The sequence below is a fragment of the Pseudomonas sp. 478 genome (assembly GCF_003254125.1).
In the GTDB taxonomy this organism is placed as follows: Bacteria; Pseudomonadota; Gammaproteobacteria; order Pseudomonadales; family Pseudomonadaceae; genus Aquipseudomonas.
This window is the reverse complement of sequence record NZ_QKZG01000009.1, coordinates 1-333222: the sequence shown is the minus strand read 5'-3', so window position 1 is coordinate 333222 and position 333222 is coordinate 1. Positions and strand designations below refer to the sequence as shown.

Genomic DNA, 333222 nt, shown 5'->3' with positions numbered 1-333222 from the left:
ATGGTAGTGTGGGGTTTCCCCATGTGAGAGTAGGTCATCGTCAAGATTAAATTCCGAAACCCCTATCTGCGTATGCAGGTAGGGGTTTTGTTTTGCCCGCAGGAAAACTGACCTGTAGGGTTTCTATGCAATGGCGCGGGGCATGGCTATCATGCGGGCCTCATTGTGAGGCGAGACTTGCATGCTGACATTGTTAAAGCTTCTTAAAGATGGCCGATTCCATTCGGGTCAGGCCTTGGGTGTCGCCTTGGGTGTCAGTCGTAGTGCCGTTTGGAAACAGCTTCAGCATTTAGAAGCTGAGCTGGGATTATCCATTCATAAGGTGCGGGGTCGTGGCTATCAACTGGCTGCGCCATTGACGCTGCTCGATCCTGTAGAGATAAGAAAGCAGTCGCCCTCTTGTGATTGGCCTATCCTGGTTTTCGATTCAATTGACTCCACTAATGCCGAGGCTTTGCGCGCCATAGAGCGGGGTCAAGCGGCGCCCTTTCTGGTGCTCGCGGAACGGCAAACCGCAGGTCGCGGGCGGCGTGGACGAAAGTGGGCGAGCCCATTCGCGGAAAACATCTATTACAGCCTCGTGCTGCGTATTGACGGTGGAATGCGTCAGCTGGAAGGCTTGAGTCTAGTTGTTGGGCTCGCCGTCATGCAGGCCTTGCGAGAGCTTGGTATTTCGGGGGTTGGATTGAAGTGGCCCAACGATGTTCTGGTGGGTCAGAAGAAGATTGCCGGGATATTGCTCGAGTTGGTGGGGGATCCTGCCGATGTGTGTCACGTTGTGCTGGGTGTGGGAATTAATGTGAACATGCAGATTACCGATGAGGTAGATCAGCAATGGACGTCCATGCGGCTAGAGTCTGGCAAGGTGTTTGATCGAAATCACTTGGTCGGGGAGTTGGGTGCGATGCTCCAGGCATATCTGTGTCGTCATCAAGTCGACGGATTTTCAGCTATCCAGGCAGAGTGGGAGCGAAATCATCTCTGGCAGGGGCGAGCCGTGTCGTTGATCGCAGGCGTTAACCACATAGAAGGCGAAGTGTTGGGTATTGATAGTCAAGGTGCTCTACGCTTGAAGGTGGGTGGTGTGGAAAAAGTCTTTAGTGGTGGTGAGCTCAGTCTGAGGTTGCGTGATGATTCTTGAGCTCGACTGCGGAAACAGTTTTATCAAGTGGCGTGTGCTTGACGCGGATGTTCGGCGGGTGGTCGGCGAGGGGGTCGTTGATTCGGACCTCGCGTTGTTGGAGAGTTTGAAAGCGCTCAAGGGGCTCGCTCTCAAGTTTTGTCGGTTGGTCAGTGTCAGGACAGCCGAAGAAACCAGTGCCCTGATTTCTCTGCTGACAGAAGCTTTTGGTGTGTCGGTGGTATGCGCGGCGCCGTCCCGGGAAATGTCCGGAGTTCGTAATGGCTATGAGGAGTTCGAGCGGTTAGGGCTCGACCGTTGGCTGGCGATGCTTGGGGGATTCCATCTGGCCTCAGGCGCTTGTCTTGTGCTTGATTTTGGTACGGCGGTTACTGCGGACTTCATCTCCAGGAATGGAGAGCATCTCGGAGGGTTTATATGTCCGGGTATGCCGCTGATGCGAAACCAATTGCGTACCCATACTCGTAGAATTCGTTATGGTGATCTAGCCGCCGAGCGCGCTCTGGAAAGTCTCGTTCCTGGTCGGACAACTGTCGAAGCGGTCGAGCGGGGGTGCTCGTTGATGCTGAGAGGCTTTGTCCTGACGCAGCTAGAGTTGGCGCGTAGCTATTGGGGGGAAGATTTTGTTGTGTTTCTCACTGGAGGAGATGCAGACCTGGTTTCCGGGATCGTGCCTGAGGCCAGGGTGGTTCCTGATCTGGTGTTTGTAGGTTTGGCGATGGCGTGCCCCTTGTCCTGAGGTTTTTATGCGTTGGTTGTTTCTGCTGCTGCTTGTTCTCAATGTGTTCTATTACATCTGGCACCAACAAGAGGCTCCTCTGCGTGCGAAGGATGTAACCCCTTTGAGTTTGTATCGGGGGGCGCAGCAGGATATTCGCTTGTTGAGTGAGACGACTGACGCGGCTCGTGATAAAGGAAAGCCTGTCCAGGCAGACGATGGATGCCTCTATCTTGGCGGCTTTACTCGTCAGGAGGCAGCTCAGGCGGTTGAGCGGCGATTGAGTGGCATGGAAATCAAGTTCGAGTCCTTGCTGAGGGCTCCTCCAGGGGCTGATGGTTACTGGGTGCGTGTGGCACCAGAAAGCCGGCGTTGGCTAGATGACTCGCAGCTGAAAAACCTTTCTAGAGAATTCAATGAGTTAAAACATAAAATAATGCCGTGCGGAGGGGTTGCACCCGCCGATTAGTTTGCATAGAATGGCGCCCGCTTCGCAGTGAAGACCTTTAATGGTTAACGCCGCAAAGTGATGTCAACGCAGCTAACCTCAGGTTTTTAATGAGAAAATGCTTGACAGAAGGCTGGCATGATATAGAATGCCGGCTCGCTTAGGAGGGGTTCCCGAGCGGCCAAAGGGATCAGACTGTAAATCTGACGTCTACGACTTCGAAGGTTCGAATCCTTCCCCCTCCACCATTTTTAGCGAGAGCTGCAAGCTCCGCGGGTATAGTTTAGTGGTAGAACCTCAGCCTTCCAAGCTGATGATGCGGGTTCGATTCCCGCTACCCGCTCCAAGTTTGCAGATCCTGCATGGCGTTACGCTCTTGTAGCTCAGTTGGTAGAGCACACCCTTGGTAAGGGTGAGGTCAGCGGTTCAAATCCGCTCAAGAGCTCCATATAACAAGGCAGATATGAAAATATCTGCCTTTGTTTTAATGGCTTGTTTGACCTGCTCAATTCTTCTCCTAGGGGTGATTTTGATGGCTAAGGAAAAGTTCGAACGTAATAAGCCGCACGTCAACGTTGGTACCATTGGTCACGTCGATCACGGTAAAACTACTCTGACTGCTGCTTTGACCCGCGTCTGCTCCGAGGTTTTCGGTTCGGCAAAGGTTGACTTCGACAAGATCGATAGCGCCCCTGAAGAAAAAGCTCGTGGTATCACCATCAACACCGCCCACGTTGAGTACGATTCGGCTGTGCGTCACTACGCACACGTTGACTGTCCAGGTCACGCTGATTACGTAAAAAACATGATTACCGGTGCTGCTCAGATGGATGGCGCGATTCTGGTTTGCTCGGCCGCTGATGGTCCGATGCCGCAAACTCGTGAGCACATCCTTCTGTCCCGCCAGGTTGGCGTTCCGTACATTGTTGTCTTCCTGAACAAGGCTGACATGGTTGATGACGCGGAGCTGCTGGAGCTGGTTGAGATGGAGGTGCGCGACCTGCTGAGTACTTACGATTTCCCAGGTGATGACACTCCGATCATCATTGGTTCGGCGCTGATGGCGCTGAATGGTCAAGACGACAACGAGATGGGTACTACTGCCGTCAAGAAGTTGGTCGAGACTCTGGATAGCTACATTCCGCAGCCTGAGCGTGCTATTGATAAGCCGTTCCTGATGCCGATCGAGGATGTTTTCTCGATCTCCGGTCGCGGTACTGTTGTGACTGGTCGTGTTGAGCGTGGCATTGTCCGCATTCAGGAAGAAGTTGAGATTGTTGGTCTTCGTGACACTGTCAAAACTACTTGCACTGGTGTTGAGATGTTTCGCAAGCTGCTCGACGAAGGTCGTGCTGGCGAGAACTGCGGCGTATTGCTGCGTGGTACCAAGCGTGATGATGTTGAGCGTGGCCAGGTTCTGGTCAAGCCGGGCACTGTCAAGCCGCATACCAAGTTCACTGCAGAGGTTTACGTTCTGAGCAAGGAAGAAGGCGGTCGTCATACTCCGTTCTTCAAGGGTTACCGTCCACAGTTCTACTTCCGTACCACGGACGTGACTGGTAACTGCGAATTGCCAGAAGGCGTTGAAATGGTGATGCCGGGTGACAACGTTCAGATGACTGTCACTCTGATCAAAACCATCGCAATGGAAGATGGTCTGCGTTTCGCCATTCGTGAGGGCGGTCGTACCGTCGGCGCTGGTGTCGTTGCTAAGGTTATCGAGTAAATTGTTGTAATGTCTTTTTCGGGCCGGCATAATGGTCGGCCTGATTTTGTTTTAGGTCAGTAGCTCAATTGGCAGAGCGACGGTCTCCAAAACCGTAGGTTGGGGGTTCGATTCCCTCCTGACCTGCCAGATTCACTTGGTGTATCTGGCTTTCTTTTCACAGGATCTTCATAGATGACTCCTAAAGCTGAAGCTCAAGGCTCTCGCTTCGATCTGCTCAAGTGGCTAGTAGTAGTTGCTTTGGTGGTTGTTGGCGTTGTTGGCAATCAGTATTACTCTGCTTCGCCGATCCTGTACCGCGTACTTGCTTTGCTCGCCATTGCTGCTGTAGCTGCCTTTGTAGGCCTGCAGACAGTCAAGGGCAAGTCTTTCTTTGTACTGGTTAAGGAAGCTCGCACCGAGATTCGTAAAGTCGTATGGCCAACTCGCCAAGAAACCACGCAGACCACGTTGATCGTTGTGGCTGTTGTTCTGGTTATGGCGTTGCTGTTGTGGGGGCTTGATTCCCTGCTCGGCTGGCTTGTTTCCTTGATTGTCGGCTAAGGGTGTCCCGTGGCTAAGCGTTGGTACGTTGTGCATGCTTACTCCGGTTACGAGAAGCATGTCATGCGCTCGTTGGTAGAGCGCGTAAAGCTGGCTGGCATGGAAGATGGCTTTGGCGAAATTCTGGTTCCCACTGAAGAAGTGGTTGAAATGCGTAATGGCCAGAAACGCAAAAGCGAGCGCAAGTTCTTCCCAGGTTATGTGCTGGTTCAGATGGACATGAATGAGGGTACTTGGCACTTGGTCAAGGATACTCCTCGGGTGATGGGTTTTATTGGCGGTACTGCTGATAAGCCTGCACCTATCACAGATAAAGAGGCAGAAGCGATTCTGCGTCGTGTTGCTGATGGTAGCGACAAGCCGAAGCCGAAGACGTTGTTCGAGCCAGGTGAATCGGTACGTGTCAATGACGGTCCGTTTGCCGACTTTACTGGCACGGTCGAAGAAGTTAACTACGAGAAGAGCCGGATCCAAGTGGCAGTGCTCATTTTCGGTCGCTCTACTCCGGTAGAGCTAGAGTTCAGCCAGGTCGAAAAAGTCTAGCTGAGCAAGCATCCCAACCCCGCAGCCCTAGGCTGTGGGGTTTTGTCGTCACTGGGATAAACGCGCAAGTAACCGGGGAGCCTTTCGAGGCGTTCGAACCCGTAATTGGAGTGCCTCATGGCCAAGAAGATTACCGCTTACATCAAGCTGCAAGTGAAGGCCGCTCAGGCTAACCCAAGCCCACCTGTTGGTCCTGCTCTGGGTCAGCATGGCGTGAACATCATGGAATTCTGCAAGGCTTTCAACGCCCGTACTCAGGGTATTGAACCAGGTCTGCCGACTCCAGTGATCATCACTGTCTACAGCGACCGTAGCTTCACTTTCGAAACCAAATCCACACCTGCTTCGGTTCTGCTGAAGAAAGCTGCTGGTCTGACTAGCGGTTCCGCTCGTCCGAACACCGTTAAGGTTGGCACCGTTACCCGTGCTCAGCTGGAAGAAATCGCGAAAACCAAAAACGCGGATCTGACTGCAGCTGATATGGACGCGGCCGTGCGTACTATCGCCGGTTCTGCTCGTAGCATGGGCCTTAACGTGGAGGGTGTGTAATGGCTAAGTTGACCAAACGTCAAAAGGCTATCGCCAGCAAAATCGAAGCAGGCAAGTCCTACAACTTTGTAGACGCTGCTGCTCTGCTGGCTGAGCTGTCGACTGTCAAGTTCAGCGAGTCGTTTGACGTTGCTGTAAACTTGGGTGTTGATCCGCGTAAATCCGACCAGGTCGTTCGTAGCGCTACTGTGCTGCCACACGGCACTGGCAAGACCGTTCGCGTTGCTGTGTTCACCCAGGGTCCAGCTGCTGAGGCCGCTTTGGCTGCCGGCGCTGACCGTGTAGGTATGGACGATCTGGCTGCCGAAATGAAAGGCGGCGACCTGAACTATGACGTAGTTATCGCATCCCCGGATGCAATGCGCGTTGTTGGTCAGTTGGGTCAGATCCTGGGCCCGCGTGGCCTGATGCCTAACCCTAAAGTCGGCACCGTAACGCCAGACGTAGCTACCGCGGTTAAAAACGCCAAGGCTGGTCAGGTTCGTTATCGCACCGACAAAAACGGCATCATCCACACCTCCGTTGGCAAAGTCGGTTTCGACGCCGTCAAGCTGAAGGAAAACGTTGAAGCCCTGATCGCTGATCTGAAGCGTATCAAGCCAGCTTCCTCGAAAGGTATTTACGTCAAGCGCGTTACCCTGAGCACCACCATGGGTCCAGGCCTGGTCATCGACCAAGGTTCGCTCGACGCGTAAGACACAGGTTGGCGCAAGCGATTGCGCCAATTGAAAGATTGGGGTCCCTGCCTGGCGGGGGCTATCCAAGACCGTAGGCGACGCAAGTCTTAAACCTCAAGCCTACGCAGATGGTGCTCCCGGTTCCTTACCGAATCAGACACCAAAACGACATCTGGCCTCGGTTGGATGAAACGGTAACAAGCAGGAGTTTTTCCCGTGGCAATTAAACTTGAAGACAAGAAGGCCATCGTCGCTGAAGTCAACAAGGCTGCCCAAGTTGCTCTGTCCGCTGTCGTGGCTGATGCCCGTGGCGTAACAGTAGGCGCTATGACCGGACTCCGTAAAGAGGCTCGTGAAGCTGGCGTTTACGTACGTGTTGTACGTAACACTCTGCTCAAGCGCGCCGTTGCTGGCACTCAATATGACGTGCTCAACGACGTGTTCACTGGCCCGACCTTGATTGCATTCTCCAAAGATCATCCGGGCGCTGCTGCTCGTATCTTCAAAGAGTTCGCAAAAGGTCAGGATAAGTTCGAGATCAAGGCAGCTGCGTTCGAGGGCAAGTTCCTCGCAGCTAATCAGATCGACGTACTGGCAAGCCTGCCGACCCGTGACGAAGCAATTTCTCAGCTGATGAGCGTGATTCAAGGCGCAACCAGCAAATTGGCTCGTACTCTGGCGGCTCTTCGCGACCAGAAAGAAGCTGCCGCAGCCTAAGGCTGAGCGACTCCTTTCAGCGTTTATTGTTTATTTCGATGGCCGCGTAGGCTGTCACCCCAATACAGGAATTTATAGTCATGTCTCTGACTAACGACCAAATCATCGAAGCAATCGGCGAAAAATCCGTTCTGGAAATCGTTGAGCTGATCAAGGCCATGGAAGAGAAGTTCGGCGTTTCCGCTGCCGCTGCTTCCGCTGGTCCAGCTGCTGTCGCTGCCGTTGTTGAAGAACAAACTGAATTCAACGTCATGCTGCTGGAAGCTGGCGAGAAGAAAGTTAACGTGATCAAGGCAGTACGTGAACTGACCGGTCTGGGCCTGAAAGAAGCCAAGGCTGTAGTTGACGGCGCTCCTGGCGTTGTTCTGGAAGCTGTTTCGAAAGACGCTGCTGACAAAGCAAAAGCCACTCTGGAAGAAGCAGGCGCTAAAGTCGAGCTGAAGTAAGCATCGACTTTGCGTCTCCAGCCCGAGCGTTAAGCGAAAGGCTGATGGCTGGTGGCTCTTGCCACCGGCCTTTTTCCGTTATTGGCAGCCGACTGGGTCGGTGCTGATAACGAGCTGTAACCACCCGATGCGGTGGCGCAAACCATGGGGTTTGCACGATTTTCTGGCTGCTCCCGTCGGGAGGGGCCAAACAAGCAGGTGACCAAGCTGGGGAACGCTGATGGCTTACTCATATACTGAGAAAAAACGTATCCGCAAGGACTTTAGCAAGTTGCCGGACGTCATGGATGTGCCGTACCTCCTGGCCATCCAGCTGGATTCGTATCGTGAATTCTTGCAAGCGGGAGCGACTAAAGATCAGTTCCGCGACGTGGGCCTGCATGCGGCCTTCAAATCCGTTTTCCCGATCATCAGCTACTCCGGCAATGCTGCGCTGGAGTACGTCGGTTATCGCCTGGGCGAACCGGCATTTGATGTCAAAGAATGCGTATTGCGCGGTGTAACTTACGCCGTACCTTTGCGGGTAAAAGTGCGCCTGATCATTTTCGACAAAGAATCGTCGAACAAAGCGATCAAGGACATCAAAGAGCAAGAAGTCTACATGGGTGAAATCCCCCTGATGACTGAGAACGGTACCTTTGTAATCAACGGTACCGAGCGTGTAATCGTTTCCCAGCTGCACCGTTCCCCGGGCGTGTTCTTCGACCACGACCGTGGCAAGACGCACAGCTCCGGCAAACTGTTGTACTCGGCGCGTATCATTCCTTACCGCGGTTCGTGGTTGGACTTCGAGTTCGACCCGAAAGACTGCGTATTCGTGCGTATCGACCGTCGTCGCAAGCTGCCTGCATCGGTACTGCTGCGCGCGCTCGGCTATACCACTGAAGAAGTGCTCGACGCGTTCTACACCACCAACGTCTTCCACGTGCAAGGTGAAAACCTCAGCCTGGAATTGGTGCCGCACCGCCTGCGTGGTGAAATTGCTGTCCTGGATATCCTGGATGACAAAGGCAAGGTTATTGTCGAGCAAGGTCGTCGTATCACTGCTCGCCACATCAACCAGCTGGAAAAAGCCGGGATCAAAGAGCTGCAAGTGCCTCTGGACTACGTCCTGGGTCGCACTACCGCCAAGGTCATCGTGCATCCGGCAACCGGCGAAATCCTGGCAGAGTGCAACACTGAGCTGAACACCGAGATCCTGGCAAAAATCGCCAAGTCCCAGGTTGTTCGCATCGAAACTCTGTACACCAACGATATCGACTGCGGTCCGTTCGTTTCCGACACGCTGAAGATCGACTCCACCAGCAACCAATTGGAAGCGCTGGTCGAGATCTATCGCATGATGCGTCCAGGCGAGCCGCCAACCAAAGACGCTGCCGAAACTCTGTTCAACAACCTGTTCTTCAGTCCTGAGCGCTATGACCTGTCTGCGGTCGGCCGGATGAAGTTCAACCGTCGTATCGGTCGTACCGAGATCGAAGGTTCGGGCGTGTTGTGCAAAGAAGACATCGTTGCTGTGCTGAAGACTCTGGTCGACATCCGTAACGGTAAAGGCATCGTCGATGACATCGACCACCTGGGTAACCGTCGTGTTCGCTGCGTAGGCGAAATGGCCGAGAACCAGTTCCGCGTTGGCCTGGTACGTGTTGAGCGTGCGGTCAAAGAGCGTCTGTCGATGGCTGAAAGCGAAGGCCTGATGCCGCAAGACCTGATCAACGCCAAGCCAGTGGCTGCGGCGGTGAAAGAGTTCTTCGGTTCCAGCCAGCTTTCCCAGTTCATGGACCAGAACAACCCGCTGTCCGAGATCACCCACAAGCGTCGTGTTTCTGCACTCGGCCCTGGCGGTTTGACTCGTGAACGTGCTGGCTTTGAAGTTCGTGACGTACACCCGACTCACTACGGTCGTGTATGCCCGATTGAAACGCCGGAAGGTCCGAACATCGGTCTGATCAACTCCCTGGCCGCTTATGCGCGCACCAACCAGTACGGCTTCCTCGAAAGCCCATACCGTGTGGTGAAAGACGCTCTGGTCACCGACGAGATCGTGTTCCTGTCCGCCATCGAAGAAGCTGATCACGTGATCGCTCAGGCTTCGGCCACGATGAACGACAAGAAGATGCTGATCGACGAGCTGGTAGCTGTTCGTCACTTGAACGAGTTCACCGTCAAGGCGCCGGAAGACGTCACCTTGATGGACGTTTCTCCGAAGCAGGTAGTTTCGGTTGCAGCGTCGCTGATCCCGTTCCTCGAGCACGATGACGCCAACCGTGCGTTGATGGGTTCGAACATGCAGCGTCAAGCTGTACCAACTCTGCGCGCTGACAAGCCGCTGGTCGGTACTGGCATGGAACGTAACGTAGCTCGTGACTCCGGCGTTTGCGTCGTGGCTCGTCGTGGTGGCGTTATCGATTCCGTCGACGCCAGCCGTATCGTGGTTCGTGTTGCTGATGATGAAGTTGAAACCGGTGAAGCTGGTGTCGACATCTACAACCTGACCAAATACACCCGCTCCAACCAGAACACCTGCATCAACCAGCGTCCGCTGGTGCGTAAAGGTGATCGGGTTCAGCGTAGCGACATCATGGCTGACGGCCCGTCCACCGACATGGGTGAACTGGCGCTGGGTCAGAACATGCGCATCGCGTTCATGGCCTGGAACGGTTACAACTTCGAAGACTCCATCTGCCTGTCGGAACGAGTTGTTCAAGAAGACCGCTTTACCACGATCCACATTCAGGAACTGACCTGTGTGGCACGTGACACCAAGCTTGGGCCAGAGGAAATCACTGCAGACATCCCGAACGTGGGTGAAGCTGCACTGAACAAGCTGGACGAAGCCGGTATCGTTTACGTAGGTGCTGAAGTTGGCGCAGGCGACATCCTGGTTGGTAAGGTCACTCCGAAAGGCGAGACCCAACTGACTCCGGAAGAAAAACTGCTGCGTGCCATCTTCGGTGAAAAAGCCAGCGACGTTAAAGACACCTCCCTGCGTGTGCCTACCGGCACCAAGGGTACCGTCATCGACGTACAGGTCTTCACCCGCGACGGCGTTGAGCGTGATGCTCGCGCACTGTCGATCGAGAAGACTCAGCTCGACGAGATCCGCAAGGACCTGAACGAAGAGTTCCGTATCGTCGAAGGCGCAACTTTCGAACGTCTGCGTTCCGCTCTGGTCGGCCACAAAGCCGAAGGCGGCGCCGGTCTGAAGAAAGGTCAGGAAATCACCGACGAAGTTCTCGACGGTCTTGAGCATGGTCAGTGGTTCAAACTGCGCATGGCTGAAGATGCTCTGAACGAGCAGCTCGAGAAGGCTCAGGCCTACATCGTTGATCGCCGCCGTCTGCTGGACGACAAGTTCGAAGACAAGAAGCGCAAACTGCAGCAGGGCGATGACCTGGCTCCAGGCGTGCTGAAAATCGTCAAGGTTTACCTGGCAATCCGTCGCCGCATCCAGCCGGGCGACAAGATGGCCGGTCGTCACGGTAACAAAGGTGTGGTCTCCGTGATCATGCCGGTTGAAGACATGCCGCACGATGCCAATGGCACCCCGGTCGACGTCGTCCTCAACCCGTTGGGCGTACCTTCGCGTATGAACGTTGGTCAGATCCTTGAAACCCACCTGGGCCTCGCGGCTAAAGGTCTGGGCGAGAAGATCAACCGGATGATCGAAGAACAGCGCAAAGTCGCTGAGCTTCGTAAATTCCTCGACGAGATCTACAACCAGATCGGCGGTCGTAACGAAGATCTGGATAGCTTCTCCGACCAGGAAATCCTGGATCTGGCGAAGAACCTGCGTGGCGGCGTTCCAATGGCCACTCCAGTGTTCGACGGCGCCAAGGAAAGCGAAATCAAGGCCATGCTGAAACTGGCAGACCTGCCAGAAAGCGGCCAGATGCAGCTGACCGACGGCCGTACCGGCAACAAGTTCGAGCGCCCGGTTACTGTTGGCTACATGTACATGCTGAAGCTGAACCACTTGGTAGACGACAAGATGCACGCTCGTTCTACCGGTTCGTACAGCCTGGTTACCCAGCAGCCGCTGGGTGGTAAGGCGCAGTTCGGTGGTCAGCGTTTCGGGGAGATGGAGGTCTGGGCACTGGAAGCATACGGTGCTGCTTACACTCTGCAAGAAATGCTCACAGTGAAGTCGGACGATGTGAACGGCCGTACCAAGATGTACAAAAACATCGTGGATGGCGATCACCGTATGGAGCCGGGCATGCCCGAGTCCTTCAACGTGTTGATCAAGGAAATTCGTTCCCTCGGCATCGATATCGATCTGGAAACCGAATAACACGTGACGCGAATCGAGAGCGGGGCAGGATTGCCCGCTCTCTGCTCCGCCAGGAGGAAAGGCCTTGAAAGACCTACTGAATTTGCTGAAAAACCAGGGTCAAGTCGAAGAGTTCGACGCCATCCGTATTGGATTGGCATCGCCTGAGATGATCCGTTCGTGGTCGTTCGGTGAAGTTAAAAAGCCGGAAACCATCAACTACCGTACGTTCAAACCTGAGCGTGACGGCCTGTTCTGCGCCAAGATCTTTGGCCCGGTAAAGGATTACGAGTGCCTGTGCGGTAAGTACAAGCGCTTGAAGCACCGCGGTGTGATCTGCGAGAAGTGCGGCGTTGAAGTCGCGCTGGCCAAAGTTCGTCGTGAGCGCATGGCGCACATTGAACTGGCTTCCCCGGTTGCCCACATCTGGTTCCTGAAGTCGCTGCCGTCGCGTATTGGCTTGCTGATGGACATGACCCTGCGTGATATCGAACGCGTTCTCTACTTCGAGAGCTATGTCGTTATCGATCCAGGCATGACCACCCTTGAAAAAGGTCAGCTGCTCAACGATGAGCAGTACTTCGAAGCGCTGGAAGAGTTCGGCGACGATTTCGATGCCCGCATGGGTGCCGAAGCTGTCCGTGAACTGCTGCACGCTATCGATCTGGAACACGAGATTGGCCGTCTGCGTGAAGAAATTCCGCAAACCAACTCCGAAACCAAAATCAAGAAGCTGTCCAAGCGTCTGAAGTTGATGGAAGCCTTCCAGGGTTCCGGCAACCTTCCAGAATGGATGGTGCTGACCGTTCTGCCGGTTCTGCCGCCAGATCTGCGTCCACTGGTCCCGCTGGATGGCGGTCGCTTCGCGACTTCCGACCTCAACGATCTGTATCGTCGAGTGATCAACCGTAACAACCGCTTGAAGCGCCTGCTTGATCTGTCCGCTCCGGACATCATCGTGCGCAACGAAAAGCGTATGTTGCAGGAAGCTGTCGATGCACTGCTCGATAACGGTCGTCGTGGCCGCGCTATTACTGGTTCCAACAAGCGTCCTCTGAAATCCCTGGCTGACATGATCAAGGGTAAACAGGGTCGTTTCCGTCAGAACTTGCTCGGTAAGCGTGTTGACTACTCCGGTCGTTCGGTAATTACCGTAGGTCCGACCCTGCGTCTGCACCAGTGCGGTCTGCCGAAGAAAATGGCTCTCGAGCTGTTCAAGCCGTTCATTTTCGGCAAGCTCGAAATGCGTGGTCTCGCTACCACCATCAAAGCTGCCAAGAAGATGGTTGAGCGCGAGCTGCCAGAGGTTTGGGACGTTCTCGCTGAAGTGATCCGTGAACACCCGGTTCTCCTCAACCGTGCACCGACCCTTCACCGTCTGGGTATCCAGGCGTTTGAACCGGTACTGATCGAAGGTAAGGCTATCCAGCTGCACCCTCTGGTCTGTGCTGCGTACAACGCCGACTTCGACGGCGACCAAATGGCCGTGCACGTACCGCTGACACTGGAAGCCCAGTTGGAAGCGCGTGCGTTGATGATGTCGACCAACAACATTCTGTCGCCAGCCAACGGTGAGCCAATCATCGTTCCGTCGCAGGACGTTGTATTGGGTCTGTACTACATGACTCGTGAAGCGATCAACGCCAAGGGCGAAGGTCGTGTGTTTGCGGATCTGCAAGAAGTTGACCGTGTGTTCCGTGCCGGCGAAGCCGCACTGCACGCTAAAGTCAAAGTGCGGATCAACGAAACCGTCAACGATCGTGATGGTGGCAGCGTCAAGAACACCCGTATCGTCGACACCACTGTCGGCCGTGCGCTGTTGTTCCAGGTTGTTCCACCTGGCCTGTCGTACGACGTCGTCAACCAGCCGATGAAGAAAAAGGCGATCTCCAAGCTGATCAACCAGTGCTACCGCGTGGTTGGTTTGAAAGAGACCGTGATCTTCGCTGACCAGTTGATGTACACCGGTTTTGCCTATTCGACCATTTCTGGCGTTTCCATCGGTGTTAACGACTTCGTTATCCCGGATGAAAAAGCCCGCATCATCAATGCTGCTACTGATGAAGTGAAAGAGATCGAAAGTCAGTACGCCTCCGGCCTGGTAACCCAGGGCGAGAAGTACAACAAAGTGATCGACCTTTGGTCCAAGGCGAACGACGAAGTTTCCAAGGCAATGATGGCCAACCTCTCGAAAGAGAAAGTCATCGACCGCCACGGTGTCGAAGTCGACCAAGAGTCTTTCAACTCGATGTACATGATGGCCGACTCGGGCGCACGGGGTTCTGCTGCGCAGATCCGTCAGCTCGCCGGTATGCGTGGCCTGATGGCCAAGCCGGACGGTTCCATCATCGAAACGCCGATTACTGCGAACTTCCGTGAAGGTTTGAGCGTACTTCAGTACTTCATCTCCACTCACGGTGCTCGTAAAGGTTTGGCGGATACCGCGTTGAAAACTGCGAACTCCGGTTACCTGACTCGTCGTCTGGTAGACGTGGCGCAGGATCTGGTAGTAACCGAGATCGATTGCGGCACCGAGCATGGCCTGGTAATGACTCCGCACATTGAAGGCGGTGACGTTGTTGAGCCGCTGGGTGAGCGCGTATTGGGTCGTGTTATTGCCCGTGACGTGTTCAAGCCAGGTACCGAAGAAATCATCGTTCCTGCCGGCACGCTGGTAGACGAGAAGTGGGTCGAGTTCATCGAGCTGAACAGCATCGACGAAGTGATCGTGCGTTCGCCGATCAGCTGCGAAACCCGCTACGGCATTTGCGCCAAGTGCTACGGCCGTGACTTGGCTCGTGGTCACCAGGTGAACATCGGTGAAGCGGTCGGCGTTATCGCTGCCCAGTCCATCGGTGAGCCGGGTACCCAGCTGACTATGCGTACGTTCCACATCGGTGGTGCGGCAAGCCGGACCTCCGCAGCCGACAGCGTTCAGGTGAAGAATGGCGGTACCGTCCGTCTGCATAACCTGAAGCACGTTGAGCGAGTGGATGGTTGCCTGGTTGCTGTGTCCCGTTCCGGTGAACTGGCAATCGCTGATGACTTCGGGCGTGAGCGCGAGCGTTACAAGCTGCCGTACGGTGCTGTGATTTCGGTTAAAGAAGGTGACAAGGTCGACGCTGGCGCAATCGTGGCCAAGTGGGATCCGCACACTCACCCAATCGTTACCGAAATGAAAGGTACCGTGACCTACGTGGGCATGGAAGAAGGCATCACGATCAAGCGTCAGACTGACGAATTGACCGGTATGACCAACATTGAAGTACTCGACGCCAAAGACCGCCCAGCTGCCGGTAAAGATATCCGTCCTGCTGTGAAGATGGTTGATGACAACGGCAAGGATCTCTTGCTGCCGGGTACCGACGTAATTGCTCAGTACTTCCTGCCTGCTAACGCCCTGGTTGGTGTAGCGGATGGTGCGAAGATTGCGATCGGTGATGTTATCGCTCGTATCCCGCAAGAGACTTCGAAGACCCGTGACATCACCGGTGGTCTGCCGCGTGTCGCCGACTTGTTCGAAGCACGTCGTCCGAAAGAAGCCTCGATTCTGGCTGAAGTCAGCGGCACCATCGCGTTCGGTAAAGAGACCAAGGGCAAGCGCCGTCTGGTTATTACTCCGAACGATGGCTCCGATCCGTACGAAGAGCTGATTCCGAAGTGGCGTCACCTGAACGTCTTCGAAGGCGAACAGGTAAACCGCGGCGAAGTTATCTCCGACGGCCCGAGCGATCCACACGACATCCTGCGTCTGCTGGGTGTGAGTGCGCTGGCCAAGTACATCGTAAACGAGATCCAGGACGTTTATCGTCTGCAAGGCGTGAAGATCAACGACAAGCACATCGAGACCATCCTGCGTCAGATGTTGCGTAAGGTTGAAATCGCTGAATCTGGCGACTCGACCTTCATCAAGGGCGACCAGATGGAGTTGACTCACGTTCTGGTAGAGAACGAGCGTTTGGCTGGCGACGAGAAATTCGTTTCCAAGTTCACTCGCGTGCTGTTGGGTATTACCAAGGCGTCGTTGTCCACCGAATCGTTCATCTCGGCGGCTTCCTTCCAGGAAACCACTCGCGTACTGACCGAAGCGGCGGTAACCGGCAAGCGCGATTACCTGCGCGGCTTGAAAGAAAACGTGGTCGTGGGTCGTCTGATCCCGGCTGGTACCGGTCTGGCTTATCACAGCGAGCGCAAGCGCCGCCGTGATGCTGACAAACCGTTGCGTGTAAGCGCCAGTGAAGTGGAAGCTGCACTGACCGAAGCGCTGAACTCGAGCGGTAACTGAGTTCTGCGGTAAATGAGCGTAAGGCCCTGGCCATTCCGTTCATCGAATCGAGACAATTTGTCGAGGTTGGATGAGTGGGGAGGTCGGGGCCTTGCCTTGACTGGGGGCAAGATCCTCTTTAGACTCTTGTACCCCTAAATTTGGCGGGAATTCGTTCCTGCCATTTTGCTTTTCTTGCAAGACAATAGCGTCGCAAGACAACAGTGGAGCTAGTAGATGGCAACTATCAACCAGCTGGTACGTCAGCCGCGTAAGCGTATCGTCGAGAAATCCGACGTGCCTGCGCTGCAGAACTGCCCGCAACGTCGTGGCGTATGCACCCGTGTGTATACCACCACGCCGAAAAAACCTAACTCGGCACTGCGTAAAGTATGCCGTGTGCGTCTGACCAACGGTTTCGAGGTTTCCTCGTACATCGGCGGTGAAGGCCACAACCTGCAAGAGCACAGCGTGGTACTGATCCGCGGCGGTCGTGTAAAAGACTTGCCAGGTGTTCGTTACCACACCGTACGCGGTTCTTTGGATACTTCCGGCGTTAAAGGTCGTAACCAGGGTCGTTCGAAGTACGGTACCAAGAAGCCTAAGTAGTAGTGGCTTTTTGTAAAAACTGATTTTCTATTTTTCTGAGTCGATAAGAGTAAGGTCGGAGGCGTCCCGAAAGGGCACCGATTCCGAGCGAACCTGAAGACCGTTTGAGGGCTTATCCATGCCAAGAAGACGCGTAGCAGCCAAGCGCGAAGTGCTTGACGATCCAAAATACGGAAGCCAAATTCTGGCCAAGTTCATGAACCACGTAATGGAAAGCGGCAAGAAAGCCGTTGCCGAGCGTATCGTTTATGGCGCGCTGGAGAAGGTTAAAGAACGCAAGAACAGCGACCCCCTGGAAATCTTCGAGAAAGCTCTCGACGCCATCGCTCCGCTGGTCGAAGTAAAGTCGCGCCGTGTAGGCGGTGCTACTTACCAGGTTCCGGTTGAAGTTCGTCCGTCCCGTCGTAACGCCCTGGCAATGCGCTGGTTGGTAGACTTCGCCCGCAAGCGCGGCGAGAAGTCTATGGCTCTGCGTTTGGCTGGCGAACTGTTGGACGCTGCCGAAGGTAAAGGTGCTGCAGTTAAGAAGCGTGAAGACGTGCACCGCATGGCTGAAGCCAACAAGGCTTTCTCGCACTACCGCTTCTAATTTTAGCGTCACTAATTTTGCGAGGGCTTTATGGCTCGTACTACACCGATTAATCGCTACCGTAACATTGGTATCGTTGCTCACGTGGATGCTGGTAAGACCACCACCACCGAGCGCGTCCTTTTTTACACTGGCAAAAGTCACAAGATGGGCGAGGTGCATGACGGCGCCGCGACCACAGACTGGATGGTGCAGGAGCAGGAGCGTGGTATTACCATTACTTCTGCTGCTATTACCGCCTTCTGGCAGGGTTCCGAGAAGCAGCACAAAGACCAATACCGCTTCAACGTTATTGATACCCCGGGCCACGTAGACTTCACTATTGAAGTTGAGCGTTCCCTGCGTGTACTCGATGGCGCGGTCGTTGTGTTCTGCGGCACCTCGGGTGTTGAGCCTCAGTCGGAAACCGTATGGCGTCAAGCCAACAAATACGGCGTTCCACGTCTTGTTTACGTAAACAAGATGGACCGTGCTGGTGCGAACTTCCTGCGCGTGATCGGTCAGATCAAGCAGCGTCTAGGTCACACTCCGGTGCCAATCCAGTTGGCTATCGGTTCCGAAGACAACTTCCAGGGTCAGATCGATCTGATCGCCATGGAAGCTGTTTACTGGAATGACGCTGACAAAGGTATGGTTCCACGTCGCGAGCCTATCCCTGCTGAACTGCAGGAATTGGCTGACGAGTGGCGCGGCAACATGGTTGAGGCTGCGGCCGAAGCCAGCGAAGAGCTGATGAACAAGTACCTCGAAGGTGAAGAACTCACCAACGCGGAAATCAAGGCCGCTCTGCGTCAGCGTACTATCGCTGGCGAGATCGTTCTGGCTGTTTGCGGTTCTTCCTTCAAGAACAAGGGTGTTCCCCTGGTTCTCGACGCCGTTATCGACTACCTGCCTGCTCCTACCGACATTCCTGCCATCAAGGGTACTGACCCGGATGACGAGACCAAGGAAATGGAGCGTCACGCAGACGACAGCGAGCCGTTCTCGGCTCTGGCGTTCAAGATCGCTACCGACCCATTCGTGGGTACCTTGACCTTTGTTCGAGTTTACTCGGGCGTGTTGGCCTCCGGCGACGGCGTGATCAACTCGGTTAAAGGCAAAAAAGAGCGCGTGGGTCGTATGGTGCAAATGCACGCAAACGCCCGTGAAGAAATCAAGGAAGTACGCGCTGGTGACATCGCGGCCTTGATCGGCATGAAGGACGTCACCACTGGTGAAACTTTGTGCAACGCTGACAAGCCAATTATCCTGGTTCGCATGGACTTCCCGGAGCCGGTTATTTCGGTTGCCGTAGAGCCTAAGACCAAGGACGACCAGGAAAAAATGGGTATCGCTCTGGGCAAACTTGCTCAGGAAGACCCGTCTTTCCGCGTCAAGACTGATGAAGAGACTGGTCAAACGATCATCTCCGGCATGGGCGAGTTGCACCTGGACATCCTGGTTGACCGGATGCGCCGTGAGTTCAACGTCGAAGCCAACATCGGTAAGCCTCAAGTTTCGTACCGTGAGCGCATCACGAAGAGCTGCGAAATTGAGGGCAAGTTCGTTCGCCAATCCGGCGGTCGTGGCCAGTTCGGTCACTGCTGGATTCGTTTTGCTCCTGCTGACGAAGGTCAGGAAGGTCTGCAATTCCTGAACGAAGTAGTGGGTGGTGTGGTTCCTAAGGAATACATCCCGGCTATCCAGAAGGGTATCGAAGAGCAGATGAAGAACGGCGTTGTCGCCGGCTATCCGCTGATCGGCCTGAAGGCTACCGTGTTTGATGGTTCCTACCACGACGTCGACTCGAACGAGATGGCGTTTAAGGTGGCTGCTTCCATGGCGACCAAGCAACTGGCCCAGAAGGGCGGTGGTGAGTTGCTTGAGCCGATCATGGCGGTAGAGGTTGTTACGCCTGAAGACTATATGGGTGACGTGATGGGCGACCTTAACCGTCGTCGCGGCATGATCCTGGGTATGGAAGACACGGTTTCCGGCAAAGTGATTCGCGCCGAGGTTCCGTTGGGTGAAATGTTCGGTTACGCAACCGACGTTCGTTCCATGTCCCAAGGTCGCGCAAGCTACTCTATGGAATTCAAAAAATACAATACGGCTCCGTCGCACATCGTCGAAACCGTTACCAAAAAACAAGGCTGAATCAGCCCCTTTAGGCTAGGAGTTAATTGTCGTGGCTAAAGAAAAATTTGACCGTACCCTCCCGCACGTCAACGTTGGCACCATCGGTCACGTCGACCACGGTAAAACCACGCTGACCGCTGCTCTGACTCGCGTCTGCTCCGAAGTTTTCGGTTCGGCTGTTGTTGCTTTCGACAAAATCGATAGCGCTCCGGAAGAAAAGGCTCGCGGTATCACCATCAACACCGCACACGTTGAATACAACTCGGCGATCCGTCACTACGCTCACGTTGACTGCCCAGGTCACGCTGACTATGTGAAGAACATGATCACTGGTGCTGCCCAGATGGACGGCGCTATCCTGGTTTGCTCGGCTGCTGATGGTCCGATGCCACAAACCCGTGAGCACATCCTGCTGTCCCGTCAGGTTGGCGTTCCGTACATCGTTGTCTTCCTGAACAAGGCTGACATGGTTGACGACGCTGAGCTGCTGGAACTGGTTGAGATGGAAGTGCGCGATCTGCTGAGCACTTACGACTTCCCAGGTGACGACACTCCGATCATCATTGGTTCGGCTCTGATGGCCCTGAACGGCCAAGACGACAACGAAATGGGTACCACCGCTGTTAAGCGTCTGGTAGAAACTCTGGACAGCTACATCCCAGATCCAGTTCGTGTTATCGACAAGCCGTTCCTGATGCCAATCGAAGACGTATTCTCGATCTCCGGTCGCGGTACTGTTGTAACTGGCCGTATCGAGCGCGGTATCGTCAAGGTTCAGGATCCACTGGAAATCGTTGGTCTGCGTGACACTACCGTCACCACCTGCACCGGTGTTGAAATGTTCCGTAAGCTGCTCGACGAAGGTCGTGCTGGCGAGAACTGCGGCGTGCTGCTGCGCGGCACCAAGCGTGACGACGTTGAGCGTGGCCAGGTTCTGGTCAAGCCAGGTTCGGTTAAGCCGCACACTACCTTCGAAGCTGAAGTGTATGTGTTGAGCAAAGAAGAAGGCGGTCGCCACACTCCGTTCTTCAAAGGCTACCGTCCACAGTTCTACTTCCGGACCACTGACGTGACCGGTAACTGCGAACTGCCGGAAGGCGTTGAAATGGTAATGCCAGGCGACAACATCAAAATGGTTGTCACCCTGATCAAAACCATCGCAATGGAAGATGGTCTGCGTTTCGCTATTCGTGAAGGCGGTCGTACCGTCGGCGCTGGCGTCGTAGCCAAAATCATCGCTTAATAAGTGATGACTTGAAAAAGCCCCCGCCTAGCGGGGGCTTTTTTATTGGGTTGACACTGTAGTAGCCCGTCTATAGAATTGCGCCTCCTTTTAACGGGCGTATTGCGCTCGCTGGGAATAGCAGCCGGAGTCTGAAATCCAATGCAAAATCAGCAAATCCGTATCAGGTTGAAGGCTTTTGACCATCGCCTGATCGACCAATCCACCCAGGAAATCGTGGAAACCGCGAAACGTACTGGTGCTCAAGTGCGTGGTCCAATTCCACTGCCTACCCGTAAAGAGCGGTTCACTGTTCTGGTCTCCCCGCACGTCAACAAAGACGCGCGTGACCAGTATGAGATCCGTACTCATAAGCGCGTTCTGGACATCGTCCAGCCAACGGATAAAACCGTTGATGCTCTTATGAAGCTTGATCTTGCGGCCGGTGTGGAAGTGCAGATCAGCCTCGGCTAAGACTCGGTCTTAGTCGTGTAACGCTCTGAAATGGGCGGCCATAGCGGGTGAAAGCCCCGTACACTCATGAGGTTTACAACATGACTATTGGTGTAGTCGGTCGTAAATGCGGTATGACCCGTATTTTCACCGAAGAAGGTGTCTCCATTCCGGTCACGGTCATTGAGATCGAACCGAATCGCGTCACCCAGTTCAAAACTGAAGAGACCGATGGCTATCGTGCAGTGCAAGTCACTGTAGGCGAGCGTCGTGCTTCGCGTGTTACAGCTGCTCAAGCTGGCCACTTCGCTAAAGCGAACGTTGCCGCTGGTCGTACCGTAATGGAATTCCGTCTTGAAGAAGGCGAGTACCAGGCCGGCGATCTGATCAACGCTGAAATCTTCGCCGCTGGTCAACTGGTTGATGTAACCGGTCAATCCAAAGGTAAAGGCTTCCAGGGTACGATCAAGCGTTGGAATTTCCGCGGGCAAGATAATACCCACGGTAACTCCGTATCCCACCGCGTTCCAGGCTCTATCGGCCAGTGCCAGACTCCTGGTCGTGTATTCAAGGGCAAAAAAATGTCCGGTCATATGGGCGCTGAGCGCGTGACCGTGCAGTCCCTCGAAGTAGTGCGCGTGGACGCTGAACGCAATCTGTTGTTGGTCAAGGGCGCTGTTCCTGGCGCTACTGGCGGCAACTTGGTTGTACGTCCAGCAGCCAAGGCTCGCGGTTAAGGGGAAGCTGACATGCAATTAAATGTAAATGACGCTCAAGCGATCGAAGTTTCCGAACTGACATTTGGCGGCGAATTCAACGAGACGCTGGTTCACCAAGCAGTCGTGGCCTACATGGCCGGCGGCCGTCAAGGTAGCAAGCAGCAAAAGACCCGTTCCGACGTTCGTGGTGGCGGTAAGCGCCCATGGCGTCAGAAAGGTACTGGCCGTGCTCGTGCCGGTACTATCCGTAGCCCAATCTGGCGTGGCGGCGGTACCACTTTCGCAGCTCGTCCTCAGGATCACACCCAGAAGCTGAACAAGAAGATGTATCGCGCAGCAATGCGTTCCATCCTTGCTGAGCTGGTGCGTACTGATCGTCTGGTTGTGGTTCAGGACTTCGCTGTTGATGCACCGAAGACCAAAGATCTGCTGAACAAACTGACCGGCATGGGCCTGACTGACGTCTTGATCGTGTCTGAAGTGGTTGATCAGAACCTGTACCTGGCTGCTCGTAACCTGCCACACGTTGATGTACGTGACGTGCAAGGTTCCGATCCAGTTAGTCTGATCGCATACGACAAGGTGTTGATCACCGTGTCGGCCGTGAAGAAATTCGAGGAGCTGCTGGGATGAACCAGGAACGCGTATTTAAAGTTCTGCTTGGCCCGCACGTTTCCGAGAAGGCTACGGTTCTGGCTGACAAGAAAGGCCAGTTCGTTTTCAAGGTTGCAACTGACGCAACCAAGCTGGAAATCAAGAAGGCCGTCGAAAGCCTGTTCAGCGTGAAAGTAGAGCGTGTTACTACCTTGAATGTTCTGGGTAAGAGCAAGCGCACTGCTCGCGGTCTGGGCAAGCGTAATGACTGGAAGAAGGCAGTTATCTCCCTTCAACCAGGCCAAGATCTCGATTTCAGCAGCAGTGCTGAGTAAGGAAGGGGTGCATCATGGCAATCGTTAAATGCAAACCGACTTCCCCTGGCCGCCGTTTTGTGGTCAAGGTGGTCAACCAGGAGCTGCATAAAGGCGCTCCTCACGCACCGCTGCTCGAGAAAAAATCGAAGACTGGTGGTCGTAACAACAATGGTCGTATTACCACTCGTCACATCGGTGGTGGCCATAAGCAGCATTATCGTCTGGTCGATTTCCGTCGCAACGACAAAGATGGCATCTCTGCCACTGTCGAGCGTATTGAATACGATCCAAACCGTACTGCTCACATCGCTCTGCTGCTGTACGCAGATGGCGAGCGTCGCTACATCATCGCCCCTAAAGGCGTGAGTGCTGGTGACCAGCTGATCGCAGGTGCCTTGGCACCGATCAAGCCGGGCAACGCTCTGCAACTGCGTAACATTCCAGTTGGTAGCACCGTACACGGCATCGAATTGAAGCCAGGTAAAGGCGCGCAAATCGCTCGTTCCGCTGGTGCTTCGGCTCAGCTGATCGCTCGTGAAGGTGTCTACGTGACCCTGCGTCTGCGTTCTGGTGAGATGCGTAAAGTGCTGGCTGAATGCCGCGCGACCCTGGGTGAAGTCTCGAACTCCGAGCACAGCCTGCGTTCGCTGGGTAAAGCTGGTGCCAAACGCTGGCGTGGCGTTCGCCCAACCGTTCGTGGTGTTGCCATGAACCCGGTTGACCACCCACATGGTGGTGGTGAAGGTCGTACCTCTGGTGGTCGTCATCCGGTATCGCCATGGGGCTTCCCGACTAAGGGCGCGAAGACTCGTGGTAATAAGCGTACCGACAAAATGATCGTCCGTCGTCGCAAGTAAATAGAGGGATACGACAGTGCCACGTTCTCTGAAAAAAGGTCCTTTTATTGATCTTCACCTACTGAAGAAGATCGAAGTGGCGGCGGAAAAGAACGATCGCAAACCAGTTAAAACCTGGTCGCGTCGTTCGATGATCCTGCCACAAATGGTCGGTTTGACCATTGCAGTTCATAACGGTCGTCAACATGTTCCAGTTCTCGTGAACGAAGACATGGTCGGCCACAAACTGGGCGAGTTTGCCGGTACCCGCACATATCGTGGGCACGTGGCAGACAAGAAAGCCAAGCGTTAAGGGGTAAGGAACGATGGAAGTAGCCGCTAAGTTGTCGGGCGCTCGAATCTCCGCCCAGAAAGCCCGCTTGGTCGCCGACCAGATCCGCGGGAAGAAGGTGGGCGAAGCGCTCAACCTGTTGGCTTTCAGCAGTAAGAAAGCCGCCGAGATCATGAAGAAAGTGCTGGAGTCGGCCGTAGCCAACGCCGAGCATAACGAAGGCGCAGACGTTGATGACCTTAAAGTCAGCACCGTTTTCGTCAACGAAGGGCGTTCGCTGAAGCGAATCATGCCACGTGCCAAAGGCCGTGCTGATCGCATCGTCAAGCGGTCTTGCCATATCACTGTCAAGGTTGCTGACAAGTAACGGAGTCGAAGAGATGGGTCAGAAAGTACATCCCATTGGCATTCGCCTGGGAATCGTCAAGGAGCACACCTCCGTCTGGTACGCAGACGGTCGGACTTATGCGGACTATTTGTTCGCTGATCTGAAGGTGCGTGAGTATCTCCAAGACAAACTAAAAAGCGCGTCCGTAAGCCGTATCGATATCCATCGTCCGGCTCAAACTGCACGTATCACCATCCACACCGCTCGTCCAGGTATCGTTATCGGGAAGAAAGGTGAAGATGTTGAGAAACTGCGTCAGGACCTGACCAAACAAATGGGTGTGCCTGTGCACATCAATATCGAAGAAATCCGCAAGCCGGAGCTCGACGGTATGTTGGTTGCGCAGAGCGTAGCTCAGCAGCTGGAGCGTCGCGTAATGTTCCGTCGCGCTATGAAGCGCGCTGTACAGAACGCCATGCGCATTGGTGCCAAAGGCATCAAAATCCAAGTGAGCGGTCGTCTCGGCGGTGCTGAAATCGCACGTACTGAATGGTATCGCGAAGGTCGTGTGCCACTGCACACCCTGCGTGCCGACATCGACTATGCCAACTACGAAGCTCACACCACTTATGGTGTGATCGGTGTAAAGGTTTGGATCTTCAAAGGCGAAGTAATTGGTGGTCGCCAAGAAGAACTGAAGCCACAAGCACCAGCGCCTCGTAAAAAAGCTGCTAAGTAAGGGGTACGCCAAATGTTGCAACCAAAGCGTACGAAGTTCCGCAAGCAGATGACAGGCCACAACCGTGGTCTGGCTCAGCGCGGTAGCAAAGTCAGCTTCGGCGAGTTCGCGCTGAAGTCTGTAGCTCGTGGTCGTCTCACCGCTCGTCAGATCGAGTCAGCGCGTCGTGCTCTGACCCGTCACGTTAAACGTGGCGGCAAGATCTGGATCCGTGTATTCCCGGACAAGCCTATTTCCAAAAAGCCACTCGAAGTTCGGATGGGTAAAGGTAAGGGTAGTGTGGAGTACTGGGTTGCCCAGATTCAGCCAGGCAAAGTCCTGTATGAAATCGAGGGTGTTACTGAAGAGCTGGCGCGTGAGGCTTTTGCCCTGGCTGCTGCAAAGCTGCCGCTCGCCACCGCCTTTGTTAAACGGACGGTGATGTGATGAAAGCGAATGAACTTCGTGAAAAATCCGCACAGCAGCTGAACGAGCAACTGCTCGGCCTGCTGCGCGACCAGTTCAATCTGCGTATGCAGAAAGCAACTGGCCAGTTGGGGCAGTCTCATCTGCTCTCGCAAGTTAAACGTGACATCGCTCGCGTGAAGACTGTGCTTAACCAGCAGGCAGGTAAGTAATCATGGCTGAAGCCGAAAAAACTGTCCGTACGCTGACTGGCCGTGTTGTCAGCGACAAGATGGACAAAACCATCACCGTTCTGATCGAGCGTCGCGTTAAGCACCCGATCTACGGTAAATACGTTAAGCGTTCGACTAAGCTGCACGCGCACGACGAAACCAATCAGTGCCACATCGGCGACAAAGTCACTATTCGTGAAACTCGTCCGCTGGCCAAGACCAAGTCTTGGGCATTGGTTGATGTTCTCGAACGCGCTGTGGAAGTCTAAGGACTAGGGGTCGGAGAAATTATATGATTCAGACTCAATCCATGCTCGATGTGGCCGATAACAGTGGCGCTCGCCGTGTTATGTGCATCAAGGTGCTGGGTGGCTCCCATCGTCGTTACGCTGGTATCGGTGACATCATCAAAGTTACCGTGAAGGAAGCAATTCCTCGCGGTAAAGTGAAAAAAGGCCAAGTGATGACTGCTGTTGTAGTCCGCACTCGTCACGGCGTACGTCGTGCTGATGGCTCCATTATCCGCTTTGATGGCAACGCTGCTGTTCTTCTGAACAACAAGCAAGAGCCGATCGGCACCCGTATCTTTGGGCCAGTGACCCGTGAACTTCGTACTGAGAAGTTCATGAAGATCGTCTCGCTCGCCCCAGAAGTGCTGTAAGGAGATCCGACATGCAAAAGATTCGTCGTGACGACGAGATCATCGTGATCGCCGGCAAAGACAAAGGTAAGCGCGGTAAGGTGCTTAAGGTTCTCGCTAATAACCGTCTGGTTATTGGTGGTCTGAACCTGGTTAAGCGTCATACCAAGCCTAACCCGGCGTCGGGCGTACAAGGCGGTATCGTCGAAAAAGAAGCTCCACTGGACGCTTCTAACGTCGCCATTTTCAACGGCGAAACCAACAAGGCTGACCGCGTTGGTTTCAAAGTAGAAGACGGCAAGAAAATTCGTGTCTTCAAGTCGACCCAAAAAGCGGTTGATGCTTGAACACTGCTAGGTAGAAGACCATGGCACGACTAAAAGAGATTTACTGGAAGGAAATCGCACCGAAGCTTAAGGAAGAACTTAAGCTTTCGAACGTGATGGAAGTTCCACGCGTTACAAAAATCACCCTGAACATGGGTCTGGGCGAAGCGGTCGGTGACAAAAAAGTCATCGAGCACGCTGTTGCCGACCTGGAAAAGATCACCGGCCAGAAAGTCGTTGTGACCTACGCTCGGAAATCCATCGCTGGCTTTAAAGTCCGTGAAGGTTGGCCGATCGGCGTCAAAGTGACCTTGCGCCGTGAGCGTATGTACGAGTTCCTGGATCGTCTGCTGTCGATCTCCCTGCCTCGGGTTCGCGACTTCCGCGGCCTGAATGCCAAGTCCTTCGATGGTCGTGGTAACTACAGCATGGGCGTTAAAGAGCAGATCATCTTCCCGGAAATCGACTACGACAAGATCGATGCTCTCCGCGGTCTGGACATTACCCTGACCACCACTGCCAAGAACGATGATGAAGGTCGCGCCCTGTTGCGTGCTTTCAAATTCCCGTTCCGCAACTGATTGGAGTAGGAAAATGGCCAAGATGAGCATGAAAAACCGCGAGCTGAAGCGTCAGCTCACGGTTGCCAAGTACGCCAAAAAGCGTGCAGCACTGAAAGCTATCATCGTTGATCTGAACGCAAGTCCAGAAGCGCGTTGGGAAGCTACAGTAGCTCTGCAGAAGCAGCCACGTGACGCAAGCGCCTCGCGCATGCGTAACCGCTGCCGCCTGACCGGTCGTCCACACGGCGTTTACCGCAAGTTCGGCCTTGGCCGTAACAAACTGCGTGAAGCTGCAATGCGTGGTGACGTACCTGGTCTGGTTAAAGCCAGCTGGTAAGCACTTTCAAAGTCTCGGTGTTCGGGATCGCAAGATCCTGACCGCCGGTGGCCTTGAACTTGAATCAAGCCCCTTTTGGGGCTTGATTCATTTGTGGGGTGTGTCTAGAATACCCGGCTCGCCTGAGCCCGTGCTTTTTCCGCATGGATGAGCTCGGCGACAAGTAGTAGCCGCAAGGCTAATTTTTTTGTATTAGGAGCGTCTAGCCCATGAGTATGCAGGACCCGTTAGCGGACATGCTAACTCGAATCCGTAATGCCCAGATGGCTGAAAAGTCCGTCGTAAGCATGCCATCTTCTACTTTGAAGGTAGCTGTTGCCAAAGTCCTGAAGGACGAAGGTTACATTGCGGGTTATCAGATCAGCAGCGAAATCAAACCACTGCTGTCTATCGAGCTGAAATACTTCGAAGGCCGTCCGGTCATCGAAGAAGTGAAGCGCGTTAGCCGTCCAGGCCTGCGTCAGTACAAGTCCGTCGATGATCTGCCAAAAGTTCGTGGCGGTCTCGGTGTGTCTATCGTCTCCACCAACAAAGGTGTGATGACGGATCGTGCTGCGCGCGCTGCCGGTGTCGGCGGCGAAGTTCTTTGCACTGTGTTCTAAGGGGGGATAAGCATGTCACGCGTCGCTAAGAACCCCGTTAAGCTGCCAGCCGGTGTCGAAGTCAAATTCGCAGGCCAACAGCTTTCGGTGAAGGGTGCCAAGGGCACTCTCGAACTGAACATCCATTCGTCCGTTGAGATCGTTGAAGAAGCTGGTGAGCTGCGTTTCGCTGCTCGCAATGGCGATCAACAAACTCGCGCAATGGCTGGTACCACTCGTGCGTTGGTAAACAACATGGTCCAAGGCGTAAGCCAAGGCTTCGAGCGCAAGCTCCAGCTGGTCGGTGTTGGTTACAAAGCGCAAGCAAAAGGCACAGTGCTGAACCTGGCTCTTGGCTTCTCGCACCCAGTGGATTATGAACTGCCGGAAGGCATCACCGCTGAGACTCCTAGCCAAACCGACATCCTGATCCGGGGTATCGATAAGCAGCTGGTAGGTCAAGTGGCCGCCGAGATCCGCGACTTCCGTCCACCAGAGCCGTACAAAGGCAAAGGTGTGCGCTACGCGGACGAAGTCGTCCGTCGTAAAGAAGCCAAGAAGAAGTAGGGCATAGCAAATGACCGACAAAAAAGTTACTCGACTGCGTCGCGCTCGCAAAGCACGCCTGAAAATGCACGAACTAGAAGTCGTGCGTCTCTGCGTGTTCCGCTCGTCGCAGCACATTTACGCCCAGGTCATTTCGGCCGACGGCAACAAAGTCCTGGCATCTGCCTCGACTTTGGATAAAGAACTGCGTGATGGCGCCACTGGCAACATCGACGCGGCCACTAAGGTTGGCCAGCTGGTCGCTACGCGTGCTAAAGCCGCTGGCGTCTCGCAGGTGGCTTTCGACCGCTCTGGCTTCAAGTACCACGGCCGCGTCAAGGCGCTGGCTGATGCTGCTCGTGAAGCTGGGCTGGAGTTCTAAGTTATGTCAAATAACGACCAAAAGCGCGACGAAGGCTACATCGAGAAGCTGGTTCAAGTTAACCGCGTAGCCAAAACCGTTAAAGGCGGCCGTATCTTCACTTTCACCGCGTTGACCGTGGTTGGTGATGGTAAAGGGCGTGTTGGCTTCGGCCGTGGCAAGTCGCGTGAAGTGCCTGCTGCGATCCAGAAGGCAATGGAAGCTGCTCGCCGCAACATGATCCAAGTTGATCTGAACGGCACCACTCTGCAGTACGCAATGAAGTCCGGTCACGGCGCTTCGAAGGTGTACATGCAGCCTGCTTCTGAAGGTACCGGTATCATCGCTGGCGGCGCTATGCGTGCTGTCCTCGAGGTTGCTGGCGTTCAGAACGTTCTGGCCAAGTGCTACGGCTCGACTAACCCGGTAAACGTGGTTCACGCCACTTTCAAAGGTTTGAAAGCTATGCAGTCTCCTGAATCCATTGCCGCCAAGCGTGGCAAAAGCGTCAAGGAGATCTTCTGATCATGGCTACCGTAAAAGTTACGCTGATCAAAAGCATGACCGGCCGCATCCCTAACCACAAATTGTGCGTTAAGGGTCTGGGTCTGCGTCGCATCGGTCACACTGTAGAAGTACTTGATACTCCCGAGAATCGCGGGATGATCAACAAGGCTTACTACATGCTGCGTGTCGAGGGTTAATCGATGAAACTCAATGATCTGAGTCCAGCGCCGGGTTCCCGTCGCGAAAAGCATCGTCCGGGCCGTGGTATCGGTAGTGGTTTGGGCAAGACCGGTGGCCGTGGCCACAAAGGTCAGTCCTCCCGCTCCGGTGGCACCATTGCTCCAGGCTTTGAAGGCGGTCAACAGCCGCTGCATCGTCGCCTGCCGAAATTCGGTTTTGTTTCCCTGAAAGCCATGGATCGCGCAGAAGTGCGTTTGTCCGAGCTGGCTAAAGTGGAAGGCGACATCGTCACCGTGCAGTCCTTGAAAGATGCCAACGTGATCAACGTCAACGTTCAGCGTGTGAAAATCATGCTGTCCGGCGAAGTTACTCGCGCTGTCACCATCGGAAAGGGAATCGGCGCCACCAAAGGTGCGCGTGCGGCTATCGAAGCAGCTGGCGGCAAGTTCGAGGAATAAATGGCTAAGCAAGGTGCTCTCTCTGCGCTCGGCAAAGGCGGTATGTCTGAACTCTGGGCTCGTCTGCGTTTTCTGTTCCTGGCGATTATCGTCTACCGAATAGGCGCACACATCCCGGTTCCAGGTATCAACCCGGACCGACTCGCGGACCTGTTTCGACAGAATGAGGGGACCATTCTTAGCTTGTTCAACATGTTTTCCGGCGGCGCGCTGGAACGGATGAGCATCTTTGCACTGGGGATCATGCCGTACATTTCGGCATCGATCATCATGCAGCTGATGACCGCCGTGAGCCCGCAGCTGGAACAGTTGAAGAAGGAAGGTGAAGCTGGCCGTCGCAAGATCAGCCAGTACACCCGCTACGGCACTGTCGTTCTCGCTCTCGTTCAGGCAATTGGCATGTCCATTGGTCTGGCGGGGCAGGGCGTTGCGTTCACTGGTGACTTTGGCTTCCATTTCGTCGCGGTATCCACTTTTGTGGCTGGTGCGATGTTCATGATGTGGCTGGGTGAGCAGATTACTGAGCGTGGTGTTGGCAACGGTATCTCGATGTTGATTTTTTCGGGTATCGTCGCCGGTCTTCCGAGAGCGATCGGGCAGTCTTTCGAGTCTGCGCGTCAGGGTGATATCAACATCTTCGCCCTGGTTGCCATCGGTTTGCTGGCAGTAGCGATTATCGGTTTCGTGGTGTTCATTGAGCGTGGTCAGCGTCGTATTGCTGTTCACTACGCCAAGCGTCAGCAGGGCCGCAAGGTCTTTGCTGCGCAGACTAGCCACTTGCCGCTGAAGGTGAACATGGCCGGTGTTATTCCGGCCATTTTCGCGAGCAGCATTTTGCTGTTCCCGGCTTCGTTGGGTGCCTGGTTCGGTCAGTCTGAAGGTATGGGCTGGTTGCAGGACATCTCGCAGTCGATCGCTCCTGGTCAGCCGTTGAATATTCTGCTGTTTAGTGCAGGGATTATTTTCTTCTGCTTCTTCTATACGGCGTTGATGTTCAATCCGAAAGACGTAGCGGAAAACCTGAAGAAGTCCGGTGCCTTTATTCCGGGCATCCGTCCAGGTGAGCAGTCTGCGCGCTACATTGATGGCGTTCTGACTCGCTTGACCATGTTCGGTGCTCTTTACATGACGGCCGTGTGCTTGCTGCCCCAGTTCCTGGTGGTTGCAGCAAACGTACCGTTCTACCTTGGCGGGACCTCGTTGCTGATCGTCGTCGTGGTTGTGATGGACTTCATGTCCCAAGTACAATCGCACCTCGTTTCGCACCAGTACGAATCCCTGATGAAGAAAGCCAACCTGAAGGGTTACGGCAGCGGCATGTTGCGCTGAGTACCCATAAGGTTCGAGGAGTTGGTGATGAAAGTTCGTGCATCGGTGAAAAAGCTGTGCCGTAACTGCAAGATTATTCGCCGCGAAGGTGTTGTTCGAGTAATTTGCAGCGCGGAACCGCGTCACAAACAGCGCCAAGGCTGAGTGTGATTGTGCTTCAAGCCCGGTAGCTAGTGCGCTACCGGGTTGATTATTTGTTATTACAGCGATATTATCTCGCGCCCTATTTCTTGGCTTCCGGGGCGTAGGTAGCTGTCAATTGGAGTCCCACTGAATGGCCCGTATTGCAGGCGTTAACATTCCAGATAACAAGCATACTGTTATCTCGCTGACCTACATCTATGGTGTTGGTCGCACTACTGCACAGAAGATCTGTGCAGTGACTGGGGTAAACCCAGCCGCAAAGATCAAAGATCTGAGCGACGAGCAGATTGAACAGCTGCGTGGCGAAGTGGCGAAGTTCACCACTGAAGGTGACCTGCGTCGCGAAATCAACATGAAAATCAAGCGTTTGATGGACCTCGGTTGCTATCGCGGTCTGCGTCATCGTCGTGGTCTTCCAGTACGCGGTCAGCGTACCAAGACTAACGCGCGTACCCGTAAAGGTCCGCGTAAGCCGATCCGCAAGTAATCGCCCCAGCGAATCGACAGGAAATTAATCATGGCTAAACCTGCTGCTCGTCCTCGTAAAAAAGTCAAAAAGACAGTGGTTGATGGCATCGCCCACATCCACGCGTCTTTTAACAACACAATCGTGACCATCACCGACCGTCAAGGTAACGCTCTTTCCTGGGCTACCTCCGGTGGTTCGGGTTTCCGCGGTTCCCGCAAGTCCACCCCGTTTGCTGCTCAAGTAGCTGCTGAACGTGCTGGTCAAGCTGCGCTGGAATACGGCCTGAAAAACCTCGACGTCAACGTCAAAGGTCCAGGCCCAGGTCGTGAATCTGCAGTCCGCGCTTTGAACGGCTGTGGCTACAAGATCGCCAGCATCACCGACGTGACGCCAATCCCGCACAACGGGTGCCGTCCGCCGAAGAAGCGCCGCGTGTAATCCAGGAGATTGTAAAGAATGGCTCGTTACATTGGTCCAAAATGCAAACTCGCTCGTCGCGAAGGCACCGATCTCTTCTTGAAGAGCGGCGTGCGCGCGATCGAATCGAAGTGCAACATTGAAGCAGCACCTGGTATCCACGGCCAACGCCGCGGTCGCCAGTCCGATTACGGCACCCAACTGCGTGAAAAGCAGAAGGTCCGTCGTATCTACGGCGTTCTCGAGCGTCAATTCAGCGGCTACTACAAAGAAGCTGCTGGCAAGAAAGGTGCAACTGGCGAAAACCTGTTGCAACTGCTCGAATGCCGTCTGGACAACGTTGTATACCGTATGGGTTTTGGCTCTACTCGTGCCGAATCCCGTCAGCTGGTATCGCACAAATCCGTAAGCGTTAACGGTCAGACCGTAAACGTGCCGTCGTACCAGGTTCGTGCTGGTGACGTGGTCGCGATTCGCGAGAAAGCAAAGAACCAACTTCGCATTGTCCAAGCTCTCGATCTGTGTGCCCAACGTGGCCGCGTAGAATGGGTAGAAGTAGACACTGAGAAGAAGTCGGGCGTTTTCAAGAACGTTCCAGCTCGCAGTGATCTGTCCGCCGACATCAACGAAAGCCTGATTGTCGAGCTCTACTCCAAGTAAGGGCTAGAAAATAGGTGCATCCATGCAGATTTCGGTAAATGAGTTCCTGACACCCCGCCATATTGATGTGCAGGTTGTCAGTCCAACCCGCGCCAAGATCACTCTCGAGCCTCTCGAGCGTGGTTTTGGCCACACCCTGGGCAACGCGCTGCGCCGCATCCTGTTGTCCTCAATGCCCGGCTGCGCAGTAGTCGAGGCCGAGATTGACGGTGTGCTCCATGAGTACAGCGCCATCGAAGGTGTACAGGAAGACGTAATTGAAATCCTGTTGAACCTTAAAGGTCTGGCTATCAAGCTGCACGGCCGTGACGAAGTTACGCTGACCTTGTCGAAGAAGGGTTCGGGGGTGGTTACCGCTGCCGATATTCAGCTGGATCATGATGTCGAGATCGTTAACCCCGATCACGTAATCGCTAACCTGGCGTCTAACGGCGCCCTGAACATGAAGCTCACCGTAGCTCGTGGTCGTGGTTATGAACCGGCAGACTCGCGTCAGAGCGATGAAGACGAAAGCCGCAGCATCGGTCGCTTGCAGCTTGACTCTTCGTTCAGCCCGGTTCGCCGTATCGCATACGTGGTGGAAAACGCCCGTGTCGAACAGCGTACTAACCTGGACAAGCTGGTTATTGATCTGGAAACCAACGGTACTCTGGATCCTGAAGAGGCTATTCGCCGCGCTGCAACCATTCTGCAACAGCAGTTGGCTGCGTTCGTCGACCTCAAAGGTGACAGTGAGCCAGTGGTTGTCGAGCAGGAAGACGAGATCGATCCGATCCTGCTTCGCCCGGTTGACGATCTGGAACTGACTGTACGTTCGGCTAACTGCCTTAAGGCGGAAAACATCTACTACATCGGTGACCTGATTCAGCGTACCGAAGTAGAGCTGTTGAAGACTCCGAACCTTGGCAAGAAATCCTTGACTGAAATCAAGGACGTTCTGGCCTCCCGCGGTCTGTCCCTCGGCATGCGCCTCGACAACTGGCCGCCTGCAAGTCTTAAGAAGGACGACAAGGCGACTGCCTGATCGTCGTAATCACCGAACGTTGTGTTTGGTAAGGAATGAACCATGCGTCATCGTAAAAGTGGTCGTCACCTGAGCCGCACTAGCTCGCACCGCAAGGCCATGTTTCAAAACATGGCAGTGTCGCTGTTCGAGCACGAGCTGATCAAAACTACACTGCCGAAAGCTAAAGAACTGCGTCGCGTTGCTGAGCCGCTGATCACTTTGGCCAAGACAGACAGCCTGGCTAACCGCCGTCTGGCTTTCGACCGTACTCGTTCGAAAGCTATCGTTGGTAAGCTCTTCAACGACCTGGGCAAGCGTTACGCTACCCGTGAGGGTGGCTACCTGCGCATCCTCAAGTGCGGCTTCCGCACTGGCGACAACGCGCCTATGGCGTACGTCGAGTTGGTTGATCGTCCTGCCGGTGGTGAAGCTGTATCCGCTGAGTAAGACGTCAGTCTGAAACGAAGAACCGGGCCTAGTGCCCGGTTTTTTGTGCGCGCTCGAAAAGTATCAAAAAGCCCAGGCGATAAAGCTTCATTAGTATTTATCTATCGATTCTCATGATTTAATGAATTTGATGGTGGCATGTTGATGGTCAATACTCCCTCTCAGCCGATTAGCCGGCAGTAGGAAAGACTGACAAAGGAAGATATCGCATGAGCCCAAATAAAACCCTTACCACCGCCAGTGGCGCTCCTGTCGCTGATAACCAGAATTCTCGTTCCGCCGGTCCTCGTGGCCCACTGCTGCTCGACGACTTTCACCTGATCGAGAAGCTTGCCCACTTCAACCGTGAAAACATTCCTGAGCGCCGCGTACACGCCAAAGGTTCGGGTGCTTACGGCACGTTCACCGTCACTCGGGACATCACCGAGTACACCAGCGCCAAACTGTTTGAGTCTGTCGGCAAGCAAACCCCAACCTTCCTGCGATTTTCCACCGTTGGTGGTGAGCGTGGTTCGGCCGACACCGAACGCGATCCCCGTGGTTTCGCGCTGAAGTTCTACACCGAAGAAGGCAACTGGGACATCGTCGGTAACAACACGCCAGTGTTCTTCATCCGCGATCCTTTGAAATTCCCGGACTTTATTCACACCCAAAAACGTCTGCCTCAAAGCAATCTGAAAAGCGCACAAATGATGTGGGACTTCTGGTCGCACTCACCTGAGGCGTTGCACCAGGTCACCATTCTGTTCTCGGACCGTGGCATCCCCGATGGCTACCGTCACATGCACGGCTTTGGCAGCCACACCTACAGCCTGATTAACGCCAATGGCGAACGTCACTGGGTGAAATGGCACTACAAGACCAAGCAAGGGATTAAAAACCTGGCGCCAGCAGAAGCAGCACGCCTGGCGGGTACCGATCCGGATTACGCCCAGCGTGATCTGTTCGGCGCGATCGAGCGCGGTGATTTTCCGAAATGGCGCGTGTGCATCCAGATCATGACCGAGGCTCAGGCCGCAGCGCACTACGAGAACCCGTTTGACGTGACCAAGACCTGGTCGCAAAAAGAGTTTCCGCTGATCGAAGTGGGCGAGTTGGAGCTTAACCGCAACCCGCAGAACTATTTTGCTGAGGTCGAGCAAGCGGCGTTCGGGCCGAGCAACATGGTCCCAGGTGTCGGTTTGTCGCCTGACCGCATGCTGCAAGGTCGAGTGTTCGCTTACGCCGATGCTCACCGCTACCGCATTGGCACCAACCACCAGCAGCTGCCGGTGAACGCACCTCGCAGTCCGGTGAACAGCTACCAGCGGGACGGTTCGATGGCGTTTGGCAGCAATGGCGGTGCGACACCTAACTACGAGCCGAACAGCTACATCGAATCGCCGAAACAAGCGCCTCGCTATGCCGAGCCAGCGCTGGTGCTGAGTGGTGCGGCGGATCGTTACGATCATCGCGAAGATACTGATTACTACAGCCACGCGGGTGCACTGTTCCGTCTGATGAGCGATGCGCAGAAAACGCTGCTGATCAACAACATTGCTGGTGCCATGGCGGGCGTTTCCGGTGACGTGGTTGATCGTCAACTACAGCACTTCTTCAAGGCCGATCCGGCGTACGGAGAAGCAATCGCAACGGCGTTGGGCGTACAGCTTAACGAAGTCTAAACGAGAAGCAGAACCGCCCTCATTAGGGCGGTTTTTGCGTTATTTAAACCAATTTTCTCAGAATATCTTTGCTTTTATCGCGCAGGCAGAGTGACCAAACAGTCTGCTTGGTTCAGACTACAGACTTTCAAGCAGGGAGATGTAGGGCGATGCAAGGCCACCCAGACGTAATCGATTACCTCAACACGTTGCTGACCGGCGAACTGGCGGCGCGTGATCAATATTTCGTCCATTCGCGGATGTATGAGGACTGGGGTTTCACCAAGCTCTACGAACGTATCAACCACGAAATGGAAGAAGAAGCCGGGCACGCTGATGCCCTGATGCGTCGAATTCTGATGCTCGAAGGCACGCCACGCATGCGTCCGGACGACCTTGATGTGGGCACCACTGTGCCAGACATGCTCGCCGCTGACCTGCGTCTGGAATACAAGGTCCGCGCCGCGCTCTGCAAGGGCATCGAGCTCTGCGAGCAGCACAAGGACTATGTCAGCCGCGAGATGCTGCGGGTTCAATTGCATGACACCGAAGAAGACCATACCTACTGGCTTGAAAAGCAGATGGGTCTGATCAAGTTGATCGGTCTGGAGAATTACCTGCAATCGCAGTTCTGATTCTGCTTTGTAGGAGCACGGCTTGCCTGCGATGGCGTCCTCGAAATCGTTATCGCGAGCAAGCTTTGCTCCTACAGACACAAGACACAAAAAAGCCCCTGTCACTGATGAAGTGACAGGGGCTTTTTCGTGGGCCTGATTCAAGCCTTGTCGCGAGCCAGCAGCGGTTTGAGATAGAAGCCGGTGTGCGACTGTTTCATCTCGGACACTTCTTCCGGCGTGCCGACGGCAATGATCTGTCCACCCTTGGAACCGCCTTCCGGCCCGAGGTCCACCAACCAGTCAGCGGTTTTGATGACATCAAGGTTATGTTCGATCACCACCACAGTGTTGCCGTGGTCGCGCAATCGATGCAAAACGTCGAGCAGCTGCTGAATATCCGCGAAGTGCAGGCCTGTCGTCGGCTCATCGAGGATGTACAGCGTCTTGCCGGTATCGCGCTTGGACAGTTCACGGGACAGCTTCACCCGCTGGGCTTCGCCACCTGACAGCGTGGTCGCTGATTGCCCGAGCTTGATGTACGACAGGCCGACATCCATCAGCGTCTGAAGCTTGCGCGCCAGGGCCGGAACTGCGTCGAAGAACACCCGCGCTTCCTCGATCGTCATCTCGAGGGTTTCGTGGATGTTCTTGCCCTTGTACTTGATCTCCAGGGTTTCGCGGTTGTAGCGCTTGCTCTTGCAGACGTCGCACGGGACATAGATGTCCGGCAGGAAGTGCATTTCCACCTTGATCAGGCCATCGCCCTGACACGCTTCGCAACGTCCGCCCTTCACGTTGAAGGAGAAGCGTCCAGGACCATAACCGCGGGAGCGGGACTCCGGCACACCGGCGAACAGTTCGCGAATCGGTGTGAACAACCCGGTGTAGGTCGCCGGGTTGGAGCGTGGCGTTCGACCGATCGGGCTCTGGTCGATGTCGACAACCTTGTCCAGATGCTCCAGGCCTTTGATGCTGTCGTGAGCGGCCGCTTCGAGCGTCGTCGCACCGTTCAATGCCGTAGCGCTAAGCGGGAACAGGGTGTTGTTGATCAGCGTCGACTTGCCCGAACCGGACACGCCGGTTACACAGGTCAGCAGGCCGATTGGAATGTCCAGATCGACATCGCGCAAGTTGTTGCCGCGGGCGCCCTTGAGGGACAGCGACAACTTCTTGTTACGCGGCGTGCGTTTGGCCGGGACTGCAATCTTCACCCGGCCCGACAAGTATTTGCCGGTCAGTGAATCTGGATGAGCCATGACTTCGGCTGGCGTCCCTTCGGCGACAATGTGCCCGCCGTGTACACCTGCGCCCGGACCGATATCCACCACGTAGTCAGCCAGGCGAATCGCATCTTCGTCGTGCTCGACCACGATTACCGTGTTGCCGATGTCCCGCAGGTGCTTGAGGGTGCCGAGCAGCCGATCGTTGTCCCGCTGGTGCAAACCAATTGACGGTTCGTCGAGAATGTACAGAACGCCCACCAGGCCTGCGCCGATCTGGCTGGCCAGACGGATACGCTGCGCTTCACCACCGGACAATGTGTCGGCACTGCGATCCAGCGACAAGTAGTCCAGGCCAACGTTGACCAGGAACTGCAGTCGCTCGCGAATTTCCTTGAGAATCTTGTCGGCAATTTCACCGCGACGGCCAGTGAGCTTCAGCACGCCGAAGTAGTCACAGGCATCGCCAATCGGCAGATTAGTCACCGCCGGCAGCGTCTTCTCGCCCACCCACACATGCCGCGCCTCACGACGCAGGCGAGTACCGCGGCAATCCGGGCAAGGCTGGGTGCTGAGGAACTTGGCCAGCTCTTCACGCACCGAGGCGGACTCGGTTTCGCGGTAGCGGCGTTCCAGGTTCGGCACGATGCCTTCGAACGGGTGCGAACGTTTGACGATGTCACCACGGTCGTTCAGGTATTTGAAGTCAACGTTCTGCGACCCGCTGCCGTGCAGGATGAACTTCTGCTGATCGGCGGGCAGTTCGTTGAACGGCACTTCCAGGCTGAACTTGTAGTGCGAAGCCAACGAGCCGAGCATCTGGAAGTAATAGACGTTGCGCCGGTCCCAGCCACGAATCGCGCCTTCTGCGAGCGTCAGTTCGCCATTGACCAATCGCTTGATGTCGAAGAACTGCTTAACGCCCAGGCCATCGCAAGTCGGGCAAGCGCCAGCCGGGTTGTTGAAGGAGAACAGCTTGGGTTCCAGCTCGCTGATGGCATGACCGCAGATCGGGCAGGCGAAGCGCGCGGAAAAGATGATTTCTTCGCCGGGCTCGTCGTCCATCGGCGCGACCAGGGCGATGCCGTCCGCCAGCTTCAGCGCGGTTTCGAACGATTCGGCCAGGCGCTGTTGCAGGTCGGCGCGGACCTTGAAGCGGTCGACCACCACATCGATCGAGTGCTTCTTCTGCTTATCCAGCTTCGGCAATTCGTCCAGCTCACAGAGCCTGCCGTTGACCCGGGCTCGCACAAAGCCCTGGGCGCGCAGTTCTTCGAAGACCGAAAGGTGTTCGCCTTTACGCTCGCGGATCACCGGGGCCAGCAGCATCAGTTTGCTGCCCTCCGGTTGGGCGAGAACCAGGTCGACCATTTGGCTGACGGTCTGCGCTTCCAGCGGAATGTCGTGATCCGGGCAACGAGGAATACCCACGCGGGCATACAGCAGGCGCAGGTAGTCGTAGATTTCGGTGATGGTGCCGACCGTCGAACGCGGGTTGTGCGAGGTCGACTTCTGTTCGATGGAAATGGCTGGCGACAATCCTTCGATGGTGTCGACGTCAGGTTTTTCCATCATCGACAAAAATTGCCGGGCGTACGCCGACAACGATTCGACGTAGCGGCGCTGGCCTTCGGCGTATAGCGTGTCGAACGCCAGGGACGATTTGCCGGATCCGGACAGGCCGGTGATGACGATCAGTTTGTCCCGTGGCAGGGTCAGGTCGATGTTCTTCAGGTTGTGGGTTCGGGCCCCACGAATCAGGATCTTGTCCAAAGTGGCCTCGCTCGGCGGGCGTCGAAAACGTAGGAGTATACGGCCAAATACTGGATGGATGCACACTATCGAATGAGCGGGTTGCAGCCTTACATGAAGAGTCTGTCAGCAGAGCGCGTCAAAGCGTCGCGATATACCCCGTCAATCGATGGGACTGGTAGAATCGCCGCCGGTTCACATGAGGTTTTTCCATGCACGATCCCCACAGCGAACGCATGAGTGGCAGTGAGACCCGCGCGGCAAGCGGTCTGGCCCTGGTGTTCGCCTTCCGTATGCTTGGCATGTTCATGGTGTTGCCGGTTCTGGCGACCTATGGGATGGATCTGGCAGGAGCGACCCCGGCCCTCATCGGGCTGGCGATTGGCGCTTACGGCCTGACCCAGGCGATCTTCCAGATTCCTTTCGGCTTCATTTCCGACCGCATCGGCCGTCGTCCGGTGATTTACCTGGGGCTGATCGTCTTCGCCCTCGGTAGCGTGCTGGCGGCCAATGCGGATTCGATCTGGGGCGTGATCGCCGGACGAATCCTGCAAGGCGCCGGGGCGATTTCCGCGGCGGTGATGGCGTTGCTGTCAGACCTGACCCGTGAACAGCATCGGACCAAAGCCATGGCCATGATCGGCATGACGATCGGTCTGTCGTTCGCTGTCGCGATGGTTGTAGGACCGTTGCTGACCCGCGCCTTCGGCCTGTCCGGGTTGTTCCTCGCCACGGGCGGCATGGCGCTGTTCGGCATCGTGATCGTGATGTTCATGGTGCCGCGCTCGACCGGGCCGTTGCAGCACCGCGAGTCCGGTGTTGCGCGCCAGGCGCTGATACCGACGCTCAAGCACCCGGACCTGCTGCGTCTGGACCTGGGCATTTTTGTGTTGCACGCGATGTTGATGTCGAGCTTCGTTGCGTTGCCGTTGGCGCTGGTCGAAAAAGCCGGGCTGCCCAAAGAGCAGCACTGGTGGGTGTACCTGACCGCGCTGCTGATTTCCTTCTTCGCCATGATCCCGTTCATTATCTACGGCGAGAAGAAACGCAAAATGAAACGAGTTTTACTCGGTTCCGTCACGACGCTGATGCTCACTGAGCTATTCTTCTGGCAGTTCGGCGATAGCTTGCGAGCTCTGGTGATCGGAACGGTGGTGTTCTTTACCGCGTTCAACTTGCTGGAAGCTTCTCTACCATCGCTGATCAGCAAGGTTTCACCGGCAGGCGGCAAAGGCACGGCGATGGGGGTTTATTCCACCAGCCAGTTCCTTGGCTCGGCGCTTGGTGGCATCCTCGGCGGTTGGCTGTTCCAGCATGGCGGTTTGTCGGTTGTATTCCTTGGATGCGCCGGCCTGGCTGCCCTCTGGCTGGCCTTTGCTGTTACCATGCGCGAACCACCTTATGTCACGAGCCTGCGCTTGCCGTTGTCGCCCGAGGCGATCCGCGAAGCGGGTCTGGTTGAGCGCCTGAAGGCCGTCGTAGGGGTAACAGATGCGGTGATCGTTGCTGATGAAGCGGCGATTTACATCAAATTGGACACAGAACTATTGGATCGCACCACCCTTGAACGCCTGGTGAACAACCCGGCCGGGGCAGCGTGCGTAGCCTAGGAGAACGTTATGGCCCGTGGGGTTAACAAAGTCATATTGGTCGGCACTTGCGGCCAGGATCCCGAAGTTCGCTACTTGCCTAACGGTAACGCCGTGACCAACCTGAGTCTGGCGACCAGCGAACAGTGGACCGACAAGCAAACCGGTCAGAAGGTCGAGAAGACCGAATGGCACCGTGTGTCGATGTTCGGCAAAGTGGCCGAAATCGCCGGCGAGTACCTGCGTAAAGGTTCGCAAGTCTACATCGAAGGCAAGCTGCAGACCCGCGAGTGGGAAAAAGACGGTATCAAGCGTTACACCACTGAAATCGTGGTCGACATGCAAGGCACCATGCAGCTGTTGGGCGGCCGTCCACAGCAGGGCGACCAACAAGGCGGGGGCAATAACTACCAGCAGTCCGCTCCAGCCCCACGCCAACAGGCTCCGCGTCCGCAGCAGTCGGCAGCACCGCAACAATCGCGTCAGGCTCCGGCTCCACAGCAGGCTGCTCCGCAACCGGCTCCGGATTTCGACAGCTTTGATGACGATATTCCGTTCTAAAAAGCAGCTATCCAGTCAGTAACAAAAAAGCGAAGCCACCTGGCTTCGCTTTTTTGTTGGCGCTATTAACTGGATAACGCGGTCACATTGGCCCGTGCCGAGTGCAGTTTCTTGTAGCTTTCGATCAACCGCAGGTGCCTGTCGAGCCCCTCCAGTTTCAAGCTGGTCGGCGTCAAGCCATGGAAACGCACGCTGCCGTCCACCGATCCGATCGCGGCATCCGTGCGCTCGTTGCCAAACATCCGACGGAAGTTGGCCTCGTAGTCTTCCAGTTCCAGGTCTTCGTCCAGCTTCATCTCCAACACCACATTGACCGCCTGGTAGAACAAACCACGCTCAACCGTGTTGTCGTTGTACTGCAGGAACATTTCTACCGCCTCTTTCGCCTCTTCATATTGCTGCAAGGCGAGATAGATCAGCAGCTTCAACTCAAGAATCGTCAGCTGGCCCCACGCCGTATTGTCGTCAAATTCGATGCCGATCAGGCTGGTGATGTCGGTGTAGTCGTCCAGCTCACTTTCCACCAGACGCTCAACCAGCGATTGCAGTTCTTCTTCGTCCAGGCGATGCAGGTTGAGGATATCGGCGCGGAAGAACAGCGCTTTGTTGGTGTTGTCCCAGATCAGATCGTCCGCAGGATAGATTTCCGAATAGTCCGGCACCAGGATGCGGCACGCCTTGGCGCCGATATGCTCGTAGACCGCCATGTACACTTCCTTGCCCATGCCTTCGAGAATGCCGAACAAGGTCGCGGCTTCCTCGGTATTCGAGTTTTCACCCTGGCCGGAGAAGTCCCACTCCACGAATTCGTAATCCGATTTGGCACTGAAGAAGCGCCACGACACCACGCCGCTGGAGTCGATAAAGTGCTCGACGAAGTTGTTCGGCTCGGTCACCGCATGGCCTTCAAACGTCGGCTGGGGCAGGTCGTTGAGGCCTTCGAAGCTGCGGCCCTGCAACAATTCGGTCAGGCTGCGTTCCAGCGCCACTTCCAGGCTCGGGTGCGCGCCGAACGAGGCGAACACACCGCCGGTACGCGGGTTCATCAACGTGACGCACATCACCGGGAATTCACCCCCCAGGGACGCATCCTTCACCAACACGGGGAATCCCTGCTCTTCCAGCGCCTGAATACCGGCCAGTATGGCGGGGTACTTCGCCAGCACGCTGGCCGGCACATCCGGGAGGGCGAATTCGCCTTCGATGATTTCGCGCTTTACCGCGCGCTCGAAGATCTCCGACAGGCACTGCACCTGGGCTTCGGCCAGTGTGTTACCGGCACTCATGCCGTTGCTCAGGAACAGGTTTTCAATCAGGTTGGACGGGAAGTACACCACCTCGCCGTCCGACTGGCGCACGTACGGCAACGAGCAGATGCCGCGCTCTTCATTGCCCGAGTTGGTGTCGATCAGGTGGGAACCACGCAACTCGCCGTCGCGGTTGTAAATCTTCAGGCAGTACTCGTCGAGAATTTCACTTGGCAGTTCATCTTTGCGGCCAGGCTTGAACCAGCGCTCGTTCGGGTAATGCACAAACGCAGCGTTGGCGATGTCTTCGCCCCAGAACTGGTCGTTGTAGAAGAAGTTGCAGTTGAGTCGCTCGATAAACTCGCCCAACGCCGATGCCAGCGCGCCTTCCTTGGTCGCACCCTTGCCGTTGGTAAAGCACATCGGTGAGTGCGCGTCGCGGATATGCAGCGACCACACGTTGGGCACGATATTGCGCCACGAGGCGATTTCAATCTTCATGCCCAGGTCCGCCAGAATGGCCGACATGTTGGCGATGGTTTGCTCCAGCGGCAGATCCTTGCCGGCGATATAGGTGTGCGCCTCTGAATTAGACGCAGGCATCAGCAACGCCTGGGCATCGGCGTCGAGGTTTTCCACTTCTTCGATCACAAACTCAGGCCCGGCTTGCACCACTTTTTTCACGGTGCAACGGTCGATGGAACGCAGGATGCCCTGGCGGTCCTTGTCGGAGATGTCTGCCGGTAGCTCGACCTGGATCTTGAAAATCTGGTTGTAGCGGTTTTCCGGGTCAACAATGTTGTTCTGCGACAAGCGGATGTTTTCGGTGGGGATGCTGCGAGTGTCGCAGTACAACTTCACGAAATACGCCGCACACAACGCCGACGACGCCAGGAAGTAGTCGAACGGACCCGGTGCCGAGCCATCGCCTTTGTAGCGGATAGGTTGATCGGCCACCACCGTGAAGTCGTCGAACTTGGCTTCAAGTCGAAGGTTGTCGAGAAAGTTGACCTTGATTTCCATGGGGGATTACCAGAATAACGGCTAGACGATTTGGCCGCCATTATCCGGCTTTTCGGCCGTAAGTCTCAGAAAAAAGGCCAGTCACGTGCGCACGCGCCTGGCCTTCCTTGTTTCGGGAGCGTCGGATTGCAGTATCTGACGCAGAAGCGTTGATCAGTGATGCGCCGCCAGGAACTCGTCAGTGGACACTACGCTTGCATAGGCGAAGCCTAGGGCCGACATGAAGGCGGCATGCACGAGGGCTGCCGGGACAGTGACGCCGTTGAACTCCAGATCACGGGTAGCGCAGGCGTCGTGAATCACCGTGACGGTGTAACCAAGATCCGCGGCGGCGCGGGTGATGCCATCGACGCACATGTGGCTCATGCTGCCGACGACCACCAGTTCCTTGATGCCTTGCTCGTCGAGAATCGATTTCAGATCGGTTTCGCGGAACGAGTTGACGAAGTGTTTGAGCACGACCGGCTCGTCGGCACGGTTGAGGACTTTGGGGTGCAGCTTCGCGCCTTCGGAGCCCGGGGTGAAGAACGGTGCCGCGTCGGAGGTGAACTCGTGGCGGATGTGCACCACCGAATCACCGGCGTCGCGAAAGGCTTTGAGCAGGCGGACAGCGTTGTCGGCAGCAGCGTCGGCGCCGACCAGCGGCCATTTGCCTTGGGGGAAGTAGTCATTTTGGATATCGACTACGATGAGTGCTTGCTTGGCCATGACTGTTTCCTCGAAGAGCTTGTTGGTGTGGAATGGAGTATTGGCTCTGGCAGGCCGTCCGAGGATTGGCGGCACCGACAATAGAAGGGGGAAAACTGACAATGGATGTAGAAAGGGCAATCGCCGAGCTGGGTGTGCTGATCTATCCCGGTGCACAGATGGCGGCGGTGCATGGGTTGACGGACTTGTTCGGGGTGGCGAACCGGATTGCCGCCGAACATCAGGCGGCGCAGTTGCCGTTGCTGCGGGTCAGCCATTGGCAGGTTGATGGCGATCAGGCGCCCGAGCGGGTCTATGACAGTCATCCCGCTGTGGACGGTGCGTTGGTGGCGGTGTTGATCCCGCCGTCGATTGCCGGTTTTTCCGAAGGCCAGGCACCGCAGGCGCTGTTTCGCTGGCTGCGTCAGCAACATGCCAATGGCGCGACACTTGGCGGGGTTTGTGTGGGGTCGATTCTGTTGGCCGAGAGCGGCCTGCTCGACGGTCGTAGCGCCACCACCCACTGGACCTCGGCCAAAACCTTCGCCGAGCGTTATCCGGCGATCAAGCTCAAGGCCGACACACCCATCGTTGATGACGGCGACCTGATCACCACGGCGGGGCTGATGGCCTGGTCCGAACTGGGCTTGCGTCTGGTCAACCGTCTGCTGGGGCCGAGTATCGCCACCAGCACCGCGCGGTTTTTGGTGGTGGAACACAGCGACAGCGCAAGTGAGTGCGGCAGCAATTTTTCACCCATTCTCAGCCATGGCGATGCTTCGATTCTCAAGGTCCAGCATTGGCTGCAAAGCACTGGAGCAACCGATGTGTCGGTGGCGACGATGGCCGAGCGGGCAGGGCTGGAAGAGCGCACGTTCCTGCGTCGATTTCGTGCGGCAACCGGGCTCAAACCCACCGAGTATTGCCAGCACTTGCGGGTTGGCAAAGCCCGGGAAATGCTCGAGTTCACCAACGGCACCATCGATCACATTGCCTGGACGGTGGGGTATCAGGATCCGAGTGCGTTTCGGGCGACCTTCAAGAAAATTACCGGGTTGGCGCCGAGTGATTACCGCACACGATTTGGGGTGACACCCTCAGCCGTGGCTCGGTAGTCAGATCACAAAAGAACAAAAATGTGGGAGCGGCGGTGCGGCGATCCGACTTGCTCGCGAAGGCTGACTGTCAGCCATCATCAATGTTGAATGTAAAACCGCTTTCGCGAGCAAGCCCGCTCCCACATTTTGATCTGTGTAAGCCTTAGGTCGTGCAAAATGCAGGAGTCTTGAAGGCTGTCGTGCAGAATCAAACAGGCAGGGTGCCATCATGTTTTTCGCAACTGGCTGATTTGAAAAACGTTTGTCTTCAGCCCCCCTTGGCCTGATCTCTGCACCCCTTCAACTACATTCATCAAGCGCAGATTGAAGGGGGACGCATGACCCCAGCAAATCGCAAGAAACTGGTGGTCGCCCACTCCGTGCACGCCGATGCTCCGTTGCACGAAGTGGAAACCAATCGTGCGCTGGCCCGTTGGCTGGCGCAGATCCTGGGGCTTAAATACGGCGGCAGTTACGACCCGGTACTGCACAACGGGCGAGACCTGTATCTGTTGCCGACCCAGACACTTGTGGGCGCCGCTGCCGCCCGGCAATTGGGCGTCAAGGGGCCGGAGGATTTGTGGGGCGGTTACGTTGAGCATGATTTCATCTGCACCAAAGCCATCAGCCACGGGTTGCGCAACAAAAATGCTCGCGCTCCGCAAGGCTGGTCTCCGTTGTTTTGCGAACGTGTGCGCAGCGTGGTGCTCGACGGCCTCAGTGTTTTTTCCATGGATGATGCGCGGCCCGCGGCAGAACACCTGCTCTACACCGGCCCGATCCGCATCAAGCCTATTCATGCCTGCGCCGGACGCGGTCAGGAAGTCATCGAAAGCATCGACCAGTTCGATGCCATCCTCGCCAGACCCGAGGCCAAAGCGCTGTTCACCGAAGGCGTGGTGCTGGAGCAGGACCTGGACCACGTGATCACCCACAGCGTTGGTCAGAGTTTTATCGGTGACACGGTGCTGAGTTATTGCGGTGATCAATACTTGACCGAAGACGGTCAGGGCGAGCAGGTTTATGGAGGGTCCAACCTGCTGGTGGTGCGGGGTGACTACGACGATCTGCTCGAACTGGAAGTGCCGGACGACGTTCGGCTGGCGATCCGCCAGGCGCAAGTGTTCGACCGTGCCGCGGATGAGGCTTATCCCGATTTCTACGCCTCGCGGCGCAACTACGACATCGCCCAAGGCGTGGACAGTAACGGCAAACCGCGCAGCGGTGTGCTCGAACAGTCCTGGCGGATGGGCGGTGCCAGCAGCGCCGAAGTTGCCGCCTTGCAGAGCTTTGTCAACGACCCCGGCATGCGCGCGATTCGCGTGTCGTCGGTCGAGACCTACACCGATCAGCCGCTGCCGGCGGACGCCATCGAGGTGTATCGCGGGCCGGCGCAAAACAGTGACTTTCTTCTCAAGTACGTAACGGTTAAATCCTATGACGGCTAGAAGCGAAACCATTCAGATCGACATCGACGATGAGCAAATGGTCGGGACTTTTCTCAGCCCCAAATCAAAAGTCCCCGGCGTGCTCTTTGTGCACGGTTGGGGCGGCAGTCAGGAGCGGGACCTGGAACGGGCGAAAGGCATCGCCGGGTTGGGTTGCGTTTGCCTGACGTTCGACTTGCGCGGGCACACCGATGGGGCCGGTCTTGCGCTGAATCGAGTCACGCGCGAAGACAACCTGCGCGACCTGCTGGCGGCGTATGACCGCCTGCTCGCGCACCCGGCGCTCGATACCTCGGCGATTGCCGTGGTCGGCACCAGTTATGGCGGTTATCTTGCTTCGATCCTGACCTCTTTGCGTCCGGTGCGCTGGTTGGCGCTGCGGGTGCCGGCGCTGTATCGCGATGATCAATGGCACACGCCCAAACGTGACCTGGACAAGCTCGATTTACGTGATTACCGCAGCACGATCGTCCGAGCCGACAGCAATCGCGCGCTGCATGCCTGTTCGCAATTCACCGGGGATGTGCTGTTGGTCGAGTCAGAGACTGACGACTATGTACCGCACGCAACCATCATGAGTTACCGCGCGGCCTGTCAGCAGACCCACTCGCTGACCCACCGGATTATCGACGGCGCCGATCACGCCTTGAGCGAGCCCGTTTCGCAACAGGCGTACACCTCGATTCTGGTGGGCTGGATCACCGAGATGGTGGTGGGCGAGCGGTTGAGCATTATTCAGTCATCGTGAAAAAACGGACGGCTAATGCCTCGGTTTCTTCGAAATCCGCAACGACTTGGCCTTGGCTTCCACGATCAGGTACATCACCAGGGTAATCAGTAGCGGCAGGATGAAGTAGATCGCCCGATACGCCAGCAATCCGGCCACCAGGCTGCCTCGGGACACTTCGTGTTGCAGCAGCGCCACGAACACCGCTTCAAGCACGCCGAGCCCGGCAGGAATGTGCGTGATAACCCCGGCAATCGCGCTGATCAACAACACCCCAAGCACCAGTGGGTAATCCAGCTTGCTCGGCAGCAAGGTGAAAATCACCGCGGCCATCAGCGACCAGTTCAGCGCCCCGAGGGCCAGTTGCAGCACCGCCATGCGCAGGGACGGCAGGTCGATTTCCACCCCGCGTATTGCCCACTCCCGTCGCCTGGAAAACTGACACGCTGCCAGATACCCCGCGCTCACCAGCAACAACAACACTCCTACACCTTGCAAGGCGTCGCTGCTCAGCTTCCAGCCTGGCGGCATTCGCACCAGTCCGCTGCTGAACACTGCACCGGCAATCACCATGTAGCCGAACCAGTTTGTCGCCAGGCTCAGCCCGAGAATTTTCGCGATGTTGCCCTTGCTCACCCCGAGTCGCGAATACAGGCGATAACGCATGGCAATGCCGCCGACCCACGCGCTCAGATTGAGGTTGAAGGCATAGCTGATAATCCCCACCGGCAGGATCTGCTTCCACGTCAGGTCCTGGCGAATGTAGGTTCGGCCGATCAGGTCGAAGCAGGCGTAGACCAGAAAACTCACCAACGTCAGAGCGGAGGCGATGATCAGCGTGCGCACCTTGAAATCTGCAAGGTTGTCGAACACTTCATCCCATTCGATGCGCTGGGCAAGCAGGGTGAACAGCACGATCAGCGCCAGGAAAAACAGCATCGTCAGCGGCCGTTTCCAGCGGCTCCAGCGGGATTTGCCCGGCGTTTCGGCGTGGGTCGCGGGTTGTGTATCAGAGTGGCTCATCAGGTGTCACTCCCAGCGGAATGGGAAAAGGGTTTCAGGCGCGGCTTGTGCGCCGGCAGCCAACCGGCCCAGGCCGGGAAGTGCCGCAGGAAGTGAAACACCAGAAAGCCGACGGTCATGTGCCAGACCCGTCCGCGCGGGGACTTGTCTGCGGACATGACCTTGCAATGGTTGTTACTCAGGTCTTCGAGGCGCTCGAACAGGTCGCGGTTGAAGGCGCGATCGCGGATCAACACATTGGCTTCCAGGTTCAAGGACAGGCTCAACGGGTCGAGGTTGCTCGAACCGACCGTACTCCAATCCTCATCCACCAGCGCGACTTTGCCGTGCAGCGGACGGTCGCAATATTCGTAAATCTGCACACCGGATTTGAGCAGGTAGTCATAGGTCATGCGCGCGGCGAGTTTGGCCGCCAGCATGTCGGGCTGACCTTGCAGGATGAGGCGCACATCGACGCCACGGCGCGCCGCGTTGCGGATCTCGCGCAGCAGGCGATAGCCCGGAAAGAAGTAGGCATTGGCGATCACCACCCGGCGCTGGGCAGTACGAAGAACCTGTCGGTAAACCTCTTCGATGTCGGTTGGATGTTCGCCGTTGTCGCGGTACACCAGGCGAACCTGGCCGTCATGATCGGTGAACGCCAGCTCCGAGCGCCGTTGTCTGCGGCGTTGCCACCAGTATTTGGCGCGAGCCGGGCGACCGCATTGCAGCAAGGCGAAGTGATGGATGTCGGCCACCGCCGGGCCTTGCACTTCAACGGAATAATCCTGTTTGGCCTCAGGGCCGAAGTCAGCCAAATGGTCGGCAGAAAAGTTGATGCCGCCGATGAACGCAATCGTGCCATCGACTACCACGATCTTGCGGTGCAGGCGGCGGAACCAGTTGGTGCGGATGCCCAGAGTTTTGGGCGCCGGGTCGAAAATCTGGATGCGCACGCCGGCCTCGCTCAGGGCGGCGAGGTACCCCGTACTCAGTTCACCGCAGCCGAAGCCATCGAGACTGGCGGTGATTCGCACGCCGCGTTGAGCGGCGGCGATCAGTACTTCCTTCAGCTCATCACCGACCTTGTCCTCAAACACAATGAAGGTTTCCAGGAGGATTTCAGTCTTGGCCTGACGCATCGCCTCGAACACCCGAGGGAAGTACGCTTCGCCGTTTTCCAGCAGCTCTACGCGGTTGTTGCCTTGCCAGCCATATTCGACGTCGACCACGCCCGGCTCACGAATCGGCGGGGTTGTGGATAAGTGCTCCACGTTGGTTTTATCCATCGATGGGCTGCTCAAAGCTCGATCTCCACCGACAGCGGTGCATGGTCGGAAAGGTGTGACCAGGGCCGCGCGGCCAGCACTTGCGGCTGACTGGCCTTGAGGTTGCGCACGTAGATGCGGTCAAGGCGCAACGCCGGCAAGCGTGCTGGAAAACTGCGCGCCGGTTTGCCGTGGAGTTCGGCGAAAACCTCCCGTAGACCGCTGGGTTTGAGCAGTGCGTCGGCCCGCTGGCGCCAGTCGTTGAAGTCACCGGCAACGATCACCGGGGCATCGCTGGGCAGTTCTTCGAGGCGCTGGGCCAGCAACTTGAGCTGTTCAGTGCGGTGGGTTTCGCGAAGGCCCAGATGCACACAAATGGCATGCACTTCCTGGCCGTCACCGGGCAGGCGTAGCACGCAATGCAGGATGCCGCGGTTCTCGTGACCGCTGATGGAGACGTCGAGGTTGTCGTGGCGAATGATCTGGAATTTCGACAGCAGCGCATTGCCGTGATCGCCCGCCGGATAGACCGCGTTACGCCCATAGGCAAACTGCGGCCACAGGGTGTCGGCGAGGAATTCGTATTGCGGCATCGCCGGCCAATTGCTGTAGCGCTGGGGATGACGCTCGTGGGTGCCATGGACTTCCTGCAAAAACACCACGTCGGCGGACACGCTGCGCACTGCTTCGCGCAATTCCGGCAGGATGAAACGCCGGTTGAGCGCGGTGAACCCTTTGTGCGTGTTGACCGTCAGCACGGTAAAGCGGCGTACGGAGGTGATGATGGGTTGCTGTTCGTCGGTGGTGCCGACCGGTTCGGAAATGCTCATGACAGCACTCCTTCGGCGGCCCGTTCACCGGGGCGGGTGGCGAGGTCTTTATCCAGATGAAAGCGCTCCAGCAAGCGGCGGGCATCGTAGGGAGCGCGGACTTTGATGTCGTTGTCGAAATAGCAAAACACTTCCCGGGACTTGCGCGCTTTGGGCTTTTGCCGGGGGGCGATCAGCTGCGGGTCGGGCGGTTGCTGACCGTGGGACCAGGCCTCGATCCGGTCACCCCAACGCTTCAGAGCCTCGGGGGTGTAACCGCTGGCATAGAGTTCTTCGGCACCGTGCAGGCGCAGGTAAACGAAGTCGCTGGTGAGGTCTTCGCGGTACGGCCATTTACCGGCGGTGTCGGCGATCACCAGCGCAGCATTGTGGCGTTTGAGCAGGCGGATGAAGGCGGGATCGACGAAGCTCTCATTCCTGATTTCTACGGCATGGCGCAAAGGCTTTTTTCCGTAGGCCTTCAGGCTGGCGTGACCGTTCAGGTGCGAATCATGCTGGCGGGCGAGGGCGGCGGCCTCTTCGGTGTCGTGGGGCAACTGCTCGAGAAAGGTCTCGAACAACTCGGCGTCGAATTTGAAGTTGGGCGGGAATTGCCAGAGGATCGGGCCGAGTTTTTCCTTGAGTTCCAGCACCCCGGACGCAAAGAAATTCGCCAGGGGTTTATGGATGTCCCGCAGCCGCCTGATGTGGGTGATGAAACGCGGGGCTTTGACGCTGAAAACGAAGCCCCTCGGGGTTTCGGCGTACCACTGGGCATAACGTTCGGGCCGTTGCAGGGCGTAAAACGATCCATTGATTTCGATGCTGTTGACCGCCCGTGAGGCGAATTGCAATTCGCGCTTGTGGGTCAGCCCCTTCGGGTAGAAATCCCCCCGCCAGGGCGTGTAGCGCCAGCCTGAAATACCGATGTGGATCGCCGCCATATCGCCTCCCGTCTGATGGTCTTTCGGACTGCCCCTGTCTTTTGATGACTGTGGGGCGGACGAGAAAGTTTCGACGGGACTACGGACGGTACACGCTCGACAAAACACCGCAGATCAATTGTGGGAGCGGGCTTGCTCGCGAAAGCGGTGAGTCAGTCACATCATCGCTGGATGTGCCGCCGCCATCGCGGGCAAGCCCGCTCCCACAGGGGCATCAGTGGCCTGTGACTACTCGGGTTAAACCTTCAACCGGATCGGCATATACCGGACCCAATCGATCAAGACGACCGCTCCAAGCGGTCAGCGCCAACGCGACCAGCACCACCAGGCCACCAATCCATGCGGTGTGAATCAGGCCCATGTGAGCAACGATCAAGCCACCGCCCCACGCGCCACCGGCAATGCCAAGGTTGAACGCGGCGATGTTCAGGCCCGACGCGACGTCCACCGCCTGCGGGGTGTGATGTTCGGCCTGACGCACCACGTAAACCTGCAGGCCCGGCACGTTGCCGAACGCAACCGCACCCCAGACCAGCACGGTGGCCAAGGCCAGCCATGGGTTTCCAGCGGTAAAGGTCAGTATGAACAACACGGCAGCGAGCAGGGCAAAGATGATTTTCAGGGCGCTGATCGGGCCGCGTTTGTCCGCCAGTTTGCCGCCCCAGATATTCCCGACGGCCACCGAGATGCCGTAGACCAGCAGCACCAGGCTTACGGTGCTGGCGCTGAAGCCGGAAATGTCCTGGAGAATCGGTGCCAGGAAGGTAAACGCGATGAACGAGCCGCCGTAACCGACCGCGGTCATGGCGTACACCAGCAGCAGACGGGGTTGCTTGAGCACCTGCAATTGCTGCAACAGTGAAGCCGGTTTGCTGTGGGCAATGTTTTTCGGCACGTAAAGCAGGCTGCCGATGAACGCGATCACCCCCAGTGCAGACACCGCGAGGAAGGTTTCACGCCAGCCGAAATGCTGGCCAATGAACGTCCCCAGTGGCACGCCGGTGACCAGCGCCACCGTCAGGCCGGTGAACATGATGGCGATTGCGCTGGCGGCTTTCTCCTTCGGCACGAGGCTGGTGGCGATGGTCGAACCAATCGAAAAGAACACCCCGTGGGCCAGGCCAGTGACGATCCGCGCAATGATCAGCGACTCGTAGCTCGGCGCTTTCCAGGCCAGCAGGTTGCCGAGGGTGAACAGCACCATCAGCGACAACAGCAGCAATTTGCGCGGGACTTTGCCAGTGAGGGCGGTCAGCACCGGGGCGCCAATGGCAACGCCCAATGCGTAGAGGCTGACCAGCAGGCCGGCGGACGGCAGGCTGACGCCAAGGTCGGCGCCGATGGTGGGTAACAGGCCAACGATGACGAACTCGGTCGTCCCGATGGCGAAGGCGCTGAGGGTCAGCGCGAGCAAGGCAATGGGCATGGCTGCAACTCCGGTGGATTGATTGATGGAGCGCAGTGTCCGGGTTTGGGTTGTGTGGAAAAATAGAGGGATGGGCATTTGATATTTGCCTCTCGCGCAAAGATCAAAAGCCCCCCCTCACCCCAGCCCTCCCGAAACGTCGGACCGCCCCCAAAGGGGCGAGGGGACTGACCGAGTTGTTCTTAGAGCTACATCGACCTGAAAGCCCTGAGTCGAACTCAGGTTTGAAGAACATGAGGATCGGCTCCCTTTCCCCCTCTCCCCTCTGGGGCGGTCCGATGTTTCGGGAGGGCTGGGGTGAGGGGTGGCCCCTGATTTCACCCCAATAACCGAACTTGCCTACACTTTCCCGATCAGTTCCTTACAGACCCTTTTGCAGGAGCGCCGCGTTTGTTCAAGCTCAAGACCGCGATACTACTGGGGGCATTGTTGATTCTGGGCAGCAACGAGCTGGAGGCAGCCGCACTGCCGGGTGTGCCGGCGGCGGCCACGGCCACGACACCACTGGCCCACCCCGAACCGCTGGTACAGGGTGGTTTGCTGGGGGCCATCAGTTCGAGCATTGATCAAGTCCAGGGAAAACTCGATCTCAACGAGGACCTGCTGGACGCCTGGCGTCTGCGGGCAGACCGGGCAGCGGTTGAGGTGGATCAACTGGTCAATCATCCATCGTCCCGTTCAAGCTGGAGCGTGGCGGGGGATTTCCTGCTGTTGTCCGGTGTGTGGATTGGCGTTTTCGCGCTGCTCTGGTTGCTTGGCGGGCTGCTCGCCAAACGTCTGTGCCAGAACCGCCTGCTGCTGACTCGCGAGCGCGGTCAGGCATTACTGGGGTATGTGTTGCCCTACACGGTTCCGGCGCTGATCAGCCTGCCGCTGACGCTGTATGTCAGCCACTTTCTGCAAGTGTCCGCCGGCCGGGCACTGGCATTGTGTTTCGCCTATGCCACCAGCAGCGGCATTTTCGCCGCGTCGTTGCTGTTGTCGCTGGTGGTGCTGTTCAACGCCGGCCACAAGCGCCGGGCGGTGCAGATTATTCGTCAATACAGCCCACGCCCGCTGTTTTTGATGGGCTTTCTCGTGGCGCTGAGCGACGGCTTGACCAGCCCGCAGATCGCCCGCCTGCTCGGCGGCAATCTCACCAGCAGCGTCGCGGTGTTCACCGGGGTGGCGGCTTCGGTCACCTTTGGCATTTTGGTGATCAAGATGCGCCGTCCGGTCGCCCATCTGATCAGTATTTTGCCGTTGGCCCAGCGCCTCAGCCAGCCGGCCTTGCGTGAAATGCTGCGGATCTTTTCCGGGCTCTGGTACTGGCCGATTCTGTTGATGGTGCTGGTGTCGGTGATCAACCTGATCGGCATTGGCGATGACAACCAGAAAGTCCTGCGCTGTGCGCTGTTTACCACGGTGTTGCTGATTGCGATGGTGTTTCTCAGCACGTCGCTTCATCACCTGTTCAAGTCGCGCAGTGAGTTGGCCGTGCGCCGCAGCAGTGCCTACAAAGAACGCTTTATCAGCCTTTCGCACGCGTTGCTGCGCATCGCCCTGGCGATTGTGTTCATCGATGTCCTGGGGCGCATCTGGGGGGTGTCGCTGTTTGAATTTGCGGTGAGCAATGCGGTCGGCCGGGCGATCAGTGATTCCCTGAGCCGAATCGGTTTGATTTTCCTGGTGACCTGGATGGTTTGGGTGGTGTTGGACACGGCGATTCAGGAAGCCCTGAAACCCCCTGTCAGCAAACGCTCGGCGCGCCAGCCCAGCACCCGGGTCAAAACCATCCTGCCGCTGCTGCGCAACGCGATCAAAATCGTCCTGGTGGTGATCTGCGCCATCACCACCATGGCGAACCTGGGGATCAACGTTGCACCCTTTCTGGCCGGTGCCGGAGTCGTGGGGCTGGCGATCGGTTTCGGTTCCCAGCAGCTGGTGCAGGACGTGATCACCGGATTGTTCATCATCATCGAAGACACGTTGTCGATTGGCGATTGGGTGGTGCTCGACTCTGGCCACGCCGGCACCGTCGAAGGCCTGACGATCCGCACCTTGCGCCTGCGCGATGGCAAGGGGTTTGTGCACTCGGTGCCGTTCGGTCAGATCAAGGCCGTAACCAATCAATCGCGGCAATTCGCCTATGCGTTTTTCTCGGTGCAATTCACTTATGACACCGATGTCGACAAGGCTATCGAATTGATCCGCGAGGCCGGGGATTCCATCCGCGACGATGCGTTCCTCAAGTACAACCTGCAAGGGTCGTTGGATGTGTTTGGTGTCGACAAGATGGACCTCAATGGCGTGGTGCTGACGGCGCAGTTCCGCACGGTGTCGGGTGGGCAGTACGCGGTCAGTCGCGCGTTCAACCAGCGTTTGAAAAAGCTTGTGGATAACAGCCCGTGGGTGCATTTCGCGCAGACTTATCCACAGCAGGTCTTGATGCCCAGGCAGGCTGTTGAGCCGCTGCAAAACGATGGACTTGCATCGGAGCATTCAACGGTGTTCCTGCCGGATCAGCCGAGAACCCAATGATTTGAGTGAGCTTACTGGCCCCTTCGCGAGCAAGCCCGCTCCCACAGGGGATCTGTGTCTGAGCAAGGTTTTGTGGCCGACACAGATCCCCTGTGGGAGCGGGCTTGCTCGCGAAGAGGCCGGACCAGACAGCATCAATGCTGGATCAGTTTGATACGGACCTCAGTACTGGCCTGCTGATCCAACTCCAGCCAGAAAATCTGCTTGCCGGCAATCTCGGCGGCAGCGGGCAATCCATCTCGATACACCAATCGATTACTCGCCAATGCCGGTACTTTTGCACCCGGTAAAAGCGTCCCGGCAAGGTTCAGTGGATCAACCCCACACACGGCAATCAAACTCCCGTCATGCGGCCGTCGTCGCACCTCGCGCAGCAACGGTATGGCCTCGGGCAACGCAAACTGTTCACCGGCCAAGCCACTGACAAACCTTCCGCCGCGAATCTCGCCCCGAGCTTCCAGCCGGTGGAACGTGCGCAACAATTCCCGCCAGCTCGGCAACCAATCCGCTTCACGTTCCAGCAAGCGCCAGAACACCACGCCGTAGCGCCGGAGCAAGGTCATGGCGATGTGTTCCAGGGTGTCGGTCGGCGTCGGTGCCGGACGTTTGTTATCCACAATCGGAGCTTGCGCGCCGCGTCGCAGCAAGGCCCAGCGCCCGGCATCGTCCATCCCGCCGACAAACGCTCCGCGCCCGCGTCGGCTGCTGCGATTCTGGCGCTTGCTGGCCGGGGTGATCAGCGCTCGCAGACCGGCGAAGCTGTCGGCATTCACCAACCCGGCGCCGACCAATTCCTGCAAGGCGATTTCCAGTTCCGAGCGCAGCAGATGAGCCTCGTGAGTCAGCTCATCGAAAAACAGCGCGCCGTGTTGGCTCAAAGCTTCATAAACTTTTTGCGTCTTGGGTGACAGTTCGCTGACCGGCGTCTGCTCGGTCAATCCGCTCCACAATCCGACCTGACTGCGCGGCAGCAGCAGAATCGGTGTGCTGCGCAGCGCCGTGCTGGCGCTTTTGTTGCGTGCAGTCAGCCGCGTCCAGACCAGTTTGCCGCTGCGGCACAGGTCATCCAGCCAACTCGCTGAATAGTCTTTTATTCGCGCCGGCAGAATATCGCTGTCCCAGGCTGAAGCGGCGGCGGGGTAGCCTTCGAACTGACCGACTATCGCGGGCAATACTGCGTTGCCCTGACCCTGAGTTGTAGCGGACAGATGCTGCCAGTCGAACAGGAAACGCATGAAATCCTGCAACGCCACGGGCTCGATTTCCCGCCGCAGACGCTTGACGGTGTAGCGGTGAATCCGCGCCAGCAGGTGGCGCTCGCACCATTCTTCCTCAGCCGTGCCGGGGGTGAATTGACCGCGCAACACATAGCCTTCGCGTTCCAGTTGCGCCAACGCCTGGGTGACTTGAGTTGCCGGTAGTCCGAGCGGTTCGGCAATCGCTTTCAGCGGCAACGGACCGAATGCGCTGAGTCGCGCACGGATCACTTCCAGCACCGCTTCGTCCGTCGTCCAGACTTCATCGAACCCGGGCAACGCCTGCAACGGTGGCTGCAAAATCGCGTGTGGATACATCGCGTTCAGGCAAGTCAGCCGCTCCAGTGCCAACCACAGAACTTGCCCGGTATTGACTTGCAAGCGGCTGGCGCGACCGCTGTCGGCCAGGGCGTTCAGCCAATCGAGCCAGTCTGGATTAGCCTGGGCCTCGGCGGCGGTGATGCATGCGAGGCTCATCAACGCCTCATGCATTTCATCGACGCCAGTGGGCGTTGGCCAGGCTTCCTCGCGCACCGCTTCAATCGCCTCAGCATCCAGCGCCCCGAGGTCGTCGGTGGACTGTGGATCGCTCCAGCGGCGGTTGAGCACTGCTTGAGTGCGACGCTCTTCCAGCGGCGCATCGTCGAGAAAGGTGTAGGGCCGGGCGCTGAGAATTTCCGCTGCCAGCGGTGAAGGCGCTGGCAGGTCGCGGCTGATCAGGCGGATGTCACCGCGCTCCATTCGCCGCAACAACGCCAGCCAGCCTTCGCTGTCCATGGCTTCGTGCAGGCAGTCGTCGAGGGTTTGTTCCACCAGTGGATGGTCGGGAATTTCCCGTTCGCCGGCGAGGTTTTCCACGCAGGCCATCTGATCGGGAAATACGCTGGCGATCAGGTCTTCGCTTTTCATCCGCTGGATCTGCGGCGGGACTTTGCGCCCGCCACTGTAGCGTGGCAGCGCCAGCGCGACCCCGGCATTCCAACGCCAGCGCACACCGAACAGCGGGGCCTCGATCACGGCTTGGATCAGGGTGTGCTCGGCGCTGTTGCTGTGCAGATAGCGCCAGACATCGTCGAGTTCAAAACTGTGGCCGGTGGACAGCGACAGCACGATGGCGTCTTCGCTGGCGGCGGCCTGCAATTCGAAGTTGAAGGTGCGGCAAAAACGCTTGCGCAAGGCCAGGCCCCAGGCGCGGTTGATGCGGCTGCCGAACGGCGTGTGAATGATCAATTGCGTGCCGCCGGACTCGTCGAAAAACCGCTCCATCAGCAACGTGTCTTGTGAGGGCAGGGCGCCCAATGTCAGGCGCGCACGGGCCAGGTAATCGACCAATTGTTCGGCACTGGCCAGGTTCAGACCGAGGGTGTCGGTCAGCCAGTCGGTCGCGGGCTGCAAGTGACCGGGTGTGGCGCCGAGCAGCGCATCGAGTTGCGCTTGCAGGCGGGCCACGGCGAACGACAGTTCCGCGCTGCGTCCTGGGGCTTCGCCGAGCCAGAATGGAATGGTCGGCGGTTGGCCTTGAGCGTCTTCGACCCGGACCTTGCCGGTTTCAACGCGCAGAATCCGGTAGGAGGTGTTGCCCAATTGGAAGATATCGCCGGCAATGCTTTCCACCGCAAAGTCTTCGTTGACGCTGCCGATGTTCAACCCTTGGGGTTCGAGTAAAACGCTGTAATCGGCGTTGTCCGGGATCGTCCCGCCGCTGGTCACGGCCGTCAGCTTGGCGCCCCGGCGACCGCGCAGGGTCCGGGTTACAGCGTCGCGGTGCAGGTAAGCGCTACGGATGCCCAGGCGACCGTTGTAGCCTTCAGCGAGCATCTGCAGCAGCGCTTGATAATGTTTTTCGTCGAGCTCGCTGTAGGGCGAGGCGTTGCGGAACATCTCCAGCAGCGCCTGCTCCTGCCATTCCTGGCAACTGACCTCGGCGATGATTTGTTGCGCGAGTACATCCAGTGGTGCCTTGGGTATCAGTAAGGTATCGAGTTCGCCGCGCCGCACGCAGTCGAGCAGGGCGGCGCACTCGATCAGGTCGTCGCGGGTGGTGGCGAACAAACGGCCCTTGGGCGTACCGCCGACCTGGTGCCCGGAGCGGCCGACCCGTTGCAGAAACCCGGCAATCGAACGCGGCGAAGCAATCTGGCAGACCAGGTCGACATCGCCGATGTCGATCCCCAGTTCCAGGGACGCCGTGGCGATCAACACTTGCAGCTCGCCGCGCTTGAGGCGCTGTTCGGCGTCGAGACGAAACTCCTTGGCCAGACTGCCGTGGTGAGCGGCCACTGCGTCCTTGCCGAGGCGTTCGCTCAAGTGACGGCTCAAGCGTTCGGCGAGGCGTCGGGTGTTGACGAAAATCAGCGTGGTGCGGTGTTCGCGGGCGAGGGCGGCGAGGCGGTCGTAGACCAGTTCCCAGATGTCGTTGGCCATCACTGCCGACAACGGCACGGGCGGCACTTCGATGTCCAGATCCCGCGGGCGGGCGTGGCCGATGTCGATGATTTCGCACTCACGATCACGGCCAACCAGAAACTGCGAGACGGCTTCAATGGGTTTTTGCGTGGCAGACAGGCCGATCCGCATCAGCGGTTGCGCGCACAACGCTTGCAGCCGCTCGAGGCTCAGGGCGAGGTGGCTGCCGCGCTTGCTGGCGGCGATCGCATGAATTTCGTCGACGATCACCGTGCGCGTGGTGCTGAGCATTTGCCGACCGGAGTCGGAGCCGAGCAATACGTAAAGGGATTCCGGGGTGGTCACCAGGATGTGCGGCGCGGTCTTGCGCATCGCCGAGCGGTCTTTTTGCGGTGTATCGCCAGTGCGCACGGCAGTGTTGATCTGCAATTGCGGCAGGCCCATCTCGCGTAACTGCTCGGTGATGCCGGCCAGCGGGTTTTGCAGGTTGATCTGGATATCGTTGGACAAGGCCTTTAGCGGTGAAACGTAGACCACCAGGGTTTCATCCGGCAATCCGCCTTCAGTTTCCAGGCCGCGGTGGACCAGATCGTCGATGACGGCGAGGAACGCGGTGAGGGTCTTGCCGGAGCCCGTGGGTGCGGCGACCAGGGTCGAACGGTGCTGGCGGATCAACGGCCACGCCCGGGCCTGGGCGGCGGTGACCGTCGGGAAGGTGCTGCTGAACCAGGCGCTGACGGCGGGGTGGAAGCCTGCCAGGGCGCTGTCCGTCGGGATTGGCAGATTCATGGAGCAATTTATGCGGGCGGGGGGCTGAAGATGCAAGTACCGCTCAAGCCCTCTGGTGGTCCTTAGGGCGCCTTCGCGAGCAAGCCCGCTCCCACATTTGAACGGTATCGGTCACAAATTATGGGTACACAGGAGATCCAAATGTGGGAGCGGGCTTGCTCGCGAAAGGGCCTGAACAGGCGGCGCATATCTCAGGGATCTACACTTTACGGATGACGGTTGCGCACTAAACCCGCAAAATGCAACGATTCCGGCAACTATCGACGGCATCGCCCCCGAGCGGTGTCGATAAAGCCATTGTTTCAATCAGACTGGGCCTGCTGACTCTATGCGAATGCGCCTTATGTTACTGGGCGGCGGAAATGCCCTTGGGCAGGCGCTGATTCGCCTCGGTGCGGAGGAAGATATCGGCTTCCTCGCCCCCCGCCCACCGCAAGACGGCTGGGACGCCGCGAGCCTGACGCAACTGCTCGACGACACTCGTCCAGACGCGTTGATCAACCTCGCCTATTACTTCGACTGGTTTCAGGCGGAGACGGTCAGTGAACAGCGTCTGGCCGGGCAGGAACGGGCGATCGAGCGTCTGGCCGAACTGTGCCAGCATCACAACATCGTGCTGCTGCAACCGTCGAGCTATCGGGTGTTTGATGGCTCCCGGGCGACGGCCTACAGCGAAAAAGACGAGCCGGTACCCTTGGGCCTGCGCGGTCAGGCCTTGTGGCGGATCGAACAAAGCGTTCGCGCCACCTGCCCGCAACACGTGTTGCTGCGATTCGGCTGGCTGCTGGATGACAGCCCCGACGGCACCCTCGGGCGTTTCCTCGGTCGCGCCGAACTACCGGAAGAATTGCTGATGGCCGATGATCGTCGGGGCAATCCGACGCCGGTGGATGACGCCGCCCGAGTGATCATCTCGGTCCTCAAGCAACTCGATTGCTCGGCGCCGCTGTGGGGCACCTACCATTACGCCGGGCATGAGGCGACCACGCCGCTGGCGCTTGGGCAGGCGATCCTCACCGAAGCACGCGCCCTGCATCCGCTGGCCATCGAAGCGCCGACCGCCCAGGCTCACGCCGCCCGGCCCGACGCCGCCGAAGAACCGCAACACGCGGTGCTGGCCTGCAAGAAAATTCTGCACACTTTCGGGATCAAGCCCCGCGCCTGGCGTGCGGCACTCCCGGGCTTACTGGATAGGTTTTATCGCCATGGCTGACGGCCCTGTTTTAATCACCGGCGGCGCCGGTTTCATCGGCTCGCACCTCACCGATGCCTTACTCGCCAAGGGCCATTCGGTGCGCATCCTCGATGACCTCTCCACCGGCAAACGCAGCAACTTGCCGCTGGACAATCCGGGCGTCGAACTGATCGTGGGCGATGTCGCCGATGCCGCGCTGGTCGCGCAGGCGATGGTCGGGTGCAGCGCGGTGGCGCACCTTGCTGCCGTGGCGTCGGTGCAGGCGTCGGTGGATGACCCGGTGAAGACTCACCAGAGCAATTTCATTGGTTCGCTGAATGTCTGCGAAGCCATGCGCCAGGCCGGCGTCAAACGGGTGCTATATGCGTCCAGTGCAGCGGTCTACGGCAACAATGGCGAAGGCGAGTCGATCGACGAAGACACGCCCAAGGCACCGTTGACGCCCTACGCGTCGGACAAGTTGGCGAGCGAGCATTACTTCGATTTTTACCGTCGCCAGCATGGTCTGGAACCGGTGATTTTCCGCTTCTTCAACATCTTCGGCCCGCGCCAGGATCCGTCCTCGCCGTACTCCGGGGTGATCAGCATTTTCAGCGAACGTGCACAGAAGGGCCTGCCGATCACTGTGTTCGGTGACGGTGAGCAGACTCGTGATTTCGTCTACGTCGAAGACCTGGTCGACTTGCTGGTGCAAGCCATCGAGAAACCGCACGTCGAAGTCGGTGCGGTCAATGTCGGCTGGAATCAGGCCACGACCCTCAAGCAAATGCTTGAAGCCCTTGAAGCGGTGGTCGGTCCATTGCCGCCGGTAAACCATGGCCCGGCGCGCTCCGGTGACATCCGTCACTCGCGAGCGAACAATCAGCGTTTGCTGGAGCGCTTTACCTGCCCTGAGCAGACACCGATGCATGTCGGCCTGGCGCGGTTGTTGGGACGCTGAGGTTGATAGATCGTTCCCACGCTCTGCGTGGGAATGCCTCAATGGACGCTCTGCGTCCGCTTCGGCATGGGACGCGGAGCGTCCCGGGCTGCATTCCCACGCGGAGCGTGGGAATGATCAAGGCGCCTTTCGAGGCGCCTTTTTTATGTGGCGGGTTTAGAACTTGTAACCCAGGCCAACCATGTAGATGAACGGGTCTACGTCCACATCGACCTTGGCGCGAGTGCCTTGTGCCACTGCGTTGTTTTCTACGGTCGCGGTGGTGTCGATGTCGATGTAGCGCACCTGGGCGTTGATCATGATGGTGTCGGTCAGCATGTAGTCGGCGCCGACCTGGAACGCCATGCCCCAAGAGTTATCCGCCTTGAAATTGCTGAAGCCGTTGGCGCTGGCTTCGCTGCCAACGTGCTCGTCGTAGATCCAAGTGTAGTTGATACCAGCGCCGACATACGGCTGGAACGCAGACTTCGAGTCCAGTGGGTAGTACACAACGCTCAGCGTCGGTGGCAGGTGTTTCAGCGAACCGAGTTTGCCGTTGGCTGCGCCCAGGGCGGTGCCTTTGAGCTTCACGTCATGCTCGAACGGCGAGGCCGCCAGCAGCTCGATCCCCCAGTGGCTGTCGAGCATGTAAGCGAAGTTCAGACCCAGCTGCGTGTCGCTGCTCATGGTGGCCTTGCCACCCAGGTTCGTACCGGCCAGCGGACCTTGATCAACCTTGACGCTGGAGCTGTCGGCTTTCGGGTTGACGGTGATTGCACCGGCACGAACGATGATATCGCCGGCTTCGTGGGCGTAGGCTAACGGTGCTGCGAGCGCGAGGGCAAACAGCGAAGCGCTGAGCAAAGACTTGTGCATGGAGGGCTCCAAAGGACGTTAAAAATGTTTGATGTCCAATGGTACGGAGGCGTCTGATACGGTCTTTTGACTCAGCTCAATGAAACAGTGATGGCCCTGGTTTTTGTGGAACCTTTGAGGGCCTCATCGCGAGCAGGCTCGCTCCCACAGGGGATTTGTGTTGATGCACAGATCAAATGTGGGAGCGGGCTTGCTCGCGAAGGCTATCTATCAAACACCCCATAACTACCGGTTTCACTCCGGCAGCTCATACACATAAATCTTGTCGGCCTGCATCTGATACCCGGCATCCGCCAGCTCGCTGGTCGAGGCCTTGACCTCCAACGCACCCTCAATCCAGTACGGCTGATACAGCTCATCCAGCTTCACGCCGACTTCGCTTTTGACATGCACGATCTGATTCGACGGCGGTGGCGGCACGTGGATGCAGGCGCCGAAATAAGGCACCAGCAGAAACTCGGTAGTGCGACCTTCTTCACTCACTTCCAGCGGCACGATGTAGCCCGGCAGCCGAATGTTCTGACCGTCGAGACTCTTCACCACCGGCGCATTGGGCATGTCTTGCTTGGCCGCGGGCGCCGACTCGGCGGCCAACGCGTTGCCCATTTGCGACAGGTCGTGCAGCGGCGTCATGTTCGGCACTTCCGGCGCGGCGTCCGGCGGGATCATTTCTGACCAGGTCAGGTCTTTCGGCTCGGCCGCCCACAGGGGCAAGGCGACCAGCATCAACAGCGCAAGCACAACGCGGGGCATGTTCAACGTCCTCATAAACGGATCGACAGGCCATCGGCCAGGGATTGGCGATACGCACGCCAGGCCGGCACGCTGCCCATCAGCAACGCGGCGATCAGGATGCCACCGAGCAGCGTCCATTCATATTCGCTCGGCCAGGCCAGCGGCAGGTACAAGCCGTAATTGGCTTGCACATAACCTTGGGCCAAGGCGATGCCCACATACAGCAGCGCCACACCGGCAATCACGCCCGACAGCGCCAAGGCAAACGCCTCCAGCACCAGCAAGGTCGCGATGTGCCACGGCCGGGCGCCCACCGAACGCAGAATCGCCATCTCCCGACGGCGTTCGTTGAGGCTGGTGAGGATCGCCGTGAGCATTCCGATCAACCCGGTCAGCACCACGAACAGCGACACCACGAACAAGGCTTTTTCCGCCGTGCTCATCAAACTCCACAGCTCTTGCAGCGCCACGCCCGGCAGGATCGCCAGCATCGGTTCACCCCGGAATTCGTTGATCTCACGCTGGAGTGCGAAGGTCGAAATCTTGCTGTTGAGGCCGAGCATGAACGCGGTGATCGCTTGCGGCGTCAGGTCCATGTTGCGCGCCTGGTCGGCACTGATCCGACCATTGCCGCGCGCCGGCACACCGTTATGCCAGTCGATGTGAATCGCTTCCATACCGCCGAGGCTGATGTGCAACGTGCGGTCCACCGGGGTGCCGGTGCGTTTGAGAATGCCGACCACGGTGAACGGTTTATCGTCGTGCTTGACCAGACTGATCACCGCCACACCGTGGGCCAGCACCAGTTTGTCGCCGAGTTTGTAATGCAGCGCATCGGCCACTTCGGCACCGAGTACCACTTCGAACGGATCGGTGGCGAAGGCGCGGCCGTCGGCCAATTCCAGGTGTTGCTGATGACCGTATTGGTAATGCTCGAAGTACGCCTCGGTGGTGCCCATCACGCGGTAACCGCGATGGGAGTCGCCGAGGGACATCGGGATCGCCCACTTCACTTTCGGGTTGTTGGCGAAGTGTTCGAAGCTGTCCCAGCGGATGTTGTTGGTGGCGTTGCCGATGCGGAACACCGAGTACAGCAACAGGTTCACCGAGCCGGAACGGGCGCCGACGATCAGGTCGGTACCGCTGATGGTGCTGGCGAAACTGGCCTTGGCCTCGGTGCGCACCCGCTCCACCGCGAGCAGCAGGCAGACCGACAGGGCGATGGCGAACGCGGTGAGGATCGCGGTGAAGCGGCGGTTAGCCAGGCTGGCCATGGCTAGACGAAACAAATACATCTCAGACCTCGGACGGGGTGGCGGCACGATTGAGATCGGCCAGCGACAGGTGGCGATCGAACAGCGGTGCCAGGCTTTGGTCATGGCTGACGAACAGCAGGCTCGACCCGGCTTCGCGGCATTCGGCGAACAGCAAGCGAATGAAATTCTCGCGAGCGTCGTAGTCCAGGGCCGAAGTCGGTTCGTCGGCGATCACCAATTCAGGCTGACCGATCAACGCGCGTGCAGCGGCCACCCGTTGCTGCTGGCCGATGGACAGCGAATCGGCGCGACGGCTTAGGATGCTCTCGTCCTTCAGACCCAAGTGGGCGAGGAGGGTGGCCGCCGCCTGATCGACGCTGCCGTGACGCTGGATCGCCCGTTGAGTGCGCAGTTTGGAAAAGTGGCAGGGCAACTCAACGTTTTCGCGCACCGAGAGAAACGGCAGCAAGTTGAACTGCTGGAAGATGTAGCCGGTGTGATTGACCCGGAAGCGGTCGCGAGCGCCGGCTGAGAGTTCGCTCAGCTCCTGGCCCAACAATCGGATGCTGCCGCGATTGGGCTTCTGCACACCGCCGAGCAGCCCGAGCAGGGTGGTCTTGCCGCTGCCGCTGGGGCCTTTGAGGAACAAGGTTTCGCCGGGTTCCAGGCGAAACGCCGGGATATCCAGCAGCGGCGGATGACCGGGCCAACTGAAGCCCAGGTCGGACAGTTCGATGAGTGCTTGGGTCATAGCGCCGATTTCATGGGTTTTGGGGGACTTGTCTCAATATCACATCCAACACCAACCCCTGTGGGAGTGAGCTTTGTGGCGAGGGGATTTATCGAAACGTCGCACCGCCCCGTTGGGTCGCGAAGCGGCCCTAAAAAATGGGACTGCTGCGCAGTCCAACGGGGATAAATCCCCTCGCCACAAAGCCCGCTCCCACATTGGTTCTACGGTGAATTTAGAATTTCAGGGCGGCAGCCTTGGCCGTCACTTCTACGCCTTGTTGGCCGCTCGGGCTGATCAGTTGTACCTGAATCTTCTGGGTCGCCGGGAAGGTGTTGAAGATGTTGCCCAGATCCAGGGTTTTCAGCGCACCCGGTGCCGAGCAGCTGAATTGATAATGAGCGTGGATTTCGCTGTGGTCGTGGTGATGTTCGCCCTTGGTCTCTTCGTCGGCATCTGGCTTGTCGCCGAACAGCGGGCTCTCCAGTTCCTGTGTCGCGACCACGCAACCAGCGGCTTTCGGCAGGTTGAACAGCACCAGCGGTTTCTCCAGATGCGCACGAACCACGGCAACTTTGGCTTTGTCGGCGTCGGTGGTGGCGGCGTGTTCGAAACCCACCAGGTTCATCGCCGGGCTTTCCAGTTCCAACTCCAGGGTCTGACCATCCAGCGCTGCGTTCAGGCGACCGACACCATGTTCGTGGGCGCTGAGGCTGCCGTGTTCATGATCATGTTCATCGCCAGCGTGGGCAACGGCCAGCGGCAACAGGGCAAACGGCAGAGCGAGAAGCAGACGGCGCATGGCGGGTCTCCGAAAAGTAAAATGAAGAATTTGTTATGTAATCTTATAACGTAAGTGCCGAGAGTTTGACCGCCTGCTTGGCGTTGCACAAGTCCCATGGGAGCATGCAAGCCAGAAATGTGCAGGAGCAGACTTATGTTGCGTATACGCGGAAGCATCGGCGACTGGCCGGTGGATTTGACGCTGGAGATGGATGACGGCGACTGGGCACGGCTCGGTGCGCAGTTGCAGGCGGTGAAACCGGAGGCCGGTGCAGCGCCGGCAAAACCGGTCAATCAGGATGATGCGCTGTGGCAGATCGCCAAGGATTTGCTGCGCAAGGCCGGGCAATTGAGCGGGCCGGATTTGCTGGATCAGTTAGAAGGTTTGACCGGCAGCGCGGCGTCGGGCAAACGCTTGCTGGTGCGTTTGCGTCATTGCACTGATGTGAAAGTGACGAGCGGCGGGGATACGCCGCTCTACAGCTGGCAAGAGCCAGCGTAGGAGCACAGCTTGCTGCGGGCGGCGATCCGACGATGGCGTACCTGAGATCGCCATCGCCGGCAGCCGTGCTCCTACGGAACGGGTTAATACAACGCAGCAAACAACTTGCGACGGTACGTGGTCACCAGCGGGTGATCGTTGCCCAGCAGTTCGAACACCTGCAGCAAGGTCTTGTGCGGCAGGCCTTCGCTGTAGCTGCGATTGCGCACGAACAGCTTGAGCAACCCATCCAGCGCCGCGTCGTACTGCTGACGGGCCAGTTGCTGGATCGCCAGCTGATAAACCGCTTCATCGTCCTGCGGATTTTTTGCCAGACGCGCTTTCAAGTCTGCCGCATCCGGCAAATCCCTGGCCTGACCGAGGAACTGGATCTGCGCCTTGGCGCCGGCCAGCGCGGCCTTGTGTTCATCGGTCTTGACCGCGTCGAGTACGATTTGCGCTTCGCCCAACTCACCACGTTCGGTGAGGCAGCGAGCGTAGAGAATCAGCGCCTTGGCATTGGTGTTGTCTTCGCCCAACAGCACTTTGAGGATGGCTTCGGCATCGGCAAAGCGGTTGTCATCGAACAGCGCCTGAGCTTGCTCAAACGGATCGGCAGCCGTCGGCGGTGGCATTTGCACGTGAGGTTCGAGCATTGTGCGCACGGCGGATTCCGGCTGTGCACCGGCAAAACCATCCACCGGCTGACCGTCCTTGAACAGCACCACCGTCGGCAAGCTACGAATACCGAAGCGCGAAACGATGTCCGGCTCGACGTCGCAGTTGACCTTGGCCAGCAGCAACTCGCCCTGATAGCTCTCGGCGATGGTTTGCAGCATCGGCATCAACGCCTTGCACGGCGCACACCATTCGGCCCAGAAGTCCACCAGCACCGGTTTGTGGAAAGAGTTCTCGATCACCGACTGCTCGAAATCGGCAGTCGTGGCGTCGAAGATGTACGGCGTTTCCTGACTCATGGGGGATCTCTTGAAAGCGTGAATGGGGCAACTATACGACTTGGCGGGGTGTGGCTGAAAGTGTGGGCAGTCTGACAGATTGCCTTCGCGGGCAAGCCCGCTCCCACAGGGGAATGCGGTCAACTGTGGGAGCGGGCTTGCTCCAGGCGGCGTTCCGACGAAGCTTTTAGCTAACGCCGCGCATGGTAGAGGCTCACATGCCGAAACTCTTCGGGCTCGGCCAGATCGGGCAGGGTCATCGCTTCCAGCATCTCGATGCGTCGATACAACGGGTGGCGAAAATCCCTCACCCGTGAATCCGCCACCAGGGCTTGCTGCCCGCGACTGAGGAATTCATCGAGCAACGGCAGATTTGCCCGGTCGTACAGCACATCGGCCACCAGAATCAGATCAAAGCGATCCGCTTCGGTGAAAAAATCCGTCGAGTAATCAAGGTGTACGTCATTGAGTTCGGCATTCGCCCGACACGCGGCAATCGCCAGCGGGTCCAGGTCACAAGCCACCACTTCCAGCGCTCCGGCTTTTACCGCCGCAATCCCCGCCACCCCGGAACCGGCGCCGAAATCCAGCACCCGTTTGCCCTCGACCCAGTGCGGGTTCTGGGCGAGATAACGGGCGACCGCCAGCCCACTGGCCCAGCAAAAACTCCAATAAGGCGGCTCATGGAGAATTCGCCGGGTTTCTTCCGGGCTGAACGCGCGGTCCATGTTGTCGCCGTCGATCAGCCAAAGCTTCAGATCGGTGTCCGGCAATTCACAGGCAACCAGCTGTGCGTCACCGAGCAGTTCACCTAGCGCCTGTTGCAGGTTGAGCGGTGCAATCATGGGGCTTTGACGAATTGCAGCTGACCCAGTACTTGCGTCGTTGGCTGCGTGATGATCTGCGGCGGCAGGTGCAAAATTAGCTGGCCGGACTGGCTGGCGCGGCCGCGCAGTTCAACGCGGGCACCGACCGGAAAGGATTCCGGATTGAATCGCAGATGAAACGGCAGAACCTGATTGGTGCCGATCAGGCTGGAGCTGGCCAACAATTGTTGCGGGCGGCCCTTGTCATCGATCACCAGCAACGCCAGTTCGACTTCGGCGTCGGCCGGCACGCCTTGCAGGGTGCCGCTCAATTCACGCTGATACGCGGGCAATGGGCCGAGGTTGGCCGATTCCCTGGCTTTCTTCTGCGCGGCCTGTGGCGCGGGGCCTGGCGTCGGCGGCTGGGGCTTGGGCGCATCGCTGCTGCAGGCCACCAGCAGGCTGAAAAGACTGAGCAAAACGAGCGGTCTTAGGGACATTTTCGGCTCCAGCAAGGTGAAATCCATGGATCTAGCTCTATAGCCCGTCTGTATACCGCAAACCCTATGGCTTGTCTTGCCACGGGGATGCGCTACCATGGCCCTCCCTTTTTTTGTTGCCTGCCACCATGCACTGTCCCTTCTGCGGTGCCAACGACACCAAGGTCATCGACTCGCGTCTGGTCGCCGAGGGCGAACAGGTACGCCGCCGGCGTGAATGCCTGGCCTGCGGCGAGCGTTTCACGACGTTCGAGACGGCCGAACTGGTGTTGCCGCGCCTGATCAAAACCGACGGCAGCCGCCAGCCGTTCGACGAAGAAAAACTCCGCGCCGGCATGCAGCGTGCGCTGGAGAAGCGCCCGGTGAGTGTCGAGCGCCTGGAATCGTCGTTGGTGCACATCAAACACAAACTGCGCGCCACCGGTGAGCGAGAGGTTAAATCCCTTGTCGTCGGTGAACTGGTGATGGCCGAGCTGCAAAAGCTCGACGAAGTCGCCTACATTCGTTTCGCCTCCGTGTATCGGCGCTTCCAGGACCTCAACGAGTTCCGCGAAGAGATCGATCGCCTGGCCAGAGAGCCGGTGAAAGAATGACCACCTCTGTAGAACTTGCCATTCTCGACGCCCATTACATGGCCCGCGCGCTGGAACTGGCGCGCAAAGGTCATTACACGACACACCCCAACCCTCGGGTGGGCTGCGTGATCGTGCGTGACGGGCAAATTGTCGGCGAAGGCTGGCACGTGCGCACCGGCGAACCCCACGCCGAAGTCCACGCCCTGCGCGACGCCGGCGACAAGGCTCGAGGCGCCACCGCTTACGTGACTCTCGAACCTTGCAGCCACCATGGACGGACGCCGCCTTGTGCCGATGCGCTGGTACATGCCGGTGTGGCTCGGGTCGTCGCGGCGATGCAAGACCCGAACCCGTCGGTTGCCGGTCGTGGCATGCAGCGCCTGGCCCAGGCCGGCATCGCTACCGAAAGCGGCGTGCTGGAAGGCGAAGCGCGCAAGCTCAATGAAGGTTTCCTCAAGCGCATGGAGCACGGCTTGCCGTTCGTGCGGGTCAAGTTGGCCATGAGCCTCGACGGTCGCACGGCGATGGAAAGCGGCGAAAGCCAATGGATCACCGGCCCTGCGGCGCGTTCGGCGGTACAACGCCTGCGCGCTCAGGCCAGCGTGGTGCTGACCGGCGCCGACACGGTGCTGGCGGACAATGCCCGTCTCACCGTGCGTGCCGATGAGTTGGGCCTTGATCCTGAGCAAACGGCCCTGGCCATGAGTCGTCCGCCACTGCGTGTGTTGATCGACGGCCGCCTGCGCGTGCCGCTGGATGCACCGTTCTTCAAGGCTGGCCCGGCGCTGGTCGCCACGTGCATGGCGATCGAAGAGCAATATGCCAATGGTCCGGAATGCCTGATCGTTGCGGGCGAGGATGGTTTGGTCGACCTGCGTAAACTGCTGGTCGAACTGGCCAATCGCGGAGTCAACGAAGTGTTGGTCGAAGCGGGGCCGCGTCTGGCCGGGGCTTTCGCTCAGCAAGGGCTGGTGGACGAGTTTCAGATTTTCATCGCTGGCAAGTTTTTAGGTTCGTCTGCGCGTCCGTTGCTGGATTGGCCGCTCGCGCAAATGAAGGATGCGCCTGAACTCAAAATCACCGAAATCCGCGCGGTTGGCGATGACTGGCGAGTCATCGCCATTCCTTCGCCAGCGGCGAGCGTATAATTCCGGGCCTGCGCCACGCGACGGCCCTGTTCTCGAGGAGGACTCCATGTTTACCGGCATCATCGAATCCATCGGCAGTATTCGTGCATTGACCCCCAAAGGCGGAGATGTGCGGGTATACGTAGAAACCGGCAAGCTCGACCTGAGCGACGTCAAACTGGGCGACAGCATTGCGGTCAACGGCGTGTGCCTGACAGCAGTTGAGTTGCCAGGCAACGGCTTTGCGGCGGACGTCAGTCGCGAAACCCTCGACTGCACCGCGATGAATGATCTGAAAAGCGGCAGCCCGGTGAACCTGGAAAAAGCCCTGACCCCGACCACTCGCCTCGGCGGGCATCTGGTCAGCGGCCATGTCGATGGCGTGGGCGAAGTGGTTGCCCGTACCGAGAATGCTCGTGCGGTGGAATTCCGCATCCGCGCGCCGAAAGAACTGGCCAAGTACATCGCCCATAAAGGCTCGATCACCGTCGACGGCACCAGCCTGACCGTGAACGCGGTCGATGGCGCCGAGTTCATGCTGACCATCATTCCGCACACCCTGAGCGAAACCATCATGGCGTCGTACCAGCCAGGTCGCCGGGTGAATCTTGAAGTTGACTTGCTGGCACGTTATCTGGAACGCCTGTTGTTGGGCGATAAAGCCGCAGAGCCCACGTCCAGTAACATCACCGAAAGCTTTCTGGCCGCCAACGGCTACCTCAATTCCTGAAACTCAATTTTGAAAGAAGGGGGGTGCCTTGTGGCGCTCAATAGCATCGAAGAACTGGTTGAAGACATCCGCCAAGGCAAGATGGTCATCCTCATGGATGACGAAGACCGCGAGAACGAAGGCGACCTGATCATGGCCGCCGAGTGCTGCCAGCCTGAACACATCAACTTCATGGCCAAGCACGCCCGTGGCCTGATCTGCATGCCGATGAGCCGCGAGCGCTGCGAACTGCTGAAGCTGCCTTTGATGGCGCCGCGCAACGGTTCCGGCTTCGGCACCAAGTTCACCGTGTCCATCGAAGCAGCCACCGGCGTGACCACCGGCATCTCTGCTGCTGACCGTGCGCGCACCGTGCAAGCGGCCGCCGCGAAAGAAGCCAAGGCTGAAGACATCGTCAGCCCCGGCCACATTTTCCCGCTGATGGCCCAGGCTGGCGGCACCCTCGCTCGCGCCGGCCACACCGAAGCGGCGTGCGACCTGGCGCGCATGGCCGGTTTCGAGCCGAGCGGCGTGATCTGCGAAGTGATGAACGACGACGGCACCATGTCCCGCCGTGCGGAACTGGAAGCGTTTGCTGCCGAACACAACATCAAGATCGGCACCATCGCCGACCTGATTCACTACCGGATGATCCACGAACGTACCGTTCAGCGGATTGCCGAGCAGCCGCTGGACAGCGAACTGGGCCAATTCAACCTGGTGACCTATCGTGATTCCGTGGAAGGCGACGTGCACATGGCCCTGACTTTGGGCACCGTGTGCGCCGAAGAGCCGACCCTGGTTCGGGTGCACAACATGGACCCGCTGCGCGATCTGTTGATGGTCAAGCAACCTGGCCGCTGGAGCCTGCGCGCCGCGATGGCCGCGGTTGCCGAGGCTGGCAGTGGCGTGGTGCTGTTGCTCGGTCACCCGCTCGATGGCGATGTGTTGCTGGCGCATATCCGCGAAACCGCGGAGCACGTTCCGGCGAAAAAACCGACCACCTACAGCATCGTGGGTGCCGGTTCGCAGATCCTTCGGGACCTGGGCGTACGCAAAATGCGCCTGATGAGTGCGCCGATGAAATTTAATGCGATATCCGGTTTCGATCTGGAAGTTGTAGAATACGTGCCCTCCGAATAATGACCCGGAGATTCGTATTGCTGGTGTTCACCCATTGTGGGGAGGGGATTTATCCTCCGTTGGACTGTGTAGCAGTCCAAAAATAGGGGCCGCTACGCAGCCCAACGGGGATAAATCCCCTCGCCACAGGGGTGTAGTCGAGCAGCAATGCGGTTTTTTCCGGCCGTGTATTCGTGGCTAATATCACTGAGGGACGCGTACGAGACGCGTCCCGGCTCTTTAAGAGATCTAACGAATGACCCTGAAGACCATCGAAGGTACCTTCATCGCCCCTAAAGGCCGCTACGCTTTGGTAGTAGGCCGTTTCAACAGCTTCGTCGTTGAAAGTCTGGTCAGCGGTGCAGTTGATGCCCTGGTTCGCCACGGCGTGAGCGAAAGCGACATCACCATCATCCGCGCACCTGGCGCCTTCGAAATTCCGCTGGTTGCGCAGAAAGTCGCTCAGAAGGGCGAATACGCGGCAATCATCGCCCTGGGCGCGGTCATTCGTGGCGGTACTCCGCACTTCGAATACGTGGCGGGCGAATGCACCAAGGGCCTGGCCCAAGTGTCCATGGAGTTCGGCGTTCCAGTCGCATTTGGCGTGCTGACCGTTGATTCCATCGAGCAAGCCATCGAACGTTCCGGCACCAAGGCCGGTAACAAAGGTGCTGAAGCTGCCCTGTCCGCTCTGGAAATGGTCAGCCTGCTGGCGCAGTTGGAGGCCAAGTGATTAGCGACGAAAGCGATCGTTTCAACCCGCGCGATCCAAAGCCTGCGGATGCCGGCAAGCCATCGAAAAGCGTCAAGCGTCGCGAAGCCCGTCAGCTCGCGACTCAAGCGCTGTACCAATGGCACATGGCCAAGCAATCTTTGAACGAGATCGAAGCGCAGTTCCGGGTCGATAACGATTTCAGCGATGTCGATGCCGCTTACTTTCACGACATCCTGCACGGCGTTCCGGCCCACAAGCCTGAGATCGACGCTGCACTGACGCCGTGCCTGGACATCACCATCGAAGAGCTGGACCCGGTTGAACTGGCCGTCCTGCGCCTGTCGACCTGGGAACTGCTCAAGCGCGTCGACGTGCCGTACCGCGTTGTGATCAACGAAGGTATCGAGCTGGCGAAAGTCTTCGGTTCCACCGACGGCCACAAGTTCGTCAACGGTGTACTCGACAAGCTGGCCCCGCGTCTGCGTGAAGCTGAAGTGAAGGCGTTCAAGCGCTGATCGGCGTTTGGAGATGCCATGGGCGAGTTTGAGCTGATCCGCAATTTCTTCGCCGCCGCGCCTTGTGCGCAGGGCGGCGAAGGCGTTGCCCTCGGGATCGGCGATGACTGCGCCTTGCTGGCTGTTCCCCCCGGGGAGCAGTTGGCCATTTCTACCGACACACTGGTTGCCGGTGTGCATTTCGCAGATCCTTGCGATCCGTTTCTGCTCGGTCAGCGCTCGCTGGCTGTGGCCGTCAGCGATCTGGCTGCCATGGGCGCCACTCCCGTTGCCTTTACCCTTGCCCTGACCTTGCCGACGGTGACCGCCGATTGGCTGGACGCCTACGCCCGTGGTTTGAACATCATGGCGCAGCGCTGCGGTGTGGCGCTGGTGGGTGGTGATACCACTCGTGGACCATTGAGCCTGACCATGACCGTGTTCGGTCGTGTACCGGCGGGACTGGCATTGACCCGCAGCGGTGCGCAGCCAGGCGACTTGCTGTGCGTTGGCGGTGAGCTTGGTAACGCGGCGGGGGCATTGCCGCTGGTGCTCGGTCAGCGTACGGCTGAAGCCACCATCGCCGATCCGCTGCTGGCACATTACTGGTCGCCGCAGCCGCAACTCGCGTTGGGTCAGGCGCTACGCGGCAAAGCCACCTCGGCGCTGGACATCTCCGACGGGCTGCTCGCGGACTGCGGACATATTGCCCTGGCATCGAAGGTCGGCATTCAGATTGAACGGCACAGGCTGCCATTGTCGAACGCTTTGGTCGCCTTCCTCGGTCAATCAGGTGCAGAAGTCGCGGCCCTGAGCGGTGGTGATGATTACGTGCTGGCCTTTACCTTGCCCCCTGTCGAGTTACCGAAACTGGTGGCCGATGGCTGGCCGATCCATGTGGTCGGCCGTGTTGTGACGGGGCAGGGCGTAGTGCTGCTTGACGCCGACGGACAAGACATCACCCCGCAGAACCGGGGCTATCAACATTTTCGGGAGACACCGTGACAGATCATCCCAAACAGGTCCCGGCGGAATTCGTACCGCCGTCGGTCTGGCGCAATCCGTGGCACTTCCTGGCGTTCGGCTTTGGCTCGGGCACCTTGCCAAAAGCACCGGGCACCTGGGGGTCGTTAGTTGCGCTACCCTTTATTCCGTTGTGGCAGATGCTGCCCGATTGGGGTTACTGGCTGATGCTCGGCATCACCATGCTGTTTGGCTTCTGGCTGTGCGGCAAGGTCGCCGACGATTTGCGGGTGCACGACCACGAAGGCATCGTCTGGGACGAAATGGTCGGGATGTGGATCACCCTGTGGCTGGTGCCGGAAGGTTGGTACTGGTTGCTGGCGGGGTTTTTGATGTTCCGCTTCTTCGACATCCTCAAGCCGTGGCCGATTCGCTGGATCGACCGGCATGTGCATGGCGGCGTCGGGATCATGCTCGATGATGTATTGGCCGGGGTGTTTGCGTGGCTGGGGATGCAGGGATTGGTTTGGTTTTTCGCCTGAGTGGCGAAACAGAGGACTAGGGATGGCTCGGCGCTGGTTGGTGGCGATGGTTTTTGCGGTGTTCAGTTCGCTCGTTCAGGCGGACGATGCCGTGACGACGCCGTCGGTGATTCATCTGGCCAGCGAAGACTGGGAAGACTACACCGCCGCCGATGGCCACGGTCTGGGCTGGGATGTATTGCGCGAAGTCTTCGAGCCGGCGGGGGTCAAGCTGGACATCCGCAGCGAACCTTACGTGCGCTCCATGGGCCTGGCCCAGCGCGGCGAAGTGGATGCCTGTGTCGGCTCCTATCTTGATGAGTCCAGCGATCTGCTCTATCCGCGCTGGAACTTCGATACCGATCACATCTATGCCCTGGGGCTGGCCAGCAACCCCGCGCCGACCCCGGAAACCCTGGGCAACTATCGACTGGCCTGGGTCCGCGGCTACGACTATCAGGATTACCTGCCCAACGTACGCCGCTATAACGAAGTACTGCGGCGTACCGGGATTTTGTCGATGTTGACCCGCAACCGCGCCGACTTTTACATCGACGCGCTGACCGAAGTCGACTATGTCCTCAAGCGGGCCAAGGATCCGTCGCAGTTCCGTCGCACTCACATTGCGGAATTGCCGTTGTATCTGTGCTTTGCCAAGACCCCCAAGGCCCGGACACTGATGGCGCTGTTCGACCAACGCATGGAGCAACTGGTGAAAAGCGGCCAGCTGAAACCGATCTTTGAGCGCTGGAAACAACCCTATCCGTTCGACTCGAACTAAGCGCGAACCCTGTAGTGCTTGATTAACCCTGTGGGAGCGAGCCTGCTCGCGATGACGGTGTATCAGTCGACATCAACGGTGAAAGACAGACCGCAATCGCGAGCAGGCTCACTCCCACAGGGGGGCTGTGATGGCTTGAGATCTAACTTTTTGATTGTTATGCCCCATAATTCAGCCTAAGCGTCTGTCGGAACGTGCTGTTACAATGCCGCGTCTGCGAATCTCCAGTACTTATTGATCAGGAGCACACCGGTGCCTGTCGTTTTTGTCGCCGCTTCCAAGCTGCCAACGCCTTTTGCGCAATTCACCATGCACGGCTTTCTCGATGAAGAAAACGGGCGCGAGCACGTTGTGCTGAGCCTGGGTGAGTTTGCCGATGGTGCCCCGGTACTCGGCCGGTTGCATTCTGAATGCCTGACCGGCGATGCCTTGTTCAGCCAGCGCTGCGACTGCGGCTCGCAACTCGAGGCCGCCTTGCAGGCCATCGCCCGTGAGGGCCGTGGCGTATTGCTGTACTTGCGTCAGGAAGGTCGCGGCATTGGCCTGCTGAACAAGATCCGCGCCTATGAATTGCAGGATGGCGGCGCCGATACTGTTGAAGCCAACGAACAGTTGGGTTTTGCCGCCGATCAGCGCGACTACGCCATGTGCCTGCCGATGCTGGAGCACCTGGGTGTGAAATCCCTGCGTCTGATGACCAACAACCCACGCAAGGTCAAAGCCTTGACCGACATGGGCATCGTGGTCGCCGAGCGCGTGCCGCTGCACACCGGCCATAACCCGCACAACAAACTCTACCTGGCCACCAAGGCCAGCAAGCTCGACCACATGATGGGCAACGAGCACCAGGGTGAGGCTGACCGGGCGTGACCCGCGGTCAGGTCAGGCGGCGACTGTCCGTCAATTGGTGGCAATACCTGGCGCTGGCCTTGGTGCCGCTGTTCGTGATCAATGGTGTATTTGGCCAGAGCGAGGCGATCCTGCCGGTGTTGGCGATGCCGTTGTTCATCGCCGGTGTGGCGTCGATGTTTGTCAGCCTGAAATTCTTTGGCGGCTACAAACACGCGCTGATCGCCACTCAAAAAGCCCTCGATACCCCAGAAGAACCTGCTGCCTGGATCGCCTTGGCTGCCAAGCGTCGCACGGCGTTCCTGGCTGCCGGCCTGCCGGCCTGGATCGGCGCGCTGGCGGTATTCGTCGGCCTCGAAGCCGTGCCGTTGATGCTGCTGGCGCTGTCGACCCTGGTGCTGTTTTACCTCTACCGTATTCCGCGTCAACTCGGCTGATGCGGCCCGTCTGGCTGGCGGTTTTGCTGCTGGCCGTCAGTGGACCGGCGGCTGCAGTCGAACGCGTTGTCAGCCTCGCGCCATCGCTCTCTGAAATCGTTGTTGAGCTGGGTTCAGCCGACCTGCTGGTGGGTGTGCTGGATGCCGGTGAGCGTCCTGCCGAGCTCAAACACCTGCCTTCGGTTGGCCGCTATGGTCAGCTGGACATGGAGCAGTTGCTCAGCCTCCAGCCCGATCTGCTGTTGCTCTGGCCCGGCAGCGTTGGCCCGGCCCAGCGTGAGCAACTCAAGCGGTTAAACATCCCGACCTACGTTGCTGAACCTCACAACCTCGAACAACTCACTGCGCAGATTGAGGCGATTGCCTCGCAGCTCGGCCGTCCGGAACGTGGTGTTTCATTGGCCGGGAAAGTGCGTCAGCAGCTGGATTCGTTGCGCCAGCGTTTTCGTCGAGAGGTGCCATTGCGGGTGTTTTATCAGGTCTGGGATCGGCCGCTGTACACCGTTGGCGGCGGGCAGATCATCAGTGATGCGCTTGAAGTGTGCGGAGCACGCAATGTGTTTGCCGACCTGACGCTGCCGGCGCCGCAGGTCAGTATTGAAGCGGTATTGCAGCGCAATCCAGAAGTGATTCTGGCCAGTGATCAGGCGCAACTCGATGCGTGGAAAGCCTGGCCGCAGGTGGCAGCGGTGGTGCAGGGGCAATTGCTGTTGGTAGCGGATAAGGGGCTGGAGCGGCCGAGCGGGCAGATGATCGAAGCGACGGCCAAGTTGTGCCAGGTGATTGCGCCCGACCGGTGACCTGTGGCGAGGGGATTTACGTGGCGAGGGGATTTATCCCCGTTGGGCTGCGAAGCGGCCGCCAATGGCTGCAGTCACACCGCATCCACAGGTTTACGGCTGCTTCGCAGCCGAACGGGGATAAATCCCCTCGCCACAGGTGACTGCGCCAGTCTTTAGAATTCCGGTGTCCAGGTCACCCCAAACATCCACGCCCGACCTTCCTCGCGGTACCCATTCTGACTGCCGTCATGGCTGTACAGCGCCTGGCTGTAACCCTTGTCCAGCAAGTTATCGACCTTCAGCTCAAGCTTGATCTCCCGATTCAACTCCCAACTGCTGCGCAACCCCAGCAACGCGTACCCGCCCAACGGCTGCTGATTGTTCTCATCGTCATAGCTGCTGCTCACAGCCTGCCAGCTGGCGCCGAGCCCTAGCCGGTCGAACTGCCGATCCAGATCCAGGCTCAAGGTCCGCCGCGCGCGCCGAGCCAGGGTGTGGCCGCTGTCGCGATCCCGCGGGTCGATGATCGCCACGCCGAGGTTGCTCTGCCAGCCGAACAGTTCCTGTTTCAATGCCGCTTCGAAACCATTGATCCGTGCCGAGGCGACGTTCTGCGGCCGGTTGTTGCTACCGAAAATAATCGCGTCTTCCAGGTCCGTACGGTAAAGCGAGGCTTCCAGGCGAGCGGTGTCGGTCAATTGACTGCGCCATTGCAGCTCATAGCTTTTCGAGGTCTCGGGTTTCAGGTCCGGATTACTGAAGTCGGGGTAATACAGATCATTGAACGTCGGCGCGCGGAAGCCTTCGCTGTAGGTCAGCAGCACATCGTTGTCCGGACTCAGCGGCAAGGTGAAGGTGCCGCTCCAGCTGTTCTGGCCGCCGAACTGCTGGTTCTGATCGCGGCGCAGGCCCAGTTCGGTGGAGAAGCTATCCGCCTGGTAATGATGCTGAATGAACGCGGCACGGTTCCAGCGGCTGTCCTCGTCGAATGGCGTGCTGCTGTTGACCCGGTCCTCGTACCAGTCGCCGCCGAGGATCAGGCCGTTGCGCTCATCGAGGGTCAGGTCGTTCTGCCAGTTCACCGAATCACGGTAAGTGTTGAACACGCTGCGTTCGTCACTGAGCTTGTCCAAAGTCTTCTCGCGGTTTTCGCTGTGGCCGAACTCGACGCGGGTTTTCCACAGGTCATTGATCCGCGCATCGACGTAACTGCTGACGCTGCTCACCGCGAAGTCGCTGTAGGGCTGTTGCTGGACTGACTCGAACGTGTCCATGTCAAAGCGGCCGAACGGATTGTCGAACTCGCTTTTGCCACGGTTATCCAGCAGGTTGGCGCCGATTTCGATGTCATCGGTGAGCGCGTGACTCAGGCTCAAACTCATCGATTGGTTGCGGTACTCGTCGTGATCGCCATCGCTGGGATACGACTCGCGGGTGCGATTGATGCCGGCGGTTTCATCGAGGCTGGCGCCGAGGTTGAATCGGGTCTGCTCGTCGCCGCCGGAAAGCCCGAGGCTGCGTTCCCAGGTCTGGTGGCTGCCAAAGCTCACGTGCATTCGCGGTTGCAGGCCTTGCTCGCCGCCGCGCCGGGTGAAGATCTGGATCACCCCGCCAATCGCATCGCTGCCATAAATCACCGAGCGGGAGCCGCGCAACACTTCCACGCGCTCGACCTGTTCGATGTTGATGTGTTGCAGGTTGCTGTCGCCCGAGGTGGCATTGCCGATGCGCTGGCCGTCGACCAGCACCAGGCTCTGGGCCGACTTGGTGCCGCGAATGTAAATCCCCGGCAGACTGCCGCGCCCGCCGGTTTGCCCGACTTGCACACCCGGTACACGACGCAGCAAGTCAGTCACGCTGCTCGGTTGCAGACGATCAATGTCTTCGCGGGTGAACACAGTGTTGGCGGCGCTGCTGTCATTGCGCGCTTCGACCTGACGGTTGGCGCTGATCAGCACGTCGGGAAGCTTCAGGGCTTGATCGCGTTCGAAGGTGTCGGCCAGCAGTTGGCCGGCCGGCAGGAGCGTCAGCGTCAGCGTCAGGGCGAGGGGGGAGAGTTTCATCGGGCAATCCGTTGGCACTTTAAAGCGAATACAAATCAAATGTGGGAGCGGGCTTGCTCGCGAATGCGGTGGGTCAGTCAACATTGATATCGACTGATCCACCGCATTCGCGAGCAAGCCCGCTCCCACAAGGGGTTTTGTATGTGTCTTTAGAGGTTGAGCAGTTGCAGGCGCTCACGCACCGACGCTTCGATCCCGGCTTCATCCAGCCCGCATTCGGCCAGCATTTGCGCAGGCTTGGCGTGCTCGACGTAACTGTCAGGCAAGCCCAGGTGCAGCATCGACTTGAGGATGTTTTCGCGGGCGAGAAACTCGCTGACGGCGCCACCGGCACCGCCCATGATCGCGTTCTCTTCGATGGTCACCAGCAATTCATGGCTACCAGCGATGTCGCGAACCAATGCTTCATCGAGCGGTTTGACGAAACGCATGTCGACCACGGTGGCATCCAGCGTCTCGGCGACTTTCAGCGCCTCGGCCAGTTGCACGCCGAACACCAGCAGGGCGACCTTGCTGCCCTGACGACGAACCACACCCTTGCCGATTTCGATCGGCTCGAGGTTTTTCTCGATCGTCGCGTTCGGGCCAGAACCGCGCGGATAACGCACCGCCGCCGGGCCGTTGAACAGGTGGCCGGTGGTGAGCATTTTGCGCAGTTCGTTTTCGTCGCTCGGGGTCATCACCAGCATGCCGGGGATGCAGCGCAGGAACGACAGGTCGAAGCTGCCCGCGTGAGTCGGGCCGTCTTCGCCCACCAGACCGGCGCGGTCGATGGCGAACAGGACGTCGAGGTTTTGCACCGCGACGTCATGAATCAATTGGTCGTAGCCACGTTGCAGGAACGTCGAATAAATCGCCACCACCGGTTTCGCGCCTTCGCAAGCCATGCCGGCAGCGAGGGTCACAGCGTGTTGTTCGGCAATCGCCACATCGAAGTAGCGCAGCGGGAAACGCTCGCTGAAGGCCACCAGATCGGAGCCTTCCTTCATCGCGGGAGTGATGCCCACCAAACGCGGATCAGACGCGGCCATGTCGCATAGCCATTCACCAAATACGCCGGAATACTTCGGTCCGCCCGCTTTCTTCGGCGCGGCGGCCGGAGCGTCCAGCGGTTCGAGTTTGGTGATCGCGTGGTAACCGATCGGGTCGACTTCCGCCGGGGCGAAGCCTTTGCCTTTCTTGGTGACGACGTGCAGGAACTGTGGGCCTTTCAGATCGCGCATGTTGCGCAGGGTGGCGATCAGGGTCGGCAGGTCGTGGCCATCGATCGGGCCGATGTAGTTCCAGCCCAGCTCTTCAAACAGCGTGCCGGGAACCAGCATGCCTTTGGCGTATTCTTCGGTGCGACGGGCGATTTCCCAGGCGCCGGGCAGGCGCGACAGGACCTTTTTGCTGCCTTCACGCATGCTCGCGTAAGTGCGGCTGGAAAGGATTTTCGCCAGATAGTTCGACAGCCCGCCGACGTTGCGCGAGATCGACATGTCGTTATCGTTGAGGATCACCAGCATATTGGCGTCCACTTCCGGCGCATGGTTCAGCGCCTCGAAGGCCATGCCAGCGGTCAATGCGCCGTCGCCGATCACCGCGATTGCCTTGCGATCACTGTTTTGCAGGCGGGCGGCTATGGCCATGCCCAGCGCTGCGCTGATCGAGGTGCTGGAGTGGCCGACGCCAAAGGTGTCGTACTCGCTCTCTGAACGACGCGGGAAAGCCGCAATGCCGTCCTTCTGGCGCAGGGTGCCCATGCGCTCGCGACGGCCGGTGAGGATTTTGTGCGGATAGGCCTGATGACCCACGTCCCACACCAGCCGGTCGTCCGGGGTGTCGAAGACGTAATGCAGCGCGATAGTCAGCTCGATGACGCCCAGGCCAGCACCGAAATGCCCGCCGGTCTGACCGACCGTGTAGAGCAATTCCAGGCGCAACTCATTAGCCAGGGTTTCCAGCTCGGCCTCGCCTAACCGGCGCAGGCCGTCCGGCGTGTTGGCACGGTCGAGCAGGGGCGTGGTCGGGCGCTTGCGGGGAATCTCATGAAACGTCGTGGGCATCAGGCGAATCGTTATAGGTATAAAAGATGCGGCAGTTTACCTGATGCATCGCCCCCTGCCCACGCGTTGGTTTTTTTTGGCAGATACGCCGTCAGCTGCGGCGATCGACGATGTACCGGGCCAGATCGCGCAAAGGCTCGGCCGCCGCGTCAAACGGTCGCAGCGCGTGCAGGGCCTGATCGCGCAGTTCCAGGGCGTAAGCCTTGGCGGCGTCGAGGCCGAGCAGAGCCGGATAAGTCGGCTTGTCGCGAGCAATGTCGGCGCCTTGGCGCTTGCCGAGGGTTTCGGTATCGCTTTCGACGTCGAGAATGTCGTCCTGCACCTGGAACGCCAGGCCGATGGCCTGTGCATAAGTCTGCAAAGACTTCAGTTCGTCCTTCTCGGCACGACCACTGGCCAGGGCGCCGAGTTTGACGCTGACCTCGATCAGCGCGCCGGTCTTGTGCCGGTGCATGTATTCGAGGGCTTGTTGATCGAGCTTCAGACCGACCGAACCAAGGTCGATGGCTTGACCGCCGACCATACCGGCCGGGCCTGCGGCCAATGCCAGAGCACTGACCATTTGCAGGCGGAGGTGATCGGAGATGAGAGCAGCGTCAGAGTTGCTCAGGCGTGGATCGAGCAGGGCGCTGAAGGCCAGGCTCTGCAAGCCGTCACCGGCCAGAATCGCGCAGGCTTCATCGAATTTTTTGTGAGTGGTCGGCTGGCCACGACGCAGATCGTCGTCGTCCATGGCCGGCAAATCGTCATGCACCAGGGAATAAGCGTGAATCAGCTCCACCGCGCACGCTGCGCCGTTGGCGTGCTCAGCCTGGCCGCCCAGCGCTTCGCACGCGGCGTAGGCCAGCAGCGGGCGGACCCGTTTGCCGCCATTCATCACGCTGTAGCGCATGGCCTCGTACAGACGCGCGAGCTCCGGGCTCGGCGCGTTGAACAGGGTTTCCAGTGCTGCGTTGACGCGGGCCTGGCTGGTCGCCGAATACGCTGCAATCATTCTGGCTGATCCGCGTCGAAGGGTTCCTCGGCCAGCTCGCCATCACGCTCGAGCAGCACCTGAACCTTTTGCTCGGCCTGGGCCAGCGCCGCCTGGCAATCGCGGGTCAGACCGATGCCTTGCTCGAAAGCCGTCAGCGAGTCTTCCAGCGACAATTCGCCGTTCTCCAGACGCTCTACCAGCGTTTGCAGGTCGGCGAGAGATTGTTCGAAATCCAGTGCAGCTTTTTTGCGGGCCATGGCGGCTATTTCCGGTTGACGTTAAACCGGCGCGACACTAGCAGACATGGGGGTTATGGGCAAATGAGCGGGCATTTTCAGATGTGTTCTATGGACATTGGCACAATCTCTGTGGGAGCGGGCTTGCTCGCGAAGAGGGAGTGTCAGTCAGCAAGGGTGTTGACTGATACACCGCCTTCGCGAGCAAGCCCGCTCCCACAGGTGAATCCTGCACCTGACTGGAGCGGGTGTAAGCGCTCTCGCCATAAAGGGATGTCGCTTGCGGGAGTGATGGGGATTATTCGGCTCATTTGGTGAGCCGAATACCCTCGCTATTCGGCTCACGCCCAACAATCACCGTGAATTCCACCGCAAAAATAGATGTATCTGATTGTTAAAAAACCGCCGAATGGCTAATCTTCGCGCCTTCTACGACCCGATAGTCATGGGTCTTTCTGACGAAACGCAGTTTTTGGATCTGTAACGCGCCGAGGATCGGGCGCAAGGTTTCGTTATGCATGGCAGGAGGCGTCACATGCGTTCATTTCTTCTATTGCTGATGGGGCTCGTCTGCGCGACCGCTGCCTGGGCCGAGCCGACGGCCGAGTTGTCGGAGCCGGTCGGGGGCTGGCGCTACAACGGCCTGCTCGATCGCAGCGAATATCCTCAAGTTGCCTATCCGACGCCACCCATCGACCGGGGCGTGCAGCGCAATCGCACCATGATCCAGGGCCAACTCAAGGCCATCGGCACTCAGCGAGGGCCGCACACCCTGGCTGTCAACGGCAATCCGCTGAATCTGTACACCGACGACCAAGGGCGTTTCGCCCGGCCGTATGCGTTCGGCGCCGGCTCCAACAGCGTTGAAGTACGCAGCGCTGAAGGCAAATCGCTCAAGCGTGTCCAGTTCTACGAAGCCAACAACCTGCGTACCCCGGCGCGGATTCGCGTGGTGTTGGGCTGGGATGACCCGAAAGCCGAACTCGACCTGCACATCATTACCCCCGACGGCCAGCATGCGTTCTGGGCTCGCCCGGCGATGAGCAACGGTGGCGGTCTGGACCCGGACGGCGTCGATGGCCCGGGCCCGGAAATGTTCACCATGACCGCGCCGATGCATGGCACTTATCTGGTTTACGTGAACTATTGGGGCAACTTTGGCAGTGGCGGCTATAACTTCGATGAGACCAGCAACCAGAACGAGGTGATCACCTCGCAGATCAACCTGGTGCTCAACGAAAACACCGTCGACGAAAAACGCGAGACCTTCATCGTGCCCCTGCGGGCCATCGGTGACCTGCTGCTGGTCAAGACTTTCAACTATTAAACATCCCGCTCCACGGATGACATCGGGTTTTGTGAACATGAGCGATAACACTGTTTCTCCGGCCGCCGAAACGCCTGCAGCCAAAACTCCTCGCCGCTGGCCGGCTCTGGTAGTAGGGCTGGTCCTGGTGGCCGGCGTCGCGGCCGGGTTGGGCTGGTTCATGCACAAACCCAAGGCGCCCCCGGCGCAGTTGGCCAGTGACAAACTGGGCATGAGCCGCCCGGACGGTCTGCTCGAGACCCACTCCTTGAGCCAGTTGCCCAAGGATTTGCTGGCGGTGCCGTTCCTCAAGGAAACCCTGACCGAAGATTTCGTCTTCTATTACGAAGCGCATGCCGATCGCCTCGGCTTGATCGGCAGTCTGCGGCGGATCATTTACGAACATGACCTGAAGTTGCAGGACAGTTTGATCGAGCAGCTCTTCGATCAACCGGCAGACGTGGCGCTGTGGCGTGGGGCGGATGGTCGGCTGAAAGATTTTTTGTTGGTGATGGATCGCGGTGGTCTGGCCAAGGTGCTGGAGCCGCTGGCGAAAGTAGCGCTGGATGATTCGCAGCTGACCCAACTGGCTGAAATCAAGGTTGCCGGCGATGTGGTGCCGCTTTATCAACTCACCTACAACCACAGTAAAGCGCTGCTGTTCGCCTCTCATGGCGACAAACTGGTGGTGCTGTCCAATCCGGCCAAGCTGTATGAGGCCGGCCACGGTCCGGTCGAAGAGCCCGGCATGGTGTCGACTGAATCCCTGGAAGCATTGCTCGGCGGCCAGAAACTGTTCCCCGAAGCCTTCGGCCTGCCACCACGCGCGCCTGAAGTGAAACAACGCCTGTCGGTCAATTCCAGCGTCCTGGCCATGGGTTATCAGCGCTTCATCCCGAACTTCGCCGGTCTGCGTTTCGACATGGACGACAAGGGCTGGCACAGCTTCCTGGCCATGGATGAACTGGAGGACCAGCCGGACTTCGATTTCAAGCCGATCTGGCAAGCCATGCCGATGGGCGCCAGTGCCTGCGTCGCCTTGCCGCTCGCCGCTGAACAACAAAAACCGCTGCTGGTGAAACTCGGTGCCGAAGAGTCGGTGGCTCAGGCCCTGACCGAACACATGGCCGGTGCCGCTGGCCTGTGCTGGTACGCTGATTCGCGGTTGTACACGCCGCTGCTGGTGGCCAGCCTGAACGATGACGACAGCGCCAAACTGGACGGCGACCTGGGCAATCTGTTCGGCTCGATGGTCGGCGCCTACGAAGGCAACGTCGAAGAGCACGCGTTCCCGGTGATCGAGAAACAGCAAGGCCCAACCCACCAATGGCAGCGTCAGGTCAGCTCCAGTTTCGGTCCTTACAAGGCCAAGGATGCCGAGAACCCGGACGCGATCACCGGCAAGGCGTTCATGAAAGTCAGCCTGGCGCGCCACGGTTCGACGCTGCTGTTTTCCCTCGACGACAAGCTCGTGGACAAAGCCCTCGGCACCCTCGACAAACGCTTCCCGCCGATGGCCGACGTGGTACCGAAAGACCTGCTGATGCCGGTCTACTTCGGCCCGGATTCGATGGCGCAACTGATGCAACAGGAAACCCTCGACAGCCTGCCGCAGGACATGGAACCGGTGTTTTACAACGCCGCGCAAACCTACCTGATCCCGAAACTGCGCAAGCTCGGCGGCTACGGCAAATACGCCCTGACCTTGCCCAAAGGCAGCGAGCCCGACGGCCACTGGCAGTGGCTGCCGCTGGAATGGAAAGCCCTGTGACAGCACTTATCCGAGGCCTCGGCTTGCTGGCGATGTTGCTGGGCAGTCGTGCATTTGCCGGTGAAGCCGCACCGCTGGATCCGCAGCAATCCCAGGTGTTCCGCGCCTGGTTCGTGCGCATCGCCCAGGAACAACTGACCCAAGGCCCGAGCCCGCGCTGGTATCAGCAGGACTGCGCCGGCCTGGTCCGTTTCGCGGCCAACGAAGCGCTGAAAGTCCATGACGACAAATGGCTGCGCAGCAATGGCCTGTCCAATCGTTATCTGCCGCCAGAGCTGCAACTGAGCGAGGCCCAGCGCGGCCTCGCCCAGCAATGGCAGCAGGGCGGCGGCAAGGTCGGCCCGTACGTCAACGCGATCAAACTGATTCAGTTCAACAGCCATTTGATCGGCCGCGATCTGGCGCAAGCCCGGCCCGGCGACCTGATGTTTTTCGATCAGGGCGACGACCAGCACCTGATGATCTGGATGGGCCGCTACATCGCCTATCACACCGGCACCACCACCCCCACTGACAACGGCATGCGCTCCGCAAGCCTGCAGCAACTCATGACATGGAAGGACACCCGATGGATACCCGACGCAGCCAACCCCAACTTCATCGGCGTCTATCGACTGAACTTTCTCTCCCAATGATCGGTGCCCGCATGCTGCGTTTTCTGCCCCTGCTGTTGGTCTTGGTGCTGCCGTTTTCGGCGGTCAACGCCGAAGACACCGTCGAGCCGAGCGGCTACACGCCGGTGGCCGGTGAAAGCTTTTTCCTGCTGGCCGACAGCAGTTTTGCCAGCGACGAACAGGCGATGGTTCGCCTCGAAGCGCCGGGTCGCGATTATCGCCGGTTCCGCATGGAGCCTTACGGCGGCGCCGACATTCGCGTGTACCGCATCGACAAGCCGCTGGATTTCCTCAAGCGTCAGAAGAACCTGCACCGCGTGGTCAGCGACGGTCAGTTCAAGGGTGAAGGCCTGTCGAACACCCTCGCGTACCTGTGGGACAACTGGTACCGCAAATCCCGTCGGGTGATGCAGCGCGCGTTCTCCTACGAATCGCGCAAGCAAGTCACCGAGGAAGTGCCGGAGCTGAAGATGGGCGCCGCCATGGCCGCGCCCACGCCCTACGATGCTCAGCCGCAATTCGCGCTGATTCCGGGCCTGCCGGTGGTCAGCCAATTCCGCTATCCGCTGTGGCAAGCCAAACCGATCCAGCCGCCTGAAGGCGTGAACCTGGCCGGTTCTTCCAGCGAGTTCGTCAGCGTTGCACCGGGCAACGTGTACATCCCGTTGGGCAATCTGAAACCGGGTCTGTACCTGGTGGAAGCGCTGATCGGCAAGTACCGTGCGACCACCATGGTCTTCGTCTCCAACACCGTGGCCGTGAGCAAGATTGCCGGTGATGAATTGCTGGTGTGGGCCGCGCGCAAACACCAAGGCAGTTCGGTGCCGAAGGTGAATGTGCTGTGGACCGATGGCCTCGGCGTGATGAGCAGTGGCGCTACCGATGCCGATGGTTTGCTGCGTCTGAAACACGTCAGCCCTGAGCGTTCCTTCGTGATTGGCGAGGACGAAGAGGGCGGGGTGTTTGTCTCCGAAAACTTCTATTACGACAGCGAAATCTACGACACCAAACTCTATGCCTTCACCGACCGGCCGCTGTATCGGCCGGGGGATTGGGTGTCGCTGAAGATCGTCGGTCGCGAGTTCAAGAACGCCCGCGACTCTGTGCTGCCGACTGCTGCCGATGTCAACGTGACCGTGCTCGATGCCGCCGGCACGGCGCTGCAATCGCTGGCGCTGAAACTCGATTCCAAGGCGGGCACTCAAGGCCGTTTCCAGTTGCCGGATAACGCGGTAGCGGGCGGTTACGAGCTGCGTTTCAGCTACAAGGATCAGGCCTACAGCAGCGCCTTCCGTGTCGCCGAATACATCAAGCCGCACTTCGAGATTTCCCTGAACCTGGCCAAGCAGGATTACCGCACCGGCGAACCGGTGAAGGGCAGCCTCGTGCTGCTGTACCCGGACGGTAAACCGGTGGCCAACGCCAAGTTGAGCCTGAGCCTGCGCGCCCAACAACTGTCGATGGTCGACAACGAACTGCAATACCTCGGGCAATTCCCGGTTGAGCTGACCAGCACCGAACTGACCACCGACGCCAAGGGCAACGCGACGCTGGATCTGCCGGCGGCCGAGAAGCCGAGTCGCTACATGCTCACCGTGTTCGCCAGCGATGGCGCGGCGTATCGGGTCAAGACCACCAAGGAAATCCTCATCGACCGCGGCGCGGCGAGTTTCAGCCTGCGCGCGCCTCAGCGTTTTAGCGCGGTGGGCGACAAGGTTGCGTTCAGCTACTTGAACGAAGGCGGCAGTGAGCAAAGCAAAGCGGTCACGCCGAGCAGCTACAGCTGGGTGCGCCTGGAAGACCAGAGCACCGGCGAAGGCAAACTCGCCGCGAAAGACAAAGGCTTCACCCTGGCCTTCGACCGTCCGGGGACTTACAACCTGACGTTGAAGGATGACCATGGCCGCGTGGTGGGTGCCAGCGGTCATTCGGTCACGGGCGACGGCGTCAAAGCCGTGCCGGGCACCGTGGAAATTGTCCTCGATAAACCCGAGTACAAGGCTGGCGACGAAGCCCTGGCATTGATCACGTTCCCTGAGCCGATCAGCGATGCGCTGCTGTCGCTGGAGCGTGACAAGGTCGAGGCCACAGCGCTGCTGTCCAAGGGCGGCGACTGGCTGAAGATGGAAAAACTCAGCGAGACCCAATACCGCGCGCGGATCCCGGTGAAGGACAACTTTGCGCCGAACCTGACGTTCTCCGTGCTGTACACCAAGGGCGGTCAGTACAGCTTCCAGAACGCCGGCATCAAGGTGATCGCGCCGCAAATCGACGTTGCGATTGCCACGGACAAAGAGTCGTATCAGCCGGGCGATACCGTGTCGGTGGACTTGACCACGCAGTTCGCTGGCAAGCCTGTTCCAGCGCACCTGACGGTCAGCGTGGTGGACGAAATGGTCTACGCGTTGCAACCGGAAGTCGCGCCGACCATCGACCAGTTTTTCTACCACCCGCGCCGCAACAACGTGCGCACCAGCGCCAGCCTGTCGTTCATCAGCTACGACGTGGCATTGCCGGGCAGCCCTGGCGCGCCGGGTAAAGCCAATCGTAGCGAGCGCGGCGTGAAAGTGCTGGAGCGGCCGCGTCGTGAAGACGTCGACACTGCCGCGTGGCAGCCGGAATTGATCACTGACGCCAACGGCAAAACCCGTTTCACCTTCAAGATGCCGGACTCGCTGACCCGCTGGCGCATCACCGCCCGGGCCATCGCCGATGACGGTCAGGTCGGGCAGAAAAAGCAATTCGTACGCTCGGAAAAACCGCTGTACCTGAAGTGGAGCGGCCCGACCAAATTCCGCAATGGCGACAAACCGGATCTCGGCGTATTCGCGTTCAGTCAGGCCGAGAAACCGGTCAAGGCTGAGCTGGTGATTCATTTCGCTGGCGCCGAACAACGCGTCCCCGTGACGCTGAACAACGGCATCAACTACATCGCGCTGCCGGCGTTCGCGTTGGCCAGTGGCGAGTGGACGGCTGAGCTGGTGCAGGATGGCAAAACGGCCGATGCCTTGGCTGTGCGGCTGACCGCGACCGGCGAAGGTTGGCAGGTGACTCAGAACCAAAGCCTGGACGCGGCCAGCGGTGATACGCCGCTGACCTTGCCAGCAGACGCGACGGATATTCGCCTGCGTCTGGATGACAGTCCGCAAGCGCTGTTCCGCTCGGCACTCGACGATCTGTTGAGTTATCCGTACGGCGGCGTCGAACAAACGGCCAGTCGTTTACTGCCGCTGAGCATCGCGTATCCGACCTTGTCGTCGAATCCGCAAATCCGCGATCGCTTGCGCCTGATCATGCAGAACAGCCGTCTGCGCCTGGTGCAAATGGCCGGGCCTTCGGCGAGCTTCACCTGGTGGGGCATGGACGGTGAGCCGGATGCGTTCCTCACCGCTTACGCTTACTACGCCGACTGGCACGCTAGCAAAGCCTTGGAATTGAGCCTGCCGCCGGAGCATTGGCAGCGGGTGCTGGAGGTCTATTCGAAACAGGCCAAGAACACGCCGCTGTTGCAGCGCGCGCTGATTCTATCGTTCGCCAAACAGATGCAATTGCCGGTGAACACCTTGCTCAGCGGTTTGATGGATGACCTGTCGAAAGCGGGCGAAGGCAATGCGGCGAACTTGATGGACGATGGCGAAGACAGCATCGTCATGAGCGATCCGGATTCGGCGCTCGGTCTGGCAGCTGCTCGTGCGCTGACGGCTTCGTTGGCTAAGCAATCGAAGGTGACTCTACCGGACGCCTTCAGTCGTCAATTGCCAGACGCGCAACAACGATTGGCGGTCAGTTCGCAGCCGTTTGCCGAAGCGTTGAACCTGTCGCTGCAAGCCTTCGATCAGGCTCACGCGCAAGCGTTGTTACAACGTTTGCTGCCACAACAATCAACTCTGGAACGCGCTTTGGCGCTGACCTGGTTGCAACGCAGCATCGAGCAGGCTTCGCCCACCATTGCACTGGCACCAGGTGAAGGCTGGAAGAAAAAATACGGTGATACCGGTGAGACTTATTGGACGTGGCAGGGTGCTGCGCCGGTGCCCGCAGTGCTGTCGCTGACCGGTGCGCAAGAGCGTCCGTTGCGAGCGGCGTTGAGCTTCCAGACCCAACAACCGCTGGTTGATCCGATGGCCGTGACCATCACCCGTCGCCTGTCGCGTCTGGTGCCGGGCGACGAAGCCTTCACCTTCAAACTGGAAGCGGTGGGTGCCAAGCCGTTGTCCAGCGACAGCCTGTATCTGGACGAAGTGATCATCACCAGCAAAGCCGCGAAACCGCTGCGCTACGGCATGCTCGAAGTGCCGCTGCCACCGGGCGCCGATGTCGAGCGCACCACGTGGGGCATCAAGCTCATGGGCAAGGCCGGCACCGAACCTTCCGCGTTGGAGAAGGCGCGTTTCGAGCCGGGGCAGATGGCCTATGCCATTCCGGTCGATGCCTTGAGTGGTGAATTGCGTCTGCGTCATTTGGTGCGCTTCTCGCAGAAGGGCCAGTTCAACCTGCCGCCGGTGCGTTTCACTCAGGTCTACGCGCCACAGCATCAGGCCCAGGAACAGAAACCTGCGCTTGGCCAGGTCACGGTCAACTGACATGACCCGACCTCTGGTCTGGTGGCTGCTGTGCTTGATCCCTGCGCTGGCTACCGCGCAGGAGCCGCCGCTGCGGCTGGCCTTTAAGGGTGAGTTGCTGTCGTTGAGCCAGACGCAGGTGATCGCGCGCGAGCCGTTGCCTGCTGATCTGCAGACGCCGCTGGGCAGTGTGTGGAAGTTGTTTGTGTACGGCTGGCTGGTGGATACCAATGCCCATGAGCCGGCTTACGAATGTCGCGGTCAGGCGAAAGAGGAAGTTTACTGCTGCACGGCGGGCGGCAAGATTGAGCGCGATCAGGCCTTGGTGAAGTCGTGCGGTTTGTATTTTGAGCCTGCGCGGTTGGGTATTTCTGATGCTGGTTGGCGGGAGTATTGGCAGGCACGTAAGGCGCCGGAGTGGTTGCTGAACTTGCCTTCGTTGCAGCCTGCTACGCGAGTATCGGTGGCTGAATTGCTTAAGGTGCTGGCCGGGATGCCCGCGCAGGATCAAGCGCGGCGGGTGTTGCTGGATGTGGTGTTGAATGCGGCTGGCGGCAATGTCGTGGGCGAACTCGGTGGCCGGCTGCGGGTGAAAACCTGGAGCTGGCTGGGGGATCAGGACCCTTCGTCGCGTCAGGGCGGTTTCGCCGGGTGGACAGTGGATGGCACGCCGGTGTGGGCGGGTGGGCGTGGGACCAGTCAAATGGTCTTGCGTCACTACGGTGGGGCGTTGGCTTCGGTGTTGCCGGTGGATTGGCCTTCGGATGCGGGACGGTGTGTCGAGGTGGGGCTGTTTTCACGCTATCCCATCGGGCGCGTTCTGACGGGGGATCGTGTGGTTGCGTCCGGTCCCTTGCTGGGCGATTACCGCGTCGAATTCACCAACGGCAACCAACTCGATATCCACAGCGACGGCGAACTGTTTTTGCTGAAAGACCAACTGATCGCCCGTCTGGACCGCGAAGAATACGTCGCCCGCGTCCTCCAGCGCGAAGCCAGACCCGAACCCGCCGAAGCCGCCAAAGCTTTGGCCATCGCCATCCGCACGTACCTGCTGCAAAACGCCACCCGCCACGGCGACTGCCTGAGCATCGACGACAGCAGCAGCCGACAACGCGTCGCCCCACGTCCAGCCACCGCCGAGTCACGCAATATCGCCGCCTGGACCAGCGACCTGGTCCTCGCCGGCAGCACCGTCACCTACCACTCCGACCAGCCCGGCCCGGACAAACTCTCCTGGCAGCAAGCCGTCGAACAAGCCAACGCCGGCCAACGCTACGACGCCATCCTGCTCCACGCCTACCCCCGCGCCAGCCTCAGCCGCTGGGACAATCCAGTCGCTTCCTGCGAAGCGCTCCCCAGCGCGCAAGACTGGCTGCAGAGCCAACGCCGCGGCTGGCGTCCGCGATTGGAAAACGAGGTTGGCTACAACGAAGTCAGCACCTTCGCCGTCTGCCGCCTGGCCTTCGGCCGCCCCTATGTCGACCGCGAACGCCAGCGCATCTACGTGCGCGGCGTGTTGTCGCTGCAAGACCGCCTCGACCTGACCCATGAATACCTGCACCTGGCCTTCGAAGCACACCCCAACGGCCAGGATGAAACCTACATCGAAGGGCTCGCCCGCCACCTCTTGCTGGAATAGGCCATGAAACTCCGTTATCCACAGGTCCTCCTGTTCCTCTGCTCCTTTTGCGTATGGCCGACGGCATTCGCCATCGAAAGCACCGCCAAACTCGACACCCCCGTTGGCGGCTGGCGCACCGGTGCGCCTGAAGGCGAAGGCGAAAACTTTCGCCAGATCGTCAACTACCCGGCCTCCTCGGTGAACACCCCGGTGGGGCAGGCCAACACTGCACGCATTACCGGGCAAATCAACGCGACGCCCAAGTCCGATGAGCCAGGCCGGTTGATCGTCAACGGCGTCAGCATGCCGCTGAAGATCGATCCTGCCGGACGCTTTGATCGCCCGTTCTCATTCCCCAATGGCAGCAATAGCGTCGAAGTCCGCAGCCCTGATGGCCAGCAACGGCATCGCACGCAATTCCTCAACGCCAGCGGCGGGGCCACTCCGGCGAAGTTGCGGGTGCTACTGGCTTGGGACAGTGACGGTACGGACCTCGACCTGCATTTGATTACGCCGGATGGGGCGCATATCTGGTACGGCGATCGAGTTGCGCCCAATGGCGCGGCGCTGGATGTTGACGTGACGACGGGTTACGGCCCGGAAATCTTTGCTATGCCGGCACCGATCAAAGGCCAATACCTCGTCTATGTGAACTACTTCGGGGGCGGGTATCGCAGTGATGATGAGGGGCAAGAGGAGGCGGTTCAGCCGCTGACGACGGCGCAGGTGACGGTGATTACGGAGGAGGGGACGCCGAGCGAGAAGATGGAGATGTTCCTGGTGCCGATGCGGGCGGTGGGGGAGTTGACGTTGGTTAAGGGGTTTAGTTATCCGTGAGGGGTGATTGTGCAAGTAGCTCTTGCACAATTGAATTGGGCAGCAGCTTGCAGCCCAATTGCTTGAAAGCGATCAGACAGAATTAGTCAGCAGGCTGCTGACCAATTTCGGAGTGTTCAGGCGTCGTCTAATTTGGCAGCTGAACAGTCGAGATGATCCAGACAGACCTTTGCTCGCTGAGGTGCTACAAGCCGTTCCCTAACTGTCCAACGGTTGTTGGACAATCATCGACGGTAGTGAGGTTATCAGGCAGCCATTTCAGGCCTAAAACTACTGGATGTCAGGCGTTTGAGAGCGATATCAAGCGCCGAATCTTCGAACAGTCTGCTCTTGCGAGCGGCAGCACCAGCTCCGCCATCCCAATGCTTCAACGCTTCACGCACAGCAGGAACGGTCGGAGATACCCCCTCCTGACTCAGTAGCCAATCGACCGTCGCCAGCAATTCCATGCCGAAGGGCGACTCAAAGCCGTCGATTAACTCAGCAGTGCGCTCCAAGGCTTCGGAATACTCCTTGGCCTCTGTTTTTAGATAGGTTTGCAAAAAGGCTTTGCGCTCTTGGTCAAACCAGATCACATCGCTGATACCCGCATCACTGATGCGCTTGTCACAATGCAAATAGCTGCCATCCAGGTTATTGAGCAGATGCTCCAGCCGATTGGCATATGGCCCATATTTATGAGCAACAAACTTAAGATTCAGTGGGTTTTCAGTGTCTGGTAGCTTCTCAATGGCACGCTCCAGGAACCAGGCCAGTTTCTGAATCTCAAGCAGGCTGCATTCCATACCCAAGACCCAATATCGTCGAACCAGTTCGGCAATGAGTGCGCGAGCAGGCGTGAGCTTTTCCACGCCGCTACGCTTGGCGACATTCAGATACTGGTTGGAAGGTTCGAATACCAACACATCGACATCCAGATCACTCAGGACATCAACAATCTGTTCGCGAACTTCTGGCCATTTCAAACCACCGTTGCCTGCACCTAGCGGTGGAACTGCCACGGACTTCACGTCGTTTTCAATCAGGAAGCGACGCAGGTCGTGCAAGCCTTCGGTTATCCATGCCATCTGCGACGGCGATCGCCAGTGACGTTTGGTAGGGAAGTTTACGATCCAGCGAGGACCGTCGAGCTCGTTGACTGCCGTTACATGAACCTTGCCTGTCACAACCTCATTAGCCTTGCAGGCCGCCGAATACAGACGGTAATTCTCCGCGAAGCGTTCTTTGAACATCAGCGCGATACCTTTGCCCATCACGCCCACGGTGTTCACCGTATTGACGAGGGCTTCGGTTTTGGCTTCCAGAAGGTTGCCTTGGGTAAATCTGATCATTGGAAATACCATCCCGGACGCGCATGAACGGACAATGTCAGGCCTCTAGCGGCGACGTCTTGAACCAGAGGTTGTGATGAACACCCCGCGCTTAGCCTTTTGCCCGGCGAGTGCCCCGTAGAATGCCTGCAGCTCAGGACGCCCCACTGTGTTCTGCCAACGCTTGGCTTGGACATAAACCTTCTCGAGCCCCAGCTTATCGAGTGAAATGATTCCATCAATACCGGCATCCCCAGACCCACCGACACGCTGCAGGTCATTGCGGCTAGCACCGTATCCCAGGCGATGAAGCACATCCAGTACGATCACTTCGAAGCGGTTGGGGCTTTTCGCAGGCATTAAAAAGCCGGCTTGTGGCCGGCTTCTCGGGGACTGGCTTGGTTCATTTTTGGTAAACCGCGCCAGCCTTCAAAACGTACACCCGGATCTTGCGTCCGGCTGTGGGACTTGGCGAGAAAGTCATCTGCCTTGTCGGTGCGATCTGACGCCATGGGGTGGGTCGATGCGCAAATGTGGGGCGCAGCATACTGATTTTTGATGGGAATTCCCAGCGTGGTGTGCGACCTAGAGCTATTCCGTGACTGGTAGCAGCTTCGCCAGCTGCTACACAGTGATGTGTTTACAGAAAGGGTATGGGTGGCCTGCGTTTGTTCAGGGTCGACCACCAGAACACCCATCCCAGCACCCTTATTTGTTGTTCTTCGATTTGCGGAGGTCTGAAGACTTCATCCGGGTAATCGGAGCTGTTGTGGCTGCGCATGCGTATCGCGTTGCCTGGTACCCGGCTCAGGTATTTGATGCGCAGCATGCCGTCGTGCTCGATTGCGTAAATCTCTCCGTCGACAATTTGCGTGAGCCCGCGGTCGATGGCGACGATGGAGCCATCTTCAATTCTTTCGGCCATGCTGTTGCCCACCATGCGGGCGCAGATGGCATCGGCGTGGTTGATTTCCAGGGAATCGAGATCGCTGCGCGGGAAGCGGATCGATTCGCTGGGGTCTTTGATGACATGGGTTTTGTCGGAGCCGGGGGTGGTGGCCGCTTCTTTGTAAAAGGGTAGTTCGATGTCGACTGGGTCGATGACCCGATAGGTGCCCCGGATTGACTGTGCGTCGAAGGTATTGCCTGATGCGTCGATCAGGTGCAATGCCCTGGCGTCTTGCGGTCCTTCGCCGGTTTTCAGCCATTCAGTGTTCACGGACAGTCTTCTGGCGACATCTTCCATGCGGTAGTCGGGAACGCCGCGGGTATACCAGTTATGGACAGTTTGAGGGTCGGGAATACCCAGGAATTCGGCAAATCTCGTTGTCGTGATTTGTAGCTCTCTCAGGAGCATTCTGAATCGTGGGCCGCAGGTTTTGTTCTTTTTCATAAACACGAGTCTAGCCGTGCGGCATAAGGCTTTGATTCAACAAAACGTTCAAATATGGCGTGAAATTTAAGTCCTGATGTAAGACGTCTTTTGTAAAAATTAAACAAGAAAAAACCGGTTTGCCCGCCCGTTAAATGTGCTGTTGAACATGATTTTCAAACGCCCACAAAAAACCCCGGATCAACCGGGGTTCTTCGTTATAGCCGTTCGTGAGAGACGGCTATCAGCCTTTATAGGCAGCAACCGACTTCATGATCTCGGTGCGAGCGGCTTCTGAGTCGCCCCAACCTTCGATCTTCACCCATTTGCCTTTTTCGAGGTCTTTGTAGTTCGCGAAGAAGTGTTCGATCTGCTGAATCAGCAGCGGTGGCAGGTCGCTGCATTCTTTCACGTCGACGTACAGCTGGGACAGCTTGTCGTGTGGGACTGCGATGACTTTGGCATCGCCGCCGCCATCGTCGGTCATGTGCAGGATGCCGATTGGGCGAGCGCGGATAACCGAACCTGGAGCAACCGGGTAAGGGGTCACGACCAGCACGTCGAGGGGGTCACCGTCGTCAGCCAGGGTGTTCGGGATGAAGCCGTAGTTGGCCGGGTAGAACATCGGGGTGGCCATGAAACGGTCAACGAACAGGCAATCGCTGTCTTTGTCGATTTCGTATTTGATCGGCGCGTGGTTGGCCGGAATCTCGATCGCGACGTAGATGTCGTTCGGCAGGTCTTTGCCAGCCGGAATCTTGCTGTAGCTCATTGGGCGGTGCCCCCGTTAGTTGACCAAAAACACTTGGCCGGATTGACCAAAAAGTGGCGGCGATTATAGGCATATTCCGCCGCCGATGCTATGTACCAGAGGTCGTAGAGACCCGGGTGTCCTGTCTCACCGATACTGTCGCTTTTTGACGGCGTCCGTTGTGGTCATGCTGCGTTGCCGCTCCTCGCCATAGCCAGCTATGACTCGTCGCGGCGCCTTGCCTGGTCACAACGGCCACTCGTCAAAAGAGCAACGTATCGGTGAGACAGGACACTAGTCGCGTGCCTGATAGACCGGGTCTTCGGCCAGAAGTTGCCGCAGCCGGGCCAGAGGGTCCTGACGATAAAACAGCTTCAGCTGCTTATATACCTGAGGATACGCCTCGTGCAGCAAATCCGGGGCACTGAAGAAGTATTCGCTGGTGACCGCGAAGAACTCGGCGGGGTTTTCCGCCGCGTACGGGTCGATAGTGGTGTCAGCGTCGGGATTGCGCTCCAGTTGCCGATCTAGATCGTCGTAGGCCTCTTGCATGACCTTGGCCCAATCGCTGACCCGCATGTCGGTGTGCAGCGGCGGCAGGCCGTTGGCGGCGCCGTTGAGCATGTCGAGTTTATGCGCGAGTTCGTGGATCACCAGGTTGTAGCCTTCCCAGCCACCACTGGCCATCACGCCGGGCCAGGCGAGGATGATTGGGCCTTGCTGCCAGGCTTCACCGCTGTGTTCGCCGTCCCATTCGTGTTCGACGCCGCTGGCATCGCGATGGCGCTGGGGGCTGAGGAAGTCGTCAGGATAGAGGACGATTTCATGGAAGCCCTGATACCAGTTCAGATCGCCCAGGTGTAGCAGTGGCAGTTGCGCCTGAGCGGCGAGTAGCAGGCGTTGCTCCTGGTGGAGCTCGACGCCGGGCAGGGTGGTCAGGTGTTTGTCCTGGAGGAACAGCACGCTGGCTTCGCGCAGCCACTGGTCTTCGGCGACGCTGATGCCATCGAGAAAACTCAGGTGATGGCGCACCCGCTGCCACATGTCGTCGGCAACCGGATGCTTGGCCAGGATGCGCCGGCGACGCCAGGCGCTAAGGGACCACATGGTGAATCAGTGCGATTGAGTTTTGGATGCGGCGTTAGCAAGGCGACTGCGGATCATGCCGATGATCATCGGTAGCAGCGACAGCAGGATGATGCCCACGACCAGCAGCGACAGGTTCTTTTTGATGAACGGTACGTTGCCGAAGAAGTAACCGAGGGTCACCAGACCGCCCACCCAGAGGATCGTGCCCAAAACACTGAAAGCGAAGAAACGCGGGTAAGGCATTTTGCCCACGCCGGCGACAAACGGTGCAAAGGTGCGAATGATCGGCATGAAGCGCGCCAACGTCACCGTTTTACCGCCGTGCTTGTCGTAGAAGTCGTGGGTTTGTTGCAGGTAGTCGCGGCGGAAGATTTTCGAGTTCGGGTTCCTGAACAAACGCTCGCCGGCCGTTCGTCCGATCAGGTAGTTGGTGCTGTCGCCAAGGATTGCCGCCAGCATCAGCAGGCCACCCAGCAGCACCGGGTCCATGCCGCCGCCGGCGGCTACTGCGCCAGCGATGAACAGCAGGGAATCGCCCGGCAGGAACGGCATCACCACCAGGCCGGTTTCGCAGAAGATCACCAGGAATAAAATGGCGTAAATCCATGCCCCGTAGTTGTTTACCAGCAAATCGAGGTACACATCGAGATGCAGGATAATGTCGAGCGGGTTGAAATCCATGGAGAGCACCTGTGGTGACGGCCCGACTCGGCAGGCCTGTGCGGATGACTTCGCGAAAGCCTACAGACGGGTGTAGTTTTTCTTACGAGCCGGAAAGGTCGGCATTATACGATTTGAGAAGTGAAAAGCGCGTTGAGTTTGTAGCGGGGAATTTCGGATCGCAGTGAGAAGACGATCGCAGCCACAGGGCCTTACCCATAAGGGCTGCGATCTTTTCGGCTTACAGCTCGTCGCTGATCGGCAACACGTAGTTCTTGAACTCAGTGTCTTCCTTGAATCCGATGGATTCGTAGGTTTTGCGCGCGACTTCGTTATTGCTGCTGGTGGAAACGCGCATGCGTACAGCGTTGGTTTCCTTGGCCATTTTTTTCGCGGTGCGGATGAGGTTGTCGGCCACCAACTGGCGGCGAGCCTCTTCGGCGACGTAGATGTCGTTGAGGATCCACACGCGCTTCAGCGAAAGGGACGAAAAGCTCGGATACAACTGACAGAAACCCATCAGTTTGTTGCTGTCGTCATCGGCCAGGGCCAGGTAGATCACCGACTCCTTGCGACGCAGGCGCTTTTCAAGGAACGCCCGGGACGAGTCCGGATAAGCCAGGGAGCCATAAAACTCGCGATATTTGACGAATAACGGCGTCAACAGGTCCAGGTGTTCGAGGGTCGCTTGAATAATCCGCATGGTAGGTCTCGTCTTCAAGTGGCTGTCTTACGTGGTGACGGCGACGGGAAACCCTGGCGGCCGTGCATCGATCCTGCCTGAAACTGAATCAGAAACGCAATGCGGAAACGGTTCAGGCATCCGACGGGCTCAGTAGGAAATTACCTTTCTTGTCCGCTCCGGCGTCCGACTCCAGTGTCAGAACCTGGGCTTCGTCCTTCAGATTGACCCCTGACAACTGCCGCCGACAGGCCTCGCGCATCAAATACAGCAAACGGTGTGCCGCCATGCCGTAACTCAGGCCTTCGAGTCGGACGTTGGAGATGCAGTTGCGATAGGCATCCGTCAGCCCGACCTTTGGATTGTAGGTGAAATACAGCCCCAGGCTGTCCGGGGAACTCAGGCCAGGGCGTTCGCCGATCAGGATGACCACCATTTTCGCACCCAGCAGTTCGCCGATCTCGTCGGCTACGGCGACTCGGCCCTGTTCCACCAGAATGACCGGTGAGACGGACCAGCCGTCATTCACAATCTGATCTTCCATCCGCGCCAGAAACGGCAGGGTGTGGCGATGAACGGCCAGCGCCGACAACCCATCGGCAACGACAATGGCCAGATCGACATCGCCGGGATTGGCCAATGCGTAATCGCGCAGTGTCTGAGCCGCCTCATCACTGAGCTTTCGCCCCAGATCGGGGCGTTGTAAATAACTGTTCCGGTCGGTAGCGGCGCTGTGTAGCCGCAAACTGGCACGCCCGCGTTCAGCCAGTTGTGAGCTGAGCCCCGCAGAATCGAACGGCAAGTGCACCGCATCCCGTGCCTGAGCGTGGGCGTACTGGAAATCCAGCTGCGCACTGGTCGGCATGCTGGTGCCCGTACGACCAAGGGCAATCCGTGCCGGTGTCAGGCGGCGCAGTTCCAGTAACGGGTTCTCTGGATCGGCAGGTGGTTTGTCCATTTCAACACTCATCCCAGTTGCCCCATTGCTTGGCGGAAGGCCGGCGGCAGGCTGTCGCCGAAGTGAATCTTGCCGTCTGCCTGGGTGAAAATGCCCATTCTCGCCAGCCATTGTTCGAATTCCGGCGCAGGTTTCAGGCCCAGCGTCTGGCGGGCGTAAAGCGCGTCGTGGAACGACGTGGTCTGGTAGTTGAGCATGATGTCGTCGGAGCCGGGAATGCCCATGATGAAGTTGATCCCGGCCACGCCCAACAGAGTCAGCAGGGTGTCCATGTCGTCCTGGTCGGCTTCGGCGTGGTTGGTGTAACAGATGTCGCAGCCCATGGGCACGCCCAGGAGCTTGCCGCAGAAGTGGTCTTCGAGACCGGCGCGGATGATCTGTTTACCGTTGTAGAGGTATTCGGGGCCGATGAATCCTACGACGGTGTTCACCAGGAACGGTTTGAAATGTCGCGCAACGGCGTAGGCGCGGGTTTCGCAGGTCTGTTGATCGATGCCGTGGTGAGCGTTGGCTGACAGGGCGCTGCCTTGGCCGGTCTCGAAATACATCAGGTTCTGCCCCAACGTGCCGCGATTCAGGCTCAAACCGGCGTCGTAACCTTCCTGCAGCACATTCAGGTTGATCCCGAAACTGGCGTTCGCCGCTTCGGTGCCGGCGATCGACTGGAACACCAGGTCCAGCGGAACGCCGCGATTTATGGCCTCAATGGACGTGGTGACGTGGGTCAGCACGCAGGCTTGTGTAGGAATTTCGTAGCGCTGGATGATCGCGTCGAGCATTTCCAGCATGGCGCAGATGGAGGCGATGCTATCGGTGGCCGGGTTGATGCCGATCATCGCGTCCCCGTTACCGTACAGCAGGCCGTCGAGAATGCTCGCGGCGATACCGGCGGGTTCGTCGGTGGGGTGGTTGGGTTGCAGGCGAGTGGATAGCCGACCGCGCAGGCCCATCGTGCCGCGGAACCGGGTGACCACGCGGATTTTCTGCGCGACCAGCACCAGATCCTGCACGCGCATGATCTTCGACACAGCGGCAGCCATTTCCGGAGTCAGGCCTGGCGCGAGGGCGCGCAGGCTCTGTTCGTCGGCGGCATCGCTGAGCAGCCAGTCGCGAAAGCCGCCGACGGTGAGGTGGCTGACGGCGGCGAAGGCTTGTTTGTCGTGAGTGTCGATGATCAGTCGGGTGACTTCATCGGCCTCGTACGGAATGAGTACTTCTTGCAGGAAGTGGCTGAGCGGGATGTTGGCGAGGGCCATTTGCGCGGCCACCCGCTCGCCATCGTTGAGGGCGGCGACGCCGGCCAGAAAGTCCCCGGAACGCGCCGGACTGGCCTTGGCCATGACGTCCTTGAGGCTGTCGAAGCGATAGGTCTGGGCGCCGACGGAATGGGAAAATGCGGCCATGGGACGGGGTCCTCCTGATTCTATAAACAACTCAAATACACCGCCGAACCCCTGTAGGAGCGGGCTTGCTCGCGAAGGCAGTCTGACATTCAACATGTGTGGTGAATGACACTCCGCCTTCGCGAGCAAGCCCGCTCCCACATGGAAACTGCGTGCACTTCAATAGGGCAGGCGCCGGGAATCAGCCCGGCGCCGGTGCAACTCAGACGCCTTCGAGCATCGCGTCCGCCGGCGCATCGAAGCGCTGCTTGGCGGTCAATTGGAAATACAGGTAACCGGCAGCCATAAACCCGAGGAACACACACCCGATCAGTGTGTTGAACCAGGCCATCGCCACCAGGCACACCACCGCCAGGAACAGCGCAATCCCCGGCACGATCGGATAGCCCGGCGCACGGAAGGTGCGTTCAAGGTTTGGCTCGGTTTTACGCAGTTTGAACAGGCTCAGCATACTGATGATGTACATCACGATGGCACCGAATACCGACATGGTGATCATTGCTGCCGTCAGGGTCATGCCTTGCAGATTGACCAGGCCGTCGCTGTAGATCGCCGCGATGCCGATCACGCCGCCGGCCAGGATCGCCCGGTGCGGAGTCTGGAAGCGCGAGAGCTTGGCCAGGCTGCGAGGCAGGTAACCGGCCCGGGCCAGCGCAAAGAACTGCCGCGAGTAGCCAAGAATGATCCCGTGGAAACTCGCCACCAGACCGAACAGGCCGATCCACACCAGCATGTGCATCCAGCTCGAATTGTTGCCGACCACGGCTTTCATTGCCTGAGGCAACGGATCGTTGATGTTCGCCAGTTGACGCCAGTCGCCAACGCCGCCCGCCATCACCATCACGCCGATGGCCAGGAACACCAGGGTCAGAATGCCACTGACATAAGCCCTGGGAATTGTGCGTTTCGGGTCCTTGGCTTCTTCGGCCGCCATCGCCGCGCCTTCAATCGCAAGGAAAAACCAGATCGCGAAGGGGATCGCCGCAAAGATGCCGGGAATCGAGCCCATGGTGAACTCGTTGGCGCCCGACCAGCCGTTAAGCGCGAAATTACTGAAACTGAAGCCCGGCGCAACGACGCCCATGAACACCAGCAATTCGGCGACCGCCAGCACGGTGACGACCAGTTCAAACGTCGCGGCGATGCTGACGCCGAGGATATTCAAGCCCATGAACACGAAATAGGCGCCAACGGCGGCGATCTTGGGGTCAAGTTCAGGGTATTGCACATTGAGGTAGGCGCCGATGGCCATGGCAATCGCCGGGGGGGCAAAGACGAATTCGATCAGCGTGGCGATGCCGGCGATCAGTCCGCCTTTCTCACCGAAGGCCCGTCGGCTGTAGGCAAACGGCCCGCCCGCGTGGGGAATCGCGGTAGTCAATTCGGTGAAACTGAAGATGAAACAGGTGTACATCGTCGCCACCATCAGTGCGGTGACGAGGAAACCCAGGGTCCCTGCGGTGCCCCAGCCGTAACTCCAGCCGAAGTACTCGCCGGAAATCACCAGGCCGACGGCAATTCCCCATAAATGCAGGGTGCCGAGTGTGGGTTTGAGCTGTGTAGTAGAAGTCATAAGTCCTCGCTGTCTTTTTTATTTTTTGATTTGTTGGACTTTCAGGTACGAAATTTTCGTGTAGAGCGGGCACGCAAAGCCCGTGCCAGAGCGGCAGGGCGATGATTTGATGTTGTCGTTAAGGACGCCTTCGCGAGCAAGCCCGCTCCCACAGGGTTAGGTGGTGAATCAACTTTTAGGGATCGATCCAAATCCAATGTGGGAGCGAGCCTGCTCGCGATGGCCATCTGAAGGGCGACGCAGAAACATCTGCATCGCCCACGCTTTTTAGAAGAAGCCCAACGGATTGATGTCGTAGCTCACCAGCAGGTTTTTGGTCTGCTGATAGTGGTCGAGCATCATTTTGTGGGTTTCACGGCCGACGCCGGACTTTTTGTAACCACCGAACGCAGCATGTGCCGGGTACAGGTGGTAGCAGTTGGTCCACACGCGACCGGCCTTGATCGCGCGGCCCATGCGATAGGCGCGGTTGATGTCGCGGGTCCACAGGCCGGCACCCAGGCCGAACTCGGTGTCGTTGGCGATGGCCAGGGCTTCGGCTTCGTCCTTGAAGGTGGTGATGCTCACCACCGGGCCAAAGATTTCTTCCTGGAACACGCGCATTTTGTTGGTGCCCTTGAGCAGGGTCGGCTGGATGTAATACCCGGTCGCCAGGTTGCCCTCGAGTTTTTCCACCTTGCCGCCGGTCAGCAGCTCGGCGCCTTCGCCCTTGGCGATTTCCAGGTACGAAAGGATTTTGTCGAATTGCTGCTCGGACGCCTGGGCGCCGACCATGGTGTCGGTGTCCAGCGGGTCGCCACGTTTGATCGACAACACTTTCTTCATCACGACTTTCATGAAGTCGTCGTAGATCGACTCTTGCACCAAGGCGCGGGAAGGGCAGGTGCAGACTTCGCCCTGGTTGAAGAACGCCAGCACCAGTCCTTCGGCGGCTTTTTCGATGAAGGTTTCTTCGGCCTGCATGATGTCTTCGAAGAAGATGTTCGGCGACTTGCCACCCAGCTCCACGGTGGACGGAATGATGTTTTCAGCGGCGCATTTCATGATGTGCGAGCCGACCGGGGTCGAGCCGGTGAAGGCGATTTTGGCGATGCGTTTGCTGGTGGCCAGTGCTTCGCCGGCTTCTTTACCGAAGCCTTGCACCACGTTCAGCACGCCCGGCGGCAGCAGGTCGCCGATCAGCTCCATCAGCACGGTAATGCCCAGCGGCGTTTGCTCGGCAGGCTTGAGTACCACGCAGTTACCGGCGGCCAGGGCCGGGGCGAGTTTCCAGGCGGCCATCAGGATCGGGAAGTTCCACGGGATGATCTGCCCGACCACGCCCAGCGGTTCATGGATGTGATAGGCCACGGTGTTGCCGTCGATTTCGGCAGCGCTGCCTTCCTGGGCGCGGATGCAACCGGCGAAATAGCGGAAATGGTCCGCCGCCAGAGGGATGTCGGCGTTGAGGGTTTCACGCACGGCTTTGCCGTTGTCCCAGGATTCGGTGATTGCCAGGACTTCGAGGTTCTGTTCGATGCGGTCGGCGATTTTCAGCAGCACCAGCGAGCGAGCCTGGGCGGACGTGGCGCCCCAGGCATCGGCGGCCGCGTGGGCAGCGTCCAGGGCTTTGTCGATGTCTTCAGCCGTGGAACGCGGGAATTCGGCAATCGGTTGGCCATTCACTGGCGAGGTATTGGTGAAGTACTGACCTTTGACAGGCGCGACGAACTCGCCGCCGATGTAGTTACCGTATTTGCTCTTGAACGAAACGATAGCGCCTTCAGTACCGGGGTGAGCGTAACGCATGGTGATTTCTCCTTGGCTTTTGTGCTTATAAGGGAGAGCGCATGTGCGCCTGCTATAAGCGTAGAGCAAAGGTCGGGCCACTGCGTTGCAGGTCAGGTAAATCAAGGCTTTACGCGGTTTTTGTCGGACCGGCGGACTCTGTCTGTGACGGTTTCGGTACGGTCTCTGTGACACTTTGTACCGGTTTTGGCGCAACGTGTGACGGGGCGGTCTCGCCAGCATTGCAATGCGCCGATGGCAGGAGGATGCTGGGCGTCACCTCAAGCACGGGTCGCCGAACCCCGGGGAGAACAATAAGAAATGCACGACAACCATTTGAGTCGCCATGCCCAGCAGGTCCTGACCGTCACTCAGGGAAAATCCCACCTGCACGGTCCCGGCAGCGACCCGTCGATTGCCCGTTCCTGGCTGCGCTGTCTTGAGGACTATCACCTCGACCCGGCCCTGACGATGGCACCGACAGTGCTGGAACATGGCCGCGTACTTGAAAGCCGCGAGCGCTTGCAGCAAGTGCTGCACATCGCCGGTAGCGAAATGACCAGCCTTCATCAGCAGCTCTCCGGCGCTGGCCACGCGGTTCTGCTGACCGACGCCCGCGGGGTGATCCTCAATTGCGTCACCGCGCCTGCCGAACGGAAGATTTTCGAGCGCGCCGGCCTGTGGCTCGGCGCTGACTGGAGCGAAGCCTGCGAAGGCACCAACGGTATTGGCACCTGTCTGGTGGAGCGTCAGTCCCTGACCATCCATCAGGACGAGCACTTTCGCGGCCGTCACACCGGCCTGACCTGCTCGGCGAGCCCGGTGTTCGACCCTCACGGCGAATTGCTGGCGGTGCTCGACGTGTCCTCGGCGCGCCATGAGGTCTCTCGTCAAAGTCAGTTCCACACCATGGCCCTGGTCAATCTGTCGGCGAAGATGATCGAGAGCTGCTATTTCCTGCGCTACTTCGACAATCAATGGCTGCTGCGTTTTCATCTTCAGGCCGAATCCGTCGGACTGTTCAGCGAAGGGCTGCTGGCGTTCGACGGGGAAGGGCGGATCAGTGCGGTCAACCAGAGTGCGTTGAACCTGCTGGGGCATATTCGCGGTGGGTTGCTGGGTAAGCCAGTGGAGGCGTTTTTCGATTGTTCGCTGGATGACTTGCTCGGCCGCGCAAGTGTCAACGCCAGCGCCAGTTGGCCATTGCGTACCCGGGACGGGCGGAGTCTGTTTGCAGTGTTGCGCGGGCAGCCACGCAGCATTCCGGTGCCGGTGGTGCAAAGTGCGGTGATCGCCGAACCTTCGCGCTTGTCGGGCATTTGTCTGGGCGACACGGGGTTGCAGGAGGATTTCCGTAAATCCTTGCGTGTGTTCGAGCGGGACGTACCGTTACTGATCAACGGCGAAACCGGATCCGGCAAAGAAGCGTTTGCCAAAGCCGTCCATCAGGCCAGCCAGCGAGCAGAAAAAGCCTTCGTCGCCCTTAACTGCGCGGCGATCCCCGAAAGCCTGATCGAGAGCGAACTGTTTGGCTATCGCGGCGGCAGCTTTACCGGTGCGCGCAAGGAAGGGATGCGCGGCAAGTTGCAACAGGCCGATGGCGGGACTCTGTTCCTCGATGAAATCGGCGACATGCCCCTGGCGTTGCAGACCCGGCTATTAAGGGTGCTGGAAGATCGTCAGGTAGTGCCGATCGGCGGCGAGCCGGAGTCGGTCAACGTACGAATCATCAGCGCCACTCACCGTAATTTGCTGGAGCGGGTGCAGGACGGCAGCTTCCGCGAGGATTTGTATTACCGGCTCAACGGGCTGGAAGTTGCGCTGCCGGCGCTGCGTGATCGCAGTGACAAGTCTCAGTTGCTCGACTTTTTGCTGGCCGAAGAGGCGGGCGGGGAAACCGTATTGATCGACGGTCCGGCACGCCAGGCGTTGCTGGCCTTCGCCTGGCCGGGGAACGTGCGGCAGTTGCGCAATGTGCTGCGCACGTTAGCGGCGTTGTGCGACGGTGGGCGGATCGGGCTGGAGGATTTGCCGGTGATGATTCGTCAGGCTCGACCGGTGCCGGTTGTTGCCGTTGAAGAACCGTCGGAGCATCCGCTGGATGACGCTGAGCGGTTGGCCTTGCTGAATGCGCTGGAACAGACGCGTTGGCACATGACTCACACGGCTGAACAACTTGGCGTTAGTCGCAATACCCTCTATAGAAAATTGCGTAAGCACGGTATTGAGCGTTAGCCAGTTAGATCCACCCCTCACCCCAACCCTCTCCCCAAGGGGTAGAGGGGGCTGACCGAGGTGTCTGGTCGGAATACGGCGACCTGAAAATTCAGAGTCGAACTTAAGTTTTGAAAACGATATAGATCTGCTCCCTTTCCTCCTCTCCCCTCTGGAGCGGTCCGACGTTTCGGGAGGGCTTCACCTAAAGAGTGCGAATTTTCCCACCCTAAGCTAACCTGCGGCCATGTTTTACGAGGTCGACTAATGCACATTCATATTCTTGGTATCTGCGGCACTTTCATGGGTTCGATGGCGGTTCTGGCCAAAGAGCTGGGCCATCACGTGACGGGCTCCGATGCCAACGTCTATCCGCCGATGAGCACTCAGCTTGAGGCTCAGGGCATTGAGTTGACCCAAGGCTATGACCCGGCGCAGCTTGATCCAGCGCCGGATCTGGTGGTGATCGGTAATGCCATGTCCCGCGGCAACCCGGCTGTCGAATACGTGCTGAACAAAGGCCTGCCGTACGTCTCCGGCCCGCAATGGCTGGCGGATCACGTGCTGCAAGGTCGCTGGGTGCTGGCCGTCGCCGGTACCCATGGCAAAACCACCACCAGCAGCATGCTCGCCTGGGTACTGGAACACGCGGGCATGAGCCCGGGTTTCCTGATCGGTGGCGTGCCGCAAAACTTCTCGGTGTCCGCTCGTCTGGGTGATACGCCATTCTTCGTGATCGAAGCCGACGAGTACGACAGCGCGTTCTTCGACAAGCGCTCCAAGTTTGTTCACTACCGCCCGCGCACGGCGATCCTGAACAACCTCGAATACGATCACGCCGACATCTTCCCCGATCTGCCAGCCATCGAGCGGCAATTCCACCATTTGGTGCGGACCATCCCGAGCGAAGGCCTGGTGATCCACCCGACCACCGAGCCTGCGTTGCTGCGCGTCATCGAAATGGGCTGCTGGACCCCGGTGCAAACCACCGGCGCCGGTGGTCAGTGGCAGGTCAAACTGCTCAGCGAAGACGGTTCGAAATTTGAAGTGATGTTCGAAGGTGTCGCCCAAGGTGTGGTCGAGTGGGACATGACCGGCCAACACAACGTCGCCAACGCCCTGGCCACATTGGCTGCGGCGCGCCACGTCGGTGTTGTGCCTTCCATGGGCATCGCTGCGCTGAGCGCATTCAAAAGCGTCAAGCGCCGGATGGAGAAAGTCGCGGAAGTACGTGGCATCACCATCTATGACGACTTCGCGCACCATCCGACGGCGATTGCGACGACCCTCGACGGTCTGCGCAAGCGCATCGGCGATGCACCGCTGATCGCGATCATCGAGCCGCGCTCCAATTCCATGAAACTCGGCGCTCACCGCGACGGCTTGCCGGAAAGCGTGGTCGATGCCGATCAGGTGATCTGGTATGCGCCGGCCAACCTCGGTTGGGACCTGGGGGCCACTGCTGCGTTGTGCACGGTGCCGTCGATCGTCAGCGATTCGCTGGAAGGCATCATCGAGCGCGTGAAGAGCCAGGCCCAGCCCGGCACTCACGTGGTGATCATGAGCAACGGCGGCTTCGGCGGCCTGCACGGCAAACTCGCCGAGGCGCTGCAATGAACAACGGCCCGGAACGCATCACGCTGGCGATGACCGGGGCTTCCGGTGCCCAGTATGGTTTGCGTCTGCTGGACTGCCTGATTCGTGAAGACCGCGAGGTGCACTTCCTGATTTCCAAGGCGGCGCAACTGGTGATGGCCACCGAGACTGACGTTACGTTGCCGCCGAAAACCCAGATGATGCAGGCCTTCCTCACCGAATACACCGGTGCTGCCGCCGGGCAGATTCGGGTGTATGGCAAGGAAGACTGGATGTCGCCAGTGGCCTCGGGCTCCGGCGCGCCGGCAGCGATGGTGGTGGTGCCGTGTTCCACCGGGACCTTGTCGGCTATTGCGACGGGAGCCTGCAACAACCTGATCGAGCGTGCTGCCGACGTCACCTTGAAGGAGCGTCGCCAGCTGATTCTGGTGCCGCGTGAGACGCCGTATTCGAGCATTCATCTGGAGAACATGCTCAAGTTGTCGAACATGGGTGTGACGATTTTGCCGGCGTCACCAGGCTTTTATCATCAGCCGCAAACCATCGACGACTTGATCGATTTTGTCGTGGCGCGAATTCTCAATCTGCTGAACATTCCCCAGGACATGCTGCCGCGTTGGGGCGAACACCATCTGACCAGCGATGAATAAGCTGCTGGCAATGGTGCTGGCGCTGCAATTGGCTGGCTGCGCCACGGCGCGAACGCTCGATGCCGCCAAGCCAGGGGCGCCGGTGGTGTATTCGGGAACGCGTCTGGATTTGTATGCCTTGAATGGCGGCTGCTGCGCCATGGACCGCTTCGGCGCCGAAGCCCCGAGCTACCCTGGCGTCGACCTGCCGGCCAGCGCGTTGCTCGACACGCTGCTGTTGCCGCTGTCGGTGCTCACGGTGATCGGGGTAAGTTTTCAGGCGACGGGTGGGTTGTAGCGTTCGGCTCGGAGTGGGTGGTGTACCCTTCGCGAGCAAGCCCGCTCCCACATTAGATCTTCAGCAGACACAAATTATGTGAACACCGCCGATCAAATGTGGGAGCGGCGGTGCGACGATTCGACTTGCTCGCGAAGGCGTCATTTCAGGCGCAGCATTATTTGCCTAACTTGCGCAACTCATCCGACTCCACAATCCGCACCCCATCCTGCTCTTCCAGCGCCAGTCGCCACATGGCGCGGGCCAGTTGGCAGGCTTCTATGCCGCGGTATTTGCCGGGGATCAAACGGGACAAGGGCCCGACGAATTGCTCAGCCATACGCGGTTCCATACGCTCGCCCAGCAACAACGAAGGTCGGCAAATGGTCAGTTGCGGCCAGTCCTGTGCGCGCAATGCATATTCCATCTCGCCTTTGACCCGGTTGTAGAAAATCGGGGACCTGCGATCGGCGCCCAGGGCACTGATCACGATCAGGTGCCGTGCGCCCAGTTCCCGTGCACGTTTGGCGAACGCCACCACCATGTCCAGGTCCACCGCACGAAAGGCCTCTTCCGAGCCGGCTTTCTTGATAGTGGTGCCCAGGCAGCAGTAGGCAATGTCGACGCGACCATTCAATTGCGGCAGAAATTCCGCTGGGTCGCCGACCGGATTTTCCAGGTGGGGGTGCTCGGCCAATGGCCGGCGTGAGGGCGCCAATACTCGTGAGATCGTGGGCTCATTGAGCAGGCGATCAAGTAAATGTTCACCGGTCAACCCGGTAGCTCCGGCAAGCAATACGTGTTGAGGCGTCAAGTACATAGTGTTTCCCCCTTGATACTCTTCAGCTTAGTTGCTCTTTGCATCCTTGCTGTCGGAGGAGACACTTCGAAGCGCTTTTCGTGCCTGCTGCTTGCGTAACAGCTGCCAGTGAGAGAGGACGGTTTTCGGCGCCCAAATCTGCGGTTCAGAGGCTTCGAAGCTGTCCGCGAGCTCGCGTTCCGCAACGGTGGCCCTGGCCAGTTTGAAGGCTTGCTCCAGGTCGTCGGTCTGGTTCAGTGCCTGGGCGAACAGCGCGTCGCCGAAGTAGGTGAAGTTGGCTTCTTCCGAGCAGCCAAAGGACACGCGGTCAGCGCGCGAGGCGGTCATGATCAGGGTGCGTTCATCCTTGAGAGCCGGAATGAAGCCGCCCGAGTAACAGGACGAAATCACGATGATCTTGTCGCGGTTTTTCAGCGGAGAGAGCACCGTGGCGAGTTCGTCGGCCGGCAGATCGGACAGTTCCATGCGCGGCTGGTCGAGCACCAGTTCGTGTTCGCTGGAGCCGTGGCTGGTCAGGTAGATGAAGATCAAGTCTTCCGGGCCACTGCGTTCGGCCAGGGTGGTGGCGGCGCGGCGCAGGTTTTCCCGGGTGGCCATCGGCCGGTCGACGAGGTGGTCGCGATGGTTCACCAGGCGGATCTGGCCAAACGCACCAAAGCGGCTGCTGAGCATGTTGCTGACGTAATCGGATTCGCGCAGGAACACGCTTTGCTTGCCGTCACCGCCCAGGGTCAAGGTGTACAACTCGACCGCTGGGGTCGAAGCCGGCACGTTGGACAGTGCATCGTTGAGCAAACGGCCCTGTGCCAGCAAACCGAGTTCCAGGCTATCGGGCAGCAGCTTGCCATCGGCATCGCGAACCCGCTGGCCATTGACCCACGTACCGTTTTGCACCGTGCCGTCAGTCAGCACCAGGGTGCCGTGCCCCGAGTAACTGTCACCGTCGAATTGACCAATGTAAAAGCTGCCGTCGGGCAGGTTCAATCGACCTTGGCCGGAGAAGCGCCAATCGCTGAACTGGCCGATGTAATGGCTGCCATCGGCACCGATCAACTCGCCCTTGCCGTTCAGCGAACCTTCCTTGAATTGACCGAGCCAGACATCACCGTCGGCGTTCTCGTAGCGGCCCTTGCCGTGCAGTTGGTTGTTCTTGAAGCTGCCGACATAGATATCGCCATCGGCGCTGTTGAACGTCCCGTTGCCTTCGAGCTGACCGTCGACGAAATGCCCGGTGAACTGATTGCCGCTGGCGTCGCTCCGTTGGCCTTCGCCGTTGGGTTTGCCGTGGGCGAACTGGCCCTGATACGAACTGCCGTCTTCGAGTTCGAGACGACCGAGCCCTGAATATTGATCGGCCTTGAATTCACCGCGGTAGGTCATGCCGTTTTCTTTGAGGGTGCCTTCGCCGTCCCGTCGGCCGGCTTTGAAACTGCCGGTGAAGCTGCTGCCGCTGGTGGTCAGCGTGCCCTTGCCGTCGAACAGCCCCAGGTTGAATCCCCCGCGATAGACTTCGCCGTTACTGCCGTGCCATTCGCCCTGGCCATGCCATAGGCCCTTGTCGAAATCGCCGGCGTACCAGCTGCCGTTCGGGTAATCGATACGGCCCTGGCCTTGCAGCAATCCGTTGACCAGTTCTCCGCGATAACGTCCACCGTCCGGCAAGCGGGCGTCGGGGGGCAACAGCGATTCGCCGTCGCCGCAAGCGGTGAGCAATAGGGTCAGAGCGAGGAGTGCAAGTGGGCGCATAGCGGGATCCGGGCAATTAGGCGACCGAGTATGCCGCAGCTGTTTGACCTTATATAGCCAGGAAACAGGAGAGGGCGCGAAACAGCATGAGCTGCTTCGCATCCGGGATGGGTTACACGAAGCAGAGAGACAGTGGCTCGGCGATGTAGGCCGGCTTGTCCGAGCCTTCGATCTCAAGCGTGGCGGTGGCCTTGAGCAGCCATTGGCCGGGTTTCTTCTCGGTGACTTCGTTCATGTCGACCTTGAGTCGTACCCTGGAATTGACCTTCACTGGCTGGATGAAACGCACGGTATCCAGACCGTAGTTGACCACCATCTTCGCCCCTTCAGGGAGGATCAGGATGTCTTCCATCAGTTTGGGGATCAGCGACAGCGACAGGAAACCGTGTGCAATGGTGCTGCCAAATGGCGTTTGCGCGGCTTTGACCGGGTCGACGTGGATGAACTGATAGTCCCCTGTGGCCTCGGCGAACAGGTTGATGCGCTCCTGATCGATGGTGAGCCATTCGGAACGTCCGAGTTCCTTGCCGACATAATCTTTGAGCTCTGCAACTGGAACATAGGGCATTGAGACTCTCCTTGGGTTCATCGGTTTTATAGTTTTGAGGTGGGGGGATTTGACCTCCCGGATTACCACTTTAGATCAACATGGCAAATGGCTCCGGTCAACTGACCATGATTTTGGCGAATGCCGGTCTATAGCGTTGGCGTGCTTATAATGCTCGGCCCGTTTGTGCGGGATGATATTGGCGGGAGATGACGGATGTTGTTACGTGGCCTGACCTGGCTGGTGCTGTTCCAATTGCTGGGCACAGCCATCAACCACTTGTTTTTACCGATACTGCCGGGGCCGATTGTCGGCCTGCTGTTGCTGTTGGTATTCCTGATCAGCCGTGGCCAGGTTGGCGAACCGCTGAACCTCGCGGCCAGCAGTCTGCTGCGTTACCTGCCGTTGTTGCTGGTGCCGCCCGCCGTGGGTGTGATGGTTTACGCTAAAGACATTGCCGCGGATTTCTGGGCCATCGTCGGTGCGCTGGTGTTGTCTCTGTTGCTGTCCATGGCCTTCGCAGGCGTGCTGATGCAGCGCATGGTCAAGCGTCACGCTCATCGTGAGGATGGCCAATGATCTTCGACTGGCACGGCGCCTGGGCGTCGGTGATTCATCATCCGTTGTTCGGCATCGGTATTACGCTGGGGGCTTATCAGCTGGTACTGGCGGCGTTCGAGAAAACCCGCTGGATCTTTCTGCAACCGGTGCTGGTCTCGATGCTGCTGGTGATCGGTGTATTGGTGGGTTGCGGCCTGACCTATGCCGAGTACCGCAAGAGCACCGAGATCCTCAGCATCCTGCTCGGGCCTGCGACCGTGGCGCTGGCTGTACCGCTGTACCTCAATCTGCGACGCATTCGGCAGTTGTTCTGGCCGATATTTACTACGCTGGTGATAGGCGGCGTCGTCGCCACCGGCATGGGTGTATTGCTGGGCTGGTCGTTTGGTGCCGAACACATGATCCTGATGACCATGGCGCCGAAGTCGGTGACGTCGCCGATTGCCATGCTGGTGGCAGAGCAGATCGGCGGCGTCGCGGCGCTGGCGGCAGTGTTCGTGTTGATTACCGGGGTGATCGGGGCAATCTTCGGGCCGAGTCTTTTGACCAGGCTGGGTGTGCACAGCCCTGAGGCGCGCGGTATGGCATTGGGCATGACGGCGCACGCGGTAGGCACTGCGGTGGCGATGCAGGAAAATGAAGAATGCGGCGCCTTCGCGGCGCTGGCGATGAGTCTGATGGGCGTGGCCACGGCAGTTTTCCTGCCGTTGGCGGTGTCGATGGTGGTGTAAGGAAATGTCTATGAGCTTGCCGCTTTTTCCGCTGAACACAGTGTTGTTTCCTGGCTGCATCCTCGATTTGCAGATCTTCGAGGCGCGCTACCTGGACATGATCAGTCGCTGCATGAAGCAGGGCGGCGGCTTTGGCGTGGTGTGCATCCTTGACGGTGAAGAAGTCGGCATTGCCCCGGCGGGCTACGCGCTGGTCGGATGCGAGGCGCTGATCACTGATTTCAAACAGCAGGACAATGGTTTGCTGGGCATTCGGGTGCAGGGTGGGCGGCGTTTCCACGTGTTGCGCACCGAGATTCAGCGCGATCAGCTGACTATCGCCGAGGTCGAGTGGCTGGAGGACGAACCTGAGCAGCCGCTGCAAGACGAGGACGCCGACCTGGTTGCGCTGCTCAAAGCCTTGGCCGAACACCCGATGGTCGAAGCGTTGAACATGGGCACCGAGGCAACCGGGCAGCAGTCGTTGGCCAATCAGTTGGCGTACCTGTTGCCGTTTGCCGAAGTGGACAAGATCGACTTGCTGCAACTCGATGATCCGCAGCAGCGACTGGATGCAATTCAGGCGCTGCTGGATGAGCTGCAAGGCGAGTTGTTCGCCTAGAGCCTGCCGACAGGATCAGGCGGTTGTCGGCGTTATCAAGTCAGGCGTGAAGACCACGTCGTTGGAGAACACTTCCTTACCGGCGGGAAAGTTAATCACCGGTTTGTTTGCCGCCGCCACCTGATCGATCAACATGTCGTAGTCACTCAAGTTGTTTGCGCCGGCCCATGTCCGCTCTTCGATATTGTCAGCCTCGCCTCTGGTTGAGTGGTCGGCGTGAACATAGGATTGCAAGTAGATGTCACTGACCCGTGCTGCGCGGGTAAAGGTCGAGTTGACCAGCCAGATCCGGTCTGCGCTGAAGCCGCGGCTGGATATTGAGATATGGCCTTCCAGATCATCATCGGGAAACCAGGTTTTACCGCCGGTTCTTTTCGATTCGTCGAGCGCATCCCTGTTGAAATGATAGTTTTCACGGGCCGGGACGATCTCGATGTTGCGGGTGTCGAGCAGGTAACAAAAGGCAATGTTCTGGTTGAGTCTTTTCGGGTAATAGTCCTTTTCCGTGATCCGTCCCGGTTCGCTGTCCGAGCCACTGTCGGCGTCGGAGTCTGCCGCACTGTCAACGGATTCTGTATCGCTCGACTGGGTTCGGCTCAAGTCGCCGGGGTACTTGTGGTACTGAGTGTCGTACAGAAGTTCTTCTATCCCGGATTGCTTGCCGAACTGGCGGATGTACTGTTTCGCGTCGTTCAGACTGAAGGTCGCGCTCACAGCCTTTTGTGTCGTCGAGCCCTCACCGAGATCCTGGCGCGGGAGCATATGGCCGTCCCGGGAAAATTCGAAAGGCGTGCGGTCATCGCCCCTGAACATCGCGGGTATATCGGTACGGTACAAACAGTTGTATTTATTGCGCTTGTACCCGGCGTACGCCAGTAAGCCATCGAGATAGGCGCGGGTGTAATGGGCATTGAAATCCGTAAAGCCCCGCCCGCGGTTTCGCAGGCTGAAGATTTCAGGCAGCAACTCCTCGTAGGCGTCGTCGAACCGGTTGACGTTAGTCTCATCGATGGACGTTTGTTTATGGTTCTCGGCCCACTGCGGGGTGGTGCCGTTGGCTTGCATCTCGGCGAGCATCTGTGTGAGTTGCCGGTTCGACAGGTTGTAAGGCTTCATCGCCGCCACCACCTCATCCAGGGTTTTGTGCGGGCCGCGCAAGTTCATCCGGACTTGAAGCTGTTCAAGAAGCTTGCCTCTTTCTTCTGCGGTTATACGCGCCATCTCGACGTAATCAGGGGTGTTTCCCGTCTCTGTGGTCGGCTGTGTATCCGGCAGACGCAGTGGTGTCGCCGGCAAATCGGGCCTCGATAGCTCCTCGAACAATGGGCGTTTTTTAGAAGGCCCTGGTTGCTCGTCGATCAGTGGCCGCTTCTTGGGAGGTGTTGCTTGAGAATGACGCTGGTCGAGCTGCACAGTGTCGAACATCGCCTTCAATTGCCCGTATGAGTGTGGCTCCATTAACTCGGCAAATTCGTCCTGCTGCTTGTCAGGTGCCATCCAGCTCATCGAGGACTCGCCAGGCAGCGACTCGGCATCCGTAGCAGCCTTCGACGATGCCAGGCGCCAGGTCCTGCTGTCGGGATTGAGCCGCAATGTAGGTCCCGAGGCCGTCAGTTCGTTACGCCGTTTTGCCCGATACATTCCGACAGCGGCGTCAAACTCGACAAGTACCGTTCCACCGGACTGAATGTCGACGTACCGGCGTTGCGCCTGGACTCTAACCCCGTCAACGCCGGGTGCAGGCAAGAGGTTTGAAGAGGATGTGGACAGACGGAACAGGTGCAGAGGGTCGGAGCCGGAAGCGGCGGTTGGTGCTCCGGCAGTGGGGGTGTCCTGGATATTCAAGGCGGGCAATGGCAGCAGAGAAGGTTGAGTCAGGGAGGCGCCGGCAATGGGTAGTAAGGGAGCTGGCGGCATAGTGTCCGATGACATGCCTGCTGGGTGAACGATTGCAGCGTGCCCTGTCCCCTGCAGTGGCGGCAGATTCAATGCAGGTGGTTCAGGTATGTTTATTTTCGGTATTGAAGATACTGGTGGTTTTGGTGGCATGTTGGAATCCTTTCCAATAGTGGCCAGGAAAATGACCGGCCCCCAAAAGTCGAGGGCCGGTATTATTCAACAATGATTAGAGCGGACTTTATGGAAACACAATGTCGTTTGAGTATATTTCCCCGTCAGGAAGTTTGATGACAGGTTTGCCCAAGTTTGCGGCCTGATCGATCAAGTCATCATATTCCCACTCGTTGTAGTCACCGCTCCATGTTCTTTCTTCAATGGGTCTGCCCGCACTGGGTCTGTGCCTGGCGGACTCGGGTTGGCGCAGGTACAGATCGCAGATGTCATTGACCTTCGCAGCACGTGTCCCGTTCGAGTTGATCAGCCAGATCCTGTCAGCACTCAAGCCGCGCGCAGACATTGAAATGTGGCCTTCGTATGAATCGTCGGGAAACCAGGTCTTTTCACCGGTTATTTTTTTTTCGGTTTGCGCATAGCCATTGAAAACCAGGTTTTCTTCGCCAGGCACGACTTCAATATTGCGGGTGTCGAGCAAATAGGTAAACCCGATGCGCTGATTTTGCCTTTTTGCGATGTAGTGTTTGTCATGGAAACGCAAGAGCGGGTTACCTGAGCTGTCCTCATCACTGCTGGATGAACTCTCGTCACTGCTTGATGAACTATCGTCACTGCTTGATGAACTTTTGCCTCTTTCTTCGTATCCGCGGGTTCCGCTGTAGTCGATTAATTCCCCTGGATATTTGTGATGCTGAGTGTCATACAGCAGCGCTTCCACGTCTGGAGCGCTGCGAGCATGTACATATGCCTCCGACAGACTGAACGTTGCGCTCACGGCTTTTTGTGTGGTTGATCCAACACCGTGTTTCTGGCGTGGGCGCATGTGATCCTCGAAAAACTCGAAGGGGTTGCGGTCGTCCCCTCTGAACATGGCCGGAATATCGGTTCTGTATAAACAGTTGTATTTGTTGCGCTGGTAACCGGCCTTTGTGAGCAGGGCGTTGAGATATGGACGGGTAAAGTTGTCGGAGAAGGCTATGTTGCCGGTTGACTGGTTTCTGAGGTGCAGTATCTCGGGCAACAGTTCTTCGTAGACTTCATCGAACCGATGAGGGTTGGTTTCGTCCATGGAAGAATGTCTGAGGTCCTCAACCCACTGGGGAATGCGCCCTTGGGCCTGCACATCACTGACCAGTCGCGAGAGCTGTCGTGTCGACAGGTTGTAGGGTTGAATCTGGCGGGTGGTCTCCTCCCGCGATTTCGCGGCGGGTCCCGTGCTTGTCAGGGATCGAAGTTGTTCGATCAGTTGGTCCCTCAGTGCTCCGTTCTCAACGGACTTCGTAATGTAGTCGGGCACTGCGGGACTATCCGCTCTGGGGGATTGTTCGTCCGCCAGGCGTGGGCGTTGTGCCTCGGCTCCGGTTTGCGCTTGCGGGTTGTCAAGCTTGCGTTTGTGTACTTCACGTTGGCGCCTGGCGACCGAATCGAGACTGACCCTGTCGAGTTGCGCCGCCCATTGCTCGACCGAATAGTTCAGAGGCTCCATTCGCCGATTAAATTCATCCCGGCTCATATGTGGCGCCAACCAGCGGCGAAGTTCATCGAGAAGATACGATTTCTGAAGCCGCTCCTGTCGAATGGAGGCCCATCGCGGCTTCATCCCGGTGACCGTGACTTCGTCGCGGAAACGGGTGATATCACTGCCGGAAAGATCGTACATATCCCACAGGTCACGATCGGTCCACGCGGCGAGTTTGGTCGCTGGCTGGTCGATCGGGGTCGAGCCCGGTTCGACTTTGACAAACGAACCGTTGTCATCCTGAAAGGCCGTATGGGTTTCGGGTCCTACGTATGCGTCCAGGCCTCTTTTTCGATGCAGAATGACGTATCCCTGAAGATTTGTTGCGTCCGGGTTCCAGACATAGTGTGTGCTATCAAGGTAGATGCGTGGGGCGATAGCAGTCGTTGACATGTTTACTGGCGGCGGGGCGGGGGGATCGAGGCTCCAGCTTTTTCCATCGTTGTTCAGGTGCAAAACCGGCCCGCTGGGAGTCACTTCGAAGCGACGTTGTGCCCGGTATGTGTTCGTGCCGGCGTCATAGCTGACTTGGACAGTACCGTTGCCCGGGATGTCGGCGTACATGCGTTGGGCATGGATTCGCAAGCCGGCGTCGTTTGGCGGGGGCAACGTGTTTGCCGAGTAGACCGACACTCGAAACCCATTCAATGGATCATTGCCGAGAGGACGTGTCGGCACCGTGGACCCAGCGAGTGCCTGTGTTTGTATCGGCTGCGGGACGTCGGGCAACAGACCGGGTGTCAGCCCGGGCGCATGGGACGTGCCATCGGGCCATCCCGCAGCAGGTTGCATCGACTCCAGCCCTGTGTTCACGCGAGTGCCCGGCAGCGACGCATCCGCTTGCAGTCGCGGCGGGGTCGTCGTCGGCAGCTCAGGCAGGTTGATTTTGGGTATCGAAGATATCGGTGGTTTGGGTGCCATGTTGGAATCCTTTCCAGTGTTGAAACGGTATTTGAATGAAATCAGGTGTGACGCATTCGATCATTGATCCATTGGGGTTTCGTTCACGGGGGCGCGCGCGATGTGCATGTCCTCATGTTGCAGCTTGCGCGACCAGTCACCTTCGAGCGTCCAGTCCTCGGCGACGCTGTCGTAGTAAATGGCTTTGCTGTCATCGTCACGCAATTGCAGATGGCGGATGAGCACCAGGTCGGTCATCGGTTCGTTGTCTTGGCGATGCAGACGGATCCCTGCCTGGATTGCGTCGATGCTGGAATAGGCCTGGGCATTGATTTCTGCCAGAAGCACCACGGCAAATTCCTGTTCGACGTCGTATCGGTGACCGGATGAGGTGAAAACACGCACCGTTTCCATCAGCGCTTCACCGGTCTCGTCATTGGGCAGCAGAACAAGGATGTGGCCGACCCATAGTTGTGCGCCGCTCAGGCGGATGTGCTCGCGGCCGATCGTCTCACTCAGGTGCTGTGTATGAATATTCCAGGTTGAAGTACCGATGGCAGTGGCAATCGCGACCGAAGTCGACAGCCTGAGGATGGTGTCGGCCGCCGGATGAATGTCGTAGGTCGCGGCCTGTCCCTCCAGCACGAGAATGCCGGCCTGGGGCGCGGCCTGGATGTCCACCCGCAAGTCCTGCGGTTTAAGCACGGTGGGCGGGTGGGCAGCGGGTTGCTGCATCAGGTAGTGACCGCTGCGCTCAACCAGCGAGCGGGGCGTCAATACAGTCCTGTGACCCTGTTGGAGTTGGTCTTCAAGATAGGAATGGTGCGGCAGTCCTACCCGATAGGAGATTCCGTCGCGCATGATGAGCACAAAGTTGTGTGTGGGCATCAGCCCCGACGCGATCAGGTTGCCCATGACATTGCTACCAACCCCCGGGCGATTGCGGGCCATGTCTTTCAGCGTCAGGCGCTTTTGATCCATGAAGCGCAAGGTCAAGTTGACGTCCTGGTAGCGCAGGTAGTTGGAGTTGATGTTGCGGGTTGACCTGATCGTGTAGTCAGCCTCTACGGCTTCTATTTCATGACTGTCGTAGTCCAGGAATAGTGTGCTGAGCGTCGTTTCGCTCACGTGCCGGACAGCCAGTACGGTCGACGCCAAATGTCGATAGACGAAGTAGCTTGAGTGCGGTGCGCTGGAGGCGACATGGTCTCCTCCCTTCAACAGTTGCGGCGGGGTTGCAGGTTTGCCCCGCGCAAGGATGATTGCGTTGACGTCGACGCTCTCATGGCCATCGAGCTGTTGCGGCAAGTCAGGTTTGAGTGAGTAGAGATCCCTGGTTCGCACTATCAGTTTGTCGTTGCGCAGCTGGCGTTTGTCGGCTTCCTGGCGATACACGTCTTTGACCGTGACGGTGATCTGCGGCAGTTCTCCATCTATCCCGTGAAGAGCGGACAGCACCAGCGAAGTCCCTTCGACCCGCCAGCCTTGAATGCGTTCGAGCGTCCAGTCGAGGTCGATGAGGCTGGGGGCCTGGCCATCTTCGACCAGTGTGGTGGCGCCGGTTTTGTCGGCGATGATGTAGTGATCTTCGCCGGGACCGCCGTTGGCCTGGCTGTTTGGCCCTTTGATCACAATCGTGTCGGCACCTGCGCCGGTGTCGGCAATGTCCGCGTTTCCGCGCAGGACGATTCGGTCCGCCTGCGAACTGCCGGTGATGCTATTCGCGGCGTCCGCCAGTGTTTCGACAGTTTCCACAGACTCAAAGCGCAGCGGCGGGGTGTCGGGGCTGGCGCGCAGGTTCAGTTGCCCTGTTTGCAGGTCAATGCGCACGCCCTGATGCGGCTTGTCGCGCGAGACCTTGCCTTCCAGTTGCAGCGTGTCATTGCCGGCGCCACCTCGCAGCCGACTGCCTGACAGATCGCTAGGCTGGAGAGTGTCGGCGGCGATCCGAAAACTGAAAATATCATCCTTGTCGCCACCAGTGAGGGTCTTTTTTCCCGCGCCGTAGCTGAACTGGTTGGGTTTGTCCCTAACCCCCACAACGGTGTCGTCGCCGCCTCCCAGTTGCCAGAGGATGGCCTTGTGCTCGCCCGCGCTGCCGATGATTGCGCCCGGGATGTGGCTGATGCCTTCACTGGCATCGAACGTGTCGTCGGTTTCCTTGATGACGGCTTCCTTTTCCTCGATGTAAGGACTTTCGCCGCCAGCATCGTCCCACTGGTATTTCCAGTGCTTGACGGTCTGCAATTCGACTTGATAGCTGCCTAACACTACCGCTTCGACAGTGTCTTTCAATTCGTTGTCCAGCCAACCTCGGGCCGTCTTTCTCAGTAGCTCGCTGTAGTTGCTGTCGGTTTTGGCGACGAGGTAGCGGTCGAGAATGTCTCGATCCATGGTTTGCCCGGTGAACGCAAACCAACCCGAGCGCAAGCGTTCGTGGGTGCTCAATGTAATGTAATCGTCGATGTCATCGACCTGGCGGGCGGCACCGTAAATTCTTGCACCCAGGATGAGCACGGCACCCGCCGCAATCCCGATCGGGCCGGCGGCACTGAAACCGGCAAGAGCCGCTATACCCAGAACAATACTCAGCCCGGCGCTGGTCAGGCTAAGCGCTGCATTGAAGTAGTGATCCTGAGCTTGTTTGCCGGTGGCGCTGGCGGCGTCGTTGAACGCTTTGATGGCGGTGTAGATATCGAAGGGAAGAGTCAGGACACTGGCAAGCAGGCCGGCGCCGCGTGCCAGGTACTTGCCGGCACTGGTTGTGCTGAACCCTGTAAACACCTTGCCGCCACTGAGCATCATGTTTCTGCCGATGTTTTCCAGACCTCGCTCGAGGAACAAAGAACCCACCTCGGCAGTGATCCCGCCTACGTTGATGCCGGCTTCAACCAGGTCGCCTTTCTTCAGTGCTTCTGCGGTCCCCATGATGCCGCTGTAGATGCCGTAACCCTGGAGCCCGACGCCCATGCTGGTCATGCTGCGGCTTTTGACCTTGTCGGCCCAGCTCGGCAGGTTTTCAGGCAGCGATGGGGTACTCAATGACAATTGCTGGGCGGAGTCCAGCAGTTTGCCAAGGCTTTGCATGGACGCTGACAAGTCGGAGGATGATGCTGAAAGCAAAGATTGGGCGCTGGCCGAGCGTAGAACGCCGAGTTCAAACAACAACCCCGCGCAGCTGTCGCTATGTTGAGGGGATTGCAGCCTGCCCTCGATCTTGGCCGGATCAAATTGCAGGGCGTTTATGAACGTCTGGTCGGGCTCAAGCTGAATCGGATGATTTGCGTTGATCACCTGGCCATTGAGTCTTGCCCCCATGTCATACAAGTCCTGGCGACTGATGGTTAATTCGCCAATGCGAACCGGACCGTTCAATTGATCCTGGAGTAAGAGTCTGTTCCGGCGTTGTTCATCTTGGGGCGTGGATGAGGGCATCCGTGCCGAGAGAGAAGGGGGCGTTTCGGTAATACGGATGTTTATCGGCAGTGTTGGATTTTGCCCGGTGGATATGGAAGGCGTGGACATGGTTCGCGTATCTCTTTTTTCATATAGATGTCATTCGGTTCTTGGGCCTCATGTTGGCGTTGAACAGTATTGTTGAGGTGGATGTTGCAGGTGCGGTACATATTTATAGCTTTGGTTATTTTATATGCTCTCGCGGACGCTTTTTTTGAGGGTTTTATGTATTGATGGGTTGGGGGGTGTAACTTCGAGAAGGCGACATAACTATGCTTTCGAAAAGAGGGGCGGCAGTAAAAATACCGTTGATGCAATGATGTTGTAAGTTGAGGTTGAATTAAGCCACGCCATAAATATGGGGCGCTCTTCTGACGGTAATAGCGGTCAGTCCAGGCAGTTCACAGCTTCTCTTCGAAAGGAGAAGCTGCGAGCCCTTCGCTATCAGTACGAGTAACGCAACAGAGCGTGAGGCAAATTCCACAGCGCGAAGAAGCCGAACAATGCCATCAACACCGGCAAAACCAACCACCAGACTTTGGTCGGCATCGGATTCAGGACTGTCTGGCGCTGGGTCACGGCCAGGCTGGCCGCACAAACACAAGCTGCCAGTACCGCTCCGGCCAGGACATCGGTTGGCCAGTGCGCGCCCAGATAAACCCGCGACATGGCGATGGACACAGCCGGCAAGCAGCCGAGCAGCAGCCAGGTCAGGCGCATGCGCGTTGGCTGGCCTCGGCCAGCCAGTACCGCCAGGGTCAGGAACAGCGCAAACGAACCAGACGAATGACCACTGGGCATGCTGTAGCTGCTCAGTGGATCGGCCAGGACTTCCGGGCGCATCCGGGCGAACAGGTTTTTGGTTCCGGTGTTCGCCAGCGCGGTGATCAGCAGCGTGCTGCCGGCGAAGAGCATGTGTCGCCATTGTCGGGTAACCAACAGCAGGATCGTCAGCGCCGCGCTGATCACGAACATGTTTTTGAACTCGCCGAGCTGGGTGAGCATCACCGCTACTTCATCCAGCAGCGGGCTGCGGTGCTCCTGTATCAGCGTCATCAATCCCTGATCGAAGGCGTTCAGATGCGCAAAGCCAATAAACAACCCACCGAGGATCACCAGGCTGAGGCCGGCGATGTATACGGTCACCAGGCGATGAGCGCGCACGCTGCTGTTGACGCTCAGGCCTACCAGCGCCGCGATACTGCCGACCACCAGCCCGACCTGCGGCCAGAAACCTTCCGGCAACGGCAAGCGAATCGCCGCGCCCGTGGCCCAACCGGGTAGCAGGTAAGCGACGCTCCAGCCAGCGGCGGCCAGCAAGCTGACGGCGGCGAAGCGCGGGAAGGGCATGTCGAACATCCCCGCGACCATCGGCAGCATCGGCCGCAGCGGACCGATGAAGCGCCCGACCAGCAGGCTGGCGATGCCGTAGCGCTGGAAATACGCTTCGGCGCGGGCGATCCATTCCGGATGATGGCGCAACCCTGGGAGGCGCCGGATGTTCTGATGGAAATGTCGCCCGATGAAGTACGAAACGATGTCCCCCAGCACCCCGGCGAGAAAGCCCAGCAGCAGCGTTTCACCCAGTGACAGCGCGCCACTGCCGGCCAGGACCGCCACGGCAAACAGCAGCACCGTGCCAGGTACGATCAACCCGGCAATCGCCAGGCATTCCACAAAGGCCACTATGAACACCGCCGCGGCCAGCCATTGCGGGTTGACCGTCAACCAACCGGTCACGCTATCGAGCCATGGGCCCATAAAAACAACTCCATCGATTATTCAATTGGCCCCAAGGGACAAACACGATCTTCAAAACGCTATAAATCCCCTGTGGGAGCGGGCTTGCTTGCGAAGGCGGAGTGTCAGTCGGCACTAATATCGACTGAAAGGGCCCCTTCGCGAGCAAGCCCGCTCCCACACTGGATTTTCATTGTTCAGGTCAGCAAAAAATAATCGCGACCTTCGACCTGCCCCCGTCGCAACGGGTTGCGCGTGCAATACGGCGCGTAAGCCGCGTCGACGAAACGGTACATCAAATGCTCATCGCGGCCGTGGGGAATGCCCAGGCGCGTGGTTTGTATGATGTGAGCGGGCGCCGGGCCGACATCTTCCACCAGCAGCACTTCATGGTCGAAGCGCTTTGCGTCCCAGACCGGAACCTTCAGGCCCAACGCTTTGCAGAGCAACGTCTGTCCGGCACAAAGTTTTTGCGAGGGGCGAGGGCGACCCTGAGCGTCGGGATTGTTCAACAGCATTTGCGCCAGGCTCGCCGGCCCGCTCAAGTCATCGACCCACGGATAGGCGGATTTGATCAGCACAGCATTGCCCGGCCCCTGGGCGCTGAAGTTCAGGGAATCGCCGCCACGGGCGTAGTACATATAGATGTGGCCGCCATCCAGAAACAAAGCCTTACGTTTTTCTGTGTAGCCGAGGGAGGCGTGGCTGCCTTTTTCTTCGAAGTAATAGGCTTCGGTCTCGATGATCCGGGCGCTGAGCCACAGGTCGCCGACTCGGTGACGAATGACTTTGCCGAGTAAATCCCGAGCCAGCGTTTGGGCATCTCTGTCGAAAAATGCATCCGCGAGCCCCTTGGGCAGGCTCGTCGCGGACGTACGAACAGTCAGGTTAGTCATGATGAACGGTGTTTATCAGGGCTGATTGAGCCGCGATGATAACAATTTGCAGCTTAATCACGGCTGAACGTCGGCAAATTGCCCTCCATTTCGACCATCCGCCCGTCACCGCTGTTAGTCCCGGGACGCGACAGCTATAATCTGCCGCTTTACTCTTTACCAAGACCTTAGCAAAGACCACTCCAGACCATGACTGAGTCCGTTCTTGACTACATGACCCGATTGGGTCGCGCTGCCCGCGAAGCTTCTCGCGTCATCGGCCGTGCCAGCACCGCGCAGAAAAACCGCGCCTTGCAGGCTGCTGCCAATGCGTTGGACGCCGCACGCGCCGAGCTGACGGCTGCCAATGAACTGGATTTGGCCGCTGGCCGCGCCAATGGTCTTGAGCCTGCATTGCTTGAGCGTCTGGCGCTGACCCCGGAACGCATCGACGGCATGATCGTCGGTTTGCGTCAGGTGGCGGCTCTGCCGGACCCGGTCGGCGCGATCCGCGACATGAGCTTTCGGCCGTCGGGCATTCAGGTCGGCAAGATGCGCGTGCCGTTGGGCGTGATCGGGATCATCTACGAATCCCGGCCGAACGTGACCATCGATGCCGCCAGCCTGTGCCTGAAGTCCGGCAACGCGACCATCCTGCGTGGCGGCTCCGAGGCGATTCATTCCAACCGTGCCATTGCCGCCTGCATCCAGCGCGGTCTGGCCGAAGCCGATTTGCCTGCCGCCGTGGTGCAAGTGGTCGAAACCACGGACCGTGCCGCCGTTGGCGCGCTGATCACCATGCCCGAGTACGTCGACGTTATCGTGCCCCGTGGTGGCCGTGGCCTGATCGAGCGCGTCAGCCGTGACGCTCGCGTGCCGGTTATCAAGCACCTGGACGGCATCTGTCACGTTTACGTCAGTGCTCATGCCGACCTGCCGAAAGCCCAGCGCATCGCGTTCAACGCCAAGACTTACCGCTATGGCATCTGCGGTGCGATGGAAACCCTGCTGGTGGACCAGTCGGTCGCCAAGGATTTCCTGCCGTCGATGGCTGCACAGTTCCGCGAAAAAGGCGTCGAGCTGCGCGGCTGCGAACGCACCCGAGCGATCATCGAGGCTGTTGCAGCGAGCGAAGAAGACTGGAACACCGAGTACCTGGCACCGATTCTTTCGATCCGTGTGGTCGACGGGCTGGACCAGGCCATCGAGCACATTAATAAGTACGGCTCCCATCACACCGATTCGATCGTCAGCGAAAACCTGGCCGACACCCGGCGTTTCGTCGCGGAAGTCGATTCGTCGTCGGTCATGATCAACACCCCGACATGCTTCGCCGATGGCTTCGAATACGGATTGGGTGCCGAGATTGGCATTTCTACTGATAAGCTGCACGCCCGCGGCCCGGTGGGCCTCGAAGGTCTGACCTGCGAGAAGTACATCGTGGTCGGTGATGGCCAGTTGCGCGGCCAGGCGTCGGACTGACTTGGGCGACCTCGACCAGTCAGCCCCGGTAACCGCCAGCGAGCCTGCGCCTCGACGCATTGGCATGCTGGGCGGAACCTTCGACCCGGTGCACATCGGCCATTTGCGCAGTGCGCTGGAAGTCGCCGAATCGCTGGCGCTCGATGAACTGCGTCTGACACCCAGTGCCAGACCACCTCATCGCGGTACGCCGCAGGTATCGGCGAAAGACCGTCTGGCGATGGTCGAGTGCGCGGTGGCCGGTGTGGCGCCGCTGGTGGTGGACGCCCGCGAATTGCAGCGGGACAAACCGTCCTACACCATCGACACCCTGGAACTGATGCGCGCAGAACTGGCCGCTGAAGACCAGGTTTTTCTACTTTTGGGCTGGGACGCATTTTGCGGCCTGCCCACTTGGCACCGCTGGGAAGAGTTGCTCCAGCATTGCCACATCCTGGTGCTGCAACGCCCGGATGCCGACAGCGAACCGCCGGATGCCTTGCGCAATCTGTTGGCGGCACGCTCGGTGAGCGACCCGCTGGCCCTCAAAGGGCCGAGCGGACAGATTGCATTCGTCTGGCAGACACCGCTCGCGGTATCCGCCACCCAGATCCGTCAACTGCTGGCCAGCGGTAAGTCGGTACGTTTCCTGGTGCCCGACGCGGTCCTGGCCTACATCGATGCGCACGGTCTCTACCGTGCGTCGAACTGAAAAAGGGCGCGCTTCAAAACACGTGAACGCGTGTACCGAAGCGCCCGAACATACGAGCAAAACGAGTTTTATATGACGAACAAAGACGTAACTAAAGTAAAGCGCAAAGGCACGTTCAAGAGCGCCCCGCTGCCAGTAGAAGTTCCAACCGGCCCCGAGCTGCGCGGCGAAGAGCTGGTCAAGGTTGCCGTAGCGGCCCTGGAAGACGTCAAGGGCCAGGATATCCAGGTGATCGACGTTCGTGAAAAGCAGAGCATCACTGACTTCATGATCATCGCCACCGGTACTTCGAACCGTCAGATCGGCGCGATGCTGGATAAGGTCCGCGAAGCGGTCAAAGCCCAGGGCGTCAAGCCGCTGGGTGAAGAAGGCAAGGGCGACAGCGACTGGGTCCTGCTGGATATGGATGATGTCATCGTGCACATGATGACCGCTTCGGCTCGTCAGTTTTACGACCTGGAGCGTCTGTGGTCCGGTGCAGAACAGAGCCGTGCTCTGAACGCGGCTCACCACAGCCCGGAAAACACCCATGAGCACTTCGTCAAGCTCAACAAAGACCAGCAATAAGGGACCGCTGTGCGACTGCGACTGATCGCCGTCGGTTCTCGCATGCCCAAGTGGGTGGAAGAAGGCTGGCATGAATATGCCAAGCGTCTTCCGTCCGAGCTGGCGCTGGAACTGGTGGAAATACCGCTCAACACCCGTGGCAAGAACGCCGACGTGGCGCGCTTCATCCGTCAGGAAGGCGAAGCCATGCTGGCCAAGGTCGGGCCGAACGAGCGTGTTGTGACCCTCGAAGTCCACGGCAAGCCCTGGAGCACCGAGCAACTGGCGGTCGAGCTCGATCGCTGGCGGCTGGACTCGCGCACGGTGAATTTCATGGTCGGCGGCCCCGAAGGGCTGGCGCCGGAAGTCTGTGCCCGGGCCGATCAGCGCTGGTCGCTCTCGCCGCTGACGTTGCCGCACCCGCTGGTGCGAATCCTGATCGGCGAACAGCTGTATCGTGCCTGGACAGTCCTGTCCGGCCACCCTTACCACAAGTAGTTCTGCCCTCATGCCCCAGCCGATCCGCATCAAGGACCACGAAAAAGACGCCCGTCTGGTGCGTGGCCGCGTCGTGTTCGGGGCAATTGCGGTGGTGTCGCTGATCTGTGTGCTGATCGCGCGGCTGTATTTCCTTCAGGTGATCCAGTACGAGTACCACTCGACCCTGTCGGAAAACAACCGCGTCCATGTGCAGCCGATTCCGCCGACCCGCGGGCTGATTTTCGACCGCAATGGCGTGGTGGTGGCCGATAATCGGCCCAGCTTCAGCTTGAGCATGACCCGCGAGCGCTCCGGCGACTGGCAGCAAGTGCTCGACGTCATTGTCGAAGTGCTGGAGCTGACGCCCGAGGACCGGGTGATCTTCGAGAAGCGCATGCGTCAGGGGCGCCGGCCATTCGAGCCGGTGCCGATCCTGTTCGAGCTGACCGAAGAACAGATCGCCCGCATCGCGGTGAATCAGTTCCGTCTGCCGGGTGTGGAAGTGGTCGCGCAGCTGGTGCGTCACTATCCTCAGGGCGCGCACTTTGCGCACTCGGTGGGTTACATGGGGCGGATCAACGAGAAAGAGCTCAAGTCTCTGGACCCGGTGAGTTACAGCGGCACCCATCAAATTGGCAAAACGGGCATCGAGCGCTTCTACGAGCCCGAATTGCACGGTCAGGTCGGTTACGAAGAAGTCGAGACCAACGCCCGTGGCCGCGTGCTGCGGGTACTCAAACGTACCGAACCGATTTCCGGCAAGGACATCGTCCTGAGCCTGGATATCAAATTGCAGGAGGCCGCCGAAGCTGCACTCGGCGGTCGCCGTGGCGCAGTGGTGGCGCTGGACCCGAAAACCGGCGAAGTCCTGGCGATGGTCAGTCAGCCGAGTTTTGACCCGAACCTGTTTGTCACCGGCATCAGCTTCAAGGCCTATTCCGAGCTGCGCGACTCCATCGACCGGCCACTGTTCAACCGCGTGCTGCGCGGCCTGTACCCGCCGGGTTCGACCATCAAACCGGCCGTGGCAATTGCCGGCCTGGATTCTGGCGTTGTGAACGCGTCGAGTCGGGTGTATGACCCCGGCTATTACCAGTTGCCCAACTACGATCACAAGTACCGCAACTGGAACCGTACCGGCGACGGCTACGTCGATCTGGACACGGCGATCATGCGCTCCAACGACACCTACTTTTACGACCTGGCCCACAAGCTGGGGATCGATCGGCTGTCGGCTTACCTGGGCAAGTTCGGCATTGGCCAGAAGGTCTCGCTGGACATGTTCGAAGAGTCGCCGGGGCTGATGCCGACACGGGAATGGAAGCGGGCAACCCGTCGTCAGGCCTGGTTCCCGGGCGAGACGCTGATTCTGGGGATCGGTCAGGGCTACATGCAATCAACGCCCTTGCAACTGGCCCAGGCCACGGCGCTGGTCGCGAACAAGGGTGTCTGGAACCGTCCGCACCTGGCCAAGACCGTCGAAGGCGAGCGGCCGAAGGATGAAAACCCGATGCCGGACATCATCCTGCGTGACCCGTCCGACTGGACCAAGGTCAACCACGGCATGCAGCAGGTGATGCACGGTGCCCGTGGCACAGCGCGCAAAGCGGCGATCGGTTCGCAATACCGGATTGCCGGCAAGAGTGGTACGGCCCAGGTGGTCGCGATCAAGCAGGGTGAGAAGTACGACCGTTCCAAGGTTCAGGAGCGTCACCGCGACCACGCCTTGTTCGTCGGCTTCGCGCCGGCCGACAACCCGCAAATCGTGGTGTCGGTGATGGTCGAGAACGGTGAATCCGGTTCCGGCGTCGCCGCGCCCGTGGTGCGTCAAGTCATGGACGCCTGGCTCCTGGACCAGGACGGCCGACTGAAAGCCGAATACGCCAGCCCTATCAGTGCGGAGGCTACGGCCCGTGAAGAGTAATTTCGATCGCATCCTCTCCAGTGAGGATGTGATGCGTCGCCGTGCGACGCTGTTGCAACGCCTGCACATCGACGGCCCGCTGCTGATCCTGCTGTTGACGCTCGCCGCCGGCAGCCTGTTCGTGCTGTATTCGGCCAGTGGCAAAAGCTGGGATCTGCTGGCCAAGCAAGCCACTTCGTTCGGCATCGGTCTGGTATCGATGATCGTCATCGCCCAATTCGAACCGCGCTTCATGGCCCGTTGGGTGCCAGTCGGTTATGTGATCGGTGTGCTGTTGCTGGTGGTGGTGGACGTTATGGGCCACAACGCCATGGGTGCTACGCGCTGGATCAACATTCCCGGGGTGATCCGCTTCCAGCCCTCGGAATTCATGAAGATTCTGATGCCGGCGACCATCGCCTGGTACTTGTCCAAGCGCACCTTGCCGCCGCAGCTCAAGCATGTGGGCGTCAGTCTGTTTCTGATTGGCTTGCCCTTCATCCTGATCGTGCGTCAGCCCGACCTCGGCACTTCGCTGCTGATTCTGGCCGGCGGTGCGTTTGTGCTGTTTATGGGTGGCTTGAAGTGGCGCTGGATCATCAGCGTGATCGCCGCCGCCGTGCCGGTGGCCGTGGCGATGTGGTTCTTCATCATGCACGACTACCAGAAACAGCGAATCCTGACCTTCCTCGACCCCGAGAGCGATCCGCTGGGCACTGGCTGGAACATCATTCAGTCGAAAGCCGCCATCGGTTCCGGCGGCGTGTTCGGCAAAGGCTGGTTGCTTGGCACTCAGTCGCACCTGGACTTCCTGCCGGAAAGCCACACCGACTTCATTATTGCGGTCATGGGCGAAGAATTCGGCCTGGTGGGTATCTGCGCACTGCTGCTGATTTACCTGCTGTTGATCGGCCGCGGGCTGGTGATTACCGCTCAGGCCCAGACATTGTTCGGCAAATTGCTCGCAGGCAGCCTGACCATGACGTTTTTTGTTTACGTTTTCGTCAACATCGGTATGGTCAGTGGCCTGTTGCCGGTTGTGGGGGTGCCGTTGCCGTTCATTAGCTACGGAGGAACTTCGCTTGTGACGCTGCTGTCAGCGTTTGGGGTTTTGATGTCGATCCATACCCATCGCAAGTGGATCGCTCAGGTTTGAATAAGGTGAAGATTTCAATGCAAGTAATGCGTGGCTGGGCGACTCGATATGCGCCATGGGTCGGCCTGGTAAGCATCCTTGGCACGGCGCAGGAAGCGTTGGCCGGCGATTACGAAGGCTCACCGCAGGTGGCCGAATTCGTCGGTGAAATGACCCGCGACTACGGTTTTGCCGGTGAACAGCTGATGGGGGTGTTCCGCGAAGCCGAGCGCAAGCAGTCGATTCTGGACGCGATCTCGAAACCGGCCGAGCGGGTCAAGCAGTGGAGCGAGTACCGCCCGATGTTCATCACCGACGCGCGCATTGCCCGTGGTGTGGACTTCTGGCGTCAGCACGAGGCGGTACTGGCCCGTGCCGAGCAGGAATACGGCGTACCGGCCCAGGTAATCGTCTCCATCATCGGGGTTGAGACCTTTTTCGGCCGCAATACCGGAAATTTCCGGGTAATCGACGCCTTGTCGACCCTGGGTTTCGACTATCCTCCCCGTGCCGAATTCTTCCGCAAGGAATTGCGTGAGTTCCTGTTGCTGGCCCGGGAAGAGCAGGTCGATCCGCTGACTCTCAAAGGTTCCTACGCTGGCGCCATGGGGTTGCCGCAGTTCATGCCGAGCAGCTTTCGTGCCTATGCGGTGGACTTCGACGGTGACGGCCACATTAATATCTGGACCAATCCGGACGATGCCATTGGCAGCGTCGCCAGTTATTTCAAGCGTCACGGCTGGGTAGCCGGCGAACCAGTGGTCAGCCGCGCCGATGTACGTGGCGATCAGGTGGACGACGGTTTGACCACGGGCATCGAACCGACTAAAACCGTCGGGGAGTTGCGGGCGCTGGGGTGGTCAAGTCATGATGCGCTGCGCGATGATATGCCGGTCACGGCTTTCCGCCTGGAAGGTGACAATGGCCCCGAATACTGGATGGGTCTGACGAATTTTTACGCAATCACGCGTTATAACCGCAGCGTGATGTACGCCATGGCCGTACATCAACTGTCTGAACAGCTGGTCCAAGCACGGGGCGTCAAGTAATGCGGGCATTGCCTATGAATAAACCCCTGAAGCTGATGGCATTCGCCGCGTTGGCGGTGCTGATCGCCAGTTGTTCGACCAGCCGTTCGCCGACCCAAAAGTCTTCCACCGCCGTGCGCGCAACGCCAGGCCTGGACATCAACCGCGCGCACAAAGATGGCGCGCCGTGGTGGGACGTCGATGTATCGCGCATCCCGGATGCCACGCCGACCCTGCACAGCGGTCCTTATAAAGCCAACCCGTACACCGTGCTGGGCAAGACCTATTTCCCATTGCAGGAATCCAAGACCTACGTGGCCTCGGGCACTGCGTCCTGGTATGGCACCAAGTTCCACGGTCAGAACACCGCCAATGGCGAGGTTTACGACCTGTATGGCATGAGTGCTGCTCACAAGACCTTGCCACTGCCAAGTTACGTTCGGGTGACCAACCTGGACAACAACAAGAGCGTGGTTTTGCGAGTCAACGACCGTGGGCCGTTCTACTCGGACCGCATCATCGACTTGTCCTACGCAGCGGCCAAGAAACTCGGCTACGCCGAAATCGGCACCGCGCGGGTCAAGGTTGAAGGTATCGATCCACAACAGTGGTGGGCCGCGAAAGGCCGTCCGGCGCCTTTGATGCTCAATGAGCCTCAAGTAGCGCAAAATGCCGCGCCGACGATTACCGCTTCGGCGGGGACGGTCGAGCAATGGACGCCACCGCCGCAGCAACACGCTTCGGACACCGTGCCTGTGCCGATCAGTGCAAAAAAAAACGCTTCTGTACCAGCCTCTGGCCAGTATCTGCAGGTGGGCGCGTTCGCCAACCCGGACGCTGCAGAACTCCTGAGATCGAAGCTCAGCGGGATGGTGAGCGCTCCGGTGTTCATCAGCTCGATCGTGCGCAATCAACAGACGCTGCATCGGGTACGCCTGGGGCCGATCGGCTCGCCGGGTGAAATCCAGCAAGTGCAGAACAGTGTGCGCCTGGCCAATCTCGGTTCGCCGAGCCTGGTCACTGCCGAGTAATACGTAGTACTTGATTGACGGTTCGCTTGCGGTTTGGGGGGTGGACCTGGTTGTTGGCTCGTTAAAGAACAAAAGCCCGGCAAGGGTTCTGAGTGAACAACTGAACACGCGACAGCTCGTTAGAAAGCTGTCTGATTAGTTTTGCCCCTTAGGGCAGTTTCCATTAGCGATTTCGAGAGACGGATGAACATCACCACCTTTGCCAAACGACTGTGCCTGCTAGTACCGCTGCTCCTCTCGCCTGCCGCTTTCGCGGTCGAGATGATGCCGTCGCCACCGCAACTGGCCGCCAAAGCCTATGTACTCATGGACGCCAGCAGCGGCAACGTGCTGGTGGAGAACAACGGTGACCAGCGTCTGCCTCCGGCCAGCCTGACCAAGCTGATGACCGCGTATATCGCGACCCTGGAAATCCGTCGTGGCCAGATCGGCGAAAACGACCCGGTAACCGTCAGCGAAAACGCCTGGCGCACCGGCGGTTCGCGGATGTTCATCAAGGTCGGCTCGCAAGTCACGGTCAGCGACCTGCTGCACGGCATCATCATTCAGTCGGGTAACGACGCCAGCGTTGCGCTCTCCGAGCACATCGCCGGCAGCGAAGACGCCTTCGCTGACATGATGAACAAAACCGTGGCCGATCTGGGCATGACCAACAGCCACTTCATGAACCCGACCGGTCTGCCGAACCCGGAGCACTACTCGTCGGCGCACGACATGGCGGTGCTGGCTCGCGCGATCATCCACGAAGACCCGGCTCACTACGCGATCTACTCGCAGAAAGAGTTCTTCTGGAACGGCATCAAGCAACCTAACCGTAACCTGCTGCTGTGGCGCGACAAGACGGTCGACGGCCTGAAAACCGGTCACACCGACGAAGCCGGCTACTGCATGGTGTCTTCGGCTGTACGTGATGGCATGCGCCTGATCGCTGTGGTGTTCGGCACCAACAGTGAAGTGGCTCGCGCCTCCGAAACCCAGAAGCTGTTGACCTACGGTTTCCGCTTCTTCGAAACCCAGACGTTCTATCAGAAAGGCGCCGAGCTGGCTCAGGCTCCTGTCTGGAAAGGCACCACCAATCAAGTCAAGGCCGGCCTGGCTGAAGACCTGACCATGACCCTGCCAAAAGGCCAGCTGAAGAAGCTCGCCGCGAGCATGACCATGAACCCGCAACTGGTTGCGCCAATCGCCAAGGGCGACGTGATCGGTAAAGTCGAAGTGAAGCTGGACGACAAAGTCGTGCATAGCGCTGACCTGATCGCTCTGGACGCGGTCGACGAGGGTGGTATCTTCCGCCGCATGTGGGATAGCATCCGTCTATTCTTCTACGGCTTGTTCAACTGAATTAGTGTGGACTTGCATGGCCCTGTTCCAATCCGGAACGGGGCCATGTCCGTTGCCACGGCTTACGAGGCCGTTACGCCATGACAGACACCGAAGTAAAGGCGCCAAAAATCGAATTCCCTTGCGCGGATTACCCGATCAAGGTGATCGGCGACACCGGCGTGGGTTTCAAGGACAAGATCATCGCGATCCTTGAGAAACACGCGACCGTTGACCACAAGACCCTGGCCGAGCGCCAGAGTACCAACGGCAAGTACACGACCATCCAGTTGCACATCATCGCCACCGGCCAGGAACAGCTGTACGACATCAACAGCGAGTTGCGGGCTACCGGTTTCGTGCACATGGTGCTGTGATGTCTGCCGCGGTGGGCTTTCGCGAGCTCGGCCAGATGGCTTACGAGCCGGTCTGGCACGCCATGCAGCGCTTCACCAACGAACGCGGCAGCGATGCCGCGGACGAGATCTGGCTGGTCGAGCACCCACCGGTATTCACCCAGGGGCAGGCCGGCAAGGCTGAACATTTGTTACTCCCGGGAGATATTCCGGTGGTAAAGGTTGATCGCGGTGGTCAAGTGACTTATCACGGTCCCGGCCAATTGGTGGCCTACCTGTTGCTCGACGTACGCAAGCTGGGTTTCGGCGTGCGTGACCTGGTCAGCCGCATGGAACAATGCCTGATCGAGTTGCTGGCCAGCTACGGCGTGACCGCCGTGGCCAAGCCGGACGCTCCGGGTGTTTACGTCAATGGGGCGAAAATCGCTTCTCTGGGTCTGCGGATCCGCCACGGTTGCTCCTTTCATGGCCTGGCCCTGAATGTGGACATGAACCTGGAACCGTTTCGACGGATTAATCCCTGCGGCTACGCCGGGCTGGCGATGACCCAGCTGAGCGATCACGCAGGATCGATTGAATTTGCCGAGGTAAGTGCCCGGCTGCGCGCGCAGCTCGTCAAACACCTCGACTATGCTGAGCAGACGACCCTAACGGGCGGAATCGACTGATATGACTACTGATGCAGTGCAAACCATGATCCCGACGCTGGATGTCACCGAGCGTCCGGCCCCGCGTGCCAAGGTTGAAGCCGGCGTGAAGCTGCGCGGCGCCGAGAAGGTTGCACGTATCCCGGTGAAGATCATTCCGACCACCGAACTGCCGAAGAAACCTGACTGGATTCGCGTGCGTATCCCGGTTTCCCCGGAAGTCGACCGCATCAAGGCCCTGCTGCGCAAACACAAGCTGCACAGTGTCTGCGAAGAGGCGTCCTGCCCGAACCTGGGCGAATGCTTCTCCGGCGGCACCGCGACCTTCATGATCATGGGCGACATCTGCACCCGTCGCTGCCCATTCTGCGACGTTGGCCACGGTCGTCCGAAGCCACTGGACACCAATGAGCCGGAAAGCCTGGCCATCGCCATCGCTGACCTGAAACTCAAGTACGTGGTGATCACCTCGGTTGACCGCGACGACCTGCGCGACGGCGGTGCACAGCACTTTGCCGATTGCATCCGCGAGATCCGCAAGCTGTCGCCCAACGTGCAGCTCGAAACCCTGGTCCCGGATTACCGTGGCCGCATGGACGTTGCGCTGGAAATCACCGCTGCCGAGCCGCCGGATGTGTTCAACCACAACCTGGAAACCGTACCGCGCCTGTACAAGGCTGCGCGTCCGGGTTCGGATTACCAGTGGTCGCTGACCCTGCTGCAACGCTTCAAGCAGATGATGCCGCACATTCCGACCAAGTCCGGCCTGATGCTGGGTCTTGGCGAGACCGACGAAGAAGTGATCGAAGTCATGAAGCGCATGCGCGAACACGACATCGACATGCTGACCCTGGGCCAGTACCTGCAACCGTCCCGCAGCCACTTGCCGGTCCAGCGTTTCGTGCACCCGGACGTGTTCGCCTGGTTCGCCGAGGAAGGTTACAAGATGGGCTTCAAGAACGTCGCTTCCGGCCCGCTGGTGCGTTCCTCGTACCACGCCGACGAGCAGGCGAAACTGGTTAAAGCCGAGCTGATGTCGTCCTGATCGGCTGCCAGACATGAAAAACGCCCGCAGGCATTCAGCCTCGCGGGCATTTTTTTGCCTGCCCACGGCAATGACAGACTTTTCCTGCAACTTTCGGCGCGACTGACCCTCTTCTGTTTGTCCCCGTTCCTGACTACTGTGTGTTTGACGCATTCACGCAGGGAGATTCATGGATGACCGTTCGACCGACTCACACCCTTTGTCCTCACGCACCCGTTCCGGCCTTGCCGTCGCAAGGGCTGATCGGCGTTATTGCGCCCGCCGGTCCCGCAGCGCTGGACACCGACAATGCCATCGCCTGGGTGCGCGCTCGCGGATACTCACTGCGGGTTTTCCCTGGCGTGTACGAGAAAGATGATTATTTAGCCGGCAGTGATGATGTACGGCTCAATGACCTGCACGCCGCGTTCGCCGACAGTGAGGTCGACGCGATCATTTGCTTGCGTGGGGGGTACGGTACGCCGCGGTTACTCGATCGTATCGACTTTGAACTGCTGCGCAACAATGCCAAGCCGTTCATCGGCTACAGCGACATCACCGCGCTGCACTTGGCGATCAGCCGTTATGCGGGTTTCGTGACCTTTCATGGCCCGATGCTCAACGCCGACCTGCTGGGTGACAAGCAAAAACCTACCGAGTCTTCATTCTTCAACATGCTCAGAGGGCAGGTGAAGGCGGGCAGCGTGCTGGCGCACCCGGTCGCCTACCCGTTGACGACGATTGAGCCTGGTATCGCTCACGGACGCTTGCTGGGGGGCAATCTGTCGCTGATCGCGGCGACCATGGGTACGCCGTATGAGTTGGATGCCGAGGGCGTCATCCTGTTCATCGAGGACATTAACGAGCCGCTGTATCGCATCGACCGGCTGCTGACCCATCTGCGCCTGGCCGGCACGCTGCACAAGCTGCGCGGGGTTTTGGTGGGGGATGTGGCGGGGGTTGATACGGTTGCCTTGGAGCGCTTGCTCAAGCAGACCTTTGCGCCTTTGAGGATACCGGTGTTGGCAGGGTGGCGCAGCGGGCATTGCGATCCGAATTTGACGTTGCCGATGGGCGCGCTGGTCAGGCTGGATGCGGGTAATAAGGAATTGGTGTTGGAGCAGGATGTGGTGATCAGGGCTTAGATGGTCATCGCCTGACAGTCCGCCTTCGCGAGCAAGCCCGCTCCCACATTCGACCGTATTCCTATGAGAGAACTCGGTCACCTGTGGGAGCGGGCTTGCTCGCGAAGGCGGCATCCGCCATACGGCTAACTATCGGTTACGAAGGCCTTCGAGCAACTTGTGCGTCGGATACCCATCCGCCGGCCAGCCAAACGACTGCTGGGCGCTGCGGATCGCCTTGCGGGTGTTGGCGCCGATGATGCCGTCGGCGGTGCCCGCGTCGTAGTTCTGAGCGCTCAACAGGCTTTGCAGTTCGATCCGCTCGGTACGGCTCAGCGGCAAATCATCTTTCGGCCATGTGCCGTTGATCAGGCCGGCGCCATTGAAACGCTCGGACAACAGGCTAACGGCCAGGGCATAAGACGACGAGTTGTTGTACTTGAGGATCGCGCGGAAGTTGTCGAGGACCAGGAACGCCGGGCCACGGTAACCGGCCGGCAGCAGCAGGGCGGCTGACAGCTGTTCGGAGCCTGGCGGAACCCGACCGCCATTGGGCAGGGTGACACCCAGTTGCAGCCATTCAGCGACGCTCTTGCGAATCGTGCCATCGGCCAGGACGTAGTTGAAACTGCCCGGTAGCTGCACCTCGAAGCCCCATGGCTGGCCTTTCTGCCAGCCTGAGCTTTGCAGGTAATGCGCCGTCGAGGCCAGCGCGTCGGCCGGGCTGCCCCAGATGTCGCGGCGACCATCGCCATCGAAGTCCACGGCGTGGGTGTTGTAGGTAGTTGGGATGAACTGGGTCTGGCCCATGGCGCCGGCCCAGGAGCCAAGCATTTTCTCAGGCTCGATATCACCCTGTTGCAGGATCTGCAGGGCGGCGATCAGTTGTGCGTGGGCAAACCCGGGACGCCGACCTTCATAGGCCAAAGTCGCCAGGGAATTAATCACCGACTTGTTGCCCTGGAACTGCCCGAAGTTACTTTCCATGCCCCACACCGAGACCAGTGCCTGACGATCGACGCCGTAGCGCTGTTCGATGCTTTGCAGGATGTCGGCGTACTGGCTGACCAGCGCCTGGCCTTTGCGTACCCGCAGCGGCGAAAGGGCGCCGTCGAGGTATTCCCACACCGGACGGGCAAATTCCGGCTGGCTGCGGTCGGCGCGGATCACGCTGGTGTCGAGGCTGACATTGGCGAAGGCGCGGTCGAACAGGTCGGCGCGGATACCGGCGGCCAGAGCGTCCTTGCGGAACCCCGCCTGCCATTCGGCGAAGGTCTGGGTGGGCTGGATGTCGAGGTCTTCACCGGTCGGAACCACGGGCGGAATGACCGCAGGGGCTGTCGCAACGGGGAGGGTCTGAAGCGGTTGGGCGTCGGCGGCGGTCGGTTTTTCCGCGCAGGCGACTAGTAAAACGAGGCTGGAGGCAGCGATCAGTTGGCGCAGGGGCCAACGACGGGAAATACAAAGGGGCATGCACGGGTCCAGGGAGTACGAATCAGGTGCAGACCTTAACATGTTGAGCGAGCGCTTGCCTTTCAGGCCGCCAGAAAGTAAGAAGCCTCCCAGCTATTAGACTGGAAGGCTTCGCGGCGGTAGCTGCCTTTGCCCTTGCCGGCTCGTTCCTGACGGCTGCGGAACAGTGGCTGGGCGATGATGGATTTGGCCTTGTTGGGGCCATTTTTGGATGGCTTTTTGCTCATGAGCGGATCTCTCGATTGAGTGGGTTTTGCGGGGGAAATAATCTGCCGAAGTTGAGATTCTGTCTATAGGGCAAATGGATGTGGGTAATGTAGGAAACCTCTGTAGCAGCTACAGAGGGCGTGTTTACTCGGCAGGCAAGTTCAGCCGCTGGCCGGCCATCAACAACGACAACCGACTCAAACTCATCCACGGCGAACCGGCCGCCTGGCCTTTGATCTGCGCGTCGATGCGCTGAGCTTCCAGCAATAGCTGCGCCCAGCGTTGCGCCGAGTAGCGTTGCAAGGCTTTGCTCATCAATGGTTTGCGTTTGTCCCAGACCGGCGGTCGGGCAGAGCTGAAGGCTTTGTCCAGTGGCACGCCCTGGCTGTACTGCAGCGACAGGTTGGCCAGCAGACGCAGCTCCCGGGCCAGTGCCCAGAGAATCACCGGTGGTTCGACGCCTTCACCGCGCAGCCCTTCGAGCATGCGCAGGGCATGAGCCGCTTCGCCGTTGAGAATCGCATCGGTCAGGCCAAAGACATCGAAGCGCGCACTGTCGGCCACTGCCGCTTGCACGGTTTCAACAGTGATTTGACCGCCTTCGGCCATCAGCTTGAGCTTTTCGATTTCCTGGGCAGCCGCGAGCAGGTTGCCCTCGACCCGTGCGGCGATCAGTTCGACGGCGTCCTGGCTGGCGGAAAGCCCGGCCTGGGACAACCGTTGACGGATCCAGCTCGGCAACTGGTTGGCCTCTATCGGCCAGATTTGCACGAACTGGGTCTGCTGACCTTCGACCAGCGCCTTGCCCCACTTGGTTTTCTGCGCACTGCCGTCAAGTTTCGGCAGGCTGATCAGCAACACCGTGTCTTCAGCGGGCCGTGAGCAGTACTCGATAAACGCGGCAGCGCCTTTGTCACCGGGTTTGCCGGACGGCAGACGCAGTTCCAGCAGGCGCTTTTCAGCGAACAGCGACATGCTCGCGCCGGCTTGCAGCAACGTTCCCCAGTCGAAACTGGCGTCGGCGGCGAAGACCTGGCGCTCGTCGAATCCCTGTTGGCGGGCGGCGGCACGAATGGCGTCGGCGGCTTCCTGACACAGCAGTGGGTCATCGCCACTGATGATATAGACCGGCGCGAGGGCACCTTGCAGGTGTTTGGCGAGTTGGGCGGGGGCGAGTTTCATAGGAGAGGGCGAACGGGGCGCCTGGGCGCCCCGTAAGTCTTACTGCTGCGGCAGTTGGATTGGCGACTGACGCGGAGTGTTCGCTTCAGCCTTCTGCGCCGCTTCCAGTGCATCGGCTTCAGCCTTGGCTCTGGCTTCGGCGGTCTGTTGCAGCTGATCCAGCTGGGTCGGCGTGAGCTGTTGCAGGCGCAGCATCATCCGTTGAACCAGTTCACGACGGGTGTCCTTGCGGGCGTCGTTGCCTTCCTGATCGGAACCTACCAGGTTGTTGCCGTCGTGCATGAAGACTTTCTGCACTTCGAGCTTGTCGCTCAACAGCGACAGGTCGCGCCCACCACGGATATCGTAGTTCAGCACTGTAGTCACCTGATACTCGCCAGTACGACCGGCACCTGCGTAGCTGAGGATGCGCTGGCTTTCCTGCTCATCGGTCAGCACCAGCTTGTAAGGTGCGCCGCTGTAGACCTTGACGCCGCTGCTTTCCAGCACCTGACGCAGTTGCGTCACCGTTTCGCCGTAGGCGTTACGGGCACTCAGGTCGAGTTCCTTGATCGCCAGTTCAGTGGTGCCGGTGCCGCGCAGCTGGAAACCGCAGGCGCTCAACAGGACCGCAAGGCCCATCACCAGCAAATTGCGTTTGATCATCTTGTTGCTCCCCTTGAAACCATGTGGGCCGATCGTGCGGCCCGAAAGGTTTTACTCGGCGCCAGGCATGACCTGGCGCCTGATCCAATTAGCTGGCGACGATATTGACCAGTTTCCCGGGCACTACGATCACTTTACGAATGGTCAGACCGTCAACAAAGCGCAGCACGTTCTCGTTGGCCCGTGCGGCGGCTTCGACTTCTTCGCGGCTGGCGCTGGCGGGCATTTCGATGTGGCCACGCAGCTTGCCGTTGACCTGGATGACCAGTTGCAGGCTGTCCTGCACCAACGCGCTTTCGTCCAGCACCGGCCAAGCGGCGTCGATCACCGGGTCAGCATGGCCCAGGCGATGCCACAGCTCGTGGCTGATGTGCGGGGTGATCGGGGCCAGGAGCAGAGTGACGGCTTCCAGACCTTCGTGAATCAGCGCGCGATCCTGTTCGGTGCCTTGCGGGGCTTTTTCCAGCACGTTCATCAGCGTCATCACCTGAGCGATGGCGGTGTTGAATTTGTGGTTCTGGCCGACGTCATGGCTGGCCTGCTTGATCGCCTGGTGGATCGAGCGACGAATGGCTTTCTGCTCGTCATTCAGGCTGGCGACGTCCAGTTTGCCCGGCAGGCCCTGAGTGACGTGGGCTTGAGCCAGGCGCCAGACACGCTTGAGGAAACGGTGCGAACCTTCGACTCCAGAGTCGGACCATTCCGCGCTCATGTCGGGTGGCGAGGCGAACATCATGAACAGGCGGCAGGTGTCTGCGCCGAACTGGTCGATCATCGACTGTGGGTCGACGCCGTTGTTTTTCGACTTGGCCATCTTCTCGGTGCCACCGATTTCCACCGGCAGGCCGTCCGCGATCAGCTTGGCGCTGATTACTTTGGCTTTGCTGTCGCGTTCGAGTTCGACGTCTGCCGGGTTGAACCAGGTGTAAGCACCGTTGGCTTCGCGACGATAGTAAGTCTCGGCGATCACCATGCCCTGGGTCAGCAGGTTCTTGAACGGTTCGTTGGAGCTCACCAGGCCTTCATCGCGCATCAGCTTGTGGAAGAAACGTGCGTAGAGCAGGTGAAGAATCGCGTGTTCGATACCGCCGATGTACTGATCAACCGGCAACCAATGGTCGGCCGCCGATTTTTCCACCAGACCGCCTTCATAGTGCGGGGAGGCGTAACGGGCGTAGTACCACGAGGACTCGACGAAGGTGTCCATGGTGTCGGTTTCACGCTTGGCCGGTGCGCCGCATTTCGGGCAGCTGCACTCGTAGAACTCGGGCATGCGCGCCAATGGCGAACCGGCGCCGTCCGGTACGACGTCTTCCGGCAGCACGACTGGCAACTGATCTTCCGGGACCGGCACATCACCGCAGGTGGTGCAGTGGATGATCGGGATCGGGCAACCCCAGTAGCGCTGACGGCTGATGCCCCAGTCGCGCAGGCGGAACTGGGTACGCGAGGCGCCGAGGTTCTTCTTGATCAGCGCGACTTCGATGGCGTCAAAAGCGCCCGCGAAGTCGAGGCCGTCAAACTCGCCGGAATTGATCAACGTGCCGTGCTCGCCGTAAGCGTCTTGCCACGGAGCCGGGTTGGTGTCACCGGAACTGGTGCGCACCACTGACTTGATCGGCAGGTTGTACTTGGTGGCGAACTCAAAATCGCGTTCGTCGTGAGCCGGTACAGCCATGACCGCGCCATCGCCGTAGTGCATCAGCACATAGTTGGCGACCCACACCGGGAGCTTCTCACCGGTCAGTGGATGCTCGACGAACAGCGAAGTGCGCAGGCCTTTTTTCTCTTGAGTGGCGACGTCGGCTTCGGCAACGCTGCCGCCCTTGCATTCAGCGATGAACGCTTGCAGCTCAGGGTTGTTCTGCGCAGCCAGGGTAGCCAAATGGTGTTCGGCGGCCACCGCAACGTAGGTTGCGCCCATCAGGGTGTCCGGACGGGTAGTGAATACTTTCAGCGCGCCGGTTTCACCGATTGAGGAGACGTCATACGGGAACTGCACTTCCATGCCGCGGGATTTGCCGATCCAGTTGCGCTGCATGGTCTTGACCTGTTCAGGCCAGCCCGGCAGATCGTCGAGGCTCGACAGCAACTCATCCGCGTAGGCGGTGATCTTGAAGTAGTACATCGGAATTTCGCGCTTTTCGATCAGCGCGCCGGAACGCCAGCCGCGACCGTCGATCACCTGTTCGTTGGCCAGAACGGTCTGATCGACCGGGTCCCAGTTCACGGTGCCGCTTTTTTTGTAGATCACGCCTTTTTCGAACAGGCGAGTGAACAGCCATTGTTCCCAGCGGTAGTAATCAGGCTTGCAGGTGGTGACTTCGCGGGACCAGTCCACCGCGAGGCCCAGGCTGCGCAGCTGGGTTTTCATGTAGGCGATGTTTTCGTAGGTCCACTTGGCGGGCGCTACGTTGTTCTTCATCGCGGCGTTTTCCGCCGGCATGCCGAAGGCGTCCCAACCCATGGGTTGCAGGACGTTCTTGCCTTGCATGCGCTGGTAGCGGGAGATCACGTCGCCGATGGTGTAGTTGCGCACGTGCCCCATGTGTAGCTTGCCGCTGGGGTAAGGGAACATCGACAGGCAGTAGAAAGTCTCCTTGCCTGGCTGTTCACTGACTTCAAAGGACTTTTGCTCGTCCCAGAACGACTGGGCGGCGGCTTCGATTTCACGGGGCTGATATTGTTCGTGCATGGCTACTTTTGAACTGAATAGGGGTGGCCTAATCCTCTTCAATGCAACGCTGGGCGGTGATCACGCCAAATCGGCGTTTCGGTGCCCAGACGAGCTGGAAGTGGAGTTACAGGAAGCGCCGTAGCATACATGACCGCACTCTACCGAGGGAAACCCTGATTACTGCTGCGGGTCGCCCAAAAACCGCTGCGAGGGCCGTTGGTCGCAGCACTCAGCCGGTTTGTTGATGGAAGCTAAGCTCTAAATGGGGAGTGAGTCTTATCTTCAATGAGGTGATGGATGGTTGAGTCACGGCAAAAAGTTACAAAACCGGAGCTGTACGAGAGACTGATCGATCGTCTGGGAATCGCCCTGGACGCGGCAAAAACCGCTGACCGGTTACGCGATGAGCGTCCGGTGGAACTGGAATTGCGTGGCTTGAGCCCCGCAGAGTTTGCACTGGTCAAGGCGTATCTCGATCGCAGTGAACGTGAGACACACGGATGCTTGTCAGAAGCAGTGAAGCAACTCGACGCACCACGTTCGGCCAAGATCATCTGGCTCAAGGACAAGGTTCCCGGCAGGGACGCGGTAAAGGTCCGGTCTTTGCAATTCAAGTAAGGACACTGGAAGCAATGTCTGATGTATTTGTGAAGCATATTCCTTCCGTATTTGTTGTCGCCTTGCGTCAACCCACTTAGGCTTCGGGCATCTTTTTGGAGATGCTCGATGCCTTTTCGATATTTCGTTAAACAACTCCTGTTACCGCCCGGCATTCTTTTGCTGCTGTTGGTGCTTGCCTGGTGGTTGCGACGCTCAAGACCGCGCCTTGCCGGGTTGTGCTTTGCGCTGGGCGTGGGCGGCTTCTGGCTGATGAGCTTGCCGGTGGTGGTGCAGTGGGGCGCCAAGGCGCTGGAGCGTGAAGCGCCGCTGGCTCGCGATGAATGGGCAACATTGGCGCAGCATGCCGACGCGATTGTAGTGCTGGGCGCGGGGCGTGAACGTGGCGATCTGGCCTGGGGCGACGACCAGCCGACGGGTGTGGCGCTGCAGCGCGAGCGGTATACGGCGCGGCTGGCCAAGGCGTCGGGCTTGCCGGTCCTGACCAGTGGCGGCCTGCATTACGACACGCCACCGACTGAAGCCCGGTTGATGGCCGACTCGTTGCAAGATGATTTCGGCGTCCCCGTGCGTTGGCAGGAAGGGCGCAGCCGCACGACCTGGGAGAACGCGCAGTTCAGCGCCGAGGTGTTGTTGCCGCAAGGGATCAAGCGCGTGGTCATCGTGACTCAGGCTTGGCACATGCCGCGAGCCGTCTGGAGTTTCAAAAAAGCGGGTTTTGAAGTGGTGCCAGCGCCGATGGGGTTTTTAGGCGTGGACAACGCCCGGCCACTGGGTGGCTGGATGCCGGAATTCAAATCGATCTGGCAAAGCGGGCAGCTGTTGAATGAGGCGGTGGGGCAGATCGGATATACCCTTTTTTACCGCTGACTCACTGTGGCGAGGGGGCTTGCCCCCGTTGGGCTGCGAAGCAGCCCCAAAACCAGCCAATGAGTTGTACCTGACACACCGCGTTGTCTGATTTTACGACCGCTGCGCGGCCGAACGGGGCGGTGCGGCGTTCCGACAAGCCCCCTCGCCACAAAAGCCCGCCAGTTTTAAACGGTTTTTGCCATCCGACTCGCCACCAGCGCCCAGCCAAACAACAGCACGCAAACAATGATCAGCGGCCACGAACGCCATTCCAGATAAGGCGTCAGGTTGTGCATGGGCACCACTTCACCGTACAAAATCCCACGCTCGAACTGAGGGATCTGCACAGTGATCTGACCGAACGGGTTGATCAAACCGGTCACGCCGTTGTTGGTGGCGCGGATCATCCAGCGACCAGCCTCCAGCGCGCGCATCTGCGCCATCTGTAAATGTTGCAGCGGGCCGATGGACGTGCCGAACCAGGTGTCATTACTGATGGTCAGCAGCAGTTCGCTACGCGCCGCAAGACTGGCGGCGAATTCCGGGTAAACCACTTCGTAGCAGATGAACGGCGCAATCTGATAGCCCTTGGCTTGCAGCATCGGCTGATCGGCGGGACCGCGGGCAAAGTCCGACATCGGCAGGTCGAAGAAGGCGATCAGCCCGCGCAGCACGTCCTGCAACGGAACATATTCGCCAAACGGCACCAGCTTCTGTTTGAGGTAAGTGCCATCGCCTTCGCCCACGACGGTGATGCCGTTGTAGAAACGCTTCTGGTGATGGACTTCCTCGCGAATCGGCACACCAGTAATCAGTGCGGACTTACGCTCTGCGGCGAAGCTTCCCATCATGTTCAGGTAGCCCTCGGCGGACTCCTTGAGCACCGGGATGGCCGTTTCCGGCCAGATCAGCAAGTCGACCCGTTTCGAACTGAAACTCATGTCGCGGTACAGCGCCAACTGCGCGTTGAGCTGCGCCGGGTCCCACTTCATGCTCTGTTCGATGTTGCCCTGAATCGCCGCGACACTCAGCGGAGCGCCCGCCGGGGTGGTCCAGGCGTGTTCCTTGAGCGCCATGCCGGCCACCCAAGGGCCGACCAGCAGCAACACACCCGCGGCGATGAAACCTTTGCGGCCGGTGCGCACCAGACGCAACGCGTTATAGATCAGCGCTGCCGTCAGGGCCAGGGTGAAGGAAATCAGCCACATCCCGCCGAGCGGTGCAAGCCCGGCCAACGGGCCGTCGAGCTGACTGTAACCGGAATAAAGCCAGGGAAAACCCGTCAGGAACCAGCCGCGAAAGGCTTCCTGACCGACCCACAACGCTGCAAACGCCAGGGCGTCGGCCAGCGGCGCTTCGTTGCGGCGCAGCCAGCGCGCCCAGATCCAGGCGGGCAGGGAGAAGAACCAGGCAATCGCCGCCGTGAAGATCAGCATCAGGAAGCCGGCCAGCAGCACCGAAGCGCCGCCGAAGTGGTGAATGCTGTAGTAGATCCAGCTGGTGCCCGCGCCAAACAGGCCGAAACCGAAACACCAGCCACGGCCCAGGGCCTGGCGTGGGTTCAGCTCGCGTAAGCCGGCATAGAAGAAACCGACCGCCAGCAATGCCAACGGCCAGATATCGAACGGCGCCAGGGCCAGGGTGGTGAGTGCACCGGCCGCCACGGCCAGCAGGTTACCGGGCCAGCCGGGGCGGGTTATCCAGCGCATTTCTATCCTTAGTTTTTACCGAGCAATAGGCGTCAGGCGAAGCAAGTGAATCCGACGGCTGTCGGCGTTCAGGATGCGGAAGCGATAAGGGCCGATTTCAGTGATTTCGTTGCGTTTTGGCAGGTGCCCGAACGCGCTCATCACCAGGCCGCCGACAGTGTCGAATTCGTCATCGGAGAATTGGCTGTCGAAAAACTCGTTGAAGTTCTCGATCGGCGTCAGGGCCTTGATCAGGAAGTCACCGCTGGGCAGCGGCTTGATGTAGCTGTCTTCTTCGACGTCATGCTCGTCTTCGATGTCGCCGACGATCTGCTCCAGCACGTCTTCGATGGTCACCAGGCCCGCCACACCGCCGTATTCGTCGATGACGATGGCCATGTGATTGTGGTTGGCGCGAAACTCGCGCAGCAGCACATTCAGGCGCTTGGACTCGGGCACGAAAGTGGCCGGGCGCAACAAGTCCTTGATGTTGAAGCTGTCGCCGTTCTCCTTGAGGATCAACGGCAGCAAGTCCTTGGCCAGCAACACGCCCATCACGTCATCGTGGCTTTCGCCGATCACCGGGTAGCGGGAGTGGGCCGAGTCGACCACGGCAGGCAGGAACTCGCGGGGTGTCTGGGTCGCCTTGATGCTGATCATCTGCGAGCGCGGGACCATGATGTCCCGTACTTGCAGGTCAGCAACCTGGATGGCGCCTTCGACGATGGCCAGCGCTTCGCTGTCCAGCAACTTGTTTTGGTGTGCGTCGCGCAGCAGCTCCAGCAGCTCCTGGCGGTTCTTCGGCTCGTGGGCAAAAGCCTGGGTGAGCTTACCCAGCCATGACTTTTGCCCGTTGCTCGATCGATCTTCGCTCATAGCGATTACTCTGAATCCTTTGTTGTAACGATAGGGGATGTGTCTGTTTCGTCGTCCGCATACGGGGCGGGATAGCCCAACTCTGCAAGCAACGTTCGTTCCAGTGCTTCCATTTCTTCGGCTTCATCGTCATCTATATGGTCGTAACCCAATAGATGCAAGCAGCCGTGAATGACCAGATGAGCCCAATGGGCCTTGAGTGCCTTGTCTTGTTCGGCTGCTTCGCGCTCGACCACCGCCACGCAGATCACCAGATCGCCCAGCAGCGGGATATCGAGAAACTCGTCGGGCACATCGGCAGGAAACGACAAGACGTTAGTGGCGTAATCCTTTTGCCGCCAGGTGTGGTTCAGCTCGCGACCTTCCGCTTCATCGACCAAACGGATGGTCATTTCGGAGTCGGCGGTGCGCTGGCGCAGCGCCAGTTCGCACCATTGGCGGAACTCGGCTTCGCTTGGGGCTGGCGCTTCGGTAGCCAGTTGCAGATCAAGCTCAAGCATCGTGGCGATTGTCCTTGGACGAGATCTTCGCCGGTTCGTCGGCCACGCGATTCTCGAAGCGTTCATAAGCTTCGACAATGCGCTGCACCAGTGGATGGCGCACGACGTCTTTGGGCATGAAATGGGTGAAGCTGATGCCCGGTACGTCCTTGAGTACTTCGATCACATGGTGCAGCCCGGATTTGGTGCCTTTCGGCAGGTCGACCTGGGTGATGTCACCGGTGATGACGGCGGTAGAGCCGAAGCCGATCCGGGTCAGGAACATCTTCATCTGTTCGACGGTGGTGTTCTGGCTTTCGTCGAGGATGATGAAACTGTTGTTCAAGGTGCGACCGCGCATGTAGGCCAGCGGTGCAACTTCGATCACCTGGCGCTCGATCAGCTTGGCGACGTATTCGAAGCCGAGCATTTCGTAGAGCGCATCGTAGAGCGGGCGCAGGTACGGGTCGATCTTCTGCGACAGGTCGCCGGGCAGGAAGCCGAGCTTTTCGCCCGCTTCAACCGCCGGACGCACCAGCAGGATGCGGCGAATCTGCTCGCGTTCCAGCGCATCTACCGCGCAGGCAACGGCCAGATAGGTCTTGCCGGTACCGGCCGGGCCGATGCCGAAGTTGATGTCGTTACCGAGGATTTCCTTCACGTAGCGCAACTGATTCAAGCCGCGAGGGCGAATCATGCCTTTTTTGGTGCGCAAGGCGACGGAAGGTTCGGAGGGGGAGACGTTGTCCAGCTCTTCGACGGCCGATTCCTGCAGGAACAGGTGAACCATGTCCGGCGACAGCTCGGTACCCTTGGTTTCCCGGTACAGGCGGCGCAGGAGGTTTTCCGCGGAGGTGGTGTGCTTGGGTTCGCCGATCAGTTCGAACTGGTCTCCGCGGTTGCGGATCTCGATATTCAGGCGCTGTTCGATCAAGCGCAGATGCTCGTCGAATTGCCCGCACAGATTGGCGAAGCGGCGAGCTTCAAAAGGCTCGAGGATAAAACGATGTGGTTCTATGGGTGCGTTCAAGGTCGTATTTAGCCGCCCTGGGGCAATTAAGATGAAATCAAGGATAACGCCAGAGGCCTGGGTGCGAAAGGTCTTATACAGACCAATGTTGAAACACGGGACCTGTAGGAGCAAAGCTTGCTCGCGATGACTGTCTGGCATTCAACGATATGAATCGTCTGACCTGGCGCCATCGCGAGCAAGCTTTGCTCCTACAGTGATGTGCGGTGTTATTGGATCAGCGAGCCCCGCAGTGAGTGCGGTTGTGCGGCGTCGATATGCACATCGGCGAACTGCCCAATCAACGTCGGATTGTCGCAGCGGAAATTGACGATGCGGTTATTCTCGGTCCGGCCTTGCAGTTCACCGGGGTCTTTTTTCGAATAATCGGTCACCAGAATCCGCTGAATGGAGCCCACCATTTGTCGGCTGATCTCGAAGCCTTGCTGGTTCAGGCGATGTTGCAGGGCGTTCAGGCGTTCTTTTTTCAGCGCTTCCGGCGTTTCGTCGGCCAGATCGGCAGCCGGAGTGCCCGGGCGCTGGCTATAGACGAACGAGTAGGAGAAGTCGAAACCGACGTCTTCGATCAGCTTCATGGTCTGTTCGAAGTCTTTTTCGGTCTCGCCCGGGAAACCAACGATGAAGTCAGAGCTGATGCAAATCCCCGGCACGGCAGCGCGCAGCTTGCGTAGTTTGGATTTGTATTCCAGCGCGGTGTGGTTGCGCTTCATCGCTGCCAGGATTCGGTCCGAGCCCGATTGCACCGGCAAGTGCAGGTGTTTGACCAGTTCCGGCACGTCGGCGTGGGCCTGGATCAGGCTGTCGGAGAACTCCAGCGGGTGTGAGGTGGTGTAGCGGATGCGGTCGATGCCATCCACGGCAGCGACGACGCGGATCAGTTCGGCCAGGTCAGCCAAACGGCCGTCATGAGTGGTCCCGCGATAGCCATTGACGTTCTGCCCCAGCAGGGTCACTTCGCGCACGCCGTTTTCGGCCAGGTGGATGATCTCGGCGATCACGTCATCGAACGGCCGGCTGACTTCTTCACCGCGGGTGTAAGGCACCACGCAGAAGGTGCAGTACTTGCTGCAGCCTTCCATGACCGACACATAAGCGCTGGGGCCATCGACGCGCGGCTCGGGCAAGTGGTCGAATTTTTCGATTTCCGGAAACGAGACGTCGACTTGCGGCAGCTTGGTAGCGCGGGCGGCGTCGATCATTTCCGGCAGGCGGTGCAGGGTCTGCGGACCGAAGACCACGTCCACGTAAGGGGCGCGATCGCGAATGGCTGCGCCTTCCTGGCTGGCCACACAGCCGCCAACGGCAATCACCATGTCCGGGTTGGCCAGTTTCAATTCGCGCCAGCGGCCGAGCTGGGAATACACCCGGTCTTGGGCGCGTTCACGGATTGAGCAGGTGTTGAGCAGGATCACGTCGGCATCTTCAGCGCGAGCGGTGACTTCCAGGGCCTGATGTTCGCCCAGCAGATCGACCATGCGCGAGCTGTCGTACTCGTTCATCTGGCAACCGTGGGTTTCGATGTAAAGCTTCTTGGCCATGGACCCCAGTCTCACGTGATTCAAAGAACCGCGCATTATAGGGAACATGTTCCAAGGTTCCTACCGTTGCGCGTCCGGCGGCTATGCTATAGTTCGCGCCCTCATTTTTATCCCCGATGTGTTGCTCGCCCACCATGACCAAACGTGAAGCTCCAATCTACAAGGTGATTTTCCTCAACCAGGGCCAGGTGTACGAAATGTATGCCAAGCAGATCTATCAAAGTGATCTGTGGGGCTTCCTGGAAGTGGAAGAGTTCGTCTTTGGCGAGCGCACGCAAGTGGTCGTCGATCCGAGCGAAGAAAAGCTCAAGGCTCAATTCGAAGGCGTTGTGCGCAGCTTTGTGCCGATGCATTCGATCGTGCGGATCGACGAGGTCGAGCGCCTCGGCACGCCGAAAATCAGCGAAGCCCGCGGCGCGGTCGGCAATGTCATGCCGTTTCCGATGCCGATGCCTGAGAAGTAAGAGTTAGACCGAGTCGCCCCAATCGCGAGCAGGCTCGCTCCCACAATGGATCGTCTGTGAACACAATATTTGTGTAGGCCAGAGATCAACTGTGGGAGCGAGCCTGCTCGCGATTGGGGCAGTCAGAACAACACAGAAATCAGGGCAGTGGCGAGAACGGCGTACGCCCATCGGCGCTTTGCAATTCCATCAAGTACTTGCGGAAGATTTGCCCTAGCACCTGGGTAGCGACTTCCAGTTCTTCGCGGGGCATTTTCTCGGCGACTTCGTCGGCGGTGTCCAACGCTTCTTCAGCGCCATTGACCGCCGCCATTTTCAGCACGATATACGCCTGAACGTTATTGGCCGGTACGCCTTCGCCGTGGAAGAACATGGTGCCGAGTTTGAATTGCGCCTGAGCATGGCCTTGCAGCGAGGCCTTTTCGAAGTAGCTCAGGGCTTTTTTGAGGTCGCGCGGCGTGTTTTTGCCGTCGTAGTAGAACTCACCCAACTCGTATTGCGCTTGCGCATCCCCTTCATCCGACGCTTTCTGGCAGGCGGCGAGCGCCTGTGCCAGGTCTTGCGGCTGAGTATTGAGGGTGCAACGACCCATCGCTGGGATTAACAACGAGTTGCCGCCTGCTTGTGCGAGCGCGAGCAGGGGCTGAAGGAGCAACAGGCAGCCCAGTGCAAGGGCGCGGCCGGTGCGGTTCATGGGAATCGACTTACCTCTGAGGGGCGCGCGGACCCATCGAGGGATCCAATAAGCGCGCATTATGAAATAAGCAGGGCCAACCTTACAAAGTCTTTACTCGTTTTTCTGCTGCGCGGGGAATATATCGGCCACTTTGCTGGGTATTTGAGCAGAAGCGAAGGAATAAGGGCGGGAATGCAGGTGAAAGCTGACGCTGGCAACCGCCAACGTCAGCGGCACAGCGTTATTTCAATGCAGCAAATGCGCGCTCGGCGGCATCCAGCGTCAGTTTCAGCTCGGTTTCGCCGTGGGCGATCGAAGTGAAGCCGGCTTCGAAGGCGCTCGGCGCCAGGTACACGCCGCCTTCGAGCATCAGGTGGAAGAAGCGCCCGAACAGGGCGGCGTCGCTGGCCATCACGTCATCGAAGGTCACGATGTCGTCGGCGCCGCTGAAGTACAGACCGAACATGCCGCCGGCCTGGGTGGTCACGAATGGAATGCCCGCGGCATCCGCGCGTTGTTGCAGGCCGTCGAGCAGGCGACTGGTGTAGTCAGTCAACTCTGCGTGGAAGCCCGGGCGGCTGATCAGGCGCAGGGTCGTCAGGCCGGCAGCCATGGCCAACGGGTTGCCCGACAAGGTACCCGCCTGATAGACCGGGCCCAATGGTGCGATGTGCGACATGATTTCGCGCTTGCCGCCGAAGCAGCCAACCGGCATGCCGCCACCGATGATTTTGCCGAAGGTGGTCAGGTCTGGTGTCACGCCGTAGTGGGCTTGTGCACCGCCGAGGGCAACGCGGAAACCGGTCATCACTTCGTCGAAAATCAGCACCACGCCATGCTTGTCGCACAGGGTTCGCAGGCCTTCGAGGAAACCTGGCGCCGGCGGTACGCAGTTCATGTTGCCAGCCACTGGCTCGACGATGATGCAGGCCACTTCCTGGCCGACTTCGGCGAGCATGGTTGCTACGGCGTCGATGTCGTTGAACGGCAGGGTCAGGGTGTGTTTGGCGAAGGCCGCCGGCACACCGGCCGAGCTCGGCACGCCTTGGGTCAGGGCGCCAGAGCCGGCCTTGACCAGCAGACTGTCGGAGTGACCGTGGTAGCAGCCTTCGAACTTGATGATGCTGTCGCGGCCGGTGAAACCACGGGCCAGACGGATAGCACTCATGGTCGCTTCGGTACCGGAGCTGACCATGCGCACCATTTCCATCGACGGCACGATCGAGCAGACCAGATCAGCCATCTGGGTTTCCATCTCGGTCGGCGCGCCGTAGGACAATCCGTGCTCAAGCTGTTTGCGCACGGCGTCCAGCACGTCCGGGTGGCTGTGGCCGAGAATCATCGGCCCCCAGGAACCGACGTAATCCACATAACGCTTGTTGTCTTCGTCGGTGACGTAGGCGCCTTCCGCGTGTTTGAAGAACAACGGCGTGCCGCCCACGCTTTTGAATGCGCGAACAGGCGAGTTCACGCCACCGGGAATGTGTTTCTGGGCATTGGCAAACAGCGTTTCGGAACGAGACATGATCGGGCTCTCAAATCAGATTTTTAGTAATTCATTGAATGCGCGGGCGCGGCGTGTCACTTCAGCCGTGCTCTCGGCGCCAAACAGGCCGTGGACCACCGCCAGCAGATCGACCCCGTGGGCCACCAGCGGGGCGGCGTTTTCCAGGGTGATGCCGCCAATCGCGCAGATCGGCAGGTGCAGTTTGCTGCGGGCCTGGTCGAGCAGTTCGAGGCTGCAGGTCGGTGCGCCGGGTTTGGTGTTGGAGTTGAAGAAGCGGCCGAAGGCGACGTAACTGGCACCTTCCTTGGCCGCTTGCTCGGCGAGTTCGAGTTGCGCGTGGCAGGTTGAACCGATGATCGCCTGGCGACCGAGCAATGCGCGGGCCGGGGTCAGCGGGCCATCGGTCTGGCCCAGGTGCACGCCGACGTTCAGGCGTGCAGCGAGTTCGGCATCGTCATTGATGATCAGCTGGGTCTTGTAGCGTTCGCACAGATCGCGCAGGGCTTGGGCCTCGCGCAGGCGGCGGGCCTCGTCGCTGCTCTTGTCGCGGTATTGCAGCAGGGTGACGCCGCCTTCCAGCGCCGCCTCCACGTACGAAAGAAATTTACCGGCCAGCAGTTGGCTATCGGTAATGGCGTACAGGCCACGTAGCTTCATCGGGCAATCCTTTTTGCTTTACGCATGGACAGTTACGAACAGAAATCCAGCGGCAGGCGGCGCGGTACGAACTGGCCTTTGCCCAACTGCTCCGCATCACGCAGGGTGCGCCACGTGTAGTTAAGCGCGGTCTGCACGGCACTGGCGAGATTTTCGCCGAGGGCCAGACGACCGGCGAGGGCACTGGCCAGCGTGCATCCGGAACCGTGATAGCTGCCGGGCAAGCGCTGGCAGGTGAAGGTTTCGCGGTGACCGTCGCGGCTGTACAGGCGATTGTGGATTTCGTGTTCATCGCCATGGCCGCCAGTGATCAGCAGGTGTTTGACGAATGGCAGGAGTTTTTCAGCGCACTCGTCCGCGGTGCCTTCGGGCAGTTCGGCGAGGATGCGGGCTTCGGGAAGGTTTGGGGTGGCGATGATCGACAGAGGCAGCAGGCGCTCGCGCATGGCGTAGCCGACTTCGTCCTTGCCCAGGCGTCCGCCGCCACCGGCGCGCAGTACCGGGTCGCAGACCACCGGCAAATGCGGGTGCGCTGATAACAGTTCGACGACGGTGTCGACCATTTCCAGGGAACCGAGCATGCCCAGTTTCACCGCCGCGACCGTCGAATCGTTGAGCACGGCATTGGCCTGGGCCAACACCCACTCACGGTCGAGGACGCGGAAGTCAGTGACGTTGACCGTGTCTTGCACGGTCAGGGCGGTGACGGCCGGGGCCGCATGACAACCCTGAGCGAGCAGGGCTTCGATATCTGCCTGCAAGCCGGCGCCACCACTTGGGTCGTGGCCGGAGAGACAGAGGACAACGGGGCGAGAGCTGTAGATATTCATGGTGCGCGAGCTTACCACCAGTCGACCAGCGAGTCATGACACGGACTTTGTAGCAGCTGGCGAAGTCTGCGTCCGGCTGCTACACGGAGTGGGCATTGTCACAATCTGACCGGCGAAACAGCTCTAGCCCAATGCAATGAGCTGGAACGCCCGTGCTAGAGCCTTTGTAGGAAAAATTTCAATGGTGTTCAATGGCCACCAACGGCTATGCTAGAGTGGATCCAAACCAATAACAGGTAATACCGGTTTTACGTCTACTCAAAAGGAATGAGGGGCTTCCTGAGATAACCGGACAGGCCACGCTGGGGCTTAAATGCGCTATTTGCTGATGTTGCTGTTGTGCTTGCCCCTCATGGCGAGTGCAGTCGAATTCGACGAATTCACTCAAAGCCTTCCCCTGGGCCGAACCTTGCAAGTGTTCGAAGACGCGGGCGGTCAGGCGACCATCGACGATGTCCGTGCGCAGGCCGCGGCTGGAAACTTCAAGCCCCACGATAAAGCCACCCTCAACGCCGGTTACTCGCGTTCAGTGTTCTGGCTGAAAATCGACCTGCATTACCACCCCAACAACCCCGCGGTGCAACGCACCTGGTTGCTCGAACTGGCCTATCCGCCCCTTGATCACATTGATCTCTATTTGCCCGATGCGGCCGGTGGCTATCAACTGGCGCGTCAGACCGGCGATGCCTTGCCGTTCGACAGTCGCGAGATCCGCCAGAACAATTATTTGTTCGATCTGAACTTCACCGCTGATCAAGCGCAAACCCTGTACCTGCGCCTGCAAAGTGAAGGGTCGATCCAGGCGCCGGTCACCCTATGGTCGAGCACGGCCTACCTGGAAGAGCAACCGATCCGACTGTATGTGCTGGGGCTGATCTACGGCGTATTGCTGGGGATGCTGGTGTACAACCTGTTCATCTATCTCAGCGTGCGCGATACCAGCTACCTCTACTACATCTTCTATATCGCCTCGTTCGGTTTGTATCAGCTGTCCGTGAACGGCGCGGCCGTGGAGTATTTCTGGCCGAACAATCCTTGGTGGGCCAACGCGGCGACGCCTTTTTTCATCGGTTGCGCAGGCCTGTTCGGCAGCCAGTTCGCGCGCAGTTTCTTGCAGACGGCAACCCATGGTCGTTGGCTCGACCGCTTGCTGATGGCGTTGATTACGTTTAGCGCAGTGGTGGTCGGGTTGTCGTTGATGACCAGTTACGCCCTGGCCCTGCGCCTGGCGACGGCGCTGGCACTGATCTTCACCGTCGTGATTTTTGCCGCAGGGATTTTCGCCTGGCTGCGTGGCCTGCGAGTGGCGCGTTATTTCATCATTGCCTGGTCGGCGTTTTTACTCGGCGGCATCGTCAATACCCTGATGGTGCTGGGTTACCTGCCAAACGTGTTCCTGACCATGTATTCCAGCCAGATCGGCTCGGCGATTGAAGTGGCGCTGCTGTCCCTGGCGCTGGCCGATCGTATTAATTCCATGCGCGAGCAACAGGCGCAGACCCTGTTCGATGCCGGTCAAACGCTTGAAGTGCTCAACCAGCAACTGGCTCGCAGTAACAAGCTCAAGGACGAATTCCTCGCCACCCTGACCCACGAACTGCGCACGCCCATGAACGGTGTGATCGGTTCGCTTGAGCTGATGCAGACCGTCGAGATGGACCCGGAGCTGGAGCAATATCAGCAAACGGCCGCCGGTTCCGCGCGAGACATGATGCGCATGGTCAACGGCATCCTCACCCTGACCGAGTTGCAGGCCGGCAAGCTCAAGACCTATCCGGCGGTTTTCAGTTTGCGCGGCGTGGTCGAGGCTTTGCGCCTGCAGTTCGAGGGCAACGCGCTGAGCAAGTCGCTGGACTTCAAAGTCGAGGTCACGCCGGGACTGCCGGATCGCTTGCACGGCGACAGCGCCAAGTTGGCGCAATGCCTGGAATGCCTGCTGGATAACGCGATCAAGTTCACGCGGATCGGCGGACTGGCGTTGCGGGTGACGGGCAAACCCGTGGCGCCCGACCGACTGGCGCTGTCCTTTGCGGTGATCGATACCGGCATCGGCTTCACCGATCTGGGGGAGGCGACACTGTATCAGCGGTTCTTCCAACTCGATGGCTCGATGACCCGTGAGTACGGCGGTCTGGGCGTCGGCCTGGCGATCTGTCGGCAACTGGTCGAACTGCTCGGTGGAAAACTGACCCACCGCTCCGAGCCTGGTCGTGGCAGCCGCTTCCAGCTCGACGTCGAGTTCGAACTGCCCGTGGTGGAGCGGCCGCCAGTGCCCTTGATGAACCGGGAGTTTCCTCGCCTGCGACTGCCTCAGGACTGCACCGTACTGCTGGTTGATGACAACAGCATCAATCAGTTGGTGATGCGCGGCATGTTGCTCAAACTTGGGTTCCGGGTGCGCTCCGCCGACAACGGGGATGCCGCGATCGATCACTTGCAGCGCGAAACCTTCGATGCGGTATTGCTCGACTGCCAGCTTCCACCGCTGGACGGCACTTCCCTCTGTTGCCAGATCCGCGCGTTGCCAGGCTGCGCCGAACTGCCGGTGTTCGTGATTGCCTTGAGCATTGATCGGGAGCGCTGCCCGACCGGTGCCTTGATCGATTATCTGAATAAACCGGTGAAATTCGAGGACCTGCAGGCAGCGCTCTATCGCCGGGTACTGTGTCCAAGACAGGGTGAAAGCGCCGGCAGTTAGGCAGATATGACACTTTGTTCGGCCGGGGGGCGGTGCTTAACTGAAGTTCCTTGGCTGACCAAAGGAGCCCCGTCATGAACCTGCATCAGTTCGCCGAAACCCACGAAGTCACCAACCAGCCACCGTCGCTGGATGGCGCCAACCTGTATCGCATCGACCTGCCGTTGCAGGAGTGGTCGCGGCGTTTCGGTGCCGGCTGGGCCGAGTCGCGGATCGACGCTTACGGCGCCCTGGCCGGCGGGCCGCTGATGGAAGCGGGGTTCCTGGCCAATCAGAACAAGCCGGTTTTCAGCAGCCATGACCGTTACGGCCATCGCATCGACCTGGTGGAATTTCACCCGGCGTATCACGAGTTGATGCGCACGGCGATCGAGCACGGTTTGACGTCGTTGCCCTGGGCACATCCGCAGTCCGGCGCCCACGTCGCCCGTGCTTCCATGACCTACCTGCACAGCCAGGCCGAAGCCGGTAGTGGTTGCCCGCTGACCATGACCTTCGCCAGCGTCCCGGCGATGCGCCTGCAAGCGGATCTGGCGGAGCAATGGCTGCCGAAAATCCTCTCTACCGAATACGACCCGCGCAACGTCGGTATGGCCCACAAGGCCGGGGTTACCATCGGCATGGCGATGACCGAGAAACAGGGCGGCACCGACGTGCGGGCCAACACCACCAAGGCTTTTCCGGTCGGTGCCAGTGGTCCGGGCCAGGCGTATGAACTGGTGGGCCACAAGTGGTTCTGTTCGGCGCCGATGTGCGATGCCTTCCTCACCCTGGCTCAGACTGACAAGGGCTTGACCTGTTTCCTGCTGCCGCGCCATCGCCCGGACGACACGCGCAATCAGTTCTACATACAGCGCCTGAAGAACAAACTCGGCAATTGCTCCAACGCGTCCAGCGAAGTGGAGTTCCGTGGTGCGCTGGCGTGGATGGTCGGCGAGGAGGGACGGGGCGTTCCGACCATCATCGAAATGGTCGCCATGACCCGCTTCGATTGCATGGTCGGCTCCAGTTCGCTGATGCGCCAGGCCCTGACCCAGGCCAGCCATCACTGCGCTCACCGCAAGGTCGGCGGCAAATGGCTCAGCGAACAACCCTTGATGCAGAACGTACTGGCCGACCTGGCCCTGGAAAGCGAAGCCGCCCTGGCCTTGAGCCTGCGCATGGGCCGGGCGCTGGATCATCTGGATGACGAGCACGAAGCCAAGTTCGCCCGGCTGGTCACGGCGGTAGGCAAGTACTGGATCTGCAAACGCGCGCCCGGGATGATCAACGAAGCCGCCGAATGCATGGGCGGCGCCGGTTATGTCGAAGACAGCATCCTGCCGCGGTTGTACCGTGAGGCGCCGGTCAATTCGACGTGGGAAGGTTCCGGCAACGTGCAATGCCTCGACGTATTGCGAGCGTTGTCCAAGGAACCGGGTGTGCTCGACGTACTGTTCAGCGAGTTGGGCGATGGTCATGGCGACAAGCGCCTGGCTGCACACATCACTCAATTGCAGGCAGCGTTCAAGGACACCGGCGACATTCAATATCGTGCGCGGCAGCTCACCGAAGACATCGCCTTGGGTCTTCAGGCCAGGCTGTTGCTGGAGGCGGGCAACGCCGCCGTCAGTGACGCTTTCATTGCCAGCCGGCTCGGTTCTGCCGGTCGGGTGTATGGCGCGTTGCCACGAGGGGTGGAGGTGGAAGCGATTGTCGCCCGGTCGACGCCTCAGGGATTTTGACCACGCTCGCGTGAACGACACTCAACCAATGTGGGAGCGGGCTTGCTCGCGAAAGCGTTTCAACATTCAACCGCTATGTTGGCTGACAGTCCGCCTTCGCGAGCAAGCCCGCTCCCACATTGGATCTAGGGTGGACTTGGCATTTGTATAGCAACCGCTGTTCCCGTGAAGCGACGATGCAGGCAAGATGAAGGCCTGCAAGTCAGAACACAGGATGCTGATCGTGACCGAAGCTTTTATTGTCGTTCAAACCGCCGAGCAAGCCGTGGACCGGCTTGCGCTCTTGCACAATCGTGCAACCACCGCGCTGAACCAGGCGCTCAAGCGTTACCTCAAGGATCGAGTCGAACCGGACGCCGAACAGCGTGCGATGTTTCGTTATCCCGAACTGCGTCTGACCTACCTTTGCCAGGGCGAAGTCCCACAGACCACTCGCGCCTACGCCAAGGTTCAACTGCCGGGGACTTACAGCGTCACCGTCACTCATCCCGCCGCCTTCCGTAAATATCTGCTGGAACAGCTGGTGCCACTGATGCACGACTTCACCGTGACGGTAGAAGTCGGCATCAGTCAGCAAAACATTCCTTATCCGTACGTGGTCGAGCAGGGCGATGAACTGGCCGGCTCCGGCGTTACCGCTGCCGTGCTGGCGCGGGTGTTCCCGAGTACGGATTTGTCTGCCGCGACCGATGGCATCGCCGACGGTTTGTACGATTGGGAAAACACCGACCCGCTGCCGTTGGCCTTGTTCGACGCCGCGCGGGTGGATTTCTCCCTGCGCCGGCTGGTGCATTACACCGGCAGCGACTGGCGTCATGTGCAGCCATGGATTCTGCTGACCAACTACCACCGCTACGTTGACCAGTTCATCGTCCATGGCCTGGAACAGTTGCGCAGCGATCCGCGTTTCGTGCGCATGGTCTTGCCGGGCAACGTGATCATCGAAAAGAGCATGGACCACGGCGAAGCCTCGGCGATTGCCGCCGGTGTGGTCTGGCACCGCTATCAGATGCCGGCCTATCACCTGATCGCCAGCGACGGCCACGGCGTGACCCTGGTGAACATCGGCGTCGGCCCGTCCAACGCCAAGAACATCACCGACCACCTGGCGGTGCTGCGTCCGCATTGCTGGCTGATGATCGGCCACTGCGGCGGCTTGCGTCAGTCGCAGACGATTGGCGATTACGTGCTGGCGCACGCTTACATGCGTCGCGACGGGATTCTCGACCGGGTCGTGCCGCCGAATATTCCGATTCCGGCCTTGGCCGAAGTGCAAATGGCGTTGCAGCAAGCGGCGGCCAATATCACCGGTGAGAAGGGCGACGAACTGAAAAAACGCCTGCGCACCGGCACCGTACTGACCTACGACGACCGTAACTGGGAATTGCGCTGGGCTCAGGAACGTCCGCTGATCAACCTGTCTCGCGCCGTGGCGGTGGACATGGAGAGCGGCACCATCGCGGCCCAAGGTTATCGCTTGCGGGTTCCGTACGGCACGTTGCTCTGTGTGTCGGACAAACCGTTGCACAGCGAAATCAAACTGCCGGGTTCGGCCAACGCCTTCTATGAGCGCGCGGTCAGCCAGCATTTGAAGATCGGCATCGAGGCGGTGGATTTGTTGCGCACCGAACTCAACTCGCTGCACTCGCGCAAACTGCGCAGCTTCGACGAGCCGCCGTTCCGCTGATTGTTCTCATGGTTATTTAGCGGTCAGGGCACTAGCATTAGCAGCCCTGACCGTTAGATGTTCCTTTTCCCATGTCCCGTCCTCAACGTCCCGTTTCCCGCCGTCCTGGCGTGAAGCCTGCGCCATCGTCCTCAGCCCCGCGCCGTGTCGCAAAAGCGCCGCCGGCCGAGCCGAAGCTGATTCTGTTCAACAAACCGTTTGATGTGCTGACGCAATTCAGCGACGGCGAAGGGCGGGCGACGCTCAAGGACTACATCGAGATTCCCGGGATTTACCCGGCAGGACGGCTGGACCGCGACAGTGAAGGTTTGCTGCTGCTGACCAACGATGGTCAGCTTCAGGCGCGGATTGCCGACCCGAAACACAAATTGGCCAAGACCTATTGGGTGCAGGTGGAAGGTGAGCCGAGTGCCGAGCAATTGCAGCGCTTGCGTGATGGTGTGGAGCTGAACGATGGCATGACGCTACCGGCTGAAGCGCGGCTGCTGGAAGAGCCTGAACTGTGGCCACGCAACCCGCCCGTACGCTTTCGCAAAAGTGTGCCGACCAGTTGGCTGGAGCTGGTGATTCGTGAAGGGCGCAACCGTCAGGTACGGCGCATGACCGCGGCGGTCGGCTTGCCGACGTTGCGTCTGGTGCGGGTCAGAATCGGCGACTGGTCGATCGAAGGGCTCGATCAGGGCCAGTGGAAGGAAGTGCCGGCGCGTTTATAACGTGCCGGATTCGATCAGGCCGATGACCACGCTTTTGATCACGAACGCGGCCACGCCCAGGCCGAGTACGAAGAACAGGATGAACGAGCCAAAGCGTCCGGCCTTGGACTTCTTCGCCAGATCCCAGACGATGAAACCCATGAAAATGATCAGGATGCTGACCAGTCCGGTCATCATCCACTCTTCGAGTACTGCAGGATCCATCGAACATCTCCAGCGCGGGCGGGGCTAAAAGGCGCTGAAGTATACGCCACGGCGAATTGGCGGAGTATTGACCTGCGTCGGTGTGTCGCAGTCATTCGTCGCTTGTGCCGGCGTCTTCGCGAGCAAGCCCGCTCCCACAGGGGGAATGCATTCCAAATGTGGGAGCGGGCTTGCTCGCGAAGGCGTCCTCAGCTGCGCAGATGAGTCAGCGGCAACTCGGTACTGTTGAGCACTTGATTAAGCACAAAACTCGACCGCACACTCGTCACCCCTTCAATCCGGGTGAGGTGTCCCAGCAGCAATTTCTGATAATGGTCCATGTCCGGCACGACGACCTTGAGCTGATAGTCGGCATCCATCCCGGTCACCAGGCTGCACTCCAGCACCTGCGGCAACGTACGAATCGCCGCTTCGAAGTTCTCGAACCGTTCTGGCGTATGGCGGTCCATGCCGATCAACACGTAAGCCGTCAGGCTCAGACCGAGCATCTTGCGGTCCAGCAGGGCCACCTGGCGGGAGATGTAGCCGTCATCTTCCAGCTGCTTGACCCGCCGCGAGCATGGCGAGGGGGACAGGCCGATGCGTTCGGCCAGCTCCTGGTTGGAGATGCGCGCGTCACGCTGCAATTCCGCCAAAATGCTCAGGTCGTATCGGTCGAGTTTGCTCATCAATCAGGCCTTTGTCATAACTATTGCGGTAGATTATCTATCCAGGGTTAAAAATTGCGCAAGTGATGTTTATTTGAGCAATCTTCGCAATCCTCTGCCGGCGCCACGAGCCTATTCTTATCACCAGAATCACTGCTCGGACAAACAGTCCAGTGCGGCTCGCCCAATCAGGCCAGCTGCGGTCGCCACCCCCACCGGGGATGAGCCGGCCCCCGAGCTACACACTGTCCAGAAGACGGCGTGAGGTGAGCCGACGTCATAAGCGTCGAGCACGGACGAAGTTCTCAAAGGGAGGCCGACGGGTCTCCCTTTTCTTTTGCCCGGAATTTGCCGACTGCCCTCAATAAATAAGTTGCGCGACTGATAACCTGTTGCAGAACCGGCCTGTGCTTTCCCAGTCTTACGTACAGGCCCTAACCCGCAGTGAGGAAAAGCATGAAGTCGCGCATCTGGCGTTTGGCCGGTGTTGGTTTGCTGTGTGTGAGTGTCACTGCGCAGTCGCTGGCCGATGAGCCGCAAAACCGTGGCCCCGATGGCGGGCAACGCGGCTCGGATGGCCATCAGGGAAACAATCAGGGCCACGGCGGCAATAACCAGCCGCGCCCGCAGAACAATCCGCAGCAAAACCAGCCACGTGTGCAGAATAACGAGATCATTCGTGGCGACAACAGTCGCCAGTTCGAGCATAACGGCCAGAATCAGAACGACGGTCAATGGCAGAACCGTGCGCCGCACGACTACAACAATCCGGTTCGACCACCGCCGCCACCGGCCAATGACCTGCCGATCCAGGGCCGGCCCGACACCGTGCGCCAGACCCAGCAGCCACAGCGTGGTTACTACCAGGACGTGCCGCGGCGCAACGATAACAATCAGCATTGGCAGAACAACGGTCCGCGTCCCGATGACCATCGCTGGGCCGGTCGCCCGGACGGGCATGGCAATGGCTGGGGACCTGGCCCGCAGTATCGTCCCGGTCATGTAATCGATCGCTTCCCCGACCGTGAATACCGTGTGCCGTACCGTGGTCAGGATTACTTCTACTCCGGCGGCTACTGGTATCGCCCACAAGGGCCGCGCTACGTGGTGGTGCAGCCGCCCCGCGGGATTCGCGTCAGCTACTTGCCCGATTACGCGCGTGAAGTGTGGATCGGCGGGGCACTGTTGTTCCTGGCGGCCGGTGCTTATTACGCCTATCAGGAAAGCACTCAGGATTACGTCGTGGTCGAGCCCCCCGTACAACCGCAGCCGCAACCGGTCAGCAATGGTTATGACGTGGTGGCGTATCCGGCCAACGGTCAGTCGCCAGAGCAGGTCAACCAGGACGGATACGAGTGCTATCAATACGCGGTGCAGCAGAGTGGCTTCGATCCGCGAACGGCCACCTACCAGCCGGCCCCGTCGGTGGTACAAGCCTACCGTCAGGCCCAGGGCAACTGCCTGAGCAGTCGCGGCTATCAGGTTTCTTTCTGAGTCCTGCCTGCCAGTGCCACTTCCTGCGGGTCGGCGTGCACCAGCACTTCGGCTCGCGGATAAGCCGCGTGAATCGCATCGGCGGCTTGATCGCTGATGCCGTGAGCGACTGACAGGGTCAAATCCCCCGGCAACTCCAGGTGCAACTGCACGAACCACTGGTTGCCGGAAACCCGCGTGCGCAGGTCGTGCGCCCCCAATACTCCCGGTACGCTACAGGCCAGTTCGAGCATGTGCTGGCTGACGTCCGTTGGCAGCGCTTCATCCATCAGCACCGTAAAACTTTCCCGGGCGATCTGAATCGCGCTCCAGAGAATGTACGCGGCAATCCCTAGCCCGAACCATGGGTCGACCTGATGCCAGCCATACTCGGCGAGCACCAGCGCCACCAGAATGCTGCCGTTGAGCAGCAAGTCCGAGCGGTAATGCAGGGAGTCGGCGCGCACCGCGTTGGAGCCGGTTGCCTTGACGACCCGATGTTGCAACATCAGCAGGGCGACGGTCAGCACCAGGGAAAACACAATCACCCCGATACTGATCCAGGGCGCCCCCACCGGTTCCGGGTGTTTCAGTCGATCGATCGCCTGCAAGGCAATCAGCACCGCACTGCCGCCAATGAACAATGCCTGGGCCATGCCCGCCAGCGACTCGGCCTTGCCATGGCCGTAACGGTGATCATCGTCGGCCGGGCGCAAGGCGTAATGCACCGCGAGCAGATTGAGCAGCGAGGTGACGCCGTCGAGGGTCGAATCAGTCAACCCGGCGAGCATGCTCACTGAGCCGCTCAACCACCAGGCGATGGCTTTGGCGACGATCAGCGTGCACGCCACCGCCACCGAGGCACGGGTCGCCAGCCGCAGCAGGCGGGCGTGTTCGGAGCTGGAGATCATAAGTGCGGCTATTCCTTTAAGTGCACGGGTTACGCGGCAGGTTGCAGGCCGAACATGGCCAGTTGCTGCGCGCTGCCCTTGTGCTGGATCAGGCGTGGGTCATCCAGCGGGAAGCTGCGGCCCAGTTCAGTTTCAAGAATACTCTGCAACTTGTGATTATCGACCTTGCCGTCGGCGCCGATGGCTTCCTTGAGTTTTTCCGGGGCCACCTGTGCGGTCTCGCCGGGCGCGTAGTAAATCGCGCCAGTGGCGAAGTCCACGGCAAACGCGATCAGCCCGGGGATGATGTAGAACAGCAGACCCACGGCATCCAGTGCGGCGATGGCCGGGTCGATCTTGCCGTCAATCTGACCGCGACGGTCAGGGTAGAAAATCGACCCGCAAGCGGTGACCTGGGTCAGCAACGTCGCGACCAATACACCGCCAATCAAACGAAAGGGAACACGCATATGAAATCTCCTGAGTCATCTGGAAAACGAAGCGTAGCCGTTATGAATTAGGACCACGACGAACGCCAGGCAGTTCGCCGTTATACTCGGCCCTCTGTTTTGGAGCCAGCATGATTTCTTTGCCGATTGATGAAGTTTTACCCGCCCTGCGTGAAGCCTTGGCTACACGCCACGAAGCCGTGCTCGAAGCACCGCCCGGCGCCGGTAAAACCACCCGCGTGCCGCTGGCCTTGCTCAACGAGCCCTGGTTGGCCGGGCAGACCATTCTGATGCTCGAACCGCGGCGCTTGGCCGCACGCGCGGCAGCGGAGCGGCTGGCCAGTGAGCTGGGCGAGAAGGTCGGCGAAACCGTCGGTTATCGCATTCGTCTCGACAGCAAAGTCGGCCCCAACACCCGCATTGAAGTGGTCACCGAAGGGATTCTGACCCGACGCTTGCAGGACGACCCGGCGCTCGAAGGCGTTGGCCTGCTGATCTTCGACGAATTCCACGAGCGCAGCCTCGACGCCGATCTGGCGCTGGCCTTGAGCCTGAATGGCCGCGAGCTGTTTCGTGACGATCAGCCACTGAAGATCCTGTTGATGTCGGCAACCCTGGAAGGCGAACGCCTGGCCGGGTTGCTCGATGACGCGCCGATCCTGCGCAGCGAAGGCCGCATGTACCCGGTGGCGATGCGCTGGGGCCGGCCGTTCCAGCCCGGTGAATTCATCGAGCCGCGTCTGGTGCAAACCATTCTCGAAGCCTTGAATGATGAAACCGGCAGCGTGCTGGTGTTTCTGCCGGGGCAAGCGGAAATCCGTCGGGTGCATCAGCAACTCGCAGATGCACTGGGCGAGAGCACGCAAGTTTTGCTCTGCCCATTGCACGGTGAGCTGGATCTGGCCGCGCAACGCGCCGCGATCGATCCTGCCCCCGCCGGCAAACGCAAAGTGGTGCTGGCGACCAACATCGCCGAGACCAGCCTGACCATCAACGGCGTGCGCGTGGTAATCGATGCCGGGTTGGCGCGGGTGCCGCGTTTCGACCCGGGCAGCGGCATGGCCCGCCTTGATACTCAGCGTATTTCCAAAGCCAGCGCCACTCAGCGCGCGGGCCGGGCCGGGCGGTTGGAACCGGGCGTGTGTTATCGCTTGTGGTCGCAGGATCAGCACGAGCAACTGGCGGCCTACGCCAGTGCGGAAATCCTCTCGGCGGACCTTGCCGGATTAGCCTTGCAGCTCGGTCGTTGGGGCGTGACACCGGGGCAATTGGTGTGGCTCGACGTACCGCCCGCCGCCGCTTATGCACAGGCTCAGGACTTGCTTGAGCGCCTGGGCGCATTGGACGGCGAAGCGCTGACCCGCCACGGTCAGGCCATGGCCGAACTGCCGGCACATCCGCGCATCGCGCATTTGCTGTTGCGCGGTCAGGCGCTCGGCTTGGCCAACATGGCCTGCGATGTCGCGGCCTTGCTCGGCGAGCGGGATATCTTGCGTGGCGCCGGGGCGGATCTGCACAGCCGATTGGTGCTGTTGTCCGGCGAAGAACGGGCCGCACGCGGCGCTCAGGGTGGCGTGCAACGTGCCCGGCAACTGGCGCGGCAGTATCGCGGTTACCTGCGGGGTAAAGCGTCGGAACCGGTCAGCGATCCGGATCATCCGCGCTGGCTGGGCGCGCTGTTGGCGTTGGCCTACCCCGACCGCGTTGCCCAGCAGCGTCGTGCCGGTGGCGCGGAGTATCGTCTGGCCAACGGCCGTGCGGCGTTGTTCGCCGAAGCCGACAGTTTGATGAAGCAACCGTGGCTGGTGATCGCCGATCTTGGCAGTCGTCAGGGCCAGCGTGAAGAACGGATTTATCTGGCGGCGGATTTCGATCCGGCGCTGTTTGATTCGGTGCTGGCCGAGCAAGTGCGCGTGGTCGATCAACTGGATTGGGATGAGCGCGAAGGCGTGTTGCGCGCCGAGCGTCAGCGCAAGGTCGGTGAATTGATCCTCAGCCGTGAACCCCTGACCGGGCTCGATGAAACTGCCCGCAGTCAGGCATTGGTGAATCTGGTGCGGCGCAAAGGTCTGGAGCTGCTGCCCTGGACGCCAGAGCTGCGTCAGTGGCAGGCGCGGGTAGCGTTGTTGCGGCAGCTGGATCTCGTCAGCAAGGAGCAGAGTGAATGGCCGGATGTCAGCGACGCCGCCCTGCTCAAAAGCCTCGAACATTGGCTGATGCCGTATCTGGGCAAAGTCTCGCGGCTCAGTCATTTCGCCAATCTGGACCTGTCGAGCATCGTCCATAACCTGTTGCCGTGGCCGCTGCCACAACGGCTCGATGAGCTGGCGCCGCATCATCTGAGCGTGCCGTCGGGCTCGTCGATTCGTCTGGATTACAGCGAACAGCCGCCGATTCTGGCGGTGCGGTTGCAGGAATTGTTCGGCCTGGCCGAGACCCCGCGGATTGCCGGTGGCCGGCAGGTGGTCAAACTGCATTTGCTGTCCCCGGCGCGACGGCCGGTGCAGGTGACCCAGGACCTGGCGAACTTCTGGCGCAGTACGTATGCCGAGGTGAAGAAGGATTTGAAGGGGCGCTACCCGAAGCACTATTGGCCGGATGACCCGCTGGTCGCCGAGGCAACCGCTCGAATCAAACCGCGTAAAAGCTGAAGCGCTGATCGTTCCCACGCTCCGCGTGGGAATGCATCCCGTGACGCTCCGCGTCACTTCGGTGCCAGGCCCGACGCCAGCGGTGCTGCTGGAACGCGGAGCGTCCCTTGAGGCATTCCCACGCGGAGCATGGGAACGATCATAAGCGCTAAGTTCGGGTGCTGGCCTTGGCGGTGAGCTGCTCCCGGCAATAATCGGCAAACAACTGCGCCGGTTTGGTCAACTGCCCGCGCTTCAACCATGCCGCCACCAGCCCTGAGCCGGTGACGTCTTCGACGATGTCCACGCACACCACTTTCTGGCCGTCATAGGTGCATTCCGAATGCGGCCGGGTGACCAGAATCGAGAAGCCGAAGCCTTGCCCGACCATGCCCCGGACCATCTCGATCGACGGTGAGCTGAAGGCAATGTTCGGCGTCAGTCCCAACTCTTCGAACAGGCTGACGAAGTAGGTCCGGCTCGGTTGCACGTCCAGCAAAATCATCGGTTCCAGGCACAGATCACGCAGCGACACTTGCTTGAGCTGAGCAAAGCGATGATCCGCCGGCAGCAGCGCATAAGGCCGTTGCGCCGGCATCAGGGGTTCGGTCTGGATGGTGGCGTCGAGGTCGTGTTCATACAGGATCGCCAGGTCGAAGGTGCCCGAGGTCAGGCCTTGCACCAGCTCTTGCTGTTCGCCGTCGCGGATACGGATTTTCACCCCCGGATACAGCGCCGAGAACCCGGCAATCAATTGCGGTAGATACAGCGGCGCGACCGTTTCGAAGCAACCGATATCGATTTGCCCGGCCACCACGTCGTTGTCGGCGAGGGCGTTCTGTTCGAACTCCTTGGCCATGCGCAGCAGTTCCTGGGCCTTGCGGTAGAAGCGTGCGCCGCTGGGGGTCAAGGACACGCCCTGGGCGTGATGACGGATCAGCAGTTGCACGCCGAAGCTGTCCTCCAGGCCTTTGATCGCCGTGGAAATCGCCGGTTGGGCGATGTACAGCTTGCGCGATGCCTCGGCGACGCTGCCGCATTCGACGGTGGTGATGAAGTACTTCAATTGACGCAGGTTGTAGGCAGCCACGGCAAACCTCGGGGTGGATGATGTCGACATCCAGGCAATTTTCGCGCCGACTGCATCCGTTCTGACGACGGTGTTGTTGTGCCTGAACAATAACCACATACCGCGCCACCGGGGAGATCGGCTGCCCAGTTTTTTCATGGTCTGCGAAGACATTTTTACTATTTTTCCTCGACACAGGCCTGGGCCACCATCCAATTCACAAGAAAAGCCCATGGAGCATCTGAACGTGTTCGAGCTTACAGACTGGCAAAAAAAAGCTGCTGCGCAGCGGTTTCCCGATCAAGCCGTGATCGACGGCAAACCCCGTGCGGCGCAGTCGGGGCAGACCTTCGCTGCGGTCAACCCCGCCACCGGCCAGTGCCTGGCCAACGTGGTTGCGTGCGGCGAAGAAGATGTAGACGCCGCGGTGCGCAATGCGCGGCAGGTGTTCGAGGCCGGCACCTGGTCGGCGCGTTCGCCGAGTGAGCGTAAGCAGGTGCTGTTGCGCCTGGCCGATCTGATCATGACCCACCGCGAAGAACTGGCGCTGCTCGATTCGCTGAACATGGGCAAACCGGTGATGGACGCCTACAACATCGACGTGCCAGGCGCCGCCGGGGTGTTTCGCTGGTACGCCGAAAGCCTCGACAAACTCTACGACCAGATCGCCCCGAGCGCGCAGAACGTGCTGGCGACCATCACCCGCGAAGCGCTGGGCGTGGTCGCTGCCGTGGTGCCCTGGAATTTCCCGCTGGACATGGCTGCATGGAAACTCGCCCCCGCGTTGGCGGCGGGTAATTCGGTGATCCTCAAACCCGCCGAGCAATCACCGTTTTCGGCCCTGCGTCTGGCCGAACTGGCGCTGGAAGCCGGCCTGCCAGCCGGCGTGCTGAACGTGCTGCCGGGGCTCGGTGAACAGACCGGCAAAGCCCTCGGTCTGCACCCGGATGTCGATTGCCTGGTGTTCACCGGCTCCACCGAAGTCGGCAAATATTTCATGCAGTACTCCGCGCAATCGAACCTGAAGCAGGTGTGGCTGGAGTGTGGCGGCAAGAGCGCCAATCTGGTGTTTGCTGATTGTCAGGACCTCGACCTCGCTGCCGAGAAAGCCGCGTTCGGGATCTTCTTCAATCAGGGGGAAGTGTGCTCGGCCAACTCGCGGTTGCTGGTGGAGCGTTCGATTCATGATGAGTTCGTCGAGCGCCTCAAAGTGCAGGCCGAACGTTGGCAGCCGGGTGATCCATTGGACCCGTCGAGCCGCGCCGGGGCGATTGTCGACAGCCGCCAGACGTCACGCATCATGAAGTTCATCCAGCAGGCCGAACGCCAAGGAGCGACGAAACTTTGTGGCGGGCGACAGTCGATTTTCAACGGCTCCGACAACTTCATTCAGCCGACGATTTTTACCGGCGTGAGCCCGTACATGCCGCTGTTTCGCGATGAGGTGTTCGGCCCGGTGCTGGCGGTCACGGCGTTCGATGATGAGGCTCACGCCTTGCAACTGGCCAACGACAGCGTCTACGGTTTGGCCGCGTCGCTGTGGACCGACGACCTCAATCGCGCCCACCGCGTGGCGCGGCAATTGCGAGCCGGCACGGTGTCGGTCAACAGCGTCGATGCACTGGATGTGACCGTGCCTTTCGGTGGCGGTAAACAATCCGGTTTCGGCCGCGACCTGTCGCTGCATTCATTCGATAAATACACCCAGTTGAAGACCACCTGGTTTCAGCTGCGCTCATAACAGCCGCTAATAAAAAAACGGAGAACTGGCGATGACCACACCACGTGAAACCCGCGACTACCAGGCCGCCGACGCTGCGCACCACATCCACGCATTCGTCGATCAAAAAGCGCTCAACGATGAAGGCCCCCGGGTGATGGTCCGTGGCGAGCGTCTGCACCTGTGGGACAACGATGGTCGGCGTTACCTCGACGGCATGTCCGGGCTGTGGTGCACCAACCTCGGTTACGGCCGCAAGGACCTGGCCGCCGCCGCGACCCGGCAACTGGAGCAGTTGCCGTACTACAACATGTTTTTCCACACCACCCACCCGCAGGTGATCGAGCTTTCGGAGCTGCTGTTCAGCCTGTTGCCGGGCCACTACAGCCACGCGATCTACACCAACTCCGGCTCCGAGGCCAACGAGGTGCTGATCCGCACCGTGCGTCGTTACTGGACGATTCTCGGCAAGCCCGAGAAGAAAATCATGATCGGTCGCTGGAACGGTTACCACGGCTCGACCCTGGCGGCGACGGCGCTCGGTGGCATGAAATTCATGCACGAAATGGGCGGCATGATTCCCGACATCGAACACATCGATGAGCCGTACTTTTTCGCCCACGAGGGCAACTTGACCCCGGCCGAATTTGGCCTGCGGGCGGCGCAGCAATTGGAAGCGAAGATTCTCGAGCTCGGCGCGGACAAGGTCGCCGGGTTTATCGCCGAACCGTTCCAGGGCGCTGGCGGGATGATTTTTCCACCCGAGAGTTACTGGCCGGAAATTCAGCGGATCTGCCGCAAGTACGACGTGCTGTTGTGCGCTGACGAAGTGATCGGCGGCTTCGGTCGCACCGGCGAATGGTTTGCCCACGAGTACTTTGGTTTCGAGCCGGACACGCTGTCGATCGCCAAGGGTTTGACCTCGGGTTACATCCCCATGGGCGGTCTGATTCTGTCGAAGAAAATGGCTCAGGTACTGGTGGAGCAGGGCGGGGTGTTTGCCCACGGCTTGACCTACTCCGGGCACCCGGTGGCGGCCGCAGTGGCGATCGCCAACCTCACGGCATTGCGTGATGAAGGGGTGGTGGCGCGGGTCAAGGATGACATCGGGCCGTACCTGCAACAGTGCTTGCGCGAGGTGTTCGGCAATCACCCGTTGGTGGGCGATATTCAGGGTGTCGGCATGGTGGCGGCGTTGCAATTGGCTGAGGATAAAACCAGTCGAAAGCGTTTTGCCAATGAAAACGACATTGCCTGGCGTTGCCGCACGATTGGCTTTGAAGAGGGGGTGATTATTCGCTCGACATTGGGGCGGATGATCATGGCGCCGGCGTTGATTGCCAGTCGGGAAGAGGTTGATGAACTGGTTGGCAAAACCCTGAAAGCGGTTGATCGTACGGCGCAGGAATACGGTCGGCTTTAATCTTGTAGCGTTCTTGCGGGCCTCTTCGCGAGCAAGCCCGCTCCCACAGTGGATCTGTGTTGATCACAAATCCCCTGTGGGAGCGGGCTTGCTCGCGAAAGCTATGGTCGATTCACCACACTTCTGATGTTTTGCACCCACCCCGTGCACCCCCGCCAATCCCGCCCTTTTACGGCGCACGCTACCCAGTTTTTTCATCACTCCCAACGATATATTTCCTGATTTTCCTTCTCCCGACCTTGGGCCAACATCGACCTCGCCAGTCAGCCAAACGCTGCTTGCCGAAAGGTCCATCAGAGACCTCAGGTGGCAGCTCTTCTCCAAGGCCGCTGGCCGTACTGCCCATGACAAAACTAAATCAACAGCTTTGGGAGTGCTCCATGATCAAGTCCTTGCTTACTCGCTTCGCACGTCCACTGGCGGTCACCGCCATCGCCGCGACGGTCGCTACCAGCGCCCAGGCCGGCACCCTCTCTATCGGCCACACCACGTGGGTCGGTTACGGCACGCTCTACCTGGCTCAGGACCTGGGTTATTTCAAGGAAAACGGTTTGACCGTCGAATTGCCCGTCGTCGAAGAGGCGTCGATGTACATGGCCGCGCAAGCCTCGGGCGAGTTGTCGGGCTCGGCGTCGACCATCGACGAAGTGCTCAAGTACCGCCCGCAATTCTGCTTCAAGGCTGTAGCTGCACTGGATGACAGCCATGGTGGCGACGGTGTTCTGGTCGGCAAGGACGTCAAGAGTTTGCAGGAGTTGAAAGGCAAGGCCGTGGCGGTGAACGAAGGTTCGACCTCGCAGTTCTGGTTGTCTTATTTGCTGAAAAAGCACGGCATGAAAATGAGCGACATCACCGTGCAGAACATGACGGCTGACGACGCAGCCACCGCGTTCATCGCCGGTCGCGTGCCCGCCGCCGTGACCTGGGAACCGCACCTGTCGATGGTTCGCAGCAAGCAACAAGGCAAGGTGCTGATCGACAGCAGCAGTACGCCGGGAGTGATTGTCGACGTGGTCGCGCTCAACTGCACGGTCATCGAGAAGCAGCCGGAAGACGTCAAGGCGTTGGTGGCCGGTTTGTACAAAGCGGTGCAGTACACCAAGGACCATCCGCAAGAAGCTTACAAAATCATGGCCAAAGGCGTCGGCGGTTACCTCGCCGATCCGAAGGAACTGGCCGCTGCCGCGCAGGGCGTACGCTTCTACGATCAGGCCATGAGCGAAAAACTCCTGGGCTCGCCGGGCAATCCGGGAGACAGCGAACCGCTGATCAAACTGGCCAACGAGACCGCCAGTGAATTGCAGGGCAAACCCTACAACGTCAGCAATGACGACCTGATCGACAACCGCTTCGTCAGCCCGCTCTAGGAGGTTCGCATGTTCAAGCGCAATTCATGGCTGAGCCGCTGCATCACGCCCAAGACCGGCCTTCCGGTGTCGGTGATCTGGAGCGCGAGCGGTCTGGCCTGGGTGTTATTGGTCGGCCTGTGGGCCGGGTTGTCTTACGGCGGTGTGGTGCCGGGCATGTTTCTGCCGACACCGGGCGCGGTGGTCGAGGCCGCTGTGCGCCTGGGCCGCGACGGCACGCTCGGTCTGCATGTGTGGGCCAGCCTCGAAGTGGTCATGGTCGGCTTCATCGTGTCGTCGCTGGTGGCCGTGCCACTGGGGTTGCTGATGGGCAGCTTTCGTATCGTCCAGGCGTTCCTTGAGCCGATGGTCAATTTTATCCGCTACCTGCCGGTCACTTCGTTCGTGCCGCTGTTCATTCTGTGGATCGGCATTGGTCTGGAACAGCGGGTTTCGGTGATCATCTTCGGCGTGTTCTTCCAGCAACTGGTGATGATCGCGGACGTGTCCAAAGGCATCTCCAAGGACCTGATCAATGCGTCTTACACCTTGGGTTCGAACCGCCGCGATGCGGTGCTGCATGTGATCGCCCCGGCGTCGTTGCCGGGTGTGCTCGACACCTTGCGCGTGACCATGGGCTGGGCCTGGACTTACCTGGTGGTCGCCGAGCTGGTTGCGGCTTCCAGCGGTCTGGGTTACTTGAGCCTTAAAGCCATGCGCGGCTTTCAGGTGGATGTGATTTTCCTGGCAATCGCGATCATCGGCCTGCTGGGCCTGGTCACCGATCAACTGTTCCGTTTTCTCCGCCTGAGGATCGCCGCATGGGCTCAGTAAGCGCCGTCAACCCTCGTTTCGTCACGCCACAGGCCGCCCCGGTGCACGCCGCGCCACGGCTGCAAGTGGACAAGGTCAGTCTTCGCTATCAAAAGCCCGACGGTGGCGTGTTCACCGCGCTGGATCAGGTGTCGTTCGAAGTGCCGGATCAGCAATTCGCCGTGCTGGTGGGGCCTTCGGGCTGCGGCAAGTCGAGTCTGCTGTACCTCACGGCGGGTTTGAATGAGCCCACGGAAGGCGAGATCTACGTCGGTGGCCAGCAAGTTCAAGGGCCGGGTGCGGATCGCGGCATGGTGTTCCAGAGCTATACGCTGTTCCCGTGGCTGACCGTGCGGCAGAACGTCGAATTCGGCCTCAAGCGTCGCGGTATGGCAGCCGCCCAGCGCAAGGAGATTGTCGATTACTACGTCAACGAAGTGGGCCTGTCCGGGTTTGCCGACAACTACGCCAAGCAACTGTCCGGTGGCATGATGCAGCGCGTCGCCATTGCTCGGGCGCTGGCCAACGATCCGCAAATCCTGCTCATGGACGAGCCCTTCGGTGCACTCGACAGCCAGACGCGCCTGCAAATGCAGCAGCTGTTGTTGCGGGTCTGGGGCAACAGTAAAAAGACCGTGTTGTTCGTGACCCACGATATCGACGAGGCGATTCTGCTGGGCGACCGGGTCTACGTGATGGGCGCCAGGCCTGGGCGGATCAAGCAGATTCTGGACGTGCCGATCGAACGCCCACGGACGTTGGACATGGTCATGGAACGCTCGTTTATCGACATGAAGCGCAAGATCTTCGGACTATTGCATGATGATTTGGAGGAGGTGCATTGAGCCGATTTTCCGTCATGCCCAAATCCCCTGTGGGAGCGAGCCTGCTCGCGAAAGCGGTGGGTCAGCCGACATCAATGTTGAATGATAAATCGTCTTCGCGAGCAAGCCCGCTCCCACAGGTTTTGCGTTGATCCGAGGTTAGGGCGCTGCCGGCAGGAGGAACCGCGCAATCACCGGCAAGTGATCGGAGATCCGCAAGGTATCGTCCTGTCTCACCATCGCCTCGACCCGTTTGATCCGCGGACTGTAGAACAGGTAGTCGACAGTCCGGTCCGGGCCGTTCAAGCCCGGATCATTCGGGTAATGGGTCAACCACTGCGCCCGGTCGATGCCGCTGGCTTCGTTGTTGGTCGGGATCATCGGGTATTTGTCCCACAGCACATGCAGCGCACTGTCGGCGGAGTAGGGCGTGCGTTGCTCGTCGGGCAGACGTCGATATTGCCCCAGCGGCAACAGGTTGAAGTCCCCGCCGATCAACCATGGCGTGCCGCGGCTTTCGAACTTGTCGAGGACTTTGACCATGGCCGTCACCTGGGATTGCAGCGTTTCGTCGGGCTGGATGACGCGGTCCAGATGGGTGTTGAGCACCGCTATCTGACCGCCGTCGCTCAACGGCAGATACGTGACCAATAAGGCATTTTTCGGTTTGAACTGACGGGTGATGAGATTGGCCGGTGCGACCGGTAATTGCAGGCGTTCGGCGTGTTCGATCTGGTAGCGGCTGAGGGTGGCCAGCTGCCGGCCGACGCTGCCAACGATGTGCGGTTCAGGCACGAAGTCGGCTTTCCAGTCGAAGGCGTGAGTGCTGCACGGATACAGGTCCGCGACTCGCTCCTGAAGCAGCTTGAACTGGTTTTGGTAATCGCTGGCCTTGGCGTCGTCATCGAGCTCCTGCAACAGCACGACGTCCGGTTGCTCGTCGCGGATCACCCGCGCCACTTCATCGAGGCTGAAAGCCATGTCTTCGGGCGTGGGTTTTTCGTCGTTGCCAGCGGCCAGATCATTCCAGAACACGTAGCGTTTTCCCGCCAGGTACTGGACGTTCCAGGTCATCACCTTCAGCGCCTGACCGGGCACCACCGTCGGTGCCTGGGCGTTGCAACTGACCGGTAAGGCTTCCTTGGCTTCGGGGCGCCAGGTCAGGTTGTAGATCAGCAAGGCAATCAGGCCGGTCACGGTCAACAGGCCCAGCAGGGTGTAGCGCAGTAGACGGGTCATGGCTCGGCTTATAGCGTTACAAAAGTTGACCCCGAGCATAACCGAGCGTCGGGTTTAATCCCAAGGGCGAAACAGCCTGCCCAGCAATTAGCCAAAACACACACCTTTTGTAGCCGCGGCCTTGTGGTGAGGGGATTTATCGAAACGTCGCACCGCCCCGTTCGGCTGCGAAGCAGTCGTAAATTCGGCGCATGCGGTTTGCCTGGTTCACCGCGAGCACTGATTTTACGACTGCTACGCAGCCGAACGGGGATAAATCCCCTCGCCACAGTCCTCCATGTCCCCGGTGCAAACAGGCAGTGCTACAAGGGGCGCGTTGTTCTTTAAAGAGGTCGATCAATCTTTTCCGGCACCTTGTCGATCAGCATGAACAAGCGGAACAGCACCACGCTGACGAACAGTTGCAGGAAGCTGTGAGCGCTGTCGATCAGCAGGGAAATCACCGGGTTCTGCGGTTCGGGATAGACCGCCAGGGTCGCACCCTTGAGCACCCACAACGGACCCATTACACAGAGAATGCACACCAGGATGCGCAGGAAATGGCCGCGGGTCAGGCGCAGGCTTTCTTTCATTGCCGCCAGCGGTGCCATGCCGCGCAGCACCAGCAAATACTCGCCAAACGCGAGGGTCACCATTAGCCAGATGCCCGGCAGGAAATACAGCGACAGGCCGATCAGGATCAGCAGCGTATTGAGTGCCGTCAGCACGGCAAAACGCGGCCATAGGTAGGCGGACCTCGACAGCAGGTCACGGTTACGCGGCGATTCGCCACGACTGCGGGCATCGAGAAACAGGATCAGCGCGGCGGTGTACAGCGGATAAATCAACAAGCCGACTATCACGCTGATGCCGGGAAAACTGTCGGGTTCCGTGGAATGGTCGACCACTTGTTGCAAAAGCGCCTCCAGAATCACCAGCGGCAGGCACAGCCGCACGATCTGGCCCAGATTGCGCTTGAAGAAATACAGAGAGTCACGCAGTACATCGAACGAATTCATCAGTCGGTATCGCAGGTTGGAAGCAGTGGCCCACTTTAACCGATGAAGCGCTTTGGGGCGCAAACGTAAACGTTCGGTAAAGACCATTGAAACATCCCGTATCAGCCTCCATTACGGATAAGCACCTTGTCCACAGTGGATAAGGGCAACGATATTCCCGGCAATCTACGAGGTCGCCATGAACAGCGAAGAACAAACCCTGATCGATGGACTGTTTTCCCGGCTGCAACAGGCCGAAACGGATTCAGCCCCGCGCGATGCCCAGGCCGAGGCGCGGATCAAGGAACACCTGACTCGCCAGCCCGCGGCAGGCTATTTCATGACCCAGGCGATTCTGGTGCAAGAGGCTGCCCTCAAAAGCCTCGACGAACAGAACAAACAACTCGCCCAGCAAGTCCAGCAATTGCAGGCCGAACTGCAATCGGCCAAGGCGCAGCCGACTGCTGCTGCACCGAGCAGCGGTGGTTTCTTGTCGAGCATTTTCGGTGGCGGTTCCCGTGATCCGCAGCCAGCGCCCACCCAAAGTCCACCCGCATCGGGTGGTGGCGGCTGGCGTGAACCGGCGCGGCCGTCGTTCAACTCGCAGCCGCCACAACAGAACTTCGGTGCAGCGCCGCCTCAGCAGAATTACGCCCCGCAACAGCCTGCCGGCAGTGGCTTCCTCGGTGGTGCGCTGAAAACCGCCGCCGGTGTGGCCGGTGGTGTGATGCTGGCGCAAGGCATCAGCAGCCTGTTCCATCACAATCAGCAGCCAGAAGTGGTTGAAGTCATCAAGGAAGAACCGGCTCAGGTCAATGATCAGAGCGGTGAAAAAGGTTGGGGCGAGGATCAGCGTGTGGCTGACAACTCCAGTGATCAGGGCGGCTTTACCGACGCCGACTACAGCGATGACAGCTCATCGTTCTTCGGCGGCGACGACGATTCCTTCGTCTGATTCATCTGTGGCGAGGGAGCTTGCTCCCGCTGGGGGGCGAAGCACCCCTTGCTTTAGAACCTAAGGGCCTGCTACGCAGTCCAGCGGGAGCAAGCTCCCTCGCCACACGGCTGATTATTCGCGGAACAATCCTTCAGGCTGGCATACTGGGCAACTTTTCGGGCCTGGTGCCTGATCCTGTCTGCGCTGCGGCGCGCCAACGAGGATGACCGGTGAAAAAAATCGCAGTGTTCGCCGATGTCCAGAACCTCTATTACACCGTGCGTCAGGCCTATGGTTGCCATTTCAACTATGCCGCGCTGTGGGCTGATATCAGCAAACAGGGCGAGATCGTCGAGGCTTATGCCTACGCCATCGATCGTGGCGACAGCAAACAGCAGCAATTCCAGCAGATCCTGCGCAACCTCGGCTTCATTGTGAAGCTCAAGCCCTACATCCAGCGCAGCGATGGCTCGGCCAAAGGTGACTGGGACGTGGGCATCACCCTCGACATCATGGACGCCGCCGATCATGTCGACGAAGTGGTGCTGGCCTCTGGTGACGGTGATTTCGACATGCTGCTGGAGCGCATCATCACCAAGCACGGTGTGCAAGCCGTGGCCTACGGCGTGCCGGGCCTGACGGCCAACTCGCTGATCCGCGCCGCCAGCCGCTACGTGCCGATCGAAGGCACGTTGTTGCTCAAGAATTGATTTTTACGGAGTTGAAACAGGTTTGGAACGCATAGCAGTCATCGACTTTGAAACCACCGGGATCTCCCCGAGCAGCAGCTGCCGGGCCACGGAAATTGCCGTGGTGATCCTTGAACAGGGGCGCATCGTCGAGCGTTACCAAAGCCTGATGAATGCCGGCGTGCGCGTCCCGGCCTTCATCGAACAACTCACCGGCATCAGCAACGCCATGCTGCGCACGGCGCCATCGGCCGAGCAGGTGATGAACGAAGTCAACGAATTCGTCGGCATCACTCCGCTGCTGGCGCACAACGCTGCGTTCGACCAGAAGTTCTGGGACTTTGAGCTGGGGCGTATCAAACGCACACGCTTGCAGAACTTTGCCTGCTCGCTGCTCCTCGCCCGCCGTTTGATGCCCGCCGCGCCGAACCACAAACTCGGCACCCTTACCACGTTCGCCAGCCTGCCCAATACAGGTAAAGCTCACCGGGCCATGGCCGATGCCGAGATGGCCGCTAACCTGACGGCGCATTTGGCCCAGGAGTTGCGGCAGAAGCATGGGTTGCGCGAGTTGTCCCATGATCTGCTGGTGAGCTTGCAAAAAGTGCCGGCGGCGAAGATCAATGAGCACCTGAAGCGCCATCGCGGGTTCTGACTGCCCCCCCAAAATCCTCTGACACAACACAACCCCCCTGTGGGAGCGGCGGTGCGACGATTCGACTTGCTCGCGAAAGCGATTTATCTTTCAACATTGATGTTGTCTGACACACCGCCTTCGCGAGCAAGCCCGCTCCCACATTAGACCTCCTGTGGCATTAGATTGATTTTCCTTCCAATTGCCCCAACGGCACTCGCTTCTCGATGGCGCTCGACAGCACAATCGAGGTCTTGCTGAATCCGAACTTGGCGATCCGGTTAATCAACTCTTCCAGCTCTGGCATCGAACCCACCGCTGCTTGCATGATCACGCACGGATCACCCGTCACCCGGTGGCATTCGGTCAGTTGCGGGATTTTGATCAGGTCGTCATAGGCCTTTTGGTTGCCATGCTGGTTCAGGCGCAGTTCGATGACGCACTGGATCGGCAGACCGATTTTCGACATGTCGACCTTCGCCTGGTAACCGGTGATGACGCCGCAGGCTTCGAGTTTGGCCACGCGCTCGGCCACGGCCGGGGCGGACAGGTTCACTTTGCGCGCCAGGTCGGCGTAGGACGCACGACCGTTTTCCAGCAGGGCGCTGAGGAGCATGCGGTCGTATTTGTCCATCGTCGGACTCCTGAAAAATGACTGACTTTCGAAAACACGGTTTATAGCGGTGATCTCCGTGTTTTGAAAAGTGTACCGGCGCTATAAACAGGTTTTGTAACTTATTTTACGCCGCTGGCCTTTCTAGAATAGCTGCTCACTTGTCTTGCCTACGAGCTGCCCCATGCCTGGCTTACGTCGTTTTCCCTTACCGTTGATCGCTGCCTTTTTCGCGTTGTACGTGATTTGGGGCTCGACTTACCTGGTGATTCGCATCGGTGTGGCGTACTGGCCGCCGTTGCTGCTCGCCGGTATCCGTTTCGTGATCGCCGGGACGTTGATGTATGCGTTCCTGCGTTGGCGCGGGGCGCCAGCACCGACCTTGGCGCAGTGGAAAGCCGCCGGGATCATCGGGATTTTGCTGCTGGCGTGCGGTAACGGCGGGGTGAGCGTGGCCGAACACATGGGCGTCGCCTCGGGTGTGGCTGCGTTGGCGGTGGCGACGGTGCCGCTGTTTACCTTGCTCTGCGGATATTTCTGGGGCGCGCGTAATACCCGTCTCGAATGGGCCGGGATTGTGCTCGGGCTGATCGGCATTGCCATGCTCAATCTCGGCTCCAACTTGCAATCGAGCCCGTTGGGCGCCGTATTGCTGATATTTGCGGCAGCGTCCTGGGCCTTCGGTTCGGTGTGGAGCAAACACTTGCCGCTGCCCCAAGGCGCGATGGCCAGTGCCGTGGAAATGTTGGTCGGCGGTGTAGCGCTGCTGATCGGCAGTGGGCTGAGTGGTGAGCATCTGGACGCCATGCCGCCGATCGAAGGCTGGGCGGCCCTGGCCTACCTGACGTTCTTCGGTTCGATCATCGCTTTCAACGCTTATATGTATCTGTTGAAAAACGTGCGGCCAGCGGCGGCCACCAGTTATGCCTACGTCAACCCGGCGGTGGCGGTGTTGTTGGGGATCGTGTTTGTCGGCGAGACCATCGGGATCGAAGAAGCGCTGGCCATGCTGGTGATCATCAGCGCCGTGGTGTTGATCGGTTTGCCGCAGTGGCGCCGGATGCCGGAACGACCCGCTGCCGTGGTGCAGACAGAATCGAGCGTGAATTAGGGTAAACTGCGCGCCATTGCATCTTGTTTTGCACACTTGTTTTGAAAAACCCGCGCTGAATTTTCCTACGGTAATCCCATGACTTTCGCCTCCCTTGGCCTGATCGAACCCTTGCTGCGCTCTCTCGAGACGCTCGGCTACCAGACCCCTACGCCGGTTCAGGCGCAAGCCATTCCGGCGGTGCTGGCCGGTCGCGACCTGATGGCCGCCGCCCAGACCGGGACGGGCAAGACCGCCGGCTTCGCGCTGCCGCTCCTGCAATTGCTGGCCATGGAAGGGCCGAAAGTGGCGTCCAACTCGGTGCGCGCACTGATTCTGGTGCCGACCCGCGAATTGGCCGAACAGGTTCACGAAGCCGTGCGTCAGTACGCCGAGAATCTGCCGTTGAGCACTTACGCGGTGTACGGCGGCGTCAGCATCAACCCGCAAATGATGAAGCTGCGCAAGGGTGTTGACGTGCTGGTGGCTACGCCGGGCCGTTTGCTCGACCTGTATCGTCAGAAGGCCCTCAAGTTCAATCAGCTGCAAACCCTGATCCTGGACGAAGCCGATCGCATGCTTGATCTGGGTTTCTCCGAGGAACTGGGGAATATCTACCGCGTGCTGCCCAAGCAACGTCAGACGCTGCTGTTCTCCGCGACGTTCTCCGACGCGATCCGCTTGCTGGCCGGGCAAATGCTCAACGATCCGTTGAGCATCGAAGTCAGCCCGCGCAACGTGGCTGCCAACACCGTCAAGCAATGGGTGGTGACGGTGGACAAGAAGCGCAAGCCGGAGCTGTTCATCCACTTGTTGCGCAAGGGCAAGTGGAAGCAGGTGCTGGTGTTCGCCAAGACCCGCAACGGCGTGGACGCACTGGTGGAAAAACTCCAGGGACTGGGCGTCAATGCCGATGGCATCCACGGCGACAAACCGCAGGCAACCCGTCAGCGTGCGCTAGACCGCTTCAAGGCCAGTGAAGTGCAGATTCTTGTGGCCACCGACGTCGCGGCCCGTGGTCTGGATATCGAAGATTTGCCATTGGTGGTCAACTTCGACCTGCCGATCGTGGCGGAGGACTACATCCACCGCATCGGCCGTACCGGTCGCGCGGGTGCAACCGGGCAGGCGATTTCGCTGGTCTGCGCTGATGAAGTGAATCTGCTGTCGGCCATCGAGACGTTGACCCGTCAGACATTGCCTCGCCAGATGGAGCATGACTTCGAGCCTGAGCACCGGGTGCCGGATACCGATGCCAGCGGTCAGGTCGTCAAGAAGCCGAAAAAACCGAAGAAGCCGAAGACCTCCGGTGGCGGTAAACGCAATCTGGGTAAGTGGGTCGAGAGCGGTGATGCATCGGCGCCGGAGCCTTCGATCAAGCCTGTGCGCAAGGTGCCGGTGTTTAATACCGGACCGCGCAAGAAGAAGCCTTGAATACACGCGGCGTCTGTTAGGCCGCCTTCGCGAGCAAGCCCGCTCCCACACTGGATCTGTGTCGTCTACAAATCCCCCGTGGGAGCGGGCTTGCTCGCGAAGGGGTCAACTCGGTTTCAAGCCTTGTGCTTCAACCACTCCACCATCCCCAACCCCGCCGCTCGCCCACTGGCGAAACAAGCGGTCAGCAGATAGCCCCCCGTCGGCGCTTCCCAATCCAGCATTTCCCCCGCGCAGAACACGCCAGGCAATTGCTTGAGCATCAAACGCTCATCCATCGCTTCGAACATCACGCCACCCGCACTGCTGATGGCCTCGTCCAGTGGGCGGGTTTTCACCAGTGTCAGTGGAAGCGCCTTGATCGCTTTGGCCAGCAGCGCCGGATCGGTGAAGTATTCGGCCGGCGTCAGTTCGCGCAGCAGAGCCGCTTTCACGCCATCAATGCCGAGCTGGCTGTGCAGGTGCTTCGACATTGAGCGTGAACCGCGCGGTTTGCTCAGCGCAGCCTGCACTTTATCCACAGGTCTGCCCGGCAGCAGGTCGAGGTGAATGGTTGCCGAGCCGTGCTGATTGATGGCTTCACGGATCGGCGCGGACAAGGCGTAGATCAAGCTGCCTTCAATCCCGGTTGCCGTGATCACACACTCCCCGAGCCGCGGCACGTCGTCATTGAGGCCAATGGCGATGTTTTTCAGCGGGGCGCCGGCGAATTTGCTGACCATCAACTCGCTCCAGGCCTGCACCTCGAAGCCGCAATTACTCGGTTGCAGCGGCGCGAGTCCTACGCCGTGTTGTTCCAGTGGCAGCATCCAGGCGCCGTCCGAGCCGAGCCGCGACCAGCTGCCGCCGCCGAGGGCCAGCAAGGTGGCGTCAGGTTTGACGGTTTTTTCGCCTTCGGGGCTGTCGATGCGTAATCCACCGCTGTCATCCCAGCCGAGCCAGCGGTGACGGGTGTGGATAACGACGCCGCTGTCTCGCAGGCGTTTGAGCCATGCACGCAACAGGGGGGCGGCTTTCATGTCTGTAGGAAAGACTCGGCCGGAACTGCCGACAAAGGTTTCGATGCCCAGGTCATGAATCCATTGGCACAGCGCATCGGCACCGAAGCCACGCAGCAGTGGTGCAATCTGCGGCGCGCGTTCGGCGTAGCGTGAGAGAAATGCCGGGTAGGCTTCGGAATGGGTGATGTTCATGCCTCCCACGCCGGCCAGCAGGAATTTTCGCCCCACTGAAGGCATGCCGTCGTACAGGTCGACCTTGATCCCGGCCTGGCTCAGCACTTCGGCCGCCATCAAGCCGGCGGGGCCGCCGCCGATGATGGCGACGTGAGGGGGGAGGGCTGAGGAGGATGGGGTCATGGAATGCGCTGCGGTATGGCTGGATAAGCCGCGCATTCTATCAGCACAAATCAGGGTGGGAGCGGGCTTGCTCGCGAAGAGGGAGTGTCAGTCGACATCTATGTTGCCTGATATACCCTCTTCGCGAGCAAGTCGAATCGTCGCACCGCCGCTCCCACATGGGTTCTGTGGTGTTCATAAATAGGTGGTCAAAAAACAACCAGTTCTTTGTGCGCTATGTGCAGCATGGTCTGTAGGACCTTTCACTCAGGTTATCCACAGGCAGTTCCACAGGCATTGTGGGTAAAGACCCACACCTCAATGACAACCTGATGACTGCCAGACCCGTTGCGCGCTGTGATGCAGGATTCCATGACGGCGCGCCAACGCCTTGCGGTCCTTGCTGTAGCCGCCGCCGATCACGCCAACTACGGGAATATCCCGGCCCAGGCAATGACGCATCACGCTTTCATCGCGAGCGGCGACGCCTTCGTCTGTCAGCTTCAGATAGCCGAGCGCGTCATCTTTATGCACATCGACGCCGGCGTCGTACAACACCAGGTCAGGTTGGTAGAGCGGCAGCAAATAATTGAGCGCATCGTCCACCACCTTCAGGTAATCGGCATCGCCCATGCCCTTGGGCAGTGGAATGTCCCAGTCACTTTCGGCTTTGCGTGCAGGAAAGTTCTTCTCGCAGTGCAGGGAAACGGTCACCGCTTCCGGGGTGTTGTGCAGGATCCGTGCAGTCCCGTCGCCCTGATGTACATCGCAGTCGAAGATCAGCACCCGATTTATCCGACCGCTTTCCAGCAGGAAATGGCTGATCACGGCCAGGTCATTGAAGATGCAGAACCCGGCAGGATGGTCGTAATGCGCGTGATGGGTGCCGCCGGCCAAGTGACAGGCCAAACCATGTTCCAGCGCCTGCTCGGCCGCCAGCAGCGAGCCGCCAACCGCCCGCACCGTGCGCCGGGCCAAGGCTTCGCTCCAGGGCAGGCCGAGGCGCCGCTGGTCTTCGCGGGACAACTCGCCGCCCATGTAGCGTTCGATATACGCAGGGTCATGTGCGAGCGCGAGAATCTCTGGCGGGCAGAGGTCGGGGCGCAGCAGGTCGGCGTCGCGAGTCAGTCCGCTGTCCACCAGGTGATCGCGCAGCAGGCGAAACTTGTCCATGGGGAAGCGGTGATCCGCCGGGAACTCGGGACTGTAGTCTTCGTGATAGATCAGGGGCAGGGGCATGACGAATTAACGTAGGAATGAAGGACGGATCCTACCAGCGTTGTAGACTTGCGGCATGGAAAGGGGGAGATGATGGAACCGATACTGGAACTCGAGAGCGCGCGACTGCTGTTACGGCAGTGGAGCGATGAAGATTTGCCGGAGTTTGCGGCGATGTGCGCCGATCCACAGGTGATGCGATATTTTCCGGCGCCTTTGAGTCGTCTGGAAAGTGCCTCGCTGATCGGACGGATTCGCGGTCATTTTGCCGAACATGGTTTCGGTCTCTGGGCGCTGGAGCGCAAGGACACCGGGGCATTTATCGGTTTTACCGGGCTTGCAGAGGTCGGCTTCGACGCACGCTTTACCCCGGCCACCGAAATCGGCTGGCGCCTGGCCCGCGAACACTGGGGCCTTGGCTACGCCAGTGAAGCGGCGTGGACCGCTCTGCGCTGCGGGTTTGACCGGTTGGCGCTGAAAGAAGTGGTGTCCTTCACTACCGAAACCAACACGCCGTCGCAGAAAGTCATGCAGGCCATCGGCATGCATCATGATTCAGCCGATGATTTCGACCACCCGATGCTCGCGGTCGATCATCCCCTGCGTCACCATGCGCTGTACCGCATCACCCGTGAACAATGGCTGCAAACCTTGCATGGATAAGCCGGCACGGACGTTTACAATGGCTCCCATGGGCCCTGGCCAGAAATTGAATCGACCGTCGCAGCCATGACTGCGCGGCATGCGTTGTGTGAGGAGAGTCTGAATGAGCCAAGTGTTGGATGATCTGGTTGACCTGCTGACCCTGGAACCGATCGAAGAAAACCTGTTCCGTGGCCGCAGCCAGGACCTGGGTTTTCGTCAGCTGTTCGGTGGTCAGGTGATCGGTCAGTCCCTGTCGGCGGCCAGTCAGACGGTCGAAGAAGCGCGCCATGTGCATTCGATGCACGGTTATTTCCTGCGTCCCGGCGATTCCGCGTTGCCTGTGGTTTATCAGGTTGATCGGGTGCGCGACGGTGGCAGTTTCAGCACGCGCCGGGTGACGGCGATCCAGAAGGGCAACCCTATCTTCACCTGCAGTGCGTCGTTCCAGTACGACGAAGAAGGCTTCCAGCACCAGGCCGAGATGCCGGTTGTGGTCGGCCCGGAGAACCTGCCATCAGAGCTGGAGCTTGCTCAGCAACGTGCGCACCTGATTCCCGAGCACATGCGTGAAAAACTGCTGTGCCCGAAACCGATCGAGTTCCGCCCGATCACCGAGAAAGATCCCTACAACCCGCAGCCGTCCGATCCAATCAAATACGTCTGGTTTCGCGCTGACGGTGCCTTGGCCGATTCTCCGGCGCTGCATAAATACTTGCTGGCCTACGCTTCGGATTTCGGTCTGCTGACCACCTCGATGCAGCCCCATGGCAAATCGGTCTGGCAGAAAGACATGCAGGTCGCCAGCCTCGATCACGCGCTGTGGTTCCATCAGGATCTGCGTGCCGATGATTGGTTGCTGTATGCGATGGACAGTCCTTGGGCGGGCAACTCGCGCGGTTTCTGCCGTGGCAGCGTGTTCAATCGTGCCGGGCAACTGGTGGCGTCGGTCACGCAGGAAGGCCTGATTCGCCACCGCAAGGATTGGGCATGAGCCTGGCCGAGGTGCGGCACTGGGTGTTCGACATGGACGGCACCCTGACGGTGGCCGTGCATGACTTCGCGGCGATCCGCGTGGCGTTGGCGATTCCTGCCGAACACGACATCCTGACCCACCTCGCCGCGCTGCCGGCCGATGAAGCCGCCGCCAAACATGCGTGGTTGCTGGAACACGAACGGGACCTGGCGCTCGGTTCGAAAGCGGCACCGGGTGCGGTAGAACTGGTGCGCGAGCTGGCCGGGCGCGGTTATCACCTGGGCATTCTCACGCGCAATGCGCGCGAACTGGCGCATGTCACGCTGGAGGCGATCGGCCTGGCCGACTGCTTCGCGGTGGAGGATGTACTGGGCCGTGATGAAGCGCCGCCAAAACCGCATCCCGGTGGTTTGCTGAAGTTGGCCCAGGCCTGGAATGTCCCGGCCAGTGAGATGGTGATGGTCGGTGACTACCGTTTTGATCTGGATTGCGGTCGGGCGGCAGGGGCGCGGACGGTGTTGGTGAACCTGCCGGAGAATCCCTGGCCTGAGTTGACGGATTGGCATGCGGCGGATTGCGTGGCGTTGCGGCAGATGCTTGCGGCTTGAGAGATTGGCTGCCTGTTTGATCGCCTTCGCGAGCAAGCCCGCTCTCACATTGGATCTGCGTCGGATGCAAATTTTGCATTCATGGAGATCCAATGTGGGAGCGGGCTTGCTCGCGAAGGCGCCTGATCAGACGCCTCAGAATTCACTGACCAAACAACGCCTTCTGCCCCTGCGGCGAGTTGAACATCCCATCCCCGTCATGCCCGACCCCGGGCACTTCAATCAGTTGCTGACTCAATCCTTGAGGATGCAGCCGCTTCAGATAAGCAAAATAATTACGCCCGCGAGCCAATCGATTGGCGCCCTGAGCCTGGGCCTCACAGCTTTTATCCAGCGCCGGCTGATTCGGGTCGTTGTCCTGCTGCCCGAGCAGGTAAACGACATCGCGCTTGACGTAGTTTTCTTCCAGCTGCTTGGCGGTTTGCCCTTTGGCATAGGCGGGTAAATCCACCAGTCCATATTTCCAGTGATTGAAATTCGGGCAACCGGCGTGTTTGAACGCCACCGGCCGTCGTTCATCGAAGTACGCATAAGACGACGGGTTGGCAATGACGTAACGCACCTGAATGTCGGCCGCCTTGAGCGCTGGCTGATCGTGGCCCAGCAACGCGTATCGCTGCACCACCTGAGCGCCGCCTGAGTGACCGGCGATGACGATTTGCTTCACGTCCGGAAACTGTTTTCGATCGCCGATTCGGGCGATGATTTCGTCGAGCGCCGCGTAGGAACTCATGGAAAACGGAGCGCTGGATTCACCGCCCGCCATCCAGTCATTGCCCTGCCAGCGCAATACGCTGTCAGCCACGGGATGGGCTGCGACGTCGGTTTCATTGAGAAACTGCGGGGCGATCACCAAGGTGCTCGCGGTTTGCCCGGCCTGTTCGGCCGCGTGCACGGCGCTTTGGCGATAGGTATCGGCATTGCGCAATCGACCATGGATGATGATCAGCACGCGTTCGATTTTCGTCGGCGCCGTGCCGATGCCCACCGCGATTTCACCTGCAGTCAGCAGCAGGCGTCCGGAGCTGACCTCTTTGACCGCATGCTCGGCAGCCTGGGCGCTTGCGCAGGTGATCAGTAGAGCTAACAGCCACTTATTCATTTATAGGTTTTTCGCTGCAAAGGTATCGCACTGGCCGACCTGGCCTTGTGCGAATCCGGTTTTGAACCAGCGCACCCTTTGCGCCGACGTACCATGAGTAAACGAGTCCGGCACCACACGACCCTGACCTTGCTGTTGCAAGCGGTCATCGCCGATGGCATTGGCGGCGTTCAAGGCTTCTTCGATGTCACCGGGTTCCAGCCAGTTCAGCCGTTTCTGCGCGTTGTTGGCCCAGACTCCGGCCAGGCAATCGGCCTGCAGTTCCTGGCGTACCAGCAAACCGCCGTCACCTTCCATCTGCCGACCCTGTTGGCGGGCGGTCTGAATTTTCGCCGACACACCGAGCAAGGTCTGCACATGGTGTCCGACTTCGTGAGCGATCACGTAGGCCTGGGCGAAGTCGCCAGCGGCGGAAAAGCGTTGGGACATTTCCTGGAAGAAACTCATGTCCAGGTAGACCTTCTGGTCCGCCGGGCAATAGAACGGACCGGTCGCCGAACTGGCCAGACCGCAGGCCGAGTTGACGCGGCCACTGAACAGCACCAGGGTCGGGTCCTTATATTGACGACCGGCCTGCTGGAAAATCTGACCCCAGGTGTCTTCGGTATCGCCGAGGATCGAGCGCACGAACTCGGCTCCTTCATCAGTGGCCGGCGGTGCCTTGCGGGTTTGAGTCGGTGCCGGTGCAGATTGCTCGCTCATCTGCCCGGTCAGTTGCCCGAGGATTTGCAGCGGGTCCTGGCCGGTCATCCAGCCGATCCCGACGATCAGGATAATCGCCGTCAGGCTCAGGCCCTTGCCGCCACCGAAACGCATCCCGCCACCGCCACTGCCGACATCATCTCCACGGGCATCGACCACGTTGTCGCTGCGTCGGCCTTTTTTCCATAGCATGTGGGAATCCTCTGATTGTCCGTGGGGATGAGTGTTGCTGCTGAGCGGGAGCGGCGCCAGTCCGGTCGTCCATCTTTTGTTGCGCACAGCAGCCGTCCCGGCAACCTGTGGTGGGTGGCCGGGCGTCTTCCAGACTCGTATTGAACACGGACAACCCATCTAATTCCTTCAGGCGACGGGTTTTTATCGAGCAGGCGACCGCCTGCATCGTTATCGGACAGTGGGTTCCAGATTTCGCATTCGGTCGGTTGTCTTCTAGAATCGGACAAATTTTGTGTGGAACCTCCCATGGCCGGCAGTCAGATTGAACGTGTTTTCAGCGTGCTTGAAAGCCTCACCAGTGACCCTCGTGGCCTGCCGATGCAGACGCTGGCGGAGCAATTGGATATTCCCAAAAGCGCGACTCACCGGTTGCTCGCCGAGCTGATTCGGCTGGGTTATGTGCGGCAGAATCCGGAGAACCTGCGGTATCACCTGTCGACCAAACTGGTGGCCATGGGTTTCCGTTATTTGTCGGGCAGCGGCGCCGATATTGTGCAGCCGGTGCTTGATCGCCTCGCCGAGGAAACCGGTGAACTGGTGCGTCTTGGGGTGATTGAAGGTGAGCGGCAGATCTGGATCGCCAAATCCCAGGGCGCCCGTTCCGGCCTGCGCTACGACCCGGACATGGGCCGCGATGCGCCTTTGTTTTACACCGCGTCGGGGCATGCGTGGCTGGCGTGTATGAGCGATGCCGAGGCGCTGTCCCTGGTCGAACGGCAGGGTGGTGAGCGGCCGAAAGACCTCGGGCCGAATGCACCACGCTCCAACATCGAATTGCTGGAGCGCTTGCGTCTGGCGCGGGAGCAGGGTTATGCCTGGGTTGAGGAGAGTTCGGCGGTGGGCACCTCGGCGATTGCTGCGGTGGTGCGACATCCGAGTGATGGTCGAGTCATCGGTGTGCTGAGCATCGCCGGGCCGAGCGCGCGGATGCCGGGGGCGCGATTGCATGAGTTGGCGCCGCTGTTGTTGAAGTTTGCCGATGAGCTGTCAGCGGCCAGTCTGGCGTCGGAGCTGTTCAACTGACCACTACAGAAACCGTGCGTTGTTCGCACACTTTTTCGGTTTACTTGTGTGGGAATCTGGAACAAGGTTCTAAATTATTCGGGTTCGCCTTTCCTGTAAGGGATGCTTTTAAATAGTTGATGCACTACACAAGGGATACCGAATGACCGTCAGCACTCCGCTCTCCGGTGTAAACCAACCCTTCAAAGGGATTTTGCTGATCGTCGTTGCGACCTTCCTGTTTTCCAGTCACGACGCCTTGTCGAAATACCTCTCGGGCTTCTACCCGATCGTCATGGTGGTGTGGGCCCGTTATCTGGTTCACACCTTACTCATGGCCGGGATTTTTCTGCCGCAATCCGGGCTGGGTGTCCTACGAACCAAACGGCCGTTACTTCAGCTGTTGCGGGCGTTGTGCCTGTTGGGCACCAGTCTGTTTTTCACCACTGGCTTGCAGTACATCCCCTTGGCCGAAGCTACGGCGGTCAACTTTCTTGCGCCGGTTCTGGTGACTGCGCTGTCGGTGCCACTGCTGCGCGAGCACGTCACCCGTGGCCAGTGGATTGCGGTGATTTGCGGCTTCATCGGCGTGTTGATCATCGTCCATCCCGGCGGAGAACTCTTTACCCCGGCGGTGTTGCTGCCGCTCTGCTCGGCGCTGTTTTTCTGCTTCTATCAATTGCTCACCCGCAAGCTCAGCAACATCGACAGCCCGACCACCAGCAACTTCTTCGCCGGGCTGTGCAACACCCTGGTGATGAGTGCGCTGGTGCCTTTCTTCTGGCAAGTCCCCAGCCTGGGCCATGGATTCATGATGGTGGCGCTGGGCGCCTGCGGGATGACGGCTCACCTGTTTCTGACGCAAGCCTTCCGCCATGCGGCCCCGGCGTTGTTGGCGCCGTTTGGTTATTGCCAGATTGTCTTTGCCGGTTTGCTGGGCTGGTTGCTGTTTTCTCACACGCCGACCCTGACCACCGTGGTCGGGATCGCCGTGATTTGTTGCAGCGGGTTGGCAGCCGCCTGGCAGCAGAGTCGTCAGTGAGAGCAGCAGGGCAGGCCTGGAATCAGGCCTGCCGGGGGAGGGGTTTTACGGGGTGACGGTCGGAATCTTGCGCGGTGCCATGAAGTACATCCAGATCAGCGCGATGAAGTACATCGCCGGAATCATGGTGAACAGCACGGTGTAGTTGTTGTTGGTGATCGTCAGAATGTGGCCGACCAACTGGGTCATGAACATCCCGCCGATGGCCGCGCACATGCCACCGAAGCCGAACACTGTACTCATCATGTGTTTAGGCGTGTAGTCCATCACCAGGCTCCAGATGTTCGCGGTCCAGGCCTGGTGCGCACCGATGGCCAGGGAGATGGCGAACACCGCGACCCACAGACTGCTCGAACCCGCCGCCATGATCACGCCGACGATGCAGCAGGCGAACAGGAACATGGACATCAGCCGCGCCTTGATCGGGTTGACGCCACGGCCGATCAGGAACGAGGACAAGATCCCCCCGCCGACGCTGCCGAAATCGGCAGTGAGGTAGATGATGATCAGCGGGATACCCATCTGGGTCACGTTGATCCCCAGGTTGTATTGCTGATTGAGGAACGGCGGCAGCCAGTAGAGGTAGAACCAGAACACCGGCGCGGTGATCGCGTAAGCCAGGGCGAAGGCCCAAGTGCCACGCATGCGCAGGATTTTCGAGAACGGTACGCGGGATTGTTCCGGCTCTACTTCCTTCTGGATGTAGTCCAGTTCCGATTGTTTGACGCTCGGATGTTCTTCCGGGTTGTAGTACTTCAAGCCCCAGAACAACAACCAGATCCCGCCCAGTGCCGACATGCACAGGAACGCGGCCTGCCAGCCCCATACATGCAGGATCAGCGGCAATAACATGGGGGTGAACATCGCGCCGACGTTGGTCCCGGCGTTGAAGATGCCGGTGGCCACGGCGCGTTCGCCGGCCGGGAACCACAACCGGGTGGTCTTCACGCATGCCGGGTAATTGGCGGCTTCCGTCAGACCCAGAATGAATCGGCAGACCATGAAGCCGACGGCCGAAGTGGCCAGGCCATGGGCGCCGGTCGCCAGGCTCCAGAGCAGCACGGCGAAGAAGAACACGCGCTTGACGCCGACCCGATCGATCAACCGGCCTTGCAGCACGAAACCGATGGCGTAGCCGACCTGGAACCAGAAGTTGATGTTGGCGTAGTCCATCGCCGTCCAGCTCATTTCCTTGGCGAGAATAGGCTGCATCACGCCCAGTGCGGCGCGGTCGATGTAGTTCAGGGTGGTGGCGAAGAACACCAGCGCCAGCATGCCCCAACGGGTTTTGCCGACCGCCATCGCACCGCGGATCTTGTCGCCGATGCCGCTGGTGGCAGGAGTCATGGAGGAACGCTCCACGGAAGAGCTTTGAGAAGGATTCATGTAGGCCACCGATTATTTTTATGTGGTGTTCTGGGTCTTTGGTCATCCGGGGCCCGTGGTTGATGACGGCCCCCAATGTGGCGTTGATGTTGCGCAGTGGACGAAAAATCGTCAATTCGCCAAGGGCCATTGTGTTCGATAATCGCACGCAAAACTAACTGGGTAGTACACTTTGAATTGCTGTGTCGATTCGACCGGCCAATAATCCATCCCAAGTTAAACGCCATCCCTGTAGGAGCCCGGCTTGTCGGCGATGGCGTCCTCGAAATCGCCATCGCCGGCAAGCCGTGCTCCTACTCGAAGCGTGCGATTGATAACAAGATTGTCTCCACCACCGGGAGTCGAAATATGCAGCGTTCCATTGCCACCGTGTCCTTGAGCGGTACCCTGCCGGAAAAACTTGAAGCCATCGCCGCCGCCGGTTTCGACGGGGTGGAAATTTTCGAGAATGACCTTCTCTACTACGACGGCAGTCCGCGGGAAATTAAACAGATGTGCGCCGATCTCGGGATCGCGATCACGCTGTTTCAACCTTTCCGGGATTTCGAGGGCTGCCGCCGCGACCGCCTGCCGCGCAACCTGGAACGGGCCGAGCGCAAGTTCGACCTGATGCAGGAACTGGGCACCGACCTGGTGCTGGTGTGCAGCAACGCTTCGGCCGACGCCATCGGTGACGAACAGATTCTGATCGACGATTTACGCTTGCTGGCCGAACACGCCGGTGCTCGTGGTTTGCGGATCGGCTATGAAGCGCTGGCCTGGGGCCGCCACGTGAACACTTATCAACAGGTATGGAATATCGTCCGTCAGGCCGATCACCCAAACCTCGGCGTGTTGCTGGACAGCTTTCACACGCTGTCACTCAAGGGTGATCCGAGCGCGATCGCCGAGATTCCCGGCGACAAGATTTTCTTCGTGCAAATGGCCGACGCGCCGATCCTGGCCATGGACGTGCTGGAGTGGAGCCGGCATTTTCGCTGTTTCCCGGGCCAGGGCGAATTCGATCTGCCGGGTTTTCTCGCGCCAATCATCAAGAGCGGTTACGCCGGGCCGTTGTCGCTGGAGATCTTCAACGACGGCTTCCGCGCCGCGCCGCCACGGGCCAATGCCGCCGACGGTTTGCGCTCGTTGCTGTACCTGGAGGAGAAAACTCGCGAGCGTCTGGCGCAAGAAGCCAAGCCACCGGCCACTGTCGACATTCTGTTCGAGACGCCCCAGGCCAGCGAGTACAACGGCATCGAATTTCTTGAATTCGCCGTGGACGAAAGTCTTGGCGCCAAGCTGTCACATTGGCTGGAGCGGCTGGGTTTTGTCAAAGCCGGCCAGCATCGTTCCAAGAGCGTGAGCTTGCTGCGTCAGGGTGATATCAACCTGATCCTCAATTCCGAGCCTTACTCGTTCGCCCACAGTTTTTTTGAGGCACATGGCCCCTCGCTGTGCGCCACCGCCGTGCGGGTCAAGGACAGCGCCAGTGCGCTGGCTCGGGCCGTGGCTTATAAAGGTCAGCCGTATCGCGGGCTGGTCGGCCCCAATGAACTGGAGCTCGCCGCGGTGCGCGCGCCGGATGGCAGCCTGATTTATCTGGTGGACCAGGACGCCGATGTCTACGGCACCGACTTCAATCTGCAACCCGCCGCTGTGGCCAGCGGCGGCCTCAAGCGCATTGACCATATGGCGATGGCGCTGCCGGCCGACAGCCTCGACAGTTGGGTGCTGTTCTATAAAAGCCTGCTGGATTTTGAAGCCGATGATGAAGTGGTGCTGCCTGACCCGTACGGCTTGGTAAAGAGTCGGGCGCTGCGCAGCCGGGACAGTTCGATCCGCTTGCCGTTGAACATTTCCGAGAACCGCAACACCGCGATCTCACATGCACTGTCGAGTTATCGCGGCTCCGGCGTGCATCACATCGCCTTCGATTGCGACGATATTTTTGCCGAAGTCAGCCGGGCCAAGGAGGCGGGCGTACCGCTGCTGGATATCCCGCTCAATTACTACGATGACCTCGCCGCGCGGTTCGATTTCGACGACGAGTTCCTCAGCGAACTGGCCTATTACAACGTGCTCTACGACCGCGATGCCCAAGGTGGCGAGCTGTTCCATGTGTATACCGAACCGTTCGAAGGACGCTTCTTCTTCGAAATCATCCAGCGCAAGAACGGTTACGCAGGTTACGGCGCAGCCAATGTCGCGGTGCGACTGGCGGCCATGGCCAAGTCTCGAAGCGGTGCCGTACGTCAGGCAAAGTTGTAGGAAAATCGTAAACATGGGTACAAACCGCCGCCGCGCGGCTTCCTTCACTGTGCGGCGCGGCCCATAATCGCCCACCTGTGCAGTGATGGCCGTGAGCCCGCAATGACGATAACTTCAGAACTCTCCGCAGCGCCCGACGAGCCGATTGTCGAGCCGCGCAAGAGTCGCAAGAACAACCCGGAAAAGACCCGCGAGAATATCCTTCAAGAGGCGATTGTCGAGTTCGTCCAGCAGGGGCTTTCCGGCGCTCGCGTCGATGCGATTGCCGAGCGCATCCACACCTCAAAACGCATGATCTATTACTACTTCGGCAGTAAGGAACAGCTCTACGTCGAGGTGCTGGAGAAACTCTACGGCGATATCCGCAGCACCGAAAATCGTCTGCACCTGACGGAACTGGCTCCGGTGGAGGCGATTCGGCGGCTGGTGGAGTTCACTTTCGACCACCATGATCGCAACGTCGACTTCGTGCGTATCGTCAGCATCGAGAACATTCACAACGCTGAATACGTGAAGCGCTCCGATGCGATCAAGGCGATGAACAACACCATCCTCGATTCACTGGGCGAAATTTTGCGTCGCGGTGCTGAGGAGGGTGTGTTCCGGGCAGGGCTTGATCCGTTGGATGTGCATCTGCTGATCAGTTCGTTCTGCTTCTATCGCGTGTCGAACCGCCATACCTTAAGTGAGATTTTTCAGATCGACCTGCCGGAAGAAAGCATCAAGCAACGTCATCGGGCGATGATCTGCGAGTCGGTTTTGCGCTATCTGCAGGCCTGACGCCTTCGCTTTTCAGCCATTCATGCTCTGAAAATGCTCGAGCATTCGCTGCGCATCCGGCACCACGCCGCTGAACAACTCAAACGCCTTCACCGCTTGAAACACCGCCATGTTGCCGCCATCCAGCGTGCGGCAACCCAACGCGCGGGCGTTGCGCAGCAGTTCGGTTTCCAGCGGGAAGTAAACGATCTCTGCCACCCACAATTCACCTCTAAGCAGCTCCACCGGCACTGGCATGCCCGGTAGTTTTTTCATGCCCATGGGGGTGGTGTTTACCAGGCCGTCTGCCTGGGCCAGGGTACTCGGCAAGTCATGGCCCGCCACAGCCCGGCCGACGCCGAAATGTTGATTGAGGTTGTCCGCCAGGCTCTGGGCGCGGCTGGTCTCCACGTCGAAAATGCTCAGCAGCTGTACGCCTTCACTCAAGAGTGCATGGGCCACTGCCGCGCCGGCGCCACCGGCACCCATTTGCACGACGCGCTCAAGGGCAACGCCCTGCAAGCCACGACGGAAACCTTCGGCGAAGCCCAGGCAATCGGTGTTGTGGCCGATGCGTTTGCCGTCCTTCAGCACAACTGTGTTCACCGCCCCAATGCCTCGGGCTTCCGGTGACAATTCGTCGAGCAGCGGGATGATCGTCTGCTTGCACGGAAAGGTGATGTTCAGGCCGGTGAAGTTCATCCGCTCGGCGGCTAACAGCAGGTCGGGCAGGGCGCTGCTATCGAGTTTCAACGGGTCCAGATCGATCAGGCGATAGAGGTAACGCAAACCCTGGGCATCGCCTTCATGCTCGTGCAGCGCCGGGGTGCGAGAAGCCTGGATGCCGGCGCCGATCAGTCCGGCCAGTACAGCGTTGGTCTGAGTCACGGTCTTCATCCCTTCAAACGTTGGCTGAAATGCTCCAGCGCCAGGCGATAGCCGTGGCTGCCGAAACCGGCCATCACCGCCGTGGCGATGGCCGACACAAAAGAGTGATGGCGGAAGGGCTCGCGGGCATGAACGTTGGACAGGTGGACTTCGATCACCGGCAATTCGCTGGCGACCAACGCATCTCGGATCGCGACCGAGGTGTGGGTCCAGGCGGCCGGGTTGATGACGATCCCGGCGCAACGACCGCGAGCGGCGTGAATCCAGTCGAGCAGTTCGCCTTCATGATTGGTCTGGCGAAACTCCACCGCCAGGCCGAACTCTTCGGCGGCACGACCGCACAAGGCTGAGATGTCGGCCAGGGTTTCGTGGCCGTAAGTCGCCGGCTCACGGGTGCCGAGCAGGTTCAGATTCGGGCCGTTGAGCACCAGAACGATAGGGGACATCGGGGTCTCTCCACTTATTGTTTTTGGCATTGGCCGAGGGTTTCAGCCTGTGGAGATAAATTGTACTAGCTGGTTAATTTGGTCAATTGAAGAGGCGGTTCTCAGGGTTAATGTGTGCGGTGATCGGACGGTTTCGGCTTTTCAGCGGGGCAGATGCTCAACCAGGAAGTCGATAAACGCCCTTAAACGCAACGGCATATGGCGCGTTTGTGGGTAGAGCAGGGTGAACGGTCGCGAGCGCCCGCCATACGGCTTGAGCACTTCCACCAGCGAGCCATCGGCCAGTTCGTTTTCGACGATGAAGCGATAGGTCTGGAACAGTCCCGCGCCATGTTTGGCCAGGGTCACGCCGCCCAGCACATCATCGGAACAACTGAGGTTGCCTTCGGCCAGAATCTCCCGGTGCACGCCATTGTCGTTGAACAGCCAGGCAATCCGTCGACCGCTGCTGGGCAATTCGTACTGGATGCACTCGTGCTGTTTAAGATCATCCAGCGTTTGTGGAATGCCCGCGTGCTTGAGGTAGTCAGGACTGGCAATCATCACCAGCGCGGCGTCTTCCAACTGTCGGGCGATCAGGCCGGAATCCGGAATCGCCCGCACGCGGATCGCCATGTCATAGCCTTCACCGACGAAATCGATGTTGCGATTACTGATGTGCGACTCGACCTTCACCGCTGGAAAGCGCGCCCGGAAAGCCGGCAACAACGGCAGAATCCGGTGATGGGCATAGGTGGTGGGAATGCTGATGCGCAGGGTGCCGGAAGGCTGTTGCTGCTGGCCCATGACCTCACGCTGGGCCTCGACCAATTGCGCCAGCGCCTGGCGACATTCTTCGTAATACCGGCGACCACTGTCGGTCAGCTTGACGCTGCGGGTGGTGCGGGCGAACAACTGCACGCCCAGGCGTTCTTCCATGCGCGACACCGAACGGCTCACGGCTGCGGGCGTCACGCCAGCCACCAGTGCGGCAGCGGTAAAGCTGCCGGCCTCGGCGGCCAGGCAAAACAGCTCGATGCTGCCCAGTTGAAGATCGTCGAATTGTCGCTGCATGATTGATTACACCGGGGATCAAATGAAGTGTGTGAGTCAGTGTTTATCAGATGTCTGCACACAGATACAGGGCGTTCGTGATGAACAAACCCGTCGGGATGATTTCCTGACAAGCCAAGACAGCCGTCCTCGGGACGGCTTTTTTGTAGGCGCGAGGAAAGGATTGCTTACCATTTTGCGGTGTTATCCACCGGCCCGAGCCGAGCCTTGGCGCTAGTCTCAAAAGTCGCAGTGATGATTCAGCACTGTGCCAGTTATCGGATTTTCCAGGGAATGTCGGGTCTTCGGGCTCATTAACCTAACGGATGGGTTAGCATGAGATTATTCAGCTACAAAGGGTTTTCAATGGTGATCATGTTGCGCGATGAGCACTGCCCGCCGCATGCACATGTGGATGCCGGAACCTGGAGTGCGCGCTTCAAATTCAGCTTCTGGCACAACAGTGTCGAGCTGTGGGACGTGGTTCCTCATTCTCGCAGGCCACCTGTGGCGGTGCTGGAAGGGTTGCGTCACGCGCTCGGACAACCCGCTCATTTGCGCCGTGCTCGGTGCATCTGGTGGGACAAGCTGCACACGGTCTGCCTCGATCATCAGATATGGGACTGGCAAACCAGCGAAGTCGTGGTGGTAAAAAGGGTCGCCAGTACGACCTGCATGATTGGCTCGGCTTGCTATGAGCCCGAGACGAACAAGACCCTGCTGGCGCTGATAGGCGTTCCGGAGGGCGTGGAGATCGAACTATGAAAACGATAACAGCAAAAATGTTGGTGGATCGGCCCGTAACCGAAGCCGTGCTGGATGAAGCCATCCAGCGTGGCCAGCTGCGCCACAAAGGCGGTCTGCGGGCGACTTCGGTGACCTTTGTGGAACCGTGCCTGGCGGTCAATTTCATTGATGGCAGTGGCGTGCTGTTGCCCGTGCAGCACTATCCGGAGTTCGATGATTTCGACGTCGAGGATTTCGCAGACCTGAAAGTCGGCTTTTCCGGGACTGCCCTTTGCCACGAGGGCAAGGATCTGCAAGTCTCCATCGCCGGGATGGTTTCGGCCAGCAAGCCGCTGATGGATATGGCCGCGTCGGTCATCGCCTCGCGTAATGGTCGCCAAAGCAGCGCTGCCAAAGCAGAGGCTGCGCGGGCGAATGGCCGTAAGGGCGGGCGCCCGCGCAAGACCGATATCACCGTTTAAGCACGCACAAAAAAGCCGTCGTGATGACGGCTGATTTGTATCTGGCGTCGGCAATTACCGGCGTGTCAACAACACCCCGGATTCCATGTGATGGGTCCATGGGAACTGGTCGAACATTGCGCATCGGGTGATGCGATGGGTGTCGTGCAACTGGGCGATGTTGGCCGCCAGGGTTTCCGGGTTGCAGGAGATGTAGAGGATGTTGTCGAAGCGACGGGTCAGCTCGCAGGTGTCCGGATCCATGCCGGCCCGAGGCGGATCGACGAAGACGCTACCGAACTCGTAGCTCTTCAGATCGATTCCGTGCAGACGACGGAACGGACGAACTTCGTTCAGGGCTTCGGTCAGCTCCTCGGCGGACAAGCGCACCAGGGTGACGTTATTCACAGCGTTTTCGCTGAGATTGCTCAACGCGGCATTGACCGACGCCTTGCTGATTTCGGTGGCCAGCACTTTGCGCACGCGCGTCGCGAGCGGCAAGGTGAAGTTGCCGTTGCCGCAATACAGCTCGAGCAAATCGTCGGAGCGATCGCCAAGTGAGTCGTAAGCCCAGTTGAGCATCTTCTGGTTCACGGTGCCGTTGGGCTGGGTGAACGCGCCTTCCGGCTGGCGATAGCTGAAGGTGCGACCGCCGACGTCCATCTGCTCGACCACGTAATCGTGACCGATCACTTCGCGTTTGCCCTTGGAGCGGCCGATGATGCTGACGTTCAAATCGGCTGCCAGTTTCGATGCCGCCGCGTGCCAATGCTCGTCCAGCGGGCGGTGATAGCACAAGGTGATCATCGCATCGCCAGCCAGGGTGGTCAGGAACTCCACCTGAAACAGCTTGTTGCTCAGGGCCGCACTGGCTTGCCACGCTGCTTTCAGCTGCGGCATCAATTCGTTGATGCGCAGGCTGGCGATCGGAAATTCTTCGATCAGGATCGGCGTGCGCTTGTCTTCCTGGGAAAACATCGCGTAGTGACGATCACCGGCTTCGCGCCACAGGCGGAATTCGGCGCGCAGGCGGAAGTTTTTCAGCGGTGAGTCGAACACCACAGGTTCTGGCGCACCGAACGGGGCCAACAGGTCACGCAGGCGCGTGACCTTCTCTTCGAGCTGAACGGCGTAAGCCTTGGAATCAAAAGTCATGCGTTGAACCAACCCAGCTTGATCACGAACAGAATCGACAGAATCACCAGTGCCGAGTTCAGCTCACGGCCGCGGCCGGACAGCAACTTGATCGCGGTCCAGGAGATGAAACCGAAGGCGATGCCATTGGCGATGGAATAAGTGAACGGCATGGCCAGAGCAGTGACCACGACCGGTGCGGCGACGGTGATGTCGTCCCAGTCTATTTCGGCCAGGCCGGATGTCATCAGTACCGCGACGAACAGCAGCGCAGGTGCGGTAGCAAAGGCTGGAACGCTGGCCGCCAATGGCGAGAAGAACAGCGCCAACAGGAACAGAATCGCCACGACAACGGCGGTCAGGCCCGTGCGGCCACCGGCACTCACGCCGGCTGCGGATTCGATGTAACTGGTGGTGGTCGAGGTGCCCAGCAGCGAACCGGCCATGGCCGCGGTACTGTCGGCAATCAGGGCGCGCCCCATTTTCGGCATGTGGCCGTCCTTGCCCATCAGGCCGGCGCGCTTGGCGACGCCGATCAGGGTGCCGGAGTTGTCGAACAGGTCGACGAACAGGAAGGCGAAGATCACGCTGACCAGCCCGATGTCCAGGGCGCCCTTGATGTCCAGTTGCAGGAAGGTCGGGGCCAGGGACGGCGGCATCGACATCACGCCGCCGAACGGGGTGAAGCCCATCACGATCGAAGCGATGGTGACTGCCAGAATGCCGATCAGTACTGCGCCGCGCACTTTCAGCGCTTCAAGGGCCACGATCAGGGCAAAGCCGAGGGTCGCGAGGATCGGGGCCGGTTGTTTCAAATCGCCGAGGCCGACCATGGTTGCCGGGTTGCTCACCACGATGCCTGCGTTATGCAGGGCGATCAGGGCCAGGAACAGGCCGATACCGGCGGCAATCGCCGAGCGCAGCGGCAACGGGATACTGTTGATGATCCATTCGCGGATGCGGAAGATCGACAGCAGGAAGAACAGCACTGCCGAAATGAACACCGCTCCCAGCGCTACTTGCCAGGTGTGGCCCATGTGCAGGACCACGGTGTAGGTAAAGAAGGCGTTCAGGCCCATGCCCGGCGCGAGAGCGATCGGGTAGTTGGCGATCAGGCCCATCACCGTCGAACCGATGGCGGCTGCCAGACACGTGGCGACGAACACCGCGCCCTTGTCCATGCCGGTCTCGCCGAGGATGCTCGGGTTGACGAACAGAATGTAGGCCATGGCCAAAAAGGTCGTGAAGCCCGCCAGAATCTCGGTCCGCACGTTGGTGTTGTGTGCCTTGAGTTGAAACAGCCTTTCCAGCATGTCTGCTCCCCGTGGCGCGCCAGGCGCCGTGAATGTATCGACCTCAACAGCAAAGCACAGACCGCTGCTGGCGCCTGGTAATTTTCTGTGGGTCGGAAAAAGCCGCGCATCATACCAGCAGCGTGGGGTTATGGCTGCTTATGGCTGCGATCGTCGTCGATGTTTTGCGGTAAAGCCAAGTACGCCATACTGCGCGCTGGTTTTGGGGGTACTTATGTATTGCATGAATAAACGTCTGATTGCCGTATTCGGAGTGTCGATCGCCTTGTTCCTGGGGGCGCACACCGCCTCGGCTGCATCGGCAGCGCCGTTGAGTCAGGTGAAGGTACTCAAGGTCGAGTCGCCGAGCTGTGGTTTTGAAGACATTGCGCAGGGGCAAGAGCAAACCCGCTGCAATCACAGCGGACCGAACATCAAGGTCTACGTGCTGGAAGTCGGTTACGGTCGTAGCGCGCATGTCGGGGTGGACGGTTTTGAAGTGAACGGCACCCGGACCCCGGTCTGTGCTTTTGATAATGGCAACCTGACTGAGTGCACCGTCGGGAAAAAAACCGTCGGCTATCTGTACGTCTTCGATCTGGCGGGTAAACAGGAAGGCACGTTCACCTTCAGCAACACGTCGATCAACGCGCCAGGCAATACATTGTCGACGCAGCTTTACATCAAGTAACGGCAGGCTCGAACAAGGGGCAGGAAAGCTGACTACGCTTTAAAGATCATCCAGTGGACTGCGCCCATGACCTTTAGAGCTCTGATTACCCTCGCCGAGGGCATCGATGACCTGCAATCAGTGACCCTGATCGATGTGCTACGCCGTGCCAAGGTTGAAGTGGTGGTGGCCAGCGTCGAGGGACGGCGCATGCTCACCTGCGCGCGCGGCACCCGAGTGACGTCCGATGCGATGCTGGTGGACGTGCTGGCACAGCCGTTCGACCTGATCGTCCTGCCCGGTGGTGACGTGGGGGCGCAACATCTGGCGGCGCATCAACCCCTGCAACAATTGATCAAGGATCAGGCAGCGGCCGGGCGCCTGTTCGCCGGCATCGCCGAGGCCCCGGCGCTGGCGTTGCAAGCCTTTGGCGTACTGCGTCAGCGGCGCATGACCTGCCTGCCCTCGGCCAGCCATCAACTGTTGGGGTGCAACTTCGTCGATCAACCAGTGGTGGTCGATGGCAACTGCATCACTGCCCAAGGTTCAGGGGCAGCGTTGCAATTCGCCCTGACGCTGGTGGAACAACTCTGCGGTAAGGCCACGCGAGCGGCGGTGGCGGGGGAGTTGGTGGTTTAGAAAATGTCAGGCGTGGGCGGCAATGGGTTCGATGACCGGTTGCTCACGCTGCTCTGCTTGCCAGAGATCGTAATCAGTCTGAACACCTAGCCACATTCTGGCCTTACCAATTCCAGCCCGCTCCAGGCGTACCGCCAAATCAGGGCTGATCGGCGCGTGGCCATGCAGCACTCGCGATAGATGCGGACGCGCAAATCGCAGGTGCCGGGCCAGTTCTGTGACGCTGATGCCAAGTTCAGGCAATACATCTATCAAAAGGGTTTCGCCAGGGTGTGGCGGGTTGTGCATGGGCATGTCCTGCCTCCTGTCAGTGGTAGTCCACATAGTCGACCAGTTCGATATCTGAATCGATAAAACGAAAAATAATCGCCAGTTCCCCTGAAACGCTCAGTGACCAGTATTCGGTCAACTCTCCCTTGAGTGGGTGTAATCGCCATCCCGGAAGGTCCAGGTCGCCAGGTAGTGCTGCGCGGTCCATGAACTGAAGCATCCGAGACAAACGCTTCGCATGGTCTGCGCGGATCCCACGAGTCGAACCTGTTTCATAGAAGCCACGAAGGCCTTTGTGCTGAAAGGATTTGATCATGGGATAAGTGTAAGGCGATACATTACACCTGATGCACTATCTATGTATTGCACCTGCTCGGCAAAAGTGTGATCGGCAACTGCTTCAGACCTTCACTTCTTCCACCGGCACATGCATGCGGTCGCGGTTTGCCAGGGTCGGGAACAGTTTGATCCACGCCCCGGTCACCACCAATGTGCCAATACCGCCCATGACCACGGCCGGTACGGTGCCAAACCAGTGGGCGGTCAAGCCGGATTCAAACTCGCCCAACTGGTTCGAAGCACCAATGAACAGACCGTTCACGGCACTGACCCGGCCGCGCATTTCGTCCGGGGTTTCCAGTTGCACGAAGGAGGCACGGATCACCATGCTGATCATGTCCGCCGCGCCCAGCACCACCAATACCGCCAGGGAAAACCAGAACGAGGTCGACAGGCCGAACGCAATGGTCGCGACGCCGAACACACCCACTGCGGTGAACATGACCCGTCCGACTTTGCGCTCCACGGCAAATCTCGCCAGGTACAGCGACATCAGCAGCGCACCGACTGCCGGCGCTGAACGCAGCAGGCCCAAGCCCCAAGGGCCGATCAGCAGGATGTCCTTGGCGAACACCGGCAGCAACGCCGTTGCGCCACCGAGCAGGACGGCAAACAGATCCAGAGAAATCGCCCCGAGAATGTCCGGACGACTACGAATGAAGCGGATGCCCGCCAGCAGCGAATCCAGCGTCGCCTTGCCCTTGTTCAGCGGTGTCTGCCGTGCAGGCAAGTTGAGCATCAGCAGGCAGGCGATGAGGTAGAGGATCACTGTCGGGCCATAGACCCAGACGCTGCCGAAGGCGTAAAGCAACCCTCCGAGGGCCGGGGCAACGATAGTCGCCGATTGCTGTGCGGATTGGGCGGCGGCGACGGCGCGGGGAAACAGCGCGCTGGGCACGATGCTCGGCAACAAGGCTTGAGTGGTCGGCATTTCGAAGGAGCGGGCGGCACCGAGCAGAAACGCGAGGATGAAGATCATCTCCCGGGTGACATTGTCGGTCGCACTACCGATGGCCAGCGACAGGGCGATCAACGCTTGCACGGACTGACAGATTGCCGCGACCTTGCGCCGGTCATAACGGTCCGCGACATGCCCGGTGTGCAGCATGAACAGCACCCGCGGGGCGAATTCCACCAGACCGACGAGGCCCAGGTCGAGCACATTGCCGGTCAATTGGTAGAGGTTCCAGCCAATGGCCACGGTGAGCATCTGGAAACCGCTGGCGGTAAACACCCGAGCCAGCCAGAACGCGATAAAAGGGCGGTGATGACGTAACAGCAAAGGCGCTTGGCTGGGCATCTGAGGGCAGGTCTTGAGCGAGGGGAGGGTCGAGATTATCACCAAGCTGTAACCAAAAGTTGCAGGGCAGGGAAATTTAGTTAGCTAGACACCGATCTCGAAAACGCAGAAAGCCCGCTCCCACAGGGAATGTGTTTCTGCCTATGACCGTAGCGCTGAGGCAACCTGTCACGCGGCAAAAGACCACACCGTCCATCGTCAAAAATGGGACTACTCTTTCAACGTTGCTTGATCCAGATCAAGACCGTTCATGGAATTGATCCGGCGGCCAGATGGCCAGACTCCCTACGTTGTGATGTTTGTAGAAAAAGAACGAATTCAAATTCGCCACACTCCATATCCGTGGGGGCAGTGGGTGTAGGCCGCAAGCCTTCAGCCGGTATTACCTGACAGAGGAAGACTTATGTTCGGTTTGGAGGCACTTGATCTCGCCCGGATTCAGTTTGCGTTCACCATTTCGTTTCACATTCTATTTCCCGCCATCACCATTGGCCTGGCGAGTTACCTGGCGGTGCTCGAAGGTCTGTGGCTGAAAACCCATAACGACACGTACCGCGATCTGTACCACTTCTGGTCGAAGATCTTTGCGGTCAACTTCGGCATGGGCGTGGTCTCCGGACTCGTCATGGCCTATCAGTTCGGCACCAACTGGAGCCGCTTCTCGGACTTCGCCGGCTCCGTGACCGGGCCACTGCTGACGTACGAAGTACTCACCGCTTTCTTCCTCGAAGCCGGTTTCCTCGGGGTCATGCTGTTCGGCTGGAACAAGGTCGGGCGCAATCTGCACTTCTTCGCCACGGTCATGGTCGCCATCGGCACACTGATCTCGACCTTCTGGATTCTCGCGTCCAACAGCTGGATGCAGACGCCGCAAGGCTACGAAATCGTCAATGGCCAGGTCATACCGGTGGACTGGCTGGCGGTAATCTTCAACCCGTCGTTCCCGTACCGCCTGATGCACATGGCCACGGCAGCGTTCGTTGCGACCGCCTTCTTCGTCGGTTCCTCGGCGGCCTGGCATTTGCTGCGCGGCAAGGACAACCCGGCGATCCGCACCATGCTCTCGATGGCCATGTGGATGGCCTTGATCGTGGCGCCGATTCAGGCGGTCATCGGTGACTTCCACGGGCTGAACACGCTTGAGCATCAGCCGGCGAAAATCGCCGCGATTGAAGGCCACTGGGAAAACCACGGCGATGAGCCGACCCCGCTGATCCTGTTCGGCTGGCCGGACATGAAAGAAGAACGGACCAAATTCGCGGTAGAGATCCCGTACCTGGGCAGCCTGATCCTCACGCACTCGCTGGACAAACAGGTCCCGGCACTCAAGGAGTTCCCGCCTGAAGACCGACCGAATTCAACCATCGTGTTCTGGTCGTTCCGGATCATGGTCGGCCTGGGTTTCCTGATGATCTTCACCGGTCTGTGGAGCCTGTGGCTGCGTAAACGCGACAAGCTGTATACCTCGCGACCGTTCCTGTACCTGGCGTTGTGGATGGGGCCTTCCGGCCTGATCGCGATCCTCGCCGGTTGGTTCACCACTGAAATCGGCCGTCAGCCGTGGGTGGTCTACGGCCTGATGCGCACGGCAGACGCGTCCTCCAATCACAGCTTCATGCAGATGAGCATCACGTTGATCATGTTCGTCGTGGTCTATTTCGCGCTGTTCGGTGCCGGTCTGGGCTACATGATGCGCCTGGTGCGCAAAGGGCCGAAGATCGACGAAGGCAAGGAAACCAACGAGGGTGGTCCTGGCCAGAAACGCACGCCAGCCCGTCCGCTGTCCGCCGCCGATGACAACGGTGACGGCGACCACCGCCCCAGCCTGACCAAGGAGATTTGACTCATGGGTATTGATCTTCCGCTGATCTGGGCCGTGATCATCATCTTCGGCATCATGATGTACGTGGTCATGGACGGTTTCGATTTGGGGATCGGGATTCTCTTCCCGTTCATTCCGGGCAAGACCGATCGTGACGTGATGATGAACACCGTCGCGCCGGTCTGGGACGGTAACGAAACCTGGTTGGTACTGGGCGGCGCAGCGTTGTTCGGTGCCTTTCCGCTGGCCTATTCGGTGGTGCTCTCGGCGTTGTACCTGCCGCTGATTTTCATGCTGATCGGGCTGATCTTTCGCGGCGTGGCCTTCGAGTTCCGCTTCAAGGCCAGGGACGACAAGCGCCATCTCTGGGACAAGGCGTTCATCGGTGGCTCGGTTGCCGCCACCTTTTTCCAGGGCGTTGCGTTGGGTGCATTCATTGATGGGTTGCCGGTGGTCAATCGCCAATTTGCCGGTGGCTCACTGGACTGGTTGACGCCGTTCACCCTGTTCTGCGGCGTGGCGCTGGTGGTGGCTTATGCGCTGCTCGGTTGCACCTGGCTGATCATGAAGACCGAAGGCAAGTTGCAGGAGCAGATGCATGACCTGGCTCGGCCTCTGGCTTTCGTGGTACTGGCGGTGATTGGTATTGTCAGCATCTGGACCCCGCTGGCCCATGCCGAGATTGCCGCTCGCTGGTTCACCCTGCCGAATCTGTTCTGGTTCCTGCCGGTGCCGATTCTGGTGCTGGTGACCATGTACGGTCTGATCCGTGCAGTGGCTCGCAATGCGCACTACACGCCATTCCTGCTGACGCTGGTGCTGATCTTCCTCGGCTACAGCGGTTTGGGTATCAGCCTGTGGCCGAACATCGTGCCGCCGTCGATCTCGATCTGGGACGCTGCCGCACCACCGCAAAGCCAGGGCTTCATGCTGGTGGGCACGCTGTTCATCATCCCGTTCATCCTGGGTTACACCTTCTGGAGCTACTACGTGTTCCGCGGCAAGGTCACCCACGAAGATGGCTATCACTAGAGCGCGCGACTGTGGCGCAGGGCTGATACCTGCGCCATTTCTTCAGAGGAGATTGCGATGATGGCGGGTAAACATTCCTTGCAGGAAATCGAAGCAGCAGAGAAAAAGCCGCTTTGGCAGCGACTCGGCTGGCTGGCGATGATCTGGACCGGTAGCGTTGTGGCGCTGTTCATCGTGGCCAGTCTGATGCGCATGTTCATGAATGCCGCGGGGCTGACGACCCACTGATTTTTTGCAACAGATCCCATCCCGTTGCCTTGCGGCACGGATTCACAACCCTCCTTGGCTGGAGGGTTTTTTTTACCCGGGATTATTTTCGGGCTTTAAGGATCACGAACTTGGGTGTGGCCGCCACTTGCTCGACACCGCGGAACAACCGCGCGAGCTTGCTGTGATAACCCAGATGACGGTTGCCGACGATGTACAGCGCGCCGCCGACGACCAGCGCCTCTCGGGCCTGCTGGAACATGCGCCAGGCCAGGAAGTCGCCGACGACTTGTTGTTGGTGAAACGGTGGGTTGCACAGGACGACGTCCAGAGACTCAGGTTCCTGACCCGCCAAACCATCGCCGGCACGTACCACCACTTCCCGCTCACCCAGTGCCGCGTGCCAGTTTTCGGCCGCCGATTGCACGGCCATGAACGATTCGTCCACGAGCGTGTAGTGGGCTTCTGGGTTTTGCAGGGCGCTGGCGATGGCCAAAACGCCGTTGCCACAACCGAGGTCGGCCACCCGCGCTGAGCCAAGGTTCTTTGGCAGGTGCGGCAAGAACGCTCGCGTGCCGATATCCAGCCCTTCGCGGCAGAACACATTGGCGTGATTCAGCAGTTCGATCTCAGGGGCGTCGAGTCGATAGCGGGTCGGGTAGGGGGACACGACGGGTGCTTTGACTTCAGCGGTCGCGATCAATAGCCGAGCCTTCTTCACCGCCAGCGAGGCTTGCACCGGGCCGATGTAGCGCTCCAGCAGATCGCCCGCAGCGCGAGGTAAATGCTTGATCATCGCCGCCGCAATCACCTGGGCTCCCGGCGCCAGTTGGCCCTGCAAGCGAATCAGTTGTTCTTCCAGCAAGGCGAGGGTTTTCGGGACCCGGATCAGTACCCGGTCAAAGGGGCCTGAAAAGGCTTCACTGGCAGGTACGCTTGGCACCGCATCAAATGCCTGGCCGTTACGGATCAGATTTTTTTCCAGTCCCTGAAAGGCCAGGAACGAGTCGCCGCTGCTGGTCACTTGAACCTTGCCCACCAGGCTGGCGGCCAATGCGCCAAAGCTGTCGTTGAGCACCAAAACCCGAGTGTCGGCCGAGGGCTGTTGGTCGGCCAGATGGGCTAGCAGGTATTCGTCTGCGGCGTCAAACGCCTGCAGCGGTTCGTTCTGCTGTTCGGGCTGGCGGATCAGGTCGAGTCGGGCGAAGGGTGTTTCGAGCAAGGGCATGAGGCGGGGCTCTGGGTAATCAACGGGGTCATCAACAGGTGTCCCGCAGCCCAAGGGCGTTGTAGCGGGCGAGACCGTCCGAGTGTACTGCGCCGTGAAGGTTTACACGTCATCACTCAAGAAGGACCGCAAATGGTACGTTTTTTTCTTTTGGATTACTTGCAGGTTTTTTGGCTCAGCGAATCGCGCTGCTGTTGAGAATACCGTCCTTGGTTGCGGCGATGACTGCGGAAATCTTGTTATTGACTCCCAGTTTCAGAATCGCGCTTTGCACATGAAAATTGACCGTGCGTGCGCTGAGATTGAGGATTCTGGCACTCTCATAGGCAGTCTTGCCATCAGCCGCCAGCCTCAATACATCGATTTCGCGGGGAGACAAATGCGGCACGACCGGCTTCGCCGCTTTCTTGGGCAGTGTCTGTGTGACCAACCCGTGCAGGTGGCGCCCGATGAACACCGAGAAACCGAGATTTTCATACAGCTCAAATGCAGTGATCGGGCAATGGCTTCTGGCCAGGCTCAGAATGCTGCAAACACCACTGTCCTCGTCATGGACCGATTGTGACCAGCCATGCTGCAATCCTTGCTTCTCAAGCGCATCCCACAACCAGGGAGTCTTGGAAAAAAGTTCTTCGCTCCATAGGATAGGCAATCTGGAGTGATTGCAGTGAGCCACTACCGGGTCTATTGCATTGAAATTTTTCTGTTCATATTCAATGTTCCAATCCGTCGGGTAGTTGTTGAGTTGGACTGTATTAAAGTGGTCAGTTTTTGTTTGGTATGTTGTTGAAAAAGCGAAAAACTTAAAGCCAAGGTTTTTCGCAAAGCCGAGTGAAATCCGGTAGGCAGTCTCAATCTCCGTTGCCCGTGATAATTGATTGAGTTGTGATTCCTTCCACCTCTCCATTGCATCTCTCCAAGTGTGATGTTACTTAGTGGCGCCTTTTTGGATCCAATAATCTGGCACGTGCCGAGTGTAGGACGTTTCTTATGGTTGTGTGAGATTTTTTGGCTTTGTTTACGATTTATAAGCAAGTATCTGGTTCTAACGTTAAGGAGCACTGGCGTAGATAACAAAAATGTCAATCTCACTATAAACAGGCTTGAATGTGTGTGTTAACCGGATGGTTAATGTTCAGTCGTACTGTGAAGTTAATGCGAATGAGGTCCTGGCTAAAGCCACTACAAATCACCGGTGTTTAAGCCGCCCGCTTTGCGGGACACTGTGGCTATCTGTTGAATGGAGCCCCCCATGACCGCCAGCGCAGAAAAATTCACTCGCCAGACCTTGCTCGACGTCCAGTCGCTGACCCCCAGTCTGTTCACCCTGCGGACCACCCGGGACCCGGGTTTTCGTTTTCGTGCAGGACAATTCGCCCGGCTGGGCGTTACCAAGGCTGACGGCAGCACCGTATGGCGCGCCTATTCCATGGTGTCGTCGCCCTATGACGAGTTCCTCGAATTCTTTTCCATTGTGGTGCCAGGGGGAGAGTTCACCAGTGAGCTGAGTCGGCTGGGAGTCGGCGATACGCTGCTGGTCGAGCGTCAGGCCTTTGGTTACTTGACGCTCGATCGCTTTGTCGACGGCCGTGATCTCTGGCTTTTATCCACTGGCACCGGCCTGGCGCCGTTTCTGTCGATCCTGCAGGACTTCGAGGTCTGGGAGAAATTCGAACGAATCATCCTGGTCTACAGCGTGCGCGAAGCCCGGGAACTGGCTTATCAGGACCTCGTCAGCGGGTTGGCCGAGCGCGACTATTTAGCGGAGTTTGCGCACAAGCTGCAGTTCATCACTACCGTCACCCGGGAGCAGCATGCTGGCGCTCTGAGCGGCCGGATCACGGCGCTGATCGAAAATGGCGAGCTGGAGCGGGCGGCAGGCCTGGCGCTGACGGCCGAGCACTCACGGGTCATGCTCTGCGGCAACCCGCAGATGATCGATGACACGCGCAAATTGCTCAAACAACGCCACATGCACTTGAGCCTCAGTCGCCGGCCCGGGCAGGTGGCGGTGGAAAACTACTGGTAAAAAAAACGGCGCCTCAAGGGGCGCCGTTGATTGTTTGACTAACGTCTTCAGGGCCGATTGTTCTGAGCCTTGAGCAAATCGCGGATCTCTTCCAGCAGCTCTTCTTCCTTGGTCGGAACCGGCGGCAGCGTTGGCGCTACGGCCTCTTCGCGTTTCAGGCGGTTGATGGCTTTGACGCCCATGAAGATCGCGAAAGCGACGATGATGAAGTCAATCAGGCTCTGGATGAATTTGCCATACGCCAGCACTACCGCGGGGACATCGCCGTTGGCTGCCTTGAGCGTTACCGCCAGATCACTGAAGTCCACCCCTCCGATCAGCAGGCCAATCGGTGGCATTACCACGTCGCCGACGAACGATGAAACGATCTTGCCGAAGGCGGCGCCGATGATGATACCGACCGCCATGTCGACCACGTTACCTTTGACCGCGAAGGCCTTGAACTCACTTATCACGCCCATAGGTTATTCCTTGTTACAGATGAGGTTGGTGAAGGCATTGTAAGTCAGCATGGTGCTTCGTGCTTGAAACAACTGTGTACAGCGCTTGCCGGCCACCGTGTTCGGGGTAGCCGCTTTAATGTTGGGCGTCCCGGGCGCCCGTGGGCTTTTTCTCCCTCGATCGCTCAGTTCTGCTGAGTGGAGGGAGTGCAGAAACAAACATAAAAAGTAGGGGCTTTAGTATCACTCGCTCGATGCAAGGATAAGCTGCGGTATAGGTTGTTTTATGTGAATGGTTACAGGATGTATGGACTCGTACCTTAAACAGTCCCTCTGATATTCGATGCGGAGAATGCCATTATATTGCCATTGGCTTGGTTGTTCGTATTGTAAAGTTTGCTTAACGGCTGCATTGTACATCCAAGTTATAAATGATGAAGATCTGTACAGGTTCTGGTTTTTGTTTTATTGAGCGAGACAACTATTGTGTAAAGTAATTTCTGAGAAAGTTGTACAGTTTTTCACAGTTAGTAATGCAGTGGATGTATTCAAAAGACTGAACAAGTTGCTGCCAGGGGGGCGCTGGGTAACTTCGCCGCGCGTGACCCACTCCAGCTGAGCTATCATCGCGGTTTTTGCCGGGAGTTCAGATGGCCAAGGCCAAGCGCATGTACGGCTGCACCGAGTGCGGCTCAACCTTCCCCAAGTGGGCTGGCCAATGCGGCGAGTGCGGGGCCTGGAACACCCTGACCGAAACCATGGTGGAGAGCGGTGGCGCAGCAGCCCCCAGCGGTCGCACCGGCTGGACTGGTCAACAGGCACAGATCAAGACCCTGGCCGAAGTCAGTGTTGAAGAAATCCCGCGTTTTTCCACAGCGTCCAGCGAACTCGATCGGGTGTTGGGCGGTGGCCTGGTGGACGGCTCGGTGGTGCTGATCGGCGGTGATCCGGGCATCGGCAAATCGACCATTCTGCTGCAAACCTTGTGCAACCTCGCCAAAGTCATGCCGGCACTGTACGTCACCGGCGAAGAATCCCAGCAGCAAGTGGCCATGCGCGCGCGCCGTCTCGGCTTGCCGCAGGATCAACTGCGGGTGATGACCGAAACCTGTATCGAAACCATCATCGCCACCGCCCGGCAGGAAAAACCCAAGGTAATGGTGATCGACTCGATCCAGACGATCTTCACCGAGCAACTGCAATCGGCACCGGGTGGCGTGTCCCAGGTCAGGGAAAGCGCGGCGTTGCTGGTGCGCTATGCGAAGCAGAGCGGCACGGCCATTTTCCTGGTCGGCCACGTGACCAAGGAGGGCGCTTTGGCGGGGCCACGAGTGCTGGAGCACATGGTCGACACAGTGCTGTATTTCGAAGGCGAATCCGATGGGCGTTTGCGTTTGCTGCGGGCGGTGAAAAACCGTTTCGGCGCCGTCAACGAACTGGGTGTATTCGGTATGACCGACAAGGGGCTGAAAGAAGTCTCCAACCCTTCGGCGATTTTTCTCACCCGTGCGCAGGAAGAAGTGCCGGGCAGTGTGGTCATGGCGACGTGGGAAGGGACGCGGCCGATGCTGGTGGAAGTCCAGGCGCTGGTTGACGACAGCCATCTGGCCAATCCACGTCGGGTAACGCTGGGTCTGGATCAGAATCGGCTGGCGATGTTGCTGGCGGTGTTGCACCGTCACGGCGGCATTCCGACCCACGATCAGGATGTGTTTCTCAACGTGGTTGGCGGGGTGAAGGTGCTGGAAACGGCCTCCGATCTGGCGCTGATGGCGGCGGTCATGTCCAGTTTGCGCAACCGGCCACTGCCCCACGATCTGTTGGTGTTCGGCGAGGTCGGGCTTTCCGGCGAAGTACGCCCGGTGCCGAGCGGCCAGGAACGCTTGAAAGAAGCCGCCAAGCACGGTTTCAAACGCGCCATCGTGCCTAAGGGCAATGCGCCTAAAGAAGCGCCGCCGGGGTTGCAGATTATTGCCGTAACGCGTCTGGAACAGGCGCTCGACGCCCTGTTCGAATAACTTTCCAGACAGAACACAAACCCTGTGGGAGCGGGCTTGCTCGCGAAGAGGGAGTGTCAGTTGCCATCAATGGCACTTGACACACCGCTTTCGCGAGCAAGCCCGCTCCCACATTGGAATGACGCCAGTCTTTAGATTTCGATCAGAGCGCCCAGTTCGCGCTCAAGCTGTTGCGGATCGCCAAGGTTGAGCTCAACCAACCGCCGCAGGCGTTCGATGGATTCCAGGCTGATGTGTTTGCAGACGAAGCCGAGCTGACCATGATCATCGTGGGTCAGTTGCACATCCATCTTGATGGCGACGTCCTCGTTGAGATGAATATCGACCAGGAAATGCCACTCCCGATTTCCCAGCCACGGTTCGGGCTTTTCGATCAACAGTCCCTTCAGTGACAGATCGATCAACTTCACCGGCCAGATGAATTCCCCTTGGCTCAGCTCGGTTCGGGCATCGAACGCAATACGTTTGAAGCGGCGGCGATCGGCAGAGTGCTCGCTCATGAGGCAATCCTCGTAAATGTTCGCTGACTATAGACCCGCATTGTCACAGGTTGCCAGCAAAGTGATGGCTCAACCTATGTCGGGGGATGGCCTTTGCGGCCGTTAGCGCTAAACTCGGGATGACTGTCTTTCTTGTCCACTCTGGCTGGAATCATTAAATGAAAAATAATAATAGCCTGCTACGCCACCTACCCTGGTTGCTGCTGGCAATCGTAGGGGCGTGCGCCCTGGGTGTAGTGGCATTGCGCCGAGGCGAGGCAATCAACGCCTTGTGGATTGTGGTCGCTGCCGTGGCCATCTATCTGGTTGCGTATCGTTACTACAGTCTGTTCATCGCTAACAATGTGATGCAGCTCGACCCGCGACGGGCCACCCCCGCCGTGCTCAACAATGACGGTCTGGACTACGTGCCGACCAACAAACACATCCTCTTCGGCCACCACTTCGCAGCCATCGCTGGCGCGGGGCCGCTGGTCGGTCCGGTCCTGGCGGCGCAGATGGGTTACCTCCCCGGTACGCTGTGGCTGATTGCCGGCGTGGTGCTGGCCGGTGCTGTTCAAGACTTCATGGTCCTGTTCATGTCCACCCGCCGCAACGGCCGTTCCCTGGGCGACATGGTTCGTGAGGAAATGGGCCGCATTCCCGGGACCATCGCGCTGTTTGGCTGCTTCCTGATCATGATCATCATCCTCGCGGTGCTGGCGCTGATCGTTGTGAAAGCCCTGGCCGAAAGCCCGTGGGGCATTTTCACGGTGATGGCGACCATCCCGATCGCGATGTTCATGGGCATTTACATGCGCTACATCCGTCCGGGCCGCATCGGTGAAATCTCCGTGGTCGGCGTGCTGTTGCTGCTGGGTTCGATCTGGCTGGGCGGGCAGATTGCCGCTGATCCGTTCTGGGCCAAGGCGTTCAGCTTCAACGGTGTGCAGATTACCTGGATGCTGGTCGGTTACGGTTTCGTGGCCGCCTCGTTACCGGTGTGGCTGATTCTGGCCCCGCGTGACTACCTGTCGACCTTCCTCAAAATCGGCACCATCGTGGCCTTGGCGATCGGCATCCTGATCACCATGCCTGAGCTGAAAATGCCGGCGCTGACCCAGTTCGTCGACGGTACCGGGCCGGTGTGGAAGGGCGGTCTGTTCCCGTTCCTGTTCATCACCATCGCCTGTGGCGCGGTCTCGGGTTTCCACGCGCTGATCTCCTCTGGCACCACGCCGAAACTGCTGGATAACGAGGTCAACGCCCGTTACATCGGTTACGGCGCCATGCTGATGGAATCCTTTGTCGCCATCATGGCCATGGTTGCCGCGTCGGTGATCGAGCCGGGCGTGTATTTCGCCATGAACAGCCCGGCGGCAGTCGTCGGCGGTGACGTGGTGGCCGTGGCACAAACCGTCAGCAGCTGGGGCTTTGCAATTACCCCGGAAGCGTTGCAAGCGGTGGCCAAGGACATCGGTGAAACCACGGTCCTGGCCCGTGCTGGCGGTGCGCCGACCCTGGCGGTTGGTATTGCGCAGATCCTGCACAGTGTCCTGCCCGGTGAAAACACCATGGCGTTCTGGTACCACTTCGCGATCCTGTTCGAAGCGCTGTTCATCCTGACGGCTGTGGACGCCGGTACCCGTGCCGGCCGTTTCATGCTGCAGGACTTGCTGGGTTCCTTCGTGCCGGCGCTGAAACGCACCGAATCCTGGGCCGCCAACCTGATCGCAACCGCCGGTTGTGTGGCGATGTGGGGTTGGTTGCTGTACCAGGGCGTGATCGATCCGCTGGGCGGCATCAACACCTTGTGGCCGCTGTTCGGTATCTCCAACCAGATGCTGGCCGGTATCGCGCTGATGTTGGCGACTGTCGTGCTGATCAAAATGAAACGCCAGCGCTACGTCTGGGTCACCATGTTGCCCGCCGTGTGGCTGCTGATCTGCACCACCACCGCCGGCTTCATCAAGCTGTTCGATGCCAACCCGGCGATCGGCTTCCTGTCGCTGGCCAAGAAATACAGCGATGCGCTGGCCAACGGTCAGATCCTCGCCCCGGCCAAGGACATTACGCAGATGCAGCACGTGATCTTCAACGCCTACACCAACGCAACGCTGACGGCGCTGTTCCTGTTCGTGGTATTCAGTATCCTGTTCTATGCGCTCAAGGTCGGCATTTCCGCCTGGGGCAGCAAACAACGTACGGATAAAGAAGCGCCATTCCAGGCTCTGCCGGATGCTTGATTGAGGATTGCAGCATGTTCAATGACCTGAGTCGCCTCGGTAAATACCTCGGTCAGGCCGCGCGCCTGATGGTCGGCATGCCCGACTACGACAATTACGTCGAGCACATGCAAACCAAACACCCGGACAAGCCGGTGATGACCTACGAGATGTTCTTCCGGGAACGCCAGGAGGCTCGTTACGGAGGCAAGGGTGGGCCGAAGTGCTGTTGATCCAGTTGTCGGGTTAACAGCAATCCCTGTGGGAGCTAGCCTGCTGGCGATGGCGGCTGAACATTCAACATCACTGTTGATTGACAGTCCGCCATCGCCAGCAGGCTGGCTCCCACATTTGTTTTGTGTTGATACTTCTATTCAGTGAGTCAGGAGATTCAGTTTGTCCTCTCCCATCCCGGTAACGATCCTCAGCGGCTTCCTCGGCGCGGGAAAAACCACGCTGTTGCGCTACCTGCTCAAAGCCGAACACGGCCTGAAAATCGCCGTGATCGAGAACGAATTCAGCGACGCCGGTATCGACACCCAACTGTTGGGCGACGAACCGGTGCAAGTGATGACGCTGTCCAACGGCTGCGTCTGCTGCACCATCCACACCGATCTGACAAAGGCCTTGTACCTGCTGCTCGAACGCCTGGACAGCGGCGAAATCGCCTTCGACCGTCTGGTGATCGAATGCACCGGCCTGGCCGACCCGGCACCGGTGGCCCAAACCTTTTTCATCGATGAAGAACTGCGCGAGCGCTATATCCTCGACGGCATCATTACCCTGGTCGATGCGGCGCACGCCGACACTCACCTGACTCAAACCATCGCCCAGGCGCAGATCGGTTTTGCCGACCGGTTACTGGTGAGCAAGCGCGATCTGGTGGACGAGGCGACCTTTACCGCGCTGAGCGAGCGCTTGACCCGCATCAACCGTCGCGCACCGATCCGTGTGGTCGAGCACGGCAAGATCGATCTGGCCGAATTGCTCGACGTGCGCGGTTTCAACCTCAATGCCGACCTTGGCGGCGGTGTCAGCCTGCGCCCGGTGAGCAAAGCGCCGTCCATCGACCGCATTTCGAGCCTGGTGCTGCGCACCGACAAGCCGCTGGATATCGACAAGCTCAGCGAGTTCATGAACGAACTGCTGGAAGATCATGGCAAGCAATTGCTGCGCTACAAAGGCGTGTTGAACATCCTGGGCGAGCCGCGGCGCATGGTGTTTCAGGGGGTGTTGAAGTTATACGGATTCGATTGGGACACGGAGTGGGCTGACAATGAAACGCGCGAAAGCGTGATCGTGTTCATTGCCGATGATTTGCCGGAAGAGAAAATTCGTGAGGGGTTTGCGCGGGTTGCGGCAATCTAACGCGTTGTTGGCGTCTGTGATGGCGCCTTCGCGAGCAAGCCCGCTCCCACATTTGGAATGCATTCCCCCCTGTGGGAGCGGGCTTGCTCGCGAAGGCGATCTAACCGGTAACACGATTCTGACTGAGTGTCGGTCCGGCGTTGAGCAACATCGCTTCCAAATGATCCAGATGCTGGCCCAGCAAGTTCTCAGCCTTCACGGCTTCGCCGCGTTCCACGGCTTCCAGAATCGCCTGGTGCTTATGCCAAACGCAATAACCCTCCAACCCTACCTCAAACTGCGCAATCGCCAGTGAAGTCAACGGCACCAAGCTGCCAAGAAAATGCGCCAACGGTGCGTTCCCCGCCATTTGCGCCAACCGCAGATGAAACTCCCCCGATAACCGGATCGCCGCACCCCGCGCGGTGCATTGGCGCTCGCTCTCGATCAAGTTTCGCAGCGGCTTCAAGTCCTGTAGGCGCGATTGACAGGCCAGTCGCACCAAGGTGATTTCGGCCAACCGTCGTGCATGCAGCATTTGCCGGGTTTGCTCGCTGTCGAGCGCGGCGACCCGGGGCCGATGATTGGCTCGAAGGACGATGATCTGCTGATGGGACAGTTGCGTCAGCACGCCACGTATGTCGCTGCGCCTGGCGCCGAACATCTGCGCCAGGCTTTCTTCCGTAAAGCGACTGGCCGCATGAATGCGCTGTTCGAGAATGGCGTCGAAGACTCGCGAATAGAGATCCTCCGCCGGCAGGGGAAAGGGCAGGGCGCTGAGGGTTTGCGGTGAGGCGAAGCTGTTCATGGCTTGTCTCCAGTTCGAAGCGGACTCAACTGACGAGGTTGTCGTCCGGAATATTCAATTCGATGCCCATCCGCTGGCCTTCCCGAAGGATGTGCCGACGCATCTCGGCGCTGGCCTGGGCGCTGTTTTTGCTGCGGATAGCGCGCACCACGGCTTCGTTCTCTTCAAGGCGCTCAGCCAAATGCTCCGGGGAGTTGCGCAGCACGTCGGCGCTTTGCTTGAGGGCGTTGCTGGTCTGTTGCACCACACTCTGGAAGATTGGGTTCGAGGTCAGCGTGAACAGCTCTTCGTGGAACGCGATGTAGGCGTTCACCCCGGCTTCGCTGTCGTTGGCTTCCAGCGCTTCGCGCATGTCCATCAGGGTCAGGCGCAGTTGCCCGACTTCCTTGCTGCTGATCGACTGCGCCACCAGGCCGACAATGAACGGCTCGAGGGTGTAGCGCAGTTGCAGCACGTCTTCCAGGCTCGCACCGGCGACTGCGCTGTCGTGGCTTTGGCTGTCACTGAGATTGGCCTCCAGCACCACCACGCCTTTCCCCGGCATGGAACGCACCAGCCCAAGGGTTTCCAGCACGATGACCGCTTCACGCAGGCTCGGGCGGCTGATGCCCAGTTGCTCAGCCAACTCGCGCTGCCCCGGCAGCATCTCGCCGGAGCGCCACTGACCACGGGCCAAAGCGGCCCGGAGTTTTTCTACTACTGAATTCACAACGGTCGACGAGGTGATCACTGTTCGCTCCATGAGCATCCAAAACGATTGATGACCGTGCCTGCTCGTGGGCAGGCACGGCGATTATTCAGAATTCCTGCTGATGCGCAGGGCCGACGGGCTTTCTCGGCTGGAAGGTATAACCCACCTGGCCAGAAAGTACTTTGTTCGCCCGTTGGATATCGATGTCCTTTTCCCAGCGCGCGATGGCCACGGTGGCGACGCAGTTGCCGATCAGGTTGGTCAGCGCCCGGCCGATGCCCATGAACCAGTCCACTGCCAACACCAGCACCAGGCCGACCACCGGAATCGCCGGGATCGCCGTCAGTGTCGCCGCGAGAATCACCAGCGCCGAGCCGGGAATCCCATGGGCACCTTTGGAGGTGATCAAAGACACCAGCAGGATGGTCAGCAGGTCGGTCATGGCCAGCGGCGTACCGGTGGCGTTGGCGATGAACACGATGGCGAGGGTCAGGTAGATCGAGAAACCGTCCAGGTTGAACGAGTAACCGGTAGGAATCACCAGCCCGACCGTCGAACTACCGATGCCCAGATGCTCAAGCTTGCGCATGATTTGTGGCAGCACGGCGTCGGAGGAGGCGGTGCCCATGACGATCAGCAGTTCTTCGCGCAGGTACTTGAGCAATGGCCACATCTTCAGGCCCGAAAGGCGCATCACCAGGCCAAGAATCAATGACACAAACGCGAAACAGGTCAGGTAAAACAGGCCGACCAGGCTGCCCAGGTGTTGCAGCGAATCCAGGCCATATTTGCTGGTGGTGAAAGCGATGGCGCCGAACACGCCGATCGGCGCCAGACGCACGATCATGCCCATGATGCGGAAAATCACGTGGCTCAGCTCATTGATCAGCCGGGAAATACCCGACGCTGCTTCGCCCACCAGGTTCAGCGCACTGCCGAACAGCACTGAAAACAGCAGGACTTGCAGGATATTGTTCTCCGCGAAGGCGCCGATCACCGAGGTCGGGATCAGGTCCATCAGGAACTGCGTGGTGGTGTGCATGTGCTGACCGCGCTGGGCGATGTCGCCCATGTCGGCAGCGGAAAGCTGATCCAGATGAATATTCGCGCCGCTGCCGATGCCGGTGCTGAAAGCGAACACCAGACCAATCACCAGGGCGATGGTGGTCAAGACTTCGAAGTAGATCACCGATTTCAGTCCGATGCGTCCGACCTTCTTCAGGTCGCCGGCACCGCTGATGCCGCTGACCACCACGCAGAACACGATCAGACCGATAAGCATCTTGATCAGTTTGATGAAGCCATCGCCGAGCGGTTTGAGCTGGGCGGAGTATTCAGGAAGGGTCAGCCCACAGACGATGCCGAGCACCAGTCCGAGAACCACTTGGAGGAAGATTGAACGCGAGCACCATCTGAGCATGGGAGGAATCCTGGTCGGTGTCCTGGCTGCCGTGCGCTTCGCGCATCAGATTCAGGACTTAATTATTGTGGTCTTACCGGTATGTCCAGTGCGGGCGCAGTCTAGGCGCTGTTTTTGGGTGTTCGCAAGCAAATTTTGAGTAATTGGCATGACCGGTCTTACCAGTTGGGTGCAATGCCCCGACCTTGAGCCTTTTCGCGGTTTGAAAAAAATTGCGGACGAAAAAAAACCGGCCATCACTGGCCGGTTTTTCATTGCTGCGGTTTTGCGGGCTGATTAGGCGCCGTATACCGGCAGCTTCTTGCAGATGGCCTTGACCTTCTCACGAACGGCGTCGATCACCGCTTCGTTGTTCAGGTCCGCCAGGATGTCGCAGATCCAGCCGGCCAGTTCTTTGCACTCTGCTTCCTTGAAGCCACGAGTGGTCACAGCCGGAGTACCGAAGCGCAGACCGGAGGTGACGAACGGGGAGCGTGGATCGTTTGGCACGGAGTTCTTGTTCACGGTGATGAACGCTTTGCCCAGAGCGGCGTCGGCGTCTTTACCGGAGATTTCCTGCTTGATCAGCGACAGCAGGAACAGGTGGTTCTGAGTACCGCCCGACACCACATCGTAACCGCGCTCGATGAACACGCCGGCCATGGCCTGGGCGTTTTTCACCACTTGTTGCTGGTAGGTCTTGAACTCAGGTTGCAGCGCTTCCTTGAAGCAGATCGCTTTAGCCGCGATCACGTGCTCCAGCGGGCCACCCTGGGCGCCCGGGAATACCGCGGAGTTCAGCTTCTTCTCGATGTCGGCGTTGGCGCGAGCCAGGATCAGGCCGCCACGTGGACCGCGCAGGGTCTTGTGCGTGGTGGTGGTCACGACGTCAGCGAAAGGCACCGGGTTCGGGTAGACGCCAGCGGCGACCAGACCGGCCACGTGGGCCATGTCGACGAACAGGTAGGCGCCAACCTTGTCGGCGATTTCGCGGAAACGCGGGAAGTCCAGAATCTGCGAGTAGGCAGAGAAACCGGCCACGATCATTTTCGGCTTGTGCTCAACCGCCAGACGCTCGACTTCGTCGTAGTCGATCAGGCCGTTGCTGTCGATACCGTACTGAACGGCGTTGTACAGCTTGCCGGAGGAGGAAACGCTGGCACCGTGGGTCAAGTGACCGCCGTGCGCCAGGCTCATGCCCAGGATGGTGTCGCCCGCTTGCAGCAGAGCCAGGTAAACGGCGCTGTTGGCTTGCGAACCGGCGTGCGGCTGAACGTTGGCGTAATCAGCGCCGAACAGTTCTTTTGCACGGTCGATGGCCAGTTGCTCGACCACGTCGACGAACTCGCAACCACCGTAGTAGCGCTTGCCCGGGTAGCCTTCGGCGTACTTGTTGGTCAGTACCGAGCCTTGAGCTTCCATGACCGCAGGGCTGGTGTAGTTTTCCGAAGCGATCAGCTCAATGTGCTCTTCCTGGCGCTGAGCTTCTTGCTCCATGGCGGCAAAGAGATCGGCGTCGTACTTGGCAATAGTCAAATCACGGCTGAACATGGCGGTCCTCAGGGATCGGGGCAGAAAAGGGGGGCATTCTAACCCAATGGGTTTTAGATGGCATATGAAAGGACATCATGTCGCAGACAAGTGGGCTTCATGACGGGATCAGCGGTGATCGTGCTGGCCCAAATCGCCAGCAGGCTGGCTCCCACAGTAGATCTTCAGTGGCACCAAATCTTGTGTACAGCCAAAAAACCTGTGGGAGCCAGCCTGCTGGCGATGGCCTTCCTACAAAATTTCAGTCGAACATGAAGAGCGCATCATTGCTGAACTGCGCTTCAAACCGGTTCGCCGGCATCGGCCGCCCGAACAGATACCCCTGAACCTCGTCGCAACCATGCTCACGCAGGAAGTCGAGTTGCTCGTGGGTTTCCACGCCCTCGGCGATCACCGCCAGATTGAGGCTGTGGGCCATGGCGATGATCGCGCGGGCAATTTGTGCATCCTGCTCACCCGACGGCAGGCCGTCGACGAAGGTGCGGTCGATTTTCAGCACGTCGATCGGGAACTGCTTGAGGTAGTTGAGCGATGAGTAACCGGTGCCGAAGTCGTCGACCGCAATGCTCAGGCCGAGATTTTTCAACCCGGCGAGAATCTGCATCGCTTCGCTGACTTCGCGCATCAGGATACTTTCGGTCAGTTCCAGCTCCAGGCACGCCGGCGGCAGGCCGGTTTCCTTGAGGATGGTGGCAATCCGTGTCCCGAGTTGCCCGTCGGAGAACTGCCGGGCCGAAATGTTCACCGACACCTTCGGCACCCGGACCTTGGCCTGATGCCAGGTCTTGAGCTGACGGCAGGCCTCGCTGATCACCCAGTCGCCGACATCCACCACCAGGCCGAGCTCTTCGAGCACCGGAATGAAGTCTCCCGGCGGCACCAGACCTCGTCGCGGATGGCGCCAGCGCAGCAAGGCTTCGGCGCCGGTCAGGCGTTTGCCATCGCCGCTGAACTGCGGTTGGTAGTAGAGGACGAATTCGTTCTGCTCCAGGGCGTGACGCAAGTCGCTTTCAAGCTCCAGACGCTCCAGGGCGCTGGCGTTCATGTCGGCTTGATAGAACTGGAAGTTGTTCTTGCCACGCTCCTTGGCGTGATACATCGCGGTGTCGGCGTTTTTCATCAGCTGGCTGAGTTCGTTACCGTCCTGAGGGCTCAGGGCGATACCGATACTGGCGGTGACGAAGAACTCGCGGCCTTCAAGCACGAACGGTTTCACCAGGCTGGCGAGAATCTGTTCAGCCACATGAATCGCCCGGTTCAAGGCAATTTCACGGTTGGCCCGCGGTTGCAGCAGCAAGGTGAACTCATCGCCGCCCATGCGCGCCACGGTGTCGTCATCATCGACACAGCCGAGCAGGCGCGTGGCCATTTCCTTGAGCATGCGATCGCCGGCGGCGTGGCCCAGGGAGTCGTTGATCGGTTTGAAGCGGTCCAGGTCGAGGAACATCAGCACCACCCAGGACTTCTGCCGTTCGGCCGATTGCAGCGCCGAATGCAGGCGATCCTGGAACAGCGTGCGGTTGGGCAAGTGGGTCAGGGCGTCGTAATAGGCGAGGCGGTGAATCCGCTGCTCACTGGCCTTGCGTTCGCTGATGTCGCTGAAGAAGCACACGTAGCTGGCCAGATCGCCTTCGTCATCCAGCACCGCCGTGATCCCGACCCAGGCCGGGTAATGCTCGCCATTGCGTCGTTTGAGCCAGACTTCGCCTTCCCACGTGCTGTGCTGATGCAATTGCTTGAGCACATAACGCAGATGGGCTTCCTGCTGCTCGTCGACGGTCAGCATGTTCGGCAACTGGTCGAGCACCTGTTCCACCGCATAACCGCTGACACGGCTGAAGGCTTCGTTAGCCTGGACGATGTAGCCGGCCGGGTCGGTGATCAGGATCGCAGAAGTCGAGTGCTCAAATACGGTCGCGGCCATGCGCAGGTCTTTTTCGGCCCGGCGTTGCTGGCTGATGTCGCGACCGACGCCCAGCACGCCTTCGAATGCACCGTGTTCGTCCCAGACCAGCACCAGCCGCAGTTCGATCGGAATCTTGCGCCCGTCGGCCCGCAGGCAATCAAACAAAAACAGTTGGGTTTGCACCTGGCTGCGCAACAGCGCCAGTTGCTCGGGTTTATTCAGCGCTTTACTGACCCGGTCCATCAGTTGATAAATGCCGGTCAGCTGTTGTGGGTTGGCGATGGTCGATTGCCAGCCGTTCTGGAAAATCCAGTCGGCGTCGTAGCCCAGCACGGCTTGCACCGACGGGCTGACGTAGTTGAGCGCTATTTTGCTGTCGGTTGAGAAAATCACGTCGCTGATGCTTTCGGCGAGCATCCGGTAGCGCTGCTCGCTGTCGCGCAGGGACTCACTGGCTTCAATCTGATCGGTGATGTCCTTGGCCACGCCGATGATTCGCGTGACCTGATCGTGCTTGTCCCGCGCCAGCGCCTGTTCGCGGATGTCAAAGCGCCGCCATTTACCGTCCCGGTGGCGGAAGCGCAGCTGGCATTGCATCAGTTGTCGGTAACCGGCCTGGCGCTGGGTCTGGCGCGAGCGGTGGTAGAAGTCGGCATCTTCGGGGTGCAGCAGAATTTCCCAGAAATACTCGCCCATCTGGTGCAGTTCGGTACGGTTGTAACCGAGCGTCTGGCCCAGGTGGTGGTTGCTGAAAATCATTCGCTGGCTGATCACGTCCTGCACGTACAGATGATCCGGCACGGTGCGCACCACGTCGGACCAGAATCCTTCACGCTCCAACAGCGACAGTTCGACGAGCTTGCGACTGGTGATGTCGGTGATGCTCAGGATCACCGCTTTATAGTCGTCCTGGTCTTCCGGCAGACGCAGCACCAGCCACAAGTGCTGGTCGCGGCCATTGGCGTCTTGCAGTTTGATTTCCAGTTCAAGCTGTTTCTGCTGGTTGAGCACTGCGTCGAGCACTTGATTGCCAATGGCGGTGCCGTCCTGCGGGTTACCGTCGATCAGCAGTTTCCAGGCTTGATCGCAGGTGTTGACGTTGAGCAGTTGCAGGGCGACCAGGTTGACTTCGGTGATGCGCAGTTCCTGCAGCAGATGCTGGCGCTGTTGCGGTGTTTCGAGCCAGGCCTTCAGTTGCTCGCTGCTGTGCAACTGAGCATTGTCGAAGACGCTTTTGAGCCCGGACACGTCGAGTACACACAAGGCGACGCCGGTGCCTTCGAAAATATCCTGGTAGCGTCGACGGCCTTCGTGCACCTGGCGTTGGCGGCGGCGCATGTTCAGCAGGGCGATGAACGGCAGGAGCGAGAAGGCCAGGCCCAGAAGGCATTTGCCAATGAACGCCGGCAGCAGATGTTCGATCACCCGTTGCCGGTCGAACAACCCGCGCAGTTGCCAGTCGCTGCTGCTCAGGGGCACGGTCAGCACGCTGTTCGCCAGCTCATCCGGTGTTATCACCGCCGGAGTGGCCAAGGGTTGCCCATCGTCGCGGCTGATGATCTGGTGATTGACGCGGTTTTCCACCACCCACAGCGGGCGAATGCCAGTTTCGTTTTGATTGGTCAGCGAAGAGAAAAATGTCGGCGTCAGCCGCAGAGCCCAGTAGCCGCGGGTGCTGCCGCTGGCTTGATGCAGCAGTAGATGCACCACCGAACCGTCATTGGCGTTGCTGAAATAATGGGCCTGGGCGCGACTGCGCCGAACCAGTTCGCTCAGGTAGTCAGCGTCATCGCTGTTGTCGGCGCTGTCGGTGAGGACTTTGCCGGAAGGGCTAAGCAACGCGAGGCTACGCAGCTCGGGCAAGGATTTTTGCAGTTTGCGGAACAGCGCCTGCTGTTCGTCGGTACTTTGCGGTTGTTCGACGATCGGTAGCAGGTTGAGGGCGATCTGGGCATTGAGTGCCATGTTCAGGCTGACTTGCGAGGCCAGATCGGCGGTGTAGTCGATGGTGTACTGACGCTGGTGTTGTTGGGTATCGCGCAACTGATCCAACAACTGCCAGAACAATAGCGCAAGCAACATCAGGGCGAGTGCCGCCAGCGCGCCCTTCAGGGACCCACGCAGGGGTGAGCCGGTCGCAGGATTGAGTGCGCTCACGGAAGAAGGTGGGGTGACATTAGACAAACTGTAATCCTGCGGTTTGGCTGGACTGGCGCGACGTGCACTATAAGCCGGACGCCCGAAGGGCGGCTAGCATGCCCTGACTTGTGGCAAAGTGCCAGTCCCGCTCGGCTGGACTGCCTTCCGTCAATCAGGTAGCTTTGCCGGTTACGCGGGAGCGTTCCAGCTCCTAGAATCAGGTTTTTTCAGCGCGCAGCATTGATCGCTATCAATCGTCGACGCGCACAACCTGGACGGGCATCGCCCGCGCCCCAATCATTCATCGTTCACTGACCCTAGGTTCTCCATGGCTCAATACGTATTCACCATGCATCGGCTGGGTAAAGTTGTTCCGCCGAAGCGGGAAATCCTGAAAAACATTTCGCTGTCGTTCTTCCCGGGCGCCAAGATTGGCGTGCTCGGCCTGAACGGTTCGGGTAAGTCCACGCTGTTGAAAATCATGGCGGGCGTCGACACCGAGTTCGAAGGCGAAGCCCGTCCGATGCCAGAGCTGAACATCGGCTACCTGCCGCAAGAACCGATCCTGGACCCGACCAAGACCGTGCGTGAAGTGGTCGAGGAAGCGGTCAGCGTGATCAAGAACGCCCAGGCGCGCCTGGACGAGGTCTACGCCGCATACGCCGATGAAGATGCCGACTTCGACAAACTGGCCGCCGAACAAGCCAAGCTCGAAGCCATCCTGCAGGCCAGCGACGGTCATAACCTGGATCGCCAACTGGAAGTCGCCGCCGATGCGCTGCGTCTGCCGGCCTGGGATGCCAAGGTCGAATTCCTGTCCGGTGGTGAGAAGCGTCGTGTGGCCCTGTGCCGCCTGCTGCTGTCCGCCCCCGACATGCTGCTGCTCGACGAACCGACCAACCACCTGGACGCCGATTCCGTCGCCTGGCTGGAGCACTTCCTGCACGATTTCCCGGGCACCGTGGTTGCGATCACGCACGACCGTTACTTCCTGGACAACGTTGCCGGCTGGATCCTCGAGCTCGACCGCGGCGCCGGTATCCCGTACGAGGGCAACTATTCGGGTTGGCTCGAAGCCAAGTCCGATCGTCTGGCTGCCGAATCCAAGCAGCAGTCGGCCCACGAAAAAGCCATGAAGGAAGAACTGGAGTGGGTGCGCAAAGGCGCCAAGGCCCGCCAGTCCAAATCCAAGGCTCGTCTGCAACGCTTCGAAGAAATGCAATCGCAGGAATTCCAGAAGCGCAGCGAAACCAACGAGATCTACATCCCGGCCGGTCCACGCCTGGGCGACAAGGTCATCGAATTCAAGAACGTTTCCAAGGGGTATGGCGATCGCGTGCTGATCGACAACCTGTCGTTCTCCATGCCTAAAGGCGCCATCGTTGGCGTGATCGGCGGTAACGGTGCCGGTAAATCGACCCTGTTCCGCATGCTGATGGGCAAAGAAACACCGGATTCGGGCACCATCGAAGTCGGCGAAACCGTGCAACTGGCGTGTGTCGATCAGAGCCGGGAAGACCTGGACGGCAGCAAGACTGTGTTCCAGCAAATCTCTGACGGTTCAGACCAGATCCGCATCGGCAATTACGAGATCCCGTCGCGCACCTACGTCGGTCGCTTCAACTTCAAGGGCGGCGATCAACAGAAGTTCGTCAAGGACCTGTCCGGTGGTGAGCGCGGTCGCTTGCACCTGGCCCTGACCCTGAAAGAGGGCGGCAACGTCCTGCTGCTCGACGAACCGTCCAACGACCTCGACGTTGAAACCCTGCGTTCCCTGGAAGAAGCCCTGCTGGACTTCCCGGGCGCAGCCATTGTGATCTCTCACGATCGGTGGTTCCTTGACCGCGTCGCGACTCACATCCTTGCGTACGAAGACGACTCGCAAGCGGTGTTCTTCGAAGGTAACTACACCGAGTACGAAGCCGATCGCCGCAAACGCCTGGGCGAAGCGGCGACTCAGCCGCACCGTGTACGGCACAAGAAACTGGCCTGATTTCAGGTTGGTTGCATGAAAAAACGGAGCCTTCGGGGCTCCGTTTTTTTTGGGTTTTCCAGTGAGACCGCGGCGCGGCCTTCGCGAGCAAGCCCGCTCCCACATTTATCCGCGCCGTAGCCGACAACAGAGGTCGAATGTGGGAGCGGGCTTGCTCGCGATGGCGGCCTAATGGTCACTCAATATCTATATTCAAAACCTCAATCACCAAATCCCCCACCGGCCGCTTCCAGACCACCTCATCTCCGACCTGCGCGCCCAACAGTGCCCGACCCAATGGCGAACCCCAGTTGATCAAACCACTGGCGGCATCCGCCTGATCCTCGCCCACCAACTGCACCCGCTGCTCGTTGCCCTGTTCATCGGCAAACGTCACCCAGGTGCCAATCTGTACTTTGTCAGTCGAAGAGGCCGGGACGACTAACTGAGCGCTTTGCAATCGCTGGTTGAAATACCGCCAGTCACGCTCAAGGTCAGCCTGGCGCTGTTTGTCGGCCAGTTCACCTTTGGCACTCTGTTCATTGAGCAGGTTCTGCACCTCGGCCAGTTTCGCCTGAAGCAGGGCGAGCCCGGCCGGGGTGACGTAGTTGGGCTGCGCGCTGACCTGTCGTTCTACTGGCTGATCAGCTTGCGCGGCGGCGTTATCTTCATTGACGAAGGCACGACTCATGGTTTTCTCCCGTTATAGGGTTTGGGCCATGGTCGCAGGCTTTTAGTTTCGACCTATATCTGTCAGCGACTTATTGCGAGCGAAAAGCACGAGCAGCGTCCTGATCCTTCTGCTGCTGCCAGGCCTTTTCGCGCTCGTCCCAATGGTGGCTGCGATAATCCTCACGGTCCTCGCTTTCGCGCATCGCCTGACACTGACGGAAGCCATCGCTCCAGCCCTCGGCGTATTGCTTGTCCTTGAGGTAACGCGGAACGTTTTTACGAAACTCTCCGGTGATTGCCCCCGCCGCTTGCCGGCCACTGCTGCAACCGTCATCGAAGCCATCGGCGAATGCCGGTGGATACCCCTTGGCGATCAGATCCTCGTGGGTCGTCTGGCAACCCGCGATCAGCATCAGCAAACCCACCACACCCACGCAACGCCACATCTCAGACTCCCAGACCGTCAACGGCCTATAAGAGAAGTCTAGGAGTGGATTCGTGAGGCAATTGTGGAAGGGGTGTGAAAAATCTATTGGGCAACGCAAAACAAATGTGGGAGCGGGCTTGCTCGCGAAGGCGGTGTGCCAGTCGACACTTATGCCAACTGACACACCGCCTTCGCGAGCAAGCCCGCTCCCACAGGGATGGTGGTGTGTCAGGTCAATAGTGATACCACTTCATCTCAAGCATCACTTCGTTCTCGGGCGAAGCCAGGTGGCTGAATTCGCGCTGGGCACTCAGGCGTAAACCCAGGTTGCGCGACAATTCCCACTGCTGATTCAGACTCACGCTACGGCGCACTTCGCCATTGGTGAAGAAGTCGCCCTTGGCTTCCAGGCTGAAGTTGCCCAGCGGGTTTTTCCACAGCACACCGCCGTTGAAGCCCGCCGCCGGGGCGATGAAACCGGCAAAGTCGTTGTTGTGTTCAATGCGCACGGTGCCCAATGCAAAGCCGAGCATGTCGTCGCCCAGTTGCCAGGTCCCGCCGCCGCCACCATTGACGTGGCTGACCAGGGTTTCGTCGTCATGCTTGCCCGGCACGCGCTCCAGGCCGCCGGTAACTTGCCACGAGAGTGGCTGCAGTAATTCATTGCGCGGGGTCAGGGAACGGATGGTTGCCAGGTCCAATTGCTGCAACTGCCAGTGATTGCCTTCGTACTGGCGCAGTTTCATTTGCAGGATTTCAATCTGCGCGCCGAGGGGGAAACTCTCGGCGTTGTCGTTGAGGTCGTGATACGCCATGCGCAAGCCGTACTCGCCAAATGCCTTGTCGCCTCGAGTGCCGATACCGGCCTGCCAGGTACGCGATTCATGGCCATCTTCAGGCAGGCCGGGTTGCGGGATGTCCAGTTCCGGTGCCGGGTTCTGGTTGATCGCCCGCAGCAGTTCGAAACTGCGCTGCGCCCGTTGCGGGTCACGCTCTTGGCCGTTGGCGCGGTAGCGCTCCAGGCGGTAGGCGGCGTCGATGATCAACGCCTGACGATCCTTGGGTTGAGCCTTGAACGCCGGGTCTTGCAGTTGCTTCTGATCGGCGCTGACTTTCAGCACCCAATCCTGTTCTTCAGTGGTCAATGGCTCGGCGCGGCTCAGCAGTTCACGTTCGCGAGACGGTCGATACTGAATGGATTCCACCAGTCCTGCTTCTTTCACCGCTTTGACGGTGTCGGTAGGAATTGCGGTGAGCGGGAATTGTTCGGTCAGTCGCAGGCTCGGACGGGCTACTTGCAGCAATTCCAGCAGGCGATAAGAGCAGTTTTCGTCGAAGAAAAAATAGTCGAACTGGATCTGCTTGAGCTCCCAGACGTGCTCGACCATGCGTTCGGTTTCTGCCTGGGTCAGATTGAGGCGGTACTCCCACAGATCGCGATTCTCGAGGCTGCGGTACTCCGAGAGTTTTTCTTGATAGGGCACCAGGGCAAACAAACCGGGATAGCCGCCCATCAAGCCTTTCCAGGCATACAGAATGCTGTTGTCCGAGCCTTCGATGTACGCGCCGAAGTTGATTGCATAACTGAGCAGGGCGGTTTGATCACTCTGCACATTGGCCTGGTCGATACGCAGCAACGTGTGGCCGAACATCGATGACGGACTGTTCAGATACGCCGCCGGGAAAATCATCACCGCACTGTGGGGCGAAACATCCTGGAACCATTGCTTGAATTCAGTACAGGGAAGCGTCGGCAGATCGGTCAGGTTGAGCTGTGCCTTGAGCCAGCGGGTGCGGGCCGGGTAGACGCATTGCGCATGTTTCTCGCCAGCACTGGCCGGGGCGTACAGCGCTTGCACGGTCGCCGCCAGCTCGTTGTCGGGATGTTCATTGCCGTCGGCGGCAAGGAAGAATTTCTTGTCGCTGACATAGCTGCGCCAGCCGCCGAGTTTGGCGGTTTCGTAGTGACCCAGGGAAATCCAGAAGGGATCATTGGCCAGTTGCTGCAAACGTTGATTGTCGATTTTGGGCGTGGCAGACAGCGGGGCGCAGACACAGAGCGCCAGCCAGGCAAGGCGTTTGAGCATAGTGGGCAACTTAAGTCGGAAGAAACAAAGACCCAAAGGGGCAGGCCAAAAGGGCCAGGTTCAAAAAATAAAACCCGCCCCGAAAAGGAGCGGGCGGGTCGAGCTTAAGCTTGAGTGGCGTACTTGGCCAGACGCGGATCGCTCTTCAGAACGGCCAGGGTGTTGGTATGCACGTCGTCAGCGGTCACGTCAGCCTTGCTGAAGATCTGCTGGAAGTGCTCATGAGTGACAGCGGCGAAATGCGCACGGTCTTCCGGCGCCACGCCCAGTACCACAGCGTAAGTGGTCAGCGCTTCGCCCTGACCTTTAGCCATGTCTTCGGACAGCTCGTTCATCATGCCATTCATGGCAATCCAGGATTTGCCGCCATAGGTCAGCGACGCATTGGTCGCGCAACCGTTGGTACCCGAGGTCATACCGAACGTTGCGTTGCCGGAAGTGCCGTTGGTGGTGGATGCCAGGAAGTGAGCCGGGGTGCCACGCTGACCTTCGAACAGCATGTTGCCCCAACCGCAATCCGGGCCGCCTGGCGCCTGAGCCATGGCATTGAGGGATACAACGGTGAAGAGAGTACCGAGAAGAATCCGTTTCATAGCTTTGTTCTCTTTATGTGCATACCAATGGACAAGGGGTCTGGCCCGATCTGGCGCCAGTGGGCCGGTTATTGTTCCAGCCGCGCAGTTTGGAGTTTAGGCACGTTCCTGGGGTTCCGTGATTTTTTGCGAAACATTCGTTGAAAACGTTGATTTAGACCCGGCCCGCTTGCCGATAGCGCTTTGTCTATGCTTTGGCTAGAGGCGCGCCTTGCAAGTGAGGTATGGGCAGCGCCAGAATGCCGCTATCTGCCCCGCCTGATGTAAGGAAGCCCGATGCCTGATCCTGTTGCTGCCAGCTTGCGTCTAGCGCCTGAAGCGCTGACCCGTCCGTTTTCCGCTGAACAGTTCAGCTTCTCTACCACCAATGATTTGGAGCCCTTCCGCGGTGTGCTTGGCCAGGAACGTGCGGTCGAAGCCTTGCAGTTCGGTGTGGCAATGCCACGCCCCGGTTACAACGTATTTGTCATGGGCGAGCCCGGCACCGGCCGGTTTTCGTTCGTCAAACGCTACCTGAAAGCCGAAGGCAAACGCCTGCAGACCCCGGCGGACTGGGTCTACGTCAACAATTTCGATGATCCTCGCGAACCTCGCGCACTGGAGTTGCCGTCGGGCACCGCCGGCGCCTTTATCGATGACATCAACGGCTTGATCGACAACCTGCTGGCGACTTTTCCGGCCGTGTTCGAGCACCCGTCCTACCAGCAAAAGAAAAGCGCCATCGACCGCGCCTTCAACCAGCGTTACGACAAGGCGCTGGACGTGATCGAGCGCCTGGCGCTGGAGAAGGACGTTGCGCTGTACCGCGACAGCACCAATATCGCCTTCACGCCGATGAGCGAAGGCAAGGCCGTGGACGAGGCCGAATTTGCCCAGTTGCCGGAAGCCGATCGCGAGCGTTTTCACGACGACATTGCATGGCTGGAAGAGCGGCTGAACGAAGAACTCGCCAGCCTGCCGCAATGGAAGCGTGAGTCGAGCAATCTACTGCGCCAGCTCAACGAAGAAACCATCACCCTGGCCTTGCAGCCATTGCTTTCTCCGTTGTCGGAGAAGTATGCGGAAAACGCGGCGGTCTGCGGTTACCTGCAAGCGATGCAGGTGTACCTGCTCAAGACCGTGGTCGAGCAACTGGTGGACGACAGCAAGACAGACGCCATCGCCCGCAAGCTGCTGGAAGAGCAATACGCGCCGAGCCTGGTGGTTGGTCATCCGTTCAGCGGCGGTGCGCCAGTGGTCTTTGAGCCGCACCCGACTTACGAAAACCTGTTCGGCCGCATCGAGTACACCACCGATCAAGGCGCGCTCTACACCACGTATCGACAGTTGCGTCCGGGTGCGCTGCACCGCGCCAACGGCGGCTTCCTGATTCTTGAAGCGGAAAAAATGCTCAGCGAGCCGTTCGTGTGGGATGCGCTCAAACGCGCGCTGCAATCGCGCAAACTGAAAATGGAATCGCCGCTGGGCGAGATGGGCCGTTTCGCCACCGTGACCCTGACACCGCAACACATTCCGTTGCAGGTCAAAGTGGTCATCATCGGCGCCCGACAGCTCTACTACACGCTGCAGGACCTCGATCCGGACTTCCAGGAGATGTTCCGCGTCCTGGTGGACTTCGACGAAGACATTCCGATGGTCGACGAAAGCCTGGAGCAGTTCGCCCAGTTGCTCAAGACCCGCACTTCCGAAGAAGGCATGGCGCCGCTGACCGCCGATGCGGTGGCGCGTCTGGCGACTTACAGTGCTCGCCTGGCTGAGCACCAGGGGCGTTTGTCGGCGCGGATCGGTGATCTGTTCCAACTGGTCAGCGAGGCGGATTTCATTCGCCAACTGGCCAGTGACGAAATGACCGACGCCGGGCACATCGAACGTGCGCTCAAGGCCAAGGCCACGCGTACCGGGCGCGTCTCGGCGCGGATTCTCGATGACATGCTGGCAGGAATCATCCTGATCGACACCGCTGGCGCGGCGGTCGGCAAGTGCAACGGGCTGACAGTGCTGGAGGTCGGTGACTCGGCGTTCGGTATACCGGCGCGGATCTCCGCAACCGTCTATCCGGGCGGTAGCGGCATCGTCGACATCGAGCGCGAGGTTAACCTCGGTCAGCCGATTCACTCCAAAGGCGTGATGATCCTCACGGGGTATCTGGGCAGTCGTTACGCTCAGGAATTCCCGCTGGCGATTTCCGCGAGTATCGCCCTTGAGCAATCCTACGGTTACGTCGATGGTGATAGTGCATCGTTGGGCGAGGCTTGCACGCTGATTTCGGCGCTGTCGAAAACCCCGCTCAAGCAGTGCTTTGCGATCACCGGTTCGATCAACCAGTTCGGTGAAGTGCAGGCGGTGGGTGGGGTCAACGAGAAGATCGAAGGCTTCTTCCGACTCTGCGAAGCGCGCGGGCTGACCGGTGAGCAGGGCGCAATCATTCCCCACGCCAACGTTGCCACGCTGATGCTCGACGAGAAAGTGCTGACGGCGGTGCGCGCGGGGCAGTTCCACGTCTACGCCGTGCGCCAGGCTGATGAAGCCCTGAGCCTGTTGGTCGGCGAGCCGGCCGGTGCGCCGGACGCCGATGGCCAGTTCCCTGAAGGCAGCGTTAACGCGCGGGTGGTGGAACGCTTGCGGGTCATCGCAGAAATGATCAGCGAAGAAGACCTCAAGGAAGCCGAGAAAGAAGCTGCGCAGGAAGCACTGGTCGAGGCCAAACCGGCCTGACGCATACCGAACTTGGGATCACACAACGCTAATGTGGGAGCGGGCTTGCTCGCGAAAGCGGTGTGTCAGTTGGCATCAATGTCGACTGACACACCGCTTTCGCGAGCAAGCCCGCTCCCACATTTTTATCGGTGCTGAGCTCTAAAAGTGCCATCAGTCTGGCGTCAATATTCACACAATGACCATTCGGCGCCTTCTGGTCTCACTTGACGTGCTAGTCAGACTTTTCCTCTATTCTCAGGTCAAGGATATCGACAGTAATCACTGGATCGAGACAGCCCTCCCGTGGGGGCTGAATACCGGATCTACCGAGGGTCGCCGCCATGTCGCGCAACCTCTGCCTCACCCGTCAATGCCTGGGCCTTGTGACCCGTATCGAGTGTGCCATCCGCCCATTGGCGGGGGATACGGGCATGTGGACCTTACTCTTCGCCGCCGGAATGGCTGGCGAGCAACCTTCTGCCATTAAAGCCCAGGGCCCGTTTCATGGCCCCTTTGTGGCTGAGTCGATTCTCGACACCATCGTTGAAAGTCTCACCTTGCACGGCTATGAACTGGCCGATGATCCGCAAATCTGGTGCCTGCACCTGCAAGCTCAGCTGCGCGAAATCAATGGTGGCCGCTGCCGCAACACTGGAGGTTTCGAGTTTCGGCCCGAGCACTGAACAGGCTATTGAGCAAGGCTGGACGTGTCCGCCTTGTCAAGTTTGACCTCGAAGCCATATTGCACGGTGGAGAGATCGGTTCGTTGATAGGTTTCCAGACGGGTTGGCTGCCCGTAGAAGTAATGCACCCCAAATAATGCCGGGCCTTCTGCGCTCGCATCGTGGCTGACCGACAGAATCTCCTTCAGATAATTGCCGCTGTCGTCCTTGGCGAAGAAACGCCAGTCCTGGGCGGGAAACAGCTTCAGATCAACCACCAGCGCATTGCCTTTAAGCGCCAGGCCTTTGGGCAACTGGTGGGCGTCGATGGTTTTCTTTTCGATGGTGGCGAGAAACAGCGGCATGGAGCCCACCGCATAAGCCGGCGTTTCCGGAAAGAGGTTCAAGTCGTAGGTGATGATGCCGCGCAAGGGATCGACCTGGTAAGCCTCAGGCGGCAATTCGATCGGCTCATCACGCTTGCCGTTACTGTCCTCGGTAAAGAAACTGACCGGGCTTTCGCCGGGGGTGAAGGAGGCCCCGAGCAGCTCGTCATTGAAGCTTCTGGGGTGATCGAACTCGATGCGCGCCGCGCTGAGGTCTTCGACCGACTGACTGATGCGGACGCTTTTTTTCAGTTGTTCCTCGCCCAGTGTGGCGCCCTTGAGCCAGATCGGGGCCTGGTCGTCGTACACCACCACCGGCAGCGTCAGTGGCTGGATGGTCTTTTGCGTGGTGTGTGGGTCGAAGCGACGTACCGGCAAGTTCAGGTCCTTGCGGGTCACCGTGGCGGTTGAAAAGTCCAGTACGCTGACCTCAAGCGTTTCGATCGGCCCGTTGAAGTACACCTTGGAATAATGGTGGCTCTGTTGCTTCTCGAAGGCGCGCTGTTCTTCTTCGATCTGTTTCTCGAAGCTCTCGCTCCAGGCTTTCTGCTGTTGCATTTTCGCCAGTTGCTTTTGATAGAAGGCTATTTGTGCGGAGGTTTCGTTGATCGAGCCTGAGCGCGAGAGAAATTGCCCAGTGCTGTCCTTGGCCTGGACGATCAGCGGGTTCAGCGGTGTTTCGCTGACCTCGGGGGCCAGTGGCGCGCTGTTGTTGAATTCGATTTCGGCGTAGTTGTTTGCAAGGTTCAGCAGGGTGACGCTGAGGTTGTCGTTGGTGCGAGTCTGGCCAACGTCCTTTTTCGTCAGGTCGAAGCTGTAGAGCCGGCGCGGCGCGATGACTTCCACCTTGCCTTGCAGGCTCACCGGTTGTGGCTGGTTCTTGTTTTCAACATCCAGGCCATCGATGAAGGGGTAGGTCACCGTCAGGTCGTCGGGGTTGGTCAGGTTTGAGCTCGATGGGCTCAGTTGAATTCCAGGATCGGTTTCTGACCATTCCGGCTGAAACGGGATGACGCGTTTGTTGCTCAAAGTCACCGATTGCCATTCAAGACTATGAGGAAAGAGAAACGCGACCGGAATGTTGAAGTTGAAGGGGAACACCGGTTGCAGGTCGGTCAGGTAGTCGGAACCGGAATCTTTATGCAGCACGAACAGGCCGTTGATGTAGGTGTCGACCAAGGCTTGTGGAGTGGGGTAGTGCTTGAGGACGGCGAGGGCGTCTTCGCCATATTCTGTTTCCACCGGTTTGCTGTCGAGCTTGAGCTGGGCACGCTCAAGCAGCAACAGTGAGCCGCCGAGTTCAGCCACGGCATCCTTGAGTTTCGGGTCCTGAATCGCATCCAGAGACTTCTCGAACTGCGCCGTCTTTTCCTCGATGCTGACTTGGCGCTTCTCATCGCTGGGTGAGCAGGCGCTCATCAGCAAAGCCAGGCAAATGCCGGCGCTCGTCAAAGGCAATCGCACATCCATTTCCCGTCTTCCTGTCCGATGTCGCTGAGCTGTCAATCCTTTGGACACTAGCAGAAAAACCTTGTCACACACGCGCAGGTTGCGGATTTCCCAACGGTTTCTGGGTGTGACAGGCGGCTGTTATACTCGCGGCCATTTCCAGGCCTTGTGTGAGATTTGATGGAACGCTTTATCGAAAATGCAATGTACGCCAGCCGCTGGCTGCTGGCGCCGATCTACTTTGGTCTGTCCCTTGGGCTGCTGGCCCTGGCGCTGAAATTCTTCCAGGAAGTGTTCCACGTCATCCCTAACGTGTTCTCGATGGCCGAGTCGGATCTGATTCTGGTGCTGCTGTCACTGATCGACATGGCGCTGGTAGGCGGTTTGCTGGTGATGGTGATGATTTCCGGTTACGAGAACTTCGTTTCCCAACTGGACATCGACGACGACAAGGAAAAGCTCAACTGGCTGGGCACCATGGATTCCTCTTCGTTGAAGATGAAGGTGGCCGCTTCCATCGTGGCCATTTCGTCCATCCACCTGCTGCGGATTTTCATGGACGCCAAGAACGTCGATCCCGAGCATTTGAAGTGGTACGTGATTATCCACATGACCTTCGTGATTTCGGCGTTTGCCATGGGTTATCTGGATAAGCTGACCAAGCACTGATTTCAGCCTCTTTTGTGGGAGCGTGGCTTGCCCGCGATGGCATCAACTCGGTCAAACGACAAACCGCGGTGATGCCATCGCGGGCAAGCCACGCTCCCACAGGGTTGCGAAACAGACGGGCGGTGTCGTTTGTGGCTTGTACTTTGATGCGCCGAGGCCTATGTCTGTAATGATCTTGGCTCGCCACTGCGTGAGGTGTGTTCATGGACCTGAAAGAGTTGAATGCTTATGCCATCGCCGGGAAGATCGATGAGCTCAACCTGATTTCAATGGAAGGTGGGATCTACCTGTTGGAAGCGCGGATGCATGGCGCGGCGTACCCGTTGAGCGATGCCCACGGCCAGATGTTTCATTTGCGTTCGGTCGAGCATGCCCGTGAAGTGCTTCATGCCTTTCCCAGCTTGCCGTTCAACCTTGTACATGTTTCGGTTCATGACGAGATGTGTGGGCTTGGGGCCAGTTCCGAGGGGAGCCTGAAGGTACCGATTGCGTGGCACCACTGACGCCCCTCATCAACCCAATGGCATCTGTGCTAGTCTGCTGGCCCTTTTGGTTCCGGGCGCTCCGGGACGCGCTGTGTACGCACGGCTAGTTCCAGGGTCGTCCGCACAGCGGAGCAGTGTCATGTCCGAAGTAAATCTGTCCACCGACGAAACCCGCGTCAGCTACGGTATTGGCCGTCAGCTGGGCGATCAACTGCGCGACAACCCGCCACCGGGCGTTAACCTGGACGCGATCCTGGCAGGTCTGACCGACGCTTTCGCCGGCAAGGAAAGCCGTGTAGGTCAGGAAGAAATGTCCGCGAGCTTCAAGGTCATTCGCGAAATCATGCAAGCTGAAGCAGCTGCCAAAGCTGAAGCCGCTGCTGGCGAAGGCCTGGCATTCCTGGCTGAAAACGCCAAGCGTGATGGCATCACCACCCTGGCTTCCGGCCTGCAATTCGAAGTGCTGACTCAAGGTGAAGGCGCCAAGCCAACCCGTGAAGATCAAGTGCGTACTCACTACCACGGCACCCTGATCGACGGCACTGTGTTCGACAGCTCCTACGATCGTGGTCAGCCTGCAGAATTCCCGGTTGGCGGCGTGATCGCTGGCTGGACCGAAGCCCTGCAACTGATGAACGCCGGCAGCAAATGGCGTCTGTACGTGCCGAGCGAACTGGCTTACGGCGCTCAAGGCGTTGGCAGCATTCCGCCGCACAGCGTACTGGTATTCGACGTCGAGCTGCTCGACGTTCTGTAATCCCTGAGTGTCGGAACGGGCTCGGTCATGTGGGAGCGGGCTTGCTCGCGAATGCGGTGTGTCATTCAACGATGATGTTGAATGTTATGGCCTCTTCGCGAGCAAGCCCGCTCCCACAGAGCTCGCTCCGACATGTTGCATTTTCATATTTCGATCTTGTGGTGCAGTTCGCTTGTCGGGCGCAATGCCCGGGCATAGCAGAACAGAAACAGATTGCGCACCAGTTCCTTGAGCACCACCGGCTCGCTGGAACTCAAGCCGTTGACATCCAGATCACCCTGATCCTGCAGCTCGTTCAAGGCTTCTTCTTCAAGCACCGCACAGACTTCCCCGGTTTCCCGATGCAGGATCCTGAGGTACGGGTGTGGGCGGTCCAGCCAGGCATCGATCAAATAAGTCATGGGTCTCATCTCCATTGATGGGTTTCAATGAGAATAATTCTTATTCATAAAATAGCAAGGACCTATTGGCGGTTTGGGTTTTTTAAGGGTAAAGGTTGCGTAAGGTCAAAACGGCTGGCGTTTGGCTATTGCGAGGGATTGTTGGGCGAAGCGGGGGAGGGTGAAGCACCACCCCACGCAGGACGCGGGATGGAATACAGCAGGCTCAGACTTTTCTGACGAACTCGGATTTGAGCTTCATCGGGCCGATGCCGTCGATCTTGCAGTCGATGTCGTGATCACCATCGCACAGGCGGATGTTCTTGACCTTGGTGCCGACCTTGACCACCAGCGACGTGCCTTTGACCTTGAGGTCCTTGATCACGGTGATGGTGTCGCCGTCCTGCAGGACGTTGCCGACCGAATCCTTTTTCACGGTGTCATCGGACACTGCTTCGGCTTCGCCGCTGGCGGACCACTCGTGGGCGCACTCAGGGCAGATCAACTGGGCGCCGTCTTCGTAGGTGTATTCGGAATTGCATTTTGGGCAGGGTGGCAACGTGCTCACTAAAGCTCCTTGGATTGAGGATCGCTAAAAAGCGCACATTATATAGGGTTTTAGGCGGAAGAGGGCGTGGCGCTAAATAACCTGTGGGAGCGGGCTTGTTCGCGAAGGCTGACTAACATTCAACATTGATGTCGACTGTTACGCCGCCTACGCGAGCAAGCCCGCTCCCACAGGGGATAAATCAGTGCGTGCGGGCGACCGCAAATTCACTCAATTCGACCAGAGCATCGCGGTATTCGCTGGCAGGCAGCGCATCGAGGCATTTGATCGCACGGGCCACGTAGTCACGGGCCAGTTGCGCGGTGTATTCCAGCGAACCTGAGGCTTCCACGGCTTCGCGGATGCTTTCCAGGTCTTCGATGCCGCCTTTCTGGATCGCCTTGCGCACCAGTGCAGCCTGCTCCGGCGTGCCTTCGCGCATGGTGTAGATCAGCGGCAGGGTCGGTTTGCCTTCAGCCAGGTCGTCACCGACGTTCTTGCCCAGGGTTTCGGCGTCGCCTTTGTAGTCCAGCAGGTCGTCGACCAATTGGAACGCCACGCCCAGGTGATCACCGAATGTACGCAGGGCTTCCGACTGTTCCGATGTCGCTTCGCAGAGCGCAGCAGCACTGTGTGTCGAGGCCTCGAAGAGCATCGCAGTCTTGCCGCGGATGACTTCCATGTAGGTTTCTTCGGTGGTGCTGGCGTCACGAACCTTCGACAGCTGCAACACTTCGCCTTCGGCGATGATGCGCGTGGCTTGCGAAAGGATTTTCATCACCGGCATGGAGCCCAGCTCGACCATCATTTCGAAGGACCGCGAATACAGGAAGTCGCCCACCAGCACGCTAGGGGCGTTGCCCCACATGGCGTTGGCGGTCGAGCGGCCACGGCGCATGCCGGACATGTCGACCACGTCGTCATGCAGCAGGGTTGCGGTGTGCAGGAACTCGATGGTCGCCGCCAGCAGGCGCAGGTCATCGCCTTCGCGCCCCAGCGCCTTGCCACACAGCAAAACCAATAGGGGGCGCAGGCGTTTACCGCCAGCCGAGGTAATGTAATCGCCGATTTTCGATACCAGCGGCACTCGGGAAGTCAGCTGCTTCTTGATGATGCCGTCGACGGCGCTAAAATCGTCCGCCACCGCGCGGTAGAAAGCTTGGGGTTGCATCAGCGACAGTTGCTCCAGAAGGGTTGCGCGGCATGCTAGGACCCACGTCGGCGGGTGTCAAGGTACGATGGACGGCCTCTTGCATCGCCCTGGCAGCTTGCGTACAATCGCGCACCCTGAACTTCCTGGGCAGCACCTGCCTTACGCAATTGCAAACAGGCCTTCCAGCCCAATGCAGCCATGCCAGCCAATACCTCTTCTTATAAAGAGCTGGGTGAGCAGGATTATCGGAGAAATACCATGTCGTACGCAGTAATTGTTACTGGTGGCAAGCAATACAAGGTCGCCCCAGGTGAATACCTGAAGATCGAAAAACTGGAAATCGCTACCGGCGAATCCGTTACTTTTGATCGCGTTCTGTTGGTCGCCAATGGCGATGACGTGAACATCGGCGCTCCAGTTGTTGCTGGCGCTACCGTTGTGGCTGAAGTGATCTCCCAAGGTCGTCACGATAAAGTCCGCATCATCAAGTTCCGTCGTCGTAAGCACCACATGAAGCGTATGGGCCACCGCCAGTGGTACACCGAGATCAAAATCACCGGTATTCAGGCTTAATTTCAGCCTAATTCCTCACTAGGAGAATTGACTCATGGCACACAAAAAAGCTGGTGGTAGTACCCGTAACGGTCGCGACTCAGAAGCCAAACGCCTTGGCGTGAAGATGTATGGCGGCCAGGTTATCATTCCGGGCAACATCATCGTGCGTCAGCGCGGCACCCAATTCCACGCCGGTTACGGTGTTGGCATGGGTAAAGATCACACCCTGTTCGCTAAAATCGACGGCGTGATCAAGTTCGAAGTAAAGGGCGCCTTCGGTCGTCGTTACGTAAGCATTGTCCCGAAGACTGAAGTCGTCGCGGCATAATTGCGTAGTTGCTGGAAAAGCCCTGTCTCGCGACGGGGCTTTTTCGTTTGTGGGGTGAGTCTCTTGCAAAGCTGTTTGTGATGGGCTCCAGCGCTGGATTTGCGGTCGTTGATTGAGGTCGCTGCGCTCATTTTTGCAAGAGTCTTATGTCTTAGTGTTTTTCGGCTCGTCCGTATGACGAGAGGCGTTTTGTTATGAAGTTTGTTGATGAAGTATCGATTCGAGTAAAGGCCGGCGACGGCGGCAACGGTTGCATGAGCTTCCGTCGCGAAAAATTCATTGAAAACGGTGGCCCGAACGGCGGTGACGGTGGTGATGGCGGCTCGGTCTACATGATCGCCGACGAAAACCTCAACACCCTGGTGGACTACCGTTACACCCGGCACTTTGATGCCGAGCGTGGTTCCAACGGCGGCAGCACTGACTGCACCGGCAAGAAAGGTGAAGAGCTGGTGCTGCGTGTTCCGGTCGGCACGACCGTTATCGACTCCGCCACTCAGGAAGTGATTGGCGACCTGACCAAAGCTGGCCAGCGTCTGCTGGTAGCTCACGGCGGCTGGCACGGTCTGGGTAACACCCGTTTCAAATCCAGTACCAACCGTGCTCCGCGCCAGACCACTCCGGGTAAACCGGGTGAAGCGCGTGACCTGAAGCTGGAAATGAAGGTATTGGCTGACGTCGGCCTGCTGGGCTTGCCGAACGCCGGTAAAAGTACCCTGATCCGCGCTGTATCGGCCGCCAAGCCGAAAGTCGCCGACTACCCGTTCACGACGCTGGTGCCGAATCTGGGTGTGGTCAGTGTCGATCGCTGGAAAAGCTTCGTGGTCGCGGATATTCCGGGCCTGATCGAAGGTGCTTCCGACGGCGCAGGCCTGGGGATTCGCTTCCTCAAGCACTTGTCGCGTACCCGTCTGTTGCTGCACCTCGTGGACATGGCGCCGCTGGATGACACCAGCGCTCCGGATGCTGCAGAAGTGATCGTCAGCGAACTGACCAAGTTCAGCCCGTCCCTGGCTGAGCGTGATCGTTGGTTGGTGCTGAACAAGTGTGACCAGATTCTTGAGGAAGAGCACGACGAGCGCGTCAAGGAAATCGTAGATCGCCTGGAGTGGACCGGTCCTGTCTATGTGATCTCTGCGATCTCTAAACTGGGTACCGAGCGTCTGTGCCACGACATCATGCGTTATCTGGAAGATCGTGCCGATCGCCTGGCTGCGGACCCTGCGTACAAAGAAGAGTTGGCCGAACTCGATCAGCGCATCGAAGATGAAGCCCGTGCTCAGCTGCAGGCCCTGGATGACCAGCGTGCCCTGCGCCGTAGCGGCGTGAAGTCGGTCCACGACATCGGCGACGATGATTGGGACGAAGAAGATGTGGATGACGAAGACGGTCCGGAAATCATTTACGTGCGTGACTGATTCGTTGCGATAAACTTAAACGCCGCTCACTAGAGCGGCGTTTTAGTATCTGGAAATCGATAGTTGGTCACGAATAACCACGAATAACGTTACGGGCAGTGCCAGGTCGCGCTGTCCTCAAGCTAAGGTTGAAGATGATGCGGAGCAAGGTGACAGGTGCGCAGCGTTGGGTCGTGAAGATCGGCAGCGCTTTGCTGACAGCGGACGGCAAGGGCCTGGATCGCGCGGCAATGAGTGTTTGGGTCGAGCAGATGGTGGCTTTGCATGAGGCTGGCGTCGAGCTGGTGCTGGTGTCCTCCGGGGCGGTGGCGGCCGGCATGAGTCGCTTGGGCTGGACCGTACGACCCAGTGCGATGCACGAGTTGCAGGCCGCTGCCGCCATCGGTCAGATGGGGTTGGTGCAAGCCTGGGAGTCGAGCTTTGCCGAGCATGGCCGGCATACCGCGCAGATTCTCCTGACCCACGACGACTTGTCCGACCGCAAGCGCTACCTGAATGCCCGCAGCACCTTGCGCGCGCTGGTCGAGCTGAAAGTTATTCCGGTGATCAACGAGAACGACACCGTGGTCACTGACGAAATCCGTTTCGGTGACAACGACACCCTGGCGGCGCTGGTAGCCAACCTTGTCGAAGCTGACTTGCTGGTGATCCTTACCGATCGCGATGGCATGTTCGACGCCGATCCGCGCAACAACCCTGACGCCAATCTGATTTACGAAGCACGCGCTGATGATCCGGCGCTGGATGCGGTGGCGGGCGGTACGGGTGGGGCGCTGGGTCGTGGCGGCATGCAGACCAAATTGCGTGCTGCGCGGCTGGCGGCTCGCTCCGGTGCGCATACCATCATCGTCGGTGGACGTATTGATCGTGTGCTGGATCGTCTCAAGGCTGGCGAGCGCATCGGCACCTTGCTGTCGCCTGAGCGCGGCCTGTTGGCGGCGCGCAAGCAATGGCTGGCCGGGCACCTGCAAACCCGCGGCACGCTCGTGCTGGATGCCGGTGCGGTGATGGCGCTGTCCAAAGGCAACAAAAGTTTGCTGCCTGTGGGTGTCAAGCGGGTCCAGGGCAGCTTCCGTCGTGGCGAGATGGTGGTTTGCGTGGCGCCGGATGGTCGTGAGATCGCCCGAGGCCTGGCCAACTACAGCGCGCTGGAAGCACAAAAAATCATCGGTCAGTCGTCTGAGGCGATTGTCGGTCTGTTGGGTTACATGGCGGAGCCGGAACTGGTTCATCGCGATAACCTGATCCTGGTCTGAGGGAATACCTGAATGCGCGTGGCAAAAGGATTGTTGGGTCTGCTGTTGGCGATGCCGCTGCTGGCCTCGGCCGAGGAGATTGGTCAGGTGTCGACGGTGTTCAAGTTTGTCGGTCCGAACGACCGCATCGTCGTCGAAGCGTTTGATGATCCAAAGGTTGAGGGTGTGACTTGCTACCTGTCGCGAGCCAAGACGGGTGGCGTGAAGGGTGGTTTGGGACTGGCTGAAGATCGCGCGGAAGCGTCTATCGCTTGTCGTCAGGTCGGGCCGATCCGCTTCAAAGGCGAATTGAAGGATGGTGACGAGGTGTTCAAGGAGCGCACGTCGCTGGTGTTCAAGACCATGCAGGTGGTGCGATTCCTCGACAAGAAGCGCAATACGCTGGTGTACCTGGTCTATAGCGATCGTGTGATCGAAGGCAGTCCGCAGAATGCGGTCACCGCCATCCCGATCCTGCCGTGGGCGAGCGCCCAGTAATCTGACAAAAATCGAAATGTGGGAGCGGCGGTGCGACGTTTCGACTTGCTCGCGAAGAGGCCATAACATTCAACATCATCGTTGACTGTTACACCGCCTTCGCGAGCAAGTCGAAACGTCGCACCGCCGCTCCCACATTTTTTTGTGCAGATTTATTAAATCGCAGGCAATAAAAAACCGACCCTAGGGTCGGTTTTTTAACAAGCTTATCGCTTATGCGGCAACAGCAAGGTTCAGAGCCTTGACGTGACCGTTCAGGCGGCTCTTATGACGAGCAGCCTTGTTCTTGTGGATGATGCCTTTATCGGCCATACGGTCGATAACTGGCACGGCCAGAACGTAAGCAGCTTGAGCTTTTTCAGCGTCTTTTGCGTCGATGGCTTTAACTACATTCTTGATGTAGGTACGAACCATGGAACGCAGGCTGGCGTTGTGGCTGCGACGCTTCTCAGCCTGTTTTGCACGTTTTTTGGCGGAAGGTGTGTTGGCCACCGTCGAGCTCCTCGAAAGACTTTTTAGGAAATAGCAAACAAAATAGGCCGCGAATCATGCCGATGAGTTGATGTCTTGTCAAGGGCGGTTGAGACGTTCCGCTAAGTGGTAGGTATAAAGAGGCGGGATATTTATTTCCGGCGCTTGACCTGTAAACTCGCGAGCTTTGGCTCTGTGCTGCTGCGGCGCGGAGTATCGCATAAGTAGGCGCTTTGTTCGCCTGCTGTTTATCGACAGGCACAAACTCTTTCAATGAATCTGCTCAAATCGTTAGCCGCCGTCAGCTCTATCACGATGCTTTCCCGGATTCTGGGGTTCGTTCGTGACACTCTCATTGCACGCACATTTGGCGCCGGGATGGCGACCGACGCCTTCTTTATCGCCTTCAAATTGCCCAATCTGCTGCGACGGATCTTCGCCGAGGGGGCTTTTTCCCAGGCATTCGTGCCGATTCTTGCGGAATATAAAAGCCAGAAGGGCGAGGAGGCGACGCGAACCTTCATTGCCTACGTCTCGGGCCTGCTGACGCTGGTGCTGGCGTTGGTCACCGCCTTGGGCATGATCGCTGCGCCGTGGGTCATCTGGGCGACCGCGCCGGGGTTCACCAATACGCCGGAAAAATTCGAGCTGACGGCCAGCCTGTTGCGGGTGACCTTCCCTTATATATTGCTGATCTCCCTGTCTTCATTGGCCGGGGCAATCCTCAATACCTATAACCGCTTCTCGGTGCCGGCCTTTGTGCCGACGCTGCTCAACGTCAGCATGATCATCTTTTCGGTGTTCCTGACGCCGTACTTCGATCCACCGGTCATGGCGCTGGGCTGGGCGGTATTGGCGGGTGGTCTGGCGCAATTGCTCTATCAGCTGCCGCACCTGAAAAAGCTCGGCCTGCTGGTGTTGCCACGCCTGAACCTGCGTGACAGCGGCGTCTGGCGGGTCATGAAACAAATGCTGCCGGCGATTCTCGGCGTGTCCGTGAGCCAGATTTCGCTGATCATCAACACCATTTTCGCTTCGTTCCTGGTCGCCGGTTCCGTGTCCTGGATGTACTACGCCGACCGTTTGATGGAGTTACCGTCCGGTGTTCTGGGCGTGGCGCTGGGCACGATTCTCCTGCCCACCCTGGCCAAGACTTACGCCAGCAAGGATCGCGAGGAATATTCACGGATCCTCGATTGGGGTCTGCGCCTGTGCTTCATGTTGGTGTTGCCTTGCTCCCTGGCACTGGGGATTCTCGCCGAGCCGTTGACGGTTTCTTTGTTCCAGTACGGCCAGTTCAGCGCGTTTGACGCCACCATGACCCAACGGGCGCTGATCGCTTATTCGGTCGGTTTGCTCGGGATTATTGTGATAAAAGTGCTGGCGCCTGGCTTTTATGCGCAACAAAACATCCGCACACCGGTAAAAATCGCGATTTTTACCCTGATCGTTACCCAGTTGTTCAACCTGGTGTTGATCGGCCCGCTGGCCCACGCCGGTCTGGCGCTGGCCATCAGCATCGGCGCGTGCATTAACGCCGGCCTGCTGTTCTATCAGCTGCGCAAGCAGCAGATGTATGAGCCGCAACCGGGTTGGGCGAAGTTCGGCTTCAAGCTGGTGATAGCCGTGTTGGTGATGTCTGCTGTATTGCTGCTTGGAATGCATTTCATGCCAGCCTGGGATCAGGGGCATATGCTGGAGAGGTTCCTGCGTCTGGGCGCATTGGTCGTTGCCGGTGTGGCGGCTTATTTCGGCATGTTGCTGTTGATGGGCTTCCGTTTGCGAGACTTCAATCGCAAGGCGCTGAGCTGAGGTCACGACCTCGATAAACACGGGCGAATCGACAGTTTTGTCGGCTCGATCACTTTGGGTTACGGTGTTGCCTGTCGTCGGCCGCCGGGTGTGGTTATAATCGACCACTTTATGAGCAAGAAGCGCGTTATGCAGCTGGTTCGAGGCCTCCACAACCTGCGCCCCCAGCATCGGGGCTGTGTCGCCACTATTGGCAACTTTGACGGTGTTCACCGTGGCCACCAGGCTATCCTGGCGAGGCTCCGTGAGCGTGCGCTCGAGTTGGGCGTGCCCAGCTGCGTGGTGATTTTTGAGCCGCAGCCGCGAGAGTTCTTCGCGCCGGACACGGCTCCGGCCCGTCTGGCCCGGCTGCGGGATAAACTGCAGTTGCTGGCCGAAGAAGGTGTCGACCGGGTCCTGTGCCTGGCCTTCAACCAGCGCCTGAGCAAGCTCAGCGCCGCCGAATTCGTCGATACCATTCTGGTGGACGGCCTCGGTGTGCAACATCTTGAGGTCGGTGACGATTTCCGTTTTGGCTGTGACCGGGTAGGGGATTTCGATTTCCTGCAACAGGCTGGCGTCCTTCAGGACTTTACCGTCGAAGCGGCGCAGACGGTCGAGCTGGACGGTATTCGCGTGAGCAGCACCCAGGTTCGCAATGCCCTGGCGGCTGCCGATTTTGCCTTGGCCGAGCGACTGCTCGGTCGTCCGTTCCGGATTGCCGGACGGGTCCTGCATGGCCAGAAGCTGGCGCGCCAGTTGGGTACGCCGACGGCCAACATACAACTCAAGCGTCGTCGCGTGCCGCTGACCGGGGTTTACCTGGTCAACGTCGACATCGACGGCAAGACCTGGCCAGGCGTCGCCAACATTGGCGTGCGGCCAACCGTTCAAGGTGATGGCAAAGCCCACCTCGAAGTGCATCTTTTAGATTTTGCCGGCGATCTGTATGACCGGCGTTTGACGGTGGTTTTCCACCACAAGCTGCGTGAAGAGCAGCGTTTCGCCTCTCTGGAGGCGCTTAAGACGGCGATCAATGCGGATGTTGCCGCCGCCCGTGCCCTGTCGCACCTAGCGCCAATCGCTAATGAAGAGCCTTAAATGACCGACTATAAAGCCACGCTAAACCTTCCGGACACCGCCTTCCCAATGAAGGCCGGCCTGCCTCAGCGCGAACCGCAGATTCTGCAGCGCTGGGACAGCATTGGCCTGTACGGTAAGTTGCGCGAGATTGGCAAGGATCGTCCGAAGTTCGTACTTCACGACGGTCCTCCGTACGCCAACGGCACGATTCACATCGGTCATGCGCTGAACAAGATTCTCAAGGACATGATCATCCGCTCGAAAACCCTGTCGGGTTTCGACGCGCCTTATGTTCCGGGCTGGGACTGCCACGGTCTGCCGATCGAGCACAAAGTCGAAGTGACCCACGGTAAAAACCTGGGCGCGGACAAGACCCGCGAACTGTGCCGTGCCTACGCCACCGAGCAGATCGAAGGCCAGAAGTCCGAATTCATCCGTCTGGGCGTGTTGGGCGATTTTGCCAACCCGTACAAGACCATGGACTTCAAAAACGAGGCCGGCGAAATCCGTGCCTTGGCTGAAATCGTCAAGGGCGGTTTCGTGTTCAAGGGCCTGAAGCCTGTGAACTGGTGCTTCGATTGCGGTTCGGCCCTGGCTGAAGCGGAAGTCGAGTACGAGAACAAAAAGTCCTCGACCATCGACGTGGCGTTCCCGATTGCCGACGAAGCCAAACTGGCTGCCGCTTTCGGTCTGCCTGCGCTGGGTAAACCTGCTTCGATCGTGATCTGGACCACTACCCCGTGGACCATCCCTGCCAACCAGGCGTTGAACGTTCACCCGGAATTCAATTACGCCCTGGTCGACGTCGGCGACAAATTGCTGGTGCTGGCTGAAGAGCTGGTCGAGTCATGTCTGGCCCGCTACAGCCTGGAAGGCTCGGTCATCGCGACCACCACCGGTAAAGCGCTGGAGCTGATCAACTTCCGTCACCCGTTCTACGATCGTCTGTCGCCGGTTTACCTGGCCGACTACGTCGAACTGGGCGCTGGCACCGGCGTGGTTCACTCCTCGCCGGCCTACGGCGTAGACGACTTCGTGACCTGCAAGAAGTACGGCATGGTCAACGATGACATCATCAATCCGGTTCAAAGCAACGGCGTTTACGTACCGTCGCTGGAATTCTTCGGCGGCCAGTTCATCTGGAAGGCCAACCCGGCCATCGTCGACAAGTTGACCGAAGTCGGTGCGCTACTGCACACCAGCGTCATCGAACACAGCTACATGCACTGCTGGCGTCACAAGACCCCGCTGATCTACCGCGCCACCGCGCAGTGGTTCATCGGCATGGACAAAGAACCTGTGACCGGCGACACCCTGCGCAAGCGGGCGATCAAAGCCATCGAAGAGACCAGGTTCGTCCCGGCCTGGGGCCAGGCGCGTCTGCACTCGATGATCGCCAACCGTCCGGACTGGTGCATCTCCCGTCAGCGCAACTGGGGCGTGCCGATTCCGTTCTTCCTGAACAAGGAAAGCGGCGAGCTGCACCCACGTACTGCCGAATTGATGGAAGAAGTCGCCAAGCGCGTCGAAGTCGAAGGCATCGAAGCCTGGTTCAAGATGGACGCCGCCGAGTTGCTTGGTGACGAAGCGCCGCAGTACGACAAGATCAGCGACACCCTGGACGTCTGGTTCGATTCGGGCACCACGCACTGGCACGTTCTGCGCGGTTCGCACCCGATGGGCCACGAAACCGGTCCACGTGCCGACCTGTACCTGGAAGGTTCGGACCAACACCGTGGCTGGTTCCACTCGTCATTGCTGACCGGTTGCGCCATCGACAACCACGCGCCGTACCGCGAGCTGCTGACTCACGGCTTCACCGTCGACGAGTCCGGCCGCAAGATGTCCAAGTCCCTGGGCAACGTGATCGCGCCGCAAAAGGTCAACGACACCCTGGGCGCCGACATCATGCGTCTATGGGTTGCTTCCACCGATTACTCGGGTGAAATGGCGGTTTCCGAGCAGATCCTGCAGCGCAGTGCGGACGCTTACCGGCGGATCCGTAACACCGCGCGCTTCCTGCTCTCCAACCTGACCGGTTTCAACCCGGCCACCGACATCCTGCCGGCCGAAGAAATGCTGGCGCTGGACCGTTGGGCCGTGGACCGCACCCTGCTGCTGCAACGCGAGCTGCAAGAGCACTACGGTGAATACCGCTTCTGGAACGTCTACTCCAAGATCCACAACTTCTGCGTGCAGGAGTTGGGCGGTTTCTACCTCGACATCATCAAGGACCGTCAGTACACCACTGGCGCCAACAGCAAGGCCCGCCGTTCGGCGCAAACCGCGCTGTACCACATCTCCGAAGCGCTGGTGCGCTGGATCGCGCCGATCCTGGCGTTCACCGCTGACGAACTGTGGGAATACCTGCCGGGCGAGCGTAACGAATCGGTCATGCTCAATACCTGGTACGAAGGCCTGACCGAGTTGCCGGAAAACGTCGAGCTGGACCGCGCCTACTGGGAGCGGATCATGGCGGTGAAGGTCGCGGTCAACAAGGAAATGGAAATCCAGCGCGCGGCCAAGGCCGTCGGTGGCAACCTGCAAGCCGAAGTGACGCTGTTCGCCGAAGAGGCGCTGAGCGCCGACCTGGCCAAGCTGAGCAACGAACTGCGCTTCGTACTGATCACCTCGACCGCGACCGTTGCACCGTTCGTTCAGGCGCCGGCCGATGCCGTGGTCACCGAAGTCAGTGGTTTGAAACTGCAAGTGGTCAAGTCGAGCCACGCCAAGTGCGCCCGTTGCTGGCACTGCCGTGAAGACGTCGGCGTGAACCCGGAGCATCCGGAAATCTGCGGTCGTTGCGTCGACAACATCAGCGGCGCTGGCGAGGTTCGTCACTATGCCTAATGCGGCTGGCCGTTTCGGACGGCTGAGCTGGCTCTGGTTGAGTTTGCTGGTCCTGGTCATCGACCAGGCCAGCAAGTTCTACTTCGAAGGCAAGCTCGAGATGTTCCAGCAAATCGTGGTAATCCCCGATTTGTTCAGCTGGACCCTGGCCTATAACACGGGGGCGGCATTCAGCTTCCTGGCCGACAGCTCCGGCTGGCAGCGCTGGTTGTTTGCCCTGATCGCGGTCGTGGTCAGTGCGGTGCTGGTCGTGTGGCTCAAACGTCTGGGGCGCAACGAAACCTGGCTGGCCGTCGCTTTGGCGCTGGTGCTGGGTGGCGCGCTGGGTAATCTGTATGACCGCATCGCCCTGGGCCATGTGATCGATTTCATTCTGGTGCATTGGCAGAACCGCTGGTATTTCCCGGCGTTCAACTTTGCCGACAGTGCAATCTCTGTCGGTGCCGTAATGCTTGCGCTAGACATGTTCAAAAGTAAGAAAACCGGAGAAGCCGTTCATGACTGAACAGGTATTGGCTGAGCAACGCATCCGCCAGAACACGGAAGTCACCTTGCACTTTGCACTGCGCCTGGAGAACGGCGACACGGTCGACAGCACCTTCGACAAAGCCCCGGCGACCTTCAAGGTCGGTGACGGCAACCTGTTGCCAGGGTTCGAAGCAGCGCTGTTCGGCTTCAAGGCTGGCGACAAGCGTACGCTGACAATTCAGCCGGAAAACGCTTTTGGCCAACCCAACCCGCAGAACGTACAAATCATCCCGCGCTCGCAGTTCAAGGACATGGAACTGTCGCCTGGCTTGCTGGTGATCTTTAACGATGCGGCCAATACTGAGCTGCCGGGTGTGGTGAAGACCTTCGATGACGAGCAAGTGACCATCGACTTCAACCACCCGCTGGCCGGCAAGACATTGACCTTTGACGTCGAGATCATCAACGTCAAATCGCTGTAACTGACCGGACACGGTCAAAAATGTGGGAGCGGGCTTGCTCGCGAAAGCGTCATCACATGTAACATCAATGTCGACTGACACACCGCTTTCGCGAGCAAGCCCGCTCCCACAATAGTTTTCACTGTTTTCGCTATTTCTTGCGCGCAAGACACGAGGCACAGCATGCAAATCAAACTCGCCAACCCCCGTGGCTTCTGCGCCGGTGTGGACCGGGCAATCGAAATCGTCAACCGCGCCCTGGAAGTCTTCGGGCCGCCGATCTACGTGCGCCACGAAGTGGTCCACAATAAATTCGTCGTCGAAGACCTGCGTGCTCGTGGGGCGATCTTCGTCGAAGAACTGGATCAGGTGCCGGACGACGTTATCGTGATCTTCAGTGCCCACGGTGTTTCCCAGGCCGTGCGCACCGAAGCCGCCGGTCGTGGCCTGAAGGTGTTCGACGCCACTTGCCCGCTGGTGACCAAGGTACACATCGAAGTGGCCCGATACAGCCGCGACGGCCGTGAATGCATCCTCATCGGCCACGCCGGTCATCCGGAAGTCGAAGGCACCATGGGCCAGTACGATGGCAGCAATGGTGGCGCGATCTATCTGGTCGAAGACGAGAAAGACGTCGCCGAATTGCAGGTGAACAACCCTGAAAGACTGGCGTTCGTGACCCAGACCACCCTGTCCATGGACGATACCAGCCGCGTCATTGACGCTCTGCGTACACGCTTCCCGGCGATCGGTGGTCCACGCAAGGATGACATCTGCTACGCCACGCAAAACCGTCAGGACGCGGTCAAGCAACTCGCCGACGAATGCGACGTGGTCCTGGTGGTCGGCAGCCCGAACAGCTCCAACTCCAATCGCCTGCGTGAACTGGCCGAGCGCATGGCCACCCCGGCCTACCTGATCGACGGTGCCGAAGACCTGCAAAAGAGCTGGTTCGACGGTGTCGAGCGAATCGGCATCACCGCTGGCGCCTCCGCACCGGAAGTGCTGGTGCGTGGCGTGATCCAGCAGTTGCAGGCGTGGGGCGCTACTGGCGCCGATGAATTGGCCGGTCGCGAGGAGAACATTACCTTCTCCATGCCTAAAGAGTTGCGCGTCCGCTCCCTGCTTTAACGCTTTTGCCCCTTGGGCACAGCGCCTGCTCAGCCTTATGGCTGCGCAGGCTGACGCGGCCGGTCGCGGCCAGCACCACCTGGAGCTGAGAGACCGGTTCGCGGGCGGCGCAAATGTGCAGTGTCCCCGCTTGAAAGGCCCGTTCGGGCATCTGTGGCTCGCCGATACTGTTGAAGCGTATGTAGCGCCTGACCGGCCAATTGCCGACAATCGGCACCTCAGTGCCACTCGCGCGCTCAATCAGCAGCGGATTGCTGTTGTCCTCCGCCCCTTTGCCACTGATATCCAGAATGATCCGCCAGCCCTGACTCCAGTCGCCGTTGATGCCGTGAATCACGACGCTCTGGTTGCGTGTGATGGCAACGGTTCTGGCGTTGCGTATACCGCTGATAAGCGACTCTGCCACCTGTTCGCGATGGTTCGATTCAGTCAGTGCAGCAAACGCCGGACTGACCAACAGCAGAACAATCCCGACAATTGTCAGTCCCATGAGCAGTTCGATCAGGCTGAAACCTTGCTGATGCATGTCATCTCCCTCCCTGGAGTGCTGCGGCCCGCGCGATCCCTGCGCGAGTAATGGCAAAACAACCGAACATCTGCCGGTCGAATGTTCTAGCGTGTAGAAGCAGGTATAGCCGACGGCAACGGAGGGCACCGATGGATCATCGTACAAAAGGTTTCACGCTGATCGAGTTGCTGGTCGCGCTCGCGGTGTTTCTGGTCCTGATCACGCTGGTCGTACCGGCGTTTACCCGATCGGTGCAAATCACCAAGGCCGACACCGAAATCGGCGATCTGCAACGCGGACTCAATTTCGCCCGACTGGAGGCTATCGACCGTGGTGTCACCACCCGGCTGCGCCCGACGGCCGGCGGCAGCGTCTGGAGCGGAGAATTAACGGTCTTTGACGGTACTGGCAATCCGGCCAATGTATTGCGGGTTGTTCCAGCGATGAGCAGCGGCGCGACTCTGACGCTAACCTCAGGAGTGACCGCCATCGATTTCAACAACCTTGGCGGGTTGTCGGCACCGTCCACGGCGGTGGTGATCAGCTACGTACGGGGGGCGGAAAGCAGGACACTGAATGTGTGTTTGAACGGACGAATTCTATTGGGTGGAAGCTGCGGATGAGGGGATGGAGCAAGCGTGCACAGGAGGGCATGACGCTGATCGAAGTCTTGGTTGCGTTGTTGATTCTGAGTGTGGGGCTGTTGGGGGCGGCAGCGATTCAGCTTAATGCGCTGAAGTACACGGACAGCGCGCGGATGACCAGCCAGGCGAGTTTTATCGCCTACGACATGATGGACCGCATTCGCGCCAACTCCGGTGCCGACTACACCGTCACGCCTCCGACCTCGGGCAACCTGAGCGTCGCTCGGGATCAGGATCTCTACGACTTCACCACCAACATTGTCAATTTCGGCGGCGCCACTGCCACCGGTAGCGTTACGCTCAATCAGCGGGTGTACACCATCACCATCACTTGGGATGACTCACGGGCGGCCAATACTGCCAATTCACGCCGTAGTTTCGTCCTGACCAGTCGCGCCACCCTTGATCCGGTGTCGACGCCATGAACCAGACCAACCGAGGTTTCGGCCTGATCGAGTTACTGATCGCCCTGGCGTTGAGTCTGGTCGTGGTCCTGGGTGTGGCGCAGATTTTCATCGCGGCCAAGAATACTTATGTCAGCCAGAACACCGCTGCCGCCATGCAGGAAGATGCGCGTTTCGTGCTGAGCAAGATGATTCAGGAAATTCGCATGGTCGGGATGTTCGGATGTCTGGGGGCGGTCACCGATTCAAGCTCGGCGGGTGACTTCAATGCCAGCCAGACAACGCCCATCAGATGGGACAACGCCAACCTCAAACTGACCCTGGTGACAGCGGATGTCGGCAGCAGTGGCGGGGTACCGACCTGGACGGTGGTTTCCGATTGCCGGAACAATGCAACGGCCTACACCGGCGTCCGGGTTCCGGGGTCGGGAGAGCTGGCGTTTCCGATCCGGCGCTTGATCTACAGCTTCAGCAACAATCAACTGCTGATGGGTGTCGGCAGCGGCACGCCGGCTCAGGCGGTGCTGGTGAACAACGTCAGTGCCTTCAACGTGAGCTTCGGCCTCGCCAGTTCCGCCACTGATGTGGCCGCCTCCAGTTACAGCAACAACCCCACTGATCCGGCGCGCATCCGTAGTGTTCGCCTGACATTGACCCTCACCGACCCGAACAACCGGGTAGGCAATCAAACCTTCAACGTGGTTGCCGCGCTGCGCAACCGCTTGCCATGAGGGGAGGGCCGATGAGTATTTCTCCCGTGACCCCTCCCGCCCAGCGGGGCATGGCGCTGCTGGTCAGCCTGGTGTTTCTTCTGTTGCTGACACTGATCGGCCTTTCATCCATGCAAAACGCCACCCTGCAGGAAAAAATGGCTGCCAGCGTGACCTTGCGCAATCAGTCGTTCCAGGGCGCCGAATCGGCGTTGCGCGTAGGTGAAAGCGCGGTGCAACTGGATACCTATTCGTTGCCGGTCTGCAGCGGCACTACCCAATGCGCACCACCGGCCGAGTCGTCGACAATCACCGGCGCTGGCTTCAATTCCACCTCGGGGGTGACCTGGATCGCCTCCGGCAGCGGTTTTTACGGGGTACAGAACATCGGCACCACCCTGACCGCCGTGAATGTGCCGAGCAACACCTCGACAACGCTGTACCGGGTGACCGCCGTCGGCATCGCGGGCAACTCGCGCAGTGTGGTGGAGAGTATCTATGCGAAATACTGAGGCCCGCGCAGGCTGGCGCCGTTGGTTGTTGCAGTTGTTCTGCGGCGCGGCGTTGAGCCTTTATCTGGCAGCGCCGACTTACGCGTTCACGCCCTCGGATTCGCCGCTGTTGAATGCCGCCGCCGTGGCGCCCAATGTGATGCTGTTACTCGATGACTCGGGGAGTATGAACAGCATTATCTGGGCGGCAGGCTTCGATCCGACGGTCGCACGTGCCCCGGTGACTATTTGCCTCTCCAATGGTTCGTGCGACAAAGGCCGTGAGCTTGGCATGGCCGATGGCAATATTCCTTTGTCGAGTTTGACTCATGGAACATGCACGAAGGACGGATGGTACGGTTTTTATAGGAACAGCCTTGCCGGTCCGGATACGCTTTGCCTCAAGCTTCCCGATCCGGTGGGGAGCGAAGACACGCTTTATACGGCGAATTACCTGTCCTATCTGATAAGCCTGGCCAACAACTCCGACCGGGATTTCACCGATGGCTCGATTCCCAATGACTACCGGATGAATGTAGCGCGCAACGTTTCCAAGGCGTTGGTGGCCAGCAACCGCTCGCTGCGCATCGGCTTGGCGACGTTCAACCTGGCGGTCGGCAACCATAAGGATGACGGTGGTTACATCGTCCGTTCGGTCAGTGATTTGTCGGCAGTCAGCGGCACCGTGACACAGACTCAGGCCGATACCAACTACAACGAATTGATCGCCGGAATCGACGAACTTAGCGCGCAGGCCAATACGCCGCTGGCTGAAGCCTATTACGAGATCACCCGCTATTTCCGTGGCATGGCGCCGTACAACAACTCGACACCCGCCACCTATACCAGTCCGATTCAGTATCGCTGCCAGAGGAATTACGGGGTGGTGATCACCGGTGGTCTGCCTACCTTCGACCATAGCTTTCCGACTGACGATCCGGCGGGTAGCCAGTTACCGAACTGGGACGGTATCAGCAGTAACGATGGTGCCGATCCTTTCGGTGACAACGAGGGCGATACTCTCTACCTGGATGACATCGCCAAGTTTGCCTTCGATATCGACATGCGCTCCACGGGGGCCGATGCTACAGGCAAAAGCTGGGATGCCCTGGATTTTCGCCAGCAGAACATGAATACCTATACCGTGGGTTTCACCGCAGCAAACCAGATGTTGGTGGACGCCGCGACCTATGGCCAGGGCAAGTACTACCAGGCGACTGACGGCGCGGGACTCAACAGCGCGCTGTCCTCGGCCCTGAGCGATATCACCTCCAAGGCCGGCTCCGGCGGCAGTGGCGTCGCCAGCGGGACCACTTTGGGCAGCGGTTCGAGTTACTTTCAGACCAGTTACGATCCCAAGGATTGGCGCGGCACCATTAAGTCCTTTGGCTTGACATCGGCGGGCGCGGTGAACACGGCCGCGGTACTGTGGACGACCGATACCACCATCGTGCCCGGCGCGACCGCGCCGACCTACCAGTCCTGGAATACCCTGACCAACGCCGTTGTTACCCTGGCCTACAGCAATTTTTCCCCAGCCCAGCAGTCCTTCCTCAGCCAGAGCCTGCCCACTGGTATCACCGGCAGCGATCTGGTGGAATGGAGCAAGGGCACCAACAAAACCGGGTTGAGAGCGCGCAGTGTATTGCTCGGCGATATCATCAACTCGCCTCTCGTGCTGGCCGCTCCCACGAACAAAACTGCGTCCGACCTGGTGGGTGACACCACTTACAGCGCCTACCTCGCCACCAAAGCCGCCAACATGAACTCCAGCCTGGTGGTGAACGCCAATGACGGTTTTGTAAACGTCATCAGCTCGACCAACGGTGCCAGACGCTACGGCTATATGCCCTCCAGTGTGCTGCCATCATTGCGCTACATCGCTGACCCCACTTACATCAATGGTGTGAGCCACAAATATCTGGTCGACGGTCAGGTCGGCGTGTTCGATGCCCAACTCGACAGCGCCTGGAAAACCCTGGCGATTGGAGGAACAGGGGCGGGCGGCAAAACCTTTTATGCACTGCAACTGTTCGACGCATCGGCCGGTAACGTGACTAACGCGTTATGGGAAATCAGCGCACCGGCCATAGCCAATACGGCGAACGTTTTCAATGATCTGGGTTATGCCTATGCGCGTCCCGAAGTGGCACGCTTGGCCGATGGTCGCTGGGCGGCATTCATCTCCAACGGTTATGGCAGCAACTCCGGGGTGGCAGCGCTATATGTGGTGGATATCCGCGACGGCTCGCTGATCAAGAAAATCGTGGTCGACAGTACAGAAACCACCAACGGCCTGTCGTCGGTGAAACTCAGGGTCGACTCGCAAAATGTGGTGCAGGCCGCCTATGGGGGCGATCTGAAAGGGCGGTTGTGGAAGTTCGATTTGAGTGGCACTGCCTCCGATACCTGGGGCGTGGCATTTTCCGGCAAGCCGTTGTTCACCACTGCAGGTGGCGCGACCCAGCCGATTACCGTGCAACCGTTGCTGGCCGATCACGCATTGGGCGGGAAGGAAGTGTTTTTCGGCACCGGTAAATTCAACGAGACTGCCGACAAGACCAACAAAGACCTCCAGGCGTTCTATGCCGTGTGGGATGCGGAAGGTGGCTCCGGGCAAATCACAACGTCCAGTTTGCAGGCGCAGGCGGTGACTGGCGTGTTCTCGGGTAGCAGTGGGCAATTCATCACCACCAGCCAGAACGACGTGACCTATCCGGCAGAGAAGGGCTGGTATCTGCCATTGGTTTACAACAACGTGTTGACCGGCGAACGGGTAATCAATCAGGCCAGTCTGGTGGCCGGCCGGATTGTATTCACCACGGCCAGCGTGGACACCACCGACCCTTGCGCCAGTTTCGGCACCGGCAAACTGGTCGAGCTGGATGCATTCAGCGGTAAGATGCTCAATTACGCGGTGCTCGACAGCAATGGCGACGGGTTGGTCGACATCAAGGATTCGATCTCCAGCGGGGTGGTTTTCACCGGTGGTATTCCGACGCTGAACGCGATCGTCAACAATGCGTCCCGCAAGATTATGAACAACTCCAGCGGTGGCATCAGCTCCCTGGTGGAAAAGCCCGGCAGCGGCGGTAGCCGTCGCATCATGTGGCGACAAATACAGTAAGTGAGAGTTGAGGCATGCGCAGATCCAACCGAGGTTTTACCCTGATCGAAATCATGATCGTGATTGCGATCATCGGGATCGTCATCACCATTGGCTACCCGAGCCTCACCGAGTATGTGAACAAGGGCCGCCGCACTGAAGTCGCCGGCCTGCTCTCCGAACAAGCGCAGATCCTTGAACGCTTCTATTCGAAGAATAATGTCTACACCAATGCCACCGGCCTGAGCGCCGGTAATGACTTCTACACCATCACCCCGACCCTGACCGATCAGACCTTCCTGCTGACGGCGGTGCGCAAGCCCGGCAAGGCCATGGCAGCTGACAAGTGCGGTGATTTCACCATCACCAACACTGGCGTCAGAAGCATGGTCAATGCGACGGCCGCGACCAAGGATTGCTGGGGGCGCTAAGTTCTTTTTTTGGGTGCCTTTTGTGCCCCCTGTCTATTTAACGGTTGGATCAGAACATGACCAGGCAACAGCAAGTGGTGATTGTCGGCGGCGGCGTGATTGGCCTGCTGACAGCGTTCAATCTCGCGTCCGAAGTGGAAAAAGTTGTGCTGCTGGATCGCTCGAACGTCGGTCAGGAGTCGTCCTGGGCCGGTGGCGGCATCGTTTCGCCGCTCTACCCGTGGCGCTACAGCCCGGCGGTCACCGCGTTGGCGCATTGGTCCCAGGATTTTTATCCACAGCTCGGTGAGCGACTGTTTGCCGCCACCGGTGTCGATCCTGAGGTGCATACCACCGGGTTGTACTGGCTGGACCTCGATGACGAGACCGAGGCGCTGGCCTGGGCCGAGCGGGAAAATCGTCCGTTGCGGGCTGTGGATATCTCGGCGGCTCACGACGCAGTGCCTGTGTTGGGGAACGGTTTTTCCCGGGCGATCTACATGGCCGATGTGGCCAATGTGCGTAATCCGCGGCTGGTGAAGTCCCTCAAGGCCGCGTTGCTGGCGCTGCCGAATGTGAGGATTCATGAACAGTGTGACGTCAGCGGGTTTATCCGTGAAGGCGCTACGGTGGTCGGGGTGCAGACCTCGGCGGGAGCGATTCATGGCGATCAGGTGGTTCTGACCGCCGGTGCCTGGAGCGGTGATTTACTCAAGAGCCTGGATCTGGAGCTGCCGGTCGAACCGGTGAAAGGTCAGATGATTCTGTACAAATGCGCGGCGGACTTTCTGCCGAGCATGGTTCTGGCCAAGGGGCGTTATGCGATCCCTCGGCGTGATGGGCACATTCTGATTGGCAGTACGCTGGAGCATGAAGGCTTCGACAAGACGCCAACCGAATCTGCCCTGGAGAGCCTGAAGGCGTCGGCGGTGGAGTTGATTCCTGCATTGGCGGATGCCGAGGTCGTGGGGCACTGGGCCGGGTTGCGACCGGGTTCGCCGGAAGGTATTCCCTACATCGGTCGGGTGCCAGGGTTCGAAGGGCTTTGGCTGAATTGCGGGCATTACCGTAATGGCTTGGTGCTGGCGCCAGCGTCGTGTCAGTTGTTTGCGGATGTGATGCTGGGGCGTGAGCCGATCATTGATCCGGCGCCGTATGCACCGATCGGGCGGATTTAGTCGCGGGATTTTCGGCGCCTGTCAGATCGCCTTCGCGAGCGAGCCCGCTCCCACATTTAAACGAGTTCTACCAGAAAGAACGCAATCGAATGTGGGAGCGGGCTTGCTCGCGAAGAGGCCCTCAATCCAACCCTAATTTTTTGAGCCTGTAGCGCATCGACCGGAATGAAAGATTTAACCGCTGAGCCGCCGCCGTGCGGTTCCAGCGGGTTTCTTCCAGGGCCTGGAGGATAAGGTTGCGTTCGACGTTTTCCAGGTAGTCTTCCAGGTTGTCGATCTGCGTCAGGTCCGGCACACCGCCTTCCGGGTTGCAGTTGCCTTCGGCCAGTCGCAGATCGCTGGCTTCAATTTGTTTGTTTTCGCACAACGTGTGCGCCCGTTCGAGCACGTTCTCCAGTTCCCGCACATTGCCGGGGAAGCGATAGCTTTTCAGCGCGTCGAGGGCTTGGGGGTGGAGTTTTGCGACGGGTTGGCCAGTGCTGGTGGCCAGGCGTTTGAGCACATGGCTGGCGAGGGATTCGATGTCGTCACGGCGTTCGCGCAAGGGCGGCACCCGTAGTTCGATCACGTTCAACCGGTAGTACAAATCCTGGCGAAAGCGTTCGGCGGCAACTTCGGCGTCGAGGTCTTTGTGGGTGGCGCACAGGATACGCACATCGACCACGGTTTCCTGTTGCTCGCCGACACCGCGAACGGCTTTTTCCTGTATGGCCCGTAGCAGTTTGACCTGCATCGCCAGCGGCAAATCAGCCACTTCGTCCAGGAACAGGGTGCCGCCATGGGCCGCCTGGAACAGTCCTGGTTTGTCTTCGATGGCACCGCTGAAACTGCCTTTGCGATGCCCGAAAAATTCGCTCTCCATCAATTCCGACGGAATCGCCCCGCAATTGACCGGAATAAAAGGTTGGTTGGCGCGTGGCCCTTGCTCATGGATCAGTCGCGCGACCAATTCCTTGCCGCTGCCGGATTCGCCGCTGATGTACACCGGCGCCTGGCTGCGGGCCAGTTTGTCGATGTGTTTGCGCAAGGCGCGCATGGGCGGTGAATCACCCAGCAGCCGGCGATCGATGGCAATGCCGGTGCCGCCCGGCGCAGGCAACCGAAGCGCACTGCTGACCAGTTCCCGCAGGCGAGTGAGGTCCACCGGTTTGGTCAGGAAGTCGAAGGCGCCGGCTTTGAGGGCGTTGATCGCCGTTTCCAGGCTGCCATAAGCGGTGATCATGGCCACCGGTACTTGGGGGTGGCGTTGCTGGATGTGTTGCACCAGCTCAAGGCCGGTGCCGTCCGGCAAGCGCATGTCGGTCAGGCACAAATCGAACGACTCTCGCGACAGCAGTGCCTGGGCTTCGCCGAGGTTGCGGGCACTGAAGGTGTCGAGTTTCATCCGTCCCAGGGTGATTTCCAGGAGTTCGCGGATATCCGGTTCGTCGTCGACGATCAGGACTTTTTGCCGTGGGCTCATGTTCAACTTTGTTTCCGTCCGTGAGCAAAAGTGATGCGAAAGCAGCCGCCGCCTTGGCGTGGTTTGAAGTCTAGGCGGGCCTGGTTGCTTTCGCACAGCTCACGGGACAGATAAAGCCCCAGGCCGGTGCCTTGGGTGCTGGTGGTGAAGAACGGTTCGAACAAGTGCACGTGATGCTCTGGCGTCACGCCGGGGCCATCGTCCAGGATCTCGAGGATCGGCAGCTGGCTGTCCGAATCGACAAACAATTCGAGCCAGACCTGTGCCAGGTCGTGATTCAAGGCGCTATGGCGCCAGGCGTTGCGCAACAGATTGTCGAGAATCTGGGTCAGTTGGTCTGGATCCATCAGGGTTTTGAAGTCTCCTGAGCAGATGCGCAGATGAATCTGCTGATGCTCGGTCGCCCTCTCGCGGTTTTCGTTGACGAACTGTTCCAGCCACGGCTTCAGATCAAGCCGTTGCGCTATGGTTTGCTGACGGCGGGACAGTTGCAGGACGTTTTCGATTACCCGATTCATTCGCTGAGAGTGGTCTTGAATAATCTGTGTCAGACGTCGATCCGCGCCGTTCAGTTCCTCTGATTCCTGCAATAGCTGCGCGGCATGACTAACGGCGCCCAGTGGGTTGCGGATTTCATGGGCGATACCGGCGGTCAGGCGACCGAGGGCGGCGAGCTTCAATTGCTGGGCTTGTTGAGCGATTTGCGCGAGGTCTTCGAGAAAGACCAAGGTCTGGTGGTGTGGGCTTTGGTCCAGGGCAATGAAGCTCGGTTGCAGCTCCAGACCACTGCTGGCGACTTTCAGGCTCTGGGGGCGCAGCGTCGGATTGTTGCGCCACAATTGCAGGCGTTCGACCAGGCTGGGCAAGTAGTCGTCGATCAACTGGCCTGCAAGATTTTCCCTGCCTAACAGGTTCAGGGCGCTGTGGTTGGCCAGTTGAACCCGCCGCTGGTCGTCGAGTACCAGGATGCCGGTCCGCATGCGTTGCAGGATCAGGGCGTTGAGGGCTTCGAGGCTGACAACTTCGCTGGCCCGCTGTTCGGCGAGGGTTTCGCTGACATCCAGGCGTCGGATCAGCCCTTGCACCAGCAATGCAGCAGCAAAACACAAGGCGCCGAGCGTGCCGACTTGCAAGTAATCGTTGGGGGTGGCGCGATGGCTGAAACTCAGGAGGAAGCTCAGCCCGACGATGCCGAGCGCGCCAACGGCGGCAATCAGCAGGCCGATGCGCCCTCGCAACAAGGTGTTGCTGATGGCTACCGATACGATCAGCAAGTTGCCGATGGCGCTGGCCACACCGCCGGCGGCATAGAACAGACCGCACAGTAGCAGGACGTCGGTCAGCGCCAGGCTGAACAGTTGCGCCGGGCGCCGGGTGTTCCCGAGGAATACCACCAGCAGGATGTTCAGCACCAGGTAAAACCAGCTGCCACTGCGCAGCAGGTCGTCATTGCTGAACGTCAGCAGCTGGTTGTCCATGTTGCTGGCGATCAACAGCACCAGGGTGATGCCGATGCTCAAACGGTAGAGGTGATAGAGGCGCAGCAGTCGCTGGGCCTGTTTGCTGCCGGGACTGGAGGTCTCAGCGATCACTGGAGCCCGGGCCTTGCTCAAGATGAGCCTGGCTGCAATACCACTGTTGTTGAAGTCTCAGCGCGCGGTCGCGTGGCAGGTGTACGCCGCAATGGGCGCAGCGGACCATCGGAGCCGCCTCCAGCTCGGCAGAGGACCTGGGCACGGACGCCTGGCCCTTGAACTTGCGCCAGAACCATACCGCAGCGGCAATCAGGGCGATCCAGAACAGTAAACGAAGCATGATGAGCTGCTATTCGACGAGTGATGAGCCAGTTTAGCCAAGGACATGACCAGCGCACAGCGTAATCATCGAGCCCATAAAAAAGGAGCCTCGAAAGGCTCCTTTTCGTACAACCCGATGTGTCAGTCAAACACGCCGAAGGTCATGTAGCTGAACCACGAGCGGTCGCTGTTATTGGCTTCGGAGTCGTGTTCCTCTTCTTCGATCACGTCGCCTTTTTCATCTTTAGGCTTGAGATCGTTCGGAATCGCGTCCTTGGCGTCCTGGAACTGCTTCTGCACGTCCTGGTTGGCGCGGGTTTCGCCCGGCGGCAGCGGTGGGCGGGATTCGATCAGGCCCAGGGTCGCCTTGCTCAGCCACGAACGGTTGTCTGCTTCGGCCACCGAAGGGTGGAACTGACCGTCGACCAGGCTTGGATGGTTCGGGTAGTTGAGCTTCAGGGTTTCGAGGCTGGTAGCGGCCAGATCGTCCAGGTGCAGACGCTGGTAGGCCTCTGTCATCACCGCCAGGCCGTCACCGACCGAAGGGGTTTCCTGGAAGTTTTCCACCACGTAGCGACCACGGTTCGCGGCGGCGACATAGGCCTGACGGGTCAGGTAGTAGTCGGCAACGTGAATCTCGTAGGCCGCCAGCAGGTTGCGCAGGTAGATCATGCGCTGCTTGGCGTCCGGCGAGTAGCGGCTGTTGGGGAAGCGGCTGGTCAGCTGGGCGAACTCGTTGTAGGAGTCGCGAGCGGCACCCGGGTCACGCTTGGTCATGTCCAACGGCAGGAAGCGCGACAACAGGCCGACGTCCTGGTCGAAAGAAGTCAGACCCTTGAGGTAATACGCGTAATCCACGTTCGGGTGCTGCGGGTGCAGACGAATGAAGCGCTCGGCGGCGGACTTCGCCGCTTCAGGCTCGGTGTTCTTGTAGTTGGCGTAGATGAGCTCGAGTTGAGCCTGATCGGCGTAGCGACCGAACGGATAACGCGACTCCAGCGCCTTCAGCTTGGCTGTGGCGGCGGTGTAGCTATTGTTGTCCAGATCGTGCTGAGCCTGCTGGTACAGCTCGACCTCGCTCAGGTTTTCGTCTACGACTTCCTTCGATGAGCAAGCAGCGGTCAATGCGAGGATGGCGATCAGCAGCAGGTGTTTCACTTGCATGGCGGCTTGCGTCCCTATGACGGCCGCTGTCTTGGGCGGGGCCGTCCTGTTATGATGAGCGCCCCGTTGAATAGCCTCGGGGCAAAAGACGCCGTATTTAACCACAAGCGCGCAGCCGAAACCAAAGGCTGTGCCGACGCCTAGTCTGAGCATGTCCGATAAAATTGAACTTCGCGCAGAGGTGCCGTCCGAATTGGGCGGCCAACGCCTCGATCAAGTCGCCGCACAATTATTCGCTGAGCACTCGCGCTCGCGCCTTTCCGCCTGGATCAAAGACGGCCGCCTGACTGTGGATGGGGCGGTTATCCGCCCGCGAGACATCGTTCATGGTGGTGCCATTCTTGAACTCACTGCCGAGCAGGAAGCTCAGGGCGAATGGATCGCTCAAGACATCGAGCTGGACATCGTCTATGAAGACGACGACATCCTGGTGATCAACAAACCCGCGGGTCTGGTGGTGCATCCTGCCGCCGGTCACGCCGATGGCACCTTGCTCAACGCCTTGCTGCACCACGTGCCGGACATCATCAATGTGCCCCGCGCCGGTATCGTGCATCGCCTGGACAAGGACACCACCGGTCTGATGGTGGTGGCCAAGACCATTCAGGCGCAGACACAGCTTGTCACGCAATTGCAGAGCCGCAGCGTAAGCCGGATCTACGAGTGCATCGTGATCGGCGTGGTGACTGCCGGCGGCAAGATCAACGCGCCGATCGGTCGTCACGGTCAGCAACGCCAGCGCATGGCCGTGATGGAAGGTGGCAAGCAGGCCGTCAGCCATTACCGCGTGCTCGAGCGTTTCCGCTCCCACACGCACGTGCGGGTGAAGCTGGAAACCGGTCGTACGCACCAGATTCGTGTGCACATGGCCCACATCAACTACCCGTTGGTCGGAGACCCTGCCTACGGCGGTCGCTTCCGTATTCCGCCGGCAGCCAGTGTGACCATGGTCGAATCGTTGAAGGCGTTCCCGCGTCAGGCGCTGCATGCGCGGTTCCTGGAGCTGGATCACCCGACCACCGGTAAACGCATGAGCTGGGAATCGCCACTGCCGGACGATTTCGTCTGGTTGCTGACGCTGCTCAAGCAAGACCGCGAGGCGTTCATCGGATGAGTGACTGGCTGATTCCCGACTGGCCTGCGCCTGCCGGGGTGAAAGCCTGCGTTACCACCCGAGCGGGCGGCGTCAGTCTGGCGCCGTTCGACAGCCTCAACCTCGGCGATCACGTCGATGACAGCCCCGAAGCTGTGGTCGAAAACCGCCGTCGCCTCACTGATCATTTCGCTATTCAGCCGGCCTGGTTAAAGCAGGTTCACGGCATTGCCGTGGCCCACGCAGACCCAAGCCTTACGGCCACTGCCGATGCAAGCTGGACGGCAACGCCCGGTATTGCCTGCACGGCAATGACTGCGGATTGCCTGCCGGCGCTGTTCTGTGACCGTGCCGGTACTCGCGTCGCGGCGGCTCATGCCGGATGGCGCGGGTTGGCGGCGGGTGTGCTGGAAGCAACCCTCGACAGTCTGGCCGTGCCGCCAGAAGAAGTGCTGGTCTGGCTCGGTCCGGCCATTGGTCCGCAAGCCTTTGAAGTCGGCCCTGAAGTGCGCGAAACCTTCGTCGAGCAATTACCCGAAGCCGCTAAAGCGTTTGTGCCGAGTGCAAATGCTGGCAAATTCATGGCTGATATCTATGAGCTGGCGCGCTTGCGTCTGGCGGCTCGCGGTGTCACCGCTGTTTATGGTGGCGGTTTCTGTACCGTGACCGATCCTCGCTTCTTTTCTTACCGCCGTAGCCCACGCACCGGTCGGTTTGCCTCCTTGGTCTGGCTCGAACGCTAGACTTCTCTGATCTACATCAACATCACGACGCTTGAATCTCCCAGAATCGACCACATCTAAGTGATATCTGGCAGGTTTCTTCATTCAGGATGTTTCATAGGTCCGGCCTGCTCAAAAGGAAGGTGACCCATGCGTATAGACCGTTTAACCAGCAAGTTGCAGTTAGCCTTGTCCGACGCCCAATCCCTGGCCGTTGGCCTCGATCATCCGGGCATTGAACCGGCGCACTTGATGCAAGCCATGCTTGAACAGCAGGGTGGTTCGATCAAACCCCTGTTGATGCAGGTGGGCTTCGACGTCAACAGCCTGCGTAAAGAGCTGACCAAAGAGCTCGACCAACTACCAAAAATCCAGAACCCGACCGGCGACGTCAACATGTCGCAGGATTTGGCGCGTCTGCTCAACCAGGCCGACCGCCTGGCCCAGCAGAAGGGCGATCAGTTCATCTCCAGCGAGCTGGTGTTGCTCGCCGCCATGGACGAGAACAGCAAACTCGGCAAATTGTTGCTCGGTCAGGGCGTCAGCAAGAAAGCTCTGGAAAACGCAATCACCAACCTGCGTGGTGGTGAGGCCGTCAATGACGCCAACCATGAAGAGTCGCGCCAGGCGCTGGATAAATACACCGTCGACCTGACCAAGCGCGCCGAAGAAGGCAAGCTCGATCCGGTAATCGGCCGTGATGACGAAATTCGCCGGACCATTCAGGTGCTGCAACGCCGCACCAAGAACAACCCGGTGCTGATCGGTGAGCCAGGCGTGGGTAAAACCGCCATCGCCGAAGGTCTGGCCCAGCGCATTATCAACGGCGAAGTCCCGGATGGACTGAAAGGCAAGCGCCTGCTGTCCTTGGACATGGGGTCGCTGATTGCCGGTGCCAAGTACCGTGGCGAGTTCGAAGAACGCCTCAAATCCTTGCTCAACGAACTGTCGAAGCAGGAAGGGCAGATCATTCTTTTCATCGACGAACTGCACACCATGGTCGGCGCCGGTAAAGGTGAAGGCTCGATGGACGCGGGCAATATGCTCAAGCCTGCGTTGGCCCGTGGTGAACTGCACTGCGTCGGCGCGACCACGCTCAACGAGTACCGCCAATATATAGAGAAGGATGCGGCCCTCGAGCGGCGCTTCCAGAAAGTCTTGGTGGATGAGCCGAGCGAAGAAGACACCATCGCCATCCTGCGTGGCCTGAAAGAGCGCTACGAGGTTCACCACAAGGTGGCGATCACCGACGGCGCAATCATCGCCGCGGCCAAGCTCAGCCATCGCTACATCACCGATCGTCAGCTGCCGGACAAGGCCATCGACCTGATCGACGAAGCCGCCAGCCGTATCCGCATGGAGATCGACTCCAAGCCGGAAGTGCTGGACCGTCTGGAGCGTCGTCTGATTCAGCTGAAGGTGGAATCCCAGGCGCTGAAGAAAGAAAGCGACGACGCGGCGAAGAAACGTCTGGAAAAACTCCAGGAAGAAATCGTTCGTCACGAACGTGAGTACTCGGACCTGGAGGAAATCTGGAACGCGGAAAAAGCCGAAGTCCAGGGTTCTGCGCAGATCCAGCAGAAAATCGAACAGTCCCGTCAGGAACTGGAAACGGCCCGCCGCAAAGGCGACCTGAACCGCATGGCCGAGTTGCAGTACGGGATCATCCCGGATCTGGAGCGCAGCCTGCAAATGGTCGACCAGCACGGCAAAACTGAAAACCAGTTGCTGCGCAGCAAGGTGACCGAAGAAGAGATCGCTGAAGTCGTTTCGAAGTGGACCGGCATTCCGGTGTCGAAAATGCTCGAGGGTGAGCGCGACAAGCTGATGAAGATGGAAAGCCTGTTGCACCAACGTGTGATCGGCCAGGACGAAGCGGTGATTGCCGTTTCCAACGCTGTGCGGCGTTCCCGTGCCGGGTTGTCCGATCCGAATCGCCCGAGCGGTTCGTTCATGTTCCTCGGCCCGACCGGTGTCGGTAAAACCGAGCTGTGCAAGGCGCTGGCCGAGTTCCTCTTCGATACGGAAGAGGCGATGGTGCGGATCGACATGTCCGAGTTCATGGAGAAACATTCCGTGGCTCGTCTGATCGGTGCGCCACCAGGCTACGTAGGCTATGAAGAGGGCGGTTACCTGACCGAGGCGGTGCGTCGCAAGCCTTATTCGGTGATCCTCCTGGACGAGGTCGAGAAGGCCCACCCGGACGTCTTCAACATCTTGCTGCAAGTGCTGGAAGATGGCCGACTGACCGACAGTCATGGCCGCACGGTGGATTTCAAAAATACCGTGATTGTCATGACCTCCAACCTCGGTTCGGTGCAGATCCAGGAATTGGTCGGTGATCGTGAGGCGCAGCGTGCGGCAGTGATGGATGCGATTTCCACGCACTTCCGACCTGAGTTCATCAACCGGGTCGATGAAGTGGTGATCTTTGAGCCATTGGCTCGGGATCAGATCGCGGGCATTACCGAGATCCAGTTGGGTCGCCTGCGCAGTCGCCTGACCGAACGCGAGCTGAAGCTTGAACTGAGCCCTGAGGCCATGGATAAGCTGATCGCGGTGGGTTACGACCCGGTTTACGGCGCACGGCCGCTCAAACGAGCCATTCAGCGCTGGATTGAAAACCCGCTGGCGCAGCTGATTCTGTCCGGTCGTTTCATGCCGGGCGATACCGCCAAGGGTGTCGTGGAGAACGACGAAATCGTATTTGCCTGATCCACGGCGGCAGTAAAATTGAAGAGGCCTCGCATTGCGAGGCCTTTTTTTCGCCAGGCTGTTGAACTCTAAGGAAAAGGCTTGTAAAGTGCGCCCCGCAGTAAGTCGCCCTGAAGGGTTCCAGCTCCCCAAGCAGGAATCTGAAATAAGTTGCAAATCATTAACTTGAAAGCAATTTAGGGGGTTGACAGAGGTGCTTAAGATTGTAGAATAGCGCGCCTCAGACACACGAACGCAGCGATGCGAACGGGTCGAAGAGGTGAAGCAAGCTTCACAGTTGTAAATTGAAATATGTAGTTCCGTGATAGCTCAGTCGGTAGAGCAAATGACTGTTAATCATTGGGTCCCAGGTTCGAGTCCTGGTCACGGAGCCAATTTCAAACCGGGGTATAGCGCAGTCCGGTAGCGCGCCTGCTTTGGGAGCAGGATGTCAGGAGTTCGAATCCCCTTACCCCGACCATTTTTGGGTCGTTAGCTCAGTTGGTAGAGCAGTTGGCTTTTAACCAATTGGTCGTAGGTTCGAATCCCACACGACCCACCATTTTTGAAACCAGTTCACGCTGGGATCAGATCTTAAGATCAGAGGCCAAAAGCACTGATCGAAGAAGGCGACTTTTTTAAAGGTCGCCTTTTTATTACCGGGGTATAGCGCAGTCCGGTAGCGCGCCTGCTTTGGGAGCAGGATGTCAGGAGTTCGAATCCCCTTACCCCGACCATATTAAAAATCCTCGTATCGAAAGATACGGGGATTTTTTTTGTCTTCGAGAAATAACACTTCAGTCATCGTACAACTTGCCGATAACGAGGCGACGGGGTACTGCCGAAACAACGCCCCTTATCCAAGCCACTACAAGAAAAAGGCGTTCGTTATGGTGCTTCGACAATTAAATATCGCTCCTCGGGCAGCCTTGGGGTTTGCCTTGATTGCCGTATTGGTCGCGTTGCTCGGGATTTTTGCCCTGGGGCAGATGTCGAGCATTCGCGATAGCGAGGTGGCGGTGGAGAAACAATGGCTACCGAGTATTCGCGGCGGTGACGAGATCCGCGAAATCATGCTGCGCATCCGTACCATTTCCCTGCGCATGGCCCTGGATCAGGATCCGAAGAACATCCCTGTCTACCGCGGCCAAATGGACACTCGCGACAAAGAGTTGAGCGAGAAGATTGCGGCGTATGACAGGTTGGTCAACACCGTCGAAGGCAAAGCCTCGTATGACCAGTTCAAAACCACCCTCGCGGCTTATCGTGCCGGCATTGCCCAATCTTTTTCCCTGGCCGAACAGGGTCGTCATGACGAATTGACCAAGTTGCTGCTGGTAGACATGAAAACCGTGGTCGATGGTTCCGGCAAGCAACTCACTGACCTGGCGGATCTGTTCGCCAAACAAGTCGCCGCCGAGAGCCAGAAATCTGCAGCGCATTACGAAACATCGCGGATGATCGTCAGCCTGTTTATCGCATTGGCAGCATTGGCCACCGTCGGCCTGGCCATGCTGCTGACCCGCAGCATCGTCAAACCTTTGAACGAAGCGTTGGATGCCGCGGAAAACGTGGCGCGAGGCGACCTGACGCGCCCCATCGAAACCCATGGCAACGATGAAGTGAGTCGTTTGCTCAAGGCGTTGGCGACCATGCAGCGCAACCTGCGCGAAACCTTGCAAGGTATCAGCGGCTCGGCCGCGCAATTGGCGACAGCGGCTGACGAGTTGAATGCCGTCACCCTCGACAGCACACAGAACCTGCAACAGCAGAACAATGAGATCGAACAAGTGGCGACGGCTGTCACTGAAATGACCACCGCGGTGGAGGAGGTCGCTCGCAACGCGGTGTCGACCTCCGACGCCACGCGCCAATCCAGTGAGTCCGCGCATGTCGGCCAGGAGCGGGTCAGCGAAACAGTCACGGCCATTGGCGCCCTGGCCAGCGATGTACAGATCACCGGTGGATTGGTGCAGTCCCTGGCCAACCAGTCTCAGGGCATCGGCAAGGTACTGGATGTGATTCGTGCGATTGCCGAGCAAACCAACTTGCTGGCCCTCAACGCAGCCATTGAAGCGGCGCGCGCCGGGGAAAGCGGTCGCGGTTTCGCGGTGGTTGCCGACGAAGTTCGCGCTTTGGCCTATCGCACGCAGCAATCGACTCAGGAAATCGAGCAAATGGTTCAGGGCATGCGCAACGGCTCAACTCAGGCGCTGGATTCGATGCACGCCAGCTCAAGCCGTGCGGCCAGCACATTGGCCTTGGCCGAGCGTGCAGGTGAAGCGTTGCAGACCATCACCGCGTCGGTTCATCAGATCCACGAGCGCAATCTGGTGATCGCCAGCGCTGCCGAAGAACAGGCGCAGGTGGCGCGTGAAGTCGACCGCAACCTGGTGAATATCCGTGACCTTTCGGTGCGATCTGCCGCCGGGGCGGATCAGACCAGCGCGTCCAGCCAGGAGCTGTCTCAGCTGGCCAATGCCTTGCAGGGCATGGTGCGGCGCTTTCAGCTTTAAATTTTCCAGACGCAAAAAAGCCGCGCTTCTCGATGGAAAAGCGCGGCCTGGTTTTCGGAAGCTTAGGCGCCGTCTTGGTCTTTCAAGTGCTCGAACAGGCCTTTTGGCATTTTCTTGCCATTGGCTTCGTAGTTGGCTTTCACGTTATCGAATGCCTCTTGCTCGTCGATGAAGCCATCATGGTTGGTGTCGATCTTGTCGAAGTTGGACTTCGGCGCGACTTTCAGGAATTCGGCACGGGATACCTTGCCGTCGCCATCCGTGTCGGTTTTTGCCATCGAGGCATCGCCACACTTGCCTTCGCCACATTTACCTTCAGGGGTCTTCACGACCTGTTCGGCCGAGGCCAGCAGGTAGCCTTGTGTCAGGGGTTGCGCGGCGAACACGGCGCCGGACAACATCATGCCACCGGCCAAAACAGCGCCGAGCAGACCGATAGTGTTTTTGGTGGTACGGGACATTTCAATACTCCTGGGTTGCACGACACAACCGTTCGATAAAGGACGCCACGTAAGTGCGGCGATAACCGTAGCTGGCGGGGTGCCTTGCTCGGGTGTGGCCATTTAGCGGGCGTGGTGTATCGCTACTGTGTCGCGCAAGGGGGGAGTTTGTAAGCGAAGGGGATGAAACGGCGGGGGAGATACAGTGAGACACAGATCTCCAAGGCAATGAGTAACAAATGTGGGAGCGGGCTTGCTCGCGAAGGGGTCATAACATTCAACATCTCTATTGACTGTCACACCGCCTTCGCGAGCAAGCCCGCTCCCACAGTGGATGTGTGTTAGTGCAGCTTCAGTCGCGGCTCAGTCCCGCGCCCGATCTTGCTGCCCAGCATCAACATCGCCGTACGAAACGCGCCATACAGCGCCATCTGGTGCATGCGATACAGCGACACGTAAAACATCCGCGCCAGCCAGCCTTCCAGCATCACGCTGCCGGTGAGGTTGCCCATCAAGTTACCCACAGCCGAAAAACGCGACAGCGAGATCAACGAGCCGTAGTCGGTGTATTTGTACTCAGGCAGCGGCTTGCCTTCGATCCGCAGTTTCAGCGATTTGGCCAGCAACGAAGCTTGCTGATGCGCAGCCTGGGCGCGCGGCGGCACGTTGCGATCGCTGCCCGGCTGCGGGCAGGCCGCGCAGTCACCGAAGGCGTAGATATTCTCGTCGCGGGTGGTTTGCAGGGTCGGCAGCACTTGCAGCTGATTGATCCGGTTGGTCTCCAGGCCATCGATGTCCTTGAGGAAGCCTGGTGCACGAATCCCGGCCGCCCAGACTTTCAGGCTGGCGTTGATGACTTTGCCATCGGCGGTAATCAGGCTGTCGACCGTCACTTCACTGACGGCGGCATTGGTCATGACGTTGACCCCGAGTTTCTCCAGGGTTTTATGCACCGGCCCGCCAATACGTTCCGGCAACGCTGGCAACACCCGTGGCCCGGCTTCGATCAAGGTGATGTGCATGTTTTCCGGTTTGATCCGGTCCAGGCCGTAAGCCGCCAGTTCATGGGCGGCGTTGTGCAGTTCGGCGGCCAGTTCGACCCCGGTGGCACCGGCGCCGACGATGGCCACGCTGATCTGCTCGACCTTGTCGGTTTGCCCGGCATGGGCGCGCAGGTAGTGGTTGAGCAATTGCTGGTGGAAGCGCTCGGCCTGTTTGCGGGTGTCGAGGAACAGGCAGTGTTGCGCCGCGCCCTGAGTCCCGAAATCGTTGGTGGTGCTGCCGACCGCGATCACCAGCGAGTCGTAACCCACTTCGCGTGCCGGGACCAGTTCAATGCCGGCTTCGTCGTAGGTGGCGGCCAGCTGGATTTTCTTCTGCGCGCGATCAAGCCCGCTCATGCGCCCCAGCTGGAACTCGAAGTGGTTCCATTTTGCCTGGGCAACATAGTTGAGTTCGTCTTCGGAAGAGTTCAGGGAACCTGCCGCCACTTCGTGCAACAGCGGTTTCCAGATGTGGGTCAGGTTCGCGTCGACCAGCATCACACTGGCCGTGCCGCGCTTGCCCAGAGTCTTACCCAGACGGGTAGCCAACTCCAGACCGCCGGCGCCGCCGCCAACGATGACAATACGATGAGTCATGGGGATATCTCGCAAGGCTAAAAGAAATCGGTGCAATTACCCGAGCGAGCGCGATGCAGCTCATAGCGTCAGGTAACTGATAAGTCGGCTCAACAGGCCCAGACCAATGGTCACTGCCAACACCACCACCAGGAGCATCCACGGCCGGAAAGGCCGGCGCTCGACTTGGTGCTGGGACAGTTGCAGGTACTCTTCGACATGCTTTTGGTCGTCTGGGTTCAGGCGGCTGGTCATATTGGGCCTCGTCAGGGGTAGACGTTGCTGAATGTGTAGAAGCTACAGGCGGATTTAACGAACGTTGAACGGAGCATAGCCGCTGGTAGGAATGGGCTCGACGCTCACCGTATCGTCCAGGCGAATGATTCCACTTTGTAACACCCGAGCGGTGATTCCACCATGTCCGCGAACGGCCTGAAAGGTCCCGGGGCCGAGGTTGTTCTCGAGGCGGGCGCAGGGCTGGCACCAGCCGGTGGTTTCGAAAATCGCCTGGCCAATCCTGAAGCGCCGACCCTTGAGACTGAAGAGATTGATGCCGCTGACGACGATGTTGCGCCGCAAGTCCTGCGCTAGCACCGGTTGATCCGCCGTGCGGCCCATCAGTGAGCTGATCACCGCCAGATGCTCCCATTGCATCAGCGTCACTTGCCGCGCATTGCGTACGCCGGGACGCGCGTGATCACCGGTCAAACCGGCTTCAAGTCGCGCCTCCACGGCATCGAGTTCGATCATCTGAGAACGTGACTGCGGCCGCACGCCGATCCAGCGAACGCGACCCGTTTGCGGCACTTCGGCAATCAGCGCCTGCAATGGACTCACAGGCTGATCCCGACGTCGAAAACAATGCTGCGACCCAGGTTGCTGCGCAGGAAATCCGGGGCATCCGGGTGAGCGAACAGCACACGGGCGAAGGTCGGGCCGACCAGCGACAACGAGCGCCAGCCCTGACGCAGGTATTCGGTTGGCGGCGGGAAATGGCTGTTGAGGTCCAGCACTTCGCGCTTGAGGCTGGCGAAGGCGATGATGTCCAGTTCGCCCAGGTCCATGCCGCGTTCTTTGTAGTTGTGCGCTTTTTTGCGCAAGGTCGGCGCCAGTCTCAGCAGAAACTCATTGGCCGGAATGCGCCGGGGCTTGGCCTCGCGCCGTACCAGCGAACTCAGGGAAAATGCGCTGCGCCGACGTTGCAGTTCATCGCGCCATTCGTCGTTGAGGCGTCGGCCTTCATCGAGCACGAAAAACACTTCGAAACTGGCGTCACGAAACAGCACGTCCGGCGGCTCCCCGGCCGGGGCGAATTCGTCGGCGCGATAGGGAATGTTCAGGCCTTGCAGCAGGCGCTGGCAGACCCAACGCTCACGCTCCCATTTGCGGGCATTGGACAGGAACGCGTTGGCTTGCTCGGCCGCAATGGTCAGCAGGCGTAAATAATCTGAGTCATCCATAGGCCCAAGCTTAGCGTTCATTTGCGACAAGCAGAAAGCGTGAAACGGTAAACAGTGGGACTGGGCGCTCGAAATGGGCGGTGTAGACTGATGGCCATTACGCAAATGCGCTTGAACGAGGACTGGAACGTGAAATATGGGCCCGTGTTATTGCTCAGTCTTCTGCCTCTTTGGGCGCAGGCACTGGAGGTGGGTGAGCGGCTGGCGCCGTGGACCTTGCTCGATCAATTCGATCAGGCCTTCACGCTTGATAATCAGACTCAGACGTTGCTGGTGGCGCGCAGCATGGACGCGGCCAAACTGGTCGGCGCCGCTCTGCAGGACCAGCCCAAGGGCTACTTGGAGGCTCGGCACGCGGTATTTGTCGCGGACATCCAGCGCATGCCTCGACTGATCGCGAAAATGTTCGCTGTACCGGCCATGCGCGATTATCCCTATCGAGTGATGCTCGACCGCGATGGTCGCGTGGCGCCACGCTATCCCGGGCCTGTGGATAAAGTGCTGTGGCTGCAGCTCAAGGACGGTCGATTGGTGGCTCAGCATGAATACGCCACGGCTGCGCAATTGCGTGAGGCGCTGGAGAAGGCCCTGCCCTGATCCGCGCAAAGCGCCTGTGACCGCAGACGCTGACATCTCAATCGTCCATCAGCCCGCGCTTAGCGTTCAAATGTGATCGCAATGAAGGCAGTTCATCGCAGAGGTTCCGATCTGCCGGATTTGCTGCCCGCCATCCCCGCAATACTCCCCATCCCGCGCCCGCTTCAGGGCATTGCACAAAACGGATAGCGATCTGCGCAAAGCGGATATTGCCCCGCGCCTGGCGCCTCTACCCTCGGCTGTACGGACGTTAGCCGTGTTGCCGACGCTCTTAAAAAAATAACAACAAGAGATAAATGCCATGCGCAAGATCGACGTACATGCGGTTATCGACAACGCACGATTCAATCGCTTTCACTGGATGGTGCTGTTCTGGTGTGCCCTGATCATCATTTTCGACGGTTACGATTTGGTGATCTACGGCGTGGTGCTGCCGATGCTGATGAAAGAGTGGGGGCTCAGTCCTCTGCAAGCGGGCGCACTGGGCAGCTATGCATTGTTCGGCATGATGTTCGGCGCGCTGTTTTTCGGCCCGCTGTCGGACAGGATCGGTCGCAAAAAAGCCATCACGATCTGCGTGATGCTGTTCAGCGGTTTCACCGTGCTCAATGGTTTTGCCCGCAACCCCGCCGAGTTTGGCCTTTGCCGGTTCATTGCCGGGCTTGGCATTGGCGGGGTGATGCCCAATGTCGTGGCGCTGATGAACGAGTACGCGCCGAAGAAAATCCGCAGCACGCTGGTGGCGATCATGTTCAGCGGCTATTCGGTAGGCGGCATGCTCTCGGCGGGGCTCGGTATCGTGCTGATCCCTAGTTTTGGCTGGCAATCGGTGTTTTATGTGGCGGTGCTGCCGTTGCTGTTGTTGCCGTTGATCATGTACTTCCTGCCCGAGTCGGTGGGGTTCATGCTGCGTCAGGGGCGCAATGAAGAGGCGCGCAACATCCTGCAGCGGATTGACCCGGCGTACGTCGCGCAAACCAGCGATCAGCTGCACATGAACGAAGTGAAGGGCACCGGCACGCCAGTGTTGCAGCTGTTCCGCGAAGGTCGTGCGCTGCGCACGCTGATGTTGTGGCTGGCGTTTTTCTGCTGCTTGCTGATGGTCTACGCCTTGAGTTCCTGGCTGCCAAAACTGATGGCCAACGCCGGTTACAGCCTGGGCTCGAGTCTGTCGTTCCTGCTGGTGCTCAACTTCGGTGCCATTTTCGGCGCGGTGGGCGGTGGTGTGCTGGGAGACAAACTCAACCTGCCGCGGGTGTTGGCGGTGTTCTTCGCCGTGGCTGCGGTGTCGATCACTTTGCTGGGCTTCAACAGTCCGATGCCGCTGTTGTATTTGCTGATCGCCATTGCCGGCGCCACCACCATCGGCTCGCAGATTCTGTTGTACGCCTGCGCCGCGCAGTTCTACACCATGACCATTCGCTCCACCGGTTTGGGCTGGGCCTCGGGCATCGGGCGCAACGGTGCCATTGTCGGACCGCTGCTGGGCGGTGCCTTGCTCGGGATCAGCCTGCCACTGCAACTGAACTTCATGGCATTCGCCTTACCCGGTGCAGTGGCCGCGATTGCCATGACCGTGTTCGCCATCAGCAGTCGGCGCAGTGCCCAACAAAAGTTGCCGGGTATGCATGGATCGCCTGACGGGGCTGTCGGCGAGGTTTCATGAAAACCTTATTCCAGGACTTTTCCCTGTCTGCGGCCGTCGCCGGTTTTATCGCCACGGTGATTTCCTACGCAGGCCCGTTGGTGATCATCTTCCAGGCCGCCGAGACCGCGCACCTCTCGCGGGAGGTGTTGTCTTCCTGGGTCTGGGCGATTTCCATCGGCAGCGCCGTGCTCGGTATCGGTCTGAGCCTGCGTTACCGCGTGCCGGTGATCATCGCGTGGTCGGCGCCGGGTTCGGCGTTGCTGGTGGCGCTGTTGCCGGGGATCTCCATGCCGGAGGCGGTAGGCGCGTATCTGGTCAGCAGCCTGATTATCTTTCTGGTCGGAGTCTCGGGGGCATTTGACCTGATCATCGGCAAACTGCCCGCGGCGATTGCGGCAGCGATGCTGGCGGGGATTCTGTTCAGCTTCGGCACGGGGTTGTTCGTCTCGTTGCAGGGCAAACCGCTGCTGGTGCTGTCGATGTTCGTCACGTACCTGATCTGCAAACGGCTGATGCCGCGGTATGCGGTGTTGATGGTGCTGCTGGTGGGCTGCTCGATGGCTTTTCTCGCCGGTGATTTGCACCGCGAGGCGTTGGTGATCGGGTTGGCCACGCCGGTGTGGATCACGCCCGCGTTCAGCCTGAGCGCGACCCTGAATATCGCCTTGCCGCTGGTGATGGTGGCGCTGACCGGCCAGTTCGTTCCCGGCATGGCGGTGCTGCGCGCCAGCGGTTACCCAACACCGGCCGGTCCGATCATCGCCAGCAGTGCGGTGGGCACGGCGCTGTTGGCGCCGTTCGGTTGCCATGGGCTGAATCTGGCAGCCATCACCGCGGCGATTTGTACCGGGCGCGAGGCCCATGAAAATCCCGGCAAACGCTATGTGGCCGGGGTTGTGGGCGGGCTGTGTTACCTGGTGCTGGGGATCTTTGGCGCCACCCTGGTTTCGCTGTTTTCGGCGTTCCCCAAAGAACTGATCGCCGCCCTGGCCGGGCTGGCGCTGTTCGCCGCGATTGCCGGGGCGTTGGCCGGCGCAATGGCCGTGCCGAGCGATCGCGAAGCCGCACTGGTGACTTTTCTGACCACCGCGTCGGGCATGTCGTTGTTGGGTTTGTCCGCCGCCTTTTGGGGGCTGATTTTCGGCATGGTCACCCACGTGTTGTTGAACGCCCGTCGTCCCGTTCACCGCCGCAAATCCGCTGCGGCTGAAGCACTTCAACCTGTCGATCAATAAAAATAAGAGAAAAAACGATGAAACAGATTTTTCCAACAACCGGTTCAGTGTTGTCCATGGCGGTCGTCTCGAGTTTCTCCGCCGGTGCGATGGCGGCCGAGAGTGGCTTCATCGAAGACACCACCGCCACCTTGCAAGCACGCAACTATTACTTCAGCCGGGACTTTTCCGACATCGTCGGGGCCAACCAGCAATCGAAGGCTGAAGAGTGGGCGCAGGGCTTCATCCTCAACGTCAAGTCCGGTTACACCCAAGGCCCCGTCGGTTTTGGTGTGGATGTTATTGGCCTGCTCGGCCTCAAGCTCGACAGCAGCCCGGATCGGGTCAATACCGGTTTGCTACCGGTGCAGGGTGACGGGCGCGCGGCGAATGAATACAGCCGTCTGGAAGGCGCGTTGAAGATGCGTTTCTCCAAAACCGAACTGAAGGTGGGTGAACTGCAACCCAACCTGCCGGTGCTGGCCTTCAGCGATATCCGTTTGCTGCCGCCCAGCTATCAGGGTGCAAGCATCAGCTCGAATGAGATCAATGGCCTGACCTTACAAGGTGGTCACTTGAGTTCGACCAGCCTGCGCAACGAGGCCGGCGACGAAAAGATGCAAGCCATGCTCGGTCATGTGCCGCAGCGTCAGGTCAGCAGTGACGGCTTCAACTTTGCTGGCGCCGATTATTCCTTCAACGATAAACGCAGCTCGGTCAGCGCCTGGTTCGGGCAACTGGAAGATATCTACAACCAGTGCTTTCTCGGCCTCAAGCACAGCGAGCCACTCGGTAACTGGATCCTGGGCGCCAACCTTGGGTATTACGATTCGCGCGAAGACGGCAAAAAGCTGCTGGGCAACATCGACAACCAGGCGTTCTTCTCCTTGCTGTCGGCCAAGCGTGGCGGCCACACGTTTTATGTCGGCTATCAGGGCATGTTCGGCGACAGCGCGTTCCCGCGAGTGTTTGCCAACATCAGCCCTCTGGGTAACGAGGTGCCGACCTATGAGTTTGCCTACACCGATGAGCGCTCCTGGCAGGCGCGTTACGACTACGATTTCGCCGCCCTCGGCGTGCCGGGGTTGACCAGCACCGTGCGCTACATCACCGGCAACAACGTCGACACCGGCAAGGGGTTTGAAGGCAAGGACCGCGAGCGCGATCTGGACATCGGCTATGTGCTGCAGAGCGGCAGCCTCAAAGGCCTCGGGATCCGTGTGCGCAACGCGATGGCGCGTTCCAACTACCGCAGCGATATCGACGAGAACCGTCTGATCCTCAGTTACACGTGGAAGCTGTTATGAGGCCGCGGTCACAGATCTGTGGTGCAGTCACCCATGACCTCGTACGTCACGCGATGGGTCTGGCCTTGATGATCGACGTACACCATGGCCGCAGGCACAACCCCGCAGGCGGTCGCGGTGTTCGACACTGAAACCACTTCGGCAATGTCCAGCCGCTGTGCCGGGTTGTACGAGGTGGCGGCGGGGTCGTTGCCGGCGGCCAAGGCTGAGGTGGCGACAACGGTCAGAAACAAGCTGATCAGGGTTTTCATTTTTCCGTGCTCCGTGTTGATTTCGATACCTGAATTCTAGTCTTTGCCCGCGACCGATAAAGGGGCCAGCGCCTGATGCAGCCTTACATGAAACGTAACAGTCACTGCCCGTGGAGGGCTTATGGATCTGCTCAATAACTTGCGGGTGTTCGTCCGCGTGGTGGAGTGCGCAAGCTTTACCGCCGCCGCCGACGCGTTGGAACTGTCGACCGCGCAAGTGTCCCGATTGGTGGCCGATCTGGAGCAGCATGTGCAAGCACGCTTGCTGCAACGCACCACGCGGCGGTTGAGCCTGACCGAGGCCGGTGAGCGCTTTTTGGTACGCAGTCGGCAAATACTCGAAGAAATGGAGGTGGCAACGGCAGAGGCTCGCGGCGCCCATCTCAAACCGAGTGGACGGCTGCGGGTTCACAGCATGAGTGGCCTGGGCGTGCTGATCACACCATTGATCGCCCGCTACAGCGAGCTTTACCCCGACGTGGTGTTCGAGTTGACCCTGTCGCAGCGCAATCCCGATCCAATGGAGGAAGGGCACGACGTGGTGATTTCGATTGCCCACGAACTGGCCGATTCGCAAATGGTCGCCCAGGCCATCGGGCAGATTTACAGCGTGCCCTGCGCCTCCCCGCACTACCTGCAACGTCGTGGCGTGCCGCGCACACCGCTGGCGCTGAACGATCATCAGTGCCTGCGCATGCTCGACCCTTTGTACAGCGATGAATGGGTGTTCCGGGACGAAGTCGGAGAGCATGCCGTCAGCCCGGCCAGGACCTTTCAATGCAATGTTGCCGAGTCGATGGTCAAGGCGTCGGAGGCCGGCATGGGGATCAGCCTGATTCCGTTCTACACCGCGACGCGTCCGTTGAGCGATGGCACGTTGTTGCGCTTGCTGCCGGCCTGGCGCCCCCGTGAACGCAACGTATATGCGCTGTACCCGTCGCGGCGTTTTCTCGATGCCAAGGTTCGGACCTGGGTGGACTTTCTCAAAGCCGAATTACCCAAGCTATTCGCTGAACACGAGGCGGTGATGAACGATCCACGGCATTGGGCCTGAAGTCGAAGGGTGTACAAGGGGCGGTGTAGACTGAGGGCCTGTTCTCTTTCGGCAAGACAAGGGAGTGTGCCCAGCCATGATCGGCGCCGAGTTACTGTCACCTGAAACCCTCACGGCGGGGTGGTTGATCTATGTGCCGGTGCTGATCTGGGCCGTTGCGCGAGCACCGTGGGTCGAACTGTTCAGCGACAGTCGTCGGCAGCATCTGTTGTTCGGCACGGTGTTCGCGCTGTTCATGCTCTGGCTGGTGCGACAAGACTTCGACACCGGCGTGTCCTACCACTTTATCGGCATGACCGCCGTGACCCTGTTGCTCGACTGGCCGCTGGCGATTGTCGGCGGGTTGGTGGCGCAAGCGGGACTGGTGCTGCTCGGGCGGCAAGATCTGGCGGCAATGGGGGTCAACGGCACGCTGCTGATTCTACTGCCGGTGCTGGTTACCGAATGCTGCGCCATCCTGGTGGAGCGAGCGCAACCGCGTAATCCCTTTGTGTATATCTTCGTGTCCGGTTTCTTTGCTGCGGCGCTGTCGGCGTTGCTGTGCCTGCTGCTGGCGCTGTGGCTGCTGTGGTTCGACGAACGTTTCGCCATGCCGTATTGGCTGGAAGATTTTGTCGGTTATCTGTGGCTGCTGATTTTTCCGGAAGCGTTCATCAACGGCATGGTGGTCAGCGCGTTGGTGGTGTTTTGCCCCGAGTGGCTGGAGACGTTCAATCGCACACGCTACCTTTCGGCCCCCTGGAAAGACGACGATCCTAAATCTTGATCCACATCAAAGGCAAAAATCGCTCACGAATCCATGCTCTGGAAAACCTTCAGGAGCATCGAAATGAGTGTCTACGAATGGGCAAGGCAGGAGTTGCGTCACAGTCTGGATGGGGCGCAGGAAGTGGGTTTTGATCCGGGGTTAAGCCTGCGTGCCTTGCTCAGTGCAGTGGTGCAACAGAGCAAGGCAGTGCGCAGTGTCGAAGACCTGGCCGATGAGTTGCGTTTTCTTGCGGAAAACCTCGATGACAGCCAGGACTATGGTTTTATGCGGCCTTGAAGATCAGTGACGCGGCTCGAAGTCTTCGCTGAACAGGTCGTCTTCGGCATCCGGGCTGACCGGAATCTTGTGTTCTTCCGAGGCCCATGCCCCGAGGTCGATCAGTTTGCAGCGATCCGAGCAGAACGGCCGGTTGACGTTGCTGGCGACCCATTCGACAGGGGCGCCACAGGTTGGGCAATTGACGGTTGGGGTCTGGCTCATGACTGGCCTCCACGCAAAGTAAGGTAAAAGTGATGCAGGCGTTCGACCTCGCTGTGCAGCCAGGCGAGGTCGCGGTCGTTGACCACTACATCGTCGGCGTGGCTCACGCGGTCCTGTCGGCTGGATTGGGCCTTGAGGATCGCCTGGACCTGTTGCTCGCTGGTCTGGTCACGCTGCAGGGTGCGCTCGATCTGTAGTTGTTCCGGGGCATCGATCACCAGGACTCGTTGGGTCATGGCGTATTGCCCGGACTCGATCAGCAGCGGCGAAACCAGAATCGCGTAAGGCGATTGTGCCTTGGCCAGATGCTCGGCGATTTCCTTGGCGATCAGCGGATGCAGCAACGCTTCGAGCCAGCGGCGTTCCTCTGGCACTTCGAAGATCAGTTTGCGCAACGCCGCGCGATCCAGCTGCCCGTCGGCTTGCAATACGTCGGGGCCGAAGTGTTCGGCGATCCTGGCCAGCGCCGGGCGCCCCGGCTCTACCACCCAACGCGCCGCGTGATCGGCGTCCACTACGTGCACGCCCAGGTCGATGAAGTGCTGGGCAGCCGCGCTTTTGCCGCTGCCGATGCCGCCGGTCAGGCCGAGAATCCAGGGTTTTTCCACAGGGGTATTCATTTCAAACCGACAAACTGCCAATAGAAGCCGGTTATTTGACCACCCCAGAGCAAGGCAATCCAGCCGGCAATTGCCAGATAGGGTCCGAAGGGGATCGGCGTGGAGGTTTTCGCGTTGCGCAAACGCAGCAAAATCACGCCGACAACGGCGCCCACCATCGACGATAACAAGATGGTCAGCGGCAAGATCTGCCAGCCACCCCAGGCGCCGAACATCGCTAGCAACTTGAAATCACCGTAGCCCATGCCTTCCTTGCCGGTGATCAGCTTGAACAGCCAGAACACCGACCACAACGCCATATAGCCGGCAACCGCGCCCCACAATGCGTCATGCAATGGCACGAACAAGGTGAAACTGTTGAGGATCAGCCCCAGCCATATCAGCGGCAGTACCAGCACATCCGGCAGCAGTTGGTGCTCGGCGTCGATCAGGCTCATCGTCAGCAACCCCCAGCTCAGGAGCAGCACCATGCAGGCCTGCCAGCCGAAACCGAAATGCCAAACGATGAATGCCGAGAGCAGACCGCAGGCCAGTTCGGTCAGCGGGTAGCGTTTGCTGATGGCTGCCGTGCAGTTCGAGCATCGACCCCGTAAGAACAGATAACTGAGCAGCGGAATATTTTCCCAGGCGCGGATTCGATGGCCGCAATGTGGGCACTGGGAATGGGGCAGCATCAGGTTGAAGGTCGGCAGCGGTGTTTCGCCTGGCAAGCCCAGCACTTCACGAGCCTCCTCACGCCATTCGCGGTCAAGCATTTTTGGCAGGCGCCAGACCACCACGTTGAGAAAGCTGCCAATCAGCAGGCCGACCAACATGGCTGCAATCACGAAGGTCAACGGGTGGAGGGTCGGAATGTCGTTCAAGGGCATGTCAGATCGCTGTGCCGAGTTGGAAGATGGGCAGGTACATCGCAACCACCAGGCCCCCGACGATAACACCCAGCACCACCATGATGAACGGCTCCATCAGGCTGGTGAGGTTATCGACCATGTTGTCCACTTCGTCCTCATAGAAGCTCGCGACCTTGTCGAGCATATCGTCCAGCGCGCCGGACTCTTCGCCAATCGCAGTCATCTGGATCGCCATATTCGGAAAGATACCGGAGGCGCGCATGGAAAAATTCAGCTGCATACCGGTCGCCACGTCCTGCTTGATGCGCAGCACCGCACGCTTGAATACGATGTTGCCGGTAGCGCCGGCCACCGAGTCCAGGGCTTCCACCAGTGGCACACCCGCCGCAAAGGTAGTCGACAGCGTGCGGGCGTAACGGGCCACGGCGGACTTGTACATCAGCGTGCCAATCAGCGGCAGTTTCAGCAGCCAGGTGTCCATTCGGTCTCGAAAGGTTTGCGACGTTTTAAACGCGTGGCGCACGCCGAAGATGGCCCCGATCAGCACGCCGAGCATCGCCCACCACCAGTCCTGCATGAATTCCGAGAGGCCGATGACCATCACCGTGAAAGCTGGCAATTCGGCGCCAAATCCTTTGAATACGGATTCGAACTGCGGCACCACTTTGACCAGCAGAATTCCGGTCACAATGATCGCGACGAACACCACCGCCAGCGGGTAGGTCATGGCTTTCTTGATCTTGGCCTTGAGGCTTTCGCTCTTCTCCTTATAGGTCGCCACTCTCTCCAGCAGGGTATCGAGGGCACCGGCCTGCTCGCCAGCATCCACCAGGTTGCAGTAGAGCTCATCGAAATACTGAGGCTTTTTGCGCAGGGAGGCGGCGAAGCTGTTACCCGCTGCGACTTCCTGTTTCACCTCGTCAATCAGTGTGCGCATGGCCGGGTTATCAAAGCCTTCACCGATGATGTCGAAGGACTGCAACAGCGGTACGCCGGCCTTCATCATGGTCGCCATCTGCCGGGTGAACAGGGCGATGTCCTGGGCCTTGATGCGCTTGCCCAGGTTGAAAATCGAGGCGGACTTCTTGCGTACCTTGCCGGGGTTGATGCCCTGCTTGCGCAATTGGGCCTTGATCAATGCCGGATTCTGACCGCTCAACTCGCCCGTCATTTTGGTGCCTTTGCGGTCTGTGCCTTCCCAGGCGTAGACGCTGATTTTTGCTGCTTTGACCGCCATATTCAGTCCTTGGTGACCCGGTTGATTTCTTCAAGGCTGGTGATGCCTTGCATGGCCTTGATCAGGCCTGACGTGCGCAGGTCGTTGAAGCCGTCTTTACGCATCTGGATGTCGATTTCCAGTGAGTTGCCTTCGGCCATGATCAGCCGTTGCAGGTCCTGTGTGTTCTTCACCACTTCATAAATCCCGACTCGCCCTTTGTAACCGCCGTTGCACTGATCGCAACCGACAGGCTCATAGATCGTGAATGAGCCGATGCGTTCCTCGGGGAAGCCTTCCTTGATCAGCGCTTCCCGGGGAATCTCGATGGGCTTCTTGCAGTGGTTGCACAGCTTGCGAGCCAGGCGCTGGGCAATGATCAGGCTGATCGAGGTGGCAATGTTGAAACCCGCAATGCCCATGTTGTGCAGGCGCGTCAGGGTTTCGGCGGCGCTGTTGGTGTGCAGGGTCGACAGCACCAGGTGACCGGTCTGGGCGGCTTTGATGGCGATTTCGGCGGTTTCGAGGTCGCGGATCTCGCCGACCATGATCACGTCCGGGTCCTGTCGCAGAAAGGAGCGCAGCGCCTGGGCGAAGTCCATTCCCTGCTTGGGATTGACGTTGACCTGGTTGATGCCTTCCATGTTGATCTCCACCGGGTCTTCGGCGGTGGAGATGTTGATGTCCACGGTGTTGAGAATGTTCAGCCCGGTGTAGAGCGACACCGTCTTGCCCGAGCCGGTGGGCCCGGTCACCAGAATCATCCCCTGCGGCTGCTTGAGGGCGGCCATGTACAGTTCTTTCTGGTCGGGCTCATAGCCGAGGGCGTCGATGCCCATTTGGGCGCTGGACGGGTCGAGGATCCGGATCACCACTTTCTCGCCCCATAGGGTCGGCAGGGTATTGACCCGAAAGTCGATGGATTTGCTCTTGGACAGGCGCATCTTGATCCGCCCGTCCTGGGGCCGGCGCCGTTCGGAGATGTCGAGGCTGGCCATGACTTTCAGCCGCGCGGCGATGCGATTGGCCAGTTGAATCGGTGGCTTGGCGACTTCACGCAAAATACCGTCGGTGCGCATCCGCACACGGTAGGTTTTTTCGTAGGGTTCGAAATGCAGGTCGGAAGAGCCGCTTTTGATCGCGTCCAGCAACATCTTGTGGACGAAGCGCACCACGGGCGCGTCGTCGGCGTCTTGTCCGCCAATGGAATCCTGCTTGTTGTCATCGATCGACTCGATGTCCACACCATCGAGGTCAACGTCGGCCATGTCTTCCAGGCCGGTACTATGGCTATCGAAGAATTTTTCGATGGCATCAGTGAGCTTGTCGTCTTCAACCAGAATGGCTTCGGTATTCAGCCCGGTGCTGAACTGGATGTCATTGATGGCTTGATGATTGGTCGGGTCGGAAACACCCACGAACAACTTGTTGCCGCGCCGCCAGAGGGGCAGGGCGTGGTGCTGGCGAATCAGCTTCTCGCTGACCAGCCCCTTGGGTTGGGTTTCCTTGTCCAGACAGTTGAGGTCGAGCAAGGCCATGCCGAAGTGTTCCGAAGCGATTTCGGCGACCTGGCGACTCTTCACCAGTTTGTTCTGCACTAGATAACTGACCAGGGAGATTTTGTTGCGTTGGGCTTGCTGATACGCCTGTTGCGCGCTTTTGTCAGTGAGCAGCTCGGCCAGGACCAATTGCTTGGCCAGACCGCTAAGGGCGATGTCATTCATTGGGATACCGGACGCAGACAGTTCATGAGTTATAGCCTAGTCAAGCGGAGGAACCAAACCAGCGGCGTTGAGGTGACAAAAAGTGTCAGATAGTGCGGATTCTGGGGGTAGGAAAAGGTTTTTTGTCGATCGCACGTCCCACCAACACGGGGCGAAGGGGTTGGCATGGGCTGTGCTGCGGCTAGTTCAGATCATGAGATTTCGACTCATGCATGGAGCTTGTCTATGAATACTCAGAAAGGTTTTACGCTTATCGAGCTGCTGATTGTGGTGGCGATCATCGGGATTCTGGCGACGTTTGCGTTGCCGCAGTACTCCAAGTATCAGGCCCGGGCGAAAGTGACGGCCGGCCTGGCTGAGATCAGCGCGTTGAAAGTGCCTTTCGAAGACATCATCAACCAAGGCACCGACCCTACATTGCTATTGGTGGCAGGTAACGCGGCGGCGACAACCTCCAATTGCACATTGGCGGCTTCAGGCACAGCTTCGACAGGTGCCGGGACGATCACTTGTACGCTGGTTAATGCCCCAGGACCGGTGTTGGGCAAGACCATCACACTGACTCGCTCATCAGGGAACACGGCGGGTGCCTGGACGTGTGCCAGCAATGTCAACGCTGACTTCGCACCAAAAGGCTGTCCTGGCAGTGGCGCGTAATCCGGTGGCTTGATCTGATGCCTCGTCTGTTTGACGGGGCATTTTTTTGTTCGCCGTTCGGGAAAAAATCGAGTCATTGAGAAAACTTCCAATAATTCATGGCCTTAGGCCTGCGGTAAAACCCGCAACTTGCATGTCGATAATTTGGAAGTCATGCATTTTGCATGATTCCGAAAATCAGGTGTTTTTATAAGCTATTGATTTATATGTAGTTATTGACTATTTAAAAGTTGGCACAACGTTCGCACTATCTCCATTAACCCTGCTGACAAGACACGCAGCAGACTTTATGAAAAACAGGAGTTACTCGTATGAAGAAGTTCGCTATCGCTGCCGCTACTGCTACCGCGCTGACCCTGACCATGGCCAACGCTGCATTTGCACAGACCACTCAAACCACCCAGGCTCCGATGACTCTGGCGGCGGGTGAAGTCACCAAAGCCAAAGAAGCTACTTCCGATACCTGGATCACCACTAAAGTCAAAGCCGACCTGGTGACCGAGAAAGGCATTCCTGGTACCGACATCAAAGTCGAAACCAACAAAGGCGTAGTGTCCCTGTCGTCCACCGTTGCGGTGACTGACGCTCAGAAAGCCACCGCCGTGGCGATCGCCAAGAAAATCAAAGGCGTCAAAGCGGTTTCCGCTGACGGCCTGAAAGCCGAGTAAGGCAAAGCTTCTCGCCTGGACTGGGAGAAGGTGCGACAGACGGGCCGAGCAATACGTCTGCCGCCTCAGGAGAGTTCATGCGAAGGCCACAAGGATGTGGCCATTACAGGCCCCGGACATTCGTGTCAGGGGCCTGTTCTATTTGTGAGCGATGCAAAACCAAATGTGGGAGCGAGCCTGCTCGCGATTGCTGGCTAACATTCGACATTAATGTTGAATGAAAGACCGCTATCGCGAGCAGGCTCGCTCCCACATTAAATTGTGCCCACATAAGATCTTGGTGGATTCAGTTACCGCGCTTGCTGGTGATCTGCTTCAACCGATTACCTTCAAAACGCAGGTACTGATACATCCCGCCGTTGGGTCCGTAGGTCCATTCCTCGACTTGAAATTCTTCCCGTCGGTTAGCGCTGCGCTTGTAGCCCAACAGATCACGGCTGACCGGTTCTCCGCATTTCTGCAGCACTTCGCTGGACCTGTCCCCGACACTGACCAATTGACTGCCGCAGCGCAGGGTGTCGGCTGCCGAGGCGTGACTGGCGATCATCGCCAGAGCCAGGCTCATCAGCCATTTCGCGCCCATCATTCGGCGTCCAGATGCAGCGGCGTAACCACTCGACCGTCACTTTCCGCTTCGCCAAGGTTAGCGTCGATGAAGTACACGCGGTCATCGGCCAACTGACCCTTGTCGACCAGATAGTCCTTGATGCTGCTGGCGCGTTCCTGACCCAGCTGGCGTAAGAGCACGTCGCTGGAACTCCAGAACTTGATTATGCCTTCGCGCATTTTTGCCGTGCGTTCTTCCTTGCCCAAATCCTTCCACTCGGCGGGCGGTTGGGTCTTCAGGCGCGTGCGATAGATCCCTTCAAGCAGCGGACCTTTCTCGTTATCCGGTACATCCAGCAATGAAGCCTGAGCCGGCACCTTGTCGCCGCGGCGCTGGAGCATTTTGTAGTAGTTGTACTGGTATTCCCGCTCCAGACGTTGCTCGGCGATCAGCGGGCCATCGCTGCTGGCGGCCGCCGTGCCTTCGATTTCCAGGCGCAGGGCCGGACGTTCCTTGAGGGCCTGGGACAGTTTGACCAGCGAACCTTCGGCGTCCTTGCTCAGGTCGCTTGAACCCGGCGCAAACGACACGGTGCCCAAATCTTCTGAACCACCGCCACTGACCAGCCCGCCAATCATTTTGAAGGGCGCCGCGGCGGCCTTTACGATCAGGTTGCGCAGGGTCTGCCAGATGATAGGCATGACACTGAATTGCGGGTTGTTCAGGTCGCCGCTCACCGGCAGCTCGATGGAAATCTTGCCGTCGACATCCTTGAGCAAGGCAATCGCCAGCTTCAGCGGCAGGCTCACGGCGTCTGGGCTGTCGACCTTTTCACCCAGTTGCAGCTGCTCGACCACCACTTTGTTTTCGGCCAGGAGTTGGCCGTTGGTGATCTTGTAATGCAGGTCGAGATTGAGTCGGCCCTTGCGGATGCGGTAACCGGCGAACTTGCCGGAGTAGGGCGTGAGCGTGGTCAGTTCAACACGTTTGAAACTGGTGGCGATGTCGAGGCTGGCCATCGGGTCGAACGGGTTGACCGAGCCCTTGATGGTGACCGGCGCATAACGGTCGACCTTGCCTTTGATATCGACGCTGGCCGGTTTCGCCTGACGGCTGTCGATGGTGCCGATTTGCCCGTTGAGCTGTTGAATGGCCGTGGCGAAATTCGGGGTCAGGCTGAAGTCGGCGAAGTTGGCCGAGCCGTCATTGATGGCAATGCCGCCAATGTGGATGCCCAGCGGCTTTTCCTGGCTGGCCGGTTTGGCAGCAGCCGTTTTGGCGCCGGAGTCCGGCGGTTGCGGGATCAGCAGGTCGTCGATGTTGGTGGTGCGGTCATCGTTGATCATGAAGCGCGCATAAGGCTGGAACAGGTTGACCTTGTCGATCGACAGGCTGTCGCCGTGCTGATAGTTCAGGCCTTCGAGCACCAACTGCTGCCACTTGAGGAAGTCGCGGGTTTTGAGGGTGTCGAGGGTATGCAGTTGATCGACTTGAGCACGGCCGGTGACGCTGAATGCCAGCGGCTCGGTGCTTTTCAGATCGACCGCCAGATCACTGCCGAGCATGCCGCTGCGCAGTTCCAGGCGAATGAACGGGGTGATATAGGACTGGGCGATGCGCAGGTCGATGTCCTTGGTTTGTACGTTTAACCTGGCGCTGATCGGGGCGAGATTGACGATACCGTCTGCCGTGATCTTGCCTTGCTTGCCCACGCCCGTGTCGAGCTTGAGGTTAAAAGGCGCGCCATTGAGGCTGTCGAAATTCTGCAGGTCCAGGTTCAGCGGGCCGACGTCCAGCGCCACGGCCGGTTGCGCCTTGCGGTCAGCCAGATGCACCTGGTAATTGCGCAGTTGCACGTCTTTGAGCAGCACCTGCCATGGCTTGCTCGGTGGCGCCGGGTCGGGTTTCGGTGAGTCGGCGGCGGCTGGCGTGGCGGCCGGTTCGGCCTTGGCTTTGACGGCTGCTTTGGACGGTTGGCTGGCGAACAGTTTCTGCCAATCAAGTTGCCCGTCGGCTTCGAGGGCGGCCCAGGTTTCCAGTTTCTGGCTGCGGATCTTGCCGACGACCACTTGTTGCTTGGCCAGGTCGACGGTGGTTTCGCTGATGTCCAGCCGCTCGAGTTTCGCCAGCGGTCGGCCGTCTGGTGCTTTGATCGCGAACGGCGCGACGCTGACGGCGACGTTGCTCAACAGCAGTTCGGTTTCCTTGGACAGGTTGAGTTTGTAGTCGGTGCTCAGGCTGAGGACGCCGTCTTCAAGCACCAGTGGCACCGCGTCACGCACATAGGGCCAAAAGGATTTCATCTTGCCGTTGGTGATCTTCAGCTTACCTTCGGAGGTGATCGGGATCAGGCTGAAATTGCCGGTCCAGTCGATCTGTCCACCTGCCGGGCCGATGGCCACCAAGGTCATGTCGGCACTGTCTTCAGGCAGGGTACTGAGGTTTTTCAGTTCGAAGTCGAGTTTGTCGTAGAGGAATTCGATGGGTTCGCTGGGGCGTTGATCCTGGAAATGCACGGCACCGCCGGCCAGTTTGATCCGCTCGATGCGCAACGGGAACGGTTTGGCGTTCGGGTCGGCCGGGGTCGGTTCACTGGCGGGGATTTTGAACAGGCCAAGCAGATTGAGCTTACCGTCCTTGCCGAAGAGGATTTCGGTCTTGGGTTTGTCTATTTCGATATCGGACAGGTGTAGCGCCTTGGTCCAGAGGCTGTCGATCTGCAGGTTGGCGTACAGGCGCTCGAAGCCGACCTGCTCCTTGCCCGGTTCGCCGATGATCAGGCCCCACAGGGTGACTTCAAGGCTGAAGGGGTTGAGTTCGATACGCTGGATCGTTGCGGGCGTCGTCGCGTAACTGGCCAATTGTTGATTGGCCACCCGCAACGCGATACCCGGCAAAATCAGAAACCCCAGCAGACTGTAGAGGGCTAGAGCGGTCAACAGAGCGCCAATAGCGCGAATCAATCCTTTGGGCATGTGCGGCTTCATCTGTCTGAATCGGAGTGCGTTGGAGTATGGCATGCGTTTCCGGTTCCGAAGTGATCCTGCTTTATAGGATTTATCTGATTTTTCGGACGAATCTCAGAGCTGAAGAATCAGGGTTTTCAGCGGCGGCTGTTCATCCATTGACGGAAAATCGCCACCCGGTTTCATCACTGTCCACTCGCGCACCGGTCGGCCGGCTTTCTCTGCACAACGCAAAACTTGCTCGCGCCAGTCGTCCATGCTGACTTTTGCCAGGTTATTGCAGCAGATCAGAACGCCATTGTCGGCGGTGGTCAGCAGTGCCGGCTTGAGCAGGCTCTGATAGTCGCGCAGCAGGTCGACGGTGCCGAAAGCGCTCTTGGCCCAGGCTGGCGGATCCAGCAGCACCAAGTCGTACTGACGCTGTTCCAGACGTTGATAGCTCGGCAGTTTTTGCCCGCGGCGCTGGCTGATCGGCAGGCCGGCCAACTGGCGGATGGCCGGGAAGTAGTCGGACTGGATGAAGTCCATGGTCGGCAACTGCGGATTGAGCAGGCCGTTCTCACGGCCGACGGCCAGGTTGCCCTCAGCGAAATCGAGGTTGCAGACTTCACTCGCGCCACCGGCCGCCGCACTCAGGCCGACGCCACAGGTGTAGGCGAACAGGTTCAGCACGCTTTTGTTTTTGCTGTGCTGCTTGACCCAGCCGCGCGTGTTGCGCAGGTCGAGGAACAGCAGCGGGTCCTGGCCGGCGTGGCGACCGCGAACCCGGTAATTCAAGCCCCATTCGTGACCGATCAAGTCTTGCAGGGCGGCCTCGTCGGCGCGGTAGACGGTGTCTTCACGGTCGATGCGTGAGTTGCCCCGGGAGCGATCGTTGTAGACCAGCAGCGTTTCGAGGCCCAAGTGCTGATTGATGGTGTCGTGCAGTTGCAGCAGCGCATCCCGTTCCAGCGACTGGTGAAAGCTTTGCACCTGCAATTGCGGGCCGTAGCGGTCGATCGTCAGGCCGCCGGCGCCTTCCTGGCTGCCGTGGAACAGGCGATAGCAATCGGTGCCTTGCTGATGCAGCTCGGCCAGCAGGTCCTGACGACGATTGAGGGCGGCGCGCAGCGCCTGATTCAAGGAAGACATGCTGGGCGCCTTGCAGGAGGGAATTTGGCGCGGGAGTTTAACAGCATTGCACCTGTGGCGAGGGAGCTTGCTCCCGCTGGGCTGCGAAGCGGCCCCATAATCTCAGTATTTGTCGAAGATTTTGCGAGCGCTTCGCACTGGTGCGCCAGCCCGGTCGGGCGGGAGCAAGCTCCCTCGCCACAGAAGGCCGACATTCAGCGTTTTTTGTGTATGGCCTGAGCTTAGGTCAACAATCCCATCCGTCGTTTGGCCCGGTGCACCGAGCCGTTACGCACCGCCCAGCGCAGCATTGGCACGCTGCGATTGACGCTGGCGCGGATCAGCTTGCGTTGCAGCGGGCTCTGGCTGACGCCCAGCATGTCACTGGCCCAGTCCGGCAGCAGGTCGATCCCGGCCTTCATCATCAAACCGCCGAAAGGTCTGGCCAAACGGCTGGGGGACGGGGCGTTCAACAACAGCCGTAACACCTCTCGACTGCGTTCATCGCACAGTAGCTGTGGGCGAATGCGCTCCAGATAATCGGCAATTTCCTGCCGCGAACGCGGCACGTGACGGGCACCGAGCCGTTCGGCGACCAACGCGATTTCCGCGTAGTAACGGTCCTGATCCGCCAGGGACAGGTTCGGATTGCGGTAACGCAAATGGGCCGCGAGGAAGTTGCTGACCTCGGCCACGTGCACCCAGGTCAACAGATCGGGATCGCTGGCGGCGTAGGGCCGGCCGTCCGGTGCCGTGCCGGTCACTTGCAAATGGATGGTCCGGACTTTCTCGATCAGCCAGTCGGCGTCCTTTCGCGAACCGAACGTGGTGCCGGAAATGAACTGCCCGGTGCGACGCAGCCGGCCGATCATGTCCTCGCGGAAATTCGAATGGTCCCAGACCCCGGCCAGGGCCAGTGGATGCAGGGCTTGCAGCATCAGGGCGCTGATGCCGCCGATCAGCATGCTGCTGAAGTCGCCATGCACTTGCCAGCACACCGAGTCGGGGCCGAACAGGCCGGGATCACCCTTGGGGTTTTCCAGGTCGAGCTTGCCCAGAGACAGACCGGTCAGGCTCATAATCTGGGTTTCGATGCGGGTTCGAATGAATTCCATGGCGACTCAGTGGCGGAAAAGGAGGCGCGGCCATTAACGGCCGCGCAGGCTTTTGAAACAAGCGATTACTGGTTCAGGCGTTTATCGACCAACTCCTGGACCACGCTCGGGTCAGCCAGGGTCGAGGTGTCGCCCAGGCTGTCCAGTTCGTTGCAGGCGATCTTGCGCAGAATGCGCCGCATGATCTTGCCCGAACGGGTTTTCGGCAAGGCCGGTGCCCACTGGATCAGGTCCGGTTTGGCGAAGCTGCCGATTTCCTCGCTGACGTGAGCCAGCAATTCTTTCTTCAATTCGTCACTGGGCTCGGTGCCGTTCATGGGGGTGACGAAGGCATAGATGCCCTGACCCTTGACGTCGTGCGGGTAACCGACCACCGCCGCTTCGGCGATGCTGTCGTGCAGCACCAGCGCGCTTTCCACTTCCGCGGTACCGATGCGGTGCCCGGAAACGTTGATCACGTCGTCGATGCGCCCGGTGATCCAGTAATCGCCATCCTCATCGCGCCGGGCACCGTCGCCGGTGAAATAGTAACCGGGGTAGGGCTTGAAGTAGGTGTCGACCATTCGTTGCGGGTCGCCATAGACGCTGCGGATCTGCGCCGGCCAGCTGGATTTGATCGCCAGCACGCCGCTGCCGGCGCCTTTGATTTCCTTGCCCACTTCGTCGAGCAACACCGGTTGCACGCCGAACATCGGTTGCGTGGCGCAACCGGGTTTGATCCGTTGAGCGCTGACCAGCGGGCTGAGCATGATGCCGCCGGTTTCGGTCTGCCACCAGGTATCGACGATCGGACAACGCTGTTCTCCGACGGCATTGAAGTACCACTCCCACGCTTCCGGGTTGATGGGCTCACCGACAGTGCCGAGTAATCTGAGGCTCGCGCGGGAAGTTTCCTTCAACGGTTCGGGGCCTTCACGCATCAGGGAGCGCAGGGCGGTCGGGGCGGTATAGAAAATGTTGACATGGTGCTTGTCGATCACCTGCCAGAAGCGCGAGCTGCTCGGGTAGCTCGGTACGCCTTCGAAGATCAGCGTGGTCGCGCCGTTGGCCAGCGGACCGTAGACGATGTAGCTGTGGCCGGTGACCCAGCCGACATCGGCGGTGCACCAGAAGACTTCGTCGTCGCGGTAGTCGAGCACGTACTTGAAGGTCATCGCCGCTTGCAGCAGGTAGCCGCCGGTGGTGTGCAGCACGCCTTTGGGTTTGCCGGTGCTGCCGGAGGTGTAGAGGATAAACAGCGGGTCTTCGGCGCCCATCGGTTCCGGCGGACAATCGTCGCTGACGTCACGCAGCGCCTGGTGATACCAGATGTCCCGGCCCTCGACCCAGTCCACTTGGCCCTGGGTACGCTCGACCACGATCACGGTGCTGACGTTCGGACAACTTTGCAGCGCTTTGTCGACCTTCTGCTTGAGCGGCACGACTTTACCGCCGCGCACGCCTTCATCGGCGGTGATCACGGTGCGGCAGTCGGCATCGAGAATCCGGTCACGCACAGAGTCCGGAGAGAAACCCGCAAACACCACCGAATGCACTGCGCCAATGCGCGTGCAGGCGAGCATGGCGTAGGCGGTTTCAGGGATCATCGGCATGTAGATGCACACGCGGTCGCCTTTCTTCACGCCACGGCTTTTGAGCACGTTGGCCAGGCGGCAGACGTTGTGATGAAGTTTTTTGTAGCTGATCTGCACGGATTCGGCAGGGTCGTCGCCTTCCCAGATGATCGCGGTTTGATCGCCGCGCTTTTCCAGATGACGGTCGATGCAGTTGTAACTGACATTCAACTTGCCGCCGGCAAACCAGCTCGCCTCACCGGTTTTCAGGTTATAGCGCTGGACGGTATCCCACGGGGTACTCCAGTCGAGAAAGCGTGTGGCCTGTTCGGCCCAGAAGGTGCTGGGGTGCTCGATGGATTGGCGGTACAGGCGCTTGTAGTCGTCTTGACTTAATTGTGCGGCCCGGCGGACGGCATCGGCTTGGGGGAACGTGCTGATATCGAACATGACGGTTCCTTATTCTTGTTGCAACAAGTAATAAAGATGCGCCGAGTGGGGGAAGGGTTCAAGTCAGACACAAAACCAATGTGGGAGCGGGCTTGCTCGCGAAGGTGGTGGGTCAGTCGACATAAATGCTGAATGACAAACCGTCTTCGCGAGCAAGTCGCACCGCCGCTCCCACAGGGTTAGCCGCGGTGACGACCGCGGAAGTAGTTGATCAAGCCTTGGGTCGAGGCATCGTCAGCCGGGCTTTCTTCGCTGCCGACCAGGCGGTTGTAGACGCCTTTGCCCAGCTCTTTACCCAGTTCCACGCCCCACTGGTCGAAGGCGTTGATGCCCCAGATCACGCTTTGCACGAAGACTTTGTGTTCGTACATCGCCACCAATGCGCCGAGACGACGCGGGCTGATGCGTTCGACCACCAACGTATTGCTCGGACGGTTGCCCGGGATCACCTTGTGAGACGCAAGTTTCTGCACCTCTTCTTCGCTCATGCCTTTGTCGCGCAACTCGGCTTCGGCCTCGGCAAGGGTCTTGCCCAGCATCAGCGCCTGGCTTTGCGACAGGCAGTTGGCGTACAGCCACTGGTGGTGGTCGGACACCGGGTTGAAGCTGACGATCGGCACGATGAAGTCGGCCGGGATCAGTTGGGTGCCCTGGTGCAGCAACTGGTGGTAAGCGTGCTGACCGTTGCAACCCACGCCGCCCCAGATCACCGGACCGGTGTCGGTGGACACTGGCGTGCCGTCCTGACGCACGCTCTTGCCGTTGGATTCCATGTCCAGCTGTTGCAAATGCTTGGTGATGTTACGCAGGTAGTGGTCGTACGGCAGGATCGCGTGGCTTTGCGCGCCCCAGAAATTTCCGTACCACACGCCGAGCAGGGCCAGCAGCACCGGCATGTTCTGTTCGAAAGGTGCGCTCTGGAAATGCTGGTCCATGGTGTAGGCGCCGGACAGCAATTCCTTGAAGTTCGACATGCCAATGGCCAGCGCGATTGGCAAACCGATGGCCGACCACAGCGAGTAACGGCCGCCAACCCAGTCCCACATCGGGAAGATGTTTTCTTCGCGGATCCCGAAGGCCACCGCTGCTGCATTGTTGCTGGAGACGGCGATGAAGTGGCGGTACAGCTCGGCTTCCGAACCACCCTGAGCCAGGTACCAGGCGCGTGCGGCCTGGGCATTCTTCAAGGTTTCGAGGGTGTTGAAGGATTTCGACGAAACGATAAACAGCGTGGTTTCGGCACGCAGCTTCATGGTCAGTTCGTGGAACTCACTGCCGTCGATGTTCGCCAGGTAATGGCAGCGCACACCCTTCTGGGCGTAGGACAGCAGCGCTTCGGAGACCAGCTCCGGGCCGAGGAACGAGCCACCGATGCCGATGTTCACCACGTCGGTGATCGGCTTTTCGGAGTAACCGCGCCACAAACCGTCGTGGATGCGGCCCACGAGGTCGGTGATCTGGTTCAGGACCTTGTGCACTTCCGGCATCACGTTGACGCCGTTGACCTTCAGCTTGTCGCCGACCGGACGGCGCAGTGCGGTGTGCAGGGCGGGGCGGCCTTCGGAGGAGTTGACGATTTCGCCTTCGAACAGCGCTTTGATCGCGCCCTGGAGGTCGACTTCGTTCGCCAGGCCCACCAGCAGATCGCGGGTCTGGACGTTGATCAGGTTTTTCGAGTAGTCGAGAAACAGGCCGCAGCTGCTGAGGGTGAATTGGGTAAAGCGCTGCGGATCGGCATTAAAGGCTTCGCGCATGCTGAAATCTTGCATGGCTTGGCGGTGGTCATTCAACGCTTGCCAGGCGGGCAGAGCGGTAACGTCTTGAGGGGTGCGGTAATACGCCATCGCTGCGGGTTTCCTTTTTACTTGAACGGCCTTTTGAACACTGAAAATACCGGAGCGCTGTGGGTGGGCGTCCGGTCAACTGCGTCGACACGATTTCATGACACAGGGCGAATACAGTAAACCTCGCGCTGCGATCTGTCTTGACTTTGTCTGACCCGTTCCCGGTACTTTTTTATACATCGAGCAGGGAACGGTCCGACAAACGGAAGGGGAGGGGCTAAGACTGGATCAGGCGACCTGAACCGGAATGGCATTGCTGGTGTGGCTCAGTTCATTACCCGGGGCCATGTAGAGCATGCGTGGCTTGAAGTTGAGCAGCTCGGCTTCGCTGTAGTGGGCGTATGCGCAGATGATCACGCGGTCACCGACCTTGGCCTTGTGCGCTGCGGCACCATTGACCGAGATCATGCGCGAGCCTTCTTCGCCACGAATCGCGTAGGTGGTGAAGCGTTCACCATTGTCGATGTTGTAGATCTGGATCTGTTCATACTCACGGATGCCGGACAGGTCCAGCCATTCGCCGTCGATGGCGCAAGAACCTTCGTAATCGAGTACAGCGTGGGTGACTTCGGCGCGATGCAGCTTGGCTTTGAGCATGATGGCGTGCATGAGTGTTTCCCCAGGTCGGAATCGAACGGCGGGCATTGTGCCCAAAGACTTGAGGGCCAGCAATACGGCGTGTGGAGTCACCGCCGACCCCCATGTGGGAGCGGGCTTGCTCGCGAATGCGGTGTGTCATTCAGCATTTATGCCGACTGATCCACCGCATTCGCGAGCAAGCCCGCTCCCACATTGGGTCGGCGGTGTTCAGGCGGGTGCGTCGAGGTTCAGATGCAGGTTGTCGATCAGCCGCGTAGTGCCCAGGAACGCCGCCACCAGAATCACCAGATCCCGATCCTGCGCAGTCGCCGGGCGCAAGGTCAGCGCATGACGAATTTCCAGATAGTCAGGACGCAAACCCGCCGCTTCAAGCTGCTTGATCTGCGCATCAATCAACGCCGGGAAATCCCGTTCGCCCTGTTTGATTGCGTCGGCAATCTGGCTCAAACCGCGATACACAACCGGCGCAACGGCCCGCTGTTCTTCGCTGAGGAAACCATTGCGCGACGACAGCGCCAGGCCATCGGCCGCACGTACCGTCGGTTCGCCGATGATCTGGATCGGCATGTTCAGGTCATGCACCAGGGCGCGGATCACCGCCAGTTGCTGGAAGTCTTTCTGGCCGAAGATCGCCAGGTCCGGCTGGACCATGTTGAACAGCTTGGTGACGACCGTCGCCACCCCTTCGAAATGCCCGGGACGGCTGGCGCCGCACAGGCCTTCGGAGAGTTGCGGAACGCTGACGCGGGTCTGGCCGACCATGCCGTCGGGGTACATTTCTTCAACGGTTGGCGCGAACAGCAAGTGGCAACCGGCCTGGAGCAGTTTCTCCTGATCGGCCGCGAGGGTGCGCGGGTACTTGTCGAGGTCTTCGCCGGCGCCGAACTGCAACGGGTTGACGAAAATGCTCGCGACCACGAAATCCACTCGTTGGGTGGCTTTGGTCACCAGTGCCACATGACCGCTGTGCAGGTTGCCCATGGTCGGCACGAAGCCGATGCGCTTGCCTTCACTGCGGGCACGGGCCACGGCGGCCCGCAATTCGCGTACGGTTTTTACGGTGTTCATGCAGAGAATCCGTGTTCGATACCAGGGAAAGTCGCCGCTTTGACTTCAGTGACGTACGCACCAAGCGCCGCTTGAATGTTTTGTTGCCCAGCCATGAAGTTCTTCACGAACTTCGGCATACGGCCAGTGATCGACAGGCCGAGCATGTCGTGCAGAACCAGGACCTGGCCGTCGGTGCCGCTGCCGGCGCCGATGCCGATCACCGGAATACCCACCGCCTGGGTGATTTCCTCGGCCAGTTCACTCGGTACGCACTCGAGCAACAGCATGGCTGCCCCCGCCTGTTCCAGAGCGATGGCATCGGCGCGCATCTGGCGTGCCTGGTTCTCGCTGCGGCCCTGGACTTTGTAACCGCCCAGAATATTCACCGATTGCGGTGTCAGCCCCATGTGGGCGCACACCGGGATACCGCGTTCGGCCAGCAGACGGATCGAGTCCGCCAGCCACAGCGCACCTTCAACCTTGACCATGTGCGCACCCGCCTGCATCAACAGGGCGCTGTTGGTCATGGTTTGTTCGAGGGTGGCGTAGGCCATGAAGGGCAGGTCGGCGAGGATCAACGCATCGGTGTTACCGCGTTTGACGGATGCCACGTGGTAAGCCATTTCCGCGGTGGTGACCGGCAGGGTGCTGTCGTGACCTTGCAAAACCATGCCAAGGGAGTCGCCCACCAGTAGCACTTCGACGCCAGCCTCATTGCAGGCGTGGGCGAAGGTCGCGTCATAGCAGGTCAGCATGGTGATCTTTTCACCTTTTTGCTTGAGACCTTGCAGAGTGGTCAGGGTGATGGCTGGCATGAAAAGTTCCTCATTCAGGCGCTGTGGAAACTACTGCGAGTAACGCGCGTGATTCTTCGTTAAATACAGGCGCACGGTCTGTTGTCGTGCTTTTAAGGCCTGGATTGCGCCCTTCAACGCCGTGTTGGCGGCAGCGGGACGCCTATAGTCGTGAGGAGAACTCGGGAAGTCAATTGCGTGTGTTACCGCATTGTTACGTGTGGGGTGTTACCGGGGTAACTGATGCGATTCAGCAGGATTGCCGTCGATCTTGAGTCCGGTACAAAACACTGTGGGAGCGGGCTTGCTCGCGAATGCGGTGTGTCAGTCAACATTGAGGCTGAATGGCACACCGCATTCGCGAGCAAGCCCGCTCCCACAGGGGATTTTTGTCAATTTTGGGGGAGGCGTTCAAGGCCGACGAACGGGCAGGCAGCGAGCAGTTCGCTGAGGTTACGGCCGTCAGCCAGACGCAAATCCGCAGGCGCCAGTTCGGCCAGTGGATAGAGAACGAACGCTCGTTCCTGCATATGGTAGTGAGGCACCTTGAGGCGAGGTTCATCGATCAGCCGATCACCGAACAGTACGATGTCGAGATCCAGCGTACGCGGCCCCCAGCGTTCAAGGCGCTCGCGGCCCTGTCCGTTCTCGATGGCTTGCAGCGCATCAAGCAGCTCCAGCGGCGGGAGCGTGCTGTCGAGGGCGGCAACCGCGTTGGTATAACGCGGTTGGCCGGGCAGCAGCGAGTCGCTCTGATAAAACCCGGAAACCCCGATCAGTTCGGTCTGTGGCAACTGTGTCAGCGCCTCGACGGCGCTGCGCAATTGTTCGGCGGGGTCAGCCAGATTGCTGCCCATGCCGATGTAGATGCGTTCCATGGACTACTCGCCTGTGGCGCTCGGTGCGCCGGCGGTGCGTTTGCGCTTGGCACCACCGCTGCGGCGACGCTTGCGTGGCGCGCCGGTGCCGTCATCCTTGCCGCTGAGATCGCGGATCATGTCGCGACGTTCGCTGTCGTTGGCGTCCTGATAATCCGTCCACCATTCGCCCAGGCCATCGGTCAGCTCACCGGCGCTTTCGCGCAGCAGCAGGAAGTCGTAACCGGCCCGGAACCGCGGATTGTCCAGCAACAGGTCGGCGCGCTTGCCGCTGCGGCGTGGCAGACGCTCTTGCATGTCCCAGATCTCGCGGATCGGCATGGTGAAGCGTTTCGGAATCGCGATGCGCTGGCACTGTTCGGCAATCAACTCGTGAGCGGCTTCCTGCATGGCCGGAATCGGCGGCATGCCACGTTCTTGCAGGCGCAATACACGGGCCGGCAGGGCAGGCCAAAGCAGCGCCGCAAACAGGAACGCCGGGGTCACCGGTTTGTTCTGTTTGATCCGCAGATCGGTGTTGATCAACGCATCGCTGATCAGCGTGTGGGTGTACGTCGGGTTGTATTCCAGCGCCTCGGCACTGGCCGGGAACAGCGGATCGAACAGCTGCAGGTCGACCAGCATCTCGAAGGTGTCCGCGGCATGGCCGGAGAGGAACAGCTTGAGCACTTCTTCGAACAGGCGGGCCGATGGGATCTCGCGCAGCATCGGCGCCAGTTCACGGATTGGCACGGCGCTGTGCTTTTCGATGCCGAAATTAAGCTTGGCGGCGAAACGCACGGCTCGCAGCATCCGTACCGGATCTTCCTGGTAGCGTTGCTTCGGGTCGCCGATCAGGCGGATCAGGTGATTGCGGATGTCGTGTACGCCGTTGGCGTAATCGAGGATGCGCTCGCTGACCGGATCGTAATACAAGGCGTTGATGGTGAAGTCGCGGCGCTGCGCGTCTTCTTCCAGCGTGCCATAGACGTTATCGCGCAGGATGCGCCCGCTTTCGTTACGGGAAGACTGGTTGCTGTCTTCCTCTTCATCGTTTTGCGGGTGATTGGCGCGGAAGGTCGCGACTTCAATGATTTCGCGGCCAAAGTGGATGTGCACCAGTTTGAAGCGGCGACCGATGATCCGCGCGTTGCGGAATTCGGCTCGCACCTGCTCAGGCGTGGCACTGGTGGCGACGTCGAAATCTTTTGGCGTGATGCCGAGCAGCATGTCACGCACACAGCCGCCGACCAGGTAAGCCTGATAACCGGCGTTCTGCAGGCGTTCGACGATGTTCACCGCGTAGCGACTGAATTGGGCCTTTTGCAGCGAATGTTGGCCGCTGTTGAGCACTTCAGGCGTACTGCGAATGTGTTGCGTATGACGCTTGGGAGAACGGAATGACTGGAACAGCTTCTTCAGCATGGGATGCACTGTTTGAAGGAATGTTCGGCCAAAACGAAGAATGACCGCATGATGGGCGGGGATTCTAGCATTTAGTCGGGGGATGGTGTAGGAAGCTGCGCAAGCGCTTGAAGGGAGTGTCTGGTACGCCTGGGCCTGTAGCAGCTGCGTTGTGGCGAGGGGATTTATCCCCGTTCGGCTGCAAAGCAGTCGTAAAACCAGAGATTGGGGTGTGTCAGAAGAAACCGGTTGCCTGTATTGCGACTGCTCCGCAGTCGAACGGGGATAAATCCCCTCGCCACAACGCAGCTGCTACAAAGTGCCGCTACAAGGGCCAAACACCAGAAACTACAAGGGGAGCCGAAGCTCCCCAAGAAAGTAGTTGCATGCTCTATTTTTATTTTTGATTCGGGCTTTTTGTTTTTGTTAAGTGCCCTCGCCATGAAGTTTTTCCTTCATGACCCTCCCAATCGGGAGCCAAGAGCAAACGGATTGCTTTGGTCGCTGTGTTGCAGTGATCTTGCGATCCAACCAGTTCAGGCTCTGTCTTGTGACAGTTTTTTGTTGTTCTCGGCCTGGTCGTGGGGCAAGCCCCAAATACAACGCCTCTCCAAAAGAATCAGTTAGCTACGCCTCTCGCCGTCTTGTTTTTATTGTGCGTGAGTCGATACGTCTTATTTTTATTGTCTTGTGCATTGCTTGTTATTGTTCTTGTACTAAACATATAGCAGGGTGCGTGCCAACTTTTGCGAGGCCCAGCAAAACAAGGAGTTAGGCCCGCTGGTGAGGTTTTCAGAGGCCAAAAAAAACCGGGGCTTCGTTACCGTAAGCCCCGGCTTCTGTTACGTGGAAAAGGTGAGGTAACAGTTTTTTCACCTTGTCACGTGTTACCCGCACATCAGACAGGTGAGGTTCAGCTCTCGCTGGCCACCCCGGTCTTGCGCCGCGGAATGCCCAGGCGCTGACGGCGTTCCCACAGGCATTTGCGACTGACACCGAGTTTGCGTGCCAACTCGGTTTCGGTCATGTGGTCCTGGTGTTCGAGAACGAAGTGTTGGAAGTAGTCTTCCAGTGACAGGTCTTCGGTCGGCTCATGGCTATTGTTACCGGCGGCGCTGCCCTGTTGTGGTGTCAGGCCGATGAAATCGTCATCGTCCAGATCGCTCAGTTCGATGTCGATCCCCAGCAGCTCGGCGGAAATCTCCGGGCTCTCGCACAGGATGACCGCACGTTCTACGGCGTTTTCCAGCTCCCGAACGTTACCCGGCCAGGAATAGTGACGAATGGCTTGCTCGGCATCCGGGGCGAACTTCAGGTCGGTGCGGTTGACCCGCGCGCTCTGCCGCGCCAGGAACGCGTTGGCAATTTCGTTGACGTCGGCGCCGCGCTCGCGCAGGGCCGGCAGTTTCAGGGCGATCACGTGAAGGCGGTAATACAAGTCTTCACGGAACTGGCCGATCTTCGCCAGGCTCTTGAGGTCCCGGTGAGTCGCGGCGATCAGGCGCACATCGACTTTCTGGGACTGCACCGAACCCACACGACGAATTTCACCTTCCTGCAGCACCCGCAGCAGGCGGGCCTGGGCTTCCAGTGGCAGTTCGCCGATTTCGTCGAGGAACAAGGTGCCGCCGTCGGCGGCTTCTACCAGGCCGGCACGCCCGGCGCTGGCGCCAGTGAACGCGCCTTTTTCGTGGCCGAACAGTTCGGACTCGATCAGGCTTTCCGGAATGGCCGCGCAGTTCACCGAAATCATCGGCGCCTTGGCGCGTTTGGACAGGTTGTGCAGGGCGCGCGCCACCAGTTCTTTACCGGTGCCGGATTCGCCCTGAATCAAAACATTGGAGTCGGTTGGCGCGACTTTGCGGATCTTGCTGTACAGATCCTGCATCGGCGGGCAGGAGCCGATGATGCCGATTTCGCCATTGTTATTGCTGGCGCCCGGTTTCGCGGCGCCATTACCGGCCTTACCGGCGACCGGTTCACCGCTGGCTTGCACCGTTTGACGGTCACGCAGGATGCGCGCGACGGCTTGCAGCATTTCATCGTGATCGAAAGGCTTGGCGATGTAATCCACCGCGCCCATCTTCATCGAGTCGACCGCCGAACGCAGGCTAGCGTAGCTGGTCATGATCAGCACCGGAGTGCCCTGGCCGAGTTTGATCAACTCGGTGCCAGGCGCGCCAGGCAGACGCAGGTCGCTGACGATCAGGTCGAACGTGGGAATGGTGAAGCGTTCTTGTGCTTCCTGCACTGAACCGGCTTCGCTGACCTGGTACTGGTTACGTTCCAGTAGGCGGCGCAAGGCGGAGCGGATAATTGTTTCGTCTTCGACGATCAAAATGTGCGGCATTGATTCGATACTCTCGACGGTCTCAGTTCACAGCGGACGTCGCTTCGACATGACGCGGCAAGGTCACCCGGATACGGGTGCCGCGTTGGCTTTGAACATCAGCCGGGCTGTCGATGGTGATTTGTCCATAATGCTCTTCAACGATGGAATAGACCAGTGCAAGGCCCAGACCGGTGCCTTCGCCAGGATCCTTGGTGGTGAAGAAAGGTTCGAACAATCTATCCATGATGTTCTTCGGAATACCGCTGCCTTCGTCCTCCACGATCAAATCGACCGTGTGTTCGCCGGCTTCGCTTTTGACCCGCACCGCACTGCCGGGAGGCGAGGCGTCGCGGGCGTTTGAGAGCAGGTTGATCAGTACTTGCGCAAGTCGCTGCGGGTCGCCTTCGACCCAGTGATCGGGATCGCACAGGTTGTAGAACTGCACTTCGAAATTGCGTCGGTTCAGCGCCAGCAAACCGATGGCATCCTGGGCCACTTCGGCCAGACAGACGGGCTCGTCGCTGTGCTGATGACTGCCGGCGTGGGCGAAGCTCATCAGCGACTGAACGATGCGCGACACGCGTTTGGTCTGCTCCAGGATCTGCCCGCTGATTTCCTTCAGTTCGCTGTCTTCTTCGCGCTCTTCGCGCAGGTTCTGCGCCAGACAGGCGATGCCAGTGATCGGGTTGCCGATTTCATGGGCCACACCGGCGGCGAGTCGACCGATGCTGGCCAGGCGCTCGGAGTGCACCAGTTTGTCTTCGAGCATCTGGGTTTCGGTCAGGTCTTCCACCAGCAGCACCAGGCCGCTGTTACCCGGGGCCAACGGTTCATCGATCGCGGCTTTGTGCAGGTTCAGCCAGCGGGTCTGGCCGTCGAGGGCCAGGTGCTGTTTGTGCAAATGCTCGTCCGGCAGATTGATGAAACCTTGCAGCAGCTCTTTCCAGGGATCGGCAATGGTGCTCAGCCGCGAGCCGACCACACGCTGTGCGGCAATGCCAGTCAGCTCCTCCATGGCTTTGTTCCACATGAGGATTTCCTGATCCTTGGCCAGCGAGCAAACGCCCATCGGCAATTCCTGCAGGGTCTGGCGGTGATAGCGGCGCAGGGCATCGAGCTCGGCGGCCAGCCCGGTCAGGCGCGAGTGGTAATCCTCGAGGCGACTTTCGATGAAGTGGATGTCTTCGGTAACGTAGTTTTCGCCGCCGGCCTTATAAGGCAGGAATGTCTCGACCATGTCCTGCGCCACACTCGGCCCCATCAGGCCGGAGAGGTTGGCTTCGATACGGTCGCGCAAGCGGCGCAAGGCGTAAGGCCGGCGTTCATCGAAAGGCAGATAGAGGTCGCGCAGGGCCTGTTCGACTTCTTTCTGCGCAGCCTTGGCGCCCAGGGGCTTGGCAAGCTGTGTGGCGAATTCCTGGGGGGAGGCGGCGTGCAGTTCGCGGCGTTGCGGCCGACGCACGTTGTCCACGGCGCAGGCTTCAGCGGCGCTGGCTTCTTCGCTGCTGGCGTTAGTGAACAGCGAGATCAGGGTGAACATCAGCACGTTGGCCGCCAGCGAGGCGATCGCCGCCATGTGCCAACTGGTGTCGTCCAGCACGTAGATCATGTTCAGCAGCGGTATGTAGAAACCCTGCAGATTGCCGACCAGCGGCAGCAGCATGGTTACCAGCCACACCAGAATCCCCGCGAGCAAACCAGCGATGAAACCGCGGCGGTTGGCGGTCGGCCAGTACAGTACCGACAGCACGCCCGGCAGGAACTGCAGGGTGGCGACGAAGGCGACGATGCCCAGATTCGCCAGATCCTGCTCCGCGCCCAGCAGCAGGTAGAAACCGTAACCGGCCATGATGATCGCGACGATCAGCGCCCGGCGGGTCCATTTCAGCCAGCGGTAGATATTGCCTTCGGCCGGCGGCTGATAGAGCGGCAGCACCAAATGGTTCAGCGCCATCCCGGACAGGGCCAGGGTGGTGACAATGATCAAGCCGCTGGCCGCCGACAAGCCACCGACATAGGCCAATAGCGCCAGGGCCTTGTTGTTGGCGGCGATGCCGATGCCCAGCGTGAAGTATTCCGGGTTGGTGGTGGCGCCGAGTTTCAGCCCGGCCCAGAGAATCAGCGGTACCGCCAGGCTCATCAACAGCAGAAACAGTGGCAAGCCCCAGCTCGCGCTGACCAGCGAGCGCGGGTTGAGGTTTTCGGTAAACGTCATGTGGTACATGTGCGGCATCACGATCGCCGAAGCGAAGAACACCAGCAGCAGCGTGCGCCATGGACCTTCCTGCAATGGCGTGTGCAACGCGGCGAGGGCGGTCTGGTTTTGCAGTAGCCACAGTTCCAGCTGTTGCGGGCCGTCGAATACGCCGTACAACGCATACAAGCCAACGCCGCCGATGGCGATCAGCTTGATCACCGATTCAAAGGCAATCGCGAACACCAGGCCTTCGTGTTTCTCCCGCGTCGCAATGTGCCGCGAGCCGAAGAAAATCGTGAACAGCGTAATCAGTGCGCAGAAGCTCAGGGCCACGCGATGTTGCACCGGCTCGCGGGTGAGGATGCCGATGGAGTCGGCCACCGCCTGAATCTGCAACGCCAGCAGCGGCAGCACGCCGATCAGCATGAAGATTGTGGTCAGTGCGCCGGCCCAGGTGCTGCGGAAGCGGAAGGCGAACAGATCGGCCAGCGACGACAGCTGATACGTGCGGGTGATTTTCAGGATCGGATACAAAAGCACCGGCGCCAGCAGAAACGCGCCGGAGACGCCCAGATAGCTGGACAAAAATCCGTAGCCGTATTGATAGGCCAGGCCCACCGTGCCGTAAAACGCCCACGCACTGGCATACACGCCCAACGACAGGGTGTACGTCAGCGGGTGGCGAATGATCGCCCGGGGGATCATGCCCCGTTCGCTGACCCAGGCTACGCCGAACAGCACCGCCAGGTAGGCGGCGCTGATCAGGATCATCTGGGTCAGGCTAAAGCTCATCGGCATCTTTTTGGCTCTGCAGGATGAAGGTCACGACGATCAGAATCAGCCAGAGCAGATAAGGGCGATACCAGGCGCCAGTGGCGTCGATCCACCAATCCATGATGGCCGGGGAGAACAGATAAATCCCCACTACCAGGAGCAGGACCAAGCGATAGATGTACATCCCGGCCTCTCTTTTTTATGCGCGTGCCCGAAAACGTGCGGCGATGGTAACGGATGGGCGCGCCACTGCAAGTGCGATCACTGTAGTTGTGCTTCGGGCAGGTTGAGTGTGCGCGGGATCAACATGGCATCCCAGTGGGCGATGCCCCAGTTCAACACTTCCCGTGGAGTGGCGTAAGCCAGTTCGGCACCGGGATTGTGCCCCAGTGCGCGCAATGCACGCAGCAACAAAGGGGTTGCCTGATCTTCGGTCAACGGCGGCGAACGATAGGACTTGCCGAGCTTGTGGCCATCGGGCTGGGTGATCAGCGGGATATGCAGATAGCGCGGTTGCGGCAGGCCAAGCAATTCTTGTAAGTAGAGCTGGCGCGGCGTGGAGTCGAGCAGGTCGGCGCCGCGGACGATATCGGTAATGCCTTGCCAGGCGTCGTCCAGCACCACCGCCAATTGATAGGCATAGAGCCCGTCGCGGCGACGAATCACGAAATCTCCGACTTCCCGGCCCAGGTGTTGGCGGTATTCGCCTTGCACCCGGTCGATGAAGTGATATTCCAGCTCGGGGACACGCAGGCGAATCGCAGCATCTTTAGTGTCATGACCGGCGTTGCGACAAAAGCCCGGGTAAATCCCGTGATACGGCTCCAATTGTTTGCGCGAGCAAGTGCAAGCGTAGGCCAGGCCCTGATTGAACAGGCGATTGAGGACTTCGGCGTAGGCATCGTGCCGGTCACTCTGTCGGACCATTTCGCCATCCCACTCGAAACCGTAGCTTTCCAGGGCTTTGAGGATCGCCGCCTGAGCGCCGGGCTCTTCCCGTGGCGGATCGAGATCTTCCATGCGCATCAGCCAGCGGCCACCCACCGAGCGCGCGTCGAGGTATGAGGCCAGCGCTGCGACCAGCGAACCGAAATGCAGATGGCCACTGGGCGTGGGGGCGAAGCGCCCGATGTAGGGAGTGGAAGTCGTGGCGGTCATGGACGAATGTTACATCTCTGGTCGTGCGCGAGTCCCTGTGGGAGTGAGCCTGCTCGCGATAGCGGTTTCACATACAACACATTCGTTGACTGACACACCGCAATCGCGAGCAGGCTCGCTCCCACAGGAGGGCTCGCCGTGGCGAATGTCAGAAACAAAAACGGAGCGTTCGCACGCTCCGTTTTTCGTTCAAGTCGAGATTACTTGCCGACTTGCTTTTCCTTGATTTCCGCCAGGGTCTTGCAGTCAACGCACATGTCGGCGGTAGGGCGGGCTTCCAGTCGCTTGACGCCGATTTCGACGCCGCAGGACTCGCACCAGCCATATTCTTCGTCTTCGATCAGTTGCAGCGTCTTGTCGATCTTTTTGATCAACTTGCGCTCGCGGTCACGGGCACGCAGCTCGAGGCTGAATTCTTCTTCCTGGCTGGCACGGTCTGCCGGGTCCGGGAAGTTGGCCGCTTCGTCTTTCATGTGATCAACAGTACGGTCGACTTCCTGCATCAAGTCCTGTTTCCACTTATTCAGGATCTTGGTGAAGTGAGCGCGCATGGGCTTGCCCATGTACTCCTCGCCCTTCACTTCTTTGTAGGGTTCGAAGCCGCTGATCGACTGGTTCTGTTGTTGCTTTGCTTGGGTGGACATGAAATAGACCGCCTCTACTCTTGTAATCCATTGCGCAGGATTGCTCCATCACCGACACCTGCCGGCCCTGCGGCTGCAAGCGGGCGAACTTACCAGATCAAATCGGACCGCGCTACTCCCGGATGTCGAGGTAGTGGCCCGCTGTGCTTGCAAATGATTGCAAAGCCTTGTCTGGCGGTGCTGGAGACCTGATCAATTATTGATTTTAGTCAAACCTGAGACACTCGCTTGAGTCGTTTGAGACCAGCGTTATAACGGTCTGACCGCTTTAGGTTCTCGCTCGTTCCTGCGCTTGGGTAGAATCAGTTCTTTTCCCCGTTGAAGGAAGGCTAATGGCTCAGTCCTACAGTGCCCGCAGTCGCGCGATCGAACCTTTCCATGTCATGGCGCTGCTGGCGCGGGCCAATGAACTGCAAGCCGCTGGTCACGACGTGATCCACCTGGAAATCGGCGAACCCGACTTCACCACCGCCGAGCCGATCATTCAGGCTGGCCAGGCCGCATTGACGGCGGGGAAGACCCGTTACACCGCCGCGCGTGGCATTCCCGAGTTGCGTGAGGCCATTTCCGGCTTTTATCAGCAACGTTACGGTTTGAACATCGACCCGCAGCGAATCCTCATCACGCCTGGCGGTTCCGGTGCGCTGCTGCTGGCCAGCGCCTTGTTGGTGGATCCGGGCAAGCACTGGCTGCTGGCGGACCCGGGATACCCGTGCAATCGGCACTTTTTGCGGCTGGTGGAAGGCGCAGCGCAGCTTGTTCCTGTAGGCCCGGACGTGCGCTATCAGCTGACGCCGGAACTGATTGCCCGCCACTGGGACCACGACAGCGTCGGCGCCCTGGTGGCCTCGCCAGCCAATCCGACCGGGACGATCCTGACCCGCGATGAACTGGCGGGCCTGTCTGCCGCGATCAAGGAGCGTCACGGTCATCTGGTGGTGGACGAGATCTATCACGGCCTGACCTATGGCACTGATGCGGCCAGCGTGCTGGAAGTCGATGACAGTGCCTTTGTACTGAATAGTTTTTCCAAGTATTTCGGCATGACGGGGTGGCGACTGGGTTGGCTGGTGGCGCCTGAAGCGGCGGTCGGTGAACTGGAAAAGCTCGCCCAGAACCTCTACATCAGCGCCCCGAGCATGGCCCAGCACGCCGCTCTGGCCTGCTTCGAACCGGCCACGATCAGCATTCTGGAAGAACGCCGCGCCGAATTCGGCCGTCGTCGGGATTTCCTCTTGCCAGCCCTGCGAGAGCTGGGCTTCGGTATCGCTGTCGAGCCTGAAGGCGCGTTCTATTTGTATGCCGATATCAGCAAGTTCGGCGGCGATGCCTTCGCGTTCTGCCGACATTTCCTCGAAACCGAACACGTTGCGATTACTCCGGGTCTGGACTTCGGTCGTTATCAGGCCGGCCATCATGTGCGGTTTGCCTACACCCAAAGTCTTGCGCGCCTACAGGAAGCGGTCGAGCGGATTGCGCGCGGCTTGAAGAGCTGGCAAGGCTGATGCGTTTTCATCCTCCCCTCGAAGAAGGCCGTTTGATTCGTCGTTACAAGCGTTTTCTCGCCGACATCGAAACCGTTAGCGGCGAGTTGATGACCATTCATTGCCCCAACACCGGCTCGATGCTCAATTGCCAGGTCGAAGGCGGGCAGGTCTGGTTCAGCCGTTCCAATGACCCCAAGCGCAAGTTGCCCGGTACCTGGGAAGTCGGCGAAACCCCGCAGGGGCGCTTGTTTTGCGTGAACACCGGGCGAGCCAACGGCTTGATCGAAGAAGCGTTGCGAGCGGGTGTCATCACTGAACTCAACGGCTTTACCGAGCTGAAGCGCGAAGTGGCCTACGGTCAGGAGAGGAGTCGCATCGATTTCCGCCTCGATTACTCGAGCGGGCCGGCTTATGTCGAAGTCAAAAGTGTCACCCTGGGCTTCGACGGTTCGCTGGTAGCGGCATTTCCCGATGCAGTGACCCAGCGCGGGGCCAAGCATTTGCGCGAATTGGCGCATTTGGCCCGGGACGGAATTCGTGCGGTGCAGTTGTATTGCGTCAATCTCACCGGCATCGACGCTGTGCGTCCTGCAAAAGAAATCGATTCGGCCTACGCCGACGCTTTGCGTGAAGCGGTGGCGTGCGGAGTCGAGGTGCTGGCCTATGGCGTGCGGTTGACCCACGAAGAAATGCTGGTCGATCGGCGTCTGGAAGTGTTGCTCAACGGCTAAAGACTGACCCAGATCCCTTGCTCGTCTTCGCGGCAGGCGACGGTGGTCAGAGACTGACCGGCGCAAGGACCGGCGACGCATTCGCCATCTTCGATCAGAAACAGTGCGCCGTGGGTCGCGCACTGGATCAGGCTGTTGCTGGGGTCGAGAAACTGGTCGGGTTTCCATTCCAGTCCGACGCCACGGTGCGGGCAGCGATTGATGTAGACGTAAACCTGGCCGCCACGGCGCACGGCAAAGAGCTTCTGGCCGTCGATGTCGAAGCCGCGACTGCTGGCATCGGCCAGCTCAACGCCTGCACAAAGAAACTTCATGTCTATCCTCAAGTCCGGCGGCTCGTGACTGGATATGTCCGAGCTTGACGTTCAAATGCAAACAATTATCAAATGGCCGCCTTGCCCTTCGGGTACAGATGCCAGGCGCCAAGGATACGTGGCCTGTCATTTCAATGCCCGGGAAAACCCTTGAAGGAAGCTGTTTATGCGCCTGAGTACCCGCGTTGCTGCGCTCTGTGTCGGATTCCTCGTCAGCTACCACGCCGCAGCGGCCGAGTCGCCACAACGTTGGGTCAGTGCCGGGGGAGCTTTATCGGAATGGATCAGCGCGCTGGGCGGTGAATCGAAACTGGTCGGTGTCGACACCACCAGTCAGCACCCGGAATCGCTCAAGGCATTGCCGAGCATCGGGTATCAGCGGCAGCTGTCGGCGGAGGGCATCTTGAGCTTACGCCCGCAGATACTGGTCGGTACCGAGGAAACGGGACCGCCACCGGTACTTTCGCAGGTTCGTAGTGCGGGTGTGCAGGTCGAACTGTTCTCGGCCCAGCCGGACCTGCCGACGTTGCAGGGCAATTTGCAGCGTCTGGGCAAATTGCTTGGCGCTGACGATCAGGCCTCACAGGTGTTCCAGGCTTATCAACAGCAACTCGATCAGCAAAAGATCCGGGTCACTCGGGCGCAGTTAAAAGGAAAATCTCCCGGCGTGCTGTTGTTGCTTGGCCACGCGGGCGGCAAACCGCTCATCGCCGGCAAGGACACCGCCGCCGATTGGTTGCTGCAACAGGCCGGCGGGCACAATCTGGCCACGCATACCGGCTACAAACCTTTCTCTGTCGAATCCCTGGTCAGCCTGGATCCTGAGGTGCTGGTGTTTGCCGATCGCGCACTGACCGGCGATGCAGCCCGTGCGGCGTTGTTCAAGGAGAACCCGATCCTGTCCTCGACCCGCGCCGCCAAGGACGGGCGAGTCATGGAGCTTGATCCGACCTTGTTGGTCGGGGGCTTGGGGCCGCGGCTACCCGATGCGATGAAAAAACTGTCTGACGCCTTTTACCCCGATTCGGCCGGCCAATGACCATCCTGGTTAAACCCCGTGCTTTGTTCATTGGTCTGATCCTGCTGTGTGTGTTGGCCATCTGGTTGTCATTGGCGCTTGGACCGGTGAGCTTGCCGTTGTTCGACACCTTGCGTGCAGCCCTGCGGCTGGTGGGTGTACCGATTGCGCCCGACGGGCTGGAACAGGCTGAACTGATCCTGGGGCAGATTCGCTTGCCGCGAACCTTGTTGGGTTTGGCCGTGGGAGGGGTGTTGGCATTGTCCGGTGTGGCGATGCAGGGGTTGTTTCGTAATCCTTTGGCCGATCCGGGGCTGGTCGGCGTCTCCAGCGGTGCGGCATTGGGCGCGGCCATTGCGATCGTCGGTGGTTCTGTGTTCGGCGGTCTGCCTGAATCCTTCGGGCCGTATGTGTTATCGCTGTGCGCGTTTCTCGGCGGGCTCGGCGTGACCGCGTTGGTGTATCGACTGGGCCGGCGCAACGGGCAGACCCATGTCGCGACCATGCTGCTGGCCGGTATTGCGTTGACTGCGCTGGCCGGTTCCGCCGTGGGGCTGTTCACCTATCTGGCGGATGACGCGACGCTGCGCACCCTGACGTTCTGGAACCTGGGCAGCCTCAATGGCGCCAGCTATTCGCGGCTCTGGCCGTTACTGCTGATCAGTGCCGGCGTGGCGCTGTGGCTGCCACGCCGGGCCAAGGCCTTGAATGCGTTGTTGCTGGGTGAGTCGGAGGCGGGTCACCTGGGCATCGACGTCGAACGGCTCAAGCGTGAGTTGGTGTTCTGCACGGCGTTGGGTGTCGGTGCTGCGGTGGCCGCGGCGGGGATGATCGGGTTTGTGGGGCTGGTGGTGCCGCATCTGGTGCGACTGCTGGCCGGTCCGGATCATCGTGTGCTGTTGCCAGCGTCAGTATTGGCCGGTGCCAGCCTTCTGTTGTTTGCCGATCTGGTGGCGCGGCTGGCCCTGGCGCCGGCTGAATTGCCGATCGGGATCGTCACGGCTTTCATCGGTGCGCCGTTCTTTCTGTATTTACTGGTCAGGGGGCGTGCCTGATGTTGCGAACGCAAAATCTGCAAATCCGTCGGGGCCGAAAGATTGTCCTGACGGACATTACGCTTGAGCTCAAACCGGGCGAAGTTCTCGGCGTGCTGGGGCCCAATGGCGCCGGCAAAAGCACCTTGCTCGGCGCCTTGTGCGGCGAGTTGCGGGCACATCAGGGCAGCGTCAGGCTCGACGAGCGCGAGCTGAGCGATTGGACGGGGACGTCGCGAGCGCAGCGTTTGGCGGTATTGCCGCAGGTGTCGACCCTGGACTTCGCCTTTCGTGTCGAAGAGGTGGTCGGCATGGGCCGCTTGCCCCATCAAAGCGGTCGGGTCCGCGATGACGAGATCGTCGCCGCTGCATTACACGCAGCCGATGCCGAGCATTTGAGTGGCCGCAGTTATCTGGCTTTGTCCGGTGGCGAACGTCAGCGGGTGCATCTGGCGCGGGTTCTGGCGCAGCTCTGGCCGGGCGAAGCAGGGCAAACGTTGTTGCTCGATGAGCCAACGTCGATGCTCGACCCGCTTCATCAGCACACCACGTTGCAAGCTGTACGCGAGTTCGCCGATAGAGGCGCGGCGGTGCTGGTGATCCTGCATGATCTGAACCTGGCAGCGCGCTATTGTGATCGCCTGTTACTGCTCGAAGGCGGGCGCCCTGTGGCGCTCGATACTCCGGAGCAGGTGTTGCGCCCTGAGCCACTCAAGGCCGTGTTCGGGCTGGAAGTGCTGGTGCAGCAGCACCCGGAGCGTGGGCATCCGCTGATCATCGCCCGCTGAGTTTTTTATGGAGTGAAAACATGCGTGGGATTTTGATGCTGGCCTTGCTGTTGCTGAGTGCCTGTCAGCATGTTTCGACTCCGCCACCGGTTGTTGGCGAGATCCGGGACTTGCGCAGCGGTCAGACCCTCACGGCAGAGGAGCTGATTGAACGGCTGAAGACGCCTTCACGGCTGATCGTGGGCGAGCAACATGACAATCGCGATCACCATGAGCTGCAGCTGTGGTTATTGCAGTCGCTGGGTCAGCGGCGACCTCAAGGCAGTCTGCTGCTGGAGATGCTCACGCCGGATCAACAGCCGCGTGTCGATGACGTTCGTCGCACCTCGACACCGCCAGCGGATTTGCCCGGTGCATTGGCCTGGCAATCTGGCTGGGACTGGAATCTGTACGGGCCTATCGTACGTTTCGCGCTGTCCCAGCCATACCCGCTGCTGGCAGCCAATCTGGACATGCTTGAAGTCCGTGCCGTTTACGCCAACCCTCCGACATTGAGCGGTTCGCGCTCCAACGCAGCGTCAGTGAAGGACGAGTTGCTGAAGCAAGTCAGCGAATCCCACTGTGGCCTGCTGCCGACATCGCAGATGCCGGCGATGCTGGCGGTCCAGCAGCAACGTGACCGACGGATGGCCGAACGCCTACTGGCGGCACCCACGCCTTCACTGCTGTTTGCCGGCGCTTACCATGCGCGCAAGGATGTCGGCGCGCCGATTCATGTGCTTGATCTGGGTGAGCCCCAGGCGCCTGCGGTGTTGATGCTGGCGGAGCAGGGCAGCGAGGTCACATCGGCCATGGCGGATTACGTCTGGTACACGCCTGCCACGCCGCCCCAGGATTACTGCGCACAAATGCGTAAGCAATTTGGCAAGTGATCGAACGACTTTTCTCCAGGCAAAAAAAGACCCGGCAAGAGCCGGGTCAAATAACCGTGATTAGCCTGATGAGGAGATATCTGAGAGTCCGAACCAAGGGCTTTTCAAATATCGACCAGTCTCGCGACCGGATGTGCTAATCATAGCGATTCTCATTACCAAGTCAACCGCTGATTTTTCAGTTCTTTGAAATGCGCTGCTCGTGCGCTTGATACACCAGTAATCATTGGTTTTAGCCTGTTCGCTTGCGCGAACTCATCAGAATGATCTGCTTGTTCAACAGGTCGATATGTCGGGCCATGCTCGCAATCAGGCTATGAGCGATCTTCGGATTGCTTTGGGTCAGGCTGAGAAACTGGTCTTTGGGGATCAGCATGACAGTGCTGGGCTCGCTGGTGATCACACTGGCGTTACGCTTCTCGCCAGTGAATACGGCCATGGCGCCAAAAATCTCGTCCTTGGGTATATCGCCGACTTTGTGGCCGTCGACAAAGGCTTCGGCGTGGCCATCAATGATGACAAACACCTGATCCGGTTCATCGCCCTGACGGATCAATACTTCGCCACTGGCCACGCGCTGAAAGCCATTGGTGCTTCGAAACTCGGGTAATTTCAAGCGGGCGACGGCATCGGACAGCAACGCGGACTGACCGGCCATGTATTGAAGAAACAACTCCGAACGCTCCGGGTCGGCGTAGATATGCTGAAAAACCTCGGATCGCAGATATGGCGTCAGTGCCAAAGGGTTATCGCTGCGAAAGCGGCAACGCGGCAGTTCCGTGCCCTGACGCAAGCCGATCAGATCTCCCTCGTGCAGATAGAACAATGCCCGATCGTCGATGCATCCATGCAGCAGGCCATTGTCCAGCACAAAAAGTTGATTGCCGGGTAACAGGACGGCCAGATCATCGACGGCTGGAAATTCCAGGCTCGGTCCGCAGGGCATCAAACCTTCCAGCAGCCGGACGGGAATATGTTGCAGTCGGTTGATCAGCGCGTCGGCGTAAGCCGGTTGTTCCCCTAGTAGGTACATGGCTGCTGCGTCCGTTCAGTTTTTGTGACGTGACGAGATAGCTTCCAGCTGTTTGTTCAAGGCGTCCTTGCGCTCGGCGGGAATGTCATTCCAGTGCACATCCATCAGGGCACCTTCGATGGCATATAACAACACCTTGGACGCCCGAAACCCGCGCGTGCGCACGGCCCGATAAGCATCCACCGCCCCCAGGCGACGCAAGTCCGAGGCGCTGTGGATGCCCACGGCATGCAGCCACTGCGCCGACGTCTTGCCAAGATTCTTCAGGTGCTGCAGTTCATCATTCATCAAGCCTCCTTGCGACGGCCGAACGGTGCGTGGGCGAGCTTCTCAGGAGTGTAGCCATCAGTAGGAAAAGCGTGATTGTTTGGTCGGTTTCGACGCAAAAGCTTCTAAGAAGCAGATGTCTGGAGAGAGAGGAAATGTCTGCGAGTGCAGTAGAGGCAGGCAACGCAATCTCTGTGGGAGCAAGCTCGCACAGGGATCGTGTCAAATTGGGGAGGCGATGCGGGTACTAGCGGGTGCGATAACGCAGGCGTGTACCGAAATTCATCGACATCAGAATCTCGTCAGCACTCAGCTCTGGCGGGAAGTAGGCGCCGGAGATCTGTGCGTGAGCAAGGCTCGCGCCTTCCAGGGAGGCGTTGCGAAAGTCGATGCCGCGCAAGTCGGCGGAGCGGAAATAGGCATCGGTAAAGTCGATGCCGTCGGCGTTCAGTTCACGCAGGTCCAGCCCCCGGAAATCGCCACCGACCATGTCGATAGGTCCGTCTTTTGGCCGCTCGTTGTTGAAGCCAGTGATGTCGTCTTTGTGCAGCAAAGCATAAAGCGGGGTATCGAGAAGTTTCGGCTGGCTCATGTCAGATCACCTGTTGGTTTTATGACGCCAGTATAGTGCCACTATTTGGCAGCCGTGAAGCCGGCGAAGGCTTCACGGCTGAAATAGTTACTTACAGCCCCGGCAGGCGCTGGCGAATCTGCGCAATGACGGTGTCGAGGGTTCCGCTTTCATTGGTCTGAACGCGTTTGCTGCACAGAATCTCTGCTGGCGTCAGAGCCTCGCGAGTGGCTTGCTGGGCTTCGATAACCGCCAGGTTGGCGTCGGACGGGTCCTTTTTGTCTGCCTGACGCAGGGCCAGCCAGGTCTCGATCACCGCTTGCGGCGCATTGCAATCGAGAATCAGGAATGGCGCGCCGGTGGCTTCGGCGATTTTCGCTGCGCCGTCACGCTGGTCGCGCTTGAGGTACGTCGCATCGATCACCACGGGGAAGCCCGCGCGCAGGATCACAGCGGCAACTTCATGCAGGCGGGTGTAAGTGGCGGCACTGGCGTCGGCGCTATAGATGCCGGCCTGAGGGTCGTTTGGCACGGTTTGCTCGCCGAACAGACGTTTGCGCTCTACATCGGAACGCAGGCGAATGGCGCCCAATGCTTCCACCAGACGCATGGCTACGTGGCTCTTGCCGACGGCAGAAACACCGTGGGTGATGGCCATGAAGCGCGAAGGAATGGTGCTGTAGCTTTCCGCCAGGTTGGCGTAATTGCGGTACTGACGCAGGGTGGTGGCTCGCTGCACCGGGTCGGCCTCGGCCGGCATGCTGAACAGGCTGACCTTGGCGCGAACCAGTGCGCGGTAGGCTTTATAGAAGTTCAGCAACTCCAGGCCCTGGTAATCGCCGGTCAATTCCAGGTACTGGCTGATGAAGCGGCGCGCCAGGCTCTTCAGGCCACGGTCTTCCAGGTCCATCGCCAGGAAGCCGGTGTCGGCATAAACGTCGGTGAAGCGGAACGGTTCGTTGAACTCGATGCAGTCGAAGATCACGACCTTGCCGTCGATCACGGTGGCGTTGCCCAAGTGGATGTCACCGTGGCATTCGCGGATGAAACCTTCGGCCTTGCGCTGGGCGAACAGTGGCTTGAGGCGTTCGAAGCTGCTTTCGGCCCAGGCTTGCAGCGCATCCAGCTGCAGCAGATCGGCCTTGTCGCTGAGGAACGGGCGGATCTGTTCGAAGTTCTGGCGTACCGGTGCCATCACGCTGTCCGGCGTGCCGGCTTCGTGTTCGGCAGGCACTTTCGGTGCATTGAGGTGGAATTGGGCGATCTGCGCGGCCATCTCGTCGATGTGCGTGGTGGTCAATTCACCATTGGCTTGTAGGGTGCTGAGTAACCCGCTCTGTGGGAATTGGCGCATTTTCAGTGCGTAATCGACGACCGGACCCTCGCCGCCCAGTTGTGGGGCTTCGGCGCTGCCGGTGATTGGCAGCACTTCGAGGTACAAATCGTTGGTCAGGCGCTGGTTAAGACGCAGCTCTTCCCCGCAAAAATGCTTGCGAGCGTCGAGGTTGGTGAAATCCAGGAAGCCGAAATTCACTGGCTTCTTCACTTTATAAGCAAAGGGACCGGTGAGGATTACCCAGGAAATATGGGTTTCGATGACCTGGAATCCGTCTACGGGATGCGGGTAGAGGGCCGGGTTTTGCAGGGCAGCGATCAGGGATTGGCTCACAAGCGATCCTTCAGAGTCTGGGGGAAATTCACGGCCGTCATTATGGCCGCAAGTCCGTCTGACGCAAACCTCAGAGGGCTCCTGTTGAGTCTGAATAAAGTGCGTATAATCCGCCGCCATGACTCGTACTCGATCCCCCCGCACCCCCAAAAAACCACCTTCCAAGGGCCTGCGCCCCTGGCTGGGCTGGGCCCTTAAACTCAGTCTGGTCGGCCTTGTGGTGCTGGCCGGGTTCGCGGTTTACCTCGACGCGATCGTCCAGGAGAAGTTCTCCGGCAAGCGCTGGACCATTCCGGCCAAGGTGTATGCGCGCCCATTGGAGCTGTTCACCGGCCAAAAGTTGAGCAAGGAAGACTTCCTCACCGAGCTCGACGCCTTGGGCTACCGACGCGAAGCCGTGAGCAATGGCCCCGGCGCGGCGGCGGTCAGTGGCAACACCGTCGACTTGAATACCCGTGGCTTCCAGTTCTATGAAGGCCTGGAGAAACCCCAGCCTGTGCGCGTGCGGTTCTCCGGCGACTACGTGGCCGAACTTTCGGCGACCAACGGTTCGAAGCTTTCTGTGGTGCGCCTTGAGCCGCTGCTGATCGGCGGGATTTACCCGAAAAACCTCGAAGATCGCATTCTGATCAAGATCGATCAGGTCCCGCCCTATCTGCTGGAAACCCTGGTCGCTGTGGAAGACCGGGATTTCTATAGCCATTGGGGCGTGTCGCCCAAGTCGATTGCCCGCGCCGTCTACGTCAACACCTCTGGCGGCAAGATGACCCAGGGCGGCAGTACGCTGACGCAACAGTTGGTCAAGAATTTCTACCTGACCAGCGAACGCAGCCTGACCCGTAAACTCACCGAAGCCATGATGGCGATGTTGCTTGAGTTGCATTACGACAAGCGAGAAATCCTTGAGGCTTACCTCAACGAAGTGTTCGTCGGTCAGGATGGCCAGCGCGCAGTGCATGGCTTTGGCTTGGCAAGCCAGTTTTTCTTCGGGCAACCGTTGTCCGAACTGAAACTGCATCAAGTCGCAATGCTGGTGGGCATGGTCAAGGGGCCGTCCTATTACAACCCGCGTCGCAACCCTGAACGGGCGCTTGAGCGGCGCAATCTGGTACTCGATGTACTTGAGCAACAAGGTGTTGCCACCGCCGAGCAGGTCGCTGCCGCGAAGCAAATGCCACTGGGTGTGACGACTCGCGGCAAGCTGGCGGACAGCTCGTTCCCCGGCTTCCTCGATCTGGTCAAGCGTCAATTGCGCGAAGACTATCGCGACGAAGACTTGACCGAAGAAGGTCTGCGGATCTTCACCAGTTTCGACCCGATCCTGCAGATGAAAGCCGAGGCGTCGGTCAACGACACCTTCAAGAGACTCGCCGGGCGCAAGGGTTCCGATGAGGTTGAAGCGGCCATGGTCGTGACCAACCCGGAAACCGGTGAAGTCCAGGCCATGATCGGCAGTCGTCAGGCGAGTTTTGCCGGCTTCAACCGTGCGCTGGATGCTGTGCGACCGATCGGCTCTTTGATCAAGCCGGCGGTTTATCTGACAGCCCTTGAGAAGCCGAGCCAGTACACATTGACCAGTTGGCTGTCGGACGATTCCTTCTCGGTCAAAGGCGCGGACGGTCAAGTCTGGAAACCGCAGAACTACGATCGCCGTTCCCACGGTACCGTATTCCTGTATCAGGGCCTGGCGCACTCCTACAACCTGTCGACCGCGCGTCTCGGTTTGGCGGTGGGCGTACCGAATGTCCTGAAGACCCTGGCGCGTCTAGGTGTGAGTCGCGAATTCCCAGCGTTCCCGTCGATGTTGCTGGGCGCTGGCGGTCTGACCCCAATCGAAGTGGCGACGATGTACCAGACCCTGGCCAACGGTGGTTTCAATACGCCGATGCGCGGGATCCGTAGCGTATTGACCGCTGAAGGCGAACCGCTCAAGCGTTATCCGTTCCAGATTCAGCAGCGTTTCGATCCGGCCTCCATTTACCTGATCCAGAGCGCCATGCAGCGGGTCATGCGTGAAGGTACCGGTAGTTCGGTTTACAACGTGTTGCCGAAAACCCTGACCCTGGCCGGCAAGACCGGTACCAGTAACGATTCGCGGGACAGCTGGTTTGCCGGTTTCAGTCAGGACCTGCTGGCAGTGGTCTGGCTGGGGCGCGATGACAACGGCAAGACGCCGTTCACCGGCGCCACCGGTGCGTTGCAGGTCTGGACCAGTTTCATGCGCAAGGCCGATCCGTTGCCACTGGACATGCCGCAGCCAGACAATATTGTTCAGGCCTGGGTCGATTCGCGTACCGGACAAGGCTCTGATGCCAACTGCCCAGGTGCGGTGCAGATGCCGTATATTCGCGGCAGCGAACCGCCTCCCGGTGCTGCTTGCGGTGGCGAAAGCCCTGTTTCCGGCGAAACGGTGATGGATTGGGTCAAGGGCTGGATGAATTAAGCAAAGAGGGTTTCAAGTGAACAAGTGGTTGATTCCAGCGGTTACCGCCGTGGCTTTGCTCAGCGGTTGCTCCTCCGTACAACGCGGGTCGATTCCGGTTGTGGATTCCGGTAGCGCCGTTTCGAACAGTGAACGGATTTCGGCGAATGGCGGTTTCCGTCAGACGACGACTAAACGTCCTGCGCAAACCCAGACTCAGGCGATTCCACAAGGTGATACCGGCGTCGTCGTGATGGTGCCGGGTGGTGGCGCAGTAACGTCGGCACCGATCAGCACTGCGCCGATCACGCCAGGCCCGATTACTCCGGGGCCGATCGATACCTCGCCGGTCCAGTCGGCACCGGTCAATCAGGGCAGCTACAGCATGCCGTCGACGCCGAGCGGGATTCCTTCGGCGAGCTCCGGTGGCTTGTCTGCCGACGAGCAATTGGACGGTCCGGTTCTGGCCTTGCTGACTACCGCTCAGCAGCAACAGGCGAGTGGTGATCTCAACGGTGCTTCCTCCAGCCTCGAACGCGCCCAGCGTGTTGCTCCGCGTGAGCCGCAAGTGCTTTATCGTCTGGCCCAGGTGCGTATGGCTCAAGGCGATGCGCCACAAGCCGAGCAGTTTGCTCGTCGTGGCCTGACCTTCGCCAATGGCCGTCCGGCACTTCAAGCCAGCTTGTGGGAATTGATCGCTCAGGCGCGTGAGAAACAGGGTGATTCTGCTGGCGCAGCATTGGCCCGTCAGAAGGCCAAGGTTTCGCTGTGATGGATGCGCGCTTCCCGAAGATTGCCGAACAGTTGCTGCTGATCGAGCGCGAGCTGCGGGTTCAGGGGTGGTGGGACGAGGTCTCGCCCTCCGCCGAAGCGCTTTCCAGTGTCGAACCATTCTCGGTCGATACGCTGGATTTCGAGCAGTGGCTGCAATGGATCTTCCTTCCGCGGATGAAGGTGATCCTCGAGCAGGATCTGCCCTTGCCAAACGCTTCGGGAATTCAGGAGATGGCCGAAATGGTCTTCGCTGCCCGCAATGTTCAAGGCAGGGATCGGCAACTGCAGGTGCTGCTCAAAGAGTTTGATCTACTGATCACCGCCTCCCGCTGAATCCGATCCGTTGTAGGAGCCGAGCTTGCTCGCGATAGCGGTGCAACAGTCAGCAGATCTGTTGACTGTTTTGCCCTCATCGCGAGCAAGCTCGGCTCCTGCAGGTCTCTACTGGCAGTTTTCCGCAATCTGTTTCTGTGTTTCGCTAATGCGCTCCTGTCGCTGCTGGTCAGTCAGGCGGCGCATCTCGCCTTCGACATCCTCCCGTATTCGCGGATTGTTCTGCAGTTGAGCCAGGTTCGTCCGCGCCTGTTCGCAGAATGCCTTGAGCTGGGCTTGCTGCTCGCTGACCTGCTTTTTCACTTTTTTGTCGATGGCCTGTTGATCGCCAATGGCACCGCTGCGTGGCGGCGGGGGCTGGTTGCTGGCAGGCGAGGAGGGCGTGACCACGGTGGTGGCTTCCTGGCCTTGGGGCGGCTGGGCGTCGAAATGGGTAACGCCTTGGGCGTCGACCCATTTGTAGATCTGAGCGGCCATGCCCGGAGGGCTGATGCCAATCAGCAAGCTGACGGTCAGGAAAAACGTTCGCATGCCATTTCCTTGTATTGGGTTGCGCAATTGAAGCTAACACAGTTGCTGTTTAGCGGTTTTTTCTTGCTTTCTCATGTGCTTAGTTCAATAAAGCACATAGACGACTTGACTTGGAGAGGACGAAACAGAAGAATCCAAAGTCCGCTGTAGAGGGACTGCCAGAAGCAGGCCCGCTCAGCAGATCATGAGGCGCACATCCGCGCCGACCTGTTACACCCGCAACGCGTTACCTCGCGCTGGGTGGGAAAGGCCCGCAACACTTGGGACGATCCCAATACTTGCTCAGTCAGTGCTGACGTAGTCGGCGACCACCGTCGCTCATGCTCTGCTGAGAAGTAAACCTATTAAGACCCGTCCTCTTTTATGTGGGCGGTATTCTGGCGTTTTAGAGGTGAACAACGTGGAGCTTTTATCTGGCGGTGAGATGCTCGTCCGCTTTTTGCGTGACGAAGGCGTCAAATATATCTACGGGTACCCGGGTGGTGCTCTTCTTCATGTCTACGATGCCTTGTTCAAAGAACCGGAAGTGACCCACATCCTGGTTCGTCACGAACAGGCTGCGACCCATATGGCTGACGGCTATGCCCGTGCCACCGGTAAAGCCGGTGTGGTACTGGTGACCTCCGGCCCGGGCGCAACCAACGCTATTACCGGTATTGCCACGGCCTACATGGACTCCATTCCGATGGTGGTCATTTCCGGCCAGGTGCCTAGCACCATGGTGGGCACCGATGCGTTCCAGGAAACCGACATGATCGGTATCTCCCGGCCGATCGTGAAGCACAGCTTCATGATCAAGCACGCGTCGGAAATCCCGGAAGTCATGAAGAAAGCGTTCTACCTCGCGCAATCCGGTCGTCCTGGTCCGGTCGTTGTCGATATCCCGAAAGACATGACCAACCCGGCCGAGAAGTTCGAATACATCTTCCCGAAAAAAGCCAAGCTGCGTTCCTACAGCCCGGCCGTTCGCGGTCACTCCGGGCAAATCCGCAAGGCGGCAGAAATGCTCCTGGCGGCCAAGCGTCCTGTGATGTATGCAGGCGGCGGCGTGATTCTCGGTGGTGGCTCCGCGCCGCTGACCGAGCTGGCGAAGATGCTCAACCTGCCGGTGACCAATACCCTGATGGGTCTGGGTGCCTACCCTGGCACCGACCGTCAGTTTATCGGCATGCTCGGCATGCACGGCAGCTACACCGCTAACCTGGCGATGCACCATGCCGACGTGATCCTTGCAGTCGGCGCTCGTTTCGACGACCGCGTGATCAACGGCCCGGCGAAGTTCTGCCCGAATGCCAAGATCATTCACATCGACATCGACCCGGCTTCGATCTCCAAGACCATCAAGGCAGACGTGCCTATCGTCGGTCCGGTCGAGAGTGTCCTGACCGAGATGGTCGCGATCCTCAAGGAAATCGGCGAGACCCCGAACAAGGAGTCCGTTGCCAGCTGGTGGAAGCAAGTTGATGAGTGGCGCGGTGATCGCGGCCTGTTTCCTTACGACAAGGGCGACGGCAGCGTTATCAAGCCGCAGACCGTGATCGAAACCCTGTGTGAAGTGACCAAGGGCGATGCCTTTGTCGCTTCCGACGTGGGTCAGCATCAGATGTTCGCGGCGCAGTACTACACGTTCAACAAGCCGAACCGCTGGATCAACTCCGGTGGTCTGGGCACCATGGGCTTCGGTTTTCCGGCGGCCATGGGCATCAAGCTGAGCTTCCCGGATGACGATGTCGTTTGCGTGACGGGCGAGGGCAGTATCCAGATGAACATTCAGGAACTGTCCACCTGTCTGCAATATGGCTTGCCGGTCAAAATCGTCATCCTGAACAACGGCGTTTTGGGTATGGTTCGCCAGTGGCAAGACATGAGCTATGGTAGCCGTCACTCGCATTCCTACATGGAATCGCTGCCTGATTTCGTCAAGCTGGCAGAGGCCTATGGTCACGTCGGCATGCGCATCACTGAATCGAAAGATTTGAAGGCGAAGATGGAAGAAGCGTTTGCCATGAAAGATCGTCTGGTGATCATTGATGTTTCGGTCGACACCAGCGAGCACGTCTACCCGATGCAGATCAAAGACGGCTCCATGCGCGATATGTGGCTGAGCAAGACGGAGCGTACATAATCATGCGGCACATTATTTCCTTGCTTCTGGAAAACGAACCGGGTGCTCTGTCTCGTGTAGTCGGCCTGTTCTCGCAGCGCAACTACAACATCGAAAGCCTGACTGTGGCGCCTACCGAAGACCCGACCCTGTCGCGTCTGACGCTGACCACGGTTGGCCACGATGAAGTTATCGAGCAGATCACCAAGAACCTGAACAAGTTGATCGAAGTGGTCAAACTGGTCGACCTGTCGGAGAGTGCTCACATCGAGCGCGAGCTGATGCTGGTCAAGGTCAAGGCTACCGGCGCCCAGCGCGCCGAGATCAAACGCACTACCGATATTTATCGTGGGCAGATCGTTGACGTCAGCGCTAGCGTGTATACCGTTCAATTGACCGGTACCAGCGATAAGCTCGACAGCTTCATTCAGTCCATTGGCACCGCCTCGATTCTGGAGACCGTCCGCAGCGGCGTAACCGGTATTGCCCGCGGCGACAAAGTACTCAGCATCTAAACCAAATTAGCGAATGGCCTGAACGGCCTGGATATATAGGGGAATTTCATGAAAGTTTATTACGAAAAAGACTGCGACCTGTCGATCATCCAGGGCAAGAAAGTTGCCATCATCGGTTACGGTTCCCAGGGCCACGCTCAAGCGTGCAACCTGAAAGACTCCGGCGTTGACGTTACTGTTGGTCTGCGTAAAGGTTCGGCGACTGTTGCCAAAGCCGAAGCTCACGGCCTGAAAGTGACCGACGTTGCTTCCGCTGTTGCGGCTGCCGACCTGGTCATGATCCTGACCCCGGACGAGTTCCAGTCCGCTCTGTACAAGAACGAAATCGAGCCGAACATCAAGAAAGGCGCCACCCTGGCCTTCTCCCACGGTTTCGCGATCCACTACAACCAGGTTGTTCCGCGCGCTGACCTCGACGTGATCATGATCGCGCCGAAAGCTCCGGGCCACACCGTGCGTTCCGAGTTCGTCAAAGGCGGCGGTATCCCTGACCTGATCGCTATCTATCAGGATGCTTCCGGCAACGCCAAAAACGTTGCACTGTCCTACGCCGCTGGCGTTGGTGGCGGTCGTACCGGCATCATCGAAACCACCTTCAAGGACGAGACTGAAACCGACCTGTTCGGCGAACAAGCCGTTCTGTGCGGCGGTACCGTTGAGCTGGTTAAAGCCGGTTTCGAAACCCTGGTTGAAGCTGGCTACGCGCCGGAAATGGCCTACTTCGAATGCCTGCACGAACTGAAGCTGATCGTTGACCTCATGTACGAAGGCGGTATCGCCAACATGAACTACTCGATCTCCAACAACGCTGAGTACGGCGAGTACGTGACCGGCCCGGAAGTGATCAACGCCGAATCCCGTCAGGCCATGCGCAACGCCCTGAAACGTATTCAGGACGGCGAATACGCCAAGATGTTCATCAGCGAAGGCGCTACCGGCTATCCTTCGATGACCGCCAAGCGTCGTAACAACGCCGCTCACGGTATCGAAATCATCGGCGAGCAACTGCGCTCCATGATGCCGTGGATCGGTGCCAACAAGATCGTCGACAAAGCTAAAAACTAAGTCGCGCACTTGTACGAAAAACGCGGCCTAGGCCGCGTTTTTTCGTTTGGGCGGCTGGTTCTGGTATAAAGCTGCATCGTTTGCGGCCGAACCGTCGTCCCAGACACCTGTCCAAACTTTCCACCCTGTTGCAAGGTAATGTCCATGAGCGAACGTCCCGAAGAGCCAAACCAGGCTTCTGACGCCGAAAGCCTGCTTCCCATCGATGAACACATTGAGGAAGGGCACGACGCTGAAGGCCGTAAAGTCCGGCATCGTGGTATCTATCTTCTGCCGAATCTGTTCACCACTGCGAACCTGTTCGCAGGGTTTTACTCCATCATCAACTCGATGAGCGCCCAGAGCGCCTTGAGTGCTGGTGATTCGATTGGTGCGAGCAAGTATTTTGCTTTTGCAGCGATCGCGATTTTTGTCGCGATGGTGCTCGACGGCCTCGATGGTCGCGTTGCCCGTATGACCAATACCCAGAGCGCCTTCGGTGCCGAGTACGACTCGCTGTCCGACATGGTCGCCTTTGGTGTTGCGCCAGCATTGTTGGCATTCGGTTGGGCCTTGGGCGATATGGGTAAGGTCGGCTGGATGGTTGCCTTCATTTATGTAGCCGGTGCAGCGTTGCGTCTGGCGCGTTTCAATACCCAGGTCGGCACTGCGGACAAGCGCTACTTCATTGGTCTGGCCAGTCCGGCGGCTGCTGGTGTGGTTGCAGGCATTGTCTGGGCGTTCAGTGATTACGGCATCCAGGGTTCGAAGATGTCCTTCCTGGTGGCGCTGATGGTTGCGGCTGCCGGCATGCTGATGGTCAGTAACATCAAGTACAACAGCTTCAAGGAGCTGGACTTGAAAGGGCGTGTACCTTTCGTGGCGATTCTCGCCGTGGTGTTGGTGTTTGCCGTGGTGTTCAGTGATCCGCCGCGCATTCTTCTGCTGGTTTTCCTCGCTTATGCAGCATCCGGCCCGGTGCAGTACTTGTTGCGTCTTCGTAGGCACAAAAAAGCCGAGTGATGTAATTTTCCTCATACTCCGCAGTCTGTTGGTGCATATGTTCTCCAATGCTGCGGAGTTGCCATGCTGATCAAAGTCCCCAAAGCGTCTGACTGCCATGAGTCGGACGTCACACCTGAATCCTTCTATCTATCTCGTCGCAATGTTCTCGGTGCCGCCGTTGCCGGTTTGGCTGTAAGCAGTCTGCCGCGTTGGGCCAGTGCCGAGGATGCTGCGCGTTATTCGGATGTCGAGCCTGGCAAGGCGCCTTCCTGGTTTGCCGAAAAACTGCCTTCTGCTAGATGGGGCGCGGTTAACGTCAAGGATGAGGCGATCACGCCATTCAAGGACGCGACCCATTACAACAATTTCTATGAGTTCGGCACCGACAAAGGTGATCCCGCTGCCAATGCCGACGCGCTGAAAACCGAACCTTGGAGTGTGGTAATAGACGGGGAGGTGGGCAAACCAGGGCGGTACGCACTGGAAGACTTCATGAAGCCTTATCAGCTCGAGGAGCGTGTTTACCGTCTTCGCTGTGTAGAGGCCTGGTCGATGGTCATTCCCTGGATCGGATTTCCCGTCTCGGCCCTGCTCAAGGAAGTCGAGCCGACTTCCAAAGCCAAATTCATTCGCTTCGAAACCCTGGAAGATCCCAAGAGCATGCCCGGGCAACGTTCCGGTTTTGCCTTGATCGATTGGCCATATGTGGAAGGGCTGCGTCTGGATGAGGCGATGAATCCGTTGGCGATTCTTGCCGTGGGTATGTACGGGCGTGAGCTGCCCAATCAGAACGGCGCGCCTCTGCGTTTGGTGGTGCCGTGGAAATATGGCTTCAAGAGCATCAAATCCATCGTGCGGATCAGTCTGGTCAGCGAGCAGCCGAAGACCACCTGGCAGAGCATTGCTGCGGATGAGTACGGCTTCTATGCGAACGTGAATCCGACAGTCGATCATCCGCGCTGGACCCAGGCGCGTGAGCGGCGTTTGCCGAGCGGGCTGTTCAAGCCCAATGTGCGGGACACGCAGATGTTCAATGGCTACTCGGATGAAGTCGCCTCTCTATATACAGGGCTCGATTTGCGGAAGAACTACTGATGCGATTTCCGTTTTGGCGAATTGGCGTCTTTATAGCTGCTGCGGTCTGGCCGCTGCTTTGGTTGTATCAGGCCTGGGAGGATGTGCTGGGGCCTGATCCGGGCAAGGTGTTGGTTGACCGGTTGGGGGTGGGGGCGCTTGTACTGCTGCTCATTACGTTAAGCATGACACCTGTGCAGAAGCTTACTGGTTGGGCAGGGTGGGTCGCTGTCCGGCGGCAACTGGGGTTGTGGTGCTTCGCTTATGTGGTTTTGCATTTGAGTGGGTATACGGCGTTCATCCTCGGCTTTGATTGGTCGCAGTTGGGTGTCGAGTTGCGCAAACGGCCGTACATTATTGTCGGGACGCTTGGGTTTCTGTGTTTATTGGCCTTGGCGGTGACCTCAAATCGCTATAGTCAGCGGCGTTTGGGTTCTGGCTGGAAGAAATTACATCGTCTTGCCTATGGGGTTCTCGGGCTTGGATTGCTGCATATGTTGTGGATCGTGCGCGCTGATCTTAAGGAGTGGGCGGTTTACGCTTCTATAAGTGCATTGCTAATAGTATTGCGACTACCCCCTGTAACCCGCCGAATCCCACGATTAATAGCCAAAAAGACACCGTCTGCACGAAAAGCGTAATTAACGGTTGACGGCAGATTCTGGAAGTCTATAATTCGCCCCACTTCCGGCGCAGTCGAAACGGAAAACTCCTTGGTAAACAATGAGTTATGCAGTTTACGACAGCGAGTTGCTTCAGGTCATCGAAGCCCAGAAGGAGTTGATCAGGCAGTCTGTTTTTGCCTAGTTGACGATTCGATCTTCTCGGTCGAAATCGGTGTAAAAGAGGTGTTGACAGCAGCGAGTAACGCTGTAGAATTCGCCTCCCGCTAACGAGAGATCGCAAGCGCAAGTGGTTGAAGTTGCAAAGGAAACTTTGAAAACTTCGAAAAATAACCGCTTGACAGCAACAGAGGCTGCTGTAGAATGCGCGCCTCGG

Annotated in this window: 313 protein-coding genes, 8 tRNA genes and 2 pseudogenes; 192 read left to right on the top strand and 131 right to left on the bottom strand. The window is 59.1% G+C overall.

Going from position 1 to position 333222, the window contains the following annotated elements:
- Positions 1 to 181 precede the first annotated feature (181 nt).
- The 50 genes from birA to bfr all read left to right on the top strand — a co-directional run bounded on the left by birA (position 182) and on the right by bfr (position 36727).
- Complete coding sequence (gene birA / locus DFS28_RS20685; protein ID WP_111451234.1) at positions 182 to 1141, top strand: bifunctional biotin--[acetyl-CoA-carboxylase] ligase/biotin operon repressor BirA; 960 nt, start codon at positions 182 to 184, stop codon at positions 1139 to 1141.
- A complete protein-coding gene (locus DFS28_RS20680; protein WP_111451233.1) occupies positions 1131 to 1880 on the top strand; it encodes a pantothenate kinase in 750 nt (249 codons plus the stop codon). Before birA ends, DFS28_RS20680 begins: the two co-directional genes overlap by 11 nt.
- 7 nt (positions 1881 to 1887) lie before the next feature.
- Complete coding sequence (locus DFS28_RS20675) at positions 1888 to 2328, top strand: hypothetical protein (protein ID WP_111451232.1); 441 nt, start codon at positions 1888 to 1890, stop codon at positions 2326 to 2328.
- Positions 2329 to 2470: 142 nt separating this feature from the next.
- A tRNA-Tyr gene (locus tag DFS28_RS20670) sits at positions 2471 to 2555 on the top strand.
- 24 nt (positions 2556 to 2579) lie between these two features.
- Positions 2580 to 2653: transfer RNA gene (locus DFS28_RS20665), tRNA-Gly, on the top strand.
- 26 nt (positions 2654 to 2679) lie between these two features.
- Positions 2680 to 2755 (top strand) — tRNA-Thr (locus DFS28_RS20660).
- A gap of 84 nt (positions 2756 to 2839) precedes the next feature.
- Entirely contained in the window at positions 2840 to 4033 is a 1194-nt protein-coding gene (tuf, locus tag DFS28_RS20655) for an elongation factor Tu (RefSeq protein ID WP_007896619.1), read from the top strand.
- Positions 4034 to 4086: 53 nt separating this feature from the next.
- A tRNA-Trp gene (locus tag DFS28_RS20650) sits at positions 4087 to 4162 on the top strand.
- Between the two features lie 45 nt (positions 4163 to 4207).
- Entirely contained in the window at positions 4208 to 4576 is a 369-nt protein-coding gene (gene secE / locus DFS28_RS20645) for a preprotein translocase subunit SecE (protein ID WP_008145488.1), read from the top strand.
- A gap of 9 nt (positions 4577 to 4585) precedes the next feature.
- Entirely contained in the window at positions 4586 to 5119 is a 534-nt protein-coding gene (nusG, locus tag DFS28_RS20640) for a transcription termination/antitermination protein NusG (RefSeq protein WP_007896622.1), read from the top strand.
- 117 nt (positions 5120 to 5236) lie between these two features.
- Entirely contained in the window at positions 5237 to 5668 is a 432-nt protein-coding gene (gene rplK / locus DFS28_RS20635) for a 50S ribosomal protein L11 (RefSeq protein WP_003210097.1), read from the top strand.
- On the top strand, positions 5668 to 6363 hold the full coding sequence (gene rplA / locus DFS28_RS20630) for a 50S ribosomal protein L1 (RefSeq protein WP_111451231.1): 696 nt from the start codon (positions 5668 to 5670) through the stop codon (positions 6361 to 6363). Before rplK ends, rplA begins: the two co-directional genes overlap by 1 nt.
- Positions 6364 to 6561: 198 nt before the next feature.
- The gene (gene rplJ / locus DFS28_RS20625) at positions 6562 to 7062 is read left to right on the top strand and encodes a 50S ribosomal protein L10 (protein ID WP_008145489.1); all 501 of its coding nucleotides are present in this window, start codon (positions 6562 to 6564) and stop codon (positions 7060 to 7062) included.
- A gap of 80 nt (positions 7063 to 7142) precedes the next feature.
- Positions 7143 to 7508 carry a 50S ribosomal protein L7/L12 gene (rplL, locus tag DFS28_RS20620; RefSeq protein WP_008145490.1) on the top strand — a complete coding sequence of 122 codons (366 nt, stop codon included), beginning with the start codon at positions 7143 to 7145 and terminating at the stop codon, positions 7506 to 7508.
- 220 nt (positions 7509 to 7728) lie between these two features.
- Positions 7729 to 11802 carry a DNA-directed RNA polymerase subunit beta gene (gene rpoB / locus DFS28_RS20615; RefSeq protein WP_095131480.1) on the top strand — a complete coding sequence of 1358 codons (4074 nt, stop codon included), beginning with the start codon at positions 7729 to 7731 and terminating at the stop codon, positions 11800 to 11802.
- Between the two features lie 64 nt (positions 11803 to 11866).
- Positions 11867 to 16066 carry a DNA-directed RNA polymerase subunit beta' gene (rpoC, locus tag DFS28_RS20610; protein WP_111451230.1) on the top strand — a complete coding sequence of 1400 codons (4200 nt, stop codon included), beginning with the start codon at positions 11867 to 11869 and terminating at the stop codon, positions 16064 to 16066.
- A 216-nt stretch (positions 16067 to 16282) separates the two neighbouring features.
- The gene (rpsL, locus tag DFS28_RS20605) at positions 16283 to 16654 is read left to right on the top strand and encodes a 30S ribosomal protein S12 (RefSeq protein ID WP_002555494.1); all 372 of its coding nucleotides are present in this window, start codon (positions 16283 to 16285) and stop codon (positions 16652 to 16654) included.
- Positions 16655 to 16772: 118 nt separating this feature from the next.
- Complete coding sequence (rpsG, locus tag DFS28_RS20600; RefSeq protein ID WP_002555493.1) at positions 16773 to 17243, top strand: 30S ribosomal protein S7; 471 nt, start codon at positions 16773 to 16775, stop codon at positions 17241 to 17243.
- Between the two features lie 30 nt (positions 17244 to 17273).
- Entirely contained in the window at positions 17274 to 19379 is a 2106-nt protein-coding gene (fusA, locus tag DFS28_RS20595; RefSeq protein ID WP_111451229.1) for an elongation factor G, read from the top strand.
- A 31-nt stretch (positions 19380 to 19410) separates the two neighbouring features.
- Positions 19411 to 20604: an elongation factor Tu gene (gene tuf, locus DFS28_RS20590; RefSeq protein WP_111451228.1), complete on the top strand. Its 1194-nt coding sequence runs from the start codon at positions 19411 to 19413 to the stop codon at positions 20602 to 20604.
- 141 nt (positions 20605 to 20745) lie between these two features.
- Positions 20746 to 21057: a 30S ribosomal protein S10 gene (gene rpsJ, locus DFS28_RS20585; protein ID WP_003186070.1), complete on the top strand. Its 312-nt coding sequence runs from the start codon at positions 20746 to 20748 to the stop codon at positions 21055 to 21057.
- Between the two features lie 80 nt (positions 21058 to 21137).
- Positions 21138 to 21773, top strand: a complete 636-nt coding sequence (rplC, locus tag DFS28_RS20580; RefSeq protein ID WP_003186059.1) for a 50S ribosomal protein L3 — start codon at positions 21138 to 21140, stop codon at positions 21771 to 21773.
- Between the two features lie 12 nt (positions 21774 to 21785).
- A complete protein-coding gene (rplD, locus tag DFS28_RS20575; protein WP_007896707.1) occupies positions 21786 to 22388 on the top strand; it encodes a 50S ribosomal protein L4 in 603 nt (200 codons plus the stop codon).
- A complete protein-coding gene (gene rplW / locus DFS28_RS20570) occupies positions 22385 to 22684 on the top strand; it encodes a 50S ribosomal protein L23 (RefSeq protein WP_002555488.1) in 300 nt (99 codons plus the stop codon). The genes rplD and rplW overlap by 4 nt, the downstream gene beginning before the upstream one ends.
- Positions 22685 to 22698: 14 nt before the next feature.
- Positions 22699 to 23523, top strand: coding sequence for a 50S ribosomal protein L2 (gene rplB, locus DFS28_RS20565; RefSeq protein WP_003176423.1), 825 nt, complete (start codon positions 22699 to 22701; stop codon positions 23521 to 23523).
- A 16-nt stretch (positions 23524 to 23539) separates the two neighbouring features.
- Complete coding sequence (gene rpsS, locus DFS28_RS20560; protein ID WP_002555486.1) at positions 23540 to 23815, top strand: 30S ribosomal protein S19; 276 nt, start codon at positions 23540 to 23542, stop codon at positions 23813 to 23815.
- A gap of 13 nt (positions 23816 to 23828) precedes the next feature.
- A complete protein-coding gene (gene rplV, locus DFS28_RS20555; protein ID WP_003103908.1) occupies positions 23829 to 24161 on the top strand; it encodes a 50S ribosomal protein L22 in 333 nt (110 codons plus the stop codon).
- Between the two features lie 13 nt (positions 24162 to 24174).
- Positions 24175 to 24861 (top strand): 30S ribosomal protein S3, encoded by a 687-nt coding sequence (gene rpsC / locus DFS28_RS20550; protein ID WP_003176422.1) that lies wholly within the window; start codon positions 24175 to 24177, stop codon positions 24859 to 24861.
- 12 nt (positions 24862 to 24873) lie between these two features.
- Positions 24874 to 25287, top strand: coding sequence for a 50S ribosomal protein L16 (gene rplP, locus DFS28_RS20545; RefSeq protein WP_008145497.1), 414 nt, complete (start codon positions 24874 to 24876; stop codon positions 25285 to 25287).
- Positions 25287 to 25478: a 50S ribosomal protein L29 gene (gene rpmC, locus DFS28_RS20540; RefSeq protein ID WP_002555481.1), complete on the top strand. Its 192-nt coding sequence runs from the start codon at positions 25287 to 25289 to the stop codon at positions 25476 to 25478. Before rplP ends, rpmC begins: the two co-directional genes overlap by 1 nt.
- A gap of 2 nt (positions 25479 to 25480) precedes the next feature.
- On the top strand, positions 25481 to 25747 hold the full coding sequence (gene rpsQ, locus DFS28_RS20535; protein WP_003176419.1) for a 30S ribosomal protein S17: 267 nt from the start codon (positions 25481 to 25483) through the stop codon (positions 25745 to 25747).
- Positions 25748 to 25770: 23 nt separating this feature from the next.
- Positions 25771 to 26139, top strand: coding sequence for a 50S ribosomal protein L14 (rplN, locus tag DFS28_RS20530; protein WP_002555479.1), 369 nt, complete (start codon positions 25771 to 25773; stop codon positions 26137 to 26139).
- Positions 26140 to 26150: 11 nt separating this feature from the next.
- Positions 26151 to 26465 (top strand): 50S ribosomal protein L24, encoded by a 315-nt coding sequence (rplX, locus tag DFS28_RS20525; protein ID WP_008145498.1) that lies wholly within the window; start codon positions 26151 to 26153, stop codon positions 26463 to 26465.
- Positions 26466 to 26485: 20 nt separating this feature from the next.
- Entirely contained in the window at positions 26486 to 27025 is a 540-nt protein-coding gene (rplE, locus tag DFS28_RS20520; RefSeq protein WP_003176415.1) for a 50S ribosomal protein L5, read from the top strand.
- 13 nt (positions 27026 to 27038) lie between these two features.
- A complete protein-coding gene (gene rpsN / locus DFS28_RS20515; protein ID WP_003176414.1) occupies positions 27039 to 27344 on the top strand; it encodes a 30S ribosomal protein S14 in 306 nt (101 codons plus the stop codon).
- 209 nt (positions 27345 to 27553) lie between these two features.
- Positions 27554 to 27946 carry a 30S ribosomal protein S8 gene (gene rpsH, locus DFS28_RS20510; protein WP_003186040.1) on the top strand — a complete coding sequence of 131 codons (393 nt, stop codon included), beginning with the start codon at positions 27554 to 27556 and terminating at the stop codon, positions 27944 to 27946.
- Positions 27947 to 27958: 12 nt separating this feature from the next.
- Positions 27959 to 28492 carry a 50S ribosomal protein L6 gene (gene rplF / locus DFS28_RS20505; protein ID WP_007896774.1) on the top strand — a complete coding sequence of 178 codons (534 nt, stop codon included), beginning with the start codon at positions 27959 to 27961 and terminating at the stop codon, positions 28490 to 28492.
- Positions 28493 to 28502: 10 nt separating this feature from the next.
- Positions 28503 to 28853: a 50S ribosomal protein L18 gene (rplR, locus tag DFS28_RS20500; protein WP_003186037.1), complete on the top strand. Its 351-nt coding sequence runs from the start codon at positions 28503 to 28505 to the stop codon at positions 28851 to 28853.
- Between the two features lie 3 nt (positions 28854 to 28856).
- Entirely contained in the window at positions 28857 to 29357 is a 501-nt protein-coding gene (gene rpsE / locus DFS28_RS20495) for a 30S ribosomal protein S5 (protein WP_007943782.1), read from the top strand.
- 2 nt (positions 29358 to 29359) lie between these two features.
- Positions 29360 to 29536 (top strand): 50S ribosomal protein L30, encoded by a 177-nt coding sequence (gene rpmD, locus DFS28_RS20490; protein WP_003186033.1) that lies wholly within the window; start codon positions 29360 to 29362, stop codon positions 29534 to 29536.
- A 3-nt stretch (positions 29537 to 29539) separates the two neighbouring features.
- Complete coding sequence (gene rplO / locus DFS28_RS20485; protein ID WP_007896782.1) at positions 29540 to 29977, top strand: 50S ribosomal protein L15; 438 nt, start codon at positions 29540 to 29542, stop codon at positions 29975 to 29977.
- Positions 29978 to 31306: a preprotein translocase subunit SecY gene (secY, locus tag DFS28_RS20480; protein ID WP_003228718.1), complete on the top strand. Its 1329-nt coding sequence runs from the start codon at positions 29978 to 29980 to the stop codon at positions 31304 to 31306.
- 27 nt (positions 31307 to 31333) lie between these two features.
- Positions 31334 to 31450: a 50S ribosomal protein L36 gene (rpmJ, locus tag DFS28_RS20475; protein WP_002555468.1), complete on the top strand. Its 117-nt coding sequence runs from the start codon at positions 31334 to 31336 to the stop codon at positions 31448 to 31450.
- Positions 31451 to 31580: 130 nt separating this feature from the next.
- Positions 31581 to 31937 (top strand): 30S ribosomal protein S13, encoded by a 357-nt coding sequence (gene rpsM / locus DFS28_RS20470; protein WP_003186020.1) that lies wholly within the window; start codon positions 31581 to 31583, stop codon positions 31935 to 31937.
- A 30-nt stretch (positions 31938 to 31967) separates the two neighbouring features.
- The gene (rpsK, locus tag DFS28_RS20465; protein ID WP_002555466.1) at positions 31968 to 32357 is read left to right on the top strand and encodes a 30S ribosomal protein S11; all 390 of its coding nucleotides are present in this window, start codon (positions 31968 to 31970) and stop codon (positions 32355 to 32357) included.
- 18 nt (positions 32358 to 32375) lie between these two features.
- Positions 32376 to 32996 (top strand): 30S ribosomal protein S4, encoded by a 621-nt coding sequence (gene rpsD, locus DFS28_RS20460; RefSeq protein WP_003210056.1) that lies wholly within the window; start codon positions 32376 to 32378, stop codon positions 32994 to 32996.
- 22 nt (positions 32997 to 33018) lie between these two features.
- Entirely contained in the window at positions 33019 to 34020 is a 1002-nt protein-coding gene (gene rpoA, locus DFS28_RS20455) for a DNA-directed RNA polymerase subunit alpha (protein ID WP_003186012.1), read from the top strand.
- Positions 34021 to 34062: 42 nt separating this feature from the next.
- Positions 34063 to 34449 (top strand): 50S ribosomal protein L17, encoded by a 387-nt coding sequence (gene rplQ, locus DFS28_RS20450; protein ID WP_008145500.1) that lies wholly within the window; start codon positions 34063 to 34065, stop codon positions 34447 to 34449.
- Positions 34450 to 34658: 209 nt separating this feature from the next.
- Positions 34659 to 36113, top strand: a complete 1455-nt coding sequence (locus DFS28_RS20445) for a catalase (protein ID WP_111451227.1) — start codon at positions 34659 to 34661, stop codon at positions 36111 to 36113.
- 149 nt (positions 36114 to 36262) lie between these two features.
- Positions 36263 to 36727: a bacterioferritin gene (gene bfr / locus DFS28_RS20440; RefSeq protein ID WP_076029558.1), complete on the top strand. Its 465-nt coding sequence runs from the start codon at positions 36263 to 36265 to the stop codon at positions 36725 to 36727.
- Positions 36728 to 36867: 140 nt separating this feature from the next.
- Here bfr and uvrA read toward each other — a convergent pair whose 3' ends face one another.
- Positions 36868 to 39702: an excinuclease ABC subunit UvrA gene (uvrA, locus tag DFS28_RS20435; RefSeq protein ID WP_111451226.1), complete on the bottom strand. Its 2835-nt coding sequence runs from the start codon at positions 39700 to 39702 to the stop codon at positions 36868 to 36870.
- Positions 39703 to 39893: 191 nt separating this feature from the next.
- On the opposite strand from uvrA, the gene DFS28_RS20430 reads away from it, so the two are divergent.
- Both DFS28_RS20430 and DFS28_RS20425 read left to right on the top strand, forming a co-directional pair.
- On the top strand, positions 39894 to 41291 hold the full coding sequence (locus DFS28_RS20430) for an MFS transporter (RefSeq protein ID WP_008145504.1): 1398 nt from the start codon (positions 39894 to 39896) through the stop codon (positions 41289 to 41291).
- Between the two features lie 9 nt (positions 41292 to 41300).
- The gene (locus DFS28_RS20425) at positions 41301 to 41831 is read left to right on the top strand and encodes a single-stranded DNA-binding protein (RefSeq protein WP_008145505.1); all 531 of its coding nucleotides are present in this window, start codon (positions 41301 to 41303) and stop codon (positions 41829 to 41831) included.
- 65 nt (positions 41832 to 41896) lie between these two features.
- Here the strand turns inward: DFS28_RS20425 and DFS28_RS20420 are convergent, their stop codons facing one another.
- Positions 41897 to 44101: an OsmC domain/YcaO domain-containing protein gene (locus tag DFS28_RS20420; protein WP_111451225.1), complete on the bottom strand. Its 2205-nt coding sequence runs from the start codon at positions 44099 to 44101 to the stop codon at positions 41897 to 41899.
- 153 nt (positions 44102 to 44254) lie between these two features.
- On the bottom strand, positions 44255 to 44809 hold the full coding sequence (locus tag DFS28_RS20415; protein WP_111451224.1) for a cysteine hydrolase family protein: 555 nt from the start codon (positions 44807 to 44809) through the stop codon (positions 44255 to 44257).
- A 101-nt stretch (positions 44810 to 44910) separates the two neighbouring features.
- Here DFS28_RS20415 and DFS28_RS20410 point away from each other — a divergent pair, with 101 nt between their 5' ends.
- The 3 genes from DFS28_RS20410 (at position 44911) to DFS28_RS20395 (ending at position 48081) form a co-directional block, all read left to right on the top strand.
- Positions 44911 to 45903, top strand: a complete 993-nt coding sequence (locus DFS28_RS20410) for a GlxA family transcriptional regulator (protein ID WP_111451223.1) — start codon at positions 44911 to 44913, stop codon at positions 45901 to 45903.
- 320 nt (positions 45904 to 46223) lie between these two features.
- Positions 46224 to 47333: a DUF3182 family protein gene (locus DFS28_RS20400; protein WP_111451222.1), complete on the top strand. Its 1110-nt coding sequence runs from the start codon at positions 46224 to 46226 to the stop codon at positions 47331 to 47333.
- On the top strand, positions 47323 to 48081 hold the full coding sequence (locus tag DFS28_RS20395; RefSeq protein WP_111451221.1) for a S9 family peptidase: 759 nt from the start codon (positions 47323 to 47325) through the stop codon (positions 48079 to 48081). Before DFS28_RS20400 ends, DFS28_RS20395 begins: the two co-directional genes overlap by 11 nt.
- A 12-nt stretch (positions 48082 to 48093) precedes the next feature.
- Here DFS28_RS20395 and DFS28_RS20390 read toward each other — a convergent pair whose 3' ends face one another.
- From DFS28_RS20390 to DFS28_RS20370, 5 genes are all read right to left on the bottom strand, one after another.
- Positions 48094 to 49083, bottom strand: a complete 990-nt coding sequence (locus DFS28_RS20390) for a lysylphosphatidylglycerol synthase domain-containing protein (protein WP_111451220.1) — start codon at positions 49081 to 49083, stop codon at positions 48094 to 48096.
- Positions 49083 to 50366: a cardiolipin synthase ClsB gene (gene clsB, locus DFS28_RS20385; protein ID WP_111451219.1), complete on the bottom strand. Its 1284-nt coding sequence runs from the start codon at positions 50364 to 50366 to the stop codon at positions 49083 to 49085. The genes DFS28_RS20390 and clsB overlap by 1 nt, the downstream gene beginning before the upstream one ends.
- Positions 50363 to 51160, bottom strand: a complete 798-nt coding sequence (locus DFS28_RS20380) for an endonuclease/exonuclease/phosphatase family protein (RefSeq protein WP_008145514.1) — start codon at positions 51158 to 51160, stop codon at positions 50363 to 50365. Before DFS28_RS20380 ends, clsB begins: the two co-directional genes overlap by 4 nt.
- Entirely contained in the window at positions 51157 to 52083 is a 927-nt protein-coding gene (locus tag DFS28_RS20375; RefSeq protein WP_111451218.1) for a DUF72 domain-containing protein, read from the bottom strand. Before DFS28_RS20375 ends, DFS28_RS20380 begins: the two co-directional genes overlap by 4 nt.
- Before the next feature lie 214 nt (positions 52084 to 52297).
- Positions 52298 to 53509: an MFS transporter gene (locus DFS28_RS20370; protein ID WP_111451217.1), complete on the bottom strand. Its 1212-nt coding sequence runs from the start codon at positions 53507 to 53509 to the stop codon at positions 52298 to 52300.
- Between the two features lie 390 nt (positions 53510 to 53899).
- Here DFS28_RS20370 and DFS28_RS20365 point away from each other — a divergent pair, with 390 nt between their 5' ends.
- Positions 53900 to 56029, top strand: a complete 2130-nt coding sequence (locus DFS28_RS20365; protein ID WP_111451216.1) for a mechanosensitive ion channel family protein — start codon at positions 53900 to 53902, stop codon at positions 56027 to 56029.
- Positions 56030 to 56163: 134 nt separating this feature from the next.
- Here the strand turns inward: DFS28_RS20365 and DFS28_RS20360 are convergent, their stop codons facing one another.
- Positions 56164 to 60480: a DNA glycosylase AlkZ-like family protein gene (locus DFS28_RS20360; protein ID WP_111451215.1), complete on the bottom strand. Its 4317-nt coding sequence runs from the start codon at positions 60478 to 60480 to the stop codon at positions 56164 to 56166.
- 328 nt (positions 60481 to 60808) lie between these two features.
- Here DFS28_RS20360 and DFS28_RS20355 point away from each other — a divergent pair, with 328 nt between their 5' ends.
- Positions 60809 to 61693 (top strand): sugar nucleotide-binding protein, encoded by an 885-nt coding sequence (locus tag DFS28_RS20355; protein ID WP_046047341.1) that lies wholly within the window; start codon positions 60809 to 60811, stop codon positions 61691 to 61693.
- Positions 61686 to 62615, top strand: coding sequence for an NAD-dependent epimerase/dehydratase family protein (locus tag DFS28_RS20350; protein WP_111451214.1), 930 nt, complete (start codon positions 61686 to 61688; stop codon positions 62613 to 62615). Before DFS28_RS20355 ends, DFS28_RS20350 begins: the two co-directional genes overlap by 8 nt.
- A 156-nt stretch (positions 62616 to 62771) precedes the next feature.
- Here DFS28_RS20350 and DFS28_RS20345 read toward each other — a convergent pair whose 3' ends face one another.
- The 5 genes from DFS28_RS20345 to DFS28_RS20325 all read right to left on the bottom strand — a co-directional run bounded on the left by DFS28_RS20345 (position 62772) and on the right by DFS28_RS20325 (position 66993).
- The gene (locus tag DFS28_RS20345; RefSeq protein ID WP_111451213.1) at positions 62772 to 63470 is read right to left on the bottom strand and encodes an OmpW family protein; all 699 of its coding nucleotides are present in this window, start codon (positions 63468 to 63470) and stop codon (positions 62772 to 62774) included.
- A gap of 234 nt (positions 63471 to 63704) precedes the next feature.
- Complete coding sequence (locus DFS28_RS20340; RefSeq protein ID WP_111451212.1) at positions 63705 to 64223, bottom strand: DUF3299 domain-containing protein; 519 nt, start codon at positions 64221 to 64223, stop codon at positions 63705 to 63707.
- A gap of 11 nt (positions 64224 to 64234) precedes the next feature.
- Entirely contained in the window at positions 64235 to 65500 is a 1266-nt protein-coding gene (locus DFS28_RS20335) for an ABC transporter permease (protein WP_024164579.1), read from the bottom strand.
- 1 nt (position 65501) lies between these two features.
- Positions 65502 to 66212: an ABC transporter ATP-binding protein gene (locus DFS28_RS20330; protein WP_111451211.1), complete on the bottom strand. Its 711-nt coding sequence runs from the start codon at positions 66210 to 66212 to the stop codon at positions 65502 to 65504.
- Positions 66213 to 66426: 214 nt separating this feature from the next.
- Positions 66427 to 66993: a DUF2796 domain-containing protein gene (locus tag DFS28_RS20325; protein ID WP_111451210.1), complete on the bottom strand. Its 567-nt coding sequence runs from the start codon at positions 66991 to 66993 to the stop codon at positions 66427 to 66429.
- A 135-nt stretch (positions 66994 to 67128) separates the two neighbouring features.
- Between DFS28_RS20325 and DFS28_RS20320 the strand changes: the two genes are divergently transcribed.
- Entirely contained in the window at positions 67129 to 67476 is a 348-nt protein-coding gene (locus DFS28_RS20320; RefSeq protein WP_111451209.1) for a hypothetical protein, read from the top strand.
- Between the two features lie 83 nt (positions 67477 to 67559).
- Here DFS28_RS20320 and trxA read toward each other — a convergent pair whose 3' ends face one another.
- From trxA to DFS28_RS20305, 3 genes are all read right to left on the bottom strand, one after another.
- On the bottom strand, positions 67560 to 68432 hold the full coding sequence (gene trxA, locus DFS28_RS20315; RefSeq protein ID WP_111451208.1) for a thioredoxin: 873 nt from the start codon (positions 68430 to 68432) through the stop codon (positions 67560 to 67562).
- A gap of 170 nt (positions 68433 to 68602) precedes the next feature.
- Positions 68603 to 69256, bottom strand: coding sequence for a methyltransferase (locus tag DFS28_RS20310; protein WP_111451207.1), 654 nt, complete (start codon positions 69254 to 69256; stop codon positions 68603 to 68605).
- A complete protein-coding gene (locus DFS28_RS20305) occupies positions 69253 to 69717 on the bottom strand; it encodes a hypothetical protein (protein ID WP_111451242.1) in 465 nt (154 codons plus the stop codon). The genes DFS28_RS20310 and DFS28_RS20305 overlap by 4 nt, the downstream gene beginning before the upstream one ends.
- A 128-nt stretch (positions 69718 to 69845) precedes the next feature.
- On the opposite strand from DFS28_RS20305, the gene nrdR reads away from it, so the two are divergent.
- The 12 genes from nrdR (at position 69846) to DFS28_RS20245 (ending at position 78810) form a co-directional block, all read left to right on the top strand.
- Positions 69846 to 70310 (top strand): transcriptional regulator NrdR, encoded by a 465-nt coding sequence (nrdR, locus tag DFS28_RS20300; RefSeq protein WP_003228656.1) that lies wholly within the window; start codon positions 69846 to 69848, stop codon positions 70308 to 70310.
- Positions 70307 to 71440 (top strand): bifunctional diaminohydroxyphosphoribosylaminopyrimidine deaminase/5-amino-6-(5-phosphoribosylamino)uracil reductase RibD, encoded by a 1134-nt coding sequence (gene ribD / locus DFS28_RS20295; protein ID WP_111451206.1) that lies wholly within the window; start codon positions 70307 to 70309, stop codon positions 71438 to 71440. Before nrdR ends, ribD begins: the two co-directional genes overlap by 4 nt.
- A gap of 46 nt (positions 71441 to 71486) precedes the next feature.
- A complete protein-coding gene (locus tag DFS28_RS20290) occupies positions 71487 to 72149 on the top strand; it encodes a riboflavin synthase (RefSeq protein WP_111451205.1) in 663 nt (220 codons plus the stop codon).
- Positions 72150 to 72179: 30 nt separating this feature from the next.
- Positions 72180 to 73271, top strand: coding sequence for a bifunctional 3,4-dihydroxy-2-butanone-4-phosphate synthase/GTP cyclohydrolase II (ribBA, locus tag DFS28_RS20285; protein ID WP_008153526.1), 1092 nt, complete (start codon positions 72180 to 72182; stop codon positions 73269 to 73271).
- A gap of 235 nt (positions 73272 to 73506) precedes the next feature.
- Positions 73507 to 73983, top strand: coding sequence for a 6,7-dimethyl-8-ribityllumazine synthase (gene ribE / locus DFS28_RS20280; RefSeq protein ID WP_003185938.1), 477 nt, complete (start codon positions 73507 to 73509; stop codon positions 73981 to 73983).
- Positions 73980 to 74480 carry a transcription antitermination factor NusB gene (gene nusB / locus DFS28_RS20275; protein ID WP_008153530.1) on the top strand — a complete coding sequence of 167 codons (501 nt, stop codon included), beginning with the start codon at positions 73980 to 73982 and terminating at the stop codon, positions 74478 to 74480. Before ribE ends, nusB begins: the two co-directional genes overlap by 4 nt.
- 18 nt (positions 74481 to 74498) lie before the next feature.
- Positions 74499 to 75464 carry a thiamine-phosphate kinase gene (thiL, locus tag DFS28_RS20270; RefSeq protein ID WP_111451204.1) on the top strand — a complete coding sequence of 322 codons (966 nt, stop codon included), beginning with the start codon at positions 74499 to 74501 and terminating at the stop codon, positions 75462 to 75464.
- Positions 75461 to 75964 carry a phosphatidylglycerophosphatase A gene (locus tag DFS28_RS20265; RefSeq protein WP_008153532.1) on the top strand — a complete coding sequence of 168 codons (504 nt, stop codon included), beginning with the start codon at positions 75461 to 75463 and terminating at the stop codon, positions 75962 to 75964. The genes thiL and DFS28_RS20265 overlap by 4 nt, the downstream gene beginning before the upstream one ends.
- Positions 75965 to 75986: 22 nt before the next feature.
- Positions 75987 to 76724, top strand: a complete 738-nt coding sequence (locus DFS28_RS20260; protein WP_111451203.1) for an ABC transporter substrate-binding protein — start codon at positions 75987 to 75989, stop codon at positions 76722 to 76724.
- 252 nt (positions 76725 to 76976) lie between these two features.
- Positions 76977 to 77594, top strand: coding sequence for a GTP cyclohydrolase II (gene ribA / locus DFS28_RS20255; protein ID WP_111451202.1), 618 nt, complete (start codon positions 76977 to 76979; stop codon positions 77592 to 77594).
- Positions 77591 to 78010, top strand: a complete 420-nt coding sequence (locus DFS28_RS20250; RefSeq protein ID WP_033059418.1) for a hypothetical protein — start codon at positions 77591 to 77593, stop codon at positions 78008 to 78010. The genes ribA and DFS28_RS20250 overlap by 4 nt, the downstream gene beginning before the upstream one ends.
- Positions 78010 to 78810: a cobalamin-binding protein gene (locus DFS28_RS20245; RefSeq protein WP_111451201.1), complete on the top strand. Its 801-nt coding sequence runs from the start codon at positions 78010 to 78012 to the stop codon at positions 78808 to 78810. Before DFS28_RS20250 ends, DFS28_RS20245 begins: the two co-directional genes overlap by 1 nt.
- 155 nt (positions 78811 to 78965) lie before the next feature.
- On the opposite strand, the gene DFS28_RS20240 is transcribed toward DFS28_RS20245, so the two are convergent.
- The 4 genes from DFS28_RS20240 to DFS28_RS20220 form a co-directional block, all read right to left on the bottom strand.
- Entirely contained in the window at positions 78966 to 80855 is a 1890-nt protein-coding gene (locus DFS28_RS20240) for a TonB-dependent receptor domain-containing protein (RefSeq protein WP_111451200.1), read from the bottom strand.
- A 149-nt stretch (positions 80856 to 81004) separates the two neighbouring features.
- Complete coding sequence (gene dxs / locus DFS28_RS20230; protein WP_111451199.1) at positions 81005 to 82903, bottom strand: 1-deoxy-D-xylulose-5-phosphate synthase; 1899 nt, start codon at positions 82901 to 82903, stop codon at positions 81005 to 81007.
- Between the two features lie 91 nt (positions 82904 to 82994).
- Complete coding sequence (gene ispA / locus DFS28_RS20225; RefSeq protein WP_111451198.1) at positions 82995 to 83897, bottom strand: (2E,6E)-farnesyl diphosphate synthase; 903 nt, start codon at positions 83895 to 83897, stop codon at positions 82995 to 82997.
- Entirely contained in the window at positions 83894 to 84136 is a 243-nt protein-coding gene (locus DFS28_RS20220) for an exodeoxyribonuclease VII small subunit (protein ID WP_007894317.1), read from the bottom strand. Before DFS28_RS20220 ends, ispA begins: the two co-directional genes overlap by 4 nt.
- A 514-nt stretch (positions 84137 to 84650) precedes the next feature.
- Here DFS28_RS20220 and DFS28_RS20215 point away from each other — a divergent pair.
- Genes DFS28_RS20215 through DFS28_RS20190 form a run of 6 tightly spaced genes read left to right on the top strand, consistent with a single transcriptional unit; the run spans position 84651 to position 94829 of the window.
- Complete coding sequence (locus tag DFS28_RS20215) at positions 84651 to 85442, top strand: YfaP family protein (RefSeq protein WP_008153544.1); 792 nt, start codon at positions 84651 to 84653, stop codon at positions 85440 to 85442.
- A gap of 37 nt (positions 85443 to 85479) precedes the next feature.
- Positions 85480 to 87192 carry a DUF2138 domain-containing protein gene (locus tag DFS28_RS20210; protein WP_111451197.1) on the top strand — a complete coding sequence of 571 codons (1713 nt, stop codon included), beginning with the start codon at positions 85480 to 85482 and terminating at the stop codon, positions 87190 to 87192.
- The gene (locus tag DFS28_RS20205; protein WP_111451196.1) at positions 87177 to 87827 is read left to right on the top strand and encodes a DUF1175 domain-containing protein; all 651 of its coding nucleotides are present in this window, start codon (positions 87177 to 87179) and stop codon (positions 87825 to 87827) included. The genes DFS28_RS20210 and DFS28_RS20205 overlap by 16 nt, the downstream gene beginning before the upstream one ends.
- On the top strand, positions 87824 to 92389 hold the full coding sequence (locus DFS28_RS20200) for an alpha-2-macroglobulin (RefSeq protein ID WP_111451195.1): 4566 nt from the start codon (positions 87824 to 87826) through the stop codon (positions 92387 to 92389). Before DFS28_RS20205 ends, DFS28_RS20200 begins: the two co-directional genes overlap by 4 nt.
- Position 92390: 1 nt before the next feature.
- Positions 92391 to 94010 (top strand): DUF2300 domain-containing protein, encoded by a 1620-nt coding sequence (locus DFS28_RS20195; protein WP_111451194.1) that lies wholly within the window; start codon positions 92391 to 92393, stop codon positions 94008 to 94010.
- 3 nt (positions 94011 to 94013) lie between these two features.
- The gene (locus DFS28_RS20190; RefSeq protein ID WP_111451193.1) at positions 94014 to 94829 is read left to right on the top strand and encodes a YfaP family protein; all 816 of its coding nucleotides are present in this window, start codon (positions 94014 to 94016) and stop codon (positions 94827 to 94829) included.
- A 245-nt stretch (positions 94830 to 95074) separates the two neighbouring features.
- Here the strand turns inward: DFS28_RS20190 and DFS28_RS20185 are convergent, their stop codons facing one another.
- The 11 genes and pseudogenes from DFS28_RS20185 to DFS28_RS20130 all read right to left on the bottom strand — a co-directional run bounded on the left by DFS28_RS20185 (position 95075) and on the right by DFS28_RS20130 (position 106415).
- Positions 95075 to 96160, bottom strand: coding sequence for a macro domain-containing protein (locus tag DFS28_RS20185; RefSeq protein ID WP_111451192.1), 1086 nt, complete (start codon positions 96158 to 96160; stop codon positions 95075 to 95077).
- A 63-nt stretch (positions 96161 to 96223) separates the two neighbouring features.
- A pseudogene (locus DFS28_RS20180) lies at positions 96224 to 96487 on the bottom strand (restriction endonuclease); the annotation flags it as partial.
- 292 nt (positions 96488 to 96779) lie between these two features.
- Positions 96780 to 97532 carry a S24 family peptidase gene (locus DFS28_RS20175; protein WP_111451191.1) on the bottom strand — a complete coding sequence of 251 codons (753 nt, stop codon included), beginning with the start codon at positions 97530 to 97532 and terminating at the stop codon, positions 96780 to 96782.
- Between the two features lie 223 nt (positions 97533 to 97755).
- Positions 97756 to 98283, bottom strand: coding sequence for an inorganic diphosphatase (gene ppa, locus DFS28_RS20170; RefSeq protein ID WP_008153565.1), 528 nt, complete (start codon positions 98281 to 98283; stop codon positions 97756 to 97758).
- A 273-nt stretch (positions 98284 to 98556) separates the two neighbouring features.
- Complete coding sequence (locus DFS28_RS20165; RefSeq protein ID WP_111451190.1) at positions 98557 to 99369, bottom strand: zinc-dependent peptidase; 813 nt, start codon at positions 99367 to 99369, stop codon at positions 98557 to 98559.
- 6 nt (positions 99370 to 99375) lie between these two features.
- Positions 99376 to 100032 (bottom strand): DedA family protein, encoded by a 657-nt coding sequence (locus tag DFS28_RS20160; RefSeq protein ID WP_111451189.1) that lies wholly within the window; start codon positions 100030 to 100032, stop codon positions 99376 to 99378.
- Between the two features lie 220 nt (positions 100033 to 100252).
- Complete coding sequence (locus tag DFS28_RS20155; RefSeq protein ID WP_008153569.1) at positions 100253 to 100714, bottom strand: N-acetyltransferase; 462 nt, start codon at positions 100712 to 100714, stop codon at positions 100253 to 100255.
- Between the two features lie 112 nt (positions 100715 to 100826).
- A complete protein-coding gene (eutC, locus tag DFS28_RS20150) occupies positions 100827 to 101651 on the bottom strand; it encodes an ethanolamine ammonia-lyase subunit EutC (protein ID WP_165934009.1) in 825 nt (274 codons plus the stop codon).
- Positions 101652 to 101659: 8 nt separating this feature from the next.
- Entirely contained in the window at positions 101660 to 103054 is a 1395-nt protein-coding gene (locus DFS28_RS20145; protein ID WP_111451187.1) for an ethanolamine ammonia-lyase subunit EutB, read from the bottom strand.
- A gap of 202 nt (positions 103055 to 103256) precedes the next feature.
- Positions 103257 to 104627: an ethanolamine permease gene (eat, locus tag DFS28_RS20135; RefSeq protein WP_111451186.1), complete on the bottom strand. Its 1371-nt coding sequence runs from the start codon at positions 104625 to 104627 to the stop codon at positions 103257 to 103259.
- 267 nt (positions 104628 to 104894) lie between these two features.
- Positions 104895 to 106415: an aldehyde dehydrogenase family protein gene (locus DFS28_RS20130; RefSeq protein WP_111451185.1), complete on the bottom strand. Its 1521-nt coding sequence runs from the start codon at positions 106413 to 106415 to the stop codon at positions 104895 to 104897.
- A gap of 300 nt (positions 106416 to 106715) precedes the next feature.
- On the opposite strand from DFS28_RS20130, the gene DFS28_RS20125 reads away from it, so the two are divergent.
- The 4 genes from DFS28_RS20125 to DFS28_RS20110 all read left to right on the top strand — a co-directional run bounded on the left by DFS28_RS20125 (position 106716) and on the right by DFS28_RS20110 (position 111131).
- Positions 106716 to 108629 (top strand): sigma-54-dependent Fis family transcriptional regulator, encoded by a 1914-nt coding sequence (locus DFS28_RS20125; protein ID WP_111451184.1) that lies wholly within the window; start codon positions 106716 to 106718, stop codon positions 108627 to 108629.
- Between the two features lie 246 nt (positions 108630 to 108875).
- Positions 108876 to 110225 (top strand): UDP-N-acetylmuramate:L-alanyl-gamma-D-glutamyl-meso-diaminopimelate ligase, encoded by a 1350-nt coding sequence (gene mpl / locus DFS28_RS20120; RefSeq protein WP_074871220.1) that lies wholly within the window; start codon positions 108876 to 108878, stop codon positions 110223 to 110225.
- Positions 110222 to 110854: a flavin prenyltransferase UbiX gene (gene ubiX, locus DFS28_RS20115; protein ID WP_111451183.1), complete on the top strand. Its 633-nt coding sequence runs from the start codon at positions 110222 to 110224 to the stop codon at positions 110852 to 110854. The genes mpl and ubiX overlap by 4 nt, the downstream gene beginning before the upstream one ends.
- On the top strand, positions 110847 to 111131 hold the full coding sequence (locus DFS28_RS20110) for a YceK/YidQ family lipoprotein (protein WP_111451182.1): 285 nt from the start codon (positions 110847 to 110849) through the stop codon (positions 111129 to 111131). The genes ubiX and DFS28_RS20110 overlap by 8 nt, the downstream gene beginning before the upstream one ends.
- Positions 111132 to 111288: 157 nt before the next feature.
- On the opposite strand, the gene DFS28_RS20105 is transcribed toward DFS28_RS20110, so the two are convergent.
- The 3 genes from DFS28_RS20105 to DFS28_RS20095 all read right to left on the bottom strand — a co-directional run bounded on the left by DFS28_RS20105 (position 111289) and on the right by DFS28_RS20095 (position 114244).
- Entirely contained in the window at positions 111289 to 111930 is a 642-nt protein-coding gene (locus DFS28_RS20105) for an oxidoreductase (RefSeq protein WP_111451181.1), read from the bottom strand.
- 27 nt (positions 111931 to 111957) lie between these two features.
- The gene (locus tag DFS28_RS20100; protein ID WP_111451180.1) at positions 111958 to 113676 is read right to left on the bottom strand and encodes a C13 family peptidase; all 1719 of its coding nucleotides are present in this window, start codon (positions 113674 to 113676) and stop codon (positions 111958 to 111960) included.
- Between the two features lie 112 nt (positions 113677 to 113788).
- Positions 113789 to 114244, bottom strand: coding sequence for a MaoC family dehydratase (locus DFS28_RS20095; RefSeq protein ID WP_008152797.1), 456 nt, complete (start codon positions 114242 to 114244; stop codon positions 113789 to 113791).
- Positions 114245 to 114439: 195 nt separating this feature from the next.
- Between DFS28_RS20095 and DFS28_RS20090 the strand changes: the two genes are divergently transcribed.
- The 3 genes from DFS28_RS20090 to DFS28_RS20080 are packed head-to-tail and all read left to right on the top strand — an operon-like array spanning position 114440 to position 116116.
- The gene (locus tag DFS28_RS20090; protein WP_008152799.1) at positions 114440 to 114802 is read left to right on the top strand and encodes a CidA/LrgA family protein; all 363 of its coding nucleotides are present in this window, start codon (positions 114440 to 114442) and stop codon (positions 114800 to 114802) included.
- Positions 114799 to 115515 carry an LrgB family protein gene (locus tag DFS28_RS20085; protein ID WP_008152800.1) on the top strand — a complete coding sequence of 239 codons (717 nt, stop codon included), beginning with the start codon at positions 114799 to 114801 and terminating at the stop codon, positions 115513 to 115515. Before DFS28_RS20090 ends, DFS28_RS20085 begins: the two co-directional genes overlap by 4 nt.
- Positions 115516 to 115525: 10 nt before the next feature.
- Entirely contained in the window at positions 115526 to 116116 is a 591-nt protein-coding gene (locus tag DFS28_RS20080) for an LON peptidase substrate-binding domain-containing protein (protein WP_059402107.1), read from the top strand.
- Between the two features lie 15 nt (positions 116117 to 116131).
- Here the strand turns inward: DFS28_RS20080 and DFS28_RS20075 are convergent, their stop codons facing one another.
- From DFS28_RS20075 to DFS28_RS20055, 5 genes are all read right to left on the bottom strand, one after another.
- A complete protein-coding gene (locus DFS28_RS20075; protein ID WP_132834315.1) occupies positions 116132 to 118165 on the bottom strand; it encodes a hypothetical protein in 2034 nt (677 codons plus the stop codon).
- A gap of 88 nt (positions 118166 to 118253) precedes the next feature.
- Positions 118254 to 120629: a hypothetical protein gene (locus DFS28_RS20070; RefSeq protein WP_111451178.1), complete on the bottom strand. Its 2376-nt coding sequence runs from the start codon at positions 120627 to 120629 to the stop codon at positions 118254 to 118256.
- A gap of 60 nt (positions 120630 to 120689) precedes the next feature.
- Positions 120690 to 123926: a calcium-binding protein gene (locus DFS28_RS20065; protein WP_132834314.1), complete on the bottom strand. Its 3237-nt coding sequence runs from the start codon at positions 123924 to 123926 to the stop codon at positions 120690 to 120692.
- A gap of 582 nt (positions 123927 to 124508) precedes the next feature.
- Positions 124509 to 125825 carry a bifunctional DedA family/phosphatase PAP2 family protein gene (locus DFS28_RS20060; protein WP_111451176.1) on the bottom strand — a complete coding sequence of 439 codons (1317 nt, stop codon included), beginning with the start codon at positions 125823 to 125825 and terminating at the stop codon, positions 124509 to 124511.
- A gap of 176 nt (positions 125826 to 126001) precedes the next feature.
- Complete coding sequence (locus DFS28_RS20055) at positions 126002 to 126700, bottom strand: DNA-3-methyladenine glycosylase (RefSeq protein ID WP_111451175.1); 699 nt, start codon at positions 126698 to 126700, stop codon at positions 126002 to 126004.
- Positions 126701 to 126889: 189 nt separating this feature from the next.
- On the opposite strand from DFS28_RS20055, the gene DFS28_RS20050 reads away from it, so the two are divergent.
- The 13 genes from DFS28_RS20050 to DFS28_RS19990 all read left to right on the top strand — a co-directional run bounded on the left by DFS28_RS20050 (position 126890) and on the right by DFS28_RS19990 (position 139467).
- Complete coding sequence (locus DFS28_RS20050) at positions 126890 to 128161, top strand: glutamate-5-semialdehyde dehydrogenase (RefSeq protein WP_111451174.1); 1272 nt, start codon at positions 126890 to 126892, stop codon at positions 128159 to 128161.
- Position 128162: 1 nt separating this feature from the next.
- On the top strand, positions 128163 to 128852 hold the full coding sequence (gene nadD, locus DFS28_RS20045; RefSeq protein WP_256596893.1) for a nicotinate-nucleotide adenylyltransferase: 690 nt from the start codon (positions 128163 to 128165) through the stop codon (positions 128850 to 128852).
- A 72-nt stretch (positions 128853 to 128924) separates the two neighbouring features.
- Entirely contained in the window at positions 128925 to 129419 is a 495-nt protein-coding gene (gene rsfS, locus DFS28_RS20040) for a ribosome silencing factor (protein ID WP_111451172.1), read from the top strand.
- A 9-nt stretch (positions 129420 to 129428) separates the two neighbouring features.
- Positions 129429 to 129896 (top strand): 23S rRNA (pseudouridine(1915)-N(3))-methyltransferase RlmH, encoded by a 468-nt coding sequence (rlmH, locus tag DFS28_RS20035; protein WP_007937439.1) that lies wholly within the window; start codon positions 129429 to 129431, stop codon positions 129894 to 129896.
- 10 nt (positions 129897 to 129906) lie between these two features.
- Complete coding sequence (gene mrdA / locus DFS28_RS20030) at positions 129907 to 131802, top strand: penicillin-binding protein 2 (RefSeq protein WP_111451171.1); 1896 nt, start codon at positions 129907 to 129909, stop codon at positions 131800 to 131802.
- A gap of 31 nt (positions 131803 to 131833) precedes the next feature.
- Positions 131834 to 132937 (top strand): rod shape-determining protein RodA, encoded by a 1104-nt coding sequence (gene rodA / locus DFS28_RS20025; RefSeq protein ID WP_165934010.1) that lies wholly within the window; start codon positions 131834 to 131836, stop codon positions 132935 to 132937.
- A gap of 17 nt (positions 132938 to 132954) precedes the next feature.
- Positions 132955 to 133965, top strand: coding sequence for a lytic murein transglycosylase B (gene mltB / locus DFS28_RS20020; protein WP_111451169.1), 1011 nt, complete (start codon positions 132955 to 132957; stop codon positions 133963 to 133965).
- Positions 133965 to 134975 carry a septal ring lytic transglycosylase RlpA family protein gene (locus DFS28_RS20015; protein ID WP_111451168.1) on the top strand — a complete coding sequence of 337 codons (1011 nt, stop codon included), beginning with the start codon at positions 133965 to 133967 and terminating at the stop codon, positions 134973 to 134975. The genes mltB and DFS28_RS20015 overlap by 1 nt, the downstream gene beginning before the upstream one ends.
- 183 nt (positions 134976 to 135158) lie before the next feature.
- Positions 135159 to 136316, top strand: coding sequence for a D-alanyl-D-alanine carboxypeptidase family protein (locus DFS28_RS20010; protein WP_033054153.1), 1158 nt, complete (start codon positions 135159 to 135161; stop codon positions 136314 to 136316).
- Positions 136317 to 136396: 80 nt separating this feature from the next.
- A complete protein-coding gene (locus DFS28_RS20005) occupies positions 136397 to 136672 on the top strand; it encodes a DUF493 domain-containing protein (RefSeq protein WP_008152827.1) in 276 nt (91 codons plus the stop codon).
- The gene (gene lipB / locus DFS28_RS20000) at positions 136672 to 137319 is read left to right on the top strand and encodes a lipoyl(octanoyl) transferase LipB (RefSeq protein WP_056744566.1); all 648 of its coding nucleotides are present in this window, start codon (positions 136672 to 136674) and stop codon (positions 137317 to 137319) included. Before DFS28_RS20005 ends, lipB begins: the two co-directional genes overlap by 1 nt.
- 1 nt (position 137320) lies before the next feature.
- A complete protein-coding gene (lipA, locus tag DFS28_RS19995) occupies positions 137321 to 138343 on the top strand; it encodes a lipoyl synthase (protein ID WP_008152832.1) in 1023 nt (340 codons plus the stop codon).
- A 173-nt stretch (positions 138344 to 138516) separates the two neighbouring features.
- A complete protein-coding gene (locus tag DFS28_RS19990; protein ID WP_111451167.1) occupies positions 138517 to 139467 on the top strand; it encodes an LD-carboxypeptidase in 951 nt (316 codons plus the stop codon).
- Between the two features lie 129 nt (positions 139468 to 139596).
- Here the strand turns inward: DFS28_RS19990 and DFS28_RS19985 are convergent, their stop codons facing one another.
- The 5 genes from DFS28_RS19985 to leuS form a co-directional block, all read right to left on the bottom strand.
- Entirely contained in the window at positions 139597 to 140919 is a 1323-nt protein-coding gene (locus tag DFS28_RS19985; RefSeq protein WP_111451166.1) for a lytic murein transglycosylase, read from the bottom strand.
- A 62-nt stretch (positions 140920 to 140981) separates the two neighbouring features.
- Complete coding sequence (gene arfA / locus DFS28_RS19980; RefSeq protein ID WP_094470475.1) at positions 140982 to 141146, bottom strand: alternative ribosome rescue factor ArfA; 165 nt, start codon at positions 141144 to 141146, stop codon at positions 140982 to 140984.
- A gap of 124 nt (positions 141147 to 141270) precedes the next feature.
- The gene (holA, locus tag DFS28_RS19975) at positions 141271 to 142308 is read right to left on the bottom strand and encodes a DNA polymerase III subunit delta (protein ID WP_111451165.1); all 1038 of its coding nucleotides are present in this window, start codon (positions 142306 to 142308) and stop codon (positions 141271 to 141273) included.
- Between the two features lie 39 nt (positions 142309 to 142347).
- Entirely contained in the window at positions 142348 to 142953 is a 606-nt protein-coding gene (lptE, locus tag DFS28_RS19970; RefSeq protein WP_111451164.1) for an LPS assembly lipoprotein LptE, read from the bottom strand.
- An 88-nt stretch (positions 142954 to 143041) separates the two neighbouring features.
- On the bottom strand, positions 143042 to 145648 hold the full coding sequence (gene leuS, locus DFS28_RS19965; protein WP_111451163.1) for a leucine--tRNA ligase: 2607 nt from the start codon (positions 145646 to 145648) through the stop codon (positions 143042 to 143044).
- Between the two features lie 279 nt (positions 145649 to 145927).
- On the opposite strand from leuS, the gene DFS28_RS19960 reads away from it, so the two are divergent.
- Together DFS28_RS19960 and DFS28_RS19955 are read left to right on the top strand one after the other, a co-directional pair.
- On the top strand, positions 145928 to 146248 hold the full coding sequence (locus tag DFS28_RS19960; protein ID WP_111451162.1) for a hypothetical protein: 321 nt from the start codon (positions 145928 to 145930) through the stop codon (positions 146246 to 146248).
- 108 nt (positions 146249 to 146356) lie between these two features.
- Complete coding sequence (locus DFS28_RS19955; RefSeq protein WP_111451161.1) at positions 146357 to 147118, top strand: YdcF family protein; 762 nt, start codon at positions 146357 to 146359, stop codon at positions 147116 to 147118.
- 167 nt (positions 147119 to 147285) lie between these two features.
- Here DFS28_RS19955 and lnt read toward each other — a convergent pair whose 3' ends face one another.
- From lnt to miaB, 5 genes are all read right to left on the bottom strand, one after another.
- Positions 147286 to 148809, bottom strand: a complete 1524-nt coding sequence (gene lnt, locus DFS28_RS19950; RefSeq protein WP_111451160.1) for an apolipoprotein N-acyltransferase — start codon at positions 148807 to 148809, stop codon at positions 147286 to 147288.
- A 15-nt stretch (positions 148810 to 148824) separates the two neighbouring features.
- A complete protein-coding gene (locus tag DFS28_RS19945) occupies positions 148825 to 149664 on the bottom strand; it encodes an HlyC/CorC family transporter (protein WP_008152854.1) in 840 nt (279 codons plus the stop codon).
- Positions 149665 to 149669: 5 nt separating this feature from the next.
- Positions 149670 to 150164 carry an rRNA maturation RNase YbeY gene (gene ybeY / locus DFS28_RS19940; protein ID WP_111451159.1) on the bottom strand — a complete coding sequence of 165 codons (495 nt, stop codon included), beginning with the start codon at positions 150162 to 150164 and terminating at the stop codon, positions 149670 to 149672.
- A complete protein-coding gene (locus DFS28_RS19935; protein WP_111451241.1) occupies positions 150157 to 151173 on the bottom strand; it encodes a PhoH family protein in 1017 nt (338 codons plus the stop codon). Before DFS28_RS19935 ends, ybeY begins: the two co-directional genes overlap by 8 nt.
- 209 nt (positions 151174 to 151382) lie before the next feature.
- On the bottom strand, positions 151383 to 152711 hold the full coding sequence (gene miaB, locus DFS28_RS19930; protein WP_165934008.1) for a tRNA (N6-isopentenyl adenosine(37)-C2)-methylthiotransferase MiaB: 1329 nt from the start codon (positions 152709 to 152711) through the stop codon (positions 151383 to 151385).
- Between the two features lie 134 nt (positions 152712 to 152845).
- Here miaB and DFS28_RS19925 point away from each other — a divergent pair, with 134 nt between their 5' ends.
- Positions 152846 to 153175, top strand: a complete 330-nt coding sequence (locus DFS28_RS19925) for a DUF1820 family protein (protein ID WP_007894425.1) — start codon at positions 152846 to 152848, stop codon at positions 153173 to 153175.
- 139 nt (positions 153176 to 153314) lie between these two features.
- Here the strand turns inward: DFS28_RS19925 and DFS28_RS19920 are convergent, their stop codons facing one another.
- From DFS28_RS19920 to DFS28_RS19905, 4 genes are all read right to left on the bottom strand, one after another.
- The gene (locus tag DFS28_RS19920) at positions 153315 to 153869 is read right to left on the bottom strand and encodes a tetratricopeptide repeat protein (RefSeq protein ID WP_111451157.1); all 555 of its coding nucleotides are present in this window, start codon (positions 153867 to 153869) and stop codon (positions 153315 to 153317) included.
- A 223-nt stretch (positions 153870 to 154092) separates the two neighbouring features.
- Positions 154093 to 155376, bottom strand: coding sequence for a glutamate-1-semialdehyde 2,1-aminomutase (hemL, locus tag DFS28_RS19915; protein ID WP_111451156.1), 1284 nt, complete (start codon positions 155374 to 155376; stop codon positions 154093 to 154095).
- A 15-nt stretch (positions 155377 to 155391) separates the two neighbouring features.
- The gene (thiE, locus tag DFS28_RS19910; RefSeq protein ID WP_008152866.1) at positions 155392 to 156015 is read right to left on the bottom strand and encodes a thiamine phosphate synthase; all 624 of its coding nucleotides are present in this window, start codon (positions 156013 to 156015) and stop codon (positions 155392 to 155394) included.
- A gap of 32 nt (positions 156016 to 156047) precedes the next feature.
- Positions 156048 to 156845, bottom strand: a complete 798-nt coding sequence (locus DFS28_RS19905; protein ID WP_008152868.1) for a hydroxymethylpyrimidine/phosphomethylpyrimidine kinase — start codon at positions 156843 to 156845, stop codon at positions 156048 to 156050.
- 313 nt (positions 156846 to 157158) lie between these two features.
- On the opposite strand from DFS28_RS19905, the gene DFS28_RS19900 reads away from it, so the two are divergent.
- The 4 genes from DFS28_RS19900 to DFS28_RS19885 all read left to right on the top strand — a co-directional run bounded on the left by DFS28_RS19900 (position 157159) and on the right by DFS28_RS19885 (position 163667).
- Positions 157159 to 159543, top strand: a complete 2385-nt coding sequence (locus DFS28_RS19900) for a hybrid sensor histidine kinase/response regulator (protein ID WP_111451155.1) — start codon at positions 157159 to 157161, stop codon at positions 159541 to 159543.
- A 74-nt stretch (positions 159544 to 159617) separates the two neighbouring features.
- Complete coding sequence (locus DFS28_RS19895) at positions 159618 to 161267, top strand: acyl-CoA dehydrogenase family protein (protein ID WP_111451154.1); 1650 nt, start codon at positions 159618 to 159620, stop codon at positions 161265 to 161267.
- 187 nt (positions 161268 to 161454) lie between these two features.
- A complete protein-coding gene (gene amn / locus DFS28_RS19890; protein WP_178082220.1) occupies positions 161455 to 162954 on the top strand; it encodes an AMP nucleosidase in 1500 nt (499 codons plus the stop codon).
- A 71-nt stretch (positions 162955 to 163025) separates the two neighbouring features.
- Entirely contained in the window at positions 163026 to 163667 is a 642-nt protein-coding gene (locus DFS28_RS19885) for a pseudouridine synthase (RefSeq protein WP_074871151.1), read from the top strand.
- Here the strand turns inward: DFS28_RS19885 and DFS28_RS19880 are convergent.
- On the bottom strand, positions 163662 to 163871 hold the full coding sequence (locus tag DFS28_RS19880) for a DUF2788 domain-containing protein (RefSeq protein ID WP_007894445.1): 210 nt from the start codon (positions 163869 to 163871) through the stop codon (positions 163662 to 163664). The two genes, DFS28_RS19885 and DFS28_RS19880, sit on opposite strands and share 6 nt — an antisense overlap.
- Before the next feature lie 188 nt (positions 163872 to 164059).
- Complete coding sequence (locus DFS28_RS19875) at positions 164060 to 164539, bottom strand: Lrp/AsnC family transcriptional regulator (protein ID WP_007937367.1); 480 nt, start codon at positions 164537 to 164539, stop codon at positions 164060 to 164062.
- A gap of 435 nt (positions 164540 to 164974) precedes the next feature.
- Here DFS28_RS19875 and DFS28_RS19870 point away from each other — a divergent pair, with 435 nt between their 5' ends.
- Positions 164975 to 166012 carry a DUF6515 family protein gene (locus DFS28_RS19870; RefSeq protein WP_111451153.1) on the top strand — a complete coding sequence of 346 codons (1038 nt, stop codon included), beginning with the start codon at positions 164975 to 164977 and terminating at the stop codon, positions 166010 to 166012.
- Here the strand turns inward: DFS28_RS19870 and DFS28_RS19865 are convergent.
- Both DFS28_RS19865 and DFS28_RS19860 read right to left on the bottom strand, forming a co-directional pair.
- Positions 165997 to 166902 carry a cation diffusion facilitator family transporter gene (locus tag DFS28_RS19865; protein WP_111451152.1) on the bottom strand — a complete coding sequence of 302 codons (906 nt, stop codon included), beginning with the start codon at positions 166900 to 166902 and terminating at the stop codon, positions 165997 to 165999. The two genes, DFS28_RS19870 and DFS28_RS19865, sit on opposite strands and share 16 nt — an antisense overlap.
- A 29-nt stretch (positions 166903 to 166931) precedes the next feature.
- On the bottom strand, positions 166932 to 167351 hold the full coding sequence (locus DFS28_RS19860) for a polyribonucleotide nucleotidyltransferase (RefSeq protein ID WP_111451151.1): 420 nt from the start codon (positions 167349 to 167351) through the stop codon (positions 166932 to 166934).
- Between the two features lie 110 nt (positions 167352 to 167461).
- On the opposite strand from DFS28_RS19860, the gene hrpB reads away from it, so the two are divergent.
- Positions 167462 to 169981: an ATP-dependent helicase HrpB gene (hrpB, locus tag DFS28_RS19855; RefSeq protein ID WP_111451150.1), complete on the top strand. Its 2520-nt coding sequence runs from the start codon at positions 167462 to 167464 to the stop codon at positions 169979 to 169981.
- A gap of 148 nt (positions 169982 to 170129) precedes the next feature.
- Here hrpB and DFS28_RS19850 read toward each other — a convergent pair whose 3' ends face one another.
- Entirely contained in the window at positions 170130 to 171050 is a 921-nt protein-coding gene (locus tag DFS28_RS19850; protein WP_111451240.1) for a LysR substrate-binding domain-containing protein, read from the bottom strand.
- Positions 171051 to 171276: 226 nt separating this feature from the next.
- On the opposite strand from DFS28_RS19850, the gene DFS28_RS19845 reads away from it, so the two are divergent.
- From DFS28_RS19845 to DFS28_RS19825, 5 genes are all read left to right on the top strand, one after another.
- Positions 171277 to 172770 (top strand): aldehyde dehydrogenase, encoded by a 1494-nt coding sequence (locus DFS28_RS19845; protein ID WP_111451239.1) that lies wholly within the window; start codon positions 171277 to 171279, stop codon positions 172768 to 172770.
- 31 nt (positions 172771 to 172801) lie between these two features.
- The gene (locus DFS28_RS19840) at positions 172802 to 174172 is read left to right on the top strand and encodes an aspartate aminotransferase family protein (RefSeq protein ID WP_111451149.1); all 1371 of its coding nucleotides are present in this window, start codon (positions 172802 to 172804) and stop codon (positions 174170 to 174172) included.
- A 380-nt stretch (positions 174173 to 174552) separates the two neighbouring features.
- Positions 174553 to 175539: an ABC transporter substrate-binding protein gene (locus tag DFS28_RS19835; protein WP_111451148.1), complete on the top strand. Its 987-nt coding sequence runs from the start codon at positions 174553 to 174555 to the stop codon at positions 175537 to 175539.
- A 9-nt stretch (positions 175540 to 175548) separates the two neighbouring features.
- Positions 175549 to 176352, top strand: coding sequence for an ABC transporter permease (locus tag DFS28_RS19830; RefSeq protein ID WP_111451147.1), 804 nt, complete (start codon positions 175549 to 175551; stop codon positions 176350 to 176352).
- Entirely contained in the window at positions 176340 to 177176 is an 837-nt protein-coding gene (locus tag DFS28_RS19825; RefSeq protein ID WP_111451146.1) for an ABC transporter ATP-binding protein, read from the top strand. The genes DFS28_RS19830 and DFS28_RS19825 overlap by 13 nt, the downstream gene beginning before the upstream one ends.
- 138 nt (positions 177177 to 177314) lie before the next feature.
- Here the strand turns inward: DFS28_RS19825 and DFS28_RS19820 are convergent, their stop codons facing one another.
- On the bottom strand, positions 177315 to 178394 hold the full coding sequence (locus DFS28_RS19820; protein ID WP_111451145.1) for an endonuclease/exonuclease/phosphatase family protein: 1080 nt from the start codon (positions 178392 to 178394) through the stop codon (positions 177315 to 177317).
- Between the two features lie 323 nt (positions 178395 to 178717).
- Entirely contained in the window at positions 178718 to 179392 is a 675-nt protein-coding gene (locus DFS28_RS19815; RefSeq protein WP_111451238.1) for a YciC family protein, read from the bottom strand.
- A 178-nt stretch (positions 179393 to 179570) separates the two neighbouring features.
- Between DFS28_RS19815 and DFS28_RS19810 the strand changes: the two genes are divergently transcribed.
- From DFS28_RS19810 to DFS28_RS19800, 3 genes are all read left to right on the top strand, one after another.
- Positions 179571 to 180326, top strand: coding sequence for a DUF2076 domain-containing protein (locus DFS28_RS19810; RefSeq protein WP_111451144.1), 756 nt, complete (start codon positions 179571 to 179573; stop codon positions 180324 to 180326).
- 212 nt (positions 180327 to 180538) lie between these two features.
- On the top strand, positions 180539 to 181018 hold the full coding sequence (locus DFS28_RS19805) for an NYN domain-containing protein (protein ID WP_111451143.1): 480 nt from the start codon (positions 180539 to 180541) through the stop codon (positions 181016 to 181018).
- A gap of 22 nt (positions 181019 to 181040) precedes the next feature.
- The gene (locus DFS28_RS19800; protein ID WP_017340916.1) at positions 181041 to 181652 is read left to right on the top strand and encodes a PolC-type DNA polymerase III; all 612 of its coding nucleotides are present in this window, start codon (positions 181041 to 181043) and stop codon (positions 181650 to 181652) included.
- A gap of 160 nt (positions 181653 to 181812) precedes the next feature.
- On the opposite strand, the gene DFS28_RS19790 is transcribed toward DFS28_RS19800, so the two are convergent.
- Entirely contained in the window at positions 181813 to 182265 is a 453-nt protein-coding gene (locus tag DFS28_RS19790) for an Lrp/AsnC family transcriptional regulator (RefSeq protein WP_111451142.1), read from the bottom strand.
- 163 nt (positions 182266 to 182428) lie between these two features.
- Between DFS28_RS19790 and yedA the strand changes: the two genes are divergently transcribed.
- Positions 182429 to 183355, top strand: coding sequence for a drug/metabolite exporter YedA (gene yedA / locus DFS28_RS19785; RefSeq protein ID WP_111451141.1), 927 nt, complete (start codon positions 182429 to 182431; stop codon positions 183353 to 183355).
- 78 nt (positions 183356 to 183433) lie between these two features.
- Positions 183434 to 184768, top strand: coding sequence for a DEAD/DEAH box helicase (locus DFS28_RS19780; RefSeq protein ID WP_074871125.1), 1335 nt, complete (start codon positions 183434 to 183436; stop codon positions 184766 to 184768).
- Positions 184769 to 184884: 116 nt separating this feature from the next.
- Here DFS28_RS19780 and DFS28_RS19775 read toward each other — a convergent pair whose 3' ends face one another.
- Positions 184885 to 186126, bottom strand: coding sequence for a TIGR03862 family flavoprotein (locus tag DFS28_RS19775; RefSeq protein ID WP_178082219.1), 1242 nt, complete (start codon positions 186124 to 186126; stop codon positions 184885 to 184887).
- A 297-nt stretch (positions 186127 to 186423) separates the two neighbouring features.
- Positions 186424 to 187344: a histone deacetylase gene (locus tag DFS28_RS19765; protein WP_111451138.1), complete on the bottom strand. Its 921-nt coding sequence runs from the start codon at positions 187342 to 187344 to the stop codon at positions 186424 to 186426.
- Positions 187345 to 187416: 72 nt separating this feature from the next.
- On the opposite strand from DFS28_RS19765, the gene DFS28_RS19760 reads away from it, so the two are divergent.
- From DFS28_RS19760 to DFS28_RS19750, 3 genes are all read left to right on the top strand, one after another.
- Positions 187417 to 187986, top strand: a complete 570-nt coding sequence (locus DFS28_RS19760; RefSeq protein ID WP_111451237.1) for a GNAT family N-acetyltransferase — start codon at positions 187417 to 187419, stop codon at positions 187984 to 187986.
- 103 nt (positions 187987 to 188089) lie between these two features.
- Complete coding sequence (gene tesB, locus DFS28_RS19755; protein WP_111451137.1) at positions 188090 to 188959, top strand: acyl-CoA thioesterase II; 870 nt, start codon at positions 188090 to 188092, stop codon at positions 188957 to 188959.
- Positions 188956 to 189549, top strand: coding sequence for an HAD family hydrolase (locus DFS28_RS19750; RefSeq protein ID WP_111451136.1), 594 nt, complete (start codon positions 188956 to 188958; stop codon positions 189547 to 189549). The genes tesB and DFS28_RS19750 overlap by 4 nt, the downstream gene beginning before the upstream one ends.
- A gap of 142 nt (positions 189550 to 189691) precedes the next feature.
- Here DFS28_RS19750 and DFS28_RS19745 read toward each other — a convergent pair whose 3' ends face one another.
- Together DFS28_RS19745 and DFS28_RS19740 are read right to left on the bottom strand one after the other, a co-directional pair.
- On the bottom strand, positions 189692 to 190651 hold the full coding sequence (locus DFS28_RS19745) for an alpha/beta hydrolase (RefSeq protein WP_111451135.1): 960 nt from the start codon (positions 190649 to 190651) through the stop codon (positions 189692 to 189694).
- The gene (locus DFS28_RS19740; protein ID WP_111451134.1) at positions 190652 to 191545 is read right to left on the bottom strand and encodes a neutral zinc metallopeptidase; all 894 of its coding nucleotides are present in this window, start codon (positions 191543 to 191545) and stop codon (positions 190652 to 190654) included. It abuts the gene before it with no gap.
- 288 nt (positions 191546 to 191833) lie between these two features.
- Between DFS28_RS19740 and DFS28_RS19735 the strand changes: the two genes are divergently transcribed.
- Positions 191834 to 192610 (top strand): IclR family transcriptional regulator, encoded by a 777-nt coding sequence (locus DFS28_RS19735; protein WP_111451133.1) that lies wholly within the window; start codon positions 191834 to 191836, stop codon positions 192608 to 192610.
- Positions 192611 to 192752: 142 nt separating this feature from the next.
- Positions 192753 to 193631 (top strand): DMT family transporter, encoded by an 879-nt coding sequence (locus DFS28_RS19730; protein ID WP_111451132.1) that lies wholly within the window; start codon positions 192753 to 192755, stop codon positions 193629 to 193631.
- A 45-nt stretch (positions 193632 to 193676) separates the two neighbouring features.
- On the opposite strand, the gene DFS28_RS19725 is transcribed toward DFS28_RS19730, so the two are convergent.
- A complete protein-coding gene (locus DFS28_RS19725) occupies positions 193677 to 194978 on the bottom strand; it encodes an MFS transporter (RefSeq protein WP_256596892.1) in 1302 nt (433 codons plus the stop codon).
- 387 nt (positions 194979 to 195365) lie between these two features.
- Here DFS28_RS19725 and quiC point away from each other — a divergent pair, with 387 nt between their 5' ends.
- Positions 195366 to 197267, top strand: coding sequence for a 3-dehydroshikimate dehydratase QuiC (gene quiC / locus DFS28_RS19720; RefSeq protein WP_111451130.1), 1902 nt, complete (start codon positions 195366 to 195368; stop codon positions 197265 to 197267).
- 102 nt (positions 197268 to 197369) lie between these two features.
- A complete protein-coding gene (locus DFS28_RS19715) occupies positions 197370 to 198047 on the top strand; it encodes a TetR/AcrR family transcriptional regulator (RefSeq protein WP_111451129.1) in 678 nt (225 codons plus the stop codon).
- Positions 198048 to 198059: 12 nt separating this feature from the next.
- On the opposite strand, the gene DFS28_RS19710 is transcribed toward DFS28_RS19715, so the two are convergent.
- The 3 genes from DFS28_RS19710 to DFS28_RS19700 form a co-directional block, all read right to left on the bottom strand.
- A complete protein-coding gene (locus DFS28_RS19710; RefSeq protein WP_371922178.1) occupies positions 198060 to 198923 on the bottom strand; it encodes a shikimate dehydrogenase in 864 nt (287 codons plus the stop codon).
- Positions 198920 to 199360, bottom strand: a complete 441-nt coding sequence (gene aroQ, locus DFS28_RS19705; RefSeq protein WP_008149179.1) for a type II 3-dehydroquinate dehydratase — start codon at positions 199358 to 199360, stop codon at positions 198920 to 198922. The genes DFS28_RS19710 and aroQ overlap by 4 nt, the downstream gene beginning before the upstream one ends.
- A 141-nt stretch (positions 199361 to 199501) precedes the next feature.
- Entirely contained in the window at positions 199502 to 200413 is a 912-nt protein-coding gene (locus DFS28_RS19700; protein WP_111451128.1) for a LysR family transcriptional regulator, read from the bottom strand.
- A gap of 315 nt (positions 200414 to 200728) precedes the next feature.
- Between DFS28_RS19700 and DFS28_RS19695 the strand changes: the two genes are divergently transcribed.
- Together DFS28_RS19695 and DFS28_RS19690 are read left to right on the top strand one after the other, a co-directional pair.
- Positions 200729 to 201157, top strand: coding sequence for a DUF4160 domain-containing protein (locus DFS28_RS19695; RefSeq protein ID WP_111451127.1), 429 nt, complete (start codon positions 200729 to 200731; stop codon positions 201155 to 201157).
- Positions 201154 to 201600, top strand: a complete 447-nt coding sequence (locus DFS28_RS19690) for a DUF2442 domain-containing protein (protein WP_111451126.1) — start codon at positions 201154 to 201156, stop codon at positions 201598 to 201600. The genes DFS28_RS19695 and DFS28_RS19690 overlap by 4 nt, the downstream gene beginning before the upstream one ends.
- Before the next feature lie 54 nt (positions 201601 to 201654).
- Here the strand turns inward: DFS28_RS19690 and trmA are convergent, their stop codons facing one another.
- Both trmA and DFS28_RS19680 read right to left on the bottom strand, forming a co-directional pair.
- Positions 201655 to 202734 carry a tRNA (uridine(54)-C5)-methyltransferase TrmA gene (gene trmA / locus DFS28_RS19685; RefSeq protein ID WP_111451125.1) on the bottom strand — a complete coding sequence of 360 codons (1080 nt, stop codon included), beginning with the start codon at positions 202732 to 202734 and terminating at the stop codon, positions 201655 to 201657.
- Positions 202731 to 204026, bottom strand: coding sequence for an NCS2 family permease (locus DFS28_RS19680; RefSeq protein WP_111451124.1), 1296 nt, complete (start codon positions 204024 to 204026; stop codon positions 202731 to 202733). Before DFS28_RS19680 ends, trmA begins: the two co-directional genes overlap by 4 nt.
- 214 nt (positions 204027 to 204240) lie before the next feature.
- Here DFS28_RS19680 and DFS28_RS19675 point away from each other — a divergent pair, with 214 nt between their 5' ends.
- Positions 204241 to 204696, top strand: coding sequence for a DUF4879 domain-containing protein (locus DFS28_RS19675; RefSeq protein ID WP_111451123.1), 456 nt, complete (start codon positions 204241 to 204243; stop codon positions 204694 to 204696).
- Positions 204697 to 204762: 66 nt separating this feature from the next.
- Entirely contained in the window at positions 204763 to 205314 is a 552-nt protein-coding gene (locus DFS28_RS19670) for a DJ-1 family glyoxalase III (protein ID WP_111451122.1), read from the top strand.
- A gap of 6 nt (positions 205315 to 205320) precedes the next feature.
- Here the strand turns inward: DFS28_RS19670 and DFS28_RS19665 are convergent, their stop codons facing one another.
- The 3 genes from DFS28_RS19665 to DFS28_RS19655 form a co-directional block, all read right to left on the bottom strand.
- Positions 205321 to 205608, bottom strand: coding sequence for a HigA family addiction module antitoxin (locus tag DFS28_RS19665; RefSeq protein WP_111451121.1), 288 nt, complete (start codon positions 205606 to 205608; stop codon positions 205321 to 205323).
- Positions 205609 to 205621: 13 nt separating this feature from the next.
- Positions 205622 to 205900, bottom strand: a complete 279-nt coding sequence (locus DFS28_RS19660) for a type II toxin-antitoxin system RelE/ParE family toxin (RefSeq protein WP_111451120.1) — start codon at positions 205898 to 205900, stop codon at positions 205622 to 205624.
- Between the two features lie 84 nt (positions 205901 to 205984).
- Positions 205985 to 207223, bottom strand: coding sequence for an MFS transporter (locus tag DFS28_RS19655; protein WP_111451119.1), 1239 nt, complete (start codon positions 207221 to 207223; stop codon positions 205985 to 205987).
- Between the two features lie 403 nt (positions 207224 to 207626).
- On the opposite strand from DFS28_RS19655, the gene DFS28_RS19650 reads away from it, so the two are divergent.
- The 3 genes from DFS28_RS19650 to DFS28_RS19640 are packed head-to-tail and all read left to right on the top strand — an operon-like array spanning position 207627 to position 210305.
- The gene (locus DFS28_RS19650; RefSeq protein ID WP_111451118.1) at positions 207627 to 209066 is read left to right on the top strand and encodes a cytochrome ubiquinol oxidase subunit I; all 1440 of its coding nucleotides are present in this window, start codon (positions 207627 to 207629) and stop codon (positions 209064 to 209066) included.
- Between the two features lie 3 nt (positions 209067 to 209069).
- Positions 209070 to 210077: a cytochrome d ubiquinol oxidase subunit II gene (cydB, locus tag DFS28_RS19645; protein ID WP_056744661.1), complete on the top strand. Its 1008-nt coding sequence runs from the start codon at positions 209070 to 209072 to the stop codon at positions 210075 to 210077.
- 60 nt (positions 210078 to 210137) lie between these two features.
- Positions 210138 to 210305, top strand: a complete 168-nt coding sequence (locus DFS28_RS19640) for a DUF2474 domain-containing protein (RefSeq protein ID WP_074880353.1) — start codon at positions 210138 to 210140, stop codon at positions 210303 to 210305.
- Between the two features lie 82 nt (positions 210306 to 210387).
- Here DFS28_RS19640 and DFS28_RS19635 read toward each other — a convergent pair whose 3' ends face one another.
- Together DFS28_RS19635 and DFS28_RS19630 are read right to left on the bottom strand one after the other, a co-directional pair.
- Complete coding sequence (locus DFS28_RS19635; protein ID WP_111451117.1) at positions 210388 to 211512, bottom strand: methyltransferase; 1125 nt, start codon at positions 211510 to 211512, stop codon at positions 210388 to 210390.
- Between the two features lie 175 nt (positions 211513 to 211687).
- The gene (locus DFS28_RS19630; protein WP_111451116.1) at positions 211688 to 212419 is read right to left on the bottom strand and encodes an autoinducer binding domain-containing protein; all 732 of its coding nucleotides are present in this window, start codon (positions 212417 to 212419) and stop codon (positions 211688 to 211690) included.
- A gap of 345 nt (positions 212420 to 212764) precedes the next feature.
- On the opposite strand from DFS28_RS19630, the gene DFS28_RS19625 reads away from it, so the two are divergent.
- Positions 212765 to 213541: a ferredoxin--NADP reductase gene (locus DFS28_RS19625; protein ID WP_111451115.1), complete on the top strand. Its 777-nt coding sequence runs from the start codon at positions 212765 to 212767 to the stop codon at positions 213539 to 213541.
- 47 nt (positions 213542 to 213588) lie between these two features.
- Here the strand turns inward: DFS28_RS19625 and mscL are convergent, their stop codons facing one another.
- Positions 213589 to 214002, bottom strand: a complete 414-nt coding sequence (gene mscL / locus DFS28_RS19620; protein ID WP_008149145.1) for a large-conductance mechanosensitive channel protein MscL — start codon at positions 214000 to 214002, stop codon at positions 213589 to 213591.
- A gap of 629 nt (positions 214003 to 214631) precedes the next feature.
- On the opposite strand from mscL, the gene radA reads away from it, so the two are divergent.
- Positions 214632 to 215999, top strand: coding sequence for a DNA repair protein RadA (gene radA / locus DFS28_RS19615; protein WP_008149143.1), 1368 nt, complete (start codon positions 214632 to 214634; stop codon positions 215997 to 215999).
- Positions 216000 to 216130: 131 nt separating this feature from the next.
- Here radA and DFS28_RS19610 read toward each other — a convergent pair whose 3' ends face one another.
- Positions 216131 to 216499, bottom strand: a complete 369-nt coding sequence (locus tag DFS28_RS19610; RefSeq protein ID WP_111451114.1) for a PilZ domain-containing protein — start codon at positions 216497 to 216499, stop codon at positions 216131 to 216133.
- A gap of 158 nt (positions 216500 to 216657) precedes the next feature.
- Between DFS28_RS19610 and DFS28_RS19605 the strand changes: the two genes are divergently transcribed.
- The 3 genes from DFS28_RS19605 to yjiA all read left to right on the top strand — a co-directional run bounded on the left by DFS28_RS19605 (position 216658) and on the right by yjiA (position 220071).
- A complete protein-coding gene (locus tag DFS28_RS19605) occupies positions 216658 to 218724 on the top strand; it encodes a carbon starvation CstA family protein (protein WP_111451113.1) in 2067 nt (688 codons plus the stop codon).
- A 14-nt stretch (positions 218725 to 218738) separates the two neighbouring features.
- On the top strand, positions 218739 to 218936 hold the full coding sequence (locus DFS28_RS19600; RefSeq protein ID WP_008154232.1) for a YbdD/YjiX family protein: 198 nt from the start codon (positions 218739 to 218741) through the stop codon (positions 218934 to 218936).
- Positions 218937 to 219099: 163 nt separating this feature from the next.
- Positions 219100 to 220071 (top strand): GTPase, encoded by a 972-nt coding sequence (gene yjiA / locus DFS28_RS19595; protein WP_111451112.1) that lies wholly within the window; start codon positions 219100 to 219102, stop codon positions 220069 to 220071.
- Positions 220072 to 220171: 100 nt separating this feature from the next.
- On the opposite strand, the gene DFS28_RS19590 is transcribed toward yjiA, so the two are convergent.
- From DFS28_RS19590 to DFS28_RS19570, 5 genes are all read right to left on the bottom strand, one after another.
- Positions 220172 to 220858 (bottom strand): GntR family transcriptional regulator, encoded by a 687-nt coding sequence (locus tag DFS28_RS19590; protein ID WP_111451111.1) that lies wholly within the window; start codon positions 220856 to 220858, stop codon positions 220172 to 220174.
- A gap of 25 nt (positions 220859 to 220883) precedes the next feature.
- Positions 220884 to 221588 carry a FadR/GntR family transcriptional regulator gene (locus tag DFS28_RS19585; protein ID WP_008154237.1) on the bottom strand — a complete coding sequence of 235 codons (705 nt, stop codon included), beginning with the start codon at positions 221586 to 221588 and terminating at the stop codon, positions 220884 to 220886.
- A gap of 67 nt (positions 221589 to 221655) precedes the next feature.
- Complete coding sequence (locus tag DFS28_RS19580) at positions 221656 to 222969, bottom strand: C4-dicarboxylate transporter DctA (protein ID WP_111451110.1); 1314 nt, start codon at positions 222967 to 222969, stop codon at positions 221656 to 221658.
- A 276-nt stretch (positions 222970 to 223245) separates the two neighbouring features.
- Positions 223246 to 224499, bottom strand: coding sequence for a serine hydroxymethyltransferase (gene glyA, locus DFS28_RS19575; RefSeq protein ID WP_111451109.1), 1254 nt, complete (start codon positions 224497 to 224499; stop codon positions 223246 to 223248).
- A gap of 241 nt (positions 224500 to 224740) precedes the next feature.
- On the bottom strand, positions 224741 to 228589 hold the full coding sequence (locus DFS28_RS19570) for a bifunctional diguanylate cyclase/phosphodiesterase (RefSeq protein WP_111451108.1): 3849 nt from the start codon (positions 228587 to 228589) through the stop codon (positions 224741 to 224743).
- Positions 228590 to 228872: 283 nt separating this feature from the next.
- On the opposite strand from DFS28_RS19570, the gene ettA reads away from it, so the two are divergent.
- On the top strand, positions 228873 to 230537 hold the full coding sequence (gene ettA, locus DFS28_RS19565) for an energy-dependent translational throttle protein EttA (RefSeq protein WP_111451107.1): 1665 nt from the start codon (positions 228873 to 228875) through the stop codon (positions 230535 to 230537).
- Positions 230538 to 230712: 175 nt separating this feature from the next.
- Here the strand turns inward: ettA and DFS28_RS19560 are convergent, their stop codons facing one another.
- The 4 genes from DFS28_RS19560 to DFS28_RS19540 form a co-directional block, all read right to left on the bottom strand.
- A complete protein-coding gene (locus tag DFS28_RS19560; RefSeq protein ID WP_111451106.1) occupies positions 230713 to 231207 on the bottom strand; it encodes a GreA/GreB family elongation factor in 495 nt (164 codons plus the stop codon).
- A gap of 70 nt (positions 231208 to 231277) precedes the next feature.
- Entirely contained in the window at positions 231278 to 231634 is a 357-nt protein-coding gene (locus tag DFS28_RS19555) for a hypothetical protein (protein WP_008154250.1), read from the bottom strand.
- Between the two features lie 214 nt (positions 231635 to 231848).
- Positions 231849 to 233702 (bottom strand): DUF4105 domain-containing protein, encoded by a 1854-nt coding sequence (locus DFS28_RS19545; RefSeq protein ID WP_111451105.1) that lies wholly within the window; start codon positions 233700 to 233702, stop codon positions 231849 to 231851.
- Positions 233703 to 233806: 104 nt separating this feature from the next.
- Positions 233807 to 234295 carry a DUF3015 domain-containing protein gene (locus DFS28_RS19540; RefSeq protein ID WP_111451104.1) on the bottom strand — a complete coding sequence of 163 codons (489 nt, stop codon included), beginning with the start codon at positions 234293 to 234295 and terminating at the stop codon, positions 233807 to 233809.
- Positions 234296 to 234571: 276 nt separating this feature from the next.
- Here DFS28_RS19540 and DFS28_RS19535 point away from each other — a divergent pair, with 276 nt between their 5' ends.
- Positions 234572 to 237010 carry a Lon protease family protein gene (locus tag DFS28_RS19535; RefSeq protein WP_008154256.1) on the top strand — a complete coding sequence of 813 codons (2439 nt, stop codon included), beginning with the start codon at positions 234572 to 234574 and terminating at the stop codon, positions 237008 to 237010.
- A 323-nt stretch (positions 237011 to 237333) separates the two neighbouring features.
- Positions 237334 to 237675: a hypothetical protein gene (locus DFS28_RS19530; RefSeq protein ID WP_008154258.1), complete on the top strand. Its 342-nt coding sequence runs from the start codon at positions 237334 to 237336 to the stop codon at positions 237673 to 237675.
- A 5-nt stretch (positions 237676 to 237680) separates the two neighbouring features.
- Here the strand turns inward: DFS28_RS19530 and DFS28_RS19525 are convergent, their stop codons facing one another.
- Positions 237681 to 239510 carry a hypothetical protein gene (locus tag DFS28_RS19525; RefSeq protein WP_111451103.1) on the bottom strand — a complete coding sequence of 610 codons (1830 nt, stop codon included), beginning with the start codon at positions 239508 to 239510 and terminating at the stop codon, positions 237681 to 237683.
- Between the two features lie 159 nt (positions 239511 to 239669).
- Here DFS28_RS19525 and DFS28_RS19520 point away from each other — a divergent pair, with 159 nt between their 5' ends.
- From DFS28_RS19520 to DFS28_RS19510, 3 genes are all read left to right on the top strand, one after another.
- On the top strand, positions 239670 to 240158 hold the full coding sequence (locus tag DFS28_RS19520; RefSeq protein ID WP_033054284.1) for a TIGR00645 family protein: 489 nt from the start codon (positions 239670 to 239672) through the stop codon (positions 240156 to 240158).
- 203 nt (positions 240159 to 240361) lie between these two features.
- Positions 240362 to 240661, top strand: coding sequence for a DUF6482 family protein (locus DFS28_RS19515; protein ID WP_111451102.1), 300 nt, complete (start codon positions 240362 to 240364; stop codon positions 240659 to 240661).
- A gap of 121 nt (positions 240662 to 240782) precedes the next feature.
- A complete protein-coding gene (locus tag DFS28_RS19510; protein WP_008154266.1) occupies positions 240783 to 241400 on the top strand; it encodes an FKBP-type peptidyl-prolyl cis-trans isomerase in 618 nt (205 codons plus the stop codon).
- Between the two features lie 143 nt (positions 241401 to 241543).
- Here the strand turns inward: DFS28_RS19510 and DFS28_RS19500 are convergent, their stop codons facing one another.
- The 3 genes from DFS28_RS19500 to DFS28_RS19490 form a co-directional block, all read right to left on the bottom strand.
- Positions 241544 to 241801, bottom strand: a complete 258-nt coding sequence (locus DFS28_RS19500; RefSeq protein WP_008154268.1) for a hypothetical protein — start codon at positions 241799 to 241801, stop codon at positions 241544 to 241546.
- 205 nt (positions 241802 to 242006) lie between these two features.
- Positions 242007 to 242348, bottom strand: coding sequence for a zinc ribbon domain-containing protein YjdM (locus DFS28_RS19495; protein WP_008154270.1), 342 nt, complete (start codon positions 242346 to 242348; stop codon positions 242007 to 242009).
- A 181-nt stretch (positions 242349 to 242529) separates the two neighbouring features.
- Positions 242530 to 243498 carry a polyprenyl synthetase family protein gene (locus DFS28_RS19490; RefSeq protein WP_008154944.1) on the bottom strand — a complete coding sequence of 323 codons (969 nt, stop codon included), beginning with the start codon at positions 243496 to 243498 and terminating at the stop codon, positions 242530 to 242532.
- A gap of 240 nt (positions 243499 to 243738) precedes the next feature.
- On the opposite strand from DFS28_RS19490, the gene rplU reads away from it, so the two are divergent.
- From rplU to DFS28_RS19465, 5 genes are all read left to right on the top strand, one after another.
- Positions 243739 to 244053 (top strand): 50S ribosomal protein L21, encoded by a 315-nt coding sequence (gene rplU, locus DFS28_RS19485; protein WP_003176051.1) that lies wholly within the window; start codon positions 243739 to 243741, stop codon positions 244051 to 244053.
- Between the two features lie 34 nt (positions 244054 to 244087).
- Positions 244088 to 244363: a 50S ribosomal protein L27 gene (gene rpmA, locus DFS28_RS19480; RefSeq protein ID WP_017340859.1), complete on the top strand. Its 276-nt coding sequence runs from the start codon at positions 244088 to 244090 to the stop codon at positions 244361 to 244363.
- A 194-nt stretch (positions 244364 to 244557) separates the two neighbouring features.
- Positions 244558 to 245781, top strand: coding sequence for an Obg family GTPase CgtA (gene cgtA, locus DFS28_RS19475; RefSeq protein WP_111451101.1), 1224 nt, complete (start codon positions 244558 to 244560; stop codon positions 245779 to 245781).
- Positions 245782 to 245918: 137 nt separating this feature from the next.
- Positions 245919 to 247037: a glutamate 5-kinase gene (proB, locus tag DFS28_RS19470; RefSeq protein ID WP_111451100.1), complete on the top strand. Its 1119-nt coding sequence runs from the start codon at positions 245919 to 245921 to the stop codon at positions 247035 to 247037.
- 12 nt (positions 247038 to 247049) lie between these two features.
- Entirely contained in the window at positions 247050 to 247514 is a 465-nt protein-coding gene (locus DFS28_RS19465; RefSeq protein ID WP_008154938.1) for a CreA family protein, read from the top strand.
- 213 nt (positions 247515 to 247727) lie between these two features.
- Here DFS28_RS19465 and rpsT read toward each other — a convergent pair whose 3' ends face one another.
- The gene (gene rpsT / locus DFS28_RS19460; protein ID WP_008154937.1) at positions 247728 to 248006 is read right to left on the bottom strand and encodes a 30S ribosomal protein S20; all 279 of its coding nucleotides are present in this window, start codon (positions 248004 to 248006) and stop codon (positions 247728 to 247730) included.
- A 252-nt stretch (positions 248007 to 248258) separates the two neighbouring features.
- Between rpsT and murJ the strand changes: the two genes are divergently transcribed.
- The 6 genes from murJ to ispH all read left to right on the top strand — a co-directional run bounded on the left by murJ (position 248259) and on the right by ispH (position 255769).
- On the top strand, positions 248259 to 249797 hold the full coding sequence (gene murJ, locus DFS28_RS19450) for a murein biosynthesis integral membrane protein MurJ (protein ID WP_111451099.1): 1539 nt from the start codon (positions 248259 to 248261) through the stop codon (positions 249795 to 249797).
- Between the two features lie 129 nt (positions 249798 to 249926).
- Complete coding sequence (ribF, locus tag DFS28_RS19445; RefSeq protein WP_111451098.1) at positions 249927 to 250877, top strand: bifunctional riboflavin kinase/FAD synthetase; 951 nt, start codon at positions 249927 to 249929, stop codon at positions 250875 to 250877.
- On the top strand, positions 250878 to 253709 hold the full coding sequence (ileS, locus tag DFS28_RS19440) for an isoleucine--tRNA ligase (protein WP_111451097.1): 2832 nt from the start codon (positions 250878 to 250880) through the stop codon (positions 253707 to 253709).
- On the top strand, positions 253702 to 254214 hold the full coding sequence (lspA, locus tag DFS28_RS19435; protein ID WP_008154929.1) for a signal peptidase II: 513 nt from the start codon (positions 253702 to 253704) through the stop codon (positions 254212 to 254214). Before ileS ends, lspA begins: the two co-directional genes overlap by 8 nt.
- Before the next feature lie 7 nt (positions 254215 to 254221).
- Entirely contained in the window at positions 254222 to 254659 is a 438-nt protein-coding gene (fkpB, locus tag DFS28_RS19430) for an FKBP-type peptidyl-prolyl cis-trans isomerase (protein WP_177327872.1), read from the top strand.
- A 162-nt stretch (positions 254660 to 254821) separates the two neighbouring features.
- The gene (gene ispH / locus DFS28_RS19425) at positions 254822 to 255769 is read left to right on the top strand and encodes a 4-hydroxy-3-methylbut-2-enyl diphosphate reductase (protein ID WP_007901894.1); all 948 of its coding nucleotides are present in this window, start codon (positions 254822 to 254824) and stop codon (positions 255767 to 255769) included.
- Here ispH and DFS28_RS19420 read toward each other — a convergent pair.
- Positions 255738 to 256295: a GspH/FimT family pseudopilin gene (locus tag DFS28_RS19420; RefSeq protein ID WP_111451096.1), complete on the bottom strand. Its 558-nt coding sequence runs from the start codon at positions 256293 to 256295 to the stop codon at positions 255738 to 255740. The genes ispH and DFS28_RS19420 overlap by 32 nt on opposite strands.
- Positions 256296 to 256426: 131 nt before the next feature.
- Here DFS28_RS19420 and DFS28_RS19415 point away from each other — a divergent pair, with 131 nt between their 5' ends.
- From DFS28_RS19415 to thiO, 7 genes are read left to right on the top strand one after another with little or no spacing between them, the layout of a single operon-like run.
- Positions 256427 to 256900 (top strand): GspH/FimT family pseudopilin, encoded by a 474-nt coding sequence (locus DFS28_RS19415; protein WP_008154923.1) that lies wholly within the window; start codon positions 256427 to 256429, stop codon positions 256898 to 256900.
- Entirely contained in the window at positions 256897 to 257346 is a 450-nt protein-coding gene (gene pilV / locus DFS28_RS19410) for a type IV pilus modification protein PilV (RefSeq protein ID WP_111451095.1), read from the top strand. Before DFS28_RS19415 ends, pilV begins: the two co-directional genes overlap by 4 nt.
- The gene (locus DFS28_RS19405; RefSeq protein WP_111451094.1) at positions 257343 to 258056 is read left to right on the top strand and encodes a PilW family protein; all 714 of its coding nucleotides are present in this window, start codon (positions 257343 to 257345) and stop codon (positions 258054 to 258056) included. The genes pilV and DFS28_RS19405 overlap by 4 nt, the downstream gene beginning before the upstream one ends.
- Positions 258057 to 258067: 11 nt before the next feature.
- Complete coding sequence (locus DFS28_RS19400) at positions 258068 to 258547, top strand: PilX N-terminal domain-containing pilus assembly protein (RefSeq protein ID WP_111451093.1); 480 nt, start codon at positions 258068 to 258070, stop codon at positions 258545 to 258547.
- Entirely contained in the window at positions 258534 to 261653 is a 3120-nt protein-coding gene (locus DFS28_RS19395; protein ID WP_111451092.1) for a pilus assembly protein, read from the top strand. Before DFS28_RS19400 ends, DFS28_RS19395 begins: the two co-directional genes overlap by 14 nt.
- A 14-nt stretch (positions 261654 to 261667) precedes the next feature.
- Positions 261668 to 262063, top strand: a complete 396-nt coding sequence (locus tag DFS28_RS19390; protein WP_008154912.1) for a type IV pilin protein — start codon at positions 261668 to 261670, stop codon at positions 262061 to 262063.
- Between the two features lie 56 nt (positions 262064 to 262119).
- The gene (thiO, locus tag DFS28_RS19385; protein ID WP_111451091.1) at positions 262120 to 263220 is read left to right on the top strand and encodes a glycine oxidase ThiO; all 1101 of its coding nucleotides are present in this window, start codon (positions 262120 to 262122) and stop codon (positions 263218 to 263220) included.
- A 121-nt stretch (positions 263221 to 263341) separates the two neighbouring features.
- Here thiO and DFS28_RS19380 read toward each other — a convergent pair whose 3' ends face one another.
- The 4 genes from DFS28_RS19380 to DFS28_RS19365 form a co-directional block, all read right to left on the bottom strand.
- On the bottom strand, positions 263342 to 264682 hold the full coding sequence (locus DFS28_RS19380) for a sigma-54 dependent transcriptional regulator (protein ID WP_111451090.1): 1341 nt from the start codon (positions 264680 to 264682) through the stop codon (positions 263342 to 263344).
- Positions 264683 to 264684: 2 nt separating this feature from the next.
- Positions 264685 to 266274, bottom strand: coding sequence for a PAS domain-containing sensor histidine kinase (locus DFS28_RS19375; protein WP_111451089.1), 1590 nt, complete (start codon positions 266272 to 266274; stop codon positions 264685 to 264687).
- A complete protein-coding gene (locus DFS28_RS19370; RefSeq protein ID WP_111451088.1) occupies positions 266264 to 266497 on the bottom strand; it encodes a PP0621 family protein in 234 nt (77 codons plus the stop codon). The genes DFS28_RS19375 and DFS28_RS19370 overlap by 11 nt, the downstream gene beginning before the upstream one ends.
- Positions 266498 to 266619: 122 nt before the next feature.
- Complete coding sequence (locus tag DFS28_RS19365) at positions 266620 to 267642, bottom strand: outer membrane protein assembly factor BamD (RefSeq protein ID WP_111451087.1); 1023 nt, start codon at positions 267640 to 267642, stop codon at positions 266620 to 266622.
- 151 nt (positions 267643 to 267793) lie between these two features.
- Between DFS28_RS19365 and rluD the strand changes: the two genes are divergently transcribed.
- From rluD to DFS28_RS31215, 9 genes and pseudogenes are all read left to right on the top strand, one after another.
- Positions 267794 to 268756 (top strand): 23S rRNA pseudouridine(1911/1915/1917) synthase RluD, encoded by a 963-nt coding sequence (gene rluD, locus DFS28_RS19360; protein ID WP_007942311.1) that lies wholly within the window; start codon positions 267794 to 267796, stop codon positions 268754 to 268756.
- A complete protein-coding gene (gene pgeF / locus DFS28_RS19355; RefSeq protein WP_111451086.1) occupies positions 268753 to 269478 on the top strand; it encodes a peptidoglycan editing factor PgeF in 726 nt (241 codons plus the stop codon). Before rluD ends, pgeF begins: the two co-directional genes overlap by 4 nt.
- Before the next feature lie 129 nt (positions 269479 to 269607).
- Positions 269608 to 272172: an ATP-dependent chaperone ClpB gene (clpB, locus tag DFS28_RS19350; protein WP_111451085.1), complete on the top strand. Its 2565-nt coding sequence runs from the start codon at positions 269608 to 269610 to the stop codon at positions 272170 to 272172.
- A gap of 298 nt (positions 272173 to 272470) precedes the next feature.
- Positions 272471 to 272546, top strand: a tRNA-Asn gene (locus DFS28_RS19345).
- 9 nt (positions 272547 to 272555) lie between these two features.
- Positions 272556 to 272632 (top strand) — tRNA-Pro (locus DFS28_RS19340).
- A 5-nt stretch (positions 272633 to 272637) separates the two neighbouring features.
- Positions 272638 to 272713 (top strand) — tRNA-Lys (locus DFS28_RS19335).
- A 98-nt stretch (positions 272714 to 272811) separates the two neighbouring features.
- Positions 272812 to 272888 (top strand) — tRNA-Pro (locus DFS28_RS19330).
- 153 nt (positions 272889 to 273041) lie between these two features.
- Positions 273042 to 273812, top strand: a pseudogene (locus DFS28_RS31220) (MCP four helix bundle domain-containing protein); the annotation flags it as partial.
- Positions 273804 to 274667, top strand: a complete 864-nt coding sequence (locus DFS28_RS31215; protein ID WP_371922179.1) for a methyl-accepting chemotaxis protein — start codon at positions 273804 to 273806, stop codon at positions 274665 to 274667. The pseudogene DFS28_RS31220 and the gene DFS28_RS31215, both read left to right, overlap by 9 nt.
- 62 nt (positions 274668 to 274729) lie before the next feature.
- Here DFS28_RS31215 and DFS28_RS19320 read toward each other — a convergent pair whose 3' ends face one another.
- The 5 genes from DFS28_RS19320 to DFS28_RS19300 all read right to left on the bottom strand — a co-directional run bounded on the left by DFS28_RS19320 (position 274730) and on the right by DFS28_RS19300 (position 278186).
- Entirely contained in the window at positions 274730 to 275128 is a 399-nt protein-coding gene (locus DFS28_RS19320) for an EF-hand domain-containing protein (RefSeq protein WP_111451083.1), read from the bottom strand.
- Between the two features lie 320 nt (positions 275129 to 275448).
- Entirely contained in the window at positions 275449 to 276747 is a 1299-nt protein-coding gene (locus tag DFS28_RS19315; RefSeq protein ID WP_111451082.1) for an NAD(P)/FAD-dependent oxidoreductase, read from the bottom strand.
- 60 nt (positions 276748 to 276807) lie between these two features.
- On the bottom strand, positions 276808 to 276981 hold the full coding sequence (locus DFS28_RS19310; protein WP_008154890.1) for a DUF3094 domain-containing protein: 174 nt from the start codon (positions 276979 to 276981) through the stop codon (positions 276808 to 276810).
- A gap of 54 nt (positions 276982 to 277035) precedes the next feature.
- Positions 277036 to 277563 carry an MOSC domain-containing protein gene (locus DFS28_RS19305; protein WP_111451081.1) on the bottom strand — a complete coding sequence of 176 codons (528 nt, stop codon included), beginning with the start codon at positions 277561 to 277563 and terminating at the stop codon, positions 277036 to 277038.
- The gene (locus DFS28_RS19300; RefSeq protein WP_008154887.1) at positions 277560 to 278186 is read right to left on the bottom strand and encodes a DUF1780 domain-containing protein; all 627 of its coding nucleotides are present in this window, start codon (positions 278184 to 278186) and stop codon (positions 277560 to 277562) included. The genes DFS28_RS19305 and DFS28_RS19300 overlap by 4 nt, the downstream gene beginning before the upstream one ends.
- A 129-nt stretch (positions 278187 to 278315) precedes the next feature.
- Between DFS28_RS19300 and DFS28_RS19295 the strand changes: the two genes are divergently transcribed.
- The 4 genes from DFS28_RS19295 to DFS28_RS19280 all read left to right on the top strand — a co-directional run bounded on the left by DFS28_RS19295 (position 278316) and on the right by DFS28_RS19280 (position 282952).
- Positions 278316 to 278783 carry an FAD/FMN-containing dehydrogenase gene (locus DFS28_RS19295; protein WP_111451235.1) on the top strand — a complete coding sequence of 156 codons (468 nt, stop codon included), beginning with the start codon at positions 278316 to 278318 and terminating at the stop codon, positions 278781 to 278783.
- A 301-nt stretch (positions 278784 to 279084) separates the two neighbouring features.
- On the top strand, positions 279085 to 280449 hold the full coding sequence (locus tag DFS28_RS19290; RefSeq protein WP_111451080.1) for an aromatic acid/H+ symport family MFS transporter: 1365 nt from the start codon (positions 279085 to 279087) through the stop codon (positions 280447 to 280449).
- Positions 280446 to 281666 carry a benzoate/H(+) symporter BenE family transporter gene (locus tag DFS28_RS19285; protein ID WP_111451079.1) on the top strand — a complete coding sequence of 407 codons (1221 nt, stop codon included), beginning with the start codon at positions 280446 to 280448 and terminating at the stop codon, positions 281664 to 281666. The genes DFS28_RS19290 and DFS28_RS19285 overlap by 4 nt, the downstream gene beginning before the upstream one ends.
- 17 nt (positions 281667 to 281683) lie before the next feature.
- A complete protein-coding gene (locus DFS28_RS19280) occupies positions 281684 to 282952 on the top strand; it encodes an OprD family porin (RefSeq protein WP_111451078.1) in 1269 nt (422 codons plus the stop codon).
- An 8-nt stretch (positions 282953 to 282960) separates the two neighbouring features.
- Here the strand turns inward: DFS28_RS19280 and DFS28_RS19275 are convergent, their stop codons facing one another.
- Positions 282961 to 283203, bottom strand: coding sequence for a DUF2790 domain-containing protein (locus DFS28_RS19275; protein ID WP_111451077.1), 243 nt, complete (start codon positions 283201 to 283203; stop codon positions 282961 to 282963).
- A gap of 121 nt (positions 283204 to 283324) precedes the next feature.
- On the opposite strand from DFS28_RS19275, the gene DFS28_RS19270 reads away from it, so the two are divergent.
- The 3 genes from DFS28_RS19270 (at position 283325) to DFS28_RS19260 (ending at position 285302) form a co-directional block, all read left to right on the top strand.
- The gene (locus DFS28_RS19270) at positions 283325 to 284257 is read left to right on the top strand and encodes a LysR family transcriptional regulator (RefSeq protein WP_111451076.1); all 933 of its coding nucleotides are present in this window, start codon (positions 283325 to 283327) and stop codon (positions 284255 to 284257) included.
- A 76-nt stretch (positions 284258 to 284333) separates the two neighbouring features.
- Positions 284334 to 285023, top strand: a complete 690-nt coding sequence (locus DFS28_RS19265) for an energy-coupling factor ABC transporter permease (RefSeq protein WP_111451075.1) — start codon at positions 284334 to 284336, stop codon at positions 285021 to 285023.
- 63 nt (positions 285024 to 285086) lie between these two features.
- Positions 285087 to 285302, top strand: coding sequence for a hypothetical protein (locus DFS28_RS19260; RefSeq protein WP_111451074.1), 216 nt, complete (start codon positions 285087 to 285089; stop codon positions 285300 to 285302).
- Positions 285303 to 285305: 3 nt separating this feature from the next.
- On the opposite strand, the gene yacG is transcribed toward DFS28_RS19260, so the two are convergent.
- From yacG to pilB, 5 genes are read right to left on the bottom strand one after another with little or no spacing between them, the layout of a single operon-like run.
- Positions 285306 to 285506, bottom strand: coding sequence for a DNA gyrase inhibitor YacG (gene yacG / locus DFS28_RS19255; protein WP_008153323.1), 201 nt, complete (start codon positions 285504 to 285506; stop codon positions 285306 to 285308).
- Complete coding sequence (gene coaE, locus DFS28_RS19250; protein ID WP_111451073.1) at positions 285503 to 286126, bottom strand: dephospho-CoA kinase; 624 nt, start codon at positions 286124 to 286126, stop codon at positions 285503 to 285505. The genes yacG and coaE overlap by 4 nt, the downstream gene beginning before the upstream one ends.
- Entirely contained in the window at positions 286123 to 286995 is an 873-nt protein-coding gene (locus DFS28_RS19245) for an A24 family peptidase (RefSeq protein ID WP_111451072.1), read from the bottom strand. Before DFS28_RS19245 ends, coaE begins: the two co-directional genes overlap by 4 nt.
- A 1-nt stretch (position 286996) precedes the next feature.
- Positions 286997 to 288214: a type II secretion system F family protein gene (locus DFS28_RS19240; RefSeq protein ID WP_111451071.1), complete on the bottom strand. Its 1218-nt coding sequence runs from the start codon at positions 288212 to 288214 to the stop codon at positions 286997 to 286999.
- Positions 288215 to 288216: 2 nt separating this feature from the next.
- Positions 288217 to 289917 (bottom strand): type IV-A pilus assembly ATPase PilB, encoded by a 1701-nt coding sequence (gene pilB / locus DFS28_RS19235; RefSeq protein ID WP_111451070.1) that lies wholly within the window; start codon positions 289915 to 289917, stop codon positions 288217 to 288219.
- Positions 289918 to 290142: 225 nt separating this feature from the next.
- On the opposite strand from pilB, the gene DFS28_RS19230 reads away from it, so the two are divergent.
- The gene (locus DFS28_RS19230) at positions 290143 to 290574 is read left to right on the top strand and encodes a pilin (RefSeq protein WP_111451069.1); all 432 of its coding nucleotides are present in this window, start codon (positions 290143 to 290145) and stop codon (positions 290572 to 290574) included.
- A gap of 311 nt (positions 290575 to 290885) precedes the next feature.
- Positions 290886 to 291242 (top strand): BON domain-containing protein, encoded by a 357-nt coding sequence (locus tag DFS28_RS19225; RefSeq protein ID WP_111451068.1) that lies wholly within the window; start codon positions 290886 to 290888, stop codon positions 291240 to 291242.
- Positions 291243 to 291528: 286 nt separating this feature from the next.
- Here the strand turns inward: DFS28_RS19225 and DFS28_RS19220 are convergent, their stop codons facing one another.
- The 16 genes from DFS28_RS19220 to dksA form a co-directional block, all read right to left on the bottom strand.
- On the bottom strand, positions 291529 to 291825 hold the full coding sequence (locus tag DFS28_RS19220) for a DUF2845 domain-containing protein (protein ID WP_111451067.1): 297 nt from the start codon (positions 291823 to 291825) through the stop codon (positions 291529 to 291531).
- Positions 291825 to 294809 (bottom strand): DUF748 domain-containing protein, encoded by a 2985-nt coding sequence (locus tag DFS28_RS19215; RefSeq protein ID WP_178082218.1) that lies wholly within the window; start codon positions 294807 to 294809, stop codon positions 291825 to 291827. The genes DFS28_RS19220 and DFS28_RS19215 overlap by 1 nt, the downstream gene beginning before the upstream one ends.
- 60 nt (positions 294810 to 294869) lie before the next feature.
- Positions 294870 to 295886: a class I SAM-dependent rRNA methyltransferase gene (locus tag DFS28_RS19210; RefSeq protein WP_111451065.1), complete on the bottom strand. Its 1017-nt coding sequence runs from the start codon at positions 295884 to 295886 to the stop codon at positions 294870 to 294872.
- A gap of 221 nt (positions 295887 to 296107) precedes the next feature.
- Positions 296108 to 296980, bottom strand: coding sequence for an oxygenase MpaB family protein (locus DFS28_RS19200; protein ID WP_111451063.1), 873 nt, complete (start codon positions 296978 to 296980; stop codon positions 296108 to 296110).
- Positions 296981 to 297045: 65 nt separating this feature from the next.
- Positions 297046 to 298983, bottom strand: a complete 1938-nt coding sequence (acs, locus tag DFS28_RS19195; RefSeq protein WP_111451062.1) for an acetate--CoA ligase — start codon at positions 298981 to 298983, stop codon at positions 297046 to 297048.
- A gap of 179 nt (positions 298984 to 299162) precedes the next feature.
- Complete coding sequence (gene pgi / locus DFS28_RS19190) at positions 299163 to 300827, bottom strand: glucose-6-phosphate isomerase (protein WP_111451061.1); 1665 nt, start codon at positions 300825 to 300827, stop codon at positions 299163 to 299165.
- Between the two features lie 228 nt (positions 300828 to 301055).
- Positions 301056 to 301436, bottom strand: a complete 381-nt coding sequence (gene panD, locus DFS28_RS19185) for an aspartate 1-decarboxylase (protein WP_008153310.1) — start codon at positions 301434 to 301436, stop codon at positions 301056 to 301058.
- A gap of 198 nt (positions 301437 to 301634) precedes the next feature.
- A complete protein-coding gene (gene panC, locus DFS28_RS19180) occupies positions 301635 to 302495 on the bottom strand; it encodes a pantoate--beta-alanine ligase (RefSeq protein WP_111451060.1) in 861 nt (286 codons plus the stop codon).
- A complete protein-coding gene (gene panB / locus DFS28_RS19175) occupies positions 302492 to 303292 on the bottom strand; it encodes a 3-methyl-2-oxobutanoate hydroxymethyltransferase (RefSeq protein WP_111451059.1) in 801 nt (266 codons plus the stop codon). Before panB ends, panC begins: the two co-directional genes overlap by 4 nt.
- Before the next feature lie 371 nt (positions 303293 to 303663).
- Positions 303664 to 304149, bottom strand: a complete 486-nt coding sequence (folK, locus tag DFS28_RS19165; RefSeq protein WP_111451058.1) for a 2-amino-4-hydroxy-6-hydroxymethyldihydropteridine diphosphokinase — start codon at positions 304147 to 304149, stop codon at positions 303664 to 303666.
- A gap of 3 nt (positions 304150 to 304152) precedes the next feature.
- Positions 304153 to 305553 carry a polynucleotide adenylyltransferase PcnB gene (locus DFS28_RS19160; protein WP_111451057.1) on the bottom strand — a complete coding sequence of 467 codons (1401 nt, stop codon included), beginning with the start codon at positions 305551 to 305553 and terminating at the stop codon, positions 304153 to 304155.
- Positions 305554 to 306445: 892 nt separating this feature from the next.
- Positions 306446 to 307882: a sigma-54 dependent transcriptional regulator gene (locus DFS28_RS19155; RefSeq protein WP_111451056.1), complete on the bottom strand. Its 1437-nt coding sequence runs from the start codon at positions 307880 to 307882 to the stop codon at positions 306446 to 306448.
- 22 nt (positions 307883 to 307904) lie between these two features.
- Positions 307905 to 310859 (bottom strand): sensor histidine kinase, encoded by a 2955-nt coding sequence (locus tag DFS28_RS19150; RefSeq protein ID WP_162247459.1) that lies wholly within the window; start codon positions 310857 to 310859, stop codon positions 307905 to 307907.
- The gene (locus tag DFS28_RS19145; RefSeq protein WP_003176118.1) at positions 310843 to 311019 is read right to left on the bottom strand and encodes a hypothetical protein; all 177 of its coding nucleotides are present in this window, start codon (positions 311017 to 311019) and stop codon (positions 310843 to 310845) included. Before DFS28_RS19145 ends, DFS28_RS19150 begins: the two co-directional genes overlap by 17 nt.
- 77 nt (positions 311020 to 311096) lie before the next feature.
- Complete coding sequence (gene gluQRS / locus DFS28_RS19140) at positions 311097 to 311993, bottom strand: tRNA glutamyl-Q(34) synthetase GluQRS (protein ID WP_111451055.1); 897 nt, start codon at positions 311991 to 311993, stop codon at positions 311097 to 311099.
- A gap of 200 nt (positions 311994 to 312193) precedes the next feature.
- Entirely contained in the window at positions 312194 to 312637 is a 444-nt protein-coding gene (dksA, locus tag DFS28_RS19135) for an RNA polymerase-binding protein DksA (RefSeq protein ID WP_008153293.1), read from the bottom strand.
- A gap of 332 nt (positions 312638 to 312969) precedes the next feature.
- Here dksA and DFS28_RS19130 point away from each other — a divergent pair, with 332 nt between their 5' ends.
- Positions 312970 to 314142: a pyridoxal phosphate-dependent aminotransferase gene (locus tag DFS28_RS19130; protein WP_111451054.1), complete on the top strand. Its 1173-nt coding sequence runs from the start codon at positions 312970 to 312972 to the stop codon at positions 314140 to 314142.
- Positions 314142 to 314855 carry a DNA/RNA nuclease SfsA gene (sfsA, locus tag DFS28_RS19125; RefSeq protein WP_111451053.1) on the top strand — a complete coding sequence of 238 codons (714 nt, stop codon included), beginning with the start codon at positions 314142 to 314144 and terminating at the stop codon, positions 314853 to 314855. Before DFS28_RS19130 ends, sfsA begins: the two co-directional genes overlap by 1 nt.
- Here sfsA and DFS28_RS19120 read toward each other — a convergent pair.
- Positions 314852 to 315169 (bottom strand): Rieske (2Fe-2S) protein, encoded by a 318-nt coding sequence (locus DFS28_RS19120; protein WP_008153288.1) that lies wholly within the window; start codon positions 315167 to 315169, stop codon positions 314852 to 314854. The two genes, sfsA and DFS28_RS19120, sit on opposite strands and share 4 nt — an antisense overlap.
- Before the next feature lie 166 nt (positions 315170 to 315335).
- Between DFS28_RS19120 and DFS28_RS19115 the strand changes: the two genes are divergently transcribed.
- The 4 genes from DFS28_RS19115 to DFS28_RS19100 are packed head-to-tail and all read left to right on the top strand — an operon-like array spanning position 315336 to position 318881.
- A complete protein-coding gene (locus tag DFS28_RS19115; protein ID WP_111451052.1) occupies positions 315336 to 316208 on the top strand; it encodes a hemin ABC transporter substrate-binding protein in 873 nt (290 codons plus the stop codon).
- A gap of 50 nt (positions 316209 to 316258) precedes the next feature.
- Positions 316259 to 317242, top strand: a complete 984-nt coding sequence (locus DFS28_RS19110; RefSeq protein WP_178082221.1) for an iron ABC transporter permease — start codon at positions 316259 to 316261, stop codon at positions 317240 to 317242.
- Positions 317242 to 318009 carry a heme ABC transporter ATP-binding protein gene (locus tag DFS28_RS19105; protein ID WP_111451050.1) on the top strand — a complete coding sequence of 256 codons (768 nt, stop codon included), beginning with the start codon at positions 317242 to 317244 and terminating at the stop codon, positions 318007 to 318009. The genes DFS28_RS19110 and DFS28_RS19105 overlap by 1 nt, the downstream gene beginning before the upstream one ends.
- A 20-nt stretch (positions 318010 to 318029) precedes the next feature.
- On the top strand, positions 318030 to 318881 hold the full coding sequence (locus tag DFS28_RS19100) for a ChaN family lipoprotein (protein ID WP_111451049.1): 852 nt from the start codon (positions 318030 to 318032) through the stop codon (positions 318879 to 318881).
- 232 nt (positions 318882 to 319113) lie between these two features.
- On the opposite strand, the gene DFS28_RS19095 is transcribed toward DFS28_RS19100, so the two are convergent.
- From DFS28_RS19095 to DFS28_RS19080, 4 genes are all read right to left on the bottom strand, one after another.
- A complete protein-coding gene (locus DFS28_RS19095; protein WP_111451048.1) occupies positions 319114 to 319914 on the bottom strand; it encodes a Crp/Fnr family transcriptional regulator in 801 nt (266 codons plus the stop codon).
- Positions 319915 to 319929: 15 nt separating this feature from the next.
- Positions 319930 to 320202: a TfoX/Sxy family protein gene (locus tag DFS28_RS19090; protein ID WP_003228231.1), complete on the bottom strand. Its 273-nt coding sequence runs from the start codon at positions 320200 to 320202 to the stop codon at positions 319930 to 319932.
- A gap of 226 nt (positions 320203 to 320428) precedes the next feature.
- Positions 320429 to 320773, bottom strand: a complete 345-nt coding sequence (locus tag DFS28_RS19085; protein ID WP_111451047.1) for a pentapeptide repeat-containing protein — start codon at positions 320771 to 320773, stop codon at positions 320429 to 320431.
- Between the two features lie 91 nt (positions 320774 to 320864).
- Positions 320865 to 322421 (bottom strand): bifunctional aminoglycoside phosphotransferase/ATP-binding protein, encoded by a 1557-nt coding sequence (locus tag DFS28_RS19080; protein ID WP_111451046.1) that lies wholly within the window; start codon positions 322419 to 322421, stop codon positions 320865 to 320867.
- 118 nt (positions 322422 to 322539) lie between these two features.
- On the opposite strand from DFS28_RS19080, the gene mrcB reads away from it, so the two are divergent.
- Genes mrcB through DFS28_RS19065 form a run of 3 tightly spaced genes read left to right on the top strand, consistent with a single transcriptional unit; the run spans position 322540 to position 325950 of the window.
- Complete coding sequence (mrcB, locus tag DFS28_RS19075; RefSeq protein ID WP_111451045.1) at positions 322540 to 324864, top strand: penicillin-binding protein 1B; 2325 nt, start codon at positions 322540 to 322542, stop codon at positions 324862 to 324864.
- Between the two features lie 16 nt (positions 324865 to 324880).
- Positions 324881 to 325615 carry a tetratricopeptide repeat protein gene (locus tag DFS28_RS19070; RefSeq protein ID WP_111451044.1) on the top strand — a complete coding sequence of 245 codons (735 nt, stop codon included), beginning with the start codon at positions 324881 to 324883 and terminating at the stop codon, positions 325613 to 325615.
- A complete protein-coding gene (locus DFS28_RS19065) occupies positions 325615 to 325950 on the top strand; it encodes a YqcC family protein (protein WP_008156787.1) in 336 nt (111 codons plus the stop codon). The genes DFS28_RS19070 and DFS28_RS19065 overlap by 1 nt, the downstream gene beginning before the upstream one ends.
- A gap of 108 nt (positions 325951 to 326058) precedes the next feature.
- Here DFS28_RS19065 and DFS28_RS19060 read toward each other — a convergent pair whose 3' ends face one another.
- On the bottom strand, positions 326059 to 326481 hold the full coding sequence (locus DFS28_RS19060) for a DUF4124 domain-containing protein (protein ID WP_111451043.1): 423 nt from the start codon (positions 326479 to 326481) through the stop codon (positions 326059 to 326061).
- A gap of 400 nt (positions 326482 to 326881) precedes the next feature.
- Between DFS28_RS19060 and DFS28_RS19055 the strand changes: the two genes are divergently transcribed.
- From DFS28_RS19055 to msrQ, 6 genes are all read left to right on the top strand, one after another.
- A complete protein-coding gene (locus DFS28_RS19055) occupies positions 326882 to 328606 on the top strand; it encodes an acetolactate synthase 3 large subunit (protein WP_008156791.1) in 1725 nt (574 codons plus the stop codon).
- A 2-nt stretch (positions 328607 to 328608) separates the two neighbouring features.
- The gene (gene ilvN, locus DFS28_RS19050; protein ID WP_003176102.1) at positions 328609 to 329100 is read left to right on the top strand and encodes an acetolactate synthase small subunit; all 492 of its coding nucleotides are present in this window, start codon (positions 328609 to 328611) and stop codon (positions 329098 to 329100) included.
- A 48-nt stretch (positions 329101 to 329148) separates the two neighbouring features.
- The gene (ilvC, locus tag DFS28_RS19045; protein WP_007948647.1) at positions 329149 to 330165 is read left to right on the top strand and encodes a ketol-acid reductoisomerase; all 1017 of its coding nucleotides are present in this window, start codon (positions 329149 to 329151) and stop codon (positions 330163 to 330165) included.
- A 144-nt stretch (positions 330166 to 330309) separates the two neighbouring features.
- Positions 330310 to 331167, top strand: a complete 858-nt coding sequence (gene pssA / locus DFS28_RS19040) for a CDP-diacylglycerol--serine O-phosphatidyltransferase (protein ID WP_076029747.1) — start codon at positions 330310 to 330312, stop codon at positions 331165 to 331167.
- 63 nt (positions 331168 to 331230) lie between these two features.
- Complete coding sequence (gene msrP, locus DFS28_RS19035) at positions 331231 to 332244, top strand: protein-methionine-sulfoxide reductase catalytic subunit MsrP (protein ID WP_111451042.1); 1014 nt, start codon at positions 331231 to 331233, stop codon at positions 332242 to 332244.
- Positions 332244 to 332864, top strand: coding sequence for a protein-methionine-sulfoxide reductase heme-binding subunit MsrQ (msrQ, locus tag DFS28_RS19030; RefSeq protein ID WP_111451041.1), 621 nt, complete (start codon positions 332244 to 332246; stop codon positions 332862 to 332864). Before msrP ends, msrQ begins: the two co-directional genes overlap by 1 nt.
- Positions 332865 to 333222: the final 358 nt, after the last annotated feature.

Excerpts from the sequence above, each read along its gene's own strand:
- birA (WP_111451234.1), top strand. The coding sequence starts at position 182 with ATGCTGACATTGTTAAAGCTTCTTAAAGATGGCCGATTCCATTCGGGT.
- DFS28_RS20680 (WP_111451233.1), top strand. The coding sequence starts at position 1,131 with ATGATTCTTGAGCTCGACTGCGGAAACAGTTTTATCAAGTGGCGTGTG.
- DFS28_RS20675 (WP_111451232.1), top strand. The coding sequence starts at position 1,888 with ATGCGTTGGTTGTTTCTGCTGCTGCTTGTTCTCAATGTGTTCTATTAC.
- tuf (WP_007896619.1), top strand. The coding sequence starts at position 2,840 with ATGGCTAAGGAAAAGTTCGAACGTAATAAGCCGCACGTCAACGTTGGT.
- secE (WP_008145488.1), top strand. The coding sequence starts at position 4,208 with ATGACTCCTAAAGCTGAAGCTCAAGGCTCTCGCTTCGATCTGCTCAAG.
- rplK (WP_003210097.1), top strand. The coding sequence starts at position 5,237 with ATGGCCAAGAAGATTACCGCTTACATCAAGCTGCAAGTGAAGGCCGCT.
- rplA (WP_111451231.1), top strand. The coding sequence starts at position 5,668 with ATGGCTAAGTTGACCAAACGTCAAAAGGCTATCGCCAGCAAAATCGAA.
- rplL (WP_008145490.1), top strand. The coding sequence starts at position 7,143 with ATGTCTCTGACTAACGACCAAATCATCGAAGCAATCGGCGAAAAATCC.
- rpoB (WP_095131480.1), top strand. The coding sequence starts at position 7,729 with ATGGCTTACTCATATACTGAGAAAAAACGTATCCGCAAGGACTTTAGC.
- rpsL (WP_002555494.1), top strand. The coding sequence starts at position 16,283 with ATGGCAACTATCAACCAGCTGGTACGTCAGCCGCGTAAGCGTATCGTC.
- rpsG (WP_002555493.1), top strand. The coding sequence starts at position 16,773 with ATGCCAAGAAGACGCGTAGCAGCCAAGCGCGAAGTGCTTGACGATCCA.
- fusA (WP_111451229.1), top strand. The coding sequence starts at position 17,274 with ATGGCTCGTACTACACCGATTAATCGCTACCGTAACATTGGTATCGTT.
- rpsJ (WP_003186070.1), top strand. The coding sequence starts at position 20,746 with ATGCAAAATCAGCAAATCCGTATCAGGTTGAAGGCTTTTGACCATCGC.
- rplC (WP_003186059.1), top strand. The coding sequence starts at position 21,138 with ATGACTATTGGTGTAGTCGGTCGTAAATGCGGTATGACCCGTATTTTC.
- rplD (WP_007896707.1), top strand. The coding sequence starts at position 21,786 with ATGCAATTAAATGTAAATGACGCTCAAGCGATCGAAGTTTCCGAACTG.
- rplW (WP_002555488.1), top strand. The coding sequence starts at position 22,385 with ATGAACCAGGAACGCGTATTTAAAGTTCTGCTTGGCCCGCACGTTTCC.
- rplB (WP_003176423.1), top strand. The coding sequence starts at position 22,699 with ATGGCAATCGTTAAATGCAAACCGACTTCCCCTGGCCGCCGTTTTGTG.
- rplV (WP_003103908.1), top strand. The coding sequence starts at position 23,829 with ATGGAAGTAGCCGCTAAGTTGTCGGGCGCTCGAATCTCCGCCCAGAAA.
- rpsC (WP_003176422.1), top strand. The coding sequence starts at position 24,175 with ATGGGTCAGAAAGTACATCCCATTGGCATTCGCCTGGGAATCGTCAAG.
- rplP (WP_008145497.1), top strand. The coding sequence starts at position 24,874 with ATGTTGCAACCAAAGCGTACGAAGTTCCGCAAGCAGATGACAGGCCAC.
- rpmC (WP_002555481.1), top strand. The coding sequence starts at position 25,287 with ATGAAAGCGAATGAACTTCGTGAAAAATCCGCACAGCAGCTGAACGAG.
- rpsQ (WP_003176419.1), top strand. The coding sequence starts at position 25,481 with ATGGCTGAAGCCGAAAAAACTGTCCGTACGCTGACTGGCCGTGTTGTC.
- rplN (WP_002555479.1), top strand. The coding sequence starts at position 25,771 with ATGATTCAGACTCAATCCATGCTCGATGTGGCCGATAACAGTGGCGCT.
- rplX (WP_008145498.1), top strand. The coding sequence starts at position 26,151 with ATGCAAAAGATTCGTCGTGACGACGAGATCATCGTGATCGCCGGCAAA.
- rplE (WP_003176415.1), top strand. The coding sequence starts at position 26,486 with ATGGCACGACTAAAAGAGATTTACTGGAAGGAAATCGCACCGAAGCTT.
- rpsN (WP_003176414.1), top strand. The coding sequence starts at position 27,039 with ATGGCCAAGATGAGCATGAAAAACCGCGAGCTGAAGCGTCAGCTCACG.
- rpsH (WP_003186040.1), top strand. The coding sequence starts at position 27,554 with ATGAGTATGCAGGACCCGTTAGCGGACATGCTAACTCGAATCCGTAAT.
- rplF (WP_007896774.1), top strand. The coding sequence starts at position 27,959 with ATGTCACGCGTCGCTAAGAACCCCGTTAAGCTGCCAGCCGGTGTCGAA.
- rplR (WP_003186037.1), top strand. The coding sequence starts at position 28,503 with ATGACCGACAAAAAAGTTACTCGACTGCGTCGCGCTCGCAAAGCACGC.
- rpsE (WP_007943782.1), top strand. The coding sequence starts at position 28,857 with ATGTCAAATAACGACCAAAAGCGCGACGAAGGCTACATCGAGAAGCTG.
- rpmD (WP_003186033.1), top strand. The coding sequence starts at position 29,360 with ATGGCTACCGTAAAAGTTACGCTGATCAAAAGCATGACCGGCCGCATC.
- rplO (WP_007896782.1), top strand. The coding sequence starts at position 29,540 with ATGAAACTCAATGATCTGAGTCCAGCGCCGGGTTCCCGTCGCGAAAAG.
- secY (WP_003228718.1), top strand. The coding sequence starts at position 29,978 with ATGGCTAAGCAAGGTGCTCTCTCTGCGCTCGGCAAAGGCGGTATGTCT.
- rpmJ (WP_002555468.1), top strand. The coding sequence starts at position 31,334 with ATGAAAGTTCGTGCATCGGTGAAAAAGCTGTGCCGTAACTGCAAGATT.
- rpsM (WP_003186020.1), top strand. The coding sequence starts at position 31,581 with ATGGCCCGTATTGCAGGCGTTAACATTCCAGATAACAAGCATACTGTT.
- rpsK (WP_002555466.1), top strand. The coding sequence starts at position 31,968 with ATGGCTAAACCTGCTGCTCGTCCTCGTAAAAAAGTCAAAAAGACAGTG.
- rpsD (WP_003210056.1), top strand. The coding sequence starts at position 32,376 with ATGGCTCGTTACATTGGTCCAAAATGCAAACTCGCTCGTCGCGAAGGC.
- rpoA (WP_003186012.1), top strand. The coding sequence starts at position 33,019 with ATGCAGATTTCGGTAAATGAGTTCCTGACACCCCGCCATATTGATGTG.
- rplQ (WP_008145500.1), top strand. The coding sequence starts at position 34,063 with ATGCGTCATCGTAAAAGTGGTCGTCACCTGAGCCGCACTAGCTCGCAC.
- DFS28_RS20445 (WP_111451227.1), top strand. The coding sequence starts at position 34,659 with ATGAGCCCAAATAAAACCCTTACCACCGCCAGTGGCGCTCCTGTCGCT.
- bfr (WP_076029558.1), top strand. The coding sequence starts at position 36,263 with ATGCAAGGCCACCCAGACGTAATCGATTACCTCAACACGTTGCTGACC.
- DFS28_RS20430 (WP_008145504.1), top strand. The coding sequence starts at position 39,894 with ATGCACGATCCCCACAGCGAACGCATGAGTGGCAGTGAGACCCGCGCG.
- DFS28_RS20425 (WP_008145505.1), top strand. The coding sequence starts at position 41,301 with ATGGCCCGTGGGGTTAACAAAGTCATATTGGTCGGCACTTGCGGCCAG.
- DFS28_RS20420 (WP_111451225.1), bottom strand. The coding sequence starts at position 44,101 with ATGGAAATCAAGGTCAACTTTCTCGACAACCTTCGACTTGAAGCCAAG.
- DFS28_RS20415 (WP_111451224.1), bottom strand. The coding sequence starts at position 44,809 with ATGGCCAAGCAAGCACTCATCGTAGTCGATATCCAAAATGACTACTTC.
- DFS28_RS20410 (WP_111451223.1), top strand. The coding sequence starts at position 44,911 with ATGGATGTAGAAAGGGCAATCGCCGAGCTGGGTGTGCTGATCTATCCC.
- DFS28_RS20400 (WP_111451222.1), top strand. The coding sequence starts at position 46,224 with ATGACCCCAGCAAATCGCAAGAAACTGGTGGTCGCCCACTCCGTGCAC.
- DFS28_RS20395 (WP_111451221.1), top strand. The coding sequence starts at position 47,323 with ATGACGGCTAGAAGCGAAACCATTCAGATCGACATCGACGATGAGCAA.
- DFS28_RS20390 (WP_111451220.1), bottom strand. The coding sequence starts at position 49,083 with ATGAGCCACTCTGATACACAACCCGCGACCCACGCCGAAACGCCGGGC.
- DFS28_RS20380 (WP_008145514.1), bottom strand. The coding sequence starts at position 51,160 with ATGAGCATTTCCGAACCGGTCGGCACCACCGACGAACAGCAACCCATC.
- DFS28_RS20375 (WP_111451218.1), bottom strand. The coding sequence starts at position 52,083 with ATGGCGGCGATCCACATCGGTATTTCAGGCTGGCGCTACACGCCCTGG.
- DFS28_RS20370 (WP_111451217.1), bottom strand. The coding sequence starts at position 53,509 with ATGCCCATTGCCTTGCTCGCGCTGACCCTCAGCGCCTTCGCCATCGGG.
- DFS28_RS20360 (WP_111451215.1), bottom strand. The coding sequence starts at position 60,480 with ATGAATCTGCCAATCCCGACGGACAGCGCCCTGGCAGGCTTCCACCCC.
- DFS28_RS20355 (WP_046047341.1), top strand. The coding sequence starts at position 60,809 with ATGCGAATGCGCCTTATGTTACTGGGCGGCGGAAATGCCCTTGGGCAG.
- DFS28_RS20350 (WP_111451214.1), top strand. The coding sequence starts at position 61,686 with ATGGCTGACGGCCCTGTTTTAATCACCGGCGGCGCCGGTTTCATCGGC.
- DFS28_RS20345 (WP_111451213.1), bottom strand. The coding sequence starts at position 63,470 with ATGCACAAGTCTTTGCTCAGCGCTTCGCTGTTTGCCCTCGCGCTCGCA.
- DFS28_RS20340 (WP_111451212.1), bottom strand. The coding sequence starts at position 64,223 with ATGCCCCGCGTTGTGCTTGCGCTGTTGATGCTGGTCGCCTTGCCCCTG.
- DFS28_RS20335 (WP_024164579.1), bottom strand. The coding sequence starts at position 65,500 with ATGTATTTGTTTCGTCTAGCCATGGCCAGCCTGGCTAACCGCCGCTTC.
- DFS28_RS20330 (WP_111451211.1), bottom strand. The coding sequence starts at position 66,212 with ATGACCCAAGCACTCATCGAACTGTCCGACCTGGGCTTCAGTTGGCCC.
- DFS28_RS20325 (WP_111451210.1), bottom strand. The coding sequence starts at position 66,993 with ATGCGCCGTCTGCTTCTCGCTCTGCCGTTTGCCCTGTTGCCGCTGGCC.
- DFS28_RS20320 (WP_111451209.1), top strand. The coding sequence starts at position 67,129 with ATGTTGCGTATACGCGGAAGCATCGGCGACTGGCCGGTGGATTTGACG.
- trxA (WP_111451208.1), bottom strand. The coding sequence starts at position 68,432 with ATGAGTCAGGAAACGCCGTACATCTTCGACGCCACGACTGCCGATTTC.
- DFS28_RS20310 (WP_111451207.1), bottom strand. The coding sequence starts at position 69,256 with ATGATTGCACCGCTCAACCTGCAACAGGCGCTAGGTGAACTGCTCGGT.
- DFS28_RS20305 (WP_111451242.1), bottom strand. The coding sequence starts at position 69,717 with ATGTCCCTAAGACCGCTCGTTTTGCTCAGTCTTTTCAGCCTGCTGGTG.
- nrdR (WP_003228656.1), top strand. The coding sequence starts at position 69,846 with ATGCACTGTCCCTTCTGCGGTGCCAACGACACCAAGGTCATCGACTCG.
- ribD (WP_111451206.1), top strand. The coding sequence starts at position 70,307 with ATGACCACCTCTGTAGAACTTGCCATTCTCGACGCCCATTACATGGCC.
- DFS28_RS20290 (WP_111451205.1), top strand. The coding sequence starts at position 71,487 with ATGTTTACCGGCATCATCGAATCCATCGGCAGTATTCGTGCATTGACC.
- ribE (WP_003185938.1), top strand. The coding sequence starts at position 73,507 with ATGACCCTGAAGACCATCGAAGGTACCTTCATCGCCCCTAAAGGCCGC.
- thiL (WP_111451204.1), top strand. The coding sequence starts at position 74,499 with ATGGGCGAGTTTGAGCTGATCCGCAATTTCTTCGCCGCCGCGCCTTGT.
- DFS28_RS20260 (WP_111451203.1), top strand. The coding sequence starts at position 75,987 with ATGGCTCGGCGCTGGTTGGTGGCGATGGTTTTTGCGGTGTTCAGTTCG.
- DFS28_RS20245 (WP_111451201.1), top strand. The coding sequence starts at position 78,010 with ATGCGGCCCGTCTGGCTGGCGGTTTTGCTGCTGGCCGTCAGTGGACCG.
- DFS28_RS20240 (WP_111451200.1), bottom strand. The coding sequence starts at position 80,855 with ATGAAACTCTCCCCCCTCGCCCTGACGCTGACGCTGACGCTCCTGCCG.
- dxs (WP_111451199.1), bottom strand. The coding sequence starts at position 82,903 with ATGCCCACGACGTTTCATGAGATTCCCCGCAAGCGCCCGACCACGCCC.
- ispA (WP_111451198.1), bottom strand. The coding sequence starts at position 83,897 with ATGATTGCAGCGTATTCGGCGACCAGCCAGGCCCGCGTCAACGCAGCA.
- DFS28_RS20220 (WP_007894317.1), bottom strand. The coding sequence starts at position 84,136 with ATGGCCCGCAAAAAAGCTGCACTGGATTTCGAACAATCTCTCGCCGAC.
- DFS28_RS20215 (WP_008153544.1), top strand. The coding sequence starts at position 84,651 with ATGCGTTCATTTCTTCTATTGCTGATGGGGCTCGTCTGCGCGACCGCT.
- DFS28_RS20210 (WP_111451197.1), top strand. The coding sequence starts at position 85,480 with ATGAGCGATAACACTGTTTCTCCGGCCGCCGAAACGCCTGCAGCCAAA.
- DFS28_RS20205 (WP_111451196.1), top strand. The coding sequence starts at position 87,177 with ATGGAAAGCCCTGTGACAGCACTTATCCGAGGCCTCGGCTTGCTGGCG.
- DFS28_RS20200 (WP_111451195.1), top strand. The coding sequence starts at position 87,824 with ATGATCGGTGCCCGCATGCTGCGTTTTCTGCCCCTGCTGTTGGTCTTG.
- DFS28_RS20195 (WP_111451194.1), top strand. The coding sequence starts at position 92,391 with ATGACCCGACCTCTGGTCTGGTGGCTGCTGTGCTTGATCCCTGCGCTG.
- DFS28_RS20190 (WP_111451193.1), top strand. The coding sequence starts at position 94,014 with ATGAAACTCCGTTATCCACAGGTCCTCCTGTTCCTCTGCTCCTTTTGC.
- DFS28_RS20185 (WP_111451192.1), bottom strand. The coding sequence starts at position 96,160 with ATGATCAGATTTACCCAAGGCAACCTTCTGGAAGCCAAAACCGAAGCC.
- DFS28_RS20175 (WP_111451191.1), bottom strand. The coding sequence starts at position 97,532 with ATGAAAAAGAACAAAACCTGCGGCCCACGATTCAGAATGCTCCTGAGA.
- ppa (WP_008153565.1), bottom strand. The coding sequence starts at position 98,283 with ATGAGCTACAGCAAGATTCCGGCTGGCAAAGACCTGCCGAACGACATC.
- DFS28_RS20165 (WP_111451190.1), bottom strand. The coding sequence starts at position 99,369 with ATGTGGTCCCTTAGCGCCTGGCGTCGCCGGCGCATCCTGGCCAAGCAT.
- DFS28_RS20160 (WP_111451189.1), bottom strand. The coding sequence starts at position 100,032 with ATGGATTTCAACCCGCTCGACATTATCCTGCATCTCGATGTGTACCTC.
- DFS28_RS20155 (WP_008153569.1), bottom strand. The coding sequence starts at position 100,714 with ATGCGGATTATTCAAGCGACCCTCGAACACCTGGACCTGTTGACGCCG.
- eutC (WP_165934009.1), bottom strand. The coding sequence starts at position 101,651 with ATGGACAAACCACCTGCCGATCCAGAGAACCCGTTACTGGAACTGCGC.
- DFS28_RS20145 (WP_111451187.1), bottom strand. The coding sequence starts at position 103,054 with ATGGCCGCATTTTCCCATTCCGTCGGCGCCCAGACCTATCGCTTCGAC.
- eat (WP_111451186.1), bottom strand. The coding sequence starts at position 104,627 with ATGACTTCTACTACACAGCTCAAACCCACACTCGGCACCCTGCATTTA.
- DFS28_RS20130 (WP_111451185.1), bottom strand. The coding sequence starts at position 106,415 with ATGCGTTACGCTCACCCCGGTACTGAAGGCGCTATCGTTTCGTTCAAG.
- DFS28_RS20125 (WP_111451184.1), top strand. The coding sequence starts at position 106,716 with ATGCACGACAACCATTTGAGTCGCCATGCCCAGCAGGTCCTGACCGTC.
- mpl (WP_074871220.1), top strand. The coding sequence starts at position 108,876 with ATGCACATTCATATTCTTGGTATCTGCGGCACTTTCATGGGTTCGATG.
- ubiX (WP_111451183.1), top strand. The coding sequence starts at position 110,222 with ATGAACAACGGCCCGGAACGCATCACGCTGGCGATGACCGGGGCTTCC.
- DFS28_RS20110 (WP_111451182.1), top strand. The coding sequence starts at position 110,847 with ATGAATAAGCTGCTGGCAATGGTGCTGGCGCTGCAATTGGCTGGCTGC.
- DFS28_RS20105 (WP_111451181.1), bottom strand. The coding sequence starts at position 111,930 with ATGTACTTGACGCCTCAACACGTATTGCTTGCCGGAGCTACCGGGTTG.
- DFS28_RS20100 (WP_111451180.1), bottom strand. The coding sequence starts at position 113,676 with ATGCGCCCACTTGCACTCCTCGCTCTGACCCTATTGCTCACCGCTTGC.
- DFS28_RS20095 (WP_008152797.1), bottom strand. The coding sequence starts at position 114,244 with ATGCCCTATGTTCCAGTTGCAGAGCTCAAAGATTATGTCGGCAAGGAA.
- DFS28_RS20090 (WP_008152799.1), top strand. The coding sequence starts at position 114,440 with ATGTTGTTACGTGGCCTGACCTGGCTGGTGCTGTTCCAATTGCTGGGC.
- DFS28_RS20085 (WP_008152800.1), top strand. The coding sequence starts at position 114,799 with ATGATCTTCGACTGGCACGGCGCCTGGGCGTCGGTGATTCATCATCCG.
- DFS28_RS20080 (WP_059402107.1), top strand. The coding sequence starts at position 115,526 with ATGAGCTTGCCGCTTTTTCCGCTGAACACAGTGTTGTTTCCTGGCTGC.
- DFS28_RS20075 (WP_132834315.1), bottom strand. The coding sequence starts at position 118,165 with ATGCCACCAAAACCACCAGTATCTTCAATACCGAAAATAAACATACCT.
- DFS28_RS20070 (WP_111451178.1), bottom strand. The coding sequence starts at position 120,629 with ATGGCACCCAAACCACCGATATCTTCGATACCCAAAATCAACCTGCCT.
- DFS28_RS20065 (WP_132834314.1), bottom strand. The coding sequence starts at position 123,926 with ATGGGGGCAAGACTCAATGGCCAGGTGATCAACGCAAATCATCCGATT.
- DFS28_RS20060 (WP_111451176.1), bottom strand. The coding sequence starts at position 125,825 with ATGGGCCCATGGCTCGATAGCGTGACCGGTTGGTTGACGGTCAACCCG.
- DFS28_RS20055 (WP_111451175.1), bottom strand. The coding sequence starts at position 126,700 with ATGACTAACCTGACTGTTCGTACGTCCGCGACGAGCCTGCCCAAGGGG.
- DFS28_RS20050 (WP_111451174.1), top strand. The coding sequence starts at position 126,890 with ATGACTGAGTCCGTTCTTGACTACATGACCCGATTGGGTCGCGCTGCC.
- rsfS (WP_111451172.1), top strand. The coding sequence starts at position 128,925 with ATGACGAACAAAGACGTAACTAAAGTAAAGCGCAAAGGCACGTTCAAG.
- mrdA (WP_111451171.1), top strand. The coding sequence starts at position 129,907 with ATGCCCCAGCCGATCCGCATCAAGGACCACGAAAAAGACGCCCGTCTG.
- rodA (WP_165934010.1), top strand. The coding sequence starts at position 131,834 with ATGCGTCGCCGTGCGACGCTGTTGCAACGCCTGCACATCGACGGCCCG.
- mltB (WP_111451169.1), top strand. The coding sequence starts at position 132,955 with ATGCAAGTAATGCGTGGCTGGGCGACTCGATATGCGCCATGGGTCGGC.
- DFS28_RS20015 (WP_111451168.1), top strand. The coding sequence starts at position 133,965 with ATGCGGGCATTGCCTATGAATAAACCCCTGAAGCTGATGGCATTCGCC.
- DFS28_RS20010 (WP_033054153.1), top strand. The coding sequence starts at position 135,159 with ATGAACATCACCACCTTTGCCAAACGACTGTGCCTGCTAGTACCGCTG.
- DFS28_RS20005 (WP_008152827.1), top strand. The coding sequence starts at position 136,397 with ATGACAGACACCGAAGTAAAGGCGCCAAAAATCGAATTCCCTTGCGCG.
- lipB (WP_056744566.1), top strand. The coding sequence starts at position 136,672 with ATGTCTGCCGCGGTGGGCTTTCGCGAGCTCGGCCAGATGGCTTACGAG.
- lipA (WP_008152832.1), top strand. The coding sequence starts at position 137,321 with ATGACTACTGATGCAGTGCAAACCATGATCCCGACGCTGGATGTCACC.
- DFS28_RS19990 (WP_111451167.1), top strand. The coding sequence starts at position 138,517 with ATGACCGTTCGACCGACTCACACCCTTTGTCCTCACGCACCCGTTCCG.
- DFS28_RS19985 (WP_111451166.1), bottom strand. The coding sequence starts at position 140,919 with ATGCCCCTTTGTATTTCCCGTCGTTGGCCCCTGCGCCAACTGATCGCT.
- arfA (WP_094470475.1), bottom strand. The coding sequence starts at position 141,146 with ATGAGCAAAAAGCCATCCAAAAATGGCCCCAACAAGGCCAAATCCATC.
- holA (WP_111451165.1), bottom strand. The coding sequence starts at position 142,308 with ATGAAACTCGCCCCCGCCCAACTCGCCAAACACCTGCAAGGTGCCCTC.
- lptE (WP_111451164.1), bottom strand. The coding sequence starts at position 142,953 with ATGATCAAACGCAATTTGCTGGTGATGGGCCTTGCGGTCCTGTTGAGC.
- leuS (WP_111451163.1), bottom strand. The coding sequence starts at position 145,648 with ATGCACGAACAATATCAGCCCCGTGAAATCGAAGCCGCCGCCCAGTCG.
- DFS28_RS19960 (WP_111451162.1), top strand. The coding sequence starts at position 145,928 with ATGGTTGAGTCACGGCAAAAAGTTACAAAACCGGAGCTGTACGAGAGA.
- DFS28_RS19955 (WP_111451161.1), top strand. The coding sequence starts at position 146,357 with ATGCCTTTTCGATATTTCGTTAAACAACTCCTGTTACCGCCCGGCATT.
- lnt (WP_111451160.1), bottom strand. The coding sequence starts at position 148,809 with ATGCGCTGGATAACCCGCCCCGGCTGGCCCGGTAACCTGCTGGCCGTG.
- DFS28_RS19945 (WP_008152854.1), bottom strand. The coding sequence starts at position 149,664 with ATGAGCGAAGATCGATCGAGCAACGGGCAAAAGTCATGGCTGGGTAAG.
- ybeY (WP_111451159.1), bottom strand. The coding sequence starts at position 150,164 with ATGCTTGAGCTTGATCTGCAACTGGCTACCGAAGCGCCAGCCCCAAGC.
- miaB (WP_165934008.1), bottom strand. The coding sequence starts at position 152,711 with ATGGCCAAGAAGCTTTACATCGAAACCCACGGTTGCCAGATGAACGAG.
- DFS28_RS19925 (WP_007894425.1), top strand. The coding sequence starts at position 152,846 with ATGACCAAACGTGAAGCTCCAATCTACAAGGTGATTTTCCTCAACCAG.
- DFS28_RS19920 (WP_111451157.1), bottom strand. The coding sequence starts at position 153,869 with ATGAACCGCACCGGCCGCGCCCTTGCACTGGGCTGCCTGTTGCTCCTT.
- hemL (WP_111451156.1), bottom strand. The coding sequence starts at position 155,376 with ATGTCTCGTTCCGAAACGCTGTTTGCCAATGCCCAGAAACACATTCCC.
- thiE (WP_008152866.1), bottom strand. The coding sequence starts at position 156,015 with ATGAAGCTACGTGGCCTGTACGCCATTACCGATAGCCAACTGCTGGCC.
- DFS28_RS19905 (WP_008152868.1), bottom strand. The coding sequence starts at position 156,845 with ATGAATATCTACAGCTCTCGCCCCGTTGTCCTCTGTCTCTCCGGCCAC.
- DFS28_RS19900 (WP_111451155.1), top strand. The coding sequence starts at position 157,159 with ATGCGCTATTTGCTGATGTTGCTGTTGTGCTTGCCCCTCATGGCGAGT.
- DFS28_RS19895 (WP_111451154.1), top strand. The coding sequence starts at position 159,618 with ATGAACCTGCATCAGTTCGCCGAAACCCACGAAGTCACCAACCAGCCA.
- amn (WP_178082220.1), top strand. The coding sequence starts at position 161,455 with ATGAAGGCCTGCAAGTCAGAACACAGGATGCTGATCGTGACCGAAGCT.
- DFS28_RS19885 (WP_074871151.1), top strand. The coding sequence starts at position 163,026 with ATGTCCCGTCCTCAACGTCCCGTTTCCCGCCGTCCTGGCGTGAAGCCT.
- DFS28_RS19880 (WP_007894445.1), bottom strand. The coding sequence starts at position 163,871 with ATGGATCCTGCAGTACTCGAAGAGTGGATGATGACCGGACTGGTCAGC.
- DFS28_RS19875 (WP_007937367.1), bottom strand. The coding sequence starts at position 164,539 with ATGAGCAAACTCGACCGATACGACCTGAGCATTTTGGCGGAATTGCAG.
- DFS28_RS19870 (WP_111451153.1), top strand. The coding sequence starts at position 164,975 with ATGAAGTCGCGCATCTGGCGTTTGGCCGGTGTTGGTTTGCTGTGTGTG.
- DFS28_RS19865 (WP_111451152.1), bottom strand. The coding sequence starts at position 166,902 with ATGATCTCCAGCTCCGAACACGCCCGCCTGCTGCGGCTGGCGACCCGT.
- DFS28_RS19860 (WP_111451151.1), bottom strand. The coding sequence starts at position 167,351 with ATGCGTGTTCCCTTTCGTTTGATTGGCGGTGTATTGGTCGCGACGTTG.
- hrpB (WP_111451150.1), top strand. The coding sequence starts at position 167,462 with ATGATTTCTTTGCCGATTGATGAAGTTTTACCCGCCCTGCGTGAAGCC.
- DFS28_RS19840 (WP_111451149.1), top strand. The coding sequence starts at position 172,802 with ATGACCACACCACGTGAAACCCGCGACTACCAGGCCGCCGACGCTGCG.
- DFS28_RS19835 (WP_111451148.1), top strand. The coding sequence starts at position 174,553 with ATGATCAAGTCCTTGCTTACTCGCTTCGCACGTCCACTGGCGGTCACC.
- DFS28_RS19830 (WP_111451147.1), top strand. The coding sequence starts at position 175,549 with ATGTTCAAGCGCAATTCATGGCTGAGCCGCTGCATCACGCCCAAGACC.
- DFS28_RS19825 (WP_111451146.1), top strand. The coding sequence starts at position 176,340 with ATGGGCTCAGTAAGCGCCGTCAACCCTCGTTTCGTCACGCCACAGGCC.
- DFS28_RS19820 (WP_111451145.1), bottom strand. The coding sequence starts at position 178,394 with ATGACCCGTCTACTGCGCTACACCCTGCTGGGCCTGTTGACCGTGACC.
- DFS28_RS19815 (WP_111451238.1), bottom strand. The coding sequence starts at position 179,392 with ATGAATTCGTTCGATGTACTGCGTGACTCTCTGTATTTCTTCAAGCGC.
- DFS28_RS19810 (WP_111451144.1), top strand. The coding sequence starts at position 179,571 with ATGAACAGCGAAGAACAAACCCTGATCGATGGACTGTTTTCCCGGCTG.
- DFS28_RS19790 (WP_111451142.1), bottom strand. The coding sequence starts at position 182,265 with ATGGACAAATACGACCGCATGCTCCTCAGCGCCCTGCTGGAAAACGGT.
- yedA (WP_111451141.1), top strand. The coding sequence starts at position 182,429 with ATGCCTGGCTTACGTCGTTTTCCCTTACCGTTGATCGCTGCCTTTTTC.
- DFS28_RS19780 (WP_074871125.1), top strand. The coding sequence starts at position 183,434 with ATGACTTTCGCCTCCCTTGGCCTGATCGAACCCTTGCTGCGCTCTCTC.
- DFS28_RS19775 (WP_178082219.1), bottom strand. The coding sequence starts at position 186,126 with ATGACCCCATCCTCCTCAGCCCTCCCCCCTCACGTCGCCATCATCGGC.
- DFS28_RS19765 (WP_111451138.1), bottom strand. The coding sequence starts at position 187,344 with ATGCCCCTGCCCCTGATCTATCACGAAGACTACAGTCCCGAGTTCCCG.
- DFS28_RS19760 (WP_111451237.1), top strand. The coding sequence starts at position 187,417 with ATGGAACCGATACTGGAACTCGAGAGCGCGCGACTGCTGTTACGGCAG.
- tesB (WP_111451137.1), top strand. The coding sequence starts at position 188,090 with ATGAGCCAAGTGTTGGATGATCTGGTTGACCTGCTGACCCTGGAACCG.
- DFS28_RS19750 (WP_111451136.1), top strand. The coding sequence starts at position 188,956 with ATGAGCCTGGCCGAGGTGCGGCACTGGGTGTTCGACATGGACGGCACC.
- DFS28_RS19745 (WP_111451135.1), bottom strand. The coding sequence starts at position 190,651 with ATGAATAAGTGGCTGTTAGCTCTACTGATCACCTGCGCAAGCGCCCAG.
- DFS28_RS19740 (WP_111451134.1), bottom strand. The coding sequence starts at position 191,545 with ATGCTATGGAAAAAAGGCCGACGCAGCGACAACGTGGTCGATGCCCGT.
- DFS28_RS19735 (WP_111451133.1), top strand. The coding sequence starts at position 191,834 with ATGGCCGGCAGTCAGATTGAACGTGTTTTCAGCGTGCTTGAAAGCCTC.
- DFS28_RS19730 (WP_111451132.1), top strand. The coding sequence starts at position 192,753 with ATGACCGTCAGCACTCCGCTCTCCGGTGTAAACCAACCCTTCAAAGGG.
- DFS28_RS19725 (WP_256596892.1), bottom strand. The coding sequence starts at position 194,978 with ATGACTCCTGCCACCAGCGGCATCGGCGACAAGATCCGCGGTGCGATG.
- quiC (WP_111451130.1), top strand. The coding sequence starts at position 195,366 with ATGCAGCGTTCCATTGCCACCGTGTCCTTGAGCGGTACCCTGCCGGAA.
- DFS28_RS19715 (WP_111451129.1), top strand. The coding sequence starts at position 197,370 with ATGACGATAACTTCAGAACTCTCCGCAGCGCCCGACGAGCCGATTGTC.
- DFS28_RS19710 (WP_371922178.1), bottom strand. The coding sequence starts at position 198,923 with ATGAAGACCGTGACTCAGACCAACGCTGTACTGGCCGGACTGATCGGC.
- aroQ (WP_008149179.1), bottom strand. The coding sequence starts at position 199,360 with ATGTCCCCTATCGTTCTGGTGCTCAACGGCCCGAATCTGAACCTGCTC.
- DFS28_RS19700 (WP_111451128.1), bottom strand. The coding sequence starts at position 200,413 with ATGCAGCGACAATTCGACGATCTTCAACTGGGCAGCATCGAGCTGTTT.
- DFS28_RS19695 (WP_111451127.1), top strand. The coding sequence starts at position 200,729 with ATGAGATTATTCAGCTACAAAGGGTTTTCAATGGTGATCATGTTGCGC.
- DFS28_RS19690 (WP_111451126.1), top strand. The coding sequence starts at position 201,154 with ATGAAAACGATAACAGCAAAAATGTTGGTGGATCGGCCCGTAACCGAA.
- trmA (WP_111451125.1), bottom strand. The coding sequence starts at position 202,734 with ATGACTTTTGATTCCAAGGCTTACGCCGTTCAGCTCGAAGAGAAGGTC.
- DFS28_RS19680 (WP_111451124.1), bottom strand. The coding sequence starts at position 204,026 with ATGCTGGAAAGGCTGTTTCAACTCAAGGCACACAACACCAACGTGCGG.
- DFS28_RS19675 (WP_111451123.1), top strand. The coding sequence starts at position 204,241 with ATGTATTGCATGAATAAACGTCTGATTGCCGTATTCGGAGTGTCGATC.
- DFS28_RS19670 (WP_111451122.1), top strand. The coding sequence starts at position 204,763 with ATGACCTTTAGAGCTCTGATTACCCTCGCCGAGGGCATCGATGACCTG.
- DFS28_RS19665 (WP_111451121.1), bottom strand. The coding sequence starts at position 205,608 with ATGCCCATGCACAACCCGCCACACCCTGGCGAAACCCTTTTGATAGAT.
- DFS28_RS19660 (WP_111451120.1), bottom strand. The coding sequence starts at position 205,900 with ATGATCAAATCCTTTCAGCACAAAGGCCTTCGTGGCTTCTATGAAACA.
- DFS28_RS19655 (WP_111451119.1), bottom strand. The coding sequence starts at position 207,223 with ATGCCCAGCCAAGCGCCTTTGCTGTTACGTCATCACCGCCCTTTTATC.
- DFS28_RS19650 (WP_111451118.1), top strand. The coding sequence starts at position 207,627 with ATGTTCGGTTTGGAGGCACTTGATCTCGCCCGGATTCAGTTTGCGTTC.
- cydB (WP_056744661.1), top strand. The coding sequence starts at position 209,070 with ATGGGTATTGATCTTCCGCTGATCTGGGCCGTGATCATCATCTTCGGC.
- DFS28_RS19640 (WP_074880353.1), top strand. The coding sequence starts at position 210,138 with ATGGCGGGTAAACATTCCTTGCAGGAAATCGAAGCAGCAGAGAAAAAG.
- DFS28_RS19635 (WP_111451117.1), bottom strand. The coding sequence starts at position 211,512 with ATGCCCTTGCTCGAAACACCCTTCGCCCGACTCGACCTGATCCGCCAG.
- DFS28_RS19630 (WP_111451116.1), bottom strand. The coding sequence starts at position 212,419 with ATGGAGAGGTGGAAGGAATCACAACTCAATCAATTATCACGGGCAACG.
- DFS28_RS19625 (WP_111451115.1), top strand. The coding sequence starts at position 212,765 with ATGACCGCCAGCGCAGAAAAATTCACTCGCCAGACCTTGCTCGACGTC.
- mscL (WP_008149145.1), bottom strand. The coding sequence starts at position 214,002 with ATGGGCGTGATAAGTGAGTTCAAGGCCTTCGCGGTCAAAGGTAACGTG.
- radA (WP_008149143.1), top strand. The coding sequence starts at position 214,632 with ATGGCCAAGGCCAAGCGCATGTACGGCTGCACCGAGTGCGGCTCAACC.
- DFS28_RS19610 (WP_111451114.1), bottom strand. The coding sequence starts at position 216,499 with ATGAGCGAGCACTCTGCCGATCGCCGCCGCTTCAAACGTATTGCGTTC.
- DFS28_RS19605 (WP_111451113.1), top strand. The coding sequence starts at position 216,658 with ATGAAAAATAATAATAGCCTGCTACGCCACCTACCCTGGTTGCTGCTG.
- DFS28_RS19600 (WP_008154232.1), top strand. The coding sequence starts at position 218,739 with ATGTTCAATGACCTGAGTCGCCTCGGTAAATACCTCGGTCAGGCCGCG.
- DFS28_RS19590 (WP_111451111.1), bottom strand. The coding sequence starts at position 220,858 with ATGAACAGCTTCGCCTCACCGCAAACCCTCAGCGCCCTGCCCTTTCCC.
- DFS28_RS19580 (WP_111451110.1), bottom strand. The coding sequence starts at position 222,969 with ATGCTCAGATGGTGCTCGCGTTCAATCTTCCTCCAAGTGGTTCTCGGA.
- glyA (WP_111451109.1), bottom strand. The coding sequence starts at position 224,499 with ATGTTCAGCCGTGATTTGACTATTGCCAAGTACGACGCCGATCTCTTT.
- ettA (WP_111451107.1), top strand. The coding sequence starts at position 228,873 with ATGGCTCAATACGTATTCACCATGCATCGGCTGGGTAAAGTTGTTCCG.
- DFS28_RS19560 (WP_111451106.1), bottom strand. The coding sequence starts at position 231,207 with ATGAGTCGTGCCTTCGTCAATGAAGATAACGCCGCCGCGCAAGCTGAT.
- DFS28_RS19555 (WP_008154250.1), bottom strand. The coding sequence starts at position 231,634 with ATGTGGCGTTGCGTGGGTGTGGTGGGTTTGCTGATGCTGATCGCGGGT.
- DFS28_RS19545 (WP_111451105.1), bottom strand. The coding sequence starts at position 233,702 with ATGCTCAAACGCCTTGCCTGGCTGGCGCTCTGTGTCTGCGCCCCGCTG.
- DFS28_RS19540 (WP_111451104.1), bottom strand. The coding sequence starts at position 234,295 with ATGAAACGGATTCTTCTCGGTACTCTCTTCACCGTTGTATCCCTCAAT.
- DFS28_RS19535 (WP_008154256.1), top strand. The coding sequence starts at position 234,572 with ATGCCTGATCCTGTTGCTGCCAGCTTGCGTCTAGCGCCTGAAGCGCTG.
- DFS28_RS19530 (WP_008154258.1), top strand. The coding sequence starts at position 237,334 with ATGTCGCGCAACCTCTGCCTCACCCGTCAATGCCTGGGCCTTGTGACC.
- DFS28_RS19525 (WP_111451103.1), bottom strand. The coding sequence starts at position 239,510 with ATGGATGTGCGATTGCCTTTGACGAGCGCCGGCATTTGCCTGGCTTTG.
- DFS28_RS19520 (WP_033054284.1), top strand. The coding sequence starts at position 239,670 with ATGGAACGCTTTATCGAAAATGCAATGTACGCCAGCCGCTGGCTGCTG.
- DFS28_RS19515 (WP_111451102.1), top strand. The coding sequence starts at position 240,362 with ATGGACCTGAAAGAGTTGAATGCTTATGCCATCGCCGGGAAGATCGAT.
- DFS28_RS19510 (WP_008154266.1), top strand. The coding sequence starts at position 240,783 with ATGTCCGAAGTAAATCTGTCCACCGACGAAACCCGCGTCAGCTACGGT.
- DFS28_RS19500 (WP_008154268.1), bottom strand. The coding sequence starts at position 241,801 with ATGACTTATTTGATCGATGCCTGGCTGGACCGCCCACACCCGTACCTC.
- DFS28_RS19490 (WP_008154944.1), bottom strand. The coding sequence starts at position 243,498 with ATGCAACCCCAAGCTTTCTACCGCGCGGTGGCGGACGATTTTAGCGCC.
- rplU (WP_003176051.1), top strand. The coding sequence starts at position 243,739 with ATGTCGTACGCAGTAATTGTTACTGGTGGCAAGCAATACAAGGTCGCC.
- rpmA (WP_017340859.1), top strand. The coding sequence starts at position 244,088 with ATGGCACACAAAAAAGCTGGTGGTAGTACCCGTAACGGTCGCGACTCA.
- cgtA (WP_111451101.1), top strand. The coding sequence starts at position 244,558 with ATGAAGTTTGTTGATGAAGTATCGATTCGAGTAAAGGCCGGCGACGGC.
- proB (WP_111451100.1), top strand. The coding sequence starts at position 245,919 with ATGCGGAGCAAGGTGACAGGTGCGCAGCGTTGGGTCGTGAAGATCGGC.
- DFS28_RS19465 (WP_008154938.1), top strand. The coding sequence starts at position 247,050 with ATGCGCGTGGCAAAAGGATTGTTGGGTCTGCTGTTGGCGATGCCGCTG.
- murJ (WP_111451099.1), top strand. The coding sequence starts at position 248,259 with ATGAATCTGCTCAAATCGTTAGCCGCCGTCAGCTCTATCACGATGCTT.
- ribF (WP_111451098.1), top strand. The coding sequence starts at position 249,927 with ATGCAGCTGGTTCGAGGCCTCCACAACCTGCGCCCCCAGCATCGGGGC.
- ileS (WP_111451097.1), top strand. The coding sequence starts at position 250,878 with ATGACCGACTATAAAGCCACGCTAAACCTTCCGGACACCGCCTTCCCA.
- lspA (WP_008154929.1), top strand. The coding sequence starts at position 253,702 with ATGCCTAATGCGGCTGGCCGTTTCGGACGGCTGAGCTGGCTCTGGTTG.
- ispH (WP_007901894.1), top strand. The coding sequence starts at position 254,822 with ATGCAAATCAAACTCGCCAACCCCCGTGGCTTCTGCGCCGGTGTGGAC.
- DFS28_RS19420 (WP_111451096.1), bottom strand. The coding sequence starts at position 256,295 with ATGCATCAGCAAGGTTTCAGCCTGATCGAACTGCTCATGGGACTGACA.
- DFS28_RS19415 (WP_008154923.1), top strand. The coding sequence starts at position 256,427 with ATGGATCATCGTACAAAAGGTTTCACGCTGATCGAGTTGCTGGTCGCG.
- pilV (WP_111451095.1), top strand. The coding sequence starts at position 256,897 with ATGAGGGGATGGAGCAAGCGTGCACAGGAGGGCATGACGCTGATCGAA.
- DFS28_RS19405 (WP_111451094.1), top strand. The coding sequence starts at position 257,343 with ATGAACCAGACCAACCGAGGTTTCGGCCTGATCGAGTTACTGATCGCC.
- DFS28_RS19400 (WP_111451093.1), top strand. The coding sequence starts at position 258,068 with ATGAGTATTTCTCCCGTGACCCCTCCCGCCCAGCGGGGCATGGCGCTG.
- DFS28_RS19395 (WP_111451092.1), top strand. The coding sequence starts at position 258,534 with ATGCGAAATACTGAGGCCCGCGCAGGCTGGCGCCGTTGGTTGTTGCAG.
- DFS28_RS19390 (WP_008154912.1), top strand. The coding sequence starts at position 261,668 with ATGCGCAGATCCAACCGAGGTTTTACCCTGATCGAAATCATGATCGTG.
- thiO (WP_111451091.1), top strand. The coding sequence starts at position 262,120 with ATGACCAGGCAACAGCAAGTGGTGATTGTCGGCGGCGGCGTGATTGGC.
- DFS28_RS19380 (WP_111451090.1), bottom strand. The coding sequence starts at position 264,682 with ATGAGCCCACGGCAAAAAGTCCTGATCGTCGACGACGAACCGGATATC.
- DFS28_RS19370 (WP_111451088.1), bottom strand. The coding sequence starts at position 266,497 with ATGCTTCGTTTACTGTTCTGGATCGCCCTGATTGCCGCTGCGGTATGG.
- DFS28_RS19365 (WP_111451087.1), bottom strand. The coding sequence starts at position 267,642 with ATGCAAGTGAAACACCTGCTGCTGATCGCCATCCTCGCATTGACCGCT.
- rluD (WP_007942311.1), top strand. The coding sequence starts at position 267,794 with ATGTCCGATAAAATTGAACTTCGCGCAGAGGTGCCGTCCGAATTGGGC.
- pgeF (WP_111451086.1), top strand. The coding sequence starts at position 268,753 with ATGAGTGACTGGCTGATTCCCGACTGGCCTGCGCCTGCCGGGGTGAAA.
- clpB (WP_111451085.1), top strand. The coding sequence starts at position 269,608 with ATGCGTATAGACCGTTTAACCAGCAAGTTGCAGTTAGCCTTGTCCGAC.
- DFS28_RS31215 (WP_371922179.1), top strand. The coding sequence starts at position 273,804 with ATGCAGCGCAACCTGCGCGAAACCTTGCAAGGTATCAGCGGCTCGGCC.
- DFS28_RS19320 (WP_111451083.1), bottom strand. The coding sequence starts at position 275,128 with ATGTCCCGTACCACCAAAAACACTATCGGTCTGCTCGGCGCTGTTTTG.
- DFS28_RS19315 (WP_111451082.1), bottom strand. The coding sequence starts at position 276,747 with ATGACTCATCGTATTGTCATCGTTGGCGGCGGCGCCGGCGGTCTGGAG.
- DFS28_RS19310 (WP_008154890.1), bottom strand. The coding sequence starts at position 276,981 with ATGACCAGCCGCCTGAACCCAGACGACCAAAAGCATGTCGAAGAGTAC.
- DFS28_RS19300 (WP_008154887.1), bottom strand. The coding sequence starts at position 278,186 with ATGGATGACTCAGATTATTTACGCCTGCTGACCATTGCGGCCGAGCAA.
- DFS28_RS19290 (WP_111451080.1), top strand. The coding sequence starts at position 279,085 with ATGCGCAAGATCGACGTACATGCGGTTATCGACAACGCACGATTCAAT.
- DFS28_RS19285 (WP_111451079.1), top strand. The coding sequence starts at position 280,446 with ATGAAAACCTTATTCCAGGACTTTTCCCTGTCTGCGGCCGTCGCCGGT.
- DFS28_RS19280 (WP_111451078.1), top strand. The coding sequence starts at position 281,684 with ATGAAACAGATTTTTCCAACAACCGGTTCAGTGTTGTCCATGGCGGTC.
- DFS28_RS19275 (WP_111451077.1), bottom strand. The coding sequence starts at position 283,203 with ATGAAAACCCTGATCAGCTTGTTTCTGACCGTTGTCGCCACCTCAGCC.
- DFS28_RS19270 (WP_111451076.1), top strand. The coding sequence starts at position 283,325 with ATGGATCTGCTCAATAACTTGCGGGTGTTCGTCCGCGTGGTGGAGTGC.
- DFS28_RS19265 (WP_111451075.1), top strand. The coding sequence starts at position 284,334 with ATGATCGGCGCCGAGTTACTGTCACCTGAAACCCTCACGGCGGGGTGG.
- DFS28_RS19260 (WP_111451074.1), top strand. The coding sequence starts at position 285,087 with ATGAGTGTCTACGAATGGGCAAGGCAGGAGTTGCGTCACAGTCTGGAT.
- yacG (WP_008153323.1), bottom strand. The coding sequence starts at position 285,506 with ATGAGCCAGACCCCAACCGTCAATTGCCCAACCTGTGGCGCCCCTGTC.
- coaE (WP_111451073.1), bottom strand. The coding sequence starts at position 286,126 with ATGAATACCCCTGTGGAAAAACCCTGGATTCTCGGCCTGACCGGCGGC.
- DFS28_RS19245 (WP_111451072.1), bottom strand. The coding sequence starts at position 286,995 with ATGCCCTTGAACGACATTCCGACCCTCCACCCGTTGACCTTCGTGATT.
- DFS28_RS19240 (WP_111451071.1), bottom strand. The coding sequence starts at position 288,214 with ATGGCGGTCAAAGCAGCAAAAATCAGCGTCTACGCCTGGGAAGGCACA.
- pilB (WP_111451070.1), bottom strand. The coding sequence starts at position 289,917 with ATGAATGACATCGCCCTTAGCGGTCTGGCCAAGCAATTGGTCCTGGCC.
- DFS28_RS19230 (WP_111451069.1), top strand. The coding sequence starts at position 290,143 with ATGAATACTCAGAAAGGTTTTACGCTTATCGAGCTGCTGATTGTGGTG.
- DFS28_RS19225 (WP_111451068.1), top strand. The coding sequence starts at position 290,886 with ATGAAGAAGTTCGCTATCGCTGCCGCTACTGCTACCGCGCTGACCCTG.
- DFS28_RS19220 (WP_111451067.1), bottom strand. The coding sequence starts at position 291,825 with ATGGGCGCGAAATGGCTGATGAGCCTGGCTCTGGCGATGATCGCCAGT.
- DFS28_RS19215 (WP_178082218.1), bottom strand. The coding sequence starts at position 294,809 with ATGCCATACTCCAACGCACTCCGATTCAGACAGATGAAGCCGCACATG.
- DFS28_RS19210 (WP_111451065.1), bottom strand. The coding sequence starts at position 295,886 with ATGTCTTCCTTGAATCAGGCGCTGCGCGCCGCCCTCAATCGTCGTCAG.
- DFS28_RS19200 (WP_111451063.1), bottom strand. The coding sequence starts at position 296,980 with ATGGAATTCATTCGAACCCGCATCGAAACCCAGATTATGAGCCTGACC.
- acs (WP_111451062.1), bottom strand. The coding sequence starts at position 298,983 with ATGTTCGATATCAGCACGTTCCCCCAAGCCGATGCCGTCCGCCGGGCC.
- pgi (WP_111451061.1), bottom strand. The coding sequence starts at position 300,827 with ATGGCGTATTACCGCACCCCTCAAGACGTTACCGCTCTGCCCGCCTGG.
- panD (WP_008153310.1), bottom strand. The coding sequence starts at position 301,436 with ATGCACGCCATCATGCTCAAAGCCAAGCTGCATCGCGCCGAAGTCACC.
- panC (WP_111451060.1), bottom strand. The coding sequence starts at position 302,495 with ATGAACACCGTAAAAACCGTACGCGAATTGCGGGCCGCCGTGGCCCGT.
- panB (WP_111451059.1), bottom strand. The coding sequence starts at position 303,292 with ATGCCAGCCATCACCCTGACCACTCTGCAAGGTCTCAAGCAAAAAGGT.
- folK (WP_111451058.1), bottom strand. The coding sequence starts at position 304,149 with ATGGAACGCATCTACATCGGCATGGGCAGCAATCTGGCTGACCCCGCC.
- DFS28_RS19160 (WP_111451057.1), bottom strand. The coding sequence starts at position 305,553 with ATGCTGAAGAAGCTGTTCCAGTCATTCCGTTCTCCCAAGCGTCATACG.
- DFS28_RS19155 (WP_111451056.1), bottom strand. The coding sequence starts at position 307,882 with ATGCCGCACATTTTGATCGTCGAAGACGAAACAATTATCCGCTCCGCC.
- DFS28_RS19150 (WP_162247459.1), bottom strand. The coding sequence starts at position 310,859 with ATGCCGATGAGCTTTAGCCTGACCCAGATGATCCTGATCAGCGCCGCC.
- DFS28_RS19145 (WP_003176118.1), bottom strand. The coding sequence starts at position 311,019 with ATGTACATCTATCGCTTGGTCCTGCTCCTGGTAGTGGGGATTTATCTG.
- gluQRS (WP_111451055.1), bottom strand. The coding sequence starts at position 311,993 with ATGACCGCCACGACTTCCACTCCCTACATCGGGCGCTTCGCCCCCACG.
- dksA (WP_008153293.1), bottom strand. The coding sequence starts at position 312,637 with ATGTCCACCCAAGCAAAGCAACAACAGAACCAGTCGATCAGCGGCTTC.
- DFS28_RS19130 (WP_111451054.1), top strand. The coding sequence starts at position 312,970 with ATGGCTCAGTCCTACAGTGCCCGCAGTCGCGCGATCGAACCTTTCCAT.
- sfsA (WP_111451053.1), top strand. The coding sequence starts at position 314,142 with ATGCGTTTTCATCCTCCCCTCGAAGAAGGCCGTTTGATTCGTCGTTAC.
- DFS28_RS19120 (WP_008153288.1), bottom strand. The coding sequence starts at position 315,169 with ATGAAGTTTCTTTGTGCAGGCGTTGAGCTGGCCGATGCCAGCAGTCGC.
- DFS28_RS19115 (WP_111451052.1), top strand. The coding sequence starts at position 315,336 with ATGCGCCTGAGTACCCGCGTTGCTGCGCTCTGTGTCGGATTCCTCGTC.
- DFS28_RS19105 (WP_111451050.1), top strand. The coding sequence starts at position 317,242 with ATGTTGCGAACGCAAAATCTGCAAATCCGTCGGGGCCGAAAGATTGTC.
- DFS28_RS19100 (WP_111451049.1), top strand. The coding sequence starts at position 318,030 with ATGCGTGGGATTTTGATGCTGGCCTTGCTGTTGCTGAGTGCCTGTCAG.
- DFS28_RS19095 (WP_111451048.1), bottom strand. The coding sequence starts at position 319,914 with ATGTACCTACTAGGGGAACAACCGGCTTACGCCGACGCGCTGATCAAC.
- DFS28_RS19090 (WP_003228231.1), bottom strand. The coding sequence starts at position 320,202 with ATGAATGATGAACTGCAGCACCTGAAGAATCTTGGCAAGACGTCGGCG.
- DFS28_RS19085 (WP_111451047.1), bottom strand. The coding sequence starts at position 320,773 with ATGAGCCAGCCGAAACTTCTCGATACCCCGCTTTATGCTTTGCTGCAC.
- mrcB (WP_111451045.1), top strand. The coding sequence starts at position 322,540 with ATGACTCGTACTCGATCCCCCCGCACCCCCAAAAAACCACCTTCCAAG.
- DFS28_RS19065 (WP_008156787.1), top strand. The coding sequence starts at position 325,615 with ATGGATGCGCGCTTCCCGAAGATTGCCGAACAGTTGCTGCTGATCGAG.
- DFS28_RS19060 (WP_111451043.1), bottom strand. The coding sequence starts at position 326,481 with ATGCGAACGTTTTTCCTGACCGTCAGCTTGCTGATTGGCATCAGCCCT.
- ilvN (WP_003176102.1), top strand. The coding sequence starts at position 328,609 with ATGCGGCACATTATTTCCTTGCTTCTGGAAAACGAACCGGGTGCTCTG.
- ilvC (WP_007948647.1), top strand. The coding sequence starts at position 329,149 with ATGAAAGTTTATTACGAAAAAGACTGCGACCTGTCGATCATCCAGGGC.
- pssA (WP_076029747.1), top strand. The coding sequence starts at position 330,310 with ATGAGCGAACGTCCCGAAGAGCCAAACCAGGCTTCTGACGCCGAAAGC.
- msrP (WP_111451042.1), top strand. The coding sequence starts at position 331,231 with ATGCTGATCAAAGTCCCCAAAGCGTCTGACTGCCATGAGTCGGACGTC.
- msrQ (WP_111451041.1), top strand. The coding sequence starts at position 332,244 with ATGCGATTTCCGTTTTGGCGAATTGGCGTCTTTATAGCTGCTGCGGTC.